This is a genomic window from Cupriavidus ulmosensis (assembly GCF_977008105.1).
In genome coordinates this window covers 1,285,898-1,746,007 of record NZ_CDRMWP010000001.1, presented here as the reverse complement: position 1 = coordinate 1,746,007, position 460,110 = coordinate 1,285,898, and the positions used below count along the sequence as shown (strand labels likewise).

391 protein-coding genes, 3 tRNA genes, 4 pseudogenes and 1 riboswitch (2 of these 399 only partly in view) are annotated in these 460,110 nt (G+C 69.8%); of the genes and pseudogenes, 177 read left to right on the top strand and 221 right to left on the bottom strand.

Annotated elements, in window-relative coordinates; translation table 11 throughout:
- A protein-coding gene (locus tag ACWTPI_RS07890) for an MgtC/SapB family protein (RefSeq protein ID WP_454731366.1) crosses the window boundary here: on the bottom strand, nt 1–884 show its 5' portion. 385 nt of this gene lie to the left of the window's left edge; the window shows 884 of its 1,269 coding nt (coding positions 1–884); the start codon lies at nt 882–884; its stop codon lies beyond the left edge, outside the window.
- Nucleotides 885–1,282: 398 nt separating this feature from the next.
- Between ACWTPI_RS07890 and ACWTPI_RS07885 the strand changes: the two genes are divergently transcribed.
- The 3 genes from ACWTPI_RS07885 to ACWTPI_RS07875 are packed head-to-tail and all read left to right on the top strand — an operon-like array spanning nt 1,283 to nt 4,309.
- Nucleotides 1,283–1,789, top strand: coding sequence for a phasin family protein (locus tag ACWTPI_RS07885; RefSeq protein ID WP_454731365.1), 507 nt, complete (start codon nt 1,283–1,285; stop codon nt 1,787–1,789).
- A complete protein-coding gene (gene phbB, locus ACWTPI_RS07880) occupies nt 1,779–2,525 on the top strand; it encodes an acetoacetyl-CoA reductase (protein WP_059413154.1) in 747 nt (248 codons plus the stop codon). The genes ACWTPI_RS07885 and phbB overlap by 11 nt, the downstream gene beginning before the upstream one ends.
- A complete protein-coding gene (locus ACWTPI_RS07875) occupies nt 2,522–4,309 on the top strand; it encodes a PHA/PHB synthase family protein (RefSeq protein WP_059413155.1) in 1,788 nt (595 codons plus the stop codon). The genes phbB and ACWTPI_RS07875 overlap by 4 nt, the downstream gene beginning before the upstream one ends.
- 123 nt (nt 4,310–4,432) lie before the next feature.
- On the opposite strand, the gene ACWTPI_RS07870 is transcribed toward ACWTPI_RS07875, so the two are convergent.
- From ACWTPI_RS07870 to ACWTPI_RS07855, 4 genes are all read right to left on the bottom strand, one after another.
- Nucleotides 4,433–5,791 carry an MBL fold metallo-hydrolase RNA specificity domain-containing protein gene (locus ACWTPI_RS07870; RefSeq protein WP_059413156.1) on the bottom strand — a complete coding sequence of 453 codons (1,359 nt, stop codon included), beginning with the start codon at nt 5,789–5,791 and terminating at the stop codon, nt 4,433–4,435.
- A gap of 118 nt (nt 5,792–5,909) precedes the next feature.
- Nucleotides 5,910–6,335 (bottom strand): Hsp20/alpha crystallin family protein, encoded by a 426-nt coding sequence (locus ACWTPI_RS07865; protein ID WP_454731364.1) that lies wholly within the window; start codon nt 6,333–6,335, stop codon nt 5,910–5,912.
- A 123-nt stretch (nt 6,336–6,458) separates the two neighbouring features.
- On the bottom strand, nt 6,459–7,103 hold the full coding sequence (locus ACWTPI_RS07860) for a response regulator (RefSeq protein ID WP_454731363.1): 645 nt from the start codon (nt 7,101–7,103) through the stop codon (nt 6,459–6,461).
- Nucleotides 7,100–8,263 carry a PAS domain-containing sensor histidine kinase gene (locus ACWTPI_RS07855; RefSeq protein ID WP_059413159.1) on the bottom strand — a complete coding sequence of 388 codons (1,164 nt, stop codon included), beginning with the start codon at nt 8,261–8,263 and terminating at the stop codon, nt 7,100–7,102. The genes ACWTPI_RS07860 and ACWTPI_RS07855 overlap by 4 nt, the downstream gene beginning before the upstream one ends.
- A 226-nt stretch (nt 8,264–8,489) precedes the next feature.
- Here ACWTPI_RS07855 and ACWTPI_RS07850 point away from each other — a divergent pair, with 226 nt between their 5' ends.
- From ACWTPI_RS07850 to ACWTPI_RS07840, 3 genes are all read left to right on the top strand, one after another.
- Nucleotides 8,490–8,927, top strand: coding sequence for a response regulator (locus tag ACWTPI_RS07850; protein WP_454731362.1), 438 nt, complete (start codon nt 8,490–8,492; stop codon nt 8,925–8,927).
- A gap of 82 nt (nt 8,928–9,009) precedes the next feature.
- Nucleotides 9,010–9,822, top strand: coding sequence for a fumarate/nitrate reduction transcriptional regulator Fnr (gene fnr / locus ACWTPI_RS07845; protein ID WP_231586548.1), 813 nt, complete (start codon nt 9,010–9,012; stop codon nt 9,820–9,822).
- A gap of 121 nt (nt 9,823–9,943) precedes the next feature.
- Complete coding sequence (locus tag ACWTPI_RS07840; RefSeq protein WP_454731361.1) at nt 9,944–11,458, top strand: bifunctional aminoglycoside phosphotransferase/ATP-binding protein; 1,515 nt, start codon at nt 9,944–9,946, stop codon at nt 11,456–11,458.
- 101 nt (nt 11,459–11,559) lie between these two features.
- Here the strand turns inward: ACWTPI_RS07840 and ACWTPI_RS07835 are convergent, their stop codons facing one another.
- Both ACWTPI_RS07835 and ACWTPI_RS07830 read right to left on the bottom strand, forming a co-directional pair.
- Nucleotides 11,560–12,105 carry a flavodoxin family protein gene (locus ACWTPI_RS07835; protein ID WP_082079663.1) on the bottom strand — a complete coding sequence of 182 codons (546 nt, stop codon included), beginning with the start codon at nt 12,103–12,105 and terminating at the stop codon, nt 11,560–11,562.
- 52 nt (nt 12,106–12,157) lie between these two features.
- Complete coding sequence (locus ACWTPI_RS07830; protein ID WP_059413162.1) at nt 12,158–12,616, bottom strand: universal stress protein; 459 nt, start codon at nt 12,614–12,616, stop codon at nt 12,158–12,160.
- A gap of 276 nt (nt 12,617–12,892) precedes the next feature.
- Between ACWTPI_RS07830 and ACWTPI_RS07825 the strand changes: the two genes are divergently transcribed.
- From ACWTPI_RS07825 to ACWTPI_RS07810, 4 genes are all read left to right on the top strand, one after another.
- Entirely contained in the window at nt 12,893–13,909 is a 1,017-nt protein-coding gene (locus tag ACWTPI_RS07825) for a zinc-dependent alcohol dehydrogenase family protein (RefSeq protein WP_082079664.1), read from the top strand.
- A 129-nt stretch (nt 13,910–14,038) separates the two neighbouring features.
- Nucleotides 14,039–14,494 (top strand): universal stress protein, encoded by a 456-nt coding sequence (locus tag ACWTPI_RS07820; protein WP_454731360.1) that lies wholly within the window; start codon nt 14,039–14,041, stop codon nt 14,492–14,494.
- Nucleotides 14,491–16,140, top strand: a complete 1,650-nt coding sequence (locus ACWTPI_RS07815; protein WP_454731359.1) for a L,D-transpeptidase family protein — start codon at nt 14,491–14,493, stop codon at nt 16,138–16,140. Before ACWTPI_RS07820 ends, ACWTPI_RS07815 begins: the two co-directional genes overlap by 4 nt.
- Nucleotides 16,141–16,159: 19 nt before the next feature.
- Nucleotides 16,160–16,735: a YcbK family protein gene (locus ACWTPI_RS07810; RefSeq protein ID WP_231586549.1), complete on the top strand. Its 576-nt coding sequence runs from the start codon at nt 16,160–16,162 to the stop codon at nt 16,733–16,735.
- Nucleotides 16,736–16,780: 45 nt separating this feature from the next.
- Here the strand turns inward: ACWTPI_RS07810 and ACWTPI_RS07805 are convergent, their stop codons facing one another.
- Entirely contained in the window at nt 16,781–17,806 is a 1,026-nt protein-coding gene (locus tag ACWTPI_RS07805; RefSeq protein ID WP_454731358.1) for a helix-turn-helix domain-containing protein, read from the bottom strand.
- A 236-nt stretch (nt 17,807–18,042) separates the two neighbouring features.
- On the opposite strand from ACWTPI_RS07805, the gene ACWTPI_RS07800 reads away from it, so the two are divergent.
- A complete protein-coding gene (locus tag ACWTPI_RS07800) occupies nt 18,043–19,167 on the top strand; it encodes an NAD(P)-dependent alcohol dehydrogenase (RefSeq protein ID WP_454731357.1) in 1,125 nt (374 codons plus the stop codon).
- 37 nt (nt 19,168–19,204) lie between these two features.
- A complete protein-coding gene (locus tag ACWTPI_RS07795; RefSeq protein ID WP_454731356.1) occupies nt 19,205–20,698 on the top strand; it encodes an aldehyde dehydrogenase family protein in 1,494 nt (497 codons plus the stop codon).
- A gap of 95 nt (nt 20,699–20,793) precedes the next feature.
- Here the strand turns inward: ACWTPI_RS07795 and ACWTPI_RS07790 are convergent, their stop codons facing one another.
- From ACWTPI_RS07790 to ACWTPI_RS07740, 11 genes are all read right to left on the bottom strand, one after another.
- Nucleotides 20,794–21,378 (bottom strand): ProQ/FinO family protein, encoded by a 585-nt coding sequence (locus ACWTPI_RS07790; RefSeq protein WP_454731355.1) that lies wholly within the window; start codon nt 21,376–21,378, stop codon nt 20,794–20,796.
- A gap of 500 nt (nt 21,379–21,878) precedes the next feature.
- Nucleotides 21,879–23,510, bottom strand: coding sequence for a chaperonin GroEL (gene groL, locus ACWTPI_RS07785; protein WP_454731354.1), 1,632 nt, complete (start codon nt 23,508–23,510; stop codon nt 21,879–21,881).
- A 53-nt stretch (nt 23,511–23,563) separates the two neighbouring features.
- On the bottom strand, nt 23,564–23,854 hold the full coding sequence (groES, locus tag ACWTPI_RS07780; protein ID WP_059413169.1) for a co-chaperone GroES: 291 nt from the start codon (nt 23,852–23,854) through the stop codon (nt 23,564–23,566).
- 220 nt (nt 23,855–24,074) lie between these two features.
- Nucleotides 24,075–25,040 (bottom strand): ABC transporter ATP-binding protein, encoded by a 966-nt coding sequence (locus ACWTPI_RS07775; protein WP_454731353.1) that lies wholly within the window; start codon nt 25,038–25,040, stop codon nt 24,075–24,077.
- Entirely contained in the window at nt 25,037–26,128 is a 1,092-nt protein-coding gene (locus ACWTPI_RS07770; RefSeq protein WP_454731352.1) for an ABC transporter ATP-binding protein, read from the bottom strand. Before ACWTPI_RS07770 ends, ACWTPI_RS07775 begins: the two co-directional genes overlap by 4 nt.
- On the bottom strand, nt 26,125–27,060 hold the full coding sequence (locus ACWTPI_RS07765; RefSeq protein WP_454731351.1) for an ABC transporter permease: 936 nt from the start codon (nt 27,058–27,060) through the stop codon (nt 26,125–26,127). Before ACWTPI_RS07765 ends, ACWTPI_RS07770 begins: the two co-directional genes overlap by 4 nt.
- The gene (locus tag ACWTPI_RS07760; RefSeq protein WP_454731350.1) at nt 27,053–27,970 is read right to left on the bottom strand and encodes an ABC transporter permease; all 918 of its coding nucleotides are present in this window, start codon (nt 27,968–27,970) and stop codon (nt 27,053–27,055) included. The genes ACWTPI_RS07765 and ACWTPI_RS07760 overlap by 8 nt, the downstream gene beginning before the upstream one ends.
- Nucleotides 27,971–27,983: 13 nt before the next feature.
- Nucleotides 27,984–29,546, bottom strand: a complete 1,563-nt coding sequence (locus ACWTPI_RS07755) for an ABC transporter substrate-binding protein (protein ID WP_454731349.1) — start codon at nt 29,544–29,546, stop codon at nt 27,984–27,986.
- Nucleotides 29,547–29,554: 8 nt separating this feature from the next.
- The gene (locus ACWTPI_RS07750; protein ID WP_454731348.1) at nt 29,555–31,093 is read right to left on the bottom strand and encodes an ABC transporter substrate-binding protein; all 1,539 of its coding nucleotides are present in this window, start codon (nt 31,091–31,093) and stop codon (nt 29,555–29,557) included.
- Between the two features lie 35 nt (nt 31,094–31,128).
- Nucleotides 31,129–32,664, bottom strand: coding sequence for an FAD-dependent oxidoreductase (locus tag ACWTPI_RS07745; protein ID WP_454731347.1), 1,536 nt, complete (start codon nt 32,662–32,664; stop codon nt 31,129–31,131).
- Nucleotides 32,661–33,896, bottom strand: a complete 1,236-nt coding sequence (locus ACWTPI_RS07740) for an acyl-CoA dehydrogenase family protein (RefSeq protein ID WP_454731346.1) — start codon at nt 33,894–33,896, stop codon at nt 32,661–32,663. Before ACWTPI_RS07740 ends, ACWTPI_RS07745 begins: the two co-directional genes overlap by 4 nt.
- A gap of 406 nt (nt 33,897–34,302) precedes the next feature.
- On the opposite strand from ACWTPI_RS07740, the gene ACWTPI_RS07735 reads away from it, so the two are divergent.
- From ACWTPI_RS07735 to fumC, 4 genes are all read left to right on the top strand, one after another.
- Nucleotides 34,303–35,733, top strand: coding sequence for an LLM class flavin-dependent oxidoreductase (locus ACWTPI_RS07735; RefSeq protein WP_454731345.1), 1,431 nt, complete (start codon nt 34,303–34,305; stop codon nt 35,731–35,733).
- Complete coding sequence (locus ACWTPI_RS07730; protein WP_454731344.1) at nt 35,730–37,154, top strand: LLM class flavin-dependent oxidoreductase; 1,425 nt, start codon at nt 35,730–35,732, stop codon at nt 37,152–37,154. Before ACWTPI_RS07735 ends, ACWTPI_RS07730 begins: the two co-directional genes overlap by 4 nt.
- A 64-nt stretch (nt 37,155–37,218) precedes the next feature.
- Nucleotides 37,219–38,484: an acyl-CoA dehydrogenase family protein gene (locus ACWTPI_RS07725; protein WP_454731343.1), complete on the top strand. Its 1,266-nt coding sequence runs from the start codon at nt 37,219–37,221 to the stop codon at nt 38,482–38,484.
- A gap of 342 nt (nt 38,485–38,826) precedes the next feature.
- Nucleotides 38,827–40,227, top strand: a complete 1,401-nt coding sequence (fumC, locus tag ACWTPI_RS07720; RefSeq protein WP_454731342.1) for a class II fumarate hydratase — start codon at nt 38,827–38,829, stop codon at nt 40,225–40,227.
- Between the two features lie 51 nt (nt 40,228–40,278).
- Here fumC and ACWTPI_RS07715 read toward each other — a convergent pair whose 3' ends face one another.
- Both ACWTPI_RS07715 and ACWTPI_RS07710 read right to left on the bottom strand, forming a co-directional pair.
- Complete coding sequence (locus tag ACWTPI_RS07715) at nt 40,279–40,761, bottom strand: MarR family winged helix-turn-helix transcriptional regulator (RefSeq protein ID WP_059413179.1); 483 nt, start codon at nt 40,759–40,761, stop codon at nt 40,279–40,281.
- Nucleotides 40,762–40,790: 29 nt separating this feature from the next.
- Nucleotides 40,791–42,224 (bottom strand): MFS transporter, encoded by a 1,434-nt coding sequence (locus tag ACWTPI_RS07710; protein ID WP_454731341.1) that lies wholly within the window; start codon nt 42,222–42,224, stop codon nt 40,791–40,793.
- A gap of 223 nt (nt 42,225–42,447) precedes the next feature.
- Here ACWTPI_RS07710 and ACWTPI_RS07705 point away from each other — a divergent pair, with 223 nt between their 5' ends.
- The 5 genes from ACWTPI_RS07705 to ACWTPI_RS07685 are packed head-to-tail and all read left to right on the top strand — an operon-like array spanning nt 42,448 to nt 46,841.
- Complete coding sequence (locus ACWTPI_RS07705) at nt 42,448–43,284, top strand: sulfurtransferase (protein ID WP_454731340.1); 837 nt, start codon at nt 42,448–42,450, stop codon at nt 43,282–43,284.
- A gap of 50 nt (nt 43,285–43,334) precedes the next feature.
- Complete coding sequence (locus tag ACWTPI_RS07700) at nt 43,335–44,249, top strand: TauD/TfdA dioxygenase family protein (RefSeq protein ID WP_454731339.1); 915 nt, start codon at nt 43,335–43,337, stop codon at nt 44,247–44,249.
- Nucleotides 44,250–44,299: 50 nt separating this feature from the next.
- A complete protein-coding gene (locus tag ACWTPI_RS07695) occupies nt 44,300–45,256 on the top strand; it encodes an ABC transporter substrate-binding protein (protein ID WP_454731338.1) in 957 nt (318 codons plus the stop codon).
- Entirely contained in the window at nt 45,256–46,092 is an 837-nt protein-coding gene (locus ACWTPI_RS07690; RefSeq protein ID WP_059413184.1) for an ABC transporter permease, read from the top strand. The genes ACWTPI_RS07695 and ACWTPI_RS07690 overlap by 1 nt, the downstream gene beginning before the upstream one ends.
- Nucleotides 46,089–46,841, top strand: coding sequence for an ABC transporter ATP-binding protein (locus ACWTPI_RS07685; RefSeq protein WP_454731337.1), 753 nt, complete (start codon nt 46,089–46,091; stop codon nt 46,839–46,841). Before ACWTPI_RS07690 ends, ACWTPI_RS07685 begins: the two co-directional genes overlap by 4 nt.
- 64 nt (nt 46,842–46,905) lie before the next feature.
- On the opposite strand, the gene ACWTPI_RS07680 is transcribed toward ACWTPI_RS07685, so the two are convergent.
- Nucleotides 46,906–47,283, bottom strand: a complete 378-nt coding sequence (locus tag ACWTPI_RS07680; protein WP_059413186.1) for a TraR/DksA family transcriptional regulator — start codon at nt 47,281–47,283, stop codon at nt 46,906–46,908.
- Nucleotides 47,284–47,489: 206 nt separating this feature from the next.
- Between ACWTPI_RS07680 and ftsH the strand changes: the two genes are divergently transcribed.
- On the top strand, nt 47,490–49,421 hold the full coding sequence (gene ftsH / locus ACWTPI_RS07675) for an ATP-dependent zinc metalloprotease FtsH (protein WP_454731336.1): 1,932 nt from the start codon (nt 47,490–47,492) through the stop codon (nt 49,419–49,421).
- A gap of 83 nt (nt 49,422–49,504) precedes the next feature.
- Here ftsH and ACWTPI_RS07670 read toward each other — a convergent pair whose 3' ends face one another.
- The 4 genes and pseudogenes from ACWTPI_RS07670 to ACWTPI_RS07655 form a co-directional block, all read right to left on the bottom strand.
- Complete coding sequence (locus ACWTPI_RS07670) at nt 49,505–49,744, bottom strand: hypothetical protein (RefSeq protein WP_156173899.1); 240 nt, start codon at nt 49,742–49,744, stop codon at nt 49,505–49,507.
- 61 nt (nt 49,745–49,805) lie between these two features.
- Entirely contained in the window at nt 49,806–52,163 is a 2,358-nt protein-coding gene (locus tag ACWTPI_RS07665) for an exo-beta-N-acetylmuramidase NamZ domain-containing protein (protein ID WP_454731335.1), read from the bottom strand.
- A gap of 71 nt (nt 52,164–52,234) precedes the next feature.
- Nucleotides 52,235–53,509: pseudogene (locus tag ACWTPI_RS07660) on the bottom strand (putative glycoside hydrolase); the annotation flags it as partial.
- Complete coding sequence (locus ACWTPI_RS07655) at nt 53,506–54,405, bottom strand: polysaccharide deacetylase family protein (RefSeq protein ID WP_454731334.1); 900 nt, start codon at nt 54,403–54,405, stop codon at nt 53,506–53,508. The pseudogene ACWTPI_RS07660 and the gene ACWTPI_RS07655, both read right to left, overlap by 4 nt.
- A gap of 269 nt (nt 54,406–54,674) precedes the next feature.
- Here ACWTPI_RS07655 and ACWTPI_RS07650 point away from each other — a divergent pair, with 269 nt between their 5' ends.
- Together ACWTPI_RS07650 and ACWTPI_RS07645 are read left to right on the top strand one after the other, a co-directional pair.
- Complete coding sequence (locus tag ACWTPI_RS07650) at nt 54,675–55,190, top strand: hypothetical protein (RefSeq protein ID WP_059413190.1); 516 nt, start codon at nt 54,675–54,677, stop codon at nt 55,188–55,190.
- 159 nt (nt 55,191–55,349) lie between these two features.
- Nucleotides 55,350–55,805, top strand: a complete 456-nt coding sequence (locus ACWTPI_RS07645; protein WP_059413191.1) for a universal stress protein — start codon at nt 55,350–55,352, stop codon at nt 55,803–55,805.
- A 34-nt stretch (nt 55,806–55,839) separates the two neighbouring features.
- Here ACWTPI_RS07645 and ACWTPI_RS07640 read toward each other — a convergent pair whose 3' ends face one another.
- Nucleotides 55,840–56,010: a hypothetical protein gene (locus ACWTPI_RS07640; protein ID WP_454731333.1), complete on the bottom strand. Its 171-nt coding sequence runs from the start codon at nt 56,008–56,010 to the stop codon at nt 55,840–55,842.
- A 285-nt stretch (nt 56,011–56,295) separates the two neighbouring features.
- Between ACWTPI_RS07640 and ACWTPI_RS07635 the strand changes: the two genes are divergently transcribed.
- The 6 genes from ACWTPI_RS07635 (at nt 56,296) to ACWTPI_RS07610 (ending at nt 61,863) form a co-directional block, all read left to right on the top strand.
- The gene (locus ACWTPI_RS07635) at nt 56,296–56,775 is read left to right on the top strand and encodes a VOC family protein (RefSeq protein WP_454731332.1); all 480 of its coding nucleotides are present in this window, start codon (nt 56,296–56,298) and stop codon (nt 56,773–56,775) included.
- Nucleotides 56,772–57,992, top strand: a complete 1,221-nt coding sequence (locus ACWTPI_RS07630; RefSeq protein WP_454731331.1) for an FAD binding domain-containing protein — start codon at nt 56,772–56,774, stop codon at nt 57,990–57,992. The genes ACWTPI_RS07635 and ACWTPI_RS07630 overlap by 4 nt, the downstream gene beginning before the upstream one ends.
- 36 nt (nt 57,993–58,028) lie before the next feature.
- Nucleotides 58,029–58,388, top strand: a complete 360-nt coding sequence (locus ACWTPI_RS07625; RefSeq protein WP_454731330.1) for a DUF485 domain-containing protein — start codon at nt 58,029–58,031, stop codon at nt 58,386–58,388.
- Between the two features lie 5 nt (nt 58,389–58,393).
- The gene (actP, locus tag ACWTPI_RS07620; RefSeq protein ID WP_370552849.1) at nt 58,394–60,022 is read left to right on the top strand and encodes a cation/acetate symporter ActP; all 1,629 of its coding nucleotides are present in this window, start codon (nt 58,394–58,396) and stop codon (nt 60,020–60,022) included.
- A 133-nt stretch (nt 60,023–60,155) separates the two neighbouring features.
- On the top strand, nt 60,156–60,824 hold the full coding sequence (locus tag ACWTPI_RS07615; protein ID WP_082079671.1) for a TetR/AcrR family transcriptional regulator: 669 nt from the start codon (nt 60,156–60,158) through the stop codon (nt 60,822–60,824).
- A 385-nt stretch (nt 60,825–61,209) separates the two neighbouring features.
- Nucleotides 61,210–61,863, top strand: coding sequence for a hypothetical protein (locus ACWTPI_RS07610; RefSeq protein ID WP_454731329.1), 654 nt, complete (start codon nt 61,210–61,212; stop codon nt 61,861–61,863).
- Nucleotides 61,864–61,869: 6 nt separating this feature from the next.
- On the opposite strand, the gene ACWTPI_RS07605 is transcribed toward ACWTPI_RS07610, so the two are convergent.
- From ACWTPI_RS07605 to ACWTPI_RS07570, 8 genes are all read right to left on the bottom strand, one after another.
- Complete coding sequence (locus tag ACWTPI_RS07605; RefSeq protein ID WP_454731328.1) at nt 61,870–62,313, bottom strand: YbjN domain-containing protein; 444 nt, start codon at nt 62,311–62,313, stop codon at nt 61,870–61,872.
- A gap of 13 nt (nt 62,314–62,326) precedes the next feature.
- On the bottom strand, nt 62,327–63,076 hold the full coding sequence (locus ACWTPI_RS07600; protein ID WP_454731327.1) for a hypothetical protein: 750 nt from the start codon (nt 63,074–63,076) through the stop codon (nt 62,327–62,329).
- 8 nt (nt 63,077–63,084) lie between these two features.
- The gene (locus ACWTPI_RS07595; RefSeq protein ID WP_454731326.1) at nt 63,085–64,878 is read right to left on the bottom strand and encodes a putative porin; all 1,794 of its coding nucleotides are present in this window, start codon (nt 64,876–64,878) and stop codon (nt 63,085–63,087) included.
- A gap of 52 nt (nt 64,879–64,930) precedes the next feature.
- Nucleotides 64,931–65,626 carry a TonB family protein gene (locus ACWTPI_RS07590; RefSeq protein WP_454731325.1) on the bottom strand — a complete coding sequence of 232 codons (696 nt, stop codon included), beginning with the start codon at nt 65,624–65,626 and terminating at the stop codon, nt 64,931–64,933.
- Between the two features lie 8 nt (nt 65,627–65,634).
- A complete protein-coding gene (locus tag ACWTPI_RS07585) occupies nt 65,635–66,042 on the bottom strand; it encodes an ExbD/TolR family protein (RefSeq protein ID WP_059413201.1) in 408 nt (135 codons plus the stop codon).
- Between the two features lie 12 nt (nt 66,043–66,054).
- Nucleotides 66,055–67,968, bottom strand: a complete 1,914-nt coding sequence (locus ACWTPI_RS07580; protein WP_059413202.1) for a DUF2341 domain-containing protein — start codon at nt 67,966–67,968, stop codon at nt 66,055–66,057.
- 32 nt (nt 67,969–68,000) lie between these two features.
- Nucleotides 68,001–69,656, bottom strand: a complete 1,656-nt coding sequence (locus tag ACWTPI_RS07575; protein ID WP_454731324.1) for a ShlB/FhaC/HecB family hemolysin secretion/activation protein — start codon at nt 69,654–69,656, stop codon at nt 68,001–68,003.
- 88 nt (nt 69,657–69,744) lie between these two features.
- On the bottom strand, nt 69,745–70,656 hold the full coding sequence (locus tag ACWTPI_RS07570; RefSeq protein ID WP_059413204.1) for a peptidylprolyl isomerase: 912 nt from the start codon (nt 70,654–70,656) through the stop codon (nt 69,745–69,747).
- Nucleotides 70,657–70,758: 102 nt separating this feature from the next.
- Here ACWTPI_RS07570 and ACWTPI_RS07565 point away from each other — a divergent pair, with 102 nt between their 5' ends.
- The 5 genes from ACWTPI_RS07565 to gspF all read left to right on the top strand — a co-directional run bounded on the left by ACWTPI_RS07565 (nt 70,759) and on the right by gspF (nt 77,178).
- On the top strand, nt 70,759–71,151 hold the full coding sequence (locus ACWTPI_RS07565; RefSeq protein ID WP_454731323.1) for a hypothetical protein: 393 nt from the start codon (nt 70,759–70,761) through the stop codon (nt 71,149–71,151).
- Between the two features lie 454 nt (nt 71,152–71,605).
- Nucleotides 71,606–71,839 carry a type II toxin-antitoxin system prevent-host-death family antitoxin gene (locus ACWTPI_RS07560; protein ID WP_059413206.1) on the top strand — a complete coding sequence of 78 codons (234 nt, stop codon included), beginning with the start codon at nt 71,606–71,608 and terminating at the stop codon, nt 71,837–71,839.
- 281 nt (nt 71,840–72,120) lie between these two features.
- On the top strand, nt 72,121–74,484 hold the full coding sequence (gene gspD, locus ACWTPI_RS07555; RefSeq protein ID WP_454731322.1) for a type II secretion system secretin GspD: 2,364 nt from the start codon (nt 72,121–72,123) through the stop codon (nt 74,482–74,484).
- Nucleotides 74,481–75,953, top strand: a complete 1,473-nt coding sequence (gene gspE, locus ACWTPI_RS07550) for a type II secretion system ATPase GspE (RefSeq protein ID WP_059413208.1) — start codon at nt 74,481–74,483, stop codon at nt 75,951–75,953. Before gspD ends, gspE begins: the two co-directional genes overlap by 4 nt.
- A gap of 13 nt (nt 75,954–75,966) precedes the next feature.
- Complete coding sequence (gspF, locus tag ACWTPI_RS07545) at nt 75,967–77,178, top strand: type II secretion system inner membrane protein GspF (protein WP_454731321.1); 1,212 nt, start codon at nt 75,967–75,969, stop codon at nt 77,176–77,178.
- A gap of 50 nt (nt 77,179–77,228) precedes the next feature.
- Here gspF and ACWTPI_RS07540 read toward each other — a convergent pair whose 3' ends face one another.
- The gene (locus ACWTPI_RS07540; RefSeq protein WP_454731320.1) at nt 77,229–77,771 is read right to left on the bottom strand and encodes a hypothetical protein; all 543 of its coding nucleotides are present in this window, start codon (nt 77,769–77,771) and stop codon (nt 77,229–77,231) included.
- 164 nt (nt 77,772–77,935) lie between these two features.
- Between ACWTPI_RS07540 and gspG the strand changes: the two genes are divergently transcribed.
- From gspG to gspM, 6 genes are all read left to right on the top strand, one after another.
- Nucleotides 77,936–78,379 (top strand): type II secretion system major pseudopilin GspG, encoded by a 444-nt coding sequence (gene gspG / locus ACWTPI_RS07535; protein WP_059413211.1) that lies wholly within the window; start codon nt 77,936–77,938, stop codon nt 78,377–78,379.
- Complete coding sequence (locus tag ACWTPI_RS07530; RefSeq protein ID WP_082079672.1) at nt 78,351–78,851, top strand: GspH/FimT family pseudopilin; 501 nt, start codon at nt 78,351–78,353, stop codon at nt 78,849–78,851. Before gspG ends, ACWTPI_RS07530 begins: the two co-directional genes overlap by 29 nt.
- Nucleotides 78,838–79,257: a type II secretion system minor pseudopilin GspI gene (gene gspI, locus ACWTPI_RS07525; protein WP_454731319.1), complete on the top strand. Its 420-nt coding sequence runs from the start codon at nt 78,838–78,840 to the stop codon at nt 79,255–79,257. The genes ACWTPI_RS07530 and gspI overlap by 14 nt, the downstream gene beginning before the upstream one ends.
- Nucleotides 79,254–79,913, top strand: a complete 660-nt coding sequence (locus tag ACWTPI_RS07520; RefSeq protein WP_454731318.1) for a PulJ/GspJ family protein — start codon at nt 79,254–79,256, stop codon at nt 79,911–79,913. The genes gspI and ACWTPI_RS07520 overlap by 4 nt, the downstream gene beginning before the upstream one ends.
- A gap of 137 nt (nt 79,914–80,050) precedes the next feature.
- Nucleotides 80,051–81,214 carry a type II secretion system protein GspL gene (gspL, locus tag ACWTPI_RS07515; RefSeq protein WP_454731317.1) on the top strand — a complete coding sequence of 388 codons (1,164 nt, stop codon included), beginning with the start codon at nt 80,051–80,053 and terminating at the stop codon, nt 81,212–81,214.
- The gene (gspM, locus tag ACWTPI_RS07510; protein ID WP_454731316.1) at nt 81,211–81,786 is read left to right on the top strand and encodes a type II secretion system protein GspM; all 576 of its coding nucleotides are present in this window, start codon (nt 81,211–81,213) and stop codon (nt 81,784–81,786) included. Before gspL ends, gspM begins: the two co-directional genes overlap by 4 nt.
- Before the next feature lie 55 nt (nt 81,787–81,841).
- On the opposite strand, the gene ACWTPI_RS07505 is transcribed toward gspM, so the two are convergent.
- From ACWTPI_RS07505 to ACWTPI_RS07495, 3 genes are read right to left on the bottom strand one after another with little or no spacing between them, the layout of a single operon-like run.
- A complete protein-coding gene (locus ACWTPI_RS07505; RefSeq protein WP_454731315.1) occupies nt 81,842–82,267 on the bottom strand; it encodes a lytic transglycosylase domain-containing protein in 426 nt (141 codons plus the stop codon).
- A 26-nt stretch (nt 82,268–82,293) separates the two neighbouring features.
- Complete coding sequence (gene gspK, locus ACWTPI_RS07500; RefSeq protein ID WP_197090396.1) at nt 82,294–83,292, bottom strand: type II secretion system minor pseudopilin GspK; 999 nt, start codon at nt 83,290–83,292, stop codon at nt 82,294–82,296.
- Entirely contained in the window at nt 83,259–83,996 is a 738-nt protein-coding gene (locus tag ACWTPI_RS07495) for a hypothetical protein (protein ID WP_454731314.1), read from the bottom strand. Before ACWTPI_RS07495 ends, gspK begins: the two co-directional genes overlap by 34 nt.
- A gap of 541 nt (nt 83,997–84,537) precedes the next feature.
- Here ACWTPI_RS07495 and ACWTPI_RS07490 point away from each other — a divergent pair.
- Nucleotides 84,538–85,719, top strand: coding sequence for a substrate-binding domain-containing protein (locus ACWTPI_RS07490; protein ID WP_059413220.1), 1,182 nt, complete (start codon nt 84,538–84,540; stop codon nt 85,717–85,719).
- Nucleotides 85,720–85,978: 259 nt separating this feature from the next.
- Here the strand turns inward: ACWTPI_RS07490 and ACWTPI_RS07485 are convergent, their stop codons facing one another.
- Nucleotides 85,979–87,433, bottom strand: a complete 1,455-nt coding sequence (locus ACWTPI_RS07485; RefSeq protein WP_454731313.1) for a Hint domain-containing protein — start codon at nt 87,431–87,433, stop codon at nt 85,979–85,981.
- Between the two features lie 53 nt (nt 87,434–87,486).
- Nucleotides 87,487–99,588, bottom strand: coding sequence for a filamentous haemagglutinin family protein (locus ACWTPI_RS07480; protein ID WP_454731312.1), 12,102 nt, complete (start codon nt 99,586–99,588; stop codon nt 87,487–87,489).
- Nucleotides 99,589–99,960: 372 nt separating this feature from the next.
- On the opposite strand from ACWTPI_RS07480, the gene ACWTPI_RS07475 reads away from it, so the two are divergent.
- The 11 genes from ACWTPI_RS07475 (at nt 99,961) to ACWTPI_RS07425 (ending at nt 115,090) form a co-directional block, all read left to right on the top strand.
- Entirely contained in the window at nt 99,961–101,943 is a 1,983-nt protein-coding gene (locus ACWTPI_RS07475; protein ID WP_454731311.1) for a capsular polysaccharide export protein, LipB/KpsS family, read from the top strand.
- Complete coding sequence (locus ACWTPI_RS07470; protein ID WP_454731310.1) at nt 101,940–103,253, top strand: capsule biosynthesis protein; 1,314 nt, start codon at nt 101,940–101,942, stop codon at nt 103,251–103,253. Before ACWTPI_RS07475 ends, ACWTPI_RS07470 begins: the two co-directional genes overlap by 4 nt.
- Nucleotides 103,250–104,482: a glycosyltransferase family 4 protein gene (locus ACWTPI_RS07465; RefSeq protein ID WP_454731309.1), complete on the top strand. Its 1,233-nt coding sequence runs from the start codon at nt 103,250–103,252 to the stop codon at nt 104,480–104,482. The genes ACWTPI_RS07470 and ACWTPI_RS07465 overlap by 4 nt, the downstream gene beginning before the upstream one ends.
- A complete protein-coding gene (locus ACWTPI_RS07460; RefSeq protein WP_059413225.1) occupies nt 104,472–105,257 on the top strand; it encodes an ABC transporter permease in 786 nt (261 codons plus the stop codon). Before ACWTPI_RS07465 ends, ACWTPI_RS07460 begins: the two co-directional genes overlap by 11 nt.
- A gap of 46 nt (nt 105,258–105,303) precedes the next feature.
- Entirely contained in the window at nt 105,304–106,503 is a 1,200-nt protein-coding gene (locus ACWTPI_RS07455; RefSeq protein ID WP_454731308.1) for a hypothetical protein, read from the top strand.
- Nucleotides 106,504–106,516: 13 nt separating this feature from the next.
- Nucleotides 106,517–109,105, top strand: coding sequence for a glycosyltransferase (locus ACWTPI_RS07450; protein ID WP_454731307.1), 2,589 nt, complete (start codon nt 106,517–106,519; stop codon nt 109,103–109,105).
- Nucleotides 109,106–109,117: 12 nt separating this feature from the next.
- Nucleotides 109,118–110,713: a mannose-1-phosphate guanylyltransferase/mannose-6-phosphate isomerase gene (locus tag ACWTPI_RS07445; protein ID WP_454731306.1), complete on the top strand. Its 1,596-nt coding sequence runs from the start codon at nt 109,118–109,120 to the stop codon at nt 110,711–110,713.
- Nucleotides 110,714–110,908: 195 nt separating this feature from the next.
- A complete protein-coding gene (locus tag ACWTPI_RS07440; RefSeq protein WP_454731305.1) occupies nt 110,909–111,604 on the top strand; it encodes a hypothetical protein in 696 nt (231 codons plus the stop codon).
- A gap of 56 nt (nt 111,605–111,660) precedes the next feature.
- The gene (locus ACWTPI_RS07435) at nt 111,661–113,550 is read left to right on the top strand and encodes a hypothetical protein (RefSeq protein ID WP_454731304.1); all 1,890 of its coding nucleotides are present in this window, start codon (nt 111,661–111,663) and stop codon (nt 113,548–113,550) included.
- A 100-nt stretch (nt 113,551–113,650) separates the two neighbouring features.
- A complete protein-coding gene (locus ACWTPI_RS07430) occupies nt 113,651–114,358 on the top strand; it encodes a hypothetical protein (RefSeq protein ID WP_454731303.1) in 708 nt (235 codons plus the stop codon).
- A gap of 12 nt (nt 114,359–114,370) precedes the next feature.
- On the top strand, nt 114,371–115,090 hold the full coding sequence (locus tag ACWTPI_RS07425; RefSeq protein WP_454731302.1) for a methyltransferase domain-containing protein: 720 nt from the start codon (nt 114,371–114,373) through the stop codon (nt 115,088–115,090).
- Nucleotides 115,091–115,120: 30 nt separating this feature from the next.
- Here ACWTPI_RS07425 and ACWTPI_RS07420 read toward each other — a convergent pair whose 3' ends face one another.
- The 3 genes from ACWTPI_RS07420 to ACWTPI_RS07410 are packed head-to-tail and all read right to left on the bottom strand — an operon-like array spanning nt 115,121 to nt 118,951.
- Nucleotides 115,121–116,305 carry a polysaccharide biosynthesis/export family protein gene (locus tag ACWTPI_RS07420; protein ID WP_454731301.1) on the bottom strand — a complete coding sequence of 395 codons (1,185 nt, stop codon included), beginning with the start codon at nt 116,303–116,305 and terminating at the stop codon, nt 115,121–115,123.
- A complete protein-coding gene (locus tag ACWTPI_RS07415) occupies nt 116,302–117,699 on the bottom strand; it encodes a glycosyltransferase family 4 protein (protein ID WP_454731300.1) in 1,398 nt (465 codons plus the stop codon). Before ACWTPI_RS07415 ends, ACWTPI_RS07420 begins: the two co-directional genes overlap by 4 nt.
- 37 nt (nt 117,700–117,736) lie before the next feature.
- Nucleotides 117,737–118,951: a glycosyltransferase family 4 protein gene (locus ACWTPI_RS07410; RefSeq protein WP_059413233.1), complete on the bottom strand. Its 1,215-nt coding sequence runs from the start codon at nt 118,949–118,951 to the stop codon at nt 117,737–117,739.
- Nucleotides 118,952–119,052: 101 nt separating this feature from the next.
- On the opposite strand from ACWTPI_RS07410, the gene ACWTPI_RS07405 reads away from it, so the two are divergent.
- Nucleotides 119,053–119,784: an ABC transporter ATP-binding protein gene (locus ACWTPI_RS07405; RefSeq protein WP_454731299.1), complete on the top strand. Its 732-nt coding sequence runs from the start codon at nt 119,053–119,055 to the stop codon at nt 119,782–119,784.
- A 259-nt stretch (nt 119,785–120,043) separates the two neighbouring features.
- On the opposite strand, the gene ACWTPI_RS07400 is transcribed toward ACWTPI_RS07405, so the two are convergent.
- The 4 genes from ACWTPI_RS07400 to ACWTPI_RS07385 all read right to left on the bottom strand — a co-directional run bounded on the left by ACWTPI_RS07400 (nt 120,044) and on the right by ACWTPI_RS07385 (nt 125,377).
- On the bottom strand, nt 120,044–121,567 hold the full coding sequence (locus ACWTPI_RS07400) for an amidase (RefSeq protein WP_454731298.1): 1,524 nt from the start codon (nt 121,565–121,567) through the stop codon (nt 120,044–120,046).
- Between the two features lie 73 nt (nt 121,568–121,640).
- Nucleotides 121,641–122,795, bottom strand: a complete 1,155-nt coding sequence (locus tag ACWTPI_RS07395; RefSeq protein WP_454731297.1) for a DSD1 family PLP-dependent enzyme — start codon at nt 122,793–122,795, stop codon at nt 121,641–121,643.
- A 112-nt stretch (nt 122,796–122,907) separates the two neighbouring features.
- The gene (locus ACWTPI_RS07390; RefSeq protein ID WP_082079677.1) at nt 122,908–123,894 is read right to left on the bottom strand and encodes a Bug family tripartite tricarboxylate transporter substrate binding protein; all 987 of its coding nucleotides are present in this window, start codon (nt 123,892–123,894) and stop codon (nt 122,908–122,910) included.
- 118 nt (nt 123,895–124,012) lie between these two features.
- Complete coding sequence (locus ACWTPI_RS07385; RefSeq protein WP_454731296.1) at nt 124,013–125,377, bottom strand: D-serine ammonia-lyase; 1,365 nt, start codon at nt 125,375–125,377, stop codon at nt 124,013–124,015.
- 178 nt (nt 125,378–125,555) lie between these two features.
- Here ACWTPI_RS07385 and ACWTPI_RS07380 point away from each other — a divergent pair, with 178 nt between their 5' ends.
- From ACWTPI_RS07380 to ACWTPI_RS07340, 9 genes are all read left to right on the top strand, one after another.
- Nucleotides 125,556–126,524: a LysR family transcriptional regulator gene (locus tag ACWTPI_RS07380; RefSeq protein WP_454731295.1), complete on the top strand. Its 969-nt coding sequence runs from the start codon at nt 125,556–125,558 to the stop codon at nt 126,522–126,524.
- 271 nt (nt 126,525–126,795) lie between these two features.
- Entirely contained in the window at nt 126,796–127,971 is a 1,176-nt protein-coding gene (locus tag ACWTPI_RS07375; protein WP_082079678.1) for a branched-chain amino acid ABC transporter substrate-binding protein, read from the top strand.
- Between the two features lie 132 nt (nt 127,972–128,103).
- Nucleotides 128,104–129,033, top strand: coding sequence for a branched-chain amino acid ABC transporter permease (locus tag ACWTPI_RS07370; protein WP_059413238.1), 930 nt, complete (start codon nt 128,104–128,106; stop codon nt 129,031–129,033).
- 22 nt (nt 129,034–129,055) lie between these two features.
- The gene (locus tag ACWTPI_RS07365) at nt 129,056–130,222 is read left to right on the top strand and encodes a branched-chain amino acid ABC transporter permease (RefSeq protein ID WP_059413239.1); all 1,167 of its coding nucleotides are present in this window, start codon (nt 129,056–129,058) and stop codon (nt 130,220–130,222) included.
- Nucleotides 130,219–131,016 carry an ABC transporter ATP-binding protein gene (locus ACWTPI_RS07360; RefSeq protein ID WP_059413240.1) on the top strand — a complete coding sequence of 266 codons (798 nt, stop codon included), beginning with the start codon at nt 130,219–130,221 and terminating at the stop codon, nt 131,014–131,016. The genes ACWTPI_RS07365 and ACWTPI_RS07360 overlap by 4 nt, the downstream gene beginning before the upstream one ends.
- Nucleotides 131,013–131,720, top strand: coding sequence for an ABC transporter ATP-binding protein (locus ACWTPI_RS07355; RefSeq protein WP_059413241.1), 708 nt, complete (start codon nt 131,013–131,015; stop codon nt 131,718–131,720). Before ACWTPI_RS07360 ends, ACWTPI_RS07355 begins: the two co-directional genes overlap by 4 nt.
- Nucleotides 131,721–131,762: 42 nt before the next feature.
- Nucleotides 131,763–133,052 carry an amidase gene (locus ACWTPI_RS07350; RefSeq protein WP_454731294.1) on the top strand — a complete coding sequence of 430 codons (1,290 nt, stop codon included), beginning with the start codon at nt 131,763–131,765 and terminating at the stop codon, nt 133,050–133,052.
- Between the two features lie 40 nt (nt 133,053–133,092).
- Nucleotides 133,093–134,382 (top strand): M20 family metallo-hydrolase, encoded by a 1,290-nt coding sequence (locus ACWTPI_RS07345; protein ID WP_454731293.1) that lies wholly within the window; start codon nt 133,093–133,095, stop codon nt 134,380–134,382.
- A gap of 205 nt (nt 134,383–134,587) precedes the next feature.
- Nucleotides 134,588–135,160 carry a helix-turn-helix domain-containing protein gene (locus ACWTPI_RS07340; RefSeq protein WP_454732456.1) on the top strand — a complete coding sequence of 191 codons (573 nt, stop codon included), beginning with the start codon at nt 134,588–134,590 and terminating at the stop codon, nt 135,158–135,160.
- Nucleotides 135,161–135,170: 10 nt separating this feature from the next.
- On the opposite strand, the gene ACWTPI_RS07335 is transcribed toward ACWTPI_RS07340, so the two are convergent.
- From ACWTPI_RS07335 to ACWTPI_RS07265, 15 genes are all read right to left on the bottom strand, one after another.
- Nucleotides 135,171–136,145 carry a cytochrome-c peroxidase gene (locus tag ACWTPI_RS07335; protein ID WP_197090406.1) on the bottom strand — a complete coding sequence of 325 codons (975 nt, stop codon included), beginning with the start codon at nt 136,143–136,145 and terminating at the stop codon, nt 135,171–135,173.
- Nucleotides 136,146–136,471: 326 nt separating this feature from the next.
- A complete protein-coding gene (locus tag ACWTPI_RS07330) occupies nt 136,472–138,238 on the bottom strand; it encodes a GGDEF domain-containing protein (protein WP_059413246.1) in 1,767 nt (588 codons plus the stop codon).
- A 283-nt stretch (nt 138,239–138,521) separates the two neighbouring features.
- Nucleotides 138,522–139,211 carry a DUF3299 domain-containing protein gene (locus ACWTPI_RS07325; protein WP_454731292.1) on the bottom strand — a complete coding sequence of 230 codons (690 nt, stop codon included), beginning with the start codon at nt 139,209–139,211 and terminating at the stop codon, nt 138,522–138,524.
- A gap of 35 nt (nt 139,212–139,246) precedes the next feature.
- Nucleotides 139,247–139,804: a DUF3299 domain-containing protein gene (locus ACWTPI_RS07320; protein ID WP_454731291.1), complete on the bottom strand. Its 558-nt coding sequence runs from the start codon at nt 139,802–139,804 to the stop codon at nt 139,247–139,249.
- Between the two features lie 10 nt (nt 139,805–139,814).
- A complete protein-coding gene (locus ACWTPI_RS07315; protein ID WP_454731290.1) occupies nt 139,815–141,083 on the bottom strand; it encodes an ABC transporter permease in 1,269 nt (422 codons plus the stop codon).
- The gene (locus ACWTPI_RS07310) at nt 141,083–141,787 is read right to left on the bottom strand and encodes an ATP-binding cassette domain-containing protein (protein ID WP_454731289.1); all 705 of its coding nucleotides are present in this window, start codon (nt 141,785–141,787) and stop codon (nt 141,083–141,085) included. The genes ACWTPI_RS07315 and ACWTPI_RS07310 overlap by 1 nt, the downstream gene beginning before the upstream one ends.
- 19 nt (nt 141,788–141,806) lie before the next feature.
- A complete protein-coding gene (locus ACWTPI_RS07305; RefSeq protein ID WP_454731288.1) occupies nt 141,807–142,325 on the bottom strand; it encodes a DUF2796 domain-containing protein in 519 nt (172 codons plus the stop codon).
- 510 nt (nt 142,326–142,835) lie between these two features.
- The gene (locus ACWTPI_RS07300; RefSeq protein ID WP_454731287.1) at nt 142,836–143,816 is read right to left on the bottom strand and encodes a PDR/VanB family oxidoreductase; all 981 of its coding nucleotides are present in this window, start codon (nt 143,814–143,816) and stop codon (nt 142,836–142,838) included.
- Nucleotides 143,800–144,846: a Rieske 2Fe-2S domain-containing protein gene (locus ACWTPI_RS07295; RefSeq protein ID WP_454731286.1), complete on the bottom strand. Its 1,047-nt coding sequence runs from the start codon at nt 144,844–144,846 to the stop codon at nt 143,800–143,802. Before ACWTPI_RS07295 ends, ACWTPI_RS07300 begins: the two co-directional genes overlap by 17 nt.
- Nucleotides 144,847–144,951: 105 nt before the next feature.
- Nucleotides 144,952–145,686: a GntR family transcriptional regulator gene (locus ACWTPI_RS07290; protein WP_063923053.1), complete on the bottom strand. Its 735-nt coding sequence runs from the start codon at nt 145,684–145,686 to the stop codon at nt 144,952–144,954.
- Between the two features lie 222 nt (nt 145,687–145,908).
- Nucleotides 145,909–147,024, bottom strand: coding sequence for a fimbrial protein (locus tag ACWTPI_RS07285; protein ID WP_454731285.1), 1,116 nt, complete (start codon nt 147,022–147,024; stop codon nt 145,909–145,911).
- A complete protein-coding gene (locus ACWTPI_RS07280; protein WP_454731284.1) occupies nt 147,021–149,651 on the bottom strand; it encodes a fimbria/pilus outer membrane usher protein in 2,631 nt (876 codons plus the stop codon). Before ACWTPI_RS07280 ends, ACWTPI_RS07285 begins: the two co-directional genes overlap by 4 nt.
- A 53-nt stretch (nt 149,652–149,704) precedes the next feature.
- Entirely contained in the window at nt 149,705–150,463 is a 759-nt protein-coding gene (locus ACWTPI_RS07275; protein ID WP_454731283.1) for a fimbrial biogenesis chaperone, read from the bottom strand.
- A gap of 78 nt (nt 150,464–150,541) precedes the next feature.
- A complete protein-coding gene (locus tag ACWTPI_RS07270; protein ID WP_454731282.1) occupies nt 150,542–151,087 on the bottom strand; it encodes a fimbrial protein in 546 nt (181 codons plus the stop codon).
- 623 nt (nt 151,088–151,710) lie between these two features.
- Entirely contained in the window at nt 151,711–152,550 is an 840-nt protein-coding gene (locus tag ACWTPI_RS07265) for an AraC family transcriptional regulator (RefSeq protein ID WP_454731281.1), read from the bottom strand.
- Between the two features lie 57 nt (nt 152,551–152,607).
- Here ACWTPI_RS07265 and ACWTPI_RS07260 point away from each other — a divergent pair, with 57 nt between their 5' ends.
- From ACWTPI_RS07260 to ACWTPI_RS07250, 3 genes are all read left to right on the top strand, one after another.
- Entirely contained in the window at nt 152,608–153,249 is a 642-nt protein-coding gene (locus ACWTPI_RS07260; RefSeq protein WP_454731280.1) for a LysE family translocator, read from the top strand.
- 424 nt (nt 153,250–153,673) lie between these two features.
- Entirely contained in the window at nt 153,674–153,967 is a 294-nt protein-coding gene (locus tag ACWTPI_RS07255) for a hypothetical protein (RefSeq protein WP_454731279.1), read from the top strand.
- A 48-nt stretch (nt 153,968–154,015) separates the two neighbouring features.
- Nucleotides 154,016–154,255, top strand: coding sequence for a helix-hairpin-helix domain-containing protein (locus tag ACWTPI_RS07250; RefSeq protein WP_454731278.1), 240 nt, complete (start codon nt 154,016–154,018; stop codon nt 154,253–154,255).
- A gap of 72 nt (nt 154,256–154,327) precedes the next feature.
- Here the strand turns inward: ACWTPI_RS07250 and ACWTPI_RS07245 are convergent, their stop codons facing one another.
- From ACWTPI_RS07245 to ACWTPI_RS07235, 3 genes and pseudogenes are all read right to left on the bottom strand, one after another.
- Complete coding sequence (locus tag ACWTPI_RS07245) at nt 154,328–155,110, bottom strand: RES family NAD+ phosphorylase (RefSeq protein WP_454731277.1); 783 nt, start codon at nt 155,108–155,110, stop codon at nt 154,328–154,330.
- On the bottom strand, nt 155,103–155,783 hold the full coding sequence (locus ACWTPI_RS07240; protein ID WP_454731276.1) for a hypothetical protein: 681 nt from the start codon (nt 155,781–155,783) through the stop codon (nt 155,103–155,105). The genes ACWTPI_RS07245 and ACWTPI_RS07240 overlap by 8 nt, the downstream gene beginning before the upstream one ends.
- Before the next feature lie 184 nt (nt 155,784–155,967).
- A pseudogene (locus tag ACWTPI_RS07235) lies at nt 155,968–156,887 on the bottom strand (Rieske 2Fe-2S domain-containing protein); the annotation flags it as partial.
- Between the two features lie 50 nt (nt 156,888–156,937).
- On the opposite strand from ACWTPI_RS07235, the gene ACWTPI_RS07230 reads away from it, so the two are divergent.
- Entirely contained in the window at nt 156,938–157,174 is a 237-nt protein-coding gene (locus ACWTPI_RS07230; protein WP_454731275.1) for a hypothetical protein, read from the top strand.
- Nucleotides 157,175–157,365: 191 nt separating this feature from the next.
- On the opposite strand, the gene ACWTPI_RS07225 is transcribed toward ACWTPI_RS07230, so the two are convergent.
- The 8 genes from ACWTPI_RS07225 to ACWTPI_RS07190 are packed head-to-tail and all read right to left on the bottom strand — an operon-like array spanning nt 157,366 to nt 165,759.
- Nucleotides 157,366–158,481, bottom strand: coding sequence for an acyl-CoA dehydrogenase family protein (locus ACWTPI_RS07225; protein WP_454731274.1), 1,116 nt, complete (start codon nt 158,479–158,481; stop codon nt 157,366–157,368).
- An 11-nt stretch (nt 158,482–158,492) separates the two neighbouring features.
- Nucleotides 158,493–159,674, bottom strand: coding sequence for an acyl-CoA dehydrogenase family protein (locus tag ACWTPI_RS07220; RefSeq protein ID WP_454731273.1), 1,182 nt, complete (start codon nt 159,672–159,674; stop codon nt 158,493–158,495).
- 29 nt (nt 159,675–159,703) lie between these two features.
- The gene (locus ACWTPI_RS07215; RefSeq protein ID WP_454731272.1) at nt 159,704–160,441 is read right to left on the bottom strand and encodes an enoyl-CoA hydratase/isomerase family protein; all 738 of its coding nucleotides are present in this window, start codon (nt 160,439–160,441) and stop codon (nt 159,704–159,706) included.
- 6 nt (nt 160,442–160,447) lie between these two features.
- Nucleotides 160,448–161,188, bottom strand: coding sequence for an enoyl-CoA hydratase/isomerase family protein (locus tag ACWTPI_RS07210; protein ID WP_454731271.1), 741 nt, complete (start codon nt 161,186–161,188; stop codon nt 160,448–160,450).
- Nucleotides 161,185–162,453: a CaiB/BaiF CoA transferase family protein gene (locus ACWTPI_RS07205; protein ID WP_454731270.1), complete on the bottom strand. Its 1,269-nt coding sequence runs from the start codon at nt 162,451–162,453 to the stop codon at nt 161,185–161,187. Before ACWTPI_RS07205 ends, ACWTPI_RS07210 begins: the two co-directional genes overlap by 4 nt.
- 13 nt (nt 162,454–162,466) lie before the next feature.
- Complete coding sequence (locus ACWTPI_RS07200) at nt 162,467–163,882, bottom strand: aldehyde dehydrogenase family protein (RefSeq protein WP_454731269.1); 1,416 nt, start codon at nt 163,880–163,882, stop codon at nt 162,467–162,469.
- Nucleotides 163,882–164,751, bottom strand: a complete 870-nt coding sequence (locus tag ACWTPI_RS07195) for a VOC family protein (RefSeq protein ID WP_454731268.1) — start codon at nt 164,749–164,751, stop codon at nt 163,882–163,884. Before ACWTPI_RS07195 ends, ACWTPI_RS07200 begins: the two co-directional genes overlap by 1 nt.
- 24 nt (nt 164,752–164,775) lie before the next feature.
- Nucleotides 164,776–165,759 (bottom strand): Bug family tripartite tricarboxylate transporter substrate binding protein, encoded by a 984-nt coding sequence (locus ACWTPI_RS07190; RefSeq protein ID WP_454731267.1) that lies wholly within the window; start codon nt 165,757–165,759, stop codon nt 164,776–164,778.
- A gap of 95 nt (nt 165,760–165,854) precedes the next feature.
- Between ACWTPI_RS07190 and ACWTPI_RS07185 the strand changes: the two genes are divergently transcribed.
- Nucleotides 165,855–166,502 carry an IclR family transcriptional regulator gene (locus ACWTPI_RS07185; protein ID WP_454731266.1) on the top strand — a complete coding sequence of 216 codons (648 nt, stop codon included), beginning with the start codon at nt 165,855–165,857 and terminating at the stop codon, nt 166,500–166,502.
- A 171-nt stretch (nt 166,503–166,673) separates the two neighbouring features.
- Here the strand turns inward: ACWTPI_RS07185 and ACWTPI_RS07180 are convergent, their stop codons facing one another.
- Nucleotides 166,674–166,913, bottom strand: a complete 240-nt coding sequence (locus ACWTPI_RS07180; RefSeq protein WP_454731265.1) for a hypothetical protein — start codon at nt 166,911–166,913, stop codon at nt 166,674–166,676.
- Between the two features lie 86 nt (nt 166,914–166,999).
- Here ACWTPI_RS07180 and dmpG point away from each other — a divergent pair.
- From dmpG to ACWTPI_RS07125, 11 genes and pseudogenes are all read left to right on the top strand, one after another.
- Nucleotides 167,000–167,633 (top strand): annotated as a pseudogene (gene dmpG / locus ACWTPI_RS07175) (4-hydroxy-2-oxovalerate aldolase); the annotation flags it as partial.
- 835 nt (nt 167,634–168,468) lie between these two features.
- The gene (locus ACWTPI_RS07170; protein WP_454731264.1) at nt 168,469–170,169 is read left to right on the top strand and encodes a ShlB/FhaC/HecB family hemolysin secretion/activation protein; all 1,701 of its coding nucleotides are present in this window, start codon (nt 168,469–168,471) and stop codon (nt 170,167–170,169) included.
- A 29-nt stretch (nt 170,170–170,198) separates the two neighbouring features.
- Nucleotides 170,199–176,699, top strand: a complete 6,501-nt coding sequence (locus tag ACWTPI_RS07165; RefSeq protein WP_454731263.1) for an MBG domain-containing protein — start codon at nt 170,199–170,201, stop codon at nt 176,697–176,699.
- Nucleotides 176,700–176,741: 42 nt separating this feature from the next.
- Nucleotides 176,742–185,909: a GLUG motif-containing protein gene (locus ACWTPI_RS07160; protein WP_454731262.1), complete on the top strand. Its 9,168-nt coding sequence runs from the start codon at nt 176,742–176,744 to the stop codon at nt 185,907–185,909.
- Nucleotides 185,910–186,133: 224 nt separating this feature from the next.
- The gene (locus ACWTPI_RS07155; RefSeq protein WP_454731261.1) at nt 186,134–186,787 is read left to right on the top strand and encodes a response regulator; all 654 of its coding nucleotides are present in this window, start codon (nt 186,134–186,136) and stop codon (nt 186,785–186,787) included.
- Nucleotides 186,784–188,637: a sensor histidine kinase gene (locus ACWTPI_RS07150; RefSeq protein WP_454731260.1), complete on the top strand. Its 1,854-nt coding sequence runs from the start codon at nt 186,784–186,786 to the stop codon at nt 188,635–188,637. The genes ACWTPI_RS07155 and ACWTPI_RS07150 overlap by 4 nt, the downstream gene beginning before the upstream one ends.
- Before the next feature lie 263 nt (nt 188,638–188,900).
- Complete coding sequence (locus ACWTPI_RS07145) at nt 188,901–189,326, top strand: SRPBCC family protein (RefSeq protein WP_454731259.1); 426 nt, start codon at nt 188,901–188,903, stop codon at nt 189,324–189,326.
- A 530-nt stretch (nt 189,327–189,856) separates the two neighbouring features.
- The gene (locus tag ACWTPI_RS07140; protein WP_454731258.1) at nt 189,857–190,843 is read left to right on the top strand and encodes an HlyD family secretion protein; all 987 of its coding nucleotides are present in this window, start codon (nt 189,857–189,859) and stop codon (nt 190,841–190,843) included.
- 4 nt (nt 190,844–190,847) lie between these two features.
- Nucleotides 190,848–193,640: a ribosome-associated ATPase/putative transporter RbbA gene (gene rbbA, locus ACWTPI_RS07135; RefSeq protein ID WP_454731257.1), complete on the top strand. Its 2,793-nt coding sequence runs from the start codon at nt 190,848–190,850 to the stop codon at nt 193,638–193,640.
- 15 nt (nt 193,641–193,655) lie between these two features.
- Nucleotides 193,656–194,783, top strand: coding sequence for an ABC transporter permease (locus tag ACWTPI_RS07130; RefSeq protein WP_059412921.1), 1,128 nt, complete (start codon nt 193,656–193,658; stop codon nt 194,781–194,783).
- Between the two features lie 63 nt (nt 194,784–194,846).
- Entirely contained in the window at nt 194,847–196,304 is a 1,458-nt protein-coding gene (locus ACWTPI_RS07125; protein ID WP_454731256.1) for a TolC family protein, read from the top strand.
- Nucleotides 196,305–196,573: 269 nt separating this feature from the next.
- Here ACWTPI_RS07125 and ACWTPI_RS07120 read toward each other — a convergent pair.
- The 6 genes from ACWTPI_RS07120 to cysS all read right to left on the bottom strand — a co-directional run bounded on the left by ACWTPI_RS07120 (nt 196,574) and on the right by cysS (nt 202,973).
- A tRNA-Ser gene (locus ACWTPI_RS07120) sits at nt 196,574–196,667 on the bottom strand.
- A gap of 153 nt (nt 196,668–196,820) precedes the next feature.
- On the bottom strand, nt 196,821–198,071 hold the full coding sequence (locus ACWTPI_RS07115) for an aspartate kinase (RefSeq protein WP_029044270.1): 1,251 nt from the start codon (nt 198,069–198,071) through the stop codon (nt 196,821–196,823).
- Nucleotides 198,072–198,246: 175 nt separating this feature from the next.
- Nucleotides 198,247–199,695 carry a tRNA lysidine(34) synthetase TilS gene (gene tilS / locus ACWTPI_RS07110; RefSeq protein ID WP_454731255.1) on the bottom strand — a complete coding sequence of 483 codons (1,449 nt, stop codon included), beginning with the start codon at nt 199,693–199,695 and terminating at the stop codon, nt 198,247–198,249.
- Nucleotides 199,661–200,632: an acetyl-CoA carboxylase carboxyltransferase subunit alpha gene (locus ACWTPI_RS07105; RefSeq protein WP_020206155.1), complete on the bottom strand. Its 972-nt coding sequence runs from the start codon at nt 200,630–200,632 to the stop codon at nt 199,661–199,663. Before ACWTPI_RS07105 ends, tilS begins: the two co-directional genes overlap by 35 nt.
- Nucleotides 200,633–200,748: 116 nt before the next feature.
- Complete coding sequence (locus ACWTPI_RS07100) at nt 200,749–201,588, bottom strand: DNA-3-methyladenine glycosylase family protein (RefSeq protein ID WP_454731254.1); 840 nt, start codon at nt 201,586–201,588, stop codon at nt 200,749–200,751.
- Nucleotides 201,585–202,973 (bottom strand): cysteine--tRNA ligase, encoded by a 1,389-nt coding sequence (gene cysS, locus ACWTPI_RS07095; protein ID WP_020206157.1) that lies wholly within the window; start codon nt 202,971–202,973, stop codon nt 201,585–201,587. Before cysS ends, ACWTPI_RS07100 begins: the two co-directional genes overlap by 4 nt.
- 361 nt (nt 202,974–203,334) lie before the next feature.
- On the opposite strand from cysS, the gene ACWTPI_RS07090 reads away from it, so the two are divergent.
- The 4 genes from ACWTPI_RS07090 (at nt 203,335) to ACWTPI_RS07075 (ending at nt 206,196) form a co-directional block, all read left to right on the top strand.
- Nucleotides 203,335–204,072, top strand: a complete 738-nt coding sequence (locus ACWTPI_RS07090; protein WP_454731253.1) for a tetratricopeptide repeat protein — start codon at nt 203,335–203,337, stop codon at nt 204,070–204,072.
- A 90-nt stretch (nt 204,073–204,162) separates the two neighbouring features.
- On the top strand, nt 204,163–204,747 hold the full coding sequence (locus ACWTPI_RS07085) for a peptidylprolyl isomerase (protein ID WP_020207076.1): 585 nt from the start codon (nt 204,163–204,165) through the stop codon (nt 204,745–204,747).
- A 72-nt stretch (nt 204,748–204,819) separates the two neighbouring features.
- A complete protein-coding gene (locus tag ACWTPI_RS07080) occupies nt 204,820–205,320 on the top strand; it encodes a peptidylprolyl isomerase (protein WP_020207077.1) in 501 nt (166 codons plus the stop codon).
- An 84-nt stretch (nt 205,321–205,404) separates the two neighbouring features.
- Nucleotides 205,405–206,196 (top strand): UDP-2,3-diacylglucosamine diphosphatase, encoded by a 792-nt coding sequence (locus tag ACWTPI_RS07075; RefSeq protein ID WP_059412928.1) that lies wholly within the window; start codon nt 205,405–205,407, stop codon nt 206,194–206,196.
- A 34-nt stretch (nt 206,197–206,230) separates the two neighbouring features.
- Here the strand turns inward: ACWTPI_RS07075 and cysE are convergent, their stop codons facing one another.
- Nucleotides 206,231–206,974 (bottom strand): serine O-acetyltransferase, encoded by a 744-nt coding sequence (gene cysE / locus ACWTPI_RS07070; RefSeq protein WP_020207079.1) that lies wholly within the window; start codon nt 206,972–206,974, stop codon nt 206,231–206,233.
- A 341-nt stretch (nt 206,975–207,315) separates the two neighbouring features.
- Nucleotides 207,316–208,233, bottom strand: coding sequence for an RNA methyltransferase (locus ACWTPI_RS07065; RefSeq protein ID WP_231586533.1), 918 nt, complete (start codon nt 208,231–208,233; stop codon nt 207,316–207,318).
- Nucleotides 208,234–208,399: 166 nt separating this feature from the next.
- Between ACWTPI_RS07065 and ACWTPI_RS07060 the strand changes: the two genes are divergently transcribed.
- The 5 genes from ACWTPI_RS07060 (at nt 208,400) to ACWTPI_RS07040 (ending at nt 214,156) form a co-directional block, all read left to right on the top strand.
- A complete protein-coding gene (locus ACWTPI_RS07060) occupies nt 208,400–209,215 on the top strand; it encodes an inositol monophosphatase family protein (protein WP_020207011.1) in 816 nt (271 codons plus the stop codon).
- A gap of 223 nt (nt 209,216–209,438) precedes the next feature.
- The gene (locus ACWTPI_RS07055) at nt 209,439–209,654 is read left to right on the top strand and encodes a YdcH family protein (RefSeq protein WP_020207012.1); all 216 of its coding nucleotides are present in this window, start codon (nt 209,439–209,441) and stop codon (nt 209,652–209,654) included.
- A 41-nt stretch (nt 209,655–209,695) separates the two neighbouring features.
- Nucleotides 209,696–210,130, top strand: a complete 435-nt coding sequence (locus tag ACWTPI_RS07050; protein WP_020207013.1) for a universal stress protein — start codon at nt 209,696–209,698, stop codon at nt 210,128–210,130.
- 283 nt (nt 210,131–210,413) lie between these two features.
- Nucleotides 210,414–213,107 (top strand): DNA mismatch repair protein MutS, encoded by a 2,694-nt coding sequence (mutS, locus tag ACWTPI_RS07045; RefSeq protein ID WP_454731252.1) that lies wholly within the window; start codon nt 210,414–210,416, stop codon nt 213,105–213,107.
- The gene (locus ACWTPI_RS07040) at nt 213,104–214,156 is read left to right on the top strand and encodes a hypothetical protein (RefSeq protein ID WP_454731251.1); all 1,053 of its coding nucleotides are present in this window, start codon (nt 213,104–213,106) and stop codon (nt 214,154–214,156) included. Before mutS ends, ACWTPI_RS07040 begins: the two co-directional genes overlap by 4 nt.
- Nucleotides 214,157–214,271: 115 nt before the next feature.
- Here the strand turns inward: ACWTPI_RS07040 and ACWTPI_RS07035 are convergent, their stop codons facing one another.
- Nucleotides 214,272–214,802: an FKBP-type peptidyl-prolyl cis-trans isomerase gene (locus ACWTPI_RS07035; protein ID WP_059412930.1), complete on the bottom strand. Its 531-nt coding sequence runs from the start codon at nt 214,800–214,802 to the stop codon at nt 214,272–214,274.
- An 11-nt stretch (nt 214,803–214,813) separates the two neighbouring features.
- Between ACWTPI_RS07035 and ACWTPI_RS07030 the strand changes: the two genes are divergently transcribed.
- Both ACWTPI_RS07030 and ACWTPI_RS07025 read left to right on the top strand, forming a co-directional pair.
- Entirely contained in the window at nt 214,814–216,022 is a 1,209-nt protein-coding gene (locus ACWTPI_RS07030; protein WP_196812842.1) for a cupin domain-containing protein, read from the top strand.
- Between the two features lie 199 nt (nt 216,023–216,221).
- On the top strand, nt 216,222–216,452 hold the full coding sequence (locus ACWTPI_RS07025; protein ID WP_081651328.1) for a hypothetical protein: 231 nt from the start codon (nt 216,222–216,224) through the stop codon (nt 216,450–216,452).
- Between the two features lie 112 nt (nt 216,453–216,564).
- On the opposite strand, the gene ACWTPI_RS07020 is transcribed toward ACWTPI_RS07025, so the two are convergent.
- The 8 genes from ACWTPI_RS07020 to ACWTPI_RS06985 all read right to left on the bottom strand — a co-directional run bounded on the left by ACWTPI_RS07020 (nt 216,565) and on the right by ACWTPI_RS06985 (nt 223,982).
- The gene (locus ACWTPI_RS07020; protein ID WP_020201477.1) at nt 216,565–217,353 is read right to left on the bottom strand and encodes an MBL fold metallo-hydrolase; all 789 of its coding nucleotides are present in this window, start codon (nt 217,351–217,353) and stop codon (nt 216,565–216,567) included.
- Between the two features lie 79 nt (nt 217,354–217,432).
- On the bottom strand, nt 217,433–218,650 hold the full coding sequence (gene bamC, locus ACWTPI_RS07015) for an outer membrane protein assembly factor BamC (RefSeq protein ID WP_029043279.1): 1,218 nt from the start codon (nt 218,648–218,650) through the stop codon (nt 217,433–217,435).
- Nucleotides 218,651–218,698: 48 nt separating this feature from the next.
- Complete coding sequence (gene dapA / locus ACWTPI_RS07010) at nt 218,699–219,583, bottom strand: 4-hydroxy-tetrahydrodipicolinate synthase (RefSeq protein WP_020201475.1); 885 nt, start codon at nt 219,581–219,583, stop codon at nt 218,699–218,701.
- A 150-nt stretch (nt 219,584–219,733) separates the two neighbouring features.
- A complete protein-coding gene (locus ACWTPI_RS07005) occupies nt 219,734–220,351 on the bottom strand; it encodes a class I SAM-dependent methyltransferase (RefSeq protein ID WP_454731250.1) in 618 nt (205 codons plus the stop codon).
- Nucleotides 220,348–221,550, bottom strand: coding sequence for a tryptophan--tRNA ligase (locus ACWTPI_RS07000; RefSeq protein WP_020201473.1), 1,203 nt, complete (start codon nt 221,548–221,550; stop codon nt 220,348–220,350). The genes ACWTPI_RS07005 and ACWTPI_RS07000 overlap by 4 nt, the downstream gene beginning before the upstream one ends.
- 88 nt (nt 221,551–221,638) lie before the next feature.
- Nucleotides 221,639–222,304, bottom strand: coding sequence for a site-2 protease family protein (locus ACWTPI_RS06995; protein ID WP_020201472.1), 666 nt, complete (start codon nt 222,302–222,304; stop codon nt 221,639–221,641).
- Between the two features lie 67 nt (nt 222,305–222,371).
- Nucleotides 222,372–222,995 (bottom strand): L-threonylcarbamoyladenylate synthase, encoded by a 624-nt coding sequence (locus ACWTPI_RS06990; protein WP_020201471.1) that lies wholly within the window; start codon nt 222,993–222,995, stop codon nt 222,372–222,374.
- A gap of 141 nt (nt 222,996–223,136) precedes the next feature.
- Nucleotides 223,137–223,982: a 3',5'-nucleoside bisphosphate phosphatase gene (locus ACWTPI_RS06985; protein ID WP_020201470.1), complete on the bottom strand. Its 846-nt coding sequence runs from the start codon at nt 223,980–223,982 to the stop codon at nt 223,137–223,139.
- 220 nt (nt 223,983–224,202) lie between these two features.
- On the opposite strand from ACWTPI_RS06985, the gene ACWTPI_RS06980 reads away from it, so the two are divergent.
- Nucleotides 224,203–225,327, top strand: a complete 1,125-nt coding sequence (locus tag ACWTPI_RS06980) for an NAD(P)/FAD-dependent oxidoreductase (RefSeq protein WP_454731249.1) — start codon at nt 224,203–224,205, stop codon at nt 225,325–225,327.
- Nucleotides 225,328–225,345: 18 nt separating this feature from the next.
- Here ACWTPI_RS06980 and ACWTPI_RS06975 read toward each other — a convergent pair whose 3' ends face one another.
- Nucleotides 225,346–226,239 carry an alpha/beta fold hydrolase gene (locus ACWTPI_RS06975; protein ID WP_029043277.1) on the bottom strand — a complete coding sequence of 298 codons (894 nt, stop codon included), beginning with the start codon at nt 226,237–226,239 and terminating at the stop codon, nt 225,346–225,348.
- A gap of 162 nt (nt 226,240–226,401) precedes the next feature.
- Here ACWTPI_RS06975 and ACWTPI_RS06970 point away from each other — a divergent pair, with 162 nt between their 5' ends.
- Both ACWTPI_RS06970 and ACWTPI_RS06965 read left to right on the top strand, forming a co-directional pair.
- The gene (locus ACWTPI_RS06970) at nt 226,402–228,135 is read left to right on the top strand and encodes an acyl-CoA synthetase (RefSeq protein WP_454731248.1); all 1,734 of its coding nucleotides are present in this window, start codon (nt 226,402–226,404) and stop codon (nt 228,133–228,135) included.
- A 580-nt stretch (nt 228,136–228,715) separates the two neighbouring features.
- Nucleotides 228,716–229,078, top strand: coding sequence for a hypothetical protein (locus ACWTPI_RS06965; protein WP_020201466.1), 363 nt, complete (start codon nt 228,716–228,718; stop codon nt 229,076–229,078).
- Between the two features lie 7 nt (nt 229,079–229,085).
- Here ACWTPI_RS06965 and ACWTPI_RS06960 read toward each other — a convergent pair whose 3' ends face one another.
- Nucleotides 229,086–229,991: a ferritin-like domain-containing protein gene (locus tag ACWTPI_RS06960; RefSeq protein WP_029043276.1), complete on the bottom strand. Its 906-nt coding sequence runs from the start codon at nt 229,989–229,991 to the stop codon at nt 229,086–229,088.
- 152 nt (nt 229,992–230,143) lie between these two features.
- Between ACWTPI_RS06960 and ACWTPI_RS06955 the strand changes: the two genes are divergently transcribed.
- From ACWTPI_RS06955 to ACWTPI_RS06945, 3 genes are all read left to right on the top strand, one after another.
- Nucleotides 230,144–230,668 carry a gamma carbonic anhydrase family protein gene (locus ACWTPI_RS06955; protein WP_017230018.1) on the top strand — a complete coding sequence of 175 codons (525 nt, stop codon included), beginning with the start codon at nt 230,144–230,146 and terminating at the stop codon, nt 230,666–230,668.
- A 61-nt stretch (nt 230,669–230,729) separates the two neighbouring features.
- Nucleotides 230,730–231,758 (top strand): Hsp33 family molecular chaperone HslO, encoded by a 1,029-nt coding sequence (gene hslO, locus ACWTPI_RS06950; RefSeq protein WP_020201463.1) that lies wholly within the window; start codon nt 230,730–230,732, stop codon nt 231,756–231,758.
- Nucleotides 231,759–231,847: 89 nt separating this feature from the next.
- Nucleotides 231,848–232,297, top strand: a complete 450-nt coding sequence (locus ACWTPI_RS06945) for a hypothetical protein (protein WP_454731247.1) — start codon at nt 231,848–231,850, stop codon at nt 232,295–232,297.
- A gap of 201 nt (nt 232,298–232,498) precedes the next feature.
- Here the strand turns inward: ACWTPI_RS06945 and ftsB are convergent, their stop codons facing one another.
- The 11 genes from ftsB to edd form a co-directional block, all read right to left on the bottom strand.
- Nucleotides 232,499–232,837 carry a cell division protein FtsB gene (gene ftsB, locus ACWTPI_RS06940; RefSeq protein WP_020201461.1) on the bottom strand — a complete coding sequence of 113 codons (339 nt, stop codon included), beginning with the start codon at nt 232,835–232,837 and terminating at the stop codon, nt 232,499–232,501.
- Nucleotides 232,838–232,923: 86 nt separating this feature from the next.
- Complete coding sequence (gene eno, locus ACWTPI_RS06935; RefSeq protein WP_020201460.1) at nt 232,924–234,213, bottom strand: phosphopyruvate hydratase; 1,290 nt, start codon at nt 234,211–234,213, stop codon at nt 232,924–232,926.
- A gap of 70 nt (nt 234,214–234,283) precedes the next feature.
- A complete protein-coding gene (locus ACWTPI_RS06930) occupies nt 234,284–234,574 on the bottom strand; it encodes a DUF1330 domain-containing protein (protein WP_020201459.1) in 291 nt (96 codons plus the stop codon).
- 100 nt (nt 234,575–234,674) lie between these two features.
- Nucleotides 234,675–235,544 (bottom strand): 3-deoxy-8-phosphooctulonate synthase, encoded by an 870-nt coding sequence (kdsA, locus tag ACWTPI_RS06925; RefSeq protein WP_020201458.1) that lies wholly within the window; start codon nt 235,542–235,544, stop codon nt 234,675–234,677.
- 35 nt (nt 235,545–235,579) lie between these two features.
- On the bottom strand, nt 235,580–237,232 hold the full coding sequence (locus ACWTPI_RS06920) for a CTP synthase (protein WP_020201457.1): 1,653 nt from the start codon (nt 237,230–237,232) through the stop codon (nt 235,580–235,582).
- A gap of 183 nt (nt 237,233–237,415) precedes the next feature.
- Nucleotides 237,416–238,237, bottom strand: coding sequence for a peptidase (locus ACWTPI_RS06915; protein WP_196812841.1), 822 nt, complete (start codon nt 238,235–238,237; stop codon nt 237,416–237,418).
- Nucleotides 238,238–238,393: 156 nt separating this feature from the next.
- On the bottom strand, nt 238,394–239,218 hold the full coding sequence (locus ACWTPI_RS06910; RefSeq protein ID WP_020201455.1) for a transglutaminase family protein: 825 nt from the start codon (nt 239,216–239,218) through the stop codon (nt 238,394–238,396).
- Nucleotides 239,219–239,251: 33 nt separating this feature from the next.
- Nucleotides 239,252–240,205: an alpha-E domain-containing protein gene (locus tag ACWTPI_RS06905; RefSeq protein WP_020423689.1), complete on the bottom strand. Its 954-nt coding sequence runs from the start codon at nt 240,203–240,205 to the stop codon at nt 239,252–239,254.
- A 96-nt stretch (nt 240,206–240,301) separates the two neighbouring features.
- Nucleotides 240,302–241,774: a circularly permuted type 2 ATP-grasp protein gene (locus tag ACWTPI_RS06900; protein ID WP_020201453.1), complete on the bottom strand. Its 1,473-nt coding sequence runs from the start codon at nt 241,772–241,774 to the stop codon at nt 240,302–240,304.
- Nucleotides 241,775–242,051: 277 nt separating this feature from the next.
- On the bottom strand, nt 242,052–242,552 hold the full coding sequence (locus tag ACWTPI_RS06895) for a gluconokinase (protein ID WP_020201452.1): 501 nt from the start codon (nt 242,550–242,552) through the stop codon (nt 242,052–242,054).
- Nucleotides 242,553–242,746: 194 nt separating this feature from the next.
- A complete protein-coding gene (gene edd, locus ACWTPI_RS06890; RefSeq protein WP_454731246.1) occupies nt 242,747–244,633 on the bottom strand; it encodes a phosphogluconate dehydratase in 1,887 nt (628 codons plus the stop codon).
- 294 nt (nt 244,634–244,927) lie between these two features.
- Here edd and ACWTPI_RS06885 point away from each other — a divergent pair, with 294 nt between their 5' ends.
- Nucleotides 244,928–245,929 carry a MurR/RpiR family transcriptional regulator gene (locus ACWTPI_RS06885; RefSeq protein WP_231586534.1) on the top strand — a complete coding sequence of 334 codons (1,002 nt, stop codon included), beginning with the start codon at nt 244,928–244,930 and terminating at the stop codon, nt 245,927–245,929.
- A gap of 22 nt (nt 245,930–245,951) precedes the next feature.
- Here the strand turns inward: ACWTPI_RS06885 and ACWTPI_RS06880 are convergent.
- The 4 genes and pseudogenes from ACWTPI_RS06880 to ACWTPI_RS06865 form a co-directional block, all read right to left on the bottom strand.
- Nucleotides 245,952–248,372 (bottom strand): annotated as a pseudogene (locus ACWTPI_RS06880) (DNA internalization-related competence protein ComEC/Rec2); the annotation flags it as partial.
- A 62-nt stretch (nt 248,373–248,434) separates the two neighbouring features.
- A complete protein-coding gene (locus ACWTPI_RS06875) occupies nt 248,435–249,343 on the bottom strand; it encodes a TatD family hydrolase (RefSeq protein ID WP_454731245.1) in 909 nt (302 codons plus the stop codon).
- A gap of 22 nt (nt 249,344–249,365) precedes the next feature.
- Nucleotides 249,366–250,112, bottom strand: coding sequence for a lipoprotein-releasing ABC transporter ATP-binding protein LolD (gene lolD / locus ACWTPI_RS06870; protein ID WP_059412942.1), 747 nt, complete (start codon nt 250,110–250,112; stop codon nt 249,366–249,368).
- Complete coding sequence (locus ACWTPI_RS06865; protein WP_020201446.1) at nt 250,105–251,355, bottom strand: lipoprotein-releasing ABC transporter permease subunit; 1,251 nt, start codon at nt 251,353–251,355, stop codon at nt 250,105–250,107. Before ACWTPI_RS06865 ends, lolD begins: the two co-directional genes overlap by 8 nt.
- Before the next feature lie 128 nt (nt 251,356–251,483).
- On the opposite strand from ACWTPI_RS06865, the gene ACWTPI_RS06860 reads away from it, so the two are divergent.
- The gene (locus tag ACWTPI_RS06860; protein WP_059412943.1) at nt 251,484–252,623 is read left to right on the top strand and encodes a hypothetical protein; all 1,140 of its coding nucleotides are present in this window, start codon (nt 251,484–251,486) and stop codon (nt 252,621–252,623) included.
- A gap of 80 nt (nt 252,624–252,703) precedes the next feature.
- A complete protein-coding gene (recJ, locus tag ACWTPI_RS06855; protein WP_020201444.1) occupies nt 252,704–254,401 on the top strand; it encodes a single-stranded-DNA-specific exonuclease RecJ in 1,698 nt (565 codons plus the stop codon).
- A 34-nt stretch (nt 254,402–254,435) separates the two neighbouring features.
- On the opposite strand, the gene ACWTPI_RS06850 is transcribed toward recJ, so the two are convergent.
- The gene (locus ACWTPI_RS06850; protein ID WP_454731244.1) at nt 254,436–255,179 is read right to left on the bottom strand and encodes a peptidoglycan DD-metalloendopeptidase family protein; all 744 of its coding nucleotides are present in this window, start codon (nt 255,177–255,179) and stop codon (nt 254,436–254,438) included.
- Between the two features lie 287 nt (nt 255,180–255,466).
- Here ACWTPI_RS06850 and prfB point away from each other — a divergent pair.
- From prfB to ACWTPI_RS06830, 4 genes are all read left to right on the top strand, one after another.
- Nucleotides 255,467–256,571, top strand: a protein-coding gene (prfB, locus tag ACWTPI_RS06845) for a peptide chain release factor 2 (protein WP_155887964.1) whose coding sequence is annotated in 2 segments (ribosomal slippage) — nt 255,467–255,547 and nt 255,549–256,571 — 1,104 coding nt in all. Because the reading frame shifts where the segments join, the coding sequence is not laid out codon by codon here.
- A 60-nt stretch (nt 256,572–256,631) separates the two neighbouring features.
- Complete coding sequence (locus ACWTPI_RS06840) at nt 256,632–257,402, top strand: SDR family oxidoreductase (protein WP_020201440.1); 771 nt, start codon at nt 256,632–256,634, stop codon at nt 257,400–257,402.
- Nucleotides 257,403–257,458: 56 nt separating this feature from the next.
- On the top strand, nt 257,459–258,997 hold the full coding sequence (lysS, locus tag ACWTPI_RS06835) for a lysine--tRNA ligase (RefSeq protein ID WP_454731243.1): 1,539 nt from the start codon (nt 257,459–257,461) through the stop codon (nt 258,995–258,997).
- A 324-nt stretch (nt 258,998–259,321) separates the two neighbouring features.
- Nucleotides 259,322–260,038, top strand: a complete 717-nt coding sequence (locus ACWTPI_RS06830; RefSeq protein ID WP_454731242.1) for a glycine zipper 2TM domain-containing protein — start codon at nt 259,322–259,324, stop codon at nt 260,036–260,038.
- A 275-nt stretch (nt 260,039–260,313) separates the two neighbouring features.
- Here the strand turns inward: ACWTPI_RS06830 and iscX are convergent, their stop codons facing one another.
- From iscX to ACWTPI_RS06780, 10 genes are all read right to left on the bottom strand, one after another.
- The gene (iscX, locus tag ACWTPI_RS06825; protein ID WP_020201437.1) at nt 260,314–260,508 is read right to left on the bottom strand and encodes a Fe-S cluster assembly protein IscX; all 195 of its coding nucleotides are present in this window, start codon (nt 260,506–260,508) and stop codon (nt 260,314–260,316) included.
- Nucleotides 260,509–260,562: 54 nt separating this feature from the next.
- The gene (gene fdx, locus ACWTPI_RS06820) at nt 260,563–260,901 is read right to left on the bottom strand and encodes an ISC system 2Fe-2S type ferredoxin (RefSeq protein WP_020201436.1); all 339 of its coding nucleotides are present in this window, start codon (nt 260,899–260,901) and stop codon (nt 260,563–260,565) included.
- Between the two features lie 38 nt (nt 260,902–260,939).
- Nucleotides 260,940–262,805, bottom strand: a complete 1,866-nt coding sequence (gene hscA, locus ACWTPI_RS06815) for a Fe-S protein assembly chaperone HscA (protein WP_020201435.1) — start codon at nt 262,803–262,805, stop codon at nt 260,940–260,942.
- Nucleotides 262,806–262,914: 109 nt separating this feature from the next.
- Complete coding sequence (gene hscB / locus ACWTPI_RS06810) at nt 262,915–263,433, bottom strand: Fe-S protein assembly co-chaperone HscB (RefSeq protein WP_059412947.1); 519 nt, start codon at nt 263,431–263,433, stop codon at nt 262,915–262,917.
- Between the two features lie 358 nt (nt 263,434–263,791).
- On the bottom strand, nt 263,792–264,112 hold the full coding sequence (gene iscA, locus ACWTPI_RS06805) for an iron-sulfur cluster assembly protein IscA (protein WP_020201433.1): 321 nt from the start codon (nt 264,110–264,112) through the stop codon (nt 263,792–263,794).
- A 25-nt stretch (nt 264,113–264,137) separates the two neighbouring features.
- Nucleotides 264,138–264,542, bottom strand: coding sequence for a Fe-S cluster assembly scaffold IscU (gene iscU, locus ACWTPI_RS06800; RefSeq protein ID WP_020201432.1), 405 nt, complete (start codon nt 264,540–264,542; stop codon nt 264,138–264,140).
- 49 nt (nt 264,543–264,591) lie between these two features.
- Nucleotides 264,592–265,815, bottom strand: coding sequence for an IscS subfamily cysteine desulfurase (locus ACWTPI_RS06795; RefSeq protein ID WP_269432163.1), 1,224 nt, complete (start codon nt 265,813–265,815; stop codon nt 264,592–264,594).
- A 58-nt stretch (nt 265,816–265,873) separates the two neighbouring features.
- Nucleotides 265,874–266,425, bottom strand: coding sequence for a Fe-S cluster assembly transcriptional regulator IscR (gene iscR, locus ACWTPI_RS06790; RefSeq protein ID WP_029043269.1), 552 nt, complete (start codon nt 266,423–266,425; stop codon nt 265,874–265,876).
- A 90-nt stretch (nt 266,426–266,515) separates the two neighbouring features.
- Complete coding sequence (locus ACWTPI_RS06785) at nt 266,516–268,612, bottom strand: site-specific recombinase (RefSeq protein ID WP_454731241.1); 2,097 nt, start codon at nt 268,610–268,612, stop codon at nt 266,516–266,518.
- 79 nt (nt 268,613–268,691) lie between these two features.
- On the bottom strand, nt 268,692–269,189 hold the full coding sequence (locus tag ACWTPI_RS06780; protein WP_231401558.1) for a low molecular weight protein-tyrosine-phosphatase: 498 nt from the start codon (nt 269,187–269,189) through the stop codon (nt 268,692–268,694).
- A gap of 259 nt (nt 269,190–269,448) precedes the next feature.
- On the opposite strand from ACWTPI_RS06780, the gene ACWTPI_RS06775 reads away from it, so the two are divergent.
- Nucleotides 269,449–269,826, top strand: a complete 378-nt coding sequence (locus ACWTPI_RS06775; RefSeq protein WP_454731240.1) for a hypothetical protein — start codon at nt 269,449–269,451, stop codon at nt 269,824–269,826.
- A 31-nt stretch (nt 269,827–269,857) separates the two neighbouring features.
- On the opposite strand, the gene ACWTPI_RS06770 is transcribed toward ACWTPI_RS06775, so the two are convergent.
- Together ACWTPI_RS06770 and uvrB are read right to left on the bottom strand one after the other, a co-directional pair.
- Nucleotides 269,858–270,157 carry a putative quinol monooxygenase gene (locus ACWTPI_RS06770; protein WP_454732455.1) on the bottom strand — a complete coding sequence of 100 codons (300 nt, stop codon included), beginning with the start codon at nt 270,155–270,157 and terminating at the stop codon, nt 269,858–269,860.
- Between the two features lie 64 nt (nt 270,158–270,221).
- The gene (gene uvrB, locus ACWTPI_RS06765) at nt 270,222–272,321 is read right to left on the bottom strand and encodes an excinuclease ABC subunit UvrB (RefSeq protein WP_454731239.1); all 2,100 of its coding nucleotides are present in this window, start codon (nt 272,319–272,321) and stop codon (nt 270,222–270,224) included.
- Nucleotides 272,322–272,489: 168 nt separating this feature from the next.
- Between uvrB and ACWTPI_RS06760 the strand changes: the two genes are divergently transcribed.
- Entirely contained in the window at nt 272,490–273,686 is a 1,197-nt protein-coding gene (locus ACWTPI_RS06760; RefSeq protein ID WP_454731238.1) for an amino acid aminotransferase, read from the top strand.
- 298 nt (nt 273,687–273,984) lie between these two features.
- Nucleotides 273,985–275,226, top strand: coding sequence for a polyhydroxyalkanoate depolymerase (locus ACWTPI_RS06755; RefSeq protein WP_020201423.1), 1,242 nt, complete (start codon nt 273,985–273,987; stop codon nt 275,224–275,226).
- Nucleotides 275,227–275,325: 99 nt separating this feature from the next.
- Here ACWTPI_RS06755 and ACWTPI_RS06750 read toward each other — a convergent pair whose 3' ends face one another.
- Nucleotides 275,326–275,961, bottom strand: a complete 636-nt coding sequence (locus tag ACWTPI_RS06750) for a TetR/AcrR family transcriptional regulator (protein ID WP_020201422.1) — start codon at nt 275,959–275,961, stop codon at nt 275,326–275,328.
- 204 nt (nt 275,962–276,165) lie between these two features.
- Between ACWTPI_RS06750 and rsxB the strand changes: the two genes are divergently transcribed.
- The gene (gene rsxB, locus ACWTPI_RS06745; protein ID WP_454731237.1) at nt 276,166–276,981 is read left to right on the top strand and encodes an electron transport complex subunit RsxB; all 816 of its coding nucleotides are present in this window, start codon (nt 276,166–276,168) and stop codon (nt 276,979–276,981) included.
- Nucleotides 276,978–277,622 carry an endonuclease III gene (gene nth, locus ACWTPI_RS06740; protein WP_020201420.1) on the top strand — a complete coding sequence of 215 codons (645 nt, stop codon included), beginning with the start codon at nt 276,978–276,980 and terminating at the stop codon, nt 277,620–277,622. Before rsxB ends, nth begins: the two co-directional genes overlap by 4 nt.
- Before the next feature lie 91 nt (nt 277,623–277,713).
- Here nth and ACWTPI_RS06735 read toward each other — a convergent pair whose 3' ends face one another.
- Entirely contained in the window at nt 277,714–278,301 is a 588-nt protein-coding gene (locus ACWTPI_RS06735) for a malonic semialdehyde reductase (RefSeq protein ID WP_020201419.1), read from the bottom strand.
- A gap of 247 nt (nt 278,302–278,548) precedes the next feature.
- Here ACWTPI_RS06735 and ACWTPI_RS06730 point away from each other — a divergent pair, with 247 nt between their 5' ends.
- Together ACWTPI_RS06730 and ACWTPI_RS06725 are read left to right on the top strand one after the other, a co-directional pair.
- Nucleotides 278,549–278,980 (top strand): DUF1841 family protein, encoded by a 432-nt coding sequence (locus ACWTPI_RS06730; protein WP_020201418.1) that lies wholly within the window; start codon nt 278,549–278,551, stop codon nt 278,978–278,980.
- Between the two features lie 181 nt (nt 278,981–279,161).
- A complete protein-coding gene (locus tag ACWTPI_RS06725) occupies nt 279,162–280,502 on the top strand; it encodes a phospholipase A (RefSeq protein ID WP_454731236.1) in 1,341 nt (446 codons plus the stop codon).
- 12 nt (nt 280,503–280,514) lie between these two features.
- Here the strand turns inward: ACWTPI_RS06725 and ACWTPI_RS06720 are convergent, their stop codons facing one another.
- Nucleotides 280,515–280,940, bottom strand: coding sequence for a thioredoxin family protein (locus ACWTPI_RS06720; protein WP_020201416.1), 426 nt, complete (start codon nt 280,938–280,940; stop codon nt 280,515–280,517).
- A gap of 95 nt (nt 280,941–281,035) precedes the next feature.
- A complete protein-coding gene (grpE, locus tag ACWTPI_RS06715; protein WP_020201415.1) occupies nt 281,036–281,593 on the bottom strand; it encodes a nucleotide exchange factor GrpE in 558 nt (185 codons plus the stop codon).
- Between the two features lie 273 nt (nt 281,594–281,866).
- Here grpE and ACWTPI_RS06710 point away from each other — a divergent pair, with 273 nt between their 5' ends.
- A complete protein-coding gene (locus ACWTPI_RS06710; RefSeq protein ID WP_020201414.1) occupies nt 281,867–282,022 on the top strand; it encodes a hypothetical protein in 156 nt (51 codons plus the stop codon).
- A gap of 41 nt (nt 282,023–282,063) precedes the next feature.
- On the opposite strand, the gene ACWTPI_RS06705 is transcribed toward ACWTPI_RS06710, so the two are convergent.
- The 3 genes from ACWTPI_RS06705 to hrcA all read right to left on the bottom strand — a co-directional run bounded on the left by ACWTPI_RS06705 (nt 282,064) and on the right by hrcA (nt 284,754).
- Nucleotides 282,064–282,459 (bottom strand): RNA-binding S4 domain-containing protein, encoded by a 396-nt coding sequence (locus tag ACWTPI_RS06705; RefSeq protein WP_020201413.1) that lies wholly within the window; start codon nt 282,457–282,459, stop codon nt 282,064–282,066.
- A gap of 29 nt (nt 282,460–282,488) precedes the next feature.
- Nucleotides 282,489–283,604, bottom strand: coding sequence for a ferrochelatase (hemH, locus tag ACWTPI_RS06700; protein ID WP_020201412.1), 1,116 nt, complete (start codon nt 283,602–283,604; stop codon nt 282,489–282,491).
- Nucleotides 283,605–283,716: 112 nt separating this feature from the next.
- Nucleotides 283,717–284,754, bottom strand: a complete 1,038-nt coding sequence (hrcA, locus tag ACWTPI_RS06695; protein ID WP_020201411.1) for a heat-inducible transcriptional repressor HrcA — start codon at nt 284,752–284,754, stop codon at nt 283,717–283,719.
- Between the two features lie 104 nt (nt 284,755–284,858).
- Between hrcA and ACWTPI_RS06690 the strand changes: the two genes are divergently transcribed.
- The 4 genes from ACWTPI_RS06690 to ACWTPI_RS06675 all read left to right on the top strand — a co-directional run bounded on the left by ACWTPI_RS06690 (nt 284,859) and on the right by ACWTPI_RS06675 (nt 289,923).
- A complete protein-coding gene (locus ACWTPI_RS06690) occupies nt 284,859–285,776 on the top strand; it encodes an NAD kinase (RefSeq protein WP_020201410.1) in 918 nt (305 codons plus the stop codon).
- Nucleotides 285,777–285,832: 56 nt separating this feature from the next.
- The gene (recN, locus tag ACWTPI_RS06685) at nt 285,833–287,557 is read left to right on the top strand and encodes a DNA repair protein RecN (protein ID WP_454731235.1); all 1,725 of its coding nucleotides are present in this window, start codon (nt 285,833–285,835) and stop codon (nt 287,555–287,557) included.
- Between the two features lie 43 nt (nt 287,558–287,600).
- Complete coding sequence (locus ACWTPI_RS06680) at nt 287,601–288,041, top strand: hypothetical protein (RefSeq protein ID WP_020201408.1); 441 nt, start codon at nt 287,601–287,603, stop codon at nt 288,039–288,041.
- A 172-nt stretch (nt 288,042–288,213) separates the two neighbouring features.
- Entirely contained in the window at nt 288,214–289,923 is a 1,710-nt protein-coding gene (locus ACWTPI_RS06675; protein ID WP_454731234.1) for a S8 family peptidase, read from the top strand.
- Nucleotides 289,924–289,980: 57 nt separating this feature from the next.
- Here the strand turns inward: ACWTPI_RS06675 and rrtA are convergent, their stop codons facing one another.
- Together rrtA and glnE are read right to left on the bottom strand one after the other, a co-directional pair.
- Entirely contained in the window at nt 289,981–290,616 is a 636-nt protein-coding gene (gene rrtA / locus ACWTPI_RS06670) for a rhombosortase (protein ID WP_454731233.1), read from the bottom strand.
- Entirely contained in the window at nt 290,613–293,453 is a 2,841-nt protein-coding gene (glnE, locus tag ACWTPI_RS06665) for a bifunctional [glutamate--ammonia ligase]-adenylyl-L-tyrosine phosphorylase/[glutamate--ammonia-ligase] adenylyltransferase (protein ID WP_454732454.1), read from the bottom strand. The genes rrtA and glnE overlap by 4 nt, the downstream gene beginning before the upstream one ends.
- A gap of 241 nt (nt 293,454–293,694) precedes the next feature.
- On the opposite strand from glnE, the gene ACWTPI_RS06660 reads away from it, so the two are divergent.
- The 5 genes from ACWTPI_RS06660 to ACWTPI_RS06640 all read left to right on the top strand — a co-directional run bounded on the left by ACWTPI_RS06660 (nt 293,695) and on the right by ACWTPI_RS06640 (nt 303,700).
- On the top strand, nt 293,695–298,188 hold the full coding sequence (locus ACWTPI_RS06660) for a YhdP family protein (protein WP_454731232.1): 4,494 nt from the start codon (nt 293,695–293,697) through the stop codon (nt 298,186–298,188).
- 52 nt (nt 298,189–298,240) lie between these two features.
- Entirely contained in the window at nt 298,241–299,074 is an 834-nt protein-coding gene (locus tag ACWTPI_RS06655) for a carbon-nitrogen hydrolase family protein (protein ID WP_059412960.1), read from the top strand.
- Between the two features lie 99 nt (nt 299,075–299,173).
- Nucleotides 299,174–300,634: a metalloprotease TldD gene (gene tldD / locus ACWTPI_RS06650; protein WP_454731231.1), complete on the top strand. Its 1,461-nt coding sequence runs from the start codon at nt 299,174–299,176 to the stop codon at nt 300,632–300,634.
- A gap of 377 nt (nt 300,635–301,011) precedes the next feature.
- Complete coding sequence (gene aroG, locus ACWTPI_RS06645; RefSeq protein ID WP_020201401.1) at nt 301,012–302,091, top strand: 3-deoxy-7-phosphoheptulonate synthase AroG; 1,080 nt, start codon at nt 301,012–301,014, stop codon at nt 302,089–302,091.
- A gap of 256 nt (nt 302,092–302,347) precedes the next feature.
- The gene (locus ACWTPI_RS06640) at nt 302,348–303,700 is read left to right on the top strand and encodes a Fic family protein (RefSeq protein WP_454731230.1); all 1,353 of its coding nucleotides are present in this window, start codon (nt 302,348–302,350) and stop codon (nt 303,698–303,700) included.
- A 114-nt stretch (nt 303,701–303,814) separates the two neighbouring features.
- Here the strand turns inward: ACWTPI_RS06640 and ACWTPI_RS06635 are convergent, their stop codons facing one another.
- A complete protein-coding gene (locus ACWTPI_RS06635; protein WP_059412962.1) occupies nt 303,815–304,213 on the bottom strand; it encodes a c-type cytochrome in 399 nt (132 codons plus the stop codon).
- Between the two features lie 11 nt (nt 304,214–304,224).
- Nucleotides 304,225–304,572, bottom strand: a complete 348-nt coding sequence (locus ACWTPI_RS06630) for a c-type cytochrome (protein WP_029043267.1) — start codon at nt 304,570–304,572, stop codon at nt 304,225–304,227.
- Nucleotides 304,573–305,002: 430 nt separating this feature from the next.
- On the opposite strand from ACWTPI_RS06630, the gene ACWTPI_RS06625 reads away from it, so the two are divergent.
- Genes ACWTPI_RS06625 through ACWTPI_RS06615 form a run of 3 tightly spaced genes read left to right on the top strand, consistent with a single transcriptional unit; the run spans nt 305,003 to nt 307,693 of the window.
- Nucleotides 305,003–305,881: an AAA family ATPase gene (locus ACWTPI_RS06625; RefSeq protein WP_020201397.1), complete on the top strand. Its 879-nt coding sequence runs from the start codon at nt 305,003–305,005 to the stop codon at nt 305,879–305,881.
- A 13-nt stretch (nt 305,882–305,894) separates the two neighbouring features.
- Nucleotides 305,895–306,488, top strand: coding sequence for a GNAT family N-acetyltransferase (locus ACWTPI_RS06620; RefSeq protein ID WP_020201396.1), 594 nt, complete (start codon nt 305,895–305,897; stop codon nt 306,486–306,488).
- Between the two features lie 29 nt (nt 306,489–306,517).
- Nucleotides 306,518–307,693: a vWA domain-containing protein gene (locus tag ACWTPI_RS06615; RefSeq protein ID WP_020201395.1), complete on the top strand. Its 1,176-nt coding sequence runs from the start codon at nt 306,518–306,520 to the stop codon at nt 307,691–307,693.
- A gap of 19 nt (nt 307,694–307,712) precedes the next feature.
- Here the strand turns inward: ACWTPI_RS06615 and gcvA are convergent, their stop codons facing one another.
- Nucleotides 307,713–308,615: a transcriptional regulator GcvA gene (gene gcvA, locus ACWTPI_RS06610; RefSeq protein ID WP_029043266.1), complete on the bottom strand. Its 903-nt coding sequence runs from the start codon at nt 308,613–308,615 to the stop codon at nt 307,713–307,715.
- 255 nt (nt 308,616–308,870) lie between these two features.
- On the opposite strand from gcvA, the gene ACWTPI_RS06605 reads away from it, so the two are divergent.
- From ACWTPI_RS06605 to ACWTPI_RS06595, 3 genes are all read left to right on the top strand, one after another.
- Nucleotides 308,871–309,857, top strand: coding sequence for a tripartite tricarboxylate transporter substrate binding protein BugE (locus ACWTPI_RS06605; protein WP_454731229.1), 987 nt, complete (start codon nt 308,871–308,873; stop codon nt 309,855–309,857).
- A gap of 12 nt (nt 309,858–309,869) precedes the next feature.
- The gene (locus tag ACWTPI_RS06600; RefSeq protein WP_020201392.1) at nt 309,870–310,751 is read left to right on the top strand and encodes an N-formylglutamate amidohydrolase; all 882 of its coding nucleotides are present in this window, start codon (nt 309,870–309,872) and stop codon (nt 310,749–310,751) included.
- A 202-nt stretch (nt 310,752–310,953) separates the two neighbouring features.
- Nucleotides 310,954–311,757, top strand: a complete 804-nt coding sequence (locus ACWTPI_RS06595; protein ID WP_454731228.1) for a BspC domain-containing protein — start codon at nt 310,954–310,956, stop codon at nt 311,755–311,757.
- 304 nt (nt 311,758–312,061) lie between these two features.
- Here the strand turns inward: ACWTPI_RS06595 and ACWTPI_RS06590 are convergent, their stop codons facing one another.
- Both ACWTPI_RS06590 and yaaA read right to left on the bottom strand, forming a co-directional pair.
- Nucleotides 312,062–313,204, bottom strand: coding sequence for a M14 family metallopeptidase (locus ACWTPI_RS06590; RefSeq protein ID WP_059412966.1), 1,143 nt, complete (start codon nt 313,202–313,204; stop codon nt 312,062–312,064).
- 101 nt (nt 313,205–313,305) lie between these two features.
- Entirely contained in the window at nt 313,306–314,091 is a 786-nt protein-coding gene (gene yaaA, locus ACWTPI_RS06585) for a peroxide stress protein YaaA (RefSeq protein ID WP_454731227.1), read from the bottom strand.
- 39 nt (nt 314,092–314,130) lie between these two features.
- Here yaaA and ACWTPI_RS06580 point away from each other — a divergent pair, with 39 nt between their 5' ends.
- Together ACWTPI_RS06580 and ACWTPI_RS06575 are read left to right on the top strand one after the other, a co-directional pair.
- Nucleotides 314,131–314,643, top strand: coding sequence for a putative toxin-antitoxin system toxin component, PIN family (locus tag ACWTPI_RS06580; protein ID WP_020201388.1), 513 nt, complete (start codon nt 314,131–314,133; stop codon nt 314,641–314,643).
- Between the two features lie 72 nt (nt 314,644–314,715).
- Nucleotides 314,716–315,906: a pyridoxal phosphate-dependent aminotransferase gene (locus tag ACWTPI_RS06575; RefSeq protein ID WP_059412968.1), complete on the top strand. Its 1,191-nt coding sequence runs from the start codon at nt 314,716–314,718 to the stop codon at nt 315,904–315,906.
- Between the two features lie 60 nt (nt 315,907–315,966).
- On the opposite strand, the gene ACWTPI_RS06570 is transcribed toward ACWTPI_RS06575, so the two are convergent.
- Nucleotides 315,967–316,608: a glutathione S-transferase gene (locus ACWTPI_RS06570; protein WP_020201385.1), complete on the bottom strand. Its 642-nt coding sequence runs from the start codon at nt 316,606–316,608 to the stop codon at nt 315,967–315,969.
- A 229-nt stretch (nt 316,609–316,837) separates the two neighbouring features.
- On the opposite strand from ACWTPI_RS06570, the gene ACWTPI_RS06565 reads away from it, so the two are divergent.
- The 4 genes from ACWTPI_RS06565 (at nt 316,838) to ACWTPI_RS06550 (ending at nt 321,677) form a co-directional block, all read left to right on the top strand.
- Complete coding sequence (locus ACWTPI_RS06565) at nt 316,838–318,361, top strand: 3-hydroxyacyl-CoA dehydrogenase (protein WP_059412970.1); 1,524 nt, start codon at nt 316,838–316,840, stop codon at nt 318,359–318,361.
- Nucleotides 318,362–318,461: 100 nt separating this feature from the next.
- Nucleotides 318,462–319,241, top strand: a complete 780-nt coding sequence (locus tag ACWTPI_RS06560) for an oxepin-CoA hydrolase, alternative type (protein WP_454731226.1) — start codon at nt 318,462–318,464, stop codon at nt 319,239–319,241.
- A gap of 87 nt (nt 319,242–319,328) precedes the next feature.
- Nucleotides 319,329–320,405, top strand: coding sequence for a phosphotransferase (locus tag ACWTPI_RS06555; RefSeq protein WP_454731225.1), 1,077 nt, complete (start codon nt 319,329–319,331; stop codon nt 320,403–320,405).
- Between the two features lie 264 nt (nt 320,406–320,669).
- Nucleotides 320,670–321,677, top strand: coding sequence for a Bug family tripartite tricarboxylate transporter substrate binding protein (locus tag ACWTPI_RS06550; RefSeq protein WP_020201381.1), 1,008 nt, complete (start codon nt 320,670–320,672; stop codon nt 321,675–321,677).
- A gap of 30 nt (nt 321,678–321,707) precedes the next feature.
- On the opposite strand, the gene ACWTPI_RS06545 is transcribed toward ACWTPI_RS06550, so the two are convergent.
- Nucleotides 321,708–322,487, bottom strand: coding sequence for an SDR family oxidoreductase (locus ACWTPI_RS06545; protein ID WP_454731224.1), 780 nt, complete (start codon nt 322,485–322,487; stop codon nt 321,708–321,710).
- Nucleotides 322,487–322,813, bottom strand: coding sequence for a nuclear transport factor 2 family protein (locus ACWTPI_RS06540; RefSeq protein ID WP_059412974.1), 327 nt, complete (start codon nt 322,811–322,813; stop codon nt 322,487–322,489). The genes ACWTPI_RS06545 and ACWTPI_RS06540 overlap by 1 nt, the downstream gene beginning before the upstream one ends.
- 102 nt (nt 322,814–322,915) lie before the next feature.
- On the opposite strand from ACWTPI_RS06540, the gene ACWTPI_RS06535 reads away from it, so the two are divergent.
- Nucleotides 322,916–323,266, top strand: a complete 351-nt coding sequence (locus ACWTPI_RS06535; RefSeq protein ID WP_020201378.1) for a winged helix-turn-helix transcriptional regulator — start codon at nt 322,916–322,918, stop codon at nt 323,264–323,266.
- Nucleotides 323,267–323,429: 163 nt separating this feature from the next.
- Here ACWTPI_RS06535 and ACWTPI_RS06530 read toward each other — a convergent pair whose 3' ends face one another.
- A complete protein-coding gene (locus tag ACWTPI_RS06530) occupies nt 323,430–325,313 on the bottom strand; it encodes a gamma-glutamyltransferase family protein (RefSeq protein WP_454731223.1) in 1,884 nt (627 codons plus the stop codon).
- A gap of 238 nt (nt 325,314–325,551) precedes the next feature.
- Between ACWTPI_RS06530 and ACWTPI_RS06525 the strand changes: the two genes are divergently transcribed.
- The 3 genes from ACWTPI_RS06525 to ACWTPI_RS06515 all read left to right on the top strand — a co-directional run bounded on the left by ACWTPI_RS06525 (nt 325,552) and on the right by ACWTPI_RS06515 (nt 329,523).
- On the top strand, nt 325,552–327,309 hold the full coding sequence (locus ACWTPI_RS06525) for a vWA domain-containing protein (protein ID WP_454731222.1): 1,758 nt from the start codon (nt 325,552–325,554) through the stop codon (nt 327,307–327,309).
- A 64-nt stretch (nt 327,310–327,373) separates the two neighbouring features.
- Nucleotides 327,374–328,015, top strand: a complete 642-nt coding sequence (locus ACWTPI_RS06520) for an RNA polymerase sigma factor (protein WP_155887960.1) — start codon at nt 327,374–327,376, stop codon at nt 328,013–328,015.
- Entirely contained in the window at nt 328,012–329,523 is a 1,512-nt protein-coding gene (locus tag ACWTPI_RS06515) for a hypothetical protein (protein ID WP_454731221.1), read from the top strand. The genes ACWTPI_RS06520 and ACWTPI_RS06515 overlap by 4 nt, the downstream gene beginning before the upstream one ends.
- 57 nt (nt 329,524–329,580) lie before the next feature.
- On the opposite strand, the gene ACWTPI_RS06510 is transcribed toward ACWTPI_RS06515, so the two are convergent.
- Nucleotides 329,581–330,513 (bottom strand): LysR family transcriptional regulator, encoded by a 933-nt coding sequence (locus ACWTPI_RS06510; RefSeq protein WP_020203670.1) that lies wholly within the window; start codon nt 330,511–330,513, stop codon nt 329,581–329,583.
- Between the two features lie 166 nt (nt 330,514–330,679).
- On the opposite strand from ACWTPI_RS06510, the gene ACWTPI_RS06505 reads away from it, so the two are divergent.
- Nucleotides 330,680–331,942: an acyl-CoA dehydrogenase family protein gene (locus ACWTPI_RS06505; RefSeq protein WP_020203669.1), complete on the top strand. Its 1,263-nt coding sequence runs from the start codon at nt 330,680–330,682 to the stop codon at nt 331,940–331,942.
- 191 nt (nt 331,943–332,133) lie between these two features.
- Nucleotides 332,134–332,826, top strand: coding sequence for a glutathione binding-like protein (locus ACWTPI_RS06500; protein WP_020203668.1), 693 nt, complete (start codon nt 332,134–332,136; stop codon nt 332,824–332,826).
- A 31-nt stretch (nt 332,827–332,857) separates the two neighbouring features.
- Here the strand turns inward: ACWTPI_RS06500 and ACWTPI_RS06495 are convergent, their stop codons facing one another.
- A complete protein-coding gene (locus ACWTPI_RS06495; protein ID WP_020203667.1) occupies nt 332,858–333,673 on the bottom strand; it encodes a hypothetical protein in 816 nt (271 codons plus the stop codon).
- Nucleotides 333,674–334,092: 419 nt separating this feature from the next.
- On the opposite strand from ACWTPI_RS06495, the gene ACWTPI_RS06490 reads away from it, so the two are divergent.
- Nucleotides 334,093–334,479, top strand: a complete 387-nt coding sequence (locus tag ACWTPI_RS06490) for a helix-turn-helix domain-containing protein (protein WP_020203666.1) — start codon at nt 334,093–334,095, stop codon at nt 334,477–334,479.
- Nucleotides 334,480–334,522: 43 nt separating this feature from the next.
- On the opposite strand, the gene ACWTPI_RS06485 is transcribed toward ACWTPI_RS06490, so the two are convergent.
- The 49 genes from ACWTPI_RS06485 to ACWTPI_RS06245 form a co-directional block, all read right to left on the bottom strand.
- A complete protein-coding gene (locus ACWTPI_RS06485) occupies nt 334,523–335,521 on the bottom strand; it encodes a threonine/serine dehydratase (protein WP_454731220.1) in 999 nt (332 codons plus the stop codon).
- 310 nt (nt 335,522–335,831) lie between these two features.
- Nucleotides 335,832–336,461, bottom strand: coding sequence for an urease accessory protein UreG (gene ureG / locus ACWTPI_RS06480; RefSeq protein WP_020203664.1), 630 nt, complete (start codon nt 336,459–336,461; stop codon nt 335,832–335,834).
- Nucleotides 336,462–336,495: 34 nt separating this feature from the next.
- The gene (locus ACWTPI_RS06475; RefSeq protein ID WP_454731219.1) at nt 336,496–337,188 is read right to left on the bottom strand and encodes an urease accessory protein UreF; all 693 of its coding nucleotides are present in this window, start codon (nt 337,186–337,188) and stop codon (nt 336,496–336,498) included.
- A gap of 37 nt (nt 337,189–337,225) precedes the next feature.
- A complete protein-coding gene (gene ureE / locus ACWTPI_RS06470; RefSeq protein WP_454731218.1) occupies nt 337,226–337,849 on the bottom strand; it encodes an urease accessory protein UreE in 624 nt (207 codons plus the stop codon).
- A 20-nt stretch (nt 337,850–337,869) separates the two neighbouring features.
- On the bottom strand, nt 337,870–339,588 hold the full coding sequence (ureC, locus tag ACWTPI_RS06465) for an urease subunit alpha (RefSeq protein WP_020203660.1): 1,719 nt from the start codon (nt 339,586–339,588) through the stop codon (nt 337,870–337,872).
- On the bottom strand, nt 339,588–339,893 hold the full coding sequence (locus tag ACWTPI_RS06460; RefSeq protein ID WP_020203659.1) for an urease subunit beta: 306 nt from the start codon (nt 339,891–339,893) through the stop codon (nt 339,588–339,590). The genes ureC and ACWTPI_RS06460 overlap by 1 nt, the downstream gene beginning before the upstream one ends.
- Nucleotides 339,894–339,957: 64 nt before the next feature.
- Nucleotides 339,958–340,569 carry a HupE/UreJ family protein gene (locus ACWTPI_RS06455; RefSeq protein WP_059412982.1) on the bottom strand — a complete coding sequence of 204 codons (612 nt, stop codon included), beginning with the start codon at nt 340,567–340,569 and terminating at the stop codon, nt 339,958–339,960.
- 60 nt (nt 340,570–340,629) lie between these two features.
- Nucleotides 340,630–340,932, bottom strand: coding sequence for an urease subunit gamma (locus ACWTPI_RS06450; RefSeq protein WP_020203657.1), 303 nt, complete (start codon nt 340,930–340,932; stop codon nt 340,630–340,632).
- Nucleotides 340,933–340,984: 52 nt separating this feature from the next.
- A complete protein-coding gene (locus tag ACWTPI_RS06445; RefSeq protein WP_454731217.1) occupies nt 340,985–341,860 on the bottom strand; it encodes an urease accessory protein UreD in 876 nt (291 codons plus the stop codon).
- Between the two features lie 117 nt (nt 341,861–341,977).
- A complete protein-coding gene (gene urtE, locus ACWTPI_RS06440) occupies nt 341,978–342,670 on the bottom strand; it encodes an urea ABC transporter ATP-binding subunit UrtE (protein WP_059412984.1) in 693 nt (230 codons plus the stop codon).
- 2 nt (nt 342,671–342,672) lie between these two features.
- Complete coding sequence (gene urtD, locus ACWTPI_RS06435) at nt 342,673–343,521, bottom strand: urea ABC transporter ATP-binding protein UrtD (RefSeq protein WP_059412985.1); 849 nt, start codon at nt 343,519–343,521, stop codon at nt 342,673–342,675.
- Nucleotides 343,518–344,765, bottom strand: coding sequence for an urea ABC transporter permease subunit UrtC (gene urtC / locus ACWTPI_RS06430; RefSeq protein ID WP_454732453.1), 1,248 nt, complete (start codon nt 344,763–344,765; stop codon nt 343,518–343,520). Before urtC ends, urtD begins: the two co-directional genes overlap by 4 nt.
- A complete protein-coding gene (gene urtB / locus ACWTPI_RS06425; RefSeq protein ID WP_052165896.1) occupies nt 344,765–346,399 on the bottom strand; it encodes an urea ABC transporter permease subunit UrtB in 1,635 nt (544 codons plus the stop codon). The genes urtC and urtB overlap by 1 nt, the downstream gene beginning before the upstream one ends.
- A gap of 269 nt (nt 346,400–346,668) precedes the next feature.
- Complete coding sequence (gene urtA / locus ACWTPI_RS06420; RefSeq protein WP_029043746.1) at nt 346,669–347,934, bottom strand: urea ABC transporter substrate-binding protein; 1,266 nt, start codon at nt 347,932–347,934, stop codon at nt 346,669–346,671.
- Nucleotides 347,935–348,406: 472 nt separating this feature from the next.
- Entirely contained in the window at nt 348,407–348,886 is a 480-nt protein-coding gene (locus ACWTPI_RS06415; protein WP_020203650.1) for a MaoC family dehydratase, read from the bottom strand.
- A gap of 109 nt (nt 348,887–348,995) precedes the next feature.
- Nucleotides 348,996–349,445 carry a MaoC family dehydratase gene (locus ACWTPI_RS06410; protein ID WP_020203649.1) on the bottom strand — a complete coding sequence of 150 codons (450 nt, stop codon included), beginning with the start codon at nt 349,443–349,445 and terminating at the stop codon, nt 348,996–348,998.
- 106 nt (nt 349,446–349,551) lie between these two features.
- On the bottom strand, nt 349,552–350,670 hold the full coding sequence (locus tag ACWTPI_RS06405) for an acyl-CoA dehydrogenase family protein (RefSeq protein ID WP_454731216.1): 1,119 nt from the start codon (nt 350,668–350,670) through the stop codon (nt 349,552–349,554).
- Between the two features lie 13 nt (nt 350,671–350,683).
- Nucleotides 350,684–351,886 (bottom strand): acyl-CoA dehydrogenase family protein, encoded by a 1,203-nt coding sequence (locus ACWTPI_RS06400; protein WP_454731215.1) that lies wholly within the window; start codon nt 351,884–351,886, stop codon nt 350,684–350,686.
- A 93-nt stretch (nt 351,887–351,979) separates the two neighbouring features.
- A complete protein-coding gene (locus tag ACWTPI_RS06395; RefSeq protein ID WP_020203646.1) occupies nt 351,980–352,435 on the bottom strand; it encodes a DUF1178 family protein in 456 nt (151 codons plus the stop codon).
- Nucleotides 352,436–352,649: 214 nt separating this feature from the next.
- On the bottom strand, nt 352,650–353,279 hold the full coding sequence (locus tag ACWTPI_RS06390; protein ID WP_454732452.1) for an NUDIX domain-containing protein: 630 nt from the start codon (nt 353,277–353,279) through the stop codon (nt 352,650–352,652).
- A gap of 63 nt (nt 353,280–353,342) precedes the next feature.
- Nucleotides 353,343–353,651: a DUF2818 family protein gene (locus ACWTPI_RS06385; RefSeq protein ID WP_020203644.1), complete on the bottom strand. Its 309-nt coding sequence runs from the start codon at nt 353,649–353,651 to the stop codon at nt 353,343–353,345.
- Between the two features lie 19 nt (nt 353,652–353,670).
- Entirely contained in the window at nt 353,671–355,146 is a 1,476-nt protein-coding gene (gene nuoN, locus ACWTPI_RS06380; RefSeq protein WP_029043745.1) for an NADH-quinone oxidoreductase subunit NuoN, read from the bottom strand.
- A gap of 18 nt (nt 355,147–355,164) precedes the next feature.
- Nucleotides 355,165–356,631, bottom strand: a complete 1,467-nt coding sequence (locus tag ACWTPI_RS06375) for an NADH-quinone oxidoreductase subunit M (RefSeq protein WP_029043744.1) — start codon at nt 356,629–356,631, stop codon at nt 355,165–355,167.
- A gap of 13 nt (nt 356,632–356,644) precedes the next feature.
- Nucleotides 356,645–358,759: an NADH-quinone oxidoreductase subunit L gene (nuoL, locus tag ACWTPI_RS06370; RefSeq protein WP_020203641.1), complete on the bottom strand. Its 2,115-nt coding sequence runs from the start codon at nt 358,757–358,759 to the stop codon at nt 356,645–356,647.
- 59 nt (nt 358,760–358,818) lie between these two features.
- On the bottom strand, nt 358,819–359,124 hold the full coding sequence (gene nuoK / locus ACWTPI_RS06365; protein ID WP_006156828.1) for an NADH-quinone oxidoreductase subunit NuoK: 306 nt from the start codon (nt 359,122–359,124) through the stop codon (nt 358,819–358,821).
- 16 nt (nt 359,125–359,140) lie between these two features.
- Nucleotides 359,141–359,776, bottom strand: coding sequence for an NADH-quinone oxidoreductase subunit J (locus ACWTPI_RS06360; protein WP_059412988.1), 636 nt, complete (start codon nt 359,774–359,776; stop codon nt 359,141–359,143).
- A gap of 166 nt (nt 359,777–359,942) precedes the next feature.
- Nucleotides 359,943–360,434 carry an NADH-quinone oxidoreductase subunit NuoI gene (gene nuoI, locus ACWTPI_RS06355; RefSeq protein WP_020203638.1) on the bottom strand — a complete coding sequence of 164 codons (492 nt, stop codon included), beginning with the start codon at nt 360,432–360,434 and terminating at the stop codon, nt 359,943–359,945.
- Between the two features lie 65 nt (nt 360,435–360,499).
- Entirely contained in the window at nt 360,500–361,564 is a 1,065-nt protein-coding gene (gene nuoH, locus ACWTPI_RS06350; protein ID WP_020203637.1) for an NADH-quinone oxidoreductase subunit NuoH, read from the bottom strand.
- A gap of 18 nt (nt 361,565–361,582) precedes the next feature.
- On the bottom strand, nt 361,583–363,958 hold the full coding sequence (gene nuoG, locus ACWTPI_RS06345; RefSeq protein ID WP_454731214.1) for an NADH-quinone oxidoreductase subunit NuoG: 2,376 nt from the start codon (nt 363,956–363,958) through the stop codon (nt 361,583–361,585).
- A 12-nt stretch (nt 363,959–363,970) separates the two neighbouring features.
- Nucleotides 363,971–365,266 (bottom strand): NADH-quinone oxidoreductase subunit NuoF, encoded by a 1,296-nt coding sequence (nuoF, locus tag ACWTPI_RS06340; RefSeq protein WP_020203635.1) that lies wholly within the window; start codon nt 365,264–365,266, stop codon nt 363,971–363,973.
- Nucleotide 365,267: 1 nt separating this feature from the next.
- A complete protein-coding gene (gene nuoE / locus ACWTPI_RS06335; protein WP_454731213.1) occupies nt 365,268–365,768 on the bottom strand; it encodes an NADH-quinone oxidoreductase subunit NuoE in 501 nt (166 codons plus the stop codon).
- A 203-nt stretch (nt 365,769–365,971) separates the two neighbouring features.
- On the bottom strand, nt 365,972–367,225 hold the full coding sequence (locus tag ACWTPI_RS06330; protein ID WP_020203633.1) for an NADH-quinone oxidoreductase subunit D: 1,254 nt from the start codon (nt 367,223–367,225) through the stop codon (nt 365,972–365,974).
- Between the two features lie 8 nt (nt 367,226–367,233).
- Nucleotides 367,234–367,833 (bottom strand): NADH-quinone oxidoreductase subunit C, encoded by a 600-nt coding sequence (locus ACWTPI_RS06325; protein WP_020203632.1) that lies wholly within the window; start codon nt 367,831–367,833, stop codon nt 367,234–367,236.
- Between the two features lies 1 nt (nt 367,834).
- A complete protein-coding gene (locus ACWTPI_RS06320) occupies nt 367,835–368,317 on the bottom strand; it encodes a NuoB/complex I 20 kDa subunit family protein (RefSeq protein ID WP_020203631.1) in 483 nt (160 codons plus the stop codon).
- A gap of 6 nt (nt 368,318–368,323) precedes the next feature.
- Nucleotides 368,324–368,683: an NADH-quinone oxidoreductase subunit A gene (locus ACWTPI_RS06315; RefSeq protein WP_020203630.1), complete on the bottom strand. Its 360-nt coding sequence runs from the start codon at nt 368,681–368,683 to the stop codon at nt 368,324–368,326.
- 165 nt (nt 368,684–368,848) lie between these two features.
- Nucleotides 368,849–368,933, bottom strand: a tRNA-Leu gene (locus ACWTPI_RS06310).
- 203 nt (nt 368,934–369,136) lie between these two features.
- Nucleotides 369,137–369,505, bottom strand: coding sequence for a preprotein translocase subunit SecG (secG, locus tag ACWTPI_RS06305; RefSeq protein WP_029043743.1), 369 nt, complete (start codon nt 369,503–369,505; stop codon nt 369,137–369,139).
- 46 nt (nt 369,506–369,551) lie between these two features.
- Nucleotides 369,552–370,289, bottom strand: a complete 738-nt coding sequence (tpiA, locus tag ACWTPI_RS06300; RefSeq protein WP_454731212.1) for a triose-phosphate isomerase — start codon at nt 370,287–370,289, stop codon at nt 369,552–369,554.
- A 111-nt stretch (nt 370,290–370,400) separates the two neighbouring features.
- Entirely contained in the window at nt 370,401–371,405 is a 1,005-nt protein-coding gene (locus ACWTPI_RS06295) for an NAD(P)H-quinone oxidoreductase (RefSeq protein ID WP_020203627.1), read from the bottom strand.
- Nucleotides 371,406–371,589: 184 nt separating this feature from the next.
- Nucleotides 371,590–373,752 (bottom strand): polyribonucleotide nucleotidyltransferase, encoded by a 2,163-nt coding sequence (gene pnp, locus ACWTPI_RS06290; protein WP_020203626.1) that lies wholly within the window; start codon nt 373,750–373,752, stop codon nt 371,590–371,592.
- 435 nt (nt 373,753–374,187) lie between these two features.
- Complete coding sequence (rpsO, locus tag ACWTPI_RS06285) at nt 374,188–374,460, bottom strand: 30S ribosomal protein S15 (RefSeq protein WP_020203625.1); 273 nt, start codon at nt 374,458–374,460, stop codon at nt 374,188–374,190.
- Nucleotides 374,461–374,677: 217 nt separating this feature from the next.
- Nucleotides 374,678–375,925 (bottom strand): branched-chain amino acid ABC transporter substrate-binding protein, encoded by a 1,248-nt coding sequence (locus tag ACWTPI_RS06280; RefSeq protein WP_020203624.1) that lies wholly within the window; start codon nt 375,923–375,925, stop codon nt 374,678–374,680.
- A gap of 338 nt (nt 375,926–376,263) precedes the next feature.
- Nucleotides 376,264–377,802: a 2-isopropylmalate synthase gene (locus tag ACWTPI_RS06275; protein WP_020203623.1), complete on the bottom strand. Its 1,539-nt coding sequence runs from the start codon at nt 377,800–377,802 to the stop codon at nt 376,264–376,266.
- A gap of 360 nt (nt 377,803–378,162) precedes the next feature.
- Nucleotides 378,163–378,657, bottom strand: a complete 495-nt coding sequence (gene lysM, locus ACWTPI_RS06270) for a peptidoglycan-binding protein LysM (protein ID WP_020203622.1) — start codon at nt 378,655–378,657, stop codon at nt 378,163–378,165.
- Nucleotides 378,658–378,813: 156 nt separating this feature from the next.
- Nucleotides 378,814–379,710, bottom strand: coding sequence for a CDP-diacylglycerol--serine O-phosphatidyltransferase (pssA, locus tag ACWTPI_RS06265; RefSeq protein WP_020203621.1), 897 nt, complete (start codon nt 379,708–379,710; stop codon nt 378,814–378,816).
- Between the two features lie 30 nt (nt 379,711–379,740).
- Nucleotides 379,741–380,385: a phosphatidylserine decarboxylase gene (locus tag ACWTPI_RS06260; protein ID WP_020203620.1), complete on the bottom strand. Its 645-nt coding sequence runs from the start codon at nt 380,383–380,385 to the stop codon at nt 379,741–379,743.
- Between the two features lie 154 nt (nt 380,386–380,539).
- Nucleotides 380,540–381,556: a ketol-acid reductoisomerase gene (gene ilvC, locus ACWTPI_RS06255; RefSeq protein ID WP_454731211.1), complete on the bottom strand. Its 1,017-nt coding sequence runs from the start codon at nt 381,554–381,556 to the stop codon at nt 380,540–380,542.
- 90 nt (nt 381,557–381,646) lie between these two features.
- Entirely contained in the window at nt 381,647–382,138 is a 492-nt protein-coding gene (gene ilvN / locus ACWTPI_RS06250) for an acetolactate synthase small subunit (protein WP_020203618.1), read from the bottom strand.
- Nucleotides 382,138–383,901 carry an acetolactate synthase 3 catalytic subunit gene (locus ACWTPI_RS06245; protein WP_029043741.1) on the bottom strand — a complete coding sequence of 588 codons (1,764 nt, stop codon included), beginning with the start codon at nt 383,899–383,901 and terminating at the stop codon, nt 382,138–382,140. The genes ilvN and ACWTPI_RS06245 overlap by 1 nt, the downstream gene beginning before the upstream one ends.
- 390 nt (nt 383,902–384,291) lie before the next feature.
- On the opposite strand from ACWTPI_RS06245, the gene ACWTPI_RS06240 reads away from it, so the two are divergent.
- From ACWTPI_RS06240 to ACWTPI_RS06195, 10 genes are all read left to right on the top strand, one after another.
- On the top strand, nt 384,292–384,858 hold the full coding sequence (locus ACWTPI_RS06240; RefSeq protein WP_020203616.1) for an RNA polymerase sigma factor: 567 nt from the start codon (nt 384,292–384,294) through the stop codon (nt 384,856–384,858).
- Nucleotides 384,855–385,292 (top strand): DUF3619 family protein, encoded by a 438-nt coding sequence (locus tag ACWTPI_RS06235; RefSeq protein WP_020203615.1) that lies wholly within the window; start codon nt 384,855–384,857, stop codon nt 385,290–385,292. Before ACWTPI_RS06240 ends, ACWTPI_RS06235 begins: the two co-directional genes overlap by 4 nt.
- A gap of 2 nt (nt 385,293–385,294) precedes the next feature.
- Nucleotides 385,295–386,086, top strand: coding sequence for a DUF3106 domain-containing protein (locus ACWTPI_RS06230; RefSeq protein ID WP_454731210.1), 792 nt, complete (start codon nt 385,295–385,297; stop codon nt 386,084–386,086).
- Nucleotides 386,087–386,313: 227 nt separating this feature from the next.
- The gene (locus ACWTPI_RS06225; protein WP_454732451.1) at nt 386,314–386,865 is read left to right on the top strand and encodes an RDD family protein; all 552 of its coding nucleotides are present in this window, start codon (nt 386,314–386,316) and stop codon (nt 386,863–386,865) included.
- Nucleotides 386,862–387,839 carry an esterase/lipase family protein gene (locus tag ACWTPI_RS06220; RefSeq protein ID WP_059412994.1) on the top strand — a complete coding sequence of 326 codons (978 nt, stop codon included), beginning with the start codon at nt 386,862–386,864 and terminating at the stop codon, nt 387,837–387,839. Before ACWTPI_RS06225 ends, ACWTPI_RS06220 begins: the two co-directional genes overlap by 4 nt.
- 131 nt (nt 387,840–387,970) lie before the next feature.
- A complete protein-coding gene (locus tag ACWTPI_RS06215) occupies nt 387,971–388,996 on the top strand; it encodes a UDP-2,3-diacylglucosamine diphosphatase (RefSeq protein WP_059412995.1) in 1,026 nt (341 codons plus the stop codon).
- A 91-nt stretch (nt 388,997–389,087) separates the two neighbouring features.
- On the top strand, nt 389,088–390,230 hold the full coding sequence (locus ACWTPI_RS06210) for a glycosyltransferase family 4 protein (RefSeq protein ID WP_020203032.1): 1,143 nt from the start codon (nt 389,088–389,090) through the stop codon (nt 390,228–390,230).
- Nucleotides 390,133–390,630, top strand: a complete 498-nt coding sequence (locus ACWTPI_RS06205) for a diacylglycerol kinase (protein WP_020203031.1) — start codon at nt 390,133–390,135, stop codon at nt 390,628–390,630. Before ACWTPI_RS06210 ends, ACWTPI_RS06205 begins: the two co-directional genes overlap by 98 nt.
- Before the next feature lie 181 nt (nt 390,631–390,811).
- Nucleotides 390,812–391,519: a TetR/AcrR family transcriptional regulator gene (locus tag ACWTPI_RS06200; RefSeq protein ID WP_020203030.1), complete on the top strand. Its 708-nt coding sequence runs from the start codon at nt 390,812–390,814 to the stop codon at nt 391,517–391,519.
- A complete protein-coding gene (locus ACWTPI_RS06195; RefSeq protein WP_020203029.1) occupies nt 391,516–392,100 on the top strand; it encodes an LOG family protein in 585 nt (194 codons plus the stop codon). The genes ACWTPI_RS06200 and ACWTPI_RS06195 overlap by 4 nt, the downstream gene beginning before the upstream one ends.
- Before the next feature lie 39 nt (nt 392,101–392,139).
- On the opposite strand, the gene ACWTPI_RS06190 is transcribed toward ACWTPI_RS06195, so the two are convergent.
- The 4 genes from ACWTPI_RS06190 to ACWTPI_RS06175 all read right to left on the bottom strand — a co-directional run bounded on the left by ACWTPI_RS06190 (nt 392,140) and on the right by ACWTPI_RS06175 (nt 397,131).
- The gene (locus ACWTPI_RS06190; protein WP_454731209.1) at nt 392,140–392,574 is read right to left on the bottom strand and encodes a group II truncated hemoglobin; all 435 of its coding nucleotides are present in this window, start codon (nt 392,572–392,574) and stop codon (nt 392,140–392,142) included.
- A gap of 62 nt (nt 392,575–392,636) precedes the next feature.
- Nucleotides 392,637–395,273, bottom strand: coding sequence for an ABC transporter permease (locus ACWTPI_RS06185; protein ID WP_454731208.1), 2,637 nt, complete (start codon nt 395,271–395,273; stop codon nt 392,637–392,639).
- 95 nt (nt 395,274–395,368) lie between these two features.
- The gene (locus ACWTPI_RS06180; protein WP_059412998.1) at nt 395,369–395,983 is read right to left on the bottom strand and encodes a DUF4126 domain-containing protein; all 615 of its coding nucleotides are present in this window, start codon (nt 395,981–395,983) and stop codon (nt 395,369–395,371) included.
- Between the two features lie 191 nt (nt 395,984–396,174).
- Nucleotides 396,175–397,131: a LysR substrate-binding domain-containing protein gene (locus ACWTPI_RS06175; RefSeq protein ID WP_020203024.1), complete on the bottom strand. Its 957-nt coding sequence runs from the start codon at nt 397,129–397,131 to the stop codon at nt 396,175–396,177.
- A gap of 206 nt (nt 397,132–397,337) precedes the next feature.
- Between ACWTPI_RS06175 and xdhA the strand changes: the two genes are divergently transcribed.
- The 8 genes from xdhA (at nt 397,338) to ACWTPI_RS06135 (ending at nt 407,818) form a co-directional block, all read left to right on the top strand.
- Entirely contained in the window at nt 397,338–398,849 is a 1,512-nt protein-coding gene (gene xdhA / locus ACWTPI_RS06170) for a xanthine dehydrogenase small subunit (protein WP_454731207.1), read from the top strand.
- A gap of 16 nt (nt 398,850–398,865) precedes the next feature.
- A complete protein-coding gene (gene xdhB / locus ACWTPI_RS06165; protein WP_454731206.1) occupies nt 398,866–401,232 on the top strand; it encodes a xanthine dehydrogenase molybdopterin binding subunit in 2,367 nt (788 codons plus the stop codon).
- 11 nt (nt 401,233–401,243) lie between these two features.
- Nucleotides 401,244–402,296 (top strand): xanthine dehydrogenase accessory protein XdhC, encoded by a 1,053-nt coding sequence (xdhC, locus tag ACWTPI_RS06160; protein WP_454731205.1) that lies wholly within the window; start codon nt 401,244–401,246, stop codon nt 402,294–402,296.
- Nucleotides 402,293–403,357, top strand: a complete 1,065-nt coding sequence (locus tag ACWTPI_RS06155) for an adenosine deaminase (protein ID WP_454731204.1) — start codon at nt 402,293–402,295, stop codon at nt 403,355–403,357. Before xdhC ends, ACWTPI_RS06155 begins: the two co-directional genes overlap by 4 nt.
- Before the next feature lie 73 nt (nt 403,358–403,430).
- Nucleotides 403,431–404,762 carry a guanine deaminase gene (guaD, locus tag ACWTPI_RS06150; protein WP_059413002.1) on the top strand — a complete coding sequence of 444 codons (1,332 nt, stop codon included), beginning with the start codon at nt 403,431–403,433 and terminating at the stop codon, nt 404,760–404,762.
- A 208-nt stretch (nt 404,763–404,970) separates the two neighbouring features.
- Nucleotides 404,971–406,071, top strand: a complete 1,101-nt coding sequence (locus ACWTPI_RS06145) for a fatty acid desaturase (RefSeq protein ID WP_020203018.1) — start codon at nt 404,971–404,973, stop codon at nt 406,069–406,071.
- Between the two features lie 81 nt (nt 406,072–406,152).
- On the top strand, nt 406,153–406,911 hold the full coding sequence (locus ACWTPI_RS06140; RefSeq protein ID WP_454731203.1) for an SAM-dependent methyltransferase: 759 nt from the start codon (nt 406,153–406,155) through the stop codon (nt 406,909–406,911).
- Between the two features lie 86 nt (nt 406,912–406,997).
- Nucleotides 406,998–407,156: riboswitch (yybP-ykoY riboswitch) on the top strand.
- A gap of 86 nt (nt 407,157–407,242) precedes the next feature.
- Nucleotides 407,243–407,818, top strand: a complete 576-nt coding sequence (locus tag ACWTPI_RS06135; protein ID WP_029043615.1) for a TMEM165/GDT1 family protein — start codon at nt 407,243–407,245, stop codon at nt 407,816–407,818.
- A 19-nt stretch (nt 407,819–407,837) separates the two neighbouring features.
- Here ACWTPI_RS06135 and ACWTPI_RS06130 read toward each other — a convergent pair whose 3' ends face one another.
- The 3 genes from ACWTPI_RS06130 to uraH all read right to left on the bottom strand — a co-directional run bounded on the left by ACWTPI_RS06130 (nt 407,838) and on the right by uraH (nt 410,501).
- Entirely contained in the window at nt 407,838–408,638 is an 801-nt protein-coding gene (locus tag ACWTPI_RS06130; protein WP_454731202.1) for an NADPH-dependent F420 reductase, read from the bottom strand.
- Nucleotides 408,639–408,911: 273 nt separating this feature from the next.
- Nucleotides 408,912–410,117 (bottom strand): urate hydroxylase PuuD, encoded by a 1,206-nt coding sequence (locus tag ACWTPI_RS06125; protein WP_020203014.1) that lies wholly within the window; start codon nt 410,115–410,117, stop codon nt 408,912–408,914.
- 30 nt (nt 410,118–410,147) lie between these two features.
- A complete protein-coding gene (uraH, locus tag ACWTPI_RS06120; RefSeq protein ID WP_454731201.1) occupies nt 410,148–410,501 on the bottom strand; it encodes a hydroxyisourate hydrolase in 354 nt (117 codons plus the stop codon).
- Between the two features lie 323 nt (nt 410,502–410,824).
- Here uraH and ACWTPI_RS06115 point away from each other — a divergent pair, with 323 nt between their 5' ends.
- From ACWTPI_RS06115 to ACWTPI_RS06095, 5 genes are all read left to right on the top strand, one after another.
- A complete protein-coding gene (locus ACWTPI_RS06115; RefSeq protein WP_059413006.1) occupies nt 410,825–411,565 on the top strand; it encodes a GntR family transcriptional regulator in 741 nt (246 codons plus the stop codon).
- A gap of 146 nt (nt 411,566–411,711) precedes the next feature.
- Complete coding sequence (locus ACWTPI_RS06110) at nt 411,712–413,118, top strand: nucleobase:cation symporter-2 family protein (protein WP_454731200.1); 1,407 nt, start codon at nt 411,712–411,714, stop codon at nt 413,116–413,118.
- Between the two features lie 64 nt (nt 413,119–413,182).
- The gene (gene puuE, locus ACWTPI_RS06105) at nt 413,183–414,142 is read left to right on the top strand and encodes an allantoinase PuuE (protein ID WP_454731199.1); all 960 of its coding nucleotides are present in this window, start codon (nt 413,183–413,185) and stop codon (nt 414,140–414,142) included.
- Nucleotides 414,139–414,657, top strand: a complete 519-nt coding sequence (uraD, locus tag ACWTPI_RS06100; protein ID WP_020203009.1) for a 2-oxo-4-hydroxy-4-carboxy-5-ureidoimidazoline decarboxylase — start codon at nt 414,139–414,141, stop codon at nt 414,655–414,657. Before puuE ends, uraD begins: the two co-directional genes overlap by 4 nt.
- A 207-nt stretch (nt 414,658–414,864) precedes the next feature.
- Nucleotides 414,865–415,950: a porin gene (locus ACWTPI_RS06095; RefSeq protein ID WP_059413009.1), complete on the top strand. Its 1,086-nt coding sequence runs from the start codon at nt 414,865–414,867 to the stop codon at nt 415,948–415,950.
- A 144-nt stretch (nt 415,951–416,094) separates the two neighbouring features.
- Here ACWTPI_RS06095 and ACWTPI_RS06090 read toward each other — a convergent pair whose 3' ends face one another.
- On the bottom strand, nt 416,095–418,272 hold the full coding sequence (locus tag ACWTPI_RS06090; protein WP_454731198.1) for a TonB-dependent receptor: 2,178 nt from the start codon (nt 418,270–418,272) through the stop codon (nt 416,095–416,097).
- 520 nt (nt 418,273–418,792) lie between these two features.
- Here ACWTPI_RS06090 and ACWTPI_RS06085 point away from each other — a divergent pair.
- Complete coding sequence (locus ACWTPI_RS06085; RefSeq protein WP_029043610.1) at nt 418,793–419,038, top strand: hypothetical protein; 246 nt, start codon at nt 418,793–418,795, stop codon at nt 419,036–419,038.
- A gap of 155 nt (nt 419,039–419,193) precedes the next feature.
- On the opposite strand, the gene ACWTPI_RS06080 is transcribed toward ACWTPI_RS06085, so the two are convergent.
- Both ACWTPI_RS06080 and ACWTPI_RS06075 read right to left on the bottom strand, forming a co-directional pair.
- Nucleotides 419,194–421,515 carry an NADP-dependent malic enzyme gene (locus tag ACWTPI_RS06080; RefSeq protein WP_029043609.1) on the bottom strand — a complete coding sequence of 774 codons (2,322 nt, stop codon included), beginning with the start codon at nt 421,513–421,515 and terminating at the stop codon, nt 419,194–419,196.
- A 205-nt stretch (nt 421,516–421,720) separates the two neighbouring features.
- Nucleotides 421,721–422,338 (bottom strand): DUF4136 domain-containing protein, encoded by a 618-nt coding sequence (locus ACWTPI_RS06075; protein ID WP_454732450.1) that lies wholly within the window; start codon nt 422,336–422,338, stop codon nt 421,721–421,723.
- 254 nt (nt 422,339–422,592) lie between these two features.
- On the opposite strand from ACWTPI_RS06075, the gene pepN reads away from it, so the two are divergent.
- The 3 genes from pepN (at nt 422,593) to ACWTPI_RS06060 (ending at nt 426,694) form a co-directional block, all read left to right on the top strand.
- Nucleotides 422,593–425,292 carry an aminopeptidase N gene (pepN, locus tag ACWTPI_RS06070; protein WP_454731197.1) on the top strand — a complete coding sequence of 900 codons (2,700 nt, stop codon included), beginning with the start codon at nt 422,593–422,595 and terminating at the stop codon, nt 425,290–425,292.
- 135 nt (nt 425,293–425,427) lie between these two features.
- Entirely contained in the window at nt 425,428–426,444 is a 1,017-nt protein-coding gene (locus ACWTPI_RS06065; RefSeq protein ID WP_020203002.1) for a class 1 fructose-bisphosphatase, read from the top strand.
- Between the two features lie 174 nt (nt 426,445–426,618).
- A tRNA-Thr gene (locus ACWTPI_RS06060) sits at nt 426,619–426,694 on the top strand.
- Nucleotides 426,695–426,826: 132 nt separating this feature from the next.
- On the opposite strand, the gene ACWTPI_RS06055 is transcribed toward ACWTPI_RS06060, so the two are convergent.
- The 10 genes from ACWTPI_RS06055 to ACWTPI_RS06010 form a co-directional block, all read right to left on the bottom strand.
- Complete coding sequence (locus tag ACWTPI_RS06055; protein WP_020203001.1) at nt 426,827–427,804, bottom strand: FecR family protein; 978 nt, start codon at nt 427,802–427,804, stop codon at nt 426,827–426,829.
- Nucleotides 427,805–427,849: 45 nt separating this feature from the next.
- Nucleotides 427,850–428,353 carry an RNA polymerase sigma factor gene (locus ACWTPI_RS06050; RefSeq protein WP_020203000.1) on the bottom strand — a complete coding sequence of 168 codons (504 nt, stop codon included), beginning with the start codon at nt 428,351–428,353 and terminating at the stop codon, nt 427,850–427,852.
- Between the two features lie 787 nt (nt 428,354–429,140).
- Entirely contained in the window at nt 429,141–430,511 is a 1,371-nt protein-coding gene (pmbA, locus tag ACWTPI_RS06045) for a metalloprotease PmbA (RefSeq protein ID WP_029043608.1), read from the bottom strand.
- Nucleotides 430,512–430,532: 21 nt separating this feature from the next.
- The gene (gene tldD / locus ACWTPI_RS06040) at nt 430,533–431,999 is read right to left on the bottom strand and encodes a metalloprotease TldD (RefSeq protein WP_059413016.1); all 1,467 of its coding nucleotides are present in this window, start codon (nt 431,997–431,999) and stop codon (nt 430,533–430,535) included.
- A gap of 101 nt (nt 432,000–432,100) precedes the next feature.
- On the bottom strand, nt 432,101–433,393 hold the full coding sequence (locus ACWTPI_RS06035; protein ID WP_454731196.1) for a thioredoxin family protein: 1,293 nt from the start codon (nt 433,391–433,393) through the stop codon (nt 432,101–432,103).
- 64 nt (nt 433,394–433,457) lie between these two features.
- Complete coding sequence (locus ACWTPI_RS06030; protein WP_454731195.1) at nt 433,458–435,260, bottom strand: ABC transporter ATP-binding protein/permease; 1,803 nt, start codon at nt 435,258–435,260, stop codon at nt 433,458–433,460.
- Between the two features lie 19 nt (nt 435,261–435,279).
- On the bottom strand, nt 435,280–435,687 hold the full coding sequence (locus ACWTPI_RS06025; protein WP_020202995.1) for an ExbD/TolR family protein: 408 nt from the start codon (nt 435,685–435,687) through the stop codon (nt 435,280–435,282).
- Nucleotide 435,688: 1 nt separating this feature from the next.
- Entirely contained in the window at nt 435,689–436,417 is a 729-nt protein-coding gene (locus ACWTPI_RS06020) for a MotA/TolQ/ExbB proton channel family protein (RefSeq protein ID WP_020202994.1), read from the bottom strand.
- A 29-nt stretch (nt 436,418–436,446) separates the two neighbouring features.
- Nucleotides 436,447–437,214, bottom strand: coding sequence for an energy transducer TonB (locus ACWTPI_RS06015; protein WP_059413019.1), 768 nt, complete (start codon nt 437,212–437,214; stop codon nt 436,447–436,449).
- An 8-nt stretch (nt 437,215–437,222) separates the two neighbouring features.
- The gene (locus tag ACWTPI_RS06010) at nt 437,223–439,715 is read right to left on the bottom strand and encodes a TonB-dependent siderophore receptor (protein ID WP_454740807.1); all 2,493 of its coding nucleotides are present in this window, start codon (nt 439,713–439,715) and stop codon (nt 437,223–437,225) included.
- A 152-nt stretch (nt 439,716–439,867) separates the two neighbouring features.
- On the opposite strand from ACWTPI_RS06010, the gene ACWTPI_RS06005 reads away from it, so the two are divergent.
- From ACWTPI_RS06005 to ACWTPI_RS05995, 3 genes are all read left to right on the top strand, one after another.
- The gene (locus ACWTPI_RS06005; protein WP_020202991.1) at nt 439,868–440,242 is read left to right on the top strand and encodes a hypothetical protein; all 375 of its coding nucleotides are present in this window, start codon (nt 439,868–439,870) and stop codon (nt 440,240–440,242) included.
- A 600-nt stretch (nt 440,243–440,842) separates the two neighbouring features.
- Nucleotides 440,843–441,316, top strand: coding sequence for a hypothetical protein (locus tag ACWTPI_RS06000; RefSeq protein WP_454731193.1), 474 nt, complete (start codon nt 440,843–440,845; stop codon nt 441,314–441,316).
- Nucleotides 441,317–441,677: 361 nt separating this feature from the next.
- Nucleotides 441,678–442,589 (top strand): transcriptional regulator, encoded by a 912-nt coding sequence (locus ACWTPI_RS05995; protein ID WP_454731192.1) that lies wholly within the window; start codon nt 441,678–441,680, stop codon nt 442,587–442,589.
- Between the two features lie 265 nt (nt 442,590–442,854).
- Here the strand turns inward: ACWTPI_RS05995 and ACWTPI_RS05990 are convergent, their stop codons facing one another.
- Nucleotides 442,855–443,352: a response regulator gene (locus ACWTPI_RS05990; protein WP_020423776.1), complete on the bottom strand. Its 498-nt coding sequence runs from the start codon at nt 443,350–443,352 to the stop codon at nt 442,855–442,857.
- Nucleotides 443,353–443,730: 378 nt separating this feature from the next.
- On the bottom strand, nt 443,731–445,374 hold the full coding sequence (locus tag ACWTPI_RS05985) for a DUF342 domain-containing protein (protein ID WP_454731191.1): 1,644 nt from the start codon (nt 445,372–445,374) through the stop codon (nt 443,731–443,733).
- A 389-nt stretch (nt 445,375–445,763) separates the two neighbouring features.
- Between ACWTPI_RS05985 and ACWTPI_RS05980 the strand changes: the two genes are divergently transcribed.
- Complete coding sequence (locus ACWTPI_RS05980; RefSeq protein WP_454731190.1) at nt 445,764–446,708, top strand: bestrophin family protein; 945 nt, start codon at nt 445,764–445,766, stop codon at nt 446,706–446,708.
- 110 nt (nt 446,709–446,818) lie between these two features.
- A complete protein-coding gene (locus ACWTPI_RS05975; protein ID WP_454731189.1) occupies nt 446,819–447,718 on the top strand; it encodes a class I SAM-dependent methyltransferase in 900 nt (299 codons plus the stop codon).
- A gap of 23 nt (nt 447,719–447,741) precedes the next feature.
- Here the strand turns inward: ACWTPI_RS05975 and ACWTPI_RS05970 are convergent, their stop codons facing one another.
- Together ACWTPI_RS05970 and ACWTPI_RS05965 are read right to left on the bottom strand one after the other, a co-directional pair.
- Entirely contained in the window at nt 447,742–448,296 is a 555-nt protein-coding gene (locus ACWTPI_RS05970) for a DUF1415 domain-containing protein (RefSeq protein ID WP_454731188.1), read from the bottom strand.
- Between the two features lie 56 nt (nt 448,297–448,352).
- Entirely contained in the window at nt 448,353–448,751 is a 399-nt protein-coding gene (locus tag ACWTPI_RS05965; RefSeq protein ID WP_454731187.1) for a hypothetical protein, read from the bottom strand.
- A 122-nt stretch (nt 448,752–448,873) separates the two neighbouring features.
- Between ACWTPI_RS05965 and ACWTPI_RS05960 the strand changes: the two genes are divergently transcribed.
- Nucleotides 448,874–450,157: a TIGR03862 family flavoprotein gene (locus ACWTPI_RS05960; RefSeq protein WP_454731186.1), complete on the top strand. Its 1,284-nt coding sequence runs from the start codon at nt 448,874–448,876 to the stop codon at nt 450,155–450,157.
- Between the two features lie 15 nt (nt 450,158–450,172).
- On the opposite strand, the gene ACWTPI_RS05955 is transcribed toward ACWTPI_RS05960, so the two are convergent.
- Entirely contained in the window at nt 450,173–451,789 is a 1,617-nt protein-coding gene (locus tag ACWTPI_RS05955) for an NAD(P)/FAD-dependent oxidoreductase (protein WP_454731185.1), read from the bottom strand.
- A 210-nt stretch (nt 451,790–451,999) separates the two neighbouring features.
- Between ACWTPI_RS05955 and ACWTPI_RS05950 the strand changes: the two genes are divergently transcribed.
- Entirely contained in the window at nt 452,000–452,305 is a 306-nt protein-coding gene (locus tag ACWTPI_RS05950) for a single-stranded DNA-binding protein (RefSeq protein ID WP_020202980.1), read from the top strand.
- Nucleotides 452,306–452,324: 19 nt separating this feature from the next.
- Here ACWTPI_RS05950 and ACWTPI_RS05945 read toward each other — a convergent pair whose 3' ends face one another.
- Together ACWTPI_RS05945 and ACWTPI_RS05940 are read right to left on the bottom strand one after the other, a co-directional pair.
- A complete protein-coding gene (locus ACWTPI_RS05945; RefSeq protein ID WP_454731184.1) occupies nt 452,325–453,299 on the bottom strand; it encodes a threo-3-hydroxy-L-aspartate ammonia-lyase in 975 nt (324 codons plus the stop codon).
- Nucleotides 453,296–453,703 carry a hypothetical protein gene (locus ACWTPI_RS05940; RefSeq protein WP_454731183.1) on the bottom strand — a complete coding sequence of 136 codons (408 nt, stop codon included), beginning with the start codon at nt 453,701–453,703 and terminating at the stop codon, nt 453,296–453,298. The genes ACWTPI_RS05945 and ACWTPI_RS05940 overlap by 4 nt, the downstream gene beginning before the upstream one ends.
- A gap of 174 nt (nt 453,704–453,877) precedes the next feature.
- On the opposite strand from ACWTPI_RS05940, the gene ACWTPI_RS05935 reads away from it, so the two are divergent.
- The 3 genes from ACWTPI_RS05935 (at nt 453,878) to ACWTPI_RS05925 (ending at nt 457,600) form a co-directional block, all read left to right on the top strand.
- Nucleotides 453,878–455,365, top strand: a complete 1,488-nt coding sequence (locus ACWTPI_RS05935) for an aminotransferase-like domain-containing protein (RefSeq protein WP_454731182.1) — start codon at nt 453,878–453,880, stop codon at nt 455,363–455,365.
- Between the two features lie 395 nt (nt 455,366–455,760).
- On the top strand, nt 455,761–455,943 hold the full coding sequence (locus ACWTPI_RS05930) for a hypothetical protein (protein WP_020205039.1): 183 nt from the start codon (nt 455,761–455,763) through the stop codon (nt 455,941–455,943).
- An 82-nt stretch (nt 455,944–456,025) separates the two neighbouring features.
- Nucleotides 456,026–457,600, top strand: coding sequence for a GGDEF domain-containing protein (locus ACWTPI_RS05925; protein ID WP_082079650.1), 1,575 nt, complete (start codon nt 456,026–456,028; stop codon nt 457,598–457,600).
- 91 nt (nt 457,601–457,691) lie between these two features.
- Here the strand turns inward: ACWTPI_RS05925 and lpxO are convergent, their stop codons facing one another.
- A complete protein-coding gene (lpxO, locus tag ACWTPI_RS05920) occupies nt 457,692–458,594 on the bottom strand; it encodes a lipid A hydroxylase LpxO (protein ID WP_020205037.1) in 903 nt (300 codons plus the stop codon).
- Nucleotides 458,595–458,774: 180 nt separating this feature from the next.
- Nucleotides 458,775–459,086 carry a hypothetical protein gene (locus ACWTPI_RS05915; RefSeq protein ID WP_454731181.1) on the bottom strand — a complete coding sequence of 104 codons (312 nt, stop codon included), beginning with the start codon at nt 459,084–459,086 and terminating at the stop codon, nt 458,775–458,777.
- A gap of 266 nt (nt 459,087–459,352) precedes the next feature.
- Here ACWTPI_RS05915 and ACWTPI_RS05910 point away from each other — a divergent pair, with 266 nt between their 5' ends.
- Nucleotides 459,353–459,652, top strand: a complete 300-nt coding sequence (locus tag ACWTPI_RS05910; RefSeq protein WP_029044031.1) for a hypothetical protein — start codon at nt 459,353–459,355, stop codon at nt 459,650–459,652.
- Between the two features lie 228 nt (nt 459,653–459,880).
- Here ACWTPI_RS05910 and ACWTPI_RS05905 read toward each other — a convergent pair whose 3' ends face one another.
- A protein-coding gene (locus tag ACWTPI_RS05905) for a Fe2+-dependent dioxygenase (protein WP_454731180.1) crosses the window boundary here: on the bottom strand, nt 459,881–460,110 show its final stretch. The gene runs 454 nt beyond the window's last position; only the last 230 of its 684 coding nucleotides appear in the window; its start codon lies beyond the right edge, outside the window; its stop codon occupies nt 459,881–459,883.

The window sequence follows — 460,110 nt, the reverse complement described above, 5'->3', positions numbered from 1 at the left end:
GCGTCGTCGCGCCCGGTCTTCCGGCGCACCGCCCGCCATAGCCAGAAGCCGGCGCAGGCCGCCATCACGGCGAGCCCGGCCGCCAGCGGCAGCGCCAGCATCCGCAGGGCGGCCGCGCTGGTGGCGGCCAGCAGAAGCAGCATCTGCACGAAGGTGGCGACGCTGGACAGCAGGGCCGCCGCCACGGCCGCATCGCGCACGCCGGGCGTGCCCGGGGCCTTGCGCACCAGCGCGGCCATCGAGGCCACCGTCGCCACGCTCGAGACGAAGCCGCCGAACAGGCCGGTCAGCGGCAGCCCCGCCTTCTCCCCGAACACGCGCGTGGCGATGTGCCCGGCCGCGCCCATCATCATGACCAGCACCGCCACCAGCCAGAGCGTGCGCGGGTTCCAGGCGTCGAGCGGCCCCATGTAGCGGTCCGGCAGCAGCGGCCAGATCACCAGCGCGGCCACCGCCAGCGTCAGCGCGTCGTTGACCTCCTGGCGCGTGAGCGCGCTGCGCACCAGCCGGTGCAGGGTGGCCTTGCCGTGCAGCAGGCTCACCAGCACCGCGGCGAGGCCGGCGGCCAGGCCGGGATGCGTGATGGCGAGCGCACCGAGCAGCACCGTGCACAGCATCGCGAACTCGGTGGTCAGGCCCGGGTCTGCCGCCGCGGTGTGCCGGTAGCCCACCGCGGCGAGGCCGGCCGCGCCGAGCAGCACCGCCGGCAGCAGCCCGGCCTGCGGCAGGAAGGCGCCCAGCGCGCCGCACAGGCTGGCGATGGCGAAGGTGCGCAGGCCGGCGGCGGCCTCGGCGCCGTCCGCCGCCTGGCTGCGCTCGCGCTCGAGCCCGAAACCCAGCCCGATGCCGAGCGCAACGCAAAAAGAGACGACGGTCTGGTTCATGCCGGGTTCCTCTGGCCGGGGGCGGGCGCAATGCCAGCGCGATTGTGGAAGATTGCGCAATGGCAGTCAGTGTGGGCCGTGCGCGCACATTTTGCCTGATGCACCTCAACCTATGTGGCCGCCGCGGGGTGCCGCCGGGCGCCGCCGGGCGCCGCTTCGGCGCGCGCCCGCGCCGAAGCTTGATGCGTGTCAACCAGCGCGCTCGGCGCTCTCCTAGAATCAACTGACGGGCCAGCGCCCGCCCGGCATCAATGGCGGGCGTTGCGCCCGCCGCTTCCGACGGAGACAAGCCCCGGACACCTCGCCGCGCTCCACCACGGCCCGTCCGGTCCCTGCCCCCGCTTCCCGCCAGGCATTGCCGCGGCCCCCGCGGCGCGCGCAAACCAAGGAGATTCATCATGGCAGAACCGACCAGCATCCCGACCGACCTCCTGACCTTCCCCTGCGAAACGGGCCTGCGGACGCTGACGCTGCTGCAGGAAAGCCGCGCACGCCTGCTCGAGGCCCAGCTCGAGGCGGTGCGCAAGGACATCAAGACTTCGCGGGAAATCGGCGAGCAGCTCGTCCACGCGGGCGACTTCGGCGCGCTGGCCGCGCTGCCGGCCGCCCTGTTCCGCAGCCAGGCCGAGCACTACGCCACGCTGATGCAGGCATGGATGCGGCTCGCCATCCACGACCAGAACGCCGTGCTCGAGCAGCTGCGGGAAACCGGCGAGTCCTGGCAGCGCTGCCAGACCTCGCTGTGGCAGCACGCCGCCAACCCCGCCGCGCTGGCCGCGCCGGTGAAGGACCTGTTCGAGAAACTGAGCCAGCCCACCTCGTGGATGCCGACCGCCACGGAACCGGCCGCCACCACTGCCGCCACGGCCGGCGGCAAGTCGAGGAGCGTCGTTCATGCCGGCTAACCGCACCGCGCTCGTCACCGGCGGCATGGGCGGCCTTGGCGAAGCGATCGCGATCCGCCTGCACGACGCCGGCCACCGGGTCGCCGTCACCCACTCCCTGGGCAACGACCACGTGCAGGCCTGGCTCGGGCACCAGCGCGAGGCCGGGCGCGAGTTCAGCGCGTTCGCCGTCGACGTGGCCGATTTCGACGCCTGCCAGCGCTGCGCCGCCGAAGTGCTGGCGCAGCTCGGCCAGGTCGACATCCTGATCAACAACGCCGGCATCACGCGCGACATGACCTTCCGGCGCATGGGCAAGGCCGACTGGGACGCCGTGCTCAGGACCGACCTCGACTCGATCTTCAACATGACCAAGCCGCTGTGCGAAGGCATGGTCGGCCGGGGCTGGGGGCGCATCGTCAACATCGCCTCGGTCAACGGCTCCAAGGGCGCCTTCGGCCAGACCAACTACGCGACCGCCAAGGCCGGCATCCACGGCTTCAGCAAGTCGCTGGCGCTGGAGCTGGCCACCAAGGGCGTCACCGTCAACACGGTCTCGCCCGGCTACCTGGCCACGCACATGGTCACCGACATTCCCGCCGACATCCTCCAGACCCGCATCCTGCCGCAGATCCCGCTGGGCCGGCTGGGCCGGCCCGACGAAGTGGGCGCGCTGATCGCGTTCCTGTGCTCGGACGATGCGGCCTTCATCACCGGCGCCAACATCGCCATCAACGGTGGGCAGCACATGCAATGAACGCACCGACCACAAACAAAGAACTCGCGGCCGCCGAGGCCGGATGCGGCTGCGAGCCGGTCCCGGCCGGCCCGCACGAACTGCTCGACGAACAGGTCCGCTCCATGCTGGCCGGGGCCACGCAAGGCCTGTCGCTGGCCTCGTTCTGGCTGGCCGGCATGGACTGGGCCCTGCACACGGCGACCTCGCCCGGCAAGGTCAGCGCCGCGGTGGGCCAGTGGCTGGCCGGCGCCGTCGCCGCCGGCGGCTGCGTGCTGCCCGGCACCGAACCGGCGCCGCCGGCGACGCCTGACCAGCGCTTCGCCGACCCGGCCTGGTCGCAATGGCCCTACCGCTTCTGGCGCGATGCCTTCTGCAACAACGAGGCGCTGTGGGAGTCGCTGACGCACGGCCAGAGCGGCGTGTCGCACCACCATGAGCGGCTGGTGTCGTTCTGCGCCCGGCAGGTGCTCGACACCTGCTCGCCCGGCAACGCCTGGTGGCTCAACCCGGTGGTGCTGCAGGCCACCGCCGCCAGCGCCGGCGGCAATTTCGCCAACGGCGCGCGCAACTGGCTCGAAGACCTGCAGGACGTGGTGGCCGATCTCACCCACGAGCCCGCGCTGCGCCGCCCGCCCGCCTTCAAGGTGGGCGAGGACGTGGCCATCACGCCGGGCAAGGTGGTGTTCCGCAATGCGCTGATCGAGCTGATCCAGTACGCGCCGGCCGGCGACGAGGTATGGCGCGAGCCGGTGCTGATCGTGCCGTCGTGGATCATGAAGTACTACATCCTGGACCTGCAGCCGCACGACTCGATGGTGCGCTACCTGGTCGAGCAGGGCCACACGGTCTTCATGATCTCGTGGAAGAACCCGGGCGCCGAGGCGCGCGACACCAGCCTCGACGACTACCTGCGGCTGGGCATACAGGCCGCCCTGCGCGTGGTGCAGGAACGCTGCCCCGATACCCACGTCCACGCCGCCGGCTATTGCCTGGGCGGCACGCTGCTGTCGATCTGCGCCGCGGCGCTCAGCCGCGACAACGACGGCGATGGCGATGGCGACGGCACGCCGCTGCAGAGCCTGACCCTGTTCGCCAGCGAGACCGACTTCACCGAGCCGGGCGAGCTCGGCCTGTTCATCGACAGCAGCGCGCTGGCGACGCTCGACGCCACCATGCGCCGGCAAGGCTACCTCGACGGTCCGCAGATGGCCGCCGCGTTCCAGATGCTGCAGTCGCGCGACCTGATCTGGTCGCGCATGATGAGCGAGTACCTGCTCGGCAAGCGGCTGCGCCCGAACGACCTGGTGTCGTGGAACCGCGACCTCACGCGCCTGCCCTACCGCATGCATTCGGAATGCCTGCACAAGCTGTTCCTCACCAACGACCTGGCCGAGGGCCGCTACTGCGTGGACGGCCGCCCGGTGGCGCTGGCCGACCTGGGCATGCCGATCTTCGCGGTGGGCACCGAGCACGACCACGTCTCGCCGTGGCGCTCGGTCTACAAGCTGCACCTGCTGACGTCGACCACGCTGACCTTCCTGCTGACCTCGGGCGGGCACAACGCCGGCATCGTGTCCGAGCCGGGCCATCCGCGCCGGCGCTTCCGCGTGTCCACGCGCGACGCGCTGGCGCCCTACGCCAGCCCCGAGCATTTCCTCGCCAACGCCACCCACCACGACGGCTCGTGGTGGCCGTGCTGGCAGGCGTGGCTGGCGTCGCACTCCACCGGCCGCGTGGCGGCGCGCGACCCCGCGCCCGGCGCGCTCGCCGATGCGCCGGGCAGCTACGTGCTGGAGGACTAGCGGCAGACTGGAAGGCTGGAGACCGGAACGCCGCGCGGCGCCGGCCCGGGCAATGCCCGGCCGGCGCCGCGCGGCGTTTTGCGTTCAGTCCGGCGAGAAAAGCGAGCAGGTCAATTGAGCAGGTCAGTCCAGCGCATACGACCGCAGGTATTCCGGCATCGACACCGGCCACTGCAGCTCGCGCTCGATGCGCTGGCGCAGCGCGTCGCTGGCCGCCGGCTCGCCATGCACCACGAAGGTCTGCCGCGGCGCCTGGCCGAAGCCGCCCAGCCACGTCATCAGCTCGTTGGCGTCCGCGTGCGCGGACAGGGTCTCGATCTGCGCGACCGCGGCCCGCACCGGCACCGGCTTGCCGTGGATGCGCAGCTCGCGCGCGCCCGCGGCCAGCGCCGCGCCGCGCGTGCCGGCGGCCTGGAAGCCCGACAGCAGGATGGTGTTGCGCGCGTCCTGGCCGTAGGTCTGCAGGTGATGCACGACGCGCCCGCCGGTGGCCATGCCGCTGCCGGCGAGGATGATCTTGGGCGCGCGGTCGCGCTGGAGCCACGCCGACTGCTGCACGCTCTGCACCAGGATGGCCATGTTGCAGGCCGCGGTGCAGTCGGCGCGCTCGATGCGCAGCTCGTCCGGGTGCAGCGCGAACACCTCGGTGGCGTCGATGGCCATCGGGCTGTCGAGGTAGACCGGCACCGCCGGGATGCGGTTCTGCTGGCGCAGGCGGTACAGGCAGTACAGCAGCGCCTGGCTGCGCCCCACCGCGAAGGCCGGGATCACCACGCTGCCGCCTCGGCCGATGGTGCGGCTGACGACTTCGCCGAGCGTGTCGAGCGGGTCTTCGTCCGGGTGGACGCGGTTGCCGTAGGTGGACTCCACCAGCAGGTAGTCCGCCGCGCGCACGGCTTCCGGCGCGCGCATGACGATGTCCTGCTGCCGCCCCAGGTCGCCCGAGAACACGATGCGCCGCCCGCCCGCATGCAGCGTCACGATGGCCGAGCCGATGATATGCCCGGCGCGGTGGAACTCCGCCTCCACGCCGGGCGCCACCGCCACGCGCGTGTCGTAGTGGGACGGCTCCAGCCGCCGCAGCGCGCGCACGGCGTCGGCGCCGTCGTAGAGCGGCAGCGCCGGGTGGTGGCGCGAGAAGCCCTCGCGGTTGGCGAAGCGCGCGTCCTCCTCGGCCAGGTGGGCGGAATCGGGCAGCAGGATGTTGCAGAGCTGGGCGGTGCCCATCGTGCAGAAGACCCGCCCGCGGAAACCGTTGCGCACCAGCAGCGGCAGGTAGCCGCTGTGGTCGATGTGCGCGTGCGTCAGCACCACCGCGTCGAGCCGGGCGGGGTCGACCGGCAGCGGCTCCCAGTTGCGCAGGCGCAGTGCCTTGTAGCCCTGGAACAGCCCGCAGTCCACCATCACGCGGCTGTGGCCGGTATCCAGCACATACCTGGAGCCCGTCACCGTGTCGGTGGCGCCGAGAAATTGCAATTGCATCGCTGCGTTCCGCCTGTGGGGGTATATATGGTGTGGGCGCATCGCCGCGGCCGGCGATGCGCGCCAGGCCGGTCCGGCGGCGGCACAGCTGCGGGCCGCGCCGGTTGCCGGCGGACCGTCAGCGAATCGTCACGCGCTGCTGCGGCGACGCTTCTTTCTTGGGCAGCACCACGCGCAGCACGCCATCCTCGTAGCTGGCGTCGACCTTGCTTTCGTCGATGGTGCTGTCGAGCGTGAACGCACGCTGCATCGCGCCGCTGTAGCGCTCGCGGCGGATCACGCGCTCGCCGTCCTTCTGCTCGGACGAGCGCTCGACCTTGGCCGAGATCATCACCGTGCCGCGGTCGACCGACACGTCGATGTCTTCCTTCTTCGCGCCGGGAATCTCGGCCACGAGGTTGTAGGCCTTGTCGGACTCCGTCACGTCGACCTTGAACGCGAAGCCGCCGGCTTCGGGGCCGCTGCGGAACGCCCGCAGCATGCCCTGGAACAAGTCGCCGACCGGTTCGATCGACAGCGGGTCGTAGATCCTGAGATTGCTCATCGCTTGCCTCCATGAGGTGAACGGCCCGGGCCGGGCCTGCGTTTCATGGTGGCACAGGGGGGCAAAACGGCCTTGTTCCAGATCAAGGCCGGCGCCACGCCGCGGCGGCGCGGACGCGGCGCCTCAGAGCTCGCCTTCGCCGAACAGCCGGTGGCGGATCGCATAGCGCACCAGCGCGGCCTCGCTGGGCAGCTGCATCTTCTCCATCAGCCGCATCTTGTAGGTGCTCACGGTCTTGGCGCTGACGCACAGGCCGGCGGCGATCTCGGTGAGCGGCTCGCCGAGCACGAGCCGCCGGTAGACCTCCATCTCGCGGTCCGACAGGCGCAGGTGCGGCTCGTCGCGGTGCTCGTCCTGCAGGCTGTTGGCGAGCTTCTCCGCCATCGCCGGGCTCACGTAGGTGCCGCCGCCGGCCACCTTGCCGATGGCGCTGACCAGCTCGGTCGCCGCGCTCTCCTTGGTCAGGTAGCCGGCCGCGCCGGCGCGGAACGCGCGCACCACGTACTGCTCCTCGGCGTGCATGGTCAGCACCAGGATGCGCAGCGCCGGCTGCTCGGCGCGCAACTGCTTGATCAGCTCCAGGCCGCTGCGCCCGGGCATGGACAGGTCCAGCAGGATCACGCGCGGCTGGCACTCGCGCGCCATCTGCAGCACCTGGGTGCCGTCGACCGCCTCGCCCACCACTTCGAAGCCGCCCGACCTGCCGAGGATGTGGCGCAGGCCATCCCGCACCACGGCGTGGTCGTCGGCGATCATCACGGAAATCATGACAGGGCCTCCGGGCTGGTCTTGTCGGCGTCCGCTTCGGCGCCGGGCAGCGGGAAGCAGACCGTCAGGCAGAACCCGGCGCCGTCGGCCTGCGTGGTCGAGACCGTGCCGGCCAGCAGGCGCGCGCGCTCGCGGATGCCGACCAGCCCCAGCGAGATGCGCCGGCCGCGCGCCGGCCGGCCGGCGCCGGCCGCGCTGCCGCGGCCGTTGTCGCGCACCGTCAGCTCGTAATGCGCCGGGTGGCGCACCAGCCCGATGTCCACCCGGCTGGCCTCGGCGTGCTGGACCACGTTGCTGAGCGCCTCCTGCACGATGCGGAACACCGCCGTGGCGGCGCGCTCGCCCACGTCCTCCTCCTCGGCCGCGTGCACCGCCACGGCGATGCCGTAGCGCGCGGAGAACTCCTTGGCCAGCCATTCGATGGCCGGCATCAGGCCGAGCTCGTCGAGCAGCGCCGGGCGCAGGTCGGCGGCGATGCGCCGCACCGAGGCCACGGTCTCGTCGATCACCAGGTTCATGGCCGCGGCCTGGTCCAGCAGGCCCTGCGCGGCGCCGGCCTCGCGCAGGTCCCCGGCCAGGATCGCCAGGTCCATCTTGAGCGCGCTCAGGCGCTGGCCGAGGTCGTCGTGCAGCTCGCGCGCGATGCGGCGGCGCTCCTCCTCGCGCGAGGCCTGGACCCGGTCGGAAAGCTGCTGGAGCTCCTCGCGCGACTGGCGCATGGCGGCTTCGGCCCGCACGCGCTCGGTGGTGTCGCGCAGGATCACGGTAAACAGCTTGCCGTGGCCGTCCTGGGTCTGCGAGATCGACGCCTCGATCGGGAATTCGGTGCCGTCCCGGCGCAGCGCGTGCAGCACGCGCTGCAGGCCCATCTGCCGCTCGCTCACGCCGGTCACGCCGAAGCGGCGCACATGTGCTCCATGCGCCTCACGGAAGCGGGCCGGGATGAAGTCCCCGAGCGGCCTGCCGAGCGCCTGCGCCGCGGTGTAGCCGAACAGCCGCTCGGCCATCGGGTTGAACAGCACCACCTGCTGCGCCTCGTCCACCGTGATGATGGCCTCCATCGAGGAGCGGATGATGCCGGCGAGACGGGCCTCGCTGGCCTGGGTGCGCGCCAGGTCCTGCGCGCCGGGTTGCGGTAGGTCGGTTGGTTCGGGAGCCATATCGGTAGCCGTCTTTGGGGCGAAGCGTGCTCCGCCGGCAGGTCGGCCGGCGGAGACGAAAGGTAGCCGATCTGCATGATACGCATTCGTGGCCCGCGGCGGGCACCCTTCTCGCGTTTGCCGGCCGTCTTTGTCAGGAAAACCTGACACGGACCTTCCTTTCCCGGACGCCATCTTCAGCCGTCGCTGCTTTCGGCCGGCCCTGCCGGCGACGATACTGCAACCCATGAATTCGTTGCCCTGCACCCAACCGCTGACCGTCCTCGTGCTCGAGCATGCGCCCATGATCAGCGCGCGCCTGACGCGGATGCTGCGCGCGATGAAGGAAGTGGAGCTGGTGGCCTCGTCGCGGGAGCCGCGCGCGGCCATGCTGGCGGCCCTGATCCTGCTGCCCGACGTGGTGATCCTGGCGCTGCCGCTGCGCCGCGAAGCCGGCATGCGCGCGCTGCAGGACCTGGCGCGCATGCGCCGGTCGGCCACCATCATCGTCCTGAGCAACTGTTCGATCCAGCCGATGCGCGATGCCTACCTGCAGGCCGGCGCGTCGTATTTCTTCGACAAGACGATGGAACTGGATGCGCTGCGCGGCGCGCTGCTGCAGCTCGCCGCCAGGAAGACCGCCGCGCAGCAGGCAGCGCCGCAAATTGACGTATCGACGCATTGACGTACCGACGGCAGCACCGGGAAACAGCGCAGTTGAATCGCGGCACGCCAGCCGGCATGCCGAAGGGATGAACGAGGCCACCATGTCACACCACCTGCAACAGGAAGCACCGCCGGCAGCCAGCGCTGCCATCCACGCCCCCCAGGTCCTGCGACTGCTGCGGCAGGAACCGCAGGCGCCGGCGGCGCCGGCCCCGTGCGCGGGCGCCAGCCACAAGGCAAGCTGCTCCAACTGCGCGATGCGCACCATCTGCCTGGGCAGCAAGCTGAACGACGCCGAGCGCATGCGGCTCGACACCGTGATCCACAACTGGCGCATGGTCAGGCGCGGCGAGGCCCTCTACCGCGCCGGCGATGCCTTCCAGAGCATCTACGCGCTGCGCTCGGGTTCGTTCAAGACCGTGGTGGCCCACGCCAACGGCTGCGAGCAGGTCAGCGGCTTTTTCCTCACCGGCGAGACGCTCGGGCTGGACGGCATCTGCACCGAGCAGCACGCCTGCGACGCCATCGCGCTCGAGGACAGCGCGGTCTGCGTGATCCCGTTCCACCTGCTCGAAGCGCTGTGCCGCGAAATGCGCTCGCTCCAGCAGCAGGTGCACCGCATGCTGAGCAGCGAGATCGTGCGCGAATCCGGCGTCATGCTGCTGCTGGCCAGCCTGTGCGCCGAGCAGCGCGTGGCGGCGTTCCTGCTCAATATCTCGGCGCGCCAGAAGGCGCGCGGCTACTCGCCGCGCGAACTCGCGCTGCGCATGACCCGCGAGGAAATCGGCAGCTACCTCGGCATGAAGCTGGAAACCGTCAGCCGGACCCTGTCGCGCTTCCAGCGCGACGGCCTGATCAGCGTGCACGGCAAGCGCATCAGCCTGCTGGACCTCGACGCGCTGGACCGCATCTAGCATCCCGCCCGGCGGCGGCCCCGCCCCCCTCTTGACCCCCGTCAAGCCGGCGCCCGGCCACCCGCCTAGCATGGAGACTCGGCCCGCCGGCACCGGCGGGCGCCACCCGGGAGAGCCGAGCATGGAATCCGAGGGACTCGCGCGGGCGCTGATGCGGCCCGCGGCCTACCCCCACCCCGTGGACAAGGTCACGCTGATCGAAACCCACATCTCGCAAGTCTTCCTGGCCGGTGCCTTCGCCTACAAGGTGCGCAAGCCGGTATGCCTGGACTTCGTCGATTTCCGCAGCCTGGCGGCGCGCCGCGCCGATTGCGAAACCGAGCTGCGGCTCAACCGGCGGCTGGCCGCGCCGCTGTACCTCGGCGTCGTGCCGATCGCCGCCGGCCCCGGGCCGCGCGAGGTCACGGTCGGCGGCGACGGCCCGGCGCTGGAATACGCGGTCAAGATGCGCCGCTTCCGCCAGCGCGACCTGCTGGCCACGATGGCCGAGGCCGACCAGCTGAGCGGCCCGCAGGTCGAGACGCTGGGCCGCCAGCTCTCCGCCTTCCACCGCGCCGCCCCGGCGGCGGCCCCCGGCGGCGGCCACGGCACCCCGGCGCAGATCGGCGCGGTGATGGAACAGGCGCTGGCCGGGCTGGCCGCGCTCGCGCCGGAAGACGCCATGACGGCGCGGGTGGCGGCGCTGCTGCGCGAGCGGGCGGCGGCGCTGCGGGCCGCCTTCGGCAAGCGGCTGGCCAGCGGCCACGTCAGGGAATGCCACGGCGACCTGCATCTGGGCAACGTCGCGCTGATCGACGAGGTGCCGACGCCGTTCGACTGCCTGGAATTCGACGCCGGGCTGCGCTGGATCGACACCGCCAGCGACATCGCCTTCCTGTTCATGGACCTGCAGCACCACGGCCGGCAGGACCTGGCCTACCGGCTGCTCAACACCTACCTGGAATGCAGCGGCGACTACGCCGCGCTGGCCGTGCTGCCGTTCTACACCGCCATGCGCGCCGTGGTGCGCGCGCGCGTGCTGCTCGAGCGCGCGCGGCAGCGCGGCGCGGCCGGCGCCATCAGCGCCGAGGAGACCGCCAGGACGCGGCTGCTGTGCAAGGACCTGCTGGGGCTGGCCGCCTCCACGCTGACGCGCCGCCCGGGCGCCATCACCATCATGCACGGGCTGTCCGGCAGCGGCAAAAGCACGGTCTCCCGGCGCCTGGCGCTGGCCGGGGCGATGGTGCGGGTGCGCTCCGACGCCGAGCGCAAGCGCGCCGCGCGCCGCGCCGGCGCGCCCGGCGGCGAGCTTTACGCGCCCGGGCGCACCGCGCGCGTCTACCGGCGCATGCTGGCGATCTGCCGCCTGGGCAGCGGCGCCGGCTTTCCCATGATCGCCGACGCGACCTTCCTCGCGCGCGGCCAGCGGCAGCAGTTCGCCGCGCTGGCGGCGCGGCGCGGCGTGCCCTTCTCCATCGTCGACTGCGATGCCGACGTGGCCGTCCTGCGCGAGCGCATCGCGGCGCGGACGCGGCAGGGCGGCGATCCGTCCGACGCCACGCTGCAGGTGCTGGAAGGACAGCGGCGCACGCAGGAGCCGCTCGGCAGCGACGAATGGCGCCACGTGGTGCGGATCGGCGCCGGGACGCTGGCCTGACACGCCGGCGGCACGCCGATACCTCCAGATCCAGAGATGGATGGAAATTGAAGGGTGGAAATTGAACCAGGCCCGCCGCGCGCGGGCCTGGCTGCGCTGGCTCAGGCTTCCTTGGGCGAGATCCACGCGGGGCGCTGCGCGCCGCCGCCCTGCCTGCCCGCGGCCTCGACCTGGTCGGCGAAGGTGCGCAGGGGCTGCTGCACCGTGCCGCTGACCACGTCGCTCTGGCGCAGCGCCAGCACCGGCGACGGCGGCGTCCTGCCCAGGCGGGCGATCTCCTCCGCGGCGTTGAACGCGCCCTGCCGCGACATCACGCAGATCACCGAGGTATCGCAGCCCAGCGGCGCCCGCTCGCGCAGGAAGCTGCGCATCGGCGCGGCCAGCTTGCCGATCCAGACCGGCGCGACGATCACCAGCCGCCGGCAGTCGGCCGGCGCCGGCCCGCCGTAGCGATAGGCCACGCGGCGCAGCAGCAGGTTGTCGATCACGCAGCGCAGGTCGCCCGCCAGCCCGGCGCGGGTGGCCACGTCGCTGACTTCCGCGAGCGGCCAGCCGGTCAGCGCCGCCAGGTCTTCGGCGACCTGGCGCGCGGTGCCGGTGCGCGAGTAATAGACGATCTGGATGCCTTGCTCGTTGTCGTTCATCATGTCTCCCCGGCCATCTTGGCGTGGTTGGCTGCGTGGTTGGCTTCGTGGTTGCCTATTGCGCCGGCTTCGGCGCGTGCACCAGCAGCACCGGCAGGTGGCTCTGCCGCACCAGGCCCTCGGCCACGCTGCCCATCAGCAGCCGCTTGACGCCGCGGCGGCCGTGCGTGCCCACCACCAGCAGCTCGGCGCCGGCCTGCTCCGCCGCCTGCTCGATCGCGCTGGAGACGTCGCCGATCGCGAGCGGCTCGTCGATCATGATGGTCGAGCACTTGACCTTTGCCGCCGCGGCGAGGGCCTTGGCCTCGTCGAGCAGTTGCTGCCCGCCCTCGACCAGGCTGGAGCGCAGGTCCGTCAGGTCGACATAACCGACCTCGTAGCGCAGGTAGCTGTTGTCGATCACATGCACCACCACCAGTTCGGCGCCGGTCGCGCCGGCCACGCGCAGCGCCTCGTCCAGCGCCTGCATGGAGGATTCGCTGCCGTCCACGGCAACCAGGATCTTGCTGTACATCGTCTTCTCTCCCGCCGCGGTCGCTCCGCGGTCATCAAAGGGGGGAACATGGCCACCCCTGCGGCAGCCCTGGTCCCGATGGTTCCAGTTTGTCCGCGCCGGCGCCGGCCATGTTGATGTGGATCATGCATTTCGCAGCTTTGCCGGCGCGCTCCGGGGGCTGCCCCGCCACCATGCGCCACCACGCGCCACCTTGATGCGGCGCAAGCGGCCGCGCGCGGCGTGGCCTAGCATGGAAACAGGATAATCCGGCCGGCGGCCGGCAAGGAGGCGGAGATGCAGCAGTGGATGCGAGCGATGGTGTTCGACGGCGGCGGCCCGGTCCTGCGCGCGGCGCGCGTGCCGGTGCCGGTGCCCGGGCCGGGCGAAGTGCGGATCGCCGTGACCGCCTGCGGCGTCTGCCGCACCGACCTGCACATCCTCGACGGCGAGCTGGCGCAGCCCAAGCCCGCGCTGATTCCGGGCCACGAGATCGTCGGCCGGGTCGAGTCCTGCGGCGCGGGCGTCACCGGCTTCGCCGCGGGCGACCGCGTGGGCGTGCCCTGGCTGGGCCGGACCTGCGGGCACTGCCCGTTCTGCGCGGCGCACCGCGAGAACCTGTGCGACGCGCCGCAGTTCACCGGCTACACGCGCGACGGCGGCTACGCCGAGTACGTGGTGGCCGACAGCCGCTATTGCTTCCGCATCCCGGACCGCTACGACGACGAGCACGCCGCGCCGCTGCTGTGCGCGGGCCTGATCGGCTACCGCACGCTGCGCATGGCCGGCGCGGCCCGGCGCATCGGCATCTACGGCTTCGGCGCGGCAGCCCACCTGGTGACGCAGATCGCGGTGGCGCAGCAGCGCGAGATCTACGCCTTCACGCGCCCCGGCGACGACGCCGCCAGCCGGCTCGCGCGCGCCACCGGCGCCTGCTGGACCGGCCCCAGCGACCAGCCGCCGCCGCGCCTGCTCGACGCCGCGCTGATCTTCGCGCCGGTCGGCGCGCTGGTGCCGCTGGCGCTGCAGGCGGTCGACAAGGGCGGCACGGTGGTCTGCGGCGGCATCCACATGAGCGACATCCCGGCCTTCGCGTACCGGCTGCTGTGGGAGGAACGGTCCCTGGTCTCGGTGGCCAACCTCACGCGCGAGGACGGCGAGGCCCTGATGCGGATCGCGCAGGACACGCCGCTGCGCACTACCATCAAGGTCTATGCGCTGGAGCAGGCCAACGCCGCGCTGGCCGACCTGCGCGCGGGCACCCTCAGCGGCGCCGCGGTGCTGCGCATCGGCGCGGACGCGGCGGGCGCTTGATGTGCGTCAACACCCGGACGGCGCCGGCCCTTATTCTCCAGGCAACGGCGCCCCCCGCGGGGAGGCTGCCCTTGTCACACGGCGAATACTGACGAACACAGCGGCTGCTCAGCCAGGAGAAACATCATCATGTACGACAAGATCTTGCTCGCGGTGGACGGCAGCCGCTCCTCGGACCTGGCGGTGAGCCAGGCCATCCTCTTCGCCAAGGCGACCGGCGGCGAAATCAAGGCGCTGTTCGTGGCCGACGACGCCGACGTGTTCTACTTCGCCGGCACCACCTACCCGTCCTGGCTGATGGACAGCATCCGCACGATGGGCGAGGAAACGCTGGCCGCGGCCGCCCGGCGCATGACGGAAGCCGGCGTGTGCCACGCCACCAAGCTGATCGAGAACCCGGTCTCGCCCGGCCTGATCGCCGAGACCATCGTCGGCGAGGCCAATAGCTGGGGCGCCGACCTGATCGTGATGGGCACGCACGGCCGCCGCGGCGTCAAGCGCATGGTCATGGGCAGCGTGGCCGAAGGCGTGGTGCGCGAAAGCAGCAAGCCCGTGCTGCTGATCCGCAGCGAAATCAAGGAATGAGGGCAGCGCACCGCACTGCCCCGCCACGCGGCCACGCCGGCGCCGCCGCGATCCTGAAGGCGCCGCTGGTCGCTGCCCTGCTGGCCGCCGCGCTGGCGGCCTGGCATGCCGGCGCGCTGGCCGCCGAGGCCGGGCTGTGGTTCGCCCAGGGCCGCCCCGTGGCCGAGGCGCAGCAGGCCGTCGACAGCCTTGCCGATGCCGCCGCCGACGGGCTCGAGCCGGACGACTACGGCGCCGCCGCGCTGCGCCGCGCCCTCGCGCAGGCGCAGGACGGGCCGCCGCTGGCGCCGGACGCCGCGGCCGGCCTCGACCGGGCGCTGACGGCGGCGATGGAGCGCTACCTGGCCGACCTGCACGGCGGCCGCATCGACCCGCGCCAGATCCACGAGAATTTCTCCGGCGCGGCCGACGCCCGCTTCGACGCCGCCGCCTACCTGCGCGCCGCCGTCGCCGCGCACCGCCTGCCCGAGGCGGTGCGGCAGGCGGCGCCCTCGTTCCCGCTCTACGGCGCCCTGCGCGACGCGCTGGCCCGCTACCGCGCGCTGGCCGCCAGCCCCGCCTGGCAGGCGCCGCTGCCGCCGCTGCCGGCGCGCAAGCTGGCGCCGGGCGCGCCCTACGCCGGCGCGCCGGCGCTGGCGCAGCGCCTGGCCGCGCTGGGCGACCTGCCCGCCGGCCAGCCCGCGGGCGCGGCGCCGCCCGCGCGCTACGAAGGCGCGCTGGTGGACGGCGTCAAGGCCTTCCAGGCGCGCCACGGACTGGACCCGGACGGCGTGATCGGCGCGGGGACGTTCGCGCAGATGAACACGCCGCCGGCCGGCCGCGTGCGCCAGATCGAGCTCACGCTGGAGCGCCTGCGCTGGACGCCGCTGCTGGACGGCCCGCGCATGATCGTGGTCAACGTGCCGGAGTTCGTGCTGCGCGCCTACGAAGTGGAGGACGGCGGCGTGCGGGTCAGGGCCGAGATGAAGGTCATCGTCGGCAAGGCGCTCGACACGCGCACGCCGCTGTTCAAGGAGGACATGCGCTTCATCGAGTTCAGCCCCTACTGGAACATCCCGCCGTCCATCGCGCGCGCGGAAACCCTGCCCCGGCTGCGCCGCGACCCCGCCTATTTCACGCGGCAGGGGCTGGAGTTCGTCGGCGGCGACGGCAAGGTCTCGGCGGTGCTGTCGGCGGCGAACCTCGACGCCGTGCAGCGCGGGCAGATGCGCATACGGCAGCGCCCCGGGCCGCTCAACGCGCTCGGCGACATCAAGTTCATCTTCCCCAACAACGACAACATCTACCTGCACCACACGCCGGCGCCGCAACTGTTCACGCGCGACCGCCGCGACTTCAGCCACGGCTGCATCCGCGTGGAAGACCCGGTGGCGCTGGCCGGCTTCGTCCTGCGCGACATGCCCGGCTGGAACGAGGCGCGCATCCGCCAGGCGATGGACAAGGGCCAGTCGAGCACGCTGCGGCTGCAGGAACCGCTGCCCGTGGTGCTCGCCTACGGCACCGCCATCGTCAAGGCCGACGGGCGTGTATATTTCTTCAACGACATCTACGGGCTCGACGGCCTGCTGGACCGGGCCCTGCGGCAACATTCGGCCAGCCGGCGCGCGGGCAGCGCTGCCGGCGCGCCCGCCCAGGCCGCGCCCTGACGCCAGGAGGAAACACCCGATGCCCAAGCCGATGCCCAAGCCCTTCCCCCGCCGCGCCTTCCTGTCGCGCTCGGCGCAACTGGCGCTGGCCGGCGCCGCGCTGCCGCTGGCGGCCCGCCCCGCCTTCGCCTCGCTGGCGGCCTTGCCTGACGCGCGCAGCCTGTCGTTCGACCACACCCACACCGGCGAGCGCATCGCGCTGGTGTTCGCCGTGGGCGACCAGTTCGTGCCCGAGTCGCTGGCCGCGCTCAACCACTTCCTGCGCGACCACTACAGCGGACAGGCCGGCGTCATCGACCCGCAGCTGTTCACGCTGCTCTACCGCCTGCGCCGCACGCTCGACAGCGACAGCCCGTTCCAGGTGATCTCCGGCTACCGCAGCCCGGCCACCAACGCGCGGCTGCGCAAGACGCGCGGCGGCGGCGTGGCCAGCCACAGCCTGCACATGGACGGCAAGGCCATCGACATCCGCCTGGCCGGCGTGCCGCTGGCCGACCTGCGCGACGCGGCGCTGTCCCTGCGCGGCGGCGGCGTGGGCTTCTATCCGCACGAGCAGTTCGTGCATGCCGACACCGGGCGCGTGCGCGACTGGTAGCGGCCCGAAGGATAGGCATTCCGGGCGGGATAACGGCGGGCGGCCTCAGCCGCGCCGCCGCAGCGTCTCGGACGGCTTCTCGCCGAACGCCTTGCGGTAGTCCACGGCGAACTGCCCCAGGTGCGCAAAGCCCCAGCGCAGCGCGGCCCCGGTCACGGTCTCGCCGCCATCCGCGTCGAGCAGGGCGCGCCTGACGCGCTGCAATCGCACCGCCTTCAGGAACTGCATCACGCCGATGCCGCGCCAGTCATGGAAGACCCGCTGCAAGGTGCGCACGCTGCACTGCGCCGCGCCGGCCACCGCCAGCAAGGTCAGCGGCTGGTCCGCGTGCGCCTCGATGAACGCGACCGCGCGGCGCAGGCAGGCCGGGCTGACGCCGCCCGCGGGCGATGCTTCCGTGCCGCGCAGCGCGTCCTGCTCGAACAGCAGGTCCAGGATCAGCAGCTCCTCCGCCCGCGGCAGCAGCATGGCCCGCAGCAGCGGCGGCGCGTCCGGGTGCAGCGCCTGCTTGAGCCCCTGCAGCAGCGCCAGCCAGCGCGCCACCTGCGCGCGCCGCACCAGCGCCTGCGGGCGCAGGGCGAACCGCGCGCCGCCGCGGCCGGACAGCGCCCGGCCGACCGCGGCCACGCGCCCGATGTCGATGCGCGCGACCAGCTGCACGTTGTCCGCGCTGTACCGGTAGCGCGAAGCGACCCCGGGCGGCACCACCACCACGCCCGCCGCGCCACTGTGGCGAAACCCGCCGGCCTCGATGTCCGCGTGCCCCGCGACGGTGGCCAGGACCAGCGCGAAATCGGGGAACACCTCCGGCTCGATCGCGATCTCCCTGCCATAGGCAAAGCGCGACAGCCCGACCTGCGCGCCCGGCAGGTTGTGCATGCTGGCGGGATGCCGGCTGGCGCCGCCGGCGCGGTAGTGGTACGGGCAGTAGACCCGCCCGATCTCGTCGCGCGCCAGGCCGAGATCGCCGGACTCGAACAGCCTGGCCGACTCGGGCATCTCGGCGGCATGCCAGTCCGGCGCGGAGGCCGCCGCGTCGAAGGCGGTGCCGGGTACGGTAGCGGGTTCCATCCGATGTCTTCTTCCTCGATCGCGCGCCATGCCCGCGGGATAACCCTCAGGCAAGGGTGCCGCGCCACAGTAACGGCGCTGCGCCGATAGCCGTGGCGCCGGATCGATAGCGCCGCGGCCCGCCCCGCGCCGATGATCTGCCCACGCGGTGCGCCGCGGCCGCGCCGGCCAGCCAGCCCAGGGCCGGAGCCGGGGCCAATGGCCGCAGTATCGCACCGCCGCCACCAGGAGACATCATGAGCACCCCCGCTTTCTACGAAGCCACCGCCGCCGTCACCCGCGCCCGAGGCGCCCCCTTCGTGCTGGAACCGGTCCGCCTGCGCGCGCCGCGCGGCAACGAAGTGCTGGTGCGCATCGTCGCCACCGGCATGTGCCACACCGACATGATCGTGCGCGACCAGTTCTACCCGGTGCCGCTGCCGGCCGTGCTCGGCCACGAAGGCGCGGGCGTGGTCGCCGCCGTGGGGCCGCAGGTCGAGCGCCTCGCCATCGGCGACCACGTGGTGCTGACCTATGGCGCCTGCGGGCATTGCCCGTCCTGCGGCGGCGGCCACGCGGCCTATTGCGATGCGTTCTACGCGCGCAACTTCGGCGGCGCCGGCCCGCACGGCGACTGCGCCATCGAAGACGCGCACGGCCAGCCCGTCCACGACCACTTCTTCTCCCAGTCGTCGTTCGCCACCTACGCCCTGAGCCGCGAAGGCAGCGCCATCAAGGTGCCGCGGGAAGCGCCGCTGGAACTGCTGGGGCCGCTCGGCTGCGGCATCCAGACCGGCGCCGGCGCCGTCATCAACGCGCTCGCGGTGCGCCCCGGCAGCAGCTTCGCCGCGCTCGGCGCCGGCGCGGTCGGGCTCTCGGCCGTGCTGGCGGCGCGCGCCGCGGGCGCCGCCACCATCGTCGCCGTCGACGTGGTGCCCGCCCGGCTGGCGCTGGCCCGCGCGCTGGGCGCCACCCACACCGTCGACAGCCGCGCGGGCGACCTCGCCGAAGCCGTGCGGCAAGCCACCGGCGGCGGCGCCGACTACGCGCTGGAATCCACCGGCCGCCCGGAAGTGCTGCGCCAGGGCGTGGCCGCGCTGGGCCGCCTCGGCACGCTCGGCGTGGTGGGCGCCTCGCCGCTGGGCACCGCGGCGGACTTCGACGTCAACGACCTGCTGATCGCCGGCAAGCGCATCCAGGGCATCTGCGAAGGCGACAGCGTGCCGCAGCGGTTCATTCCCGACCTCGTGAAGCTCTACCTGCAGGGCCGCTTCCCGTTCGACAAGCTGGTGAAGTTCTACCCGTTCGAGCAGATCAACCAGGCCGCCGCGGACAGCGAGAAGGGCCTGACGCTGAAGCCGGTCCTGCGCATCGGCCGCTGACCCCTCCCGTCCCGACCGGACTCAGACCGAGATCAGATTGCACTCCGACACCATGAACACCTATCACGCCCACATCGGCGGCCGCCCGTTCGCGGCCGAGGCCGGCGCCATCACGGCCACCTTCGCCGCCACCAATGCCGCCACCGGCGCGCACCTGGCCGACATCGCGCGCTGCGGCGCCACCGAGATCGACGCCGCCGTCGCGGCCGCGCGCCACGCGCTGCCGGCCTGGAAGGCCACCACCTACGAAACGCGCTCGGCGCTGCTCAACCGCCTGGCCGACGCGCTCGAGGCGCAGGCACCGCGCCTGGCGCGCATCGACGCGCAGGACATCGGCCGCCGCCTCGCCGAGACGCTGATCGACTACCAGATCGCCGTGGCCCAGTACCGCTATTTCGCCGGCGCCATCCTCACCCACGAAGGCCACGGCCGGCCGATCCCCGACGGCTACCTGATCGCCAAGCGCGAGCCCATCGGCGTGGTCGGCCAGATCATTCCGTGGAACGTGCCCGCCATCATGGTGGCGCTCAAGGTGGCGCCGGCGCTCGCCGCCGGCAACACCATCGTGCTCAAGCCGGACGAGAACGCCTCGCTCTCCACGCTGGAATTCGCCGCGATCGCCGCGCGCATCTTCCCGCCCGGCGTGGTCAACGTGGTTCCCGGCTTCGGCGAGGAAGCCGGCGCCGCGCTGACGCGCCACCCCGGCGTCGCCAAGCTGGCCTTCACCGGCAGCGCCGAGGTCGGGCGCGTCATCGGCCATGCCGGCGCGGAGCGGCTGGTGCCGGTCTCGCTGGAACTCGGCGGCAAGAGCCCGAACATCGTGTTCCCCGACATCGAGGACATCGGCGCGGTGGTCGACAACGCGCTGTTCGCCGCCATGTACTGCAACGGGCAGTCCTGCCTGGCCGGCACGCGGCTGTTCGTTCACGACGACATCTACCAACCCTTCACCGAAGCGCTGGCCGGCGCGGCCGCGCGCATCCGGGTCGGCGACCCGCTGGCGGCGGACACGCGGCTAAGCTGCCTGGTCTCGGAACGGCAGGGAGCGCGGGTGCTGGACTACATCGGCCTGGGCAAGGCCGAAGGCGCGCGGCTGCTGGCCGGCGGCGAACGCGTGCGGGTGCCCGGGTGCGAGGCCGGCTGCTTCGTCCGGCCGACCATATTCGAGGCGCGCAACGACATGCGCATCGCCCAGGAAGAGATTTTCGGGCCGGTCCTCAGCGTGATCCGCTGGCGCGACCACGACGCGATGCTGCGCGAAGCCAACGACGTGCGCTACGGACTGGCTGCCGGCATCTACACCGCCGGCCTCGAGAACGCCATGCGCACCGCCGACGCGCTCGAAGCCGGCTCGGTGTGGATCAACCACTATTTCAACCTCAACAGCGGCTCGCCCTTCGGCGGCGTGAAGGAAAGCGGGATCGGCCGCGAGCATTGCCGCGAGACGCTGAACCTGTACTCGCACGTCAAGTCGATCACCGTGCAGAACAGGGTGTCGGCGCCGCAGTTCGTGCCGCCGGGGCAGGTGTGAGTCAGGCGCGATGCGTCAGGCGGGAGCCGCGCATGGACCGCGCATGAACAGCGCGGGCCCGCAAAGGCCCGCGCGGCTGCACGCCCGCGCCGCGCTCAGGCGCCGTCGGCGGGCGGCGGCGTCTCCGCCGCCGCGTTGTCGTTCTGCGCGGGCGCCGGCGCGACCGCGGCGGCGGCGACTTCCTTGCCGCCATCCTTGCCGCTGTCCTTGCCACCGCCCTTGCGGCCGCCGCGCCCGGGCGCGCGCCGCGCCCCCTGGCGCCGCGCCCGCGCGGCCTGGTCCGCGCTCACGCTGCCGACCGGGTTGCCCTGCAGGTCGACACGCGCCGCGCCCTCCACCAGGCACGCCCAGTAGCGGCTGCCCTGGCACCACGCGGCAATCGCCTGCTGCAACTGCTCGCGGGTCAGGCCCAGCGTGTCGAGCTGCAACGCGGCATCGTCGAGAATGCCCTGCTTGAGCGGCAGCTTGGGCGCGGGATTCTTGGGAAACGCCCGCGGGAAGTGCCTTTGCAGGCGCCAGATCGATTCGACCACCGGGTCGACCGGCTCCTTCTTCTCCGGCCGCCGGGGCAAGGCCTTCCGCTTGTCCGCCTTGTCCGCCCTGGCCTCTTTGCCCTGCCGGGCCTCTTTAGCCTGCGCCGCCAGTTGCTGCTTCAACGCGGCAAGTTGTTCAAAACCCATAGTGCATCCGCTTCAAGAAAGTTATTCGTGCCGGGTGGCAACCATCCCGCCAGCCATCTCCCCGGCGCTGGCCCGGAAGATGGCGGAAAGACCCGCCATCCAGGCCATCGGGGCCGGACCGGGGCAGCGGCAACCCCACAGTCTAGCAATCCTGGCGGCTGCCGGCTTGAATCATGTTGCTTCGGGGATGGGTGAAGGGTAGTCGGGCGGCGCGGAACATGCCAATTGCCGATGCCCTCCGGCGCCGGTTCGGGCCGGCATTTGCGCGAGAATTCGAGCGAAGGAGAAGGTTTGCTCCCCTCTCCCGCACCGTGTGAGAGGGGCCGGGGGAAAGGGCCAGCGCCCGCGCGCGGCACAGGCGGCCACCGTCGCTTCGTGGCGGCGCCGCCCCTCTCCCCCTGCCCCGCTCCCGCACGCGGGAGCGAGGCGACAACACACATCAGGCTGATTTCCGCCGGCAGGCCACGTCGCCCGCCACGGCCATCAACCGGCCGTCAGGCTCAGAAATCCAGCCCGCCCGGCGCGCCGCCCGGCAGCGCGGGGGCGGCGTCGGCCTTGGGCAGTTCGATCACCGCCGCGTCCGTGGTCAGGATCAGGCCGGCCACCGAGGCGGCGTTCTGCAGCGCGGTGCGCGTGACCTTGGTCGGATCGACCACGCCGCCTTCCACGAGGTCGCCGTATTCGCCGGTGGCCGCGTTGTAGCCGAAGTTGCCCGAGCCCTCCTCCACGCGCGCCACGATCACGCTGGCTTCCTCGCCGGCGTTGGTGACGATCTGGCGCAGCGGCTCTTCCAGCGCGCGCAGCACGATCTTGATGCCGGCCTGCTGGTCCGGGTTGGCGCCGGTCACGCCCTTGACGGCCTGGCGCGCGCGGATCAGCGCCACGCCGCCGCCGGCCACGATGCCTTCTTCCACCGCGGCGCGGGTGGCGTGCAGCGCGTCTTCGACGCGGGCCTTCTTTTCCTTGACCTCGACCTCGGTGGCGCCGCCGACCTTGAGCACGGCCACGCCGCCGGCCAGCTTGGCCACGCGCTCCTGCAGCTTCTCGCGGTCGTAGTCGGAGGTGGCTTCGTCGATCTGGGTGCGGATGCGCTTGACGCGCGCCTGGATCTGCGCGGCGTCGCCGGCGCCGTCGATGATGGTGGTGTTTTCCTTGCCGATCTCCACGCGCGCGGCCTGGCCCAGTTCTTCCAGCGTGGCCTTCTCCAGCGACAGGCCGACTTCCTCTGCCACCACCTGGCCGCGGGTGAGGATGGCGATGTCCTCCAGCAGCGCCTTGCGGCGGTCGCCGAAGCCCGGCGCCTTGACGGCGGCGGCCTTCAGGATGCCGCGGATGTTGTTGACCACCAGCGTGGCCAGCGCCTCGCCGTCGACGTCCTCGGCGATGATCAGCAGCGGGCGGCCAGCCTTGGCCACCTGCTCCAGCACCGGCAGCAGGTCGCGGATGCTGGAGATCTTCTTGTCCACCAGCAGCAGGAACGGCTGCTCCAGCACCACCACCTGCTTGTCGGGGTTGTTGATGAAGTACGGCGACAGGTAGCCGCGGTCGAACTGCATGCCTTCCACCACTTCGAGCTCGTCGCCGAGCGACTTGCCGTCTTCCACGGTAATCACGCCTTCCTTGCCGACGCGGTCGATGGCCTCGGCGATGCGCTCGCCGATGGCGCTCTCGCCGTTGGCCGAGATGGTGCCCACCTGCGCGATCTCGCGGCTGGTGGTGGTCGGCTTGCTGATGCGGCGCAGCTCCTCGATGGCCACCGCCACCGCCTTGTCGATGCCGCGCTTCAGGTCCTGCGGGTTCAGGCCCGCCGCCACGTACTTGACGCCCTCGCGCACGATGGCCTGGGCCAGCACGGTGGCGGTGGTGGTGCCGTCGCCGGCGTTGTCGCTGGTGCGCGAGGCCACTTCCTTGACCAGTTGCGCGCCGACGTTCTGCAGCTTGTCCTGCAGCTCGATCTCCTTGGCCACGGACACGCCGTCCTTGGTCACGGTGGGGCTGCCGAAGCTGCGCTCCAGCACCACGTTGCGGCCCTTGGGGCCGAGCGTGACCTTGACCGCGTTGGCGAGGATGTTGACGCCTTCCACCACCTTCGCGCGCGCCACGTCGCTGAACACTACGTCTTTCGCTGCCATTGCTGTTGTTCCTGTGTCGTTGTCTGTTGGTCGGGTTACGGTGCGGCGGCGCGTCAGCGCTCGACCACGGCGACGATGTCTTCCTCGCGCAGCACCAGCAGTTCCTCGCCGTCCACCTTGACGCCCTGCCCGGCGTACTTGCCGAACAGCACGCGGTCGCCCACGCGCAGGTCGGGCGCGATGCGCTCGCCGGCTTCGTTGCGGCGGCCCGGGCCGACCGCGATCACTTCGCCCTGGTCGGGCTTCTCGGCGGCGCTGTCGGGAATCACGATGCCGGACGCGGTGCGGGTTTCGTTGTCGGACCGCTTGACGAGAACGCGGTCATGCAGGGGACGAAGGCTCATGCTGGCTCCTGGATGGGAAAGGGATTCGGGCCGGGGCGGCGCTGCGCCGTCGATGCGATTCAGCGCGTTTCAGCGCGCGTCGGCACGGTCGATCAGCACTCGGCACCGGCGAGTGCCAAGTATAGAAACGCGCCCCCGCGCCCTCCAACTGCTTGTTTCGCATTTCCTTATCAGGGGCGCCAAGGAGGCGCCAAGGGAGCGCAAGGAAGCGCGCCCGCGCTCAGAGATCGAAATGGCAGGCCACGCGGTGCGCGGCGCCGGCCGGCCGCAGCGCCGGCTGCTGCTCGCGGCAGCGCGGCGCGGCATGCGGGCAGCGCGCCTGGAAACGGCAGCCTTGCGGCAGCGCGATCGGCGACGGGATTTCCGCCACCGCGCCGCTCTGTGCGCCACTTTCCACGCGGCTTTCGCTGGACGCCATCAGCGCCCGCGTATAGGGATGCCGGGGACGGCGGATGATGTCGTCGCGGCTGCCCAGCTCCACGAACTCGCCCAGGTACAGCACGCCGATCCGGCTGCTCATGTAGGCCACCACGGCGAGGTCGTGCGAGATCAGCACATAGGTCAGCCCCTGCTGTTGCTGGATGTCCTTGAGCAGGTTGAGGATCTGCGCCTGGATGGAGACGTCGAGCGCCGACACCGGCTCGTCCAGCACCAGCGCGCGCGGCGCCAGGCCCAGCGCCCGCGCGATCGCCACGCGCTGGCGCTGGCCGCCGCTGAGCTCGTTGGGAAAGCGCTGCGCCAGCGTCGGCGCCAGGCCGACGGACTGCAGCAGCGCGGCCACGCGCGCGGCCAGCGCCGACCCCTTCGCCAGGCCGTGGATGCGCATGGGCTCGGACACGATGTCGCCGATCCGCATCAGCGGGTTGAGCGATGCATAGGGGTCCTGCAGCACCGGCTGCACCAGCCGGTGGAAGGCCTTGCGCTCGCGCGCCGTGCGCGTGGACAGCGGCTTGCCGTCCACGTGCAGCCGGCCGCCGCTGGGCGGCTCGGCCGCCAGCAGCAGGCGCGCCAGCGTGCTCTTGCCCGAGCCGGACTCGCCCACCAGCCCGAAGGTGCTGCCGGCGGCCACCTCGAAATCGACGCCGGCCACGGCATGCAGGGTCTTGCCCTTGCCGAACAGGCCCTTGCGTACCTGGTACTGCTTGCGCAGGTCTTCCGCGCGGATGAATGCGGTGGCTGCGCTCATGCGACCTTCTGCCTGGCTGGAGGAACGGAAACGGGCTGCACCACGCCATCGGCGCCCGCGCGGGCGGCCTCCACGCGCTGCGCGGTGTGCCAGCAGGCCACGCGGCGCCGGCCGCCGCCGTCGCCACCGTCATCATCGTCGCCACCCCACTCGAACCAGTTCGGGTAGGCGGCGTGGCAGCGCGCCGCGGCCTCGGGGCAGCGCGCCGCGAAGCGGCAGCCGGGGGCCCAGTCGCGCGGCAGCGGCGGCGTGCCCGGGATGGTCCGCAGCGGCGCGTCGCAGTCGGACAGCGACGGGATCGCGCGCAGCAGGCCTTCGGTGTACGGATGCACGGGATGCGCGAACACCTCGGCGATGGGACCCTGCTCGACGATGCGGCCCGCGTACATGATGGCCACGTCGTCGCAGAACTGCGCGGCCAGCTGCAGGTCGTGCGTGATGAACACGATGGTCATGTCGCGCGTGGCCTGCAGTTCCTTGAGCAGGCCCAGGATCTGCATCTGCACGGTCACGTCGAGCGCCGTGGTGGGCTCGTCGCAGATCAGCAGGTCCGGCGAGCAGGCGATGTTGATGGCGATGGACACGCGCTGGCGCATGCCGCCGCTGAACTGGAACGGGTAGCTGTCGAGCCGCTCGGCGGCGGCGGGAATCCGCACCGCCTCCAGCGCCTGGATGCTCAGGCGGCGCAGCTCGCGGCGGTCGGTGACGCCGTGGTGCCAGCGGAACACCTCGCCGACCTGCTCGCCGATGGTCAGCAGCGGGTTGAGCGAGGTCATGGCATCCTGCAGCACCATGCCCATCTGCCGGCCGCGCACCTTGCGCAATTCGCGCGCGGGCAGGCGCAGCAGGTCGCGGCCCTTGAACAGCACCTCGCCGCCGACCACCTTGCCGTTGGCCGGCAGCAGGCCGAGCATGGAGGCGCAGGTCATGCTCTTGCCCGAGCCGGACTCGCCCACCAGCGCCAGCACCCTGCCCTTGCGCACCGCCAGGCTGACCTGGTCGACCGCGGTGATGGTGCCGTTGCGGGTAATCAGTTGCGTGGCCAGGCCACGCGCTTCGAGCAGGATGTCCATGCGTTCCCCGTTCACCAGGTCTGCGGAATGACGGGGTTGAGCTTGCCGCGCAGCGCATCCCCCAGCAGATTGACGGCCAGCACGGTGACGATCAGCACCGCGCCCGGCATCACGCAGACCCACCACGCGGTGCTCAGCTGGCCGCGGCCTTCGGCGATCATCGAGCCCCACGAGGCCGCGGGCGGCTGCACGCCCAGCCCCAGGAAGCTCATGGTAGCCTCGAGAATGATCACGCTGCCGATGTCCAGCGTGGCCAGCACCACGAAGATGCCGGCGATGCCGGGCACGATGTGCCGCAGCATCACCCACGCCGGGCCGGCGCCGGCCAGCCGCGCCAGCAGCACGTACTCGCGCGACTTCAGCGACAGCACCTCGCCGCGCGTGATGCGGGCGAAGCGCGCCCAGTTGGCCAGCGTCAGCACCACCACCAGGTTGCTCATGTTGACGCCGATCACGCCGGCCAGCACCAGCGCCAGGATCACCGCCGGGAACGCCAGCTGCATGTCGGTCAGACGCATGATGAAGGCATCGGCCACGCCGCCCAGGTAGCCGGCGACCACGCCGAGCAGCGTGCCGAGCACGCCCGCCAGCGTGACCACGATCAGCGCGATCGCCAGCGACACGCGCGCACCGTGGATCACGCGCGAGAGGATGTCGCGGCCGAGCTGGTCGGTGCCCATCCAGTGCGCCAGCGATGGCGGCTGGAAGGTGTCGGCAAGCGCGATGGCCACCGGGTCGAACGGCGACAGCCACTCGGCCAGCACGGCGCAGGCGCACACCGCCAGCACCACGGCGAGCGCGGCCCAGCGCTGCGCGCGCGCCAGCCGCCGGCGGGAGCGCGCCTGCGCGGCGGCGGGCAGCGCGGGCTCGGCCGGTATTTCGCGGACGGTTTTTCCGGCGGTCTGGCCAATGACAGGCCGCATGGCGGCGCGGACGGTATCAGGCATAGCGGATGCGGGGATCGATCACGGCGTAGAGCAGGTCCACCGCGAGGTTGACCGCGGCGAACACCAGCGCGGCCACCGTCACGGCGGCCTGCACGACCGTGTAGTCGAGATTGTTGATGGAATCGAGCAGCAGCTGCCCCACGCCGGGCCAGGCGAACACCACCTCCACGGAGACGGCGCCGCCGAGCAGCACGCCGAACTGCAGCGAGACGAAGGTGATCACCGGCAGGATGGCGTTGCGCAGCGCGTGGCGCAGCACGATCACGTGCTCGGGCACGCCCTTGATGCGGGCGAACTTCACGTACTCCGAATGCAGCACCGTGGTCATGCTCGACAGCGTCAGCCGCGCCACGCCGGCCGCCGCGTACCAGCCCAGCGCCAGCATCGGCAGGACCAGGTGCGAGACGGTGCCGTAGCCGCCGGTCGGGAACCAGCCGAACTGCAGCGAGAACACCTTGACGAACACCAGGCTGAAGAAGAACGGCGGCGCCGCCTGCCCGAGCACGGTGAAGATGCGCGCGCACTGGTCCGCCACGCCGTCCGGCCACAGCGCCGACGCCACCCCCAGCGGCAGGCCGATCAGCACCGCCACGGCCAGCGCCGCCACCGCCAGCAGCAGCGTGGGCAGCAGCGCCTGCGCCACCACGCCCAGCGCCGGGCGCGAGAAGCGGTACGAGGTACCGAAATCGCCGTGCGCCAGGTCCGCCACGAAGCTGGCGAACTGCACCGGCAGCGGGCGGTCCAGCCCCATCTGCTCGCGCAGCACCTGGCGGTCGGCCTCGGTGGCTTCCGGCGGCAGCATCAGGTGGGTCGGGTCGCCGATGGCGCGCACCACCGTGAAGATCACGGCGATGACCAGGAAGACCGTCAGCGCTGACTGGCCGATGCGCCTGAGAAGGTAGTTCAGCATCGCAACTCCCGGCCTATTTCCAGGCCACCTCGCGGAAGTTCAGGCTCCAGCCCGCGACCTGCGGCTTCCAGCCGAGCTGCGGGTCCTGCACGTAGAGCACCTTGGGCTCGGCCAGCAGCACGGCCTGCCCGTCGTCGCGCGCGATCTGCAGCACCTGCCGGAAGATCGCGTCGCGCCGGGCGCGCTCGGACTCGCCGTCCACCTGCGCCACCAGCTTCTCCACTTCCGGGTTGGTGTAGTCCGACCACGTGCCGTCCTTGATGGCGGCGCCGCCGATCACGTGGATCGGGTCGTAGATGGCGTTGCCGAAGCCCATCACCACCAGCGGCCCGCTCTGGTGCGTGTTGTTGAGCCGGTTGTAGGCGATCGAGTCGATCACCTTGATCTGCGTGCGCACGCCGACCTGGCCCCAATAGGCGGCCAGCGTCTCGCAGATCGCGCGCGGCTGGTTGCTCGGGCAGGTCAGGCTGGTGTCGAAGCCCTTGGCGTAGCCGGCCTGCGCCAGCAGCTGGCGGGCGCGGGCGGCGTCGAACTCGAACGGCTTGAGCGCCGGGTTGCTGCCATACGGGTAGCTCGACGGAATCAGCGCGTTGAGCTCGGCCGCCTGCCCGCGCAGCACGCTGGCGATCAGGGCCTTCTTGTCGACGGCGTAGTTCAGCGCCAGCCGCACCTCGCGCTTCGACAGCGGCGAGGCCGGGTCGCTGGCGTAGATGCGGATGTGCAGCGGGCTGCCGCCGTCCACCACCTCGGCCGCCAGGCCCTTGTTGGCCGCGAGGCGCTCCAGGTCGGTGGGCGCGACCTCGGTGGCCAGGTCGATCTCGCCGGCCAGCAGCGCGCTGGCGCGGCTGCTGGGCTCGGAGATGACCTTGTAGACCAGCCGCGCCACGCCGGGCTTCTTGCCCCAGAAGCCGTCGAAGCGCTCGAACACCAACTCGCGCCCGACCTGGTTCTGCACGATCTTCCACGGCCCGGTGCCCACCGGCGCCTGGCCGAAGGCCTCGGCGTTCGGCAGGCCCTGCACGTACTTGCGCGGCACCACGTAGAGATAGCCGGCCAGCTTGTTGAGGAAGGCGCCATCCTTTTTCTTGAGCCGGAACACCACGGTGTGCGCGTCCTTGACCGTGGTGGATTCCACCACCGGCGCGAAGAACGGCCGGCGCGTGCTCTTGCTCTCGGGCTGCAGCACGCGGTCCATCGAGAACTTCACGTCGTCGGCGGTAAACGCGTCGCCGTTGTGGAACTTCACGCCGGTGCGCAGGCGGAAGGTCCACACCAGGCCGTCGGCGCTGATCTCGTAGCCGGTGGCCAGGCGCGGCTCCAGGTTGCCCTGGCGGTCGAAGCCGTACAGCGAATCGAAGGCGTTCCACGCGTACTTGGCCGACTCGATGCTGGGCGGGATCAGCGGGTCGAGGTTGGCCGGCAGCGCCGTGATGGCCACCACCACGGTCTGCCGGTCGACGGCGGGCTTGCCGTTGATGGCCGATGCGGGCGTGGCGAAGCCCCACGCCAGCGCGGCGGCCACGCTGGCGGCCAGGGCCGCCTTGCGGCGGCGGATGTTGCGAGTGTCTTGGGTCATGGCGGATTTCATTTCCACGTCACCTGCCGGAAGTTGAAGCTCCAGCCGGCGACCTGCGGCGACCACTGCAAGGCAGAGTCGGCCACGTAGTTGAGTTGCGGCTCGGCGATCAGCACGGCCTGGCCGTCGTCGCGCGCGAGCTTGAGCAGGCGGTTGAAGATCTCGGTGCGGCGCGCCGGATCGTTGACGCCCTCCACCTCGTCGACCAGCGCCTGCACGGCCGGGTTGTCGTAGTCGGCCCAGGTGCCGTCCCTCGCGATCGAGCCGCCCACCACGTGGATGGGGTCGTAGATGGCATTGCCGAAGTGCGACAGGAACAGCGGGCCGCTCTGGTGCGTGTTGTTGAGGCGGTTGGACGCGGTGGACTCGATCAGCCGGATCTGCGCCTTCACGCCGACCTGCGCCCAGTAGGCGGCGATGGCCTCGCAGAAGGCCCGCTCGAAGGTCGGCGTGGTGCACATCAGGCTGGTGGAAAAGCCCTGCGGATAACCCGCCTCGGCCAGCAACCTGCGCGCCAGCGCCGGGTCGTAGGCGAACGGCTTGAGGCCCTTGTTGGGATCGGTCGGGTAGCTGTCCGGGATGTGCGAGCGCAGCGGCGCGGCGCGCCCGCGGAACACGTTCTTGATCAGCGCGTCCTTGTCGATGGCGTAGTTCAGCGCCAGCCGCACCTGCGGCTTGGACAGCGGCGTCTTCGGATCGTTGGCGTACACGCGCACGAACACCGGGCTGCCGCCCGGCACGGACAGGCTGCGCAGGCCCGGGTTGGCCTGCAGGCGCTCCACCTCGGTCGGCGCGATGTCGGTGGCGAGGTCGATCTCGCCGGCCAGCAGCGCGTTGACGCGGCTGCTGGCCTCGGGCACGAAGCGGTAGACGATGCGGCTGACCTTGGGTGCCTCGCCCCAGAACTGCGCGAAGCGCTGCAGCTCCAGCGACTGGCCGATCTGGTACGACACCACGCGGTACGGGCCGGTGCCGACCGGCTGCCGCGCGAACGCCTCGGGCGAGCCCAGGCCGCGCGTGTAGGCCTCGGGCACCACGTACAGGTAGCCGGCCACCTTGTTGAGGAAGGCGCCGTCCTTCCGGCGCAGGCGGATCACCACGGTGCCGTCGTCGGGCGCCTGCACGCTCTCCACCGCGTTGACGAAGAACGGCCGGCGCGTGCTCTTGGTGGCCGGGTCGAGGATGCGCTCCAGCGAATACTTCACGTCGCGCGCGCTCAGGCTGTCGCCGTTGTGGAACCTGACGCCCTTGCGGATGGTGAAGGTAAACACCAGTCCGTCCTCGCTGATCTTGTACGCGGTGGCCAGGCGCGGCTCCAGGTTGCCCTTGACGTCGAAGCCGTAGGGCGTGTCGAACACGTTCCAGGCGTACTTGGCCGAGTCCACGCTGGGCGCGACCTGCGGGTCCAGGTTGCCGGGGCCGGAGGCGAGCGCCACCACCAGCGTCTGCCTGTCGACGGCGGGCTTGCCGCCCACCGCGTGGGCCGGGCCGGCCGACAGCATCAGGCAGGCGGCGGCCGCGCCGGTCATTCGCAAAACAGCCTTCATGAAACAGGTCCCTCTCTCTGGGTTGGATGATGGATTCACGCCGCTGCGCGCCGCGCGCCGCGCGACACCGCGTGCCGCGCGGCGGCGCGGCCGCCGACGAGACATTCGGCAAGATTGCCGCCGGCCATGTAGAGATGGCCGAAGGCGCTGCCCAGCTCGCCGGCCGCGTACAGGCCCTCGATGGCGCGGCCGCGCACGTCCAGCACGCGCTGGCAGGCGTCGTGCACGGGGCCGCCCTGGGTGTTGATCACCAGCGGCCACACCGGCGCCGCGTAGAACGGCGCGCGCGCCAGCGCCCGCATGGTGGCCGGCGGGCGGCCGAACGCCGCGTCGTGGCCGTCCGCGCAGGCCGCGTTCCACGCCTGCACGGTGTCCGCCAGCGCCGGCGCGGGCACGCCGGTCAGCGCCGCGAGCGCGGCCAGCGAGCCGGCCTCGCGGAAGATGCCCAGCGCCAGCTCGCGGCGGTTGTCCGCGCTCCATGCGAACGACTGCTGCGCGTCATGCGCGACGAAGCGGCCGAGCGGATACATGCCGAAGCCGTCCGCGTCGAGCACCATCCACGCCGGCAGGCGCGTGTTGCCGCCGTGGTTGCCGTCGAGATGGGAGAAATGGCGCACCCCGGTGTCGCCGGGATAGGGCTCGTATTCGTTGGCGAAGCGCCGGCCGCGCTGGTCCACCAGGATCCACGGCATCACCGGCAGGTGCGCGGTCGGCAGGCCCGGCGTCCACATTGGGAAGTTCTTGACGTAGAGTCCGTAGGGAAACCCGGGGTCGGGGTGGCGAAAGCCATACGGGCCGTGGAAATGCCACATGTGCCAGAGGTCCGCGCCCAGCTCCTGCGCCATGCGGATGCCGTCGCCGGTATTGCCGAGGAAGCTGCCGTTGAGCACCGTGGCCGGCTCCAGCCAGTCGCTCTGCATGCGCGCGTTGGCCTCGAAGCCGCCGCAGGCCAGGATCACGCCCTGGCGCGCCTGCACCGGCAGGCTGCCGTGCGCGTCCTCCAGCTCCGCGCCGCATACCGCGCCGGCGGCGTCGCGCACGAGCCGCGCCACGCGCGTGGCGGTCAGCACCGACACCGGGCGGCGCTCCACGTGCGCCTGCAGCAGCCCGAAGAAGCGCGCCCCGGCGGGCGAGACCTCGCGCACGCGCGGCGGCACCGGATGGCGGAACGCCAGCCCGGCGGGCAGCGCCTGCACCTCGGCGTAGCCGAGCGCCTCGAAGCCCTCGAACGGATAGTTGCCGGGCGCCGGGCGCACCACCAGCTCGGCGCCGATGTCGCGGGCCAGCGCCGCCAGCCACGCGGGAAAGTCGCGCATGCCGTCGGCCAGCACGCGCAGCACGTCGTCGGGCGTGCGCCCGCCGCAGGTGCGGCGCAGGTAGGCCAGCGCCGCGTCCGCGTCGAAGGCCATGCGCGCGCCGCCCGCCGACACCACCGACAGGCCGCCCGGCGACGGCATCTTCTCCACCAGCAGCACCGCCGCGCCGGCATCCGCGGCCTCGATGGCCGCCGCCGCGCCGGCCGCGCCATAACCGACCACCAGCACGTCGCACGCCAGGCCGCGCGTGCTCATCGCTGGCGCGTGGAGTCGAACGCCTGGCCCAGCGCGGCGGCGCCGATGGTCTGGTGCGTGCGGTCGTGGCCCACATGCAGGATGTGGGTCTTGAGGTCGCGGATCAGCCGGCCCAGCGGATGGTCGTCGAACAGCGCGGTGGAGCCGGTCAGGCGCCCCAGCGTGTCGGCCGCCAGCACGGCGGCCTGCGCGCAGGTCGACTTGGCCGCCATCGAGAGCAGCTCGGCCTGCGGCACGTCCGGCTGCCGCCACGCGGCGATGGCATGGTCCAGCGCCGCGGCGGCGGCCTGCAGCGCCGCCGTCACCTCGCCCACGTGGGCCTGCACGAACGGATCGGCCACGCGCTCCGGGAACTGCCGCAGCCACGCCAGCGACCAGTGCAGGATGCCTTCGCCCATGCCCAGGTAATTGGCGGTGAAGCCGAGGTGGAAGCGGCCCTGCCAGCGCCCGCGCAGGTACTCGCCGGGCTGGCCCAGCACGTGGCTGGCCGGCACCTCGACCTGATCGAGCCGGATCTGCGGGCTGGCCGCCACGCGCATGCCGCTGGGCGCGTACCAGTTGTCGTCCTGCGCGACGCCGGGCATGCCGGGCTCGACGATCACCATCTGGTGGTTGGCCGCCATGCCCTCGACGCCGTCGAGCGAGGTGAAGACGATGCCGTAGCCGCGCGCCACGCCGTTGGTGGCGTACTGCTTGCGGCCATGCACGCGCAGCCCGCCCGCGTGCGGCGTGGCGGTGGTCTGGAAGCGCGCGGCGCCGGGCGCCAGGCCCGGCTCGCTGCCGATGAACGAGAACAGCGACAGCCCGTGCCGCAGCGGCGCGAGAAAGCGCGCGTGCTGCTCGGGCGTGCCGGCCTCGAGCACGGTCCACACCGCATGGTTGTGCACCTGCAGGCAATGCGCGGTGCCGGGCGACACGCGCGCCACCGTGCGGATCGCCTGCAGGTAGGTGGCGGCCTCGCCGGTGCCCAGGCGGCTGTCGGCGCCGCCGAGCGACTCGGGCAGGGTCAGGCGCAGCCAGCCGCCGTCATGCAGCTCGCGCAGGTTTTCCAGCGGCAGCGCGGCGGCTTCGTGCAGCGCGCGTTCGCGCGGCGCGAAGCGCGTCTGCGCCAGCTGCCGCAGCGCCGCCAGGTCCGGCTGCCGCGCATCGGCGACAGCAGCGGCGGCGACGGGCGCGGGCACATCGGGCAGGCCGGCGGCGCGGGCGGGATCGGTTTCCAGAACGGCGGACATGGAGGGCGTCTTCTTCGATGCGGTTGCCGGGCGACAGGCTTGGCGCCCCGGGCAGGCTGGCAGGCCGCCGCCGCCGCGCCGCCGCTGCCGCGGACGGCGGCGCAACGGACCAAACGAGCGAAGCGGGGGGCGCGCCGCTGGCCTGTGTGCGGCCATGCGGCTCAGTCATGGACAGGTATTGTGCGAATTCCCGCCACGCGCGACAAAGACCGATTTCTCATATGCATGGAAATGCGCGCGGATAACCAAATGCGGAAATCGCGCTTCGGCCACGACCGCGGATTGATTAACCTGTCGGCTCCCGGCGCGCGCTGCCGTGGCCATCTCCGCGGCGGACGGCGTCGCCGCGTCCGTCCATGCCGCCCGCCGCGGCGGCCCTTCCATGCCTCGCCCATCCCGTTGCGCCATGAGCAAAGAAATCCGACTCAACGCCTTCGCGCTGGCCGCGCCGTCCCACCTGTCGATGGGCTTGTGGCGGCATCCGCGCGACCGCTCGCTGGAGTACAACACGCTGTCCTACTGGACCGACCTGGCCCGCATCGCCGAGGACGGCAAGTTCGACGCGGTGTTCCTCGCCGACGGCATCAGCCTGTACGACGTGTACAAGGGCAGCGCGGACACCGCCATCCGCCGCGCGGTGCAGTTCCCGCGCCTCGACCCGATCCTGCTGGTCTCGGCGATGGCGCACGTCACCACGCACCTGGGCTTCGGCATCACCAGCAGCGTCAGCTACGAGCCGCCCTACCTGTTCGCGCGCCGCATGAGCACGCTGGACCATGTCACCGGCGGCCGCGTGGGCTGGAACATCGTCACCAGCTTCGGCGACAGCGGCACCAGGGCCCTCAACGGGCAGGCCGCGCGCGCCCACGACGACCGCTACGACGTGGCCGACGAATACATGTCGCTGGTCTACCAGTACTGGGAAGGCAGCTGGGAGGACGGCGCGGTGCTGCGCGACCGCGAGCAGGGCATCTTCGCCGACCCGGCGCGCATCCACCAGGTGCGGCACGAGGGCGAGTTCTTCCGCAGCGAGGGCATCCACATCTGCGAGCCCTCGCCGCAGCGCACGCCGCTGCTGTTCCAGGCCGGCACCTCCACGCGCGGCAAGGCCTTCGCGGCCGCGCACGCCGAATGCGTGTTCATCAGCGCGCCCAGCAAGAAGGTGGTCAAGGACGCGGTGGACGACCTGCGCCGGCGCGCCGTGCAGGCCGGGCGCCACGCCAGCGACATCAAGGTGTTCCTGTCGCTGACCGCCATCCCCGCGGCCACCGACGAGCTGGCCCGCGCCAGATACCAGGACTACCTGCAATACGCCTGCCCCGAGGGCGCGGCGGCGCTGTTCTCGCGCTGGGCCGGCATCGACCTGTCGCGCTACGGCCTGGACGACCCCATCGAGTACATCGACTCCAACCACATGCAGTCGGTGGTGAACAACTACACGCGCGCCGACCCGGAGCGCGTCTGGACCTTCCGCGAGATCCTCGCGCGCGTGGCCATCGGCGGCGGCAGCGCGAGCCTGCTGGTGGGCGCGCCCGCCACCATCGCCGACCGCATGCAGGAGTGGGTCGACGACACCGGCGTGGACGGCTTCAACCTCGGCTACGCCGTCGCCCACGAAAGCTTCCGCGACTTCGTCGACCTGGTGGTGCCCGAGCTGCAGCGCCGCGGCGTCTACAAGCGCGACTACGCCCCCGGCACGCTGCGCGAGAAGCTCTACGGCCAGGGCCAGGCGCGCCTGCCCGACAGCCACCCGGCCAGCCGCCACCGCCACGGCGCGGCCGCCTCTCCAACCACCGCCGGCGCCGCCGCGCCCGCACCGCACGTCACCGCACCGTGAGCAAAGAAATCCGCATCAACGCCTTCGTCACCTTCGCCCCGAGCCACCTGTCGCCGGGCCTGTGGAAGCATCCGCACGACCAGTCGCTGCAATACCACACCCTCGCCTACTGGACCGAGCTGGCCCGCATCGCCGAGCGCGGCCTCTACGACGCGCTGTTCTGGGCCGACGGCATCAGCACCTACAACGTCTACGGCGGCTCCCACGATCCCGCCATCCGCGGCGCGCTGCAGTTCCCGCGCCTCGATCCGCTGCTGCTGGTGTCGGCGCTGGCGCAAGTCACCACGCACCTGGGCTTCGCCGTCACCAGCAGCACCACCTACGAGCCGCCGTACCAGTTCGCGCGGCGCATGTCCACGCTGGACCACCTGACCAACGGCCGCGTGGGCTGGAACATCGTCACCAGCTTCGGCAGCACCGGCACCCGCGCCGTGGGCCTGGGCGACGCGCGCGCGCACGACGAGCGCTACGACGTGGCCGACGAATACATGGCCCTGCTGTACAAGCTCTGGGAAGGCAGCTGGGAAGACGGCGCCGCGGTGCGCGACCGCGAGCGGCAGGTCTTCGCCGATCCGGCCCGGGTGCACGAGATCCGCCACGACGGCCGGTATTTCCACATCGAGGGCGTGCACTACAGCGAGCCCTCGCCGCAGCGCACGCCGCTGCTCTACCAGGCCGGCACCTCGGGCCGCGGCAAGGACTTCGCCGCCGCGCACGCCGAGTGCGTGTTCATCAGCGCGCCGTCGCGCAAGGTGATCCGCGACACCGTGCAGGACACGCGCCGCCGCGTGGCCGAACAGGGCCGCGACCCGGCCTCGGTGCTGTTCTTCATGCTGCTCACGGTCATCGTCGGGCGCACCGAGGAAGAAGCGCGCGCCAAGCTGGCCGACATCGAGCAGCACGTCAGCCTCGAAGGCGCGCTCGCGCTGTTCTCGCGCTGGACCGGCATCGACCTGGCCGGGCGCGACATCGACGCGCCATTTACCTACGAGAAGAGCGAAGGCATGCAGTCCACCGTCGAGGGCTTCACCATCGCCGACCCCGACCGCGTCTGGACCATCGGCGAGCTCGCGCGCCACAACGCCATCGGCGGCAAGGGGCCGGTGCTGGTGGGCTCGCCCGCGCAGGTGGCCGACGCGATGCAGACCTGGATGGAAGACACCGGCGTGGACGGCTTCAACCTCAGCTACACCATCATGCCCGACTCGCACCGCGACTTCGTCGACCTCGTGGTGCCCGAGCTGCAGCGCCGCGGCGTCTACAAGACCGCCTACCAGCCCGGCACCCTGCGCGAGAAGCTCTACGGCCCGGGCCACGCCCGGCTGGGCAGCGATCATGCCGCCGCGCGCTACCGCGTGCCGGAGGCCGGCACCGCTGCCGTCACCACGGCCAGCACAACCGCCAGCACCGCCGCCGCCTGACGCACCGATTCCGCCTCGCGCAAGGCCGCCGCGCGCCGGGCACCACACCTCACGTATCTCCGCCATGACCCATACCGACTTCCCGTCCGCGCCCGCCGCCGGCGCCCTGCCTTCCGCCACCGCCGCCCATCCCGCCCCGCCGGGCCAGGCCCTGCCGCCGGCCGGCGACGTGGCCACGCTGTTGCGGCGCGCCCAGGCGCTGCTGCCCGAGATCGGCCGCGAAGCGGCGCGGCGCGAGCAGCAGCGCGAGCTGCCCTATGCGCTGGCCCGCCGCATCGCCGACGCGGGCCTGCTGACCTTCCGCATTCCCAAGGCCTACGGCGGCCCCGGCGGCAGCATGCGCGACACCATCCGCTTCCTGATCGACCTCGCCGCCGTCGACTCCAACATCACCCAGGCCCTGCGCCCCAACTTCGGCCTGATCGAGGCGCTGCTGGCCGGGCAGGACAACGAGGCCGAGCGGCAACTGTGGTTCGGCCGGCTGCTGGCCGGCCAGATCGTCGGCAACGGCGGCGTGGAGCGCGGCGGCAAGCACGGCGAGATCCGCGCCACCATCGTGCGCCGCGACGGCCACTACGTGGTCAACGGCACCAAGTTCTACAGCACCGGCGCGCTCTACGCCGACTGGGTCAGCTCCATCGCCCTGAACGAGGACGGCAAGGAAACCCACTTCGTGGTGCCGCGCGGGCGCGCCGGCATGGAGCTGGTGGACGACTTCGACGCCATCGGCCAGCGCCTCACCGCCAGCGGCACCACCCGCTTCACCGACCTGCGCGTCGAGCCGGAGGAGCTGCGCACCAGCTACTTCCCGCGCGACCGCCGCAACCCCGTGACGCCGCTGTTCCAGCTGTTCCTGGCCGCCGCCGAGGCCGGCATCGCCCGCAACGCGCTCAACGACGCGGTCTGGTTCGCCCGCAACAAGGCGCGCCCGATCAAGCACAGCTCGGCCGAGCGCTCGGTGGACGACCCCTACATCCAGGAGACCATCGGCCAGATCGCGGCGCTGGCCTTCGCCGCCGAGGCCGCCACCCTGCGCGCCGCCGACGCCATCGACGCGGCCTGGGCCGACCGGCTCGGCGACGCCGCGCTGACCGAGGCCTCCATCGCCGTGGCGCAGGCGCAGTACTTCGCCGTCGACGCCGCGCTCAAGAGCGGGGAACTCGCCTTCGACGCGGGCGGCGCGTCGTCCTGCGACCGCCAGTACAACCTCGACCGGCACTGGCGCAACGCCCGCACCGTGGCCAACCACAACCCGCGCCAGTGGAAGGCGGCGGCGGTGGGCGCGTGGCTGCTCAAGGACCAGCCGCCGCCGACCACCGGCCTGTTCTGATCCGGTGCGCCGAAGCGCCGGCGGCGCCGCGGGCAAGCCGTCCGCAAGCCACTCCGGCGCCGGAGTGCGGCGCCGGGGCACCCTGCCCGCGCCGCCGGCCCGCCGCGGGCGGACGGCCGCGGCGGCGCATCGTCCATCCGCCGGCCCCGCTCCCGCCGGAGTGGCCCCCGCGCCGCAGGCATTCCTCCCGGCCTGCCCCCCGCTTACCCCTTTCGCCGGTCAGGCTACGCGTGCCGCCGGCGGCAACCTGCGCTATTGTTCCGGGCAGCGCAGACCGCGAGACGAAATCCCTCGTCCAGAACATGGGGCGCGCTGGATTAACCTTTTTGGGGAGCAACTCAGATGTCCGAATTCCGTTCCGAAACCGACTCGATGGGCGCCATCGACGTCCCCGCAGACCGGTACTGGGGCGCGCAGACGCAGCGTTCCATCATCAATTTCCCGATCGGGGTGAGTCGGTTCCGCTGGCAACGGCCGGTCATCCGCGCGCTGGGCATCCTCAAGCGGGCCGCGGCCGAGGCCAATGCCGAACTGGGCGAGCTGCCCAAGGACCTCGCCGTGCTGATCGTGCAGGCCGCCGACGAGGTCATCGCCGGCAAGCTGGACAGCCATTTCCCGCTGGTGGTGTTCCAGACCGGCTCCGGCACGCAGTCCAACATGAACGCCAACGAGGTGATCTCGAACCGCGCCATCGAGATCGCCGGCGGCGAGATCGGCAGCAAGAAGCCGGTGCACGCCAACGACCACGTCAACCGCGGCCAGAGCTCCAACGACACCTTCCCCACCGCCATGCACATCGCCGTGGTGGAACAGATCTACACCAAGCTGCTGCCGGCCGTGGAAGCCCTGCGCGACACGCTTGCGGCCAAGGCCACGGCCTACAAGGACATCGTCAAGACCGGCCGCACCCACCTCCAGGACGCCACCCCGATCACGCTCGGCCAGGAGATCAGCGCCTGGGTCGCGCAGATCGACTTCGGCCTGAACGCGGTCAAGGCCGCGCTGCCGGGCCTGCTGGAACTGGCCATCGGCGGCACCGCCGTGGGCACCGGGCTGAACGCGCACCCGCGCTTCGGCGCGCGCGCGGCGGCCTACATCGCCACGCTGACCGGCCATCCGTTCGTCGACGCGCCCAACAAGTTCTTCGCGCTGTCCGCGCACGACGCGCTGGTGCAGGCCTCGGCCGCGCTGCGCACGCTCTCCGGCGGGCTGATGAAGATGGCCAACGACGTGCGCTGGCTGGCCTCGGGCCCGCGCTGCGGCATCGGCGAGCTCAACATCCCCGAGAACGAGCCGGGCTCGTCGATCATGCCGGGCAAGGTCAACCCGACCCAGTGCGAAGCCATGACGATGGTGTGCGCGCAGGTGTTCGGCAACGACGCCACGGTCGCCTTCGCCGGCAGCCAGGGCAACTTCCAGCTCAACGTGTACAAGCCGGTGATGGTGCACAACGTGCTGGAGAGCATCGAGCTGATCGCCGACGCCAGCGTGGCCTTCAACGACCACTGCGCGGTCGGCATCGAGCCGAACCTGCCGAAGATCGCCGAGAACCTCGACAAGAACCTGATGCTGGTGACGGCGCTGAACCGCCATATCGGCTACGACAAGGCCGCGGCCATCGCCAAGAAGGCGCACAAGGAAGGGCTCACGCTCAAGGCCGCGGCGCTGGCGCTGGGCTACCTGAGCGAGGAAGACTACGCGCGCTGGATCGTGCCGATCGAGATGACGCATCCGAGCGCCTGACACGCCTGCCGCCACGCCTGGCCGGTCCAGCGCATCGGGCCGGCCGCGCCGCTAGGCGCCGGCCGGCGCGAACGGCGTGCGCGCGCGCGGCTCCAGCGACGTCACCACGCGCTGCAGCAGCGCGATGAACTGGCGCCGCTCGGCCGCGTCGAACGGCGCCATCAGCGCATCGTAGGCGGCGTCGGCCATTTCCATCGAGCGCGACAGCGCCTTGCGGCCCTTGGCCGAGAGCGCGAGCTGGCGCTGGCGGCGGTCGTCGGCCGAGGTCTCGCGCGTGACCCAGCCGCGCTCCTCCAGGCTCTGCGCCACCTGCGAGACACTGACCTTGTTCACGCCGAGCGCGCGCGCCACGTCGTTCTGGCTGGCGCGCTCGATGTTGTGGAGCGCGATCAGCACGGCGTATTGCGACGGTGTCAGCTCCAGCGCGGCGAAGCTGTCCTCGAAGATGGCGACGGAGATCTGGTGCGCGCGCCGCAGCAGGAAGCCGGGACGGGAATAGAGTTGGGACAGGCGCTCGACCTCGGTGGTGGACATAGGGATGCGAAAGTGGGTGGAATGGGGTGTCACGCGGCCTGGTGGCCGCTGAGCTCCTCGCCGGCGCGCCGGGGCAGCGCCCGGTAGCGCGGCAGCGCGGCGCAGGCGAACAGCGCCACCACCACGAACGCGAGCGAAAAGTCGGCGCCGGCGGGCTCGGCGCGGCCGCCGAGCCGGGCCGACCACTGCACGGCCAGCGCCGACAGCGAAATACCCAGCATGATAGCGAGTTGCCAGCCCATCGTGTTCAGCGTGGTCGCCGCGGCCACCTTCGCCGGCGGCAGGTCGGCATAGGCGAGCGCGGTCAGCGCGTTGAACTGCACGGCGCGGAAGAAGCCCGCCAGCGACACCACCGCGCCGATTCCCAGCAGGTTCCAGCGCGGCAGCGCGAACAGCGCGCAGGCCGCCAGCGCGAGCGCGCACATCAGCCCGTTCCACAGCAGCACGCGGCGAAAGCCCCAGCGCCGCAGCATGGCCGTGGTGCGGGTCTTGGTGAAGAACGCGACCACGCCGCTGGCCAGCAGCACCACCCCGCTGTGCAGCGCGCTGAAGCCGAGCCCGATCTGCAGCATCAGCGGCAGCAGGAACGGCAGCGCGCCATACCCCACGCGCACCAGCGCGCCGGCCCAGAAGCCGGTCGAGAAGGTGCCGACCGAAAGCAGGCGGAAGTCCAGCATGGGCCGCGCCAGCCGGCGGAACTGGCGCGCGTGCAGCCAGGCCAGCAGCGCCAGCAGCGCCGCCAGCGCGGCCAGCAGCGGCGCGTCGAACGCATGGCGCGCGCGCTCCAGCATGACCACCACGAGCGTCAGCACGGCGGCGGCCAGCAGCCATTCGCGCGGGTGGAACACGGCGTCGGTGCGCTCGCGCAGTTGCGGCATCGCGCGCCGCGAGGCCAGCAGGCCCAGCAGCCCGACCGGCACGTTGATCAGGAACACCCAGTGCCACGACAGCCATGCGCACAACAGGCCGCCGAGCGGCGGCCCCAGCATCGGGCCGAGCATGGCCGGCGTGATCATCCACGCCAGTGCCTCCACCAGTTGCGCCTTGCCGACCAGGTGCACGATGGCGGTGCGCCCGACCGGCACCATCATCGCCGCGGCGCTGCCCTGCAGCGCGCGCGCCAGCGTCAGCGCCGGCAGGCTCGGCGCCAGCGCGCACGCGGCCGAGCTGGCCACGAACAGCGCCACGGCGGCCTGGAACACGGTGCGCGTGCCGTGGCGCGCGGCCAGCAGCCCGCTGAGCGGGATGAAGATCAGCGAGCACAGCAGGTAGACCGTCATGGTCAGGTTGAGGCTGAGCGGATCGACGCCGAACGCGCGCGCGATGTCGGGAATCGCCGGGCTGACGATGGTGGCGTCGAGCTGCTCCATGAAGAAGGCCATGCCGACCAGGATGGACAGCGGGCGGAAGTCGGCCTGCGCGGCTTTGGCGGCTGTGGCGGTCGAAGCGTGCTGGGATGGCATGAGCGGGGAAACGGAAACCGGGGAGGAAAAGGCAACGGGCCGGACCAGGCCGGACCCCGATTCTCGGCGCTGCGCGGGCGCAATGGAAATGCGATTAGTAAATATGCTAACTATTAATCGGTCGTTGGTTGGCCGGCGCGCTGCCTATACGATGCGATCCATTCCTTGCAGCCGGCGCGCTCGCGCGCCGGCCCATCACCACAGAAGACACGGAGCGACACCGATGGCGGTATTCGAACTCGTCAGCGCCGACTGGCTGGCACAACACGCAGGCGCCGCGGGCGTGGCCGTCATCGACAGCCGCCCGCAGGCCGACTACTGGGAAGGGCACATCCCGCACGCGCGCCATCTCGATGCCGCGCTGCTGTCGCTGCCGCGCACCGACGCGCCCGCGCTGGCGCGCTTCCACACGCTGCTGGGCTGGACGCTGTCCGCGCTGGGCATCGCGGCGGACACGCACGTGGTGGTGGCCGGCGCGCAGAACGAGGTCAATGCCGCGCGCGTGGCCTGGGCGCTGGCCTATGCCGGCGTGGCGCGCATCGCGCTGCTCGACGGCGGGCTGAAGGCGTGGGGCGGCGCGCTCGACCGTGCCGCGCCGGCGGTGCGGGCCACGCGCTTCGTGCCGCAGCCGCGGGCCGCCTATCTCGCCACCGCCGAGGAAGTGCTGGCGGCCACGCAAGGCGGCGCGCGCGTGATCGACGCGCGCGAGCACGACGAATACGCGGGCCTGCGCAGCAACGCCCGCCGCAACGGCCGCGTGGCGGGCGCGCGCTTCTGGGACACGCGCCAGGAACTCGGCGCCGACGGCCGCTTCGCGCCGCGCGCGCAGCTTGCCGCGGCGCTGGCGCAGGTCGCCGCGCCCGGCGAGCGCGCCATCGTCTACTGCGGCGGCGGCGGGCGCGCCGCGCGCGCCTTCGTGGCACTGCAGCTTGCCGGCCACGCGGACGCGGCGGTCTATCCGGCCTCCTGGAACGAGTGGGGCAACCTCGACCAGTACCCGGTCGACGCAAGCGCCATCGCCATCCCCATCCCCGCCGCCGCCACCGCGCCCGCGGCCTGAACCGGCACGCGGCCCGCCCTCCTCTCTCGCGCAACCTTTCCGATCACATCATGAACGGCATCTTCGTCGACGACGAAAAACTGGACCGGATCCAGTCCAGGGTCCTGGACATGCGCCGCTACCACGGCGCGCCCGCCACCTTCGAGGGCGTCACGCTGACGCCCTATTCCGCCACCGTGGGCGCGCGCGTCACCGGCCTGCGCATCGGCCCGCATGCCGAGCCCGGCGCGGCGCTGCGCCGCTTCCTCTACGACGGCATCCTGCGCCACGGCTTCCTGAGCTTCGCGCCGGGCACGGTGGCGCTGGAGGACTTCGAGCAACTGGTCGCGCTGTTCGGCACGCCGAAGCTGATGAACACGCCGTACACGCCGGAGACCGGCAAGGACGGCCAGCTCAACGCGATCGACTCGTCGATCAAGAAGACCCGCATGAACTACATCTGGCACATGGACCAGGTGTTCCAGCCGAAGCCGCCGCCCTTCACCGCGCTGTTCGCGCAGGCCGCGCCGCAGGTCGGCGGCGACACGCTGTTCGCCAACGCGACCGCCGCCTACGACCTGCTCGACCCGCTGTTCGCCGCCTACCTGGAGACGCTGAGCGCGGTGCATGACGTGGAGGCCCAGGGTTTCCTCACGCTGGCCTACCACGACCTCGCGCAGCGCGCGGCGCAGCGCGAGAAGCATCCGCCCATCGAGGTGCCGCTGGTGCGCACGCACCCGGAGACCGGCCGCAAGCAGATCTTCGCCAACGAGCTCTATACGCAGCGCATCCTCGGCGTCACGCGCCGCACCAGCCAGGCGCTGCTCGACGTGCTGTTCGACGCGCTGGGCGCGCCCGAGGTGCAGACGCGCCACCGCTGGGAAGACGGCACGGCGCTGATCTGGGACAACCGCACCGTGCAGCACCGCGGCGTGGCGGACTTCGGCCAGGGCCGGCGCGTGCTGCACCGCGCGCTGGTGGTGTGAGCGCGCTTGCGCCGCGCCAGCCTCACGCGCCTTTGACCAACAGGACATCCATGCAACGCAGGCAATTCCTCCTTACCCTCGGCGCCGGCCTGGCGCCGCTCGCGGCCTTCGCGCAGGCGTCCGGCGTGCGCATCACGCTGCCTTCGCCAGGCAGCGCGGGCTCGGTGTGGCGCCCGCTGATCGACCGCTACAAGCTCAACACGGACCCGGCCCTCAAGCTCGACTGGGTCACGGCCGATCCCGGCAAGATGCAGGTGCAGCTCAGCGCCGGCTCGCTCGACGTGGGCGTGTTCGGCGCGGTCGGGCTGGCCACGCTGGCCAACCGCGGCAGCGACATCGTGCTGTTCGGCCCCGCGCTGAACAACCACGGCCGCTGGCTGGTGCGCGGCGACAGCGGCCTGCGCGCGCCGAAGGACCTGGTGGGCAAGCGCATCGCCACCACCGCCGAGACCAGCGAGACCTACCAGCAGGCACGCATCGCCGCCTCGCTGATCGGCATCGACCTCAAGAAGGACGTCAAGGTCATCCACGGTTCCCCGACCGCCAACCTCGCGCTGTTCGAGCGCGGCGACGTCGACGCGATCATCACGCTGGAGCCGACCGCGACGCGGCTGGTGGCGCGCGGCGCGCGCGAGATCGCGCGCGTGGCCGACATCTGGAAGCAGGCCACCGGCCAGCAGGAAGACCCGATCCTGGTCGGACTGGCCGCGAGCCGGAGCTGGTACGAGAGCAACACCGCCACCGCGGCCAAGCTCGGCGCGCTGTTCCAGCGCGTGAGCGGCTCGTTGCGGCAGAACCCGGCGCAGCTGCGCGAGATCGCGCCCGAGATCGGCTTCAAGGCCGACGAGGCGCGCGCCATCGAGCTGCTGCCGTCGCGGCTGGCGCCCGCCTACGCGACCCGGTGGGACGCCAGCGTGTTCGCCACCATCGACAAGCAGATCGAGGTGGCGGTCAAGCTCGGCGTGCTCGACCGCGCCCCGGCGCGCAAGATCTACGTGCAGGCCTGATGAATACCGATCACATCATTCTCGAGCGCCCCGCCGCGCCGCCCGGCCGGCGCGGCGCGCTGGCGCTGCGCCTGCGCGCGGCGGCCGCGCGCTTCGGCCCGCAGGCGCTGTTCTTCGTGCTGCTGGCGGCCGGCTGGGAAGGCATGGCGCGCGTGTTGCACTCGCCGCTGGTGCCGGGCACCGCGGCCATCGCGCGCGAGCTGGTGGCGATCAGCGTGAGCGGCTTCGCCTTCAGCGAGATCGGCGTGACCTTCCTGCGCATGTCGCTGGGCTTCCTGCTGGCGCTGGTGTTCGCGCTGCCGATCGGCATCGCGTCGGCGGTGTCGCGCTTCGCCGAGCGCTTCTTCGAGCCCGGCATCATCCTCGGCCTGACCGTGCCCGGCCTGGTGTGGGCGCTGCTGTGCGTGATCTGGTTCGGCGTCTCGCTGACCTCGCCGGTGGTGGCGGTGGCGCTGGGCGTGCTGCCCTCGCTGGTGATCTCGGTGCAGCAGGGCGTGCGCTCGCTCGACCACGAGATCGTGGAGATGGTCCGCGTGTTCCGCCTGCCGGGCGCCACGGTATTGCGCAAGGTGTGGCTGCCGCTGCTGTACAGCTTCATCGTGTCGGGCTGCCGCGTGGGCTTCTCGATCGCGTGGAAGGTCATCGTGCTGGTCGAGATCTTCGGCATGTCCAACGGCGTGGGCTACCAGCTCAACGCGCAGTTCAGCACGCAGAACGTCGAGGGCGTGATCGCCTGGACCATCGCCTTCTGGGCGGCGATGATCGTGGTCGAGCACGGCGTGTTCCGCACGCTCGAGGCGCATGCGAACCGCTGGAAGCGGGGCGGCGCATCATGAGCAGCGACATCCGCATCGAAGGCGTGGCCAAGCGCTTCGCGCCGCGCGGCACCGACGCCGCGCGCACCATCCTCAGCCAGGTGGACCTGACCGTGCGCGCCGGCGAGCTGGTGGCGCTGGTGGGGCCGTCGGGCTGCGGCAAGTCGACGCTGCTGAACCTGATCGCGGGCCTCGACCGGCCCAGCCAGGGCCGCGTGGCCTTCGACCGCAGCCAGGACGCGATCAGCCTGAGCGTGGTGTTCCAGCAGCCGCGGCTGCTGGACTGGCTCAGCGTCGAGGAGAACATCGGCATCGTGTTCGAGGGACGCGCCGTCGATGCCGCCGAGCGGCCGCGCGTGGTGCGCGAACTGCTGCGCAAGGTCGAGCTCTCCGAGCACGGGCGGGCCTACCCGCAATTCCTCTCGGGCGGGCAGAAGCAGCGCGTGTCCATCGCCCGGGCGTTTGCCGTGCAGCCGGACGTGCTGCTGCTCGACGAGCCGTTCAGCGCGCTGGACGAGCTGACCGCGCGCCGGCTGCGCAGCCTGCTGCAATCATTGTGGCTGGACGAAAGCCGGCCGCGCCCCACCGGCGTGCTGGTCACGCACAACATGCTCGAAGCGGCCTTCCTCGCCGACCGCATCGCCGTGATGGGCGGCAGCCCGGCCGGCGTGCAGCAGGTGATCGAGGTGGACGTGCCGCGCCCGCGCCATCCCGACGACCCGGCGCTGTTCGAGGTCCACCGCAAAGTGATGGAAGCGCTCCAGAGCTGAAGCGCGCCGCGCGGACGACGAAACGGGGCCGGGCCTGGACGAACGGCCCGGGCGGCCCCGCCGATCAGGCGCCGCCGGCCGAACGCGCCTGCTCGTGCCCGCGCTGGCACGGCATGCAGCGCTTGGCGGTCGGGTAGGCCTGCAGGCGCTCGTACGGGATGGGCGCCCCGCACTCCACGCACACGCCATAGGTATGCCCGGCCAGCCGGACGCGCGCGGCGGCGATGTCGGCCAGCTCCACGCGGTGGCGCGCCACCATCGCCTGGTCCGCGTCGTCTTCCTCGGCGATGTCGGACGCATCGCCCGGCTCGGGCCGCGTGGCGACGACGCGGGCGGCCTGCGCCGCCTCGATCTGCCCGCGCAGTTGTTTTTCCCGGCCATCCAGCACCAGGGCCAGGCCGTTGCGTTGCTCGTCGGTCAGTGCAGTCAGTGCCGCCATCATGGGTCTCCGCTCGCGCCGATGCGCGTTCACTCCATTCTGCAACGTCGTCCGCCATCGGATTTGCGCTGCATCAAGCGCCGTGGCAGCACGTGGCCAATACTGCGGTTAGCGTCATCCACGGCGCCCGCCCGGCGGCGACGCCGCGTGCCGGGCGCGTCTCCGGGCACCCGCACGGGCACGGACCGGACTCATCTGGCAAGGACAGCATGGAACAACGGCACCGACAATTCTCCCTGGTCTACCTGCTGGCGGCCCTGCTGCTGATGGCGGCCATGCAGACCCTGCTGCGCACCGGCGCCGAGCAAGGCCTGGCGTACAGCGACTTCAAGGTCCTGCTCAAGGCCGGCAAGCTGCACGACCTGGTGGTCGGCGAGCGGGAAATCCGCGGCACGGTGGACACCCGCGACCTCGGCACCATCCTGGCCGGCCCGCAGGCCGACGCGCTGCGCGGCGCGGGCGGCGGCGAGCGCCGCTTCACCACGGTCCGGGTCGGCGACCCGGCGCTGACGCAGGACCTGGAGGCGGCGAAGATCCGCTTCGTCGGCGACGTCGACAGCCAGTGGCTCGGCACCCTGCTCTCCTGGGTGCTGCCCGCGCTGATCTTCGTCGCCATCTGGGGCTATTTCCTGCGGCGCATGGGCTCCGCCACCGGCGGCCTGCTGGAGATCGGCAAGAGCCGGGCGCGCATCTACATGCAGACCGACACCGGGGTCACGTTCGCGGACGTGGCCGGCATCGACGAGGCCAAGGCCGAGCTGATGGAGATCGTGGAATACCTGAAGGCGCCGGAGCGCTTTCGCCGGCTCGGCGGCAAGCTGCCCAAGGGCGTGCTGCTGCTGGGCGCGCCGGGCACCGGCAAGACGCTGCTGGCGCGGGCCGTGGCGGGCGAGGCGGGCGTGCCGTTCTTCAGCATCAGCGGCGCCAGCTTCGTCGAGATGTTCGTCGGCGTGGGCGCGGCCCGCGTGCGCGACCTGTTCACGCAGGCCGAGGCCAAGGCGCCCTGCATCATCTTCATCGACGAGCTCGACGCGCTCGGCAAGGCGCGCGGCTTCGGCATGGCCGGCGGCAACGACGAGCGCGAGCAGACCCTGAACCAGCTGCTGGTGCAGATGGACGGCTTCGACACCAACAAGGGCGTCATCATCATGGCCGCCACCAACCGCCCGGAGATCCTCGACCCGGCCCTGCTGCGCGCCGGCCGCTTCGACCGGCACGTGCCGCTGGACCGGCCCGACCTGCGCGGGCGCGAGCAGATACTGCAGGTGCACGTGCGCGGCGTGCGGCTCGCGCCCGGCACGCAGATCGCGCAGATCGCCGCGCGCACGCCGGGCTTCGCCGGCGCCGACCTCGCCAACCTGGTCAACGAGGCGGCCCTGCTGGCCGCGCGCCGCGGCAAGGACGCGGTCGACATGGCCGATTTCGACGATGCGCTGGAGCGGATCGTGGGCGGCCTGGAGAAAAAGAACCGCGTGATGAATCCGCTCGAGAAGCGCATCATCGCCTACCACGAGGCCGGGCACGCGCTGGTCGCCGAGAACCGCCCGTATGCCGACAAGGTGTCGCGGATCTCGATCATTCCGCGCGGGATCGCGGCGCTGGGCTATACCCGGCAGACGCCGTCCGAGGACCGCTACGTGCTGCGCAAGAGCGAGCTGCTCGACCGCCTGGACGTGCTGCTGGGCGGGCGCCTCGCCGAGGAACTGGTGTTCGGCGATGCCTCCACCGGCGCCCAGGACGACCTGCAGCGCGCGACCGACATGGCGCGCCAGATGGTCACGCGCTACGGCATGGGCGAGAAGCTCGGCTTTGCCACCTACGAGCGCCTGGCCAGCCCGCTCGAGCCCGATCCCGCGGCGGCGCCGCGCGAGCCGCGCGACTACAGCGAGCGCACCGCCGAGGCGATCGACGACGAGGTGCGGCACCTGCTGGCCGACGCCGGCGAGCGCGTGCGGCAGACCTTGCAGACCCGGCGCGCCGAACTGGCGGCGCTGGCGGACCTGCTGCTGGCCACCGAGGTGGTCGACCGCGCGGCCCTCGACGCCTTGCTGCATGCGCCGCCGGCGCAGACGCCAACGACGCCGCAGACACTGCAGACGCCGCCGGCCGCGCAGCCCGGCGCGGTCGCGCACGCTTCCTGACGCCTGACGCCTGACACCCGGCGCCGCCGGCCCTCCGGCCGGGAAGCGCGGGCCTGCCGATTGCCAATTGCCGATCGCCGGTTCTAGGCCGCGTCCACCCGCCGGCAGACCGCCGGCCGCCCGTCTCCGGCGACGCGAAGATCGCCCCCCGCCCCGGCGCCGGCCGGCATCACCGCCGCCGCGCCGGCCTTGGGCCGCGGCGGGCGCCACCAGTCCGGCCCCGACGCGCATCCCGCGCAAAGCAGCGCGGCCAGTCCCGCGGCGCCGCACCAGGCGCGCGCGCGGGCGCCGCCGCCAATCCGGACCGCCGTTTTCGTCGTCATTCGCTGTTCCTCCGTCGATGCCCGTGCGGGCGTTGCCATCGCGGCCGGCACGCCGGCCGCGTCAGTACATCAGGAAGCGCGCGCGCTGCGCGGCGAAGCCGGCGCCCTGCGCCGACACCGCCCGCTCGACCTCGGCCAGCGGCGCATGCGCGTCGATCAGGCGCCAGGCCTCGGCCGAGCCCAGCGACGCGCGGATCGCGGGCAGGTCGAACTGCTTTGCGTGGAGCGCGTGCAGCGCGATCGCCAGCGCCAGCCCGAGCCGGCCCGGCGGCCTCGGCGCCGCGCCGGGCAGGATCGACACGCCCTGGCACAGGCGGCCGCGATAGCGGCCTTCGGTCGGCACGAAGCTGGTGGCCTCGAAGCGCGCGCCGGCATCCAGCGCGTTCAGGTAGGCGGCCAGTTCCCGCGCGGCGATCCACGGCGCGCCCACCAGCGCGAACGGCGTCGGCGTGCCGCGCCCCACGCTGACGTTCGCGCCCTCGATCAGGCCGACGTCGGCATACAGGTCCAGTTGCGCCGCGTCGCGCAGGTTCGGCGAGAGCGGCACCCAGCCCAGGCCGGTGTCGGCGAAGCGCATGCCGCGCGTGTAGCCCTGCATGGCGACGACGCGCAGGTCGGCGCCGATGCCCAGCTCGCCGTTGAACATCCGGGCCAGTTCGCCCACGGTCATGCCGTGCAGCAGCGGCAGCGGGAAGTAGCCGGTAAACGACGCCTGACCGGGGTCCTGCGGCGGGCCGCCAAAGCGGTCGGCGCCGAGCGGATTGGGCCGGTCCAGCACGAAGGCCGGCACACCGCGCGCGGCGGCGGCCTCCAGCATGTAGCCGAGCGTGGTGATGTAGGTGAAGAAGCGCACGCCGGCGTCCTGCACGTCGAATACCAGCGCGTCCACGCCCGCCAGCGTCGCCGGCGCGAAGCGCCGGTGCGCGCCGTACAGGCTGTGGACCGGCACGCCGGTGCCCGCGTCGACCGCATCGCCGAGCGGCGCGTCGACATCGCTGCCCAGGCCGTGCTCGGGCGCGAACAGCGCCGCCAGCGCGACGCCGGGCGCGCGCGCCAGCACGTCCGCGGTGCGCGCACCGCTGCCGTCGAAGCCGCTGCGGTTGGTGACAAGCCCCACGCGCAGGCCCGCCAGCGGCGCGAACGCCTGCGCCTCCAGCACGTCGATGCCGCTGCGCACCGGCCCCGCGGCCGGCGGCAGGCGCATGCTCCACGCCAGCGCCGCGGCGGTGCCCGGCACGGCGGCGCCGATCGCCTGCGCGGCCAGCGGCGGCGTCTCGCTGGCCAGCAGCGCCAGCACCTGCTGCCGCAGCGGCGCGGCGTTGCCCTGGTCGCCGGGATGCAGGCGGCTGCTCAGGATCACCGCGAAACGCCCGCTCACCATGTCGATCCACACGCCGGTGCCGGTGTAGCCGGTCTGCTCCAGCATCCCCAGCGGCGGCAGGCGGTCGCGGCTGGCCGCGAGCGGCGCGGCCAGCGCCCAGCCCAGGCCGCGCCACGCGCCGGCGGCCAGCGGCGTGGCCGGCGCCGCCAGCAGCGCGACGCTCTCGGGCCGCAGCACGCGGGTGCCGCCGGCCTGCCCGCCGTTGAGGATCATCTGCGCGAACCGCGCCAGGTCCGCCGCGGTGGAAAACAGGCCGGCATTGCCGGCCACGCCGCCCAGGCGCGCCGCGGTGGGGTCATGGACAAGGCCGCGCAGCATCCGGCCGCCGCGCGGCGCCGTCGGCGCGGTCCGCGCCACCATCTGCGGGCCGGGCAGGAAACCCGTGTCGCGCATGCCCAGGGGCGCGAAGACGTGGTCGCGGCACCATGCGTCCAGCGGCTGCCCGGCCACGCGCCGGACCAGTTCGCCGAGCACGACGAAATTGACGTCGCTGTAGATGACGCGCTCGCCGGGCGGCGCCACCGGCGCCAGGTTCATCGCCTCGCGCACGGCGTCGCCGTCGCCCGCGCGCCGGCGCGGCGGCAACCCGGCGGGCAGGCCCGAGGTATGCGCGAGCAGTTCGCGCACGGTGATGGATGCCTTGCCGGCGGCGCCGAACGCCGGCAGGTAGCGGACCACCGGCGCGTCCAGCGAGACCGCGCCGCGCTCGCTCAGCTGCAGCACGGCGGTGGTGGTGGCGATCACCTTGGTGACGGAGGCGAGGTCGAACACGGTATCGGCGCTCATCGCCTCGCTCGCCGGCAGGACCGCGCGCCGGCCGGCGGCAAGCTGGTAGCGGATGTGCCCGGCGTCGCCGGCCAGCACGACCGCGCCGGGAATGTTGCCGGCGCCGATCTGGCCCTCGACGATGGCGCGCAGCTGTTCGCGCGCGGCGGCCGTCGCCGGCTCCGTGGCCGGTGCCGCGGTCTGCCCCCGCGCCAGCGCGCAGGCGAGCAGCAGCACGGCGGACAGCGCGCGGCGCGCGGCGCGATGGTTCATCTGGCCGGGGGCGCTGCCTGCGCCGGTTGCGCTCGCTGCGCCGGTTGCGCTGGCAGCCCCGCTTGCGGCAACTGCGGCAACTGCGCCGGATCGTAGCGGTTGCGCGGATTCCACAGCATCCACCCGTCGGTCTGCTCGGCGTCCGCGGCCTGCGTCTGCGCGCGGATCTCGTCGGCGTCGAACTCGCGGTGGTCGAAGGCGTAGTCGCGGAAGGCCTGCAGCCACGGGCGGAAGCGCACGCCCGGCAGGCCGGTGCGCTTCCTGGCCTCGGCCAGCGAGCGCGCCACGATTTCGCCGGCGTGCTCCACCGGCCGGGTGCAGCCCGGCAGGCCCCAGGTGAAGCCCGAGGGATAGAGCATGGGCGAGATATAGTCCAGCGCCGCGCCGAGCGATTCGAGCTGCTGGCCGATCGCCGTGTCGTCGAGGTTCCAGCACACGTAGCCGAAGATGTCCGCCGCGATGTACACGTTGTAGCGGGCCAGCCGCGCGCGCGCCGCGCGCAGGAAGCCGGTGATGGCGGCCACCCGGTTGTCCTGCGTGTTGGGCCGCGAAAAACGCAGCCCGCCGGCATCCGGGAAACGCAGGTAGTCGAACTGGATCTCGTCGAAGCCCATGCGCGCCGCCTCCTCCGCCAGGTCGAGGTTGTGCTGCCAGGCTTCGGTCTCGAAGGGATCGATCCAGCGCAGGTCCTCGCGGTCGCGCCACACCGCGCCCTGGCCGTCGCGCACGGTCCAGTCCGGGTGCGCGGCGGCCAGCGGCTCGTCCTTGAAGACCACGATGCGCGCGATCAGGTACAGCCCGCGCGCATGCAGCCCGGCCAGCAAGGCCGGGAAGTCCCGCACCAGCGGCGCCGGCGCCTTGACCTGCGCGCTGGCGCCGATGGCGTCGCGCGCCGCGCTCCGGTAAGGCGTCATGCCGCGGTCGCCCTTGACGTCGATCACCAGCGCGTTGATGGCGCTGGCCTGCGGCAGCGCCACGGCGGCGTCGCGCAATGCCGCGCTGCCGATGCCGAACACCGAGAGGTAGACCGCGCGGGGCCGCACCGGCGTCAGCGCCAGCCGCACCGGCGCGCCGCCGGTGGCCGTGGCGAGCGCGCGGCCATAACCGGGAGCCCTGGCGCCGATGCCGATGCCCGCGCCCGGCGGCGGCGCGGCCAGCGCGAAGCCGCCGTCCGCGCCGGTCTGGGCGGACGCGGCGGCATCGTCCATCACCACCACCGTGGCCCCGGCCAGGGGCGCGCCGGTGTGCGCATCGACGACGGTGCCGGTGACGGTGTCCGCCGCCGCGCCATGCCACGCGGCCAGCGCCAGCGCGAAGCCACACAGGCGGCGCGCGAGGGCGCTCATTGCGCGGCTCCGGCCCGCGGCCGGGATGCGTGCGGCGGGGATGTCTGCGACCGGGACACGGCGGGCGAGGCCGGCGCGGTTGCCTGCGCCAGCATCCGCGCCAGGCAGCCGTCGCCGCAGGCGTCGGTCATCAGGAAGCGCGGCAGCGCCAGCCGCGGCGACGCCAGCGTGACCGCGCTGCCTTGCAGCGAGAAGGCCGCCTCCACGCCCTCGCTGGCGGCGATCGCCATCAGTTCCTCGTCATGGATGCCGAACGGCCACGCCAGCCACCGCACCGGGCCGCCCAGTTCCTGCTCCAGCCGCTCGCGCGCGCGGCGCAGCTGCATGTGCGCGAACGCGCGGAACGCCTCAGGCGCGAGGCGCCTGCGTTCCGTGTTGAAGTTCGGGTGCCAGTAGCTGTGCGACTGCACCGCGAACAGGCCGGTCTCCTTGAGCGCGCGCAACTGATCCCAGGTCAGCGCATAGGCGGCATTCGAAATCGCCGAGGGATAGATGAACAGCGTGACCGGGACATGCTCGCGCCGCGCGATCGGCAGCATCACGTCGAACACCGAGCGATGGCCGTCGTCCGCCGTGATCGCCACGGCCCGCTCCGGCAGCGTATCCGGCCCGCCCTGCTGCCACCGCACCACGTCGGCCAGCGGCACGACGTGGTAGCCGTGCGCGGCAAGCATGCGCAGGTGCGCCTCGAACGTGGCCGTGCGCACCGTCATGCTGTCCGCGGCCACCGGGCCGAAGCGGTGATAGACCAGCACGGGAACCCGGCGTTGCGCGCCAGGCGCCTGCGCGCCGGCCGACAGCGCGGCGAGCGCCAGCGCGGCGAGCGCCAGCGCCGGCAGCAGCACGGCCCGGCACAGAAGACGGCACCACCCGCCCTGCTGCTGCTTCCGATGCATCGCATTCTCCGTGTGATTCCCGCGCCCTCTCCCGGGCCGCTCCGGCTGGCGGCATGGCGGCGCGCGCATATCCATTCTGGATGCCGCGGCCCGGCGGGACATGACGCACGTCAAGCCCGGGCCTCTGACGGCGCATGTCCGCGCATTGCCGCGGCGGCTGACCGGGATCAATGCCGAAGCGCCGGCATTGCCTACGATGCAGGGACGGATCGCCGGCGGCGCCGGCGCGTTGGCGGCGCCCGCGCCTCATGGACACCAGGAGCCCGACCATGCCATGTCACCGCCCTTTTCCCGCGCCGTGGAAGCACGCGCTTGCCGCCCTGCTGGTCTGCCTGCACGCCGCGGCCGCGCCGGCGGCGACCGCGCCGCCGGCCACGCCGCTGGGCCCGAACCCGCCGCGGGTGGAGCAGCGCGACGGCATCGCCTACCTGTCCGGCGGGATCGGCGCGGACGAAGCCGCGCGGATGCGCTCGATGCGCGCCGCGTTCAACGTCCAGATGCAGTTCGCCGACGCCCGCACCGGCGAATGGCTGTCCGACGTGGCGGTGGCGCTCGCCGACGCGCGGGGCAAGCCGGTGTTCTCGCTGGTCACGTCCGGGCCGTTTCTCTACGTGAAGCTGCCGCCCGGCAGCTACCGCGCGCGCATCACTTACCAGGGCGTCTCGCAGACCCGGAAGTTCACCGCCGGCCGCAAGCCGGCGGCGCTGGACTTCCGCATCGCGGTCAACGACGCGGAGCGCTCCTGGCTCTACTGCGGCGGCGGCTGCAAGCCGGCCGGGCGATAGGCGGACCAGGAGCGGGCCAGGAGCGGACGATGAGCACGCGGAAGCACCGGCGCCAACGCTTGATATGCGTCAAGCACCCGCCGCCGCCGTCACCTATGCTGCAAGAAGGACGCGCGCCCTCGCCGGGCGCGCCATGACAACGTTGAAAGGAGACCCGCCATGTACCAGAAAATCCTGCTTGCCGTGGATGGCAGCCATTCTTCCGACCTCGCCATCAGCCAGGCGATCATCATCGCCAAGGCGACCGGCAGCGAGGTGGAGGCGCTGTTCGTGGCGGACGACAGCGACGCCTTCTTCCCGGTCGGCGCCTACGACCCCAACAAGCTGGTGGAAAGCATCCTCACCCTGGGCCGCGAAGCGCTGGCCACGGCCGCCAGGCGGCTCGCGGAAGCCGGCATCCGCCACACCACCCAGCTGATCGAGAAACCCGTCTCTCCCGGGCAGATCTCCAGCACCATCGTGGCCGAAGCGGACCGCCAGAACGCGGACCTGATCGTGCTCGGCACGCATGGCCGGCGCGGCCTGCGGCGCCTGGTGATGGGCAGCGTGTCGGAAGGCGTGCTGCAGAAGAGCCACAAGCCGGTCCTGCTGGTGCGCAGCGAGACCGAGCGCTGACCGCGCGCGAGCGCGCGCGCCGCGCTCGGAACGCTCAGAACTTGTGCCGGATGCCGACGCCGGCCGTCATGCCGCTGCCCTGGTTGCTGAGCTTGTCGTACAGCGCGTTGGCGTGGAGATCCGTGCGCCTGGACATCGCGTACAGGTAGCCGATGCCCGCGTCGCGGCGGCGCACGTCGGGCTGGGCGTCGGCGCGGCTACCCACGCCCGCCCCTTCCGCGCCGGACCCCGGTTGCGCTGCCCGGACCGGGGCGGAAGGCGGCCTGCCGAGCGCGCCGCCTGAAACCGACGACCCGACGATCCGTCTTGCCCCCTCGCGCGCCGGCCGCCGGCGCCGCATCCCTTCCAGAATCCAGAATCCAGAAAGCGGAACACGGCGCGCCCGCGCGTCAGGGTAAATCCCACCCCCTGCTCTCTTGGTCCGGCCCGGCATCCTCCTTATAATTTATCAACCGATCACTGATCGTACGATAACTTGAAAGGAGCAGCGATGGCGCTGAGCAAGCTCGCACATTTTTCCATCCGCACGACCGACCTGGAGCGGTCGTGCGCGTTCTACGAACGTGTTCTCGGGTTTCGGCGCGGGTATCGCCCGCCGTTCGCGTTTCCCGGCGCGTGGCTCTACATGGGCGGCGACGAGGGTAGCTACGGCACCGTGCACATCATCGGCATCGACCCCGACGATCCGGCCGGCCTGACCGCCTATCTTGGCGACAAGCCGGTGTCCGAGCCCGGCACCGGCACGCTCGACCACATTGCCTTCCTGGCCACCGGCGTCGCGCAGATGTGGCAGACGCTGCGCGCGGAAGGCATCGCGTGGCGCGACCGCACGGTGCCGAGCCTCGGCCTGCACCAGGTCTTCATCGAGGATCCCTCGGGCGTGACGATCGAACTCAACTACCCGGCCGGGGAAGTGGCGGGCCTGGACCTGCCCGCAGAGGCGCAGGCACGGACTGGAGCACTGGCATGAATCCCGCGCAGCACACGCAACCCAGGGCGATCGTCGTCGGCGGCTCGCTCGGCGGACTGTTCGCCGCCAATCTGCTTGCGCGCAACGGCTGGGACGTCGAGGTCTTCGAGCGCACGCCGGAGGCATTGACCGGCCGCGGCGCGGGCATCGTCACGCATCCGGAGTTGTTCGAGGCGCTGGCGGCGGCCGGCGTGGCGGTCGACGACGGCATCGGCGTGCGCGTCGATACCCGCGTCACGCTCGCGCGCGACGGCACCACGGTGTCCGCGCGCGAGCTGCCGCAGACGCTGACGGCCTGGGGCAAGATGTACGACGTGCTGGGCCGCGCGTTCCCCGGCGTCTACCGCACCGGCGCCGCCGTGAGCGCGGTCGAGTCGCATGCGGACCACGCCACGGTCACGCTGCAGGACGGATCGACGCACCGCGCCGACCTCGTCATCGCCGCCGACGGTTTCCGCTCGGGCCTGCGCGAGCAGTTGCTGCCTTCGGCGCGGCTCGAGTACGCGGGTTATATCGCCTGGCGCGGCCTGGTCGACGAGGCCCGGCTGTCGCCGGCCACGCACGCGGCCATCTTCGGCAAGTTCGCCTTCTGCCTGCCGCCCCGCGAGCAGATCCTCGGCTATCCGGTCGCCGGCGACGGCAACAGCATCGCGCCGGGCCAGCGCCGCTACAACTTCGTCTGGTATCGCGCCACGCCCGACGACGCGCTGGCCGACCTGCTGACCGACGCCAGCGGCAAGTGCTGGCGCGCCGGCATCCCGCCGGGCCTGATCCGCGCCGACGTGCTCGCCGACATGGAGAGCGCCGCCGCCACGCTGCTGGCGCCGCAGTTCGCCGAGGTGGTGGCGCGCACCGCCCAGCCGCTGTTCCAGCCGATCTACGACCTGACCGTGCCGCGCATGGCCTTCGGCCGCATCGCGCTGCTCGGCGACGCCGCGTTCGTGGCGCGCCCGCATTGCGGCATGGGCGTCACCAAGGCGGCGGGCGACGCGGTGGCGCTGGCCCGCGCGCTGGCGGCGCACCGGTCCGTCGAGGCGGCGCTGCGGGCGTACAGCGCCGAGCGCGTCCAGGTCGGGCAGGCGGTCGTCGAGCACGCGCGCCATCTCGGCGCCTACATGCAGGCGCAGCTCAGGAGCGAGCAGGACCGCGCGATGGCGGAGCGCTACCGCACGCCCGAGGCGGTGATGCGGGAGACCGCCGTGTCGCGGCAATTCTGAACCATCACGGACAACATCCATTCGGAGACAACAACCATGCCCCAAGCCGCCCCCTATCCGGCGCATCTCGATCTCGCCGGGACCGATGCCCCGGTCATACCGCACGCCATGCTGGGCCAGCCGGCCTTCGAGCGCCTGCAGCGCGCGCGCCGGCGCTTCTCGTGGACGCTGACCGCGGCCATGCTGCTGGTCTATTTCGGCTTCATCCTCACGCTGGCGTTCCGCCCCGACCTGCTGGCCCGGCAACTGGTGGCGGGCCAGCCGATGAGCGTCGGCATCCCGGTCGGCTTCGGCATGTTCGCGTTCACGTTCGCGCTCGTGGCCATCTACGTGCATCGCACCAACACCGTCTACGACGGCATGATTGCGGACATCCGCAAGGGAGCGCAGCCATGAACCGCATGCTGACCGCACTCACCGCGCTCACCGCGGCCGGCCCCGCCCTGGCGGCGACGTCGCCGGTGGGCCAGGGCATGAGCATGATCGCCATCGCGATGTTCGTGGCGTTCGTCGCCGCCACGCTCGCCGTCACGCGCTGGGCCGCCAGGCGCAACCACAGCGTGGCCGACCACTACGCCGCCGGCGGCAGGATCACCGCCATGCAGAACGGCTGGGCGATCGCCGGCGACTACATGTCCGCCGCCTCGCTGCTGGGCATTTCCGCGCTGGTCTTCACCAGCGGCTACGATGGCCTGATCTATTCGATCGGGTTCCTGGCAAGCTGGCCGATCATCCTGTTCCTGATCGCCGAGCCGCTGCGCAACCTGGGGCGCTACACGCTCGCCGACGTGCTCTCCTATCGCCTCCGGCAGCGCCCGATCCGGGCGTTCTCGGCCTCGAGCTCGATGGTGATCGTGCTGCTGTACCTGGTGTCGCAGATGGTGGGCGCCGGCAAGCTGGTGGAGCTGCTGTTCGGCTTCGACTACACCTCGGCGGTGGTGCTGGTCGGCGTGCTGATGGTGGTGTACGTGTTCTTCGGCGGCATGCTGGCCACCACGTGGATCCAGATCATCAAGGCGGCGATGCTGCTGGCCGGCTGCGCGTTCATGGCGTTCATGGTCATGAGCCGCTTCGGCTTCAGCCTGAACAGCCTGTTCGAGCACGCCATCGCGGCGCACGGCAGGCACGACGCCATCATGCGTCCCGGCGGCCTGGTCTCGGACCCGGTGTCGGCGGTCTCGCTCGGGCTGGCGCTGATCTTCGGCACGGCCGGCCTGCCGCACATCCTGATGCGCTTCTTCACGGTCGGCAACGTCAAGGCCGCGCGCAAGAGCGTGCTCTACGCCACCGGCATCGTCGGCACCGGCTACGCGCTGATCATCGTGATCGGCTTCGGCACCATCGCGCTGGTGGCCCGCGAGCCGCTGTACCACGACGGCGCCGGCGCCGTGATCGGCGGGGTCAACATGGTGGCGGTGCACCTGGCGCATGCGGTGGGTGGCAACGTGTTCCTGGGCTTCATCTGCGCGGTGGCGTTCTCGACCATCCTCGCCGTGGTGGCCGGGCTGACGCTGGCGGGCTCCTCCGCGATCTCGCACGACCTCTACGCCACGGTGCTGCGCCAGGGCAAGGCGACCGACCGGGAAGAGATGCGCGTGTCGCGCGTCACCACGCTGGTGCTGGGCGTGCTGTCGATCCTGCTCGCCATCCTGTTCGAGAAGCAGACCATCGCCTTCATCGTCAGCCTGACGTTCTCGATCGCCGCCAGCTCCAACTTCCCGGTGCTGCTGCTCTCGGTCTACTGGCGCGGCCTGACCACGCGCGGCGCCGTGGCCGGCGGCACGCTCGGGCTCGTCACCGCGGTCGTCCTCACGATCCTGAGCCCGACGGTGTGGGTGCAGGTGCTGGGGCATGCCGCGGCCATCTATCCGTACGAGTATCCGGCGCTGTTCTCGATGCTGGTGGCGTTCGCCGGCATCTATGCGTTCTCGGTGACGGACCGCTCCGCGCGCGGCGCCTGGGAGCGCGATGCCTACCAGAACCAGCGCGTGGACTGCGAACTCGGCATCGCCGGCAAACCCGGCGCCTGACCCGGGCGGCATGGCGCAAGGCGGGGGACAAGGCGGGGGACAGACAGGCGAACACGCTCCCCGCCTTTTCGTTTATCGGGCGATTGGTAGAATCCGGGCATCATCCGCATGCCGGAAGCCGAGAGAGACAGTCATGGAGCCACCCGCCACCCCCACTCCGGACGAGACCGCCAGCAAGGGCACGCGGCGGTTGCTGCCCGAGGAACGGGAACAGCAGATCGTCGAGAAGGCCATCGAGCACTTCACGCGCAACGGCTTCGGCGGCAGCACGCGCGAGCTGGCCCGCCAGATCGGCGTCACCCAGCCGCTGCTCTATCGCTATTTCGAGAGCAAGGAGGCGCTCATCGACCGGGTCTACCACGAGGTGTTCCAGTGGCGCCCCGACTGGGACCGCCAGATCGCCGACCGCGCGAAGCCGCTGGCCGAGCGGCTCCAGGCGTTCTACCTCGACTATGCCTCGGTGATTCTGCGCGAGGAATGGATCCGCCTGTTCATCTTCGCCGGCCTGACCCACGAGGGCATCAACAACAAATACCTCAGCAAGCTGCGCAGCAAGGTGTTCCTGCCCGTGCTGGCCGAGGTCCGGGAAGCCTTCGGCATCGCCGCCCCGCGCAACGCGGCGGAAACCGAGGCCGAGATCGAGATGATCTGGAGCCTGCATGCGGCCATCTTCTATATCGGCGTGCGCAAGTGGGTCTACGGCCTGAAGGTGCCGGCCAACGTGGACGCGGTCATCCGCCAGCAGGTCGACATGTTCCTGCACGGCGCGCCGGCGGCGATCCGGGCGCTGCGGGCGGGCTGACCCGCGAGCCGGGCGTCCGCGCCGGCCGCCCTTTCATCACCTCGCGCAAGTCCCGAACCCGCGGGCACGGCCTGCCCGGCGTTTCCACGCGCCTGCCGGCTTCGCTCCGCGCGGCCACCAGGCCGGCGCCCTTCCCCGCGCCGCCGCGCCGCACGGCACTGTCATGCGCACCGTCATGGCGCACCGCCGGCAAGCCGCGCGCGTTCCCGCCAGCCATGAGGTTGTAAATTAGTCACATACGCAAATCCGCTTCACGCCCTGTCAACCACGTGCTGTATCAAACGTGAACTACCTGTAGGCCGAGCGCGATTATTTCGCTTATTTCAGGTATAAATAACGTTTAATTCTGGCAATATTGGCGCGCCAGACGGTTATGGAAATCAATATGGAACAGGTCGTGCACGCGGTCATGCCGGAAGTCTTCAGGGGAACAAGCAACAGGATGCGGCATGCGGTGGCGGTGTTGCGCGGCACGTCCCACGTGGGCATCGTCGCGTTCGGGGAGCGGGCCGGGCAGCCCAGCGCGTTCGTCTACCTGGACCACGCCGGCGGCGCCACCGAGTACGTGCCATTCGATGGCGTGACGCGGCCCGTGGAGATCTCGGTGGCATGCCTGTCCCCGGGCGACCTGCGACTGCGCATCAGCCGGGATGGCGCGGACGACGAATTGTTCGTGCTCAGCTCGGTCGACACGCCGGACCTCCCGCGCGAGACGCCGGCGGGCCAGTACGCGGGCCGCGTCGAGGCCTGCCAGGAGGCGGGGCCGCTGAAGGTGTCGATCACCGCCGGCGAGATGCCTGGCGCCGGCTGGCAGCTCTCGGCCCGGGTGCCCGGCAACTGCTCGGTGCAGGCCAGCGTCGATCCGTGCGACGCGCCCGGATGCCATGCCGTCGCGGTGCGGGTCGCCGGCCCGCGCGGCTGCTCGCTCAACGGGCGGACGCTGAACGGCGAGCTCGCGATGGTCGGCGGGCAGGTGCTGCTGACCGTGCGCAACGACACCGGCGGCCTGCTGTACATGGGAGCGCGCACTCCGGCCTGACGGCGCTCAGGACACGCCCGCGGGGTCGGCCTGCGCCGCCGTGTTGCGCAGGTGGATGAGGAATTCGCCGGTCATCATCACCCACAGCCGCAGCATGGCCTCGAGATGGGCCTGGGTCACGCCGCCGACCAGCACCACATCCATCTCGAGCACGATCAGCTCGCCGTGCGTGGCCAGCCGCGCGAAGCGCTTGCCGCGCTGCCAGCCGTCCAGCAGCGCGCGCGGCACCTCGCCGCCGCTGACGCGCAGCGCGCAGCTCAGCGTGAAATCGACGTGGCCGCCGGTCTCCGCGGCATTGCCCCACAGCACCTGGAAGCCCACGCCCTGGCTGGCGCTGTGCAACTGGGTCTTGCCATCGCGCTCGGTCGTGGTCACGGCGCAGCCGGCCGCGCGGATGGCGGCGGCCAGTTCGTCCGCGTCGACGGCGGACAGTATCCTGATATCGTTCATGACGTGTCCCGGATCAGTGGGCGGCGCCGGCAGCGACTGGCGCGGATGGCGCGGACGGCGCGGCGGGTGATGCAGCGGATGGCGCGGCGGATGGCACAGGCAGCGCCGCCACGCCGCGCGGATCGAACTTGTTCTCGTACAGCGCATCGCCGTAGACCTGGGCCTGCGTCTCCAGCTTCACGCGCGCGCCCGCCGCGAAGGGATGGCGAAAGGCGACCGCGTCGGCCACGTCGAAATGCTCGTAGGCATCGAGGATTTCCTTGCCGATGGATTGCAGCCGCGCGTTCATCGCGCCGCAGCGCTCCAGTTGCGCGTCGCGTTCGCGCTGCGCGTCGAGCGCGCGGCCGCGCTCCTGCGTCATCGCCGCAAGCTGCTGCTGCAGCCCGCGCGCCGTCCGCTGCTGCTCGTCGCGCGCGGCATCGGCCTGGCGCGTCCGCTCGGCGGCGCTCTCCTCCACCTGGCGCTGCCTCGCCGCCAGCCCCTGCGCCCGGCCGCGGCTGGCTTCCAGCTCGGCCCGCGCTTCGGCCAGTTCCCTGGCCGCCGCCGCCTTGCCTTCCTCGGCCGCGCGCAGCGTCGCCTGCAGCGTGGCGCGCTCCGCCTGCATCTGCTGGTTCTGCGCGTTGAGCGCGCGCAGCTGCGTGCGCAGGCGGTCTTCCAGCGTGCCCTGCGGCTGCGCCTGGGCGCCGGCCGGCGCGGGCACGGCAAGCAGCCATGCCGCGACGGCCACGCCCAGCGCCCCGTTCCTCATCCGTGATTGCAGCATGGTCTACCTCAGAACTTGGCGTTCAGTTCGAGCATCAGCACGTTGATGGACAACGGGTCGCCATAGACCTCGCGCCCGCTCAGCCAGCGCGCCTGCAGCCAGGCGTTCTTATCGATGCCGTAGGCCGCCCCCAGGAAATAGCCGCGCGCGTTGGTGCCGCCCAGGCGGAAATCCGGGTCGGTGTAGCCGTCCGGCACCGCATCGGGCTCCAGGTACTTGTAGCCCATCATGAAATTCCACTGCCCGCGCGCCGACACCGCCTGGTTGCCGAAGATGGCCCGCACCAGGTAGCCGTTCGGGCCGCTGCGCCACTTGTCCTTGTACTCGCTCAGCGGCGTCGATCCGTCCACGCCTTCGTAGTGGTTGGCCGGGTAGGAGCGCGGGTCGGAGAACGGGCGGTCCTTGTTGTACGCCAGGTTGCGCACGTAGCTGGCCTGGAAGCTGAACGGCAGCCCGCCGAACACATGCGTGTCCCACTGCCCCGTTATGTTGAGCGGGCGGAAGTTCTGGGTCAGCCCGAAGAACTGCGGGTTCGAGGTGTCGTTCACGTCCACCGGCACGTTGTTGCGCAGCCCGAACAGCGTGTTGCCCTTCTGCATGAACGCCGGGCGCGAATTGTCGGTGTCGCAGGAAGGCGAGGACGTCAGGCACGGCTGCGAGAACTGGCCGCGCATGTCGGTGAAGTGGTAATACGCCACCGCGCCCTTGAAGCGGTCCCCGCCGGCCAGCTTCCATTCCGCGCCGGCCTGCAGCGCGAACAGCCACTGGTTGCGGCTGTCCGACTTTTCCTGCGCGTTCGAGGGGAAATTGTCGTCGCTGTAGTTGACCGGGAACGCGCCGCCGGTCACGAACGCCGTGACGCCGCGCGTGCCGACGGACTTGCGCCAGGCGCCGGCAATCCCGTCGAAGTTCAGGTCGTTGGAGAACACCAGGTCGTTGTTGTCCAGGCCATAGAACGGGTTGCCGAAGCGGCCGGCGGTGACGTGGAACGCATCGGTGAAACGGTAGTCCAGATAACCCTGGTCCAGCCAGATGCTCTTCTTGGCAAAACCGCCGCCGAGCGTCTGCGTGGTCGACACCGGCCCGTTGCTGCTGCCGGTGCCGATGCGGATGCCCGCGGTCAGGTCGTCGGAGACCGCGGCGGTGACGCCCAGCCGCGCGCGCAGGCGCAGCAGGTCGGTGCGGTTCTTGTCGGTGTTGAGCAGCGGCGGCAGCGAGTTGGCCGAGGGGCCGAAGTCGACCGGGCCGTTGGCGTTGACGGCCGCGTAGTCGACGGTCGGCGCATTGCCGCCGCCGTACAGGTTGGCCTGGTAGCGCACGCGCACGTCGCCGGACAGGGTGATGCGCGAGACCCAGTCGGGGAACGTGTTGGGCGTGGCCCAGTGTTCCTCCTTCGCCTGCGCGATGACCTCTTCCTTGACCTCGTCGCGGATCTGCTGGCGCACGCGCGGCGAGACATAGGGCACGCGCACGTCGCCCGGCTGCGCGCCGCCGGCCGCGGCGGCCACGGTCGCGGCCCCCGCTCCCGCCGCCACGCCCGCCGCCGCACCTGCGGCCCCCGGCCCGGCCGCGGCCGGCGGCTGCGCCGCCGCGCGGGCCTGCGCCAGCAGCGTTTCGCCTTCCTCCCGGGTCAGCGTCCCGCGCATGACCAGGATGCGGATCAGGTTCTGCGTGACGTCCGCCGATGCCGGGGGCACGGTGCCCTGCGCATGGCCCTGCTGGCAGCACGCCGCAAGCGTCAGGGCGGCGGCCAGCGGCCGCAGCACCGGATGGCGAAGGCGCGATGCCTTGCACTGATTCATTGCTCTCTCCTCAAAGATCTCTCTCATGTCCGGCCCGGGTCCCGGCGGCGCGTCACGGGCGCCGCGCCTGCATCACCACGCGGGCCGGGAAGCTCAGGCCCGCCGGCGGCCGCTCGTCCACGCGGCCCAGCGCGCGCAGCGCCGCCAGCAGCGCTTCGTCGGTGGCCGCACTGCCCGTCGAGCGCACCAGCTCCACGCGCGTGATGCGCCCGTTCTCGTCCATCCACATGTTCACCATCACCTGCGGAAACGCGAGCCGCGCGGTGGCCGGGTTCTGCTGCACGGCGCGCTGCAGCGCGTAGGCCAGGTACTGGCCATACGTCGCGTTGCCCGCGCGGCCGGCGCCGCCGCTGCCCATGCCGTCGCCGCTGCCGACCTGGATGCCGCCCGCGCCGGCCTGCGCGTCGGCGTTCATGGTCACGCTCTGCGCCGCGTCGTTGGCCGGCCTGGGCGCTTCCGCGGGCCTGGGTGCCGGCTCCATCGGCTTGGGATCCGGCGTGCGGATGCGTTCTTGCTTGACCGGCTCCGGCGGCTTCTGCTCGGGCGGGGGCGGAGGCGGCGGGGGCGGCAGCGAGACCATCGGCGGCAGCCGCGGCGCCTCCTTTCTCGCGGACGCGGTATCGCCCGCCCATTTCCAGAGCGCCCAGCCGGCCAGCGCAAGCGCCAGCGCTGCCACGGCGCCGGCCAGCGGCCCGCGCCAGCGCCGCCGTGGCGCGGCCTCGCGATCGTCGTACGGCTGCTGTTCCATGACGCGGCCTAGTTGGCTGGCTTGCCTGTCACCAGGCCCACCTGCTGCAGCTCCAGCCGCCGCAGCAGGTCCAGGACCTCGATGACCTTGCGGTACTGCACCGCGGCGTCACCCTTGACGATGACCGGGAAGTCCGGCGTCTGGGCGCGCTGCGCGCGCAGCCGGTCCTCCAGCTCCGCCAGCGTGACCGGAAACGCGTCCAGGTAGACCTGGCCCGAGTCGGTCACGGTGATGGCCTTGATCTTCTGTTCGGACAGGCTGGCGGAGGCGCTCGCCTTGGGCAGGTCCACCTTGATGCCCTGCACCGCGGCCGTGGTCATCAGGATGAAGATGATCAGCAGCACGAACGCCAGGTCCAGCAGCGGCGTGATGTTGATGTCGTCGTAGGGCTTGTCGTCGTCGTGCGTGGCGGCCATGATGGATTCCCCTCAGAGCGCGCCGGCACCGGGGCCGCGCTCGCCGGCGCGGGCGGACGGGGCCATGCCCACGCCGCCCGCCCCCGCCTGCCGGGCCGGCACCAGGCCCGCTTCCGCGAAGCGGCGCATCAGCTCGCCCACGAGGCGGTCCATGTGGCCGCCGGCCTCGGCCTGCGCCACCTCGCTCTCGCTGCCCGCATGGAGCTCGGCCAGGCGCGTGACGAATTCGTCCACGAACACGTCCATGTCCGCGCTCACGTTCTTGTTGCGCGTGAGCAGGTAGTTGTACGAGAACAGCGCCGGAATGGCGACGAACAGGCCCACCACGGTAGCCACCAGCGCGGCCGCGATGCCGGGCGCGATGGCGTTGATGTTGACCTCGCCCGCCAGCGCCACCGCCGCGAACACCAGGATGATGCCGACCACCGTGCCTAGCAGGCCCAGGTACGGCCCGCCCGAGATCGAGATGGTCAGCAGCACCAGGCCGCGGTTCAGGCGCTGGTTCTCGCGCACGCGCGTGGCGTCCATCGACGCGCGGATGGCCTCGATGGTCTCGGCGGCCACGGCCTTGTTGCCGTCCTGCTCGCGCCGGCTGCGCAGCTCGCCCACGGCCACCTGGTACAGCCGGTACAGCGTGGAATCGGCCAGCCGCCGGGACAGGCCCGGATTGGCCGGCACCGATTCCGCCAGCGCCTCGAGCCGGTGGCCGACCTTGCGGAACTGCGCCATGAATTCGTCATTGGCGCGCGACACGCGGCTCACGTAGGTGGCCTTGACGTAGGTGACCCACCACGACAGCACGGCCATGACGGCCAGCAGCCCGATCACGACCCACGCGTCCACCGGCACGTTGGTCAGGATGAAGCCGATCTCGCCGAAGCCGCTGCCGGCCTGCTTTTCGTCGGGGCCGTAGGCGAGCAGCTTCGAGTCGCTGCCCTGCATCGCGGCCTCCGCGGCCAGCAGCGCGGCGGGCCGCGCCACGCGCGAGATGCGCACCTCGTCGAGCTGGCCCGCGAAGCCCGGCAACTCGCCCGCGGGGTCGGCGCCGATCATGGCCGCGCCGGCAAACGCCGGCAGCGCGGCAGCCACCTTCGCCACCTCGCGGCCGTTGACCAGCAGCGCGACCTGCCCGCCGCCCGCGGTCATCGCCACGTGGGTCCACTGCTGCGCGCCCAGCGGCTCGCTGGCCGCGGCCTGCTGCTGGCCCACGCGCACATAGGGCACGCCGTTGGCCAGGCCCACCAGCAGCGCGTTGCCGGCCTCGCGGCGCGCGTACAGCACGCCGTTCGCGGCGGCGTCCGCGCGCACCCACGCGCCAAACGTCATGGCGCCGCCGGCGGCCACGCGCAGCGAATCGCTGGCGGGCAGGGCGATGCCCGCCTTGCCGTCCAGCTTCGCCGCCTGGCCGATCAGGCCCTCGCCCACCGGCACGCCGGCCTGCGCGTTGTTGTGGTACGCCGTGGCGTCGGCCGGCGCCGTGCCCGCCGCGCCGTCGAAGTGATAGACCGCCGTGTAGTCGGCGTCGAACGGCGACGCGCCGCCGGCCTGCGGGGCCTTGGCGTTGCCGTAGTACATCCAGATATCCTGGCGCGCGCCGCCGGGCACCGCCGGCATGTCCACCCAGACCAGCCCCATGCCCAGCAGGGAATCGAACTGCTCGACCTGGTGCGCGAGCGGGGTCTTGTCGTCGGCCGCGACGAAGCGCAGGTCGCCGCCCTTGTCCTGCACGGCGTCGAACTGGAAGTTGCCCGCGTGCAGGCGCACCAGCACCGGCATGCGTCCGAGCGGCTCCGCGATGTTGGCGCCCTTGGGCGTGGTATCGACCGAGACCGGCTTGCGGAAGGACCAGTCCTGTTGCCACCAGGCTTGTGCCACCTGCGGCAGACAGGCACCGAGCATGGCGAGGGATAGCAGCAATTTACGCATAACAGTGCTCCGTTGGGTGCGCGCCGGCCCCATCAAAAAGTAGTGCGAAGGTTGAAGTTGACGGTCGGGGAACCCGCCTCGGTACGCTGCGCGTCGCGCAACGGCCAGCCCACGTCGAGCTTGCCGGTGACGTTCCGGAAGAGCCGGATGCTGGAGCCGAAGCCCACGCCGAGCAGCGTGTAGCTGCGGCGCTGCTCCGGCAGCGGGTCGCGCAGCTTCAGCGTGGCGGCGTCGAAGAAGCCGTAGACGCGCCATTCGTCGACACCGGGCCACAGCCAGTCCGCGTACGACGGCGAGCGCACCTCCAGCGAGGCGAGCAGGCCATCGTCCGCGGTGGCCTCCGCCGAGTAATAGCCGCGCACGCTGGTCGCGCCGCCGGCGGCGAACTGCTCGCCGGAGACCAGCGCGCCGGATGCCACCTGGAAGGCGCCGCGCGCATAGAGCTCCACGCCGCCCTTGAGCGTCTGCGTGTGCGTGCCGTCGCCCTTGAGGTAGATGAAGTCCGGCGAGGCGCGGTAGCGCTTGGCGCCGTACTCGGCCCACCCGCTGCCCACGCCGAAGCCGTTGAAACCGCCTGTCAGCGCAAGCGCGGCCGAGCTCTGCGAGCGCTCGCCGAAGCGGTACGCATTGAACGACAGCGTCAGCGGCAGGTAGCGCAGCGGCACGTTGGACGCGGCCCCGCCCAGCGACACCGCCTCGTCCATGTCCTTGAAGTCGATGCCGAGCCCGAGCGAGCCGGACCAGTCGCCCGCGGGCGGCAGCGCGTAGTTGCCCTGGATGCCGAACACCTTGCCCTTGCCCAGCACGCTGGTGCCGCCCGTGGTGGCCACGTTGCTGTCCGAGACATAGCCGGTGGCCTGCACGCTGTACGGCGTGCCCGCGAACGGCGCGAGATAGCTGAACGACCACACGCGCGCCTCGTTCAGGTCCTGCGGCGCGCCGAAGAACGTCACCGATGCCTGGTGCCCCATCTGCCAGAGGTTGTCATGGCCGATGGTGGCCGAGGCGCGCAGCGCGTGTGTGTCGACGCTGTGGTCGTTGTTGAGCATCACGCTGCCGCTGAGCGGCCGGTGGTCCTCCACCTTCAGCTCCACGTCCACGGTCTGCGGCAGCGAGCCCGGGCGCACCATCGGCACGACCTGGCGGTTGGGCGAGGCGTTGAGCGCGGTCAGCTCTTTCTGCGCGGCATTGAAGTCGGGCACCTTGCCCTCGGCCAGCGACGGCACCGCGTCGCGCACCGCGGCCGGGGAATAGTGCTCGGCGCCGACCACGCGCAGGCGTCCCACGCGCGTCTCGCCGACCTGCAGCAGCACCACGCCGCCGGCCACGCGCTGCTCGGGCAGTTCCACCACCACGGACTGGTAGCCGCGCTTCTGGTAGCGCAATTCCAGCGCGGCGCGCGCGCCTTCGACATCGTCGGCGGTGCGCGACGGCCCCAGGAACGGCGCCACCGCGTCCTCGATGTCGCCCTCGTCGAGCATGGTGTTGCCGCGCACCACGTATTCGTTGACGTCGAACCGGCGCGGCTCGCTCGCGGCCGGTTGTGCGCCCGGCTGCGCGGCCGGTTGTGCGGCCGGCTCCGCCGCGGCCGCGGCCTGCGCGGCCGCCGCGGCGAGCGCCAGCAGCACCGCCCCCGCCCTGCGTCGGCGCGCGCGGGCCCCGATCCCGTGTGTCCGGGATGTCTTCATACCCCTACCCTTTTTTGTTGTCCGGCAACGCCGGCAGGCTGGCGGCTGGCCGCCCTGGCATGGCCGGCCCCGCCGGCCCGTCCCGCGTTCAGCGCACCGCCGAGATGACGCTGTCCAGCGCGGACTGGTCCACGCTGGCGGCCGACGCCGCGGTCTGCTGCTTGAGGTAGGCCTGCGCGGCGTCGCTCTGGTATTGCTGGCGCAGCTTCGCGCGCAGCGGCTCCCTGACTTCGTCGAGCGGGCGCAGTCCGGCCTCGCGCACCGCGATCAGCTTCAGCACGTGCAGGCCGGTGGGCGAACGCACCGGCTCGGACACCGCGCCCGGCTTCAGCGCCACCACCGCGGCGCGGATCTCGGGCAGCATCTCCGTCTCCGGCAGCCAGCCGGTATCGCCGCCGTTCGCGGCCGAGCGCGGCTCCTGCGAGCGCGCCCTGGCCAGCGCCGCGAAATCGGCGCCGGCGCCGCGCGCCTGGCGCGCGATGCTCTCGGCTTCCTTGCGCGCGTTGGCGCGCGCCGCCTCGTCGCCCTCGGCCGCCACGTAGATCTGCGCCACGTGGTACAGCTTCGGCGCGGTGAAGGCGGCGGGACTGGCGTCGTACGCCGCCTTGATCTCGGTGTCCGACGGATACCCCTGCGGCGGCTGCGTCACCGATTCCAGATAGCTGCGCACAATGACCGACTGCTCCGCGTCGAGCACCATCGCGGCGACTTCCGGGCGCCTGGCCCAGCCCTTGGATTCGGCTTCGGCCAGCACGCTCTTCTGCGCCAGGCGGCTCTGCACCAGCCGCTCCAGCGTCGGCTTGTCCGCCGCGAGCCGGGCGCGCGACGGCGCGTCCAGCGCGCGCAGGAACGTCTCCAGCTCCGCCTGCGTGACACTGGCCTTGCCGCTCTGCGCGACGATCTTGTCGGCGGCCACGACGGTGCCGGGTGCCACGGCAAGTACCGAGAACAGCGCCGCGCCGGCAATGGCACGGGGAACAACGAAGATCAGCTTGCGCATCACGGTGGACCTCCTGTAGCGTTTCTCTCAACGACGGTCCACGGCGGCCGGCGGGTGCCGATACTCAGGCAATCCAGCCAGGAAATTTCTGGGAGCGCAGCGTTGAAACGACTTCATGCATTTGCGATTGCGGCGATTCTTACGGCGCACGGTGACGTGGTTGTTGCGGAATCTGGGCAGATTTCCGGCGCGCCGCGGCCGGCGGAAGACACCGTGCCATGCGTCAGCGTCGAGGTGAACGGCCAGCGCGCGCCCGCGCTGGCATGCCTGAACGACAGGCTCGAGCAGGCGGCAAGAGGCGGCGCCAGGGGCGGCGGCAAGCCGGCCGCGGGCGCACTGAGCGAACAGCTCGCGGGCCTGCCATCGAACCAGGCAGGCATGTTCAATTACTCGGCCACCGCCAACCGGATGGGCAATACCTTTGGCTCATCGGTCAATGCGCAGCGTCCGCCGCAACGGCCCGTCTACCTGCCCGCGCTCGGGCGCCATCCCTGACGCTGCCGCTGGCGTTGCCCGTCACGCTGCCCGTCACGCTGCCCATCGCGCGACGCATGGCGCTACCCCCCTCCCATTGGGGGGAGACGCGCGGCCACGCCACGTGGCGACAACGCGCGCGCGCATTGGGAACGATATATGGCACCGTCTAAGAAGAATGTGTAACGATTCCGACATAGGGCTCGCATAGCATGATCCGTGATCTGTGCAATGCAGCAGCAATGCGCCGCCTCGATTCGCCGGGAGCCACTGGCAACGCATTATCGCTGTGCTTGCCGGGGGTCTTTCCCGCGAGTCGGCGCAAGCCCATATCCTCAGGCGCGAACACGTGAATCGGCAATGAGACGGGGCAATTCAGCATATCGCCGGTCATCGCCTTCCGTTTTCCGGACTCCATTCACCGCTGCCGCTACAAGCGGCCGCGGTTTCGTCTTGATAAAAATAGGGAAAAAGCATGACGGAAAATCAGTGGGTCATTAATGTCACCAAATTCAGCGCCAATCCATCGCGGGCCCTGCAGGCCGCGCAAGAGCAGCCGGTGCTGGTGGTCAAGCACCAGCGCCCGCATGCCTACCTGGTGTCCGCCTCGTGGTGGCGGGAAGTCATGACCCTGCTCGCGGAAAACCGCGCCCACGAAGCGGAGCGGCCCGCGCCATCGCCGTGCGGCAACGAGAACGGCAACGCCTGATGCCGTAGCGCGCGGCCCGCTTCCCGGCGCCGCCGCGCGGGAAAAGATTTCCACATCGCGCTCTCGCTTCAAACGCCGCGGCGGGCGGCGGCACGCGCGTCGTGATGACTTCATGACAGAACCTTCCCCGACGCCGCCACGGTTGTGCCGCAATGCGCCGATACCTTAGGCGATGCACCGCGCCCCGGGGTATCCGCAAGCAGTTTCGTGCGGTCCCCGGGGCGCCCGATTCACGCCGGCCGGGCGCATAGCAGGCGCGTTACGGCAATCCGCTACCGACCATGCCGCTCGCCCGCATCCCCTCGCGCCACGTGTTGCCGCTCGCCACCGCGCTGCTGTTGAGCGCCGCCATGCCCGCGGCGCAGGCCGCCGCCCGCCAGGTCACGCTGGACTTCGACAACGCGGATATCTCGCAGGTGGTGCAGGCCATCGCCGGCGCGGACGGCAAGACCGTGTTCGTCGATCCGCGCGTCAAGGGCACCGTCAGCCTGTCCTCGGACCAGCCGCTCGGCACCGCGGACGCCATGCGCATGCTGCAGTCGGCATTGCGGCTGCAGGGCTACGCGATGGTGGCGGACGGCAGGACCGTCAAGGTCCTGCCGGAAGCGGACGCGAAGCTGCAGGGCATGCCCATTGTCACCGGCGCCGGTGGCGGCGACGCGGAGGCGAGCGGCGGCCAGGTCATCACGCGCGTGTTCCGCCTGTCCCGCGAATCGGCCACCAGCCTCGTGCCCGTGCTGCGGCCGCTGATCTCCGCCAACAACACCATCAACGCCTACGCCAACAACAACACCATCGTCGTGACCGACTACGCCGACAACGTCAGGCGCATCGGCGGCATCATCGCGGCGGTGGACCGCGGCACGCCCGGCGGCGAGGTGGAGGTGGTGGCGCTGGAAAACGCCGTGGCCAGCGACGTGGCCGTGCTGCTGCAGCGCATGCTCGACGGCGGCAGCGGCGGCAGCGGCGGTGGCGGCGGTGGCAGCGCCGGGTCGGCAAGCAACTCGGGCGGCTCCGGCGGCGAAGGCGGCGCGCCACGCATCGCCGTGGTGGCGGAGCCGCGCAGCAACACGCTGCTGATCCGCGCGCCCAGCCCCGAGCGCATGCGGCAGGCGAAGGCGCTCGTGGAACGGCTGGACCGCCGCTCCACGCGGCCCGGCAACATGTACATGGTGCCGCTGAAGAACGCCAGCGCGGTCACGCTGGCGCAGACGCTGCGCGCGCTGGTGGCGGCGGACGCCACGCTCTCCATGCAGTCGTCCGGGGCCGGCGGCGGCCAGGGCGCGGCCGCGCCCGCCACGGCCCTGCAGGCGTCGTATCCGTCGATGCCGCCCCTGCCCTCCGGCACGAGCAGCTCGTCGTCCGGCCTGGGCTCGTCGGGAGGCCTCGGCACATCGGGCACATCGGGCGGATCGGGCAGCGCCAGCGGGCTCGGCAGCGGCAGCTTCAACAGCGGCGGCAGCGCCAGCCAGTCCACCACGGGCGGCACCATCCAGGCCGACCCGGCCACCAACTCGCTGCTGATCACCGCGTCCGAGCCGGTGTACCGCAACCTGCGCGCGCTGATCGACGAGCTCGACACCCGCCGCGCGCAGGTCTACGTGGAATCGATGATCGTGGAGATCACCTCCGACAACGCCGCCGAGCTGGGCATCCAGTGGCAGGCGCAGAACGGCCGCGCGTTCGGCGGCACGAACTTCGGCAGCGGCGGCCAGAACATCGTCAACGTGGGCGCCGACACGGCCGCGGGCGGCGGCATCCTGGCCGGCCTGGCGTCGAGCCTGCCGGGCGCGGGCGGCCTCAACATCGGCGTGCTCAGCAGCAAGCTGGGCCTGAACGTGCTGCTGCGCGCGCTCTCGAAGCAGAGCGGCGTCAATATCCTGTCCACGCCCAACCTGATGGTGATGGACAACGAGGAGGCCCACATCATCGTCGGCCAGAACCTGCCCTTCGTCACCGGGTCCTACGCCCAGACCGGCTCGTCCGCCTCCGTCACGCCGTTCCAGACCATCGAGCGGCAGGACGTGGGCCTGACGCTGCGCGTGCGCCCGCAGATCACCGACGGCGACAGCGTCAGGATGCAGATCTACCAGGAGACCTCGGACGTGATCGATCCGGGCGGCGTCAACGGCCCCACCACCAACAAGCGCGCGCTGGAAACCGCGGTGATGGTCGATGCCGGGGACGTCATCGTGCTCGGCGGCCTGATGCAGGACAGCTACAACGAAGGCGTGCAGAAGGTGCCCGGGCTGGGCGACATCCCGCTGATCGGCGGCCTGTTCCGCTACGAGAACAAGCAGCGCAGGAAGACCAACCTGATGGTGTTCCTGCGGCCCGTGATCATGCGCTCGCCGCAAGCCGCGCGCGACGTGGTGATGACCCGCTACGACTACATGCGCGGCGAAGGCGCGCGCGCGCCCACCGACAACTGGTTCGTGCGCGACGACGACACGCCGCGGCTGCCGCAGGCCGACGGCATGCCGCCGACCTCGCCGCTGGAGCTCGGCAACAGGCGCACGCCGGTGCCCGCGCGGCCGCAGGCCACCGATTCGTCGCTGATGCTGCCGCCGCCGCGCGAGCATGAGGCACCGGCCGCGCCATCCCCAGCCGCGCCGGATGCCGCGCGCCCCGGAGACAACGGATGAACGCCACCGCCGTCGAGCCCGACCTCACCCCGCCCACCCTGCCCGCCGGCGTGTCGGCGCGCCTGGTGCCCTATGGCTGGGCGCGCGCCGCGCGGCTGCTGCTGATCGCGCGCGCGGAAGGCCCGCCGACCGCGTGGGTGTGCGAGGAAACGCCGCCCGAGGCGATCGCCGAGGCGGCCCGCACCTTCGGCGTCGAAGACTGGGTCACGGTCGCGGCCGAGCACCTGCGCCAGGCGCTGTCCCAGGCGTATGCCGGCAACGAAGGCTCCGCCGCGCAGGTGGTCGGCGAGGTCGAGGGCGAAGTGGATCTGTCGCGCCTGATGCAGGAACTGCCCGCCGTGGAAGACCTGCTGGAGGCGGAGGACGACGCGCCGGTGATCCGCATGATCAACGCGCTGCTGACCCAGGCCGCGCGCGAAGGCGCGTCGGACATCCATATCGAGGCCTTCGAGCAAAGCTCCGTCGTGCGGCTGCGCGTGGACGGCGCCATGCGCGATATCGTCAAGCCCAAGAAGGCGCTGCACGGCGCGCTGATCTCGCGCATCAAGATCATGGCGCAGCTGGACATCGCCGAAAAACGCCTGCCGCAGGATGGCCGCATCACGCTGCGCGTGGCGGGCCGCCCGGTGGACGTGCGGGTCTCCACGCTGCCCACCACGCACGGCGAGCGTGCCGTGCTGCGCCTGCTGGACAAGGAAGCGGGGCGGCTCGACCTGGCGCGCCTGGGCATGGGCGCCGCCACGCTGCAGCGCTTCGACCGCCTGATCGGCCAGCCGCACGGCATCGTGCTGGTGACGGGCCCGACCGGCTCCGGCAAGACCACCACGCTCTACGCCGCGCTGTCGCGGCTGGACGCCGGCACCACCAACATCATGACGGTGGAAGACCCGGTCGAATACGACCTCGACGGCATTGGCCAGACCCAGGTCGGCGAGCGCATCGGCATGACCTTCGGCAAGGCCCTGCGCGCGATCCTGCGCCAGGACCCGGACGTCATCATGATCGGCGAGATCCGCGACCTGGAGACCGCGCAGATCGCGGTGCAGGCGTCGCTGACCGGCCACCTGGTGCTGGCCACGCTGCACACCAACGACGCGGCGTCCGCGGTCACGCGGCTGACGGACATGGGCGTGGAGCCCTACCTGCTGTCGTCGTCATTGCTGGGCGTGCTGGCGCAGCGTCTGGTGCGGCGGCTGTGCCCGGCGTGCCGGCGGCTGGAAGACGGACGCTGGCGGCCGGTGGGCTGCGACCGCTGCGGCCCCACCGGCTTCCAGGGGCGCTCGGGCGTCTACGAATTGCTGGTGGTGGACGACGCGGTGCGCCGCCAGGTTCACCAGCAGGCCGCGGACGCCGACATCCGCGCCGCGGCCGTGGCCGGCGGCATGCTGACCATGCGCGAGGACGGCCAGCGCTGGATCGACGCCGGCGACACCACGCTCGAGGAAGTGCTGCGCGTGACCAAGGACTGACAAGGAGGGCGCCATGCCCGCTTTTCGTTACGAAGCCGTGGACTTTGGCGGCAAGCTCCATCGCGGCGTGCTGGAGGCCGAGGGATCCAAGGCCGCGCGCGGCCAGCTGCGCACGCGCGGCCTGACGCCGCTGAAAGTGCTGCCGGTGACGGCCGCGGCCAACGGGGGCGGCGTCACGCTGTTCGGCGGCAGGCTGGGCGCGCAGGAACAGGCCCTGTTCACGCGCCAGCTGTCCAGCCTGCTGAGCGCCGGCCTGCCGCTGAACGAAGCGCTGTCCGCGCTCGCGGACCAGGCCGAGCGCGCCTACGTGCGCCACCTGGTCAGCGCCATCCGCGCCGACGTGGTGTCCGGCCAGTCGCTCTCCGGCGCGCTCTCGCAGCATCCGCGCGATTTCCCCGACATCTACCGCGCGCTGGTGTCCGCCGGCGAGCACAGCGGCAAGCTGCACCTGGTGCTGACGCGGCTGGCGGACTACGTCGAGAGCCGCAACGCGCTCACGCAGAAGATCAAGCTGGCATTCACCTACCCCGCCGTCGTCACCGTGGTGGCCTTCGGCATCGTGGTGTTCCTGCTGACCTACGTGGTGCCGCAGGTGGTGGGCGTGTTCACCACCACCAAACAGAAGCTGCCGATGATCACCGAGGTCATGCTCGCGTGCAGCAACTTCGCGCGCGCGTGGGGATGGCTGGCCGCCATCGGCCTGGTGCTGCTGGGCTGGCTGATACGGCGCATCCTGGCGCAGCCCGGTCCGCGCCATCACTGGCACAGCTGGCTGCTGACCGCGCCGCTGCTGGGCAAGCTGGTCAGCGGCTACAACACCGCGCGCTTCGCCAGCACGCTGGCCATCCTGACCAGCGCCGGGGTGCCCATCCTGCGCGCGCTGCAGGCCGCCGGCGAGACGCTCAACAACGTCGCGCTGCGCGCCACCGTGGAAGACGCCATTTCGCGCGTGCGCGAGGGCACGTCGCTGGCGCGCTCGCTGGCCTCGGCCAACCAGTTCCCGCCGGTGCTGATCCATTTGATCCGCTCGGGCGAGGCCACCGGCAACCTGCCCGAGATGCTCGAGCGCGCGGCGCAGGGAGAGGCCAGCCAGCTGGAACGCCGGACCATGTTCATCACCGGCCTGCTGGAACCGGCGCTGATCCTGGGCATGGGGCTGATGGTGCTGATGATCGTGCTGGCGGTGCTGATGCCGATCCTGGAGATCAACCAGATGGTGCGGTAGCTGCCGCTGGCGACGCGGCGGGACACGGCCCTGCACGCGCCGCCGGCAGGTCATCGGCCGGCGCGGGGGATGTTGCTCACCAATGCCGGGCCGGGCGGGACGTCGCCGCTCGTCGCCGCCGCCAGCACCGGCAGCACGCGCCGCGGCGCCATCGCCACCTCCTGCGCGACACCGCCCCGCTTCAGCACCACCGAGCGCGCGCGCACCTCGGACAGCACCAGCCCGGGCGCCGCTTCCCGGCCCGCGTGCACGAGCCGTGGCGCGGCGCCGGCGATGGAGAGCACCGCCGCCCCGTCGTCCCGCCCGAGCGGCCGGATCACGCCACCGACCGTCACCTTCAGCCCCTGCGCCTGCGCCGGTCCGGCGCCGAACAGCTCGCCGCCCGCGCCGGCGCGCGCCGGGGCCGCGGCGACCTTTTCCGCCCCCGGCGTCATCTCCGGCGTCGCAGCGATCTGCAGTCCCCAATAGACCACGACCGCCACACAAGCCACGCCGCCGGCCACCGTGGCCGCGGGCACGGCCAGTTCCCCCGGCGAACGCCGGCACCACTCGCCGCATCGCGCCAACCTCTGCAACGTCAGCAGCCTCGTCATCGCAACGGCCCTCCTGGCATGAACTTTCGGTGTCGGAAACCGCGCAGAAAGTGTCACCACTTTGCCCCTCGCGCTGGCCAGAATCATTTGGCCCGCCCTGGTAGCGCGACCCCGGCGACTGTGTTGTACCGCGCGATCATGACAACCCTCTTGCGGAACCTGCGATGACCCCGACACGACACCGACGCAAACGGCCGGCCAGCGGCTTCACCCTGATCGAGATCATGGTGGTCATCGTGATCCTCGGGGTGCTGGCCGCGCTGGTGGTGCCCAAGATCATGAGCCGCCCCGACGAGGCCCGCATCGTGGCCGCGCGCCAGGACATCGCCTCGATCATGCAGGCGCTCAAGCTCTACCGCCTGGACAACAGCCGCTATCCGTCGACCGACCAGGGGCTCGTCGCGCTGGTGTCCAGGCCGACCACCGAGCCGGTGCCCAACAACTGGAAAGGCGGCGGCTACCTGGAAAAACTCCCCAAGGATCCCTGGGGCCACCCGTACCAGTACCTGAACCCGGGCGTGCACGGCGAGATCGACATCTTCAGCCTGGGCGTGGACGGGCAGGCCGGCGGGAGCGGCAATGATGCCGACATCGGTTCCTGGGAATAGCGGCCCGCGCGCCGCGGCCGGCGCCGGCTTCACGCTGCTGGAGATGCTGGTGGTCATCGTGATCATCGGCATCGTCAGCGGCCTGGTCGCGGTCAACGCCCAGCCCAGCCCGCGCCAGTTGCTGGCGCAGCAGGCGCAGCGGCTGGTGTGGCTGCTGCAGGGCGCGCACGACGAGGCCCGGCTGCGCGGCGAGCTGATTGCGTGGGAGGCCACGCCGCAGGCGTTCCGCTTCGTGATCCGCGAGGGCGGCCGCTGGCTGCCGCTGCGCGACGACGTGCTGCGCCCGGGCAACTGGGGCGGCCCGCTGGCCGCGCTGAGCGTGGCGCAGCCGGACCAGCCCGCGCAGGCCGGCAATGCGCGCGTGCTGTTCGGGCGCGAGGCGGTGGAGCCCACGCTGGAAATCGTGCTGCAGCGAGACGGCGCCGCCGTGCGCATCGTCACGCTGGCACCCGGCCGCTATGTCGTGCAATAGCGCCACGCGCCGCCGCGCGGCCGGCTTCACGCACGACCGCAAGCACGGCCGCAAGCACGGCTTCACCATGATCGAGGTGCTGGTGGCGCTGGTCATCGTGGCCGTCGCGCTGGGCGCCTGCCTGCGCGCGGCCGGCATGATGGCCGACAGCAGCGACAGCCTGCGCGCGCGCACGGTGGCCGGCTGGAGCGCCGCCAACCGGCTGGCCGAGCTGCGGCTGGCCGGGCGCTGGCCCGAGCCCGGCACGCGCCGCTTTGGCTGTGACCAGGGACCGGTGGCGCTGCTGTGCGAGGAAGTGGTGTCGCAGACCGGCGACGCGCGCCTGCGGCTGGTCACGGTATCGGTCTATCGCCCCACGGACCCCGGCGCGCGCCTGGCGCAACTGGCGCAGGTGATGGCGCAATGACCCGCGCGCAGCGCCGCCGCGGCGGCTTCACGCTGATCGAGATGGTGATCGCCATCGCGCTGCTGGCCATCGTCGCGCTGATGTCGTGGCGGTCCCTGACCGGCATCATCCGCGGCCAGCAGGGCGTCATCGAGACCATGACGGACCTGCGCGAGGTGGACCGGATGTTCGACCAGATGTCGATCGACCTGGCCGACGCGGTGCCCGACAACGACCTTGGCGACGGCGCCATCGCGTTCGATGGCAGCCGGCTGCGCATCGTGCGCACCGTGCTGGCGCCGGGCCAGCCGACGCGCTGGCAGGTGGTGCGCTATCGCAGCGCCGACGGCGTGCTGTGGCGCGAGCTGTCGGCCCCCCTGGCCACGCGCGCGGCCGCGCTGGCGGCGCAGACCGCCCCGCCGGCGCAGCGCCAGGCATTGATCGGGCGCGCCGGCGCGATCCGGCTGCGCGGCTGGCTCAACGCCACCGGAGCGGGCACCATGCCCGGCGGCACCGCGGAAGGCTGGGCCCAGACCGATGGCGGCCGAAAACCGCCGCCGCTGCCGCCCGGCACGCCCCCGCCGCTGCCGCAGCACGCGGTCGGCGGCATCGAGGTCGTCGTCCTGGCCGGCTCGCCGCCTTCCGCCTACCGGCGCGTGCTGACCAGCGGCCCGTAGCACGCGGCGACTGCGCGGCGACTGCGCGGCGATCGCGCCCCACCTCCAGCAACGCACTCTTGCACTCTTGCCCACTTGCTCCCATGCCCACGCCAGAACTCTTTGCCAGCTGTTTCGTCCGCCTGCCGGCGCGTCCCGTGCGGCTGCCCAGGGACCGCTGGGACGCCGCGCTGCTCCAGGCATTGCCGTTTGCGCTGACCGACGGCGAGGGCGGCATCCTGCGCAGCGGCCATGCCGATGCCGGCGCGCTGCCGGCCGCGCGCGACACGGTGCTGATCGTGGATGCCCGCGACGTGCTGCTGCTGCGCGTGCCACTGCCGGCCGTCAACGGCGCGCGCCTGCGCGAGGCGCTGCCGGGCCTGCTGGAAGAGCGCCTGCTGGGGGACCCCGAACACAGCCATATCGCCGTGCTGGCCCGCCACGACGGCGGCGACGCCACGCTCGCCGCCGTGGACCGCGAATGGCTGCGCTTCGTGCTCGACGCCTTCGGCCGCCGGCGCGCGCGGCTGCTGCCCGCGGCACTGTGCGTGCCCCTGACCAAGGACCGCGCGACCGTGGTGGTGGACGTCCTGTCCGACGGCGCGGACGCCGGCTGCTGGCGCCTGACCGTGCGCACCTCGGTCGACGTGGGCTATGGCATCGCCATCAACGCCGCGCTGGCACCGGGCTGGCTCGCCACGCGCCTGCCCGTGGCCGCCTGCTACGCGGACGACGCCGCGCGGCCGCTGCTGGGCGACGCCGCGGCGCCGGCGGGCTGGCCACTGTGGATCCGCGGCGCCCGCGCGCTTGGCGGCATGGACCTGTGTCAATTCGAACTGGCGCACGCGCGCCGCCGCGCCGCCCGCCAGGACGGCGCGGCGCGCTGGCGCTGGCCCGCCCTGCTCGGCGTCGCCGCGGCGCTGCTCGGCATGGCCGGCATCAACGCGCAATGGTGGTGGCTGGCACGCCAGCAGGCCGAGGTGCGGGCCGGCTCGGAAGCCCTGGTGCGCCGGCACTTTCCGCGCGTCGGCCCGATCGTCGATGCGCCGGTGCAGATGCGCCAGCAACTGGACGCGCTGGCGCGCGCCAAGGGGCAGCCGGCCACCGGAGACATCGCCGACCTGTCCGAGCGCCTGGCCCAGGCGCTCGGGCCCGTGGCGCCGGATGCGCTGACCGAGCTCTCTTACCGCGACCAGACGCTGCGCGCCCGCCTGGCGGATTCGGCCAAAGTGGACGCCGACGCCTTTCGCCAGCGGCTGGAGGCCGCCGGCCTCTCCGCGCGGATCGAGGATGGCCGGTGGCTGATCAGGATCCGCTCATGAACGCGCCGCTCGACGAAGCCTTGCTGGTGCCCGCGGCACCAGCCGCCGCGCCGCGCCGCAGATGGCCGCTGCCACCCGCCGTCACGCGCGGCCTGCATGCCTGGCGGGCCATGCCGCCGCGCGACCGCCGCGCGGTGAGCGCCTGCGTCGCGGCGATTGCCGTCGTCGGCGGCTGGCTGGTTGGCTGGGAACCCGCCGCCGGCGCGATACCGCGCCTGCAACGCGAAATTCCGCGCGACCGCGCGCAGTGGCTGCAATTGCAGTCGCTGGCGAAACAGGCGCAGACACTGCGGGCGCTGCCCGACATCCCCCGGCGCACCGGCGCCGCGCTGCGCGACGAAGTGGCCAGGTCTCTGGACGCGGCCGGCATCACCGGCACGGTGGTCGAAGCCACGGACAACGGCGTGCGCGTGCGGATCGACAAGGTGTCGTTCTACACGTGGATGCAGTGGCTGGCCGGCGCGCGGCAGGCGTTCGGGCTGGGCGTGCTGGACATGGAGGCGAAGAAGGCCGAGGGCGGCGAGCGCGGCACGGTGACGGTCGGCGCGGCGCTGGGGTTGCCGGTGCCGTAGCGCCAGCGTCGAGGCGGGAGCCCGATCGCCGGGACGGCGACGACGTCCCGGCGCATCAGTCCGTGCCGCCGCGGGGCCGTTGCCAGTCGCGCAGGATTGCCGCGATGTCCTTCGCATAGCGGTCCCGCAGCACGGGTGTCTCCGAGTGATACGCGCCGACCGCTTCCCAGGTATTGCCGTACTTGTTCATCTTGCGCCGAAGATGCCAGGCGCCGACGTAGACGCTGACGCAGCCCGACTGCAGCGCCTTGCCGTCGACGCCATAGCGCTTCAGCTCCGCCAGGTGAATCGAGTTGATCTGCATGAGGCCCATGTCGACCGTGCGATTGTCGTTCCGGTGCAGCGCATCGACCCGGAAGCGCGACTCCTGCCACGCGATGGCGCGCAGGATCATCGGATGCACGGCGTGGTAGCGGCCGGCATCGTCGAAACAGTCGGCATGCGCCTGCGCGGCGACCGCCACTGCGGCGAGCCCGGCCATCACGCGCCGCCTCTCCCGCCTGCGTGTCATGGCAGGTCCTCCGGGTCCTGCTCCCGCACCCAGACCACGCGCGTGCGCAGGCTTGCGCCGATGCCCTCGCGGTAGATCAGCGCGCTGGTCCGGCGCAGCGAACGGCCACCGCGCACCTCACCGTGCACGATGAAGTACCGGCTGCGCGCATCGATCATCAGTCCCTGCGGCTCCGGGGCCGCCGGGGCCAGTGCCTTGAGCCGCAGGGACAGGTCCCCGAGGTCCCGCCAGTACGCCCGGTCGCGGTCGGCGATCATGGTCCTGGCCTGCGACACGGTAACGCCCGGAATGAATGCCGCCAGGACCTCGGGCCCCACTGTGTTCATGTTGACCGTGGTCGGCATCGGCAGCACCACCACGAATGGCGCCAGTTTTTCCACCGCTTCGCGCGTATAGCCGGGAACGGCCAGCAGGTCGAGCACGCGCGTGAGCGGCAGCGGGCCGTTCGGCCGCAAGCTGCGCAGGACATAGGCGGCGGTAGGCGCCGCCAGCGCGCTGTCCAGCGACAGCGTGGACAACAACCTTCTGTAGGCGGACACGCCGACATCGCTGACACCGGGCGGCTGGGTACGGTCGCCAGTGCTGACGAGGGTCATCAGGTTCAGGCGCGCCTGCGCATCTTCGATGGCGCCGCCGAGCGTCACCACATCGCCGCCCTGCGCGAATGTCGCGCCAGACGCCGCGTCCGCACCGATCCAGGCCGACAGCGGCGCCAGCTGGCGCGGCTGCGCCCAGGGCTGGCGCAGATGATCGATCGACGACCGCGCGCCGTTGTCCTGGAGCATGACGACGGCCCACGCGGTGATCACCCCCTGCAGGGATTCACCCTGCGCGCGCAGGCGCCGTGACTCCACCGCGCGCGTGGACGCCTGCTGCTGGACGAACATCGTCGTCACCAGCGTCACGCACAGCGCCACCACCAACAGCGCCGTCACCACGGCCGCGCCCCGCTGCCGGCGCCTCATGATCGCTGCACCGGCAGCCACGCCCAGCACGCCTGCACCTCGGCCGCGTCCACCCGGGGCGGCGGGCCGGACAGGAACGCCGCGTCCAGCTTCACCTCGTCCAGGTGATACAGGTGCTGCTGCTGCGGTGCGCGCGCGTCGCGCGGCCGCACGTAGTGCGCCTTGTAGAGGCGCGGCGCCGGGTCGCGCGCCGCGTGCAGGTCCGCGACGCCGCGCACCGGCGCATCGAACCAGAAGCGGATCCAGCTCCCGCCGCTGCGATATCCGCGCTCCCCCGGCAGGAAGCCGGCCAGCGCCAGCTGGATATACGGCACCAGGGCCGGGTTCAGGCCGGCATAGCCCCACAGGCCGCGCCGCGCCGCGAGCTCCGCCAGGCCCAGGAAGCGGCCTATGGTCATCGACGGCACCAGCTCTGGCCGGCGCATCAAGGTCAGGTGCCATTGCCAGCGGGCCAGGTAGGCGTCGCGCTGCGCGAGCGCCAGGCGGACATCCGTCATTTCGCCCATGACAAGCTCCTCGGGCAGGTCCCCGTGGCGCATCAACGGACAGCGCGCGCGGGCGCGCGAGCCGTGGCTGAAGCGAGGCCGTATCTGCGTGCTGCGCGCGCCGATCAGCAACAACGCGCGATGGCACAACGGACAGCGCGGTGGCGGCGCGCCGCCGTGCAACGCCGCCGCGCCAAACTCGGCCAGGTAAGCCTGGACCGTGATCAGACGAGCGTCGACCGGATGCAATGCAAGTCTCATGGCGTGGACAGGTTGAATGTTGAATGCCCACAGCCGCTCCCCAACAAGCCTTTCTCTGCGTCGACGCTCCGCGCGGATGCCCGCGATGGGTGAACCACACGGCGTGAACTTTCGCGCCATCACCCGCGTCTATGTCGTCGATCGTTGCGTTCGCGACAAATTGCTCGCGACGTCCCTCAAGTTACAAAGCGGCATTTGCACGGCAGTGACCAAATCTGCGAATATCGTGCAATCAGACAGACCCGGCTTGGTCATATCGCGCGACGCTTCTCGCGCTGCAAGCCACCCCGCGGTCTTCCTCTCTGCCACATGCTCAACGCCGCGTCTTGCCGCGGCACGTCATAACAAAAGAGCATGAGCCAGATTCGCCATCTCTTCACGATTCCATCCGCTCGTTTTCACGCGCCCCGCCAAGAATCCTTTCTGCGGGCAACGACAGCACACACGCTTTCCACACGGTGCCCGCAGGAAGTGAAGTCATGCATCAAACCACATCAATGCTTTCCACCCAATCAACGGGAGTTGCACTGTGAAACTGAAGCACGCACTGATCCAGGCGGCCTGCGCGGCCGTCGCCTTCTCGGCCACCGCGGCCATGGCCCAGAACGTCGTTGGCGGCGGCGCCTCGCTGCCCGAGTTCCTGTACAAGGCCGAAATCACCGCCTTCGCACCGAACTACGCCCCCTATGCCTCCACGGGCAGCGGCGCCGGCAAGACGGCCCTGCTCACCAACGCCCCCGCCGCCTTCAACGCGGTGACCGGCCGCACCGACACCGTGGTGCACTACGCCGGCAGCGACTCGATCCTGTCGCCGTCGGAAATCTCGACGTACAACGCCAACCGTGCCGCCACGGAAGGCGCCGCGATCCAGATGCCGTCGGTCGCCACTGCCGTCGGTATCGCGTTCAAGGCCGCCCCGGCGAACATCACGCTGACCACCGACCAGCTCTGCGGCGTGTTCTCGGGCAAGATCACCGACTGGAGCGCCATCTCCGGCATCTCGGGCCCGATCCGCGTGGTCTATCGCAGCGACAGCAGCGGCACGACGGAAATCTTCACCCGTCACCTGAGCGCGGTCTGCTCGGTCGCCAGCGGCAACTCGAACGTGAACTTCACCACCACGACCACGTTCGCCAACAACTTCCCGAGCGGCGTGCCGTCGAACTTCGTGGGCGCGGCACTGAGCGCCGGCGTTCGCGACAGCATCGACGTGGGCAATTCCATCGGCTACCTGAGCCCGGACTACATCAACACGACCCTGGCTCCCGCTTCGACGGCAGCCACCAAGAGCCTGAAGGCCGCGTTCCTGCGCAACAAGAACATCACGACCGGGACGGCCACCTTCCAGCCGACCGCGGCCGCGACGACTACCGCGCTTGCCAACCTCACCATCAGCGGCACGCTGTCCGACCAGAACAGCTGGGCGCCGCTGGCGGCTGACCCGGCTGCCGGCTATCCCATCTCCGGCTTCACGTATCTCGACCATGTCCAGTGCTACAGCAACGCCACCGTCAAGACCGACGTGCTGGCATTCCTGAACAAGCACTACGACTACGCGGATACCGCTCAAGTGAACCGCATCCAGGGTAATGGCTTTGCCCTGCTGCCGAGCGCGATCGTCACGAAGATCAAGGACGAATTCCTGACCGGCACGGCAAACAACCTGAACATCGGCAACGCCGTCGCCTGCAGCGGCAAGGCCGGCCGTTAATTCGACGGCAAGGCGGTAGCGGCCAGGGAGGGCAACCATCCTGGCCGGCGGGAAGGCCCACTTTGCGTGGGCCTTCTTTTTTCCCCGGCCGGTCCGCTGGAGATCGGCGCTTTTGCGCGGGGCCATATGCACGGGGAGAGCGGCTGCGCCCCTGGCAAGACGGCGCTCGCGGCCGACTCGCCCGAAAGAACCGGGGGCCCCGCACGGGGCCCCCGGTCTTGCAGCATCGAATCAGACGCCGATACTCCGGCGGCCAGTTTCAGGCGGCCAGTTCCATCGGCAGCGCCGGCGCCTGCCACGACACCATCTGCATCACCGTGGTTACCTCCACCATCACCGGCGCGGCGCCGGTCTCGATGCGCAGCATTGCCTGCCCGTCGGTCCAGCGCCACGGCGTCGCACCCTGCGTCTCCAGCGGATGGAAACCAGCCGCCAGCGCATCGCCGTCGAGCGCGAGCGGCTGGCCGTCCACCCGGATGTCGCTGACACAGACGCCCAGCAGCCGGCCGTCCTGCTGGTCCGCGTACAGGTGCGCCAGCACGCCGCTACGCGAGACCAGGCCGATCTCGGCCGCGCCGGCCGGCACCATGAACCAGCGGCGCTGGCCTTGCGCGTGCACCGCGTCGATACGCTTGCCGTTCACGACCAGGTGCGCGTCCGCGTCTTCCACGCGCCGATACCCGAGCGCCAGCGCGCGGTCGAGCAGTTGCTGACGAACCTCCAGCAACTGCGGGCCCGCCATCACGCACGGCGCGCAGGCGTTTTCCCAGCTCTGCGGGTCCAGGCGGCCATGCAGCGCCACATGCTCGCCGGCATTGGAAAAACCCTGGCGATTGCCATCGTCCAGATAGCTCTCGCACGGCAGCCCCTCGGCCAGCAGCACGTCATGGCTGTCGAGTTCGATGTGGAAGTACTGCACCGCGATCACCGGTTCCTGCACGATCGTCGCGCCGTTGAGCAGGCAGCCAGCGGGAATCAGCACGCCGGCGACAAAGACCGCATGCCCGGGGGAAACCAGCAGGTCGCGCAGCGGCAGCCCGCGGCCGAACGCATCCGCCCGGATGCGAACGGGCATGACTTCCCACGGGCGGGGATGGCTCGCGCCATGCACGCGGCTATGGCCGATCCAGCGAACGGCGCGCTGCGCGCCGGACGCCGTGACGACGAGATCGCCTTCGCGCAGGGCTTCCACGGCGACGTAGCCCGAAGACGTGGCGATCCTGGTGCCGGCGGCAAAACAGGGCGCCTGCGGGAAGGTCGGTGCCGCCGCGTTGTCTAGCAGCGGGTTGTTGAGCTGTATGCCGTCGTCGGTGGCCCCAGTGGCATCGCGATAGTTGGCGTACATGTCCTCCTTCGTGATCACGAGGTAGTCGCCCCAGGGGTCTTTCAGCACGATCGTGTCGCTATTGGTTCCCACCACGGTCCAGGGCGTCGCGGCGTCCGGCTCCAGTGTCCAGTTGGTGGTGGGGCGAGGCTCGCCCAGGTAATAGTTGCTGCCGACCCCGACGGTATAGGTACCGTTGCCGTTGTCCGTCACGAACAACTGGAACGGCTCGCTGTCTGCCCGCGCGGAGGGAATCAGCGACTGATAGCCGCTGTAGTCGCCGGGAAGCGACACCGTGCCATCCCCGTTATCGGTCACCGACCCGAAAACCCAGCCAACATTGCCGGCCCCCAGGGCGATACCGTTGTAATCATTCAGATCAATAGCCACCACCTACTCCTCGATTGGGTATGTAAGACAGGGAGCGCCCTGCCAGCGAACCATTACTGCCCGGCGTCGCCAAAGCCGAGTACCTGCACCGATACCACCGACGGCATGCGGTCCCGGGCGTTGGTCGCCTGCTGGCGCGCCAGGTCCTCCGCCGCCTGGGTGACCGCGCTGGCCGCGGCGCTGGCCGAGGTCAACGCCCCCACATTGACGCTTGCCAGCGCGGGCAGCCCGGTCGCCTTGCCCTGTACCTGGACATTGGCGGCGTTGACCACCTGCAGCGCGGCAAGGTTGACGTTGCCGGAAACGCGAATGCCCGCCTCGCCCGCGTCGATGGTCCCGAGCGGCGCGATCAGGTCGATGTCGCCGGGCGGAATCTCCGGAATCGGGTTGAGCGTTGCAATGCCCGCGCCGGTGCTGGGTACGGTGGGGGAAAGCGTGACATTGCCCACGTCGTCATAGAGCCGGCGCGGCGGCGAGAACAGCACGGTGGTCTTGGCGCCGCGGCCCGCGTTGATATCGCCGGTGGCCGACCACGCGGTGATGCCGCCGCCAAACGTGGTGAAGATCCGCGACAGCCCCAGCAGGATGCTGTCACGCGCGTACATGTTGATGTCGCCCGAGCCCTGCGTGAGCAGCCCCGACGACGGCGGCGGCACCTTCCCTTCCACGCCGATCAGCGTGCGCCCGCCCGGCGTCAGCGTCTCGATGCTGCCGCCGAAATCCGTCCTGATGCCGGATGGCCCGAACAGCGTGATGTCGCCGCCGTAGGCAATGGCGTTGTCCTGCGCGTCGTGGTCCGGAAACAGCGTGGCGATGGCCGCGCGTCCGCGCGCATAGCTTCCGGCGCGACGGCTGCCGGGGTCGTTGAACTCCCGCCCGCTCGTGCGCAGTTCCGCAAAATAGACCTCGCGCGCGAAGATGCCCTGCTCGGCGGCGCTGAGCGCCAGGAACGCCGCCAGCGCATCGGCCGGCCCGCCGGCATAACCGTAGCGCGCGGCAAGCCATGCGGCCAGCTCGTTCTCATAGGTCCTGGCGACCTTCCCCGCGTTGGCCGCGTCGTCAAGGCCCGCCGCGGGATTGGCGGCGTTGCCCGCCGAGAAATAGCGCCTGGCGAACGCGGCGTAATCCGGACCGCTGGCGCCGACGCCGGCCAGGGCCACGATCGATGCGCCGCCGGACCGATTACCCGGGTCCACATTGACAATGGCGCCCAGGCTCTCCAGCGATCCCTTGTCACCCTGGTAAAGATTGCGTCCGGCGCTGACCTCGAGCAGGCCCGGGCCCGCCACATCGAAGCTGGACTGCAGGATGTCCCGGCCGGCGGCGACCACGGAGATGTCGCGCGGGTCGTTGTGGACGAAGAGGTTGCCGCTGGACTGCCCCTGGGCGCCGCCTCGCGCCGATGCCGTGGCGACACCCGGTGCCGTACCCGCGCCGACGATGTCCCGCCCGGCCTGGATCCACACGGGACGGGAGCCGACATACCATGTCTGGCCCCTCAACGCGGGGGGCGCGGTCACTGCGTTGAAGTTCAGGATTTCTCCGGTGCGCAGTCCGACAATGTCGCCCTCCACGGCATAGAAGCGCGCGGGCGGCGTGGGGCCGTCGAACAAGCCGCCGGCCGCGGTATCCGCCTGATAGGTAAAGAGCCAGTTGCGTCGCTCCCCCCCTTGGGTCGCGCCGCCTTCGCCCGTGACATTGCTCAGCGATGTGTCGCCGGCCGCGGCCTCGTAGGCGGGATGGCGCGGCGTTGGCAGCGCGGCGGGATCCGCGCCGGAGATGTCGACGGGATAGCCCTGGCCGCGGATGCTGTCGGCGGCCAGGAACTCGAGCTTGCCCAGCGGCGATGGCGCCAGCACCAGGGACCTGCTGGCGGTGCCGCCGCCGCCGTAGAAGATGCTGCCGCTTGCCGCCGTGACGGAGAGACCCGGCGGATAGACATAGCTGCCGTCGGTCGACAGGCTGTTTGTCAACAGGCCGGTAGCAGGATGGCTGCTCTGCTGCGACGGCGTCACGTTGCCGCCACTGGAGAACAGCGCGATCGCGCTGCGGTCCGTCCACAACGTGAACCAGCTATACGCGTTGCCGGCATAGTCCAGGCCCTGGTAGCGGAACGGCATGGGGCTTGCCAGGTAGGAGCGCCCCGGATCCGCCGCCGCGTCGAGCACGAGGTCCCCGCGCGTCGACAGGCTTACGCCGCCATCGCCGGGCGCGACCAGCAGGCCACCCCCGATCTGCGGCCTGCGCAGGCTGTTGTCGGCGGCACCTTGCCAGCGCGGGTCATTCGGGTCGGCCGGCTGGCTCAGCGAGGGCGCGCCCGCGAGGTAGCCGATGGCGCCCGCGGTCAACGCCGTGTCGCCGCGCAGGTTGACCAGGGATCCGAACATGTCCGGCGTGGAGGCTCCCGGACTGAGGACACCCGCGGGATTGAACGCGCCGCCCACGCGGATGTCGAGATTGCCGCCGCCGGTCTGCGCGATGGTGCCGTCGGACGATACCCGCCCGCTGCCGCCGATCGCGATGTTCAGCCCGCTGCTGCGCGGCAGCGCGCTGTTGCCGCGGTCCGAGATCACGCCCGCGTTGCCGCCCACGTCCACGGCAACATTGCCGCCCCCGAGCGCGCCGATGCCGGTGAAGCCGATGACCTGTGCGCTCGCGCCCGCCAGCACATCGCGGTAGGGCACCGCGTAGGTGCCGAAGTTGATCCACCACGCGGCCGGCTGGCCAATGCCGTCGCCGCCCTGGCGCCACAGCCAGTTGCCGATCAGGTTGCTGCCCGCCAGGCCCGCCAGCGGACTGGCGGGCGACTGGCTGCCAAAGATGTCGCCGCTGAGGTTTCCCTGCGCGGCGATGACCACGTCTCCGCCCCGTTCCGGATACCACGCCTGGTAGTTGCCGTTCCCTGTCAACGCCTCGTAGGCCGCGCCGGCACCGCTGCCCAGCACCATGCCGCTGCCGTCGTTGATGCCACGCCGCAGGTTGTACGGGTCGGCGCCATTCGGGCCGATGCCCGCGGCCTGCGTGCCGGCCGTATAGATGCCGAATGGCGTGGCCTGCGAGAAGTCCCCACCCGCGAGCATGTCCAGATCGCCGGTGCCAGTCCGGATCACGCTGAAAACAGGTTGCCTGGTCGCGGCCTTGACCAGCGTGAAATGCGGGTCCGACAGGCGGATATCGCCGGCGCCGCCAAGCACGCCGGCGGCCTGCAGCGTGCGGGTATCGGCCGACTGCGTGTCGGCGCCGCCCGCCAGCCGCATGGACCACGAGTCCGAGCCGGCCGCCAGCATGGGCGCAATGGCCCAGAGACTACCCTGCCTGCCGCCGGCAACGGGGCGCAGGTCGATGCCGGCTACCGTGCCGGTGCCCGCGGCGTCGGCAAACTGCAGATTGACGCCGGGCGGCAAGCGGGTGCCCGAGGGCACCCGCACATTGGCGGCCAGCGTTGCCACGCCCGAGAAGATCGACAGGGACACGCCAGCCGGTACCGTGAATGCCGCCACCTGGAGCGTCACCGGCACGATGGAGCCGGCGTCGAATTGCGCATTGCGCGGAATGCTGGCGGCTTGCGTCAGGACCGTGCCCGCCGGATACAGGACGTTGCCCGTGGCGTCGCGCACGGCGGCGCGCAGCACCGTGCCGGCCGGCAGCGTGGCGGCGGCGTTCAACGTGATCCGCGTGGGGATCGTGACATTGGCCTTCAGCGACGTGGCCCGGACCGAAATCGGAAAGTCCAGCGCGGACGCGATGCCGCTGAAGGACGTCGCGGTACCCGTGGCCCCGCCCTTGAGCGTGATGGCGACGGGCAACACCAGTTCCCCGCGCATGGGATCGATGCCCGAGGCCAGTTTCCAGTTGGCGTCGTCCGGCGTGGCCGGCGGCGGCGCAAAGCCGTCCGAGATGCTGCCGAAGATGTCGAGGTCGCCGCCGGCGCGGATGACCAGCGCGCCGGGCTCACCGCTGCCGCGCACCGCCGTGGCATTGGGTCCGTAGCGATAGCCGGACAGGTCGATGTCTCCCTGCACGGTCAGGTTGCCGTTGGCCGTGCTGCTGACGATCTCCACGCCCGGCCGCAGGTGATAGGCATCGCCGTAGGCGCGCAGGCCCGCCAGCCTGCCCTGCAGGCTGGCATTGCCCGCCGCGCCCTGCATGAAGGCCTGGCTGTCCTGGTTCAGCGTGTCGAGCCAGGCCTGGGTAATGATCTGGTTGGTCCTGCCGTCCAGGGTCGGCTCGGGATCCGCCGGCGCGTTGTCGTAACGCCAGAAGCCCTGCACCGCGATGCTGGCGGCACCGTCGATCCGGACGGGACCCGAGACGTCGACGCGGACGTCGTTGGCCGTGGCCGAGCCGGCTCGGCCCGCGTCGAGGACCAGCCGCCCGCGCGCCACCGCGTCGGCGGAACGCATGTCGACGGCGGCCCCCGGCGCCAGCGTCAGCATGCCATTGGCGGCTGACAGCTCCACCGTGGCCCGGTTGGCCGCGTCGATCGGCTGGCCGTAGCTGTCCACCGCCAGCCGCGTGCTGTGCGCGTCCAGCAGCGCCGCGCCGGCGAGTGTCAGGTTGTCGCGCGCGGCCAGGCGAATGCTGCCCGGCGCCAGCCCGCTGGCGTCCACCTTGCCGGTCACGGTGAGGCTGCCGCCGTCCACCGAGATCGTCACCGCGTGCGCGCGTACCTCGTCGCCCACCACCATGTCGCCCTGCTTGAGCACGAAACTGCGCGACCCGACCACGCCGCCCTCATTGAGCCGCTGGTTGAGCCCTGTGAAGTCATCCAGCACCCGCGCGCGGATGTCGATGCCGCCGGCCTGCGCCGGATCATCCGCGCCGCCGCCGTCGATGCGGCCCGCCAGGGCCACGCGCCCGCCGGCATCGCCGGTGGCGGTGGCCTGGACGGTGCCGCCGGCCGCGTGCGGCGCCGAGACGTCGATGCGCGAGCCGGCCGCCTGCGTGATATTGCCCGTGGTGCTTTCCAGCACGACATCGCCGCCGGGGGTGCTGCGCGTCTGTTCGAAGAACGCCTTGCCGCGACCGGCCAGGTCGAGTTGGGCCGCATCCGTGAGCGTGATGTCGCGCTGCGCATTGACCACCAGCCTGCCGCTGGGCAGCGCGACGCGCGTGGCCAGCACCACACTGTCGCCCTTGAGGTCGATCTCCGCGCCCAGCGCGCCGCTGCCCTCCGCTGGCGCCGCCTGCCCGGGCAATGGCGCGGCAACTATCGCGCCGCCCGCGACGAACTTCGCCACGGAACCGGCCCCGCCAGTCAGCAGCGGCGTATTGAGGTTCAGGTCGCCGCCGCCGTACGTGTAGCCCTGACCGGCGACGTAGGCGCCCTGGGACTGGTAAGCGGACAGCGTGCCGTGATAATTGCCCGCGATACTGCCCGCCGCGGTCAGGTTGACCGTGGAGAACCCCAGCGCAAGCCGATCCAGCACCAGGCGCGTATCGGGCGCGGCGTTGCTGGCATAGCCGAGAACGATGTCGTCCGCGACGAGGCTCAGCGTGCCACGGCCGGTTCCCGCCCCGCCCGGCAGGACCACGCCCGGCAAGGCACTCGATGCTTGCGAGCTGATGGTGTAGGCCACGCCGTCGCTAAGTCCGGTCCATACCAGCCGGCCAGCCGTCAACGTGGCTTTGTCATCGGCGCCGCCAAGCCCGTAGATCGCGGGCGTGCTGAGCACCAGTTCCCGCAGGCGGGACTTGCCCGTGGCCGGGTCCAGCGTGCTGAGGTCGACCGTGCCGAAGAAGTTGATGGAATCGCTGGCGCCGAGACGCAAGGACTCGAGAGCCGGCACGCCGGGCTCGTCGTTGCCTGTCAGCAGCCGGTTCATCAGCGCCTGGTCGAACTGCAGGCCGTCCGGCAATACGCGGTCGCGCGCCGCGGCGGCCAGCGCCGCGCCGCCGCCGATATTGATGCTCGATACCGCCAGGCTCAGTTCGCGCGCGCCGAAGCGCATGCCATCGTCCATCGTCAGGGCACCGGCGCCCTTGAGCGCGAGCACCAGCGAGCCTTCCGTGTAGAGCCGCGCGTCGCCAAGGTGGATGCCGCCGTTCGTCAGGCTGCCGCTGTTCGGCACGGTGACATCCAGCCAGTTGTTGGACACCGCCAGCAGGCTCATGCCCTGCGAACCGCCGTAGTTGCCGAGGCTGTAGAGGTAGCCGTCCGCCGAGCGATACGGTGTGGCGCTGCCTTGCCCGACGGTATCCAGGCGCGAGCCCGATTCCAGCGTGATGCCGCCTGGCCCGGCGGCAAGGAATACTTCCGGCGCCTGCAGCACCGCCCCGCCGCGGAGCACCGCGGCCGAGGTGTTCGAATTGATGACGAAGAGCCCGCCGGCCTGGCGCACCATGGTGCCGCCGATGGACAGCCGCGGCGCGTCCAGCGCGTTCAGGTCGCCGTCGCGGAACGACGCGTACCCGGCCGACGGTGCGGCGCCCGCGGCCAGAATCTCGATCGGGATGCCCGTCTGCGTGGCCCCATCGATCGACACGCTGCCAGGATTGCCGCCCTCGGCCGCGCCAAATCGCGCGTTGCCGGCGAATCCGAACGCCAGGCCCGCGCCGTCCGGCCTGGACAGCCGCAGGGTCAGCGTCTTGCCGTCCTCGGGCAACGGCGGGGCCGGGTTGCCGAACGTCGCGGCATTCTGGCGTGCGAAGTCGGCGTAGCTGGTCTCGCCATATTGCGCGTAGCGGCGCACGACGTCGCCCGACGTCAGGATTGCGCGAGTCGCCTGCGCATCGCGCGCGCCGGTGTTGGCCACGCCCTGCGCCGCGGCCACGGCGAAGGAGCCGTTCTTCATCGCCACCACGCCCTGCTGCCGCAGGTCTGCCATGCCGCCCAGCTCGACCCGGAACGCACCCGGCATCAGCGCATAACGGGCCGGCATCAGCGTGTAGGTGCCGGCGGGCAGCCCTGGAACGCCCGCGGGAATGGTGATCTGGCGGCCCATGCCGGGCGCCGTGCCGGCGCCCGCGTCCACCGGCGCGTAGGCCGGCTGGATGCCAGGCACGATTGCATAGACCGCGTTGCCGGCACTGCTGAACGTATTGGCCGGGCTGGCGTTGGCCAGCGCCGTCTGCAGGACGTCGACCGAACCGCCCCGGCCGCTGACGAATGCCGCGCCCAGCAGTTCGCCGCCACCGGACAGGTCCAGCGTGGCGCCGGCCTGCACGGCGCTGTGGCGGCCGTTGACGGTCACGCCGCTGGCGGCCAGGCGCTGCGCGAGGCCATTGGCGTCGGTCCCGGATACGTCAACGCCGTTGTAGCCGTAGGTGATGCCGTCCGCCGTGCCGCCGAACGGCACGCTCAGCCCGTCCGCGCTGACCGACGTCAGGCTGCCCGGCAGGAACGCCACGGTATCCGTGACGAAGGAAGTCGGCGTGGTCGGCGCATCGTCGCCCACGCCGATCGACAGCTTGCCCAGCGGCGCGCGCAGCACGGCGCCTTGCTCGATCTCGGGCGCGGCGATGGACAGACTGCCAAACACCGATTTCGGCTGCCCCGGCATGTCGGCCGTGGTACGGTGCAGCGCGATGCGCTCGCTGGCGAACAGCGATGCCACGGCCAGCGTGACCGGGTAGATCTGGGCTGCGCCCAGGGTCAGTTCACGGTGGCCGCGCAGCGCGCCCTGCAGGCGGATGTCGCCGCGGCTCTCCAGGTCGGCGGTGCCAAAACCCGCGTGGGCAACGGTGTGCGTGCCGCCGCCGTTGAAGTCGATGATGCCCGCGGCGCCGGTGAGGTCGAGCGTGCCGACATCGATCAGGTCCGCCTCGATGCGCAGGCCGGCGTCGCTGGCCTGCGGCGGCTGGACCGCGGTCTGGGGCCGCACGACAGGATAGGTCTGGAACGCGCTGGTGACAGTGGCGAGGGGCGCCGCGCCGAGCGACACGTACGGCGCGGCAAGGCGGACGTGGCTGGACGGCACGCCGTCACCGCCCCCGGCCAGATTGGCCGCGTCAAGCCAGCCCGCATTGATGCGCAGGCTTTGCCCTGTGGACAGGTCCACGTCCCCACGGAACCCGACCGCACCGACAGACACCAGCGACAGGTCGTCAAACCCGCCGGCCCGGATACGGTCCACACTGACCGCACCCGTCCCGAACGTGTAAGGGACGATGTCCAGGTCATGCTGGCTGACCCAGAGTTCGCGCGGGATGCGGATGGCATCGGGCACAGTGAACGGCCTGCCGGCCTGCGGATAGAGCGGCGCCTGCAGCTCCAGCGCCAGCAGGCCGCCACGCGCGCCGGGACCGCCGCCCGCCGCGCGCATCTCGCCTTCCAGCGTGAAACCGCTGTACGAGCGCACCGCGATGGAGCCGCCGGCGCTGGCCGCGTCATAGGTGGCACGGAACAGCGGGTCGAGCGGGCTGACCGCCGCGCCGGTCGACAGCGCCGCCGAGGCACCCGACACATCCAGCACTGCGCCGGGACGGACGATGACAAACGCGTCGGTGGAAATCGGTGAGTGCGTATCGTCGGACGTGGTCCCTCCCTCGCTGCCCAGCACGATGCTGCCGCCATCGGGCACGACCCCATAGGCGCGGCCGTACTGGTCCAGCGCAGTCACCGCGCGCGCCGCGGCGTCCAGCCGCGCGTTGCCGCCGATCAGCACGGCCAGGTCGCCCGGCGTGGCATCCGCCTTGCCCCCGCCTGGCGCGCGCGAATTGACGACGATGATCCTGCCGCCCGGCGCGGTCAGCGTGCCGTCCACCACCACCTGTTCTTTGCCATCCACCCGGATCGTCTGGCCCGGGTCGACCGTGATCGAACTGCCGCTCCCGACAGTCACGTTGCCGCCGCCGAGATACGCGCCGTTGCTGTCGTAGATCGCGGCGGAGCGCAGCGTCAGGCTGGCGCCCTCGCGTTGGCCCAGCACGGCCGTGACGGGGTTTTCCTGGTAGAGCGGCGGCAGCCAGGCCGGCATGGCGACAGCCGGGTCGGTGCCGGTAGGCACGTAGCGAGCATTGCCGTCCAACCGATAAACCACCGGCACCACGTCGATATGCGTGCCGTCGGCTACGGTCATCGAGCGCAAGCCGTTGATGTCGTAGTTCGAGAAGCCGCTCGCGAACAGCGATTCCGGCAGCACCAGTTCGCCCGCGCCGGCCTGCCCGCCACCGATGCGCACCGTGCCGGCGGAGATGGACAGCGTGCCGCCCTGTCCGGCCCCATAGGCACGCACCTCGCCATAGAGACGCAACGTGGCGGCGGGATCGGCCACCATGCCCGGCGCGTTGGCGCCGGGGCCGTTGGCGGTCAGCGAAATCGCGCCGCCACGGCCACCGCGCAGCGAGCGGTCGGTCAACACGGCGCCGCCCGACGAGGCGTCGATGCGCGAACCCGCGGCGATCGTCACGTCATGCGTGGACTCGATGTCCACCGAGCCGCCGTCGACATAGGCCAGCGCCCCCGCTTCGCTGCCGTCCAGGAGGGCATTGACCCATTTGCCGCGCACATCGAACACGGCGCCCGCGCCGATGTCGATGCGGGCCTTGCCGTCGATGCCCAGCACGGTATCGTTGAAGGTGCCGCTGGCGGCGATCGTGTTGCCAAGGCGGATGCCTCCGGCGCGTGCCGTGAGGTTCGCGTTGACAGTGATATCGGGCGCCACGAAGCGCAGATGGCCGCCATCGGCCAGCGTCAGGGCGCCGTCGACCAGGATCGACGAACCGGAATACACCTCGATGCCGCCGAACCCGAAGCCCGAGAACTTCGCGGCGTCGAACCACGCGGTGCCCGCGCGCGCGTCCGGCAGCGCGCCGTCGGCCATCATGCCGCCGGTCACGGACGGCTGGCCGTTGCCGAAGCGCACGTCCACCTGCGGCTGCGTCGGCAGCGCGGCATCGTTCTGGTAGTGGCCGAAGGCGAACTGCGCGGCGCGCGCCACGGTGTTCTGCGTGGCCTTGTAGCCATCCGTGGCCGCGGGGTCGCGCTGCCGCCCCTGGCGCTCGCCCTGCAGCACGCCGGCGTTGACGTCGCCTTCCAGGATCGCGGTGGGCGCGTCCACGATCAGCGCGCCGCCGTCGCGGCCGGTCACGAAACCCTTCTGCCAGCGGTAGACCGGCGCCAGCGCGACGTTGTAGAAGCGGTCGGTCACGCCCCAGCGCGCGTAGTCGTTCTCGTAGCCGTTGTACACGCCGTCGTACAGCTGGTCCCCCGGCGCATTGCCGGCGGTGTAGAGCAGCCCGTCGCTGCCGCGCAGCCAGCTCGTGCGCACAAAGCCGTCGGCGGTCACGATCGAGCCGCCGGCCAGGTTGATGCTCGATCCCTTCTGCGTGACCACCTCCTTGCCGGCCAGCCGCACCGAGCCGCCCACGGCGGCCCATTCGCCGATGGTGTGTCCCGTGGTGCCCAGGTAGCCGGAGACTTCCAGCAGGCCGCCGGGCGTGTAGTAGCGGTCCGTGGCGTAGCCGCCGGTGCCGGCCGGCATCAGCACCAGGTCGCGCACGTCCACCCAGACGTCGTTGCTGTTGAGGCTGCCGCGGTCGCGGCTGCCCGGCGCGTCGCGCTGCTCGTTGCCCTGCACGCTGATCTTGAGGCTGTTGCTCTCCATCGCCACCTTGACCGCGGGCGCGCCCGCGGCGTCAAGGCGCGCGCCGTCCGCGACGAACGCGCGGCCCGCGGCGCTGACCGCGATCTGGCCGCCGGTGGCCAGCGTCAGCGACTGGTTCTCGAAGTTGACGGTGCCGCCGCTGGTGATCTCCACGCGCGACTGGTCGCGGCGGTCCGGCAGGCGGGACAGGTTGTCGAACGCGGCGGGAATGGCGTTGGCGTCCGCGCGCGCCTTGTCCTGGTCCGCGGAATCCTTCAGCAGCGCGTCGCGCTGGCTGTCCAGCGCGGTCTCGGTGCTGTCCTCGATCAGCACCGAGGTCACGCTGCCGGCCGCCAGCGTGACCTTGCCGTCCGCGTCGGTTGCCGAGTTCAGCAGGTGGATGGTGCCGCGCTGGCTGACGGACGTGGTGGCCAGCGCCACGCCCTCCTGGCGCACGTCGTGGCCGGCCAGCGTGATGTCGCCGCGCCCGGCCGTGATCACGCCGCTGTTGGAGACCAGCCCGGCGGCGCTGGCCGCCGCGCGCTGCACCGCGACCTCGTTGCCGCGCGTGGTGGAGACCTGGTTGCCGTCCGAGCTGTAGCCGGGCCGCAGGATGAAGCTGTCGCCGGCGGCCAGTTCCGCCTGGCCGCGCGGCGTGTTGATCGTGCCGCCGTTCCTCACCTCGCTGCCCAGCAGCAGCGCGTAGCCGCCGCCTTCGGTCACGGACTGCGGCGCGCGCGTGTTGATGATGGCGCCGCCCTCCACGATCAGCTTGCCGCCGGCATCCGTGAAGCTGGGCGTGAAGCCGCCGGCGCCGGCCGCGGCGCTGTAGATGCCGTTGTCGCGGAACTGCGCATCGCTCATCCGCGCCGCCGCCGCCACCAGATTGCCGGTGTCGACCTGGCTCGAGCCCGAGAACAGGACGCCGTTGCGGTTGAGCACCATGATCGTGCCCGCGCCGCTCATCCGGCCCAGGATCTGGCTCGGGCGCGAGGACGGATCGTTGACGCGGTTGAGCACGGCCCAGGTGCTTTGCTGATCGAACTGCAGCGACGTGTTGCGGCCGATGTTGAAGGTTTCCCAGTTCAGGATGGCGCGGTCCGCGGTCTGGCGGATGCCGACCAGGATCCGCCCGGTGGCGGGGTCGATGGCCTGCGTGGGCTTGTCCGCGCCGCTCCAGCCGGCCGTGGCGGGATTGGTGTCGACGCTCAGGCCGCCGGTGCCGAGGCCGTCCGGCACGCCGCCGCTGGCGAGCAGCGCGGCCTCGCGCGCCTTGCGCTGGGCTTCCATTGCCGCCGCGGCGGCCTGGGCCGCCTGGCCCAGGTTGGCGATGGACAGGCGGGTCTGCTCATTGATCTGCTGCACCTGCTGCGCGGTCAGCGTGGCGCCGTAGGGCGTCATCGCGCCGATGCGCGCGGCGTTGGCCGTCGCCTGCTTGCCGGCCTGCTGCGCGATCCAGGCGGCGTTGGTCGCCGGCCCCGCCGCGCTCGCGGCGGCGGACCATGCGGCCAGCGCCACGGCCACCGCGCTGGCAAGCGGATGCGGCGCCAGCTTCCGCGTTGCCGCGCGCATGCGAAACCGGACCGGCGGGTTGGCCTTGGGCAGCGCGCCCGGGTGCACCTGATTCATGCTGGATCCTGTCGGCACATCACCAGTGCCGTTGCAATGGGTCATGGGAGCGCCCGTGGCCGCGCATCGGATGCGCAACGTGTTCCGGATGACGCGTGCCCTGAAGTCGCAGCAGATTGCAGACCAGCGGTGACGCGTTCGTGACCGGAACTGCGCAGATTTCCGCAAACCGTTGCCTGGCGCGGCACGGCGGGCAACGCCCGGGTCCGCGCGGCGGCGCCGGGCGGACCCGGGCCGCGACCGGATCTACGCAGATTTCGCCATATCCGAGACGCGAAGCGTGCCTAGCATCCGTCTTCGCCCGATCGATGACGTGCCGCGGCATCGCGTCGCCGGCACCGCATCGAGAACAACCACGCCCTGTGCCCAACCATGTCACCACGCCCATCGCCCGCGCAGGACACGCCTCCCCCGACCGCCGCCGCGCCGTCCGTGGCCGCGCCGGATGCCGGCGCCGCGCCCGACGCCGCGCCGCCGCGGCGCGGCCTGCGGCGCGTGCCCGGCGTGCTGGAGGCGCCGGACTTCGAATGGAAGGGGCCGCCGCTCAGCGAGACCTGGCTGAGCCGGCCGGGCGAGCCCGCCAGCGGCTGGATCGACCGCGCGCTCGACGCCATGCCCGCACTGTCGGACGCCGACGCGCGCACCGACCCGCGCGCCGGGCCGCATGCGCGCGCGCATGCGCTGGGCGAGGCCGTCGTGGCCGCGCGCATCGGCGGCGCGTTCTGGGGCAGCGACCCGGCGCTGGCGCTGGACGCGCTGGGCAGCCGCCCGTTCGCGCTGCTGCGCCCCCGCAACGCGCGGCAGGCCGGGCAGATGCTGGCGCTGGCGCGCGCGTGGCGACTGGCGCCGTGCATGGTCATGCCGGGCACTGCCCACTGGAAGACCACGCTGCGCGGCGTCGTGGAGTCCAGCGAGGGCCTGCTGTTCCACGATCCCGTCGACCCGTGGCCGCTGCTCGACCGCTGCCAGCGCGTGGCGGTGGATGGCAACGACACCGTCGGTTTCCTGGCGCTGCTGCGCGGCACGCCCGTCACGTGCGTGGCCGACGGCTACCTGTCGGGGCGCGGGCTCACGCACGACGTGGGCACCGTGGACGCCGACGCGAGCATCAAGCCCGCGCGCACGCTGGCCCAGCTGGCCGATGCCGTGCTGCTGCAGGGCGCCCGCTACGTCGACCCGTTCTCGGGCCAGGCCGCCGCATGCGAGGCCGTGGTGGAACTGCTGGTGTTCTGGCGCGAGCTCTGCCACCAGAACCGCGACGTGGCCTGCTGCACCGGCATGGCGTTGTGGAAGCGCAGGGACATCGCGCGCTTCTTCCACAGCGGCGCGCGGCAGGTCCCTTTCTTCGCCGGCGCGCGCCGGCCCGTGGCCTACGCCGCGTCCCGCGGCGGCGCGGTGGCCGTGTGGGCATCGCGCGAGACCGACGAGCTGGCCGGTTATGCCAACACCGCCGGCGTGCCGCTGTACCGCGTGGAGGACGGTTTCATCCGCTCGCGCGGGCTTGGCAGCGATCTCTATCCGCCGATGTCCATCGTGGTGGACCGGCGCGGCATCTACTACGATCCGGCCAGCGGCAGCGACCTGGAGACCCTGCTGGCGAACACCGTGTTCCCGGACGCGCTCCTGCGCCGCGCGCGCAACCTGCGGGCGATGCTGGTCACGCACGGCATCACCAAGTACGGCAGCGATGCCGGCCCCGCCATTGCGCCGCTGCCGGCGGGGCGCCGCTGCGTGCTGGTGCCGGGCCAGGTCACGGACGACGCTTCGCTGCGGCTCGGCGGCGCCGGCATCGACAGCAACCTGGAGCTGCTGCGGCGCGCGCGCGCCGCGGAGCCGGACGCCTACATCGTCTTCAAGCCGCACCCCGATGTGGAAGCCGGGCACCGCCCCGGCGCGCTGGCCGACGACCTGATCCTGCGCCATGCCGACGCCATCGTGCGCGGCACGCCGCTGCCGCCCCTGCTGGACGCGGTGGACGCCGTGCACACGCTGACCTCGCTGGCCGGGTTCGAAGCGCTGCTGCGCGGGCGCGAGGTGGTGGTGCATGGCCAGCCGTTCTACGCGGGCTGGGGACTGACGCGGGATCTCGCGCCGATGGCCTGGCGCCGCCGGCAGCTCGCGCTCGACGAACTGGTGGCGGGCGTGCTGCTGCTGTATCCGCGCTACCTCGATCCGCAGACCGGCCTGCCCTGCCCGCCCGAAGTGCTGGTGCGGCGCTTCACGCAGCGCCTGCGCGGGTCCGCGTCGCCGCTGACGCGCGTGCGCCGCCTGCAGGGCCAGTTCATGTGGGCATGGCACGCGCTGCGCGCCTGGCTCGGCCGCGGCCACGCGTGGTCGCGCGGCGCCCGGCCATGAGGCGCGGCACCGGCATGGCCGGCCCCGGCCCGTGCGCGCGGCGCGCCTTCCTGTTCCTGCAAGGGCCGCCGGGGCTGTTCTTCAGCCGCCTGGGCGCGGCCCTGCGCGATGCCGGCCACGCGGTGCACCGCGTCAACTTCCACGGCGGCGACGTCATGGACTGGCGCGCCGGCGGCGCGCTGGCGTTCCGCGGGCGCCCGGGACGCTGGCCCGCGTGGCTGGAGACGCGCCTGCTCGCGCTGGGCATCACCGACCTCGTGGTGTTCGGCGACTGCAGGCCAAGGCACCTGGCAGCCGCCGGCGTGGCGCGGCGCCACGGGATCCGGCTGCATGTGTTCGAGGAAGGCTACCTGCGGCCGGACTGGGTCACGCTCGAGCGCGACGGCGTCAACGGCCACTCCACGCTGCCGCGCGCGCCGCAGTGGTACCGCGAGCAGGCCGCGGCCCTGCCCGACCCGGCCCCGCACCGCGCCACGCCGGGCCGCTTCGGCGAGCGCGCCCGCGCGGCGGTGCGCTACTACCTGGCCGGCAGCCTCTCATGGCCGCTGTTTCCGCACTATTGCACGCACCGGCGCTGGCATCCCGCGCGCGAAAGCGCGGGATGGATGATGCGCCTGCTGCGCCGGCGGGCCGCCGCGCGCGCCACGGCCGCCGCGGTGCGGCGGCTGGCGGCGCGCCCGTACTTCCTGTTTCCGCTGCAGCTGGATTCCGATTTCCAGCTGCGCGTGCATTCGCGCTTCGGCGGCCTCGGCCGCGCGCTGCTGCACGTGCTCGGTAGCTTCGCCGCGCACGCGCCGCCCGACTGCCTGCTGGCCCTCAAGGCGCATCCGCTCGACAACGGGCTGACCGACTGGCGGCGCATCGCGCTGCGCGCGGCGACGCGCCTGGCCGTGGCGGACCGCATCGTGTGGATCGACGGCGGCGACATCGCGGCGCTGTCGCGCGGCGCGCGCGGCATGGTCACGGTCAACAGCACGAGCGGCACGCTGGCGCTGGCGGCCGGCGTGCCCGTGCTGACGCTGGGCACCGCGGTCTACGACCTGCCGGGCCTGACCGACCAGCAGGGCCTGGCCGGCTTCTGGCGCGCGCCCCGCGCGCCAGAAGCCACGCTGTTCGATGCCTTCCGGCGCGTGCTGGCCGACCGCTGCCTGCTGCACGGCGGCTTCCACGACGCGGCGGGCATCGACCTGCTGGTGCCGCAGGCCTGCCGGCGGCTGCTCCAGGACGAAGCGCCGGAGCGCGCCGCCGCGCCAGCCGCAACGCCGGCCGCAACGCCGGCCGCCGCGCCGCCGGTCATGGTGAGCCCATGAGCCCGCGCCTGCTGCTCGACATCACGCGGCTGATGCGCCGCAGCGGCCATGCCACGCCCACCGGCATCGACCGCGTGGAGATGGCCTACGCCCATTACCTCGCCCGCCATGCGGGCGAGCGGCTGACCTACACCGCGCTGCATCCGGGCGGCTGGCACGTGCGCCTGCCGCGCGCGGCGGCCGAATCGTTCCTGCGGGAGACCGCGCTGCAGTGGCGGGGCGAGCCCGCGCACGCGCTGCGCGCCGCCGGCCGGCTGTGGCTGCGCTTGTGCCTGTCGGCGCCGCGCCGCGCGATGGCGGCGGACCCCGCCGCCTACCTGCTGCTGTCCCACACCAACCTGGAGCGGCCCGCCGCGGTGGCGCGCGCGCTGGCCAACGAACACGCGCGGCTGGTCTGCCTGGTGCACGACCTGATTCCGCTCACCCACCCGGAATTCGCACGCGCGGGCACCAGCCTGGCGCACCGGCAGCGGCTGCAGACGGTGGAGGCGCTGGCCGATCTCGTCGTCACCAACTCCGGCGCCACGCTGCGGTCGCTGATCGCGCTGCTGGGTCCGGGCCAGCGTCCCGCGCACATGCTGGCGGTGCCGCTGGGCGTGTCCCTGCCCGCGGCCTGCAGCGACGCGCGCGCGGCGCGCCCGCCCTACTTCGTCATGCTGGGCACCATCGAGCCGCGCAAGAACCACGTGCTGCTGCTGCAGGTCTGGCAGCGCATGCTGTCGATGGCCGGCGCCACGCCCACGCCGCAACTGGTCATCGTCGGCCGCAACGGCTGGGAGAACACGCACGTGATGACCATCCTGGAGCGCGCGCCGGGCCTGAACAGCGTGGTGTCGCTGGCAAGCGGCCGCTCCGACCGCGAGGTCGCCGCGCTGCTGCGCGGCGCGCGCGCGCTGCTGATGCCGTCGTTCGCCGAGGGCTTCGGCCTGCCCGTCGCCGAGGCGCTGGCGCTGGGCGTGCCCGTGATCGCAAGCGACCTGCCCGCGCTGCGCGAGACCGGCGGCGGCACGCCCGACTACCTCGACCCGATGGACGGACCCGCCTGGCTGCGGGCGATACGCGACTACACCCAGCCCGACTCGCCGCGCCGCGCCGCGCAGCTGGGCCGGCTGGCCGCCTGGACCGCGCCGACATGGGACGCCCATTGCGGCGGCGTGCTGGACGCCATCGACACGCTGCTCCAGGGCGGCGCGCCGCGGGCCGCGCAGGAGCCTCACCTTGCAGCCTGAATCCACTTTCCGGCGCGGCCTGCGCGCGCAGCTCCGCGTCATCGGCGCGCTGATCCTGCGCGAACTCCATACCCGCTACGGCCGGGAGAACATCGGCTACCTGTGGCTGATCGGGGAGCCGATGCTGCTGGCGGGCTCGGTCGCGCTGATCCACCTCGGCGACACCCACCATCGCGGCGCCATCCTGCCGATTCCGTTCACGCTCGGCGGCTACTGCGTGTTCATCATCTTCCGCTCGATCATCACGCGCGCGGAAGGCGCGCTCCACGCCAACCAGCCGCTGCTGTACCACCGCATGGTGACGATCTTCGACATGCTGGCCGCGCGCGCGCTGCTCGAAGGCGCGTCCAGCACGGTGGCGCTGGCGCTGCTGCTGGCCGGCGCCTGCGCGCTCGGCGTGGGCGACCCGCCGGCGCGGCCGCTGCTGCTGCTGGCGGCGCTGGCGCTGATGATGTGGTTCTCGTTCGGCCTGTCGATGCTGGTCTGCGCCGTCACCTATACCAGCAAGATGGCCAACCGCCTGATCCACCCGATCGTCTACCTGGCCATGCCGATGTCCGGCGCGTTCTTCCTGCTGCGGTGGATCCCCGAGCCCTACCGCGGCTGGCTGTCTTGGGTGCCGCTCACGCAGATCTTCGAACTGCTGCGCGTGGGGCAATTCGAGAACTTCGAGAGCCCTTACGTCGATGGCCCCTACCTCGTGGCCTGGTGCCTCGCGCTGACGCTTGCCGGCCTGGCAAGCCTGCGCCTGGTGCGCCGCCATATCCACCTGTGAACGCCCTCATCGTCCCCAACCCCTTCCACGCCGGAGCCCTCCGCCCATGACCACCGAAGTCACCGTCCCGGCGCACGACCTGCCCGAACCCGCGGCCACGCGCGCGCCGCGCGCCGTACCGGCAAGGCCGGGCCTGGCCGGCCGCCTGCGCGCGTGGTGGCGGGCGCGGTGGCCGTTCCTCGCCACCGTGGTGCTGCCCACGCTGCTGGTCGCGGTCTATTTCTTCGGCGTGGCCGCCGACCAGTATGAGTCCGAGGCGCGCTTCGTGGTGCGCTCCACGCAGACGCAGTTCAGCAACGGCGGCAACGGCCTCGGCCAGATGCTGGGGCTGGCCGGCGTGCTCAACGACTCCCAGGCGCAGTCGCTGAGCGTGGGCGACTACCTGGGCTCCCACGACGCCGTGCGCGCGCTGCACGGCAAGCTGGACCTCGTGGCGCTGTTCCGCCGGCCCGAGGCCGACCTGCTCTCCCGCCTCTGGTGGCGGGACCCGAGCGCCGAGACGCTGCTGCGTTTCTACCGGCGCCAGGTCACCATCGCATTCAGCCAGGACACCGGCATCACCACGCTGCGCGTGCACGCCTTCCGGCCCGGCGACGCGCGCGCGCTGGCGCAGTGGCTGCTGACGCTGGGCGAGGCGCGCGTCAACGCCTTCAACCAGCGCGCGGTGGACGACAGCGTGCGCGTGGCGGCCGGAGAGCTGGCCGAAGCCGAGGCGCAGGTCATCGACGCCCAGCGGGCGCTGACCGCGTTCCGCGTCGACCACCGCGACCTGGACCCCGAGAAGACCGGCACCGGGCAACAGACACTGGTGGCGCAGCTCGAGCAGTCGCTGGCGCAGGCCCGCGCGCAGCTGGGCGCGATGGAGGCGCAGGTGGATCGCGACAGCCCGCAGGTGGTGGCCATGCGCGACCGGCTGGCGGGACTGGAGGCGCAGCTGGGCGCGCAGACCTCACGCCTGGTCGACGGCCGCGGCACCGCGCCGAAGATGGCCGACTACCAGCGACTGATGATGAAGCAGGATTTTGCCGCGAAGCGTTACGCGGCGGTGGCGACCGCGCTGGAAACCGCCCGCGAGAACGCGCTCAAGCAACAACTGTACGTGGTGCACGTGGTGGAGCCGAACCTGCCCGTGCGCGCCCTTTATCCGCGCAGCGCGCTGATCGTCACGAGCGTCTTCTTCTGCCTGCTGGTGTCCTACGGCATCGGCTGGCTGATCGTGGCGGGCGTGCGCGAACACGCGGCATGACCTGGAGACCGGAGTGAACCTGTTCAGACGACTATTGCCCGGCATTGGCGCCGGCCACGATGCCGATGCGGTGCGCGCCAGCGTGGCGGCCGGCGACCAGGCGCGCGACGCGCGCGACTGGCCCGCCGCGGCCAGCCACTATCGCCGCGCGCTGGACGCGCGCGACACCCTGCCCGCCATCTGGGTCCAGTACGGCCACGCGCTCAAGGAAGGCGGCGACGTGGCGGCGGCGCGCGACGCCTACCGCCGCGCCGCGGCGCTGAAGCCGGACGTGGCGGACACCCACCTGCAGATGGGGCACGCGGCCAAGCTCGCCGGCGACCTGGACGCGGCGGCGGCCAGCTACGTGCAGGCGCTGGTGCTGCAGCCCGACTACGACGACGCGCTGCGCGAGCTGCAGGCGCTCGGCTCCCGGGGCGTGCGCATCGACGCCAGCCCGTTGCGCGATGTGTGGACCGCCGCGCCCGCCGACAGCGCGGCGCCGATGGCGCAAGCAGCGGCCGCGCCCGATGCCGCGGACCTGCTGGCGCAGACGCGCTCCACCCTGGCGGGCCTGCTGGAGCAGGCCCGCGCGCTGGACGCCGCGGCGGCGCCGGACGACATCGCGGCCCGCCACGCGCGCGAGCAGCTGGCCAGCGCCGTGGAGATACTGCGCAAGCTCGACGCGCGCGACCTGGCGCCGGCCAGCGCGCGCGACGGCACGAAGCCGGAAACCGCCGCCACCGCCGCCGCGGAGATCATCTTCGACGCCACCGACCTGATTCACCATTTCCGCGGCTCGCGCCTGCCCACCGGCATCCAGCGCGTGCAGCTGGAAATGATCTCCGCGTTCCGGCCCGCCGGCGGCGCGCCGCCGCGCGTGTGCTATCTCGGCGAGCGCGGCTGGCTGGAAGCGCCGGGGCCGCTGTTCGCGCGGCTGTGCCAGATGTGCACGGGCCAGCCGCAGGCCACGCCCGCGGCGTGGCAGCAGGCGGTCGCGCAACTGGACCTGCTGATGCTGGGCGGCCCGGCGATGGCGTTTCCGCGCGGCGCGTGGCTGGTCAGCCTGGGCACGTCCTGGTTCCCCGACTACCTGCTGCACGTGCGCCTGGCCCAGCGCGAATCCGGCGTGCGCTACGTGCCGTTCGTGCATGACCTGATTCCCGTGGTGATGCCCGAGCATTGCGTGGACGACCTGGTCGACCGCTTCGTGGCGTGGCTGCTCGGCGCGTTCGCCCACGCGGACCGCTTCCTCGTGAACTCGGAATGCACGCGCCGCGACCTGGTGGCCGCGGCGGCGCGGCTGGGCCACCACCTTCCCCATACCCACGTCGAGGTCGTCACGCTCGACGCGGACATCCGCAAGCCCGCGCCGGCCCCGCGCGGCACGGCCAACGCCGGCATGCAGGGCTGGGACGCGAGCCGCCAGCCATTCGTGCTGATGCTGTCCACGGTGGAGCCGCGCAAGAACCACCTCGCGGCGTTCCGCGCGTGGCGCGCCCTGATCGAGCACCACGGCGCGCGGCGCGTGCCGCAGCTGCTCTGCGTCGGCGGCAAGGGCTGGAAGAACGAGGCCGTGTTCGCCGCGCTGGAGAGCGATCCGGTCCTGGCCGGGCGCGTGACCATGCTGTCCGGCCTGACCGACGCGCAGCTGGCGCTGCTGTTCGAGCGCTGCCTGTTCACGCTCTACCCGAGCCTGTACGAAGGCTGGGGCCTGCCGGTCACGGAATCGCTGTGCTACGGCAAGGTGCCGCTGGTCTCCGACGTGTCCGCGCTGCCGGAGGCGGGCGGATCGTTCGCCCACTACTTCGATCCGGCCTCCCCCGTGGCGCTGCTGCAATCGATCGAGCGCCTGACCTTCGACAACGCCTACCGGCAATCGCGCGAGGCCGCCATCCGCGCCGGCTTCCGCCCGCGCACGTGGGCCCAGCTTGGCGCGCAGATGGCCCGCGCGGTCAGCGCCTGGGAGGCCCAGCAGCAGCCCGGCGAGCGGACGGAAGGCGCGCCCCGGCTGGCGCCGGGCCGCTACTATCCGATCGCCACGCAGCGCACGCCGGCACTGCGGCGCGGCATGATCGCCGGCGAAAGCCTGCGCGCGGGCGACGGCTGGCACAGTCCGGAAGACTGGGGCTGCTGGAGCAAGCCCGGCGAAAGCCGGCTGGCATGGCTGGCCGGCGACGATATGCGCGGCGAGCGCATACGGGTCTACCTGGGCCTGCGCGGCATGCCCGGCCTTGGCGCGCGATACCGGCTGGAAAACGGCGAGGGACTCTGCGCGGAAGGCGAACTGAAACCCGGAGAAACGCGCTGGATTGCCACCGACGCGCGCATGCCGGCCAGCGCCGGCCAGCCGCTCGAACTGATCCTGCACAGCAGCCGGATGGAGTCCCTGGCCGACGCCACCGACGGCGCGGACCGGCGCGTGATCGGCCCGGCGGTGCTGGGGCTCTACCTGTGCGCCGCCGGCGACATGGCGGCGAGGCTGCGGCTGGTGGAGGCGGTGGCGCTGGGCAGCCTGGACACGCTGACCGACGCGCTAACCGACGCGCTGACCATATCGGCGGACACGGACGGTCTGGCGCTGGCGGCGCACGAGACCGCGCAGTTGCTGGCCGACCTCTGACGCGCAACCATCATGACCATCACGGAATCCCCGGCGCGGCCGCATCCGCTCCCGACGCCCGCGCCGACGCCACCCGCGGGCGACGCCCCGGCTTTCGCCACGATTGCCTCGCCGGGCCCCGGCCGGGCATCGCCCGCCGCGCCGACGCTGATCCAGCCGGTCATCCTGGCCGGCGGCAGCGGCACCCGCCTGTGGCCGATGTCGCGCGAGCAGATGCCCAAGCCGCTGATCGCCGGGCTGCTCGACGCCTCGACATTGCTGTGCGCCACGGCGGCCCGGCTGGCCGGCATCGAGCACCACGCGCCGGCGCTGGCCACCGCGCCCGAGGTGATCGTGGTCTGCGGCGAACTCCATCGGTTCGCCACCGAGCAGCAGCTGCGCGCGCAGGGCCACGCGCCGCGCCTGCTGCTGGAGCCGGCCGGCCGCAACACCGCGCCGGCGCTGACCGTGGCCGCGCTCGACATCGTCGCGGACCACCCCGGCGCGGTCATGGTGGCGATGCCGGCCGACCACGCCATCGACGACATCGCCGCGTTCCGCGCGGCCGTCGCGCACGCGGCGCTCCACGCGCGCGACGGCGCCATCGCCATGCTGGGCGTGGCCCCCACCGCGCCGGAGGCCGGCTACGGCTATATCCGCCTGGGCGCGCCGCTCGACGCGCCCGGCGCGCGCCGGCTCGACCGCTTCGTGGAAAAGCCGCCGGCGCGCGACGCCGAAGCCTACGTGGCATCGGGCGACTACTGGTGGAACAGCGGCATCTTCGTGGTCCGCGCCGATACCTGGCTGGACCTCGTCGCCGCGCTGCAGCCCGGCATGCTGGCCGCCTGCCGGCGCGCGCACGCGGGCGCGCTGGCGCTGGGCGGCAATGCGCTGCTGCTGGACGCGCACGCGTTCGCCGCAAGCCCCGCGGACTCCATCGACTACGCGATCATGGAGCGCGTGGCCGGGCAGGCCGCGCTGGCGCCCGGCGTGGTGGTGCCGCTCGATGCCGGCTGGGGCGACCTGGGCGCGTGGGACGCGATCTGGCAACGGCTGCCGCGCGACGGCAACGACAACGCCGCGCGCGGCCCGGTGGTGCTCGAAGGCGCCAGCTCCACCTTTGCCCACGCCGGCAGCCGGCTGGTGGTCTGCGTCGGCACGCGCAATATCGCGGTGGTGGAGACGCCGGACGCGGTGCTGGTGGCGGACATGGCGCGCGTGCAGGACGTCAAGGCCGCGGTCGAGCGCATCCGCGCCGAGCACCGCAGCGAGGCCCGCCTGCACCGGCGCGTGGAACGGCCCTGGGGCCGCTTCGAATCGATCGACCAGGGCGAACGCTTCCAGGTCAAGCGGCTGGTGGTCGAGCCCGGCGCGCGGCTGTCGCTGCAGATGCATCACCACCGCGCCGAACACTGGATCGTCGTGCGCGGCACCGCGCGCGTCACCCGCGGAACCGAGTCGTTCCTGATCAGCGAGAACCAGTCCACGTACATCCCGCTGGGCGTGACCCACCGGCTCGAGAACCCCGGCAAGACCCCGCTGGAGATCATCGAGGTCCAGTCCGGAAGCTATCTGAGCGAGGACGATATCGTGCGGTTCGACGATGCCTATGGCCGCGGCGGCGCCTGACCAGCACATGACCGGCGCATAGCCCGCGCATGATCAGCACATGGCCGGATCTGCGCAGAATCTGTCGCCGGCCGGTCATGCCCGAGCCGTACTGTCTGTCGCGCGGGGTGTGGCATCGCACGCACACCCCGCGCAACGTCCGCCGTATCCCAAGCGATTTCCATGACCATTCACGCTTCTCTCACCGCGCCAGGCTTGTCGAGAACCGCCCATGCCGGCGGCCCGGACGAGATCATCCTGATGCAGACCTCGGACGCATCGAGCCGATACTTCGACATGATGATGCTGACGGGCCAGACCGCGCGCGGCTATTGCGACCGGCACCAGCTGCGCTACCAGGGCTTCATCGGCCTGAAGCGCGGCAACCGCCCGTGGCACGCCACCTACAACCGCATCGACCTGCTGTGCGAGCTGATCGACCGGGGCTTTGGCGGCTGGGTGCTCTATATCGACGCCGACGCATGGGTGGTCGACCTGGACTTCGACCTGCGCGGCTGGCTGCGCGACAAGCAGCGCTACGCCATGATCGCGGCGCCGGCGGCGCATACCAGCGACTACTTCTGGAACGTGAACATCGGCGTCATGCTGTTCAATCTGGGCCACCCCTTCACGCGCCGGCTGGTACGGGAGTGGGAGGCCTTTCTTTCGCGCTACAGCCTGGAGCGCGACGCGATCGACTGGAACGGCCAGGTTCCCGACGACCAGGGCATGTTCCACCAGTTGCTGGACAAGCACGAAGACGCGAAGTCCCTGGTCCTGCACGCCGACAAGAGCCTGCTCAACTCGCCCTGGGCCAGCTTCGTGCGCCAGGCCATCCGCGCCGAGAACGCCGATATCGACGAGCGCCTTGCACATATTGCTGCCCAAGTTGAGAACGTGCTCAAGAGCTAGGTTCTTCCCTTCCTACTTTCACAGACTGAGTCTGATCACTCATCTCTCACTTCGCCATGACCCTATCGATAGGTACATTCTCCAATTTCTCGAATATCGAGGTTCCGCAAACCGAAGATTTCGTCTGTACCGACGGTTATCGGTATCCCGGAGACGGCGGCCATGCCTTCTATGCAGTAACGTCGGTCGCGGACCCCTCGGGCTGGAGAGCGCGTTCAGCCGACGGCAGATGGTGGCAGATCGTCGTGGATGGCCCCGTGACGCCCGAGCAGTTCGGATGCGTCGGCGACGGCGTTGCCGATGATGCGCTCGCGGCCAACGAGATGAACAACTATTTGAACAGCATTGGCGGAGGTATCGTACTTGCATACCGCCGTTACCGTATTGCCAGCACAAACCTAGTCCTGTATGACAACGTCGGGTGGCAAGGTCTGTTCAGCAAGGGAAGTGGGCTCCGATATTTTGTCACACAGCCCAACAAACGCGGCAACTACTACAACGAACCATCCACGATAGTATTGAATCCGGCATTCACCATCCAGCTTTGGCAAAACACCAGCTTTTCTGGAATGGTGGTCATGCGGGAAGGAATGAGCGTTCCGACATCCATCAGGGCATTCATTAATGCAGTACGAAATTTTTCGGGAACTGCCATCACCGTCGGCAATAATTACCCGAATCTTGGCGTCAATGCATCGATTGCTGACTGCTTCGTAATCGGCTTTCATCAATTATTGCAGAGTGGCGTAAATAACGCCGTTCGCATCATCAACGTAATAGGGGATTGCATCAATGGAATCTGGGTAGACGGCACCGCCGATCTATTCACCATCAACGAATGCAAACTCGAGCCCTTTATATTGTCCTATCTTGAAGATACGACAGGCCAGTACAGCATTACCGATATAACAGAAAGTCCAACAGGTGGAATTCGCATAACCACGGGCACTACAACCCAGATCGTGACAGGAGACCTCGTACACGTTGGCCAGGTCGAAATTGCACCCAGTCAATCCAGAAAGGCGGCGTCTGGTCGTTACATCGCAACAGTCATCGATGGCAACACAATTGATCTCCAGGGCAGCACATTCGACACACCGTACGGCGGGGGTGGGAATCTGTACCTAGCTGAAGCCGCGATCCGGCAAGGAATTGCCTACAGAGTGGAAGGACAACAGGCCGACGGCGTTCAAATCAGCAACTGCTTCGCCTATGGCTTTGATACAACGCTTCGACTGGGCAATGGGTCCAATGCCACTCATGTCACCGGGATTTTCTCGGATGCCAATCTGAACCTGGAAGAGCAAAGCACCATCGACCTGGATATTACCGGGACAGCGAACTACTCCAGCATCATCGGCGGAATGACATCTTCGCATGGAATACAAATTAGATGCGATACGCCAGACACCAATTTCCACACGATTGCATTCCTACCCTTGCAGACGGTTTCCGCGGCTCCGGCGAGCATAGTGCATCTAGCCGGATCGCTTAATATCGTAGGCTGCGCCATCGATGGCAATGTCCTGTTGGGCGACAATATTCAGGCGATAAAATTCACGAATTGCGACAACTTCGGAATAAAATTCTCAGGAAACCCAATTGCACTGGAAAAAATCAGTCTTATCGCAAACCGAAATCGCCTCGAAACAGGAGGGTTGTCGCTTTACAATGGCATGAGCATCGGCTTGGGAACACTAGACCAAAACGGGCTTCCACGCAACGACATCACCATTGACAATGAGAAGATTTCCGTCAGACGCCCACTAGATATATATAGCGTCACTGTCGCTGATGCACTAAGCATGGCCGGCACCATCAGCGCAAATTGCATTATCGGACTTGTCGATGGCGACAACGGAGAATTTTGTCTTGGCGTTATGGCATCGAATAACCTATATCGCATCCCTTTGGGCTCTCCAATATCAGCGGACACCAAAAAATAAGGTGAAATCCTAACCAGGATATGCGTACGCATCCACTCGCGACCGGAATCGCTGGAATATCAGCACCTCACTTGCACGAAAAATGTCAGATCTGACCTCCTTGTCCATCGCTAACCAACGCTCCTCGCTGACCGACCTAGCCAACGGCTTCCATTCGGACAAGGGCACGATCCATCCGGAGCCCCATTCGTACACGCTGGTCTACGACATGCTGCTGCAGCCGCGCCGCGCGGCGGTGCGCGACATGCTGGAGATCGGCCTGTGCGCGGGAGGGCCCGAAGTGGGCAACGACGCCGGCCGGCAGCCGCCCGACGCGCCCTCGGTGCGCATGTGGCTGCAGTATTTCCCGCACGCGATGGTCCAGGGTTTCGACATCTCGGACTTCTCGTTCTTCCAGCATCCGCGCTTCCGCTTCACGCGCGGGGACGCCGGCCGCGCCGCCGACCTGCAGGCCGCCGTGGCCGGCACCGACGGCTACGACCTGATCATCGACGACGGCTCGCACGCATCGTTCCACCAGCAACTGGCGTTCCTGCACCTGTTTCCGCATCTCCGGCCCGGCGGGCTCTACATCATCGAGGACCTGCACTGGCAGTCGCCCTACTACGAGGGGCAGTTGCCGCCCACGATGCGCACCGCCGAGCTGATCGAACACTGGTTCCGCACGGGCAGGTTCCCGCGGCTCGCCGCGGCGGAACTGCAGGGCATGGAGGCGCTGGCCGCCGGCATCGACTTTGCCTTCACGCTGAACCAGCCGTTCGTGCAGGCCAGCCCGCCGAAGCTGGCCGTCATCCAGAAGCGCTGGTAGGCGGAGCGCATCATGGGCATCGACGTCTACGTTCTCGACTTCCTCCTGCGCACGCGCCGCAGCCCCCTCGGCCAGACGCTGTGGCTCGGCCGGCAGGGCTTTCACATCGGCCACGACCAGGCGCCGGCGGCGCAGCGCGTGCTGGCGCAGCACGCGCCCGGCACGCCGCTGGCCGCCATTGCCGGCACCACCGGCTACGCGGAGTCGCTGTTCGCGTGGCTCGGCGCCAGCGCGGTGACGGCGATGGACCATTCGGCCTACGAGGGGGCCGCGCTGCTGCACGACCTCAACCAGCCGGTGCCCGCGTACCTGCATGGCCGCTTCGACTGCATCTTTGACGGCGGCACGATCGAGCATGTCTTCAACGTGCCGGCGGCGCTGGCGAACGTGCACGCCATGCTGCGCCCGGGCGGCCTGTTCCTGTCGGTAAACGCCGCCAACAACCAGCTGGGGCATGGCTTCTACCAGTTCAGCCCGGAGCTGATGTGGCGCGTCTTCTCGCGCGAGGCCGGCTACGAGGTCGAGGCGATGTACCTGATGGACCTGGCGGGCCTGCCGACGCCCCGCGTGCTGACCGACCCCGAGGTGCTGGGCCGCCGGGACGAGATCGGCCCGACCGCGGGCCCCACCTACCTGATGGTGGCCGCGCGCAAGACCGCGAACGCGGCGCTGGCGGCGGTCCAGCAGAGCGACTACGCGCGCACGTGGCTGGCCGCCGGCGCCAGCGGCTGACGACCGCTCGCGCCAGCCCCGGCGCCGCCCCTACCGCAGGAACTGGTGCCCCGTATACACCGGCGAGAACAGCAGGTTGAGGATCGAGACGAACTTGGTGATGCTGTTGGATTCCGCATTGGCGATGAAGACCACGTCCTTGTCGCGCATGGCAAAGCGCTGCGCCAGGAAGTAGCTGGCCGGCTTCATCAGGTCGAGCCGGTAGATCACCGGGCGGGCGGCGTCGGCCGACGGCGCCGCCTGCGCTTCCTGTGCTTCCTGCTGGTAGCGGAAGATGAAGACCGCGCTCGGGTCGGCCTGCAGGTCGCCGGGGCCGCCGACCTTGGCCACCGCCTCGGCCAGGTTCAGCTCGGCGGTATCGAACGGCACCTGCGAGACCTTGCCGGCCGCGCCGAACACCGAATACGTGCGCGGCCGATGCTCGAGCAGCAGGCGGTCCTGCGGCTGCAGCAGCAGGTTGGCGTCGCTGTCGGGCGCGATGTCGCCCAGCGGCAGCACCAGCGTCCTGCGCCCGCGCGTCAGCCGCGCCAGCACGTCCGGCAGCGGATAGGCGGCGCCGCCGGCCAGCGCCACCATGTCCAGCACGCGCTCGCCGGTGGTGCTTAGCGGCAGCCGCCCCGGCTTCCTGACCTCGCCCATCACCAGCACGCTGTTGGCCAGGTTCTCGCGCACGCTGACGATCACCTGCGGGTCCTGCGACTTGCCGCGCAGGCCCGCGCGGATCACCTCCTCGAGCTCGCGCGGCGTGCGGCCGGCGGCGCGCACGCGCCCCACGTAGGGCACCGGGATCGTGCCGTCGGAGGCCACCGTGACGGTGGGCATCGCCTGGCTCGCCGCAGTGGGCAGCGGCCCCGTGCCGAGGCTGCCGGCGGACAGCGTGCCCAGGCTCGACGACGGGCCGAACAGCGTGGTGCCGACCTCGAAGACCGAGACATTGAGCGTGTCGCCGGCGCCGATGCGCTCGACGGAGGTATCCGCGCCGGGCTCCGGCAAGGCGACCGCGGCGCTCGTGCCGGCGGCGGCGCCCAGCTGCGTCACCAGCGGCGCGTCGAGATCGACGATGCGGAAACCCAGCGTGTTGGCGGCGCTGTCCTGCGCCTCCATGACCTCGCGCGCGGTCGGTCCGCTGCTGGGCAGGTTGCCGCAGGCGGCGAGGAGCGCCGCGCACGCCAGGGCGAGCGCGCGCGGAAGAAAGGGATGGATCGGCGTTGTCATGGTTCTTGTGGGATCGGGTCCGGCCGGCGGCCGGCGTCGGCCGGCAGCAGGCAGCCGGGAGAATGCGGGGAGCGCGGCACGCGCGCGTACATGTCGCGCAGGCGCCGCTGGTAGAGCTCGGGAGCAAAATGCCGCGCCTGGCGCAGGCCGGCGGCGGCCAGCGCCGCGCGCAGCGCGTCGTCGCTGTCCAGCCGCCGGATTCCCTGCGCGATCTCGTCCACGCGGTACGGGTCCACCAGCAGCGCGGCATCGCCGGCCACCTCCGGCAGCGAGGCCGCGCGCGAGGTCAGCACCGGCGTGCCGACCGACATGGCCTCCAGCACCGGCAGGCCGAAGCCTTCGTACAGCGAGGGAAACGCCACGGCGCGCGCGCCGCGCACCAGCGTCATCAGCCAGTCGCGCGGCAGGTAGTCGTAGCGGCGGATGCGCTCGCCCACCGAGCGCAGCTGGCGACCGGCGTCGCCCTGCAGCAGGCGGACCTCCGCCTCGCTCTTCCACGCGCGCGCCCCCACGATGACCAGCGGCGTGCGCACCTGCGCCGCCAGGTATGCCTCCACCAGGCGGCCGACGTTCTTCTTGGGTTCGATCGCGCCGAAGTAGAGGAAATAGCCCTGCGGCGCGAGTTCGAACATCGAAGCCAGCCGGGCCGACAGGCGCGATGCACGGTCCTCGCTATCGGCATCGGCATCGGCATCGTCGCCGGCCGGCATCACCGCCTGCCATGTGTTGGTCACGCATGCCGGATCCAGGCGCGGGAACATGGCCAGCAGGTCGGCCCGGCTGGCGTCCGACACCGTGCAGACATGATCGCCGTCGCGCAGGCAGGCCTTGAGCAGGCGGTAGTGATAGCGCTTGTTTTCGAGCGATGTGTAGGGCAGCCGCAGCGGCACCAGGTCGTGGATCGTGTAGATGTTGCGCGCGCCTTCCAGGTGGAGCGGCAGCGGGTAGGTCCAGTGCATGATGTCCGGCGGGTCCGGCAGGCGGATGCGCAGGAAGCGGCCGTGGCGCCGGAAATGCCGCGCGGCGGCCTCGAACACGTCGGCGCTGGTGAACAGCCGCGCGCATGGCGGCACGCGGTGCCGCAGGCCCGCGGACAGCACGCGGCCGTCCAGCGGAATCTCCACCGCGCGCCGCCCGAACAGGTCGCCGATGCCGCCGCCCAGCGCCGCCAGCCGCCGCGCCGCGCCGCGCCGCGATGGCGGCTTGCGGTCGAGGCCGTCGAAAAACAGCACGTCGCGCAGCTCGGCCGGCACGCGGTGGCCGACCGGCACGCCATAGAGCAGGTCCACGTCGTGCCCCATGACGCCCAGCGACCACGCGAGCGTGCGCGCGTAGGTGGCCACGCCCGAGCCGTTTGGCATGGCGAGATTGAAGCCATCGATACCGATGCGCATGGTCGTTGCGGCTTTCCGCCAGGAGCGTGGAATGGGTTCAGTGGGGCAGCGCGGGGGCCAGTCCGGCAAGCCGGGCATACAGCCCGACCATGCGGTCCGCGTAGTCGCGCGGCGCGAACGCCGCGACCTGCTCGAAGCCCGCCGCGCGCAAGCGTCGGCAGAGCGCGTCGTCGCTGTCCAGCGCGCGAATGGCCCGGGCCATCGCGGGCGTGTCGTGCGGATCGACGAACAGCGCGCCGCCGCCGCCCACCTCGCGCAGCGCGCCGATGGTGCTGGCCATCACCGGCGTGCCCAAGGCCATCGCCTCCGCCACCGGCAGGCCAAACCCCTCCGCGAGCGACGGGAACAACATGGCGCGCGCCTGCCGGATCAGCGCCACCAGATCCGCGTGCGGCAGCAGCGGCAGCCGGATGACGCCGGGCGAACGCGCCAGCATCGACTCCATTTCCGGCACGCCATGCGCGAGCGGCCCCGCCACCACCAGCGCGCGCTGGCTCATCGCGGTGCGATGCGCCGCCACCAGCGCCGGCAGGTTCTTGCGCGTCTCGGGCATGCCGCAGCAGATGAAGTAGCCGCCGGGGCGCAGCCCCGCGGGCAGCCGCGGATCGCGCTGCAGCGGCGCGTGCACGGCCTGCGAGGTGTTGGTGACGAAGCCCGGCGGGCAGCCGAGCATGTCGATGATATGTGTGCGCGAATGGTCGGATACCGTGACCAGGTGATCGGCGCGCGACAGGATCGCGTCGAGCAGGCGCTGGTGGCGGTCGGCGCGGATGCCGGTCAGGCGCGGATGCGTGAGCGGAATCAGATCGTGCACCGTGTAGACGTTGCGCGCGCCTTCCAGGTACAGCGGCAGCGGATAGGTCCAGTGCATGACCGTGGGCGGCGCCGCGCTGGTCACGCGCAGCAGGCGCCGGTGAAGATTGAAATAAGTCTGCGCCTCGCGGAACAGGCGGCCGCCGTCATGGACGGGATGGCTGCCGTGCGGCGCGAGGCTGGCCTTGCGCGGCCCGCGCCGCAGCGCGCCGCACCAGCGCGCTATCGCCGCTTCGCGCGGCCACGCTGCCGCCGCGTGGCGCGTGCCGCCGGTCAGCCATTCGACCGGCACGCCGGCGCGCGCCAGGCTGTCGCCGAGCATGCGCGCGTAGGTGTCCACGCCCGTTCCCGCGCCGAGGCTCCAGGTGCGCGCGTCGATCGCCACGCGCAGGCCGGCCGGCGGCAGCGCGCGCATCGCCGCCTTCCACGGCAGCGCCATCGGCACCGGCGCGGGCCGATGACGCGATTGATCGGGACACGCTCTCGTGTTCATAATGCGCCAGCACGCAACGACACGACTCGGACTACCGGACGAATCCAATGATCTCTTTCCAGAACGTCAGCAAAAGCTATCTCGTGGGGCATGTTCCGACCTCCGTCCTCAACAACGTTTCCTTCGACATCGACCGCGGGACGGCGCTCGGCATCTGCGGCGCCAACGGCGCCGGCAAGTCCACGCTGATGCGGCTTGCCGCCGGCGTGGAGATGCCCACGTCGGGCCGCGTGCAGCGCACGTTTTCCGTTTCGTGGCCGCTTGGCTACAGCAGCGCGTTCCAGAGCAGCCTCACCGGCGCCGACAACACCCGTTTCATCGCGCGCGTCTATGGCAAGCCGATCGACGACACCCTCGCATTCGTCAACGACTTCGCCGAACTCGGCCGCTATTTCCGCATGCCGGTGAAGTCGTACTCGGCCGGCATGTCGGCCAGGCTCGCGTTCGCCATCTCATTGGCGGTGGACTTCGACTGTTACCTGATCGACGAAGTCACCGCCGCCGGCGACGCGCGCTTTCGCCAGCGCTGCCATGATGCGCTGCGCGAGCGGCTGGCGCACAGCGCGCTGATCATGGTCTCGCACGACCCCGCCACCCTCATCGATTTCTGCAACAGCGGCGCCGTTCTCCACGGCGCGCGGCTGCATCGATGCGAATCGGTGGAGGCCGCGCTGGCGATGCATCATGCGCTCCAGCAAGGGGCGCACGCGCCCTGCCCGCCTGAGACGGATGCAAGCATGCCGCTGGTTGATGACATGCCAGCGTCGTCAAATGGTTAGATTCGGTCACGGGAATTTCATGCGCCGGCGCGGCTTGCGGGAATGCGCGAAGCCGTTCCGGCGCCGGCGCGGCGGCGGCTGCACGGCCGCCGCAAAACGGATGCGGGATGCGGGATGGGGGATGCGGCGCGTCAGCGCCGGGAGGCGGTACAGGACGGCGCGCGGGTGCAGTGCCGGTCGGGCCTGCGCAATTGCGCGGCGGCGATGTCGTCGGGCGTCATCACGGACACGGAACGGATGACGCCCCCGCCGCGCGAGGCTAGACCGCCGACACCCCGCTCGCGGCGCCCGCGCCGTCGAGGACCGGCGGCGCGGTGACGATCGAGCGCAGCGGCGGGTCGGCCGGCCGCAGCTTGGACAGGTCCGGCAGCGGCCGGCGCAGCGCGTCGGAGGCGGCGAACGCCTGTTCCATCGCGTGCGCCGCGCCCAGCGTCTGGTGGTCGGCGCGGAAGCGGCCCACCACCTGCAGGCCGAACGGCAGGCCGGCGTGGTCCAGCCCGCACGGCAGGCTGATGGCCGGATGCGTGGTCAGCGTGACCACGTAGGTGGGCGCCAGCCAGCGGTAGTAGTTCTCCTGCTTTTCGCCGTTGATGGTCTCGGCGTACAGCTCGGTCCACGGGAACGGCGACACCGGCGTGGTCGGCGACAGGATCACGTCGTAGTCTTCGAACGCCGCCTGGAAGCGGCCCAGGATGCGGGTCTGCTCGGCCTGCGCCCAGGCCGAATCGACCAGCGACATCTTCGCGCCCATCTCGTAGTTGGCGCGCGTGTTCGGGCCCAGGCTGGCGGGGTCGCGCTGGTAGGCCTCGTGCATGCCGGCGACGAAGCTCTCGGCGCGCAGCACGTCGAAGCAGCGGTGCGCCTCGCCCAGCTCGAACTTCACTTCGTCGCAACTGCGGAACAGGTGCCGCATCGCGGCGATCTTGGCGCGGAACACCTTGCGGATGCCGTCGTCGACGGCGCACACGCCGAAGTCCTCGGTCCAGCCCACGCGCAGCGAGCCCAGGTCGACGTGGCGCGGCAGCAGGAACGAGAGCGGGTCGAGCGCATAGGTGAGCGGGTCGCCGGCCGACAGGCCGGCCGAGGCGGCCAGCTGCAGGCAGGCGTCGGCCACCGTGCGGCCCATCGGCCCGACCACCGAGATCGGCGTCCAGCCCAGCAGCTTGCGCGAGCTGGGCACCACGCCCGGCGACGGCCGGAAACCCACCACGCCGCATTTGGCGGCCGGAATGCGCAGCGAGCCGCCGGTGTCCGACCCCGTGCACACGGGCAGCATGTCGGTGGCCAGCGCCGCGGCCGAGCCGCCCGACGAGCCGCCCGCGTTCAGGTTGGGGTTGAACGGGTTGCCGGTGGCGCCCCACACCACGTTGCGCGAATTGGCGCCGGCGCCCATCTCGGGCACGTTGGTCTTGCCGGTGACGATGGCGCCGGCCGCGCGCAGGCGCGCCACCAGCACGTTGTCCTGCGCGGGCACGTTGCCGCGGTAGAGCGGCGAGCCGTAGGTGGTGAGCAGGCCGGCGGTGGCCTCGAGGTCCTTCACGCCCAGCGGCAGGCCGTGCAGCAGGCCGAGCGCGTCGCCGCGCATGACCGCCTGCTCGGCGGCGCGGGCTTCGCCGCGCGCGCGCTCGTAGCAGGTGGCCGTGACCGCGTTGATGAGCGGGTTGACCGCTTCGATGCGGTCGATGCAGGCGTCCAGCAGTTCGACGGGCGAGAGTTCCTTGCTGCCGATCAGGCGGCGCAGGGCAACGGCGGACTGGGACAGCAGGGCGTTGTGCTGGTTCATGGCGGAGTTCCGGGTGCTGTGAATCGGGTGATCGGATGGCGTGGGCGGATGCGTTGAAATGGAACGGGCGGACTCAGCGGCTGAGCCCGCGCGCGGCCACCGGCCACAGGCTGGCGACGGCCTGCCCGCGGATGCCGACGATCTCATCGTACAGGTTGAGCGTGGGATCGCAATGCCCCGGCACCAGCAGCATCTGGCTGCCGAGCGCCGGCAGCGCGGCGGCGGTGGCGCCGGCGCGCGGCTCGACGATGCCGTGCTCGTCGTTGGCGGCCACGTAGTCGAGCGTGGCCGAGCGCCCTTGCGCGCCCCAGGCCAGCGGCAGGCCGGAGTCCACCGCCAGCGACTTCAGGCCGGCATCCACCACCACGCGCGGCGCGGCGCCGTGCGCGGCGGCCACGCTCATGACCGTGCTGGCGACGAACAGGCTGTGCTCGAAGCGCAGCGCGCCGCCGTATTCGTTGCTGCCATAGTCGCCGTCCATGAAGACGTAGGAGCCGGGCTGGAGCTCGGTGTAGACGCCGCCGGCAAGGTCGAACTCCGCGCTGCCGCTGCCGCCGCCCGTCACCGTCTCGCAGGCCACGCCGGCCTCGGCCAGCGCGGCCACCACGGCCGCGGTGCGCGCGCCGGCCGCCGCCACCGCGCGCGCGCGCTCGGCGGCGCCGCGCACGTGCTGGAGCCCGCCGTGATAGGCCTGCAGCCCGCGGAACGCGAGTTGCCCGTGCGCGCGGATGGCCTGCACCAGATGCAGCGCGGCGGGCGCGTCGGCCACGCCGCAGCGCCCCTGCCCGATGTCGATCTCGACCAACACGCCGATGGTGCTGCCGGCCCGCGCGGCCGCGGCGGCCAGCTCCGCCACCTGGCGCGCGTCGTCCACGCACACGCTCATGCGCGCGCGCAGGGCGAGCTGCGCCAGCAGCGCGGCCTTGGCCGGCCCGGCGATCTCGTTGCTGATGTGGATGTCGGTCACGCCGGCCTGCACGAACGGCACCGCCTCGCTGACCTTCTGGCAGCAGATGCCGACCGCGCCGCGCGCGATCTGCGCCAGCGCGATGGCCGGCGTCTTGTGGGCCTTGGCGTGCGGGCGCAGCTTCACGCCGGCCCGGTCGGCCGCCTGCTGCATGCGCGCGAGGTTGCGCTCGAACACGTCGAGGTCGAGCACCAGCGCGGGCGTGTCGATGGCGCCGGCGGGCTGGCCGACGCTTGCCGCGGGCGGAATGAGGATGGTCATGGCGTGCCTGTCTCGTGGGCGCTTGTCGTCGCGCCTGTCGTTGAAATGGTCGGGATGGTCGGAATGGCCGCGGGCCGCCGGCGGCATCGCGCGCCGCCGCGCCGGCCCGGCCTCAGTCTGCCCGGATGTTGGCGCGCTGGGCAATGGCGCGCATGGTCGGCAGTTCGCGCGTGATCAGCGCGGTCACGGCGGCGCCGTTGGCGTAGGCCGGCTCGAAGCCGTTGTCCAGCAGCTTCTTCTTGGTCTCGGGGTCGGCCATCGTCGCGGCCAGCGCCTTTTCCAGCTTCGCCTTCACGTCGGCCGGCAGGCCGCGCGGCGCCACCACGGCGATCCACGTGTCCATGTCGATGCCGGGATAACCGGCTTCGGCGGCGGTCGGCACCTCGGGCAGCAGCGTCGAGCGCCGGGCGGTGGTCACGGCGATGGCCTTGACCTTGCCCGACTTCACCTGCGGGATGGCGGCGGAGACCGTGTCCATCGAGAACGGGATCTGGCCGCCGATCAGGTCGGTCATGGCCGGCGAGCTGCCCTTGTAGGGCACGTGCAGCATCTTCACGCCCATGCCGTTGAGCAGCATCTCGCCGGCGAACTGGGCCGTGGAGCCGGTGCCGAACGAGCCATACGAATACTTGTCCGGCGCGGCCTTCAGCGCGGCGGCGAGCTGCTTGAGGTTGCTGATGGGCTGGTCGCGGTTGGCCAGCAGGATCAGGCCGGTGCGCCCGGTCAGGCCGATCGGCTCGAAGCTCTTGAGCGGGTCGTACGGCAGCCGCGCGTTGATGGCCGGGTTCACCGTGAACGTGGTGCCCGAGCTGACCAGCAGCGTGTAGCCGTCGGGCGCGGCCTTGGCCACGTAGCCCGCGCCGACGATGGTGCCAGCGCCCGGACGGTTGTCGATCACCACCGACTGGCCCAGCTGGTCGCCCATCTTCTTCGCCAGCAGGCGGCCGACGATGTCGGTGGCGCCGCCCGGCGGGAACGGCACCACCATCTGCAGCGGATGCGACGGGAACGTGTCGGCCAGGGCATTGCCGGCGGGGGCAGCCAGGCAGGCGGCGGCCAGGATCGCGAGCTTGAAGGATCGGGTGAGCATGATGGTCATTCTCCTGCTGGGCAGAGGCCGCCGGCAATGTGGCCGGCATGCGTGCCAGGGTTGATCGGTGGATTGCGTGCGTGCTGCTTGTCTCGTGTGTTTTCGGAGGTGCTGCGTGCCGGCCCGCTCAGCGCGCGAGCGCAGCCGCCCTGGCCAGGAAGCCGTCGTATTCCGCCGGCGGCACGAACAGCCCGCCGGTGGTCCAGACCAGGTGCGTGGCCTGCGGTATCTGCCCGGCCAGGCCGTGCCGCGCCAGGTAGTCGCGCCCGGCATCGCTCTCGCACAGCATGCGCGGGCCGCTGAAGCCCGCCGCGGCCGACGGCTCGATGCGCAGGCCCTCGGCCTGCAGCAGCAGCGCCAGATGCGCGAACAGCGTTTCGTCGGCAACCGTGAACACGCCCGACAGCAGCGGCGCCATCACCGCCGCGGCGAGTTCGGAGGCGCGCGGCACCGCCAGGCCGTCGGCCTCGGTGCGGTTGGTCAGGCCGAAGTCGTAGACCGACGGATTGCCCTTGCCGGCCATCATCTGCACCAGGAAGCACGGCGACTGCACCGGCTCGGCGAAGAAGCAATGCACGTGCGGGCCGAACAGCTGACGCAGGCCAAAGGTGATGCCGGCCGGCGCGCCGCCCACGCCGCACGGCAGGTAGACGAACAGCGGATGCGCGGCGTCCACCTGGATGGCCGCGGCGGACAGCTGGTCGCGCAGGTGCAGCGCGGCCGCGCTGTAGCCCAGCAGCAGCGACAGCGAGCGCTCGTCGTCGACGAAGTACGCGAACGCATCCTGCTGCGCCTGGCGGCGGCCGGCGGCCACCGCTTCCTCGTAGTCGCCGGCATGCTCCACCACCTCGACGCCGCGATCGCGCAGCCGCGCCTTCTTCCATTCCTTGGCGTCCGCCGACATGTGCACCGCCGCGCGGAAGCCCAGCGCCGAGGCCATCACGCCGATGCTCAGCCCGAGGTTGCCGGTGGAACCCACGGCCACCCGGTAGCGCCCGAACAGCGCGCGCGCCGCGGGTTCGCCGAGCGCCAGGTAATCCTCGGGCCGGTCCCTGCCGGGGCCGATCAGGCCGTGGCGCAGCGCCAGCCCCTCGGCGAACTCCAGCACCTCGTGGATGCCGCCGCGCGCCTTGATCGAGCCGGCCACCGGCAGGCCGTGGTCGCCCTTGACGAACAGGCGGCCCAGCGCCGGATCCAGCCCCAGGCTGCGCTGCATGGCCGGCGCGGCGACGAGTTCCGATTCGATCACGCCCTGCGTTCCGGCCAGTTCCGGGAACAGCCGCGCCAGCAGCGACGCGAAGCGGCGAAAGCGCGCCTGGGCCGACATGACGTCAGCCAGACTAATACTCCGCGCCCCGGCGGCCTGTTCCCCGGGCGGGGTCTCGACGCGGCCCGGGTTGCACCACAACAGGGGCGTGGCCGCGCCCAGGGCGGCCTGCAAGGCGGCGGACGGGCTGGCGGCGGGCGGTTGGCTGGGAATCGGCTGGCTCATTGTCTCGGGGTCGTTGTACGCGGTTTGCGGCGGAAGCCGTGGTGGCTTCCCGGATGACTCCATTGTTGGTTTCCCCCGCCCCGGCCGCAAACGGTTTATATTAGCCAGTGCATTAGTCTTGCTAATGCCTGATGCACCACGATCATGCATGCCCGCCATGCCGCCCCGCAGACCCCCAATGAGCACCCTGCTTTCCTCCTCCGTCCTTAGCTGGCTGCGCTGCTTCGAAGCGTCGGCGCGCCACTGCAACTTCACGCGCGCGGCGGCCGAGCTGTGCATCACGCAAGGCGCGGTCAGCCAGCAGGTCAAGCAGCTCGAGCAATGGCTGGCGCGGCCGCTGTTCATCCGGGCCCCGCGCGCGCTGGTGCTCACGCCCGAGGGCGAGCGGCTGCGCTTCGTGCTGCGCGAGTCGTTCCAGGCCATCGAGAGCACCCTGACCCAGCTGCGCAAGCCGCGCGAAGGCGGGCCGATCGCGCTGAGCTGCGCGCCCTCGTTCGCGATGCGCTGGCTCACCCCGCGGCTGGGCGATTTCTTCCGCGACCATCCCGAGGTCGGCCTGCGGGTGTATGGCGAGTTCCACACGCTCGACAGCACCCGCATGGCGCGCGACGGCATCGACGCGGCGGTGCGCTTCGACCTCGGCGTCTATGAAGACCTCAAGGCCGGGCGGTTCCTCGACGAATGGCTGCTGCCGGTGGCCAGCCCCGCCTTCGTCGCCGCGCACCCCGAGCTGCGCGCGCCGCGGGACCTGAAAGGCGCGTGGCTGCTGCACGACGTCAGCCCGTGGGAAGGCGCGGATGCCTTCGCCGAATGGGACCACTGGCTCCGGCATGCCGGCGCCGCCGTGGACAACCTCGGCGCGGGGCAATGCTTCAACCTCTCGCAACTGGCGGTCGGCGCGGCGCTGGCGGGACAGGGCGTGGCGCTGGGCCGCTCGGCCCTGGTGCTGGAAGACATCGCCGCCGGGCGGCTGGTCGAGCTGTTCGGCATCCGCGTGCGCTCGCAGGCTTCGTACTACTTCGTCTCGGCGCACGGGCAGACGCCGCAGATCGCCACCGTGGAGCACTGGCTGGCCGCCGAGGCCATGCGCTTCGATGCGCAGCGCGCCAAGGTGCTGGGCAAGGGCGAGGTGCGCGGCGGCGCCTGAGATCCTCCCCGCGCGCCCGGCGCCGGCCCGCTTTTCGTTTGCGCATCGCACCACAACCGTGCCGCCGTCCCCAATATCGCTTCGGCCACCGGGCCGAACGGCCCGTTCCGGCACCAACATCGGCCACCCGGCACGCCCTGGCGCTGGCACGCATGTTGCGTCACGGCATTCAAGTAACTTGAATTTTGCGGATCATGGGAATACTTTCGTTCAAGTCACTTGAAGACCAATCCAGCCGGCCGCTGCCGGCTATCTGCCTGAGGGGATGAGGATGCGTAGGAAGAACACCGTAGTGGCCGCCGCCATGCTGGCGGCTTCGGCAGGACTGGCGCTGGCGTCGGTGCCGGCGGCCGCCAAGGACGTGGTCAAGATCGCCTTCGTGGGGCCGCTCACCGGCGGGGTCTCGGCCATCGGCCTGGGCGGGCGCAATTCCGCCGACCTGGCGGTGCGCCTGCGCAATGCGGATCCCAAGTCCAAGTACACCTACGAGCTGGTCACGCAGGACGACGAGTGCCGCCCCAACGTGGGCGTGCAGGTCGCCACCAAGATCGCCGCGGACCGCAGCATCGTGGCCGGCGTCACGCATTTCTGCTCGGCCGTGGCGATGGGCACGGTGGGCGTGTACAACCGCTTCCAGCTGCCGGTGGTGGTGTGGGGCGCGGTGCTGCCCGACGTGACCTACGGCAACGACTTCAAGGAGATCCATCGCGTCAACGGCACGATGATCAACCAGAGCGACGTGGCGGCCAAGTTCATGACCGGGCTGGGCTACAAGAAGTGGGCGATCATCCACGACACCACCGACTACGGCAAGGGCCACAACAAGTACTTCAGCGAGTTCCTCAAGAAGGACGGCGGCACCGTGGTGGGCACCTTCGGCGTGACCGCCGACCAGCAGGACTTCACCACCGAGCTGACCAAGATCCGCGAGCTCAAGCCCGACGTGGTGTATTTCGGCGGCCTCACGCCGCTGGGCGTGCGCATCCGCACGCAGATGGAAAAGCTCGGCATCAAGGCGCAGTTCGAGGGCACCTCGGGCATCAAGGCCGACGCCTACATCCAGGGCACGGGCAAGGACCTGGCCGAGGGCTCGCTGGCCTTCATCGAAGGCGCGCCGTGGGAGAAGCTGCCCGGCGGCCTGTTCTTCCAGGGCAAGTACTCGCAGCAGAAGTACAGCGATCCGCCCGAAGCCTACGGCCCGTTCGCGTTCGCCGCGGCCAACCTCATCATGGACGCCGTGGAGAAGGTCGGCCCGGACCGCAAGAAGGTGCGCGACACGCTCAACGCCACCAAGGACGTCGACACCATCGTCGGCAAGGTGACGTTCGACGACCATCGCCAGAACATCGTGCCGCTGGTGACCAAGTACGTGGTCGAGGACGGCAAGTGGGTGATCTGGGAAGACAGCGCCTACGGCAAGGGCAAGAAGAAGCTGGCCGGCCTGTAGGCGGCGTAGCGGCGCCCCCGCCCCGCTACGCCGCTGCCCTGCCGCGCTGCCGCCGCAGCGCGGCAGCGCCTCGCCATTCCTGTCGCGGCCGCCAGGGCCGCAAGACGCGCCATGCACTGACGCGGAGAATCCATGAGTGTGATTGCCCAATATGTGTTCAACGGCCTGATGCTCGGCATGATCTATGCCATGGTCGCCGTTGGATTCACGCTGTTCTTCGGCGTGCTCGATGTCATCAAGTTCTCCCACGGCGACACGCTGATGGTGGGCGCCTTCGCCGGCCTGGCGGCGTCCACCGGCGTGCTGATGCTCGGCATCGACACGCCGTGGATCCAGCTCCTCGCCGTGGTGGCCTGCGCGGTCAGCGTGACCGGCCTGCTGGGCGCCGGCATCGCCAAGTTCCTGATCCTGCCGCTGCGCAAGGCGCCGCCGCTGAACACGCTGCTGGCCACGCTGATGCTGGGCACGGTGATGCGCGAATGCGTGCGCCTGTTCTATCCCGACGGCTCCAACCCGAAGCCGTTCCCGCGGCTGCTGCCCTCGGCCTCGATCGAGCTGGGCAGCCTGTCGCTGCGGGCCGACAACCTGATCCTGCTGGCCACCGGCATCGCCATCATCGTGGGCGTGCACCTGCTGATCACGCGCACCCGCTTCGGCATGGCGATCCGCGCGGTGGCGCAGGACGGCGAGACCGCGCGGCTGATGGGCATCGACTTCGAGGCCGTGGTGCTGTTCACCTTCGCGCTCGGCTCGGCGATGGCGGCGCTGGCCGGCGTCATGAACGGCCTGTACTACAACGAGATCAATTTCAACGTGGGCCTGCTGCTGGGCGTGATCGGCTTCGCCGCGGCCATCCTGGGCGGGCTGGGCAACATCTACGGGGCGATCCTGGGCGGCTTCCTGTTCGCCGCGCTGCAGGTGATCGGCAGCGCCACGCTGCCGGCGCTGATCCCGGACATTCCGAGCGCGTACAAGGACGTGTTCGCCTTCGCCGTGGTGATCGTGCTGATGGCGTTCAAGCCGACCGGGCTGATCGCCGAGAAATCCAGTGAACGGGTCTGAGGCCACAGGGGAAACCAACACCATGAACCAACCATCCATCCCGATGCGCGCCCCCGCCGCGGTGCTGGCCGCGGCCGGCATCGCCATCACGCTCTACCTGTGGCTGTTCCTGCATGCGGAGTCGCAGCTGAGCGTGGCCATCCTGCTGGCGGTGGCGCTGGCCGCGGTGGTGGCCGGGCGCCGGCTCGGCGCCACGCGCCGCCTCGAGGCCGCCGGCATGAGCCGGCCCGGCCTGGCGCGCCTGTGGGCGGCGGCCGGCACGCTGGCGCTGATCGCGGCGTTCTACGACACGCACTTCGCGCTGCTGATGATCTGCACCGTGCTGCTGTACACCACCGCATGCCTGGGGCTGACGCTGCAGTTCGGCTTCTCGGGCGTGGCCAATTTCGCCGGCGCGGCGTTCTTCGGCATAGGCAGCTACGCCACCGCGGTGCTGGCCGCGCACAGCGGCCTGCCGCACCTGCTGATCATCGTCATCGCCGGCGTGATCTCGGCGCTGGTGGGCTCGCTGCTGATCGCGCCGGTGCTGCGCACGCGCGGGCACTACGCGGCGCTGGTCACGATCGCCTTCGGCATCCTGTTCAAGACCTTCATCGAGGTCAACGACGTGCTGGGCGGCCCGCAGGGCCTGCAGGTGCCGGGCATGCGCCTGTTCGGCTACGCCCTCAACGACGGCTTCACCGTGTTCGGCGCCGACGTGTCGTTCTACGTCAGCTACGCCCTGCTGAGCCTGGGCATCTGCGGCGGCGTGTTCGCCGTGGTCAAGGCGCTGGAGCGCTCGTGGGTGGGCCTGGCGATGGACGTGGTGCGCACCGACGAAACCGCCGCGGCCACGTTCGGCCTGCATATCGCGCGCTGGAAGGTGGTGGCCTTCATGCTCGGCAACTTCTTCGCCGGCATCGCCGGCAGCGTGTACGGCATGGTCACGGGCTTCGTGGCGCCCAACAACTTCACGTTCTCGGATTCGCTGCTGATGCTGTCCATCGTGATCCTGGGCGGGCTGGGCAACGCGGTCGGCCTGGTGCCGGCCGCGATCATCGTGCTGGTGCTGCCGGAAAAGCTGCAGTTCATCCAGGAATACCGCTTCCTGTTCTACGCGGCGCTGGTGATCGCCATCCTGCTGTTCCGCCCCGCCGGGCTGATGCCGCGCAAGACGCGCCTGTTCTTTGCCGGGGAGGCTTCGCGATGAGCAGCGTGAACGATACCGGCGTCATGGTGGAAGTGCGCGGCCTGACCATGCGCTTCGGCGGCCTGACCGCGCTCGACAGCCTCGACATGCGCATCCGCGAGGGCGAGATCCTCGGGCTGCTGGGCCCCAACGGCTCGGGCAAGACCACCTTCTTCAACGTGCTGACCGGGCTCTACAAGGCCAGCGGCGGCTCGATCCGCTACCGCGGCGAGGAAGTCATCGGCAAGTCGCCGCAGGAGATCTACCGCGGCGGCGTGGCGCGCACGTTCCAGCGCTCGCGCCTGTCGCTGCCGCTGACGGTGTTCGACAACATCGTGATCGGCGACTACCAGCACATGCGCCACGGGCTGGGCTTCAACCTGTTCCGCCGCAAGGCCTTCCGCGCGGAATACGATGCCTACGTGGACAAGGTCAAGGGCCTGCTGGAGATCTTCAGCCCGCCGCTGGTGGCGCGCCTGTTCGAGCCGGTGGAGACCTTCACCATGATCGACCGGCGCCGCATCGAGGTGTGCCGCGCGCTGATGAGCCAGCCGCGCCTGCTGCTGCTCGACGAGCCCTCCGCCGGCATGACGCACGACGAGACCCACGAACTGATGAACGACATCCTGGATGTGCGCGGCAAGCTCAAGAGCCTCTCGGTGGTGCTGATCGAGCACGAGATGAACGTGATCGAGCGCATCACGGACCGCTGCGTGGTGCTGAACTACGGTAAGAAGATCGCCGAAGGCACCTACGCGCAGATCACCGCGGACCCGGATGTGCAGACCGCCTATCTTGGGGAGGAAGCGGCATGAGCACGCTGAGCGTGAAGGGCCTGAGCACGGGCTACGACAAGGTCAACGTGCTGCACGACGTGTCGATCGAGGTGGCGCCGGGCAAGATCACCTGCATCCTGGGCGCCAACGGCGCCGGCAAGAGCACGCTGATCCGCGCCATCCTGGGCCTGACGCCGCCGCGCCAGGGGCAGATCCTGTGGGACGGCCGGGACCTCGCCGGCGAGAAGACGCACAAGATCATCGCCAGGGGCATCTCGTGCATTCCCGAGGGCCGCAAGGTGTTCCCGCGCATGACGGTGGCGGAGAACCTGGCGCTGGGCGCGTTCCTGGAGAGCAACGCGCCGCTGGTGCGCGAGCGGCTCGGCAAGGTCTACGATATCTTCCCGCGCCTGAAGGAGCGCGCCGCGCAGCTGGCCGGCACCATGTCCGGCGGCGAGCAGGCGATGGTGTCGATCGGGCGCGGGCTGATGGCCGAGCCCAGGCTGCTGGTGATCGACGAGCCTTCGCTGGGGCTGTCGCCGCTGTACGTGAAGGAGAACTTCAAGGTCATCAAGCAGATCAACGCGCTCGGCATCACCGTGCTGCTGGTGGAGCAGAACGCGCGCCAGACGCTGGCGATCTCGCACTACGGCTACGTGCTGTCGCAAGGCCGCGTGGTGGCGCAAGGCACGGCCGAGGCGCTGTCCGCCAACGATGAAGTGCGCTCGGCCTATTTTGGCTAGACTCGCGGCCGGACGCGCCGGAACCACAGGAGAAAACCTGCCATGAACGATTTCCTGACTCTTCCCGTGCGCGAGCTGGCGGCGCGCATCGCGCGGCGCGAGCTGAGCGCGCAAGCGGTGGCGCGCGCCTGCATCGAGCGCATCGAGGCGGCCGAGGCCGGCGTCCTGGCGTGGCAGCATTTCGATGCCGCCCAGGCGCTGGCGCAGGCCCGCGCGCTCGACGCCGCGCCCGCGGCCGGCGCGCTGCAGGGCGTGCCGCTCGGCGTCAAGGACCTGATGGACACCGCCGACATGCCCACCACCTACGGCTCGCCCATCTACGCCGGGCACCGCCCGGCGATGGACGCGGCCTGCGTGGCCGCCGCGCGCGCGGCCGGCGCGCTGGTGATGGGCAAGACCGTCACCACCGAGTTCGCCACCTTCCAGCCCGGCGCCACGCGCAACCCGCGCGCGCCGGCCGACGCGCCGCGCACCCCGGGCGGCTCGTCCAGCGGCTCGGCCGCGGCGGTGGCCGCGGGCATGGTGCCGCTGGCGTTCGGCACGCAGACCGCCGGCTCGATCGTCCGCCCGGCCGCGTACTGCGGCGTGGTCGGCTACAAACCCACCTACGGCACGCTGCCGGGCGCCGGCATCAAGCCGCTGGCGCCGAGCCTGGACACCGTGGGCGTGCTGGCGCGCACGGTCGACGACGCGGCCTTCTTCATCGGCACGCTGGCGCGCCTGCCGCTCGCGCCGGCGGATACCGCCGCGCCGGCCCGGCTGCGCGTGGGCATCTGCCGCACGCCGCACTGGGAGCGCGCCGGCGAGGACAGCCGCCGCGCGCTGGCCGATGCCGCGCGCGTGCTGCAGGCGCAGGGCGCCACCGTGGGCGAGCTGGCCATGCCGGAAGCCTTCGCGCGCCTGACCCAGGCACAGATCGACATCATGGCCTACGAGGCCGCCGCCGCCTTCGTGCCCGAGCTGCGCGCGCGCCCGGAAGGCTTCAGCGCCGCCTTCGCCGCGCTGCTGGCCACCGGCCAGCGCATCGGCGGCACGCATTATTTCGCCGCGCAGGCGCTGGCCGCCGAGGCGCGCCGCGCGTTCGAGGCGGCCTTCGGCCAGTTCGACGTCGTGCTCGCGCCCAGCGCCGAGGGCGAGGCGCCGGCCGGCCTGGGCGCCACCGGCGACCCGATCTTCAACCGCATGTGGTCGCTGCTCGGCAACCCCTGCGTGCACGTGCCGACCGGCACCGGCGCGCACGGCATGCCGGTCGGCGTGACGCTGGTCGGCCCGTGCCGCGGCGACGCGCAGGCGCTGGCCGCCGCGCACGCGCTCGAGCGCGGCGTGGCGTGAGCCGCGGCGCGGACCGGAACAACATCCCAGGAGCACCGTTTTGACCTTTCAGGAACAACAAGCCGCCGAGCGCGCCCAGGACCATGTCGACGGCACGCGGCTGCAGGCCGCCATCGCCGAGCTCGCCGCGTTCGGCGGACGCGACGACGGCGGCGTCTCGCGCGAGGCGCTCACCGACGTCGACCTGGCCGCGCGCCGCCACCTGATCGCGCGCGCCCGCGCGCTCGGCTGCGAGGTGAGCACCGACGACTGCGCCAACCTGTTCTTCCGCCGCGCCGGCACCGCCGACCTGCCGCCGGTGCTGACCGGCAGCCATGCCGACACCCAGCCGGTGGGCGGCAAGCTCGACGGCGCCTATGGCGTGCTGGCCGGCCTGGAAGTGATCGCCGCGCTCAACGACGCCGGCACCCGCACCCCGCGCCCGATCGAGGTGGTGGCGTGGACCAACGAGGAAGGCAGCCGCTTCGGCCCCGGCGCGATGGGTTCGAGCGCGTTCGTCGACCCTGCCTGCCTGCCGGCCTACCGCGACGCGGTCGACGGCGCCGGCGTGCGCTTCGGCGACGCGCTGGACGCGGCGCTGGCGGCCTCGCCCGACGTGCCGCGCCGCCCCATGCGGCAGCCGATGTCGGCGTGCGTGGAGCTGCATATCGAGCAAGGCCCGGTGCTGGAGCGCGCCGCGGTGCCGCTGGGCGTGGTCGGCGGCATCCAGAGCGTGCGCTGGTATCGCGTGACGTGCGCCGGCACGATGGGCCACGCCGGCACCACGCCGATGCGCGAGCGCAGCGACGCGATGGCCACCGCCGTGGACATCGCGCAGCAGCTGTACGCGTTCGCCGCGACGGCATCGGGCGCCGCCGCCGGCACCGAGCTGCGCCTCACGCTGGGCCGCTGGCAGGTGTCGCCGAACTCCGTGAACACGATTCCGGGCAAGGTAGAATTCACGGTCGATGCGCGCTGCGTGGACGAGGCGGTGCTGGAGCGCTTCGAGGCCAGGCTCGGCGAGATCGCCGCGCGGCAGCACCGCGGCAGCGTCGGCTTCGCGTGCTTTTTCCGCCGGCCGCCGACGCTGTTCCCGCCCGCGATGCTGTCGCTGGTGGGCCGGGCCTGCGAGCGCGCCAGCGCGCGCGCGGGGCTGGCCGCGCCGCTGCAGCTGACCTCGGGCGCGTTCCACGATGCCATGTACCTGGCCGGGCACTGCCCGACCGCCATGATCTTCGTGCCCAGCAAGGGCGGCATCAGCCACAACGCGGCCGAGGACACCGCGCCGCACGACCTGTTCCTCGGCGCGCAGGCGCTGGCCTACACCGTGGCCGCGCTCGCGCACCAGTGACCAACGCAGCGGGCGGCCCGCAAGCCGCCGGCTTGCCCTCATTCCTGGACGGATCGAATTGAAAGCGAAGAACGCACAGCCCGCCAAGACGGCCGCCGCGGCGCCGGCCGCCAGGGCCAAGCCGGCAGCCGGGGCGGCCCCCGCGGCCAAGGCCGCGCCGCGGGCAACGCGCCGGGACGCGCCCGGGAAGGCCGCCGGCGCGGGGTTGCCGCCCGCGCCACCCGCCGCGCCCTCGCCCGCCGCCACGCTCGGCCTGCAACTGCGCCACGCCCGCCTGGTGGCCGGCTACACGCTGCTGCAGCTGTCGCACAAGGCCGGCTGCTCCGAAAGCCTGATCTCCAAGCTCGAGCGCGGCCACGCCACACCGTCGTTCGCCATGCTGCACCGGCTGGCGGTGGCGCTCGACACCAACATCGCGGCGCTCACCAGCGACGAGGCGCCCGGCGAAAACCCGATCCTGCGGCGCGGCGAGCGCTCGGTCATCAAGGCCGGCGGGATCGCGCTCGAGCGGCTGGTGCTGCCCAAGCGCGGCGGGCTGCTGCAGGCGAACATCCATATCGTGTCGCCGGGCGAATCCAGCGACGGGCAGATCGAGCACGTGGGCGAGGAAGTTGGCTACGTGCTCGAAGGCGTGCTGGAGCTGATGCTCGGCGACGTCACCTACACCATCGCCGCCGGCGACGCCTTCACCTTTCCGAGCAGCGTGCCGCACGGGTACCGCAACATCGGCACCGACGTGGCCAAGGTGCTGTGGGTGAATTCGCCGGCGACGTTCTGACTCTCGCGCCTTACTCGAACGGCTGCGGCCGCTTGGTGGCGTCGCTCGACGGCGGCAGGATCGGCAATGTGAGGCGCGGCTGGTCGCCGGTCAGCGTCTTGAGGAAGGCCACGATGTCGGCGTTCTCCTGGGCCGTGAATTTCCGCCCGAGCTGCAGGCGCCCCATCGTGTCGACCGCCTCGCCCAGCGTGTCGGCGGCGCCGTCGTGGAAGTACGGATAGGTCAGCGCGACGTTGCGCAGCGTGGGCACCTTGAAGTTGAAGCGGTCGGCATCGCGCCCGGTGACGGCGTAGCGGCCTTCGGCCGGGTTCGAGGTCTTGTACGGCTCCACCAGCCCCATCTTCTGGAACGAGTTGCCGCCGAGATTGGGGCCGTTGTGGCAGGCGATGCAGCCCGCGCTCTTGAACAGCTGGTAGCCGCGCAGCTCCTGCGCGTCGATGGCGGTCTTGTTCCCCTTGAGCCACTTGTCGAAGCGCGCGTTGGGCGTGACCAGCGTGCCCTCGAATGCCGCGATCGCCGCCGTCACCTCTTCGATGGTGAGCTTGTCGTTGCCGAAGACCTGGCGGAATTCCGTCACGTATTGCGGGATGGAATTGAGCATGTCCACGGCCAGCTCGTGCGAGAACGCCATCTCGCCGGGATTGGCGATCGGGCCGCCGGCCTGGGCCTGCAGGTCCTTGGCGCGGCCGTCCCAGAACTGGGCGAGGTTCAGGCTCGAATTGAGCACCGTGGGCGAATTGATCGGGCCCTTCTGCCACTTGTCGCCGATCGAGGTCTTGAGGTTGTCCGAGCCGCCCATGCTCAGGTTGTGGCACGAGTTGCAGGAGATGAAGCCCGAGCGCGACAGCCGCGGATCGAACCAGAGCTTCTCGCCGAGCCGGACCTTGGCCGGCTCCGTGACCTTGGCGGCGGAAATGGGCTGCACGGGCTCCTGCGCCGCCGAGTGCGCGGCGCCAGACAGCAGCACGAAAGCCAGACCTGACATACCCCGGACGAACGAATTCTGGAAAAGCCGTTTCATGGAGGACTCCGTTTCTTGTTTTTGAACAGGAGGCACCATCGGGATGAAACGAAGCGGTCGCGTCGCCGGGACCCGCCCGATGGCGCCTCTTATCGACATGCGCCAGAAAAGCGTATCGATTAGGCGCCGGCGGCCATCGGCGGGCCTTGATGCCAGTCAAGAAAGCCTACGGGTTAGCCGCGACTGTCTCCATGCGGGCACGGACTGCCCGCCCCGAGCGGCAATGTCGCTAATGTCTTGGCCGCAACGCCGCGTGGATGGCCTCGTCGCGCATCCGGCGACGCGGCCCGTCAGCCGACGGCCGGCTCCTGCGACGCGGTTTCGGCGACGATCCGGTCGCGCCCGCCCTGCTTGGCCTGATACAGCAGCAGGTCGGCGCGCCGCATCAGCCCGTCCGCGTCGCGGGTCTTGCCGGGCACGGCGAAGGCCGTGCCGAAGCTGGCCCGCAGGCTGAACCGCTCGCCGCTGTCGGCCACGAGCATCGTGGCCGACAGGCGCTCGCGCAGGCGCTGCGCCATGTCCACGGCATCGCTGCCCGCCGGCACGCAGGCCAGCACCGCGAACTCCTCGCCGCCGATGCGCGCCACGATGTCCTCCTCGCGCCAGACCTCCCGGCTCAGCGTGGCGACGCGGCGCAGCGCGCGGTCGCCGGAGGCGTGGCCGTAGCGGTCGTTGATGCGCTTGAAGTGGTCGATGTCGAATATGGTCAGCGACAGCAGCCGCCCGTCGGCGCGCCGCCCCGCCCCCGAGCAGGCATCCTTCAGCCTGCGGTCGAAGGCGCCGCGGTTGAGCAGGCCGGTGAGCGCGTCGGTCTCCGCCATCTTCGAGAGCTTGGCGATCAGGTGGCGGCGCTCGTTCTCCAGCCGGGCCCGCTCGATGCTGTTGCCCTGCAGGACCTGCACGGCATCGAACAGCTCGCCGATCTCCCCGCGGTATGGCCTGGGCGACAGCGGCGCGGCGAGGTCGCCGGCCGCGATGGCGCGGATGGCGCTGGCGGCTTCGGCGAAAGGCTGGACCACCTGCCGGCGAAACAGCCAGACGCCGAGGAACAGGCAGGCGACCACCACCGAGAGAATGGCGACGATGCCGCCCAGCCACGCCAGTCGGACGTCGCGCCGCGCGCCCACCTGCTGCTGGACCAGTTCGAGGACCTCGTCCCGGAAATTGGTGATGGAGCCCATCAGGGGCACGTAATGCCGGGCGAACTCGGCGGTCGAGACGCCCGCGTCGCCGGGCAGGCTCGCCAGCGCGCGCACGCGGGAGAAATAATCCAGGCCCACGCGGAAATACTGCATCTCCACCAGCTGAAACGCGCCGCGCGGCAGCGCCTGATCGTTCAGCACGCGCGGCTGGAGCAGCGCCCGCAGTTGCGCGATGGTGCCCAGCGTGCGCTCGATGGCGAACTGCTCGGCGTCGGTCAGCGGCCGGCCGGTGCCCAGCGCCGGCGTGAGCTGCGAGCCGAGCAGGCCGGCCTGTTCCCGCAGCAAGGCCGCCAGCCGGGCCGCCAGCAGGCGGCTGAGCGCGCCGGGCGCGCCCCGGTCGACCTTGGCGGCGCTGACGTCGGCGATGGCCGTGAAGTGCGGAACCACCTGGATCATGCCGGCCACCGCGCGATGCAGCGCTTCGCCCGTGCGGGCGCCGCGCGGCTGGTCCAGCAGGCCGTCGATGAAGGCCCGCGCCCGAACCAGATCCGCGCGTGCCCGCAGCACCGCGTCGCGTTCGTCGAGGCAATCGCGGCACGCCGGCGCCTCGAGCTGGCTCAGCAGGTCGGCGATGCGCCGGTCGCTTTCCGCGCGCGCCTCCCGCAGCGCGCGCTCGCGCGCCGGTGGCGGCGGCGACGCATCGCCCAAGGCGGCGTTGCTGGGGCCGCGCTCCACCGAGACCTTCTCCATCGCGAGCAGGATCGAGTGGAAGACGCGCAGGTCGGCGAGCGCGCGATCGGCATTCGCGTAGGCGGCCCACTGGTACGAGAACAGCCAGGCCGACAGTGCCAGCAGGACCACGGCCAGGGTTGCGGCGATCAGGGCAAAGCGGCGTTCCAGCGGCGAGGTTGGCAAGGGAATCTTTAGCATCGTGAGCGGGCACTACCGGGGCCGGGGCCGATGCGTGTCGCCGCATCCGGCCCGGGCTTCAGGGTGTGTCGAGGCCGCGCGAAGGACTCCAGGCGGGACCTTGCCGCCTGAGCGGCCGCAAGGTCGAAAATCCTCGGAACAAGGAGCGTATTTTAGCGGCGGCGGATTCGGCGGTGTTGCAGGGTCGACTTGACCCATGCCGGCAGGGCATGGTATGGCGGCGGCCTGCCCGGACCCCGCCGGCACCGGCGGCGGCGACGGATTCGCCCTATTTCCCCGCCGGCTGCCCGGGGGACGCCACGGGGGGCGCGAGATAGGGCTCGACGCGCGCGGCCTGCATGGCGTAGCCGGCATATCCCATCATGGTTTCCGCGCGCTCCACGCGCATGACGCCGCTGATCCAGACCGTGTCCATCGTGCGCAGCCCCGGCAGCGGCTGGTCGGTACGCACGTGGATGACCTGGTTGGCGGGCGGCGGCGGCACGTGGATGCAGGCGCCGAAATACGGCACCAGCAGGAATTCGCGCATGGCCTCGCCTTCCGCGTCGAGCGAGACCACGAACCCGGGCAGCCGCACCGGCGCGCCGTCCAGGCCGCGCTCGACCGGCGCGTTCTTCCAGTATTGCCGCGCCTTGTACAGCGCGACCTGCGCGCGCGGATCGCCGTCCTCCATCTGGTCGAGCTTGAGTCCCTTGAACGGCGCCATCGGGTCCCAGCCCCTGGGCAGCAGGGCCTGCCAGTCGATCTCCCGGAAGGCGGGGTCCGGCGGCCGGGCGGCGGCGGGCGCGTGCGGCAGCGGCTGCCCCACCGCGTACTCCGCGCGGGCGGCGGATGCGGGATTGCCGGCCGGCTCGCCTTGCGCCAGCGGGCGGAACGCGCGCACCCCCACGATGGTGAGCGCGGTGAGCGCCACGAGCACGACCGTGGCCGCGACGGCGGCGCGTGTTCGTCCTGACATGGGTGCGGGCTGTGCCGTTCTTCGCATCTGCGCGCCTACCTGCCGCCCGGCCTCTCCACGTAGGGCTCGACGAGGCTGCCGCGCATCGCGTAGCCGGCGTCGCCCATCACCGAGGAAAAGCGTTCGATCCGGAGGGTGCCGCTGACCCAGACCGAGCTCATCGTCCTCAGCCGGTTCCTTAGCGGCTTTTCCATCAGCACGTGGACGACCTGGTTGGCCGGCGGCGGCGGCACATGGATGCAGGCGCCAAAATACGGCACCAGCAGGAATTCGCGCACGATGCCGGCGTCGCCCGACATCGGCACGACGTAGCCGCGCAGGCGCGCGCGGGCGCCCTGGAGGGACGGCTCGACCGGCGCGCTTTTCCAGTAGTCGCGCGCCTTGAACAGCGCCTCCTGCGCGCGCGGGTCGCCGTCCTCCAGCTCATCGAGCTTGAGGCCCTTGAAGGGCGCCTTCGGGTCCCAGCCCCGGGGCAGCAGCGCCGACCACGGCAGGGTCGGAAACTCGTCGCCGCCCTCGGCGCGCGCCTGCGGCAACAGCGCCGCGCCGGCGCCGGCCACCGCGGCGCGCAACATCGTTCGTCTGGTCGGCATGGGATGCACCTCAGGTATTGGGCGTCAGGCCGTCGGCCAGGCTCAGCCGGTAGGCGCGCCACCCCGGCAGCAGCGACGCGGCGGCCCCGGTGGCGACGATCGCGGCCAGCAGCGGCAGTTCGCTCGCCTGCGGCCAGGCGACGGGCAAGGCCAGGCCGAGGCTCGCCTCCAGCCACGGCGCGACCGCCACCGACAGCACGGTCAGCAGCAGGTAGCCCGCCAGCGTGCCGGCCAGCATCAGCACCAGCCCCTCGGCCGCCAGCAGCATCATCAGGTCCAGCGGGCGCGCGCCCACCGCGCGCAGGATGGCCAGTTCCCGCCGCCGCTCGCCCAGCGCGGCGAGGATCGAGGAGACCAGCCCGGCCAGGCCGACCGCGACCACCAGAGCGGACATCAGCAGCAGGCCCTTCTCGCCGATGCTGACGATGTCCCACAGGTCGTCGAGCGCCACGCCCGGCAGCACGGCCATCAGCGGCTCATGCGGGTCGTCGGCGATCTCGCGCTGCAATGCGAACACGCGCGAGCGCAGCTTCAGGCCGACCAGCACGCCGGTGATGCTCTTGGGCGTGAGGTCGAACTTGCGCACCAGCCCGGGCGGGATCGACAGGCCGGGGATCGGGGTGCCCGCCTGCCAGTCGAGGTGTATCGCTTCCATCGCCTCCAGGCCGATGTGCACGGTCCGGTCCACCGGCGTTCCGGTGGGCGCCAGAATCCCGGTGACGACGAACGGCTTGTCCGCGTGCTGGAGCTGCCCCGCCATCGGCCCGGTGGCGTCGCCGTGGCTCAGGACGATGCGGTCGCCGAGCCGGTAATTGAGCCGGCGCGCCACCTCCGCGCCCAGCACGGCGTCGAACAGGCCCTGGAACGGCTGCCCCTGCGCGAGCACCAGCGGGCGCCGGTCGCCGTAGCGGAAATGGCGGAAGTAGTCCTGCGAAGTCGCCAGCACCGGAAAGCCGCGATGGGAATCGCCCAGCGAGATCGGGATGGTCCAGGCCACCAGCGGATGCCGCGCGATGCGCAGGGCGCTGTCCCAGCCCATGTTGTTGGTCGCGCCGCCGAGGCGGAACACGGTGTAGAGGATCAACTGCGTCGGGCTCGAGCGCGCGCCGACCACGAGGTCCGTTCCCGAGACCGACTGCGAGAATCCGGCCCGGACCTGATGGCGGATGCGCTCGACGCCGAGCAGCAGCGCGGTCGACAAGGCAATCGCCAGCACCATCAGCAGCAGGTTGTAGCGGCGGTTCCAGGCGCTGCGCGCGGCCAGCCCGAGCAGCGGCATCAGGCGGCCTCCGCGGCGCCGGCCGCCGGCATGGCGAAGCGGCTGCCGAAGCGCGCCGCCAGCCGTTCGTCATGGCTGACGAAGACCAGGCTGGCGCCGACCGCGCGGCACTCGCGCTGCAGCAGGTCCATGAACGCGGCCTGGCGGCCCGCGTCCAGCGCCGAGGTCGGCTCGTCGGCCAGCACCAGCTCCGGGCGCCCCAGCAGCGCCCGGGCCGCCGCGACGCGCTGCTGCTGCCCGACCGAGAGCCGCGCCGCCGGCCGCCGCCACAGCGGCTCCGGCAGGTCCAGCCGCGCCAGCAGCATGCCCGCCGCCGCCGCCGGGCTCGCGCCCTGCTGCGCCGAGCGCCGCCGGCGCAGCGCGGAGAACTTGCAGGCCAGCAGCACGTTGTCCAGCACGGACAGATAAGGCAGCAGGTTCAGTTGCTGGAAGATGATGCCGATGTGGTCGGCGCGGAAGCGGTCGCGCTGCGCGCCGCTCAGGTCCCGCAATGCCGTGCCTTTGAGCAGGAGCTGGCCCTGCCCCGGCACCAGGACCCCGGCCAGCAGGCCCAGCAGCGTGCTCTTGCCGCTGCCGCTGGCCCCCGAGACGAAGACATGCTCGCCGGCCGCCACGCGGAAACGGTCCAGGGTCAGGCACGCCGCCTGCTGGCCCGGCCAGGCGAAGACCACATCCGTCAGGTCGACGACCGGTTCGCTCACCATGCGGTGCTCACCACGGTGCTCACCATGCCAGCCGGTAGCCGGCGCGCGTCAGCGTGGCCCCGGCCTGCTTCGCCGGCGTGACCAGTTGCACCGCGGCGCGCTGCAGCGCCGGAAACGCGTCGAACAGTTTCACGTCGATCTGGCGCAGCGCGGACGCCGCCTTGCAGCGAAACGTATAGTCGGCATCGAGGTCGGCATGCGCGTCCCGGGCCGCCGCCTGCGGAGCAACCGCAGCCACTGCGGCGCCGTCGCCGGCGGGCATGAAGGCGCGGTTCAGCGGGCCGAAGTCGAACCGCACCGATTCCAGCCGGCAGCCCGCGGCGGGCGAGGCGACGAACAATTTCTCGCCATCGCGCAGCCGCGCCATGCCTTGCTGCGCGGCAGCCTGCTCGGCCGCGCCATGCGGAGCGTGCTCGAAGCCGAACAGGTTCATCAAGGGCGACGCCAGATGCACCGTGAGCACGGCCCCGTCCTGCACCACGTCCAGCTTCGCCGCGCCGTGCACATGCGCCTCGTGCGCGCCCGCGCCGGCCATCATCAGCAAAGCGGCGAGCGCCGCGCCTGTCCGTCCCAGATTCATTGCGTCCACCAAGAAGAGAAAGCCGAGAGCGCCAGGGCAGCCGCTTTCACCCCGCAATCGCGGTACCCAGATGCGTTTCCGCGGCCCGTGGGATCCGATGCCCAGGCGATGCCCCGGAAGGCGCCGGCGCTCTCGCGCGAGCGGGCTCGGCAGAACCGTCGCTTGCGCGAAAGCGCGGCCGCCTCGCGGTGGCCGCCGGCGTGCAGTCACGATTGGTACTCACGACTGGCACTCACAATCCGCGGCCATGATTTGCAACCGAGTTGCACGGCAATCATAAATGCAACAAAGTTGCATGGCAAGGGTGGGAGTGAAGAAAGCGTGTGGTTCCGGCGAGGCCATGCCGATCGCGAAGCGGCAGCCGCGCGCGACAATGCGGGGCAGGATGCGCCTGCCGACATAGGCGCGCCCTGCCCCGCATGACGTGGCCGGCGCGGCCGGCCGGACCGGAGAAGCCGGACTGGAAGGCTAGAGGTCCAGCTCCAGGCGCGGCGACCGGCTGCCCGAGCAGCAGATCATCATGGTGCCGCGGCGCTCGTGTTCCGCCGCCGCGCGCACCGCGTCCCGATGCAGCGGCTGGCCGCCTAGCACGCGCGTTTCGCACGCGCCGCAGACGCCCTCCTCGCACGAATAGGACACGTCGATGCGCTCGCGCATCAGCGCCCCGAGGATCGATTCGCCCTCGCGCACCTGCACGTCGACGCCCGAGCGCCGCAGCGTGACGACGAAGGTGCCGGCGCCGGCCGTCGCGCCGGCTTCCGCGGAGGAAGATGCGACGGCAGCGCCAAAGCGCTCCACGTGGTTGCGCTCCGGCGGCCGCTGCGCGGTGAGGCGCGCGAAGTCGTCCAGCATGCGCGCCGGCCCGCAGCAATAGACCTCGGTGTCGTCGGACACACCGTCCAGGACCACCGCGAGCGAACCGCCGGCGCGATCCGGCGCGCCGGAATAATGCAGCGTCACGCCGGGCCGCCCCTCCAGTTCCGCGCGGAACAGCACGTGCCCGGCCGAGCGGCACCAGTAGTGCAGTTCGACCGCGCGGCCGAGCGCCCGCAGGCGCGCGAACATCGAATAGACCGGCGTGATGCCGATGCCGCCCGCGATCAGCAGCGTGCGGCCCGCGTGCTCGTCCAGCGCGAAATGGTTGCGCGGCCCGCCGATCGTGAAGGTCGCGCCCACCCGGCATTCGTCGTGCAGGCGCCGCGAGCCGCCGCGTCCGTCCGCCTCGCGGCGAACCGCCACGACGTAGGACGAGCGCGTCGACAGCGGCGTGACCAGCGAGTACTGCCGCACCAGGCCGGGGCCGATGCGCACGTCGATATGCGCGCCCGGCTCCGGCTCGGGCAGCGGCGCCGCATCGAGCGCCGCGAACTCGAACAGCGAGACGTCCGGCCCGGCGTAGCGGATGCTGGCCAGGCGAGTGGCGTAGCCCACTTCAGCAGAAGGTGCCATAGGTGACGCCCATGTTGCGCAGCCAGCTGCGGTACTTCTGCCCAAGCAGGTCGCTGCGATGATGCAGTTCGTAGCGCAGGTCCACCGGAATGCGTTCCGGGCGCTGTGTATCGACGATCTCGCTGTCCTGCGCGTAGACCAGGTCCTGCCGCTTGCGCACTTCCTCCGGGGTCGGCGCCGGCGAGAAATTCATCGCGCAGCAGATGCGCACGATGCTGTGGGTCTCGTCGATCTGCTGCGCGGTCAGGAACGTGCAGAAGCGGTCGTTCGGGTTGCCCTCCGCCACGCGCGCCGGATCGGAAATCTCCACGCGCTTGCGGAAATAGGCCACGAGCGGGCGCAGGCAGCGGTAGGCGTAGTAGGCGATCACCGGCACGTTGCGCGGATCGCCATACGGCTGCGTCACGCGGACTTCGTTGGTCGACAGGCCGTCCTCGGTTTCGTCGACCTCATAGGGCGCGATCACGTCGGGGTTGTCGATGAGGCCGTTCACGCCCGCGTGCACGAACGGGAAATGCGTGGTGTCGATGAAGTTCTCGATCGCCCGGTATCCCGAGCGGAAATGGTACGGCCCGCACAGCACCTTGGTGTACGACGGATCGTCCCATTCGGGGAACGCCGGGATGTCGTTCGACGGCGTGCCGAGGCACACCCAGATGAAGCCGTAGCGCTCCACGACCTGGTGCGCGATGGCGCGCGCCTTCTTCATCGGGGTCTCGGTGGGCGCCGCCGGCATCAGCACGCATTGCGAGGTGCCGTCGTAGTTCCAGCCGTGGTACGGGCACACGACGCGGTCCTCGCAGATGAAGCCCTTGGACAGCCGCGCGCCGCGATGCACGCAAAGGTCCTCCCAGACATGCAGGCTGCCGTCCGCCTGCCGCCACATCACCAGGTCGCGCTCGAGCAGCGTCACCGGCACCAGCTTGCCCGGCACGACGTCCTCCGACACGCCCGTCACATGCCAGTCGTTCAGCAGGACGGTGTCCTGGCATCCTTGCAGTTCCTTCGCCAATACGCTCACTCTGTTCACTTGCATTCTCCTGTCTACGTGGGGGTGGTTTGATGTGCCTGCCCGGGGCCATTGCGGCGCGACACCGCGTTGCGGCGCGCAGTCGCGCGCCGGCGCGCCGGCCGCTCAGCGCGCGTCCGGCTGCACCGCGGCAAGCGCGAGCCGATGCAGCGTGATGTGGCGGATCGCGATGCGCGACGCGCCGATGTGGGCCTTGACCAGCATCTCCGCGCGATCGGCCTTCCTGGTCATCAGGCAGCGCAATATCGCCCTGTGCTCGTCGAACGCCGCCGAGATCCGCGCCGCGTCGGTGAAGTCGAGGCGCCGGATGATGCGGATGCGCTCGGTCAGCCGCGCGGACGTGCGCGCCATCTCCCGGTTGCCGGCCAGCTCGACCAGCGCCTGGTGGAATCGCTCGTCCTCCTGCGCGACCCGCTTGCCGTCGAGGTTCCTTTCCGCCTCCGGCACCATCCAGAACCTGCACAACGCCGACAGGTCGGGCGGCGAGTCCATCGCGCACAGGCGGCGCACGGCAATCACCTCGATGCTGGTGCGAAAGTCATAGAGATCGTCGTAGTGCGCCAGGTCGAACGGCTTGACCTGCCAGCTCGAATGGCCGTCGAGGCGCTGCAGATACCCTTCGTGCGCGAGCAGATGGAGAGCAAGACGCAGCGGCGTGCGCGAGATGCCCAGCGCATTGGCGAACTCCTGCTCCGAATAGCGTTGCCCCGGCGGCATGCGGAGTTCGAAGATGTCCTCCTTGATCCGTTCGTAGGCATCGTTGACCATCGAGTTCTTGCCTCGGGTCGCCGACGCCTGGTCCTGCACGATTTCCAGCCTCTGCGCACCATCCCGGTTCATCGTCATCTCGCTCACGCACATGTTTTGGACATCAATTCGGATTTCAATTTGGATCCAAATAGAAATCCACTTATGGATTCGGAATTACGCGGGAGTTATGCAAGATGCTTGCCAGCGCGGGCGGCGCCGGCCCGTGGGGAGCCGCGCGGACAACCGGCGCAGACAACCGGGACGCTAGATACGGGGCTGGTGGACTGGCGGCGCGCCGTCTGCGCCCCACCCTCACTGATAGCTCAGCGTGAACGCGGCAATGCCAACGACGTCGCCCGCCTGCACGGCGCCGGTGGCGACGTAGCGCACGGTCAGCGGAATGCTGGCCAGGCCGGCCGACGATCCCACCAGCCACTGACCGGGATTGCCGGGCGCGATCGACGGCGCGCCGTAGTTGACCGGCACATTGCCCGCGCGCAGGATGCGCAGCCGCACGCCGCGGGCCGCGGACGCGGTGGTCAGGTTCAGCAGGTCGCTCCGGTTGGCCGGATCGGTGAGGTCGGTCAGGGTCACGTAGACCCTGGCGCCGGCGGCACAGGTCAGGCCGATGCTGAACGGGGTGTCGCCGGTGCCGCTGGTGCCGGCCGCGCTCAGGACGCCGGCATTGACCGGCGGCATGGGGACGTTGACCGGAGTCGCATTCACCGTGCAGGTCCGGGCCATCAGCCTGCCCTGTGAGGTGCCCGACCATCTGCTGACCCAGGCGAGCGGGCTTGGCCCGGCGAAGTCGCCAAGCGGGTTTGCGCTGTCGTTGAAGCGGAACTGGTCGAAGTTGCTGAAGTTGAAGCTGCAGACACTCGACGCGGGGCCGCAATAGATCACGTTGCCCCCGGGCTGCGGGTTGTCATAGAGGACGTCGCTGACCTTCACCAGTTCATAGGTGATTGCCACCGACCCCGAGCAAGGCGGGACGCAGGGTGCCGTCCATGACCTGTCGTACCATGTCTTGGTGTTGTTAAAGGGGATGTTGGAAATCAGCTGGCCGTTGACGTATATACGCACGCCAAGCGTGGCGGCCTGGTTGCGGACCCTGACGCCAGGCACGGCCGTGCTGTTCACCCAGACCGGCGCATATTGCGGGGTGTAGGTGCGGGGCGTGGATGCCTTCGGGCAGTTGTACTGGTAATGGACAGTCTTCGAGGCGAGAACCGTGCCGTTGGGTGCCTGCGCCTTGGGCGGCAGCAGGAACAGCGGCCAGATGGCGATGTCCTGGCAGCCTGGCGAGCAACTCGTGTTCAGCGGCGGCGTCATCGAGCACAAGACAAGCTCGGCGTGGGCCGCGGCGTGCAGGCCGAACCAGAGAACCAGGACGGCCAGGCAACGGCGGCAGTATTGCATCGGGTTCATGGGAAATTCGCTCCTGCCGGCGCGCCGGATTCGTCGGGGATGGGGAACAGGGTTCGGGAATCGCTGGCCGGCGCCAGCGCGAGCGGCACATCGCCGCTGTCGCACACCGCCGCGAGGCTCGCATGGGCATTCCCGCCCGCGGCGGGCAGGCGGTACGCGAACGTGCAGCGCTCGCCCGGGCGCGCGCCCCAGGTGGCGCTCAGCCGGCCGGCCTCCGGCAGGCCGCGCGCGAACAGGCGGCCGCCGTGGCCGGCGATGCCGACCCTGTTGCCCTGCTCGTCGAGCACGTCGGCGCCGAACGGCAGCGCGGTGCCGTCGGCCAGGCGCGCGCGGATGAGCACGGCGCGACCGCTGACGGTGGCGAAGCGCACCTTCACCACCGCGTTGGCGCGCGGCGCCACCTGTTCGCTGGTGGTCCGTAGTTCGATGTCCAGCGGCGTGCCCTTGGGGTCGATGCTGACGGTGTTCACAGCATAGGGCGTCAGATAGGGCACCACCGCGTAGCCGCGCGCGTCGATGCGCAGCCCCGAGATGCCGTTGACGCGCGCGCCTTCGGCGCCCCTGGCCTCGACCACCGCCACGGTCTCGCCCAGCGCGTTGCTCAGGGTCACGCCGCCGGCGTGGGCCACCACGGCACCCGAGATGCCCAGCGACTGCTGGGTGTAGCCGCGGCCGCCGGCGACGCCGGCCGAGAGCGTGGCGACGGCGCCGCGGTACTGCATGCTGGCGCCGCCGTTGCCGTTGCCGGCGGCGCGCCCCGCGCCGACGCTGTAGTTCAGTGCGCTGTCTTCGCCGAGGCCGCCGCCCAGGCTGACCTGCTGCGAGCCGCCGCCGTTGTTGCTGTGCCCGTAGCTGCCCGTCAGCAGCGACGCCGGCCGGCCGCGTCCGAGCGGCAGCGAGACGCTGGCGAACACCTGGTTTTCCAGCCTGCCGGAGAAACCATCACGCTGGCGCGACAGCGAGAGATTGATGCTCAGATCCAGCCCGCCCACGCGAAAATGGCCGTTGTAGCCGATCTGGAACTGGGTCATGGTCCCGCGCTGGCGCCAGTAGTCGGTGGTGGAACCCACCGCGTAGAGGTTGCCCCAGCGCACGCCCAGGTTCTGATTGAGGGTCAGCTGCAGCTGGTTGCGCTGGCGGTAGGCGAGCACCGGGTCCTGGCCGCCGTCGCGCCCGCCGCGGCCTTCGCGCGCGCCCAGGGCATCGCGCACGCTCCGGTAGCCGCTCGAGGAGTAGCGGTAGGCGGCCACGGTGATGCCGGTGCCGGTCTGCTCCAGAAGCTGGCTGTAGCTCAGGCGCACGCTTTGCCCGCTGGCCCGGCCGGCGCGGGCGATGCTGGCGCGGGCCTGGGTGACGTCCAGCGCCACCGCTCCGGCCAGCGTGTTGAAGGCCGCGCCCAGCAACCCCGCCATATAGCCGTTGGCAGCCAGGACGCCGGCGTAGCCGGTGAACAGGTTGGTGAAGCCATGCTGCGCCGTGGCCTGGACGATGGTGGCGCGGCGGCCGACCAGCCGCTCGCGCAGCCTGCCCGCGCTGACGTTGAAGCGGCTCGTGCCCGGGCGCAGCGATTGCGCCACCGCGGCATAAGGCACGCCGAAGCTGCGCTGGCTGCCGTCCGCCTCGGTGATCGTCACCAGCAGGTCGCCGCCGTAGCCGGTGGGGTTGAGGTCGTCGATGCGGAACTCGCCCGGCGCCACGTTGATTTCATAGAGGGTATTGCCGTTCTGCGTGACCTTGACGTGCGCGTTGCTGTTGGCCACGCCGCGGATCAGCGGCGCGTAGCCGCGCACGGACTCGGGCAGCATGCGCTCGTCGCTGGCCAGCGTGGCGCCGCGGATGCCGAGGCTGTCGAACATCGCGCCGTCGGTGAAGACGTCGCCCAGGGTCAGCTGGCTGCGCAGCGCGGGCAGGTCGCGCTGCAGGTAGGTGGCGACGCTCTGGTAGGTGCCGCGCCCGCGCGATTGCAGGCTCGCGCTGCCGTGGTGGCGCAGGTGCCAGCCGCCGGCGTTGAGGCCGCCGTTGAGCCCCAGGTACGACGAGGTGGAGGCGCCGCCGCTGCCGGACATCCGGAAGGCGCTGAAGTTGTACCCCAGCGTGGCCGAGGGGATGCCCGCATCCCAGAACTCGGGACTCACGTAGCCGCGCGGATTGCGCAGCAGCGCGGCCTGCGGCAGGCTCAGGTCCAGGCGCAGCTTGCCCAGGTCGAAGGCATAGGAAGCGGCCGCGGCGATGCGCGCGAAATTGCCGCACTCGCCGCCGCGCATGCGTGCCAGTTCGTCGCGTCCGGCCGCGTCGAGAGCCGCGGCGTCCAGGCCCAGGCGCTCGATCAGCGACGGCGCGAAACACGGCGCCGCGCTGTGGTCGGCCGGCGCGGTGGCGAAGCGCACGCTGGTGTTGCCCAGCCAGTTGCCGTTGAGGTACAGGTCGAGCCGGTAGTCGCCGGGCGGCACCGGGCTGCCGCGCGCGAAGCGCGAAACGTCGATGCGCTCGCCCTTGCGGTTCATCAGGAAATCGTTGTCGAAGTGCACGGCGGCGAGCGCGGGCGCGTCCGGGGCGTCGGCCTCGGCCAGCGCGGCCGCCTTCCAGCCGCCGAGCATCGCCAGGGCGAGCGCATGGCGCCCGCGCATCGTTGCGGCACCGCGTGGCGAACGTCTGCGGCGGGCGCGGGGCATGCCGGCGCTCAGCGCGGCGGCGCCTGGTAGGCGCCGTCCTGGCTGCCGCCGAAATCGTCGAGATAGCGGTACTCCACCGAAAACGGCCCGGCTGGCGGCGCCGCCAGCTGGCCCAGCGGAAAATCGGCGCTGGCGCCCGGATCGACCATGCCGCCCTCGTCGTTGCTCCAGGTCTCGCCGCCGGCCCTGGCCACGATCCGGCTGAAGGTCACGTGGTAGGCGCTCGGGTTGCTGGCCCGCAGGACGTAACCGGTGCCGCCGCGCGCAAACCGCCAGGTCACGCTGCCCGGCGCATCGCGCGCCGCGCCGGCGAGCGCGGCCGGACGGAAGAACAGCTTGATGCGCGTGCGGAACGCCAGGCGCAGGGCATTGCGGCGGTCGTTGCCGGCGGCCTTGGGCGGCACTTCCAGTACGTTGAGCCAGAACAGCGACTCCCTGTCCTGCGGCTGCGCCTCGCGGGTATGGAACAGGCGCAGGCTCTGCCCCTTGCCGGGGTCCAGGCGAAACAGGGGCGGCGTCAGCGTGAACGGCGCGGTGGATTCGTCCGGCGTGGCGGTCAGGTCGCCGCCGTCGATCCAGGCCTGCACCAGGGCCGGGGAGCGGCCGTTGTTGTCGAGCTTGACCGTGACTTCGCTCTCGCGCTCCGGATACACCACGCGCGTGGCGTTGATGACGATGGAGGCCGCGGCGCTGCCCGGGCCGAGCGCGGCGCAGGCCATCAGCGCGGCCAGCGCCGCGCCCGGCCGGGCTCTGTGCTTGACTGGCATATGCGTTTCCATCCCGGCGCCGCCCGCGCGCCCTTCGGCCAGGGCGGCGGCCGTTGCCGCGTTATGCAAGTGTGCGGGTTACGGGTAGACGATCATGTACGGCACCGAGGTTTCCACCGTGCCGTTGGTGACCGGGAAGGACGCCGCGTAATAGCGCGCCTTGTAGGTGAGGTCCGCCGCGCCGCCGGTCAGCGCGACCGGCTTCGAGTTCTGCGCGCCGTCCGGCTTGCCGACGAGGACCGCGGTGTCGTCGCCGTTGACGATCTGGATGTCGGCGTTGCTGCCGCCGGTGGCGGCATTGTTCAGGCGATTGGTCACGACGTTGGTGTTGGCGCCCGGCATGAAGCGCGTGTGCACGTTGCCGGTGCTCGGCGAGCAGCCGGTCAGCCTGATGGTGAACGGCTTGGCGCCGGCGAAGGTATTGATGCCGGAGAACGCGGATGCCGGCACATTGTCCAGGTAGACGTAGACATCCTCGTTGTTGGTGCCGGTGATGGTGCAGGTGGATGCCGTTACCTGGCCGGTGATGTAGATGGTGCCGTCATTGGTCTGGGCCCGGGCGGAAGACGCGGCCGCCGCCGCGCCCGCCAGCACGAAAAAAAACGAGAGAAGTTTCTTGGACATGGCAGTGCTCGCTGTATCGATTGGCCGTTCGCCTCGAACGGTGAGGAAACCCGCCACCGCACCGGCCATTCGGCCGCAGGACGGATTTCGAGGGCGAGTGTCGATCAGAAAATGCGCGCAGATTTGCGGACATGTCTGCAACTTCACAGAGAAAAATCGGATTAATTCGAGAGAATTTTCTGATGACTCATTGGGCGCATTTGTGACGCGGGTGGTGGTGTCTTTGTGTTTGCGGCGACGATCGATCGCCAGCGGAGCCAGGCAGGCTTCTTGCGGCAGGCAAGTCCTGGACAGCGTGTTGATGCAACCGCTGTCGCCCGTGCAGACGCCGTAGCGGACGAACCAAGAGTCCTCGGCGCCCCCCTCCGTCGTTTTTTCGGACACCCGCGCCTGCCAATCCGATGAACACTTCTGGCGCGGTATCGTATTGTCGTTCCCTCAGCGAAGTACCCGCCAGTGTTGCGGGTGTACGGGACACGACCCTGCTAGCGCGATGTCCTGGAGTCTGCCCGTCACGCCATCCCAAAGTGGAATCCGTGGTGCCACTGCGTGCGTAATCCGTGGAAAGCGCAGGGACTTGGCATTCGAGGAAGTCCTTTGCCCCCTTTATCGAGCAGCCTGTTTCAGTGGATAGCGGCGCGACGGACGGCCGAAATCCAGGCCCCCGGGGTCATACCGAAGGTGCTCTTGAAATGTCGGGACATATGACTTTGGTCCGAAAAACCGCCGTCAACGGACGCGGTCGACAATGATTCGCCTTCAATCAGCAGATGCTGCACATGTTTGAGTTGAAGTTTGGTGCGAAAGCGGCTCAGACTCGTACCGAACAACAAGCGAAACTGTCGGGCGATCGTCCATCGGTCGAGCCCTGAAACCTGTTCGAGTACGTCCATCGATGTCTTCTCCCAAGGGGCGGACGCAATGAAATCATGTACACGTGCCAGTTCAGTCACGGCGAGCGCGCCGACTGTCGGCTTCCGGTCGGTCGTGGCAGCAGACATCAATAGGCTGGCGACCGCCACTGCGATGTCGATTCGGGAAAGCTTGTCGATCTCTTCGTTCAGGTTCCAGATGCCAGCCGCCAGGGCATCATTGATCGCCGGAGTCTGAACAATCGGGGTGCGAACGAACGGCAACATGCCACCGCCAAGCGCCTCCTGAACGAGTTCGGGCTCCACATAGGCGATGCGGTAAGCGTAGCCTTCATCCGTCCCTGCCCGCCCGTCGTGCATTTCATCCGGATGAAGGATGTGACATTGACCCGGCAAGCAGAAGCGCGTTTCGCCGAGATACCGAAAAGTCTGCACGCCGGCAAGCGTGATACCGATGGCATAAGTGCTGTGACGATGTGGAGTAAAGGCGTGATCGACGAAACACGCCTCCACGCGCTCAATGCCGGCAGTGCCAGAACCTACCCGGATGTGATTTTGGCTTGACACGTAATTGTGTGCACAATCGTTCAAGACAACCTCTGTTACGTTCTTTTATCGTCACGGCTCAAATGGTACATCGGAGACGCCATGCTGAGCCACGTTGCCCCTGCTTCTGGCGGGTTGCCGCCAATTCTATCTCTGCTTCTCGCGTCAATCGTTGTCATGGGAAGCCCCGGACCATCGACTGTCAGCGCGACGGCAATGGGCGCATCGTATGGCATGCGGCACGCACTCAGATATGTCCTGGGGCTCATCCTCGGTACGATCGGAGTCTTGTTGTTGATAGCGACTGGCATCACTGCATTCGTGATGTCGGCGCCGAAAGGCGCCCGAGTCCTGAACGCCATCTCCGCAATCTATATTCTTTACTTGGCATATAAAATCGCGATTGCGCCGCCACTTGGCGAGCGGGATGGCGACGTTTCCTCTCCCTCGTTCAAGGGCGGGGTCCTGCTTGCAATTGCGAATCCGAAAGCTTATGTCGCGATCGGCGCAGTTTTTTCAGGAACAACACTTTTTGCGGGCCACTATGGTCTTGATGCTGCGGCGAAGATTGTCTTGCTGAGCATCATGGTTGCCGTCATCCATTTTGTTTGGCTGTTAGCCGGCGTCTCGTTGGCCCGATTCCTGTGCGACCCGGTTGCTTCACGCATCATCAATCTTACGTTAGCGGCAATACTGGTAGCAGTATCGCTAGTTTCATTGCTCGAATTTGCCGTCTCGATCTAGAAAGCCCTTGCTCCATTGGGCGACAAGATCACGGTCCGCCGCAGTTGCATTCGCCGCGATGGCCTTGTATGCGTCGCAGAGCTGGGCTTGGGGAAGCACCGGAGCAAGCAGGTCCATTGATCCTCGCCGCAGAGTAAGCTTCATGCAAGCCGCCAAGGTACATTTGGACCGCGTAGACCAGGAGAGGCCCTACGACATCCCCCTTCGTCCCCCCGACCGGCGAGCGACAGGAAATGGCGAACTCAATCGGCGGGCCGCTCCCTGGACGATACCGTCATCCAATTGCCCGGCCGCTGCATCCCCCGCCCCGAAATTCGGCGAAGAACCTCTTGCTCCCTCGCTTGGCCAGCGCTGTTATCTGCCTTAGCTGGCCTCTCACCGACGGGATGCGTGGGCGCGAAGCCGCAAAGAAAAGGAGAACACCGTGGCGTTTCTTCGCAGCATTTTCTACACCCTCCTGCTGATAGGTGTGCTAGGTTATTTCGCTCGTCGCATCTACTTGAACATCACTGAGCCCAGCCGGGTAGCCAAGTCCACGTTGACGCTGGGGCAATATCTGAGCCAATACCCGCACTGCGGGACTTCCCGAGGCATCCAATGTGCCCACTGCCATTCCATGAGCATCAAGAACTGGGGCTTTACAGGCGCAGAAGATCCACGCCGCCTGTTTATCTGCAATCAATGCAACACCAGGCTCTATCGCACCGAGAATTGGTGAGCGTCCAAGAGTGCGACCAATGAACATGCCAAGGAGTCGAAACCCAACATGTCGTTCTCAGAGAAGGACCGTGCGGCACTGCTAGCCGTAAAAGGCGTGGGCCCCACAGTCGTGGCGCGACTGGAACAGATGGGCTTCCGCTCGCTGGCGCAGCTTGCCGTGGCTAGCGTCACCGACATCGTCACTACCGCCGCCAGCCTGACTGGCTCGACGTGCTGGAAAAACAGCCCGCAGGCGCGCGCGGCCATACAGCGCGCAATCGAACGGGCGCAGTCCGAACTGCCGTAGCACCAACGGGAATGCCAGGCGACCGCCGATATCCTCTCGGTGTCCCCGCCGACCTGCTCCCCACCCTGCGAACTACGTCTTCTTGGGCTTCTTCCTCGGTTTCGCCCTGGGCGGCCGGCGTGCCGCGGGCATCGGCGGCGCGGCGGCAGGATCGGCGATGCCGGGGTTTACATCCACGCCGAGGCGCTCGGCCAAGTCCAGCACAGCATCGTAGGTCGCTTCGTGGGCAACAAGACTCAGCGAGTCGCCCGCCTGTTCAAGGGTGCCCGGCTTGACCCGGTCACCGAACAGCATCAGCGCCTGGGCGCTGTCATCCTGGCGCGAGGTCCACAGCAACCCCTGCGCCTCGGGACATTGGGCGTGGCATGCCACGGCCCACGCTCGCGTAGCCGGATACTGGTCTTTCTCCGTATCGATCAGTTGCTTGCGCGTGACGCCAAGCTTGCGCAACGCAACGCTGCGCAGATCGATCAGATTCAAAGGCTGGCGAGTCACCAGTTGAGAATGCAACTGGTCCATCAGTTTGCCCTTGTCGTAGATCTTGGTGCCGGTGGCATGAGGCACGTCGTGGAACACCGTCTCCATCGCAGCGCAATCGAAACTGGAACCGCCATACAGAGTCGGGATCGCCGTATCGGCGGCGCTCTGGATCGGACTGAAGCGTGCATTGCCCTTGGGGCCGGGGTTGAACTGGTCGCCGTCGTACAGGTCCTGGTGAATCCGATGGATCGGCTTGTCCACCGGCCAGGAAACCAGCGAGACCGCCAGCTTCGCCGGTGGCAGTGGCGTGCCCGACGGTGGCGTATCGGCCTTGCCGGCGGCATCGTCCGAAAGCGGGCTCTTCCGCCTAGCCATGGGCGACGCCCTCCTTTTCGTCCCTGGCGGCAGCGACCACCCGTTCGGGCTCGGTCGCCAACAGATCCTGCGGGCGCTTGCCGCCCAGGAAGCTATTGACGCTCAGGAACCAGCCCGCCAGAGCCCAACCATCCTTGCTTGCGCCGAACACCCGGAGAACCTCGGCCATCACCTTGTGCGGACGATAGCCCGCGGCCGGATCCAGGCCGTAGCCGGGGAAATAGTCCACGCCATGGTGGCGCAGGGCGAAAATCGCCCCGTCGCGCTTCCACTTGTTGGGCTGGGCGCTCGGATTGGTGGTACTGAACCCGGCCAGTTCGGCGATTTGCGGCGCGGTCAGCCAGTCGGCGCCTTGCAGGATAGCCGTGCGCGCGCGTCCCATCATGGCCGCCTCCCGCAGCATGGCCGGCCGCGGCGGTTCAACTGGCACCAGCGCGTCAATGATGGTTTCCAGGGTCCGCCGTTCCCGCAGGATGATGGCCGCATCCACCAGGGTGGCGATGTTGGACAAGGTACTTTCCAGCGCCCGGATGGCCCGTTCGCTGCTATGCGCGACCATCACGGCCACCACCCGCCCTTCGTCCGTATCGGCAAGCTGCTGACGGACCTCTTTCGGGCTACCTGCCAAGGTCGCCACCCCGGCCAATTCGGAATGCAGATGTTCAGTGATCATGACGCCACCAGATTAGATTGGTTATTACGAAATCATCATAACCCATATAACCATGGATAGCCATATTGGCACGCCACGGACGAGTATCCTGGCGTACCCGTCGCGCGGCCCGGTTCAAATGCCGGGCCACTACCGTACCGAGGCCCAACTGCCGGGAGCGCGCCATGGGCAATCCCGGCGCAGCCTAGCCCTCGAATACGCGATGCAGCGCCGGCGGCTCGATCCCGGCGATGTTCAGCGCGATCTCGCGCCGCGCCACGCTGCCGGGCTTCACGGCCTCGCGATCCACGTAAAACTGCCCGTACCAGTCGCGCATCTGGTGGATGGGCTCGCCCTCGCACAGCAGCGGGTTGTCGATGCGGATCTTGCTGTCCCAGATCGCCACGTCTTCGTAGAACGCCGCGCGCGCCTGTTCCACATAGGTCAGCGCCAATGCCGTGTTCTGCTCATCGGACAGCCCCGCACACGCTTGACCAGCACGCCGTAGCGCAGATCGAAGCTGTGCGCGTTCACCGGCACGTGGCAGTTCAGCAGGACCGAGTGGATCGGCTGGTCGCCCATGCGCCCGCTCATCTCGGTGATGTGATAGGCCGGGCCGAAGTACGTGGACAGCGCGGCCAGGCGATCCTCGCCGGACAGCCTGGCGCTGCGGCCGATCATCAGTTGCGTGGCCTTGTGGCCCTCGAACAGATTGGCGAAATAGTCCACCGGCGCGCCGTGCACGGTGCCGAAATGCGCCATGTCGGAGATATTGTCGACCAGTTCGCGGCAGTTGGTCTGGATCAGCATCGTGTCTATCGCCCACTCCGACCATTCGCCGTCGAAGCACGCCTCGATGCGCGGAATGGCCACTTCGGACGGCGGCGGCAGGCCTTCGGGGTCGTGCCAGATGAACAGCAGGTGGTTCTGCTCGCAGGTGGTCCAGCTACCCACGCGGGCCTTGGGCGGCACGCGCTTGCAGTACGGGATCGACTTGCACGCGCCGTCGCCGCCCCATTGCCAGCCGTGGAACGGGCAGACGATCCGGTCGCCCTGCACCGTGCCCGTGCTCAGGTCGGCGCCCATGTGCGGGCGGTGGCCGTCGATGACGCGGATGGCACCCGTAGGCCTCAGCATCCATCCAGGCGCGCGCGACCGCGTCGCGCAGCGCCGGCATGCTGACCTGGTTCACGCGGCACTACCTGCCCGATCCGCGCCAGGCGGCCGACGTGCGCGCCAGCCCGCTGCGCCAGCGGGCGCTGGCGGACGTGGCGACGGCCGTGCATCGCTGGCCAGGGCAGATCCACGGTTTCATGAGCATGCTGGGCGTGCTCGACGCCGCAGACTCTGCGCTCGACCTGGCCGCCGCCGCATTGCGCGCAGCCTTCGCCGGCAAGCAAACAGTGGCATGAGGAAACGAGGCCCGGGATCCGGCATGTACGACACGGCATGTGCGGCAACGCGCCAGCGCCGCGGTACGCACCGCGGATGTGCTTTCTGGGGGATGTGGAAGAAGGAACGCCGAGAGCAGCAGACACGGATGGCGGTCATGACGAAGAGGTATCCGAGCGAAATTCGTCGAATACTGACTCGTCGCAGCGACTTACGCGGCCTTTTCAAGCTCGCAAGGCATGGAGTCCGACATCTGCGCCAGATGATGCAGCGTATCTCCAAACACCGACTCCATTTGGGTAAGTCGCCTGAAATAGTGGCTGACGATATACTCATCCGTCATTCCAATGCCTCCGTGCAGTTGCACGGCTTGCTGACCGACGAAGCGCATCGATCCGCCCAACTGGTATTTCGCTTGCGCCATGGCGCGACGCCTCTCGTTCGCCGGCGCGTTGACATTGAGCGATGCGTAGTAGCTCATGGACCTCGCAAGCTCCAGGCTCATCTTCATATCCGCAACGCGGTGACGTAGGGCTTGGAAGCTCGCGATGGCGACGCCGAACTGCTTGCGCGTCTTCATGTACTCGACCAGAATCTCCAGCGTTACGTCCATCACGCCCACGGCCTCTGCACACGTCATTGCAATGCCAAGATCCACTGCATATGAGAGGCAAGCCTGGCCCTCTCGCGTGATCAGGGTGCCTGGCGCCTTCGACAACGTCAGTTCAGCCGCGCGCGAGCCGTCGAGAGTTTGATAGGGCTGTGCCAACACCCCTGGGGCGGAGCGCTCCACAAGGAACGCTCCGAGAGTGTCCCCAATCATGGCCGGTACAATGTATGCGTCAGCATGATCGCCAACCGGCACGAGGCTCTTGCTCCCGGCAAGCTCCCAACTGCCCGCTGTCTCGATTGCTCGCGTCCCGCACGTATCGATGCGATAGCGATTCGCGCGCTCTTGTTGAGCCAGTACGACCACGCTTTCTCCGGAGGCGATCGCGGGCAGCCGCGCCGCGCGTACGCTTGCCTCGGCGTAGTTCGACAGAACCGCACCCGCAATCAAAACTTGAGCCAGCGGTTCGAGTACGATACCCCGCCCCAGTTCCTCCATAACCACCATGACGTCAACCGGGCCCATACCGACGCCGCCATACTCTTCCGGGACGTAAAGTCCGGTCAGCCCAAGCTCCGCAAGCTGTGCATACGAGTCCGACGAAAATCCGCCGCTGCTCTCGGAACGCCGGCGGTGCTCGAACGTATAGCTCCGCTTTACCCATTTTCTTACTGCGTCTCGCAGTTGGTCCTGGTCGTCAGTGAAATCGAAATCCATGTTCTACTCCTTTATCCAAGGACCACTTGTGAAACAATGTTGCGCTGCACTTCATTGGACCCACCGTAGATGGTGGTTTTCCGCAGGTTAAAATATGTCGCCGCAAGCGGAGCGTTCCGCCGCTCTCCACCGGGGAACTCGCCATCCCACTCCGCCAACATGGCGTCTTGAATAAATGGGAGGCCATAGGGACCGGCGGCCAGCATCATCAATTCACTGTAGCGCTGTTGAATCTCGCTTCCTCGAATTTTCAGCAGCCCCGCAATATCCAATGGATTCTTGCCGGATTTTTCTGCCGAAATCACGCGAAGAACCAGCATCTCGAGCGCGATGATATCCACCTCGAGCTTCGAAATTTCGTCTTTGAAACGAGGCTCATCCAGCATGCCCTCCGCCGCCGCGATTCGCTTCAGGCGTCGAAGCTCACGCTTGGCGCGCCCAACTTCTGCGATGTTCGAGCGTTCGTGGCTAAGAAGATGTTTGGCATAGGCCCAGCCCTTATTCTCTTCGCCAACCAGGTTCTCGACGGGAACCTCAACATTATCGAACCAGACCTCATTGACCTCGCACTCGCCGTCCAGCAACTTGATCGGCCGCACAGTCACACCAGGCGAACGCATGTCAATGAGCAGGAAGCTGATCCCAGCCTGCGGCTTCCCTTCCGTATTCGTCCGGACAAGACAGAAAATCCATTCGCCGTACTGAGCCAACGTGGTCCAGATCTTTTGACCATTGACGATGTACTTGTCTCCCTTTCGCTCCGCTCGTGTCTTGAGCGAAGCCAGGTCGGAACCCGATCCCGGCTCGCTGTAACCTTGACTCCACCAAACATCTCCCGTCGCAATGCCGGGCAGGAAGCGCGCCTGTTGCTCGGCGTTGCCAAACGCCATGATGACTGGGGCAACCATGACAGGGCCATAGGGCACGAGTCGCGGCGCTCCTGCCAAAGCGCACTCTTCCTCGAAAATATGCCGCTGAACTGGCGTCCAGCCCGTGCCACCGAATTCGACTGGCCACCTGTACGTGAGCCAACCCTTTTTCCCTAGAATTTGGTGCCAACGCTGCATATCGGTCCGGGATAGCTGCAGCCCGTTGTGAACCTTGTGCGAGATCTCCTTTGGCAAGCTGGCGTCGATCCACGCATGTACCTCTTCTCTAAATTCCTGTTCTTCTTCCGTGAAGTTCAGATCCATTTCTTAGTCCCCCGCTGTATTAGTTAGTCCTAGCGGCCTACGAAAACGGGAGTGCGACGTTCCTTCGCAGCCAATTCCCCTTCTCGGGCATCATCACTCTTAGCCAGCATTTGCGCTTGATATTGAGTGCGATAGCCTGCCTCGACCAGCCCCACTGGAATCGAATGTCTCGCAGACTGCTTCAGGAAGCGCAGTACCATCGGCGCAGCGCTCGCAATCTGACGAGCTGTTACGAGCGCTGCATCCGTTTCGTTTCCTGGCTCACAGAGCTCGTTTACGAAGCCGACTTCATACGCCCGCTGGGCGGAAACCGGGCGCCCCGTCAATATGAGCTCCATCGCGATCTTGTGAGGAATCCGACCGACCAGCGAGCTAATCAAGCCCGCCGCCATGCCTAGCCGACCTTCGGGATAGACGAAACTCGCTGCCGATGTCGCGACACAAAGATCACAGAATGCAAGCATGGATACGCCGGCCGCTATCACTGGGCCATTGACTGCCGCAATAACCGGCTTTCCAATGTCAAAGGCGACATTTGGAATGGCACGCCAAAAGCAATCGGGTGGATCGTTTGTGTCAAGGCCTGCCGTGAAAACCGGCCCCTCTGCACGCAGCAGCGCAACGCGATCATCGGAGCTCTCGAAGTCTCGCCATGCGTCGTGCAACGTTTCGCACATCTCGGAATTCAGCGCATTTCGCTTATCCGGCCGATTCATGGTAATGACCCGGACGAAATTATCTGACGCAATCCTGATCAGTTCGGTCATGACTTCTCAACGCTTCTTATTCAGGAAGGATTTGAAGATTTCCTGAGTCGCCTCTGTATTCAGAAGTTCGGCGAACATCTTCACTTCCAGGTCGAGTGCGGAACCCACGGCGGCGCGATTTGCGTGGTTCAACATTCGCTTTGCCGCCCGCACCGAAGCCTTGGGGAGTTTCGCCAGTTCGGCGGCCGTTTTACGCGCCTGTGCAAGGGCCTCTCCCTCCTGCGTCAGCGACGTCAGAAGCCCGGCATCGAAAGCTTCTTCTGCGTCGAAGAACTTGCCAAGCATCAACCACTCACGTGCCTTCCTGACACCTACCAGCGATTCGAGCAGATAGCTGGATGCACCCTCGGGACACAGACCCAGAGAAACGAACGGCATGCGGAAGCGTGCATCTTGGGATGCGTAGGCAAAATCGACGTGCTGCAGCATCGTGGCACCGATTCCAATCGCCAGCCCCTCGACGGCTGCGATGAGCGGTACATCGATCGCCGCCATCTTCCGGAGGAACGTAACGGCAGGGGAATCTTCGTTGCCGCGCCGGGTCTGGAAATCATTGATATCAGCGCCGACGGTGAAGTTTCCACCCGCGCCATGCACGATGACTGCGGCACATTCCTTGTCCGCGTTGGACTCATCCAGAAGACGGGTCAATTCTTGGTACATCGCCGTGCTGACCGCATTGCGCTTTTCGGGACGCGCAATGCAAATCTCCAGGACGTCTCCGACGTTGTTGGCTTGGATGCTCATGATTGCTCCTGAAGTGTCTTTTTCGACATGCGGCAACTAATCACCCCACCTTCTTCGAGACGGGCGATGTGGTCTGCGGAAAGTTCTAGTAAGTCGGAAAGAACATCTTCTGTGTGCTGCCCAAGTTTCGCCGGCGCGCGAACGTAATGCACCGGCGTTTTACTGAATTTGATGGGATTGGCAATGCCTCTTACTGAGCCGGCACCTTTGTCAAACGGCACGTCGACGGCCATCTGACGATGGATGACTTGTGGGTGAGCAAAGGCTTCCTTGTAGGTATTGATACGGCCGTGCGGGATATCCGCTGCCGAGAACGCGGCAAGCCAATGTTCGGTTTGGCGCGTAGCAAGAATCGACGATACTTGCGAAATTAACGCCGCTCGATTCCGAATGCGTCCGGATGCCGAATGGAACGTCGAATCCCGGGCCAGCTCTTTGGCGTCGAGCGCTTGGCAAAGGCGCAGCCACTGGGAATCGTTCCCCACAGCAACGACCACCTTACCGTCTGCGGTGTCAAAGACTTGATACGGTACGAGCGACGGATGTGCGTTCCCCCATCGGTGCGGTTCCGTGCCATTGATCAGGCACGACAATCCCTGATTCGACGACAAGCCAACCAGGCAATCGAGCAATGCCAAATCGATGTGCTGGCCTTCCCCCGTGGCATTCCTGTGGTTCAACGCGGCGAGTATCGCGACCGCGGCATACAGTCCCGTTGTGAGATCGGCAATGGCGATCCCAACCTTCTGCGGCCCACCTCCGGGCTTGTCATCACGCTCGCCCGTAATGCTCATGAGCCCGCTCTCCCCCTGGAAAACGAAATCGTAGCCGGGGCGATCGGCGTACGGCCCGGATTGACCGTACCCGGTGATCGAGCAATAGATCAGGCGCGGATTGATCTTCTGGAGAGTGTCGTAGTCAAGCCCTCGGCGAGCAAGATCGCCAACCTTGAAGTTCTCGACAAAGATATCGCACTCAAGAACCAGCTTACGGATCAGATCCGCGCCGACCGGGTTGGCGATGTCTACGCCAACAGATCTCTTGTTCCGATTGGCGGAAGCGAAGTAGGTAGAATCTTCAAGCACTTCGGCTTCACTCGTCATCGCATACGGAGGGCCCCACTGCCGCGTATCATCCCCTCGCGATGGATGCTCAATCTTGATGACGTCGGCACCCATGTCTCCCAGAATCTGGGTGCACCAAGGCCCGGCGAGGACTCGCGTCATATCCAGTACGCGAATGCTTCCTAAAGCTTGTTTCTGCATAAGAGACATCCCGTCATCCCTCGTTCATTTGGATTGACTTGTACTCCAGGAACTCATCCAAACCGACATGACCCGCCTCCCGGCCAACGCCGCTTTGCTTGAAACCGCCGAAGGGCGCTACGGGGTTGAATCTCGCGCCGTTGATATCGACCTGTCCGGAGCGAATCTTTCCAGCGGCGTCGAATGCAAGGTCAGGCTCGCCCCAAACGGCCGCGGCGAGGCCATACACCGTTGCGTTGGCGATGCGGATGCCATCTTCGATGTCGTCGTAGCGAATCACACAGAGCACGGGGCCAAACACCTCTTCGTTGGCCAGGTGGTTATCTTGATTTGTGAGAAACACCTTCGGACTAACGAAAAATCCTGCAGGCGGAACATCCTGGCCGGACGCGATGAGCCTTGCGCCCTCTGCCACACCTTTTTCCGTTAGTTCCTGCACGCGATCACGCTGCTTGCCAGAAATGAGTGGACCGATCCGATGGCCTTCGACCAGGCTGGAGCCGACGGAGAGCTTGGCGAGTTCTTGCTTCACCAAGGCTTCTACGGTCTCCAAATCACGCGAATGCACAATCAACCTGGTAAGCGCGCTGCAAGTCTGACCGTTGTTGAGGAAGCAGGAAGCGAGCGTTCCCTTTACGGCCACAGTAAGATCCGCACCCGGCAACACCAAGGAAGGCGACTTGCCGCCCAGCTCCAGCGTCACCTTCTTGATGGTCGATGCGGCCAAGCAAGACACTGCGCGACCGGCGTCCGTGGAGCCTGTGAAGCTGACCATGTCCACGCCATCCGCTCGGGCCAACGCTGCGCCCACTACCGCGCCCAGGCCGTTCACAACGTTCACCACGCCAGGAGGAAAGTCTGCGTCATCGATTGCATCGCAAATTAGGCGCGTTGTTCGGGGCGTCAATTCGCCTGGCTTGAGCACGACTGTGTTCCCGGCCAGAAGCGCGGGCACCACCTTCAGGATGATCTGATGAAGCGGGAAATTCCATGGCGTAATGCATGCCACGACTCCGAAAGGCTCGCGAACGATGACAGAGTGGCCCATTCGCGATTGCCATGGAAACCCTTCTGCGAGCTTCACGAAGTTCCCAATGTTTCGAATGGGCGAGTCGACTTGAACGATGCGCGAGATCTTTAGGGGCGTGCCCACTTCAGCTGCGATAGCATCAGCCAAAGATTCCTGTCGATTTGCGAGTTGGTCCTTTAGACGATTCAGGATTGTGCATCTTGCCGACACGGATGTTGCGGACCAATTGGCCAATGCGTTCTGCGCGGCGCTCAAGGCGAGATCGACGTCCTCCTCGGTACCCGGAAGGATTTGGGCCGAGACCAGTCCAGTATTCGGGTCCTGCACGTCAATGAGCTGTGTGCCAGAAGCACGACGCCACGATCCCCCGATGTATTGCTGATCGAAGATTTCCGGCATCACGACTGCTCCCCCGAAATCTCTTGGACCTTCTCGGGGCTACCTGACCATCCCCACGCCAACGATGTACGGGATACACCAAGTAGGACGCCGTTCAGCGCGCTCGGATGGATCCAGAGACCATCCTGCTCGGGCTTGCCCGTATCAGTCCTTCGGGTCCACTTTGCGTTGCGCGAGTCGAGCCGCCTGATTACGCCCGGCAAATCATCCGTTTCGATATAGCACATGTAAAGTGCGTCGCCTCGCTTGCCCGAGAACCTGCCCATGGCAAATGCGGGATCATGCGCTTCAGCCAATTCGATGCGATCAAGACGATCCGGCGCGAACATCAGTAGCGTGCCTTCATAGCCAAATCGAGCGAACGTGATGTCTACTGCCTTGTCGCGCTGCAGGCCCAGTTTGCGCGCATAGCAATCCGCGACCGCTCGCCAGTCGGTGCGGAGAACCATTGTGAGTTCGTACAAAAATGACACAGGACCATTGGCTCGAACCCGTGGTGCCGCTTCGCTGACAACGAGCGGTATGCCATAGAGGCCCTCTACGCTCAAATAGAGGCGGCCATCGGCCTCGGCAAAGCGGATGCCTTGCTCGGCGAGGAGCCTCTGATATTCAGAAAGGCTGGCCGTCGAAACGCCACCGAAGAACAGACCTTCTCCGAAGCCGTCAAGATGATCGCTCACGGCACCCGCTCCCCGCGGGGTCCACAGTTCGACCGTGCTTTCGCCGATCGCCAGCCTGCGGCCGCGGGCGTTCAGGTGGTCGCTTACGAGCTCATCAAGGTACTGCGCTCCAAGCACTTCTCTGTAGTTCTGCTCTGCTTGATCGAGGTCGCGCACCGCGACGAGAATTCTGTCAACCGAATTCAACATGACTTCTTCCTTGACGTAACTTACCTACTGCGCGGTGATGTGCGCGGTACGAATGAGCTTTTGCCATTTCGCCGACTCCTGCTGGATGAATCGGCCGAACTCATCTTGGCTGGCGCCAGAAATGATTGCCCCGAGGTCGCCGATCTTGGCGCGGACCTCAGGCATCTTGAGTACCGCTTGAATTTCGGCATCCAGTCGCGTGACGATCGGCTTTGGCGTCGCGATCGGGACCAAAACGCCGAACCAGCCAGTGATCTGATAATTGCTCAGACCCGCTTCGGTCATAGTTGGGACGTCCGGCAGCAAGGGGGAACGGACCGGACTCGTGATCGCGAGTGCGCGAAGCTTGCCGCTCTTTACGAGATTCAAAGCTGACGGCATGTTGTCGAACATGATCGGCACATGGCCTGCCATCGTGTCATTCAGGCCGGGACCGCTACCTCGGTATGGCACATGGACCATGCGCAGGCCCGCGGTCGACGCAAACAGTTCCCCCGCCAAGTGCAGGGATGTTCCGTTGCCGGGAGTCGCGTACGACAGGGGATTCGGCTGTTGCTTCGCGTACTGAATGAGATCCTTCACCGATTTGACCGGTAACTGCGGGTTGACCACCAGCAGATTGGGAACCTCCGCCAACAGCGTTACCGGCGCGAGATCTCGCGTGGGAGAGAAGTTGGCGTCTGGAGTGAGCGTTGGATTGACTGCAATAGGACCGATATTGCCCATGACGATGGTGTATCCATCGGCGGCCTGCTTTGCCGCATAGGCAGTGCCCACATCTCCCCCGGCTCCTGGCTTGTTCTCGATCACCACAGGCTGCCCGAGCCGCTCCGAGAGCTTCGTCCCAACGATACGGGCCAGCATGTCAGTGGTGCCGCCCGGCGGATACGGCACGACCCACTTGATCGGGCGACTCGGCCAAGACTCGCTGGCGTTCGCAACAGATTGACCGGGCGCTGCCCAGCAAGCCACCATCGCGGCGCTCAGGCTCAATATCCATCGTTTCATTTGTTTGTCTCCTGAATTCAAGAAGCAGGTTGCATCTCAGGCACTCTTGATTTATGATGTTCACTAGATGAACTACAAGTACACAGAGTGTACGAATGAAGAATAATAGATCGATCCAACGATGTCTAGCGGTGCTGCGCGCTTTTCGGCAAAACGGGCGACCGACTTTGGCGGAGCTGTCTCGCGCCGTAGACCTGCCCCACCCGACCGTTCTGCGCTTTCTGCTGACATTGGAGGAGGAGGGATATGTCGCGCGCGAGGGCAACCAGTGGCGCTTGACTACCCGAGTCTTCGAGATCGGCTTTGCCGCTCTGGAAAGTCTGGGGGTGTCAGACTCGGTTCAGCAGATGCTCCAGCAGTTGGCTGACACGTACGCAGGAACGTCCAACTTGGGCGAAGCGAACCCTGACGGGGTGATCATTATTGGAAGGGCGATGGCACTCGCCGAACGCCGTCGCCTCGTGGTGATGAATCTCCGAGTCGGAAGCACCCTGCCTCCAGGCAGCGCGCTCACACAGGCGCTCACCCTCGGAATCGGCGAATGGGCGATGGTCGAATATCCTGAGAGCAATCAGGTCTCGGTTGCAGTCCCGCTTGCGCGGGTTGGCAACCGCCAGTTGTCTATCGGGATTTCCACGTCGCCAGCGGAGGCGACCCCTGAGAGGATCGAGAATGAAATTGTTCCGACACTTCAGAACGCCGCAGCTATGGTCTCGAGGCTTATTGGCATGGGGCCCGCGTAAGAAGTTGCTTCAAAATGAAGCGAGGCGGTCCTGACTAGGGCGAAGCAGGGGATTCGGATCACGCGGTGATCCGCCTGCGCAGCGTGCGCGCCCGCAAGGGCGCGGCCGCAGACAGTACAGCTGGCACTTGCCGTGCCGCGCAACGACGCCTGGATCTTCTTGAAACGACTTCTATGGCGGCGGCCGGTGGCCCAGAGCCGTCACCGCGGCAATGCCCCGGCTCTGCCGGCAGGCATCGTCGCAATGGCGCAGCGCGGCGTCCACCGCCGCACGCATGTCCGCGGCGGCCACACCGGCCCCGGCGGATTCCTCCGCCGGGGCCAGCACCGCCGTCATCACGCCGGCGACCATGCCAAGCGCCACCACAGCGCCGGCGCCCAGCAGGCAGGCGATTCGATATCGCGTTCTCATGACGATCTCCTTCGCCCCCACATCCCTGTTGCCTCGTTCCGCATCGGCCGAATGCCACCATGCTCTCGCCGCGCAGCGGCGGGCGCTGCGCGGTCGGGTTCCTGATGATGGCGCACATGGCGCCGGTGGACGTGCTGGTCGCGCAGGCGCTGCTGATGGAGTCCTATGGCGCCAACTGCCTCTACCTCACCGATTCGGCCGGCCACATGCTGCCGCACGACGTCACCGCCAAGCTTGGCGCGGTGCGCCAGGCGCTCGCTCCCGAGACCGAACTCGGCTTCCACGGCCACCACAACCTCGCCATGGGCATCGCCAACTCGCTGGCGGCCCGTGGCCTGCGGCGCCACCCGGATCGACGCCGCCGCAGCTGGGCTCGGCGCCGGGGCGGGCAACACGCCGATGGAGGTCTTCGTGGCGGTATGCGAGCGCATGGGCATCGACACCGGCGTCGACGTCTTCCGCATCGCCGACGTGGCCGAGGACCTTGTCGTGCCGATCATGGACCAGCCGATCCGCATCGATCGCGACGCGCTCACGCTGGGCTACGCCGGCGTGTATTCCTCGTTCCTGCTGTTCGCCAAGCGCGCCCAGGCCAAGTACGGCATTCCCGCGCGCGAGATCCTGGTCGAGCTGGGCCGCCAGCGCCTGGTCGGCGGCCAGGAAGACATGATCGAGGACACCGCCATGACGCTGACGCGGGCGCGCGGCCTGCTCGCCTGACGCCGCCATGGGTTTCCGGCCGGGCCGATGGCGCGGCATCGGCCCGGGTCCGCCTTTCCTGCGCATGGACTGCCGCCTGCAGCCGGCGGACAAGACCGCGCCCCGCGCCACGCCGCCATGCGGGCGCGCTCAGTCCGCGCGCCAGCACGGCAGCCACCCCTGCCGCTGCCACTGCTTCGTCAGCCGCCTGGGCAACAGCATCCGCGCGCCACAGCTCTCGCATTGGTACAAACGGCGCCAGACAAAGGCGCGCGACCACCAGGGCCGGCGTGCCCGGCTGTAGAGCGGCGCGGTGCAACAACAGCGGCGAAACATCAGCACGATTCGGACTTCCTGTCGGTTTCTCGACACGGCGACACGATGGCTATCGCCGCGCAGGGCACGCATGACGCTCCGTTCCCTTGACCCGCCAGCCGGCCGGTGTTGAACGTGTGCCCCTGAGAAAACATTAGACAGGCCGGACGCCATCGGGACATCCCCAAAACCGGGTATTTGCGGCCCGGCATCGCGGCGCGCACCCTGAGCTTCCCCCGTCCGTTCATGCCCGCCGAGCGAAAACGAGACAAAACAAACGTCGGCAAGCAAACGCAATTCGCATGGCAAATGCGCCGATCGTGACGGTGCGCAAACGCCAACCTCGCCGCGACAAATACCCGAAACAGGGTATGCGCCATTCGGCAACGCTTCTTAGAGTGCGGGCTTGAGCCCCAGTTTGAAACGCAACCCTGCCGGCGGGACTGCCCAGCCGGCGCATGCGTTCCCGCACCCGCAGGAAGCCACCGTGAATCGACGCCCATATTTCTCTTCCCCCCTTTGCCGGGCTGGCTGTTCCCTGATGGCCGCCCCCCTCGCCCTCCTTACCCTCGCCGGCCTGGCGCACGCCCAGGTGCCGACCGACGCCGGCCATCTCCAGCGCCAGCTGGAACAGACCCTGACCCCGCCCGCCGCCACCGCGCCGACGCCCGCCGCGCCCGCTGCCCCGGAAGACCGCAGCGGGCCCAGCGTGGTCATCCGGCACGTCGTCATCGAGGGCGCCACGCTGATTCCGGCCGAGGAACTGGCCCGCCAGCTCGACGCCAGCCTCGGCCGGCCGCAGACCCTCGGCGAACTGCACGCCGCCGCCCAGGCCCTGGTCGGCTACTACCGCACGCGCGGCTGGTTCGTGCGGGTGCTGCTGCCGCAGCAGGACGTGACCGGCGGCACCCTGCGCATCCAGGTCGTCGAAGGCCGCTTCGGCAGCCTGCTCATGGCGCCGGGCCAGACCCGCGCCCGCCAGGACTTCGTGGCGCGCATCGTCGGCCGCCGCCTGGACGCGGGGCAGCCCTATTCGCAGGCCGATCTCGAACGTGGCCTGCTGCTCGCCAACGACCTGCCCGGCATCGCCGCCGACGGCGTGCTGCAGGCCGGCGCCGCGCCGGGCAGCACCGACCTGGCGCTGAGCGTGCGCGACGGCCCGTGGGTCTCCGGACAACTCGGCCTGGGCAACCTCGGCAGCCGCACCACCGGCGCCTTGCAGGGCTACGGCATGGTCGCGCTGAACAACCCGAGCGGCTATGGCGACCAGCTCAGCCTGAGCGCCGCCGCCGCCGGCCACCTCGACTACCAGACCCTGGGCTACGGCGTGCCGCTGGGCCATGACGGCCTGCGCCTGTCGCTCGGCTACAGCCAGCTGCATTACCGCCTGGGCAAGGAATTCGAAGCCCTCGATGCCAGTGGCCAGGCCCGCACCGCCACCGCCGGGCTGGCCTACCCGTTGCTGCGCGGCGCCGAGCGCAACCTGTGGCTCGCGCTGAATCTCGGCCAGCGCCGCAACCGCGACGACAGCCTGGGCTTCACCCTGCGCGAACGGCGCCTCAACACCCTGGGCCTGTCCCTGTACGGCGACAGCCGCGACGCCTTCGGCCGCGGCGGCCAGACCGCCTGGCGCGCCGAACTGACCCAGGGCAACGCCGCCCTGCGCCTGGCCGACGACCGCCGGCAGGATGCCGCCGGCCCGCGCGTCGCCGGCGGCTTCACCCGCCTCAACGCCGATCTGCGCCGCGACCAGGTGCTGGGCGCCGCCAGCTACCTGCGCGTGCGCGCCGCCGGGCAATGGTCGGCCGACAACCTCGATTCCTCGCAGCAGTTCGGCCTCGGCGGCCCCTACGGGGTACGCGGCTATCCAGCCAGCGAAGGCTACGGCGACAGCGGCGCGCTGGCGCAGGTGGAACTGCATGCCTTGCTGGCCCCGGCGCTTTTCGGCCTGAATGCCGGCCTGAATGCCGGCCTGGACGCCTACCTGTTCGCCGACGCCGGCGTGGTGCGCCAGCACCGCGCGCGCTGGCCGGGCTGGGACATGCAAGGCACGAACCGCAACACCTACGCCCTGTATGCCACCGGCCTCGGCCTGCGCTGGAGCCTCCCGCGCGGCTTCGCGCTGGATGCGGTGTTCGCCGTGCCGCTGGGCCACAACCCGGCCAGCGCCAACCCCGGCCGCAACCAGGACGGCAGCCGGCGCGGCGCGCGCCTGTGGATCAGCGCCAGCCTGGCGTTCTGAACTGACCTACCGAGAAAAGGAATCCGACCATGTGGAAGCACGCCAGCATCAACCGCGCCTATCGGCTGGTTTGGAATTGCGTCCAGCAGGCTTTCGTGCCGGCGCCGGAAACGGCCCGCGGCCACAGCGCGGGCGGGGCGACCCGCGCCCGGACTCGCCGCGGCGGCGGCATCGTCCCGAGTGACAGGCTGCCACTTTGGCGGGTCTTGAACGTGGCGCTGGCGCTGGCTGGCCTGCTCGTCAGCCCGCTGGCACTCGCGCTTGACGCGGGCGCGCTGCCCCAAGGTGGCAGCGTCGTTGCGGGCGCGGCAAACATTGCCGGCTCGGGCAACGCACTGACCGTCACCCAGAGCAGCGACCGGGCCATCGTCAACTGGCAGTCGTTCGACGTCGGCAAAAACGCCGGCGTCCGTTTCGTCCAGCCCTCCACCACAGCGGCCACCCTGAACCGTGTCACCGGTGGCCCGGCCAGCCAGATCCTCGGCACCCTGAGCGCCAACGGTCAGGTCTACCTGGTCAACCCGGCCGGCGTGCTGTTTGGTGCTACCGCGCAAGTCAACGTGGGCAGCCTGGTAGCGTCCACCCTGCGCATCGCCGATAACGACTTCCTCGCCGGCCGCGACCGCTTCACCCTCGACGGCGCCACCGGCGAGGTCAGCAACCAGGGCCGCATCACGGCGGCCCAAGGCGGCCGCGTGGCCCTGCTCGGGGCGCGCGTCACCAACACCGGCACCCTTCATGCCCCGCTGGGCAACGTGGCTCTGGCTGCCGGCCGGCAGATCACCCTGTCGGCCGGCGCCAACGGCCACCTCCAGATCGCAGTGGATCCCGCCGATCTCGCCACCCAGGTCCATAACGGTGGCCTGATCCAGGCCGAGGGCGGCCAGGTGATCCTCACCGCCCAGGGCGCCGACGCGCTGGCCTCGTCGGTGGTCAGTCACACCGGCACCGTGCAAGCGCAGACCGTGGCGACGCGCGAAGGGCGCATCCTGCTGCTGGCCGACCCGGACCGCGGCACCACCAAGGTGGCCGGCACGCTGGACGCCAGCGCGCCGCACGGCGGCAACGGCGGCTTTATCGAAACCAGCGCCGCGCGCGTGAAAGTCGCCGACAGCGCCACGGTGACCACCCGCGCTGGCAACGGCACGACCGGCACCTGGCTGATCGATCCCAACGACTTCACCATCGCCGCGGCCGGCGGCGACATGACAGGCGCGGCGGTCAGCACGGCGCTGCAGAACACCGACTTCCAGATTCAGAGCGTCAGGGGGAGCACGTCCGGCAAGGGCGACATCTTCGTCAACGACACGGTGAGCTGGAGTGCCAACACGCTCACCCTCACCGCCGAGCGCGATATCCAGATCAACGCCGCCCTGAACGGCTCGAACACGGCAGGGCTGGCGTTGAAGTATGGCCAAGGCGCGCTAGCCGCAAACAATACCGCCACCTACCAGGTCCGTGCGCCGGTCAACCTGGCCTCGACCGGCCGCTTCAGCACCACGCTGGGCAGCGATGGCGCCACGCTCAACTACACCATCCTCACCCGCCTGGGGGAGCAAGGCAGCACTTCGCGTAACGACCTGCAGGGCATCAACGGCAATATGAGCGGTCGTTACGTGCTGGGCAGCGATATCGATGCCAGTGCCACCCGGGAGTGGTACGGCGGTGCAGGATTTTCTCCGATCGGCTATGCCGAGAACACCCCGTTCAGGGGGACCTTTGACGGCCTTGGCCATGCTATCGCCGGACTGACCATTAACCGGCCCGGCCAGAACCATGTGGGGCTGTTTGGTTTCGCGACAAATGCCACGATTCGCCACGTCGGGCTGGATAGGGGCAGCGTCTCAGGAAACGCATACGTCGGTGGGCTGGTCGGATACAACCTTGCCCGCGACGGCACGGCCTCTCTCGACCATGTTTGGTCGAGCGCAAACGTGACGGGCCAGGGCAACTACGTCGGCGGCCTGGTCGGAAGGAACTACGGTTTCACTGGCGGCACGGCCCGCATTAGCAACGCCTATGCCACAGGCGCCGTAGAGGGTGGTGACAGCCTTGTCGGCGGCCTGGTTGGAGAAAACTCTGTCGGTCGCGGCACGGCCAGCATCAACAACGTTTACGCCACAGGCGCCGTGAAGGGTAAGTACAACGTCGGCGGCCTGGTCGGACACAATGCTAGTAGCGCGGCCAGCATCAGCAAGGCCTATGCCACAGGCGCGGTGACGGCTAATGGCAACGCCGGCGGCCTGGTTGGACAAAGCTCCGGCTCCATCACCAACAGCTACTGGGACCGCTTTTCCACCAAGCAAAATGATGGCGTCGGGGCCGGCGGGAGCTGGAACCTCCATTGGGTCACCAGTGACCCCGCCCAGTCCGGCGCCGCCAACTACGCCTTCAAGGTCAGCGCCTACACCAACAACCTGGGCGAGGACGCCGTTGCCACAAGCAAGAACGCCGGAGCCAGCTGGTACATGATCAACGGCCAGACCCGGCCCTTCTTGGCCTCGGAATACAGCACCACCGTCACCAATGCCCATCAGTTGCAGTTGATGGCCATGGACCTTGGGGCCAACTACACCCTGGCGCGCAACATCGACGCCGGTGCAACCGGCCTCAACGATGGCACGGCGGAGGTCTCGGGTGGCATGTGGACTATGGCTGGATTCTCGCCCATCGGCGGCGGCGCGGCCGCCCCCTTCAAGGGCACCTTCGATGGCCAGGGCCACGTGATCAGCGGGCTGACCGTCAACCGGCCCAGCCAGGACTATGTGGGGCTATTTGGCCGGGCACAGAATGCCACGATCCGTAACGTCGGGCTGGACCGCGTCAGCGTCTCAGGAGGCTCACAGGTCGGCGGACTGGTTGGACACAACTATGCCAACAGCGGCGCAGTCTATCTCGACAACGTCTGGATGACCGGAAAGGTGGCGGGCCGGGGTAACGAGGTAGGAGGATTGGTCGGAACGAACGAAGCCAGCTTCGGCGCGATCAACATCAGCAACGCCTATGCCACGGGCACCGTAAAGGGCAACGACAAGGTCGGCGGCCTGGTCGGATGGAGCCTTGGCAACGGCGGCCACACGGCCCGCATCAGCGACGCCTATGCCACAGGCGCTGTAACGAGTAGTGGCGTTTTTGCCGGCGGCTTGGTCGGACTGAACGACACCAACTCCATCATCAACAACAGCTACTGGGATATCGGCACCACCGGACGAACCGCTGGCGTAGGCGGCGGGAACAGCGCAGGCGTGATCGGCAAGACCAGCGAGCAACTGAAGGACCTGGGCACCTATGCCGACTGGAGCATCGACAGCCAGGGTGGCACCGACCGCGTCTGGCGCATCTACGACGGCGACACCATGCCGCTGCTGCGCAGCTTCCTCAAGCCCGTCACCGTCACCGCGAACAACGCCGACAAGACGTACGACGGTCTCGCCTGGTCGGGCGACAACGGCGTCACGCAAAGCGACCCGAACGCCTCGCTGGCCGGTACGCTGCGCTACACCGGCAACGCCCAAGGCGCGATCAATGCCAATGCTGATAACGCCAGCTACGCCATCACACCGGGGGGCCAGTATTCGTCGCAGCAGGGCTACGACATCACCTTCGTCGACGGTCACCTGACGATCGGCAAGGCACCGCTCACCATCACCGCCCTCGACAAGGGCAAGACCTACGATGGGTTGACCTACACCGGCAGCTACGGCGTCACGTACGACGGCTTCGTCAACAACGAGACATCGACCGATCTCACCGGCACGCTGACCTACGGCGGCAGCGCCCAGGATGCGGTCAACGCCGGCAGGTACACGATCACTGCTAGCGGCCACGGTGCCACCAACTACGACATCGCCTACGTCAACGGCACGCTGACGGTCGACAAGGCACCGATCACCGTCACCGCCACCAGCGGGCGCTCCACCTACGGCGACGCCCCGAGCAATCCCGGCTTCACCGCCACCGGCCTGGTCAATGGGCAAGACGTCAGCGTGCTGAGTGGCCTCGCCAACAGCTTCGGCATCGACCGCACCACCGACGCCGACAAATACACGCTCACCGTCACCGGCGACCTGGCCAAGGGCAACTACCGCGTCATCGAGCGCCACGACGGCAGCTGGGTCGTCGATGCCAAGGACATCACCGTCACCGCCACCAGCGGCCGCTCCACCTACGGCGACGCCCCGAGCAATCCGGGATTCACCGCCACCGGCCTGGTCAATGGGCAAGACGTCAGCGTGCTGAGTGGCCTCGCCAACAGCTTCGGCATCGACCGCACCACCGACGCCGACAAATACACGCTCACCGTCACCGGCGACCTGGCCGAGGGCAACTACCGCGTCATCGAGCGCAACGTGGGCAGTTGGGTCGTCGATGCCAAGGACATCACCGTCACCGCCACCAGCGGCCGCTCCACCTACGGCGACACCCCGAGCAATCCGGGCTTCACCGCCGACGGTCTCGTCAACGGCCAGGACGTGAGTGTGCTGACCGGCCTCGCCAACAGCTTCGGCATCGACCGCACCACCGACGCCGACAAATACACGCTCACCGTCACCGGCGACCTGGCCAAGGGCAACTACCGCGTCATCGAGCGCAACGTGGGCAGTTGGGTCGTCGATGCCAAGGACATCACCGTCACCGCCACCAGCGGCCGCTCCACCTACGGCGACGCCCCGAGCAATCCGGGCTTCACTGCCGACGGTCTCGTCAACGGCCAGGACGTGAGTGTGCTGACCGGCCTCGCCAACAGCTTCGGCATCGACCGCACCACCGACGCCGACAAATACACGCTCACCGTCACCGGCGACCTGGCCAAGGGCAACTACCGCGTCATCGAGCGCCACGACGGCAGCTGGGTCGTCGATGCCAAGGACATCACCGTCACCGCCACCAGCGGCCGCTCCACCTACGGCGACACCCCGAGCAATCCGGGCTTCACCGCCGAGGGCCTGGTCAACGGCCAGGACGTGAGTGTGCTGACCGGCCTCGCCAACAGCTTCGGCATCGACCGCACCACCGACGCCGACAAATACACGCTCACCGTCACCGGCGACCTGGCCAAGGGCAACTACCGCGTCATCGAGCGTAACGATGGCACCTGGGTCGTTGATCCCAAGGACATCACCGTCACCGCCACCAGCGGGCGCTCGACTTACGGCGACACACCGAGCAATCCCGGCTTCACCGCCACCGGCCTGGTCAATGGGCAAGACGTCAGCGTGCTGAGCGGCCTCACCAACAGTTTCAGCATCGATCGCACCACCAACGCCGACGACTACGTGCTCACCGTCACCGGCGACTTGGCCAAGGGCAACTACCGTGTCGTCGAGCGTAACGATGGCACCTGGATCGTCGATGCGAAGGACATCACGGTCACCGCCACCAGCGGGCGCTCCACCTACGGCGACAGCCCTACCAATCCGGGCTTCACTGCTGTGGGCCTGGTCAACGATCAGGACGCCAGCGTGCTGGCCGGCCTCACCAATAACTTCGGCATCGACAGCCACACCAACGCTGACGACTACGTGCTCACCGTCACCGGTGCGCTGACCAACGGCAACTACCGCGTCACGAAGCGCAACGTTGGCGCCTGGGTCGTCCATCCCAAGGACATCACCGTTACCGCCAACAGCGGGCGCTCGACTTACGGCGACACTCCGACCAATCCCGGCTTCACTGCCGTGGGTCTGGTCAACGATCAGGACGTCAGCGTGCTGAGCGGCCTCACCAACAGTTTCGGCATCGATCACGACACCGACGCCGGCCGTCACACGCTACGCGTCGATGGCGTGCTCACCAACGGTAACTACACCATCACCGAACGCCGCGACGGGACCTGGGTCGTCGATCCCAAGAACATCACCGTCACCGCCAACGGCGGGCGCTCTACCTATGGCGATACCAAGCAGGCCAACCCCGGCCTCACCGCCAACGGCCTGGTCAATGGGCAAGACGTCAGCGTGCTAACGGGACTGACCAACGGCTTCGGTATCGACCACGACACCAACGCCGGCAGCCACACGCTGCGCGTCGATGGCGTGCTCACCAACGGTAACTACACCGTCACCGAATCCCGTGACGGCACCTGGATCGTGGATCCGGCGCGTCTGTTCATCACCGCCAACAACGCTACCCGGATCGCCAACGGCATCCCCTACCGCGGCGGCAACGGCGTGGGCTATGCCGGCTTCGTCAATGGCGAGGATGCCTCGGTGCTGGAGGGCGCCCTGGCCTATGGCGGCAGCGCGCAGGGTGCTACGCAGCCGGGCGTCTATGACCTGACCGCGGAAGGCCTGCGCTCCGGCAACTACCGCATCGAATACCGCGACGGCTCCTTGACGATCGGCGCGGCACAGGGGCTGCTTACTGCGGGACAACTGGAAAACGGCGCCATCGACGAACGCTACGCCGATCGCCACGACACTCCGTTCGGCCCCCGTCCCTCGCGGCTGGCAAGCCTGTCGCAGCCCGACCAGGGGCCGTCCCGGCTGCCGCTGAGCTTCGCCGAGAACTTTATCCGCGTGGGGCCCTGACGTCCGCCGGAACCGCAAATCACTTACAGAAGAGGTCCATCCATGTGGAAGCACGCCAGCATCAACCGCACCTATCGGCTGGTTTGGAGCCGCGTCCAGCAGGCCTTCGTGCCGGCGCCGGAAACGGCGCGCGGCCACAGCGCGGGCGGGACAACCCGCGCCCGGACTCGCCACGGCGACGCCATTGTCCCGAGTGACAGGCGGCCACTTTGGCAGGCCTTCAACGTGGCGCTGGCCGGCATGCTCGTCGCACCGCTGGCTCTCGCGCTTGACACGGGCGCCCTGCCTCAAGGCGGCAGCGTCGCCGCGGGCACGGCCAGCATCGCCACCCAAGGCAACGCGCTGACCCTCACCCAGGACAGCAACCGCGCTATCGTCAACTGGCAGTCGTTCGATGTTGGCACGAACGCCAGCGTGCGTTTCGTGCAGCCCTCCACCACGGCGGCTACCTTGAACCGTGTCACCGGTGGCCCGGCCAGCCAGATCCTCGGCACCATGACCGCCAACGGCCAGGTCTACCTGGTCAACCCGGCCGGCGTGCTGTTCGGCGCCAGCGCCCAGGTCAACGTGGGCAGCCTGGTGGCCTCGACCCTGCGCATCGCCGACGCCGACTTCCTCGCCAGCCGCGACCGCTTCACCCTCGACGGCGCCACCGGCGAGGTCAGCAACCAGGGCCGCATCACGGCGGCCGACGGCGGCCGCGTGGCGCTGCTGGGCGCGCGCGTGTCCAACACTGGCACCATCCTCGCCCCGCTGGGTGACGTGGCCCTGGCTGCCGGCCGGCAGATCACCTTGTCGGCCGGCGCCAACGGCCACCTCCAGATCGCCGTCGATCCGGCGGATGTGGCTACGCTGGCCAGCAACGGCGGCCTGATCCAGGCCGATGGCGGCCAGGTGATCCTCACCGCCCAGGGCGCCGACGCGCTGGCCTCGGCCGTGGTCAGTCACACCGGCACCATCCAGGCGCGCACCGTGGCGACGCGCGAGGGTCGTATCCTGCTGCTGGCCAACCTGGACCGCGGCGGCACCACCGAGGTGGCCGGTACGCTGGATGCCAGCGCGCCGCAAGGTGGCAACGGCGGCTTTATCGAGACCAGCGCCGCGCGCGTGAAGGTGGCCGCCGGTACGACGGTGACGACCCGCGCCCGCAACGGCAAGACCGGCACCTGGCTGATCGATCCCAACGACTTCACCATCGCCGCTGCCGGCGGCGACATGACCGGCGCGGATGTCAGCGCGGCGCTGCAGAATACCGACTTCGAGATCCAGAGCGTCAGGGGGAGCAAGTCCGGCAAGGGCGATATCTTCGTCAACGACACCGTGAATTGGCGCGCCAATACGCTCACCCTCACCGCCGAGCGCGATATCCAGATCAACGCCGCCATGAACGGCTCGGAAGCGGCAGGGCTGGCGTTAAGGTACGGCCAGGGCGCACCGGCCGCGGACAATACCGCCACCTACCAGGTGCGCGCGCCGGTCAACCTGGCCTCGACCGGCCGCTTCAGCACCACGCTGGGCAGTGATGGCACCACGATCAACTACACCATCATCACCGGCCTGGGGGAGCAAGGCAGCATCACGGGTAAAGACCTGCAGGGCATTAACGGCAAGCTGGGCGGTCGTTACGTGCTGGGCAACGATATCGATGCCCGTGCCACCCGTGAGTGGGACGGCGGTGCGGGATTTGACCCGCTGGGTGAGGCCAGGAATTACTTCACCGGCACGTTCGATGGGCTGGGCCACGTCATCAGCCAACTGACCGTCAACCGGCCCGACCAAGACTACGCGGGACTGTTCGGTGCTGCGCAGAACGCGGTGATCCGAAACGTCGGGCTGGACGGGGTCAGCGTCTCAGGAAAGTCACAGGTCGCCGGACTGGTCGGACAAGTCTCCGTCGGCGAGGGTGCAAAGGCCTCTCTCGACAACGCTTGGGTGAGCGGAAGCGTGTCCGGTATCGACTACGTCGGTGGCTTGGTCGGCGATATCCGTGTGAACGGCGGCACGATCAACCTCAACAACGCCTATGCCACCAGCGCCGTCAAGGGTGGGGGCAACTACATCGGTGGCCTCGTCGGATATAGCACTGTCGTTGGCTCCACCACCGTCGGTGGCACGGCCAGCATCAGCAACGTCTATGCCACGGGCGCGGTAGAAGGCGGTAACTACATCGGTGGCCTCGTCGGCTTCACTCTTGCCGACATGTACAGCACGGCCAGCATCAGCAACGCCTACGCCACGGGCGCCGTGACAGGTCCCCCTCGCGGGTTCGTCGGTGGTTTCGTCGGATACAACGCCGACGGCTCCATCAGCAACAGCTATTGGGACAGCTATTCCACCAAGCAAAGCCGTGGCGTAGGTACCGGTGGCAGCGGAAGCCTAAGTTCCGTCACCAGCGCCAACAATCAGTTCAACGCCCCCAACTATGCCTTCAAGGCCAGCGCCTACGCCAACCTGGGCACGGTCGCCACCAGCAAGAACGCCAGCGCCGGCTGGTACATGATCGAGGGCCAGACCCGGCCCTTCCTGGCCTCGGAATACAGCACCACCGTCACCAACGCCCATCAACTGCAATTGATGGCCATGGACCTCGGGGCCAACTACACCCTGGCGCGCGACATCGATGCCGGTGCAACCGGCATGAACAGCTGGGGTGGCATGTGGAATATGGCGGGATTTTCACCCATCGGCCGCAGCGACAACGCCCCCTTCAAGGGCACCTTCGATGGCCAGGGTCACGTCGTCAGCAAGCTGACCATCAAACGGTCCAGCGAGAATCTTGTGGGGCTGTTCGGTGTCGCGAAAAACGCTGCGATCCGCAACGTCGGGCTGGAAAACGTCAGCATCTCAGGAGACACATTGGTCGGTGGACTGGTCGGCAATCTCTTGGCCAATGATGGCAAGGCCTCGCTCGACAATGTCTGGTCGCGGGGAGTCGTATCAGGAAAGAGCTACGTCGGTGGGCTGGTCGGACAGAGCGCCGCCGTCGGTAGGGACAGCACGGCAAACATCAACAACGCCTCTGCCGCCGGCGAGGTAACGGGTCAGGGAGAGGGTCAGGGCTCCTACGTCGGCGGCCTGGTCGGATATCACCATGCCAACGCCAACGGTACAGTCAGCATCAGCAACGCCCACGCCACGGTTGCGGTTAAGGGTAACGACAAGGTCGGTGGCCTGGTCGGAAGAAACTCTGCCAGCGGCGCCACAGCCAACATCCGTGACGCCTTTGCCACAGGCAACGTATCGGGGACTGGTGGCTCCGTCGGCGGCCTGGCCGGCGAAAACTACGCCGGCAGCAGTAGCTCGGTCGGCATTAGCAACGCTTATGCCACAGGCAACGTATCGGGAACGGATAGGTCCTCCGTCGGCGGCCTGGTCGGACTAAACTTTGCCGGCACCAACAGTACGGCCAGCCTCAGCAACACGTATGCCACAGGCAACGTATCGGGGGCTAAGAACTCCTCCGTCGGCGGCCTAGTCGGACACAACCAGGCCGGCAACACCAACAGCACGGCCAGCATCAGCCAAGCCTATGCCACGGGCGCCGCAACCGGTGGGGCCTATAGCCATGTCGGCGGCTTAGTCGGAGACAACTTTGTCAGCAGCGGCACAGCCAGCATCAGCAAGGCCCATGCCACCGGAGCCGTCACGGGCCACACCCGCGTCGGTGGCCTGGTCGGCAACAATAGCGGCACCATCGAAGATGCGTGGGCCTCCGGCGATGTCAGCGGCGCGACGAATGTCGGCTCGCTGGTGGGCGACCAGTGGGGAACGATCCGCAATGGCAGCTACCGCCTGACCGGAGATCGCACCCTCCGTGCCTCCGAAGGCGACATCAACCTGCTGGGTGGCGTGGTGCAAGGCGACGGTGTGGTCGGCCGGACGCTCAACGTGACCGCCAGCAAGAACGCCAACCTGGGCGACATCCAACTGCCCGACAACCACCTGAACCTGGCCATTGCCGGCAACATCACGGCCGCTGATGCCGTGAGCGTCGACCGCTACACCCTCAACGCGGGCCACTGGCGCCAAATCGGCACCCTGCCCGCGTTCTCAGCCCGCGACTTCCGCCTGGCCGGCGGCACCTTCGTGCGTGCCACCGGCGGCGACGGCAGCGCCGCCACCACCCCCTACCTGCTGACCGACGTCTATGGACTGCAAGGCATGGGCACGCTGCTGTCCGGGCACTTCGCGTTGGCTGGCAATATCGACGCCAGCCACACGTCCGGATGGAACGAGGGCGCGGGATTTTCACCCATCGGCCGGGATGAGAGCGCCCCATTCACGGGCACCCTCGATGGCCAGAGCCACGTGATCAGCGGGCTGACCATCTATCGGCCCAATCAGGATTTGGTGGGGCTGTTCAGTGCTGCGGAGAATGCGTCGATTCGCAACGTCGGACTGGATAACGCCAACGTCACCGGAAGTGGGGACGTCGGTGCGCTGGTGGGACAACTCCGCGCCACCAACAACGGCACCGCTAGCATCGACAACGCCTGGGCGAGCGGGACGGCGAATGGCGTCGCTAATGTCGGTGGCCTGGTGGGATCCAACCAAGCTGACGAAGGCAGCACGGCCACCATCAGCAACGCCCATGCCACAGGCACCGTGACGGGCAAGCAACACGTCGGCGGCCTGGTCGGAGTCAACGTTGCCATCGGCGGCACGTCCCGCATTCGCAACGCCCAAGCCACAGGCGCCGTCACAGGTCTGAGTGAGGATCAGGGTGAGTATCAGGGCGACTATGTCGGCGGCTTGGTCGGCATCAACGTTGCCGTCGGCGGTACCGCCAGCATTAGCAACGCCTATGCCACAGGCGCCGTGACAGGCAACGGCAAAGTCGGCGGCCTGGTCGGAGCTAATGATGCCCTTATCGGCACCGCCAGCATCAGCAACGCCTATGCCACAGGCGCCGTCGAGGGTAACGACCGCATCGGCGGCCTCGTGGGGAGCAATGGCGGCACCATCGAAGACACCTGGGCCTCTGGCGATGTCAGCGGCGCGACGAATGTCGGCTCGCTCGTGGGCCAGGGGGAAAACGCGAGCCTCATCCGCAGCAGCTACGTGCTGACCGATGATCGCAGCATCAGCGCCTCCGAGGGCGACATCAACCTGCTGGGCGGCGTCACGCAGGACGCCGGTACCAGCGGCCGGACGCTGACCGTAAAGGCCGGCGGGAACGCGAATCTGGGTGCCATCCAATTACCCGACAACCACCTGAACCTGGACATCGCCGGCAACATCACGGCCGCTGATGCGGTGACCGTCGACCGCTACACCCTCAACGCGGGCCACTGGCGCCAAATCGGCACCCTGCCCGCGTTGTCGGCCCGCGACTTCCGCCTGGCCGGCGGCACCTTCGTGCGCGCCACCGGCGGCGACGGCAGCGCCGCCACCACCCCCTACCTGCTGACCGACGTCTATGGACTGCAAGGCATGGGCACGCTGCTGTCCGGGCATTTCGCGCTGGCTGGCGATATCGACGCCAGCGGCACGGCCAAGTGGAACGACCGCGCCGGGTTCTCGCCCATCGGGCGCGACGGCATCACCCCGTTCAAGGGCACCTTCGATGGCCGACACCACGTCATCAGCGGGTTGACTATCAACCGGCACGGCCAGGAATTCGTGGGCCTGTTCGGTGCCGCGCAGAACGCCACGATTCGCAACGTCGGACTGGATGACGCCAACATCACCGGAAATTCGAACGTCGGCGCACTGGTTGGACAACTCAAAGCCACCAACAGCGACACCGCCAGCATCGATAACGCCTGGGCGAGCGGAACGGTGAATGGCTCCGCTAGCGTCGGCGGCCTGGTTGGCGTCAACATTGCCAACGGCGGCACGGCCAGCATCAACAACGCCCATGCCACGGGCAACGTAACGGGTACCGGCACCTACAACTTCGGTGGCCTGGTTGGATACAACTATGCTGACGCTGGCGGCACGGCCAACATCAGCAGCGCCTATGCCACGGGCGCGGTAACGGGCAAGAACTTCGTCGGTGGCCTGGCCGGACAAAACGTTGCCGACAGCGGCACGGCCAGCATCAGCAACGCCTACGCCACAGGCACGGTAACTAGCAACGACGCCGTAACGGGTGCGAGTAGCGCCATCGGTGGTCTGGTCGGCATCAACCATGCCAACAATGGCGGCACGGTCAGCATCAGCGACGCCTATGCCACGGGCACCGTAGAGGGCGATAGCAATGTCGGTGGCCTGGTCGGGCGCAATGACGGCACCATCAAGGACGCATGGGCCTCCGGCGATGTCAGCGGCGTGACGAATGTCGGCTCGCTGGTGGGCACCCAGGGGGGAAGTATCCGCAACAGCGGCTACCGGCTGACCGGAGATCGCACCATCAGCGCCGCCCGTGGCGACGTCAACCTGCTGGGCGGCGTCACCCAGGGCACCGGCACCAGCGGCCAGACGCTGACCGTGACGGCCACGCGCGGGAATGCATCACTGGGCACCATCGAGCTATCCGGCAACCACCTGAGCCTGAACGTCGCCGGCAACATCACGGCCCCTGACAAGGTGGAGGTCAGCCGCTACACCCTCAACGCGGGCCACTGGCGCCAGATCGGCACCCTGCCCGCGTTGCCCACGTTCTCGGCCAGCGACTTCCGCCTGGCCGGCGGCACCTTCGTGCGCGCCACCGGGGGCGACGGCAGCGCCACCACCCCCTACCTGCTGACCGACGTCTATGGCCTGCAGGGCATGGGCAGCCTGCTGGGGGGCCATTTCGTGCTGGGCGGCAATATCGATGCCGGTGCCTCGGCGGCGTGGAACGACGGCACGGGCTTCGCGCCCATAGGCTCCTCCGCGCCCTTCACCGGCAGCCTGGATGGCCAGGGCCACATCATCAGCAACCTGACTATCAACACCCCCAGTCGCTCGACGGTGGGCCTGTTTTCCAAACTGCAGGGCGCACGGATCAGCAATCTCGGCCTGGTGAACGCCACCGTGACCGCCAATACCAGCGCTGGGGCCCTGGCCGGTACCAGCAGGGTCGACAGCGTCATCACGGGAGTCTATTCCCGCAACGGGACTATCCAGGGAAAGGGTGGCCTTGGCGGATTGGTCGGAAACAACCTCGGCACTATCTCCAATTCTTATGCGGACGGTGTCGTCACCGGCAGCCTCTTCACTTTCGGCACGGGCGGCCTGGTCGGCCAGAATGCCGGATCGGTGGAGAACAGCTATGCCACCGGCACAGTCACCGCCAACAGCTTCGTGGGCGGACTGGTGGGCACTCACAGCGGCGGCATCATCTCCAATTCCTATGCCACGGCCACGGTCAACGGCGATGGTGACTATGCCCGCGGCCTCGTCGGTAGCTACGTCGGGGGCGCCATCCAGGACAGCTTCTGGAATATGGATCTGGCCGCCATCGGCGTAGGTGCCGCCCCCGCCCCAGGCGCGAGCGGCAAGACCGGCGCGCAGTTGATGAACCTGGGCACCTACGCCGGCTGGGACATCGACAACCAGGGCGGCACCGGCAGCGTCTGGCGCATCTACGACGGCGACACCATGCCGCTGCTGCGCAGCTTCCTCAAGCCCGTCACGGTCACGGCCAGCGGCATGGACGGCAAGACCTACGACGGCACCGCCGCGAGCGGCACATTCACCTACACCACCGGCATCGCCGACGCCCTGCTGGACGGCGCGGCTACCTACGGCACCCGTTCGGCCAACGCCGGCCGCTACGCGGCGGGCCTGGGCCTGGATACGGGCCTCTATTCCGGACAATCCGGCTACGACATCATCTATGCCGACAACACGGTCACCATAGACAAGACACCGCTCACCATCACCGCCCTCGACAAGGGCAAGGTCTACGATGGGTTGATCTACACGGGCGGCTACGACGTCAGGTACGACGGCTTCGTCCACGGCGAGACCAAGGCGGCACTCGATGGCACCCTCGCCTTCGGCGGCAACGCCCAGGAGGCGTTCAACGCCGGCGACTACACCATCACCGCCAAGGACCTGAGCGCCCGCAATTACGACGTTCGCTACGTCAACGGCACGCTGACCATCGACAAAGCGCCGCTCACCATCACCGCCAACAGCGGGCGCTCCACCTACGGCGACACCCCGAGCAACCCGGGCTTCACCGCCGTGGGCCTGGTCAACGCCCAGGACGTCGGCGTGCTGGGCGACCTCGCCAACAGCTTCGGCATCGACCCCACCACCAACGCTGGCAGTCACACGCTCACCGTCACCGGCGACCTGGCCGAGGGCAACTACCGCGTCGTCGAGCGCCGCAACGGCACCTGGACCGTCGATGCCAAGGACATCACCGTCACCGCCACCGGCGGACGCTCCACCTACGGCGATACCCCGAGCAACCCGGGCTTCACCGCCGAGGGCCTGGTCAACGGCCAGAACATCGGCGTGCTGGCCGGCCTCACCAACAGCTTCGGCATCGACCCCACCACCAATGCCGACGAGTACGTGCTCACCGTCTCGGGCACGCTGACCAACGGCAACTACCGCGTCGCGCTTCGCGACGGCCGCTGGATCGTCGATCCCAAGGCCATCACCGTCACCGCCAACAGCGGCCGCTCCATCTACGGCGACGCCCCGACCAATCCGGGCCTCACCGCCGAGGGCCTGGTCAACGGCCAGAACATCGGCGTGCTGGCCGGCCTCACCAACAGCTTCGGCATCAACCACGGCACCAACGCCGGCAGCCACACGCTGCGCGTCAACGGCACACTGACCAACGGCAACTACCTCGTCACCGAAGCCCGCGACGGCACCTGGATCGTCGACCCGGCACACCTGCTCATCACCGCCAACAACGCCACCCGGATCGCCAACGGCATCCCCTACCATGGCGGCAACGGCGTCGGCTATACCGGCTTCGTCAACGGCGAGGACGCCTCGGTGCTGGAGGGCGCCCTGGCCTATGGCGGCAGCGCGCAGGGTGCTACGCAGCCGGGCATCTATGGCCTGACCGCGGCAGGCCTGCGCTCCGGCAACTACCGCATCGATTACCGCGACGGCTCCCTGACGATCGGCGTGGCACAGGGGATGATTACCGCCGGACAACTGGAAAACAGCGCCATCGATGCGCGCTACGCCGCCCGCCACGACACTCCGTTCGGCCCCCGTCCGTCGCGGCTGGCGAGCCTCTCGCAACCCGACCAGGGGCCGTCCCGGCTGCCGCTGAGCTTCGCCGAGAATTTCATCCGCGTGGAACCATGAAACCTTCCGCTTATCGCTGTCCACCGGATCACGCCGTCGCCACAGGCCACCGACGCGGTTCGGGAACGCGCGCGCCTGGGCGCCATCGTCGCGCTTGTCGCAACGCTTGTCGTTTGCGCGCGAACATCCGACTGCGGAATAAGACAATTCCCAAACAGACTCAGCACTTGCACGGCTTGTCAATTTTGCCCGGCTGCGATATTGCTCGAAGCATGCTTGCTGCCTTGTCCACCTCATCCATCTCCATCCTCATCGTCGAAGACGATGCGCCGCTGCGCGAGGAGTTCGAGCGCATGGTTCAGGCTCACGATGGGCTGCACCTGCTGGGCGCCGCCGGCACGCTGGCGCAGGCGCGTGCATTGCTGCAAAGCTGCCGCCCCGATGTGATGATCGTCGACCTGGGTCTGCCCGACGGCGACGGCGTCGAACTGATCGCGGCCGTGGCGCGCGAACGGCCCGAGACCGCGTCGCTGGTGGCGACGGTGTTCGGCGACGAGGCCCATGTCATTCGCGCCATCGAGGCCGGCGCGCGCGGCTACCTGCTCAAGGACACCTCGCTGGAAGAGTTCGCCCATGCGCTGCGCGTGGTGCACGACGGCGGCTCGCCGCTGTCGCCACGGATCGCGTGCCATCTGCTCAAGCGCCTGGCGCCGGCGGCGCAGCCGGCATGGCAGGCTGGCCCCAACGCGCTGACCGGCCGCGAGATCGACATCCTGACCCGCATCTCGCAAGGCTACACGGTGGCCGAGGCCGCCAGTCTCATGCATATCTCGGCGCATACGGCCTCCACGCACGTCAAGAATATCTACAGCAAGCTGGCGGTGCGCAACCGGGTCGAAGCGGTCAACCTGGCGCGCCGCCAGGGCCTGATACGATGAAGCACCCGTGGATGCGGCTGCCGGCCTGCATGGTAGCGCTGCTGGCCTGCCTGCTAGTGCTGCCCGATAGCGTCCAGGCCATCAACCCGGTCACGCCCACGGCGCAGGCCGCGCCCGCCGCCACGATGCCCGGGACGCTCACCCCGGCGCTGCCCGCCACCGACGACGGCGTGCTGTGGCTGGAGCACGGCGAATTCGTCGCCAGCGACGCGCCGCTGCCGCCCGCCGCCGGCTGGACGCCTGTCGCGCTGCCCGACAACTGGCGCCTGAGCCGGCCGCAATACAGCGGCTACGGCTGGTACCGCCTGCGCTTCACCCTGCCCGCGGTGCCGCGCCAGCCCCAGGCCCTCTACCTGCCGCGGCTGGCGCTGATCGGCGAGCTATGGCTCAACGGCTCGCTGCTGAGTCCCGACGTGCGCTTCGACGAAGCGGGCCGCAAGGGCGACAGCATGGCCGATGCGCCCCTCTACCTCGTGCTGCCTTCCGCCCTGTTCCATCCCGGCGAAAACGTGCTGGACGTGCGCCTGCAAGGCGATCGCGGCCTGCGCAGCGGCCTGTCGGCCATCCGGCTCGGGCCCACCCATGTCCTGCATCCGGTCTGGCTGCTGCGCTACCTGCCGCAGGTCGTGGCGCCCTACATCCTGCTGGTGCTGGTCGCCGGCGCGTTGTGCTTTCTCTCCGCCTACGCCCGGCGCCAGCGGCGCTTCGGGGCCACGCCGCAGGCCTTTCTGGCCGGTCTGGTGACGCTGTTGCTGTACCTGACGCAGGCACTGCCGGTGTCGCGCGACAGCCTGGAAGGACTGCGCGCCCTGGCCAGCCTGCCCATGTACTGGCTGCTGTGCGTGGAAGGCTATCGCCTGAGCGGCTTCGCCTTACGCGGCATGCATGCCGTCATCCACGGCCTGTCGGCGCTGACCGTGGCGGCCATCGTGGCGGCGCTGGCCCTGGGCAATGCCGGCGACGACATATGGATGCTGACCTGGCCGCACCTCGCCCTGCGGGTGCTGCTGTGCGGCCTGCTGCTGGTGGCCGGCTGGCGCCGGCGTTCGCCCAAGCTCGCACTGCTGGCGTTGAGCGCGGCGTTGTGGTGCGCAACGGTGGCGCAGTCCTACCTGATCCTGATGGAGTGGCTGCCCTGGGACGCATTCCGCTGGAGCGTCGCCGGCGCGCTGCCTTTCTGCGTCGTGCTGATCTTCGTTTTCGCCGAGCGCTTCATCCTCGACCGCGAGGAAAGCGCGCGCGAACGGCAGGCGGCCATCGCCACCGAGCGCGGCCGCATCCTGCAGGACATGCACGACGGCATGGGCGCCCAGCTCATCACCGCGCGCCGCCTGGCCCAGCGGCCCGACGTCGACCGCCGGGACCTGGAGCGCGCCATCGAGGAGTCGCTGCAGGACCTGCGCCTGATCATCGACTCGCTGGACCTGACCGACAGCGACCTGCTGCCGCTGCTGGGCAACCTGCGGTTCCGCCTGGCGCCGCGCCTGGCCACGCTGGGCATACACCTGGCGTGGGACGTGCTGCCGCCGCCCGAGCTGGACGCGCTGACGCCGACGTCGGCGCTGGCCATCCTGCGCATCGTGCAGGAGGCCATCAACAACGCGCTGCGCCACGCCGCGCCCGCTCACATCCGCGTATCGGTGCGGCCCGAGGGCGAGCACATCGTCATCCGGGTCGCGGACGACGGACAGGGCTTCGATCAGCCGGCTGCCGGCCCGGGCTCGCGCGGGCTGGCCGGCATGCGCCTGCGCGCCGAGCGCATCGGCGCCCGGCTGGACGTGCGCAGCGCGCCCGGCCGCGGCACCGAGGTCAGCCTGACGATCCCGACGGCCACGCCGCCGACACCGTAGGGCACCCGATTGAAGAGGGGCGCGGCGTTGCGCAGGCGGGCATCCCTGGCAGCCGCCCGCGTCACGCGCGGTATCGAGAGCGCGACGGAAAAGCATCTGTCATTGCCAGGCCAAACGACCCGACACCGCGATGACACGCATCAACGAAGCTTTCGGCAAATGACGCCATACTTGACCGTGATTGGCCAAGACCGTCGGCGACGGTCTCCGGGCGATGCAGGCCGTGACGTATATATGCGCTTGCCATGTTGAAAGGAGTTGATATGTGGACAGTCGAGGTCACAGGTGAATGCGCCGCGACACCGGCCCAGGTCTTCGGCATCCTGGCGAAGCCGGAGAAGTGGTCGGAGTGGAACAAGGGCGTCCTCAGAATCGAGATGCATGGACCGTTCCGGGCCGGCACGACGGCGGTGATGGTCCTGCCGGATTCGACGGCGCTGCCGTTCCGCTTCGCGTGGGTCGAGGCCGACAAAGGCTTCGAGGATGTGACCGAGGTCCCCGACGCCGGTGTGGTCGTCCGTGTTCGCCACGAACTATCGGCGACCGGGCACGGCACCCGGATCACCTATCGCTGCGAAGTCGACGGACCGGAGCCGGCAGCCAGCGAGGTGGGGGCTGCGGTTACTTCCGACTTCGCCGATGTCATCGCTGCCCTCGGTTCTCGGGCGGAGCGAGAAATCTCGCGTTGAAACGGGCGACAAGACCCGTTTTTCATGGTGCAACCGTCCGGCTCCGCCAACCATCTCGCATGAGTTTCGCCCCGACCCAGGGGCGCCTGCGATCCCGCGTGCAAATGCTCGACACACGGCCCAGCGCTGGCCGTCTGCCATCGCCAGTCCCGCATGGCGCCCTGCCGGCCCCGGTGTTTCTCGTCGGCACGGCGGCGAGAGACCACCCGACAGCCATGCGCAACGCTGCGCCCGAATGCAGGCCAGCCCGCCCGGCACACCGGCGCGGGAAAATCCACGCCGCACATCGGCACGCGCGGGTCGGCGATCACGGAACGAGAGCCCGTCATCGCGGAAAAGGCGGCACCGCCGCCGGCTTGCGCTAGATCAAGCCATCGTACAATCACCGGGATAACATTTCGACACCCGCACCCGTCGCCCCACGGATCAAGGCTTCTCCGATGTCCCTTCCCTCTCGCCTGCTCCTCGCGCTGATAGCCCGGTTCCCGGAGCCATCCAACAACGCCTGCCCATTCGGGGCACGATAGTCGATGAAAAAGAAGCCTGGCTGGGGTATCGCAGTACTGTTGTCGGTCATGGTCGTCGCGGGCACCTTGTGGTGGCTTGGCACGCATCGCGATCCCTGGCCCGCGTATGTCGTCCACAGCAACGGGCGCATGGAGATCGGCCGGCTCGACGTGGCCGTGAAGTACGGCGGCCGCGTGATCGACCTGCCCGTGCGCGAGGGCGATGCCGTGGCTGCCGGCGCCGTGGTCGCGCGCCAGGATGACGCCGAACTGCAGGCCCAGCTGAGCCTGGCCAACGCCGCGCGGGAGCGCGCCATGCAGGCGGCATCGCGGGCGCAGGCGGAAATCGATGCGCGCGCGAGCCGGCAGCGGCTGGCGCGGCTGGAGCTGACCGAGGCGGTCAAGCTCTATCAGGACCAACAGATTTCCTCGGTGGAGCGGGATCGCCGGCAGTTTGGCCTGGATGGCGAGAATGCGGGCGCGGCGGGCGCGCGGGCGGCGCTCGGCGAGGCCCGGGCCGCGATCGTGGAGGCCGATGCCCAGATCGCCCGCCTGAAGGTGCTGCTCGACGAGAGCGTGATCCATGCGCCCGTGGCCGGCCGCGTGGAATACCGCGTGATCGAGGTCGGCGCGGTGCTGCCGGCGGGCGGGCGCGTGGTGTCGCTGCTGAATCTGGCCGACATGTACTTCACCGTGTTCCTGCCGGCCGGCGCCGCCGGCAAGCTGGCCATCGGCGACGAGGCCCGCATCGTGCTGGATGCGATGCCGGACGAGCCGATCCCGGCGCGAGTCGGTTTCGTCGCCAGCGAGGCGCAGTTCACGCCCAAGTACGTGGAGACGGATGCCGAGCGGGCCAAGCTCATGTACCGCGTCAAGCTGCAGTTGACGCCGGAGATGGCGCAGCACTACGCGGCCAGGCTGAAGGCCGGCATGACGGGCGACGGCTTCGTGCGCCTGAATGCCTCCCAGCCCTGGCCCGCCGCGCTGGCGCCGCGCAAGCGGCCGGACTGACACCGTGGCCAGCCAGCACGCCGGCGAGGCCGCGTCCATCCGCGTCGAGGGCGTCTCGCACCGCTATGGCGCGAGCGTGGCGCTGGACAACGTGTCGCTCACGCTGCCGGGCAACGCCACCATCGGCCTGATCGGCCCCGATGGCGTCGGCAAGTCGACCCTGCTGGGCCTGATCGCCGGGGTCAAGCGCATCCAGCAGGGCAGCGTTTCGGTGCTGGGCGCGGATCTGCGCGACCGGCGCGCGCGCGAGGCGCTGTCGCCGCGCGTGGCCTTCATGCCGCAGGGGCTGGGGCGCAATCTCTACCCGACGCTGTCCGTGGTCGAGAACATCGATTTCTTCGCCCGGCTGTTCGGCCTGGATGCGGCCGAGCGGCGCCGGCGCATCGCGCGCCTGCTCGCGGCCACCGGCCTCGCCCCGTTCCCGGACCGGCCGGCGGGCAAGCTCTCGGGCGGCATGAAACAGAAGCTGGGACTGTGCTGCGCGCTGGTGCACGATCCCGACCTGCTGATCCTCGACGAGCCCACCACGGGCGTGGACCCGCTGTCGCGGCGCCAGTTCTGGACGCTGGTGGAGGACCTGCGGGCGGAGCAGCGGAACATGACGGTGATCGTCGCCACCGCGTACATCGAGGAAGCGCAGCGCTTCGAGCATCTGGTGGCAATGGACATGGGCAAGGTGCTGGTGTGCGATCGCACCGCCGACGTGCTCGCGCGCGCCGGCACCAGCGATCTCGAACAGGCTTACGTCTCGCTGCTGCCGGCCTCGCGGCGCGGCAGCGCCGCGGGCCTGGTGATGCCGCCGCGCCCGCCCGACGACCGCGGGCCCGCCATCGAGGCCGAAGGCCTGACGCGGCGCTTCGGCGACTTCGTCGCCGTGGACAACGTGAGCTTTCGCATCGGGCGCAGCGAGATCTTCGGCTTTCTCGGCTCCAATGGCTGCGGCAAGACCACCACCATGAAGATGCTGACCGGGCTGCTCGACGCCACCAGCGGCAGCGCGCGCCTGCTCGGCCAGACCATCGACGCCCGCGACATGCGCACGCGCATGCGGGTGGGCTACATGTCGCAGGCATTCTCGCTCTACGAGGAGCTCACGGTGCGGCAGAACCTCGACCTGCACGCCAAGCTCTACCGCATGGAGAACGCCGCGGCGCGGCAGGCCGTGGGAGAGGCCCTGCACGATTTCGAGCTGGAGCCATACGCCGATGCGCAGCCCGCCGCGTTGTCGCTGGGCATCCGCCAGCGCCTGCAACTGGCCGCGGCCTGCCTGCACCACCCGGAAGTGCTGATCCTCGACGAGCCGACTTCCGGCGTGGACCCGGCCGCCCGGGACATGTTCTGGCGCCACCTGGCGCAGCTTTCGCGCCAGCAGCAGGTCACCATCTTCGTCTCCACCCACTTCATGAACGAGGCCGCGCGCTGCGACCGCATCTCGTTCATGCATCGCGGCCGGGTGCTGGCGGTGGGCACGCCGGCGGAGCTGCAGGAAAGCCGCCACGCCCACACGCTGGAAGATGCCTTCGTCAGCTACCTGGAAGAGGCCGAGAGCCCGGCTCATGACGCGGCGGCGGCTACCGCGGCTGTTGCGGCTGCTGCGGCTTCCGCGCCGGCATCGCCCGCGCAACCGGCGCCGGCCCCGCCGCCGGACGGCCGCCGCGCGGCCAGGTCCGGCGGCTCGGCGCTGGCGCGCACGTGGGCGTTCGGCCGGCGCGAGGCCATGGAGCTGGCGCGCGACAAGCTCCGGCTGGCGTTTGCCATCCTCGGCCCCATCGTGCTGCTCTGCGCCGCGGCGTGGAGCGTGTCGTTCGACGTGGAGAACGTGCGCTTCGCCGTGCTGGACCGCGACCAGAGCCGCGCTAGCCGCGAACTGGTGGAGCAGTTCTCCGGCTCGCGCTACTTCGTGCAGACGGACGCCACGCGAGACGACGCGGATGCCGACCGGCGCCTGCGCGCGGCCGCCGCCACGATGGTGATCGAGATCCCGCCCGGCTTCGCGCGCGACCTGCTGGCCGGCCGGCAGCCGCAGGTCGCGTTCCGCATCGACGGCTCCAGCCCTTTCCCCGGCGCGACCACGCGCGCCTACGTCACCGGCGTGCTGCTGGCGTATGCCGAGGCGCAGATGCGCGCGCAGCCGGCCCGGGCGCCGGCGCTGCCGATTGCCATCGAATCCCGCTTCGTCTACAACCAGGAATTCCGCAGCATCTACGCCATCACGCCGGGCATCGTCATGCTGGCGCTGATCCTGATCCCCACCATGCTGACCGCGCTCGGCGTGGTGCGTGAAAAGGAGATGGGATCCATCACCAACCTGTATGCCTCGCCGGCGAGCGTGGGCGAATACCTGATCGGCAAGCAGATGCCCTATGTGGCGCTGGCGATGGTCAGCTACCTGACCCTGGTGGCGCTGGCGATCGTGCTGCTCCAGGTGCCGCTCAAGGGCTCCTTCTTCGCCCTGTCGCTGGGCGCGGCGCTGTTCGTGCTGGCCGCGACCGCCCTCGGCCTGCTGGTGTCCACCTTCGTGCGCTCGCAGGTGGCGGCCATCTTCGGCACCGCCATCCTGTGCCTGATCCCGTCCGTCAACTTCTCCGGCCTGCTCTATCCGGTGTCCACGCTGACCGGCAGCAGCTACTGGATCGGGCTGGGATTTCCGTCGTCGTGGTTCCAGCTGGTCAGCCTGGGCAGCTTCACCAAGGGCCTGGGCGCGGGCAGCTTCGGCACCATGTACCTGGCCTTGCTGGGTTTTGCGCTGTCATACCTCGCTGCCGCGCGCCTGCTGTTGCGCAAGCAGGAAACCTAGCCCGGAGCCGCCGAGATGAACCAGTGGTGCAAGAACGTGGCGCGGCTGTGCGGCAAGGAATTGCGCAGCCTGTCGAGCGACATCACGCTGATGGTGCTGATCGCGTTCGCCTTCACGCTGGCCGTGCAGTCAGTGGCCAAGGGCATCAAGGCGGAAGTATCGAACGCATCGGTGGCCATCGTCGACGCCGACCATTCCGAACTCTCGCGCCGCCTGCGCAACGCGATCCGCCCGCCGTATTTCAAGACGCCCGTCGACGTGGACCGGCATGCCGTGGACGAGGAGATGGACCGCGGACGCTATATCTTCGCCATCGAGATCCCGCCGCGCCTCGAGGCCGACGTGCTCGCCGGCAGGACACCGACCGTGCAGGTGCTCGTCGATGCCACGGCGATGACGCAGGCCGGGCTCGGCTCGGCCTACCTGCAGCAGATCTTCACGCGCGAGGTGCTCGAATTCCTGCACGCCGCCGACATCGAGGCGCAGCTTCCGGTGCGCGTGGAAAGCACGGTGATGTTCAATCCCAATACGGAATCGCACTGGTTTACGTCCACCATGCAGATCGTGGTCAACATCACCGTGCTGGCCATCATCCTGGTCGGCGCCGCGGTCATCCGCGAACGCGAGCACGGCACCATCGAACACCTGCTGGTGATGCCGGTGCGCGCCAGCGAGATCGCGGTGGCCAAGATCCTCGCCAACGGCGCGGTGATCTTCGTGGCCTCCCTGCTGTCGCTGTGGCTGGTGGTCCATCTGTGGCTGAAGGTGCCGCTCTCGGGCTCGCCGGCGCTGTTCGCGCTGAGCACGGCGCTGTACCTGTTTTCCGTCACGGCGCTGGGCATGTGGCTGGCCACGGTGGCGCCGTCGATGCCGCAGTTCGGCCTGCTGGCGGTGCCGACCTACGCCGTGGCCTACCTGCTGTCCGGCGCCGCCACGCCGGTGCAAAGCATGCCGGCCGCCATGCAGCGCGCCGTGCAATTCCTGCCGACCACCCAGTTCGTCAACCTCACCCAGGCCATCCTGTTCCGCAGCGCGGGCCTGGAGGTCGTGTGGCCGCAGTTGCTGGGCGTCACGGCCGCGGGCGGGATCTTCCTCGCGCTGGCGCTCGCGCGCTTTCGCTCCATGCTAGCGCAGCAGGGCTAGGCCGCCATGCCGGAACGCCACGCACATTCCCCCGCAACCACGCCACCCAAGCGGATTTCTGCCTTGAGCCATAGTCCAGGAGCCACCCTCGCCACCCTTGTCACCGTTGCCGGCCTTGTCGCGTGCGTCGCGCTCGGCCTGCCCGGCTGCACCACGGTGAGCGTCGCCGTGCCGGGCAGCGTCGCGCTGCCCGCCGCGTTCACGGAAGCCCCCGACCCGGCCGCGCCGGGCGCCGGGCAGGACCTGTCGCAATGGTGGCAGAACTGGGAAGACCCCGAACTGACGCAGCGGATCACCCGCACCCTGCAGGCCAATCCCGATCTGCGCCTGGCGCAGGCCCGCGTGGCGGAGGCGCACGCCACCGGCCGGATCGCCGATTCGGCGCTCTACCCGACGCTCTCGGCGCAGGCGCGCGCCGCGCGCGGCGTGACCGACCTGCGCAGCCCGGCCGGCCTGCCCGACATGTCGCCGGGCGTGGACGGCTACCTTGCCGGGGCCACCGTGGCATGGGAGATCGATGTCTTCGGCGGCCGGCGCAGCGACGCGCAGGCCGCCGCGGCCGTCGCGCTCGGCGCCGAAGAGCAGATGCGCGGCACGCGCCTGATGATCGCCGCCGACGTGGCCGAGAACTACTTCGCGGCGCGCGGCCTGCAGCGCCGCCTGCAGGTGCTGGAGCGCAGCGTCGACACCGTGGCGCAGTTGCTGCGCTACACCCGCGCGCGCCGTGCCGCCGGGCAGGCGCTGCCGTTCGACGTGGATCGCGTGAGCGAACAGCTCGACGCGCTGCGCGCGCAGCGGCCCGTGCTGCTAAGCCAGATCTCGGTCCGCGAGCGCCGCCTGGCCGTGCTCGCCGGCGACGCGCCCCAGGGCACCGCCGCGCTGCCCGCGCCGGCGGCGTTCTTCGTGCCGGCGCCTCCCGCCGGACAGTTGCCGTCCGAGGTCATCCAGCGGCGGCCCGACGTGCGCGCCAACGCCGCGCTCGTGCAGGCGCAGGCCGCCAGGCTCGGCAGCGCCAAGGCGGAGCTGTTCCCGCGCTTCTACCTGACCTTCCTCGGCCAGGACGGGCGCCTGCATCTGGAGGGACTGCCGGCGCTGAGCGGCTCCGGCGGCTTGCTGGGCGTCGGCGTGCAACTGCCGATCTTCACGGCCGGGCGCATCCAGGCCAATATCGACGCCGCGGATGCCCGCCTGCAAGCGGCGCAGGCGAACTACGACATGGTCGTGCTGCGCGCGCTCGAGGAAGTGGACAACGCCTACGGCGTTCGCCGTGGCCTGGACCAGCGCAACGCCACGCTGGATACGGTGGTGGCCACCGCGCGGCGCAACAGCGAAAGCGCCGTGCGCCTCTATGAAGGCGGCCTGCGCACGCTGCAGGACGTGCTGGATGCGCGCGTCGACGCGTTGCGGCGCGAAGACGAGCAGATCCAGACGCAGACGGGCCAGGCCATTGCCTCCGTGCAACTGTACCGGGTGCTGGGCGGAGGATGGCCCGCCGGCCGGGCGACGAACGCCGGCGAATGAGTGGTGGCGCGAGTGAGCGGCATCGGGCGTTCCGCCCAGACCGGCAGAACGGGATCGGCTTTTCTGGAGTGACGGGCTGGCAGTGCCGGATCGGTGTCGACCGTGCACCGTGCCGACGTGACCGTGAAAACGTGCCGGGACGCGCGGCGCGTGACAGCGCGGAAGTGGGCAACCGACAGACAGATTTCGCCCGGTAATAGGTCCGCTGACGGCCCACAAAAAACAAAACCCCGGAAGACCGCGATCTTCCGGGGTTCTGCCGCCATTGCTGGCGGAGACGGAGGGATTCGAACCCTCGATCCAGGTTTTGGCCCGGATGCTCCCTTAGCAGGGGAGTGCCTTCGACCTCTCGGCCACGTCTCCCAAACCTGCCGTTGTGTGAGGGAGGCCACACAACGAAGCGCGTATTCTATCGGGGTGTTTTCGATTGGTCAACGAAGTTTCGATGACCGGCCGCAAAAATTTGTGCACCCCGGCAAAACGTGCGGCGGGCCGGATGCGGCCTGCCGCGCCGGATCACGCCTGATCCAGCTCGAACACCTTGTGCAGTGCGCGCACCGCGAGTTCCATGTACTTCTCGTCGATCAGCACCGAGATCTTGATTTCCGAGGTGGAGATCATCTGGATGTTGATGCCTTCCTCGGACAGCGTGCGGAACATCTTGCTGGCGATGCCGACGTGCGAGCGCATGCCCACGCCGACCACCGAGACCTTCGACACCTTGGGGTCGCCCGACACGCTGGCGGCGCCGATGTGGCCCTTCACGCCGTCGTTCAGGATGGACAGCGCGCGCTGGTATTCGCCGCGCGGCACGGTGAAGGTGAAGTCGGTCTTGCCGTCGACGGACTGGTTCTGGATGATCATGTCGACGTCGATATTGGCGTCGGCGATCGGGCCCAGGATCTGGTAGGCGATGCCGGGCTTGTCGGGCACGCCCAGGACGGTGATCTTGGCCTCGTCACGGGCAAAGGCGATGCCGGAGATGACGGCTGCTTCCATGTCAGACTCTTCCTCAAAAGTGATCAGCGTGCCCGAGTGCATTTCTTTCTCGAGCGGCATCAGGGGGTCGGTCAGCGACGACAGTACGCGGGTCTTCACGCGGTACTTGCCGGCGAACTCCACCGAGCGGATCTGCAGCACCTTGGAGCCGAGGCTGGCCATTTCCAGCATTTCCTCGAAGGTGATCTTGTCCAGGCGGCGGGCGTCCTCGACCACGCGCGGATCGGTCGTGTAGACGCCGTCCACGTCGGTGTAGATCAGGCATTCGTCGGCTTCGATGGCCGCGGCGATGGCCACGGCCGAGGTATCCGAGCCGCCGCGGCCGAGCGTGGTGATGTTGCCTTCGTCGTCGATGCCCTGGAAGCCGGTGATGACGACCACGCGCCCGGCATCGACGTCGGCGAGGATGCGCTCGTCGTCGATCGATTCGATGCGGGCCTTGGTGAAGGCCGAATCGGTTTTCACGGGCACTTGCCAGCCGGTGTAGCTGATGGCGTCGATGCCCTCGCCTTGCAGCGCGATGGCCAGCAGCGCCACGCTGGCCTGTTCGCCGGTGGAGGCCAGCATATCCAGTTCGCGCGGGTTCGGCTGGGCCGAGATTTCCCTGGCGAGGCCGAGCAGGCGATTGGTCTCGCCCGACATGGCCGAAGGCACCACGACTACGCGGTGGCCGGCGCGGTGCCATTTGGCAACGCGCTTGGCGACATTCTTGATGCGTTCCGGAGAACCCATCGAAGTGCCGCCGTATTTGTGAACGATGAGAGCCATCTTCTTGTCGACGCCAGCGATTGTGCAAAACCTCTGAAAATACACGAAGAGGCGTGCCGAGGCAAGGCGCGGGCGGCCCGAGGAGGCGCCGGCCGATGTGGAGGGCGGTGCGCACCCGCGCCGCGGAGGCCGCCGCGCGCGGCGTTTTTCGCGGCCGCACGGCGCCGGATGCGGCCTATTCGGCGGCCGGCGCCCCGCCCTGCCACGCCGACCATTCGATGCGCCAGCGCGGCGCGGCCGGCGCCTGCGGCCACCGGCGGTGCATGCCGAGGCCGGCCGCGAACACCAGCTGGCCGCCGGCCCACAGCAGCGGCAGGCGCGCGCGCCGCGCCGCCGGCACGCCGGCTTCCTGGTAGGCCTGCTTGAGCGCGCGCGCGGGGCCGCCGGGGCGCAGCACGATGCGTTCCCCGCCCTGCCGCGCGGCCAGTCGCAGCGGCTCGCGCAGCACGGCCTCGGGCACGCCGAAGGTGTCGTCGCGCGTGAAGCGCAGTTCGCCGCGCCACGATGGCGCGGGCAGGCTCGCCTCGCCGTTCCAGCGCAGGGCCAGTTCCGGCGGGGACACATCCGGCTCGGCGCGGCAGGCCAGCACGCGGCCCTGGAAACGCCGCAGCACCAGCGCTTCGTGACGGATGGCGGGCTCGCCGCCGTCGTGCCGGATCAACTGCGCGCGCATGGCGGACAGCCGCGCGGTGGACGGCGCCTGCGTGCCGAGCTCGCGCAGCCACAGGCGCAGCACGGCGTCGGCCTGGGCCGCGGACAACGTGCGCAGCCCGGCGAGGTCGAGCTCGGCCACGGTGGCGGCGTCGCGCGGCGGGCGCACCAGCGGCGCCATCCATTCCGTGGCGAGCGCGTCGAGCAGTTCGCCGGCCTGCGCGAGGTGCGCGGCGGCCTGCGCCACGTTGGCGCGCAGCGCCGGGAATGCGGCGGCCAGCGCCGGCATGTGCTGGCGCAGCGCGTTGCGGGCGAAACGCGGGTCGTGGTTGGAGGGGTCGTCGATCCACGGCAGCGCGTGGACCGCGCAGTAGGCGTCGATCTGGTCGCGGCCCGCGTCGAGCCAGGGACGCAGCAGCACGATCTGCCGGTCCGCACCCATGCGCCGCAGGCGCGGCATGCCGCCCAGCCCGGCCAGGCCGCTGCCGCGGAACAGGCGCAGCAGCACGGTCTCGGCCTGGTCGTCCTGGTGATGGGCGAACAGCAGCAGGTGCGCGCCGGCCTCGCCGCACATGGCTTCGAGCGCGGCGTAGCGCGCGCGCCGCGCGGCGGCTTCGAGGCCTTCGCCGTGCTGCTGGCCGACGGTGACGCGGCGGCTCAGGAACGGCACCTGCCAGTCGCGGCACAGCGATGCGCAGAACGCATCCCACTCGTCGGCGCGGGCCTGCAGGCCGTGGTGCACGTGCAGCGCCACCACGCGCAGCGGCAGCGCGGCGGCGCACACCGCCGCGCGCAGCGCGTGCAGCAGCGCGACCGAGTCGCGCCCGCCCGACAGCGCCACCGCCACCGTGCCGCTCCGCTCGCCGGGACCAGAAACGACAAAGGCCGCACCGGCCTGGAGGGCCTGTGCGACCTTGTCGGTCAAGCCGGCGGACGGATCAGCCCGCCGTGCCGGATTCCTTGAACTTGCCATAGGCCAGCAAGCGCGCGTGGCGGCGCGCCTGCAGCTCCTTCACGTCCATGCCCTGGAACTGGCGCAGCGAATCGGCCAGCGAGCGCTTGAGCATGGCGGCCATGCCCTTGGCGTCGCGGTGCGCGCCGCCGAGCGGCTCGCTGACGATCTTGTCGATCAGGCCGAGCGCCTTGAGGCGGTGCGCGGTCAGGCCCAGCGCCTCGGCGGCTTCGGGCGCCTTCTCGGCGGTCTTCCACAGGATCGAGGCGCAGCCTTCCGGCGAGATCACGGCGTAGGTGGCGAACTGCAGCATCTGCACCACGTCGCCCACGGCGATCGCCAGCGCGCCGCCGGAGCCGCCTTCGCCGATGATGGTGGCGATCAGGGGCACCTTGAGGCCGGCCATCACGTAGAGGTTGTGGCCGATGGCCTCGGACTGGCCGCGCTCTTCGGCGTCGATGCCGGGGAATGCGCCCGGGGTGTCGACGAAGGTGAAGATCGGCAGGCCGAACTTGTCCGCCAGCTCCATCAGGCGCTTGGCCTTGCGGTAGCCTTCGGGCTTGGACATGCCGAAGTTGCGCAGCGCGCGCTCCTTGGTGTCGCGGCCCTTCTGGTGGCCGATCACCATGCAGGCCTGGCCGTTGAAGCGGGCCAGCCCGCCCACGATGGAGAGATCGTCGGCAAACGCGCGGTCGCCGTGCAGCTCGTGGAAATCGGTGAAGATTTCGCGCACGTAGTCCAGCGTGTAGGGACGCTGCGGATGCCGGGCGATCTGCGCCACCTGCCACGGGGTCAGGTTGGCGTAGATGTCCTTGGTAAGCTGCTGGCTCTTGCCGGCCAGCCGCGAGATTTCTTCGGAGATGTCGACAGCCGAATCGTCCTGCACGAAACGCAGTTCTTCGATCTTTGCCTCGAGTTCGGCAATGGGCTGCTCAAAATCCAGGAAGGTGGTTTTCATGAGAATCACACGTACCTGTCTGTGAAGGGGCGCATTCTACCGGAATTCGCCCGCTGAACCGCAAGTCTGCGGATGCAGTCTCGCGCACTTCCTTGCAAATTCTGCGCCCCGTCAGGCTAATAGGTCACTGGCAGCGGGTCAAGGCTGCGCCACATGTACCAGGTGGCCACGGTGCGCCAGGGCTCCCAGTTGGCGGCAACCTCGCGCGCCTCACTGCGCGTGACGGGCTCGCCGCTGAAATAATTAGCCGAAATGGCGTTGATCAGGCCGACGTCGTCGAGCGGCAGCACGTTGGGCCGCATCAGGTTGAACATCAGGAACATCTCGGCGGTCCAGCGGCCGATGCCGCGGATCTGCGTGAGCTCGGCGATGACCGCTTCGTCGTCCATCTCCGCCCAGCTTCCCACGTGCACGCGCCCGGCCTTGAAATGCTCGGCGAGGTCGACGATGTACTCGGCCTTGCGGCGCGACAGGCCGCACCCGGCCAGGCTCTCGTACCCGGCCTTGAGCATCTGCGCCGGCGTCAGCCGGGGACAGAGCGCCGCCAGCCGTTCCCACACGGTCTGCGCGGCCTTGACCGAGATCTGCTGGCCGACCACCGAGCGGGCCAGCGTGATGAAGGGGTCGCCGCGCGAGATCAGGTGCGCGGGGCCGTAGGTGGGGATCATCTTGCGCAGGATGCGGTCGCGCTTCATCAGGTCGGCGCAGGCCTCGTCCCAGTAAGCGGGACGCACCGCGTCGACCACGGCCTCGACCGGCAGCGGCACCGCCTGCGCCTCGGGCAGCGCGGGCGCCTTGGCGGCGCGCGCGCCGGCCTTGGGTGCCGGCTTCACCGGCTTGGCGGCGGCCTTGGCCACGCCTGCGGCCTTGGCCGGCCGGGGCGCGGCGGCCTTGCCGGCCGCGGCGGTCTTGGCCGGCGCCGCGGGCGGCACCGTCTTGCGCGCGGCAGCGTTCAAGCGCGCCTCCACTCGGTGACACCGCCCGGCTTGTCTTCGAGGATCACGCCGCCGGCCAGCAGCTCGGCGCGGATGCGGTCGGCCTCGGCGAAATTGCGCCCGGCCTTGGCTTCCTTGCGCGCGGCGATCAGCGCCTCGATCTGCCCGGGCTGCAGGCCGTCGGCGCTCTTGCCGCCTTGCAGGAAGGCGTGCGCGTCGCGCCCGAGCAGGCCCAGCGTGGCGCCCAGGCCCTTGAGCTGGCGTGCCATCGCCGGCGCGCCGGTGCGGTTGACCTCGCTGGCGAGGTCGAACAGCACGGCCATCGCGATCGGCGTGTTGAAGTCGTCGCCCATCGCGTCGACGAAGCGCTTCGCGTGCGCTTCCTCCCAGTCGAGCGGCTCGCCGTCGGGCTGCACGTCCTTGAGCGCGGTGTACAGGCGCGTGAGCGAATGGCGGGCGTCGTCGAGATGCGCGTCGCTGTAGTTCAGCGGGCTGCGGTAGTGCGCGCGCAGGATGAAGAAGCGCACCACTTCCGCGTCGTAGGCGGCCAGCACCTCGCGGATGGTGAAGAAGTTGCCGAGCGACTTCGACATCTTCTCGTCGTTGATGCGCACGAAGCCGTTGTGCATCCACAGGTTGACGAAGGTCTGGCCGCTCGCCCCCTCGGACTGCGCGATCTCGTTCTCGTGGTGCGGGAACTGCAGGTCGGCGCCGCCGCCGTGGATGTCGAAATGCTCGCCCAGCAGCGCGCAGCTCATGGCCGAGCATTCGATGTGCCAGCCCGGGCGGCCCACGCCCCACTTCGACTGCCACTTGCTTTCGGCCGGCTCGCTTTCCTTGGCCGACTTCCACAGCACGAAGTCGAGCGGGTCGTGCTTGGCCTCGTTGGCGGCCACGCGCTCGCCGGCGCGCAGGTCCTCGAGCGACTTGCCCGACAGGCGGCCGTAGTTCGGGAACTTGCGCACCGCATAGTTCACGTCGCCGTCGCTGGCCTGGTAGGCCAGGCCGCGCGCCTCGAGCTTGCCGATGATGTCGAGCATCTGCGGCACGTACTCGGTGGCGCGCGGCTCGTGGTCCGGGCGCTGGATGCCGAGCGCGTCGGCATCTTCGTGCATGTAGCGGATGAAGCGGTCGGTCAGCGCGCCGATGGTCTCGCCGTTCTCGGCCGCGCGGCGGATGATCTTGTCGTCGATGTCGGTGATGTTCTGCACATACGTCACCTCGTAGCCGGCAGTGCGCAGCCAGCGCTGCACCATGTCGAACACCACCATCACGCGCGCGTGGCCGACGTGGCAATAGTCGTACACCGTCATGCCGCAGACGTACATGCGCACGCGGCCGGGTTCGATTGGCACGAAGAGCTGCTTTTCACGCGCGAGCGTGTTGTAGATATTCAGTGGATACATGAAACGAGGTGAATGGAAGAGAAATCCTGCCGGCAGCATGACAGGTTGCGACAGCGACGGCACAACAGGGCACAGCGACACGGCCAGGCGACAAGGCGACAAGGCGACAATCGCGCCAGATCGTCATGCCATTGTCGCGCCATTCGCGAGTCCGGCGATTTGCGCCCGGGCAAATTCCGGCGCGCCCCATATCTTACCGGAAGCGCCCGCCCGCCGTGACGCGCCCCGCGCCTCGCGGCGCACCACGGCGGCACCCGGAGGCGGCCCGCCGCGCGCCGCGGCGCGCCCGCACAAGCGGCAAAGCGCGGCCCGCGGGCCGCGCTTTGCTAGAATGCCGCGGAGTATAACGGACCGCCCTTACATGAGCCTGTTCCTGCCCACCCTGAAAACCGCTTCACCCAAGCCCGCGCGCCGACGCACCGCGGCCGCGTCGATCGGCCTGGCGGCAATGCTGGCGGGCCTGCTGGCGGCGGCACCCGCCGGCGCGCAGAACGGGCCGCTCTCGCTGGCGGCGCCGGCCACGCCACCGGGCGGCGTGCGCTCGGCGGACCCGGGCATGGCCGCGGCGCAGAAGGCCGCGGCGCAGCAACACTACGACGAGGCCATCAGCGGCTTCGACCGCGTGCTGGCCACCAACCCGCGCAATGCGCAGGCGCGTTTCGAGCGCGCCTGGGCGCTGGCCCAGGCCGGGCGCGAGGACGAGGCGATTGCCGCGCTGTCGTCGATGGCCCAGGACTTCCCCGAGCTGCCCGAGCCGCACAACAACCTGGCGCTGCTGTATGCCAGGCGCGGCGACCTCAAGCGCGCCGAGGCGGAATTGCTGCTCGCGGTCGAGGTCAGGCCAGGCTTCTCGGTCGGCTACGCCAATCTCGGCGACGTCTACCGCCGCCTGGCCGAGACTGCCTACCGCGACGCGCTGCGCCGCAACCCGGCGGACGCCGTGGCGCAGGCCGGCCTCCGGCAGCTGACGGCCACCCCGGCGCCGGCAGCGCCGGCCGCCGGCGCGCGGCGCAAGCCGGCCGCCAGCGCCGCCGCGGCCGCCACCGAGACCCGCGCGAGCGGCGCCGCCAGCGATGCCGCCGCCGAACCCGCGCGGTAACGTCACAGACGCCATAGCCGCCGCATCCTCCCTATCCGGCAGGCGGGCCGCGGCCCGTCCCCAATGTTTCCCCGACCCACGGAGTCAAGCATGATTTTTTCGCGTCGCCTCGTCCTTGCCGGCCTGTTCGCCGGTGCCCTGGCGCTGTCGCCGCTGGCCTCGCAGGCACAGCAGACCAGGACCGAACGGGTGCAGTTCGTCACCAGCGCGGGCAAATTCACGATCGAGGTCTACCCCGATGCCGCGCCCAAGACCGTGGCGAACTTCCTCGAGTACGTCAAGAGCGGCTTCTACAGCGGCACCATCTTCCACCGCGTCATCAACGGCTTCATGGTGCAGGGCGGCGGCTTCGACCGCGACATGAAGCAGAAGGCCACGCGCGCGCCGATCCCGCTGGAAGCGCAGAACGGGCTGAAGAACAAGGCCGGCACGGTGGCGATGGCGCGCACCAGCGATCCCAACTCGGCCACCGCACAGTTCTTCGTCAATGTGGTGGATAATTCCAACCTCGACTATCCGCAGCCGGACGGCAACGGCTATGCCGTGTTCGGCAAGGTGGTGGAAGGCATGGATACCGTCGACAAGATCAAGAGCGCGCCTACCACGTCATATGGCCCGATGCACAACGTGCCGGCCGCGCCGATCGTCATCGAGTCGGCCACGGTCGTCAAGTAAGGCTGCACGGCCGCCCCGCCCCGTCGTCACGCCGGGCAACAGCCAGGCAATCACCGAACAGAGGAAAGCAACATGTCCAAGGTAGAACTCCACACCAACCAGGGTGTCATCACCATCGAGCTCGACGCCGAGAAGGCGCCGAAGTCGGTCGAGAATTTCCTGTCCTACGTGCGCAAGGGCCACTACGACAACACGATTTTCCACCGCGTCATCAAGAACTTCATGATCCAGGGCGGCGGCTTCGAGCCCGGCATGAAGCAAAAGGGCACCGACGCCCCGATCGAGAACGAGGCCGGCAACGGCCTCAAGAACGACCGCTACACGGTGGCGATGGCGCGCACCAACGCGCCCCACTCGGCCACCGCGCAGTTCTTCATCAACACGGTCGACAACGACTTCCTCAACTTCACCTCGCCGACCCCGCAGGGCTTCGGCTACGCCGTGTTCGGCAAGGTGAGCGAAGGCGCCGACGTGGTCGAGAAGATCAAGGGCGTGCGCACCGGCAGCGCCGGCTTCCACCAGGACGTGCCGCTCGAGGACGTGGTCATCGAAAAGGCCGTGGTGGTCGAGTAAATCCGCGGCGCAGCCCGGCGGTCCGTGCCGCCGGGTGGCGCCGGGTCGCGGCATGATGTCGGGCCAGAACTTCTTTCCCTCCCCATGACCATGCCCCCCTCCACGCCGGCTGCCGGCGCCCTCGCGGTGCCGGAGCCGGCGTGGTTCATTTCCGACCTGCACCTCACGCCCGCGATGCCGCGCACGCTGGCGTCGTTCGAGCGCGTGCTCGAGCGCGCCGCCGTGCAGGCGCGCGCGCTGTTCATCCTCGGCGACTTCTTCGAGTTCTGGGTGGGCGACGAGGAGACCGACAGCCCGTTCGCGGCGCAGATCGCGGCCCGGCTGCGCGAGCTGGCCCGCTACGGCGTGCAGGTGTACCTGATGCACGGCAACCGCGATTTCCTGCTGGGCGAGCGCTTCGCGCGCGCCGCCGGGGCCACGCTGCTGCCCGACCCGACCGTGATCGACTGCGCCGGGCAGCGCGTGGCGCTGAGCCACGGCGACATGCTGTGCACCGGCGACGCGCGCTATATGCGCTTTCGCCGCTGGACCCGCAAGGGCTGGGTGCAGCGCGCGTTCCTGGCGCTGCCGCTGGCGCTGCGCCTGCGCGTGGCGCGCCGGCTGCGCGCCGACAGCGAAGCCGGCCGCGCCCGCCAGGCGCGCCGCGACGCGCCGCCCGACTACGGCGACACCGCGCCGCAGGCGGTGGCCGCGCTGCTGCGCGCCAGCCGCGCGCCGGTGCTGGTGCACGGCCACACCCACCGCCCCGCGCGCCACGAAAGCGCCGAAGGCGTGCGCTGGGTGCTGACCGACTGGGACCTCGACGGCCGGCGCCCGCGCGCGGCGGTGCTGCAGCTCGACGCCAGCGGCTTCAGCGTGCTGCCGCAGGCGGACTGAGCGTGCCCGGCGCGGCCCCGCGCCGCCATCATCGTCACTTCATCAGCTTGCGCAGCTCGCTGGCGTCGAACCGGTCGTTCGGCGTGTTCTCGAGATGCTCGCCGAGCCGGTCCAGCGCGGCCATCACGATCTCCAGCCGCTCGTGCTGCTGCGCGGCGTTGTCGATCAGGCTCTTGAGCGCCAGCGAGACCGGGTCGTCCGCGTTGGGCGTGATGCCGTAGGCCGAGAATTCCTGCTTGGCGCCCTGCTGCGCGCCGGGCGCGTCGGGCAGGATGATGCGCGCCGGCACGCCCACCGCGGTGGCGCCCGGCGGCACCGGCTTGAGCACCACGGCGTTGGAGCCGATGCGCGCGCCGTCGCCGATGGTGTAGCCGCCCAGCACCTTGGCGCCGGCGCTGACCACCACGCCCGCGCCCAGCGTGGGATGCCGCTTCTGCCCCTTGTAGAGCGAGGTGCCGCCCAGCGTCACGCCCTGGTAGATGGTACAGTCGTCGCCGATCTCGGCGGTCTCGCCCACCACCACGCCCATGCCGTGGTCGATGAACACGCGCCGCCCGACCTTGGCGCCCGGGTGGATCTCGATGCCGGTGAGAAAGCGCGACCAGTGCGAGATCCAGCGCCCCAGCCAGTGAAAGCCCGCGTTCCAGCAGGCGTGCGCGAACCGGTGGAACACCACGGCATGCAGGCCGGGATAGCAGGTCAGCACCTCGAGACGGCTGCGCGCGGCGGGATCGCGCCGCATGATGGCGTCGATATCTTCCTTCAGACGAGAGAACATCGTGGTCGTGTCGTGTTGCCCTGCCGTGCGCCGCGGGCCCCGGCCCGGTCAGGTGCGCCGGGGTGGAAACGCGATCGCCGGCATGGTCGTTGGCCGGTGGGAACGGAGCAGGGAGTGTAAGAGATTTGGTGCCCTGCTGCCGTCATGGACATTGACTGCGCGTGCGCCGCCCCGTCCGCGCTGGCGGACGCCGGCGGCGCCGGCCGTCAACATCGCGCGGGCGCGCGGAACGGCCCGGTCGTCGTGCCGGCTACCGGGCCGGTTGTCGGGCCAACTGCCGGGCCGGTCGTCGTCAGGCCGATCGCGTGGATCGCGCCGAAGGCAGGAATCTGCACCACCGCTTACGTCTCCTGTTTGCCCGGCGCGCGCGCGGCGCCGGGGACCTCGCCGCGCGCGGCCAGCAGCATGTGCTTGGCGATGCCGCGCAGGATGTTCACTTCTTCGCGCTCCAGCCCGCTGCGCGCCAGCAGCCGGCGCAGGCGCGGCATCAGCTTCTTGGGCGCGGCCGGGTCGAGAAAGCCGATCGCCTCGAGCCCCGTCTGCAGGTGGCCGAACATGGCCTCGACCTGCTCGGCGGTGGCCGGCTCGCCAGCATAGCCGATCTCGGCCAGCGGCGTGGCGCGCGGCGCCAGCAGGGCCAGCCGCATCTCGTAGGCGATCAGCTGCACGGCCTGCGCCAGGTTGAGCGAAGTGTAGGCCGGGTTGGCCGGAATGTGCGTGACCGCCGCGCAGCGCGCCACGGCCTCGTTGGGCAGGCCGAAGCGCTCGTTGCCGAACACGAAGGCCACATGCGCGCCGGCCGGCGGCTCGCCGGGCGTGGCGGCCAGACGCGCGGCGATGCGGCCGGCGGCCTGCGCGGCGGCGTCGCGCGGCAGCAGGCGCGGCGGGCCGAACTCGCGCTGGCGCGCGGTCAGCGCCACCGCGTAGGCGGTGCCGGCCAGCGCGTGCTCGATGCCGTCCACGATCACCGCGCCGGCCAGCACGTCGTCGGCGCCGCTGGCCATCGCCACCGCGTCCGGGTGCGCGCGCACTTCCGGCTCGCGCGGCGCGACCAGCACCAGGCTGCCCGGCACGGCGCCGAAGCCCATCGTCTTGATGGCCCGCGCGACCGCGCCGACGTTGCCGGGATGGCTGGTCTCCACCAGCACGAAGCGCACGGCGGCGAAGGCCGCGGGTGCGCCCTGCGTCATATCCATTGGCTGGCGCGGCGTGGCGGCGGCGTCGCCGGCGGCGGCACTCGTCTGGTTCGGCGGGTTCATATACAATCCAGGCTTCATCTTCGGTGCGCCGCCCGTTCCGCCGGTTTCCGGCCAAGGCGACGCGCCCGTTCTTCTACAATTCGTTGTGTTGTCAGCCGCCCCCGGAGGGCAGCGCGCCCGGCCTTTCGCGCCGGGGGGCGCACTCCTGGCCGGCCTGGAGAGATTCATGCATCCGATGCTCAATATCGCCGTCAAGGCGGCCCGCAAGGCAGGTTCCGTTATCAACCGCGCGTCGATGGACGTCGACCGGGTCCATGTCTCCCGCAAGCAGCACAACGATTTCGTCACCGAAGTCGACCGCGCCGCAGAGGCCGCGATCATCGAGATCATCCACACGGCCTACCCGGAACACGCCATTCTAGCGGAAGAGTCCGGCCAGTCCTGGGCCGAGGGCGAGGAAGCCGGCGAATACACGTGGGTGATCGACCCGCTCGACGGCACCACCAACTTCATCCACGGCTTTCCCCAGTATTGCGTCTCCATCGCCCAGCTGCACAAGGGCGTGCCGGTGCAGGCCGTGGTCTACGACCCCACGCGCGACGAGCTCTTCACCGCCAGCAAGGGCGCCGGCGCGTTCCTGAACAACCGCCGCATCCGCGTCTCGCGCCGCGACAAGCTGGCCGACTGCCTGGTCGGCACCGGCTTCCCGTACCGCGACCTGGCCGGCCTGGACCAGTACATGGAGCTGTTCGCGCTGATGACGCAGAACTGCGCCGGCCTGCGCCGCCCGGGCGCCGCCGCACTGGATCTGGCCTACGTGGCCTGCGGCCGCACCGACGGCTTCTTCGAGCAGGGCCTCAAGCCCTGGGACATGGCCGCCGGCATGCTGCTGGTGACCGAGGCCGGCGGCCTGACCGGCAACTACGCCGGCGAGGCGCGCCAGCTCGAGCAGGGCGAGATCCTGGCCGGCAACCCCAAGGCGTTCGCGCAGATGGTGCGCCTGCTGTCGCCGTTCTCGGCCGACCACGCCAAGGCGGCCTGAGCCTCCCCCGCCGCCCGCTCGCAACGCCCGCCCCTCATGGAGCGGGCGTTTTCGTTTGCGCGCAGGCGGCGCATACGCCGTGTGAGCCTGATCCATATCAAGGCCCGCGGTGCCGCGCCGGCACACAATGAAGGCATGCGCTGCCGGCACCCTCGCCCTGGCGCGGGCCCCCGCCCGCTGCAGGCCGCCGCGCAGCCCGGACCGCCACTTCAAGGAGCCTCGCATGTTTCCCGAATTCCGCGAACTGATCTCTGTGCTCAAGGCACAGGACACGCACTTCGCCAAGCTGTTCCATCGCCACAACGAGATGGACCAGGAAATCAAGAACATGGAAGCCGGGCTGGTGCCGGCCGACAGCACCGCCATCGAGTCCCTCAAGAAGGAAAAGCTCAAGCTCAAGGACGAGCTTTACGTCATCCTGCGCAAGGCTTCGGCCTGAAGCACCGCCCCCTCCCCAACGCCCCAACCCAGGTACCACCCATGTTCAAGCACATCCTCCTCCCCATCGACGGTTCCGAGCTTTCCCAGAAGGCCGTCGGCGCCGCCATCGAGTTCGCCCGCGCCACCGGCGCCAAGCTGACCGCCTACATGAGCCTGGAGGAATATCCGTTCCTGCCGACCAGCGACGCCACCCACGAGAAGCGCTCGGTGTTCGAGCAGCGCGTCGAGGCCGCCGCGCGCGCCGAGCTGTCGCGCATCGAAGCGTCCGCGGCGCTGGCCGGCGTGCCGTGCAACGCCGTCACCTCGGTTTCGGCCGCGCCGTACCGCGGCATCATCGCCACCGCCGCCGAGCAGGGCTGCGACGTGATCTTCATGGCATCGCACGGCCGCAGCGGCATCAGCGGCCTGCTGCTCGGCAGCGAAACGCAGAAGGTGCTCACGCACAGCACCATCCCGGTGCTGGTGTTCCGCTGAGCGCACGCGCGCCAGCCCTCCCTCCGCGCCCCGCTCACCGGGGCGCGTTGCCGTGCCCGGCGCCCTCGCCGGGCGCCGCCAGCCCCAAGCCGCGCGGCCGGTGCTGTACCATATCGCCCATCTTCCGAAATACCCCCTTGCGTCCCGAGGCAGGCCCCTCGCGCGGCCGGATTGTTTCCGCCGCGCCCGCGCCGCGCGCCGTGCGCGCCGATCGGGCCGGCAAGGCGGTGGCAAGCACGGGGGCGCCGGCAGCGGCCCTCCGTGCCAAACAGGTTTAATGGCAATGGGATTGCAGAAAAAGACGGACCCGGACCAGACGGCGGCGGAGGCTTCCGGCGCCAAGCACACGCCGATGATGCAGCAGTATCTGCGCCTCAAGGCCGACCATCCGGACACCTTGCTGTTCTACCGGATGGGCGACTTCTACGAGCTCTTCCATGACGACGCGGAGAAAGCCTCGCGGCTGCTGGACATCACGCTGACCGCGCGCGGCGCCTCCAACGGCGTGCCGATCCGCATGGCCGGCATTCCGTTCCACTCGGTGGACCAGTACCTCGCGCGCCTGGTCAAGCTGGGCGAGTCGGTGGCGATCTGCGAGCAGATCGGCGACCCCGCCACCAGCAAGGGGCCGGTGGAGCGCAAGGTGGTGCGCATCGTCACCCCCGGCACGCTGACCGACGCGGCGCTGCTGCCGGACAAGGCCGACACCTTCCTGATGGCGGTGCACCAGCACACCACGCGCCGCGGCGTGAGCAAGATGGGGCTGGCCTGGCTCAACCTCGCCAGCGGCGAGCTGCGCCTGATGGAGTGCGAAGTGGCGCAGCTGGGCCGCGAACTGGAGCGCATCCGCCCGGCCGAGCTGCTGTTCGCCGACGGCATCGAGCTGCCGGCGCTGGCCTGCGCGCGCACGCGCCTGCCGGAATGGCATTTCGACCAGGAGGCCGGCACGCGCCGCCTGCGCGAGCAGCTCGGCGTGGCCAGCCTGGACCCGTTCGGCTGCGCCGGGCTGGGCGCGGCGCTGGGCGCGGTGGGCGCGCTGCTGAACTACGCGGCCTCCACCCAGGGCCAGTCGCTGCGCCACGTGCAGGGCGTGACGGTCGAGCGCGAATCGGAATTCGTCGGCCTGGACACCGCCACGCGCCGCAACCTGGAGCTGACCGAGACCCTGCGCGGCGGCGAATCGCCCACGCTGTTCTCGCTGCTCGACACCTGCGCCACCACGATGGGCAGCCGCCTGCTGCGCCACTGGCTGCACCACCCGCTGCGCGACCGCGCGCTGCCGCAGGCGCGCCAGCAGGCCATCGGCGCGCTGCTGGAGCAGGGCATCGAGCCGCTGCGCGCGGCGCTGCGCCGGCTGTCCGACGTGGAGCGCATCACCGCGCGCCTGGCGCTGCTCAACGCGCGCCCGCGCGACCTGTCCTCGCTGCGCGACACGCTGGCCGCGCTGCCCGAGGTGCAGGCCCGCGTGCGGCCCGACGAGGCCGCGCCGCTGCTGAGCCAGACCGTGGCCGAGCTGGCCGTGCCGCAGGACTGCCAGGCGCTGCTGGTGGCCGCGGTGGCGCCCGAGCCGGCCAGCGTGGTGCGCGACGGCGGCGTGATCGCGCGCGGCTTCGACGCCGAGCTCGACGAGCTGCGCGACATCTCCGAGAACTGCGGCCAGTTCCTGGTCGACCTGGAGACGCGCGAGCGCACCCGCACCGGCATCGCCAACCTGCGCGTGGAATACAACCGCGTGCACGGCTTCTACATCGAAGTGACCAACGGCCAGGCCGACAAGGTCCCCGACGACTACCGCCGCCGCCAGACGCTGAAGAACGCCGAGCGCTACATCACGCCCGAGCTCAAGGCCTTCGAGGACAAGGCGCTGTCGGCGCAGGACCGCGCGCTGGCGCGCGAGAAGCAGCTCTACGACGCGCTGCTGCAGCAGTTGCTGCCGCATATCGGCGAGCTGCGCCGCGTGGCCGGCGCGCTGGCCCGACTGGACGTGCTGGCGGCGCTGGCCGAGCGCGCGCAGACGCTGGACTGGACCCGGCCCGAGCGCGTCGACGAGAACGCCATCGACATCGCGCAGGGCCGCCATCCGGTGGTGGAAGGCCAGCTCGCGTCGGAGTCGGTGCCGTTCATCGCCAACGACTGCCAACTGACCGAGGCACGCAAGCTGCTGCTGATCACCGGCCCGAACATGGGCGGCAAGTCGACCTTCATGCGCCAGACCGCGCTGATCGTGCTGCTGGCCTGCGTGGGCGCCTACGTACCCGCGCGGCGCGCGGTGATCGGCCCGATCGACCGCATCTTCACCCGCATCGGCGCGGCCGACGACCTCGCCGGCGGGCGCTCCACCTTCATGGTGGAGATGACCGAGGCGGCCGGCATCCTGCACAACGCCACCCCGGCCAGCCTGGTGCTGATGGACGAGATCGGCCGCGGCACCTCGACCTTCGACGGCCTCGCGCTGGCGTGGGCGATCGCGCGCCACCTGCTGGCGCACAACCGCAGCCACACGCTGTTCGCCACGCACTACTTCGAGCTCACGCAACTGCCGCAGGAGTTCACGCAGGCGGCCAACGTGCATCTCTCGGCGGTGGAGCACGGCGACGGCATCGTGTTCCTGCACGCCGTGCAGGACGGCCCGGCCAGCCAGAGCTACGGCCTGCAGGTGGCGCAGCTGGCGGGCGTGCCGCAGCCGGTGATCCGCGCCGCGCGCAAGCACCTGGCGTGGCTGGAGCAGCAGTCGGCCGACGCCACGCCCACGCCGCAGCTCGACCTGTTCGCCGCGCCGCCGGCGCCGGACGAGGAGGCATACGAGGACGACTACGCGCAGCCCGCCGCGGCGCAGGGCGGCGCGATGTCGCCGGAGCAGTCCGCGCTGCTCGACGCCATCGGCGGGCTCGACCCCGACAGCCTGACCCCGCGCGAGGCACTCGACGCGCTCTACCGGCTGCGGGCGCTGGCCAGGGATGCGGTAGCCACCGCATGACGCCGACCGGGCCGCGCCGCCGCCACGCGCCGGCGCGCGCGCTGGCCCGCGCCGTGCTGCTGGGCGCGGCGCTGGCCCTGCCCGCGCTGCACGCGGCGGCGGCGCCCCGGCGCGCCGCCGCGCCGGCCGCCGCGACCGTGCGCCTGGCGCTGATCGCCGACCAGCCGCAGTGGCCCGCGGCCGAGGCGCGCACCGCGCACCTGCTCGACTACGCCGCCGAGCGCCGGCTCGATTTCGTGGTGCACCTGGGCGGCATCAAGGGCGACACCGAATCGTGCGGCGACGCCCTGCTCGCGGCGCGCCAGCGCCTGCTCGACCAGTCGCCGCTGCCGCTGGTCTACCTGCCCGGCGAAACCGACTGGGCGGAATGCCAGCGCGACGTGAACGGCCATTTCGACGCGGTGGAGCGCCTCAACCGGCTGCGCGAGCTGTTCTTTCCCGACGACGCCACACTGGGCCAGCGCACCGCCGCGCTGATGCGGCAGTCCGACCAGGCCACCTTCCGCAGCTACCGCGAGAACGTGCGCTGGAGCGCCGGCGGCGCGCTGCTGGTGACGCTGAACCTGCCCGGCGACAACAACCACTATCGCTCCGAGGGCGGCCGCAACGGCGAGTTCGAGGACCGCCGCGAGGCCAACCGCCAGTGGCTCGCGCGCGCGTTCTCGCTGGCGCAGCAGCAGAACCTGCCCGGCATCGTGGTGCTGGTCCACGCCGATCCGCAGTTCGGCAACGGCTGGGAGCAGCGCGGCAACCCGTCGCTGTTCGACGGCTTCCTGCGCCGCCGCGCGCGCGACGGTTTCCTGGAATTCAAGCGCCAGTTGCGCGAACTGGCCGCGCGCTATCGCGGCCAGGTACTGCTGGTGCATACCAGCCTGGGCGGCTTCGGCATCGACACGCCGCTGCGCGATGCCGGCGGCAAGACGCTGCGCAACGTGACCCGCGTGGCGCTGCCGGCCGGCGCGCCCGGGCAGTACGCCGAACTGGCGATCACGCCGGGCTCGCCCAGGCCGTTCGAGGTGACGCTCAGGGACGGCCCGGGGCCGGACTGAGCGGCGCGGGGGACGATGCGGCGGCCAGGATGGCAGCCAATGCGGTGGCCCATGAAAGCGAAAAGCCGGCAAAGCCGGCTTTTCGGGAGCGAACGTGCTGCGCGGCGGTGCGCACTCAGTGCAGCGTGCGCTTGCTGTCATCCTCGTCTTCGTCCTCGTCCACCACCTCGACGCCCGAGGCGCCGTGGGCGTGGCCATGCTGGACTTCGTCGTCGGTGGCTTCGCGCACTTCCGACACCTGCAGCCAGAAGCGCAGCGCCATGCCGGCCAGCGGATGGTTGCCGTCGAGCACGACCTTGTCTTCGGCCACGTCGGTCACGGTATAGATGATCGAATCGTCTTCGTCGCCGTCCTCGGGCACGCCCTCGAACTGCATGCCGATCTCGAGCGGCTCGGGGAAGCGGTCGCGCGGCTCCACCTTGACCATCTCGGCGTCGTAATCGCCGAACGCTTCGTCGGGCTCGAGCTGGAGCTGGGTCTCGAAGCCGGCTTCGTGGCCTTCCAGCGCTTCCTCGATCTTGGGGAACGTGCCATCATAGCCGCCGTGCAAATAGACCATCGGCTCATCCGATTCCTCGATCAGATTGCCCTGCGCATCCGACAGCTTGTACACCACGGATACCACCGTGTTCTTAGCGATTTTCAATTCTTGACTCCATGAACGATTCCGCATTATACGCGCAGGCCTTGCCCCCCGGCCCCGTCGATCCAGACGTGCCGCTCCCCCTGCTGGGAGGCATGACGCCGGCCGCTTTCATGCGCGATATCTGGCACCGCAAGCCCCTGCTGATCCGACAGGCCATACCGGGAATCGTGCCGCCGGTATCGCGCGAGTCCCTTTTCGAACTGGCCGACCGGGACGACGTCGAGTCCCGCCTGGTGTCGCACTTCCGCAACCGCTGGAAGCTCGAGCAGGGCCCCTTCGCCGCCGACAACCTGCCCTCGCTCAAGACGCGCCAATGGACCCTGCTGGTGCAGGGCGTCAACCTCCACGATAGTGCAGCCGCGGCATTGCTGGGGCAATTCCGTTTCGCCCCCGATGCGCGCCTTGACGACCTGATGGTCAGCTACGCCACCGACGGCGGCGGCGTGGGTCCGCATTTCGACTCCTACGACGTGTTCCTGCTGCAAGTATCGGGCCGGCGGCGCTGGCGCATCTCGTCCCAGCCCCGGCTCGACCTGGTGCCGGACCTGCCGCTCAAGATCCTGGCCGACTTCACGCCCGAGCAGGAATGGGTGCTGGAGCCCGGCGACATGCTCTACCTGCCGCCGCAATACGCGCACGACGGCGTGGCCGAGGGCGAGTGCATGACCTACTCCGTCGGCTTCCGCGCGCCGGCCTACCGCGAGCTGGCCGGGCATTTCCTGGCCTGGCTGTCGGAGACGGTCGAGGACAACGAGGAACTCGAGGGCCGCTACGCGGACCCGGGCGAGGCCGCCACCGCGCGGCCGGCGCAATTGCCGGCCGGCATGGTGCGCGCGGTCGGCGAGCGCCTCGGTGCCCTTCGTTGGTCGGGTAGCATGATTTCCGAGTTTCTGGGCACCCACCTTTCCGAGCCGAAGCCGAGCGTGGAATTCCCGGAGATACCGGAAATCACGCTGAAGAAATACACCAAGCTGGCACTATCTCACGGCATCGTGCTGGCGCCGGGATCGATCGCGCTGTACGACCGCACCCATTTCTTTATCAACGGCGAAGCCTACGAACCGCCCGCGGAACTGGCGCGCTGGCTGCGCCAACTGGCCGACCGGCGCCATCTGAGTGCCGCCGAAGTGGCCGCCAGCGCCGCTCTGCCCGACCTGATGGAGACCTTTCATCACTGGGCGCTGGAGGGTTGGCTGCAATTTGCGCCATCTCCGCTGTAATAATCCGTAACAAGCAAAAACAGGAAAAGACAGCGCTACACAAGCCGGGAAAACGCGGATATAATCGTCGGCTGGCTAGTACTGTGTACCACTGCATTTGTCGGCACCCGGGAGAGCCTCTATTTTGCAGTTCAAGAGCGATAATTACCGGTAATTATTCATCGCCTGTTTTTCTGTTATTAAAGTTAAAGGACGAACAATGAAGAAGTCTCTCCTGATCGCATCGCTGCTCGCCGCCGTTGCTCTCGCCGCTTGCGGCAAGAAAGAAGAAGCCGCCGCTCCCGCACCGGAAGCTTCGGCTCCCGCCGCTGCTGCTCCGGCACCGGAAGCTTCGGCTCCCGCTGCTGCCCCGGCTGCTGACGCTTCGGCTCCGGCCGCTGACGCTTCGGCTCCCGCTGCCGACGCTTCGGCTCCTGCTGCAAAGCAGTAATCGGTCTCGACCGATAAGAAAGCCGACCTTCGGGTCGGCTTTTTTTCGTCCATGCGGTTCGTTTCCGCACCGGCTGTCGCATGGCAGCCACACGCGCGGCGGCGCCCCGGATTCAGGCCCTGACCGGCTGCCAGCCCAGCCCTTCGTGCTGGTCCGCCACCAGGATCTCGCTGGCCGCCGCGGAAAGTGCTCCCGCCAGCGCCTGCGTCGCCAGTTCCCGCGTATTGTTCTGCTGGCTCAGGTGCGCCGCCACCACGCGCTGGAGTCCCGGGTGCGCCACGCGCGCCAGGATCCCGGCCGCGACCTCGTTGGCGAGGTGGCCGAAATCGCCGCCGATGCGCCGCTTCAGCGAGGCCGGATAGGCGGAGTTGCGCAGCATCTCGCGGTCATGGTTGCACTCGAGCACCAGCGCGTGCACGCCCGACAGGCGCGCGGTGATGTACGGCGTTTCCATGCCGGCGTCGGTCAGCACGCCGAGCTTCGCGTCGCCGTCGCCAAGCACGAACTGCAGCGGCTCGCGCGCGTCGTGCGGCACCGTGTACGGCAGGATCTGGAGCGCGCCGATGGCCAGCGGATGGTCGGCGCAGCAAACCCGCACGTCGGCCGTCTCGGCCCCGCGCAGGTGCGAGGTGGCCAGCCAGGTGCCGTGGCTGGTGTAGACCGCCAGGTCGTGGCGCGAGGCGAACGCATAGGCCGAGCCGACGTGGTCGCCATGCTCGTGCGTGACCAGCACCGCGTCGAGCTGGTCCGGCGTGACGCCGAGCCGCTCGAGCCGGCGCGCGGTCTCGCGGATGCCGAAACCGCAGTCGAGCAGCACCCGTGTGGTGGCGCTGCCCTCGCGCGCTTCGATCAACAGGGAATTGCCCTCGCTGCCGCTGCCGAGAAAGGCGAAGCGCATCATGCGCCGGCCTCGCGCGGCAGCTTGCGGGAGCCTCCCGCGGCAGGACGCCGCGGGTGTGCTGGCACGACCTGCACCGCGCTCAGCGCAGTTGCTCGTCGAGCAGCGAGAGGATGCGTTTGCCGACCTCGGTGCTTTCCGGCTGGCCGGCGTCGTTCTGCACCGTCACCGTGGTGCCGGTGCCGTCGCCCTTGAGCGCCACGCGGTACTTCTTGGCGCGCTTGCTGTCCTCGGAGCCGGTCCTGACGAACAGCTTGGAGAAGAAGCCGCGGTTGTCCACGGTGTCGCGCGGATCGACGTAGCGCACGTAGTACAGGCCCTGCGCGCGGTCGCGGTCTTCCACCGTGAAGTTGACGCGGTCCAGCGCCAGCCCGACCGAACGCCAGGCGCGGTCGAACGGCTCGGCCAGCTGCAGCGCCTGGCTGCCGTTGACCTGGGTCAGGTTGCTGCCGGCCGCGGGCGCCTTGGCCGCCACCACGGGCGCGGCGGCCGCGCCGGACGCCGCTGCCGCCGGCGCGCCGCCGTTCTTGGCCATGCGGTCGGCCTGCTCCTTCTGCACGCCGAGGCGCTGCGCGAAGCGCGAGAGGAATTCCGCTTCCAGCTCGGGATCGGACGGGCGCGGGGTCCACACCGTCTGCGACTTGTCGATGCCGGTCAGCTGCTCCTGCGCGCCGCGGTGGCTGATGTAGACCTCCAGGTTGCCGTTCTGCGTGCGCTCCAGGCGCGTGCGGAACTTGTCGCGCTCGGAGGTCGAGTACAGGCCGTCGAAGACCTTGCCGATGGTGTTGCGGATGAAGTCCTGCGGAATCTTGGCGCGGTTCTCGGCCCAGTCCGTTTCCATGATGCCGGTCTCGGGCGAGTCCTGCACCAGCAGGAAACCGCTCTCCTGCCAGAACTCGCGCAGCGACTGCCACAACTGGTCCGGACGCATGCCGTTGCTGATCACCAGCCAGCGCTGGTTGCCGTCGCGCTCCATGCGCACGCCCTGCGTGGACGGCAGCACGTTCTCGGTGCCGACCTGCTGCTGCGCCACCTTGGTCGACTGGTTGTAGGTCGACAGCGTGGAGGTGCCGTTCTGGTCGGGCACGGAGTAGCGGCGGTCGCCTTCGATCTTGGTCAGGTCGGGCGGCACGTCGAGCGTGGAGGTGCGCTTGGCGTTGGCCTTGTAGTCGATCTTGTCCGGTGCCATCGCATCGTTGATGCTGCTGCACGCGGACATCGCGCTGGCCACCAGCACGGGCAAGACCAGGGCGGCACGGCGAACTTGCGTTGCGCCGCGGCGGTTAAGCTTGAGTTTCATTGACACGCAATCCTAGTTGATGGGACAACGGCAGGGTACCGCGGGATCTCAGCCGAGCAGGCCGGCATCCGACAGCGCCTTGCGCACCACGTCGTGGTATTCCGGTGACAGCGGGGTGAGCGGGAGGCGGATACCGCCCTGCATCTTGCCCATTTGCTGGAGTGCCCACTTGACGGGAATCGGGTTGGCCTCGACGAACATCGCCTTGTTCAGCGCAACCAGTTCCATGTGGATGCGACGCGCGGCGATGGCGTCGCCCTTCAGGGCAGCCACGCACAACTCGTGCATCTTGCGCGGCGCCACGTTGGCCGTGACCGAGATATTGCCGTGGCCGCCGAGCAGCATCAGCGCGATCGCGGTGGGGTCGTCGCCGCTGTAGATGGCGAAGCCCTGCGGCGCGTCCTTGATCAGTTGCGCGGCGCGGTCGATGTTGCCGGTGGCTTCCTTCACGCCGATGATGCCCGGCACCTGCGCCAGGCGCAGGACGGTCTCGGGCTGCATGTCGGCCACGGTGCGGCCCGGCACGTTGTACAGCACCACCGGCAGGTCCACGCTTTCCGCGATGGTGCGGAAATGGCGGTACATGCCTTCCTGGGTCGGCTTGTTGTAGTACGGCACGACCTGCAGCGAGGCATCGGCGCCGACCTTCCTGGCGAAGGCGGTCAGTTCGATCGCCTCGCTGGTGGAGTTGCCGCCGGTGCCCGCGATGATCGGGATGCGCTTGTCGGCCTGCTCCACGGCCACGCGGATCAGCTCGCAGTGCTCGTCCACCGTCACGGTGGGCGACTCGCCGGTGGTGCCGACGATCACGATGCCGTCGGTGCCCTCGGCCACGTGCCAGTCGATCAGGGCGCGCAGCGCGGGGAAATCCAGGCTGCCATCTTCCTGCATCGGCGTCACGATCGCGACGATGCTGCCGTTAATCTGTGTCATAACGTTTGAGAATTCGGGAAACGAATACCGCGATTGTACCGGATCGCCCGGGCCTTCCGACCGCTGCTTCGACCCGGGAAAACCCAAGCCGGTTCAGCGCGTGAAGTCCGGGTCTCGCCGGGCGTGCGGGCGCATAGCCCTGGCCGCACTTCAGCCGGGCAGAAGATAGCGTGGCGGCGCGCCGGCGCCTGCCTGGCCACCCTCGCCTCCGCCCTTGCCCTCACCCTCCCTCGCCGCCTCGCGCACCGCGCACAGGCGCTGCACAAAGGCAGTTCTAGGCACTTCCAGCACGCCATCCTCATAGGCGACCACACGCAGCCCGCCGCGCACCGCGTCCAGCAGTTCGCCCGGCCGCAGCAGGAAATCCGGGTTGGAGGGCTTGCCCACGGTCTCGTTGCCGGCGGCGAAGGTCTCGTAGATCAGCACGCCGCCCGGCGCCAGCGCGGCGATCAGGTGCGGCCACAGCGGCCGGTGCAGGTAGTTCGTCACCACGATGGCGTCGAACGGCGCGCGTCCGGCCAGCGGCCACGCGCCCTGCTCCAGGTCGGCCTGCAGCGTCTCGATGCCGGCGGGCAGCGCGGCCAGCGCCGCGCCGTCGCGGTCGACGCCCAGCACGGCATGCCCGCGCGCGGCGAACCACGCCGCATGGCGGCCACTACCGCAGGCGAGGTCGAGCACGCGGCCGCCCGCGCGCGCCAGGTGCGCCCAGCGCAGCACCCACGGCGAGGGCGGCGCGGCGGTGGCGGCGTGGTTCATCGCGCTGTTCATTGATATCCCAGCCCCATCGCCGCGCGCACGTCGCGCATGGTCTCGCGCGCCACCTGGCTGGCCCGGTCGCAGCCGTGCGCGACGATGTCGCGCAGCAGCGCGGGATCGTCCATGTACTTCTGCGCGCGCTCCAGCATCGGCTGCTGCTCGCGCAGGATGCCGTCGATCACGGGCTGCTTGCATTCGATGCAGCCGATGGCGGCGCTGCGGCAGCCCGGCTCCACCCACTCGCGCGTGGGCGCGTCCGAGTAGACCTGGTGCAGCTGCCACACCGGGCAGCGCGCCGGATCGCCGGCGTCGGTGCGGCGCACGCGCGCCGGATCGGTCGGCATGGTGCGCACCTTTTTCTCCACCGAGGCCTTGTCCTCGCGCATGCGGATGGTGTTGCCGTAGGACTTGGACATCTTCTGCCCGTCCAGCCCCGGCATGCGCGAGGCCGCGGTCAGCAGCGCCTGCGGCTCGACCAGGATGGTCTTGCGCGAGCCGCCCAGGTAGCCCAGCAGCAGTTCGCGGTCTTCCGCGGCCAGGCTCTGCGACTGCGCCACCAGCGCCGCGCCCTCGTCCAGCGCCTCGGCCTTGCCCTGCTCCTGGTAGGCGCGGCGCAGCTCGAGATAGGCCCTGGTGCGCTTGCCGCCCAGCTTCCTGGCGGCTTCCTGCGCGCGTTCCTCGAAGCCGGGCTGGCGGCCGTACAGGTAGTTGAAGCGGCGCGCGATCTCGCGCGTGATCTCCACGTGCGGCACCTGGTCCTCGCCCACCGGCACGCGGCCGGCGCGGTAGATCAGGATGTCGGCCGCCTGCAGCAGCGGATAGCCGAGGAAGCCGTAGGTGGACAGGTCCTTGTCCTTGAGCTTCTCGATCTGGTCCTTGTAGGTCGGCACCCGTTCCAGCCAGCCCAGCGGCGTGCCCATCGCCAGCAGCAGGAACAGCTCGGCGTGCTCGGGCACGCGGCTCTGGATGAACAGCGTGGCGCGCTCGGGATCGACGCCGGCCGCGAGCCAGTCGATCAGCATCTCCCACACCGACTCGCCGATCACCTCGGGCGATTCATAGTGGGTGGTCAGCGCGTGCCAGTCCGCCACGAAGAAGAAGCACGGGTATTCGGCCTGCAACTGGACCCAGTTTTTCAGGACGCCGTGGTAGTGGCCCAGGTGCAGCGCACCGGTAGGCCGCATGCCGGAGAGAACGCGGTCGGGAAACATGTCTGTCTGTGCTTTTGATGGGGATTCGGTACTCGGTACTCGGTATGGCAGGTCGGATGCGGCGCGCCGGGCGCGGCCCGGCGGCGTGCTATTGCACCAGCGCCAGCACGGGTTGCAGCATCAGCTGCACCAGCCCGCTGAGCACGCCCATCACCGGCTGCATCCAGACCTTGGTGATCACGCCGGCGGCCACCAGCGCCAGCACCACGAAGATGCCGTAGGGCTCGATGCGCGAGATGGCATGCGCGAGCCGCTGCGGCAGCAGCGCGGTGAGCACCCGGCCGCCGTCCAGCGGCGGCACCGGGAACAGGTTGAAGGCGGCCATCACCAGGTTGACCAGCACGCCGGCGCGCGCCATCTGGCTGAAGAACGGCTCCTGCACCTGCGCCAGCACCAGCCCCACCGCCATCAGCGCCCACAGGAAGGCCTGCAGCACGTTGCTGCCCGGCCCGGCCAGCGCCACCCACATGCCGTGCCAGCGCGGGTTGCGCAGGCGGTCGAAGGCGACCGGCACCGGCTTGGCGTAGCCGAACACGAACTGGCCGCTGGTCATGAAATAGAGCAGCAGCGGCACCGCGATGGTGCCGATGGGATCGATGTGCCGCGCCGGGTTGATGCTGACGCGGCCCATCACATAGGCGGTGTTGTCGCCGAACAGCTTGGCCACGTAGCCGTGGGCGGCTTCGTGCAGCGTGATGGCGAACAGGACCGGCAGGGCGTAGACCGCAAGGGTCTGAATCAGGGAAGAATCCATGGGGCGCTATTGTACCGGGCCGCCGCGCGCCTGAGGCGGCCGCCCGCGTGGAGCGCGCCGGCGGCGCTCAGAGGCCGAAGCGCCCGATGTCGCCGCGGCCCTGCCGGATCAGCTCGGGCTCGCCGCTGGTCAGGTCGATCACGGTGGTCGGCTGCGCCGGCGCGGCGCCGCCGCAGATCACCAGGTCGAGCAGCTTCTCGAGGCGCGCGCGGATCACCTCGGGCTCGTTGAGCGGGGCTTCGTCGCCGGGCAGCTGCAGGGTGGCCGAGATCAGCGGCTCGCCCACCTCGGCCAGCAGCGCGAGCGGGATCGGGTGGTCGGGCACGCGCACGCCGATGGTCTTGCGCGCCGGGTGCGACAGCCGCCGCGGCACTTCCTTGGTGGCCTCGAGGATGAACACGTAGGGCCCGGGCGTGGCGCCCTTGAGCCAGCGGTACTGGCGGTTGTCGACGCGCGCGAAGTTGCCCAGCTCGGACAGGTCGCTGCACATCAGCGTCAGGTGGTGCTTGTCGTCGATGCCGCGCAGGCGGCGCAGGCGCTCCACCGCGGCCTTGTCGTCGAGCCGGCAGGCCAGCGCGTAGCTGGAGTCCGTCGGCAGGGCGATCAGGCCGCCCTGGCCGATGATCTGCGCGGCCTGCTTGATCAGCCGCGGCTGCGGATTGAGCGGGTGGATGTCGAAATATTGGGACATGGGCGGTCGGAGGGCGAAAGGCCGCCGGCCCGGCGCGAAGGCGACATGCGCGACGGGCAGGTCTTGCGGGGAAAAAGATCGGACGGTGCGCATGACGGGGGCGGGCCATCGGAGCGCCGGGCGGCCGCGGGCCGGGCCGGCTTACCAGTCATGCCAGACCGGCGTGACCGACGACGGCAGCGGCGGCAGCGCGCCCAGCTCGGTGCGGCCTTCGCCGGGACCGTGGAAATCCGAGCCGCGCGAGGCCAGCAGGCCGTAGCGGCGCGCGACGTCGGCATACTTGCGGTACTGGTCGGGCGTATGGCTGCCCGTCACCACCTCGACCGCGGCGCCGCCGAGCTGCACGAACTCGTCGAACAGCGCGTCGTGCTGGAGCTGGGTGTAGTCGTAGCGGCCCGGATGCGCCATCACGGGAATGCCGCCGGCGGCCTGGATCCAGCCCACCGCGTCGGCCAGCCGGGCCCAGCGGTGCCCGACATAACCGGGGCGGCCTTCGCCGAGGTATTCGCTGAACACGTCGCTGATGGTCTTGCAGCGCCCCTGGTCCACCAGCCAGCGCGCGAAATGCGTGCGGGAGATCAGGTCCGGGTTGCCGACGTAGCGCAGCGCGCCTTCGTAGGCGCCCTCGATGCCGATGGCCGCGAGCGCGTCGCCGATGTCCTGCGCGCGCGCCGCGCGGCCCGAGCGCGTGGCGGCCAGCCCTTCGACCAGCGCCGGGCAGGCCGGGTTGATCTGCAGCCCGACGATGTGCACGGTCTGGCCGGCCCACGTCACCGAGATCTCCACGCCCGGCACGAAGCGCATGCCGAGCGCCTCGGCGGCGGCGCGCGCCTCGCTCTGCCCGCCGACCTCGTCATGGTCGGTCAGCGCCCAGAAAGCCACGCCGCCCGCATGGGCGCGCGCGGCCACGTCGCGCGGCGACAGCATGCCGTCGGACACGGTGGAATGGCAATGGAGATCGGCGTTGATGGCGTGAGGGTTCTGCATGCCGCCATTCTACTCCCGCGCGCGAGGCCGCACACGCGGCGCCGGCCGCCGCCGCGCGCCGGTCGGCCGGTCCGGCGGGGCGGCCCGAGGTGCGGCCGAGGTACGGCCCGATAGCCCTGCCGCCAACGCTGGCGTCGGCCGGCGGCGCCCCGCCGCGCGGTATAGTTGGGGCCTCTCGATCCTCCCGCCCGGCGGCGCCAAGCGCGCCGCCCGCCATGCCATGCCGACCGACGCTTCCGCCATTCCAGCCGACTCCGCCCACGCCGACGGCGTGACCCGCACCGACGTGCTGATCGTCGGCGCCGGCCCGGTCGGCCTGTTCGCGGCCTTCCAGGCGGGCGTGCTGGGCCTGCGCTGCGAGCTGGTCGACGTGCTGGACCGCGCCGGCGGCCAGTGCGCCGAGCTCTATCCCGAGAAGCCGATCTACGACATCCCCGCGGTGCCCGGCTGCCTGGCGCAGGACCTGGTGGACCGCCTGCTCGAGCAGTGCGCGCCGTTCGCGTTCCCGATGCACTTCAACGAGCGCGCCAACGGCCTGGAGGAGATCGCCCGCGCCGGCGAGGCCGCGCCGGCCGCGCCGGCCGCGCCCGACGCCGGCCACGCGCATCCGCCGCGCCTGCTGGTCACCACCGACGGCGGCAGGCGCTTCGACGTGGCCGCCGTGCTGATCTGCGCCGGCGCCGGCGCCTTCGCCCCGCAGCGCGTGGCGCTGCCCGAGGCCGCCGCGCTGGAAGACCGCCACCTGCACTACGCGGTGCGCGACGTGGCGCGCTTCGCCGGCAGGCGCGTGGTGGTGGCCGGCGGCGGCGACTCCGCACTGGACTGGGCGCTGGCGCTGCGCAAGGTGGCCGCGCGCGTCACCCTGCTGCACCGGCGCGAGGGCTTCCGCGCCGCCGACGGCACGGTGGCGGAAATGCGCGCGGCCGTGGCGGCCGGCGAGATGGATTTCGTGGTAGGCATGCTGGGCGCGCTCAAGACCGAGGGCGACACGCTGACCGGCGTGGACATCCGCACGCGCGACGACACCGTGAGCCTGCCCGCGGACGAACTGGTGGCGCTGTACGGGCTGGTGTCGGAGCCGGGCCCGATCGCGCACTGGGATCTCGACATGCGCGCCGGGCGCATCGTGGTGGACACCACCACCTACGAAAGCTCGCGCCGCGGCATCTTCGCCGCCGGCGACATCGCCTTCTACCCGAACAAGCAGAAGCTGATCCTGTCCGGCTTCCACGAGGCCGCGCTGGCGCTGCGCAAGGCCTATCACTACGCCTTCCCGGAAAAGGCGCTGGTGCACGTGCACACCAGCAACAACGCCGCGCTCAAGGACAAGCTCACGCACGCCTGAACCCGGCGCGGGCGCGCCTCACGCGCAGAAGTCGTCGACCAGCGCCGCCACCGCGCGCGGCTGGTCGTGGTGCAGCATGTGGCCCGCGTCGTCGATGACCGCCTCGCGGAAATCGCGGAACGCCTTGAAGCGCTGCCGGAATTCGTCGAGCGGCTGCCCGCGCGCGATGTGGCTCAGCGTCTGCGAGTCGCGCGCCTCCACGTGCAGCACCGGCGCGGTGGCCTGCGCCCAGATCGCCATCACCTCGTCGAGCCGGTAAAGCACCGGATTGACCATCTTGTGCGCCGGATCGCCCAGGATCTCCCAGCGGCCCCCGGCATTGCGCGCCGACCAGTGCGCGGCCAGGAAGGCGGCGCGGTCGTCGGGCAGGCGCGGGTTGGTCTTCTGCAGCCGCGCGGCCACCGCGGCCACGCTGTCGTAGGTCTTGAGCGCGGGGCGCGCGCGCAGCTCGTCGAGCCAGAGCGCGTAGCGCCCCGGCGCCTGCTCCGCGCGCGTGGCGGTCATGCCGAAGCCTTCCAGGTCCACCACGCGGCGCACCCGCGCGGGACGGATGCCGGCGTAGAAGCAGGCCACGTTGGCGCCCATGCTGTGGCCCACGAGGTTGACCGGCTCGCCGGGCTGGAAGTGGTCGAGCACCGCCTCGAGGTCGGCGATGTAGTCGGGGAACCAGTACGACTCGGTGCCCGGATGGCGGGTCGGCCAGGCGGTCTGGCCGAAGCCGCGCCAGTCCGGCGCGATCACGTGCCAGTCGCCCGCCAGCGCGTCCACCATGAACTGGAACGAGGCCGCCACGTCCATCCAGCCGTGCAGCGCGAACAGCTTCGGCGCGCCCGCCCGGCCCCAGTGGCGCACGTGCATGGCGAGCCCGCGCAACGTGATAAATTCCGAGCGCGAGGTTTCTCTGATTGTCATGGTGGTCTCCCCCGGTCCCTTTCCGGCCGGCGCCTTCACCCGCGACAACGGGGAGGCGCGATAAAAATAGAACGATCGTTCGCTCAGGCGATTATAGCGGCACCCGCTGCCTCGATGCCGCCGCCACGCCGCCGCGCGAACGCCAGAAAACAGGAGACCTGCATGACCGCATCCGCCCTGCCCGCCAGCCGGCGCGACGACTACCGCGCGCTGTACGACAGCTTCCGCTGGCACGTGCCGGAGCACTTCAACCTCGCCGAAGCCTGCTGCGGCCGCTGGGCGCGCGACCCCGCCAGCGCCAGCCGCATCGCGGTCTACACCGAGCACGAGGACGGCCGCCGCGCCAGCTACAGCTACGCCCACATCCAGGCCGAGGCGAACCGCCTGTCGCGCGCGCTGCGCGCGCTCGGCGTGGCGCGCGGCGACCGCGTCGGCATCGTCATGCCGCAGCGCATCGAGACGGTCATCGCGCATATGGCGATCTACCAGCTCGGCGCCATCGCCATGCCGCTGTCGATGCTGTTCGGGCCGGAAGCGCTGGCCTTCCGCTTCCGGCACAGCGAGGCGCGCGTGGCGATCGCCGACGAGAGCGCCATCGACAACGTGCTGGCCGCGCGCCCCGAATGCCCGGCGCTTGCCGCGGTGATCGGCGTGGGCGCGGCCGCGGCCCGCGCCGGGCACGGCTGGGACGCGCTGCTGGCGGCGCAGTTGCCGGACTTCACCGCCGAGCTGACCAAGGCCGACGAAGCGGCCGTGCTGATCTACACCAGCGGCACCACCGGGCCGCCCAAGGGCGCGGTGATCCCGCACCGCGCGCTGATCGGCAACCTGACCGGCTTCGTCTGCTCGCAGAACTGGTATCCGCGCGAGGGCGACGTGTTCTGGAGCCCGGCCGACTGGGCCTGGACCGGCGGCCTGTGGGACGCGCTGATGCCGGCGCTGTACTTCGGCCAGTCCATCGTGGGCTACCAGGGCCGCTTCTCGGCGCAGGTGGCGTTCGCGCTGCTGGAGCGCTACCGCGTCACCAACACCTTCCTGTTCCCGACCGCGCTCAAGCAGATGATGAAGACCTGCCCGGCGCCGCGCGGCCAGTACCGCCTGCACCTGCGCGCGCTGATGAGCGCCGGCGAGGCGGTCGGCGAGACCGTGTTCGCGTGGTGCCGCGACGCGCTCGGCGTGGTGGTCAACGAGATGTTCGGCCAGACCGAGATCAACTACATCGTGGGCAACTGCACCGCGCAGAACGACGACGGCGAGCTCGGCTGGCCGGCGCGCGCCGGCTCGATGGGCCGCCCGTATCCGGGCCACCGGCTGGCCGTGGTCGACGAGGACGGCCGGCCGTGCGCGCCCGGCGAAACCGGCGAGATCGCCGTGTGCGACACCGACCGGCACGGCCACCCCGACCCGGTGTTCTTCCTCGGCTACTGGCGCAACGAGGCCGCCACGCGGGACCGGTTCGTCGAGCACGGCGGCCTGCGCTGGTGCCGCACCGGCGACCTCGCCCGCGCCGACGCCGACGGCTACCTGTGGTACCAGGGCCGCGCCGACGACGTCTTCAAGTCGTCGGGCTACCGCATCGGCCCGAGCGAGATCGAGAACTGCCTGCTCAAGCATCCGGCCGTGTCGAACTGCGCCGTGGTGCCGTCGCCGGACCCGGAGCGCGGCGCCGTGGTGAAGGCGTTCGTCGTGCTGCAGCCGTCGGTGGCCCGCTCCGCGCAGGCCGACGCCGACCTGACCGCGGCGCTGCAGCAGCACGTGCGCGGCCTGCTCGCGCCCTACGAGTACCCCAAGACCATCGAGTTCATCGCGCAGTTGCCGATGACCACCACCGGCAAGATCCAGCGCCGCGTGCTGCGCGAGATGGAAGCGCAGCGCGGCACGACGCCGGCGCACTAGCCCCCGGCAGGCCATGCGCGCGCCGGCCCGCCGGCGCCTGCGTGGCCGGTCTGCGCCACCTCCCCGCACTTCCCCTCCCCCCGCATCTTTTCCCCTCTTTTCCCCACTCTGCCCGGCAGGCATCCGCACTGGTGGATTCCCGTGTCAAGTATTCGCCAAAGTTGACGTTAGCGAAGACAGGTGGCCACGTTGCCGATCGCACAGTCAAAGCGCAGGTCATGTCGGCGAAATACCGTTCATGGCAGGCCAGTCGCATCGGATGGCATGGAATTTATCTTATTTATAAGACAACTCTTAAAGAAAAATCATCGAAAAACTATCCAATGATTATTCTTAATCCGCATCATTAAAATTAGGATAAATCCCATCTAGATGTTGTTTATTCCAATATCAAGATGCTGAAAACCCGCATAAAAGGCCGATTGACTTAACACAACAACGAACGAATAGACGTAGGAAAATTCATCTTTTCTAAGTTGAATTTCCTACAAACAGAAAATAAACTTCCTATCAAACAAGAAGAAATTTCCGACAAGGCTTTACGAATTTTCCTGGGCTCAATGACCAAAAGGGGATCACCATGAGCACGCATGCACGCACCGGCAACGCCTCCATCCGCAACCTCAAGCACCGCCTGACGCTGGCGCTGGCGTGCGCGCTGCTCTCGGTCCCGGCGTGGGGCGCCGGCGGCGTGATCTTCTTCCGCGGCGCCATCGTCGCGCCGTCGTGCATGACGCAGATGAGCGCCGGCTCCGGCAGCGCCTCGGTAAGCTGCCCGCAGAACGGCGCCCAGGCCGCCGAGTTCGCCGCCGTGCCGCTGATGCCCGGCAAGTCCGTGCAGTTGAAGTCGGCGCGCGCCTCGGTCGAGACGGCGCGCTTCGTGAGGAAGAGCGATCCGGACGGTGGCCAGCAGGGCCTGGTCGTGATGGCCGAGTATTACTGAGCGGGCATTACCGAGCGGCCTGCGCCTCGAGCCACGCGAGCTCGGCGTCGTCGAAGCCGGCCGCGCGGCGCGCCTCGAGGTTGAAGGGCGGGCGCAGGCGCGGCGCCTGGTAGCGCGCCGCCAGCTCGCCATAGGCGGCGACCGGATCCAGCCCGCGCCCGGCGCACAGCCAGCGGTACCAGCGGTTGCCGATGGCCACGTGGCCGACTTCGTCGCGCAGGATGATGTCGATGATGGCGGCGGCCTCATGGTCGCCAGCGGCGGCCAGCTTCGCCCGCACCGGCGGCGAGGCATCCAGCCCGCGCGCCTCGAGCGTGCGCGGCACCAGCGCCATGCGCGCCAGCACGTCGCCGGCGGTCTTGTCGGCCATCTCCCACAGGCTGTTGTGCGCCGGGAAATCGCCATAGCTGGCGCCCAGCGTGGCGAGGTGGTCGGCCAGCAGCGTGAAGTGCAGCGCCTCCTCGTCGGCCACGCGCAGCCAGTCGAGGTAGAACCCGGCCGGCATGCCGCCGAAGCGCCAGAGGGCGTCGAGCGCGAGGTTGATGGCGTTGAACTCGATGTGCGCCAGCGCGTGGATCATGGCGGCCCGCCCGGCCGGCGTATGGATCGAGCGGCGCCGCTCCACGCGCTGCGGCGCCACCAGTTCCGGCCGCTCGGGGCGGCCCGGCAGCGGCAGCGTGGCCGTGAGGGTTTCGCCGGCGCCGAGTGCTTCCGGCGCCATGCCCGCGGCGGCCTGGCGCATGCGGCGCGTGGCCGCCGCCTTCTGCCGGGCGTCGCGCAGGCACAGGATGGCCAGCGCCTGCCGGCGCAGCGACAGGCCGGTGAAATCCGGCAGGCCGGGGGTGGCCGCGGCGGCGGCGTCCGGGAAAGCGGGCTCGGCCGCGCGGGGGGTGTCGTTCAGGTTGGCTGCCATCAGCGTAAAATCCGGGTTGCCGCCATTGTAGGGCCGGCGCTCGGCGCGGCCGGCATCCGCCACATCGCGCGTCCCCGCCGCCGCCCTCCCGCGAACCTTTAAAGCCCGGCGGCAAACCCCATATACCCATACGCACTTGTGCAGGAGACTTCATGGCGCTTTACCAGCTCGGCGACATCGCCCCGACCATCGATCCGGACGCCTACGTCGCGCCGGAGGCCACCATCATCGGCAACGTGACGCTCAAGGCGCGCGCGAGCGCGTGGCCGGGCGTGGTGATCCGCGGCGACAACGAGCCGATCGTGGTGGGCGAGTCCAGCAACGTGCAGGAAGGCACCGTGCTCCATACCGACCCGGGCTGCCCGCTGACCATCGGCGACAAGGTGTCGATCGGCCACCAGGCCATGCTGCACGGCTGCACCGTGGGCGAAGGCTCGCTGATCGGCATCCAGGCGGTGATCCTGAACCGCGCGGTGATCGGCAAGGAATGCCTGGTCGGCGCCGGCGCGGTGGTCACGGAGGGCAAGGTGTTCCCGGACCGCTCGCTGATCCTGGGCGCGCCGGCCAAGGTGGTGCGCGAGCTCACCGAGCAGGACGTGGCCAACCTGTACCGCAACGCCGAGACTTACGCCACGCGCCAGGCCATGTACAAGACGCAGCTGAAACGCATCGACTAACACGCATCGACCAGGGCGCCGGCCAGGAACCGCGCCCGCGCCGATCTACCGACGGACCATCGTGACTGACTCCACCTCCCCCGACATCCTGCAGAAATTCCTGTTCGACGCGGCCCCCGTGCGCGGCGAACTGGTGCGCATGCGCGCCACCTGGCAGGATGTGCTGCGCCGCAATCAATATCCCGCGCCGGTCCGCCGGCTGCTGGGCGAGATGATGTCCGCGGCCGCCCTGCTCACCGCCAACCTGAAGTTCAACGGCGCGCTGGTGATGCAGGTGCACGGCGACGGCCCGGTGCGCATGCTGGTGGTGGAATGCCTGTCCGATCTGTCGATGCGCGCCACCGCCAAGCTGGCCGAGGGCGCGCAGGTGGCCGACGACGCCACGCTGGCCGACCTGGTCAACGTGCGCGGCGGCGGCCGCTTCGCCATCACGCTGGACCCGCAGGACAAGCTGCCGGGCCAGCAGGCCTACCAGAGCATCGTGCCGCTGGCCGACGCGCATGGCGCGTTCGACTCGATGGCCGCGGTGCTCGAGCACTACATGCGCTCGTCCGAGCAGCTCGACACGCGCCTGTGGCTGGCCGCCGACGACCAGGTCGCCGCCGGCATGCTGCTGCAGAAGCTGCCGAGCTACGGCGGCACCCTGGAAGGCCACGCCGGCCGCGCCCCGGCGCAGGTCGGCGAGACCGGCGCGCCGCTGGCCGAGAGCGCCCGCGCGCAGGACCTCGACACCTGGGACCGCGCCTGCCAGCTCGGCGCCACGCTCAAGGCCGGCGAACTGCTGGCCGAGACCCCCGACACGCTGCTGCGCCGCCTGTTCTGGGAAGACCTGCAGGCCGCCGGCGTGCGCGTGTTCGAGCCGCTTGGCCCGCATTTCCACTGCTCGTGCTCGCGCCCCAAGGTGGCCGGCATGCTGCAGAACCTGGGCCGCGCCGAGATCGAGAGCATCCTGGAGGAGCGCGGCAACGTGGAGATCCACTGCGATTTCTGCGGCCAGCAATATCATTTCGACCCGGTCGACTGCGCCCAGCTGTTCACGCCGGTGCCGGTGGCCACCGGCGCCGGCGACGGCGCCAGCCAGCAGCACTGAGCGGCGGGCGGCGGCCGGACCCGGCGGAACCTTTGCCCGGTGCGCCGGGGTCCAAGCGTCAGTGACCCACCAGAGCCAGGGGAAATATCATGTCCGCTTTGCCTCCGAACCCGTCTCCGAACCCGTCTCCAAACGCGCCTGCCGCCGCGGCGCGGCGCCTGCCGGGCGCGCTCGGCGCGCTGCTGCTCGGCGCCGCGCTGCTGGGCGGCTGCGCCGGGCTGCCGCGCGACATCAACGGCTCGCCGCCGACCGCGCGGCTGGTGCCCAACAGCATCCCGCCCGCGCCGATCACCCCCGAGGAAAGCCAGAAGCTGGGCACGCTGAACCGCGACATCCTGCGCGAGCAGGACGCCGCCATCGCGCGCCAGCAGCAGGCCGAAGCCTACGCGCGCGCGTATTCCTATTACGCCTACCCGTCGCCAAGCTGGAACCTGTATTACGGCGGCTGGGGCGGGCGCCACTGGGGCGGCGGCGTCGGCTTCAGCAGCGGATATGGTTATCCGGGCTGGGGCTGGGGCGGTTATCCGTACTGGTGGTAATGGGGCGGCAGCAATGAGGCGGCAAGACGCTGGCGCGCGTGGACGAGACGCCGCCCGCCACGGCAGTGCGAGCCGCGACAGGTAGCTGCAATTCGGGGAAAACGGGAGGGAAAACGAGGGAAAAACGGGGAATCGCCGGACCGGCGAATCCCGCCGGCGGCATGACAGCACCCGCGGCGGGCGCCATGCGCGGCGCCGGCGCTAGTGGCTGCCGCCGGCCGGCGAATTCGGCGGCGGGGGCAGCGGCGGCGTGGCGCTGACCTTGGGCGCGGGCGCCACGAACTGCACGAACACCTCGCCGTCCCTGACCATGCCCAGCTCGTAGCGGGCACGCTCCTCGATGGCGCCGGTGCCGTCCTGCAGGTCCTTCACTTCCCCTTCCAGCTTGGCGTTGCGCAGCTTGAGCGCCTGGTTGCGCGCGCTCTGCTCCTGCACCTGCTTGTCCATGTCCCACACGCGCAGCCAGCCGCCCTTGCCCAGCCACAGCGGGTACTGAATGGCGAGCAACAGCACGAACAGCAGCAGCGAGATCAGGCGCATAGGGATTCCGGCGCTTTGCAGAAGAGGTCGGGGCCGTCGGCGCCGGCCGCGATGAGGGTTATCCGCGGCCGGCGCATGACGCGGGCTTAGCGCAGATTATAGAAGGCGCTCTTGCCCGGGTAGCTGGCGATGTCGCCGAGGTCTTCCTCGATGCGCAGCAGCTGGTTGTACTTCGAGATGCGGTCCGAGCGCGACAGCGAGCCGGTCTTGATCTGGCCGGCGTTGGTGCCCACCGCGATGTCGGCGATGGTGTTGTCCTCGGTCTCGCCCGAGCGGTGCGAGATCACGGCGGTGTAGCCGGCGCGCTTGGCCATCTCGATGGCGGCGAAGGTCTCGGTCAGCGTGCCGATCTGGTTGATCTTGATCAGGATCGAGTTGCCGATGCCCTTCTCGATGCCTTCCTTGAGGATCTTGGTGTTGGTGACGAACAGGTCGTCGCCCACCAGCTGCACGCGCTTGCCGAGCTTGTCGGTCAGCGTCTTCCAGCCTTCCCAGTCGCCTTCGGCCATGCCGTCCTCGATCGACACGATCGGGAACTTGTCGCACAGGTTGGCCAGGTAGTCGGCGAACTGGGTCGAGGTCAGCTTGAGGCCTTCGCCGTCCAGGTGGTACAGGTCCTCGCCTTCGCGGAAGAACTCGCTGGCGGCGCAGTCCAGCGCCAGCAGCACGTCTTCGCCGACGCGGTAGCCGGCCTTCTCGACGGCCTGCACGATGGCGTTCAGGCATTCCTCGTTGGAAGCGAAGTTCGGCGCGAAGCCGCCTTCGTCGCCGACCGCGGTGGACATGCCCTTGTCGGCCAGGATCTTCTTGAGCGCGTGGAACACCTCGGCGCCGCAGCGCAGGGCTTCGCGGAAGCTGGTCTGCGACACCGGCATGATCATGAATTCCTGGATGTCCAGGCTGTTGTTGGCGTGCGCGCCGCCGTTGACGATGTTCATCATCGGCACCGGCATCTGCATCGCGCCCGAGCCGCCGAAGTAGCGGTACAGCGGCAGGCCGGCTTCCTCGGCGGCGGCGCGCGCCACCGCCATCGACACGGCCAGCGTGGCGTTGGCGCCCAGGCGGCTCTTGTTGTCGGTGCCGTCGAGGTCGATCAGGGTGCGGTCCAGGAAGGCCTGCTCGGAAGCGTCCAGGCCCATGATGGCTTCGGAGATCTCGGTGTTGATGTGCTCGACCGCCTTCAGCACGCCCTTGCCCAGGTAGCGCGACTTGTCGCCGTCGCGCAGCTCGATGGCTTCGCGCGAGCCGGTGGACGCGCCCGACGGCACCGCCGCGCGGCCCATCACGCCGGATTCCAGCAGGACGTCGCACTCGACCGTCGGGTTGCCGCGCGAGTCGAGAACTTCGCGACCGATGATATCTACGATTGCACTCATGAATTCCTCTCTGACTGTTTTGAATCTTGCTGCTGACCGGGATCAGCGCGGATGATGCCCGACCAATATGTCAGGCGCCTTCCACCACGATCATGTTCATCTTCGCGGCATGCTCGCGCGCGGCGCGCGCGGCACCGTATTCCTCGGAGGCATAGAACACCTTCGCGGCCTCGTAATCGGGGAATTTCAGCACCACGACGCGGCTCGGCGCCAATTCGCCCTCGAGCTGCTCGGTCTTGCCGCCGCGCACCAGGATCTCAGCGCCGTGCGCCGCGATGGCCTTGCTCGACAGCACCTTGTACTGCTCGTACTGCTGGGGATCGGTCACATCGACGTAGGCGATGATATAGCCGGCGGGCATGCGTGTCTCCGAAGTTTTTGTATTGTCTTTCGATACGATCCGTCACCGGCCGGCGGCTTCCGTCAGCGGACGCCACCGGCGGCGCGACAGGCCGGCGGGCTCAGGCGCAGGCCGGCCAGCCGAAGTTGTCTTCCAGGAAACCGGCGCGCTTGGTCAGCGCGTCGAGGTCCCGGAGCACCGACAGCAGTTCCTTCATGCGCGACAGCGGCACCGCGTTGGGGCCGTCGGACATGGCCTTGCTCGGGTCCGGGTGCGTTTCCATGAACAGGCCGGCGATGCCGACCGCCACCGCGGCGCGCGCCAGCACCGGCACGAACTCGCGCTGGCCGCCCGAGCTGGTGCCCTGCCCGCCCGGCAGCTGCACCGAGTGGGTGGCGTCGAACACCACCGGGGCGCCGGTCTCGCGCATGATCGCCAGCGAGCGCATGTCCGAGACCAGGTTGTTGTAGCCGAACGAGACGCCGCGCTCGCAGGCCATGAAGCTGTCCTCGGGCAGGCCCGCCTCGCGCGCGGCGTCGCGGGCCTTGTCGATGACGTTCTTCATGTCGTGCGGCGCCAGGAACTGCCCCTTCTTGATGTTGACGGGGCGGCCGCTCTGCGCGCAGGCGCGGATGAAATCGGTCTGCCGGCACAGGAAGGCCGGCGTCTGCAGCACGTCGACCACGGCCGAGACCGGCTTGATCTCGTCGATCTCGTGGATGTCGGTGAGCACCGGCACGCCGATCTCGCGCTTGACCGTGGCCAGGATCTCCAGGCCCTTTTCCATGCCCAGCCCGCGGAAGCTCTTGCCCGACGAGCGGTTGGCCTTGTCGAACGAGGACTTGTAGATGAACGGGATGCCGAGCGCGCCGGTGATCGCCTTGAGCTCGCCGGCGGTATCCAGCGCCATCTGCTCGGACTCGATCACGCACGGGCCGGCGATCAGGAAGAAGGGCTGGTCCAGGCCAGCCTCGAAGCCGCAGAGTTTCATCGCTACTAGTCTCCTGCTTGCGCGGTGCCGGGCCCTCAGGCCGCCTTGCTCTTCTGGCTGGCCAGCGCCGCTTCTACATAGGCCTTGAACAGCGGATGGCCGTCACGCGGGGTGGAGGTGAATTCCGGGTGGAACTGCACGCCGACGAACCACGGATGCAGGCTGTCGGGCAGCTCCATCATCTCGGGCAGGTCCTCGGTCGGGGTGCGCGCCGAGATCACCATGCCCGCCTTTTCCAGCGTGGGCACGTAGTGGTTGTTGACCTCGTAGCGGTGGCGATGGCGCTCGTTGACCTCGGCGCCGTAGATCTGGCCGGCCTTGGTGTCGGCCCTGACCGGCACGCGCTGCGCGCCCAGGCGCATGGTGCCGCCCAGGTCGGAGTCGGCCGAGCGCTGCTCGACCTTGCCTTCGCGATCCACCCACTCGGTGATGAGCGCCACCACCGGGTGCTCGGTCTCGAGGTTGAATTCGGTCGAGTTGGCGTCGGTCATGCCGGCCACGTGGCGGGCGAACTCGATCACGGCCAGCTGCATGCCCAGGCAGATGCCGAGGTACGGCACCTTGTTCTCGCGGGCGTACTGGATCGCGCGGATCTTGCCTTCCGTGCCGCGCTTGCCGAAGCCGCCCGGCACCAGGATGGCGTCCAGCGGCGCGAGCACTTCCAGGTGGCCCGACTCGAGCTCCTCGGAATCGATGTACTCGATGTTCACGCGGGTGGCGGTGTGCATGCCGGCGTGGCGCAGCGCCTCGATCAGCGACTTGTAGGACTCGGTCAGGTCGACGTACTTGCCGACCATGCCGATGGTGATCTCGTGCTGCGGGTTTTCCTGGGCATTGACCAGGCGCTGCCACATGGAGAGATCGGCCGGCTTCGGGTCGAGGCGCAGTTCCTCGCAGATCAGGCGGTCGAGGCCCTGCTCGTTGAGCATCTGCGGGATCTTGTAGATGCTGTCCACGTCCCACACCGAGATCACGGCTTCCTGCGGGATGTTGGCGAACAGCGAGATCTTGGCGCGCTCGTCGTCGGGGATCGGGCGGTCGGCGCGGCACAGCAGCGCGGTCGGCGAGATGCCGATCTCGCGCAGCTTCTGCACCGAGTGCTGGGTCGGCTTGGTCTTCAGCTCGCCGGCGCTGGCGATGAACGGCACCAGCGTCAGGTGCACGAAGGCGGCGTGGTTGCGGCCCATGCGCAGGCTCATCTGGCGCGCCGCTTCCAGGAACGGCAGCGATTCGATGTCGCCCACGGTGCCGCCGATCTCCACCAGCGCCACGTCGGCCTTGCCGCCGTGCGAGGCGGCCGCGCCGCGCTCGATGAAGGCCTGGATCTCGTTGGTGATGTGCGGGATCACCTGCACGGTCTTGCCGAGGTATTCGCCGCGGCGCTCCTTGCGGATCACCGACTCGTAGATCTGGCCCGTGGTGAAGTTGTTCGACTTGCGCATCTTGGCCGAGACGAAACGCTCGTAGTGGCCGAGATCGAGGTCGGTTTCCGCGCCGTCTTCCGTGACGAACACCTCGCCATGCTGGAAGGGGCTCATCGTGCCGGGGTCGACGTTGATGTAGGGATCTAGCTTGAGGAGGGTGACTTTGAGGCCGCGCGACTCGAGAATGGCCGCGAGCGAAGCAGCAGCGATGCCCTTGCCGAGAGAAGAGACGACGCCACCGGTGACGAAGACGAATTTGGTCATAAACCGAGCTTGCCGGGGAAATCGGGATTATACATGAGCGGCTGCCTGCTGCACCGCCGCATTTGTGACAAGCGGACCTTCACCTGCCCCCCTCCGCGCGCCCGCCCTTCATGCCCGCGGCGCGCTGCGGCGCATGCGCCGCTTGCCCCTCATCTCACCCTGGCCGCGCCCTGGCCGGCGCCTTCAGCCGCGCCCGCCGCTGCGCTCGCGCTTGGCGCGCACCGGCTGGCCCCAGCGGTCGGCCTCGCCCTGGCGCGCCAGCGGGAATTCGGCCGGCGCCGCGGCATCCCATTCCGGGTCGTGGATCTCGCCGAAGACCTGGCGCAGGCGCTGGCCCCAGGTGTCGCGGATCATGCGGAAATAGGCGTTCTTCTCGTCGATGTTGACGAAGCGGCTCACGCGCAGCGAGTCGGCCTCGTAGACCAGCAGGTCCAGCGGCAGCCCCACCGAGATGTTCGACTTGAGCGTGGAGTCCATCGAGATCAGCGCGCACTTGGCGGCCTCGCCCAGCGGCAGCGACGGCTCCACCACGCGGTCGATGATCGGCTTGCCGTACTTGGCCTCGCCGATCTGGAAGTAGCAGTTCTCGGGCGTGGCCTCGACGAAGTTGCCGGCCGCGTACACATTGAACAGGCGCACCCGCTCGCCGCGGATCTGCCCGCCGAAGATCAGGCTCACGTTGAACTCGATGCCGGCCTCGCGCAGCGCGTGGGCATCGTGCTTGTGCACCTGGCGCACCGCGTCGCCGACGATGGTGGCGGCCTCGAACATGTCGCGCGCGGTCCACAGCGAGCGCTTCTCGTCGCGCCCTTCGGCCAGCACCTGCCGCACCGACTGGCTGATGGCCAGGTTGCCGGCGGTGAGCAGCACCATGACGCGGTCGCCGGGTTCCTCGAACACGGTCATCTTGCGCGCGCTGGAGATCGCGTCGACGCCGGCGTTGGTGCGGGAGTCGGAGAGGAACACCAGGCCGGCGTCGAGCCGCATGGCAACACAATACGTCATGATCTTGTCTTGTTATGGTGCATGTCCGGCGCCGGCGCGCCGCCGGCATCAGGGGCGCACCGAGGCCACATCAACGAATGCAGCATTCTAGCGCCGCGGCCCCGCGCGCGGAACCGGCGCGCGCGCCCACCGGTGGTGCGCCACGCACCACCGCATTCACCGCTGCGGTGCAATGGCGATCTCCACCGCCATCTGCTCGCCGCTGCCGCCGTGGCGCACGCCGCGCACCGGCGCGGCCATGCGGTAGTCGCGCCCCACCGCCAGGCGCACGTGGCGCGCGTCGCTCAGGCAGCGGTGCGTCACGTCGACGCTGCACCACAGTTCCTTGTCCGCATCCACGCAGATGTCGGCCCAGGCATGGCCGGCCAGCGCCGCCGCGGCCGGGTCGTAGAAATAGCCGCTGACGTAGCGCGCCGGCACGCCCAGCGCGCGGCAGCACGCCACCATCACCTGGGCCTGGTCCTGGCACACGCCGCTGCCGAGCGCGAACGCCTCGCCGGCCGAGGTGCCCACGTCGGTGCTGTCCGGCGCGTAGCGCACGCGCCGCGCGATGCCGTCGGCCAGCGCCAGCAGCGCGGGCACCTCATGCCCGGCCGCGAGGTAAGGCGCGGCAAAGCGGACCATCTCCGGCGGCGCCGCGGTCAGCGGCGTGCCGCCCAGGTAGTACAGCGGCGACACGCGCGCCTCGCCGGCCGGCGGCGCATCGCAGAACAGCGGCGCGCCGCCGGCCGCGGGCGGCGTCACTTCCACCACGCCGCTGGCCTCGATCACCAGCGTATGCGCCGGGCCGGCCACGGTAAAGCTGTGCACGATGTTGCCGAAGCCGTCGCGCGCCTCCGACAGGCTGCCCGGCGCCGACACCTGCCACTGCCGCACGGTCTGCAGCGGGCCCGAGCGCGGCGCCAGGCGCAGCTCGTGCACGCTGCGGCGCGGCGGCTCGGCGTAGCGGTAGACGGTCTTGTGGCGGATCTTGTATTTCACGATGTGGCGAGGCCGGCGCGACCACCACGGAGTTCAGGCAGCCAGCAGCGGCACGAGGAAATCCCGGCTGATGCCATTGCCGAGGTCGCCGATGCGCTCCAGGAAACTGGTCAGGTAGGCGTGCAGGCCGACGGCGAAGATGTCGTCGATGCGCGCGTATTTCAGGTCGGCGTGGAGTTTACCAGCCTGCCGCTCGGTCTCCGACGAATGCTGGTTGCCCACCAGCGCCAGGATCGACACCACCTCGTCCATGCTCGACACCAGCGAGCGCGGCATGTCCGGGCGCAGCACCAGCAGCTCGGCCACGCGCTCGGGCGTGATCACCGTGCGGTAGATCTTGCGGTAGACCTCGAAGCCCGACACCGAGCGCAGCACCGCCGCCCAGTGATAGAAGTCGTTGGCGTCGCGGTTGGGGTCGCTGTCGTCCACGGTGCTGGCCTGGAACTTCACGTCGAGAATGCGCGCGGTGTTGTCGGCGCGCTCGAGGAAGGTGCCCAGCCGCATGAAGTGGAAGGCGTCGTCCTTGAGCATGGTGCCGAACTGCACGCCGCGCGCCAGGTGCGAGCGGAACTTGACCCACTCGAAGAACTGCGCCGGGTCCTCGCGCAGCACGCCGTCGGCGATCATGCGCTGCACTTCCAGCCAGGTGGTGTTGATGGTCTCCCACACCTCGGTGGTGAGCGAGCCGCGCACCGCGCGCGCGTTCTCGCGCGCCGCGCGCAGGCAACTCATGATCGACGACGCGTTGGTCATGTCGCGCACCATGAAGTCGATCACGTCGTCGCGCGTGAGCAGGCCGTACTTGTGGTCGAACACGGTGGTCAGCTCGGAAATGTCGAGCATCGCCCACCAGCCCTGCTCCGCCACCTCCGCCGATTGCGGCAGCAGCGAAGTCTGGTAATTCACGTCGAGCATGCGCGCGGTGTTCTCCGCGCGTTCGGTATAGCGCGCCATCCAGAACAGATGGTCGGCGGTGCGGCTTAGCATGGTCGGTCCCCTCGTACTGCGCGGTTCGTCCGCGCCGGCCGCGCTGGCAGCGGCGGCGGCGCGGGTCATCTCAAGCATTCGTTGCGCGCGCGGCGCTCAGCGCTCCAGCACCCAGGTGTCCTTGGTGCCGCCGCCCTGCGACGAATTGACCACCAGCGAGCCCTCGCGCAGCGCCACGCGCGTGAGCCCGCCGGGCACCATGCGCACGTCCTTGCCAGACAGCACGAACGGCCGCAGGTCGATGTGACGCGGCGCGATGCCGGACTCCACGTAGGTCGGGCAGGTCGACAGCGCCAGCGTGGGCTGGGCGATGTACTGCTCGGGGCGCGAGCGCACCACCTCGCGGAAGGTGTCGATCTCCGCGCGCGTGGCGGCCGGGCCCACCAGCATGCCGTAGCCGCCGGCGCCGTGGGTTTCCTTGACCACCAGCTGGTCCATGTGGTCGAGCACGTATTGCAGGTCGTCGGGGCGCCGGCACATGTAGGTCGGCACGTTGTTGAGGATGGCTTCCTCGCCCAGGTAGAAGCGGATCATGTCCGGCACGTAGGGGTAGATCGACTTGTCGTCGGCCACGCCGGTGCCGATGGCGTTGCAGATGGTCACGTTGCCGGCGCGGTAGACCGACAGCAGCCCGGCCGCGCCGAGCGTGGAGTCGGGGCGGAACACCAGCGGGTCGAGGAAGTCGTCGTCGACGCGGCGGTAAATCACGTCGATGCGCTGCGGCCCCTGCGTGGTGCGCATGTAGAGGTGCTCGTCCTGCACGAACAGGTCGCTGCCCTCGACCAGCTCCACGCCCATCTGCTGGGCCAGGAACGCATGCTCGAAATAGGCGGAGTTGTACATGCCGGGCGTGAGCACCACCACGGTCGGATCGGCGATGCTCTGCGGCGACACGCTGCGCAGCATGTCGAGCAGCAGGTCGGGATAGTGGGCCACCGGCGCCACGCGGTTGCGCGCGAACAGGTCCGGGAACAGCCGCATCATCATCTTGCGGTTTTCCAGCATGTAGGACACGCCGGAGGGCACGCGCAGGTTGTCTTCCAGCACGTAGAACTCGCCCTCGCCCGCGCGCACCACGTCGATGCCGGCCACGTGGGCATAGATGTCGCGCGGCACGTCGATGCCGAGCATCTCGGGCCGGTACTGGGCGTTGTTGTAGATCTGGTCGGGCGGGATCACGCCCGCGCGGATGATGTCCTGGCCGTGGTAGATGTCGTGGATGAAGCGGTTCAGCGCCGACACGCGCTGGCGCAGGCCGCGCTCCAGCGTGGCCCATTCGCTGGCCGGGAAGATCCGCGGAATCACGTCGAACGGGATGGTCCGCTCGGTGCCGCTGTTGGACTCGTCCTTGTCGCCGTAGACGGCGAAGGTGATGCCCACGCGCCGGAAGATCAGGTCCGCTTCCGCGCGCTTGTTGCCCATCGTCCCTTCGGACTGCCGCGCCAGCCACTCCGCAAACTGCTTGTAGTGCGCGCGCACCGCGCCTGCCGGCAGGGCCTGCCCCGCGTGGATTGCTGCCGCCACGCCATCTTGCCAATCGAGCATCTCGTCGAAAAACCGCGCCGCCATGATGGCCGTTCCCCCATGATTTGGGCGCCGCTCAGCCTGCCGGCGATCCCGTTTTGATTGGCTTGTTCTTCCCGGCACAGCATTTCGAGGCCACCACCCGGGGCCCGGCGGTCAAGGCCGCGGGCCATGCGTCGAAGTGCTGTCCTAACTGGGATGATACCCATGACCGCGAAAGCCGCAAGCAGCAGGCGTTCGCGCCATCGCAAGGGAATGTAGCAAGATGTCTGCCAGCCCGCGCGTGCGCGGCGCAAAAGCGCCCGCGGAGGCCGGCGAGGGCTCAGCGTGCCGCGGCGGTGGCGGGGACTTCGGCCAGGATGCGCTGCACCAGCGCCTCGGGCGGCTGCCGGATGTCGAGCACCAGCGCGTCGCGCGGCTCCTCCAGCGTGTCGAACTGGCTCTGCAGCAGGGCCGGGTTGAAGAAATGGTCGCTGCGCCCGGACAGGCGCCCGCCGATCACGGCGGCGTCGCCCTTCATGTAGACGAAGGTCACGCCGCCGTCGGGCGGGGTCAGGCGGTCGCGGTAGGCCTGGCGCAGCGCGGAGCAGGTAAACACATGGGTGCGGCCCTCGGCGCGGGCCGTGTCGATGGCCGCGCGCAGCGCGCCCAGCCAGGGCCAGCGGTCTTCGTCGGTCAGCGGGATGCCGTTGTGCATCTTCTCCTTGTTGGCCGCGCTGTGGAATTCATCGGCATCATGGAAGCCGCAATGCAGGGTCTTGGCCAGCAACTGGCCGACCGTGGTCTTGCCGCTGCCGGAAACGCCCATCAGGATGTAGATCATGTCTGCTCCAGCGATCGTGTTCGGATGGTTGTCCCATCCTTGTCGGTAGTCCCCGCGCCGCGCCGGGCGGTTTCTGGCGAACCGCACGGCCATGCAGCCATGCCAGGACCTGGCATGCACCGGCTCGGGGCTGCCTTGCCCGCCAGGCGGCGGGCAAGGCCACAAAAAAGAGGAAAGCGGCCTGGGGGCGCGGACTATTGTGCGACGGCCGCGGCGGTTTGGACAGCGCCGGGCGCGTCGGCCTCGGACAGGTCGAGCGCGCTGCCGCCCTCCTCCGCGGTGCGCGCGTGGCGGCGGAACAGGCCGAACAGGCCGCGGCCGACGCTGAAGCGGGCGAAGTCGTCATCGGGCGACGGCGCCAGCGCGCGCGCCGCGAGGCCGGACGCGCCATCCGCGCCGCCGAGCCATTCCAGCGTGCCGGCCACGGCGTCCACGCGGATGCGGTCGCCGTCGCGCACGCGCGCCAGCGGGCCGCCCGCAAGTGCTTCCGGGCCCACATGAATCACGGCCGGCACCTTGCCGGACGCGCCCGACATGCGGCCGTCCGTCACCAGCGCCACCTTGTGGCCGGCGTCCTGCAGCGAGCCGAGCACCGGCGTGAGGCGGTGCAGCTCCGGCATGCCGTTGGCGTTGGGGCCCTGGAAGCGCACCACCGCGACCACGTCGCCGGTCAGCTCGCCCGCCTCGAAGGCGGCCTGCAGCCCTTCCTGCGAATCGAACACGCGCGCCGGCGCCTCCACCACGCGGTGCTCCGGCGCCACCGCCGAGACCTTGATCATGCCGCGCCCGAGATTGCCGCGCAGCAGGCGCAGCCCGCCCTCGGGCGAGAACGGCGCGGCCGCGCTGGCCAGCACCGCGGCGTCGCCGCTGGCGGCGGGGCCGTCGCGCCAGCGCAGCGCGCCGCCGGTCATGACCGGCTCCTGCGTGTAGCGCGCCAGCCCGCGCCCGGCCACGGTCTGCACGTCTTCGTGCAGCAGCCCGGCTTCGAGCAGCTGACCGATCACGTAGGCCACGCCGCCGGCGGCGTGGAAATGGTTGACGTCGGCCGAGCCGTTCGGATAGACCCGCGCCAGCAGCGGCGTGATGCGCGACAGGCGGTCGAAATCGTCCCAGTCGATCACGATCCCGGCCGCGCGCGCCATCGCCACCAGGTGGATGGTGTGGTTGGTCGAGCCGCCGGTGGCCAGCAGGCCGACGATGGCGTTGACCACGGCGCGCTCGTCGACGATGCGCGCCAGCGGCAGGTAGTCCGGGCCGCGCGCGGAGAGCGCCAGCGCGCGCTGCGCGGCGGCCGCGGTGAGCGCGTCGCGCAGGCCGCTGTCGGGATGGACGAAGGCCGCGCCCGGCATGTGCAGGCCCATGATCTCCATCAGGAACTGGTTGCTGTTGGCGGTGCCGTAGAAGGTGCAGGTGCCGGCGCCGTGATAGGCCTCGCATTCCGCTTCCAGCAGCGCCTCGCGGCCGACCTGCCCGGTCGCGTAGAGCTGGCGCACGCGCGCCTTTTCCTTGTTCGACAGGCCCGTGGCCATCGGCCCGGCCGGCACGAACACCACCGGCAGGTGGCCGAACTGGAGCGCGCCCATCAGCAGGCCCGGCACGATCTTGTCGCACACGCCGAGCATCACCGCGGCGTCGAAAGTGTTGTGCGACAGCGATACGGCCGTGGCCATCGCGATCGCGTCGCGCGAGAACAGCGACAGCTCCATGCCCGGGTTGCCCTGCGTGATGCCGTCGCACATCGCCGGCACGCCGCCCGCCACCTGCGCCACCGCGCCCACCGCGCGCGCGGCCTCGCGGATCACGCCGGGATAGCGCTCGTAGGGCTGGTGGGCCGACAGCATGTCGTTGTAGGCCGTGACGATGCCCAGGTTGGCGGCATGCTCGACGCGCAGCTTGAGCTTGTCATGCGCGGGCAGCGCCGCGAGGCCGTGCGCCAGGTTGGCGCAGGACAGCCCGCGCAGCGGCCCCAGCTCCCGCTGGGCGCGCTCGCAGCGCGCCAGGTAGGCGGCGCGGCTGCGCTGGCTGCGCGCGGCCACGCGCGCGGTGACGGCCTGCACTTCGGAATGGAGGGCTTGCGACATTCGTGGGAGTTCCTGATGGTGTGTCCGGTGGTTCCGTGAACGTTTTTTTGTGTAGATTTTCTACATTATATCGAAAGACTTTCGCCGCGCACCCCGTCAGCACATCACAAAGCGGCGAAAGCACGGCATATTCCGGCTCCATAGGTGAAATCCCTAGCCATCCCCGAGCGCGGCGCCGGGCGAATCGCAGCGCGAATTCTGTAGAATATCTACATTCCCAATCGAACCCCAAGCCCGCGCGATCCCGGCAGCCATGTCCGGCGCGCGCGGGCACGAGAGATCCCGCCTGCCGACATGCGCGAACGAATCCTTGCCGTCTACGACACGCTCCGCCCCTCCGAACGCCGCCTGGCCGACTACGTGGCGCGCCACGGCGCCAGCGTGATCCGCCTGTCCATGCCCGAGCTGGCCGAGCGCGCCGGCGTGTCGCAGCCGACCATCGCGCGCTTCTGCGCCGCGCTCGGCTACGACGGCTTCCGCGAGTTCAAGCTGCAGTTCGCGCAGAACGTGGGCGGCGGCACGCCCTTCGTGCACCAGGACGTCAAGGCCGAGGACCGCCCCGCCGACATCGCCGGCAAGGTGTTCGACCGCACCATCGCCACGCTGATGACGGTGCGCAACGCGCTCTCGGCGGACCAGATCGAGCACGGCATCAAGCTGCTCGCCGCCGCGCACCGCATCGAGTTCTACGGCTGCGGCAACTCGGGCATCGTCGCGCTGGACATCCAGCACAAGTTCTTCCGCCTCGGCATTCCCACCACCGCGTATTCGGACTCGCACGTGTTCAGCATGTCGGCCGCGCTGCTGGGCCCCGGCGACGTGGCGGTGCTGGTGTCCAACAGCGGCCGCACCTGGGACATGCTGGCCGCCGCCACGCTGGCGCGCGCCAGCGGCGCCAGCGTGCTGGCGCTGACGCACAGCGGCTCGCCGCTGGCCAAGCTGGCCGACGTCTGCGTGTTCTCCGACGTGGAGGAAGACAGCGAGGTCTACACGCCGATGACCTCGCGCATCTGCCACCTGGTGCTGGGCGACGTGCTCGCCGCCGGCGTGGCGCTCGAGCGCGCCGACATCGTCTCCGCCGGCCTGCAGCGCGCCAAGGCGCACCTGCGCGAGCGCCGCATCGCGCAGGCCGAGCCGGCCCGGGTCAAGGGGGTCCAGGCCGGGGTTCAGGCCGGCCCCCAGGCGGGGGCTCGGGCGCAGGATCGCCAGGATCGGGCGCAACCGGCGCCGCGCGCCAGTAGCGCCGCTCGTGCTGCCGGTAAGCCCGCAGCACGTAGGCCGCGCCGCGCGTCGTGAGCTGGACCGCGCCGGTTTCGTCGCTGCGGTAGCGCGCGATCCCGCGCGAGGCATAGCGCGCCCACACGTCGGCGCGCGGATGCCGGTAGCGGTTGCGGTAGCCAAGCTGGAACAGCGCCAGCTCCGGCGACATCACCGCCAGGAACGACGCGCCCGACGAGGTGCCGCTGCCGTGGTGCGGCGCCTGCAGGAAGTCCGCGCGCAGGTCCTGCGCCGGCAGGCGCGCCAGCAAGGCAGCCTCGTCGCGCCGGCCGATGTCGCCGGTCAGCAGCAGGCTGCGCGCGCTGCCCGCCACCTTGAGCACGCACGAGCGCGCATTGCTGTCGAGCGCGGTATTGCCCGCCGCCGCCGGCAGCGGATGCAGCATCGAGAATGCCACGCCGTCCCATTGCCACCGCTGCCCCGCCGCGCATGGCCGCGCTGGCGGCGGCGCCACGCCGTCGGGCGGCGCCAGCAGCGGATGCCCGGCCGGCGCGGCGGTCAGCAGGTCGCGCACCGGCAGCGCCGCCATCACGTCGCGCGCGCCGCCGGCATGGTCGGCGTCTTCATGGCTGATGACCAGGCGGTCGAGCGCGCGCACGCCGGCGCCGCGCAGATACGGCGCGATCACGCGCGCGCCGGCGCTGTTGCCGGGCTGCGCCGCGCCGGCGCCCCAGCCGTAGGCCGGCCCGGCGTCGTACAGCAGCACGCGCGAGCGCGTCTCCACCAGCACCGCCGTGCCCTGCCCGATGTCGAGCGCCGTGGCGCGGAACTCGCCATGCGCGACCGGCTGCCGCCCCGCCACCACCATCGGCAGCAGCAGCGCCACGCCATGCAGGCGCGCGCGCAGCCCGCAGCGCAGCGGGGCCAGCAACAGCAGCGCGCCGAGCGTGGCCAGCGCGCCGGCCAGCGGCCCCGCGCGCGCCGCCTGCCAGACCGCCCACGGCGGTGCCGCCAGCGCCTCCAGCGCGGCCGCCAGCCACGCCAGCAGCAGATGGGCCGGCGCCAGCAGCCAGCCCGCCAGCGGCGCGGGCATGGCCGCGGCCAGCAGCGCCAGCGGCGTGACCACCAGGCTGACCAGCGGGATCGCCACCGCGTTGGCCAGCGGCGAGATCACCGAGACCTGCCCGAACAGCAGCAGCGTCAGCGGCACCAGCCCGATCGTCACCACCCACTGCGTGCGCGCGGCCTGCGCCAGCGCGTGGCGCAGCCGCGGCCAGCGCGCGGCGCCCGGCCCGCGCGCCGGCCGGGCGGCAGCCAGGAAAATCACGCCCACCGCGCCGAACGACAGCCAGAAGCCGGGCGCCAGCACCGCCCACGGATCGAGCGCGACCGCCGCGAACGCGGCCCACGCCAGCACCAGCGAGGCCGGCGGCGCGCGCCCGCTCCACAGCGCCAGCGCCGCCACCGCCAGCATCGACACGGTACGCTGCGCCGGCACCTGCATGCCCGCCAGCAGGCCGTAGGCGAAAGCCGCCAGCACCGCCGCCACCAGCGCCGCGCGCCGCGCCGGCCACCACAGCGGCAGGGGCCGGCGCAGCCAATGCCCCAGGCCTAGCGAATGCCGCCACAGCCAGTGGACCAGCGCGCCGCACAGGCCCGAGATCATGGTGATGTGCAGGCCCGAGATGCTGATCAGGTGGCCGATGCCGGTGCGCGTGAACAAGGTCCAGTCGCGCGGCTGGATGCCGCGCTGGTCGCCCACCACCAGCGCCGCCAGCACCGGGCCGAAGCGCGCGCCGGCGGGCAGGCTGGCGAGCACGTGGTCGCGCACGCGCGCGCGCCAGCGCGCGATGCGCCATTCCAGCCGCTCGCCCACGGCCTCGCGCGGCGGAGCGCGCTCGGCGCGCACGTAGCCGGTGGCGCCGAGCCCGGCCGCCAGCAGCCAGAATTCGTAGTCGAAGCCGTGCGGGTTGGCCAGCCCGTGCGGCCGCGTCAGGCGCAGCGCGAAGACGCGCCGCTGGCCCGGCAGCAGGCCGTCCGGCGCGTCCTCCCAGCCGAGCACGACGCGCGGCGGCAGGCGCGGCGCGGGGCGCCCACCGCCGGCCGGCGCATCGGGTGCGGCGTCGGGTGCGGTATCGGAGGCGAGATAGGACACGGTATCGCGTGAAATCCCGGGCACGGCATCGGGCGCAAATTCGAAGCGCTGCCCGCGCGCGGCCGGCGCGGGCAGCCCCGCGACCACGCCGCTCACGACGAGGTCGATGCCTTCGAGCGCCGGCGCCAGCCGCTCGCCGAGCCGCGCGTCCGCGCGCCACGCCGACCAGCCGAAGCCGGCCAGCACGGAAAACGCGCACAGGGCCGCGCGCGCCCGGGCCGGATGCCGGGCGCGCAGCAGGACCGCGAGCAGCGCCGCCAGCAGGCCCGCCGCCGCCAGCGCCCAGCCGGCCCCGCGGCCCGGCAGCGCGCCTTGCTGCTGCAGCCACCAGCTTCCCGCCACGAAGGCGATCAGGACCAGACGCATGCGGATTCCCGGACGAATTCACCAGGGTCCGTTTATACGGCCGGCGCGCGGCGGAAAACTTGTCAGGAAGAAACGGAAAGGTTGCCGTTTGTGTCGGCGGGCTTGTCGGTGGGCTGGTCGGCGAACGAGTCGGCGGACAAAGCGCCGGCCGGGAACATGGTGGCCTCGAATGCCGCCAGGCGCGGCAGCGCGGCCACCGAGTTGCGCCACATCGCCTGCGCCAGCGCGGGCGCGCCGATGCCGCGCAGCTCGCCCAGCGCCCGCGCCACGCCGGCCGTTTCGGCGGGCGTGTTGCGCGCCTTGTGCTGCTCGCCGAACTGGTCGTCGGACAGCCAGGCGGGCGCGATGTCGGGCGCGTCGGTCTCCAGCACGATGGCCTCGAGCGGCAGTTCCTGCGCCAAACGCCGGATCTGCTTCGCGCGGCTGAAGGTCATGTTGCCGCCGAAGCCCAGCTTCAGGCCCTGGTCGACGAAGCCCCGCGCCTGCTGCGGGCTGCCGTTGAACGCATGGGCGATACCCTGGCGCACGCCCGCGCGGCGCAGCTGCGCCGCCACCTGGTCCTGCGACTTGCGCACGTGCAGCAGCACCGGCAGGTCGAACTCGCGCGCGAGCTTGAGCTGCTCGCCGTAGATCCAGGCCTGGTGCTGCGCGTCGAGCCCGGGCACGAAGAAATCGAGGCCGATCTCGCCGATGCCGACGAAGCGCGGATCGTCCAGCGAGGCCGCCACCTCGCGCCGCAGCGCATCGAGATCGGCCTGCCCGGCGCCGGGCGTGTAGAGCGGATGGATGCCGAGCGCGTAGACGCAGCCCGCGTGGCGCCGCGCCAGCGCGCGCACCGCGGCGAAGTTCGACACCGCCACCGCCGGCAGCACGATGCCGCTCACGCCGGCCGCGGCCGCGGCCGCCGCGACGGCGTCGCGGTCGGCGTCGAACTCGGCGGCGTCGAGATGGCAGTGGGTGTCGATCCACATGGGCGGCGGCGTCCTGCGCGCTTCAGCGCTCGCGGTGCAGGTGCCCGTCGCGCAGGCGCAGCACGCGGTCGCAGCGGCTGGCGAGGTCGAGGTCGTGGGTCACGATCACGAAGCTGGTGCCGAGCGTGCGCGACAGTTCCAGCATCAGGTCGTAGACGCCGCCCGCGGTGTGGTCGTCGAGGTTGCCGGTGGGCTCGTCGGCCAGCACGCAGGCCGGGCTGCCCACCAGCGCGCGCGCGATCGCCACGCGCTGGCGCTCGCCGCCGGACAGCTCGCCGGGGCGATGCTGGGCGCGTTCGCCCAGGCCCACGCGCTCGAGCACGGCCTGTGCCGCGGCGCGCGCCTCGCCCTGCTTCAGGCCGCGGATGCGCATCGGCATGGCCACGTTGTCGAGCGCGGTGAACTCGGGCAGCAGGTGGTGGAACTGGTAGATGAAGCCCAGGTCGCGGTTGCGCGCGATATTGCGCTCGCTCTCGCGCAGCGCGGTGAACGGCTTGCCCTTGAGCGCGACGCGGCCGCTGTCCGGGTTGTCCAGCCCGCCCAGCACATGGAGCAGCGTGCTCTTGCCCGAGCCCGACGCGCCGACGATGGCCACCTTCTCGCCGGCGTCGACGCGCACGTCCACGCCCTTGAGCACGGTCACGTCGAGGCCGCCCTGGCGGAAGCGCTTGGTCAGGCCCTCGGCCATCAGCACCGGGGTGCCGGCGGGCGCGGCCGGCACGGACGCGGCGGCGCCTTCGGGGGCGCTGCGCAGCATGGCTTCACTCATAGCGCAGCGCCTCCGCCGGGTTGACGCGGGCGGCGCGCCAGCTTGGGTAGAGCGTGGCCAGCGTGGCCAGCACGAAGGAGAGGATGCCGATGGTGGCGATGTCGTTCACGCGGGGGTCCGAAGGCAGTTCGCTGATGAAATAGATGTCGCGCGGCAGGAACTGCACGTGCAGCAGCCGCTCGATGAAGGGCACGATCACGTCGATGTTGCAGGCGATCAGCGCGCCGCCGGCCACCCCGGCCAGCGTGCCGATGAAACCGATCGCCACGCCCTGCACGATGAAGATCTTGGTGATGGAGCTCGGCTGCGCGCCCATCGTGCGCAGGATGGCGATGTCGGCCTGCTTGTCGGTCACGGTCATGACCAGCGTGGACACCAGGTTGAAGGCCGCCACCGCGATGATCAGCGTGAGGATGATGAACATCATGCGCTTCTCGGTCTGCACCGCGGCGAACCAGTTGCGGTTCTGCTTGGACCAGTCGCGCAGGTAGAGCTCGCCCGAGAGCGTGCCGGCCAGTTCGTCGGCCACCTGCGGCGCGCGCTGCATGTCGCTCAGCTTGAGGCGCACGCCGGTCGGGCCGGCCAGCCGGAACAGGGTCTCGGCGTCCTGCAGGTTGATCAGCGCCAGCGCGTTGTCGAACTCGAAATGGCCGGACGAGAAGATGCCCGTCACGGTGAACTGCTTGAGCCGCGGCAGCACGCCGGCCGGCGTGATGGTGCCCTGCGGCACCACCAGCGTGACCTTGTCGCCGACCTGCACGCCGATCGCGTTGGCCAGCTCGTTGCCGAGCGCGATGTCGAAGCTGCCGGGCGCCAGGCTGTCCATGCTGCCGGCGCGGAACTGCTTGCCGATGTCGGAGACCTTGGGCTCCTGGCCGGGCTCGACGCCGCGCAGCAGCACGCCGCGCACGGCTTCCTCGCGGGTCAGCATGGCCTGGGCCGCCACATAGGGCGCCGCGCCGATCACTTCCTTGTTGCGCTCGGCCTCGGCGGCGGTCTTCTGCCAGTCGGGCAGCGCGCCCGGGCCGACCACCTCGATGTGCGAGAGCACCGACAGCATGCGGTCGCGCACCTCTTTCTGGAAGCCGTTCATGACCGACAGCACCACGATCAGCGCCGCCACGCCCAGCGCGATGCCGAGCATGGAGATCATCGAGATGAAGGAAATGAAGGTGTTGCGGCTGGCGCGCTTGCTGGCGCGGGTGTAGCGCCAGCCGATCTGCCATTCGTACGGAAAGTTCAAGAGGATCCCTGTCGTTGAGGAGAAACGCCGGCGCCACGTCGCCGGCACCGCCGGCGGTGCTGCCGCCGACGCCTGTCCGGGCGATATTTCCGCCGCCCGCCAGCCGGAAGTTTACAATCTCGGCCATCATGATGACGCACCTGACCCTGATTGTGCCCTTTTCCGTGCCGCCGGGCGCCGCGACCGACGCGGACGGCGGCGGCAACGACGCCATGCTGGAGGCGCTGCTGCGCCAGTTGGAGTTGCCGGCGCTCGGAAAGTTGCTGACCCGCGCCAGCCCCGGCCCGCGCGAGCGGCACGACGATCCCTTCCTGCGCTCGCTGCCGCACGAGCGCTGGCTGGCCGGGCGCGCCGGGCTGGACACCACCCGCGTGCCCAGCGCCCCCTTCATGCGGCTGGCCGACCGCGCCGCCGCGGGCCTGCCGGACGACGGCGGCGACGGTAACGGCGGCGGCCAGGCCTGGGCCTGCCTGCAGCCGGTGCACATCCACGCCGCGCGCGACCACCTGGTGCTGATGAACCCGGCCCACCTGGGCCTGCGCGCCGACGAGGCGGCGGCCCTGCACGCGGCGGTGGCCGGCCTGCTGGAGGAATCGGGCATCGTGCTGGAAACGCCGCAGCCGGCGCGCTGGTATCTGCCCGAGGCCGCGTTCGGCCCGCTGGTCGCCACCAGCCCGCTGCGCGCCAGCGGGCGCAATATCGACATGTGGATGCAGGCCGGCGAGCGCGCGCGCGACTGGCGCCGCGTCCAGAACGAGATCCAGATGACCTGGCACGACCACCGCGTCAACCAGGCCCGCGAGGCCGCCGGCAAGCCGGCCGTCAATTCGGTCTGGCTGCACGGCGGCGGCACGCTGCAGGCGGTGCCGCGCCTGGCCGGCGCCGTGCTCGGCGACGACGCCTTCCTGCGCGGGCTGGCGCTGGCGGGCGGCGCGGCCTGCCAGCCGCTGCCGCCGCGCTTCGACGCCGCGGCAGCCGGGACCGCCGACAGCGCGCTGGCGCTGCTGGACGACGCCACCGAAGCCCACATCGGCGAGGACTGGGGCCTGTGGATCGAGCGCATGCACGCGCTCGAGGCCAACTGGTTCGCCCCGGCGCTGGCCGCGCTGGAGAGCGGCGCGCTGCCGGCCCTGACGCTGGTGCTGGCCGGCGACAACCACTATGCCGAGTTCACCGTGCGCCGCGCCGACCTGCGCAAGTTCTGGCGCGGCCTGGGCGCGCGCGGCGACTGGCGCGCGCTGCTGTCCGACCTGGCCTATGCCGCCTGAACGGCCGGATGACCTAACGCCCAGCCACCCGGCCGACTGACCGCCCGAACGCCTCACCCCGTTTTCCTGCCTGCCTCCACATGACCCGAATCGCCGTCCGCTCCTTTTCCGCCGAACACGCCGGCACGCTGGCAGGCGCCGGCCTGCACCCCACGCTGGCCCGCATCCTGTCGGCGCGCGGCGTGCGCGCGCCGGCCGAGCTCGCCACCGAGCTGCCGGGGCTGATGCCGCCGGACACGATGAAAGGCATCGGCCACGCCGCCACCTACCTGGCCGACGCCATCGCCGCCGGCCGCCGGCTGCTGATCGTGGCCGACTACGACTGCGACGGCGCCACCGCCTGCGCGGTGGGCGTGCGCGGCCTGCGCATGCTGGGCGCGCGCGTCGACTACATCGTGCCGAACCGCTTCGAGTACGGCTACGGCCTGACGCCGGAGATCGTGGCGCTGGCCGCGCGGCAGCAGCCCGACGTGATCGTCACGGTGGACAACGGCATCGCCAGCGTGGACGGCGTGGCGGCGGCCAACGCGCTCGGCATCGACGTGGTGGTGACCGACCATCACCTGCCCGGCGAGCAGCTGCCGGACGCGGCGGTGATCGTCAACCCCAACCAGCCCGGCTGCGCCTTCCCGAGCAAGAACCTGGCCGGCGTGGGCGTGATGTTCTACGTGCTGCTGGCACTGCGCGCCGAGCTGCGCCGCCGCGGCGCGTTCGACGCGCAGACCCAGCCGCGCCTGGACGCCCTGCTCGACCTGGTGGCGCTGGGCACGGTGGCCGACGTGGTCAAGCTCGACAGCAACAACCGCATCCTGGTGGCGCAGGGCCTCAAGCGCATGCGCGCCGGGCGCATGCACGCGGGCGTGGCCGCGCTGTTCCGCGCCGCCGGGCGCGAAGCCGCGCGCGCCAACACCTTCGACCTCGGCTTCGGCGTGGGCCCGCGCCTGAACGCGGCCGGGCGGCTGGCCGACATGTCGCTCGGCATCGAATGCCTGCTCACCGACGACGCCAGCCGCGCGTGGGAAATCGCCCAGGAACTCGACGGCATGAACCGCGAGCGCCGCGACATCGAGGCCGGCATGCAGCAGGAAGCGCTGCGCATCCTGGAAGGCCCGCTGGGCGCGCTGGACCCGGCCGCGCGCTTCACCGTGAGCGTGTTCAACGATACCTGGCACCAGGGCGTGATCGGCATCGTGGCGTCGCGGCTCAAGGAGAAATACCACCGGCCGACCATCACCTTCGCGCCCGGCGACGACGGCACCATCAAGGGCTCGGGCCGCTCGATCCCCGGCTTCCACCTGCGCGACGCGCTGGACCTGGTGTCCAAGCGCCATCCCGGCCTGCTGGTCAAGTTCGGCGGCCATGCGATGGCGGCCGGCCTGACGCTGCGCGCGGACACCTTCGGCGAGTTCACGGAAGCGTTCGAGGCGGTGGGACGCGAATGGCTGGACGACGAGCAGCTCGCGCGCGTGATCGAGACCGACGGCGACATCGAGGACGGCTGCTTCAGCCCGGAATTCGTCGCGCTGCTAGAGCAGCAGGTGTGGGGCCAGGGCTTTCCCGCGCCGACCTTCTGCGGCGAGTTCGACGTGCTGCGCCAGAGCGTGCTCAAGGGCAAGCACCTCAAGCTGCAGCTCGGGCGCGGCAGCCAGCGCTTCGACGCGATCTGGTTCAACCACGCCGATTCGCTCGGCGCCAGCGCGCTGGTGGCCTACCGGCTGGACAACAACACCTTCAACGGCGTCACGCGCGTGCAGATGGTGATCGAGCACGCGCAGTAGCGGCGGCGCCCGCCGCTACTCAGGCCCGCCCGCCTCAGCCGCGCGCGGGCAGCAGCCCGGCCGGGTCGACCGGCTTGCCGTTGTTGCGCACCTCGAAGTGCAGCTCGCTGTCGGACCTGCCCATGCGCCCGACCTCCTGGCCGCCGGACACCTGCGCGCCTTCGCTGACCGAGGGCTTGTCGAGGTTGCCGTAGACCGTCAGCCAGTTGTCGTCGTGCTTGATGATGACCAGCATGCCGTAGCCGCGCAGGTTGCCCACGTGGATGGCCTTGCCCGCGGCGGCGGCGCGCACCGCGCTGCCGGGCGGCGTGTCGATGCTCAGGCCCTTGCTGGCGGGCGGCCCGTAGCCCGCCGTGACGCGGCCCTCGGCCGGCCATTGCAGGCGGATGCTGGTGGCCGGCGCGCGCGCCGGCGGGCTGCTGTCCACGCGCGGGGTGTCGCGCACGGCCACCGGGCCGCTGCCGCTGCCCGCGCTGCCGCCGGCGCTGGCGGTGCCGCTGCCGGGCGGGCGGATGCGCAGCAACTGGCCGACCTCGATGCGGTCGGCGCTGGGCAGCTGGTTCCAGCGCGTCAGGTCGCGCACCGAGCGCTTGTGGCGCTGGGCCACGCTGTACAGGGTGTCGCCGCTCTGCACCCGGTAGTAGCCGTCCGGCGCCGGCTCGCTGGCCAGGGTGCCGCAGCCCGCCGCGAGGCACGCCGCGGCCGCGGCGGCCAGCAGGCCGAGCGCGCGGCGGCGGCGGCCATTGGTCGTGTCGGTCGTGTCGGTCGTCCCGGTCATCCTTGCCCTCTCGCTTCTGGTCGTCTCGGTCGTCTCGTGATTGCTTGGCTTCATGCGTGCTTATCGTCCATCCTTGTCCATGTCTGAACGGCTATTTCGAAGGCGGCCGGCGGGGTGCCCGGCGGACCCCCGCCGGCGCGGGCCTGCCGCAAGTCTGCCATGCCGCACCCGCAACTGTAGACCGTTCGGCAAGCGAACCGTTCGAAATTGTCCGCCGCGCGCCGCCCGGTGCGGGGGAACAGCCCCCGATCCGCTATAATTCAAGGTTTTGAAAAGCGCAGAACATCATGGAAGCAGAACGCCTCAACGCCATTTCCGGTGCCATCTCCGATCTCCGTTCCCGGACGGAAGATCTACGGGGGTATCTTTGACTACGATGTCAAGGTAGGACGGCTCGACGAAGTCAACGGCGAACTCGAGGATCCCGAGGTCTGGAACAACCCCAAGAAGGCCCAGGACCTCGGCAAGGAAAAGAAGATGCTGGAGGGCGTGGTCGGCGTCCTCGGCAAGCTCACGGATGACCTTTCGGGCGCCGAGGAGCTGTTCGAGCTCGCGCGCGAGGAAGGCGACGACGACACGATGGAAGCCATCGAGGCCGACGTCAAGGGCTTCGAGGCCGTCGTCGCGGACATGGAATTCCGCCGCATGTTCTCGGGCGAGATGGACCAGGCCAACGCGTTCATCGACATCCAGGCCGGCGCCGGCGGCACCGAGGCCTGCGACTGGGCCTCGATGCTGCTGCGCCAGTACCTGAAGTACTGCGAGCGCAAGGGCTTCAAGGCCGAGGTGCTGGAAGAGTCCGAGGGCGACGTGGCCGGCATCAAGAGCGCCACCATCAAGATCGAGGGCGAATACGCGTTCGGCTACCTGCGCACCGAGACCGGCGTGCACCGCCTGGTGCGCAAGTCGCCGTTCGACTCGTCGGGCGGCCGGCACACCTCGTTCTCGTCGGTGTTCGTCTACCCCGAGGTGGACGATTCGTTCGAGGTCGAGGTCAATCCGGCGGACCTGCGCGTGGACACCTACCGCGCCTCGGGCGCGGGCGGCCAGCACATCAACAAGACCGATTCGGCCGTGCGGATCACGCACATCCCGACCGGCATCGTGGTGCAGTGCCAGAACGACCGCTCGCAGCACCGCAACCGCGCCGAGGCCATGTCGATGCTGAAGTCGCGCCTGTACGAGCACGAGATGCGCAAGCGCCAGGCCGAGGCCGACAAGCTCGAGGCCGGCAAGACCGACGTGGGCTGGGGCCACCAGATCCGCTCCTACGTGCTGGACCAGAGCCGCATCAAGGACCTGCGCACCAACGTGGAAATGTCCAACACGCAGAAGGTGCTGGACGGCGACCTGGACCCGTTCATCGAGGCCAGCCTCAAGCAAGGCCTGTAACACGACCCCGCGCCGCCGCCCGGCGGCGCGGCGCGACTCACCTGCCGGACCCATCCGACCATGACCGCAGCATCGACCGCAGCAACGCACCTGTTCATCATCACCGGCACCTCGCGCGGGCTCGGTGCCGCGCTGGCGCAGGCCCTGCTCAAGCCGGGCCACCGCCTGATCTGCGTGGCGCGCAACCGCAATCCCGAACTGGAACAGGCCGCCGCCGCCAGCGGCGTCAAGGTGGCCTGGCACCTGCAGGACCTGTCGCAGGCCGGGCCTGCCGCGGCGTGGCTGGGCAGCGTGCTCGACGCGGTCGACGAGGCGCCCGCCAGCGCCACGCTGATCCTCAACGCGGGCATGATCGAGCCGATCGGCCCGGTGGCCGCGCTGCAGGAAGCCACGCTGGTGCCGCACCTGCTCACCAACCTGGCCACGCCGATGACCATGACCGCGGCCTTCCTGGCGCGCACCGAGCGCTTCGGCTGCCCGCGCAAGGTGCTGGCGATCTCGTCCGGCGCGGCGCGCCGCCCGGTCGAGGGCTGGGCCGCCTACTGCGCCGGCAAGGCCGGGCTCGACATGTTCGTGCGCTCGGTCAACGCCGAGTACGCGCAGGCGCCGGCCGAACGCGGCGTGCGCGCGGTGGCGCTGGCCCCGGGCGTGGTCGACACCAGCATGCAGGCCACCATCCGCGGCGCCGACTTCGCGCAGGTGCAGCGCTTCCGCGACCTCAAGGACAACGACCAGCTCGCCTCGGCCGAGGACACCGCGCGCCGCATCGCGGCCTACCTCGACCGCCCGGACTTCGGCAGCACCGAGCTCGACGACATCCGCAATACCTGAATCGCCCTGAACCGCCTGACACGCGCGCGGCCCGCCGCGCGCCTCACCAAAACACCATGACCGACTCCAACCGCGCTCCCGCCGAGGCCAACGCCCCCGCCGCAGCCGACGAAAACAAGATCATCGCGGAACGGCGCGAGAAGCTGCAGGCCCTGCGCCAGCAAGGCGTGGCCTTCCCCAACGACTTCCGCCCGACCCACCAGTCCGCCGCGCTGCACGCGCAGTACGGCGAAACCGACCAGGCCGCGCTCGAAGCGGCGCCGGTCGAGGTCGCCATCGCCGGGCGCATGATGCTCAAGCGCGTGATGGGCAAGGCCAGCTTCGCCACCGTGCAGGACGGCGCCGGCCGCATCCAGTTCTACATCAGCCGCGACGCGATCGGCGAAGAGGTCTACGCCGCCTTCAAGAAGTGGGACCTCGGCGACATCATCGCCGCGCGCGGCACGCTGATGAAGACCAGGACCGGCGAGCTGTCGGTGGCGGTCAGCGAGCTGCGCCTGCTGTCCAAGAGCCTGCGCCCGCTGCCCGGCGATTTCTACGGCCTGTCGGACCAGGAGCTGAAATACCGCCAGCGCTACGTCGACCTGATCGTGTCGCCGGAGACGCGCGCCACCTTCCGCGCGCGCACCCAGGCCATCAGCTCGCTGCGCCGCCACATGGCCGACGCGGACTTCATGGAAGTGGAAACGCCGATGCTGCACCCGATCCCGGGCGGCGCCGCGGCCAAGCCCTTCATCACGCACCACAACGCGCTGGACATGCAGATGTTCCTGCGCATCGCGCCCGAGCTGTACCTCAAGCGCCTGGTGGTGGGCGGCTTCGAGCGCGTGTTCGAGATCAACCGCAATTTCCGCAACGAGGGGGTGAGCCCGCGCCACAACCCCGAGTTCACCATGATGGAGTTCTACGCCGCGTACACCGACTACCGCTGGCTGATGGACTTCACCGAGAACCTGATCCGCCAGGCCGCCATCGACGCGCGCGGCAGCGCCGTGCTGACCTACCAGGGCCGCGAGCTGGACCTGTCCAAGCCGTTCCACCGCCTCACCATCTGCCAGGCGATCCAGAAATACGCGCCGCAGTACACCGACGCGCAACTGGCCGACGTGGACTTCCTGCGCGCCGAGCTGAAGAAGTTCGGCGTCAACACCGGCGCGCCGCAGTTCCTCAACGCGGGTCTGGGCACGCTGCAGCTGGTGCTGTTCGAGGAAACCGCCGAAAGCCAGCTGTGGGAGCCGACCTACATCGTCGACTACCCGGTGGAAGTCTCGCCGCTGGCGCGCGCCTCGGACACGCTGCCCGGCATCACCGAGCGCTTCGAGCTGTTCATCACCGGCCGCGAGATCGCCAACGGCTTCTCCGAGCTGAACGACGCCGAGGACCAGGCCGAGCGCTTCCGCAAGCAGGTCGACCAGAAGGACGCCGGCGACGAGGAAGCCATGTACTTCGACGCCGACTACATCCGCGCGCTGGAATACGGCATGCCCCCGACGGGCGGCTGCGGCATCGGCATCGACCGCCTGGTGATGCTGCTGACCGACAGCCCCAACATCCGCGACGTCATCCTGTTCCCGCACCTGCGCCGCGAGGACTGAACGCTGCTGAATGGCTGGCGCTCATCTCCTGCTGGCAGGAGAGGGGCGAACCCAAGCGGCCGGCTGAACGTGCCGGCGACCCAGAGCCCCATCGCGTCGATGGGGCTTTTTGCTTTCCGCGGCTGGCGTTGTTACAAACGGCCCGGCGCGGCGCCCGGCTCACCTCGGCCAAGCCATTGATTCCACGGGCAAATCCACCCTACACAAACTTACAAAATCAAACGGAAAACGGCGGCGGATTCGGCCAGACTCAAGACCGGGAAACATCGAAGCCGCGTGTGCTCAACTCAACGTGTGCTTTCGGTACCGCACAAGGAAAACGACATGCCGAATCCGACCCTGAACCCGTCCAGCGAATCCACCGCGCCGGCGCTGCCCGCGCAACGCCGCCTGCATCCGCTCGTGGGCGCCGCGGCCGTGGCCATCGTGATCGCCAGCCTGACGGCGGTGGCCGCCATGACCGGCGTGCTGCCGCTCGGCAAGGCCGCGCCCGGTGCGCCGCAGTCGCTGACCGCGCAGATCGCCGCGGAAAATGCCGCAGTCAGCCAGCAGCCGCAGCAGCCCGTGCCGGGCAGCACCACGCGGCCGCCCGAGGCCATGAATCCGGCGCCGGCGCAAGCTGTCGCCCCCGCTGCGCCGGCCGCGCAGGCCCAGCCGCCCCGGCGCGCCGACAACGGCGCGTATGCGCAGCGCCAGTCCGCGCCACCCAGCGCCAGCCTCGGCCGCGTAGTGGCCATCACGCCGGTCGAGACCGCCAAGCCGGCCACGGGCCTCGGCGCGGTGGGCGGCGCCGTGGTCGGCGGCCTGCTGGGCAACCAGATCGGCCGCGGCAACGGCCGCATCCTCGGCACCGTGGCCGGCGCCGTGGGTGGCGGCTTCGCCGGCAACCAGATCGAAAAGAGCGTGCGCAAGGACACCAGCTACCAGGTCCGCGTGCAGATGGACAACGGCACGCACCGCACCTTCACCTATCATGCCGATCCCGGCGTGCAGGTCGGCGAGCGGGTCCGGCTGCAGGACGGCGGGCTGGCCCCCGCCTGAGACGGACACAGTGCCGGCGGCCAAAGAAAAACGGGCGCGCGCGCCCGTTTTTCCTTGGCCCTTTACCTGCTGCCAGCCTGCCTGCCTCGCGGCCTGGAAGTCGTTTCAAGATGAAGCAAAGCGGTTCTGGCCAGGGCGAAGCAGGGAACTCGGATCACGCAGCGCGGTGCGCGCCTGCCAGCGCGCATGCGCCCTGCAAGGGCGCGGCCGCAGACAGTACAACCAGTAACTTGCCGCGCAGCGCAGCGACGCCAGGGTCTTTTTGAAACGACTTCCTACGCCGCTTCCTCGATCCACGCGGCCTGGATCGCTTCCAGGATCTTCTCGCCCGAGCGGTCGGGCAGGTCGGCGAAGCCATCGAGCTCCATGACCCAGCGGTGCAGGTCGGTGAAACGGATCGCGGCGGGATCGACGTCGGGGTACTTGTCGTACAGCGCGGCGGCAATGTCGTAGGTGTCGGTCCACTTCATGGGCTCTCTCTCTCCGGTCGGGTCGTGAAGGCGGCAGGGGCGCGCGGCGGGCGCTCAGTGCTCTTCCTTGGCATGGTTGATCGTGTACTTCGGGATCTGCACGGTAAGGTCGCCGTCGGCGACCAGCGCCTGGCACGAGAGCCGCGAATTGGGCTCGAGGCCCCAGGCCTTGTCGAGCAGGTCCTCTTCCTTTTCCTCCGCGTCCTCGAGCGAGTCGAAGCCCTCGCGCACGATCACGTGGCAGGTGGTGCAGGCGCACGACTTTTCGCAGGCGTGCTCGATCTCGATGCCGTTGTTGAGCAAGGCATCGCAGATGCTGGTGCCCGCCTCGGCTTCGAACACGGCGCCCTCCGGGCAGAGTTCGACGTGGGGCAATACGATGATCTGTGGCATGGGTTGTCCTGGATATGGATACGGCGCGGCCTCGGGGATCAGCCCAGGTCCTGCACCTTGCGGCCCGCCAGCGCGCTCTTGATCGAGCGGTCCATGCGGCGTGCGGCGAATTCGTCGGTGCCGCGGGAAAGCGCCTCCACGGCGGCCTTGATGGCGTGGTGGTCCTGGCCCGCGGCCACGTCGCCGACCGCCTGGATCAGCCGCTCCACGGCGGCGCGCTCGTCGGCCGAGAGCAGTTCGCCGTCGGTCTCGAGCGCGCGGCTGGTGGCCTCGACCAGGCGCGCGGCTTCCACGCGCTCCTCGGCCAGGGCGCGGCTCTTCATGTCGTGCTCGGCTTCGCGGAAGCTGTCCTGCAGCATGCGGGCGATCTCGTCGTCGGCCAGCCCGTAGGACGGCTTGACGGTGATGGTGGCCTCCACGCCCGACTGCGTCTCGCGCGCGAAGACCGACAGCAGGCCGTCGGCGTCGACCTGGTAGGTCACGCGGATGCGCGCCGCGCCCGCCACCATCGGCGGGATGCCGCGCAGCTCGAAGCGCGCCAGCGAGCGGCAGTCCGCCGCCAGCTCGCGCTCGCCCTGCAGCACGTGGATGGCCATCGCGGTCTGGCCGTCCTTGAAGGTGGTGAATTCCTGCGCGCGCGCCACCGGGATGGTGCTGTTGCGCGGGATGATCTTCTCGACCAGGCCGCCCATCGTCTCCACGCCCAGCGAGAGCGGGATCACGTCCAGCAGCAGCCAGTCCTCGCCGGGCGCGCCGTTGCCGGCCAGCAGGTTGGCCTGCATGGCGGCGCCGAGCGCCACCACCTTGTCCGGGTCGAGGTTGGTCAGCGGCGGCTGGCCGAAGAACTCGCCCACCGCCTTGCGGATCGAAGGCGTGCGCGTGGCGCCGCCGACCAGCACCACGCCCTTGACCTCATCGGCGGCCACGCCGGCGTCGCGCAGCGCCTTGCGCACCGGCGCCAGGGTCTTCTGCACCAGCGGCGCGGTCATCTCGACGAAGGCCGCCGCGGTGAGCGTCAGGTGCACGATCTCGCCGCTGTTGAGCACGGCGTCGATCACGGTGGCGTCGGCCGCCGACAGCGCTTCCTTGGCGGCGCGGGCGCGTACCTGCAGCAGGCGCATGTCTTCGGCCGAAAGCGGCTGCAGGCCGGCCTGCTCGACGATCCAGCACATCACGCGCTGGTCGAAGTCGTCGCCGCCGAGCGCGGAATCGCCGCCGGTGGCCATGACTTCGAACACGCCCTTGGTGAGCTTGAGGATGGAGATGTCGAAGGTGCCGCCGCCGAGGTCATAGACCGCGTAGATGCCTTCGGAGGCGTTGTCCAGGCCGTAGGCGATGGCCGCCGCGGTCGGCTCGTTGAGCAGGCGCAGCACTTCCAGGCCGGCCAGTTGCGCCGCGTCCTTGGTGGCCTGGCGCTGGGCGTCGTCGAAGTACGCGGGCACCGTGATGACGGCGCCGACCAGCTCGTCGCCGAGCGAGTCCTCGGCGCGCTGGCGCAGCGTGGCGAGGATTTCCGCCGAGATCTCCACGGGGCTCTTCACGCCGGCTGCGGTCTTGATCTGCACCATGCCGGGCGCGTCGACGAAATCGTAGGGGCTGTGCTCGATGTGCGTCACGTCGCGCAGGCCGCGGCCCATGAAGCGCTTGACCGAGACGATGGTGTTCTTGGGGTCGTGCACCGCTTCGTCCTGCGCGCGGTAGCCGATCTGCGTGCCCTTGCCGGGCAGGTAGCGCACCACGGACGGCAGCAGCGCGCGGCCGCTTTCGTCGGTCAGGACTTCGGGAATGCTGTTGCGAACCGCCGCCACCAGCGAGTTGGTCGTGCCGAGGTCGATGCCGACCGCGAGCCGCTTCTGGTGGGGAGCCGGCGACATGCCGGGTTCGGATATCTGGAGCAGTGCCATGATGAATCGTCTTTATTCGTGCGGTGGCGGGCATCACCGCTTGCAGCGATGCGGCCCGCGCCGGGGCGCCATTGTGGCATGGCCGGGGCGAACCTGCCCGGCGGCCGGGCTAGTCTTCCAGGCGGTCGATCGCTTCGCTGGTATCGTGTTCGATCTTCTCGATAAACATCAATTGCCTGGCCGCGCCGCCGGCGGCGGCATCGTCGCCGGCATCGAGCAGCGCGCCGAGCGCCGCGTGGCGCTCGCGCTTCTCGCCGCGCAGTTCGCGCAGCAGCGCGTCGAGGCGCGCCACGTCCCGCCCGGCCACCGCTTCCTGCAGCGCCTCGCGCCATTCCATCTGCTGCATCAGGAACGCGGGCGCCATCGCGGTGTTGCTCTCGGCCTGGATGTCCACGCCGCGCAGCGACAGCAGGTAGATCGCGCGCTTGAGCGGCTGGCGCAGCGTGCGGTAGGCCTCGTTGGCGTGCGCGGCCCACTGCATGGCGACGCGGCGCTCGGCGTCGCCGGCGTTGGCGAAGCGGTCCGGGTGCGCCTGCGACTGCACGGTGCGGTAGGCGGTGTCCAGCGCGGCTTCATCCACCGTGTAGGTGGCTGGCAGGCCGAACAGCGCGAAATAGTCGTCTTTCAACACCTTTCCCCAAACAAAAAAGAGCGGCCGCGCCGCCCCAGGCTGCTGACGAGGTCAGCTTGCCGTTCGTGGTCTTCCCGGCCCTGTCCCGCGTCGCGGAAAACGGCGGCAAAGGCAGACGCGGGCAAGCCCCTCGGCGGGACTGCCCGCCTGGCCGGCGGCTCGCCGTGGTCGCGCGTCAGGCAATCCGGCGGGACGCCGATCCGTAGCGCGCGTTCGGGCGCGGTCCGCGGCCGCATCGCCAGGGCGGGTCATGGCGCATGCGCCATGACCGCAATCGAGCCCGGCCACCCGCGGTGCTCGCCGTCCCGATGGAAACCGGCGCCGCCGCGCGCCACGCCTGCCGCCCGGCGGGCGCTCAGACGCGGAACGACTCTCCGCAGCCGCACTCGTCCTTGACGTTGGGGTTGTTGAAGCGGAACCCCTCGTTCAGGCCTTCGCGCGCGAAGTCGAGCTCGGTGCCATCGATGTACGGCAGGCTCTTGGGATCGACGATCACCTTGATGCCGTGCGACTCGAACACGCTGTCCTCCGGCTGCAGGTCGTCGACATATTCCAGCTTGTAGGCCAGGCCCGAGCAGCCGGTGGTCTTGACCCCCAGGCGCAGGCCAACGCCCTTGCCGCGGCGGTCCAGGTAGCGCGCCACGTGCTTGGCGGCCTTCTCGGTAAGCGTGATCATCGCTGCTTCATCCCTTGCGTTGAACTCAGGCGGCCTTCTGCTCGGCTGCGCCCACGTGCTTCTTCTTGTAGTCCTCGACCGCGGCCTTGATGGCGTCCTCGGCCAGGATCGAGCAGTGGATCTTCACCGGCGGCAGCGCCAGTTCCTCGGCGATGTGCGTGTTCTTGATCTCCAGCGCCTGGTCCACGGTCTTGCCCTTGACCCATTCGGTCACCAGCGACGACGAGGCGATGGCCGAGCCGCAGCCGTAGGTCTTGAACTTGGCGTCTTCGATCACGCCGGCCTCGTTGACCTTGATCTGCAGCTTCATCACGTCGCCGCAAGCCGGCGCGCCGACCATGCCGGTGCCCACAGCGTCGTCGTTCTTGTCGAACGAACCCACGTTGCGGGGGTTTTCATAGTGGTCGAGAACCTTGTTGCTGTATGACATTTTGGCTACCTCTTGCGTATTTATGGGGTCTTGCTGGGGGCCTCGGCGCTCAGTGCGCGGCCCACTGGATGGAATTCAGGTCCACGCCGTCCTTGAACATCTCCCACAGCGGCGACAGGTCGCGCAGCTTGGCGATCTTGCTCTTGAGCAGCTCGACGGTGTAGTCGACTTCTGCCTCGGTGGTGAAGCGGCCCACCGTGAAGCGGATCGAGCTGTGCGCCAGCTCGTCGTTGCGGCCCAGCGCGCGCAGCACGTAGGACGGCTCCAGCGAAGCCGAGGTGCAGGCCGAGCCCGACGACACGGCCACGTCCTTGATGGCCATGATCAGCGACTCGCCTTCGACGAAGTTGAAGCTGACGTTCAGGTTGTGGGGCACGCGGCGCTCCATGTCGCCGTTCAGGTAGACCTCTTCCATGCCCGACAGGCCGCGCCACAGGCGGTCGCGCAGCATGCGGATGCGCTCGTTCTCGGTGGCCATTTCCTCGCGGGCGATGCGGAAGGCCTCACCCATGCCGACGATCTGGTGCGTGGCCAGCGTGCCCGAGCGCATGCCGCGCTCGTGGCCGCCGCCGTGCATCTGCGCCTCGATGCGCACGCGCGGCTTGCGGCGCACGTACAGCGCGCCGATGCCCTTGGGGCCGTAGGTCTTGTGGGCCGAGAACGACATCAGGTCGCACTTGAGCGTGTTCAGGTCGATGGCGACCTTGCCGGTGGCCTGGGCCGCGTCGCAATGGAAGATGATGCCCTTGGCGCGGCAGATCTCGCCGATCTGCTCGACGTCCTGGATCACGCCGATCTCGTTGTTGACCAGCATCACCGAGACCAGGATGGTGTCCGGACGGAGCGCCGCCTTGAACACGTCGATATCGACCAGGCCGTTGTCCTGCACGTCGAGGTAGGTCACCTCGAAGCCCTGGCGTTCCAGCTCGCGGGTGGTGTCGAGCACGGCCTTGTGCTCGGTCTTGACCGTGATGATGTGCTTGCCCTTGCCCGAGTAGAAATGCGCCGCGCCCTTGATGGCGAGGTTGTTCGACTCGGTCGCGCCCGAGGTCCAGACGATCTCGCGCGGATCGGCGCCCACCAGCGCGGCCACCTGCTCGCGCGCCTCTTCCACCGCGCGCTCGGCGTCCCAGCCGTAGGCGTGGCTGCGCGACGCCGGATTGCCGAACTGCTCGCGCAGGTACGGGATCATCTTGTCGGCAACGCGCGGGTCCACCGGGGTGGTGGCCGAGTAATCCATGTAGATGGGGAAATGTGGGGTGCTCATCGTTATGACTGCCTTTGTTTGGGACCGCAATGCTTGAAGTTGATCTGTCCGGCCGGGTGCTCGCTTATGACTGGGCCAGGCTGAAGACCGAATTCACCACCCGCGGGCGCGCGGGCTTTTCCTTTTCGGGGACCGCGCGCGGCGTGGCCACGGCGTGCGCGGCGGCATCCTCGCGCATGTCGTGCAGCACCGTCGGGCACTTGGCGCGCTGCTGGTCGACCAGGTTCTTCAGGGAAACGGAGTCGAGGTACTCGACCATCTTCTGGTTCAGCGTGGCCCACAGCTCGTGGGTCATGCAGCGCCCGTTTCCTTCATCTCCGTTACAATTGCCCTTGCCGCCGCATTGCGTGGCGTCCAGCGGCTCGTCGACGGCGATGATGATGTCGGCAACCGTGACGTCCTCGGCCTTGCGCGCGAGGCTGTAGCCGCCGCCCGGGCCGCGCACGCTCTCCACGATCTCGTGGCGGCGCAGCTTGCCGAACAGCTGTTCCAGGTAGGACAGGGAGATTTTCTGGCGCTGGCTGATACCGGCCAGCGTAACGGGACCCTGATCCTGGCGCATGGCCAGGTCGATCATGGCGGTTACCGCGAAGCGGCCTTTGGTAGTCAGTCTCATGATGCCGGGGAATACTTGATCATTTTGGTCGAGTATAAAGATCCCGACTAATTCAGTCAAGTACCCCTACTGCATTGCATCAACGCCGCCTCAGGCGCGCTCCTCGCCGGCCGGCACGGCCTGCCCGGCCGTGCGCGGCGGGACGATCAGCGACCACGGGTGCTTCAGGATGCGCCGCCGCACGGCCGACACCACCGCGCGCCGGTCGACGCGCCGCAGGCTGCGTGACCGCAACGCCATGTTGAACGCCAGCGCGAAGCTCACCGCCACGTTCAGCAGCCCCATCAGCGCGATCCCCGCCACCGCCAGCCACAGCGCCGGCATGCGCAGCGCGTCGAAGCCCAGCACGCCGATCGCCGCGCCCACCGCGCCGGTCGACAGCGTGACGTGGCGCACCTCCATGTGCGGCCCGAAGAAGCTCAGAATCTCCGGCCCCAGCCCGAGCAGCAGCCCCAGCGACACGTTGGCCGCGATGCCGGACATGTTGCGCTTGCAGAAATCCGCCAGGCGCATGGCGCCGGCCGCGCCCAGCACGTAGCGCAGGCGGCGGTTGTAGGCCATCACGTCGTGCACCTTGTGCAGCGCGAACCAGTTGTCGGCCCAGCCCGCCACCAGGCTCGACAGCCACAGCAGCACGCCGGTGAAGATCGCGTACAGCGGCGTGGGGCCGAGGATGGAGAACGATTCGATGGTGTCGATCGCCTTGGCCGGCGTGATCAGGTTGGCGCCGAGGACGCGGTTGGCCAGCCACTGGATGCCGAGCGCCACCGGGAACACCAGGGCCAGGTTGCCGAAGATGGCGGCGGCGTTGGAGCGGATCATGGCGATGGTGTCGTCGACGAACGCCTCGCGCCCTTCCGGCTTGCCCGCCGCGTCGAGCCGGTGCGCCAGCGCCGGGCCGGTCATGGCGGGCTGCTTGGTGGCCAGCGTGAAATGCGCGAAGTGGATCACCAGGAAGCTGCCGGCATAGTTGAACGAGGCCAGCAGGCCCTCGGCGAACTTGTCCAGGTGCAGCCCGTAGATCAGGAACTTGAGATAGACCGTGGCCGCCGTGATCAGGCCGCCGCCGGCCGCCGCGCGCATCAGCTCGCGGTATTCGCGGCGGTCGCGCGTGATGTAGTGCTCGCCGCTCTCGGCCGAGCGCTCGACCACCTTGCGCGCGAGCTGCGAGAACGACGAGCCGGCCAGGTGGGCGATGCTGCGGCGCGCCTGCGTGGAGCGGATCAGCGCGGCGATCAGGTGCGCGTGGCGGCCCGGACGCTGCGGCTCGACCCAGGTCGCCAGCAGCAGCTCGATGCGCGCCAGCCGCACCTTCATGCGCTCGATCTGGAACACCACCTCCACCGAGACGCCGTTCTCCTCCAGGTCGTCGTAGACGCGCTGCGCCGCCTGGTGGCAGCCGTCGAGCAGCGCGCGGAAATAGTTCAGGCGGTGCGCGAAGGCCTCGCCGCCGGCCGCGTCGTCCTCGCACAAGGCCTCGATGGCGCTGTCGAGGCGGAAGAACGGCGTGTCCTGCACGCGCCCCTTGAGGCGCGAGCGGATCGACTGGCTCAGGCCGGTGGCGCGCACCTGGCTGACCAGCACCTGGATGCTGGTGGCGAGCGTGCGGTCGAAGCGGTCCCATTCGGGCGGCGCGGCGCCGGCGGCCTCGCCCGCCGGCTCCTCGCCCGCGCGCAGCATGGCCGCCAGCCGCTCGAGCAGGTCAGCGTCGAGCGACTCGACCCAGTCGGCATCGTTGTCGTCGATGAACAGCAGCGCGAACAGGCCGGCGAGGTCGCCGCGGTTGGGCGGCGGCGGCAGGACACGCGCCTGCAGGCGGTCCAGCATCTCGCCCCAGAAGCCCGGATGGGAGGCCACGCCGGTGTCGCACAGCAAGGCGGTCGGGTCGTTGTCGCGCACCAGCGAGCGCACCGTGCGCGCCACGCGCGCGGCCATCTCCGGATTGCGCCCCAGCACCTGCAGCAGGTAGCGCAGCCGCACGTGCTCGCGCCGGCTCTTGCGGCTGTTGTCGGCCACCACGCCCTCGGCGCCGGGCAGGCCGTCGCGCCGGATCCAGTAGCCCAGCTCGATCAGCCAGCCGTTGCGGTCCGCCAGCGGCGCCTCCGGATCCGCGGCGGCCAGGATCGCGTCGAGTTGCAGGCTGGCATTGCGCGACTCGCGCCATTTGCGGAACAGGGAACGGAACATGGCACCTCGTGAAAATGGGAAAAACGGCCGGCGCACTTGCCGGGCAATTCGTGCATGCCACGCAAGCCGCGCACGCGCCTCAGCCCGCCGCGTCCAGGCCCCTGGCGCGCAGCATGGCGACCACGCCGTCGCAGGCGTCCTCCACGTAGTCGAGCACGCGCTCGAAGCCGTCGCCCTCGCCATAGTACGGGTCCGGCACCTCGTCGGCGTCGTGCCGGGTGGCGAAGCTCATCAGCAGGCGCAGCCGGTCGCGGCTGCCCGGCGGGCACAGCGCGCCGAGCGCCTGCAGGTTGTCGCGGTCCATCGCCAGCACGAGGTCGAAGCGCGCGAAATCGGCCGACGTGGCCAGGCGCGCGCGCTGCGCGGAGAGATCGTAGCCGCGCGCCAGCGCATGGCGCTGCGCGCGCGTGTCCGGCGCGCGGCCGACGTGGTAGCCGTGCGTGCCGGCGGAATCGAGCTCGACCGCGCCGTCCATGCCGGCCGCGCGCAGCTTGGCGCGCAGCACGCCCTCGGCGGTCGGCGAACGGCAGATATTGCCCATGCAGCACATGAGAATCGAGAATGTCTTTGTCGGCATGCTGAATCCAGCCTCCTGATCGGTCGGCGCCCGGCGCGCGGAGAGCGGATTTTACCCGCCCGCGGCGACAGGCCCGCGTGGCGCGCCGGATCGGGCCGGGCGGCCCGCGGCGCGCGGCCCGGCGCCGGCCAGGCTGCGCGGCGGCGGCGGAAAAGCAGCGAAGAAGCGGCAAAAAAACGGCGGCGGCAGCGAACCGGCGGCGGCGCAAGAAAAGCAAAAAAGGTGACGCAACGGTTCCTCCACCCGCATAATGCCTGCGGTGAACCATCGCTTCAGCCCCCTCCCCGCCTCCGGCGCCTTGCTGTGCGGCGCGCTCCTGTGCGGCGCTCTCTTCTGCGCGGGTCCCGCGCGCGCCGAGCCTTCCGCCGAAGCCGCCACGGCGGCCGGCAACGCGGCCGCCGTGGCCGGCTGCGCCAACATGCTGGCCGTCATCGAGCGCAGCCTGGAAGAAGAACTCGGCAAGGCCTGCGCGGCGCCCGCCTCGATCCCGGCCGCCGCCACCGCCTGCGCGGCGCAGCAGGAACCGCTGCGCGCCATCGCGGACTACATCGGCAAGCGCCGCGCGGCCGACGCCGATGCGTGCGAGACGCTGCTGGAAGTCAACAAGCGCCTGCGCACGCTGCCGCCCAAGAGCTAGCCCGCCACGGCGCGGCCCTGGAGCCGCGCGCTCAGGGCAGCTTGGCCGCCAGCACGTCCAGCTTGTTGATCGACGGCGGATCGGCGAACAGGTCCGGCGCTTTCGCCATGAGGGCCTCGGCCACCTTGCCGGAGAGATGGGCGTCGCGCCCGGCCTCGTCCGCAAAGGCATCGAAGATGCCGTACGTGGACGGCCCGAGCTTGAGCGCGAACCAGGCCGTGGTGCCGGTTTCGGCCTGCACCAGCGGCAGCCCGCCGAGCAGGAACGCCTCGACTTCCTTTTCCTTGCCGGGCTTCGCATGCAGCGGAACCCACAGCGCGAACTTGACCATGACGCACCTCTTCATCACCGTCCGGGATTCCAACTATAGACGGTGAGCGAGGCGGCGAGACGCCTCAGGAAGCCGCCGCGGCGGGCGGCAGGTGCTCGCCGTCGCCGCTGGCGCCGAACACCTGGCGCTTGAGCTTGGCGAGCTGGTCGCGCACCTGGCCGGCCTGCTCGAACTCGAGGTTCTTGGCGTGCTCGAACATCTGCTTCTCGAGCCGCTTGATCTCCCTGGCGACCTGCTTCTCGCTCATGTCCTCGTAGCGCGCGCGCTCCTCGGCGGCCAGCAGCTCAGCCTTGACCTCGCCCGGGTCGTAGACGCCGTCGATGATGTCCTTGATGCGCTTGACCACGCCGCGCGGCACGATGCCGTTGGCCGCGTTGAAGGCGATCTGCCGGGCGCGGCGGCGCTCGGTCTCGCCGATGGCGCGCTTCATCGAATCGGTCATGCGGTCGGCGTACAGGATCGCCGTGCCGTTGACGTTGCGCGCGGCGCGGCCGATGGTCTGGATCAGCGAGCGCTCGGCGCGCAGGAAGCCTTCCTTGTCGGCGTCGAGGATCGCCACCAGCGACACCTCGGGAATGTCCAGCCCCTCGCGCAGCAGATTGATGCCGACCAGCACGTCGAAGGTGCCCAGGCGCAGGTCGCGGATGATCTCCACGCGCTCGACGGTGTCGATGTCCGAATGCAGGTAGCGCACCTTGACGCCGTTCTCGGTCAGGAACTCGGTGAGCTGCTCGGCCATGCGCTTGGTCAGCGTGGTCACCAGCACGCGCTCGCCGATCTCGACCTTGGCGTGGATCTCGGACAGCAGGTCGTCCACCTGCGTGGTGGCCGGGCGCACGTGGATGATCGGGTCGACCAGCCCGGTCGGCCGCACCACCTGTTCCACCACCTGGCCCGCATGCTCGTTCTCATAGTTGGACGGCGTGGCCGAGACGAACATCACCTGGCGCATCTTGCGCTCGAATTCCTCGAACTTGAGCGGGCGGTTGTCGAGCGCCGACGGCAGGCGGAAGCCGTATTCCACCAGCGTGGTCTTGCGCGCCTTGTCGCCGTTGTACATGCCGTTGAACTGACCGATCAGCACGTGCGACTCGTCGAGGAACATCAGCGCGTCGGGCGGCAGGTAATCGACCAGCGTGGGCGGCGGCTCGCCGGGCCGGGCGCCGGACAGATGCCGCGAGTAGTTCTCGATGCCCTTGCAGAAACCGAGCTCGGACAGCATTTCGAGATCGAAGCGCGAGCGCTGCTCGAGCCGCTGCGCCTCCACCAGCCGGTTCTCCTTGTAGAAGAAATCGAGCCGCTCGCGCAGCTCGACCTTGATGTCCTCGATCGCGCGCAGCACGGTCTCGCGCGGGGTCACGTAGTGGCTCGACGGATAGACCGTGAAGCGCGGGATCTTCTGGCGCACGCGCCCGGTGAGCGGGTCGAAGAACTGGAGCGAGTCGATCTCGTCGTCGAACATGTCGACGCGCACCGCCAGCTCGGCGTGCTCGGCCGGGAAGATGTCGAGCGTGTCGCCGCGCACGCGAAAGGTGCCGCGCTGGAAGTCGGTCTCGTTGCGCGTGTACTGCATGGCGATCAGGCGCGCGATCACGTCGCGCTGGCTGATCTTGTCGCCCGCGCGCAGCGTCAGGATCATCTTGTGGTACTCGGACGGGTTGCCGATGCCGTAGATGGCCGAGACCGTGGCCACGATGATGGTGTCGCGCCGCTCCAGCAGGCTCTTGGTGGCCGACAGCCGCATCTGCTCGATGTGCTCGTTGATCGAGGAATCCTTCTCGATGAACAGGTCGCGCTGCGGCACGTAGGCTTCGGGCTGGTAGTAGTCGTAGTAGCTGACGAAATACTCGACCGCGTTGCGCGGGAAGAACTCGCGGAATTCCGAGTACAGCTGCGCCGCCAGCGTCTTGTTGGGGGCGAACACGATGGCCGGGCGGCCCAGGCGGGCGATCACGTTGGCCATCGTGAAGGTCTTGCCCGAGCCGGTCACGCCCAGCAGGGTCTGGAACGAGAGGCCGTCCTCCACGCCCTCCACCAGCTGGCGGATCGCCTCGGGCTGGTCGCCGGCGGCCGGATAGGGCTGGTAGAGCTGGAACGGGGAGCCGGGAAAGGTCGCGAACTTCTCTTCGTCCAGCGCGGGCGCGACTTCAACAAGATTCGACATAGGGCTGGCAGCGGAAAAGTAAGGGAAAACCTCAGGAAAACGGATGGATACGCTAGAATCTTGGGGTTGGCGGCCAGGTATCAAGATGGGGGCCGCCGCACTCTCCAGCGCAGTCCGGAGCATTCTACGCCCTCCCGTTTTGTTACATAGCTGACCACGAGATCCCAAATGAGTTTGTTTTCTGCCGTCGAGATGGCCCCGCGCGACCCGATCCTGGGCCTGAATGAAGCCTTCAATGCCGATACCCGTGCCACCAAGGTCAATTTGGGTGTCGGCGTGTACTTCACCGACGAAGGGAAAATCCCCCTGCTGCGCGCCGTGCAGGAAGCCGAGAAAGCCCGCCTGGCCACCGCGACGCCGCGCGGCTACCTGCCCATCGAAGGCATCGCCGCCTACGACCAGGCCGTGCAGACGCTGCTGTTCGGCAAGGAATCGCCGCTCATCACCGAAGGCCGCGTGGTGACGGCGCAGGCACTGGGCGGCACCGGCGCGCTGAAGATCGGCGCCGACTTCCTCAAGCGCCTGTACCCGGACGCCAAGGTCGCCATCAGCGACCCGAGCTGGGAAAACCACCGCGCCCTGTTCGAGGCGGCCGGCTTCCCCGTGGTCAACTATGCCTACTACGACGCGCCCAGCCACGGCCTGAACTTCGCCGGCATGGTCGAGTCGCTCAAGTCCTACCCGGCCAACACCATCGTAGTGCTGCACGCGTGCTGCCACAACCCGACCGGCGTGGACCTGTCGCCCGAGCAGTGGAAGCAGGTGGTGGAGCTGGTCAAGGAACACAACCTGATCCCGTTCCTCGACATGGCCTACCAGGGCTTCGCCGAGGGCATCGAGCCGGACGGCGCCGCGGTGCGCCTGTTCGCCGAGTCGGGCCTGCCGTTCTTCGTCTCGAGCTCGTTCTCGAAGAGCTTCTCGCTGTACGGCGAGCGCGTCGGCGCGCTGTCCATCGTGACCACCGGCAAGGAAGAAGCGCAGCGCGTGCTGTCGCAGGTCAAGCGCGTGATCCGCACCAACTACTCCAACCCGCCCACGCACGGCGGCACCGTGGTGGCGACCGTGCTGAACAGCCCGGAACTGCGCGCCATGTGGGAGCAGGAACTGGGCGAGATGCGCGACCGCATCAAGCTGATGCGCCACGCGCTGGTGGACAAGCTGGCCGCCAAGGGCGTGCCGGGCGACTTCTCCTTCGTCAAGGCCCAGCGCGGCATGTTCTCGTACTCGGGCCTGACCTCGGCCCAGGTCGACCGCCTGCGCACCGAGCACGGCATCTACGCGGTCGGCACCGGCCGCATCTGCGTGGCCGCGCTGAACAGCCGCAACATCGACGCGGTGGTCGACGCGATCGCGGCCGTGCTGTAATTCGCGGCAAAAAGCGATGAAAAGGCGACTTCGGTCGCCTTTTTCGCGCCCGGACTCAATTTTTTACGATCTTTTCCGATCTGTAATGGAGCGGTACCGGCTTTGTCCTATTGTCTTTTTCCGGTGCGGGCGTACCTTAGGGTATATGCTGCATCGCACGATCGTTCGCAAACGCGCATAATCCACCGCAGTCGGTAACACGTTGGCAACGTGAGCAGCATGAATCGTGGTTTCATCACATTTATAACGTCAAGGCGTTGAATTCCCGCTTCGCCCCCCAGCCTGATAGGTATCCGTCATGCTTTACCAGCTGCATGAGTTCCAGCGCTCGATGCTGCACCCGCTGACCGCGTGGGCGCAGGCCACGGCCAAGACCTTCACCAATCCCCTCAGCCCGCTCTCCCTGGTCCCCGGCGCCACCCGCCTGGCCGCCGGCTACGAGCTGCTGTACCGGCTCGGCAAGGAATACGAGAAGCCGTCGTTCGACATCAAGTCGGTCCGCTCCAACGGCCGCGAGATCCCGATCGTCGAGCAGACCATCGTCGAAAAGCCGTTCTGCAGGCTGGTGCGCTTCAAGCGCTATGCCGACGACCCCGAAACCATCAAGCTGCTCAAGGACGAGCCGGTGGTACTGGTGTGCGCGCCGCTCTCGGGCCACCACGCCACGCTGCTGCGCGACACCGTGCGCACGCTGCTGCAGGACCACAAGGTCTACGTGACCGACTGGCTCGACGCGCGCATGGTGCCGGTCGAGCACGGCCCGTTCCACCTGGCCGACTACATCCACTACATCCAGGACTTCATCCGCCATATCGGCGCGGACAACCTGCACGTGATCTCGGTCTGCCAGCCGACCGTGCCGGTGCTCGCGGCGATCTCGCTGCTGGCCTCGGCCGGCGAGAAGACGCCCAGAACCATGACCATGATGGGCGGCCCGATCGACGCGCGCCGCAGCCCCACCGCGGTCAATTCGCTGGCGACCAACAAGTCGTACGAGTGGTTCGAGAACAACGTGATCTACACCGTGCCGGCGAACTACCCGGGCCACGGCCGCAAGGTCTATCCCGGCTTCCTGCAGCACGCCGGCTTCGTGGCGATGAACCCGGACCGCCACCTGTCCTCGCACTACGACTACTACCTGAGCCTGGTCGAGGGCGACTCCGACGACGCCGAAGCCCACGTGCGCTTCTACGACGAATACAACGCCGTGCTCGACATGGCGGCCGAGTACTATCTGGACACCATCCGCGAGGTCTTCCAGGAATTCCGCCTGGCCAACGGCACCTGGGAAATCGACGGCGAGGCGGTGCGCCCGCAGGACATCAAGGGCACCGCGCTGCTGACCATCGAGGGCGAGCTGGACGACATCTCGGGCGCCGGCCAGACCGCCGCCGCGCACGAGTTGTGCGCCGGCATCGCCAAGACGCGCAAGCAGCATATCGTGGCGCCCAAGTGCGGCCACTACGGGATCTTCTCCGGCCGCCGCTGGCGCCAGGACATCTACCCCGAGCTGCGCGACTTCATCCTGAAGTACCGCTGATCCCGCTGAACCGCCGCCGACGCGCCGGCGGCAAGAAGGCAAAACGCCCGCATCGGATGCGGGCGTTTTTTCATGCGGTGACGCGCGCGGCGGCGGGCCTCAGCGCTTTTCCAGGTAGGACAGCAGCATGTCGGTGTGCAGCTCGGCAAAGCGCGCGTGCTCGTCCTGCGAGGCCACGTCGCGGCCGATCACCGCGCTGATGGTGTAGCGGTTGGACAGCAGGTAGTAGCCCAGCGCCGAGATCGTCAGGTAGAGCTGCGGCACGTCCACGTCGTCGCGGAACACGCCCTGGCGCTGGCCGCGCTTGACGATGTCGGCCAGCACGTTGACGATCGGGTTGACCAGCTGGTGCAGCTGCGTGGACTTCTTCAGGTGGCGCGCCTCGTGCAGGTTCTCGCTGTTGACCAGGCGGATGAACTCCGGGTTGCGGTAATACCAGTCCCAGACGAAGCGGGCCAGCGTGCGCACCGCGGCCACCGGGTCTTCGTCGACGATGTGCAGTTGCTCCTCGGCGGCGCGGAATTCCGCGTACTGGCGCTCCAGCACGGCGAGGAACAAGCCCTCCTTGCTGCCATAGTAGTAATACAGCATGCGCTCGTTGGTCTCGGCGCGCCGCGCGATCTGGTCGACTCGCGCGCCGGCCAGGCCGCCCTTGGCGAATTCCTCGGTCGCCGCGTCGAGAATACGGCGGCGCGTACCCTCTGGGTCCCGCTTCGTTCTGGTTTCGTTTTGCATGCGACGGCTGAAGAATCGTTGCGCGGGATTATGGCATAGGGCGGCAGGCGCCCGGCCCCGCGAAGCTGCGCCGCATCATCGCGCGTTTCTGCGCCGCAACGAAATCGGGGATAATCCCTGCCGCGCAGCCGTTCCGGCGGGCCGAGCCACCGGCCGGACAAGAGAACGGCACCCCGCCGTCCCCGCAAACCCGCAAATGCCGCTGTGACTGCCATTCCGCAAACCCTCGCCGACCGGCTCGAAGCCCTGCTGCCGCAGACCCAGTGCACCAAGTGCGGCTTCGACGGCTGCCGCCCCTACGCCGAAGCCCTGGCCGCCGGCGAGGCCGACTGCAACCGCTGCCCGCCCGGCGGCGCCGAAGGCATCGGCCGCCTGGCCGCGCTGCTCGGCGCGCCGGCGCCGGCGCTGGACCCGGCATGTGGCACCGAGCAGGCGCGCGCGGTGGCCCGCATCGACGAAAGCCTGTGCATCGGCTGCACGCTGTGCATCCAGGCCTGCCCGGTCGACGCCATCGTGGGCGCGCCCAAGCAGATGCACACCGTGCTGGCCGACTGGTGCACCGGCTGCGACCTGTGCGTGGCGCCCTGCCCGGTCGACTGCATCGCCATGATCCCGGTCACGCCCGGGCGCACCGGCTGGGCCGCGTGGTCGCAGGCGCAGGCCGACGAGGCCCGCGCGCGCTACGTGGCGCGCCGCGCCCGGCTGGTGCGCGAGCGGGAAGAAAACGACGCCCGCCTGGCCGCCAAGGCCGCCGCCAAGCTCGAGGCGCTGCAGGCCGAGACCGCGCAGAGCGAGGAAGAACGCCAGGCCCAGGCGCGCAAGCAGGCCATCATCCAGGCCGCCATCGAGCGCGCGCGCCTGAAGCAGCAGGCCGTCAAGCCGCGCAACACGGAAAACGTCGCGCCCGCCGTGCAGGCCCAGATCGACGCCGCCGAGGCGCGCCGCGCCAGGGCCGGCCTCGCCGCGCCGGACCCGGCCGGACCCGCACCCGACACCAACCCAGCCCACAAGGACGAATGAACGCCGCCAAGTGCCGCGCCCTGTTCGAAACACTGCGCGAAGTCAATCCGGCCCCGGCCACCGAACTGGAATACAGCTCGCCGTTCGAGCTGCTGATCGCCGTGCTGCTGTCGGCGCAGGCCACCGACGTGGGCGTGAACAAGGCTACCCGCAAGCTCTACCCGGTCGCGCACACGCCCCAGCAGATCCTCGACCTCGGCGAGGAAGGGCTGATCGGGTACATCAAAACCATCGGCCTCTACAAGACCAAGGCCAGGCACGTCATGGCGACCTGCCGCATCCTGGCCGAGCAGTATGGCGGCGAGGTGCCGCGCGACCGCGCGGCGCTGGAAGCGCTGCCGGGCGTGGGCCGCAAGACCGCCAACGTGGTGCTCAACACCGCCTTCGGCGAGGCCACCATCGCCGTCGACACGCACATCTTCCGCGTGGCCAACCGCACCGGGCTGGCGCCGGGCAAGAACGTGCAGGTGGTGGAGCACAAGCTGCTCAAGGTGGTGCCGCAGGAATTCCTGCACGACGCGCACCACTGGCTGATCCTGCACGGGCGCTACGTCTGCAAGGCGCGCAAGCCCGAGTGCTGGCACTGCGCGATCGAGCCGCTGTGCGAGTTCCGCGAGAAGACCGAGGCGCCCAGCATCTGAACGGCGCCCAAGCGGCATCCGAGCGGCGCCCGCAATGCAGAAAGGCCCCCGCGGGGGCCTTTGCTTCTTGCCGCGGACCGGAACGCCGGTCTCAGACGATGCGGCAGGCCTCGTCGAACGACAGGCGCGGGCCGCGCGGGAACAGCTTGTCCGCCTCGCCGTAGCCCAGGTTGCACAGGAAGTTGACCGACCACTTGCCGTCGGGGAAGAAGGCGGCGTTCACCTTGGCGGCGTCGAAGCCGGCCATCGGGCCGCAGTCGAGGCCGAGCGCGCGCGCGGCCAGGATGAAATAGCCGCCCTGCAGCGAACCGTTCATGAGCGCGTCACGCGCGATCTTTTCCGGCTGGCCGGCGTACCACGCGCGCGCGTCGGCATGCGGGAACAGCTTGGGCAGCTGGTCGTGGAAGGCGTTGTCGAACGCGATGATGGCCGTCACTGGCGCCGAGCGGGTCTTCTCCGTGTTGCCGGCCGAGACGCATTCGACCAGGCGGGCCTTTTCCGCGGCGCTCCTGACGAAGACGATGCGGGCCGGCGAGCCGTTGGCGGCGGTCGGGCCGAACTTCATCGCCTCGTAGATCTGGTGGAGCACGGCATCGTCCACCTGGCGGTCCTGCCAGACGTTGTGGGTGCGGGCATCGGTGAACAGTTGGGCGATGGCGGCCTGGTCGATCGGTTTCATGCGTCGGTTCCTGAGCGGGAGGAGGAGAAGGAGGAGGTAAGAGCCGGATTGTAGCGAAGACCGCGCTTTCCCTCTGCAAGCGATTTGAGCGGACGATTCAATTCTGTTGCATCTTTTGCCGCACCTTCTGTTGCGCCCGCGCGGAGGCGGCGGCGCGGGCGCGGCAAGCGGACATGGCGACACCTGGGCGGAAACGCCCGGCAGGCGCCCTGCGGCGCCATCCGCGCTCGTTTACAATGGCGCCACCATGTTCAATCCCTCCCGCGAAGAAGTCCGCCGTTTTTTCTGCGAAGCCTGGCAGAAGCAGCGCGCCGGCAGCGTCCTCACCCCGCTCGAAGCCATTGCCGTCGACTGGATCGGCGAGCATCCCGAATACCAGGACCTGCTCGCCGACACCGAGGGCGCGCTGGGCCAGGACTACACGCCCGAAGGCGGCCAGACCAACCCCTTCCTGCACCTGGCCATGCACCTGTCGATCGCCGAGCAGGTCTCGATCGACCAGCCGCCCGGCATCCGCGGCGCCTACGAGGCGCTGGCGCGGCGTCTGGACTCGCCGCACGAGGCCCATCACCAGGTCATGGAATGCCTGGGCGAAATGCTGTGGCAGGCACAGCGCAGCGGCCTGCCGCCCGACGGCGAGCAATACATCGCCGCCGTCCAGCGCCGCGCCACGCGCTAGGCCGGCGCCGCCCGCCGTCGCGACGGATAACGGCGGCGGCGAATGGTGGCAGACAACGGCGGCGCACAAATCATCACAAATTGCGCGTGCCGGGCATGATAGGCTCTACCGCGTCGCAATCACCCGCCGCGCCTGCGTCACCCGCCCCCCGGAGTCCGGGAACGCAGGCCGCCTTCATCCCATGCCGCCTTTCTCGCGCAAAGCCCGGGCCGCCGGCTCCGGCGCGCACCGGCGCCGGCCCGCACCGGCCGCGCCCGCCCTTCTGTTCTCGCTGATGCTGGCGGCGGCCTGGCCGCTCCAGGGCCGCGCCGCCATCGCGCTGCTGCAGCCACCCAAGGTGGTCGACGGCACCCGGCCGCTGACCCTCACGCTGCTGGTCAGCGCCGACAAGGCCAACCGCGCGTTCCTGGTGCCGCAGACCATCGAGGTGGTGGCTTCGGCCGACCTGCAGGCGCCGGTGCGCCTGCACATGGAGCGCGCCACGCCCGGCCCCGCCACGGTCCGGCTGCGCCAGGGCGAGCACCGCATCATCGAATACAGCGCGACCGTGCCGCCCACGCTGCGCGGCCTGGTGCGGCTCGACGCGGTCGACATCGACGCCGCGCCGGTGCTGGTCACGCTGAACCGCGCGCCCGGCCCGGCGGACACGCCGGCAGCAGCGGCCACGGCGGCCCCGGCACCCGCGGCCGCCGTGGCCACCTCGCTGGCACCGGCCGGCGACGGCCGCGCCCCGGCGCCGGCGCCCGTGGTACCGGTCGTGCCGGTAGCCGCGGCGGCCGAGCCCGCGCCGGTGCAGGCCGACCTGCGCGACCAGGGCCGCCTGACCTTCCACGAACCGATGTATTTCATGGCCGGCGGGCACGGCGGCGCCAATGCCAAGTTCCAGCTCAGCTTCAAGTTCCGCGTGTTCCAGGGCGAGAACCCGAACTCGCGCAGCCTGCTCGACAACCTGTATTTCGGCTATACGCAGTTCTCGCTGTGGGACCTGGCCTCGGACTCGCACCCGTTCCGCGACACCAACTACCGGCCGAGCCTGTTCTATTACCTGTCGGATACCGGCGTGCACAACCGCGCCATCAGCCGGCTGTCGGTGGCGGCGGGCCTGGAGCATGAATCGAACGGCCTCGACGGCGACCGCTCGCGCAGCATCAATACCGTGTTCGTCAGGCCGACCCTCTACCTGGGCGACCTGACCGACTGGCACTGGAGCGCGTCGCCCAAGCTGTACTACTACGTGGAGAAGAGCGACAACACCAACATCGCCAGCTACCGGGGCTACATGGATCTCAAGCTGGCCTACGGCAAGGCGGATTCGTGGGAGTTCGCCGCCACCCTGCGCAAGGGCACGCAGAAGTACTACGGCAGCGTGGACGCGGCCGTGACCTACCCGCTCGCGCGGCTGGTTCCGGGCACGGCGGGCTACCTGATGGCCGGTTATTTCATCGGCTACGGCGAGAGCCTGCTGGACTACAACCGCAAACTGCCGTGGCAGTTCCGCCTCGGCTACGCGCTGTCGCGCTAACGCCGCCGGCGCTCAGCCGGCCAGCGGCTTGCCGCCGGCCTTGAGGCGGGCGTTGCCCACCGCCGCGGCGAACTGGCCGTGGCCGTGCCAGCCGGTGGCGCGGCCCAGCTTCTTGCCCTTGTGGAAGAACATGAAGACCGGGATGCCGTGCAGGCCGAAGCGCCGGCCCAGCTCCGGGTGTGCGTAGACGTTGGCGTGCAGCCAGTGCAGGTCGAGCGCGCGCACCGGCTCGGGATTGGCCAGCATGGCCTTCTTCGCCATCTCGCAGTTGAAGCAGTCCACGCCCCAGAAGAACACGCAGACCAGCTTGTCGCCGGCCGCGGCGATGGCGGCGTCGATGTCGTCGCCATTGACTTCGCGCATGCCGAACGCCTCGAAGGCGCGGTGATCCTGGTGCGGGGCCTCGGCGCCGGCGGCCTGGTCGGGGGATGTGGACATCGGTCTCTCCATCAATGGAAAACGCCCGGGCCAGAGCGGCACCGGGCGTTGCTCGTGCCAGCCGGACGGGCGGACAGCGAAAGGGACTGCGGCGGTTACTTGGGCGCGGACACCGTCACCAGCGCCGGGCGCAGCACGCGGTCGGCGATCATGTAGCCGCGCTGCAGCACCGACACCACGGTATTGGGCTCCTGCGGCGCCGGCACCATCGAGATGGCCTGGTGGCGATGCGGGTCGAACTTCTCGCCGACCGGGTTCAGCTCGACGAGCTTGCCCTTCTCGAAGGCGCTGGTGAGCTGGCGCGCGGTCAGCTCGACGCCTTCGCGCAGCTTGGCGATGTCGCCCGAGCCGTCGGCCAGCGCGGCCTGCAGGCTGTCCATCACCGGCAGCAGGTAGTCGGCGAAGCTTTCGATGGCGAACTTGTGCGCCTTGGCGACGTCTTCCTGGGCGCGGCGGCGGATGTTCTCGCCTTCGGCGGTCGCGCGCAGGAACAGGTCATAGTTTTCCTTGGCCTTGGCTTCGAGCGCGGCCAACTGGGCGGCCACGCCGTCCGCGGCGGCGTTCTCGGCCTGCGCGGCCGGCGCGTTGTTCAGCTCCTCGCCGGCGGCCGCGGGCGGCGTCGTGTTGGATGGCGTCTGCTTCTGTTCTTCCATGTCGATCCGTTCTGATACAAGGACGCGGCCGGCCTGCGCCGGCCACGGGTGGTAAATCGGCAAATGTAGCCTGCAATTGGTGACAGGCTTCCGGTTTTTCAAGAGCGCACCGTGTCGGTGCGGTGAAACACATGGTTACAAAGAGGCGGGCACCGAAATAGGGGCCATATTGCTTTGCTGCAACGCACCCTCTAAGATGAAAGTGTACAAAAATGACAAAAATAACGGGGTCGAAGATGCATCACAAGTCGGGCCACTCTCGAAAGGTTAGCCATGCATAAGCTGCCTGTTCTGACGGTCTTCCTTCTCGCCGCATTATCGGTGATGACAGTCTTCATCTGCCTCTCCGGCGCCTTCACGCCGCGGGATACCGAATACGGCAGTGGCAAGGCGGTTTTCAAGCATTACATTGTTCCCTTCGTTCGCTGACCAGCCAGTGAGCCGCGGCGCCGCATGCGCCGGCGCGCGCCTCACTGCCCGATGCCGTCGAGCAGGCGCCGGTCGCGCTTGGTCGGCCGGCCCTGCAGCCGCGACGCCGGCTCCGTGTTGACCCGCCGGTTTTCCGCCTCCTCCCGCCGCCGCGCCTGGCTTGCCTCGGTTTCCGCGTAGAGCGTCTGCGCCACCGGCGCCGCGCCGCGCGCGCCCGCGATCCCCTTGACCACCAGTTCCCAGCGCTGCTGGTGCGCTTCGAGCACGACCGTGTCGCCGGGCCTGACCTCGCGCGAGTTCTTGCACGGCTGGCCGTTGACCCGCACCTTGCCGCGCTCCACAGCCTCGGCCGCCAGCGAGCGGGTCTTGAAGAAACGCGCGCACCACAGCCATTTGTCGATGCGCAGGCGGGCATCCGCCTCGAAAGATACGTTCATGCTGTCATCTCCTTGCCACGAAGCGCGCCTCAGGCCGCCGCGCCGCGCATCTGCGCCTGGCTGCGGCGCGCCTCCAGCTCGTGCGGGTGCGGCAGCCGCAGCGGCCAGCCCTGCAGGTGCTGCAGGGCGATCTCCGCCAGCCCGGCGATCCAGGACTCGGCGTCGTTGAGGCAGGGAATGTAGTGGAAAACCTTGCCGCCGGCCACCTGGAATTCGGAACGCCCTTCCATGCCGATCTCCTCGAGCGTCTCCAGGCAGTCGGCCGGGAAGCCCGGGCAGAACACGTCGACGCGGCCCGTGCCGACCTTGCCCAGCTCCCGCAGCGTCGGCGCCGTGTACGGCTGCAGCCATTCCGCGCGTCCGAAGCGCGACTGGAACGTGACCTGGTACTGGCCCGGCTGCAGGCCCAGCGCCTCGCCCAGCAGGCGGCCGGTCTTGAGGCATTCGCAATGGTAGGGATCGCCCAGTTCCAGCGTGCGCCGCGGCACCCCGTGGAACGACAGGATCAGCCGGTCGCCGCGCGCGAAATCGGGCGTGCCGTGCTGCGCCCAGTATGCGCCCACCTGCTGGTGCAGGGCAGCGATATAGGACGGATGGTCGTGAAAATGCTTGACCAGCCGCAGCTCGGGCTGGTTGCGCCACTGCGCCAGCACGCGGAACGCCTCGTCGAACGCCGTGGCCGTGGTGCTGCCCGAATACTGCGGGTACAGCGGCAGCAGCAGGACGCGCTCGGTGCCCTGGCGCCGCAGCGCCTCGAGCACCGAGCCGATCGACGGATTGCCGTAGCGCATCGCGCACGCCACCGTCACTTCGTGGCCGTGCTGGTTGAGCAGCAGTTGCAGCGCGTGGGCCTGGCGCTCGGTGTGGACCAGCAGCGGCGAGCCGGTCATGTGCGCCTCGCGCAGCCATACCGACTCATATTTCATGGCCGAGGCGCGCGAGCGCAGCGGCAGGATGAAGCCGTACAGGATCGGCAGCCAGGCCGCGCGCGGGATCTCCACCACGCGCGGATCGGACAGGAACTGCCGGAGATAGCTGCCGACGGCCTTCGGGGTCGGCGCGTCCGGGGTGCCGAGATTGATCAGCAGGACCGCCGTGCGCGGCGCCTGGCCGTGCTGATAGGCCGGTTCGGGAGTAGTCGTCATGGTGTTTCCGGTGTGGCGGGGCGGGCCGCGGCGAACGCGCGCGGCCGCCGGGTCGCGCCGGGCCGGCGGGCGCAACGGCACTGGCAGCCGGTGAGACCCGCCGGACCCCGCACTAGTTCTGGCTCAGCGCGCTGGACAGCAGCCGCGCCGTGATGTCGACGATCGGGATCACCCGTTCGTAAGCCATGCGGGTCGGCCCGATCACCCCCAGCGTGCCGACGATCTGGCCGTCGACCTCGTAGGGCGCGGTGATGACCGCCATGTCCTCGAGCGGCACCAGCTTGCTCTCGCCGCCGATGAAGATCTGCACGCCCTGCGCATGGCTGGAGACGTCGAGCAGCTTGAGCAGGCCGGTCTTGTGCTCGAACACGTCGAACAGGCGGCGCAGCTTTTCCATGCTGGAGGACAGGTCCTCCACCTCGAGCAGCTTGCGCTCGCCGGAGATGAAGACGTGGTTGTCCTCTTCCTCGGCCATCGCGCTGCTGCCGGCCTCCACCGCCGCCTGCATCAGCTGCGACATGTCCATGCGCAGCGCCCGCAGTTCGCCGCGCAGGTGGTCGCGCACGTTGTCGAAGCTCATACCGGCATAGTGCGAGTTGATGAAGTTGGCGGCCTCGACCAGCTGCGACGGCGTGTACGGCAGCTCGGTCTGGATGATGCGGTTCTGCACGTCGCCTTCGGGCGTGACGATGATCAGCAGGATGCGCTTGTCCGACAGCCGCATGAATTCGACCTGGCGGAACGCCTGCGCGCGCCGCGGCGTCATCACCACGCCGGCGAAATGCGACAGGTTGGACAAGGTGTGCGCCGCCGAGGTGATCATGCGCTGCGGCCCGAGCTGCTGGCCGTGCAGCTGCCCCTGGATCTTGCCGGCCAGCTCGGCCAGGTTGAGCGCGCTGTCGAGCGGCTGGGCGGTCAGCATGGTGTCGACGAACAGCCGGTAGCCGCGCGGCGTCGGGATGCGCCCGGCCGAGGTGTGCGGGCTGGTGATGAAGCCCATCTCCTCCAGGTCCGACATCACATTGCGGATGGTGGCCGGCGACAGGTCGAGCCCCGAGTATTTCGACAGGGTGCGCGAGCCGACGGGCTGCCCCTCGGCGATATAGCGCTCGATCAGCGTTTTGAGAAGCGTTTTGGCACGTTCATCCATGATGCACCCGATTTTACGCAAGTTTTCCCGGTTCGGGCGGCTGGCGCGCACCGGCGCGCGCCGGCGTGCTGACAATGGTCACGGCGGTATGGTCTAATCCGGGCATGTCATCGCTCCCCAAGCCCGCCGCCGCGCGCGCCCCCTTCCGCACCGTCGCCCTGATCGGCAGGTACGCCACCGCCGGCATCGAAGGCCCGCTGGAAGAACTGGCCGCCTGCATCCTGAAGAACGGCCAGGACGTCGTGTTCGAACGCGAGACCGCGCTGGCCACCGGGCTGACCGACTACCCTTCCCTGCCGCCCGGCGAGATCGGCAAGCATGCCGACGTCGCCGTGGTGCTGGGCGGCGACGGCACCCTGCTAGGGCTGGCGCGCCAGCTCGCCGGCTTCCCGGTGCCGCTGATCGGCGTCAACCACGGGCGGCTCGGCTTCATGACCGACATCCCGCTCGAGAACGTGCAGTCGGTGCTGCCCGACATGCTGGCCGGGCGCTACGAATCCGAGACCCGCATGCTGCTGGAGTCGCAGGTGGTGCGCGACGACGGCGTGATCTTCTCCGCGCTGGCCTTCAACGACGTGGTGGTCAACCGCTCCGGCATCTCCGGCATGGTCGAGCTGGCGGTCTCGGTGGACGGCTACTTCATGTACAACCAGCGCTCGGACGGCCTGATCGTGTCCACGCCGACCGGCTCCACGGCCTACGCGCTGTCGGCCGGCGGCCCGATCCTGCATCCCACGCTGTCCGGCCTGGTGCTGGTGCCGATCGCCCCGCACGCGCTGTCGAACCGCCCGATCGTGCTGCCGCACGACGCCGAGGTGTCGATCGAGGTGGCCACCGCGCGCGACGCCAGCGTCAACTTCGACATGCAGTCGCTGACCTCGCTGCTGCCCGGCGACCGCATCGTGGTGCGGCGCTCGGCCAAGACCGTCCACCTGCTGCACCCGCTCGGCTACAACTATTACGCCACGCTGCGCAAGAAGCTGCACTGGCACGAGTACCCGAGCGAAGACAACCGGCTCTGACGCGGCCCCGAACGACCCGGAACGATCCAACCCAGACCCTGACCCCGTCGCCCACGATGCTGCGCAGCCTGTCCATCCGCGATTTCGTCATCGTCGATAGCCTCGACCTCGACTTCTCCCCGGGCTTCACCGTCTTCACCGGCGAGACCGGCGCCGGCAAGTCGATCCTGATCGACGCGCTGGCCCTGGTGCTGGGCGAGCGCGCCGACGCCGGCGTGGTGCGCGAAGGCGCCGCCCGCGCCGGTATCAGCGCCACCTTCGCCACGCCGCCCGGGCTCGACGCCTGGCTGGCCGAGCACGATCTCACCGGCGACGAAGGCACGGTGCTGCTGCGCCGCACGGTCGACGCCGGCGGGCGCAGCAAGGCCTTCATCAACGGCGCCGCCGCCACGCTCGGCCAGTTGCGCGAGATCGGCGACCGCCTGGTCGACATCCACGGCCAGCACGCCCACCAGCTGCTGCTGCGCCCCGACGCCCAGCGCCTGCTGCTCGACGCCCACGCCGGCCTCACCGCGCAGGCCGGCGCCGTGGCCGAAGCCTGGCGCTCGTGGCGCGCCTGCGTGCGCCAGCGCGAGACCGTGGAGCACCGCTCGCGCGAGATGGCGCTCGAGCGCGAGCGCCTCGAATGGCAGGTCGGCGAGCTGGAAAAGCTCGCGCCGCAGCCCGGCGAATGGGAAGACATCCAGGCCGAATACAACCGCCTGTCGCACGCCGCCGGCCTGATCGAAGGCAGCCGCGCCGCGCTCGAGGCGCTCTCCGAGGCCGACGGCTCGGTGCTGTCCACGCTCAACGGCGTGGTGCAGCGCCTGCGCCAGCTCGCCGACGTCGACCCGGCCCTGGGCGACGTGCTGGCCGCGCTCGACCCGGCCCAGGTGCAGGTCGAGGAAGCCGCGCACTCGCTCAACCGCTACGTCGACCGGCTCGACCTCGACCCCGAGCGGCTGCAGGTGGTGGAGGCGCGCATGCAGGCGCTGCACACCACCGCGCGCAAGTACCGGCTGCCGCCCGAGCAACTGCCCGACGAGCTGCTGGCACGGCGCCAGCAGCTCGACGACCTGCAGTCGGCCCAGGACCTGAACAAGGCGATGGCGCGCGAGGCCGCCGCGCGCGCCGCCTACCTGACCATCGCCCAGCACCTCGGCGCGGCGCGCAAGGTGGCCGCCGAGAAGCTCTCGGCCGGCGTGACCGAGGCCATGCAGGGCCTGTCGATGGCCGGCGGCAGCTTCGCCGTGGCGCTGCACCCGCTCGAGGAAGGCCAGAGCCACGGCCTCGAGCAAGTCGAATTCCTGGTCGCCGGGCATGCCGGCGTGAGCGCCCGCCCGCTGGCCAAGGTGGCCTCCGGCGGCGAGCTCGCCCGCATCAGCCTGGCGATCTCGGTCATCACCAGCGAGGCCGCGCCCACGCCGACCCTGATCTTCGACGAAGTCGATACCGGCATCGGCGGCGCGGTGGCCGAAGTCGTTGGCCGCCGCCTGCAGGAGCTGGGCCGCGCGCGCCAGGTGCTGTGCGTGACCCACCTGCCGCAGGTGGCCGCGCAGGCCGGCACGCACCTGCTGGTCAGCAAGGAAACCAGCGAGGGCGGCCCGGCCGGCTCCGTCACCCGCTCGCGCATCCGCGCGCTCGATGCCGCCGGCCGCGTGGTCGAGACCGCGCGCATGCTCGGCGGCACCACGGTGACGGCCACCACCATGCAGCACGCCGAGGAAATGCTCGCGCAAGGCGCGCGCGGCGGCGCCGGCGCGGCCCGCGAGCCGCGCCGCACGCGCCGCGCCGCCAGTTGACCGCGCCCCGTCCTCCGGCCCCGTAACCATTCAGGAGTCTCCCATGTCCATCGGCACGCAGCCGCTCTCCCGCAAGCCGGCCCGCCCGCTGCGCCTGACCATCCTGTGCGGCGCGCTGGCCCTGCTGGCGCTGGCCACGCTGAGCGCCTGCCAGGCCCAGCGCCCGTCCGCGCCGGCCAGCAGCCTCAACGCCGACCGCGCCGTCGGCGACATCATGGTGCGCTTCACCGCGCCGCCCGTGACCGCCTCGGAAGACGCCGGGCGCCTGGTGGAATCCATCGCCGGGCCGATCCGCTTCGTGGTCAAGCGGCCCATGTCGGGCGGCGTCTGGCTCGTCACCGCGATCTCCGCCTCGGCCGACGCCACGCTCGACCAGGCCGTGGCCACGCTGCGCGCGGCGCCGCGCATCGAGACCGCCGAGCCCGACCGCGTGCTCAAGCCCAACCGCACCCAGCCGGCCAGCCGCGACATGCGGCCCGACTGAAAAGGACGGTTTGCTGTAGTCGAATGCCCGCGCTCGGGCGTTGAAGTACCTTGAAAAAGCTTGGTCGCAGTAACCGAGGTTTCCGGCGCATCCGCGCACAGGCAATTCCGGAGCGTCCCAGGGGTGCTCCACCGCGGTCGGTCCGACGCGGACCAAACGGCAGGAGGCAGACATGCGGCAACCGTTTCAGGATCGAAATAGCGGGCTAGCGCAACGGGCGCGGCGCGGCGCAGCGCGATCGGCGCTCTCGGCGCTGCTGGCGCCGCTGGTGCTGGGCGCCGGCCTCTGGCTGGGCCTGCCGGCCGCCGCCGGCGCGGCGCCCGACCCGGCCGCGCGCCCGGCGCCCCGCTACAGCGGCAACTTCATCGTGCGCTGGCGCGACGGCGCCACCACCAAGGACGGCGCCGCCGGCAGCGCCGGCGCGGACCCGCAATCCGAGCGCATGCTGAGCGTGAGCCAGGACACCGGCGTGGCGCTCTCGGTCAAGCGCCAGATGGGCGGCAACCTGCAACTGCTGAGCGCCGGCGATGCCGCCGACCCCGAGGCCACCGCAGCGCGCCTGCGCAAGGATCCGCGCATTGCCGAGGTGGTGCCGGACCGCTGGCTGCGGCTCCACGACACCAGCCCCAACGATCCCGAATTCGCGCTCAACCAGGCCTATCTCAACACGCCCGCCGTGGTGCGCGGCGGCGTCAACCTGCCGCCCGCCTGGGACCGCAGCCGCGGCAACGGCAGCCTGGTGATCGCGGTGGTCGACACCGGCTACCTGCCCCATCCCGACCTGGCCGCACGCATCGTGCCGGGCTATGACTTCATCACCGACCCCGGCACCGCCAACGACGGCGGCGGCCGCGACGCCGACGCCACCGATGCCGGCGACGGCGTGCCGGTCGGCTACACCTGCTCCGGCTCGGCGCCGGCCACCACCGCCACCAACAACAGCTGGCACGGCACGCGCGTGGCGGGCACGCTGGGCGCGATCACCGACAACGGGCAGAGCATCGCCGGGGTGGACTGGAACGCGCGCATCCAGCCGGTGCGCGTCTCGGGCCGCTGCGGCGCGCTGCTGTCCGACACCGTCGACGGCATGCGCTGGGCCGGCGGCCTGCCGGTGCCGAACATCCCGAACAACCCCACCCCGGCGCGCGTCATCAACGTGAGCCTGGGCGGCGGCACCTGCTCCACCGTCGAGCAGCAGGCCGTCAACGACCTCGCCGCCGCCGGCGCGGTGGTGGTCGCCGCCACCGGCAACAGCGCCGGCGCGGTCGAGGCGCCGGCGGACTGCGCCGGCGTGGTGGCCGTCACCGCGCACGTCAACGACGGCGAGAACGCCAGCTACGCCAACGTCGGCCCGCAGGTCTCGCTGAGCGCGCCGGGCGGCGGCTGCGGCAACTCCAAGGTCGTCACCGACCCCGGCACCGGCCAGATCTCGTGCTCGGCGTCGCAATCGTTCATCCGCACGCTGTCCAACGACGGCACCACCACGCTCGGCAACTACAACGTGACCAACTCGCAGGGCACCAGCTTCGCCGCGCCGCTGGTGTCGGGCGTGGCCGCGCTGATGCTGGCGGCCAACCCGGCGCTGACGCCGGCCCAGGTGCTGGCCGCGCTGAAAAGCTCGGCGCGCCCGCATCCGGCCAACACCTATTGCACGCTGGCGGCCAACACCGGCAACTGCGGCGCGGGCCTGCTCGACGCCAATGCCGCGCTGATCGCCGCCACGCAGGCGCCGGCGACCACGCCGACCGCGCCTTCGAGTGGCGATAGCGGCGGCGGTGGTGGCGGCGGCGCGCTGGCATGGCCGCTCTCGATCGCGCTGTGCGGTCTCGGCCTGCTGCTGGGCCTGGGTGCGCGCCGCGGCAGGAAGGCCGCGCCGCGCTGACGGCACGGCGGAGGCGGCCGCGCGGACCGCGGCGGCCGCGCCACTCCCCCCGCGCGCTCACGCGCCGTGCCGGCGCTCCCACCACTCCTGCAGCAGCCACAGCGCCAGGCCGGCCACCGCGCCGGCCGCGTGGGAGATGCGCACCACGCCGAAGCCCCAGTGCGCGTCGAACACCACCGGCGCCAGCCACGACTGCTCCAGCCAGGTCTTCACCAGCACGCCCAGGCACAGCAGCACGCCGGTCGCGCGCGACCAGCCGTCGCCGCGCAGCAGGCGCAAGCCGCCCCACAGCGCCAGCCCGTGCAGCGCGCCGGACAGCCCGCCGTACCAGCCCACCGACGGCACCCGGCACAACGCCAGTTGTACCGCCACGCCACAGGCCAGCAGCACCGCGAACATGACGCCGCCGCGCGCCTCGCGCCCGACCAGCAGCAGCAGGCCCGCGGCGGCCAGCAGGTCGGCCAGCCAGTGGCGCCAGCCCAGGTGCACCCACATCGCGGTCAGCAGGCGCCACCACTGGCCGGCCGCGCCATGCCCGAGCACCGCGTCGCGCAGGTAGAGCCCGTGCGCGTGCAGCCACGGAATGAAGGTGAAGGCCGCGCCGAGCGCGGCCGTGGCGGCCAGCGCGGCCAGCACGCCGGGCAAGGTGGATGGGCCGGCGGCGGCCGGCGGCGGCGCGGGCGGCTGCGTCAATTGCCGCCGGCGCCCGCCGGCTCGCCGAACACCGCCTGCCACAGCGCGCGCACCTGCGCCACCGCCGCGGCCACCGCATCGGCGGGCACGCGCGCCTGGTCGTGGCCGTCGAGCCGCAGCTGGTGCTGGCGCGCGCGGAACGCGCGGTAGGCGTCGCCCACCTCGCGCGCCAGCGCGGCGTCGATCAGGCCCAGCTCGCCGGCGGTGCGCAGCAGCGCGATATTGCCGGCGTTGCGGGTCAGCTCGGGATGGTCGTGGCTGTGCAGCAGCACCAGGTACTGCACGGTGAATTCGATGTCGACCATGCCGCCGCGGTCGTGCTTGAGGTCGAACAGCTCGCCGGGATTCGGGTGGCCGTCGGCCACCTTGCGCCGCATCGCGGCGATCTCGCCGCGCAGCGTGGCGGCGTCGCGCGGCTGGCGCAGGACCTCGTCGCGCAGGCGCTCGAAGTGCGCGCCGATCTCCGCGTCGCCGGCGCAGAAGCGCGCGCGCGTGAGCGCCTGGTGCTCCCACACCCAGGCCGTGTTGTCGCCCTCGCGCTGCTGGTAGCGGCGAAAGCCCTCGAAGCTGGTCACCAGCAGGCCCGCCTCGCCGTTCGGGCGCAGCCGCGTGTCCACGTCGAACAGCGTGCCGGCCGCGGTGTGGCTGGTCAGCCAGGTGATCAGCCGGCGCGCGTAGGCCGCGTAGATGTCGGGCGCGCGCTCGTGCTCGTCCTCGTACAGGAAGATGATGTCGAGATCGGAGGCGTAGCCGAGCTCCTTGCCGCCCAGCTTGCCGTAGGCGATCACCGCGAAGCGCGGATCCTCGCGGTGGCGCGTGGCCAGCTGGCGCCACACCGCGTGCAGCGTGACGGCCAGCATGGCGTCGGCGAGGTCGGACAGGCGGTCGGCCACCTGCTCCACGGTCAGCATGCCCTGCAGGTCCTGCAGCAGGATGCGGAAGGTCTCGGCATGGTGCTCGCGGCGCAGGATGTCCATCTGCGCCTCGACCTGGCCGTGGGCGGCGTCGAGCCGCGCGGCCAGGCGCGCGCGGAAATCGTGCCAGTCCGGCGCGCCGGCCAGCGCGTCGCTGTCGAGCAGTTCGTCGAGCAGTTGCGGGTGGCGCGTCAGGTAGGCGGCAGCCCAGCTCGATGCGTGCAGCGTGTCGGCCACGCGCGCCATCGCCTGCGGGTATTCGGACAGCAGCGACAGATAGGACGCGCGCCGGCTGATGGCCTCGAGGAAATCGACGAAGCGCGCGATGGTGCGGTCGGCGTCGTGCTGGCGCGCGGCCAGGTCCAGCGCGCGGTTGACCAGCAGGTCGAAGCGCGCCCGGCTCTGCTCGGACAGCGCGCGGTAGCGCAGCGACGAGCCGGTCGCGCGCAGGCGGTCCAGCAGCCCGGTGCAGTCGGTGAAGCCGGCCTTGGCCAGGCGCTCGCACGGCGGCTCGTCCTCCTCGTCGCGGATCAGCGCGGGCCACAGCGCCTCGCACGGCTCGTTGACCTGGTCGGGGTCGGAGAAGGTCGCCTCGAACTGCTGCGCCACCGGCTCCTGCAGCGAGGACAGCCGCGCCATCAGCGCCGGCCAGCCGTCAAAGCCCATCATGGCGGCCACCGCCTGCTGTTCTTCCTCGGTGGTCGGCAGGTGATGGGTCTGGGCGTCGTCGCGGTATTGCAGGCGGTGCTCGAGCTGGCGCAGGAAGCGGTAGGCGTCGGCCAGCTGCTCGGCCTGGCCGGCCGGCAGCAGGCCATGCTCGACCGCCACCGCCAGCACTTCCAGCGTGGGCCGCACGCGCAGCGCGGTGTCCTGCCCGCCGCGGATGAGCTGGAACACCTGGGCCATGAACTCGATCTCGCGGATGCCGCCGCGGCCCAGCTTGATGTCGAACGCGCGCTGATTGACGCGCTGCCCGCCGCCGGCCGCCACCAGCCCGCCGCTGCGCTTGGCCGCCTCGGCGCGGATCTGCGCGTGCAGCGAGCGGATCGCGGCGATCACGCCGTAGTCCAGGTAGCGGCGGAACACGAACGGGCCGGTCAGGCTGGCAAGCTGCGCCGCGGTGCGGCGCGCGTGCGGCGTGTCCTGCGCCGACACCACCCGGCCCTTGATCCACGCATAGCGCTCCCACTCGCGCCCCTGCACCACCAGGTACTGCTCCAGCATGCCGAAGCTGCACGCCAGCGGGCCGGCGTCGCCGTTCGGGCGCAGGCGCATGTCGACGCGGAACACGTAGCCGTCGGCGGTGACTTCGGCCAGCAGGTTGATCAGGCGGCGGCCCAGGCGGATGAAATATTCGTGGTTCGACAGGCTGCGCTGGCCGCCGCGCGTGTCGCCGTCCTCGTCGTAGAGGAAGATCAGGTCGATGTCGGACGACACGTTGAGCTCGCGCCCGCCCAGCTTGCCCATGCCGACCACCACCAGCTCCTGCACCTCGCCGCTCGATTCGCCGACCGGGCGGCCGTAGGCCGGGGCCATGTCCTCCTCCAGCACCGCCATGCCGTACTGGATGCCGAGCTCGGCCAGGTCGGTCATGGCGCCGGTGACTTCGCCCAGTGTCGACAGGCCGCGCAGGTCGCGCTCGATCACCACGCACATCACCTCGGCGCGCAGCCGGCGCAGCGCGCGCTTGACGGCATCCTCGACGTCGGCCGACGGCTCGCGCAGCGCCTGCAGCCGCGCCGCCATCCACGCGCGCGTGAGCGGCTGCGCGCTGGCGGCGGCGACGATTTCGGCCAGCCCGGGGCGGGCCTGCACCATGCGGCGGGTATAACGCGAATAGGCGGGCGAGTACAATGCCGTGCCGGCGCAGTCGACCGGCACGAGTCCGGCGGCGGCCACGACGGCGTGAGGCCCGCTGGCCATGTCGGCCACGGCTTGCCTGGCGGCGCCGGAAGTGTTGCCGGGCGCATGTCCGGCGGCGGCACCGCCCGCGGCGGCGCTGGCGGCGGTCGCGGGCGCGGCCGTGGAACTCGTCGGATCAGTGGAAGTCATTCCTGTTGTTGTTTGGAAGCGCGTGAGCCGGCCCCGGGGCCGGCGCGCGCATCGTGCATGGCCGGTCAGGCACCGAATTGGAGAGCGCCTAGTATTGTCGGATAATCAGCGCATGTCCAGCCGCGCCACCCCACCCGCAGAACCCGCCGCCACGGCCGCTGCCACGGCCGCTGCCGCCGCCAGCGCCGCGCCGGGACGGGATGCCGCCGCCGGCCCCTCCCTCCTGCGGCAGGCGCCGCGCCGCGCGCTGGCGCTGGCGCGCGCGTTCGGCCGCGCCGCGCTGACCGTCGTGCGCCATCCCGCCTGGCGCGGGCTCGGCCGCGTGCTGGTGCGCCTGGCGCTGGCGCTGCTGGTGATGGCGCTGCTGGCCGGGCTGCTGATCCGCTTCGTGCTGTGGCCGCAGGCCTCGGCCGCGCGCACCTGGCTGGAGCAGCGCGGCTCGATCGCGCTCGCCGCCAAGTTCAGCATCGGCCAGCTCGACACCTACTGGGACGGCTGGCACCCCGCCTTCCACGCCCGCGACGTCGCCGCGGTCGACAGCGAGCAGCACGTGCTGATGGCCGCCGGCACGCTCGACGGCAAGCTCTCGTGGCGCTCGCTGTTCAGCATGGACCTGCTGTTCCAGCAGGTCTCCGCCAGCCACACCGACCTGCTGGTGCGGCGCACTCCGGAGGGCCGGCTCGAGGTGGCCGGCCTGACCGTCGACACCGCCAGCGCGAAGCCGCAGGACAACCGCCTGTTCGACTGGCTGCTGGCGCAGGGCAAGGTCGACCTCAGCGACGGCAAGCTGCGCTGGCTCGACGACAAGAACAAGCTGCCGCAGCTCGACGTGGGCAACATCCAGTTCAGCGCGCGGCGGTTCGGCTCGCGCCACGTCGTCAGGCTGGAGGCGCAGTCCCCCACGCTGGCGCCGCGCCCGCTGGTGATCGCGGCCGACTTCCGCCACGACTACCTGCGCCGCGCCGGCGACTGGCACAACTGGCACGGCCAGGCCAGCTGGGACCTGGGCCGGCTGGAACTGCCGGTGCTGCAGCGCTACACCGCCATCTTCGACCGCGTGGCGCGCGGCACCTTCAACACCGACGGCACCATCGAATTCCGCGGCGGCGAGATCAGCCGCAGCCAGGCCCGGCTGCGCGCCAGCGGCGTGGACCTGCAACTGGCCGGCGCGCCCGAGCCGCTCAAGCTGGCCAGCGCGCAGGCCTTCGTCATGCACCGCATCGGGCGCGACCACGACCACCTGCTGACCATCGACACCCTGCTGTGGCAGCCCGAGCCGGCCGAGGGCCCGGCCGTGCCGCCGGGGCGCGCCGACGTGGCCGCCTCCGCGCCCGCCGCGATGCCCTCGTCGACGTCCTCTTTGGCGTCCTCCTCGGCTCCCTCCTCCGCATCCGCCGCCATGCCGGCCGCCGCGGCCCCCGCCGGCGCGGCCTCCGACGCGCCCGCCGAGAACGCCTGGCGCGAAGGCATGCGCAAGGTGGTGGTGGGCTGGGCCACCGACAACAAGGGCCAGTTGCGCAAGTTCTCGCTCAAGGCGCCCACGTTCGACCTCAACACGGTACGCTCGCTGGCCACCTCGCTGCCGCTCGACACCGCCCTGTCGCGCCAGCTGCGCGCGCTGCAGCCGTCCGGCCATCTCGACAACCTGGACGTGAACTGGAACCGCGACCGGCCGAACCTGCTGACGCGCCGCGCCGGCGCGGCGCATTTCAACGTGCAGGGCACGCTGCGCAACGTCTCGGTGCGCGAGCAGCCGGCCAGCCCCGCGCTCGGCGCGAACGGCAAGCCCAACCTGGGCGTGCCCGGCTTCTCGCGGCTGTCCGGCAGCTTCAACTTCGACGAGCGCCGCGGCAGCGCCCGCCTGGAGGGCAGCAACGCCGCGCTGGTGCTGCCCGGCATGTTCGAGGAGCCGCGCGTGGTGTTCGACCAGATCGCCGGCGAAGTGCACTGGACCCGCGACAACAACAAGCTGGCGGTGCGCACCGACGGCGTGCGCTTCGCCAACCCGGACACCGCGGGTACCGTGCGCGGCACCTGGCAGACCGGCGGCGACGGGCATGGCGGCATCGCCGACCTGACCGGCGAGCTGGACCGCGCCCAGGTCGGCCGCATCCCGCGCTACCTGCCGCTGGGCCTGCCCGCGGCCACGCGCCAGTACCTGGCCGGCGCGCTGGTGGCCGGCGAGGCCAGCGACGTGAAGTTCCTGGTCAAGGGCGACCTCGAATACTTCCCCTTCCACAGCCCGCACGAGGGCGCCGGCGATTTCCGCGTCGAGGTGCCGATCCAGCGCGTCAGCTACCAGATCGCGCCCCACGTCGGCGCGGCGCCCGGCAGCGCCGCGGCCGCCGCCAACGGCGGCAAGGCGTGGCCGAACTTCACCGACATCGGCGGCCGCGTGCTGTTCGAGCGCGGCGGCCTGTCCTTCGTGGCCCAGCATGCGGGCGTGCAGGGCGTGCCCGGCGTCGCGCTGCAGGATGTCAACGGCCACATCGCCGACCTCAGCGACCACGGCCACCTGCTGCTCGACGGCGGCGCCAGCGGCACCATGTCGGGCTTCCTGCGCTTCATCGCCGCCAGCCCGGTGCGCGACTGGACCGGCCAGGTGACCAGCGAGATGCGCGCCCAGGGCAACGGCGAGCTGCGCCTCAAGCTCGACCTGCCGCTCACCGAGTCCCACGCGGCCAAGGTGGACGGCCAGTTCCGCCTGCCCGGCAACGAGGTCGTGCTGAACCCGCAATGGCCGCCGCTGGGCGGCACCACCGGCGTGATCGCCTTCAACGAGCACGGCTTCCAGCTCAACGACCTGCGCGCGCGCCTGCTCGGCGGCGAGATCCGCGCCGGCGGCGGCAGCCAGCCCGACGGCACGGTGCGCGTGACGGCCAGCGGCAATCTCGGCGCGCCCGGCATCCGCGAGCTGCTGGCCGGCTCGGCGCTCGCCGCGCTGGCGCAGAAGACCGAAGGCAGCGCCGCCTACAGCGCCGTGATCGGCGTGCGCGAGCACCAGCCGCAGATCACCGTCACCTCCGATCTGGCCGGGCTGGCGCTCGGCCTGCCCGCGCCGCTGGGCAAGAGCGCGGCCCAGGCCGTGCCGCTGCGCATGGAACTGCGCCCGGCCGCCGCGCGCGCCGGCCACGAGGAACTGCTGGTGCAATACGGCAATGCGCTCAACGCGCGCTACCTGCTGCGGCGCGGCGCCGAAAGCACGGAGGTGGTGTCCGGCGGCATCGGCATCGAGCAGCCCGCGCCGCAGCCGGCCAGCGGCGTCACCGCCGCGCTGACCAGCGGCCGCTTCGATCTCGACCCGTGGCGCGCGCTGCTGGCGGGCGACGACGGCGCCGCCAGGGCGAACAGCGGCGCAAATAATGGCGCGAACAGCGGCGCAAGCAGCGGCGGCCGGGGCAATGCGCCGGCCACGCCACCCGCGCCGCCCTCGCCTTTCCTCCCCGAGCGCATCACCGCGCACGCGCGCACGCTGGTGGCATTCGGCCGCGAGCTGGACGAGGCGGCGGTGGAAGCCAGCCGCGCGCCCGGCGGCTGGGACGTGCGCGTGGACGCGCGCCAGGTCGCCGGCACGCTGCGCTGGCGCGACGACGCCACCACCGGGCCGGCCGGCGCGCTGACGGTGCGCCTGTCGCGCCTGAACATCCCCGACAACAGCGACGCCGGCAACATGGCGGACACGCTCGCCGGCAATACCGACGAGCTGCCCGCGCTGGACCTGGTGGCCGACCGCTTCGAGCTGCACGGGCGCGACTTCGGCAAGCTCGAGGTCAAGGCGCACGCCAGCGAAAGCGGCGGCGACCCGGTGTGGACGCTGGAGCGCCTGGTGCTCGAGCAGCCCGGCGCCACCTTCACCGGCAGCGGCAGCTGGCGCATGCCGCGCCGGCTGCGCGAAGGCGCCAGCGCCGAGCGCCGCACCCTGCTCGACTTCAAGCTCGACGTGCGCAACGGCGGCCAGGTGCTCGAGCGCATGGGCCTGCCGCACATCCTGGCCGACGGCCGCGGCACGCTGGAGGGGCGCGTGGGCTGGCGCGGATCGCCGCTGGCGATCGACTACCCCACCCTATCGGGCCGCGTGACGCTCAAGCTCGACAACGGCCAGATCCTCGCCGTGGAGCCGGGTGCGGCCAAACTGCTGGGCGTGCTCAGCCTGCAGGGGCTGATGCGGCTGGCCACCTTCGACTTCCGCGGCGTGGCCGGCCAGGGCATGGTGTTCGACGAGATCACCGGCATCGGCACGCTCGAGAACGGCGTGGCCAGCACCAAGGACTTCGAGCTCCGGGGCGGCCAGCTGCGCGCCTCGATGACGGGCAGCGCCAACCTGCCGCGCGAGACCCAGGACCTGGAGGTCACGGTGGTGCCGCGCATCAACGCCACCTCGGCCTCGGTGGCGGCGGCCTTCATCAATCCGGCGCTGGGCATCGGCACGCTGGCCGCGCAGCTCATCTTCGCCGACGAGTTCTCCAAGGCCTTCAGCCGCCGCTACCACATCAGCGGCAGCTGGGCGAACCCGCAGATCAACAAAGTGGGGGAGAATAAGGCCGATGCCCAGCCCGGCCTGCCCGGCGTGCAGGGCACCTCGAACCGGGTCTACCCGCTGCCGTAGGCCCCGCCGGCCGCACCGGCGCCGCCGGCTCTCCATACCAAGGAAAACGCACATGACCGCAACCGCCCCCGGCGCCACGCCGTTCCGCGTGGCCGCGATCCAGACCGTCAGCGGCATCTCGCGCGAGGCCAACCTGGCCCGCGCCGGCGCGCTGATCGCCCAGGCGGCCCACGGCGGCGCGGAGCTGGTGCTGCTGCCCGAGTATTTCTGCATGATGGGCCAGCGCGAGGGCGACAAGGTCGCCATCCGCGAGCGCGACGGCGACGGCCCGATCCAGTCGTTCCTGGCCGACGCTGCGCGCCGCCACCGCATCTGGCTGGTCGGCGGCACCCTGCCGCTGTGGTGCGAGGACGAGGCGCGCGTCTACAACACCTCGCTGGCCTACGATCCGCGCGGCGAGCGCGTGGCGCGCTACGACAAGATCCACCTGTTCGGCTTCACGCGCGGCACCGAGAGCTACGACGAATCGCGCACCATCCTGGCCGGCGACACGCCGGTGAGCTTCGAGGCGCCGTGCGGCCGCGTCGCCATGTCGGTCTGCTACGACCTGCGCTTCCCCGAGCTGTACCGCCAGCTGGCGGCCGGCGGCAAGACCAGCTTGATTCTGATGCCGGCCGCCTTCACCTACACCACGGGACAGGCGCACTGGGAGATCCTGCTGCGCGCGCGCGCCATCGAGAACCAGTGCTACGTGCTGGCCGCGGCGCAGGGCGGCAAGCACGAGAACGGCCGCCGCACCTGGGGCCATTCGATGCTGGTCGATCCCTGGGGCGAGGTCATGGCGGTGCTGCCCGAAGGCGAAGGCGTGGTGAGCGGCGTGATCGACCCCGCGCGCCTGGACGAAGTGCGGCAGAACCTGCCGGCGCTGCGCCACCGGGTGCTGTAGCATGTACGGCCGCGCCGCCACGCGCCCCACGGGCGGCGCACAGATCATTCACGCGGCGGCGCCAGCGCGCCGCCGCGGCACGACGACAAAAGGAAAACCATGAACGCCGGCGACCTCGGAATCCGCAACCTCGCCACCGCCCAGCAACTGCTGCTGGCGCCCTATGGCCTCGACGAGGCCAAGCTCCAGCGCGTGCTGGCGGACATCTTCACGCACAAGGTCGACTACGCCGACCTCTACTTCCAGTACACCCGCAACGAGGCGTGGAGCCTGGAAGAGGGCATCGTCAAGTCGGGCAGCTTCAGCATCGACCAGGGCGTGGGCGTGCGCGCCGTGTCCGGCGACAAGACCGCCTTCGCCTACTCGGACGACATCAGCCTGGACGCGCTGCTCAAGGCCGGCGCCGCCACCCGCACCATCGGCCGCGCCGGCAGCGGCCGCGTCAAGGTGGCCGGCAAGCTGGCCTCGCAGGGCGGGCGCAGCCTGTACACGCCCAACGACCCGCTCGACTCGATGGCCGCCGCCGACAAGGTGGCGCTGCTCGAGCGCGTGGAGCGCATGGCGCGCGCCAAGGACCCGCGCGTGGTGCAGGTCATGGCGGGCCTGGCCGGCGAGTACGACGTGGTGCTGGTGGCGCGCAGCGACGGCGTCGTCGCCGCCGACGTGCGCCCGCTGGTGCGCGTCTCGGTCACGGTGATCGCCGAGCAGAACGGCCGCCGCGAGATCGGCTCCTCGGGCGGCGGCGGGCGCTATGCCTACGGCTATTTCACCGACGAGCTGCTGCGCAAGTACGTCGACGAGGCGGTCGCCTCGGCGCTGGTCAACCTCGAGGCGCGCCCGGCCCCGGCCGGCGCCATGACCGTGGTGCTGGGCCCGGGCTGGCCCGGCGTGCTGCTGCACGAGGCGATCGGCCACGGCCTGGAAGGCGACTTCAACCGCAAGGGCTCGTCCGCGTTCGCCGGCCGCATGGGCGAGCGCGTGGCGGCCAAGGGCGTGACCGTGGTCGACGACGGCACGCTGGCCAACCGCCGCGGCTCGCTCAACCTCGACGACGAGGGCAACCCGACCCAGTGCACCACGCTGATCGAGGACGGCATCCTCAAGGGCTACATGCAGGACACCCTCAACGCGCGCCTGATGAAGATGCCCGTGACCGGCAACGCGCGCCGCGAAAGCTACGCCGCGCTGCCCATGCCGCGCATGACCAACACCTACATGCTCAACGGCAACCGCGACCCGCAGGAGATCATCGCCAGCGTCAAGCGCGGCCTCTACGCGGTGAACTTCGGCGGCGGCCAGGTCGACATCACCAACGGCAAGTTCGTGTTCTCGGCCAGCGAGGCCTACCTGATCGAGGACGGCAGGATCACCGCCCCGGTCAAGGGCGCCACGCTGGTCGGCAACGGCCCGGAATCGCTCAAGGACGTGACCATGATCGGCAACGACATGCGCCTGGACTCGGGCGTGGGCGTGTGCGGCAAGGAAGGCCAGAGCGTGCCGGTGGGCGTCGGCCAGCCGACCCTGCGCATCGAGAACATGACCGTGGGCGGCACCGCCTGAACCCGGCGCGGCGCCGCGCGTATCGCGCGCGGCGCTTGCCAAGCCCCGCAAAAAGCGCTATAAAGATGCTTCGTTGCGCGATGGTCAACTGCCGCGGCCCGCTGATTTACCGGACGCCGCGCAATTTCCTGCCATCCCTTGACGCATTGCCGCAAAGAACATACGACACCCGAGCCTGATCCGATCCATGTCCGCCAAGTTTTACTTTTACTTTTATAGCGATCTCACACCGCTGGCGGATGGAGAGGGACGATCGTAAGCGCCCCGAGGATACACAAAAAGCCGCCAGCAACCCTGGCGGCTTTTTTTATCCCGGCCCGCTCCCAGGCCCTAGCCCACACACCCAAACCCACGACCCACGAAATCCCGGAGCCATCATGCTGAAGAACACCGACGACCTGCGTATTCGCGAACTCAAGGAACTGTTGCCGCCGGCGCACCTGATCCGCGAATTCGCCTGCTCCGAACAGGCCTCGGACGTGATCTACGGCGCGCGCCAGGCCATGCACCGCATCCTGCACGGCATGGACGACCGCCTGATCGTCATCATCGGGCCCTGCTCGATCCACGACACCCGCGCCGCGCTCGAATACGCCAAGCTGCTCAAGGTGCAGCGCGATCGCTTCGCCGGCGAGCTGGAAGTGGTGATGCGGGTGTATTTCGAGAAGCCGCGCACCACGGTGGGCTGGAAGGGGCTGATCAACGACCCGCACATGGACGGCAGCTTCAAGATCAACGACGGCCTGCGCATCGCGCGCGAGCTGCTGCTGAACATCAGCGAGATCGGCGTGCCGACCGGCACCGAGTACCTCGACATGATCAGCCCGCAATACCTCGCCGACCTGGTGAGCTGGGGCGCCATCGGCGCGCGCACCACCGAAAGCCAGGTGCACCGCGAGCTGGCCTCCGGACTGTCGTGCCCGGTGGGCTTCAAGAACGGCACCGACGGCAACGTCAAGATCGCCGTGGACGCCATCAAGGCCGCCTCGCAGCCGCACCATTTCCTGTCGGTCACCAAGGGCGGCCACTCGGCCATCGTGTCGACCTCGGGCAACGAGGACTGCCACATCATCCTGCGCGGCGGCAAGACGCCCAACTACGACGCCGCCAGCGTGCAGGAAGCCTGCGAAGCGATCTCCAAGTCCGGCCTGGCCGCGCGCCTGATGATCGACGCCTCGCACGCCAACAGCAGCAAGAAGCACGAGAACCAGATCCCGGTGTGCGAGGACATCGGCCGCCAGGTGGCGGGCGGCGACGAGCGCATCGTCGGCGTGATGGTGGAGTCGCACCTGGTGGCGGGCCGCCAGGACCACGTACAGGGCACGCCGGTGGACACCCTGACCTACGGCCAGTCGGTCACCGACGCGTGCATCGGCTGGGACGACTCGGTCAAGGTGCTGGAGACGCTGGCCAACGCCGTCAAGGCGCGCCGGCTGGTCAAGGGCACCGGCAACTGAGCGCCGGTTGCGCGCAACGAAAAAGCCGCTGGTGTCAGCGGCTTTTTTCTGACTTCGACATGACGCCCGCGCCGGAACCCGGCTGGCTCGCGCGCACGACCGATCCGACAGGGTGCGGATGTGCCCGTGAAACCCGGCCCGACGGAAACAAATCAGCCCGCCATCAGCTCATGCGAGCTCCCGGATGAGCCGATTCGAGCTGTATTGAGCTAATATGAGCTGATTCAACCCGTCGAGCCGGTTCGAGGAGTGTGCCGTGGTCGTGCAAGACGAGATCCTTCTAGCGCTGCAGGCGCAGGCGCAAACAGCGTCTCCCTGGCTGAGTTCGCGCGACCTTGCCAACCGGGTTCATGCCAGTTGGTCCACGGTGAAACGCCAGCTCGACACGTTGGTGCGCGCCGGCGGCGTGATTCGGGAAGGCCGCGCGCGCGCCACGCGATACCGGTTGGCGCCGAGCTTGCCCGCGGCGTCGCAGCCGGCGGCGCCGCGAGCGTTATCGCCTGTGCCAGGCTTCTCGTTGTCCGCGCGAGGCCAAGCGCTGCTGGCCGAGCTGAAGCGGCCGCTGGCCGCGCGCGAGGCCGTCGGCTACCAGCGCGCCTTCGTGGACGGTTATGTGCCGAACCAGAGTTCCCTCCTGCCCGAAGCCATCGCGCACGCGCTGGCCGAAGAGGGACGCCTGCGCGGACAACAGCCCGCCGGAACCTATGCGCGCAACGTGCTGGGGCCCCTGCTCATCGATCTGTCCTGGTCCTCGTCGCGCCTGGAGGGCAATCGCTATTCCCTGCTGGCCACGGAAGAACTGTTCAAGAACGGCATGGCCGGCAGCGATCTGGACGCGGTCATGTTGCTCAACCACAAGGCCGCCATCGAATTCCTGGTCGATGCGGTGCCCGAGTACGGCCTGACGCCGGCCCTGATCAGAAACCTGCATGCCATCCTGATGCAAGACCTGCTGGCGGACGCCCATGGCCTGGGCAGCATTCGCCAAAAGGTGGTCAATATCAGCGACACCACTTACGTCCCGGCACAAGCTCCCGCGCTGCTGGAGGAGATGTTCGGGCACATCGTGGAGAAGGCGCGGCAGATCAAGAACCCGGTGGAGTCGGCCTTCTTCCTCTGGGTGAATCTGGCCTATCTGCAGCCCTTCGAGGACGGCAACAAGCGTACCAGCCGCCTGTCGGCCAATATTCCCCTGATGCTGTACAACTGCGCGCCCTTGTCGTTCCTGGATGTGGAAGCGCAGGACTATGCCTGCGCCATGATGGGCGTGTACGAGCATCGCGACGTGGCGCTGGCTGCGGACCTGTTCGAATGGGCCTATCGGCGCTCGATCAGGAAATACGCTGTCCAGATCGAGGCGATGGGTGTTCCCGACCCGATGCGACTGCGCTTCCGGGAAGCCTTGAACGAGACGATCGGCCATATTGTCCGCGATGGACAGACGGTCGCCGAAGCCGTGGCCTTGCTGGGGTTGTCCGAACAGGATGCGCAGGTTTTCCAGCCGATGCTCGCGCAGGAACTGCGAACGCTGGACCTGCACAACTGCGCCCGCTACCGGCTCACGCCGGGACAGACCAGGCAGTGGATCGCCGCGGGGCGGCCGCAGTAGCGGCATATCGTCGTCGCCGGGACGGCGCCTTCGCGAAACAGGAAGCCATTCCCGAACGGCAGGGTGTGCCGGGGCGCCGCCCCGCCTGTCGGCGGCACGGCATGCGTGCCGTCCCTACTTCTTCAACACCAGCCCGCCCGGCAGCGATTCGATGTACGCGGCAATGTCGCGCAGTTCCTGGCGCGTGAACGGGCGCGGCTTGCCGTCCTTGCCGGTCACGGCGGGATTGGCGTTGACCTGCCCGGCCATGATGGCGTTCGAGCGGCCCACCTGCGGGTTGGTGGTGATCTGGTAGGCGGCCAGCGCGTGGTACAGGTAGTCGGCGTGCTGGCCGGCCAGCTTCGGGTAGTCCGGGCTGATCGGCGCATTCATGCCGGCGCCGTGGCAGGCCACGCAGTTGCCCTTTTCCACCAGCGCCTTGCCGGCGGCGATGTCGGCCGCCGCGGCGGAGAAAGCCGCGCCACCCAGCACGAGCGCGCCGGCCGCGAGCGAAAGCGTCTTGAGCGTATTCATGGAGGGTCCCCTCACTTCTGGTTGTTGTTCTGGGTGCCGGAGGTCTGCTGCGCGTAGTAGGCGGCCACGTCGGCGATGTCCTGGTCGCTCAGCGTGGCGGCGATGCCGCGCATGGTCGGGTGCTTGCGGTCGCCCTTCTGGTATTCCTTGAGCGCGTTCTCGATGTACTTGGCGTTCTGGCCTCCCAGCAGCGGCACCTGATACACCTCGGGAAACGAGGCACGGTATCCGGGAATACCATGACATCCGATACACATTGCGACCTTGTTTCTGGCTGCATCCACATTGCCTTTGACTTCCTGGGCGTGCACAGCCATTGCGGCTGCGCCCAGCACCACCATCGTGAGGAGCTTTTTCATTGTCGTAGCTGATTGGAAGTGTAAAACCCTGGGAGACCTGCCCGACCGGTCGGAAATGGCTTCGGAATGGGTCCGGCGGGGAAGCCGCATCTGCCTGCGGCTCGATGTGGCGCTGCCAGCGGGGTCGGGCACAGCGGGCGTCCTTCGTCGGGACGTCCACGCCTGGAAGTGGCCAGGCGAAGCGGGCACGGACCTGCCTCATTCTGCAACCATCTCTTCGCACGCCGCCTCCCGGCAGGGGCCGCGCGCATGACTGGGCGGACGAACCGGACGGTGGAGATATAGGACTTTGGGGGGCGCGTCAAACCGGCGCATTGTACAGCAGGCTGCACGCGAGCGTCCAGCATGGTGCACGCCGCCATACACGAACGGAAAAGCTCTTTTATACTGGCCCATTCCGACACGCACGAACCCCTCATCAGGTTGCCTCATGTCCAACACCACCAACGCCAGCCCCAACCAGCAGACCCGCTTCGAAGGCAGCCAGCAGTACGTTGCCACCGATGACCTCAAGCTGGCCGTCAACGCCGCCCGCGCGCTGCAGCGCCCGCTCCTGATCAAGGGCGAGCCCGGCACCGGCAAGACCATGCTGGCAGAGGAAGTGGCCGCGGCGCTGGGCATGCCGCTGCTGCAATGGCACATCAAGTCGACCACCAAGGCGCAGCAGGGCCTGTACGAGTACGACGCGGTCTCGCGCCTGCGCGACTCGCAGCTCGGCGACGACCGCGTGCACGACATCCGCAACTACATCGTCAAGGGCGTACTGTGGCAGGCGTTCGAGGCCGACCAGCAGGTGGTGCTGCTGATCGACGAGATCGACAAGGCCGACATCGAATTCCCCAACGACCTGCTGCGCGAGATCGACCGCATGGAGTTCTACGTGTACGAGACGCGCGAGCTGGTCAAGGCCAGGCACCGCCCGCTCGTCATCATCACCTCCAACAACGAGAAGGAGCTGCCGGACGCCTTCCTGCGCCGCTGCTTCTTCCACTACATCAAGTTCCCCGACGCCGAGACCATGCAGCGCATCGTCGACGTGCACTATCCCGGCATCAAGCGCGAACTGGTGGCCGCCGCGCTCGAGTCGTTCTACGAGATGCGCAACCTGCCGGGCCTGAAGAAGAAGCCCTCCACCTCGGAGCTGATCGACTGGCTCAAGCTGCTGATGGCCGAGGACATCCCGCCCGAGGCGCTCAAGAGCCCGGACAAGAAGGCCGCGATCCCGCCGCTGCACGGCGCGCTGCTGAAGAACGAGCAGGACGTGCACCTGTTCGAGCGGCTGGTGTTCATGAACCGCGCCAACCGCTGAACCCGGACCCGCCATGACTGCCTTTGCCAAACCCGTGACGCTGGTGGGCCGTCACGCCACGCTGGAGCCGCTGCGCCCCGAGCATGCCGACGGCCTGCGCGCCGCCGTGGCCGACGGCGAGCTGTGGAAGCTCTGGTACACCAGCGTGCCCGAGCCCGATCGCATGGAAGCCGAGATCGCGCGGCGCCTGGGCCTGCTGGAACAGGGCTCGATGCTGCCGTTCGCGGTGCGCGACGCCGCCGGCGAGCTGGCCGGCATGACCACCTTCATGAACATCGACGCGGCCAACCGGCGCGTCGAGATCGGCTCGACCTGGTATGCGCGGCGCGTGCAGCGCTCGCCGCTGAACACCGAATGCAAGCTGATGCTGCTGGGCCATGCGTTCGACCATCTCGGCTGCATCGCGGTGGAATTCCGCACGCACTGGATGAACCAGCAGAGCCGCGCCGCCATCGCGCGGCTCGGCGCCAAGCAGGACGGCGTGCTGCGCAACCACCAGCGCATGCCGGACGGCTCGCTGCGCGACACCGTGGTGTTCTCCATCATCGCCAGCGAATGGCCGACCGTGCGCCAACACCTGCAGTTCCAGCTCGAGCGCCCGCGCTGACAGCGCGCGCCGACTGAAAGCGAGGCATCATGCTGATCGACTTCTTCTTCTCACTGCGCCACGCCAAGCTGCCGGTCTCGGTCAAGGAATACCTGACCATGCTCGAGGCGCTCAAGGCCGGCGTCATCTCGCCGTCGATCGACGAGTTCTACTACCTGTCGCGCATGGCGCTGGTCAAGGACGAGAAGCACTTCGACAAGTTCGACCAGACCTTCGCAGCCTATTTCAAGGGCGTCGAGAACCTGGTCGACTGGAAGTCCGACATCCCGCTGGACTGGCTGCAGAAGACGCTCGAGCGCGAGCTGTCGGCCGAGGAAAAGGCCAAGATCGAAGCGATGGGCGGGCTCGACAAGCTCATGGAGCGCCTCAAGCAGCTGCTCGAGGAGCAGAAGGAAAAGCACGAGGGCGGCAACAAGTGGATCGGCACCGGCGGCACCTCGCCGTTCGGCCACGGCGGCTACAACCCCGAGGGCATCCGCATCGGCGGCCCGTCCAAGGGCAACCGCACCGCCATCAAGGTGTGGGAGGCGCGCGCCTACAAGGACTACGACGACCAGGTCGAGCTCGGCACGCGCAACATCAAAGTGGCGCTGCGCCGCCTGCGCCGTTTCGCGCGCGAAGGCGCGGAGACCGAGCTCGACCTCGACGACACCATCCACGCGACCGCGGCCAATGCCGGCCTGCTCGACATCAAGCTGCGCCCGGAGCGCCACAACAAGGTCAAGGTGCTGATGCTGCTCGACGTGGGCGGCTCGATGGACGACCACATCAAGCGCGTGGAGGAACTGTTCTCGGCCACCAAGACCGAGTTCAAGCACCTCGAGTACTACTACTTCCACAACTGCGTGTACGACTACGTGTGGAAGAACAACCGGCGCCGCCACGCCGAGAAGATCGCCACCTGGGACCTGATCCACAAGTACAGCTCGGACTACAAGGTGATCTTCGTCGGCGACGCCACCATGAGCCCGTACGAAATCCTGCAGCCGGGCGGCTCGGTGGAATACAACAACCCGGAAGCGGGCGCGGTCTGGCTCAACCGCCTGATCGAGCAGTTCCCGCGCTTCGTCTGGCTCAACCCCGAGCCCGAGGGCCTGTGGCAGTACCGCCAGTCGGTGACGGTGATCAGCCAGATCATGAAGTCGCGCATGTACCCGGTCACGCTCAACGGCCTCGAGCAGGCCATGCGGGTGCTGTCGAAGTAGCGGCCCGCCCGGCCCCGCCTCAGGCCACCACGTCCACGCCCTCCATCACCCACTGGCGGAACGTCTGCAGCGCCGGCAGGTGCTGTTTCTGCTCGGGATAGCACAGGTAGTAGCCCTTCTTGCTCAGCACGCGGGCCGGGTGCGCCACCACCAGCGCGCCGCTGGCCAGCTCCTGCTCGATCAGGCAGCGCGGGATCAGCGCGATGCCCAGGCCCGACATGGCCGCCTGCGTGAGCAGCGAGAACTGGTCGAAGCGCGCGCCGCTCCAGGCCTTGCGCGTGGCCACGCCAAGCTCGGCGAACCAGTCGGCCCACGCCTCGGGCACCGTGGTGTGGTGCAGCAGCGGATAGCGCAGCAGCGCTGCCGGCAGGCGCGCCATGCCGTCGGGCTCGCCGGCGAGCAGGCCGGGCCGGCATACCGGCAGCACCTCGCGGCCGGTCATGTAGTCGGCCAGGCTGCCCGGCCACACGCCGTCGCCGAAGCGGATGGCGGCGTCGAGGTCGGGCTGCGAGAAATCGTAGCCCTGCGCATGCGGCACGAACTCCAGGCTCACGTCGGGATGCTTCTCGAAGAACTGCGGCAGGCGCGGGATCAGCCACTTGGCGCCGAGCGTGGGCATGCTGGCGATATGGAGGGTGCCGCCGCGCCCCTGGCGGGCGATCAGCTCCACCGTGGCGGCCTCGATCTCGGTCAGGCTGGGGCGGATACGGTCGAGGTAGCGCTGGCCGGCGTCGGTCAGCATCAGGCGCTGGCGCACGCGCTCGAACAGCTCCACGCCGAGGAAGGCTTCCAGGCTGCGCACCTGCTTGCTGACGGCCCCCTGCGTCACGTGGAGCTCGCGGGCGGCCACGGTGAAGCTGTTGTAGCGCGCGGCGGCCTCGAAAGCCTGCAATTCGGTCAGCGACGGACACAAGCGTCGCATAGATTACCCCTTACTTCACTACCAAATGGAATGATCCCGCGATTTTATTTCGTTTGCGGTCCGCGTGCACGAACGCGCAGAATCAGGGAAAGCCGCTTTGACTTATTTTCAAGACGTTTCGGCCCTGCCGGCGATCCGTCACCTTCTTCGTCGCTGCTCTGTCGCTGCTTCGTCACCTCTTCGCCGCTTCCTAGCCACTTCCTAGCCGCTTCTTGGCTTTCCGTCTCCCCATACTCCCCACCAGGAACCGAACTCATGCAACGCCGTAACATGCTCCGCCTTCTTGCCGCCGCCACCGGCGCCGTCGCCGCCGGCCTGTCGCTGTCGGCCGCGGCCCAGGGCACCTACCCGACCAAGCCCATCACGCTGGTCGTGCCGTTCCCGGCCGGCGGCACCACCGACATCGTGGCGCGCCTCGTGGCCGACAAGCTCGGCCAGCAACTGGGCCAGGCCGTGGTGGTGGACAACCGCGGCGGCGCCGGCGGCAGCATCGGCACCGCGTTCCTGGCCAAGGCCGCGCCGGACGGCTACACGCTGGGCATCGCCACCGCATCCACGCACGGCATCAACCCGGCCGTGTACCCGCGCCTGGCCTACGACGCCACCAAGGACTTCACCACCATCACCAACCTGGCCTCGGTGCCCAACGTGATGAGCATCAACCCGGCGGTCAAGGCCATCGACATGAAGTCCTTCATCGCGCTGGCCAAGACCGAGCCCAACAAGCTGGCCTACGGCTCGGCCGGCAACGGCAGCGTCTCGCACATGATGGGCGAGCTGTTCAAGATGAGCAGCAAGACCGAGCTGCTGCACGTGCCGTACAAGGGCGTGGGCCCGGCGCTGAACGACGCGCTGGCCAACCAGGTGCAGGTGCTGTTCGACAACCTGCCGTCCTCGCTGCCCTTCATCGAAGGCGGCAAGCTGCGCGCGCTGGCGGTGGCCGCGCCCAAGCGCGTGCCGGCCCTGCCCAACGTGCCGACCTTCGCCGAGCTCGGCCTGCCCGAAGTCAACGACGCCTCGTGGTTCGGCCTGATCGCGCCGGCCAACCTGCCCGCCGACCTGCAGAACAAGCTGCACGACGCCACCGTCAAGGTGCTTGCGCAGCCCGAAGTCAAGGCTAAGCTGGAAAAGCTGGGCGCGGTGCCGGTCGGCAACACCCCGGCGCAGTTCGCCGCCCAGATCAAGAGCGAAGTGGCGAAGAACAAGCGCATCGCCGGCGCCGCCAAGATCTCCCTGGATTAACCGACGCACATCATGACGGAAACAGACCGAAAGACCGGGCTCACTCCCTACCTGCTGCAACTGCCGCAAGGCGAGAGCGGCCCGCTCTTTCTCGATTCGCCGCACAGCGCCACCACCTACCCGGACGACTTCCGGCCCGCCGCCGGGCTGCCGCTGCCGCTGCTGCGCCAGGCCGAGGACACCTTCGTCGACGAGCTGTACGCCGACGCCCCCGCACGCGGCATCGCGCTGCTGTGCGCGGGCTTCCCGCGCAGCTACCTCGATGCCAACCGCGGCATCGAGGAAATCGACGAGGCGCTGCTCGACGCGCCGTGGCCCGGCCCGCGCCAGGAAACCTCCAAGACCCGGCTCGGCAAGGGCCTGGTATGGCGCGTGCTGGATACCGGCGAAGCCATCTACGACCGCAAGCTGAGCGTGGCCGAGGTGCAGGCGCGCATCGCGCGGTATTACCTGCCCTACTACGCGCAGCTGCAGAAACTGTCGGACCAGGCCATCGCCCGGCACGGCAGCGCGTGGCACGTCAACTGCCACTCGATGCCGAGCGAGGCGGCGCAGTACGCCACCGAGCATCCGGGCCTGCAGCATCCCGACTTCGTGGTCGGCGACCGCGACGGCACCACCTGCGACAAGCGCTTCACCGACCGCGTGGAAGCCGTGCTCAAGGACCTGGGCTACGACGTCTGGCGCAACCACCCGTACAAGGGCGTGGAGATCGTGCGCGTGGTGGGCCAGCCGGCCCAGCGCCGCCACAGCCTGCAGCTGGAGGTCAACCGCAAGCTGTACATGGATGAGGCGGGCCTCGTGCACAACGCCGGCTTCGGCAAGCTCAAGGCCGACCTCAACCATCTGCTCGACGAGCTCAAGGTCTTCGTCAAGGCCGCCTCGGCAAGCTGAAGCGCCACGGCCAAGGCCTGCCGCGCGGCTGTGCAACGCAGCCGCGCCGGCACGCCCGGAAAGCGGCATGCCGGGCGCATCGTGGCGGCAACCGCACCTAGGGTAGAACCTAGGGTCAAGAGATTTCGGAACTTTGCAGCATGGGTTTCCTCTATCATGGCAGACCTTTGCCAACCCCTTTGCCTCAAAGCAAGACGATCCCGTGATCCGACGAATCTCTGACCTGATCGGCAGCCGCCTGTGCGCGCTGGCTGCCGCAGTGGCAGGTGCGATCGCCCTGGTGGGCTGCGCCGATACACCGCTCAACGACCGCGATGCCGTGGCAACCAGCCCCGCCACCGCCACGCCCGCCACCGCAGCCGCGACCGCCGCTGCCAGGCCCGCCACTCCCGCGCCGGCCGCCACCCGCCCGTCACCCGCTCCCGCCGCCACGCCGCCGACCAAGACCGTGACCCTGCCCGCGCAGGGCCGCGTGAGCCTGGCCGAGTACCGCGCGCAGATGCGCCAGCAACTGATGCAGACCGAAAACGCCAGCGCCGACGTGGCCGACTGCGCCGCGCACGCGAGCTGGGTGGTGCCGCGCTCGGTGACGTTCGACGCGCTGAAGATCCCGACCGGCGCGCTCGGCGCCGGGCAGGCCACGGTGGAACCGTGGGACGGACGCTTCTCGCAAGGCAAGCAGGCCGTGCCGGTCAGCTCCGTAGTGACCTTCGCCGCCACCGCGCACAAGCGCAACGGCGAGGCCCAGTGGGAAGCGGTCAAGGTGCGCTGCGGCTACGCCGACGGCATGATGCTGGCCTACGAACTGCTCGATGGCAGCGGCACCGTCATCAGCGAACCGGCCGCCGCGCCCGCGGTGCGCAGCAACACCCGCCAGGCCGGCAGGCACAAGGGCGGCAAGGCGGCCAAGTCCTCGGGCAAGGCCGGCAAGTCCAGCGCCAGCGGCAAGTCCACCGCCAAGAGCGGCAGCAAGAGCACCGCGAAGTCGGGCAAGAAGGCGCGCTGAGCGACAGCGGAGCTACCGCCTGTTTGCTCCCCTCTCCCGCTCGCGGGAGAAGGGTTGGGGGAGAGGGCCGGCGCTGGCGAATGCTGGCGTGCTGGAAAAAAACCGGCAGCTTCGTTGCTGGCCTCTATGCTGGAAAAAACCGCTGGCCCCGCTTGCTGTGGCTCCTAGCCAAACCGCCCCTCTCCCCGGCCCTCTCCCCGTGAGGGGAGAGGGAGGACACCTTGCTTGGGCTAGCTCTCGCGGCTTGGGCCCGTTCTGGCGGCTTCGTCAGTCGCCCCGGGCTTTTTCCCTTGCCCGCGCCCCCTCAATCCAACTGCGCCAGAACCGCCTGCAGCATCGCCGCGCCCAGCAGCGCGCTGCGCGCGCCGTTCCAGCCGACCACCGGATCGGGCTGGTCGGCGTTGTCCTTGAACGGCATCTCCAGCGTCAGCGACAGGCAGCCGAAGGCATGGCCGATGTACTTCGAGGCCAGCTTGAGCGCGTCCGCGTTGTACTTGCCGGCGGCGTAGCCGTACACGTCCTGGAAATCGGGCGTGGCGCGCTTGAACGCTTCGATGAAGCGCAGCTGCTCGGCGCGCTGGGCCTCGGTGAAGCCGGGCAGCATCTCGCTGCCGGCGACGAAGTTGTAGGGCAGGCCTTCGTCGCCGTGGATGTCGAAGAACATGTCGCAGCCGGTCGCCTCGATGGCACGGCGCACGTGGTACACCTCGGGGCTGGCCTGCAGGCTCGGCGCCATCCACTCGCGGTTCAGGTTGGCGCCGGCGGCGTTGGTGCGCAGGTTGCCGCGCGCCGCGCCGTCGGGGTTCATGTTCGGCACGATGTGGAACACGGCGCGCTCGAGCAGGCGGCGCGCGACCGGGTCGCCGGCCCACATGCCGGTGCCGGTCAGGCGCTGCAGCACGCCTTCGCAGAACCACTCGGCCATCGTCTCGCCGGGATGCTGGCGCGCGATCATCCAGATGGTCTTCTTGCCGTCGCCGGGCTTGCCCACCGTGACCGCGGTCATGTCGCGGCCGTCCACGGTGCTGCCCAGGTGCGACAGGCGCGCCAGCGGCGAGCGCTGCGAGGTGGCCAGCAGCGACAGGTGGCGCTCCTCGGGATACGGCTCGAAGTAGGCCAGCCACACGCTGTCGTGCTCGGGCGTGAACGACACCGTCATGGTGCTGCCGTCGAAGGCGGTCGGCACGCGGAACCAGTACGCGCGGTCGTACGAGGCCACCGCGTGGTAGCCGCGCCAGCCGTCCGGATAGGTGCAGTCGCCCGCGTTGAGGAACCGCAGGCTGCAGGGCTGGCCGGCCGCGCCCTGCAGGCGGAAATGGAACCACTGGCGGAACTCCGCGTGCGAGTCGGCGCGGATGCGCAGGCGGATGTCGCCGGCCTGCGCCAGCGATTCGACTTCGATGGCGCCCGAGTCGAAGCTGGCGGAGATGTGCAGGGCTTGGGTCATGGTGTGCGGGTTCTGTGGTGCGGGTTCTGTGGTGCGTGCGCGCCGGCGCCGCGCGGCAACGGCAAGAAACGGGGCCGGCGATGGCCGGGCGGCGCGGCCGCTCAGTCTTCCAGGCGCCGGCGGAAGACCCAGCGCGCGTCGTCCGATGCGTCCTGGTCGAAGGCATAGCCGTCCTCGGCGAAACGCTTGAGGCTGGCCGGGTCGGTGATGCGATGCGTCACCGCGTAGCGCGTCATGGTGCCGCGCGCGCGCTTGGCGTGGAACGAGATGATCTTGTAGCGGCCGCCCTTCCAGTCCTCGAACACCGGCGTGACGATGCGCGCGCCGAGCACCTTGGGGCGCACCACCTTGAAGTATTCCTCGGAGGCGAGGTTCACCAGCACCGGCGCGCCCTCGGCCTTGAGCGCCTTGAAGTCATCCTGCAGCAGCCGCGTGACGTCGTCGCCCCAGAACGTGTAGAGGTCCTTGCCCGCGGCGGTGTCCAGGCGCGTGCCCATCTCCAGGCGGTAGGGCTGCATCCAGTCGAGCGGGCGCAGCACGCCGTACAGGCCCGAGAGAATGCGCACGTGCTTCTGCGCGAAGGCGAGGTCGTCGTCCGACAGCGACGGCGCGTTCAGCCCCTCGTACACGTCGCCGTTGAAGGCCAGCACGGCCTGCTTGCTGTTGGCCGCGGTGAACTCGGGCGACCAGTCGCCGTAGCGCGTGGCGTTGAGCACGGCGAGCTTGTCGGAGATGTCCATCAGCGCGCCGATGTCCTGCGGGGCGAGCTTGCGCAGGCGCGCGATCAGCGTCGCCGAGCGCTCGATGAAACGCGGCAGCGTATGGGTCTTCAGGCGTGCCGGCGTCTCGTAGTCGAGCGACTTGGCGGGGGACAGGACGATGAGCATGGCAAAATCGCGGCAAACACAAAGACCCGATTGTAACGAATGCCATCTCACTCCACCGAAGCCCCCGCCGGCGCCGCGCCGCGCGTGGTGCTCGACTCCAATATCTGGGTCGACCTGCTGGTCTTCGCCGACCCCCACGTCGAGCCCATCCGCGCCGCGCTGCACGGCGGCGCCATCGCCGCGGTGATCCGCCCCGACTGCCGCGAAGAGCTGCGCCGGGTGCTGGCCTATCCGCAATTCGCCCGCTTCGAAGTGGACATCCCGGCCGCGCTGGCCACCGTGGACCGCCTCACCACGGCCCTGGAGATCCCGGCCGAGGCCGACACGCTGGCCGCGCGCCTGCCGCGCTGCCGCGACACCGACGATCAGAAATTCATCGAGCTGGCCCACTTCGCCCAGGCCGCCTGCCTGGTGTCCAAGGACAAGGCCGTGCTCAAGCTCAAGGGCCGCCTGCGCCGCCAGAGCGGCGTGGACATCCTGCTGCCGCAGGCCTTCCCGGCCTGGCTGGCGGCGCGCGCCGGCGCCGCGCAGGCAACGGCCGATCCCCGCTAGAATGCGGCATTGCCTCTTGCCTTGTTCGCTTCTCCGATCCCCGACCGCCGCTCCTGCCCGACGCCGCCGCCCATGTCCAGCCAGCCTTCCGTCCAGCCCGCCTCGTCTTCCCTGCCGATCACGCCGCCGCCGTCGCGCCTGCCCAAGGTCGGCACCACCATCTTCACCGTGATGTCGGCGCTGGCCGCCGAGCGCAACGCCGTCAACCTCGGCCAGGGCTTCCCGGACTTCGACTGCGACCCGAAGATCGTCGACGCCGTGACCCATGCCATGCGCGCCGGCCTCAACCAGTACCCGCCGATGGCGGGCGTGCCCGCGCTGCGCCAGGCCATCGCCGACAAGGTCGGCAAGCTGTACGGCCATGCCTATGACTGGAACAGCGAGATCACCGTCACCGCCGGCGCCACCCAGGGCATCCTCACCAGCATCCTGTGCGCGGTCCACCCGGGCGACGAGGTGATCGTGCTGGAGCCGTGCTACGACAGCTACATCCCCGCCATCGAGCTGGCCGGCGGCAAGGTGGTGTCGGTGGCGCTCGACGCGCCGCATTTCCGCGTGCCGTTCGACCGCATCGCCGCGGCCATCACGCCGCGCACGCGCATGCTGATGGTCAACACGCCGCACAACCCCACCGGCACCATCTGGCGCGCCGGCGACATGGAGCGCCTGGCCGGGCTGCTGGCCGGCACCGACATCCTGCTGCTGTCCGACGAGGTCTACGAGCACATGGTGTTCGACGGCCAGCGCCACGAATCCGTGTCGCGCCACCCCGAGCTGGCGCGCCGCAGTTTCGTGGTGTCGAGCTTCGGCAAGACCTACCACGTGACCGGCTGGAAGGTCGGCTACGTCGCCGCGCCGGCGGCGCTCTCGGCCGAATTCCGCAAGGTGCACCAGTTCAACGTGTTCACGGTGAACACGCCGGTGCAGCACGGGCTGGCCAGCTACATGGCCGACCCCGCGCCCTACCTCGGCCTGTCCGACTTCTACCAGGCCAAGCGCGACTACTTCCGCGCCGGGCTGGCCGGCACGCGCTTCAAGCTGCTGCCGTCCGACGGCACCTACTTCCAGTGCGTGGATTATTCGGCCATCTCGGACATGAGCGAGGCCGATTTCTCGATGTGGCTCACCAAGGAGATCGGCGTGGCGGCGATCCCGGTGTCGGCGTTCTACTCGCAGCCGCGCGAATCCGGCGTGGTGCGCTTCTGCTTCGCCAAGAAAGAGGAAACGCTGGCGCTGGCGCTGGAGCGGCTGAAGACGCTGTAGGCACGGTAGGCGCGGTCGGCGCGCCTACAGTCCCCGGCAACGGCGCGCCCGCCGGCCGCGCTACTTCCGGCGGCTGAGCATCAGCTCCGTATTCGCCTTGCGGTCCGCGTTGACCCGCTGCACCGAGGGCCGCTCCGACATGCGCCGGAGATAGTCCTTGACCGGCAGCCCGGCCAGCATGTCCTCGCCGTAGACGATCTTCGTGCAGGCGGAAACCAGCGGCAGGTGCACCACGGCCGCGCAGTCGGCCAGCGTGAAGGTGTCGCCGGCGAGATAGGGCGAGAACTTCGCCAGCTTGCCGAACGCCGGGATATAGCGCTCGAGCAGCCTGCGCTGGCGCTCCTTGGTGCCGTCGCTCACCTTGCCGCCGAAGAAGGCCGCCGGATACAGCTCGCGCGCGGTGAGCTCGAGGTACAGCTCCAGGAACGTCACCAGTTCGCGCACCTTGCCGGCCTGGAACGGGTCCGCCGGCAGCAGCGGCGCCTGCGGGTAGGTGGACTCGATGTAGGCGTCCAGCACTTCGGACTCGCACAGCGGGCCGCGATCGGTGATCATGTAGGGCACCTTGCCCAGCGGCGAGGCTTCGGGATCGGTCTCGCCGAGCCAGGCCAGCTCTTCCTCGAACGGCAGGTTCTTTTCCAGCAGGGCCAGCTTGACCTTGTTGTAGTAGTTGCTGGCGGAAAATCCGCAGAGCTTCAGCATGTCGTCTCTCTCCTTGTTGTGCGGGTCGCGCGGGGGACGCGGCGCGGGGCCGCGAAAAAATTGCCCGGCGAATTGCCCAACGCAAGGGCCGGGCCGCATTGTGTGGCATGGCAGACTCTGGCGGCTGCCTGTGGCCGATCAGCGCACGCCGCTTGCACCGCGCCACTGTCGCGGATGATGCAAAAAACGTACGCTCGTGCTAATTTAACCACAACTTTCTGGACGCACTATGAGCACTTTCACCATCGACACCCTCGGCATCGTGGGCACCGGCGCCATGGGCCGGGGCATCGCGCAGATCGCCGCGCAGGCCGGCCTCGCCGTCAGCCTGTACGACACCAATCCGCAAGCCGTGGCGGCCGCCCGGCAATACCTGCAGGACATGCTGGCCAAGCTGGCCGACAAGGGCAAGATCAGCGCGGCCGACGCCGACGCCGCCCTCGCCCGCGTCAAGCCCTGCAGCGCGCTGGAAGACCTGGCCGGCTGCGACATGGTGCTCGAGGCCATCGTCGAGAAGCTCGAGGTCAAGCGCGACCTGATCGCGAAGCTCGAAGCCATCCTGCGTCCGGAGGCGGTGATCGCCTCCAACACCTCGTCGCTGTCGATCACCGCGATCGCCGTGGGCGCGAAGCACCCGGGCCGCGTCGCCGGCTACCACTTCTTCAACCCGGTGCCGCTGATGAAGGTGGTCGAGGTGATCGACGGCCTGTCCGGCGACCCGGCCGTGGGCGACGCCCTGATGGCGCTGTCGCGCCGCATGGGCCATACCCCGGTGCGCTGCAAGGACATGCCCGGCTTCATCGTCAACCATGCCGGGCGCGGCATGAACATCGAAGGCCTCAAGGTGGCCCAGGAAGGCGTGGCCGAATTCGCCGACATCGACGCCATCATGCGCGAGCAGGCCGGCTTCCGCATGGGCCCGTTCGAGCTGATGGACCTGACCGGGCTGGACGTGTCGCACCCGGTGATGGAGTCGATCTACAACCAGTTCTACCAGGAACCGCGCTACCGCCCTTCGCCGATCACCGCGATCCGCGCGGTGGGCGGCCTGATCGGCCGCAAGGCCGGCGCCGGCTTCTACCGCTACGTGGACGGCCAGAAGCAGGTGCCCGCCGCCGTGCCGGCGCCGTCCGCGCGCCCGGCCAGCGTCTGGGTCAGCCACGCCGACGAGCGCGGCCACGCGATGGTGGTCAAGCTGATCGGCGCGCTGGGCATGACCGCCGAAGCCGGCAACCAGCCGTCGGCCGACGCGCTGATCGTGGTCACGCCGCTGGGCCTGGACGCCACCGCCTGCGCGCTACACGAAGGCCTGGACCCGAGCCGCGTGGTCGCCATCGACACGCTGATGCCGTTCGAGGCCACCAAGCGCCGCACGCTGATGACCACGCCGGCCACCACCGCCGCCGCGCGCGAGGCCGCGCACGGCCTGTTCGGCGCCGACGGCGTGCCGGTCACGGTGATCCGCGACTCGGCCGGCTTCGTGGCCCAGCGCATCGTCTGCTCCATCGTCAACATCGCCAGCGACATCGCGCAGCAGCGCATCGCCACGCCGGTCGACATCGACCTCGCCGTCAACCTGGGCCTCGGTTATCCCAAGGGCCCGCTGGCGCTGGGCGACGCGATCGGCCCCGACCTGGTACTGACCGTACTGCGCAACCTGGAGCGCCTGACCGGCGACATGCGCTACCGCCCCAGCCCGTGGCTGTGGCGCCGCGCCGGCCTCGGCCTGTCGCTGCTGGCCGAAGAGCAGTAATCCGCGCGACCGCAAGCCCCCCGGCCTGCGGTCGTTTCGCATCCGCCCCCGGCCGGCGCGGACTCCGCCTCCGCGCCGCCTCGTTTCCCGCCCCGCCGCCATGACCGCTCAGCTGCTTTCCGAACGCGTCGACACCACGCTGGTGCTGACCATCTCGAACCCCGAGGCGCGCAACGCGCTGCACCCGGACATCTACGCGGCGTCGCAGGAAGCGCTGGAACAGGCCGCGCGCGACGACGAAGTGCGCGCGGTGGTCATCACCGGCGCCGACGGCACGTTCTGCGCCGGCGGCAACCTCAACCGCCTGCTCGCCAACCGCGCCAGGCCGCAGTCGGTGCAGGCCGAGAGCATCGAGGTCCTCAACCACTGGATCGAAACGCTGCACGCGTTTCCCAAGCCCATCATCGCCGCGGTGGAAGGCCCGGCCGCGGGCGCCGGCTTCTCGCTGGTGCTGGCCTGCGATTTCGTGGTGGCCGCCAGCGACGCCAAGTTCGTCATGGCCTACGTCAAGGTCGGCCTGACCCCGGACGGCGGCGGCTCCTACGAGCTGGCGCGCGCGCTGCCGCGCCAGCTTGCCTCCGAGCTGATGATGGAAGGCAAGCCCGCCGACGCCGCGCGCCTGGCCCACTTCGGCCTGGTCAACCGCGTGGTGCCGCACGGGCAGGCGCTCACCGAGGCGCTGCGGCTGGCCGAAGCGCTGGCCGAGCAGTCGCCCCACGCGGCGGGCCGCATCAAGGCGCTGATCAACCACGCCGGCACCGCCAGCCTCACCCAGCACCTGGCCGAGGAGCGCGACAACTTCGTGGCCGCGCTGCACCACAAGGACGGCGGCGAAGGCATCGGCGCCTTCCTGGAAAAACGCAAGCCGCGCTACCGCTAGGCGCGCGGCCGGCCCGACATGCCCGCGCAGACGGGCGGGCCACGCCAGCACACGGAACACCCGGAACAGACCAAGAACGGAGACAGCATGAGCGAAAACGTTTCGAACTTCGAAGGCACGCGGCCGGTGGCCGAGCAGCAGCGCTTCGACCTCGCCGCCCTGGAAGCCTGGATGGGCCAGCACGTGGCCGGCTTCGCCGGCCCGCTGGCCATCGAGCAGTTCAAGGGCGGCCAGTCCAACCCCACTTTCAAGCTGGTCACGCCGGGCCGGACCTACGTGATGCGCGCCAAGCCCGGCCCGAAATCGAAGCTGCTGCCCTCGGCGCACGCCATCGAGCGCGAATACCGCGTGATGGCGGCGCTGGCCGGCACCGACGTGCCGGTGGCGAAGATGTACGCCATGTGCGAGGACGAGGCGGTGATCGGGCGCGCCTTCTACATCATGGAATTCGTCGCCGGCCGCGTGCTGTGGGACCAGTCGCTGCCCGGCATGAGCACGGCCGAGCGCGCCGCCATCTACGACGAGATGAACCGCGTCATCTCCGCGCTGCACACGGTCGACTACCAGGCCATCGGGCTGGGCGACTACGGCAAGCCGGGCAACTACTTCTCGCGCCAGATCGAGCGCTGGACCAAGCAGTACAAGCTGTCCGAGACCGAGAGCATTCCCGCGATGGATTCACTGATGGCCTGGCTGCCCGGGCACATCCCGCACGAGGACGCCGACCTGACCTCGATCGTGCACGGCGACTACCGCCTCGACAACCTCATGTTCCACCCCACCGAGCCGCGCGTGCTGGCGGTGCTGGACTGGGAGCTGTCCACGCTGGGCCACCCGATGGCCGACTTCGGCTACCACTGCATGAGCTGGCACATCGCGCCCGGCCAGTTCCGCGGCATCGCCGGGCTGGACTACCAGAGCCTGGGCATCCCCGACGAAGCCGCCTACCGCAGCACCTACGAGCAGCGCACCGGCCGCCCCATCACCGGCGACTGGAACTTCTACCTCGCCTTCAGCATGTTCCGCATCGCCGGCATCCTGCAGGGCATCATGAAGCGCGTGGTGGACGGCACCGCCTCGTCAGCGCAGGCCCTGGACGCCGGCAAGCGCGCGCGGCCGATGGCGGAAATGGGCTGGGAATACGCCAGGAAGGCCAGGCAATAAGTCCACGCCCGGCCACGCCGGCCCGCGGCGCGGGCCACGGCGCGGCAAGCCCCGCTTCCCTGCCGGGAACGGGGCTTTTTTTTCGGGCCATGTTGTCGTATCACACGATGTGTATTTGATGACACTGCCCGATCGCGGAATGCGCAGAACAAGCCACAGTCGCGGCATGTCGGCGAAAACCCGCCCCTAGACCAGCCGGAAACTTCAAGCTATCATCCAACACATACGACAACATACAACGAAGCCATACCGGAGACAGCAGCAATGCCGACCACCCGCCGCACCTTCCTCAGCCAGCTCTCCGCCCTGGGCGCCACCGCCGCCGCGGGCGGCCTGGGCACCGCAGGCACCCTTCTGTCGTCCGCCGCGCAGGCCGCCGACTGGCCCACCCGCCCCATCCGCCTGGTCGTGCCCTACCCGGCCGGCGGCTCGTCCGACATCATCGCGCGCCTGATCAGCAAGCAGCTCGGCGAGGCGCTCGGCCAGCCCATCGTGGTGGACAACCGCCCCGGCGCCAACGGCAACATCGGCGCCGCGATGGTGGCGCAGGCCGGCACCGACAACCATACGCTGCTGCTGTGCGACGTCGGCGCGCTGGCGATCAGCCCGTCGGTCTACACCAAGCTCACCTTCGATCCGGGCAAGGACCTCAAGGGCGTGTCGATGCTGGCCTACTCGCCGCACCTGCTGGTGGTGCATCCGTCGGTGCAGGCCAATAACCTCAAGGAACTGGTGGAGCTGTCCAAGCGCACCCAGCTCAATTTCGCCGTCACCGCCATCGGCAGCGCGCCGCACCTGGCCGGCGTGGCGGTGGCGCAGGCCACCGGCGCCAAGTGGCAGTACGTGCCCTACAAGGGCGGCTCGCAGGCCGTGGCCGACACCGTGGGCGGCGTGGCGCAGGTGCTGATGAACGGCATGCTGGCGACGCTGCCGCAGGTGCAGGCCGGCAAGCTCAAGGTGCTGGCGGTGTCCAAGAAGACCCGCATGCCGCTGGTGGGCCAGGTGCCGACCATCGCCGAACAGGGCGTACCCGGCTTCGAGTCCGGCACGTGGCAGGGCGTGATGGCCCCGGCCGCCATGCCCGACGCGCTGGTGGCGCGCATCAGCGCCGAGCTGATCCGCATCATCCGCACGCCGGAAGTGCGCGCGCAGCTGGCCGGCCAGGGCGCCGAGGTCGTGACCATGACGCCGCCCGAGACCAACAAGTTCTTCGTCGCCGAGCGCGCGCGCTGGGCCGCGGTGGTCAAGCAGGCCGACGTGCGGCTCGACTGAAGCCGCGCCCCGGCGCGGGGCCCGGCCACGCTACGCCGTGGGGATGGTCCCGCCGTCGATCACGTATTCCGTGCCGCTGATCGCCGCCGCGCGCGGCGAAGCCAGGAAGGCGATCAGGTCCGCCACCTCGGCCGGCTTGCACGGACGCCCGAGCGGAATGCCGCCGAGCGCATCCATGATGATCCGTTTGCCGCCCTCGTAGTCGGTGCCCGCCTGCCGCGCGAGCCGCTCGGCCAGCGCCACGGCGGCCTCGGTCGCGACCCAGCCGGGCGCGACGCGCACCACGCGCACGCCCTTCGGCGTCACCTCCTTCGACAGGCTTTTGCTGTAGGTCGACAGCGCGGCCTTCGCCGCGGCGTAGGCCGTGGTGGATGCCGGCAGCGGCAGCCGGTCCTGGATCGAGGTGACGTGGATGATGACGCCCGCGCCCTGCGCCAGCATGCCGGGCAACAAGGCCCGGTCCAGCCGCACCGCCGGAAACAGGTTCAGATGCAGCTCGCGGTGCCACGCGGCGTCGTCGAGCGCGGCGAAACCACCCGCCGGCGCCGACGAGCCGCCCAGCACGTGGACGACGATGTCCACGCCGCCCAGGCGCTCGCCGACCGCCGCCACGACCGCGGCGCAACCATCCTCCGTGGTCAGGTCGGCGCCGACGAACAGCGCCTGCGGCAAGGCATCGGGGCGCGTGCGCGCCGTCGTCACGACGCGCGCGCCCGACTCGCGAAAGCGCGCCACCACGGCCGCGCCGACGCCCCTGGTGCCGGCGGTCACGAGGACGCGCCGCCCCTTCAGCTCGAGGTCCATGCCCATCAGCCGATCTCCAGCGATGCGATGCGGCCGCCGCGCAGCCCGAACACGTGCGCGAGCCGGACCGGGCTGCCGGGAAAATCGCCGGCAACCTCGGCCATCACGCTCACGCCGTCCCCCTGCCGCGATGCTTCCAGCGGCTCGACGCGGTACGCATACCTGCGCCGCGCGTCGCGCAGCCAGGCCCGGATGGCCTCTGGTCCCTCGTGGGTGCGGCCTTCGTCGCGCACGGCGGCATCGTGCGCCAGGCAATGCGCCAGCAGCGCGTCGTCGGCGCCGTTGCTGACCGCGAAAAAGGTGGCGATGGCGTCAGGCAGTGGCAAGCTCATGGTTTTCGGTGCCCGGGATTGCGGCAGGAATTTGCGATACCGGGATTCTCGGCATAAGCTGCCCGCCCATCAAGAACGCACGAAAAAGTAAGCTACCCACCCATGAGAAAGGTCTATACGCCCGCGACGGCCGCCATCGGCGTGGAAGAGATGCTGCGGCTGATCGACGGGCGCTGGAAGCTGGTCATCCTGTTCCACCTGTTCGACGGCAAGGTGCGGCGCTTCTCGGACCTGGAGCGGCTGATCCCCGCCGTCTCGCAGAAGATGCTGGCCCAGCAACTGCGCCAGCTCGAAGCCGACGGCATCGTGGCGCGGCAGGTCTATGCGCAGGTCCCGCCCAAGGTGGAGTACCGCCTGACCGCGTGGGGACAAGCGCTGTGCCCGGCGCTCGATGCGCTGCTGCTGTGGTCGGAGCAGAGAGCGCTGCCCGCGGGGAAGGAACGCGGGGACTGACCGGCGCGCCCGGCTGCGCGGCGGCTGGCGATGGCGTGAAACGAAAAAGGCCGGCTCGCGCGAGCCGGCCTCGAATTGCTGACAGACCTCCGATCACCGACGGTTGGCTCCCCTCTCCCATGAAATGGGAGAGGGGAGAAAACAAACGGCAGGCCGGCCTCGCTCAATCCCCCAGCGCCACCCCTTCGCGCCGCGGATCGGCGCCGCCCGCCCACGCCCACTTGCCGTCCGGACGCTGGCGCCGCACGATGGCCTGCGTGCCGCTGGTCATCTCGATCTGCGCCACCTGGTGCCCGCGCGCGGCCAGGCCCTGCGCCAGCGCCGGACTGACGAGTCCCGCTTCCAGCTCGGTCGGGCCGTTGCGGCTGCCGAAGTTGGGCAGGTTGATGGCCGCCTGCACGTCCATGTTCCAGTCCAGCAGGCCCACCAGCGTCTTGGACACGTACTCGATGATCTGCGAGCCGCCGGGCGAGCCCACCGTGGCGGCCAGCTTGCCGGTCTCGCGGTCGAACACCAGCGTCGGCGCCATCGACGAGCGCGGGCGCTTGCCGGCCTGCACACGGTTGGCGACCGGCTTGCCGTTCTCGCTCGGCACGAACGAGAAATCGGTGAGCTGGTTGTTCAGCACGAAGCCGCGCACCATCAGGTGCGAGCCGAAATAGCTCTCCACCGTGGTGGTCATCGAGATCGCGCCGCCGGCGTTGTCCACCGCCACGATCTGCGAGGTCGACACGCGCGGCGGCGAGCGGTCCGGCGCGAACGCGACCCGCGTGCCGGGCGGCACGCCGGGCTCGGCCTTGCCCGTGCTCCGGTCGCCGATCAGCGCGGCGCGCTGGGCCAGGTAGTCGCGGTCGATCAGCCCGGCCACGTTGACCGGCACGAAGTCCGAGTCCGCCACGTAGAGCCCGCGGTCGGCGTAGGCCTGGCGTCCCACTTCCGACACCGCGTGCACGGCGTCCACGGTAGGCTCGAAGCCGGCCGGCGAAGCCACCTGCCGCGGCGTCATCGCCGCCAGCGCGTATTTCGGGTCGCGCGCCTCCAGCGCCTGCAGCGTGCCGAGCATCTGCGCGATGGCGATGCCGCCCGACGACGGCGGCGGCATGCCGCAGATCTTCCAGCGCTTGTAGTCGCTGCACACCGGCACGCGCTCCTTGGCGCGGTAGTCGCGCAGGTCCGCCAGCGAGAGCGAGCCCGGGTTGGCGCTGCCGTTGACCTGCCTGACGATGTCGGTGGCGACCTGGCCGGCGTACAGCGCATTGGGCCCGCGCCGCGCGATCTCGCGCAGGGTGCGCGCCAGCGCCGGGTTCTTCAGCATGGTGCCGGCCGGCTTGGCCTTGCCGTCGGGCCCGAGGAAATAGGCGGCCAGCTCGGGCGAATCCGGCAGGAACTTGTCGGCGGCGATCTGCGTGTAGAGGCGCGGCGAGATCGGGAAACCCTTCTCGGCCAGCTCGATGGCGGGCTGGAACAGCTTCGCCCAGGCCAGCCTGCCGTGCTGGCGGTGCGCCAGCTCGAGCGCGCGCAGCACCCCGGGCGTGCCCACCGAGCGGCCGCCGATCTGGCCTTCGCTGAAGCTCATGGGCTTGCCGTCGGGGCGCAGGAACAGGTTTTCGCCGGCGCCAGCGGGCGCGGTCTCGCGGCCGTCGTAGGCCTGCACGCGCTTGCCGTCCCAGTACATGATGAAGGCGCCGCCGCCGATGCCGGTGGCCTGCGGCTCGACCAGCGTCAGCACGGCCTGCATGGCGATCGCCGCGTCGATGGCGGAGCCGCCGTCGCGCAGGATCTTGCGGCCCGCCTCGGTGGCCAGCGGGTTGGCCGCCGCCGCCATGTGCCGGTCCGCGAACGTGGTGGTCATGCCCTGCCGGTAGCCCGATGCCACTTCCGGCGCGGGCGGCAGCGCGGCAACCGCGGACGCGGCCGATGCGGCGGGAGCGGCGCCGGCGGCCGGCGGCGCGCCGGTCTGGGTCGAGCAGGCGCCTAGCAGCGCGAGCGCCGCGGCGGCCGCGAGCGGGCCACGCCAGAGCGCCGGGGAATATGCCTGGATTGCCATGCCGAACTCCTCCTGGGGGGAAACCTGCATTGTAGGGCGCCCGCCCGCGCGCGGCACCCGCCGCCGGCTGCGGGACAGACCGGATGGACCGCGCGCGCCGATCGTGGTCCGGCCCGCGGCGCGGCAGGCTGCCCGCTTTTTTTTGCGCCGCCTTAACCCCGCCCGCCGGGCTGCTTCGTTTCACCCGCAGTGCCCCGGCGCCGGCACCGCCGGCGCGGCCCTTTCCGGAGAAATCGACATGCACAAGCGCCCGGCAGTCCTGGCCGTTGCCCTCGCAATGGCCGCATGCGGCGGACCGTCCCCGAACCAGCAGGCGAACCCCGCCGCCGACAGCGGCACGGCCCACCCGCTGCCTGCTCCGGTGATCCTGCCCAGCGAGCCCTTCGCCACCGCGCCGGCAATGGCGTTTCCGGCGCCGGCCGCCCCCGCCGCGAAAGCCGGCCGGGCCGACGCGCAGGCCGACGCACGCGCGCCGCTCCACCTCGGCCCGCGCGGGACGCACGCCGCGATCGCCGCGCGCCAGCCGCAGCCCAACTGGCGCGCCGGGCCCGCGCGCGAGCGCTACGGCGCCATCGAGGAAAACGGCGTGCAGCAGGTCGCGCAGGCGCCGGTCTCCACCTTCGGCATCGACGTCGACACCGGCAGCTACAGCAATGTGCGCCGCCTGCTCAACGCGGGCCGCCTGCCGCCGGCCGACGCGGTGCGCGTGGAAGAAATGGTCAACTACTTCCCCTACGACTACGCGCCGCCGCGCGACGGCCGGCCCTTCGCCGTGCACGCCGAAGCCGCGCCCGCGCCGTGGCAGGCCGGCAATGTGCTGCTGCGCATCGGCATCAAGGCCGCCGACGCGGCGCGCGCGAGCCTGCCGCCGGCCAACCTGGTGTTCCTGGTCGACGTGTCCGGCTCGATGTACTCGGCCGACAAGCTGCCGCTGCTCAAGTCCTCGCTCAAGCTGCTGACCGGCGCGCTGCGCCCGCAGGACCGCATCACGCTGGTCACTTACGCCAGCGGCACGCGCGTGGCGCTGCCGCCCACGCCGGGCAGCGACAAGACGGCCATCGCCGCCGCCATCGACGCGCTGGTGGCGGGCGGCGCCACCGCCGGCGCGAGCGGCATCGCGCTGGCCTACCAGGCCGCGCAGCAGAGCTTCATCGCCGGCGGCATCAACCGCGTGCTGCTGGCCACCGACGGCGACTTCAACGTGGGCGTCACCGACTTCCGCGAGCTCAAGGCGATGGTCGCGGAAAAGCGCAAGTCGGGCGTGTCGCTGTCCACGCTGGGCTTCGGCACCGGCAACTACAACGACCAGTTGATGGAGCAACTGGCCGACGCCGGCGACGGCGCGTACTCGTACATCGACAACCTGATGGAAGGCCGCAAGGTGCTGGTGGAGGAAATGAGCTCCACGCTCGCCACGGTGGCGCGCGACGTCAAGATCCAGGTCGAGTTCAACCCGGCCACGGTCAGCGAGTACCGCCTGATCGGCTACGAGAACCGCGCCCTGAAACGCGAGGACTTCAACAACGACCAGGTGGATGCCGGCGACATCGGCGCGGGGCACACCGTGACCGCGCTCTACGAGCTGACGCTGGCCGGCGGGCCCGGCCTGATCGATCCGCTGCGCTACCAGCGCGCGCCGGCCGCAAGCGGCAACGCCGGCGAACTGGCCCACGTCAAGCTGCGCTACAAGCGCCCGCAGGCGCAGGCCAGCGAACTGCTGGAACTGGCGGTGCCGGCCGGCGCGGTGCGGCCGCTGGCGCAGGCCGGCGATGCCTTCCGCTTCGCCGCCGCGGTGGCCGGCTTCGGCCAGTTGCTGCGCGGCGGCAGCCATACCGGCACCTGGCGCTATGCCGATGCGCGCGCGCTCGCGCTCGGCGCGCGCGGCGACGACCGCTTCGGCTACCGCGGCGAGTTCCTCCAGCTCGTGGACCTGGCGCAGGCCCTGTCGACGCATGCACCGCTGGCGCAGGGCGACGGCCCCGCGCCGCGGCCCTGAAGCACGCGCGGTGGCGCCGCGCGCGGCCCGCGACGATGCGCGGCGCTGTCATATACTGCCGCGCATGAATGCCTCCGCGCCCGACCGCATGCCCGCCAGCGCGCATGCCCCGCCAGCCCAGCCCGCCGCCGGCCTGTCCGCGCTGGCCGACACCGACCTCATGCTGCTGGTCGCCAACGGCCTGATCGAGCAGCCGGTGGCCGAGCTGTTCCGCCGCCACAACGCGGCGCTGTACAACTACGTGGCGTGGCTGTGCCAGGGCAACACGGGCGAGGCCGAGGACGTGACCCAGAAGACCTGGGTCAAGCTGATGACCCGCTGCGGCGACTACCAGCCCAGCGCGGCGCTGCGCACCTTCCTGTTCCAGATCGCGCGCAACACCTGGCTCGACACGCTGCGCGGCGCCTACGAGCGCCAGCGCGACACGCTCGGCGAAGACCACCTCGCGCTGCCCGCCGGCGACCTCAGCCCCGAGGCCGAGGCTGCGCTGCGGCAGAACCTGCAGGGCGTGCGGCAGGCGCTGATGGCGCTGCCGGCGGCGCAGCGCGAAGTGATCGTGCTGCGCTTCTTCAGCGAGATGAGCGTGGAGGAAATCGCGCAGACGCTGGGCGAAAAGTTCGAGACCGTCAGGAGCCGGCTGCGCTACGCCTTCGCGCGGCTGCGCGAGAGCCTGGCGGCGGTGGCGCCGCAGGAGCGCCAGCCATGAGCGCGGACGAACGCTTCATCGCCGGCGAGGACCGGCTCGCGGCGCTGCTGCGCGCGCTGCCGCCGTTCGCGCCGCCGCCCTCGCTGGAAACCGCGGTCATGGCCGCGGCGCGCGCCGCGCAGGCCGCGCGGCAGGCGCGCGCAGCCACGAACGCGAACACGAACGCAGCCGATGGCGCAGCCAGCGCCGATGCCGATGCCGGCGCCACGTTCACCCCGTCCGCCGGCCTGCAGGCCGCCGTGATGGCGGAAGCCGCGCGCCTGCAAGCCGCGCAGGCCGGCCGCCGCGCGGCCGTGCTGGAACAAGTGCGGCGCGGCGACAGCCCGCAGCGCGTGCTGGGCGCACCGGTCGGCGCGGCGGCGCAGGCGTGGCTGCGCGAACAGGCCGAGGCGCAGCAGCAGGCGGCGCAGCGGGACACCGCGCCCGCCGCCGGCCAGCCCGCCGCGCCGCGCCGCGCGCGCCGCTGGTGGCCCGCGCTGGGCGTGCTGGCGGGCACGCTCGGCGTGGCCGCGCTGTCGCTGCAGATCGTGCTCCGGCAGATGGACGTGCGCGACGGCGCGCTGCTGCTGCCGGACACGCCCCACGCCACGCGCCAGGCAAGCGAGCCGCAGGCCACGCCCGCCAGCCCGGCCGCGCCAGCGCCAGCACAAACGCAGGCACAGACGCCGGAGCCCGCGCCGGCGACGAACGTCGCGGCCCCGCCGCCCGCCACCGCGCCGGCCGCGCCGCCCCATCCGGCGCCCGCGCAAGAGCCTGCCGCGGCGGCCAGGACCCGCCCCGCGCAGGAAGCGCCAGCCGCGCCGGCGCCGGATGGCGACGCGCGCAAGTCCGCATCACCCGCCACATCGCCTGCCACATCACCCGCCGCAGCCGCCGCGCCGGCCGCCCCGGAAACGCGCGCGGATCGCGCCGGGCCCGCCGCCGGCCCGGCCGCGGCGGATGCCGCTTCGCCAACCGCGCCGCCGGCACCAGCCGCGGTTGCGCCGGCTGCGCCAATCGCGCCAGTCGCTCCGGCCACGGCGCCGCTGCCGGTGCCGCCCGCTCCGCCGGCCCTGGCGCCGCGCATTGCCGCGCCCGCGCCGGCGGCGATCGCCCCGGTGCCGCAGCCCGCCGCCATCGCCCCGATGCCGCCGGCCGCGTCCCCCGCGCCAGCGCCGGCCTTGCAGGGACATCGCTGGACGCTGCGCGCGGCACCGTCGGACCAGGCCGTGCACTCGCTCGCGCAGCCCGCGCAAGCGGTGACGATGGGCCTGCGGCTGGAGCCGCAACTGGCGCTGGAGCGCCTGATCCCGGATGCGCCGGGCGCGGAGCAGGCCAGCGCCGCGCCGCTGGCCCTGCGCATCACGGCGGCGGCGCCGGACAGCCCAGCGGTCCGCGCCTGGGCCGCGCGCTTATGGCAGGCGGTGCCGGCGGCGCGCCGCCCGCCGCTGCCCTACGCGGTGCAGGCCGACAGCACGCTGCCGCCGGATACCGTGCGCGTCGAGCGCATCGACGACGGCGCGCGCTGAACGGCGCGCCGGGAAACAGGCAGGCGGAGAAACAGGCAAGTGGAAAAAACGCGCGCCTCAGCCCGGCGCCGCCTCGCCCTGCCCGCCCAGCGCGGCGATCACCGCCAGCAACTGCTCGCGCAACCAGCGGTTGGCGCCGTCGTTCTCGCCGCCGGCGTGCCAGTACAGGTGCAGTTCCAGCGACGGCACCTTGAACGGCAGCGACAGCAGCCGGTTAGCGTAGGGCTCGTTGGCGATGCGCGCGTAGCGCAGCGGCAGCGTGGCCAGCAGGTCGGTGCAGCTCACCACGCGGCAGGCCGCCGCGTAGTGCTGGCAGCGCAGGCGCACGCGGCGCGTCAGGCCCATGCGGTGCAGCGCCTGGTCTTCCAGCCCGGCGCCGCGCCGGCGCGACGACACATGCACGTGCTCGGCCGCCAGGTAGCGCTCCAGCGTCAGTTCCTTCTTGACCAGCGGATGGTCGCGGCGCGCCAGCACCACCATCGGGTCGGCCATGAACGGCGCGTGGTGGATCGCGGGCGAGACCGGCAGCAGGATGTCGATGGCGGCATCGAGCGTGCCGGCCAGCAGCTCGGACTCCATCTCGCGCCTATCGAAGCGGATCGCCGCGATCTCCACCTGCGGCGCCATCGCGGTCACGCGCGCCATCAGCGGCGGCAGCAGCGTGGATTCGAGCGCGTCGCGCATGCCGATGGTGAAGCGGCGCACGGTGGCGGCCGGGTCGAAGTGCGGCGTGTCCTGCAAGGTGCGCGCGAACGACTGCAGCGCGGCGCGCACCTCGGCGGCCAGCGAGCGCGCCAGCGGCGTGGGCGCCATGCCCTGCCCGCGCCGCTCGAACAGCGGGTCGTCGAACAGGGTGCGCAGGCGCCCCAGCGCGTGGCTCACCGCGGGCTGCGTCAGGTTGAGCTGGCGCGCGGCCGCGGTGATGCTGCCTTCGCTGTAGATGGCGTCGAAGACGACGAAGAGATTGAGGTCGATGCGGGAGAGCTGCATGGCGTCGATTCTGGCACGGAATGCACCCTATTGATACTGGCAAATCCAGAAAATTCATTTTTCTAATTATCTGGATTGCGGTAGAGTCCTCCCCAGTCGACGCAGACCGCGTCCGCCGGGGCCGGCAGCGGCTCCCGGGCTCTCATGCAGAGGTGGAGGAGACAACATGGAATTCGAGTACACCCCCAAGGTCAAGGAAATGCAGGCGCGCCTGCTGGCCTTCTTCGACAAGCACATCTATCCGAACGAGAAGCGCTTCTACGCGGAAATCCAGGCCAACCGCCAGGCCGGCAACGCCTGGGTCCCGACCAAGGTGATCGAGGAGCTCAAGCCGCTGGCGCGCGAAGCGGGCCTGTGGAACCTGTTCCTGCCGCATTCCAAGCGCGCGCCGGAAGGCCTGTCGAACCTCGAATACGCGCCGCTGTGCGAGATCATGGGCCGGGTGCCCTGGTCGGCCGAGGTGTTCAACTGCGCCGCGCCGGACACCGGCAACATGGAAACGCTGGAGCGCTACGCCTCCGAGTCGCTCAAGGACCGCTGGCTGGAGCCGCTGCTGCGCGGCGAGATCCGCTCGGCCTTCCTGATGACCGAGCCGGCCGTGGCCTCGTCGGACGCCACCAACATCAGTTGCAGCATCGAGCGCAACGGCGACGAATACGTGATCAACGGCACCAAGTGGTGGTCGTCGGGCGCGGGCGACCCGCGCTGCCAAGTCTACATCGTGATGGGCAAGACCAACCCGGACGCCGGGCGCCATGAGCAGCAGTCGATGATCGTGGTGCCGGCCGACACCCCGGGCATCACCATCAAGCGCTTCCTGCCGGTGTTCGGCTACGACGACGCGCCGCACGGCCACATGGAGATCGAGCTGAAGAACGTGCGCGTGCCGGCGGCCAACATCCTGCTCGGCGAAGGGCGCGGCTTCGAGATCGCCCAGGGCCGCCTCGGCCCGGGCCGCATCCACCACTGCATGCGCAGCATCGGCGTGGCCGAGCGCGCGCTCGAGCTGCTGTGCCAGCGCGCGCTCAAGCGCGTGGCCTTCGGCAAGCCGGTGGCGGCGCAGGGCGTGACGCGCGAGCGCATCGCCGAGGCCCGCTGCGACATCGAGATGGCGCGCCTGCTCACGCTCAAGGCCGCCTACATGATGGACACCGTGGGCAACAAGGTGGCCAAGGCCGAGATCGCCATGATCAAGGTGGTGGCGCCGAACATGGCCCTGAAGGTGATCGACTGGGCCATCCAGGTGCACGGCGCGGCCGGCGTCTCTGACGACTTCCCGCTGGCCTCGTGGTGGGCGCACCAGCGCACGCTGCGCCTGGCCGACGGCCCGGACGAGGTGCACCGCAATGCCATCGCCAAGCTGGAGCTGGCCAAGCACATGAACATCAACCCGGACGACATCTCCATGCCGGTCACGCGCGGCTTCTGAGCCCGCCGCCGCCGCGGCGGGGATGCATCCCCTGCCGCCGGAATGGAAACGCGCAGCCTCGTCTGCGCGTTTTTTTCTTCTGTGCTTAAATCGCGCGGTTCGCCACCTCGGCGTTGAGGTGGCGGCCCAACCTCCACGCGGTCGCAGCAGGCACGGCGATCGCAGCGATCCTTCCCAGGAGCCCCTCCCCGATGATCGACGCCTATTCCTGGCCCACGCCCAACGGCCACAAGATCCACATCATGCTCGAGGAGTGCGGCCTCGAGTACAAGGTCCATGCCGTCAACATCGGCGCCGGCGACCAGTTCGAACCCGATTTCCTCAAGATCAGCCCGAACAACAAGATCCCCGCCATCGTCGACAGCGACGGCCCGGACGGCCAGCCCATCTCGCTGTTCGAGTCCGGCGCGATCCTGCTCTACCTCGCCGGCAAGACCGGCAAGTTCCTGCCCGAGGACGTGCGCGGCAAGTACGAGGCGCTGCAATGGCTGATGTTCCAGATGGGCGGCGTGGGCCCGATGCTGGGCCAGGCCCATCACTTCCGCATGTACGCGCCGGAAAAGATCGAGTACGCCATCAACCGCTACACCAACGAGGCGCGCCGCCTGTACGGCGTGATCGACAAGCGCCTGTCGGCGCATCCGTGGCTGGCCGGCGACATGTACACGGTGGCGGACATCGCCACCTTCCCGTGGCTGCGCAGCTGGCAGAACCAGGGCGTGGAGCTGGACGACTACCCGCACCTGAAGCGCTGGTTCAACGAGATCGCCGAGCGCCCCGCGGTCAAGCGCGGCGTGGAGGTGCTGGCCGGCGCGCGCAAGCCCATCCGCGACGACAAGGAACGGGAAGTCCTGTTCGGCGCCACGCAGTACCAGCGCCGCTGAAGCCCGCGGCGTCATTGCGCGCGCCGGCGGCTCAGTGCAGCGAGACCGCCTGCGCCGCGCCGCCCCCTGCGCCCTCCACGCCCGCCACGCCCGCGCAGGCCGGCTCGCGCCGCGGCGCCTGCAGGCAGCACAGCAGGCTGGCCACGGGATCGAGGGCGTCGATGCGGTAGCCCTCCTCCGGGTCCGGCGCGAACACCATGCCGGGCTGCAGGTACGCCACCTGGCGCTCCACATGCGGCCACGGCGAATGCCATTGCAGGCGCAGCGTGCCTTCGTGGCACGCGGCCCAGTTCAGGCCACCGGCGCGCAGCCGCTCGGCCCAGGCCGGCTCGCCCTCGGCGATCGTCACGAAGGCCGCATTCAGGCGCGGCGGCGCATGCCCGCCGGCCGGCCCCGCCTGCGCATCGCCAGCCCCGCCCTGCATGCGCCAGCGCTCCGCCTGGCCCGCCGCGAACGCATCGAAGCTGCTGGTCAGCCCGGCGCCCACCAGCCCCACCGCCTGCGGGTCCAGCACCGCGCGCACCAGCACGCTGTCCTGCAGCGCCGCCAGCCGCAGGCGCTCGCCCTGGCGGATCGCATAGACGCTGCCGGCCGACAGCAGCACCGGCGCGCAGCCGGCCGGCGTCACCTTGACCGCGCCGCACAGGCAGGCCCACCACTCCGCCCGCGCGGCGGCGATGCCGGGCTGCATCGCGCCCTGCCGCAGGAAGACGTAGTCGCCGCTGCTGCCCAGGCCCGCGGCTTCCGGCACCACCCTGACCTGCAGGCCGACGCGCAGCGCCGAAGCCGCCGCGCCGGCCACGATTTCGCCGCGCACCTGCGCGTCGAACAAGGAAAACACACGCATGTCACCTCCTTTCCGCTGGATGGATGCCAGATGGACAAATGCCGCGCCTGCCCGGGGATCGGGACCGCGTGGCCGCGCCCGGCCCTGCCGGCGTTCCCCGCGGGCCGTGCCGCCTCCGTATCAATCGGACAAGTTCCGGCGCGCCGGCCGCGGGCATCATGGCGATGCCGGACCGGGCACGCACCGCCGGCACTCCTGCCCGGGCGCGCCCCGCCGGAGAGCCGGCACGCGGCGGAACGCCGCGCTCCGGCCTATTACATTCCTTTAACAATTAGCCGCACTTGACGGAATTTTCCTAGCAGATTGCGGTATCTTTCCTGCCGTTCGCATCTGACACTCATAGTGAGACCTACTATAAGGCGTCGATACAAAGAGGTCAAACCCTTAACCTCGCTTCGTCCTTCTCCACGAATCGAGCCATGATCGGTGATCCTCTCAAGCTCTTCGGGCTGCACCTGGCGGAACTTCGCCGGCAGCGCGGCTGGTCGCAGGAAAAACTCGCGCTGGAAAGCGGCATGGCGCGTTCCTACCTCAGCGGCATCGAGCGCGGCGTGCGCAATGTCTCCCTCATCAACATCTGCGCGCTGTCCGGCACGCTCGGCGTCAACCCGGCCGAGATGCTGAACTTCGGCAGCGGCAAGGGCGACGGCGGCGCGCTGGTGCTCGAGCAGCGCTGCGCGGAGTTCAACATCACGCCGGCCCAGCGCGTGACCGTGCGCCACATGGCGCTGATGAACGACACCGAGCAGGATGCCATCGCCTCGGTGGCGCGCGTGATCGCGGCGCGGGCGCAGCAGCAGATGTGATGCGGCGGCGCGCCGGCCCAGCCGGCGCCCGCCCTGATGCCCGTCAGGCCGCCAGCAGCTCGGCGAAGCGCGCCGCGTCGAGGTTGGCCCCGCACAGCACCAGCGCCACCTTGCGGCCTTCGAGCCGCTCGCGCAGCGGCCCCAGCAGGGCCGCGGTGGAAACCGCGGTGGCCGGCTCGGTCGCCAGCTTCATGTCGCGGTAGAGCATGCGCATGGCCTCGCGGATGGCCTCGTCCGAGACCCGCACCATGTCGTCGACGAAACGGCTGCACACGCCGAAGCTGTAGTCCATCGCATAAGGCGCGCCGAGGCTGTCGGCGATGGTGTCCACGCGCTCCAGCACCTGCGGGCGCCCCGCCTCGAAGCTGCGCGTCATGGCGTCGGCGCCGGCCGGCTCCGCGCCATAGACCTTGCAGGCCGGGTTGATCTGCTTGACCGCCGCGGCGATGCCCGCGCACAGGCCGCCGCCGCCCACCGGCACCACCACCGCCTCCAGCCCCGCCACCTGGCGCATCAGCTCCAGCCCCACCGTGCCCGTGCCCTGCGCGATCAGCGGGCCGTCGAACGGATGGACCACCGTGCGGCCTTCCTGCGCCGCCAGTTGCTGCGCGTGCGCGAAGGCGGCATGCACGTCGGGCAGCAGCAGCACCTGCGCGCCCCACTCGCGGCACGCCGCCACGCGCGCCGGGCTGGCGCCGGCCGGCATCACCAGCTTGGCGTCCACGCCCGCCACCCGGGCGGCATAGGCCACCGCCATCGCGTGGTTGCCGGCGCTCGCCGCCACCACGCCGCGCCGGCGCGCGTCAGCGTCGAGCCGCGCCATGCTGTTGAGCGCGCCGCGCAGCTTGAAGGTGCCGGTGATCTGGAACAGCTCCATCTTGAGCCACACTTCGGTGGCCGGGTCGAGCTGCCGCACGGCGCCGGTCTGCCAGCGCCACACGGGGGTTTCCAGCACGTTGCCGCGCAGGCGCTGCGCCGCGTCCTGGATCTCGGCCAGGACGGGATAGCTGGCGTGCGCGCGCAGCTCGGGAAGGTCGGACATCGGGATTCTCCATCGGATCGGAAGTCGCGCGCAGGCCGGGCGGCGTGCGCGGTCAAACGGACCACGGGCCACCGAGCACCAGCCAAAGCCGCAGCTCAGCGACCCCGGATAATTCGAATGATGGAGAAAGCGGAAGAGGAGAAGACGGCGGCAGGCACCGGGCATGCCCGCGCTGCGCCCATGCGTGCGGCGGCGTCACCGGAATCGGTGGCGTGGCACGGCAAGGAAGGGGCGAAGACGGCAGCGGGCATAGGCTGCAAAGTATGCCACAAGCGGCCGGCGGCGCAAATGCCGCCGGCGCGCGGCAAGCCTACACCGCCAGCAGGCCCTGGCGCTCGATGAACGCGATCACCTGCTCCAGCCCCTGCCCCGACTTCACGCTGCCCATCACGAACGGGCGCGCGCCGCGCATCTTGCGCGCGTCGCTCTCCATCACGTCGAGGTTGGCCCCGACGTAGGGCGCGAGGTCGGTCTTGTTGATCACCAGCAGGTCTGACTTGGTGATGCCGGGCCCGCCCTTGCGCGGGATCTTCTCGCCGCCGGCCACGTCGATCACGTAGATGGTCAGGTCCGACAATTCCGGGCTGAAGGTGGCCGCGAGATTGTCGCCGCCCGATTCGATGAAGACGATGTCGGCGTCGGGAAACTTCGCCAGCATGCGGTCGACCGCCTCGAGGTTGATCGAGGCGTCCTCGCGGATCGCGGTGTGCGGGCAGCCGCCGGTCTCCACGCCCATGATGCGCTCGGCCGGCAGCGCGCCCGAGATGGTCAGCAGGCGCTGGTCTTCCTTGGTGTAGATGTCGTTGGTGATGGCCACCAGGTCATAGCGCTCGCGCATGGCCTTGCACAGCATCTCCAGCAAGGTGGTCTTGCCGGAACCGACGGGGCCGCCCACGCCGACGCGCAGCGGGGGATTCTTCTTGGTACGGGCCTGGGTCATGATCGGGAATCGTATCTCGGTGAAGATGGGCCGCTCAGGAACGGAACAGCCGGGAATACTGGGTTTCGTGGCGGGCCGACAGCAGGCCCAGCATCGGCGAGAAGGTCGACAGCTCGGGCGGCCCGGCATCGGCGCGGCGCGCCGCCTCGCCGACCGTCTCCGCCACCGCCGCGTGCAGCCGCCGCAGGATGTGCTGGCCGGCCACCTGCCCGAGCGGCACCGCCTTGAGCGCCGCGGCCACCTGGTTCTCGGCCCAGCTGAAGCAATAGGCCGCCAGCCCGTCGCGCTCGTCCACGCCGAGCGCCGCGCACGCCGCGGCGAAGGCCGTGGGCAGGCACACCGGCGACAGTGCCGCGAGCTGCGCGCGCAGCGCATTGTCGCCCCACTCCATCTGCGCGACCAGCCGCGCCAGCGACCAGCCCATCTGCCCGGTCTCCAGCCGCAGCTCCGCGCTCTCGCGCGTGGCGAGGAACCAGTCGTTCCACTGCGCCACGCCGCCGGCATCGCCCGCGCGCCAGGCGCGGAACAGCAGCAGCCACACCGGCGCCTCGCACTGCGCCTGCACGTCGAGCAGGTTGCTGCGCACCCACTGCTCGGCGCTGTCGGCGTCGCGCACCAGGCCGCAGTCGATGGCCGCCTCCAGGCCCTGCGAATAGCTGAAACCGCCGATCGGCAGCGCGGGCGAGGCCAAGTGCAGGAGGGAGAGCAGTTGGGAGAGCTGGGTCATGGGTGAATCGCCGGCGCGCTACATGCCGGGCGACCGCTCAATGCTTGTGCCCGCAATGCTCGTCATGCACGTGATGATCATGATCGTGCGAGTGGCCATGCGAATGACCATGATCGTGATCGTGATCGTGATCGTGATCGTGCCCATGATGCTCATGGAACACCGCCTGCGCCGCCGCGTAGTCCTCGGCGAAGGTGGCGTCGTGGCCGTGCTTGTGGCCGCCGCCGTAGGCGCCCGCTTCCGGCTCGAACGGCAGTTCGGCGCGCTCGGCGCGCACGCCCAGGCGCGCGAGCATGTCGGCCAGCACGGGGTCGTATTCGAGGCGCAGGTAGTCGCGCCCGACTTCCACCGGCGTGTGGCGGTTGCCGAGGTGGTAGGCGGCGCGCATCAGTGCCTGCGGGTCGGCCGCGCCGACCTGCAGCACCGACTCCGCCGCGGCCTGCACCTCGACGAACACGCCGCCTTCCGTGACCAGCAGGTCGCCGCCGCGCAGCACGGTGCCGCGCGGCAGGAACAGGGCGACTTCCTCGCCGTTGTCGAGCGTGGCGCGCAGGCGGCTCTTGCTGCGTTCGGCGAAGGGCAGCACCAGCTTGGGCGCGCGGCGCACCAGCACGGCGGCGATGCCGTGCGGGGCGCTCAGGTGTTTGTCGATCTTCTGCAAGGCGGGCTCGAAACGGAAATTCAGAACAGGAAATAGCGCTGCGCCATCGGCAGCACGGTGGCCGGCTCGCACATCAGCAACTGGCCGTCGGCGACAACCTGGTAGGTCTCGGGATCGACCGTGACGTGCGGCTGCCAGTCATTGTGCACCATGTCGCGCTTGCCCACAGTGCGCGTGCCGCGCACGGCCGAGAGCGTTTTCTCCAGCCCGTAGCGCGCGCCCACGCCGGCGGCCAGCGCGGCCTGCGAGACGAAGGTCAGCGACGACTTGTGCAGCGCGCGCCCGGCCGCGGCGAACATCGGGCGGTAGTGCACCGGCTGCGGCGTGGGGATCGACGCGTTGGGGTCGCCCATCGCCGCCGCGGCGATCATGCCGCCCTTGAGGATCAGGCTCGGCTTGACGCCGAAGAAGGCCGGCTTCCACAGCACCAGGTCGGCCCACTTGCCGACCTCTACCGAGCCCACTTCGTGGGCGATGCCGTGCGTGAGCGCGGGGTTGATGGTGTACTTGGCGATGTAGCGCTTGACGCGGAAGTTGTCGTGCCCGCCGCGCGCGTCGTTGGGGTCGCCGGGCAGCTTGCCGCGCTGCGCGGCCATCTTGTGCGCGGTCTGCCAGGTGCGGATGATGACCTCGCCCACGCGCCCCATCGCCTGTGAGTCGCTGGAGATCATCGAGAACGCGCCCAGGTCGTGCAGGATGTCCTCGGCGGCGATGGTCTCGCGGCGGATGCGGCTCTCGGCGAACGCGATGTCCTCGGCGATGGACGGGTCGAGGTGGTGGCACACCATCAGCATGTCGAGGTGCTCGTCGAGCGTGTTGACCGTGTAGGGCCGCGTCGGGTTGGTCGACGACGGCAGCACGTTGGCCTCGCCGCACACCTTGATGATGTCGGGCGCGTGGCCGCCGCCGGCGCCTTCGGTGTGGTACGTATGGATGGTGCGGCCCTTGAACGCCGCCACCGTGGCCTCGACGAAGCCGGCCTCGTTGAGCGTGTCGGTGTGGATCGCGACCTGGGTGTCGGTGGCATCGGCCACGCCCAGGCAGGTGTCGATGGCCGCCGGCGTGGTGCCCCAGTCCTCGTGCAGCTTGAGGCCGATGGCGCCGGCCTCGACCTGCTCGGTGAGCGGCCCCGGCTGGCTGGCGTTGCCCTTGCCGAGCAGGCCGATGTTCATCGGGTACGCCTCCACCGCCTGCAGCATGCGCTCCATGAACCACGGCCCCGGCGTCACCGTGGTGGCGAAGGTGCCGGTGGCCGGCCCGGTGCCGCCGCCGATCATGGTGGTGACGCCGCTCATCAGCGCCTCTTCGATCTGCTGCGGGCAGATGAAGTGGATGTGGCTGTCGATGCCGCCGGCGGTGACGATCATGCCCTCGCCCGCGATCACCTCGGTGCCGGGCCCGACCACGATGGTCACGCCGGGCTGGATGTCCGGGTTGCCGGCCTTGCCGATGGATGCGATGCGCCCGTCCTTGAGGCCGATGTCGGCCTTGACGATGCCCCAGTGGTCGACGATCAGCGCGTTGGTGATGACGGTGTCGACGCAATCCTTCGCCATGCGCTGGCTCTGGCCCATGCCGTCGCGGATCACCTTGCCGCCGCCGAACTTCACTTCCTCGCCGTAGATGGTGAAGTCCTTCTCGACTTCGATCACCAGCCCGGTGTCGGCCAGCCGCAGGCGGTCGCCGGTGGTGGGGCCGAACATCTCGGCATAGGCCTGCCTGGAGATTTTCACGCTCATCACAGCGCTCCCATGATCTTGGCGTTGAAGCCGTAGACGATGCGCGCACCGGCCAGCGCCACCAGCTCGACCGTGCGGCTCTGGCCCGGCTCGAAGCGCACCGCGGTGCCGGCGGCGATGTTCAGGCGGAAGCCGCGCGCGGCCTCGCGGTCGAAGTCGAGCGCGGCATTGGTCTCGTAGAAATGGAAGTGCGAGCCAACCTGCACCGGCCGGTCGCCGGTGTTGGCCACCGTCACGCTGACCGTCTGGCGGCCCGCGTTGAGTTCGATCTCGCCCTCGGCGGGCATCAGTTCACCGGGAATCATGTCGGGTTCCTTGTCGACGTTTCCAACGCGATGCGAAAGCGGCGCCGGGCCGCATCGAGCCACATCAGGCCACCATCAGGCCGACGCCGTACAGCGCCACGCCCGCGCCGGCCACGCGCGCCAGCCAGCCGGCGTGGCGGCGCAGCGCCTGGCCCAGGCCGATGCCGCTCAGGTGCAGCATCATGGTCGCCACGGTGAAGCCGCCCACGTAGGCGGCCGCGGCCGGCAGCGCGCCCGCCGCGGTGGGCAGCTCGGCGCCATGCGCGTAGCCGTGGAACACGGCGAAGCCGCCGACGATGGCCATGCCGGCCCACGCCGGCAGCCTGGCGCGCAGCGCCACCAGCAGGCCGATCACCAGCAGCGAGGCGGCGATCATCGGCTCCACCAGCGGCAGCCCCGCCCCCGCCAGCCCGAGCGCGGCGCCGGCCAGCATCAGCGCGACGAACACGAACGGCATGCGCAGCGCCTCGCGCGGCGAGCGCGCGCCCAGCGCGCTCCACACGCCCACGCCGGTCATCGCCAGCAGGTGGTCCATGCCGGTGAACGGATGCAGCAGGCCGGCCCACAGGCTGGCGCCGACGGTGGCGGCATCGTGGCCGGGATGGGCGATGGCGGCGGCGCTGGCCAGCGCCAGGGAGGCGCCGACGATGGCGCGCGCGCGGGTGGAACGGTTCATGTCTTGATGCCTCGTGTTTTCTTGTTGGACAGGATGCGACAGGATGCGGCGTGGCTCGCCTTAGACGATCGGGTGATGCACCGTGACCAGCTTGGTGCCGTCCGGGAAGGTGGCTTCGACCTGGATCTCGGGGATCAGCTCGGCCACGCCGTCCATCACGTCCTCGCGCGTCAGCACGGTGGTGCCTTCGTGCATCAGCTCGGCCACGGTGCGGCCGTCGCGCGCGCCTTCCATGATGGCGGCGGTGATGAGCGCCACCGCTTCCGGGTAGTTGAGCTTGAGCCCGCGCGCGCGGCGGCGCTCGGCCAGCAGCGCGGCGGTGAAGATCAGCAGCTTGTCTTTCTCTCGCGGAGTCAGTTCCATCTCGGCATTCCCGTTGTTTCGTTGTTGTCCGTGCCGGCGCCGCGCCGGGCCCTCATGTCGCCCACAGGCGCAGCGGCCGCGCCGGCACGCCGTGGATGGGCTCGCGCAGCGCGCTCCACGCCCGCACCATCAGCGCGCGCACGTCTTCCATGCGCGCGCCCAGCACGCGCAGCAGCAGCATGGCGTGGCCGTCCTGCTCGAGGCGCGTCACGCCGGCGCGCAGGTCGGCGCGGTACGGCAGCGTTTCCGCCAGCGCCTCGGCCAGCGCCGGCGTGGCGCCCTCGCCCACCGCCCACAGCGTGGCCATGACGTTGAGCCCGTCCAGCCCGGCCGGCGCGCGGCGCAGCGCCGAGCCGGCGTCGAGCCGCGCGCTTTCGAGCCACAGCGCGCGCCGGCTGCCCGCCAGCGCGATGCGCGTGTCCATGTGCAGCGTGCCGCGCGCCCAGGTCTCGCCGCTGGCCTGGCGCCCCAGCACCACGGCATCCCAGCCAATCGCGCTGGCGCCGGGCGCCAGCGTCAGCGTGGTGGACAGGCACGCATGCGCGTCGTCGAACACGATGTTCTCCTGCGGCAGCCAGTCCAGCCGCGCGCCCGCATCCAGTTCTAGCGTGACGCGCTGCGCCGCCGCGCGGCCGAGCGACTTGTACCATTTGGTCGCGCCCGGCGTGGCGATCACGGCATGCGCGCCGGCACCCGCCGCCAGCGCGATCTCCAGGCTGTCGCCGCCGGCGATGCCGGCGGGCGGATGCAGGATCACCGCGTGGCAGATGCCGCCTTCGGGATAGAGCGGCTTCTGCACCAGCAGCGGGCCGCGGTGGCGCCGCTCGACCAGCGCGGTGCGTTCGCCGCGCGCGGCGAACGCCAGGCGCAGGCTGGCCTCCCATGCGGGCGGCACGGCAACGGTCGAAGGAAAATCCGGATGACGCATGGGAACCTGGAAAGCGGGCGCCGGCGGCGCGGCGCGCGTGATGCGGGCATCATAGCGCGCGGCCCGGCCGGCTGGAAGTGGTATCGCGGCGGCGCAGCGCGCAGCTTGCCATCCGCCTCACACCGCGATCAGCTCCCGCACCCCGTCCTCTTCCATGCGCGCGCCCTCGCCCTTCGCCACCACCTCGCCGCGGCTCATCACCACGTAGTGGTCGGCCAGGTGGCGCGCGAATTCGTAGTACTGCTCCACCAGCAGCACGGTCATGCCGAACTCGTCCACCAGCAGCCGCAGCGCGCGGCCGATGTCCTGGATGATGGACGGCTGGATGCCTTCGGTGGGCTCGTCCAGGATCAGCAGTTCCGGCTCGCTCATCAGCGCGCGGCCGATCGCCAGTTGCTGCTGCTGCCCGCCGGAAAGGTCGCCGCCGCGGCGCGCGCGCATGCTGCGCAGCACCGGGAACAGCTGGTAGATGCGGTCGGGCACGCCGCTCGGGCGCTTGAGGCTGGCCGCGCCGATCAGCAGGTTCTCTTCCACGGTCAGGCGCGGGAAGATCTCGCGGCCCTGCGGCACGTAGGCCAGCCCGGCGGCCACGCGCTCGTAGGGCGGCTTCTTCTCCAGCGCGTGCCCGGCCCAGCTGATGCTGCCGCTCTTGGTCGGCACCACGCCCATCAGGCATTTGAGCAGCGTGCTCTTGCCCACGCCGTTGCGGCCCAGCAGCGTGGTCAGCTTGCCCTGCGGCACCTCGAAGCTGACGTTGCGCAGGATGTGGCTGCCGCCGTAGAACTGGTTCAGTGCGTTGACCTGCAGCATGGTTATCTTCCCAGGTAGGATTCGATCACGCGCTCGTCGCGCTTGACCGCGTCGAGCGTGCCTTCGGCCAGCAGGCTGCCCTCGGCCAGCACGGTCACGGTGCCGGCGTCCCCCGCCAGCGCGGCGACGAACTCCATGTCGTGCTCCACCACCATCATCGAGCAGGTGCCGCGCAGGCTGTTGAGCAGCGCGGCGAGCTGCATGGTTTCCTCGTCGGTCATGCCGGCCACCGGCTCGTCGAGCAGCAGCAGCTGCGGCTGCTGCATCAGCAGCATGCCGATCTCCAGGCGCTGCTTCTGCCCGTGCGAGAGCAGCCCCGCGGGGCGGTAGGCCTCGTCCTCGAGCCCGGTCAGCGCCAGCGTTTCCTCGATGCGGCGATGGCCTTCGGCGCCCAGCCGCGCGCGCAGCGACGACCACCAGCGCTTGTCGGCCTTCATGGCCAGCTCCAGGTTCTCCCACACCTCGTGCTGCTCGAACACGGTCGGCTTCTGGAACTTGCGGCCGATGCCGGTCTGCGCGATCTTCGGCTCGGTCATGCGCATCAGGTCGATGCTCTGGCCGAGGAACACGCGCCCGCTCACGTTGGCGTTGCGCGGCCCGGTCTTGCCGGTGATCACGTCCATCATGGTGGTCTTGCCGGCGCCGTTGGGGCCGATCACGCAGCGCAGCTCGCCGTGGTCGATCGACAGCGACAGGTTGTTGAGCGCGCGGAAGCCGTCGAACTGCACGGTGACGTCTTCCAGGTAGAGGATGGGCCCGTGCGAGACGTCGATGACGCCCGGCTCCAGCACGCGGCCGAGGCCGGTGGCGTCGCCGCTTTCCGCCTGTTGGTTTCCGAGTGCCGCGTTCATGCGTCGCCTCCGCTGCGGGTGGCGCCGGCCGGCGCCGCCTCGCTTGCATTCGATGGGGTGACGACGGGCGAGGCGCCCGCCGGGGCCGCGCCCTGCGCGGGCTGGCGCCGCGCCGGCTCGCCGCGCAGCCGCTTGAGCAGGCCGATCACGCCGTCCGGCAGGTACAGCGTGACCAGCACGAACATGGCGCCGAGCAGGAACAGCCAGTATTCGGCGAAGTACGCCGTGAACATGGTCTTGGCGCCGTTGACGAGGAAGGCGCCGATGACCGGGCCGATCAGCGTGCCGCGCCCGCCCACGGCCACCCACACCGCCATCTCGATGGAGTTGGCCGGCGACATCTCGCCCGGGTTGATGATGCCCACCTGCGGCACGTAGAGCGCGCCGGCGATGCCGCACAGCACCGCCGAGAAGGTCCACACGAACAGCTTGTAGCCGAGCGGGTTGTAGCCCGAGAACATCACGCGCATCTCGGCGTCGCGCACCGCCGTGACCACGCGGCCGAGCTTGGAGGTAACGATGTAGCGGCAGGCGATGAAGCCGGCCAGCAGCGCGGCGAAGGTCAGCACGAACAGCGCGGTGCGCGTGTGCGGCGCGGCCACCGCGAAGCCGGCGATGCGCTTGAAGTCGGTAAAGCCGTTGTTGCCGCCGAAGCCGGTCTCGTTGCGGAAGAACAGCAGCATGGCGGCGTAGGTCATGGCCTGCGTAATGATCGACAGGTACACGCCCTTGATGCGCGAGCGGAACGCGAAGAAGCCGAACAGCCACGCCAGCACGCCCGGCACCAGCACCACCAGCAGCAGCGAGTAGCCGAGGTGCCCGGTGCCGTGCCAGAACCACGGCAGCTCCTTCCAGTCGAGGAACACCATGAAGTCGGGCAGGTCGCTCTTGTACACGCCCTCGCGCCCGATCGAGCGCATCAGGTACATGCCCATCGCGTAGCCGCCGAGCGCGAAGAACAGGCCGTGGCCGAGGCTGAGGATGCCGCAGTAGCCCCACACCAGGTCCAGCGCGATGGCGGCCAGCGCGAAGCACATGATCTTGCCGACCAGCGTGAGCACGTAGGCCGACACGTGCAGCGGATGGCCTTCGGGCAGCAGCAGCGCGCACACCGGCACGCCCACCGCGGCGATCAGCGCCAGCACCACCAGCGCCGACCAGCCGCGCCGCGTGAACAGCGGCTGGCGCGCCGGCACGGCCAGCCGGAAACCCGTTGCGGATGGATTGCTTGTCGATGTCTGCATCATGCCTCCGCGCTGCGCCCCTTGAGCGCGAACAGTCCCTGCGGGCGCTTCTGGATGAAGAGCACGATCAGCACCAGGACGAAGATCTTGGCCAGCACCGCGCCGTAGAACGGCTCGATGAACTTGTTGACGAGGCCCAGGCCGAAGGCGCCGATGATGGTGCCGGCGAGCTGGCCCACGCCGCCCAGCACCACCACCATGAAGGAGTCGATGATGTAGGCTTGGCCGAGGTCGGGCCCGACATTGCCGATCTGCGACAGCGCGCAGCCGCCCAGCCCGGCGATGCCCGCGCCGAACGCGAACGCGTAGCTGTCCACCTTCCACGTGCGCACGCCCACGCAGGCCGCCATGGTGCGGTTCTGCGTGGTGGCGCGCACGAACAGGCCGAGCCGCGTGCGGTTGAGCACGCCCCACGCCACCGCCACCACGGCCAGCGCGAACACGATGATGACCATGCGGTTGTAGGGCAGCACCAGCCCCGGCAGCCATTCGATGCCGCCGCTCATCCACGACGGGTTGGCCACTTCCACGTTCTGCGCGCCGAACAGCGTGCGCACCGCCTGCATCAGCAGCAGGCTCACGCCGAAGGTGGCCAGCAGGGTTTCCAGCGGGCGCCCGTACAGATGGCGCAGCACCAGCCGCTCGAGCACGAAGCCGACGATGGCCGAGGCCAGGAACGAGGCCGGCAGCGCCGCCAGCAGATACCAGTCGAAGGCGCCGGCGAAGTGCGCGCGGAACACGCCCTGCACCATGTAGGTGGCGTAGGCGCCGATCATGAGGAATTCGCCGTGCGCCATGTTGATGACGCCGATCAGGCCGTAGGTGATGGCCAGCCCGAGTGCCGCCAGCAGCAGCACGCTGCCCAGGCTCAGCCCGGCGAACAGGTTGCCGATCAGCTCGGCGCGGCGCTGGTCGCCGCGCAGCGCGTCGAGCGCCTGCTGGGCGGCGCCGCGCAGCTCGGCGTCGGGCTCGCGGTAGTTGCCGGCGGCGTCCTTCTCCACCAGCGGCTGGAGCTTCTGCCGGCTTTGCGGGTTGCTGTCGCGCCCGAGGATGCGGACCGCCTCGAGGCGGTCGTCGCGGCTGCCTTCGGCCAGCACGATGTTGGCCCAGATCACGTCGAGCTTGGCGCGCAGGCCGGCGTCGGCCTCGGCCTTGCGCGCGGCTTCCACGGTCTCGCGCGAGGCGCTGCCGGGCTGGTCCAGCAGCGTGTCGACGGCCTGCGCGCGCACCGTGGCGTCGGGCGACTGCAGCAGCATGCTGCTGGCGGCGCTGTCCACCAGCGCGCGCAGGCTGTTGTTGAGCGTGAGCGATTCGAGCTCGTCGGCCTTCACGGCCACGGGCTTGCCGGTGATCGCGTCGAGGGTCTTGTCGCCGTCCTGGCGCACCATGCCGACCGACGGCGCGTATTGCAGCGCGTCGTCCTGCAGCGCCTTGAGGATGGGGCCGGCCTGTTCCGGCGGCGCCTTGGCCAGCGCGGTCAGCGCGGCGGTCTTGGCGTCGAAGTCGTCCTCGGCCAGCGGCTTGAGGTCGGCCTGCGTGAGCGGCGCGGCCCACAGCGGCGCCGCGGCCAGCAGCAGCGCGGCCAGCATGGCGCGCAGCCAGGGCAAGGCGGAAAGGGAAAAGGATCGGTGCATAGGGCTGGCGGAGTCCTGGTTGCGCGCTTCGGGTCGCGTCTCTTGTACTTGGGGGCGCAGCGATGCGGGCGGCTTCCGCCCGGCGGACAGGGCGGAAGAAAGGGCCGGCCTTCAGGCCGGCTGGCCTTCGGGCCTTCTGACGATGCCGCGCGCGGCGGCGGGGAGGCCGGCGTGGCGCGTTGCCGGCCCGCCCCCCGCCCCGCGCCGCGGCCCGGCGGGAGAGGCAGCGCGCCTCGCGCCGGCATCGCGCGGCGGCTTGCGCCGCCGGCTTACATCACCTTGTCCGGCTTGCCTTCGTTGCCGGAGATGAACGGGCTCCACGGCTGCGCGCGGATCGGCTTCGGCGTCTTCCACACCACCGTGAACTGGCCGTCGCCCTTGACTTCGCCGATCATCACCGGCTTGTACAGGTGGTGGTTGTCGCCCATCGTCAGCGTGAAGCCGTCCGGGGCCTTGAAGGTCTGGCCGTACATGGCCGCGCGCACCTTGTCCGGATCGGTGCTGCCGGCCTTCTTCACGGCCTGCGCCCACATGTGGATGCCGACGTAGGTGGCTTCCATCGGGTCGTTGGTCACGCGCTTGTCGCCGCCCGGCAGGTTGTTGGCCTTGACCCACGCCGCCCATTCCTTCTTGAAGGCGTCGTTGGTCGGGTTCTTGACCGACATGAAGTAGTTCCACGCGGCCAGGTGGCCGACCAGCGGCTTGGTGTCGATGCCGCGCAGTTCTTCCTCGCCCACGGAGAAGGCCACCACCGGCACGTCCTTGGCCTTCAGGCCGGCGTTGCCGAGCTCCTTGTAGAACGGCACGTTGGAGTCGCCGTTGATGGTGGAGATCACCGCGGTCTTGCCGCCCTGCGAGAACTTCTTGATGTTGGCGACGATGGTCTGGTAGTCGCTGTGGCCGAACGGCGTGTAGACCTCTTCGATGTCCTTGTCCGCCACGCCCTTGCTCTTGAGGAAGGCGCGCAGGATCTTGTTGGTGGTGCGCGGGTAGACGTAGTCGGTGCCCAGCAGGAAGAAGCGCTTGGCGCCGCCGCCTTCCTTGCTCATCAGGTACTCGACCGCGGGGATGGCCTGCTGGTTGGGCGCCGCGCCGGTGTAGAAGACGTTCTTGGACATCTCCTCGCCTTCATACTGCACCGGGTAGAACAGCAGCGCGTTGAGTTCCTCGTAGACCGGCAGCACCGACTTGCGCGACACCGAGGTCCAGCAGCCGAAGGTCACGGCGACCTTGTCGTTGGTGACGAGCTGGCGCGCCTTCTCGGCGAACAGCGGCCAGTTGGAGGCCGGATCGACCACCACCGGCTCGAGCTTGCGGCCGAGCACGCCGCCGCTCTTGTTGATCTCGTCGATGGTCATCAGCGCCACGTCCTTGAGCGACGTTTCGGAAATGGCCATGGTGCCGGACAACGAATGCAGGACACCGACCTTGATCGGATCCTTGGACTGCGCCATCGCCAGCGGGCTGACCCCGGCCGTTGCGAAAAGCGCCGCGGCGGCTACCGCCGACAGCTTCAGCATGTCACGTCGTTTCATTGCAGCTCCCAGATTGTCTCGTGTTTGATAAGGAACAACGCACCCCAAGTAACGTATCTGCAACTAGCGTGCCATGAGCGCCGGGCGCCGCGGGGCGAGCCGTGGCGTGCTTCCGGTGGCGGGGGAAAGCCCTGCGCACCACGACTGTGCGCGATGTATGCGCACCAACTCCGTGCACGGCGGCGGCCAGACTCAGATTGGGGCATGCGCGGCCGCGCGCGCCGGCCGGACTGCCGCGCCGTGGTGCGCGGCGGCCTTCCGCGGATGCGAATGGCGGTGGGGAACCAGGGGGGATGAACGGCGCAACCGGCGACGGAACTGGCGCGGCGGCTTCGTGGTGCGGGGAAGGGTCGATGCGAACCGCCGCGGCGTGGGCGGCGGCGCGCATCGGCGAGAAATACGCGCCGGGCGCGGCAGGCGCGCCCGGCCATGCGGTGCTGTGGGTGCTATGCGTCGGTGCCGCGAGCCGGTGCTACGAGTAGCGGCGCGTGATCGACTCCGCCACGCACACGGGCCGCTCGCTGCCTTCGCGCTCCACCGTGACTTCCCAGATCGACTGGGCGCCGACCAGCGCGGGCGCGTTGGGCAGCGGCTCGAGGCGCTCCACCGAGAGCAGCTTCACGCGCGCGCGCAGGCGGCTGCCGACCGGCACCGGCGCGGTGAAGCGCACGCGGTTCAGGCCGTAGTTCACGCCCATCTTCACGCCGGGCATGTCGAGCGCGTTGTGCAGGAACGCGGGCAGCAGCGACAGCGTGAGGAAGCCGTGCGCCACCGGGCCGCCGAACGGCGACTCGCGGCGCGCGCGCTCCACGTCGACGTGGATCCATTGATGATCGCCGGTGGCTTCGGCGAACTGGTTGACCTGGTGCTGGGTGACTTCGATCCAGTCGCTGACGGCCACTTCCTGGCCTTGCAGGCTTTCCAGTTCTTCGAGCGAAGCGATGGTACGCATGGTGTCTCCTTGTTGTTGTCGCGGGGGTGGCGGGGTGGCGAAGATGGCGAAAGCGGCGCGAACCGGCGCCGCCAGATGATGCCTTGATGCAGGCGGGCTGGCAACGGCCTCAGGCCGGGCGGCGGCCGTACATGCCCATGCCCTTGACCGTGCAGACCAGCTCGCCGCGCTGGTTGGTGGCTTCCCACTGGGTGTGGATCACGCCGCGGTCCGGCTTGGAGGTGGACGCGCGCGCGTCGAGCACCACCAGCGACACGCTCAGCGTGTCGCCGGCGTAGACCGGCTTGAGCCAGCGGATCTCGTCCACGCCGGGCGAGCCCATGCTGGCCGACTTGGAAGTCATGTTGTCCACCAGCAGCCGCATCATGATCGAGCAGGTCATCCAGCCGCTCGAGATCAGGCCCTTGTAGATGCTGTTCTGCGCCGCGTCCTTGTCGACGTGGAAGGGCTGCGGATCGTACTGGCGCGCGAAGGCGAGGATCTCTTCCTCGGTCACGAGGTGCGAGCCGAGGTCGCGCTTGCTGCCGACGGTGAAGTCTTCGAAATACAGGGAAGGCATGGATGCTCCTTTTCCTTCTGTGGCGTGTGGCGTGTGGCGCGGCGGTGGCCGCGGCATGAAAAAAACCGCGCCCGGACTGCGGCGCGGTTTCTGTCATGTTCCCGGATCAGGCGGTTTCCAGGAACCCGGGCTGCGCCGCGAAGCGGCCCAGGTGATGGTCGACGTCGCCGAAGGTGGTGTTGATCAGCGTCAGCCGCTTGAACATGTGCGCGGCCGGCAGTTCGTCGGTCACGCCCATGCCGCCGTGGATCTGCACCGCCTCCTGGCCGACCGAACGGGCCGCCTGGCCGACGCGCGCCTTGGCGGCCGAGGCCAGGCGCCGGCGCTCGGCCGGGCTGGCCTCGTCGAACCTGGCCGCGGCCAGCAGCGTGATCGAGCGCGACTGCTCGGCGTGGATGAACATCTCCACCATGCGGTGCTGCAGCGCCTGGAAACGCGCGATGGGCTGGCCGAACTGCTGGCGCGTCTTGGCGTATTCCAGCGTGGCGGCGTTGAGCGCGTCGATCACGCCGACCGCTTCCGCGCACAGCAGCACGGCGGCGTAGTCGGCGACCTGCTCGATCACGTCCCACGCGGCGCCGGCGGTGCCCAGCAGTTCGCCCGGCGCATCCGTGAAGGTGATGTCGGCGGCGCGCAGGTTGTCGATGGTGCGGTAGTCGGTGACGCTGACGCCGGCGGCCCGCGGGTCGACCAGGAACAGCGAGATGCCGCCGGTGTCAGCATCGGCGCCGGCGGTGCGCGCCGAGACGATGAGCTTGCCGGCCTGCGCGCCGTGGAGGACCACGGACTTGCGGCCGTTGAGCTTGCCGTCCTTGGCGGTGACGCGCACGTCGTTGAGCGCGTAGCGCGCGTGCGGCTCGTTGAAGGCCACCGCCAGCTTGAGCGCGCCGCCAGCGACCTGCTCCAGCAGCGCGTCCTGGCCGCCGGCCAGCCTGAGCGCGCAGGCGCCGACCACGGTGGCGAGGTACGGCTCCACCACCAGGCCGCGGCCCAGTTCCTGCTGCACCACCATCATGTCGACGGCGGTGCCCGAGAAGCCGCCCTGCGCCTCCGACACCGGCAGCGCAGTCAGGCCAAGCTCGACCAGCGCGCCCCAGGCCGCGTCGCCGTGGCCGCTGGCGGACTTGATGTTCTTCCTGCGGGTCTCGAAGTCGTAGCTCTTGTCGATGAAGCGGTGGATGGCATCGGCCAGCTGCTTCTGTTCGTCGCTGAGATTGAAGTTCATGTCGCGTGTCTCCTCACAGTCCCAGGATCATCTGGCTGATGATGTTCTTCTGAATTTCGTTGGACCCGCCGTAGATGGAGGTCTTGCGATAGTTGAAGTAGTAGGCGGCCAGCGGCGCGGCATCGTCGTAGCCGGTGACGGCGTGGTCGTGCTCGCATTCCAGGTAGGCGGTGTCGAACGGCTGCGCGTAGGGGCCGACGGCCTCCACCATCAGCTCGGTCAGCATCTGCTGGATCTCGGTGCCCTTGATCTTGAGCATCGAGGCCTCGGGGCCGGGGCCCTTGCCGGCGCTCTCGCTCGACACCACGCGCAGCACGGTCAGCTCCAGCGCCATCAGCTCGATCTCCAGCGCGGCGACCTTGGCGCCGAACAGCGGGTCTTCGAGCAGCGGGCGGCCGTTCTTCTGCTGCTGCTTCGCCACGCGCTTGAGGAAGCCCAGTTCACGCTTGGAGTTGCCCACGCGGGCGATGCCGGTGCGCTCGTGGCCGAGCAGGTACTTGGCGTAGGTCCAGCCGCGGTTCTCCTCGCCGACGCGGTTTTCCACCGGCACCTGCACGTTGTCGAAGAACACCTCATTCACTTCGTGCTCTTCGTCGAGCATGATGATCGGGCGCACGGTGATGCCCGGCGTCTTCATGTCGATCAGCAGGAACGAGATGCCCTCCTGCTTCTTGGCTTCGGGATCGGTGCGCACCAGGCAGAAGATCATGTCGGCGTGCTGGCCGAGCGTGGTCCAGGTCTTCTGGCCGTTGACGATGTAGTGCTTGCCGTCGGCGGTCAGCTCGGCGCGGGTCTTGAGCGAGGCCAAGTCGGAGCCCGAGCCCGGCTCGGAGTAGCCCTGGCACCACCAGTCGGTGCAGTCCAGGATGCGCGGCAGGTAGTACTGCTTCTGCGCTTCGCTGCCGTACTTCATGATCACGGGCGCGACCATCGCCACGCCGAAGGGCAGCACGCCGGGCGCGCCGACGCGGGCATTTTCCTCGTCCCAGATATGGCGCTGGGTGGCATTCCAGCCGGTGCCGCCATATTCCACGGGCCAGTGCGGCGCGGACCAGCCGCGGCCGGCCAGCAGCTTGTGCCAGCGCACCAGGTCGTCGCGGCTGGGGCGGCGATGGTTGAGAATCTTGCTGCTGATGTCGGCCGGCAGATTGGCCTCCAGCCAGGCGCGCACTTCCGCGCGGAAGGCATCGTCGGCCGCCGAGTAGTTGAGATCCATGCCCGTCTCCAGTGATGCCGGTTTGGGACCGGCAATTGTTCTTGCTAGCGCGTCATGCGCCGGCAAGACACTGCCGCGGGCACAGGACGCTGTTCAGTGAGCCGTCTGCTTGAGCGCAGCCGGCACCACGAGCTGGAAGGTATCGATGCCCTCTTCGGCAAGCGCCTGCACTTCGTCGGGGGACGCCGTGCCGCGGATGCCGCGTTCCGGCGCCTCGTCGTAATGCATGCGCCTCGCCTCCTCGGCAAAGCGCTCGCCCACGTCCTCCGTCTGCGCCAGCACCTGCTTCACCGCCTTCATGTAGAGCGATTGCAGCGTCACCGGAGCCGCGCCCGGGGCTTGCGCCCCGGCGGCCGCCCTGCCCGCCGGCGCGGCGGCCGCGCCGGACAGGTTCAGGCGCGGCGCGCTGGGCAGCCGGGTGATGGCATGGTCGGCGCAGATCGGGCATTGGACGAGTTTCTGCGAAATCTGCGCCTGCGCATCGTCCTCCGAAGCAAACCAGCCCTCGAAACGATGGTCTTGCGCGCAGCGCAGGTCGAGCACCTTCATGATGTTTCCAGCCCGTCGAAAGCTATAGTATCCGCGAAACGGAATTTTGTGAACGGTCGTGCTAATTTTTTTGCGGCCTTGCCCGGCCGGCCTCCCGCGCGTGTTCCGCACGGTGGAAAAGGTGGAAAAGCCGGGGCATGGCCGCGCACGCACGGCTAAGGAATGGGATTCTACGCGCATGCCCGGATGCGGCCAGGGAAAGCGCCGGCGCGCCTCAGCGCGGGCCGGGCAGCGCCTGTTCGCCGGGCTGCCAGGCTCCGGAGATCACTTTCTCGAGCCAGAACGCGCCGATGATGGTCTTGACGTCGGTGATGCGGCCGGTGCGCACCCAGTCCAGCACCTGCCCCGCGGGCACGATGAAGGTTTCCAGGAATTCGCCGTCGTCGAGCTCGGCCTCGCCCGCGGCCAGGTCGCGCGCGAGGAAGATGTCGATGAACTCGGTGGAGTAGGAAATGACCGGGTGGATGCGCGTGAGGTAGTCCCAGCGCCGCGCGCTGTAGCCGGTTTCCTCGCGCAGCTCGCGCTCGCCGCAGCGCAGCGCGCCTTCCTCGGGGTCGAGCTTGCCGGCCGGGAATTCGAGCATCACCTCGCCGACCGGATAGCGGAACTGCCGCTCCATCAGCACGGTGCCGTCGTCGAACAGCGGGATCATCATCACCGCGCCGGGATGCAGCACGTACTCGCGCCCGGCATGCTTGCCGTCGGGCAGCCTGACGATGTCCTGCCTGAGCGTGAGGAATTTGCCCTGGTGCAGCGTGGCGGAGGCCACGCAGGTTTCCCTGAGGGCGAGATCGTCGCCGGCGGCGGGATCGCCGTGGCCGGCATCGGCCGCGGCCGTGTCCATCGTGTCGCTCATGAAAGCTCCGGGTCCGGGCACGGCCGGCCGGGCGCCTTCACTGCCCGGGCCTCAGGCCGCGCGATGTTTGACGAGGTATTGCCAGGTGAAGCCGGGGAAGGCGAACACCAGCATCATGCAGGCGGTGATGGCGTAGAACTGCCAACCCTGCGGGAAGGCGTTGCCGAGGCCCGCCTCCACCGCGAAGCCGGCCAGGCCGGCGCACACGTACCAGGTGATCAACTCGGCCAGCCGGACCCACAGCGGCTTCCTGGCGAAGCGCAGCGGGATCACGGCGAACAGCCGCTGGTTGACGAACGGCAGGTTGGCACACACAAGTGCCAGCAAGATGACAAACCAGCCTGCCGCGGACGAGCTCATCTGCCTGCGCCGCCTTGCGTCACGACGCCAGCGTGGCGCGGATGGCCTGGTAGCACAGGTTCATCAGCGCCGACGGGAACAGGCCCAGGCCGATGATGAGCGCGCCGTTCAGGCTCAGCATCGAGCGCAGGCCGAACGACGATTCCAGCTTGTGCTCGTCGGCCGGTGCGTCGAAGTACATCAGCTTGACCACGCGCAGGTAGTAGAACGCGCCGATCAGCGAGAACAGCACCGCCACCACGGCCAGCCAGGTCATGCCGCTCTTGACCACCGCCTCGAGCACGGCCAGCTTGGCGTAGAAGCCCACGGTCGGCGGGATGCCTGCCAGCGAGAACATCATCACCAGCATCAGCAGCGCGAACCACGGGTTCTTGCGCGACAGGCCCTTGAGGTCGTCCAGGGTCTCAGCCTCGAAGTCCTTGCCGGCGCGCAGCAGCACGATGCCGAAGGTGCCCAGCGTGGTCAGCACGTAGGTCGCGGCGTAGAACATCGACGCGCCGTAGGCGCCGGCGGCGCCCTCGGCGCTGCCGCCGGCCACGCCGGACAGCATGCCCAGCAGCAGGAAGCCCATGTGCGAGATGGTGGAGTACGCCAGCATCCGCTTGAGGTTGGTCTGCACGATGGCGGTCAGGTTGCCGATCGCCAGCGAGGCCACGGCCAGCACGACCAGCATCAGCTGCCAGTCCACCGCCAGCGGCAGCAGGCCTTCGACCAGCAGGCGCAGCGCCATCGCGAACGCGGCCAGCTTCGGCGCGCCGGCGATCAGCAGCGTCACCGCGGTCGGCGAGCCCTGGTAGATGTCCGGGATCCACATGTGGAACGGCGCCGCGCCCATCTTGAAGGCGATGCCGGACACGATGAAGACCACGCCGAAGGCCAGCATGGTGGTGTTGACGCGGCCCGACTCGACCACGCGGAACACTTCGCCGAGGTTCAGCGAGCCGGTGGCGCCGTACAGCATCGACATGCCGTACAGCAGGAAGCCCGAGGCCAGCGCGCCGAGCACGAAGTACTTGATGGCCGATTCGGAGGTCACGCGGTTGTCGCGGCGCAGGGCCACCAGCGCGTAGGACGCCAGCGACAGCAGTTCCAGGCCCAGGTACAGGGTCAGGAAGTTGTTGCCGGTGATCATGACGATCTGGCCGCCGAGCGTGAACAGCGCGAGCATGTAGAACTCGCCGTTGTACATGTCGCGCTGGGCCAGGTAGCCGCGCGTGTAGACCAGCGTGATGAACAGCGCGGCCGAGCAGAACGCCGACAGCACGTTGGCCATCGGGTCCACCACCACCAGGTTGGAGAACGCGTAGTGGGTGTCGCCGGCGGCGGCGTTGAGGCCGAACCAGAAGGTCAGCACCAGCGTGATCAGCAGCGACAGCGGATAGGCCAGGCTGGTGCGCTTGCGCCCGCGCGCCAGGTCGATCCAGTTGACCGCGGCAATCGAGATCGCCAGGAAGATGATTGGCGCCACAGGTGCCAGTGTCGAGGACGGTTGCATGTTTGTTTCTCTTCCCGATTACAGCTTCGACTGCGCCACGTGCGACAGCAGGTTCACCACGGAAGCGTGCATGACGTCGGTGAAGGGTTTCGGATACAGGCCCATGTACAGGGTCATGATCGCCAGCAGGCCGAGCATGAAGAACTCGCGCTTGTTCAGGTCGATCAGCTCGGCCACGTGCTTGTTCACCACGTCGCCGAAGATCACGCGCTTGACCATCCACAGCGAATAGGCGGCGCCCAGGATCAGCGCGGTGGCCGCCAGCAGGCCGATCCAGAAATTGAACTTGACCGCGCCCAGGATGACCATGAACTCGCCGACGAAACCCGAGGTGGCCGGCAGGCCGCAGTTGGCCATCGCGAAGAACACCGACAGCGCGGCGAACTTCGGCATGGTGTTCACCACGCCGCCGTAGTCGGCGATCTGGCGCGAGTGCATGCGGTCATACAGCACGCCGATGCACAGGAACATGGCGCCCGAGACGAAGCCGTGCGAGATCATCTGCACGATGCCGCCTTCCAGGCCGATCTCGTTGAAGATGAAGAAGCCGAGCGTGACGAAACCCATGTGGGCGATCGACGAATACGCCACCAGCTTCTTCATGTCGGCCTGTACCAGCGCCACCAGGCCGATGTAGATCACCGCGATCAGCGAGATGGCGATGATGAACCCCGCCAGGCTGTGGCTCGCGTCGGGCGCGATCGGCAGCGAGAACCGCAGGAAGCCGTAGGCGCCCAGCTTCAGCATGATGGCGGCCAGCACCACCGAGCCGCCGGTCGGCGCCTCCACGTGGGCGTCGGGCAGCCAGGTGTGCACCGGCCACATCGGCACCTTGACCGCGAAGGCCAGGAAGAAGGCAATGAACAGGCCGATCTGCTCGTTCATCGACAGCCTGGCCTGGTGCCATTCGAGGATGTCGAAGGTGCCGGTCTTGCTGTACAGGTACAGCAGCGCGACCAGCGTCAGCAGCGAGCCGAGCAGCGTGTAGAGGAAGAACTTGAAGGCCGCGTACACGCGGTTCGGACCGCCCCACACGCCGATGATGATGTACATCGGGATCAGGGTGGCTTCGAAGAACACGTAGAACAGCATGCCGTTGAGCGCGCTGAACACGCCGACCATCAGGCCGGACAGGATCAGGAACGCGGCCATGTACTCGGCCACGCGCTCGGTGATCACTTCCCAGGCCGAGATCACCACGATCACCGTGATGAAGGCCGTCAGCACCACGAACCACATCGAGATGCCGTCGACGCCGAGGTGGTAGTTGATGCTGAAGCGCTCGATCCAGGCCGACTTCTCGACGAACTGCATGGCAGCCGTGGAGCGGTCGAAGTGGAAGACCAGGGGCAGCGTGGCGACGAAGCTGACGACCGAGCCGAACAGCGCCATCCAGCGCACGTAGCAGCGACTGCGGTCAGACCCGGAGGCAAGAACTAGCAAGCCAAAGAAGATAGGCAGCCAGATAGCGAAAGACAGAACCATTTTCTTGTTTTCCTTACTTGGCGCCCACCGTGGCGAACGAGGTGCCGAACACCGTCAGCGACAGCAGCACCAGCATGCCCAGGATCATGGCGAATGCGTAGTGGTAGATGTAGCCGGACTGCAGGTAGCGGCTGACCGATGCGAACCATCCCACCACGCGGGCCGCGCCGTTGACCACCAGGCCGTCGATCAGGCCCTGATCGCCGCCCTTCCACAGGCCGGTGCCCAGCAGGCGCGCGCCGCGCGCGAACACGGCCTCGTTGATGGCGTCCATGTAGTACTTGTTGTCGAGCAGCGTGTACAGGCCCGAGCAGCGTTGCTTGATCGCGGCGGGGATGTCCGGGCGCTTCATGTAGAAGAACCACGACAGCACCACGCCCGCGATGGCCAGCCACAGCACCGGCGTGGTCAGCGAGTGCAGGCCCATCGCCACCCAGCCGTGGAAGGCTTCGGCCAGCTCTTCCATCGCATGATGGTTCTCGCCGACGTAGATCACGTTCTTGAAGGCCACGCCGTTCTTGAAGAAGTCGCCGAACAGCATCGGGCCGATGGCGAACGCGCCGACCACCACCGAGGGGATGGCCAGCATGACCAGCGGCAGCGTCACCACCCACGGCGACTCGTGCGGCTTCTGGCCCGGGGCCAGGCCGTGATGGTGCTCGTCGTGGCCGGCTTCCTCTTCCTCGTGGTCATCGTGGCCGTGCGCGTGGGCGTGGTGCGCGTCGTGCGCCTTGCCGAAGCGCTCTTCGCCGTGGAACACCAGGAAGTACATGCGGAACGAGTAGAACGCCGTGACGAACACGCCGGCCAGCACCGCGAAGTAGGCGAAGCCCGAACCGGCGATGTGCGATTCCGCCACCGCCTCGATGATCGAGTCCTTGGAGTAGAAGCCCGCGAAGAACGGCGTGCCGATCAGCGCCAGCGAACCGACCAGCGAGGTGATCCAGGTGATCGGCATGTACTTGCGCAGGCCGCCCATGTTGCGGATGTCCTGGTCATGGTGCATGCCGATGATGACCGAGCCGGCCGCGAGGAACAGCAGCGCCTTGAAGAAGGCGTGGGTCATCAGGTGGAACACCGCCACCGAGTAGGCCGAAGCGCCCAGCGCCACGGTCATGTAGCCGAGCTGCGACAGCGTGGAGTACGCCACCACGCGCTTGATGTCGTTCTGGATGATGCCCAGGAAGCCCATGAACAGCGCGGTGATCGCGCCGATCACCAGCACGAAGGACAGCGCGGTGTCGGACAGCTCGAACAGCGGCGACATGCGCGCGACCATGAAGATGCCGGCCGTCACCATCGTGGCGGCGTGGATCAGCGCGGAGATCGGGGTCGGGCCTTCCATCGAGTCCGGCAGCCACACGTGCAGCGGGAACTGGGCCGACTTGCCCATCGCGCCGATGAACAGGCAGATGCAGGCCACCGTGATCATCATCCAGTCGGTGCCCGGGAACAGGATCGTGGCGAGCTGGTCGCGCGCGGCGAACACGTCGGTGTAGTTCATGCTGCCGCTGTAGGCCAGCAGCAGGCCGATGCCGAGGATGAAGCCGAAGTCGCCGACGCGGTTGACCAGGAAAGCCTTCAGGTTGGCGAAGATCGCCGTCGGCCGGGTGTACCAGAAGCCGATCAGCAGGTACGACACCAGGCCCACCGCTTCCCAGCCGAAGAACAGCTGCAGGAAGTTGTTGCTCATGACCAGCATGAGCATCGAGAAGGTGAACAGCGAGATGTAGGCGAAGAAGCGGTTGTAGCCGGGGTCTTCCGCCATGTAGCCGACGGTGTAGATGTGCACCATCAGCGAGACGAAGGTCACCACCACCATCATCATCGCGGTGAGCGAGTCGACCAGGAAGCCGACTTCCATCTTGAGGCTGCCGATCGTCATCCACTCGTACACCGTGGCGTTGAAGCTCGCGCCGTTCAGCACATCCAGCAGCACGATGATCGACAGCAGGCAGGAGATCGCCACGCCGAGGATGGTCACGGTGTGGGCCAGCGTGCGGCCGGCGCGCGTCTCCGAGGAGAACGTGCTGAAGAACTTGGTGCCGAACAGGCCGGCGATGGCTGCACCGGCTAGCGGTGCGAGCGGGATCGCCAGTAGCAGGTTGGGGTCGAGCGTGGTTGCCATAGGACGCTTAGTGGTGTGCGGTCGGATTACAGTCTTGATTCATGGCGTGGCGATGCGGATCAGCCCTTGAGGGTGTCCATGTCGTCCACGTTGATCGTGTCCAGGTTGCGGAACAGCACGACCAGGATTGCCAGACCGATTGCCGACTCGGCCGCGGCCACCGTGAGGATGAAGAAAACGAAAACCTGACCGGCCAGGTCGCCGAGGTAATGCGAGAAGGCGACGAAGTTCATGTTGACCGCGAGCAGCATCAACTCGATCGCCATCAGCAGCACGATCACGTTCTTGCGGTTCAGGAAGATACCAACGATGCTGATGGCGAAGAGGATCGCACCGAGCACGAGGAAATGGGCGAGAGATAGCACAGCGTGTCTCCGGGCTTCAGTTCTTGTTGGCGGCAGCGGCGGCGTCCTGCGCCTTGGCTTCCGCGGGCATCGAGACCAGGCGCACGCGATCCTCGCGGCGGGTGCGCAGCTGCTCGCCCACGTCCTGCGCCTTGTTGTCCTTGCGGCGGCGCAGCGTCAGCGCGACGGCGGCGATGATCGCCACCAGCAGGATGATGCCGGCCACTTCGAAGGCGTAGATGTAATCGGTGTAGATCAGCTTGCCGAGCGCGCCGGTGTTCGAGTAGTCCGGGCCCTGCGCCACGTTGTTCAGCGGCGTGGTGGTGCCGATGAAGTTGCGCACCAGCACGGTGGCCATCTCGGCGATGATCAGCGCGCCGACCACCGAGGCCAGCGGCACGTAGGTCCAGAAGTCCCGTCGCAGGTGCTCGATGTCGATGTCGATCATCATCACCACGAACAGGAACAGCACCATCACGGCGCCCACGTACACCAGCACCAGCAGGATGGCGAGGAATTCGGCCTTCAGCAGCATCCAGATCGCGGCGGCCGTGAAGAACGACAGCACGAGGAACAGTGCGGAGTGCACGGGGTTCTTCGCGGTGATGACTTTCAGTGCGGAGAGCACCAGCACCAGCGCAAAGACGTAGAAGATGGTGGTCGTCAGTTCCATGGTTCCTGTCGGATCCTCTTTGAGCCTTCCGGCACAAGCCGCCTCCGGCGGCCTGCCCTTGCGGCATCCTTTTCGTCGGCCCCAGCGGGGCCGGATTCACTTGTTCGTTGGCGGCGCCGGCCAGATTCGGCCGGCACGCCCTGTAATGCTCCGCCTTGGGCGATGCTCAGCGGTACTTGGCGTCCGCGGCCTTGGCCGCGGCGATCTGCGGTTCGTAGCGGTCGCCCACGGCCAGCAGCAGATCCTTGGTGAAATACAGGTCGCCGCGCTTCTCGCCGTGATACTCGAGGATGTGCGTCTCGACGATGGCGTCGACCGGGCAGGCCTCTTCGCAGAAGCCGCAGAAGATGCACTTGGTCAGGTCGATGTCGTAGCGCGTGGTGCGGCGGGTGCCGTCGGCGCGCGCGTCGGACTCGATGGTGATGGCCATCGCCGGGCAGACCGCCTCGCACAGCTTGCAGGCGATGCACCGCTCTTCGCCGTTGGGGTAGCGGCGCAGCGCGTGCAGGCCGCGGAAACGCGGCGAGATCGGCGTCTTCTCTTCGGGAAACTGGACCGTGACCTTGCGGGCGAAGAGATAGCGCCCGGTCAGAGCCATGCCCTTGAAGAGTTCCTTCAGGAGCAGGCTGTTGAAGAAGTCCTTGATGGCGAGCAGCATGACGATTGCTTCCTAATGATTCCGCAGGGCGCCGCCGGGGGCGGCGGCGCACCTGCCCTGGCCGTTCAATGCCAGATATTCCAAGGCGACCGGATCCAGATCGCGACGATGATCAGCCAGCCCACCGTAAGCGGGATGAAGACCTTCCAGCCCAGGCGCATGATCTGGTCGTAGCGGTAGCGCGGGAACGACGCGCGCAGCCAGATGAAGACCGACAGCAGCAGGAAGACCTTGAACAGCAGCCAGAAGAAGCCCGGGATCGCATTGGTGATGAAGCTCGAGAACGGCGGCGCCCAGCCTCCCAGGAACATCAGCGCGGTCATCGTCGAGATGATGATCATGTTGATGTACTCGGCCAGGAAGAACAGCGCGAAGGCCATGCCCGAATATTCGATCATGTGGCCGGCCACGATTTCCGATTCGCCTTCCACCACGTCGAACGGGTGGCGGTTGGTCTCGGCCACGCCGGAGATGAAGTAGACGCCGAACATCGGCAGCAGCGGCAGCCAGTTCCAGGACAGGATGTTGATGCCCAGGCCGGCGAAGTAGCCGGTGTTCTGCGTGTTGACGATGGCCGACAGGTTCAGGCTGCCCGACACCATCAGCACCGTCACCAGGGCGAAGCCCATCGCGATTTCGTACGACACCATCTGCGCCGCGGCGCGCATGGCGCCGATGAAGGCGTACTTGGAGTTCGAGGCCCAGCCGGCCAGGATCACGCCGTACACGCCGACCGAGCTGATCGCCATCACGTACAGCAGGCCGGCGTTGACGTTGGCCATCACCGCCTCGGCCTGGAACGGGATCACCGCCCAGACCGCCACGGCGGGCATCAGCACCATCAGCGGGGCAACCAGGTACATGCCCCGGCTGACCTGCGTCGGCATCATGACTTCCTTGAGCAGCAGCTTGAGCACGTCGGCGATCGGCTGCAGCAGGCCGAGCGGGCCGACCCGGTTCGGGCCGATACGCACGTGCATCCAGCCGATCAGCTTGCGCTCCCACAGGATCAGGTAGGCCACGCACAGCAGCAGCGGCACCACGATGAGCACGGCGCGAATCAGGATCCACAGCGGCGTCCAGGCGCCGCCGAAGAGATTCTGCCCTTGCGAGGTAATCCAGTCGATCATGTTTCTTTCTCGCTCTTCTTATGCCGTGGCCGCCGGCTCGGCCGCGCCCTTCGCGGCGCTGGCCAGGTCGATGGCTTTCTCAACGGTGACGGTGCCCGACGTGGCGTCCAGGCTGGCCGCGGCGACGGTGCCCGCGGATACGCGCACGGTGCCGGCGGGCAGCGCCGCTTCCAGCGCCGCCGGCAGCACCACGCTGCCCTGCCCCTGCGTCACGCGCACCGGGTCGCCGGCCTGCACGCCGAGCGCGGCGAACAGGTCGGCCGACAGGCCGGCCTGCATGGCGCGGCGCGCGGCGGCGGTCAGTTGCAGCGAGTCGGCGCGGCGCACGATCGGGTCGGCGTGGTAGATCGGCACGTCGGCGACGCGCTCGATGCCGCCGGCGGCCGCGCTCACGCGGATGGCGGCGTCGGTGGCGTTGCTCAGCTGCGCCGCGACCGGCCTGGCCAGCACGTCGTCGCGCACGTTCTCGGCGGTCTCGTAGTCGAAGCCCGGCACGTCGAGCAGGTTGCCCAGCACGCGCAGGACCTTCCAGGCCGGGCGCGCGTCGCCGAGCGCGCGCACCACGCCGTTGAAGCTCTGCGGCAGGCCTTCGCAGTTGACGAAGGTGCCGGCGGTCTCGGTGTACGGCGTCACCGGCAGGATCACGTCGGCGTATTGCAGCGCGGCTTCCGAGCGGAACGGCGACAGCACCACCACGGTGCCGGCCTGGCCCAGCGCGGCCAGGGCCTGGCGCGGGTTGGCGGCGTCGAACTCGGGTTCGGCGTTGAGCAGCACGTAGGCGCGGCGCGGGGTGGCGAACATGGCCTGCGCGTTGGCGCCGCCGTTCTGCGGCAGCGCGCCGGCGATGTGGCCGCCCACGGTGTTGGCGGCTTCGGTCAGGAAGCCCAGCGTGGCGCCGGTCTCGGTGGCGATCCACTGCGCCAGCGCGTGCAGCGTGGCGAACTGCGGATGGCGCACGGCCTCGTTGCCGAGGAACACGGCGCGGCGCTCGCCCGACAGCAGCGCGTCGGCGATCAGCCTGGCCTTGTCGTCGCCGTCGAAGCCGTCAGTGCCGGCCGGTGCGGCCACGCCCTTGGCGGCGGCCACCACGCGGGCCACGCCGGCCAGGGCCGCGGCCCAGGCGGACGGCGCCGCGTCGATGCGGGCGGCCAGCGGCATCAGCAGGTCGTCGGCGTTGGCGCCGAGCACGGCCACGCGGGCGCCCTTCTTGCCGGCCTGGCGCAGACGCGCGGCCAGCAGCGGGTGGTCCTTGCGCAGGGCCGAGCCGATCACCAGCACGCGCTGCAGCGCGGAGACTTCGGCGATCGGCAGGCCCAGCCACGGCGCGCCCTTCACGGCGGCCGAGAAATCGGTCTGGCGCTGGCGGAAGTCGATGTTGTCGCTGCCCAGGCCGCGCACCAGCTTGCCCAGCAGGTGGAGTTCCTCCAGCGTGCTGTGCGGGCTGGCCAGCGCGGCGATCTGGTCGGCGCCGTGCTCGCGCTTGATGCCGGCCAGGCCGTTGGCCACGTATTCCAGCGCGGTCTGCCAGTCGGTTTCCATCCACTCGCCGCCCTGCTTGAGCAGCGGCTTGGTGAGACGGTCGGCGCTGTTCAGGCCTTCGTACGAGAAGCGGTCCTTGTCGGACAGCCAGCACTCGTTGACGTCTTCGTTTTCCAGCGGCAGCACGCGCATCACGCGCTGGTTCTTGGTCTGCACCACGAGGTTGGCGCCGAGGCCGTCATGCGGCGACACCGACTTGCGGCGCGCCAGTTCCCAGGTGCGGGCCGAGTAGCGGAACGGCTTGCTGGTCAGCGCGCCGACCGGGCACAGGTCGATCATGTTGCCCGACAGTTCGGAGTCGACCGTCTGGCCCACGAACGTGGTGATTTCCGAGTGCTCGCCGCGGTTGAGCATGCCCAGCTCCATCACGCCGGCCACTTCCTGGCCGAAGCGCACGCAGCGGGTGCAGTGGATGCAGCGCGTCATCTCTTCCATCGAGATCAGCGGGCCCACGCTCTTGTGGAACACCACGCGCTTCTCTTCCTTGTAGCGCGATTCCGAGCCGCCGTAGCCGACCGCCAGATCCTGCAACTGGCACTCGCCGCCCTGATCGCAGATCGGGCAGTCCAGCGGGTGGTTGATCAGCAGGAATTCCATCACCGACTTCTGGGCCTTGACCGCCTTCTCCGAATTGGTGAAGACCTTCATGCCCGGGGTGACGGGAGTGGCGCAGGCCGGCAGCGCCTTGGGCGCCTTTTCGACCTCGACCAGGCACATGCGGCAGTTGGCCGCGATGGACAATTTGCGGTGGTAGCAGAAGTGCGGGATGTAGGTGCCCAGCTTGCGGGCCGCTTCCATCACCAGGCTGCCTTCAGCAACCTCAACCTTCTTGCCGTCGATCTCGAGTTCAACCATGTTCTGCCACGCTTAGATGTAGGCCGGAACCATGCACTGCTTGTGTTCGACGTGATACTCGAACTCTTTCCAGTAGTGCTTGAGCATGCCGCGGACCGGCATCGCTGCCGCATCACCGAGCGCGCAGATGGTGCGGCCCATGATGTTTTCAGCGACGTTATTGAGCAGGTCCAGGTCTTCCTGGCGCCCTTCCCCGTGTTCGATGCGATTCACCATGCGGTAGAGCCAGCCCGTGCCTTCGCGGCACGGCGTGCACTGGCCGCACGATTCTTCGAAGTAAAAGTACGACAGGCGCAGCAGCGAGCGGACCATGCAGCGCGTCTCGTCCATCACGATCACCGCGCCCGAGCCCAGCATCGAGCCGGCCTTGGAGATCGAGTCGTAGTCCATGTCGGACGCCATCATCAGATCGCCCGGCACCACCGGCGCGGACGAGCCGCCCGGGATCACCGCCTTGATGCGCTTGCCGCCGCGCATGCCGCCGGCGAGCTCCAGCAGCGCCGAGAACGGCGTGCCCAGCGGGATCTCGTAGTTGCCGGGGCGCTCGACGTCGCCGGACACCGAGAAGATCTTGGTGCCGCCGTTGTTCGGCTTGCCCATCTTCAGGTAGTTGTCCGGGCCGACGCCCAGCAGGAACGGCACCGCGGCGAAGGTCTCGGTGTTGTTGATGGTGGTCGGCTTGCCGTACAGGCCGAAACTGGCCGGGAACGGCGGCTTGAAGCGCGGCTGGCCTTTCTTGCCTTCCAGCGATTCGAGCAGCGCGGTTTCCTCGCCGCAGATGTAGGCGCCGTAGCCGTGGTGGGCATGCAGCTGGAAGTTGAAGCCCGAGCCCAGGATGTCGTCGCCCAGGAAGCCCGCCGCGCGCGCTTCCTCGAGCGCCTGCTCGAAGATCCGGTATTCGTTCCAGATCTCGCCGTGGATGTAGTTGTAGCCCACGGTGATGCCCATCGCGTACGCGCCGATGGCCATGCCTTCGATCAGCGCGTGCGGGTTGTAGCGGATGATGTCGCGGTCCTTGAAGGTGCCGGGCTCGCCCTCGTCGGTATTGCAGACCAGGTACTTCTGGCCCGGGAACTGGCGCGGCATGAAGCTCCACTTCAGGCCGGTGGGGAAGCCCGCGCCGCCGCGCCCGCGCAGGCCCGAGGCCTTGACGTCCGCGATCACCTGCTCGGGCGTGACCTTCTCGGTCAGGATGCGCCGCAGCTGCTGGTAGCCGCCGCGCTTGACGTAGTCTTCGAGGTGCCAGTTGCTGCCGTCGAGGCCGGCCAGGATCAGCGGCTTGATGTGGCGGTCGTGCAGAGAGGTCATGTTACTTGTCCCCCTTGGCGGCTTCGGTGGCCTTGATCTCGTCGACCAGCGCATCGAGCTTGGCGTCGCTCATGAAGCTGCACATGCGGGTGTTGTTGACGATCATCACCGGCGCGTCGCCGCAGGCGCCCATGCATTCGCCTTCCTTGAGCGTGAAGGTGCCGCACGGAGTGGTTTCGTTGTAGTCGATGCCGAGCTTGCGCTTGAGATACTCGCCGGCCCGCTCGCCGCCCGACAGGGCGCAGGGCAGGTTGGTGCAGACCGTCAGCTTGTACTTGCCGACCGGCTTGGTGTCGTACATGTTGTAGAAGGTCGCGACTTCCTCGACCCACACCGGGGGCATGTCGAGGTAGCTGGCGACGAACTGCATGACTTCCGGAGAGACCCAGCCCACTTCGCCCTGTGCCACGGCCAGCGCCGCCATCACGGCCGACTGCTTCTGGTCAGCCGGATACTTGGCGATCGCGCGATCGATTTCCTTGAGAGCTTCTGCTGATAGCATGGTCGTTGCTGTAATACGCCGAGTCATTTGCGTTCATGCCCGCCACGTGGCGCGCATTGCGCAGGTTTGCAGCCGTCGCTGCCGTTGCGGCCCGCATGTCGGAGCATGCCTGGCCCACCGCAGGTTTCCCGTGGCCGGACGCGGGCCTTGCCCGGATTCCGGCCAGGGGCGCCCGGATCGTCGTCCGGGGCCGGCGGCTCCTGTTAGCGGTCGATCTCGCCGAAGACGATGTCCTGCGTGCCGATGATCGTTACCGCGTCTGCAATCATGTGGCCCTTGGCCATTTCGTCGAGGGCCGCCAGATGGGCAAAGCCCGGCGCCCGGATCTTCAGGCGGTACGGCTTGTTCGCACCGTCGGAGATCGCGTAGATGCCGAACTCGCCCTTCGGGTGCTCCACCGCCGCGTAGGCTTCGCCTTCGGGCACGTGGATACCTTCGGTGAAGAGCTTGAAATGGTGGATCAGCTCTTCCATGTTCGACTTCATGTCCACGCGCGCCGGCGGCGTCACCTTGTGGTTGTCGCTCATCACCGGGCCCGGGTTGCGGCGCAGCCAGTCGATGCACTGCCTGATGATGTGGTTGGACTGGCGCATCTCTTCCACGCGCACCAGGTAGCGCGCGTAGCAGTCGCCGCCCACGCCCACCGGCACCTGGAAGTCCATGCGGTCGTACACCTCGTAGGGCTGCTTCTTGCGCAGGTCCCACTCGATGCCGGAGCCGCGCAGCATCGGGCCGGTGAAGCCCATCTGCAGCGCGCGCTCGGGGCTCACCACGCCGATGCCGACCAGGCGCTGCTTCCAGATCCGGTTGTCCGTCAGCAGCGTCTCGTATTCGTCGACGTACTTCGGGAAGCGGTTGGTGAAGTCCTCGATGAAGTCCAGCAGCGAGCCCGAACGCGCTTCGTTCATGGCCTTGATGGCGCGCTCGTTGTGGATCTTCGACGCCTTGTATTGCGGCATCGTGTCGGGCAGGTCGCGGTACACGCCGCCCGGACGGTAGTAGGCCGCGTGCATGCGCGCGCCCGACACCGCCTCGTACATGTCGAACATGTCTTCGCGTTCGCGGAAGGCGTACAGGAAGACGGCCATCGCGCCCACGTCGAGCGCATGCGCGCCGATCCACATCAGGTGGTTCAGCAGGCGCGTGATCTCGTCGAACATCACGCGGATGTACTGCGCGCGGATGGGCACGTCGACGTCGAGCAGCTTCTCGATCGCCATCACGTAGGCATGCTCGTTGACCATCATCGACACGTAGTCGAGGCGGTCCATGTACGGCACGCTCTGGATCCAGGTCTTCTGCTCCGCCAGCTTCTCGGTGGCACGGTGCAGCAGGCCGATGTGCGGGTCGGCGCGCTGGATCACTTCGCCGTCGAGCTCGAGCACGAGGCGCAGCACGCCGTGTGCCGCCGGGTGCTGCGGGCCGAAGTTCAGGGTGTAGTTCTTGATGTCTGCCATTGCGCTTCTCAGTGCTGCAAGCCGCCGTAGTTCTCTTCCCGGATCACGCGCGGCGTGATTTCACGCGGCTCGATGGTCACGGGTTGATAGATCACCCGCTTCTGCTCGGGGTCGTAGCGCATTTCGACGAAGCCCGACACCGGGAAGTCCTTGCGGAACGGGTGGCCGACGAAACCGTAGTCGGTCAGCAGGCGGCGCAGGTCGTTATGGCCTTCGAATACGATGCCGAAGAAGTCGAACGCTTCGCGCTCGAACCAGTTGGCCGAGTTCCAGACGTCGTTCAGCGACGGCACCACGGGCACGTCGTCGTCGGGCGCGAACACGCGCACGCGCAGGCGCCAGTTATGGGTGATCGACAGCAGGTGCGTCACCGCGGCGAAACGGGGGCCGTCCCAGGCACCGTCGCCGTACGCGGAGTAATCGACGCCGGCCACGTCGAGCAACTGCTCGAAGCGCAGCGAGGGATCGTCGCGCAGCATCAGCGCGGTTTCCAGGTAGTCGTCGGCCTTGACGATCAGGGTTAGCTCCCCTACCGCCTCGACGAGTTTCTGGATACGCTTGCCCAATGTCTTTTCGAGCGCGGCCTTCAGGGTATCGAGGTTCGCCATGTCAGCCCTTGCGCGCGATGGTGTTGGTGCGACGGATCTTGTTCTGCAGCTGGATGACGCCGTAGATCAGCGCTTCGGCCGTCGGCGGGCAACCCGGCACGTAGATATCCACCGGCACGATGCGATCGCAGCCGCGCACCACGGAATACGAGTAGTGATAGTAGCCGCCGCCATTCGCGCACGACCCCATCGAGATCACCCAGCGCGGCTCCGCCATCTGGTCGTAGACCTTGCGCAGCGCGGGGGCCATCTTGTTGCACAGCGTGCCGGCCACGATCATCACGTCGGACTGGCGCGGCGACGGGCGGAACACCACGCCGAAGCGGTCCAGGTCGTAGCGTGCCGCGCCAGCATGCATCATTTCCACGGCACAGCAGGCCAGGCCGAAGGTCATCGGCCAGAGCGACCCGGTGCGGGTCCAGTTGATCAGCTTGTCAGCGGTAGTCGTGACGAAGCCTTCATTGAGAACGCCTTCGATTGCCATTTCACATCACTCCCAATCGAGCGCGCCTTTTTTCCAGATGTAGACGAAGCCCACGATGAATTCCAGCAGAAACACGCCCATGGAGAAGAATCCCGGCCAGCCGATCTCGCGCAGGGCTACACCCCACGGGAAAAGGAAGGCAGTTTCGAGATCGAACAGGATGAACAGGATAGCGATGAGGTAGTAGCGCACGTCGAACTTCATGCGCGCGTCCTCGAACGCTTCGAAGCCGCACTCGTAGGGAGAGAGCTTCGCGGGGTCGGGTTTGTTGGGGCCGAGGATCCGGCCGATCGACATCAATGCCACGCCGAGCACGACACCGAAGATGATGAAGATGAGGACGGGGAAGTAGGCTTCGAGATTCAAGGTACGGCCAGCCTTATCTGGAATGTTGTCAACAGCACCAGCAGCTAGCGGCGACCTGTTGCCCACCCCAAGCGCCATTCCGTAGAAATTACGACGCCGCCTTGCGGACTGGCCGGGGCACGAAGCCGGGATGCTCTCCGGACTCCACGCCCCGATCAAGTTGTTTGGTGCCGACGGCGAGACTCGAACTCGCACAGCTTTCGCCACTACCCCCTCAAGATAGCGTGTCTACCAATTTCACCACGTCGGCTGGGGGAGAAACAATATTGCCTGGCGCTGGCCTTGGGGCCCAGGGTTTTTACACCCTTCGGAACTCTGGCTGGGATACCTTGATCCTGGCTGGAGCCCCGTCGCTGGGGGATCGTTTCAAGCCTTGCATTCTAACCCAAAATTCTTGTTTTGTTCAACGCACAACTACAAAAATCTTCAAGAATCCGTCGCAAGGCCGCTTGATTATTTCGGTACTGCGGGCGCGGCTGCGCCGGAGGCTGCCACGGTCGGCGCAGCGGGGGCCGAAGCCGCCGCGGCAGGTGCCGGCGCCGACTGCGGAGCGGCGCCCATCACGCCCAGCGAGGCAGTGGGACGGTAGTTGCCCATCAGCGTCAGGCTCAGCGTGCAGATGAAGAACAGCGACGCCAGCACGGCCGTGGTGCGCGACAGGAAGTTGGCCGAGCCGGTGGCGCCGAACAGGCTGCCCGAGGCGCCCGAGCCGAACGCCGCGCCGACGTCCGCGCCCTTGCCATGCTGCAGCAGCACCAGGCCGATCACGCCAAGCGCGGACAGTACCTGCGCCACTACCAACAAAGTTTTGAAAATTGCCATTTGGTTCGATTCGCTTGCCTGATCAGACCATGTGAGCGGCCGGCATTCAGGCGTTGCCGATCGCGAGGAAATCGTCCGACTTCAGCGCGGCGCCTCCGATGAGGCCCCCGTCGATGTCGGGCATGGAAAACAGTTCTGCCGCGTTGTCCGGCTTGACGCTGCCGCCGTACAACATGGCCATGCCGGCCGCCACGCCGGCGTCGCGCGCCGCCACGCGGCCGCGCAGGAATGCGTGCACGGCCTGGGCCTGCGCGCTGCTGGCGGTCTTGCCGGTGCCGATCGCCCAGACCGGCTCGTAGGCCAGCACGACGCGCGCGAGCTGCTCGGCCGACAGCGCCGCCAGCACGGCGTCGAGCTGGCGACCGACCACCGCCTCGGTCTCGCCCGCCTCGCGCTGCGCCAGGGTCTCGCCCACGCACACCACCGGCACGATGCCGGACTCGAGCGCGCGCACCGCCTTGGCGGCCACCACGGCATCGGTCTCGCCATGATAGCCGCGGCGCTCCGAATGCCCGACCAGGACGTAGGAAACGCCGAATTCGGCCAGCATCGAAGCCGCCACCTCGCCGGTGAACGCGCCGCGCGCCTCGGCCGAGACGTCCTGCGCGCCCCACGCCACGGCCGTGCCGGCCAGCAGCGACTGGCACTGCGCCAGGTACGGGAACGGCGCGCACACCGCCAGGCGAGCGCTGGCCGGTGCGGCCTTGATACCTGCCAGCAGGGCCGCGTTGGCGGCCAGGCTGCCGTGCATCTTCCAGTTGCCGATGACGAGCTTTTGTCTCACGGAGCGCCTCTCTCGATAAAACCCGCTATTGTAGCGCGGGCGCGGGCCCTACGCCACCAGAGCGGCCCTGGACCGGCCCTGGGAAGCGCCCGCGCCCTGCCCCGCCGCCCCTTACCAGGTCAGCACGATCTTGCCGATGTGCTCGCTGGACTCCATCAGGCGGTGCGCGTCGGCGGCCTGCGCCGCCGGGAAGGTCTGGTGGATCACCGGCTTGATCTTGCCGGCGGCCAGCAGCGGCCACACGTGCCGGTGCAGCGCCTGCGCGATCTCGCCCTTGAACGCCACCGGGCGCGGGCGCAGCGTCGAGCCGGTCACGGTGATGCGCCGGCGCAGGATGTCGGCCAGCGGGATCTCGGCCTTGGCGCCGCCCAGCAGCGCGATGATGACGATGCGGCCGTCGTCGGCCACGCAGGCCAGCTCGCGCGCGAGGTAGGGGCCGGCCACCATGTCGAGGATGACGTCGGCGCCGCGCCCGCCGGTCAGCGCCTTGACCTCGGCGACGAAGTCCTCGGTCTTGTAGTTGATGGCGCGGTCGGCGCCGAGCGCCTCGCAGGCGCGGCATTTCTCGATGCTGCCGGCGGTCACGAAGACCTTGTGGCCGAGCGCCTTGGCGATCTGGATGGCGGTGGTGCCGATGCCGCTCGAGCCGCCCTGGATCAGCAGGGTCTCGTCCTTGCCGAGCGGGCCGCGCCCGAGGTAGCCGCGGTCGAACACGTTGCTCCACACCGTGAAGAAGGTCTCGGGCAGGGCCGCCGCCTCGACGTCCGACAAGCCCGCCGGCACTGGCAGGCACTGCGCCGCGGGCGCCGCGCACAGCTCGGCGTAGCCGCCGCCCTGCACCAGCGCGCACACGCGGTCGCCGAGCTTGAGGCCGAAGCGGTTGTCGGCATGCGCGAGGTCGCCGCCGGCCACCACGCCCGCCACTTCCAGGCCGGGCAGATCGGACGCGCCCGGCGGCACCGGGTAGTTGCCGGTGCGCTGGAACACGTCGGGGCGGTTGACGCCGGCGGCGCTCACGCGGATCAGGATCTCGCCCGCGCGGACCTCGGGATCGGGGCGCTGCGTCAGCTGCAGGACCTCGGGGGCGCCGTATTCGCGGATTTCGATGGCTTGCATGTCTTCTCCTTGCATTGCGCATGCGGCGGCGTGCGCGCATGGCTGGGGTCGGTATCGGGGGGCCCGGCGGCGGCGCGGCCCCTGGAGGCGCGCCGCGGCGCCGGGCTGGGACTCGCGCAGTGTAAACAAAAAAACGGCTGGACATCGCCAGCCGTTTTTCCTGCTACGGGTACCGCGGGGCAGCTTACTGCTGCTGTTCCGCCGACGGGTTCGCCGGCGCGTCGCTGTTGACGATCGGGCTGATGCTGCCGCCCTCTTCGGCCAGCGCGGCCTTCAGGGACAGGCGCAGGCGGCCCTTCTCGTCGGCCTGGATCAGCTTGACGCGAACCTGCTGGCCTTCCTTGAGCCAGTCCTTGATGTCCTTGACGCGCTCGTTGACGATCTCGGAGATATGCAGCAGGCCATCCTTGCCCGGCAGGATGTTGACGATCGCGCCGAAGTCCAGCAGCTTGAGCACGGTGCCGGCGTAGATCTTGCCCACTTCGGCTTCCGCGGTGATGCCTTCGATGCGGCGCTTGGCTTCGGCCATGCCTTCGGTCGAGGTCGAGGCGATGGTGATGGTGCCGTCTTCCTGGATGTCGATGGTGGTGCCGGTTTCCTTGGTCAGCGCCTGGATGGTCGAGCCGCCCTTGCCGATCACTTCGCGGATCTTGTCCGGATGGATCTTCATGGTGATCATGCGCGGCGCGTGCTCCGACAGCTCGGTGCGCGCGTGGCCCATCGCGTCCTGCATCTTGCCCAGGATGTGCAGGCGGCCTTCCTTGGCCTGCGCCAGCGCGACCTGCATGATTTCCTTGGTGATGCCCTGGACCTTGATGTCCATCTGCAGCGCGGTGATGCCGGCGTCGGTGCCCGCCACCTTGAAGTCCATGTCGCCGAGGTGGTCCTCGTCGCCGAGGATGTCGGTCAGCACGGCGAACTTGTTGCCTTCCAGGATCAGGCCCATCGCCACGCCGGCGACGTGCGCCTTGACCGGAACGCCGGCGTCCATCAGCGCCAGGCAGCCGCCGCACACCGAGGCCATCGACGACGAGCCGTTCGATTCGGTGATCTCGGAGACCAGGCGGATGGTGTAGGCGAACTCGTCGTCCTTCGGCAGCACCGGGATCAGCGCGCGCTTGGCCAGGCGGCCGTGGCCGATTTCACGGCGCTTCGGGCTGCCCACGCGGCCGGTCTCGCCGGTGGCGAACGGAGGCATGTTGTAGTGGAGCATGAAGCGGTCGCGGTATTCGCCGGCCAGCGCGTCGATGATCTGCTCGTCGCCCTTGGTGCCCAGCGTGGCCACCACCAGCGCCTGCGTCTCGCCGCGGGTGAAGATGGCCGAGCCGTGCGCGCGCGGCAGCACCGACGAGCGGATCTCGATCGGGCGCACCGTGCGGGTGTCGCGGCCGTCGATGCGCGGCTCGCCCGACAGCACCTGGCTGCGCACGATCTTCGCTTCGATGTCGAACAGCACGTTGCCCACTTCGACCTTGTCGGCTTCCACGCCGGCTTCGGCCAGTTGGGCCGTCACGGCGGCGTAGACTTCCTTGAGCTTCTGGCTGCGCGCGGACTTCTGGCGCAGCTGGTAGGCGTCCTGCAGCAGCGGCAGCGCGATCTCGCCGATCCTGGCGATCAGCGCTTCGTTCTTCGGCGCCGGCGCCCAGTCCCACTCGGGCTTGCCGCCGTCGCGCACCAGGTCATGGATGGCGTTGATGGCGGTCTGCATCTGCTCGTGGCCATAGACCACGGCGCCCAGCATCACGTCTTCCGACAACTGGTTGGCTTCCGACTCCACCATCAGCACGGCGCGCTCGGTGCCGGCCACGACCAGGTCGAGCTCCGACGCGGCGATCTGCGCGCGGGTCGGGTTGAGCAGGTACTGGCCGTCCTTGTAGCCGACGCGGGCCGCGCCCACGGGGCCGCTGAACGGGATGCCCGACACCGCCAGCGCGGCCGAGGCGCCGATCAGCGCGGGGATGTCGGCCGGCACTTCCGGGTTCAGCGACAGCACGTGGATCACCACCTGCACGTCGTTGTAGAAGCCTTCCGGGAACAGCGGGCGCAGCGGACGGTCGATCAGGCGCGAGGTCAGCGTCTCGTTTTCCGACGGACGGCCTTCACGCTTGAAGAAACCGCCGGGGATCTTGCCGGCGGCGTAGGTCTTCTCGATGTAGTCGACGGTCAGCGGGAAGAAGTCCTGGCCGGCCTTGGGCGACTTGGCGGCCACCACGGTGGCCAGCACCACGGTGTCTTCCACGTCGACGATCACGGCGCCGCCAGCCTGGCGGGCGATTTCGCCGGTTTCCAGGCGCACCGTGTGCTGGCCCCACTGGAATTCCTTGACGACTTTATTGAACATGGTCATGAGCGTTCCTTTGTTCGTGCTTGCACGCTTGTGCAATGCCCGCGTTAGCAGCCGCGGGCGAACCGCCGGATGCGCGTCGGTCGCGGTCACAGGGAAGTGCTATGCCATTCCAGCGGGATACCCGCGACCGCGGATACCACGCTGGAATGACACAAAGCCCCGCTTCCTTGCCCGACTCCGGTGTGAAAAAAAGCTAAAGAACGGACTAACTTACTCCGTTGCACGTCTTGGCGCAACGGGCGCCAGGCGGTGGCGCCTGGCGCTGCCGGGTGGAACCGAAGTCACAACGGACATCGCGCCACCCGGCAGCGTCGCGGGCCTCGGCCCGCAAAAACAAAATGCCTGCATCAGCAGCGCTGACGCAGGCATTCATGGCTTCACGCGAAGGCGTGCAGTGCATCCATTCGCGCTGCCATCCGGACGATCCTGGGGTGCTTACTTGCGCAGGCCCAGCTTCTCGATCAGCGAACGATAGCGGTCGGCATCGTTGGCCTTGAGGTAGTCCAGCAGGCGGCGACGACGGCTCACCATGCGCAGCAGGCCGCGGCGGCTGTGGTGATCCTTCATGTTGGCCTTGAAGTGGGGGGTCAGTTCGTTGATGCGGTTGGTCAGCAGGGCGACCTGGACTTCGGGGCTGCCGGTGTCGTTGGTTGCGCGTGCGAACTGCTTGATGATGTCGGTCTTGCTGCTGGTTTCGGCTGCTGCCATGATGATTTCCTTTTCACTTGCGAACGCTACAGCGCGGAATGCGCCGCCTGCGTCGTGCCTTTTGCATTGCCCTTTTGCATTGCTTGTGCTGCTGGTTTGCGATGCTTGCGTTGCTTTTCAGGCATATTTGCCGCCGCCCGCCCCGTGGATGACCCCGGTTTGGCCGTGACAGCCGGCGATTATAGCGGAAATCCGGCCGCGCTTGCCAGCAAATCCCTCAGAACCGTTCCATCTGGCACGTCGTCGGCAATGTGGTCTGCGCTGCCTTCAGTTTCCTGACCGTGCGGAAGCCGTAGCCCGAGCCCTCGTTGTCGAAGCGCACCTCCCCGCCCTGCTTCTCCATCACCGACACGTAGAGCGGCTGCAGCACCTGGTGGTCGCTGGCGCGGATGGTGGCCTCGTGGAAGTCGTTGACGTAGCGCATGTCCTCCAGCGCGTGCGCCACCTTGACGGCGTCGGTCGAGCCGGCCCGCTCGATCGCGCGCGCCAGCATCTCGACCATCATCTGCATGCGCAGGTGGACGTAGTCGTCGCGCGGCTCGGGGTAGCGCGCGCGGAAGGCCCGGTAGAACGCATCCGAGGCGGCGCCGCCCACGTTCGGGTGCCATTCGGCCACCGCCAGCACCCGCCCCACCCCGGCGTCGCCCATCGCCGCGGGCGCGCCCAGGCCGTTGCCGTAGAAGGTGTAAAACCTGGCGTTCAGGCCGCCTTCGCGCGCGGCCTTGACCATCAGCGTCAGGTCGTTGCCCCAGTTGCCGGTGATGACGGCGTCCGCGCCGCTGGCCTTGATCTTGGCGATGTACGGCGCGAAATCCTTGATCTTGCCGATCGGGTGGAATTCGTCGCCGACGATGCGCAGGTCGGGGCGCTTGGCGGCCAGCATCTCGCGCGCCGAGCGCGCCACCTGGTGGCCGAAGCTGTAGTCCTGGTCGATCAGATAGACGCGGCGCACGCCCGCGTCGGCGCGGATGACCTCGGTCAGCGCCTGCATGCGCATGTCGGCGCTGGCGTCGAAGCGGAAGTGCCAGAAGCTGCAGTTCTCGTTGGTCAGCGCCGGGTCGACCGCCGAGTAGTTGAGGAACAGCACGCGCGCGTCGGGCTGGCGCTGGTTGTGGCGGTTGACCGCGCCGACCAGCGCGGCGGCCACCGCCGAGCTGTTGCCCTGCAGGACGAACGGCATGTGGCGGTCGGTCAGCGCGCGGAACTGCATCAGGCTCTCGTCGACGTTGCCCTTGCTGTCGAGCGTGACCAGCTCGAACGGGCGCGCGCCCTGCGCGGTCTTCACGCCGCCGCGCGCATTGACGCGCTCCACGGCGATGCGCAGGTTGCGCACCACCGCGTCGCCGGCGTTGGCGAACGGACCGGACAACCCTTCGATCATGCCCAGCCGGATCGGCTCCTGCGCGCCCGCGCCCGCGGCGGCCAGCGCCAGCAGGCAGCCGGCCAGCCATCGTCTACTCCACATCGAGAGCCCTCCCGTCGAAAGCGATGCATGGTAAGCCACGGACGCGGGCCGAGGCAAACCGCGGCGGCCCTCGCCCGACAGAAAGCGCGGCGCCGCGAAGGCGGCACCATGACGCCCGTTGCCACGGGATGCGCGCCGGATGCCGGCGCCGCTGAAGCCCGCGCATTGCGCGCGGGGAGCGCGAGAAGCCGCAAAGACGGCGCGAAGGAAGCGCAAAGACAGCGCAAAAGAAAGCCCAAACGAAACGCAAAACGCCCGCCAGCGTCCTCGTGGGAAACGGGCGGGCCGGTTCAAGCCGCGTGGCCGGATAGGCCGCGGGCTTGCCGCGGGGATCCGGGTCAGATCTGCGGGTTGATCTTCTGCACGGCCTTGTCGTGCAGCTTGTTCAGCGCGGCCAGGTAGGCCTTGGCCGAAGCCGCCACGATGTCCGGGTCCGTGCCGACGCCGTTGACGATGCGCCCGGCCTTGGACAGGCGCACCGTCACTTCGCCCTGGGCCTGGGTGCCCGTGGTGATGGCGTTGACCGAATACAGCACCTGCTCGGCGCCGCTGTTGACCTTGCTTTCGATCGCATGCAGGGTGGCGTCGACCGGGCCGTTGCCCTCGGCTTCGCCGATCAGTTCCTGGCCGTCCATGTTGAAGACCACGCGCGCGTGCGGACGCTCGCCGGTTTCCGAGCGCTGCGACAGCGAGATGAAGCGGAAGTGGTCGTTGACGTCGTGGGCCTCGTCGGAAACGATGGCCATGATGTCTTCGTCGAAGATCTCGGCCTTCTGGTCGGCCAGTTCCTTGAAGCGCGCGAAGGCGGCGTTGATCTCGCTTTCGCTGTCGAGCGTGATGCCGAGCTCCTGCAGGCGCTGCTTGAACGCGTTGCGGCCCGAGAGCTTGCCCAGCACGATCTTGTTGGCGCTCCAGCCCACGTCCTCGGCGCGCATGATCTCGTAGGTGTCGCGCGCCTTGAGCACGCCGTCCTGGTGGATGCCCGAGGCGTGCGCGAACGCGTTGGCGCCGACCACGGCCTTGTTGGGCTGCACCACGAAGCCGGTGATCTGCGAGACCAGCTTGGAGGCCGGCACGATCTGCGTGGTGTCCACGCCGACGTCCATGTCGAAGTAGTCGCGGCGCGTCTTGACCGCCATCACCACCTCTTCGAGACTGGTGTTGCCGGCACGCTCGCCGAGGCCGTTGATGGTGCACTCGACCTGGCGCGCGCCGCCGAGCTTGACCGCCGCCAGCGAATTGGCCACCGCCATGCCGAGGTCGTTGTGGCAGTGCACGGACCAGATCGCCTTGTCGGAATTGGGGATGCGCTCGCGCACCGAGCGGATCAGCGCGGCGTAGCCTTCCGGCACCGCGTAGCCGACCGTGTCGGGCAGGTTGATGGTGGTGGCGCCCTCGGCGATCACGCCTTCGAGCACGCGGCACAGGAAGTCCATGTCCGAACGGCTGCCGTCCTCGGGCGAGAACTCGATGTCGTCGGTGAACTGGCGCGCGAAGCGCACGGCCAGGCGGGCCTGCTCATAGACCTGGTCCGGCGTCATGCGCAGCTTCTTCTCCATGTGCAGCGCCGAGGTGGCGATGAAGGTATGGATGCGGAACGAGTTGGCCGGCTTGAGCGCCTCGGCGGCGCGGGCGATGTCCTTGTCGTTGGCGCGGGCCAGCGAGCAGATGGTGGAGTCCTTGACCACCTGGGCGATCGCGCGGATGGCCTCGAAATCGCCGTTGGAGCTGGCCGCGAAGCCGGCTTCGATCACGTCCACCCTCAGGCGCTCCAGCTGGCGCGCGATGCGGATCTTTTCCTCGCGGGTCATGGAGGCGCCGGGCGACTGCTCGCCGTCGCGCAAGGTGGTGTCGAAAATGATGAGTTTGTCGGACATGGATGGGGCTCCTGGGCTTTATCTGTTGTGCTTGGCGTCTGGCGGGCCTGGCCTGTTCTCGCTGCGCCGGCGCTGAATGCAGAACGCCCCGGCGTGCAGTGAAGCAGGCCGGGGCGTTTGTGAATCCTGTGTGACTTTGCGCGAGGGTGTTGGCTTCCCTCAGCGCGAACGCATCCCGACCTGATGGCCTAGTAGGCCACCTAGCGTGGTGCGGGCGAGTAGGGCTTGGCGCGAAATCATGTCAGCGACTATAGCCGAGAAGCCGGGCGCGCGCAACATGGACGCATCAATCGTGCCGATAGTCGATGCCCGATGGCCGCAGGCGGTGTCTGCGCCGCCCCGGCCATCGGTGCCCCGCCGTCAGGCCTTCGGCGGGATGCGCAGCTTCTGCCCCGGATAGATCTTGTCCGGGTTCGACAGCATCGGGCGGTTGGCCTCGAAGATGGCGGTGTACAGCGCGCCGTTGCCGTAGGCGGTCTGGGAGATCGCCCACAGCGTGTCGCCCTTGACCACGGTGTGCCATTGCGACTCGGCCGTCTCCACGTTGACCGACATCTTGTCGTCGACCTTGTCCACGCCCTGCACGTTGCCGCAGCACAGGATGATCTTCTCGCGCGTGGCCTGGTCGGGCGCCACGCCGAACACCGTCACCAGCCCCTGCGAGCCGTCCACCTGCACCGTCAGCCCGGTGGCGTCCAGGCCCATCTGCCTGATGTAGCCCTCGATGGCGTCGCCAGCGGCGCGGTTGGCCGCGTCGGCATCGGCCGCGGGCGCGGCAGCTGGCGTGGCCGCCTTGGCCTCGCCGCCGCCGAACAGTTTCTCTCCTGCTTCCTTGATGAAGTCGAGCATGCCCATGAGAACCTCCTGTGATCGTGAAAAGGAACAACAACGCAACAGCGGCGCAACAGCAGCCGGGATCAGAGAGCCAAGATAAGAGAGCGGCGGTAAAAGAGCGAGCACTGAAGAGTAAAAAAAAGAAAAGGCGCCGCAGCGCCTTTTCACCGGAACGGCTCAGGAACGTTCGTTCCCGCCGTCGCGCGCCTTGCGCACGCCGGCCGGCTGCCCGTGCAGCGCGCGCCAGCCCCACAGCAGGTAGCCGGAGATCGCGTAGGCCACGAACAGCCCGAACAGCGCCACCGGCGGGTCGGTCGACACCACCACGAACAGCACCAGCACCAGCACCATCATGCCGAACGGCACGCGGTAGCGCACGTCGAGCGCCTTGCCGCTGTAGAACGGCGCGTTCGACACCATCGACAGCCCGGCGTACAGCGTGATGCCGAACGCCACCCACGGCATCCACAAATCCTTGACCGGCAGCTTGTTGTCGATCACCAGCCACACGAAGCCGGCCACCAGCGCCGCCGCCGCCGGGCTGGGCAGCCCCTGGAAGAAGCGCTTGTCGACCACGCCGATGTTGGCGTTGAAGCGCGCCAGGCGCAGCGCGGCGCAGGTGCAGTAGACGAAGGCGGCGATCCAGCCCCATTTGCCGAGGTCGTGCAGGATCCACTCGTACATCACCAGCGCCGGCGCCACGCCGAACGAGGTCATGTCGGACAGCGAGTCGTACTGCTCGCCGAACGCGCTCTGGGTATTGGTGATGCGCGCCACGCGGCCGTCCATGCCGTCCAGCACCATCGCCGCGAAGATGGCGATGGCCGCCGTGTCGAAGCGCATGTTCATGGCCTGCACGATGGCGAAGAAGCCGGCGAACAGCGCCGCGGTGGTGAAGGCGTTGGGCAGCAGGTAGATGCCGCGCCGGCGCGGCCGCACGTATTCGATGTCGGGGTCGGCGGCATCGTCGTAGCCGTCCGGCTCGCCGCCGCGCAACTGGTTGTGGCGGAACGGACGCAGATGCGTCACGTTGCCGTTGCTGGCGCGCTTGTTGCGCCGGTTGAATGCACCCATGCCTGTTTTCTCCAGTGGCCGCGGGCCGGATCAGTCCAGCTCGGCCAGGACCGTCGACGACGCCGACACTTTCTCGCCGATGGTCACGCGCGGGCGCGCGTCCACGGGCAGGTACACGTCCACGCGCGAGCCGAAGCGGATGAAGCCGTAGCGCTGGCCGCGCGACAGGGTCTCCCCCACCCGGGTATAGCAGAGGATGCGGCGCGCCACCAGCCCGGCGACCTGCACCAGCGTCACCACCTTGCCGTCGCCGGCGCGGCGGATCACCACGGCGTTGCGCTCGTTCTCGAGCGAGGCCTTGTCGAGGTCGGCGTTGACGAACTTGCCGGGGAAGTATTCGACCTTCTCCACCTGGCCGTCCACCGACACGCGGTTCGAGTGCACGTTGAACACGTTCATGAACACGCTGATCTTCAGCGCCTCGCGCCCGGCATAGGGGTCCTGGGTTTTCTCGACCACCACGATGCGGCCGTCGGCCGGGGCCAGCACGGCGTTCGGCTGGGCCGGGATCGGCCGCGGCGGGTCGCGGAAGAACTGCAGCACGAACAGCGTGACGATCCACAGCGGCAGGGCCCACCAGAAGCCGGCGCTGACCTGCACCAGCAGCGAGATGACAAAGGCAATGCCCAGGAACGGCCAGCCTTCACGGGCGATCAGCGGATGAGGATAGTTCATGCAATGCTTGGTAGAAGGTAAAGTCTGACAAGGATAACAAAAAGCCGTCCAGCCCCCGCGCGAAAGCGCCCCCGGAAGCGGGGACCGAACGCGCGGAAGGCCGGACGGCCGCGGCCCGCCGCGCGAAACGGCGGGCCCAGGACTGCATTCCGACTTAGTTCTTCGACTGGTCGACCAGCTTGTTCTTGGCGATCCAGGGCATCATGGCGCGCAGCTTGGCGCCCACTTCCTCGATCTGGTGCTCGGCCGTCAGGCGGCGGCGCGAGATCAGGGTCGGCGCGCCGGCCTTGTTCTCGAGCAGGAAGCTCTTGGCGTACTCGCCGGTCTGGATGTCGGTCAGGCACTGCTTCATGGCCTTCTTGGTCTCCGCGGTCACGACGCGCGGGCCGGTGACGTACTCGCCGTATTCGGCGTTGTTGGAGATCGAGTAGTTCATGTTGGCGATGCCGCCTTCATAGATCAGGTCGACGATCAGCTTCAGTTCGTGCAGGCACTCGAAGTAGGCCATTTCCGGCGCGTAGCCGGCTTCCACCAGCGTCTCGAAGCCGGCCTTGATCAGCTCGACGGTGCCGCCGCACAGCACGGCCTGCTCGCCGAACAGGTCGGTTTCGGTTTCTTCGCGGAAGTTGGTCTCGATGATGCCGGCGCGGCCGCCGCCGTTGGCGGTGGCGTACGACAGGGCGATGTCACGGGCGGCGCCGGACTTGTTCTGGTGCACGGCGATCAGGTGGGGCACGCCGCCGCCTTGCGCGTAGGTCGAGCGCACGGTGTGGCCCGGGGCCTTCGGCGCGATCATGATCACGTCGAGGTCGGCGCGCGGGATCACGGCGCCGTAGTGCACGTTGAAGCCGTGGGCGAAGGCCAGCGCGGCGCCTTCCTTGATGTTGTCGTGCACTTCGTTCTTGTACACCTCGGCGATCTGCTCGTCCGGCAGCAGGATCATGACCACGTCGGCGGACTTGACCGCCTCGGCCACTTCCTTGACCTGCAGGCCGGCGTTGACGGCCTTGTTCCACGATGCGCCGCTCTTGCGCAGGCCGACCGTGACCTTGACGCCCGAGTCGTTCAGGTTCTGCGCGTGGGCGTGGCCTTGCGAGCCGTAGCCGATGATGGTGACGTTCTTGCCCTTGATCAGGGAGAGGTCGGCGTCCTTGTCGTAAAACACTTTCATGATGGTTCCTTCAAGCTTTCGTTTTCGTGTGTCGGGGTAGCGGCTGCCACGCGGCGCGCGGCGATGCCGCCCGGGGATACTGCAATCGGGTCAGACCTTCAGGATCCGTTCGCCGCGGCCGATGCCCGAGCCGCCGGTACGGACGGTCTCGAGGATGGCGGCGCGGTCGATGGCGTCGAGGAAGGCGTCGAGCTTGACGCCGTTGCCGGTCAGCTCGATGGTGTAGGTCTTCTCGGTGACGTCGATGATGCGGCCGCGGAAGATGTCGGCGGTGCGCTTCATTTCCTCGCGCTCCTTGCCGACCGCGCGCACCTTGACGAGCATCAGCTCACGCTCGATGTGCGCGCCTTCGGTCAGGTCCACCACCTTGACCACCTCCACCAGGCGGTTCAGGTGCTTGGTGATCTGCTCGATCACGTCGTCGGAGCCGCTCGTGACGATGGTCATGCGCGACAGCGAGGCGTCCTCGGTGGGTGCCACCGTCAGCGTCTCGATGTTGTAGCCGCGCGCCGAGAACAGGCCGACCACGCGCGACAGCGCGCCCGGTTCGTTTTCCAGCAGGACCGAAATGATATGTCGCATCACAGGTCCTCCGCGCCGAGCAGCATCTCGGAGATGCCCTTGCCGGCCTGCACCATCGGCCACACGTTTTCGGTGGGGTCGGTCTGGAAGTCGAGGAACACGGTACGGTCTTTCAGGCGGAACGCTTCGCGCAGCGCGGGCTCGACGTCCGAGGTCTTCTCGATGCGCATGCCGACGTGGCCATAGGCCTCGGCCAGCTTGACGAAGTCGGGCAGCGCGTCCATGTAGGAGTGCGAGTAGCGGTTGTCGTACTCGATCTCCTGCCACTGGCGCACCATACCGAGATAGCGGTTGTTGAGCGCGCAGATCTTGACCGGGGTGTCGTACTGCAGGCAGGTCGACAGTTCCTGGATGCACATCTGGATCGAGCCTTCGCCGGTGATGGTCACCACTTCCTTCTCGGGGAAGGCTTTCTTGATGCCCATCGCATACGGCAGGCCCACGCCCATCGTGCCCAGGCCGCCGGAATTGATCCAGCGGCGCGGCTGGTCGAACTTGTAGAACTGCGCGGCCCACATCTGGTGCTGGCCGACGTCCGAGCAGATGTACGCATCGCCCTTGGTCAGTTCCCAGATCTTCTCGACCACGTACTGCGGCTTGATGATCTCGGAATTGCGGTCGTACTTGAGGCAGTCCACCGAGCGCCACTGCTCGATCTGCTCCCACCAGCGGGCCAGGGCCTCGCGCCGGGGCTTGACGTCGCTGGCCTGCAGCTGCGAGATCAGCTCCTGCAGCACGTCCTTGACGTTGCCCACGATGGGGATGTCCACCTTGACGCGCTTCGAGATCGAAGACGGGTCGATGTCGATGTGGATGATCTTGCGCGGCTGCGAGGTGAAGTGCCCCGGGTTGCCGATCACGCGGTCGTCGAAGCGCGCGCCGATGGCGATCAGCACGTCGCAGTTCTGCATGGCCATGTTGGCTTCATACGTGCCGTGCATGCCGAGCATGCCGACGAACTGCTTGCTGGTGCCGGGGAACGAGCCCAGGCCCATCAGCGTGTTGGTGACCGGATGGCCGGTCAGCGCGGCCAGCTGGCGCAGCTCCTCGCTGGCGTTGGCCAGCACCACCCCGCCGCCGGCGTAGATGAACGGCCGCTCGGCGCCCTGCAACAGCGCGAGCGCCTTGCGGATCTGGCCCGAATGGCCCTTGTTCACCGGGTTGTACGAGCGCATGTCGATCGACTTGGGATACTCGTACTTGCAGGCGTTGCGCGAGACGTCCTTGGGGATGTCCACCACCACCGGGCCGGGACGGCCGGTCGCGGCGATGTAGAACGCCTTCTTGATGGTCGAAGCGAGATCGCGGACGTCCTTGACCAGGAAGTTGTGCTTGACGATCGGGCGGGTGATGCCGACCGTGTCGCACTCCTGGAATGCGTCCTGGCCGATGGCGTGGGTCGGCACGTTGCCGGTGATCACCACCATCGGGATCGAATCCAGGTAGGCCGTGGCGATGCCCGTCACCGCGTTGGTGACGCCGGGACCCGAAGTCACCAGGGCGCAGCCCACCTTGCCGGTCGCGCGCGCATAGCCGTCCGCGGCATGGACCGCAGCCTGCTCGTGGCGCACCAGGATGTGCTCGATCTTCTTCTGCTTGTAGAACTCGTCGTAGATATACAGCACTGCGCCGCCGGGGTAGCCCCAGACGTACTCGACGCCTTCTTCGGCAAGTGCGTGAACGAGGATTTCCGCACCGATCATTTCGGGTGCGGCAGATGAATTGCTGTCTGCGTGGGAGAATTCCGCGCTGGGCATGTTCATTTCAGTCCTTTGCAATTTTCGGCAAAAAATTGTTCGGATGCTCTCTGCCGGGCTTGTGGCGCGGGTTCAAGCGGTGCGCGTCTGCATGGTAGACCGCCTCATAAGCGGCCTGATGAGACAACCACTGATGTCGTGAACCAACGATGATACCGCAATGCATCAGGCTGGTCTACGGCTTTCTGCCTGCCCGGGCGCGCCCGGCGCGGTGCGGTTTTCCGCGCGCGCCGCGGCCATTGCAGCCCGTGCCGGCGGGCCCGTGAATGACCGCAACAAAGAACAAAGATGGTCACCCACAGGGTTATTTGCTAGCATTCCCCCCATTTTGGACGTGCGGGCAGCCGTAACCCGCACATCCACCGGCCGCGGCCTCACCGTCTGTACCCCGCCTGCATGGCAACCGATCAGGAACTATCCGACTTTCTCGCCAGCGTCGAGCGGCGCGCCTTCAAACAGGCCGTGTTTGCGGTGCGCGACGACGAGGCCGCCCTGGACATCGTCCAGGACGCCATGATCAAGCTCGCCGAGAAATACGGCGACAAGAGCGCCGGCGAACTGCCGCCGCTGTTCCAGCGCATACTGCAGAACACCATCCACGACTGGTTCCGCCGTCAGAAGGTGCGAAACACCTGGGTCACGCTGTTTTCCAACCTGCGCGACGACCGGGAAGGCGAAGATAATGACCTGCTCGACACTTTCGAGGCCGAAATCGGCTCCGAATCCGCCGAAAGCAGCGCCGACAAAGTGGAACGCGCCCAGACCATGCACATCATCGAACAGGAGATCCAGCGCCTGCCGACACGTCAACGCGAAGCTTTCCTGATGCGTTACTGGGAGGATATGGACGTCGCGGAAACGGCTGCTGTCATGGGATGCTCGGAAGGCAGCGTCAAGACTCACTGTTCCCGCGCCACGCACACACTGGCGCAGGCATTGCGAGCGCGGGGGGTCCGACTATGAGTAACAGAAACGAAAAAGAAATCAATGAACGCCGCCTGGCACACGAGATTCGCACGGCACTGGATGCCTCGGCGAACGCGTTGCCGGCCAATGTGACCGAACGGCTCGCCGCCGCGCGGCGCATGGCGCTGTCGCGCCGCAAGGCGCATGCCGCGGTGGCCGCGCCGCAGCTGGCCACGGCCGGCGCGGCCACGGTCTCGTTCGACGAAGACGATTCGCCGCTGCACCGCGCGGGCGCCTGGCTGCGCCGCCTCGGGCTGGTGTGGACGCTGGTGGCGCTGGGCGCCGGCCTGATCGGCATCTACCACTGGCAGCAGCAGAAGCGCGTGGACGAGCTCGCCGACGTGGATGCCGCCATGCTGCTCGACGACCTGCCGCCGGCGGCCTACGCCGACCAGGGCTTCCACGTGTTCCTGAAACGCGGTCAGCAATAGCGATGGCCAGCACCCCTTCGCGCCGCGCCGCGCCACGCCGGCGGCTGGCAGGCTTGCTGCTGGCCGGCGCCGCCGCGGCCGCCGCCTGGCTGTCCGCGCCGCTGGCGTGCCAGGCCCAGGGCGGCCGCGCCACCGGCGCTTCTGCCGCCACCAGCCCCGTCAACGCGCATCCGACCTGGGCCGAGCTCTCCGTCGTGCAGCAACGCGTGCTCGCCCCGCTGCAAGGCGAGTGGAACAACTTCCCCGAACTGAATCGCCGCAAATGGGTGCAGATCGCGGAGCGCTACCCGAAATTCTCGCCGGCCGAGCAGGCGCGCCTGCAGACGCGCATGACCGAATGGGTCAAGATGACGCCGCAGCAGCGCCGGCTGGCGCGCGAGAACTACCAGATCACGCGCTCGCTGCCGCCGCAGAAGAAGGCCGAAGCCTGGGACAAGTACCAGCAACTGCCTGAAGAACAGAAGAAGAACCTGGCCGCCGCCGAGAAGGTGCCGCGCCGCCCGGGCGCGGTCAGCGCCCTGCCCTCGGGCAAGCGGCTGCCCGCCGAGACCACGCGCCAGCTGCACCTCGAGAAGAAGGTGCCGGCCGCCGCGCACATGGCCGCCCACCACCCCGCCTCCGACGCCGGCGCGCATGTGCCCGACCTGCCGGCCGCCGCGCCGGCAGCCGGCACAGTGGCGCCCGCCGCGATCCTCGCCGCGCCCGATGCGCCGCACGACGCCGGCGCCGGCGCCGAGCCCGCGGCCAGCAACGCCGGCGGACCGGCCAGCCCCGACGAGCCGGTCCGCCGATAAGCGCGGCTGCCCGGCCAACTGCCGCCGGCCGGGCTTTGGCATAATGCGCGTTGCGCCCGGGCGCGCCGCCGTCGCCGCATCTGTCGCCGCGTCCGTCCTTTGTGCCTGACTTCGTGACCGGCTTCGTGACCGGCTTGGTGACCGTCCTCGCGCCGGTCTCCCTGACCGTCGCGACGCCCTTCCTCCCGGCCGGCACCTGGCCGGCACCGCCCTTGCCCAATTCCGCCATGCCCGCCGCCGCCACCTCCCGTACCAGCACCAAGCCAGCCGCCCCGGCCGGCGCCCCTCGCCCGGCGCCCTCGCTGCGCCGCCGCGTCGCCTGCATGCTCTACGAGGGCGTGCTGCTGTTCGGCGTGCTGAGCGCCTCCACCGCGCTCTACCTGCTGGCGCGGCCGGTGCTGCGGCGCCTCGGCGTGGACGGCGAGCTCGCCATGCAGGCATGGAGCTTTCTGGTGCTGGGCTGCTACTTCGTCTGGTTCTGGCAGCGCAACGGCCAGACCCTCGCCATGCAGACCTGGCGCATGCGCGTGGAAACCGCCGCCGGCGTGCCGCCGCGCTGGCCGCGCGCCGCCGCGCGCTACCTGCTGGCGTGGCTGTGGCTGCCGCCGTCGGCGGCCGTCGGGCACGCGCTCGGCCTGATCAAGGGGCCCTTCGTCGGCGTGCTCGCCGGCGGCCTGCTGATCTGGATCCTGCTGGCGTGGCTGGACCCGCGGCGCCAGTTCCTGCACGACCGCATGGCCGGCACCCGCCTGGCCGACCTGCGCCCGCCCCGGCCATGACGCTCTCGGCCGCCGCCTTGCGCCGCATCGCGGTGGCATTGCAGGCTGCCGCGGTGGCGGGCTGCGCGGTGGCGCTGCGCGAGCGCGCCGGCTGGACGCTCGGCGCCGGCCTGCTGGCCGGCCTGCTGCTGGTGCTGGGCCTGCTGGGGCTGTCGCTGGCCGGCGCCTTCGTGCTCTCGCTGGCCGGCTTCGGCGTGCCCGCCGGCCAGCGCCCGCCGCGGCCGCCGGCCCTGCTGGCGACCCGGCCCGCGCCGCTGGCGCCGGTGCCGGCGCTGGCCTGCTACCTGCACGAATACGCCGCCGTGCTGCGCATGTTCGACTGGCTCCAGCCGTTCTGCTCGCGGCGCCGCTTCACGCCGGCCCGCGCGCCCGGCTCGCGCCCGCCGCTGCTGCTGGTGCACGGCTACGGCTGCAACCACGCAGTCTGGCTGGACATGCAGCCGGCGCTGGCCGCGGCCGGCTACCACTGCGAGGCGATCGACCTCGAACCCGTGTTCGGCGACCTCGACCACTACGCGCTGCAGGTGCGCGCCGCCATCGCGCGCATCGCCGCCACCACCGGCCAGGCGCCGCTGCTGCTGTGCCACAGCATGGGCGGGCTGGCCGCGCGCGCGGCCGTGGCGGGACGCGGCAAGCCGCCGCCGTGCCGCGGCATCGTCACGCTCGGCTCGCCCCACCACGGCTGCGCGCTGGCGCGCTACGGCAGCGGCTTCAACGCGCGCCAGATGCGCTGCGGCAGCGCCTGGCTGCGCGCGCTGGCGGCGCGCGAGACCCCGCGCCAGCGCGCCGCGCTAGTGTCGGTGTTCAGCTGGCACGACTCCATCGCCGGCCCGGCCGGCTCGTCGTGGCTGGAAGGCGCCCACCACGTCGCGCTGTCCGGCGTCGGCCACGTCGGCCTGCTGCGCCACCCGCGCGCCACGCAGGCGGCGCTGGGCGCGCTGGCGCGACTGTGCGCGGTGGCGCCGGCCGCCTGACTCCGGGCCCGCGCGCGGCGCGCGGCGGCGGTGTTTGCCGGCGCGCCACAGTCATGTGACATTCATGTTTCCGTCACGGCTTCGTCATCGCCGGCTGGCCCAATGCAGCCATCGTCGATACCGAGGCCGCCATGGTTCAAGCCCTTCGTTCTGCCCGCGGACAACTGGCAAAGGCCGCGCAACTGCTGCGCGGCCGCACGGCGGAGTCCCCGCCGCGGCCCGGCTCCTCGTCCCTGCCCGCCGCGCTGGCCGCCTTCATGCCACCGGCCAGCACCCTGCAGCAACGCCCGCCCGCGCGCGGGGCTTCCACCCCCGCCTCCGCCAGCCTGCCGCCCCCCGCCACTACGCCCTCCGCCCCGCATCCCGCCCACCCGATCCGCCACTACCGCGCCATCTGGCTGTCCGACATCCATCTCGGCACCGCCGGCTGCCAGGCCGACTACCTGCTCGACTTCCTCAAGCACAACGAATCGGAACAGCTCTACCTGGTCGGCGACATCATCGACGGCTGGCAGCTGCGGCGCGGCTGGTACTGGCCGCAAAGCCACAACGACGTGGTGCAGAAGCTGCTGCGCAAGGCGCGCAAGGGCACCGAGGTGATCTACGTGCCCGGCAACCACGACGAAGTGGCGCGCCAGTTCGACGGCCTGGCCTTCGGCGACATCGCCGTGCGCGAGGACGCCATCCACGTCACCGCCACCGGGCGCCGCCTGTGGGTGGTGCACGGCGACCTGTTCGACGGCGTGGTGCAGCACGCGCGCTGGCTGGCCTACCTGGGCGACTCGCTCTACACGCTGATCCTGGCGCTGAACCGCCACTTCAACCGCGTCCGCGCACGCCTGGGCTTCCCGTACTGGTCGCTGTCGCAATACCTCAAGCACCAGGTCAAGAACGCGGTCAACTACATCAACTCGTTCGAGCAGGCGATGGTGGAGGAAGCGCGCCGCCGCGGCTGCGACGGCGTGATCTGCGGCCACATCCACAAGGCCGAGATCCGCGAGGTGGACGGCCAGCTCTACTGCAACGACGGCGACTGGGTGGAAAGCCTGTCGGCGCTGGTCGAGACGCAGGAAGGCGAACTGCAGATCGTCTACTGGACCAAGCTGCTCGACGCGCCCGCCACGAGCGGCCGCCGCGCCGCCGTCACGGCCGCCTGAGCCCGCGCCGGCCACCAACGCAGTCCCCCGGCCCCGGCCCCACCCCGCCGGGGCCGGGACTCACCCACGCGGCCCGCCGCAAGGAGCAGACATGAAGATCCTGATCGTCACCGATGCCTGGGAGCCGCAGGTCAACGGCGTGGTGCGCACCCTCAAGTCCACCCGCCGCGAACTGAGCGCGCTGGGGCATACGGTCGAACTGATCACGCCGCAGGAATTCCGCACCATTCCCTGCCCCACCTATCCCGAGATCTCGCTGTCCCTGTTCGCCGGCGCCAAGGTGCGCGAGCGCATCCGCGCGTTCGCGCCCGACGCGCTGCACATCGCCACCGAAGGCCCGCTCGGCCTGGCCGCGCGCCGCTACGCGCTGCGCGAGCAGCTGCCGTTCACCACCGCGTACCACACCCGCTTTCCCGAATACGTGCAGGCGCGCTTCGGCATCCCGCTGGCCTGGACCTACGCCTTCCTGCGCTGGTTCCACGGCTCGGCGCGCGCGGTGATGGCGCCCACGCCGGTGGTGCTGCAGGACCTGCGCCGCTACGGCATCGCGCACGGCGTGCTGTGGACGCGCGGCGTGGACCTGGACGTGTTCACCACGCAGCAGGCCAACGTGCTCAACACGGCCCATCCGATCTTCCTCTACGTGGGCCGCGTGGCGGTGGAAAAGAACGTCGAGGCCTTCCTCGCGCTCGACCTGCCCGGCTCCAAGTGGGTGGTCGGCGACGGCCCGGCGCTGGCCTCGCTGCGGGCGCGCTATCCGGGCGTGAACTACCTCGGCGTGCTGAGCCAGCCCGAGCTGGCCAAGGTGTATGCTTCAGCCGACGTCTTCGTGTTTCCGAGCCGCACCGACACCTTCGGCCTGGTACTGCTCGAGGCACTCGCCAGCGGCCTGCCCGTGGCGGCCTACCCCGTCACCGGCCCGATCGATGTGCTCGGCGAGAGCAGCGCCGGCGTGATGCATGAAGACCTGCGCGAAGCGTGCCTGGAGGCACTGCGCATCGACCGCGCCACCGCCCGCGCGCATGCCGAGCGGTTCTCGTGGCGCGCGGCCTCCGAGCAGTTCCTGACACACCTGCAGCCGCTGCCGGCCGCGCGCGACAACGCGCCCGGCGGCGCTGCCCGTCCCTCATCCGAACATGCCGACTCCGCATCGACCGCCCGTATCCAGCCGCCCGCCGGCGGCCCAGACCTCGGCGCCGGCCAAGGCTTCGCCGAACAGCGACTACACGATTGAGCAGAACCCGCACAAAGGCAACCGCGGGCTGGCGCGGGCCTGGCATGCGGGCATCAATTCCCTGTCCGGGCTGCGCTACGCGGTGCTGGAAGAAAGCGCCTTCCGCCAGGAACTGACGCTGGTGGCGATCCTCACGCCATGCGCGCTGTTCCTGCCGGTGGACGTCGTCGAGCGCATCCTGCTGCTGGGCACGCTGCTGCTGGTGCTGATCGTGGAGCTGCTCAACTCCAGCGTGGAAGCCGCGGTGGACCGCATCTCGCTGGAGCGCCACGGCCTGTCCAAGCGCGCCAAGGACTTCGGCAGCGCCGCCGTGATGCTGGCGCTGGTGCTGTGCGGCGGCACCTGGCTGGCGATCGCCGGGCCGATCGTGGTCGGCTGGCTGCGGCAACTGGCCGGATGAGGAGCGCGCGGCGGGAATGGGCGGCGGGATGAGTGGCGGGACGGATGCTGGAATGGGCGGCGAAATTGGCGGCAGGATAGGCGGCAGGATGGAGGCCATGCTTGCCGCATGCGGCAGTGCGGCAAGCGCGATTGCTTATAATCGCCTTCAACCCACCGAATTGCCGCTCGCCCGGCCGCCCATGGAATCCAAACCGCAACCCGGCCCGCGCCGCACCCGCGACCGCATCCTCGACGTCTCGCTGCGCCTGTTCAACGAGCTCGGCGAGCCCAACGTGACGACCACCACGATCGCGGAGGCGATGGAGATCAGCCCCGGCAATCTCTACTACCACTTCCGCAACAAGGACGACATCATCAACTCCATCTTCATGCTGTTCGAGCAGGAGATGGAGCGCCGCCTCAAGTTGCCGGAAGACCACAAGGCCACGCTGGACGAAAGCTGGGGCTACCTCCAGTACATGTCCGAGTTCCTGTGGAACTACCGCTTCCTGTACCGCGACATCAACGACCTGCTGGCGCGCAACCGCATGCTTGAAACCAACTTCAAGCGCATCGTCGAGCAGAAGAAGCGCCTGGCGATGGAGATCTGCCGCCAGTTCCAGGAAGACGGCGAGATGGAAGCCACGCCCGAGCAGGTCGACGCGATCTGCACCAACATGGTCGTGGTGTCCACCTACTGGCTGTCCTTCCAGTTCGTGCAGCACCCGCGCCAGTACAACGACCCGGACCAGATCCGCGGCTACCTGCACGGCGCCAGCTACCACATCTTCTCGATCCTCGCGCCCTACCTGCGCGGCAGGGCGCGCGAGGCGTTCGAGCAGCAGGCGCGCGAATACGCCGCCGCGCGCGCGGCCCAGACTCCCAACCAGAAGGAAGACAACAAGTGAAGTCCGTTTGCATCTACTGCGGCTCCAGCCCCGGCAACCGTCCCGAATACGCCGAAGCGGCGCGCGCGATGGGCAGGCTCCTGGCCGAGCGCGGCCTGGCGCTGGTCTACGGCGGCGGCAAGGTCGGGCTGATGGGCACCGTGGCCGATGCCGTGCTGGCGCACGGCGGCACCGCCATCGGCATCATCCCCGAGGCGCTGATGCAGAAGGAGGTGGGCCACCGCGGCCTGAGCGAGCTGCACGTGGTGCGCAACATGCACGAGCGCAAGCAGATGATGGCCGACCGCGCCGACGCCTTCGTCGCCATGCCCGGCGGCGTGGGCACCTTCGAGGAACTGTTCGAGACCTTCACCTGGCTGCAGCTCGGCTACCACGCCAAGCCGGTCGGCCTGCTCAACGCGGCCGGCTTCTACGACGGCATGCGCGGCTTCCTGCAGCACGCCGTCGACGAAGGCTTCCTCAAGCAGGTCCACAACGACCTGCTGCACGTCGACACCACGCCCGAAGGCATCCTCGACAAGCTCGCCCGCGCGCCGCGCGTGACCGTCGACAAGTGGCAGGAAAAGCGCGAGCAGACCTGAGTCCCGCGCGCCGGGTCCGCGGCCGCCTCGCGGCGGCCTTCAGCGCGGCACGTTGCGCATCCAGTCGGCGGTATCGAAGAACGCCTTCATCAGGCGCAGTTGCAGGTCGTCGGGCAGGCCCACGTCCTGCATCGCCAGCGCCATGCAGCGCAGCCACTGGTCGCGCTCGCTGGTGCCGATCTGGAACGGCAGGTGGCGCGCGCGCAGGCGCGGGTGGCCGAAGCGCTCGATGAAATGGTTGGGCCCGCCCAGCCAGCCGCACAGGAACCAGAACAGCTTGTCGCGCGAGCCGTCGAGCGAGGCGGGATGGAGCGAGCGCAGCCCCTTGAACTGCTCTTCCAGGTCCATCAGGTCGTAGAAGCGGTCCACCAGTTCGCGCACGCGCGCCTCGCCGCCGATCAGTTCGTAGGCGGTGGTCTCGGTGGCAGCAGCATCGGTGGTTTCAGTGGCTGCGGGGTTCGGATCGGTACTCATGAATGCTCGTCAGGTCGTCGGGCGCGGGGCGGCCATGCCGCCGGAAGGCATGCGAAGGCCGCTCAGGCGTCGCGCAGCGTGGCCAGCGCGGGCTGCCGCAGCACCTCGCGCAAACCCAGCCAGCCCCCCGCAAAAGCGCACAGCATGCCAGAAAGCACGCCGGCCGGCACGATCCAGCCGTTGAAGCGGTACGGGAAATCGAACACGAACTGCGACAGGCCCCAGCCCACCGCGATCGCGCCCAGGCTGGCCAGCAGCCCCGCCAGGCCGCCCACCACCAGGAACTCGGTGTACTGCGTCTGCCGCACCACCGCGGCCGAGGCGCCCAGCGCCTTGAGCAGGCCGGCGTCGCGCTTGCGCTCGTCGCGTGAACCGGAAAGCGCCGCGTAAAGCACCGTCACGCCGGCCGCCAGCGTGAACACGAACAGGAATTCCACCGCGGCGATGACCTGGTCGAGCACTTCCTGGATCTGGCGCAGGATCAGGTCGGTGTTGACCACCGTGATGTTGGGGAAGGCCGCCACCAGCCGGTTGCCCAGCGCCGCCTGCGGCGCGGGCAGGTGGAACGCGGTGATGTAGGTCTCGGGCATGCCCTTCATGGCCGCCGGCGGCAGGATGACGAAGAAGTTCACCCGCATCGAGCCCCAGTCCAGCTTGCGCAGCGACGTCACCGGCGCCTCCACCGGCTGCCCCGCCACGTCGAAGCGCAGCGTGTCGCCCAGGTGGATGCCGAGCGTCTTCGCGATGCCCTCCTCCACCGACGCGCCGGCCTCGCCGCCGCCGGCGGCCAGCCAGCGGCCGGCGACCACGCGGTTGCCCTCGGGCAGCCGGTCGGTGTACGACAGGTTGAACTCGCGCTCGACCAGGTTACGCGCGCGCCCGTCCGGGTACTGCCCGGCCTGCACCGGCTGGCCGCCGATGTGCGTCAGGCGCCCGCGCACCATCGGGTACAGCAGGTCGGCGATGCCGGCGTGCGCGAGCATGCCGGCCAGCGGCGCGCGCTGGTCGGGCTGGATGTTGATGATGAAGCGGTTGGGCGCGTCCGCCGGCGTGGCGTTGCGCCACGAGGCGATCAGGTCGTTGCGGGTCATGCCCAGCAGCAGCAGCGCCATCAGGCCCACCGCCAGCGCCACGGTCTGCAGCACCGTCACCGCGCGGCGCCGCTCCAGCACCGCCAGCGCGAAGCGCCAGCCCACGCTGCCGCGCCCCGGCTTGCGCCCGCGCATCAGGCGCGCCAGCAGGCTCAGCAGGCCCAGCGCCAGCAGCGCGAAGGCCACGCCGGCGCCGAGAAAGCCGCCCGCGGTGGTCAGGCCCAGCTTGAGGTCGCGCGCGGCCACCAGCAGCAGCGCCACGAAGGCGCCCAGGCCGAGCCCGTAGGCCACCCACGTGGACACCGGCGGCGCGCCCAGGTCGCGCCGCAGCACGCGCAGCGGCGGCACGCGCGTGAGCGCCAGCAGCGGCGGCAGCGCGAAGCCCGCCAGCAGCACCATGCCGGCCAGCAGGCCCACCAGCGCCGGCACCAGCGACGGCTGCGGCAGCGTCACGGTCAGCAGGTTGCCCAGCGACAGCAGCAGGCCGTAGTGCGCCAGGTAGCCCAGCACCACGCCGGCCACCGCGCCGCCGATGCCCAGCAGCAGGAATTCCAGCGTGAAGGCCAGCAGGATCTCGCGGCGCGACAGGCCCATGCACTTGTACACCGCGCAGGCGTCGGTATGGCGCTGCATGTAGCGGCGCGCGGACATGGCGATGGCCACCGCCGCGATCATCGCCGACAGCACCGCCACCAGCGACAGGAAACGCTCGGCGCGGTCCAGCGTGGCGCGCATCTGCGGCTGGCCGGACTCGAGCGACTCCACGCGCGTGTTGCGCAGCCCGCGCCGGCCGATCTCGGCCTCGGCCCAGCGCTGGTAGGCCTGGCCGGCCGCGTCGGGGCCCGCCACCAGCAGGCGGTAGGTCACGCGGCTGCCCCAGCCCACCAGCCCGGTGGCATCCAGGTCCGACAGCGGCAGCATCACGCGCGGCGCGAAGTTCATGAAGCCGGCGCCGCGGTCGAGCTCCTGCGTGACGATGCGCTCGATGCGAAAGCCGCGGCTGCCGAGCTGGATGGTGTCGCCCAGCGACAAGCCGAGCGAATCGAGCAGCGCCTCGTCGACCCACACCGTGCCGGGCGCCGGGATGCCCGCGGCGGCCACTTCCGGGCCGCCGCGCGCGCCGGCCACCTTGACCTGCCCGCGCAGCGGGTAGCCCTGGCCGACCGCCTTGAGCGCGGCCAGCTGCGAAGGCGGCTCCGCCGCCGCGGCCGAAGCGCCGGCGGCCGTGGTCTGCTGCCCGGCCCGGTGCGCGGTGGCCATGCTGGGAAAGGTGACGGTCTGCGCGGTGGCCAGCCCGGCCTGCGCGGCGCGGGCGGCGAAGGCCGCGTCGAACGGCTGGTCGCTCACGATCAGCACGTCGGCGGCGATCATCTGGCGCGCGTCGCGCTCCAGCCCCAGCCGCATGCGGTCGGCCAGGAAACCCACGCTGCTCAGCGCCGCCACCGCCAGCACCAGCGCGAACAGCAGCAGGTACAGCTCGCCGGCGCGCCAGTCGCGCCGCGCCATGCGCAGGGCCTGGCGCCACGGGGAGAAGCGGGCCGTGGGCGCCGCCGCGGCGGCAGGGAAAGCGCCGGCGATCCCGGCGGCCGAATCCAGTTCGGAAGGCATCAGTCAGTTATCCGTGCACATGCGTTGAAGCGGCCCGCCAGGCAGGCCGCCGGTTGTCCGGTGAAGATGTGAAGGCAATGAATCCGGCTTGGGCGCTAGCGCCGCGGCAGCCGGCGCGCCGCGACGGCGGGCTCGCCCCGCCCCAGCGCCTGGCGCAGCCGGCGCAGGCCGCGCCACAGCCTGGGCAGCAGCCAGATCGCCACCACCAGCAGCAGCGCCAGCACCACCAGGAACGCCACCGGCAGGAAGAAGGCCAGCAGCAGGCCGCCGCTGGCGGCGACGTCCTCGCTCAGTGAGGCAGCCCAGTTCGAAAACGGTTCCGGCGAGACGTTGATCAGCGCGCGCGTGCCGGCCTTGGCCGCGTGCGCGGTGCCCGCCAGCGTGCCGCCGGCCAGCCCCGCGGCCATCACCCATTGCGGATCGAGCTGGCCGAAGGCGGCGGCGGCCAGGATCGCGCCGGCGGGAATGCGGATGAAGGTCTGGATGCCGTCCCAGAACGAATCGAAGCCGGGCACCTTGTCGGCCACGAACTCGGCCAGCGCCAGCAGCGCGGCCAGGGCGATCATCCACCATGACTCCAGCACCTGCAGCCCCGGCGGCAGGTGCAGCAGCCCCAGGCGCCCGAGCGCGCCGGCCGTGAACACGGCCAGATAGAGGCGGAATCCGCTGGTCCAGGACAAGCCCGCGGCCAACGCGGCCGTTTCTAGCATGAGGCTCCTTGCGTGTCTGTGGCGGAAGGCGCGCAGCCGGCCGCTGCAAGCAGTGTAATACGGCGCCGCCGGAATGGCCGATGAATGGCCGCCCGGCCGCCCGGATGTCGCGCAACCGCCGCCATCGCGGCCAGGGCCGTGGCCAGCGCCGGAAGCGCCATGCCAGTCACATGCGGCCGTCCGCCGGCGGATCAGGCCGGCACTTCCCCGAGCCTGGGCAACTGCGGCAGTTGCGGCAGCTCGGCCGCCACCTCCGCGATCATGCGCCGCAGCCACATCACGTCCGGCGCCGCGTGGCAGCGCTCGTGCCAGAGCTGGTAGAAGCGCATGCGCGGGAACGGCACCGGCGACGGCACCATGCGCAGCGGCAGGTACTGCGAATAGTGCGCGGCGAACTGGCGGCCGGTGGTGAAGACCATGTCGGTCTTCATCAGCACGTAGGGCACCAGGCCGAAATACGGCAGCGTGACCTGGATATTGCGCTTGTAGCCCTGCTCGGCCAGCGCCTGGTCGATCATGCTGCGCTGCATGGACGCATACGGCGCCGGCGCCAGGTGCGGCATCTCCAGGTAGTGCTTGAGCGTCAGGCCCTTGCGCGCGAGCGGGTGCTGGGCGCCGAGCATGCACACCACCTCGTCGTCGAACAGCGGCGAGATGTGCAGGTGCTCGGGCGGCGACAGCCAGTTGCCGACCACGATGTCGAGCTGGCCCTGCTCCAGGCTTTCGAGGAAGTCGCTGGAGGAGGTCATCGGGTGCACGAACAGCCGGGCGCCCGGCGCCAGCCGGCGCACGCGCTCGACGATGTTGGGCAGGAAAAAGGCGTCGAGGTAGTCGGGCGCGCCCAGGTGGAACGTGCGCGTGGTGGTGGCCGCATCGAAATGCTGCGGCGGGCGGGCGATGCGGTCCATCGCCGCCAGGCTCTGCTCGGCCAGCGCCAGCAGCTCGCGCCCGCGCTCGGTCGGCACCATGCCGCTCTTGCCGCGCACCAGGATGGCGTCTCCGGTGATCTCGCGCAGGCGCTTGAGCGTGTTGCTGATGGCCGGCTGCGACTGGCCCAGCTTGACCGCCGTGCGGGTCACGCTCTGCTCGGTCAGCAGGGTGTGCAGCACACGCAGCAAATAGGTGTCGAGATGGTCGCGTCCGTGCATGGCGAGGGGGCGCCGGGGCGCGCCGCGGCGGCCGGTGGCGTGGGGGATGGGAACGGCGCATAGTGTATGTCAGGCACCCCGCCAGCGGTCAATCCGGGCGGCGGCGCAACGCGCTCCCGCCCTTGATGGGGCATATCACCTGGGCCGAATATTGCATCATCGGCCTGAGTGCTATGTTTTGCCCCATTGCAAAGAGAGACGACATCATGGAGACGCAAACCATCCGCTTCTACCACCGCGGCCAGGTCAGGGAGGTCGGCGGCGCGCCCGTGACCCGCACCGTGCTGCAGTACCTGCGCGAGGACGTGCGCTGCACCGGCACCAAGGAAGGCTGCGCCGAGGGCGACTGCGGCGCCTGCACCGTGGTGCTGGGCGAGCTGCGCGAGGATGGCGAGGTCGAGTTCAAGGCGGTCAACGCCTGCATCCAGTTCCTGCCCACGCTGGACGGCCGCGCGCTCATCACCGTGGAAGACCTGCGCCAGGCCGACGGCGCGCTGCACCCGGTGCAGCAGGCGCTGGTGGAATGCCACGGCTCCCAGTGCGGCTTCTGCACGCCCGGCTTCGTGATGTCGCTGTGGGCGCTCTACCAGCAGCACGCCGGCGACGCCGGCAGCGGCCGCGCGCCGGCGCGCGACGCCATCTGCGACGCCCTTACCGGCAACCTGTGCCGCTGCACCGGCTACCGCCCCATCGTCGAGGCCGGCCAGCGCATGATGGCGCTGCCGGCGCCGCGCGCCGGCAAGCTCGATGCGCGGCACATCGCCGAAACCCTGCGCGCGCTGCGCCGCGACGACACCTTCCACTACAGCGCCGACGGCCAGCATTTCTACGCGCCGCGCACGGCGTCGGCGTTCGCCGCGCTCAAGGCCGCCGAGCCCGGCGCGCGCATCCTGGCCGGCAGCACCGACGTGGGGCTGTGGGTCACCAAGCAGTTCCGCGAGCTGGGCAACCTGCTGTACGTGGGCCAGGTGGCCGACCTGCAATACATCCGGGAAAGCGAGGGCATGATCGAGATCGGCGCAGCGGTGTCGCTGGAGCGCGCCTACGCCGCGCTGGAAGCGGCCCACCCCGGCCTGCGCGAGCTGTGGAAGCGCTTCGCCTCGCTGCCGATCCGCAACGCCGGCACGCTGGGCGGCAATATCGCCAACGGCTCGCCGATCGGCGACTCCATGCCCGCGCTGATCGCGCTCGGCACCGAAGTGGTGCTGCAGCGTGGCGACGCGCGCCGCGCGCTGCCGCTCGAAGACCTCTACCTGGCCTACCAGAAGACCGCGATGGCCGAGGGCGAGTTCGTCGCGGGCCTGCGCGTGCCGCTGGCCGGCCCGCGGCATTTCCGCACCTACAAGCTGTCCAAGCGCTTCGACGAGGATATTTCCGCGGTGTGCGCCGCCTTCGCCATCACGCTCGGCGACGACGGCGTCATCGCCCACGCGCGCGTGGCCTTCGGCGGCATGGCCGCCACGCCCAGGCGCGGCGCGCATGCCGAGGCCGCCCTGCTCGGCCAGCCCTGGACCGAAGCCACCGCGCGCGCCGCGATGGCCGCGCTGGCGCGGGACTACGCCCCGCTCACCGACATGCGCGCCACCGCCGCCTACCGCAACCGCGGCGCCGCCAACCTGCTCTACCGCTTCTGGCTGGAAACGCGCGCCGACGCGCTGCCGGCGGCGGCCGTCAACGTCCGCGCGCCGGGCGCCGGCCAGGCCCTGGCCACCGCCTGAGGGGAGGACCGGCACCATGAACAAGCAAACCGAACCCTTCCTGCTCGACGCCGGGAACGAACGCGACGACGACGACCGCGCCATCGCCACGCCGCAGGTCGGCATCTCGCGCCCGCACGAATCGGCGCACCTGCACGTGGCCGGCACCGCCACCTACACCGACGACATCCCCGAGCTGGCCGGCACGCTGCACGCCGCGCTCGGCATGAGCACGCGCGCGCATGCTCGCATCAGGTCGGTCTCGCTCGACAAGGTGCGCGCCGCGCCCGGCGTGGTGGCGGTGCTGACCGCCGACGACATCCCCGCCACCAACGACTGCGGCCCGATCCTCCACGACGACCCGATCCTGGCCACCGGCGTGGTGCAGTTCATCGGCCAGCCGCTGTTCGTGGTGGTCGCCACCTCGCACGACGCCGCGCGCCGCGCCGCGCGCCTGGGCGCGATCGAATACGAGGACCTGCCCCCGGTGCTGTCGCCCGAGGCCGCGCACCAGGCCGGCAGCTACGTGCTGCCGCCGATGCACCTCGCGCGCGGCGAGCCGGCCGGCCGCATCGCCGCGGCCGCGCACCGCGAGCGCGGCCATATCCGCCTGGGCGGCCAGGAGCAGTTCTACCTGGAAGGCCAGATCGCCTACGCCGCGCCTAAGGAAAACGACGGCATGCACGTATGGTGCTCCACCCAGCATCCGACCGAGATGCAGCACGCGGTGGCGCACATGCTGGGCTGGCACGCGCACCAGGTGCTGGTGGAATGCCGGCGCATGGGCGGCGGCTTCGGCGGCAAGGAATCGCAGTCGGCGATCTTCGCGTGCTGCGCGGCGCTGGCGGCGTGGAAGCTGCTGTGCCCGGTCAAGCTGCGCCCGGACCGCGACGACGACATGATGATCACCGGCAAGCGCCACGACTTCGTGTTCGACTACGAGGTCGGCCACGACGCCGACGGCCGCCTCGACGGCGTGGCCGTGGAGATGGTCTCGCGCGCCGGCTTCTCGGCCGACCTGTCCGGCCCGGTGATGACGCGCGCGATCTGCCACTTCGACAACGCCTACTGGCTGCCCGACGTGCGCATCGACGGCTACTGCGGCAAGACCAACACGCAGAGCAACACCGCGTTCCGCGGCTTCGGCGGCCCGCAGGGCGCGTTCGCCATCGAGTACATCCTCGACAACGTGGCGCGCACCGTCGGCCGCGACGCGCTCGACGTGCGCCGCGCCAACCTGTACGGCAAGACCGAGCGCAACGTCACGCCCTACGGCCAGACCGTGGAGGACAACGTCATCCACGAACTGCTCGACGAGCTGGAAGCCAGCAGCGCCTACCGCGCGCGCCGCGCCGCCACGCGCGCGTTCAACGCCGCCAGCCCGGTGCTCAAGAAGGGCATCGCCATCACGCCGGTGAAGTTCGGCATCTCGTTCAACGTGGCCCACTTCAACCAGGCCGGCGCGCTGGTGCACGTGTACAACGACGGCTCGGTGCTGGTGAACCACGGCGGCACCGAGATGGGCCAGGGCCTCAACACCAAGGTGGCGATGGTGGTGGCGCACGAGCTCGGCATCCGCCTGGAGCGCGTGCGCGTGACCGCCACCGACACCAGCAAGGTGGCCAACACCTCGGCCACCGCTGCCTCCACCGGCTCGGACCTGAACGGCAAGGCCGCGCAGGACGCCGCGCGCCAGATCCGCGAGCGGCTGGCCGCGTTCGCCGCGCGCCAGGCCGGCGTGGAACCCGGCGAGGTCAGCTTCGGCGACGACCTGGTGGTGGCCGGCGAGCTGCGCCTGGACTTCAGCGAGCTGGCCCGCCAGGCCTACATGGCGCGCGTGCAGTTGTGGTCGGACGGCTTCTACACCACGCCCAAGCTGTACTGGGACCAGTCGAAGCTGCAAGGCCGGCCGTTCTATTACTTCGCCTACGGCGCGGCCTGCTCCGAGGTGCTGGTGGACATGCTGACCGGCGAATGGAAGCTGCTGCAGGCCGACGTGCTGCACGACGCGGGCCGCTCGCTCAACCCGGCCATCGACATCGGCCAGGTCGAGGGCGCCTTCATCCAGGGCATGGGCTGGCTCACCACCGAGGAACTGTGGTGGAACCAGGACGGCAAGCTGATGACGCACGCGCCGTCCACCTACAAGATCCCGACCGTCAACGACTGCCCCGAGAACTTCACCGTGCGGCTGTTCGACAACCGCAACGTGGAGGACAGCATCCACCGCTCCAAGGCGGTCGGCGAGCCGCCGCTGCTGCTGCCGTTCTCGGTGTTCTTCGCCATCCGCGACGCGGTGGCCAGCGTGGGCGGCTACCGCGTCAACCCGCCGCTGTCGGCGCCGGCCACCGGCGAGGCCATCCTCGACGCGGTGGACGCGGTGCGCGCCGCGGCATCCCGGTAGGAAGGCACATCATGCAGGACGCCCCCCTCAAGCCCTTCCGCTTCGCCGACGCCATCCGCTGCGTGCGCGCCGGCGTGCCGGCGGCGCTGGTCACGATCGCCGAGGTCAAGGGCTCGGCCCCGCGCGAGGCCGGCATCCGCATGCTGGTGACGGCCGGCGACCTCGTCGGCACCATCGGCGGCGGCCATCTCGAATGGCGCGGCATGGAGATCGCGCGCGGCATGCTGGCGGCCCGGGCCGCGCCGGACACGGGCGGCCCGGCGCGCCAGGTGGTGCGCATCCCGCTCGGCCCGGCGCTGGGACAGTGCTGCGGCGGCGTGGTGCGGCTCGCCTTCGAGGTGCTCGGCGAGGCCGACCTGCCGTGGCTGGAAGCCGTGCAGGAAGCCTTCGCCGCCGGCCGCTCGCTGGCGCGCACGGTGCCCGCGCATGGCCCGGTGCGGCATGCGCCGGCGCCGGCGCTGCTGCCCTCGGTGACGCTGGACCGGCACGGCGGCTGGACCGACGTGATGGTGCCCGATGAGATGCAGGTGGTGCTGTTCGGCGCCGGCCACGTCGGCCATGCGCTGGTCACGCTGCTGGCCAGCCTGCCGTGCCGCGTGCACTGGGTGGACGAGCGCGACACCCTGTTCCCGGCCGGGCTGCCGGCCAACGTCGGCGCCGAAGCCACCGACACCCCGGAGGCGGTGATCGACGCCGCGCCGGCGGGCAGCTATTTCCTCGTGATGACGCACAGCCACGCGCTGGACCAGACGCTGTGCGAGCGCATCCTGCGCCGCGACGACTTCGCCTATTTCGGCCTGATCGGCTCCAAAACCAAGCGCGCGCGCTTCGAGCACCGCATGGCCGAGCACGGCATCGACCCGGCGCGCTTCGCCGAAATGACGTGCCCGATGGGCATCGCCGGCATCACCGACAAGGCTCCGGCTATGATTGCGGTTGCCATCGTCGCCCAGTTGCTGCAGGTCCGCGACCAGCGCGCCGCCCACCTGGGCGCGCTGAGCGCGGCACGCGGCGGCGAAGCGGCGGGAACGACGCAAACTAGAACCGCAAAAGGAACCCCATGACGCTCGATGCCGCGCTCGCCGACCGTATCCGCCTGACCCCCAAGGCGGAGCTGCACGTCCATATCGAAGGCACGCTCGAGCCCGAGCTGATCTTCCGGCTGGCCCAGCACAACCACGTGAAGCTGCCCTATCCCAGCGTGGAAGCGCTGCGCGACGCCTACGCCTTCACCGACCTGCAGTCCTTCCTCGACATCTACTACGCCGGCGCCAGCGTGCTGCTGACCGAGGACGACTTCTTCGACATGACGATGGCCTACGTGCAGCGCGCGGTGGCCGACAACGTGCGCCACGCCGAGATCTTCTTCGACCCGCAGACCCACACCGCGCGCGGCGTGCCGATCGGCGTGGTGATCGACGGCATCTCCGACGCGCTGGCCCAGGCGCGCACGCAGTTCGACTTCTCCAGCAGCCTGATCCTCTGCTTCCTGCGCCACCTGTCCGAGGAAGACGCCTTCGCCACGCTGGAAGCCGCGCTGCCCTACCGCGACCGCTTCATCGGCGTGGGGCTCGACTCCTCCGAAAAAGGCCACCCGCCGGCGAAGTTCGCGCGCGTGTTCGCGCGCGCCCGCGAGCTCGACCTGCGGCTGGTCGCGCATGCCGGCGAGGAAGGCCCGGCGCAGAACGTCACCGACTCGCTCGACATCCTCAAGGTCGAGCGCATCGACCACGGCGTGCGCGCCATCGACGATGCCGCGCTGGTCGAGCGCCTGGCGCGCGAGCGCGTGGCGCTGACCGTGTGCCCGCTGTCGAACCAGAAGCTCAAGGTCTACCCGGACCTGCGCGACCACTCGCTCAAGCGCCTGCTCGACGCCGGCGTGCTGGTCACGCTGCACTCGGACGACCCCGCCTATTTCGGCGGCTACATGAACGCCAACTGGGAAGCCACCTTCGCCGCCCTGCCGCTGACCGCGGCCGACGGCCATGCGCTGGCGCGCAACAGTTTCGAGGCGGCCTTCCTGCCCGCCACGCAGAAGGCCGCCTTCCTCGCCGAAGTCGACCACTTCTGGCAAGCGCCGCTGCCCGCGGCCGAACCCGCCGCCGCGCCGGCCGCCCCGGCCTGAGCGCGGCGCATGCCGAGATGCCGGCGCGCGGCCCCGAGCGGGCGGCGCGCCGGCGCACCACGAGACACCAACCATGACGACCAGCCCCCCGACTTCCGCCACCACCCGCGCCATCCGCGGCCGCGTGCTGCATTTCCTGCGCGACCCCCAGTTCCATGAAGACGCGCACCAGTACTGGGAAGACGGCGTGCTGATCGTCACCGCCGGGCACATCGCCGCGGCGGGCGCCTACGCCGAGCTGGCCGCGCGGATCCCGCCCGGCGCCGAGATCGTCGACCGCCGCGGCAAGCTGATCGTGCCGGGCTTCATCGACACCCACGTGCACTACCCGCAGACCGACATCATCGCCTCGCCCTCGCCGGGCCTGCTGCACTGGCTCGACACCTACACCTTCCCCGAGGAGCGCCGCTTCGCCGAGCCGGAATACGCCGCCGCGGTGGCCGGCTTCTTCGCCGACGAACTGCTGCGCAACGGCACCACCAGCGCGGTGGCCTGGAGCACCGTGCACAAGGCCTCGGCCGAGGCGCTGTTCGCCGAGGCCGAGCGCCGCAACCTGCGCCTGGTCACCGGCAAGGTCATGATGGACCGCAACTGCCCCGAGTTCCTGCGCGACACCGCCGAGTCCGGCGCGCGCGACTCGGCCGACCTGCTGTCCCGCTGGCACGGCAGGAAGCGCCTGTCCTACGCCATCACGCCGCGCTTCGCGCCGACCTCCACCGAAGCGCAGCTGGCTGCCTGCGGCGAACTCGCCAAGGCTTACCCGGACGCCTTCATCCAGACCCACGTGGCGGAAAACCGCGACGAGGTGAAATGGGTGGCCGAGCTGTTCCCGCAGGCGCGCAGCTACCTCGACGTCTACGACCAGTACGGCCTGCTGCGCCCCGGCGCGCTCTACGGCCACGCCATCTACCTGGACCAGGACGACCGCCGCCGCCTGGCCGACAGCGGCGCCGCGGTGGCGCACTGCCCCACCTCCAACCTGTTCCTCGGCAGCGGCTTCTACGACTTCCACCAGTCCGACGCCAACCGCCTCAACGTCACGCTGGCCACCGACGTGGGCGGCGGCACCTCGTTCTCGATGCTGCGCACCATGAACGCCGCGCACAAGGTCGCGCGCATGGGCGGCTACCACCTGAGCGCGCTGCGCATGTTCTACCTCGCCACCCGCGCCGCCGCCGACGCGCTCGGCTGGAGCGCGCGCGTGGGCAGCTTCCTGCCCGGCTGCGAGGCCGACTTCATCGTGCTCGATCCGCAGGCCACGCCGCTGATCGCGCGCCGCAGCGAGCGCTCGCAGACGCTGGAAGAGCAGTTGTTCGCCTTCGCCATGCTCGGCGACGACCGCGCCGTGAGCGAGGTCTACGTGATGGGCGAGGAAGCCGGCGCCACGGCGCGCGCGGCGCACTGAAGCGGCAAACCCCGGGGGAACAGAGCGGGGTGGCGACCCCAAACGGCACGGAAAAGTGCCGCCTGAAACTCTTTTAGAGTGCCGCCATGCTCTTTTTGACGCCAGTCAACACCCCCGTCATACATCCCTTCTAAGCTGTCGCAATCTCGGGCCCGTGCGGCCACTAATCGCCCAATTCCATTCCAGGCGTTCGACAACTGAAGGTGCCATGACCGTCTCGCAGCAAATTCCCTTTCCCGAACCGGTTTCCCCCGACGCTCCGCTGCCCCCGCGCAAGGTCATCCGCAGCTGGATGCTCCCGATCACGGCGCGCAGCACGCCGCGCGCGCTGGTGCTGTTCGCGCTCGACACCGCGCTGTTCGCCGCGGCGCTGGCCGCCGTGGTGCTGCTCTCCCACTGGCTGGCCAAGACGGCCGCCGGCGTGGTGACGGGCCTCATCATCGCCCGCCTGTTCATCATCGGGCACGACGCCTGCCACCAGAGCCTGACGCCGCGCCGCGGCCTCAACAAGTGGCTCGGGCGCCTGACCTTCCTGCCGTCGCTGACGCCCTACAGCCTGTGGGAAGTGGGCCACAACGTGGTCCACCACGGCTACTCCAACCTCAAGGGCTTCGACTTCGTGTGGGCGCCGTACTCGCTCGAGGAATTCCAGGCGCTGCCGCGCTGGCGCCGCGCGATGGAGCGCATCTACCGCACCGGCTTCGGCGCGGGCCTGTACTACCTGGTGGAAATCTGGTGGTGCAAGATGTTCTTCCCGAACCGCCGCCAGATGCCCACGCGCCGCGCCATCTTCATGTGGGACTGCGTGCTGGTGGCCGCGTTCGGCGCCGCCTGGATCGGCGCGCTGGTGTGGCTGGCGCTGGCGACCGGCCAGTCGGCCGTGCAACTGGTCGGCCTGGGTTTCGTGCTGCCGTTCCTGGTGTGGAACCTGACCGTGGGCTTCGTGCTCTACGTGCACCACACCCACACCAGCGTGGCGTGGTACGACACCAAGGCGATGTGGGCGCGCGCCCAGCCGTTCGTCTCCACCACCGTGCACCTGCGCTTTCGCTACGGCATCGGCGCGGCGCTGCACCACATCATGGAGCACACCGCCCACCACGTCGACATGAGCGTGCCGCTGTACCGCCTCAAGCGCGCCCAGGCGCTGCTGGAGCAGGCCCTGCCGGGCCGCATCATCATCCAGAACTTCAGCTGGCGCTGGTATTTCGGCACCGCGCGCCGCTGCAAGCTGTATGACTTCAAGGCGCTGTGCTGGACCGACTTCCGCGGCCGCCAGACCAGCGACAACGCGCCGGTGCCGCTGTAAGCGGGGCAGCCGCGCCACAAGGTGATGCACAGATCCGGATCCGGATTCGGATCCCATTCGCACCCGTAAGGAGCCGCCACGGTGGACATTCCACGGATCTTCAGCATCACCGAAAGCGCTCACCGCATCCATAACCCGTTCTCGCCCGAAAAGCTCGCCACGCTCGGCGCGGCGCTGCGCATGGCGCCAGGAACCCGTGTGCTCGACCTTGGCAGCGGCTCGGGCGAGATGCTGTGCACCTGGGCCCGCGACCACGGAGTCACCGGCACCGGCATCGACATGAGCCGGTTGTTCACCGGGCAGGCGAAACTCCGCGCCGAAGAACTCGGCGTCGCCGATCGGGTCCGGTTCATCCACGGCGACGCTGCCGGCTACGTCGCCGACGACAAGGCCGACGAGAAGGCCAACGTGGCGGCCTGCCTCGGCGCCACCTGGATCGGCGGGGGCGTGGCGGGCACCATCGGGCTTCTGGCGAAGAGCCTGCGCGCCGGGGGGATCATCCTCGTCGGCGAACCGTACTGGCTGCGGTTGCCGCCGACGGAAGACGTCGCCAGGGGCTGCCTCGCCGGCTCGGTTTCCGACTTTCTCCTGCTTCCCGGACTTCTCGCGTCTTTCGGCGACCTCGGCTACGACGTCGTGGAAATGGTGCTGGCAAGCCAGGACGACTGGGACCGGTACGAGGCGGCCAAATGGCTCACCATGCGCCGATGGCTCGAGGCGAATCCCCACCACGACTTCGCGAAGGATGTTCGCGCCGGGCTGGCCTCGGAACCCGGGCGCTACGCCACGTACACGCGTGAATACCTGGGCTGGGGCGCGTTCGCGCTGATGGCGCGGTGACGCGAGGCGGCGATCGGCAACGGATTTTCTCCGGCGCGCGGCGCGACCGGAGGGACTGGACGAGAACAGCCCGCCTTGGCATAATGCGGGCTTCCATTGGGGAGTAGCCGCCCCGTTTTCACCACCCGCGCAACGCGGGATGCGAAAAAACGGGGGCACACGTCAACAGACTTGACCGCTTGCGGTTATGGCGTGCGCAGCTTCCGGGGCGGGCCTGCGGCCTGCTTCCAGGGCCTGGCGAGACCGATGACATCACCTTTCTGGCCGGGCCGGGAAAGGTGCGTGTCATTGGCATCTCGCGATGCATCGGCCCGGACACACCCACAAAAGAATGGAAGCCTTCCTCGTCTCCACAGGCATCGTCGCCCTTGCTGAAATGGGCGACAAGACCCAGTTGCTGTCGCTCGTGCTCGCAGCCCGCTACCGCAAGCCGCTGCCCATCATCCTCGGCATCTTCATCGCCACCATCGTCAACCACGGTTTTGCCGGCGCGCTCGGCGGCTGGATCACGCACGTGCTCGGCGCCGACGTGCTGCGCTGGATCCTCGGCGCGGGCTTCATCGCGATGGCCGGCTGGATGCTGATCCCCGACAAGCTCGACGACGCCGAGCAGGGCAAGCCGGCCAAGGGCGCGCTCGGCATCCTCGGCACCACCATCGTGGCCTTCTTCTTCGCGGAGATGGGCGACAAGACGCAGATCGCCACCGTGGCGCTGGCGGCGCGCTTCAGCGGCGAGGTGATCGGCGTGGTGGCCGGCACCACCTTCGGCATGATGCTGGCCAACGCGCCCGCCGTGCTGCTCGGCGACCGCTTCGCCAACAAGATGCCGATCGCGCTGGTGCACAAGATCGCCGCGGCGATCTTCCTGGTGCTGGGCGTGCTTGCGCTGCTGGGCGTGGGCGCCTGAGCGCGCCGCGCCGCCGGCGCTATTGCGGCGCCGGCCTGCCGAGCACCTGCGCGATGCGCGCGCGCAGCTCGTCGGCCGAGCCCATCTGGCGGAACAGCGGGCCGCCCGGCGCAAAGCTGTTCGCGGTGGCCAGCGGGCCCACCACCACCGGCTCGAAGCCGGCGTCGCGCACGAGCTGCGCGCCGACGCGCAGGGCCTGCGCGTCATCCGCGGCGATCGGCACCGCCAGCAGCCCGCCCGCGCGGTGACTCTCCCGCGCGAACTCGGCCGCGCCCGTGAAGTTGAACGCGCGCACCACGCGCGCGCCGCGCAGGTACTTCGCCGTGGTGATGCCGATGCCGTTGCCGGCCGCCTCGTCGGCGATGGCGCCGTCGCGCGCGCGCACCGCGTTGGTCGCGTCCACCACCACCTTGCCGCCGAAGGCGTTGCCGTTCTGCTCGGCCAGCTCGGGCAGCGCCTTGTAAGGCACGGCCAGGAAGATCACGTCGGCGAACGCCAGCGCGTCGGCCACGGTGCCGGCGCGCGCGAGCGGGCCGAGCTTGTCCACCAGCGGCTTGAGCGCGTCCGGGTGGCGCGAGGAAAACAGCACCGGGTGGCCGGCCCGCACCCACAGTCCGCCGATGGTGCCGCCGATGTTGCCGGAACCGATCACGCCGATGCGCGCCGGGCCGGCATTGCCCTGCGCCCGCGCGCGCGCGGGACGCAGGCCCAGCGCCAGCGCCGCCAGGGCGGCACCCGAGCCGCCCAGCAGCAAACGGCGGCGCCGGTCGGCCACGGCATGCGCCACGGTGGTGGTGGCCTGACTATCGGGACGAGACATATCTGACTCCTGAGTTCGAGAACCACAGGGGGCGACTCATGGCAGGCACCGCGCCGCCAGTGCCCGGCAAGCGCGTGGCACGGGCGGCACGGCTGGCCCGCCTTCGCACTCTAGACCAAAAATGGTGCGTGCGTGGCGGCGCGGCGCGCATCGTGGCGTAGTGGCGGTGAAATGAAAACGGGGCTTGCGCCCCGTTGGATTGCCGGCAACCTTCGGCAAGCCGGCGATGCCGGCAAACCCGGCCAGGCGTGCATCACGCCGGCCAGCCCCCCATCAATTCGCCGTCTTCGCCCCCGCCTCGAACCACTGCCCCAGCAGCGCGCGCTCGTCGTCGGTGATCTGCGTGACGTTGCCCAGCGGCATGGCCTTCTGCTGCACGGCCTGCTGGTAGATCAGCTGCGCGTGCGCCTTGATCTCGTCGGCGGTATCGAGCTTGATGCCCTTGGCGGCGCTGGGCATCAGCTTGGGCGACGCGGCGTGGCACTGGATGCAGCGCGAGTTGATGACCTCCTGCACCTGGGCGAAGCTCACCGGCGCGGCGGCCGCGCCGTCCTTGCCGGCCACGGTCTCGCGCGGCACCGGCGCGATCATGACCGCGACCACGCCGAGCACGGCCACGCCGGCGGCGGGCCACGCCACGTTGATCCTGCCCTTGTGCTTGAGGATGAAGAACTGGCGGATCAGCACGCCGGCCAGCATGATCAGCACCAGCACGGCCCAGTTGTACTTGTAGCTGTAGGTCATGCTGTAGTGGTTCGACAGCATGGCGAACAGCACCGGCAGCGTGAAGTAGGTGTTGTGCACGCTGCGCTGCTTGGCGTGCTTGCCGTGCACCGGGTCGACCGGATCGCCCTTGCGCAGCGCCGCCACCACCTTGCGCTGGCCGGGGATGATCCACACCAGCACGTTGGCGCTCATGATGGTGGCGATCATCGCGCCGGTCAGCAGGAACGCCGCGCGGCCCGAGAACACGTGGCACGCCACGTAGGCGGCCACCGCCACGTAGACCGCCACCAGCACGCCGACGGTGCGGTCGCTCTTGCCGAACAGGCGGCAGATGCAGTCGTACACCACCCAGCCCGCGGCGAGGTAGGACAGCGCCAGCCCGACCGCCGCGCCGGGCGACATGTCGTAGACGTTGCGGTCGATCAGGAACGTGCTGGCGTTGAACAGGTACAGCACCACCAGCAGGCCGAAGCCGGTCATCCAGGTGGAATAGGACTCCCAGTAGAACCAGTGCAGGTTCTCCGGCAGCGTCCTGGGCGCGGTGAGGTATTTCTGCGGGTTGTAGAAGCCGCCGCCGTGCACGGCCCACAGCTCGCCGCCCACGCCCTTCTCCTGCAGCTCGGGGTCCTGCGGGCGCGTCAGGCTGTTGTCGAGCCAGACGAAATAGAACGAGGAACCGATCCACGCGATGGCGGTGATGACGTGCACCCAGCGCAGCAGCAGATTGGCCCAGTCGAGGATATAGCCTTCCATGTCTTGTCTCCTGTATTGCCTGGCCCGCGCTCAGCTGCCGCGGTAGGTCGAATACGACCAGGGGGAGACCAGCAGCGGCACGTGGTAGTGCGCGGCCGTGTCGGCGATGCCGAAGCGCAGCGTCACCACGTCGAGGAAGGCCGGCTCGGGCAGCGCCGCGCCCTGCGCGCGGAAGTAGTCGCCGGCGCCGAACTCGAGCTCGTAGACGCCGGCGGCGAAGCTGTCGCCCTCCAGCAGGGGCTGGTCGCAGCGGCCGTCGTGATTGGTGACGACGGTCTTCAGCGCCTCCCTGTGATTGTCGACAATTTTATGCAGGGTGATCGACATGCCGGCGCCGGGTTTGCCGGTTGCGGTGTCGAGTACATGCGTGGTCAAGCGTCCCATCCTGTTCTTCCTTAGGGCTTTGGGTTGTGAGAGGCGCCGCTGCCTTCACTAGCACCATTTGTGGGAATGGTGCCCGCTCGGTACGTATTTATAACGCATCCCGGCGCTGGACTGGTGCAGGGCGAAGATGCTTCGCACCACTCCGGATGGCAACTCAGGAATTACCCTGAGTTGTCGAAAACCTAGCTCGGTTTTGTTGACAATATTGAATGCATAACCAAATAATTGTCAACAATTTTTGGGGCGCGCCACCGGTTCCCTCGGCTTCCCTCCGGGCCACCGCAGCGCGCCGCTTTCCTCCTCACCGATATGCTGGTGCCAAGATGTCCAAGAGTCTCAAGCTGATTGGCGGCGCCGACGCCGCCGCCCCGGCCGAAATCAAGCCCGCGCGCAAGGGCTCCGTCGAGGAGCGCATGTATCACGAGATCTATGACGCGATCATGGAACACCGGCTGCCGCCGCGCACCAAGCTAACCGAGCACTCGCTTTGCGAAATCTATGCCACCGCGCGCCACACCGTGCGCAAGGTGCTCGCGCGGCTGGCCGCCGACGGCATGGTCGACCTCGAGCCCAACCGCGGCGCGTTCATCGCCAGCCCGTCCACCGACGAGGCGCACGACATGTTCGAGCTGCGCCAGATGCTCGAGCGCGCGGTGCTGGAAAAGCTCGCCGCGCTGCGCGACGTCAAGCGCGTGATCGCGCCGCTGCGCAAGATGGTGGAGGCCGAGCGCCAGGCCTTCCTCGGCCACGAGCGGCCCAAGTGGATCCGCCTGTCGGCCGAGTTCCACACCGCGCTGGCGGAGCTCTCGGGCAACGCGCTGCTGGTCACGATGATGCGCCGGCTGGTGTCGCGCACCACGCTGATGATCGCCAGCGTGGAGGCGCCGGGCAACAACGCCTGCTCGTTCGACGAGCACGAGGAGATCCTCGATGCCCTGGAACAGGGCGACGCGGCGCTGGCCCAGCGCCGCATGGCGCACCATCTCGGCGCCTGCGCCGACCGCGTGCAGCCCGACGAGCCCGGCAACTTCGATCTTCGCAGCGTGCTGGGCCACTCCACCTAGCGCGATGTTCCCGCCGCCACCCGCGGCCAAGGCCCGATTCCTGCTCAAGAGAACGCGTCCCCGACGATGCGCGCGGGCCGGAACCACGAACAGGGCCAGCCACCGGCGGCGTTCCCATCAAAATCCAAAGGAGAGGAGAGACACCCATGACTAGCGCCAGCACCACGGTCCCCGCGGACCTCACCAACGAGCGGCTGCCCTCGGGCCGGCTGCTCGCGCTCGGCCTGCAGCACGTACTGGTGATGTATGCCGGCACGGTTGCGGTGCCGCTGATCATCGGCGGCGCGCTGAAGCTCCCCAAGGACCAGCTTGCCTTCCTCATCAACGCCGACCTGTTCGCCGCCGGCCTGGCCACGCTGATCCAGGCGGTCGGCATCTGGAAGTTCGGCATCCGCATGCCGGTGATGATGGGCGTGACGTTCGCCTCGGTGGCGCCGATGATCGCGATCGGCTCGGACCCCAACGTGGGGCTGCTCGGCATCTACGGCGCGGTGATCGCCGCGGGGGTGTTCGGCATCCTGGTGGCGCCGCTGATGGGGCGCATGCTGGGCCTGTTCCCACCCGTGGTGACGGGCACGGTGATCACGCTGATCGGCGTGTCGCTGATGCGCGTGGGCATCAACTGGGCCGGCGGCGGCCAGCCCACCACGCGCGCGGTGATCGACGGCGTGGTCAAGGAAGTGCCCAACCTCGCCTACGGCGACCTCGGCGCGCTCGGCATCGCCGGGCTGGTGCTGGCGGTGATCCTGCTGCTGAGCAAATACGGCCGCGGCCTGGTGTCGAACTGCGCGGTGCTGCTGGGCATCGTGGCCGGCACGCTGGTGGCGATGGCGCTGGGCAAGGTGTCGTTCGACGGCGTGCGCGAGGCCAGCATGGTCGCCTTCATCACGCCGCTGCATTTCGGCATGCCCAGCTTCGACCTCGCGGCCACGCTGTCGATGTGCGTGGTGATGCTGATCACGCTGGTGGAGTCCACCGGCATGTTCCTCGCGCTGGCGGACATCACCGGCAAGCGCCTGTCCAACGACGACCTCACGCGCGGCCTGCGCGCCGACGGCCTGGGCACCGTGATCGGCGGCGTGTTCAACACCTTCCCGTACACCTCGTTCTCGCAGAACGTGGGCCTGGTCACGGTGACGGGCGTGCGCTCGCGCTACGTGGCCGCGGCCGGCGGCGTCATCCTGATCGCGCTGGGGCTGTTCCCCAAGATGGCCCACATCGTGGCCTCGGTGCCGCAGTTCGTGCTGGGCGGCGCGGGCATCGTGATGTTCGGCATGGTGGCGGCCACCGGCATCCGCATCCTCGGCTCGTGCGACTTCAACCGCAACCGCCACAACCTGTTCATCGTCGCCATCTCGATCGGCTTCGGCATGATCCCCACGCTGTCGCCGACGCTGTTCCAGTACCTGCCCAAATGGACCGACCCGTTCACGCACAGCGGCATCGTGCTGGGCACCATCGTGGCGGTGCTGCTCAACCTCTTCTTCAACGGCATGCAGTCGCGCGAAGACGCGATGCGCCACGCTGCGGCGAATTCGCACGGCACCGAATGAGCGCTGTGCAACAAGCGCGCGGCACTACGAGCCGGCGGCGTCCGGCACCGTTTCCTGAGACACCATGACCCTGACGACAAGCAACAACTATCCACGCGACCTGGTCGGATACGGCGGCCAGCCACCGCATGCCCGCTGGCCGGGCGGCGCGCGCATCGCGCTGCAGTTCGTCCTCAACTACGAGGAAGGCGGCGAGAACAACGTGCTGCACGGCGACGCCGGCTCCGAGCAGTTCCTCTCGGAGATCATCGGCGCGGCGGCCTACCCGGACCGCCACATGAGCATGGAAGGCGTGTACGAGTACGGCTCGCGCGCGGGCGTGTGGCGCATCCTGCGCGAGTTCGAGCGGCGCGGCCTGCCGCTCACGATCTTCGGCGTGTCGATGGCGCTGCAGCGCCATCCCGAGCTGACCCGCGCGTTCGTCGCGCTCGGCCACGAGATCGCCTGCCACGGCTGGCGCTGGATCCACTACCAGGGCATCGACGAGGCCACCGAGCGCGAGCACATGCGCATCGGCATGCAGATCATCAAGGAGCTGACCGGCACGCTGCCGCTGGGCTGGTACACCGGCCGCGACAGCCCCAACACGCGCCGCCTGGTGGTGGAGCACGGCGGCCTGCTCTACGACTCGGACTACTACGGCGACGACCTGCCGTTCTGGACCGAGGTCGAGGCCGGCGGCGGCGAGAAGAAACCCCACCTGGTGGTGCCCTACACGCTGGACTCCAACGACATGCGCTTCGCCACGCCGCAGGGCTTCAACACCGGCGAGCAGTTCTTCCAGTACCTCAAGGACGCCTTCGACGTGCTCTACGCCGAGGGCGACCCGCAGGGCCTGGACCAGCCCAAGATGCTGTCGGTCGGCATGCACTGCCGCCTGCTGGGCCGCCCGGGCCGCATGCGCGGGCTGCAGCGTTTCCTCGACTACGTGCAGGGCCACGACAAGGTGTGGATCTGCCGGCGCGTGGACATCGCGCGCCACTGGATCGAGACCCATCCCTATCGCGCGAAGGCACAAGCATGAGCCAGACCTACACCCTCGGACAACTCAACGCGCTGCCCGCCGCCGGCTTCGTGCAGGTGCTCGGCGGCATCTACGAACACTCGCCGTGGGTGGCCGAGGCGGCCGCCGCCAAACGCCCGTTCGCCGACATCGCCACGCTGGCCGACACCATGCGCGCCATCGTCGACGGCGCCGGCGGCGAAGCCCAGGTCAGGCTGGTGCGCGCCCACCCGGAGCTGGCCGGCAAGGCCGCGGTGCGCGGCGAGCTGACCGCCGAGTCGACGCGCGAGCAGAGCGGCGCGGGCCTCGACCAGTGCTCGGCCGAGGAGTTCGAACGGCTGCAGGATCTCAACCGCCGCTACAACGCGAGGTTCGGCTTCCCGTTCATCCTCGCGGTGCGCGGCTACGACCGCGCCGGCATCATCGGCGAATTCGCCCGGCGCGTCGGCAACGAGCCCGCCGCGGAGTTGCAAACATGCATCAATCAGATCCATCGCATTGCGCAGTTCCGGCTGGACGACTTAGTATCCCGCTGAGTTGAAATGGGCAGCCTGCTTATCGATTGCAGGACACGGTTGCAAGACGCGATTGCAGGACATCGGTCACAGGCGCCCGGGCAGCATCCGGCGGGGTTCCGCGAGCCAGCGGAAGCCACCGCCGGAGCATGCCCCAAGAACGAATAGAACCCGTCAGGGACCCAGTACACAAAAGCACGCAACGGATCAACCACGGAGAAATCACCAATGCAAAAGCAATTCAAGCCGGCACTCAAGCTGGCGGCGGTGGCTGCCGCCCTCGTCAGCGGCGCCGCCGCCGCGCAGTCCAGCGTCACGCTGTACGGCCAGGCCGACATGTTCGTCGGCGGCACCAAGGGCGTGGGCTCGGCCGGGCGCGCCTGGGTCGCGGACTCGGGTGGCATGCAGACCTCGTACTGGGGCATCAAGGGCACCGAGGACCTCGGCGGCGGCACCAAGGCCGTGTTCGACCTGAACGGCTTCTTCCGCACCGACGGCGGCCGCTCGGGCCGCTTCGACGGCGACTCGATGTTCAGCCGCAACGCCTTCGTCGGCCTGCAGAGCGACAAGCTGGGTTCGGTCAAGCTGGGCCGCAACACCACGCCGTACTTCGTGTCGACCATCCTGTTCAACCCGCTGATCGACTCCTACGTGTTCTCGCCGATGGTGTTCCACACCTACTTCGGCGCGTCCAACGCGCGCGTGAACGACCCTGGCATCATCGGCGACTCGGGCTGGAACAACTCGGTGCTGTACTCCACCCCGACCATCGGCGGCCTGACCGCCAACGTGATCTACTCGTTCGGCGAGAAGGTCGGCTCGATCGGCCAGAACAAGTGGGGCGGCAACCTGACCTACTTCAACGGCCCGCTCGCCGCCACGCTGGCCTTCCAGCAGGTGAAGTTCGACAGCACGCCGGGCGACGTCACCGCGTCGTCCAGCCCGCTGCTGGTCGGCTTCAGCAAGCAGAACGCCGTGCAGGCCGGCCTGAGCTACGACTTCCAGGTGGTGAAGGTGTTCGCGCAGGGGCAGTACATCAAGTCCGACATCAACAACAACCCCAACGGCGACATCAAGCACTACAACGGCCAGGTCGGCGTGTCGGTGCCGATCGGCGCGGGCAGCGTGCTGGCGTCCTACGCCTACGATAAGACCAAGAACTCGGTCGCGGACTTCAAGCGCAACACGGTGGCGCTCGCCTACGACTACAACCTGTCCAAGCGCACCGACGTCTACGCGGCGTACTTCTACGACAAGATCACCGACCTGTCGCACGGCGACACGTTCGGCGTGGGCGTGCGGCACAAGTTCTGAAGGCAAGAAAAAACCCGCCTTGGCGGCGGGCCGGATTGCCGGAAGTTCGCGCCCCTCTCCCATGCAATGGGAGAGGGGCGGCCACCAGCAGCAGGCTGACTCCGTCAGCAAGCCGACCCGCCCTCGTGGCGGGTTTTTCTCGCCTCAGAAATCCACCGTCATCGCCACCTTGAACGTGCGCGGCGCGCCCTGCAGCAGGTAGCCGCCGTAGGTCGAAGCCCAGTACGCCTTGTTGGCCACGTTCTCGACCAGCGCGCGCACCGTGTAGCGCTGCTGCGCGGCCTTGAAGGTATAGCGCGCGCCGAGGTCGAAGCGGTTCCAGGACGGAATGCTCACGGCGTTGGCGGCATCGAGGTACTGGCGCCCGGTGTACAGGTAGCGGCCCGTCACGGTGGCGCCGGCCAGCCACGGCAGGTCCCATTCCGCGCCGAGGTTCAGCGTGTAGTTCGGCACGCCGATGGCCTTGTTGCCGTTGTTGGCGCCGTTCTCGGTGTTGGTCAGCTTGGCGTCGATGTAGGCCATGCCGGCCAGCACGCGCACGCCGGGCAGCGGCTCGCCGAAGCCGCTCAGCTCGACGCCGCGGTTGCGCTGCTCGCCGGCCATGCCGAAGGTGTTGCTGGCCGCGTCGGTCACGCCGACCGGCTGCTTGATCTGGTACACCGCCAGCGTGGCGCCGAACTTGCCGCTGTCCCACTTGACGCCGGCCTCGTCCTGCTTGGACTTGATCGGCGCGAACACGTCGTTGCGGTTGATCACCGTGGTCGGCGGCGTGGGCCCCTGCGCCAGGCCTTCGATGTGGTTGGCGTACAGCGAGATGTTGCGCCACGGCTTGACCACCAGGCCGAACGCGGGCGAGGTCGCCGAACGGTTGTAGTCGCTGGTCTGCGGGCCGTCGTAGCTGTAGCCGCGCACGCTGAGGTTCTGCTGGCGCACGCCGAGCGTGAGCAGCACGCGGTCCTGCAGGAACGACAGCGTGTCCGACACCGCCACGCTGCTCAGGTTGGTGCGGCCGGTGGTGCCGGGATCGGTCATGTTGCCGCCGACCAGGATGGTGCCGGGGCGCGGTGCCGAGACGAAGTCGTACAGGTTGGCCGGCACCGACGAGCCGAAGTCGTAGGCGGTGTTCTTCTTGGTCTGCATGCCCGACCACGCCAGGTTGACCTGGTGCTTGACCGGGCCGGTCTCGAAGCGGCCGCGCACGCCGACCTCTTCCGAGGTGGTGTCGGCCTTGTACGGCACGGTCAGGCGCCCGGCGGTGCCGATGCCGTTGCCGTCCACGGTGGGCGTGGAGTAGTTGCCGAACTCGTTGGTGTGGTGTGCGCCCAGGCCCGCGTAGACGGTCCAGGCCGGCGCGATGTCGACCTCGCCGCGCAGCGTGCCGTAGGTATCCTCCAGCATGGAGTTGGCCCACGGCTGGGTGTAGTTGGCGCTGGCCGACGGCACCGTGGGCAAGGTGGTGCCGTTGAGCTGGACGATCGAGCGGCCGCCGTAGATGCTCTGCTTCTGGTAGCCAACGTCGGCCGACAGGCGCACCTTGTCGCCCTGGTAGTCGAGCCCGGCGGTAAACAGGCGCTGCTGCCGGTTCTCGCGGTCGACCGGCGTGTCGCCGCCGCGCGCCAGCGCATTGATGCGCACGCCGAACTGCTTCTGCTCGCCGAAGCGGCGGCCGATGTCGATGTGGCCGCCGACCTGCGCGTCGCTGCCGTAGTCGAGCGTGGCCTGGGTGATGGGCGCGTCGGTGGCGAACTTGGGCACCAGGTTGATGCCGCCGCCGATGCCCGAGCCGCCCGGCGTCACGCCGTTGAGGAACGCGCTCGCGCCGCGGAACACCTCGACCCGCTCCAGCCCCTCCACCGCCACCAGCTGGCGCGGCGCGATGCCGTACAGGCCGTTGTACGAGATGTCGTCGCCGGTGAGCTGGAAGCCGCGCACCACGAACGACTCGGAGTAGTTGCCGAAGCCGTAGCTGCTGCGCACGCCCGGATCGTTGGCCAGCACGTCGGCGATGCTGCGCGCCTGCTGGTTCTGCATCAGCTCGGCGGTGTAGGAGGTCACGCTGAACGGCACGTCCATGATGTCCTGGTTGCCCAGGATGCCGAGCCGGCCGCCGCGCGCCACCTGGCCGCCGGCGTAGGCCGGCGGCGTCTGGTCGGCGGCGGCGGCGGGCGCGCGCACGGTCACTTCCGGCAGGCTCTCGGCGGGCGCCGGGGCCGCCTGCTGCGCCAGCGCGAAGGAAGGCAGGGCGCCGGCCACGGCCAGCGCCGTCACCAGCGGGCGCAGCCGGGCGGCGGCGAGGAAACGGCCGGAATGCGCAAGCCGCATGGCGGCGCGAGCGCGCAGTGCCGCGCAAGGCACATGCGAACCACGTGAAGCTGAAGACAAGGTAAAACTCCCGATGTTCTGTGCGTGCCCGCGAGGGGCACGTTGCTGACCCAAGACAACCTGTGCGTCCATCGCGCGGCAACGACGCGGCGTGGGCGTTCTGGACGGTGTGGGCGGATTATTTCAGAACAACGGGTCAAATGTAAATGATATTGATTTGTATTATCGCTTCATTTCCACACCAATGAGCGCAAGAATTGACCTGCGCGGGCCTGGACGGCGGCTCGGGAAGTGGCTTCGGGGGGAGGCATCGCTGCGGAGCGCTCCGGCGGGAGGCTGGCGTCGGGCCTGCGGCAGAACGCCGCGGCAACGACGGGATTGTTGCAATGCGATAGAGACAGTCTACCGTGTCATCGGGATCGAAAGCCGTTGTTTAATAGACCGATTCAATTGGCGAGCACGCCGATGCCTGCCTAGATTTATGTTCCAGGCAACAAAACGGCAACGGACGAGGTGACTCATGCGGCGTGATGCAAAGACCCGGTCGGAGTTGATGGCCATCCTGAACCAGTTCCTCAACAACAATCCCGAGTGCGGCGAATGCGAACTGCACGCCATGCGCGTGCACCAGCCCGACCACACCGGCTGTAACTGGAGCGCGGAAGTCGACTTCCCGCGCGAATGCGATGACCACCTGCCGACCAAGCTGGCAGCCGCCAAATCGATCATCGTGGTGATGCGCGAGCAGTACAACCTGCTGCAATAGGCCGCGACGGCAGGCTGCGGCGCCTGTGGCAGGCGCAGGAACATCGAGGGTTTTGCCGGACCGGCGGGACTGCTTCACAAGCCGGCCCAAAAAAACGGGGCTCCAATGAGGAGCCCCGTTTTTCATGGCGCGGCCCGCAGCCGCGCGGCGCCGCGTCAGCGCGCCGAGTTGGCCTCGGCCACGGCCACGGCCGTCATGTTGACGATGCGGCGCGCGGTGGCGTGCGGGTTGAGGATGTGCACCGGCTTGGCCGCGCCCAGCAGGACCGGGCCGACCGTGACGCCCTGCCCGCCCGTGATCTTGAGCAGGTTGAAGGCGATGTTGGCCGCGTCCAGCGTCGGCATGACCAGCAGGTTGGCGCTGCCGGCCAGTTGGGTGCCCGGCAGGAAGTGGCGGCGCACGTCCTCGACCAGGGCCGCGTCGCCCTGCATCTCGCCTTCGACCTCCAGGTGCGGCGCGACCTGCGCCAGGATCTCGTGGGCCGCGCGCATCTTGCGCGCCGACGGGCGGTTCGACGAACCGAACATCGAGTGCGACATCAGCGCCACCTTCGGCTGGATGCCGAAGCGCTTGATTTCCTCGGCGGCCAGCTGGGTGATGGCGGCCAGTTCCTCGGCGGTAGGGTCGTCGTTGACGAAGGTGTCGGTGATGAACAGCGTGTACTTTTCCAGCATCAGCGCGTTCATCGCCGCGAACACCTTGGCGCCCGGCGCCAGGCCGATCACGTCGCGCACGTGCTCCAGGTGCGCCTCGAAGCGGCCCACGGTGCCGCACAGCATCGCGTCGGCGTCGCCCATGTGCATCAGCATGGTGCCGATCAGCGTGTTGGAGCGGCGCAGCGCCACCTTGGCCATGTCGGGCGTGACGCCGTCGCGGCCGCGCAGCGCGTGGTAGGCCTCGTGATAGGCGCGGTAGCGCGGATCGTCTTCCGGGTTGACCAGCTCGAAGTCCACGCCCGGCTTCAGGCGCAGGCCGGCCTTCTCGATGCGCATCTGGATCACGTGCGGGCGGCCGATCAGGATCGGGCGCGCCAGGCCTTCGTCGACCACGCCCTGCACCGCGCGCAGCACGCGCTCTTCCTCGCCCTCGGCGTAGACCACGCGCTTGGGCGCGGCCTTGGCGGCGGAGAACACCGGCTTCATGATGAGGCCGGTGTGGTAGACGTACTGCGACAGTTGCTGGCGGTAGGCTTCCAGGTCCTTGATCGGGCGCGTGGCCACGCCGGATTCCTCGGCCGCCTTGGCCACCGCCGGCGCGATCTTCTCGATCAGGCGCTGGTCGAACGGCGTCGGGATGATGTAGTCGGGGCCGAACTTCAGTTCCTGGCCGCCGTAGGCCGCCGCCACCGCGTCGTTGAGCTCGGCCTCGGCCAGCTCGGCGATGGCCTTGACGCAGGCCAGCTTCATCGCTTCCGTGATCTTGGTGGCGCCGCAATCGAGCGCGCCGCGGAAGATGTACGGGAAGCACAGCACGTTGTTGACCTGATTCGGGTAGTCCGAACGGCCGGTGGCGATGATGCAGTCCGGGCGCGCGGCCTTGGCGATCTCCGGGCGGATTTCCGGCTCGGGATTGGCCAGCGCCAGGATGATGGGCTTGTCGGCCATCGTCTTGACCATCTCGGCGGTCAGCACGCCGGCGGTCGAGCAGCCCAGGAACACGTCGGCGCCGTTGACGATGTCGGCCAGCGTGCGGTCGGCGGTTTCCTGCGCGTAGCGCGCCTTGTTGGGCTCCATGCTGGCGTCGCGGCCGACGTAGATCACGCCCTTCGAGTCCACCACCGTGATGTTGGTGCGGGTCACGCCCAGGCTCACCATCGTGTCCAGGCAGGCGATGGCCGCCGCGCCGGCGCCCGAGACCGCCACCTTGACCTTGGCGATGTCCTTGCCCACCACCTTGAGGCCGTTGAGCAGCGCCGCGGTCGAGATGATGGCGGTGCCGTGCTGGTCGTCGTGGAAGACCGGGATGTTCATGCGCTCGCGCAGCTTCTGCTCGATGTAGAAGCACTCGGGCGCCTTGATGTCCTCGAGGTTCACGCCGCCGAGCGTGGGCTCCAGCGCGGCCACGATCTCCACGATCTTGTCCGGGTCGCGCGCGTCGAGCTCGATGTCGAACACGTCGATGCCGGCGAACTTCTTGAACAGGCAGCCCTTGCCTTCCATCACCGGCTTGCCGGCCAGCGGGCCGATGTCGCCCATGCCCAGCACCGCGGTGCCGTTGGTGATCACCGCCACCAGGTTGCCGCGCGAGGTGTATTCGGCGGCCATCGCCGGGTCCTTGGCGATTTCCTCGCAGGCGTAGGCCACGCCCGGCGAGTACGCCAGCGACAGGTCGCGCTGGTTCGACAGCGCCTTGGTCGCCGTTACCTGGATCTTGCCCCTGGTCGGGCTGCGGTGATATTCCAGGGCCGCCAGGCGCAACTGCGCTTCGGGGCTGTTGGGGACATGTTGCGGTGCATCACCGCCGGTCTTGCTGCTCATTGTGCTCGTCCGGGTAGTGGCCCGGCCGGAGTCCGCCGCTCCCGCGCTGCTCTCGGCGTGCTCCGGCCTTTCGGGCCGAAAAATCGAGCCGTCATTCTAGCTCAGGCAGGCGCGGCGCGAAGCCCCCGCCACCGGCGCGGGCAGGGCTTGCGGGCCCCGCGCCGGGCAATTCAGTTTTTACCGCGGCGGGGGCAATGCCCTCGCCTCACTTGTCGCCCGGCTCCAGCGGCAGGGTCACGCGATGGGGCCGGCCGCTCTCGGCCGGGAACTGCGTGAAGGCGCTGCGGATCAGGTAGGGCATGGCCGCCTGCAGCGACGAGCCCTCGCCGCGGTGATACGCGCTGACCTGGTAGACCTTCTTGCCGCTGGCCGCCTCCTTGAAGACCACGCGCAGCATGGACAGCGTCACCGGCACGTCGCGCACGGTCGTGACCGGCGGCCAGTAGCCCGGGCCGCCCCAGCCCCACGGGCGGTAGTACGGTCCCCAGTAGGGGCCCCAGTACGGGCCGCCGTACCACGGGTCGGAATAGGTGGTCTCCTGCACGCGCATCAGGCGCTGGTTGCTGTCGTACTCCATGCTGACCAGGTAGCGCGCCTGCGGCCGCGCCACCTGCTCGAAGCCGACGCCGGACAGCGTCTGCGCCAGCCACTGCTCGTAGGTCTGCTCCTCGAGCTGGGCGTCCTGGCCCGGCGCGCGGTCGAAGGCGTAGGTGCGCGGCGGGTCGTTCTGCCAGTTGCCCTGGCGGAAGGCGGTCACTTCCGTGGTGACGGTGCTGGCGCAGCCGGACAGCAGCGCCGCGCCCAGCAGCGCCGCGCCGGCCATCGCCCTGGCGCGCCGCGCGCCCCCACCCGCCAGCCGCGCCCATGCGCCGGCCACTCCTTGTCTTGTCATGATGCCCCTCGCAAGATTGTTCTTCCGTACTTGGCATGTCCGGCCGGGGCGCGCTTGGCTACAATGGGTTCTTCAGCGCCATGCCGGCGCGGCCGCCGGGCCTTTCGCCCGCCGCGCCGGTTTCCCCGCATGGCGCCCATGCCGCCCATGCCGCTCATGTGGCCTTCAGAGGACAGGATTCTTTCATGCTGCGCACCGACACGCCCGTTACCGTCCACCGCAAAGACTATACTCCGCCGGCCTTCGCTTTTGAGCACGTCGACCTCGTGCTCGAACTCGACCCGGCGCGCACGGTGGTGACCAACACGCTCCGCTTCCGGCGCCAGGCGCCCGGCCCGCTGGTGCTGGCCGGCGAAGAACTCGAGCTGGTCAGCGTCAGCCTCGACGGCCGCCCGCTCGGCGATGCCCGCCAGGAGGCCGGCACCCTCACCTTGCCCGAGCTGCCGGCGCACGGCACGCTGGAGATCGTCACCGCCTGCCAGCCGGCCGCCAACACCTCGCTGTCCGGCCTCTACGTCTCCAACGGCAATTTCTTCACCCAGTGCGAGGCCGAGGGCTTTCGCAAGATCACCTACTACCTCGACCGCCCGGACGTGATGTCCGTCTTCCGCGTGACGCTGCGCGCCGAGCGCGCGGCCTACCCGGTGCTGCTGTCCAACGGCAACCTGGTCGGCGAGCGCGAGCTGCCCGGCGGGCGGCACGAAGCGGTGTGGGAAGACCCGTTCAAGAAGCCGTCCTACCTGTTCGCGCTGGTGGCCGGCAAGCTCGAGCGCATCGAGGAACGCATCACCGCGGCCTCCGGCAAGGAAAAGCTGCTGCAGGTCTGGGTGGAGCCGCAGGACCTGCCCAAGACGCGCCACGCGATGGACTCGCTGATCCATTCGATCCGCTGGGACGAGCGGCGCTTCGGCCTGGAGCTCGACCTCGACCGCTTCATGATCGTCGCCGTGGGCGACTTCAACATGGGCGCGATGGAGAACAAGGGCCTCAACATCTTCAACACCAAGTACGTGCTGGCCAACGCGCAGACCGCCACCGACGCCGACTTCGGCAACATCGAGTCGGTGGTCGGCCACGAGTACTTCCACAACTGGACCGGCAACCGCGTGACCTGCCGCGACTGGTTCCAGCTCTCGCTCAAGGAAGGCCTGACCGTGTTCCGCGACCAGGAATTCTCGGCCGACATGATGGGCTCCGAGTCGGGCCGCGCGGTCAAGCGCATCGAGGACGTGCGCGTGCTGCGCCAGGTGCAGTTCCCCGAGGACGCCGGCCCGATGGCGCACCCGGTGCGCCCGGACAGCTACGAGGAGATCAACAACTTCTACACCGTCACGGTCTACGAGAAAGGCGCCGAGGTGGTGCGCATGTACCAGACCCTGCTGGGCCGCGCGGGCTTCCGCAAGGGCATGGACCTGTACTTCCAGCGCCACGACGGCCAGGCCGTGACCTGCGACGACTTCCGCGCCGCGATGGCCGACGCCAACGGGCGCGACCTGAGCCAGTTCGGCCGCTGGTACAGCCAGGCCGGCACGCCGGTGGTGAGCGTGCGCACCGCCTGGAACGGCGATGAAGGCAGCCTCACGCTCACGCTCGCGCAGCACTGCCCCAAGGTCGGCATCGAGACGCGCCCCGGCACGCCGGACAAGCTGCCGTTCCACATCCCGTTCGCGCTGGGCCTCATCGACGCCGGCGGCCGCGACCTGCCGCTGCAGCTCGAAGGCGAGAGCCGGCCCGGCGCCACCACGCGCGTGCTCGACTTCACCGAGGCCGAGCAAAGCTTCCGCTTCGTCAACCTGCCGCGCGGCGAGGCGCCGCCGCTGCCGTCGCTGCTGCGCGATTTCTCCGCGCCGGTGATCGTCGACGCCGACTACAGCGAAGCCCAGCTCACCTTCCTGCTGGCCCACGACAGCGACCCGTTCAACCGCTGGGAAGCCGGCCAGCGCCTGGCCACGCGCGCCCTGCTGCAACTGGTGTCGGACGCGCAGGCCGCACGCGAGCTCAGGCTCGACCCGGCGCTGGTGGCGGCGCTGCGCACCGTGCTCAACGACGGGCAGCTCAGCCCCGCCTTCCGCGAGCAGGCGCTCACGCTGCCGGCCGAAGGCTACCTGGCCGAGCGCATGGGCGTGGCCGACCCGGCCGCCATCCACCGCGCGCGCCAGTTCATGCGCGAAGCGCTGGCGCGCCAGCTCCAGGCCGACTGGCTGGCCGCCTACCACGCCAACGCCACGCCCGGCGAGTACAGCCCCGACGCCGTCTCCGCCGGCAAGCGCGCGCTGCGCAACCTGGCGCTGGGCTACCTCGCCGACAGCGGCGACGCCGGCATGCAGGCGCTGGCCGAGGCGCAGTACCACGCGGCCGACAACATGACCGACCGCTTCGCCGCGCTGGCCGCGCTGGTCAACAGCTTCGCCCCGGGGCGCGAAGCCGCGCTGGCCGATTTCTACCAGCGCTTCGAGCACGACGCGCTGGTGATCGACAAATGGTTCTCGCTGCAAGGCATGCAGCGCGGCACGGTGGAGCCGCGCGACACCGGCCACGCCGGCAAGCACACCATCGACACCGTGCGCGCGCTGATGACGCACCCGGCCTTCAACCTGCGCAACCCCAACCGCGCGCGCTCGCTGATCTTCAGCTTCTGCGCCGCCAACCCGGCCCAGTTCCACGCTGCGGACGGCTCCGGCTACGCGTTCTGGGCCGAGCAGGTGCTGGCGCTCGACGCCATCAACCCGCAGGTCGCCTCGCGCCTGGCGCGCGTGATGGACCGCTGGCAGAAATACGCGCTGCCGCTGCGCGAGCGCATGCGCGCCGCGCTGGAACAGGTGGCCGCCGCCCGCGACCTGTCGCGCGACGTGCGCGAGATCGTGGGCAAGGCGCTGGCGCCGTAAATGTCGTAGGCAAGCGCCGCAAGCGCCGCCCCGGCGGGCCGTCCGCGCGCGGGCGGCCCGCGCCGATCCCCCCGCGCGGGCGGCCTGCGCGCCATGCGCCCCATGTAGAATTGCGCCCATTCAAGGAGAAATCGCATGAGTCGCATCAGCCTCACCCGCTACCTGGTCGAGGAGCAGCGCAAACACAACACGATCCAGCCCGAGCTGCGGCTGCTGATCGAGGTCGTGGCGCGCGCCTGCAAGGCCATTTCCAACTCCGTCAGCAAGGGCGCCCTGGCCGGCATCCTCGGCTCGGCCGGCACCGGCAACGTGCAGGGCGAGACCCAGCAGAAGCTGGACGTGATCGCCAACGAAGTCCTGCTCGACGCCAACGAATGGGGCGGCCACCTCGCCGCGATGGCCTCGGAGGAGATGGACAGCTTCTACGAGATCCCCAACCGCTATCCCAAGGGCGAATACCTGCTGATGTTCGACCCGCTCGACGGCTCGTCCAACATCGACGTCAACGTCTCGATCGGCACCATCTTCTCCGTGCTGCACATGCCCAAGCCGGGCCAGACCGTGACCGACGCCGACTTCCTGCAGCCCGGCACCCACCAGGTCGCCGCCGGCTACGCCGTGTACGGCCCGCAGACCACGCTGGTGCTGACCGTCGGCAACGGCGTGCACATGTTCACGCTGGACCGCGAAGCGGGCAGCTTCGTGCTCACCCAGTCGGACGTGACGATTCCCGAGGACACCAGGGAATTCGCCATCAACATGTCCAACATGCGCCACTGGGCCCCGCCCGTGCGCCGCTACATCGACGAATGCCTGGCCGGCGACGAAGGCCCGCGCGGCAAGAACTTCAACATGCGCTGGATCGCCTCGATGGTGGCCGACGTGCACCGCATCCTCACGCGCGGCGGCATCTTCATGTACCCGTGGGACAAGCGCGAGCCGGAAAAACCCGGCAAGCTGCGCCTGATGTACGAAGCCAACCCGATGGCCATGCTGGTCGAGCAGGCCGGCGGCGCCGCCACCAACGGCCAGCAGCGCATCCTGGAGATCCAGCCGGAAAAGCTGCACCAGCGCGTGTCGGTGATCCTCGGCTCGAAGAACGAGGTGGAGCGCGTCACGCGCTACCACCAGGAAGAGCAGGCCGCCGGCTGACAGTCGCGGCTGGCCACGAAAAAGGGACGTCCGCGGACGTCCCTTTTTTCCGCCGCCGGCCGTGCCGCAACGTGCTCGCGAAGGCGCGAATTTTTTGCGGCAGGGACTTCCCATCCCCAGAAAACGTTGCTATTATTGCGGGCTTCATCCAGTAGTTGTTTCACGGATGGTGAGGCCGAAGTAGCTCAGTCGGTAGAGCAGCTCATTCGTAATGAGAAGGTCGGGGGTTCGATTCCTCTCTTCGGCACCACAAGAATTCTTGCCGCCACCCCGGCGGCATGCGGAAAACCCGGACAGCCCACGGCTCTCCGGGTTTTTTGTTGCCCGCCGGAAAGACCTCCTGCGCATGGCGCCGCCTCGCCCTCCTCCCCGGCCGCGCGCGCTACCGCCGCGAAGAAATGACCACCGTGCCGTCCTGCTTGCGCGACACGGCCACCGGGGCGACCACGGGCAGCATGTCGAGCAGGTGGTCCGGGTCGGCGCTGGAGAAGCCGCCGGTGATCTGGACCTTGCCGGCGCGCGCGTCGGCCAGCACGATGGGCGCGGCGCGGTAGCGCTGGAGTTCGCTGACGACATCGGTCAGCGCGGTGCCGTTGAAGTCGAGGCGCCGGTCCTTCCAGCTCACCAGCGTATCGAACGATTTCGGGTCGAGGCTGGTGAGCACCGAGCCGTCGACCCGCACCGCCTCGCTCGGCCCCAGTTCGGCCGGCGCGGCGGCGCCGGCCGCGCTGACCTCGACGCGCCCTTCCAGCACCGCCACGCTGACGCCGCCGGCCAGCCTGCGCACGCTGAAGCGCGTGCCGATGTCGCGGATGTCGATCGCGTCCGCGAACACGTGGAACGGGCGCCACTGGCTGTGCCTGACCGAGAACAGCGCCTCGCCGCGCTCCAGCGTCCATTCGCGCGAGCGCAGGCGGTTGACGAAGCGGCCGGCGGTGTTGGTGTTCAGCAGCACCGCGCTGCCGTCGTCGAGGTCGATGGTGCGCTGCTGCCCGATCGCGGACGAGGCTTCCTGCCGGGACAGCACGGGGTTGACCGTCCACAGCACCGAGGCCGCGAGGCCGGCGGCCAGCAGGTACGTGGCGGGCGAGCGGTGCCAGCGCAGCGCGCGCGCCGGCGCGAGCCGCGGCGCGGGGGTGGGCTCGACGTGCCGGGCATAGCGGACCTTGAGGTCGGACAGGTTCCGGTCCAGCGAGCGGTCGGCCGCTTCGAGCTGGCGCACGTAGGCCTGGCGCTCGCCGCTCTGGCGGGTCCAGTCATCCAGAGCGGCCCTGGCCGATGCGCTCTGCGCCGTGTCGCCGAACTGGGCGGACACGAGGAGGCTTTCGGCATAGTCCTGCTCGGACGGAGTTAACGGCATGTCGGCATGTCTGGACGACTGGCGTGAAGGAAACGAAGCCGCTCGTTATGATTGCGTCGCGCCACGGCAGGCCCGCATCGCCTGGATCAGGTACTTGTGCACGACGGCGGCACTGATGCCCATTTCGGCGGCGGCTTCGTCATAGGATAGGCCATGAAGTTTACACAGGACGAACGCTTCGCGGCAACGGGGCGGCAGTCCGTCCAGCACTTCGCACAGTTTCCGCAGTGTCTGCTGACTCACGGCTTCCTGCTCCGGGCCTACTTCGACGTGGCCATACCGGTCGAAGTCGTCGTCGCCCTCCTCGCTGGATGCATGAAACGATTCCCACAGTACACGTGAACGCCGCCGCACATGATCGATCCGCAACCCCTGCGCGATGCGGAACAGCAGGCCGCGCGGAGACGCCACCTGATGCGTCTGCCCGTAGACCAGCGCGCGCTCGAACGAGGATTGCGCCACGTCGCGGGCATCGTCCACGTTGAGCTCGCGCGACAGGATGCGCACCAGTTCCTGATAGCCGTTCACCAGTTCATCGACGAAATTCATGGTCACGCGGCTCCAGGCGCGCGCGGCGGCATTCCCGCGCGGACGATGTCGCCGGGACCGCCGCGGCAATCCATCGCGGCCGGCGCCGGGCGGCGACCGGCGCTCATCGGGACGGGGATGCAAGCGCGCCAGGCGCGAGCGCGCTGGCACCGGCTGCGGGGGCCGACTTCTTCATGGTTTTTCTCTCCCTTTTCTTCGTTCCGGTCCGGCATGCATGGCGGCACCGGGCTCCCGGTTTCTTCATTGCAACTGCCGTGCCAGCGTGCCGCCGCAGCGGCGCCGCGCGACGCGCATGCGCAATGAAATGCGCGGCGAAGCGGCCTTTCTTGCCCGCGGTTGCGCCCGGCTGCGCAGTCACGGGCACGTCAGGCCAGGTTGCCGCGCGATCGCGGTTTTCGCGGCGGTGCGCGATGCGCGAGGACGGGCTCGCGCCGGCGGCGCGCCCCGCGTTTTCGCGCGCTTCGGCTGCACCGGCATGCAGCAGCGCGCGGCCGTTCGGCGGCCATCCACACCAAGGCGGTGCAGCGCGGGAACCATCGTGAAACCGGCCCCGCTCCGGCGGCTGGCAGGCCGCGAAACTCGCCGCGATGACGTCGAAAAAAAATGCGGAGCGCGCATGCGGAACGTGGCATGACGGCGTGCCTTCGCCCGCGAAGGCGGCGGCATCGGGACAGGCCTGCGTGGGGACTCGGGACGGTTGCCGCGCGTCGGCGGCGATGTGCGGCGCCTGTGCCCGGCATCGTGCGCGCGCCGGACACAGGCATGGGAGCGGCCGGCAGGCCGCGGCTTACTTGCCGGCGATCGTCATCTGCTCGATCAGCACCGAGCCGGATTCGTTGGTCCCGCGCACGATCGCATCGGCGCCGACCGCGACGATGTTGCGGAACATGTCCTGCAGCGTGCTGGCCACCGTGATCCCCTCGACCGGATACTGGATCGCGCCGTTCTCGACCCAGAACCCGGCCGCGCCATGCGAATAGTCGCCGGTCACGTAGTTGATGCCGTTGCCCATCAGCTCCGTCAGCAGCAGGCCCGTGCCCATCGTCTTGAGCATCGCGCCGAAATCGTCGCCGCCGCGGGTGCGGGCGCTGCGCAGCGCGAGGTTGTGCGGGCCGCTGGCGTTGCCGGTGCTGCGCATGCCGAGCCGGCGCGCCGAATAGGTCGACAGGAAATAGCCCTCCACCACGCCGTCCTTCACGAGGCTGCGCGCATGCGTGCGCACGCCCTCGGCGTCGAACGGCGCGCTGCCCAGCGCGCGCGGCAGGTGCGCGTCCTCGGCGATCTGCACGTGCGGCGCGAACACCGGCTTGCCGAGGCTGTCGGCGAGAAACGACGACCTGCGGTACAGCATGCCGCCGCTGGCGGCGTGGGCGAACACGCCGAGCAGGTCCGCCGCCAGCGCGGCCTCGAACAGCACCGGCACCTTGCAGGTGTCGAGGCGGCGCGCGCCCATGCGCGCCAGCGCCCGCTGGGCGGCGCGGCGGCCGACCGACTCCGGCGACGCGAGATCGTCCGCGCTGCGCTGCACGGTGTACCAGTTGCCGCGCTGCATGTCGGCGCCGCTGCCCGCGATCGGCGCGCACGCGATGTAGTGCTGCGAATGCGGATAGCCGCCGGCGAAGCCCTGCGAGGTCGCGCGCACGAACTGCCAGTGGCGGGCCGACACGCTCGCGCCGTCCGAGTTGCGCACCTGCGCGCCGGCGGCGAACGCCGCCGCTTCCGCGCGGCGGGCGACTGCCACCGCGTCGTCGGCGGAAAGCGGCCACGGGTGGTACAGGTCGAGGTCGCGCGGCGCGGTCTCGAGCAGGTCGGGGTCGGCCAGGCTTGCCGCGTCGTCGTCGGCCGTGAAGCGCGCGATGTTGCACGCGGCCGCGACGGTATCCCTGAGCGCCGCTGGCGAGAAGTCCGAGGTGCTGGCGGCGCCGCGCCGCTTGCCGATGAAGACGGTGACGCCGGCGGTCTTGTCGCGGCTGCGCTTGACGGTCTCGACATCCCCGCGGCGCACCGACACCGACAGGCCGTCGCCTTCGGAAATCTCGGTGGCCGCGTCGGTCGCGCCGAGCGCCCTGGCGTGGCGGAGAATGTCCGCCGCCATGTCTTTCAGTTGGTCCTGCGTGTGCGCGAAATGCCGCGCCCGCGTATCGGAAGTAACAGCCATTGTCATGTATCCGTCGATGCTTCAGTTGGTTCCGCCGACCGTCATCCGGTCGATCCGCAAGGTCGGCTGGCCGAGCCCCACCGGCACGCTCTGCCCCATCTTCCCGCAGTTGCCGACGCCCGCGTCGAGCGCCATGTCGTTGCCGATCATGCTGACGTACTTGAGCGATTCCGGCCCGCTGCCGATCAGCGTGGCGCCCTTCACCGGGTGCGTGATCCTGCCGTCTTCGATCAGGTAGGCCTCGGAGGCGGAGAACACGAAATTGCCGTTCGTGATGTCGACCTCGCCGCCGCCGAACTTGCATGCGTACAGGCCATGCTTCACGGATTCGACGATCTCGCGCGGGTCCTTGTCGCCGTTGCGCATGTAGGTGTTGGTCATGCGCGGCATCGGCAGCGCCGAGTACGACTCGCGGCGCGCGTTGCCCGTCACCGGCATGCCGTTCAGGCGCGCGCTCAGGGTGTCCTGGATGTACCCCGTCAGGATGCCGTCCTCGATCAGCGTCGTGCACTGGGTCGGGTTGCCTTCGTCGTCGATGTTGAGCGAGCCGCGATGGCCCGGCAGCGTGCCGTCGTCGACCACCGTGACGCCCCGGGCCGCGACCTGCTCGCCGAGCCTGCCGGCGAACACCGACGAGCCCTTGCGGATGAAGTCGCCCTCCAGGCCGTGGCCGATCGCTTCGTGCAGCAGCACGCCGGGCAGGCCCGGCCCGAGCACCACGGTCATCACGCCCGCCGGCGCGGCGCGCGCCTCCAGGTTGACCAGCGCGGTGTCCACCGCCTCGCCGACGTAGCGCGCCAGCACCGCGTCGGTGAAGCCGCCGTAGTCCGTGCGGCCGCCACCGCCGCCCGCGCCCTCTCCGCGCCGGCCGTTCTGCTCGGCGATCACCGTGACCGAGAGCCGCACGAGCGGGCGGACGTCGGCGCCGAGCACGCCGTCGCTGCGCGCCACCAGCACCACGTCGTAGGTGCCGGTCAGGCTGGCCATCACCTGCCTGACGCGCGGGTCGCGCGCGCGGGCCATCCGCTCGACGCGCTCGAGCAGCTTCACCTTCGCGGTGGCGTCGAGCGATGCCAGCGGATCGGCGGGCCGGTACAGGTCGCGGCCCGCCGCGCGCCGGAGCGCCGGCGCCGCCGCGATCTTCCGGCTGCCGCCGCCGGCGCGGGTGATCGCCCTGGTGGTGGCGGCGGCCTCGCGAATCGCTTCCGGCGAGAGGTCGTCGGAGTAGGCGAACGCGGTGCGCTCGCCCACCACCGCGCGCACGCCGACGCCCTGGTCGATGCTGAAGCTGCCCGACTTGACGATGCCGTCCTCGAGGCTCCACGCCTCGCTGCGGGTGGACTGGAAATAGAGGTCGGCGTAATCGACCTGGTGCGTGAAAATGTCGGCGAGCGTCCCGGTGAGCAGGGTTTCGTCGTGGCCGTATGGCGCCAGCAGGATGTCCTGCGCGAGCGCGAGGTGGCGGATGCCGGGTTCGGGGATATGCATGGTGAACAGGTGGTGTTGGCTGGCATGGCGAGGCGCCGCGGCATGGCTCGCGCGGCGGTCCGTCGCCGGTCTTCGGTGCCTCGCTGGCAGCCGGTCGGTCTTCAGTCGGCGGCGGCCATCACGGGCGCCGCCGCGCACAGCGCCTTGAAGCGGGCGCCGACGAGATTGGCCAGGCGGCTGCCATTGGCCTGCTGCACCGCCTCCCATGCCTCCAGGCGCGCCTGCAGCGCCGGATGGGTCTTGCGCACGGTCGGCCGCACCTGCTCGCGCAGCGCCTGCCTGCGCGCTTCCCATCGCGCCAGCGCTTCGGCGTCGCCATCGGCGGGGCGCTCGCCGAGCGTGGACGACAGCCCCTTCCACGTTGCCTCGTAGACGGACTGCATCTGCTTCTGGTCCTCGCCGCCCCAGCAGCCGAGGCGCGCCATCTCGGCGGTCAGGGCGCGGCTGTACGACGCGAAGAACAGCGCGGAGATGTCGCACTCCGCCAGCGCCATCGTCGTGCGCTCGAAGTTGACCAGGAACCCCTGCTCGGGCGACCAGTCGGGCAGCTCGCCGCCGGCATCGGGATCGAACGGCGGCGGCGCGAGCGCGACCACGTCGCGCAGCAGCACCGACCATTCCTGCTCCGTGGCCGGCTCGCCGTCCAGTTCGCGCCGGTGGAACGCGGCCAGCCGCTCGCACAGCGCGCGCGCGGCCTCGGTCGGCGCGTTGCGCGCGCTGCCGATGCTGGGGTCGTGCAGCAGCCAGTCCGCCAGCACGAGCGAGACGCGGGCCAGGTCGATGCCGACCGGGATGCCTTCCACGAAATCGACCACCCAGTCGTGGGCCGGCGCGCCGTCTTCCGGCTCCCGGACGACCCACCACAGCCCGTTGAGCAGGCTGCCCAGCGTGTGCGGGCCGCCGGTGGTGCCGGCGAACGCGCCGGCGCGCGTCGCCGCGCTGTCGGCGGGAAGGTTGTCGGTGTCGAACACCGCCGCCCGCAGGCGCCGCAGATAGTCCGCCTTGAGCGCGGGATCGCCGCCGAAGCTCGGCACGGCCGCAGCCGCCGGCGCCGCGGCTGCGGGCACGGCCTTCGTGAGGTCGTCGAACAGCACCTTGAGGCCGGCCTGCGAATGCGCGACGTGCGGCATGCGCAGTTCGCCCTGCCCGAACAGCATCAGCCTCGGGATGCTGCGGATGCCGAACCGCCTGGCGGTTTCGGGGTTTTCGTCGATGTTCAGCTTGACGATCCGGATGCTGCCGGCGTACTGGCCGGCAAGGCGCTCCAGCATGGGGTTGAGCGCCTTGCAGGGAGCGCACCAGGGCGCCCAGAAATCGAGCAGCACGGGAGGCTCCGACTGCAGGACATCCTGCTCGAAGGTCGCGTCGGTGGTATTGAGGATCAAAGCACTCATGATCAATGGCTTCCTTTGGTTCGGAGAAACGCCGGATGGCCGCCGGACAGACGCCGGACGGACATCAGACGGACAGCATGGAAACGGCGGAACCGGTCCGCGCGGCGGGTCCCTGCGCGGACTGGCTGTCCTGCACATGCAGCACGTGCGTGTGGAACGCGCCGAGCGTCGCGTGGTGCGAAATGCTGAACAGCGCCGTGTCCGGCAAGCGCTGCACGAGCAGGTTGTAGAGATGGCGTTCGGTATCCGGGTCGAGCGCGCTGGTCGACTCGTCCATCAGCAGGTAGTCGGGCCGCTGCAGCAGCGCGCGCGCGATCGCCAGGCGCTGCTGCTCGCCCGGCGACAGCCGGTGGCCCCAGGGCGCGGATTCTTCCAGTTGGCCGCAGTACTGCCCGAGCTGGCACTCGACCAGCACCTGGCGGCACACGGCGTTGGGGAAGGCATCCTCGGCCGAGGGATAGCACAGCGCCGCCTTGAGCGTGCCGGCCGGCAGGTAGTTCTTCTGCGACAGGAACAGGATCTTCGCGCCGCCGGGCATCGTGACGGTGCCGCCGCCGTAGGGCCAGATGCCGGCCAGCGCGCGCATCAGCGTGCTCTTGCCCGCGCCGGACGGCCCGCGCACCAGCCAGCGCTCGCCGGGCGCCAGTTCGAACGAAAGATCGCGGGCGAGGATGCGCCCCCCGGGCGTGGCCAGCGTCAGGCCGGCGGCGCCCAGCCGCTGCCCGGCCGTGGCCGCGTGCGCGATGGCCGGTCGGCGCGGCGCGTCGTCCGCCGCGCCGGTGGCCCGCTCGAGTCCGTCCAGGCGCGAGACGATGACGCGGAAGTTCTGCAGGCTCTGGTAGTTCGCGATGAACCAGGAGAGCGTGATCACCAGCGTGGTGAACGCGGAGCCCATCATGCTCATGTCGCCGAGCGTGATCGCGTGCGACAGGTAGCGCGGCAGCACGATGAACGTCGGCACGAACACGGAGATGTGCAGCAGCACGACGTTGAGCGGGGTGAAGCGCACGTCGAAGCGGACGATCTGCCATGCGTTGCGCCACACGGCGTCGAAGCCGCGGCGCAGCCGCTGGCTTTCGGTCCGCGAGCCGCGATACAGCGCGATCTGCTCGGCGTGCTCCCGCACGCCCGTCATCATGAAGCGGAAATCGGCCTCGGCCCGCTCCTTGGCGAAATTGAGCCGCATCATCGGCTTGCCGACCAGGTGGACCAGGCACGAGGTGCCCAGCGCGTACAGCACCGCGGCCCAGAACAGATAGCCCGGCACCACGACCGCGTGGCCGAAGAGAACGAAGTCGATCGGTCCCGATTTCCGCCACAGGATCTCCGAGAAGCTCGCCAGGCTCACCAGCGCCGCGATGAAGCCGATGGTCAGCGTGTAGCCGAGCGAGACGAACTGGGCCACATCCTGGGTGATGCGCTGGTCGGGGTTGTCGACCAACTGGTCGCGCTCGATGCGGTAGAACGCGCCGCGCGCGAGCCACTTGTCGATCATGTGTTCGGTCATCCATCTGCGCCCGCCGATCTCCAGCGTCGAGCGCAGCAGGATGTCGAGCGAGGCGAGCACCGCGATCGCGGCCATGATGGCGGCGAGCTGGCGGGCGATGGGGCCCATGCCGGCCACGTCGTAGCGCTGCACCGCGTCCATGAACACGCCGTGCCACGCGTTGAACGCCACCATCACGTGGTTGGTGACGAGGGTCAGGCCGATCGCCAGGGCCAGCAGCGCGACGGCCTTCCACCGCAGCGGCGTGCCCAGGACCGGAGACGCCAGGCGCCAGGCAGCGCGCAGGGTACCGCCGGGCGGAACGACCGGCGCCGCCGCCGCGCGGGGCGCCGCGCCGGATTCGCGAAAAAAGGACTTCACGGATGGACTCTCGGCTGGGTTAGGACTTCGGCGTCGTCACGAAATTGATGTTCGTGAGCCCGGCGCGCTGCGCGGCCGCGAGCACGCCGGCGACCGCCTCGTAGGGTGTCGCGCGGTCGGCGTAAAGCTGGAGCGCCGGCTGCGGCTGCTGCCCGGCCGCCACCGCCAGCCTGGCGGCCAGCGCGCCTTCGTCGACCGGCCGGGCGTTCCACGCGACGGCGCCGCCCGCGTCGACCGAGACCTCGACGCGCTCGGGCTGGTTGTCGGCGGGCGTGCTGCTCGCGCGCGGCAGCTCGAGCTTGACCGCGTGCGTGATGGCCGGCAGCGTGACCATGAAGACGATCAGCAGCACCAGCATCACGTCGATCAGCGGCGTCATGTTGATCTCGGTGACGACGTCGTCGTGCTCTTCGAACGAGGGCGCCATGTCAGATCCCCTGCTGGATCATGATCGACAGCGCGGGCCGCGAGGACGGCGCGATGTTCGTCCCCTTGCTGGCCCGGCCGCGCTCGCCCCGCACGAAGAACGAATGGAGCTCGTGGCGGAAGCGGTGCAGCTTGTGCGCCACGCCGCGGTTGTTGCGCGCGATGGTGTTGTAGCCGAGCACGGCCGGGATCGCCACGAACAGGCCGAAGGCGGTCATCACCAGCGATTCGCCGACCGGACCGGCCACCTGCGACAGGCTCGACTGGCCCGCCGCGCTGATCGCCATCAGCGCGTGGTAGATGCCCCATACCGTGCCGAACAGCCCGATGAACGGCGCGGTGCTGCCGATCGAGGCCAGCACGCCCAGGCCGCTCGCCAGGCGGGCGAGATGTTCGTCGAGCGCGATGCCCAGGCAGCGGTGCAGCCATTCGTCGGGCGCCATCATCTCTTCCGAGTGCGGGCCGCGATAGGCCTCCTGCGCCGCCTCCACCAGGTCCAGGTGAGGGTTGCCCGGACCCGCGCGCCCCAGCGAGGCCTGCGCTTCGGCGAGCGACCCCGCCAGCCAGAAATCCCGCTCGGCGGCGGTGGCGCGCCGCTTGAGGCGGACGAGCTCCATGCCTTTGTAGAAGATGACGCCCCATGACAGCATCGACATGAGGATGAGCAGCAGCATGATGGCGCGCGCGACGGCGTCGCCCTGCTGCCAGACCGCGTTCAGTCCGTATTGCATAGCGAGGTTCTCCTTGGAATCCGGTGGAGTCAGTTGGTGAGGTTGAAGGCCAGCGTCTGCACCGCGCGCACGCTGGCGGGCAAGCCGTTCTCGAGGTACGGATCGCAGCGGCCGGCGCGCAGGGTCTGCACCGCGGCGGCGTCGAGCTCGGCGAAGCCGCTGCTGGTGTCGACCTCGACCTGGGCGGCCCTGCCGGTGACGTCGATCGTCACGCGCAGGATCACCGTGCCTTCGTGGCGCAGCCGCCGGGCCACCGCCGGATAGGCGGGCTGGGCGAAATGGCACACGATGCGGGCGACGTCCCTGACCGCATTGGCCCCGGGCAGGTTGAGCTCGCGGTTGAGCGCCGCGGGCGCGGTCGGCGCCGCCGCCTGCGCCGTTGGCGATGCCGTCGGCGTGACCGCTTCGGGCGGCGCGGGCGGCGTGGCCGGCGCGGTTTCCGCCGGCACGCTGCGCGCCGCCTGCGAGCGCGCCGAGGCCAGCACCGGCGCGTGCCGCGGCACGGCCTGGCGCGGCGGCGCGGGCCGGGCCGCCGGTGCCGGTTTTTCCGGCGCGGGCGCTGGTGCCGGAGCGGGCGCCGACACCAGCGTGACGCGCACCCCCGCGCCGGAGACCGGGCGGCCGGCGGCCGCGAGCGAGGCGGGCGGCGCGTATCGCGCGATGCCGAACAGCGCCAGCCCGTGCAGCAGCAGCGTGAACGCCACGCCGCCGAGCCGGCGCGCATGCGCGGATGGCCGCGGCTTTCCATCGGGCGCCGGGCGGGCCCGCCACGGCGGCGAGGGCACGAAGATCTCCATGAGGCGCCTCAGAAGTTGTGGGTCGCGGTGACGTAGACCAGGCGCCCCGGCAGGACTTCCACCAGTTGCTGGCTGGCGTAATCGCCGTACAGCGCGCGGGCGAACAGGTTCTTCACGCCGAGCGTCAGCGACCACTGCCTGTCGCGGTAATAGAGGCTCGCGTCGGTGCGGGCCTGGCCGGGAATCGAGCGGTTTTCGCCGGTGAAGGCAGTGGCCTGATAGCGGGTGCGCGCCCAGATGCCGACGCCGACGCCCCAGCCGCGCAGGGTCTCGCCCTGCAGGTCATAGGTCGTCCACAGGCTGGCGGAGCTTCGCGGCAGCTGGCTGATGTTGCCCTCGGTCGGCAACTGATTGGCGTACGTGTAGCTGGCGATGATGTTCCAGCCCGGCATCAGGCGCCCGGTCAGGTCCATTTCGAAGCCGCGGCTCACGACGCCCGGCACCAGGAAGGAAAAGCCCGGATTCGTCGGATCGCTCATCGCCACGTTGTACTTGGCGGCGCGGTACACCGCCAGCGTCCCCGTGAGGCGGTCATCGAGCAGGTTCAGCTTGACGCCGGCTTCCACCGAACGGCCGGTCTGCGGCGGCATGGGCTCGGCCCTGCCGAGGTCGCGCCTGATATTGGATTGCGGCGAAAAGCTGCGCAGCGCGTTGGCGTAGATCCCCACCACATCGGTAAGCTGGTACACGAAGCCGATGCCGGGCGACCAGGCGTCCACCGAAGGCTGCAGGCTGGACCAGGCCTGGCCGTGGTTGATGCTCGCCAGGACGGTGAGCCTGTCCCATTTCAGCTGATCCTGCAGATAAAAGACGTTCTGGTAAGTGCGTTCCGAATAGGTAAAAGACGGCTGCGGAGTAACCACCTGGCTCAGCGGCGGCAGATCGGACATCGGGAATGCCCCGAACGCCATGCCTCCGTAACCGCCGTTCACCGAAGTCCACGCAGTCGTATAGGCAAAGCCGGCCAGCATCGTATGCCGGACCGGGCCGGTGGCGAACCGGGCCTTGAGGCTGTTGTCGAGATTGAAGGAACGCACGCTGGTGCGGCTGGCAACGCCGGTGTACACCGCCAGGGGATCGGACGTGCCCATGTCGGCGGGGAAAGCCGTGTAGGCCGAGTTGATCGAGCTGTCGGCGATATAGCGCGCCTTGCTCTGCAGGGTCAGCCCGGGTGTCAGCTGTTGCTTGAGGTCGTAGTACGCCGAGGTGCTGTTGACGGACATGTGGTCGTCCGCGCGGCCCGACAGCCCGGTGAGCGGCGCCGGGCCGCTCAACAGGGGGAAGGTATAGCTGGGGGGCGGCTGCCGCCCCGTATGCTGCTCGAAACCCACCGCCAGGTCGGTGCCGCCGCTGCGCCAGCCGATCGACGGCGCCACATAGAAATCGCGCTTGCCGTCGTGGCCGATGAAATCGCGGCTGTTGCGCTCGCCCGAGACGACGAAGCGGTAGATCAGCTTCTTGTCCTCCGAGAATGCGCCGGCCAGGTCGAGCCCGCCCATCAGGTTGCCGTACGAGCCGGTCTGCAGGGTCGCTTCGCGCACGGGCTCCGCCTGCGGACGCTTGACGTTGATGTTGACGATGCCGCCGGGATCCGATGCGCCCGCCAGGATGGCGCTCGCTCCCTTCAGGACTTCGACGCTCGAGAGCGCGATCGCCGGCAGCGACAGCGCGGTATCCGCGCGCGCGAGACTTATGCCGCCATTGACGCTGACCGCCGCCGTCATGCCGCGGATGTACGGCGTGCCGCCGATGCTGTCGGCGCCCGCGTTCGAGATCGACACACCGCTGACGTTGCGCAATGCGTCGCCGACGGACTGCACCTGCTGGCTTTTCAGCACGTCCTCCGTCACGACCTGGACCGACTGCGGAATTTCCGCGATCGGCGTGTCGGTGCGCGTGGCCGTCGAGGTCGCCACCGCGACGAAACCCGAATCCGATGGCGCGCTGCTGTCGGTGACGGTGATGGTCGGCAGCACGCTGGCGCCCGCGCCGGAGGCCGGCTCCTTGCGCGCGGGCGGCAACGCGCGGATCACGTAGGTCTTCTCGTCCTGCTGCTGCGCCGTCAGCCCGCTGCCCTGCAGCAGCCGGTCGAGCGCCTGCGGCACGGTCATCACGCCGGAAACGGCCGGCGCGGCGCGGCCGGCGACCAGATTGTCGAGCGCCAGGATATTGACGCCGCGTTCCCGCGCAAGCTGCGACAACGCCGTCGACAACGGCTGGGCCTGCATGTTGATCGCCGTCTGCGCGCACAGGCTGGCGCTCGCCACGGCCAGGGCCGCGCCCAGCGCATGGCACGCCCGCGTTTTCTGATTCCATCTGAAAGGCATGAGCAGTTTTCCCTTTGTCTTCGTTTTTCCGCCATTGCGCTTCGCTGCCGGCAAGCACGCGCCCTTACCTCTAAAGCCGATCAGGCAGCCGCGGCGGTACCGTCCGAGCCCGGAAATCTTTTTGATCGGAAAACGAGAGCGATAGGCGTGACCTATGAAACGGGCAGCGCGCAAGGCGGCGGGGAAATGCGGGACAAGTGCGGGACAAGTGGCGGGACAAGTGAGGTGCGCGCTTCCCGATTCTTGGTACCATCCAGCCCCAGGGCGCGCCCGCGAGCCAGCCGGCGCCCCTTTCCATCCACGAGCAATGCCACGGAGGTCATGCTGTGAAATTCACCAAGGTGCTGGCAGCGATGGCCTGCCTGGCGGCGGCGGCCTGCACCACCACGCCCGCGCCCATGCCGGGCAATGGCCGGCAGATGTCCACCTACGACACCGACACCGAGTACACGGTGGAGTACGTCGCCGACGGCTTCACGCTGATGGTCAACCATCGCTATTCCGGCTTCACGGTGCGCACCGGCACCGCGGAGTCGGCATGCAGGGCCATGCTCGCGAGCGTGGCGAACAACCTCGCCGAGCGCCGGCAGCGCCAGATCGAGCCGATCGACGCGCAGCGCGTCAGGCTCGCCACCAGCCGCAACTGGTACGGCAGGATGGCGACATGCTCGGCCACCGCGCCGGTCGCCTGGAAGCGCTGATGCGCTGATGCGCTGACACGCTCGCCGCCGCGCCGATGCGTCCATGCGCGCCGGCGCGACGGCGGGCGCCCTTCCCGCCCCGCTTTCACCTCCTCTCCGCGTCCTTCCACGCGTCCTTTCCCGCGCCTTTCCCCGCACGCCGGTCCGCCAAAGGCATGGCGGCGCGAACCGTTGACAGTCTCCCGTCTGCCGTGCCCTTCCTTAGGCTTACGGCGTTCGATCCATTGAATCGCCGCGGCCCGCGTACCAGACTGGCATCACACGACAAGTAAAGCGACGGGCCGCGATTCCAGCCGCCCGCAGAGACACGACGAACCGGCCGGCGCACGCCCGGCACGCGTTCGCTGATTGCCACGCAACCGGGGAACAGCATGCAGACCGCCATCACATAACCGGCGCCACGCCGGTATCGCAGGATTGCCGCGCCCGCGCCTTGCGCGCGCCACGCCGGTCCCAGCCACAACAAGAACAAAGGAAGCGGCCATGGATGCTTGTCCATTCCCTGGCGCGGCGAGCTGTTGCCTTTTTCCGCGCGGTTGCCTCGCGCTGCTTGCCATATGTGCCTCACTGGCAGCAGCCCCGGCGCGCGCGGATGATGCCGTGCCTCCAGTCATCGCAGCGCCCGCGGCGGAGCTGCCCACGGCATCGCCGCCGGCCGCGCCGGTGGATTCGCCGCAAGCCTGGCCGCAGGTCTGGCTAAACCCGGGCCTGCTCTCCTACCACTTCAAGCGCGCGGCGCACTACAACGCGTACAACTGGGGGTTCGGCGCCGACGTGCGCGTCAGCGAGGACTTCACCTTGTCCGCCGGCGAGTACCGCAACAGCGTGCGCCGCCACTCGACCTACGCCACGGTGGCCTGGCAGCCGCTGCATCTGGGGCCGCTGCGGATCGGCGCCACGGCCGGCGCGATACGCGGCTATCCCGACGTCAACAACGGCGGCTGGTCGCCGATGGCGGCGCCGGTGATCGGCATCGAGTACGGCCGCGTGGGCGCGACCCTGATCTACGTGCCGACGATCAGGGGCAAGGTCGACGGCTGCATCTCCCTGCAGATCCGGATACGGGTCTGGTAGGCGCGGGCGGGGCGCCGCCCGCGATGTTCCCGCGCCGCGCCGGCGTTACGTAACGCGTAACGCCGGCGCGGCACGGCGCGCGCGCGCCCGCCGCGCCGCCGTGCCCGTCCGCGGCCTTGTCCCGTTCCCCGCAAACCCTTGCGCGGCGCGGCTTGCGGCCTGGCCGCGGGCGCGCGGCGAGGCCCGCCCGCGCGCCCGCGGACGCCGCGCCGCGCCGGTGGCACGGCGATTGCGCATGCATGACGGCAGAACGTCGTGCGCCGGCTTCCCGGCCGGCCGCCGACGGCAAAACGGGAACCCCATATGTCCAGCAGAGACACCGGGGAGCGGGAATGGCGAGCTTGCATCAATGAGACATCCAATGGCATCGATTTTCAGCAGCGAGGAGCTGGACGCATATTTCTCGTCATACGCCGGCATGGAGGGCGGGAACATCGGTGCGGCGATCTGGCTTTGCGACAAGGAGCCGCATCTGCTGGCCGCGGGCGCGGCGGTGGCGCCCGCGCATGAGCCGCCGGCATGGGACGCGGCCTTCCGCGAGCGCCATCGCCACGACATGCCGCGCTGGCAGACGCACCAGCGCCTGGCCCGCATCATGGCGGCCACGCGCGCGGCCACCTTGCGCGAGACGATACCGGCCCTGGACTGGCATGCGTATTTCGAGCGGCATCTCTACGCGCCCGGCGGCTGGGAATTCAAGCTCAACCTCTACCCGCTGCCCAAGCCGCAGCACATGGACCTCTCGCAGATCGAGACCTTCCGGCGCAATCCCTACCTGAGCCCGAACTGGCGCTACGTGGATTTCTGCCGCCAGGGCGGGCGCTTCCGCTTCATCGCCGAGCTGCGCCGCCGCATGCGGCCCAAGGTGATCCTGTGCACGGGACAGGCCGAGGAAGAGGAATTCCTGCTGGCGCTCGGCTTCCAGGGCGTGCCCTGCTCGGAGCATCGCCTGCAGCCGGCCGACCTGGTGAAGACGCTGCGCGTGTACTCGCACGAAGGCACGCGCCTGGTGATCTGCCCGAAGGTGGGCGGCCCCACCGGCATCAACTCCGACACCCTGCTCGACGCGATGGGCGCCTTCCTGTCGGTATGGCTCGACGCCGCCGACTTTGCCGATGCACGCGAGATGCGCGAGATGCGCGAAACGCAGGAAACGCACGACGTGCGCGGAATGCGCGGGATGCGCGGCGAACTGACCGAGCGCGACAGCCGCGCGTCGTGGCGCGCCGCGACGCGCGGCGCGGAGATCGCCACGGGCGCCGCGCCGGCCTGAACGTGCCCGGCGCGCGTGATGCGAGAACGCGGTGAAAAAAAACGCCGCATGCAGAAGCATGCGGCGCTACGGAAGGAGGGCCAAGGGATGGACCCTCATCGGGAATACCACCCCCGGGGAGAGAGCGGTACGAAGCTACTGTAGCCAGTAGAACGGTCCCGACCAATCAGCCGCTTCCGAACAGGTATCCAGAAATTTCCGCAAATCCGCCGCGCGGGCGGTGGCCGTGACGGCTACCGCCCGCGCCGGCGCGCCGGCGCGCGCCTCACGCCGCCAGGACCTGCGCCTCCAGCATGCTGGCGATGGCCGCTTCGAGCGTCACCAGCGCGGCCGTCTTGGGCAGGCAGCAGCAGATGCCGTAGCCCATTTCCGGCGGCGGCATGTGCAGCCACATATTGTCCGAGAGCAGCAGCACGCGCTGCGTCGGCAGCATGCTGCGCAACTGGCGCAGCATGCGCCAGCCGCTGGTCACGTCCTGCGGCATGCCGAAGACCAGCAGCTCGGCCTCGCTGATGGCGCCGGCGTGCCCCGGCAGCTCGTCCGGGTCCACGCTTTCCACGCGCGCGACGCCGGGCATGGCCTCGAGCATGCGGCTCAGGCCCAGCCGCAGCAGCGCGCATTCGTCGATCACCACCGCGCGCACGGGCGCCGCGTCGTGCGCGGCCCTCTGCGGCCGCACGCCCTGCCACTGCGGCCGGGCCGAGGCGAGCCCGCGCGGGATGATGCTGTCGACGTTGGCGCGTGCGGTGAGTGCCATATCCATGATTGCTCCTCTGCTCTGTGCTCTGTGATCCGGATGGCGCCAGCGGCGGACGCCCGATGATGCAGAGAGATCGCAAGGCACATGCCAGACGCCGGCGCCGGTTCCGCCGGCCCGGCCGGACGCGCGGCGCCGCCCGCAAACCCTTGCCTGGCAAGGATCTGCGGGAATCGGAAAATCTGGGATGACGGGATGGCGCGCATGGCGGCGCGTTCCCGCGTGTTACGCGTCACGTAACGTGTTCCGCCGCGCGTTACCGGCGCGCTACCGGCTCGCTGCCGCGGCGAAACGCCGCACCGGCACGCCCGGCCACGCCGGCAGGCGCGCGGCGCGCAAAAAAAACCGCCCGGCAACGCGGGCGGTCCCTGGCGCCGGCGCGGGTCAGACCAGCGTGACGCGGCCCTCGACCATGCGGAACTGGCCGCCCGGCTTGTCTTCCATGATCTTCAGCGACTTCTGGCCGATATGCGCGACCACCCCGCCGTGGATGCGCCGGCTCACCTCGATCACCGCGTCGGGCGCCGGGTGCAGTTGCTCGGCCAGCTTCGCCAGCCGCGCGTCCAGCCCGATGGCGTCCCGCGTCAGCTTGAACAGGGTGGCGCGCGCCTTCTCGCGCAGGTCGCCGGAAGCCTTCTCCGGATGCTTGGCGAAGAAGCTGACCAACTGCTGCACCTTGGCCTGCTCGGCGTCGATCTGGCGGCGCTGCGCCTCGACCTCGGCCTTTTCCGCCTCGGCATAGGGATTGGTGCCGACCTGCACGACGGTGGCGGTGCCGGCGGTCGCGCCGAGCGTGGCGGTGCGCACGATCGTCTTGGCGCGGATGCGCCCGCCGGTGATGTTGCCCTGCCCGCCCTTGGGGCCGGCGAACACGGCATTTCCGGCGGCCACCTCGCTCTGGCGGATGCCGCTTTCCACGGTGACGTCGGTGCCGGCCTCGACCACCGCGCTCTCGATGAAGCGCGCGTGCAGCCGGCCCTTGCAGCGCACGCTCGCCAGCGCCGCCGCGCCGTCGCCGGCCGGGTGCGGGCCTTCGGCCTTGCCGATGATGCCGCCCTTGACCACCACGTCGCCGCCCGCCTCCACGTGGGCGGCCTCGATGGTGCCGCTGACGATGACGTCGCCGGTCACGCGCACCGTCATGCCGGTCTTGATGTCGCCGTTGACGCGCAGGGTGCCGTCGAAGGTGACGTTGCCCGAATGCATGTCCACCGCTTCCACGTCCACCACCGGGCTGACCGACACGCCGTGCGGCAGCAGCGCGGGCGAGCCGGAGATGGCCGCCAGCATCACCTGCGGATCGGCGGGGTCTGGCACCACGCCGGTCAGGCCGTCGGCGTAGGGCGGGTCTTCCGCCTCGGGCGCCGGCACGACCTTGCCGAACACGTCGAGACCGTCCGTGCCCTGGCGCGCCGGGATGCGGCGCATCAGCGGCGTGCCCGGGTTGACCAGCAGCAGCGTGCCGAGATCGCGCAGGTCGATGCGACCGCTGTCGTCTTCTTCCACCAGCGGCTTGCGCGGCGCCAGCAGGCTCTCGAAGCGCGCCGGCGTGCCGGGCAGCGGCGCGCGCCCGGCGGCGATCTCGAGGCCCTCGCAGGCGCCCGCCTCGAAGGCGCCGCGCAGCGCGGCGGCGTCGACCTCGGCCACGATGCCGCGCTCGGCCAGCGCCGCGCGCACCGCGTCGCGCGTCACGTCGCGCCCGCCCTGCGCCGGCAGCAGGTTGAGCCGCACGCTCAGGCTGTCGGCGCTGACGTCGATCTCGAAATAGCCGTCCGTCACCTCGCCGATCAGCGCTTCCACCGGCGCGCCTTCGGTGGCGCGCTGGCATTGCGAGAGAAAATTGCCGACCGTGGCGGTGTCCAGCCGGGCACCGCGCCAGCCGGCCGCGGCCAGCGCTTCCTCGAGCGCGGCGCGGTCCGGCGGCATCCGGCCCGGCACCGCGGCAAAGGCGGCGTGCACATGCCGCGTGGCCTCGTCGAGGCGGATCCGCAGGCCGCTTTCCGCCGCGCCTTCCGCCGCGCCTTCCACCGCATTCTCCGCTGTGTTTTCCGCTGTGTTTTGCGTTGCGCCATCCGCGGCGCTGACTGGGTGTTCTCCCCGGCTTTCCATTCCGTCTTTCCCCCGATGGATCGTTGGCGGGCGCGCGGTCCAGACCGCCGCGCCCTGCGCAATCCCGCCCCGCCCCCGCCTCGCGGCGAGGAAGCCTCTGCTGGCCAAATTCGCCAATTTGGCCATGTTGGCCGTGCGCGGCGGGCATGCGATTGATGGCAGGCACTGCGCGCTGCTGATCTATGTTCTTTCTAGCGCGCACTACACCAACGGCTGTTTCGGGGAAAACTTGAGCCTCGCGGCCGGGCAAAAGGTAAACTCCTGCCCATTCGCGCAACGCCGCACCGCAACAAAAAGGGGAAGACCAGATGATCGTGCGAGACCGCCCATCGGGACTCAGGCTGTTCCTGGTCCTGCGAGGCTCGATCCTGTCGCGCATCTGGCGCGTGCTGCTGGTGAACCTGCTGCTCGCCGTGGCCGTCACCGTCACCCACGGCGCCTTCTTCCAGCACAAGGTCACGCTCACGGCCATCCCGTTCTCGCTGATCGGGCTGCCGCTGGCCATTTTCCTGGGCTTTCGCAATACCGCCGCCTACGACCGCTTCTGGGAAGGGCGCAAGCTGTGGGGCGAGCTGGTGGTGCGCAGCCAGGACCTCGCGCGGCAGTGCATGAGCCTGCTCGGCGACGCCGCGCCGGGCCATGCGCCGGCCGAGCCCGGCGCGGTGCGCCGGCGCATGCTGCTGCGCGCCATCGCCTTCGCCTGCGCGCTGCGCAACCGCCTGCGCGGCAACCGCGCCGATGCCGGCATCGACCGCGCGTGGCTGGCCGACGCCGAGCACGAGGCGCTCGCCGGCAGCACCAACGCCCCGGCCCTGCTGATGATGCGCATGGGCGAGGATCTGGGCCAGTGCGTGCGGCAGCGGCGCGTGGACCCGTGCCTGGCGGTGGCGATCGACGGCACGCTGTCGGCCATGACCGCCACCGCGGTGGCCTGCGACCGCATCCGCAATACGCCGATCCCGTTCTCGTACACGCTGCTGCTGCACCGCACCGCCTATCTCTACTGCTTCCTGCTGCCGTTCGGGCTGGTCGACACCACCGGCTTCCTCACGCCGATCGTGGTCGGGCTGGTGGCCTACACGTTCTTCGGCCTCGACGCGCTCGGCGACGAGCTGGAAGAGCCGTTCGGCACCTCGCCCAACGACCTGCCGCTCGACGCGATGTGCCGCGCCATCGAGATCACGATCAAGGAAGCGCTCGGCGAAACCGACCTGCCGCCGCCGCTGGCGCCGGTGGACTACTGCCTGCTGTAGGCGCGCCGCCGCCAGCGGCGCCGGCGTCACTCCGCCCGGGCGCGGGCGACTTTCGGTAAACTGCCGCTTTGGCGCCGACGGCGCCCACCCCGTTTTTCCAGGTTCCCCAGATGGCCCAGAAGTCCCCGGCGTCGAAGACGCCCGCCGCAGCGGCGGCCAGCCCGCACGAAATCCGTCCCGGCCAGTCCGTCGAGCTGCTCAAGGCGCTGCACATCCTCACGCGCGACGGCAAGATGAACCAGGACAGCCGCCGCAAGCTCAAGCAGGTCTACCACCTGTTCCAGTTCATCGAGCCGCTGCTGCAGGACCTCAAGCAGGACCATCCCGACGTGACGCTGGTGGACCACGGCGCGGGCAAGTCCTACCTGGGCTTCATCCTGTACGACCTGTTCTTCAAGGACCATCTCGACGGCTCGCGCATCTACGGCATCGAGACGCGCGAGGAACTGGTGCGCACCTCGCAGGAACTGGCCGCGCGGCTGGGCTTCGCGGGCATGTCCTTCCTCAACCTGTCGGTGGCGGACTCGATCGCCTCGCCGCAGTTGCCGGCCACCATCGACATCGTCACCGCGCTGCATGCGTGCAACACGGCCACCGACGACGCCATCCGCTTCGCGCTGGAAAAGCACGCGAAGTACATCGTGGTGGTGCCCTGCTGCCAGGCCGAGGTGGCCGGCGTGCTGCGCAGGAACAAGGCGCGCGCGCTGGCCAGCCCGCTTACCGAGATCTGGCGCCACCCGCTGCACACGCGCGAGTTCGGCAGCCAGGTCACCAACGTGCTGCGCTGCCTGCAACTGGAAGCGCACGGCTACCAGGTCAGCGTGACCGAGCTGGTGGGCTGGGAGCACTCGATGAAGAACGAGCTCATCATCGCGCAGTACAAGGACCTGCCGCGCCGCCGGCCCGCCGAGCGCCTCAACGAGGTGCTGAAAACGCTGGGGCTGGAGGAAATGTCGGGGCGCTTCTATACCGGCGAGCACGGCGAGGATGCCTGCGCGGTGGCGCAGTGACGAACTGACGCGCCGCGCCCGGCTCAGTCGCGCATCAGCGCCTGCCAGCCGGCCAGGCCGAGCCGGCGCATGGTCTGCTCGTTGCGCTCGTAGATGTCCGCCGCGTCCGGGAAGGCCGCCACCGCGCGCGCGATGCTGGCTTCGCGCAGCAGGTGCAGGATCGGATAGGGCGCGCGGTTGGTGTAGTTCTCGATGTCGTCCGGCCCGTTCCCCTCGAACTGGTAGTGCGGATGGAAGCTGGCGATCTGCAGCGTGCCGGCCAGCCGCAGGCTCTTGAGCAGGCGCTCGGCGAAATACAGCATGTCGTTGTAGTCGAGGAAGTCCGCCAGCGCGTGCGGCAGGATCAGCAGCGTGGTGTCGATCTCGGCCGGGTCGGCCTCGGCCAGCAGCTTCAGTTCGGCCTCCAGGTCCGCCATCACGCCTTCGGCGTCGGTGGCGCCGCTGACCGCGTAGCGGATCTGCCGCTTCACGTGCACGGACTTGGCGAACGGGCACAGGTTGAGGCCGATCACGGCGCGCTCCAGCCATTGCCGGGTGGCGTGCAGGACGGTTTCGGTGGACGGCGGGGCAGAAGTCATGACGATGGCTGGCGGCGCGAAACCGCCATTCTAGCGCCGGCCCCGCGCGCCGCCGCTCAGCGGCGCTGCCCCTGGATCTGCCTGGCCAGCGCGTCGGCCTGGCGCATGGCCGACTCGCGCTCGGCCGCGCTCAGCTTGCCGCAGACGTATTCGAGATTGGCGGTGTCGAGGTCGGTCACATGGCGGTCGCCGGACAGCAGGATCACCTTGCGCCACGCGCAGGCGCGCACGCGGTCTTTCTCCAGCCCGAGGCAGCCGGACTGCAGGCAATACGACAGGTTGCGCTGGGACAGGAAGTCGCCGCGCATGGCCTTGTCCTGCAGCCCCTGCGCGGTTTCCTGCGCGAACGCGGGCGGCGCGGCGCAGAGCAGGCCGAACGCGAGGCTCGCCAGCAGGCGGCGCGTGGCAAGGCGCGTGGCAAGGCGGAAGGCCGGGGCGGGCAGCGGCGTGGTCATGGCGGTGCGCGTGGATGCGCGTATCGATGAAGTCGAGGGCCGGATCTTATCAGCCGCCGGCGGAGATGGCGCCCTATATAATCCGTTCCGCCCTCCCCCGCCGCCCGTCCCCGGATTCCCACATGCCCGCACCCGCCGTCTCCCCCTCCTCCGCCAGCGTCGCCGTGATCGGCGGCGGCCCCGCGGGCCTGATGGCGGCCGAGGCGCTGGCCGCGCGCGGCTGGCGCGTGGACGTGTACGACGCCATGCCCTCGGTGGGCCGCAAGTTCCTGATGGCCGGGCGCGGCGGCATGAACCTCACGCACTCGGAAGCGGCCGAGCCGTTCCTCGCGCGCTACGGCAGCCGCGGCACGCGGATCGCGCCGCTGCTGGCCGGCTTCGATGCGCAGGCGCTGCGCGCATGGGTGCACGGCCTGGGCATCGAGACCTTCGTCGGCAGCTCGGGCCGCGTCTTCCCGACCGACATGAAGGCCGCGCCGCTGCTGCGCGCGTGGCTGCACCGCCTGCGCGAGGCCGGCGTGCGCTTCCATATGCGGCATCGCTGGCTCGGCTGGGCGGACGAGGCGACGGACAACGTGACTGACAACGCGGCGAACGAACTGCGCTTCGCCACGCCCGAGGGCGAACTGCGCGTGCACGCGGCGGCGACAGTGCTGGCGCTCGGCGGCGGCAGTTGGGCGCGGCTCGGCTCGGACGGCGCGTGGGTGCCGCTGCTGGCCGCGCGCGGCGTCGAGGTGGCGCCGCTGCGCCCCGCCAACTGCGGCTTCGACGTGGCCTGGAGCGAGCACTTCGGCACGCGCTTCGCGGGGCAGCCGGTCAAGGCCGTGGCGATCGGCCTGCGCGACCGCGACGGCCACCGGCACGATCGCCAGGGCGAGTTCGTCGTCACCGCGGGCGGCATCGAAGGCAGCCTGGTCTATGCGCTCAGCGCGCCGATGCGCGACCTGCTGGAAAGCACCGGCGAAGCCGTGATCGAGCTCGACCTCGCGCCCGGCCTGAGCGCGCAGCGCGTGGCCGAGGCGGTGCTGCGCCCGCGCGGCGCGCGCTCGCTGTCGAGCCATCTGCAGAGCCGGCTCGGCATCACCGGCGTCAAGGCCGGGCTGCTGCGCGAATGCCTGCCGAAGGAAGAGTTCGCCGATCCGGCGCGGCTGGCCGCCGCGCTCAAGGCGCTGCCGCTGCGCCTGCTGCGCGCGCGCCCGCTCGACGAGGTCATCAGCAGCGCGGGCGGCGTCACGTTCGAGGCGCTGGACGCGCAACTGATGCTGCGCGCCGTGCCGGGCGTGTTCTGCGCCGGCGAGATGCTGGACTGGGAAGCGCCCACCGGCGGCTACCTGCTGACCGCCTGCTTCGCCAGCGGGCGCGCGGCCGGGCTGGGCGCCGCCGCGTGGCTGGCGCGCGCGGCCTGAGCCGGCGCCGCGCGTTCAGGCGCCGTTGACGATGCTCAGCGCCACGGCCTCGGCCACCTCGATGCCGTCGATGGCCGCCGAGTAGATGCCGCCCGCGTAGCCGGCGCCTTCGCCGGCCGGGTACAGGCCCGCCACGTTGATGCTCTGGTAGCTGTCGTCGCGGCGGATGCGCAGCGGCGACGAAGTGCGCGTCTCCACGCCGGTCAGCACCGCGTCGTGCATGGCAAAACCGGCGATCTTCTTGTCGAGCTCGGGCAGCGCCTCGCGGATGGCCTCGGTCACGTACTCGGGCAGCGCGGTGGACAGGTCGGTCGGCGTGACGCCCGGCTTGTACGACGGCTCGACCGAGCCGAGCGCGGTCGAAGGCCGGCGCGCGATGAAGTCGCCGACCAGTTGCGCCGGCGCGTTGTAGTTGCTGCCGCCCAGCTCGAAGGCGCGCGCTTCCCAGTGGCGCTGGAACGCGATGCCCGCGAGCGGGCCGCCGGGATAGTCCTCGGGCGTGATGCCGACCACGATGCCGGCATTGGCGTTGCGCTCGGCGCGGTAATACTGGCTCATGCCGTTGGTGACCACGCGGCCCGGCTCGGACGCCGCCGCCACCACGGTGCCGCCCGGGCACATGCAGAAGCTGTAGACCGCGCGCCCGTTGCTGGCGTGGTGCACCACCTTGTAGTCGGCCGCGCCGAGCAGCTTGTTGCCGGCGAACTTGCCGAAGCGGCTGCGGTTGATCAGGCCCTGCGGGTGCTCGATGCGAAAGCCCAGCGAGAACGGCTTGGCTTCCATGAACACGCCGCGGTCGTGCAACACCTGGAACGTGTCGCGCGCGCTGTGGCCCACGGCCAGCACCACGTGGTCGGCTTCGAGGTATTCGCCGCCGTGCAGCCGGAGGCCGCGCAGCTTGCCGTTGTCGATGTCGAAATCGTCGACGCGCGTCTCGAAGCGGATCTCGCCGCCCAGCGCGAAGATCTCGGCGCGCATCTTCTCCACCATGCTGACCAGCCGGAAGGTGCCGATGTGCGGGCGCGCGAGATAAAGGATGTCTTCCGGCGCGCCGGCCTTGACGAACTCGTCCAGCACCTTGCGCCCGAGATGGCGCGGGTCCTTGATCTGGCTGTACAGCTTGCCGTCCGAGAAGGTGCCGGCGCCGCCCTCGCCGAACTGCACGTTCGACTCGGGGTTCAGCACGCTCTTGCGCCACAGGCCGAAGGTGTCCTTGGTGCGCTCGCGCACTTCCTTGCCGCGCTCCAGGATGATGGGGCGGAAACCCATCTGCGCCAGGATCAGCCCGGCCAGCAGCCCGCACGGGCCCATGCCGATCACCACCGGGCGCAGCCGGGTGCCTTGCGCCGGCGCCTGCGCCACGAAGCGGTAGGCCATGTCCGGCGTCACGCTCCAGTTGGGCTTGCCCGCCATGCGCCGGATCGCCGCGGCCTCGTCCCTGACCTCGATGTCGATGATGTAGGTGAGCTTGATGTCGGAGCGCTTGCGCGCGTCGTGCGCGCGGCGGAACACGGTGAACCCGACCAGGCCATCGGCCTTGACGCCGAGCTCGGCCAGGCGTGCGCGCACCACGGCCTCGAGATCGCTCTCGGCATGGTCGAGCGGGAGTTTGACTTCACTTAGACGTAGCATGGGAACCTGGAATTCTGCGGCCGGTGGGTCGGCCCCGCGTGGGGCGTGGACTGCACTCTGGTTGAGCGTCGGGCTGGCCGGACCGCAATTTTATAGTTTTTCGGCCCCGGCCCCGCATTCTTCGCCCCGCGGCGGCGAAATTATGAGATCTTCCGCACCCCGGCGGCGAACTCAGCGACGGCGGCCACTCCCATGACAGCAAGGAACACCATGATCGACGGACTAGTCAGCGGCCGCCTGCACGGCCACGCCAGCGAACGCAGCGGCCAGGGCGGCAGCCTGTTCGTCACCGCCCGGCTCAAGGCCACGGCCGGCGACGGCGATACCGTGATCGTCAACGTGATCGCGTTTGCCGACAAGGTGCGCGCCGCGCTGCTGGCGCTCGAGGACGGCGAATCGGTGGCGCTGTCGGGCAGCCTCACGCCCAAGGTCTGGACCGACAAGAACGGCGACACGCGCCCGGCGCTGGACATGGTCGCGCACGGCCTGCTGAGCGCCCGCGACGCGCAGCCCTGAGCGCCGCCAGGGCCGCCGCCTACGGCTGCGCCGCCTGCAGCAGGGAGGCGAAGCGCGCCAGGTCCACGTTGCCGCCCGAGACCACCACGCCGACGCGCTTGCCGCCGACGTCGATCCGCCGGGAAAACACCGCCGCCGCGCCCAGGCAGCCGGTCGGCTCGACCACCATCTTCATGCGGCCGGCGAAGAACGCCATCGCCTCGACCAGCTCGGCGTCGCTGACCGTCACCACGTCGTCCACGAGGCTGCGCAGCACCGGGAAGGTGAGGTTGCCGAGGTGCTGGGTCTGGGCGCCGTCGGCCAGCGTCTCCGGCGTGTCGATATGGACGATCTTGCCGCTGCGCAGGCTGCGCTGGCCGTCGTTGCCGGCTTCCGGCTCGACGCCGATCACCTGGCAGTCCGGGTTGAGCGCGCGCGCGGCCACGGCGCAGCCGGACAGCAGCCCGCCGCCGCCGAGCGGGGTGATCAGCACATCGAGCGGGCCGGCCTGCTCGAACAGCTCCTTGGCGGCCGTGCCCTGCCCGGCCATCACGTGCGGGTGGTCGTACGGCGGGATCAGGGTCAGGCCCTGCTCTTCCGCCAGGCGCCGGCCGATGGCTTCGCGGTCCTCGGTATAGCGGTCGTACAGCACCACTTCGCCTCCGTAGCCGCGCGTGGCGGCGATCTTGATGGCCGGGGCGTCCTGCGGCATCACGATGACCGCGCGCACGCCGAACAGCCGCGCCGACAGCGCGATGGCCTGCGCGTGGTTGCCCGAGGAAAACGCGATCACGCCCGCCTTGCGCTGCGCCGGCGTGAACTGCGCGATGGCGTTGTAGCCGCCACGGAACTTGAACGCGCCCATGCGCTGGAAGTTCTCGCACTTGAAGAACAGCTCGGCGCCGCTGTTCGCATCGGCATAGGTGGAGGTCATCACCGGCGTGCGGTGGGCCACGCCCTCCAGCCGCCGGTGGGCCGCGGCCACGTCGTCATAGGAAATTGCCAGTTCGCTCATTTGTGTTGCTCTCCGTGAAAACATTGCGATGCGCTGGCCGGCGCGGCCAGGGACAGCCAGCGCGGCCACGGCCGCGCGGCGGGCGCGTGCAGGCGCAGCGTGGCGGCGCGCGTGGCCAGCACCTCCACCCAGCCCGCGGGCAGCACCACCATGCTGCCGGCGGCGAGGCGCTGCGGCTGCCGCCACACCGTGCCGGCCAGCCAGCGCGGCGCGCCGGACACGGCAAGCTCGCCCTCCAGCACGTGCAGCGTGGTGCCGGCTTTGGCATGGAACCGTAGCACACGGCTGGTTTCGAGGTCGAGCATCTGCGCCTGCGGCGCGGCGGCCGGCGTGGCCGGCATCACCGTCATCACCGGCGCGGTCGATTTCATGAGATCGGAAGGATCGGAACGGTAGCCCGGCATGGTGCGGCTCCTGCGGTATGGACAGGGCTCCAGACTATCGGCCGGCGCCGGGACGAAACAGGCACACGCCCGCGCGGGGCGGACCATAACAGAACACATGCAGGCCATCTGTTACGATACAGAACCCCCGCATCTGTATCTGTTGCGCAGGCCGCCGCCGCGCCACCATGCCGCATGGATTCCGCCCCGCTCTACCGCCAGCTCGCGCAGCACTACCGCCATGCCATCGAGGCCGGCACGCTCAAGCCGGGCGACCGCGTGCCGTCGGTGCGCACGCTGATGGAGCTGCACGGCGTGAGCCTGTCCACCGCGTTGCAGGCCTGCCGGCAGATGGAAAGCGACGGGCTGCTCGAAGCGCGGCCGCGCTCGGGCTACTTCGTGCGGCCCCCGGCGCGCGCGCCGCACAAGCCGCTGGCGCCGATCGCCGAGCCGGCGGCCACGCTGCCGGACCCGGCGCAGTACGTCGGCATCCATGAGCGCATCTCGGCCATCACCGCGCGCGGGCGCCAGCGCCCGGTGGCGGTGAATTTCGCCGGCGCCTGCGCCGCGCCCTCGCTCTACCCGGCGCAAGCGCTGCGCGACGCGGCGGCGCGCGCGCTGCGGCGCCACCCGCAGTTGTTCGGCACGGCCGCCGATGCCGGCGGGCACCCCGCCTTCCGCGCGGTGCTGGCGCGGCACGCGCTGCTGTCGCGCATCACGGTGGCGCCCGAGGACATCCTCGTCACGCACGGCTGCACGGAGGCGCTCAACCTCGCGCTGCGCGCGGTGGCGCGCCCCGGCGACGTGATCGCGGTGGAATCGCCGACCTACTACGGCCTGCTGCAGATCCTGGAGAGCCTGGGCATGCGCGCGCTGGAGATCCCCAGCAGCCCGCAGACCGGCATCTCGCTCGAGGCGCTGGAACTGGCCGCGCAGACCTACGACAACATCCGCGCCGTGGTGGTGGTGCCCAACCTGCAGAACCCGCTCGGCTGCATCATGCCGGACGACAACAAGGCCCGGCTGGTGGCGTGGTGCGCGCAGCGGGACATCGCGCTGGTCGAGGACGACTGCTTCTCCGCGCTGGCCGACGGCGACACGCCGCCCGCGGCGCTCAAGTCATGGGACCGCGACGGCGGCGTGATCCACTGCGCCTCGCTGCACAAGACGCTCGCGCCCGGCATGCGGCTGGGCTGGATCGCGGCGGGCCGCTGGCAGGCGCGCGTGGAAATGCTCAAGTACAGCCAGTCGCGCCCCAACGAGCTGCTGGCGCAGATGGCGCTGGCGGACTACATGGGCTCGGGCGCGTTCGAGCGCCACCTGCGGCGCCTGCGCGAGCAGTTGCGCGGCCAGCGCGCGCAGGTGGCGCAGACGATCGCAGCCGATTTCCCGGCCGGCACGCGCGCCTCCGATCCGCACGGCGGCCTGCACCTGTGGGTGGAGCTGCCCGGGCCGGTATCGTCCGAGGCCGTGTTCGACGAAGCCCTGAAGGCTGGCATCCGCGTGGTGCCGGGCGTGATGTTCTCCAATTCCAACCGCTTCGACCATTTCCTGCGCCTGAACTGCGGCATGCCGTTCTCGCCCGAGATCGAGCGCGCGCTGCGCGAACTGGCCGCGGTGGCGGCGCGGCTGGCCGGCAAGCCGCCGCGCGGCGCCCGCGCCGGAGCGCGCGCGGCGGGCTGACGCCCGCGCGCGGCGTGCCGGCTCAGGCACCGCGCCGTGCTTTTCGCACCGCCGATCCGGCCGTTCATCGCAGCGCGCTGGGCACGCCGGGCGGCGCGCGGCATGCTGGCAAGGCTTGTCGAAGGCGGCAGGCCGCTCACCAGGAGAAACCGATGCAGCTCCCATTCCTCCCTCTCGCCGCGTGCAAGGACGCCGCCGCGCCGCGCCCGTGCGCCTTGCGCCGCGCCGGCCAGGCCCATCGCCAGCCGGCGCGCGCCGAGGCCGGCCACGCCCGCCCCGGCCCGGGCGCGCGGGACGAAGGAGAAGCCACGAACACGCCGCATGACGCAGCGCAAAGCGCGGCGACCCCGGGCGCCGCTACCATGCCTGCTGTTTCCGAGCCAGGCACCCGCGACATGACCGCCCTCGCCCTCCAGCCCCCGATGCGCGACAAGCTCGACGAGTTGCGCGCGCTGGCTTCCCATCTGACCGCCGGCTCGCTGCTGCAGGCCGCCACGCTGCAACTGATCGCCGAGCAGGAAAAAGCGCCGCGCCGCACCGCGCCGGCGCGCATCGCCGAACTCTCGCCGCAGGCCTGAACCTGCCCCTCCGCGGGAGGGGGTGCCGCGCGCGCGTCGGTTTTTACGCCACACATCTCCCCATTTTCCGCCGCGCTGCCCTATGCTATCGCCGTTGCGCGCATGGCGGCGCCCCGCCGGAGAGCGGGACGCCCGGGCCGGCCGGCCCGGCGCGCCAACGGGAAAGGGAGAGAACACATTGACGGCCATCACCGACGCGGCGCGCATCGACGCCGAATACCAGACTTTGTTCCAGCTCGCGCCGGTTTCGCTGTGGCTTGAAGACTTCAGCGCGGTGCGCGAGCATTTCCAGGTGCTGCGGGCGCGCGGCGTCACCGACCTGCGCAGCCACCTGCGCCGGCATCCGCAGGACGTGGCGCACTGCTCCGCGCTGATCCGCGTGCTGGACGTCAACAAGCGCACGCTGGACCTGTTCCGCGCCTCCGACCTCGCCGACCTGGTCGGCAATCTCGACACCGTGTTCCGCGACGACATGTTCGACCAGCACGTCGAGGAGCTGGGCCAACTGTGGGACGGCAGCACGCATTTCTCCAGCCAGACCGTCAACTACACGCTCGAGGGCAAGCGCCTGGACATCCGCCTCGAGGCGACCGTCATGCCGGGCCACGAGGACACCTGGGACCGCGTGCTGCTGTCGATCGAGGACATCACGGTGCGCACCGCCACCGAGCGCGAACTGCGCCGCAGCGAGCAGTACGCGCTGGGCCTGTTCGAGCATTCGCCGGTGTCGCTGTGGGTGGAGGACTTCAGCGCGGTCAAGCTGCTGCTGGACGAAGTGCGCGGCGCGGGCATCACGGATTTCCGCACCTTCCTCAACGTGCATCCGGACTTCATCTCGCGCTGCATGCAGGAAATCCGCGTGCTCGACGTCAACCAGCAGACGCTGCTGATGTTCAACGCCACCTCCAAGGCCGAGCTGCTGTCGCGCCTGGGCGACGTGTTCCGCGACAACATGCGCTTCCAGTTCGCCGAGCAGCTGGTCGACCTGTGGAACGAGAAGCTGTGGCAGCAGCGCGAGGTCGTCAACTACGCGCTCGACGGCCGGGCGGTGGACGTGTTCATGCAATGGTCGGTCTTTCCGGGCCACGAGTCGGACTGGGACCAGGTGCTGGTCTCGCTGACCGACATCACCGCGCGCAAGAAGGCCGAGGCCTACGTGGAATTCCTCGGCAAGCACGACGTGCTGACCAAGCTCTACAACCGCGCCTACTACGAGGACGAGCTCGCGCGCCTGGGCCGCAAGGGACCGTGGCCGGTCAGCGTGATCGCGGTGGACCTCAACGGCCTCAAGCAGGTCAACGACCAGCTCGGCCACGGCGACGGCGACGCGCTGCTGCGCCGCGCCGGCGAGGCGCTCAAGAAGGCCGTGGGCGACCAGATGTGCGTGGCGCGCGTGGGCGGCGACGAGTTCATGGTGCTGCTGCCGGGACGCGACGAGCGCGGCGTGGCCGCCGTGGTGGAGCAGATCCACCAGGTGGTGGAGCTGAACAACCAGTTCTATCCCGGCACCGCGCTGAGCCTGTCGATCGGCACCGCGACCTGCGGCATCGACGAGCGCCTGAGCGACACCATCAAGCTCGCCGACTCGCGCATGTACCAGGCCAAGCGCGCCCACTACGAAGAACTCGACGACGAGCGCGGGCGCCGGCGGCGCTAAGACGCCTGCCGCGCGCGTGGCGCGGCGGACGGCGCGGAAGTGAAAAGGGCCGGCTTGCGCCGGCCCTTTTCACTGGAAAAACGCGCCGCGCTCAGATGTAGATGATCAGCGCCACGCCGGCCGCGATCAGGCCGAACTTGACCACGTAGTACGCCTGGCGGTTCCAGGCCTTGAAGCGGCGGCGGTACTGCCCGCCCAGCCAGACGATGCGGAACAGCCGGTTGATCATGCCGGTCTGGTCGCTTTCCTCGTTGGGCGAGCTGGCCGCGGTCATGACCTTGCGGCCCATCCAGTGGTTGAACCCGGCGGCCCAGCGGTAGCGCATCGGACGCTCGATGTCGCAGAACAGGATCAGCCGGTTGCTGTCGCTCTTGTTCTCGGCCCAGTGCAGGTAGGTCTCGTCGAACACCACGCCCAGGCCGTCACGCCAGCTGTGGCGCTCGCCGTCGACCTCGATGAAGCAGCGGTCGTCGTTGGGCGTGGCCAGCCCGAGGTGGTAGCGCAGCGAGCCCGCGAACGGGTCGCGGTGCGGGTTGAGCTTGCCGCCGGGCGGCAGCTCGGCGAACATCGCGGCCTTCACGCTGGGCAGGCCGCGCAGCAATTCCACCGTGCGCGGGCACAGGACCTCGGCCGACGGATGGCGCGCCTCGTACCACTTGAGGTAGAAACGCTTCCAGCCGTACTTGAAGAACGAGTTGAAGCCGGCATCGTCGTTCTTCTCCGCGGCCTTGATCTTGCGCATGGCGGCCAGCGCCAGCCCTTCATCGCGGATCTGCGGCCACGCGGCGCGGATCGTCTCGAGCTCGGGGAAGCGTTCGACCGGGATGTAGGGCGTGCGCGGCACGCCCGAGAACATGTACATGAAGCAGTTGATCGGCGCCACCAGCGCCGAATGATCCAGCAACTGGCGCCAGATGCGCAGCCTTACCTTGCCGCGGAAATGCACGTACAGGATCGCTCCCAGGTACGCCGCGACGATTATCCACTTGATCACCCGAAAATCCTCCAAATCAGCAGCATCGAACACCGTTGCGCTCGCGGGCAACGGGACAGCATCGGGGGCGCGAAAACCCGTAGTGTAGCGAAACGCAGGGCGCCCTGCTAAATGAGATCGCGGGCGCACAGCGCGCCGGCGCGCGGCCGGCGGCCACCCGCGTATTGCCGGTGCTGCCGCTCAGGTGTTGCCGCGGGACTGGCGGGCGATGCGGCTGATCAGCGCGGTGGCGTCCTCGGACTGGCCTCGCAGCGCGAGCAGGCGCGCATTGAGCACCATGTTCTCGAGCACCAGCTTGGCGGTGGACGCCCACATGGTGGCCAGCAGGTCGCCGACCGGCATGCCGGCGGACTCCATCGCGTGCGAGCGCTGCGCCACCAGCCGGCAGGCCAGACTGCGCAGCGTGGCGTCGTCGAAGGGCAGGTCGGCGTAGTCGATCGGGTCTTCCTTCTCGACTTCGACCATCAGTTGCATCAGCATCTCTTCGGTCATCGGCAAGCTCCCCGGGAAAGACGGGCGTGGCCGGCCGGCGCCTCGCGCCGCGGCAGCCCTGCCAATGACGCTAATCCTCGGCCCGGGCCTTGTCAATGCGGCGGGCTGCCGACACGCGCAAAAAGGCGACGGCCGGCCGCCGCGCCGCAACATCCGCCGCGACATCCGATGACTCAGGGAAAGCGATAGCGAAGTCCCATCGTCCGGCACTGAACAAAGGGAGTAAGCTCGGGTCTCATCAGCTCACTCACCAACACTAGCGTTCAATGACCAAACGTTTGTTGTCAGCCATGCGCCAATACGCATGGTTCGGCGGTGTCAAGCACCATGTGGTCCAAGGCGTGGAAGCGCTGGCGACCTTGCTCAAATCTCCCGCAGTCGCGGCCCGCGCAGTGGCCGCCATCGTCGCGGAAACCGAACAGGGCGTGCAGGTGTGGGTGTCCTACTTCGGCAAGCCGATGGATCCGCATACCACCTATGTCTTCTGGCCGACCCGCGCGCTCAAGCCCGCGCGGCGGCGCGTCGCCGCGATACCCCTGCCGCCGCACCGGCGCGACCGCGAGTAGGCGGCCGCCGGCAGCGCCAGCCGGATGCCGTAGCGCCGCATGGCGAACGGCCGGTGCCGGGTTCGGGAAAATCCGGCATCATCCGAACCTTCCCTTCCTTCCTGTTCCCTCCCGATATTCGGTTCCCGGCATGGCCCGCCGGATATTTCGCGCCGGATATTTCGCATCCGACTGCGGCACCCTGGTCGCCTGTCCCGCCTTTCCCTTACCCCGCCATCGCGTGCCCGTTCAGGCGTCGGCCCAGCGGCGCAGCAGGTTGTGATACACGCCGGTCAGTCCGACCACGGCGGGCTCCTTGTGGCTCAGGGCTTGCGCCACGCGCTGGATCTGCGAGTCCAGCTCGAACAGCACCGAGCGCTGGCCATCGTCGCGCACCATGCTCTGGATCCAGAAGAACGACGACACGCGCGCCCCGCGCGTGACCGGGCTGACGTGGTGCAGGCTGGTCGCCGGGTACA

Coding starts and splice junctions, on each gene's coding strand:
- ACWTPI_RS07050 (WP_020207013.1), top strand. CDS start 209,696: ATGTTCAAGCACATCCTCCTCCCCATCGACGGTTCCGAGCTTTCCCAG.
- fumC (WP_454731342.1), top strand. CDS start 38,827: ATGTCCGAATTCCGTTCCGAAACCGACTCGATGGGCGCCATCGACGTC.
- ACWTPI_RS07145 (WP_454731259.1), top strand. CDS start 188,901: ATGTGGACAGTCGAGGTCACAGGTGAATGCGCCGCGACACCGGCCCAG.
- ACWTPI_RS06240 (WP_020203616.1), top strand. CDS start 384,292: ATGGCAACCGATCAGGAACTATCCGACTTTCTCGCCAGCGTCGAGCGG.
- ACWTPI_RS06220 (WP_059412994.1), top strand. CDS start 386,862: ATGACGCTCTCGGCCGCCGCCTTGCGCCGCATCGCGGTGGCATTGCAG.
- ACWTPI_RS06145 (WP_020203018.1), top strand. CDS start 404,971: ATGACCGTCTCGCAGCAAATTCCCTTTCCCGAACCGGTTTCCCCCGAC.
- ACWTPI_RS07670 (WP_156173899.1), bottom strand. CDS start 49,744: ATGACGACGAAAACGGCGGTCCGGATTGGCGGCGGCGCCCGCGCGCGC.
- eno (WP_020201460.1), bottom strand. CDS start 234,213: ATGAGTGCAATCGTAGATATCATCGGTCGCGAAGTTCTCGACTCGCGC.
- ACWTPI_RS06400 (WP_454731215.1), bottom strand. CDS start 351,886: ATGGATCTCAACTACTCGGCGGCCGACGATGCCTTCCGCGCGGAAGTG.
- ACWTPI_RS06050 (WP_020203000.1), bottom strand. CDS start 428,353: ATGAATTTCGTCGATGAACTGGTGAACGGCTATCAGGAACTGGTGCGC.
- ACWTPI_RS06690 (WP_020201410.1), top strand. CDS start 284,859: ATGTCATCGCTCCCCAAGCCCGCCGCCGCGCGCGCCCCCTTCCGCACC.
- ACWTPI_RS07840 (WP_454731361.1), top strand. CDS start 9,944: ATGGAATCCGAGGGACTCGCGCGGGCGCTGATGCGGCCCGCGGCCTAC.
- ACWTPI_RS06235 (WP_020203615.1), top strand. CDS start 384,855: ATGAGTAACAGAAACGAAAAAGAAATCAATGAACGCCGCCTGGCACAC.
- nuoH (WP_020203637.1), bottom strand. CDS start 361,564: ATGATCGACTGGATTACCTCGCAAGGGCAGAATCTCTTCGGCGGCGCC.
- pmbA (WP_029043608.1), bottom strand. CDS start 430,511: ATGGCTGTTACTTCCGATACGCGGGCGCGGCATTTCGCGCACACGCAG.
- ACWTPI_RS06580 (WP_020201388.1), top strand. CDS start 314,131: ATGCCATCTCACTCCACCGAAGCCCCCGCCGGCGCCGCGCCGCGCGTG.
- ACWTPI_RS07615 (WP_082079671.1), top strand. CDS start 60,156: ATGGAGCCACCCGCCACCCCCACTCCGGACGAGACCGCCAGCAAGGGC.
- ACWTPI_RS07410 (WP_059413233.1), bottom strand. CDS start 118,951: ATGGCGCTGCCGTGGAAGGCGGCGATGCGCGCGCTGCCGCCGGCCGGC.
- ACWTPI_RS06525 (WP_454731222.1), top strand. CDS start 325,552: ATGCACAAGCGCCCGGCAGTCCTGGCCGTTGCCCTCGCAATGGCCGCA.
- ACWTPI_RS07040 (WP_454731251.1), top strand. CDS start 213,104: ATGACGCCGACCGGGCCGCGCCGCCGCCACGCGCCGGCGCGCGCGCTG.
- ACWTPI_RS07625 (WP_454731330.1), top strand. CDS start 58,029: ATGCCCCAAGCCGCCCCCTATCCGGCGCATCTCGATCTCGCCGGGACC.
- ACWTPI_RS06660 (WP_454731232.1), top strand. CDS start 293,695: ATGTCCAGCCGCGCCACCCCACCCGCAGAACCCGCCGCCACGGCCGCT.
- rpsO (WP_020203625.1), bottom strand. CDS start 374,460: ATGGCAGCAGCCGAAACCAGCAGCAAGACCGACATCATCAAGCAGTTC.
- ACWTPI_RS05965 (WP_454731187.1), bottom strand. CDS start 448,751: ATGACCACGCCGCTGCCCGCCCCGGCCTTCCGCCTTGCCACGCGCCTT.
- ureC (WP_020203660.1), bottom strand. CDS start 339,588: ATGAGCGTGAAAATCTCCAGGCAGGCCTATGCCGAGATGTTCGGCCCC.
- ACWTPI_RS06065 (WP_020203002.1), top strand. CDS start 425,428: ATGAGTCGCATCAGCCTCACCCGCTACCTGGTCGAGGAGCAGCGCAAA.
- ACWTPI_RS07405 (WP_454731299.1), top strand. CDS start 119,053: ATGATCTCTTTCCAGAACGTCAGCAAAAGCTATCTCGTGGGGCATGTT.
- ACWTPI_RS06415 (WP_020203650.1), bottom strand. CDS start 348,886: ATGCGTACCATCGCTTCGCTCGAAGAACTGGAAAGCCTGCAAGGCCAG.
- ACWTPI_RS05995 (WP_454731192.1), top strand. CDS start 441,678: ATGGCATCGATTTTCAGCAGCGAGGAGCTGGACGCATATTTCTCGTCA.
- ACWTPI_RS06515 (WP_454731221.1), top strand. CDS start 328,012: ATGAGCGCGGACGAACGCTTCATCGCCGGCGAGGACCGGCTCGCGGCG.
- ACWTPI_RS07750 (WP_454731348.1), bottom strand. CDS start 31,093: ATGAAGGCTGTTTTGCGAATGACCGGCGCGGCCGCCGCCTGCCTGATG.
- ACWTPI_RS07025 (WP_081651328.1), top strand. CDS start 216,222: ATGAAGAAGTCTCTCCTGATCGCATCGCTGCTCGCCGCCGTTGCTCTC.
- ACWTPI_RS06780 (WP_231401558.1), bottom strand. CDS start 269,189: ATGCCGACAAAGACATTCTCGATTCTCATGTGCTGCATGGGCAATATC.
- ACWTPI_RS07325 (WP_454731292.1), bottom strand. CDS start 139,211: ATGTCAGGACGAACACGCGCCGCCGTCGCGGCCACGGTCGTGCTCGTG.
- ACWTPI_RS06545 (WP_454731224.1), bottom strand. CDS start 322,487: ATGGGCATGGACCTCGAGCTGAAGGGGCGGCGCGTCCTCGTGACCGCC.
- tldD (WP_059413016.1), bottom strand. CDS start 431,999: ATGCATATCCCCGAACCCGGCATCCGCCACCTCGCGCTCGCGCAGGAC.
- ACWTPI_RS05975 (WP_454731189.1), top strand. CDS start 446,819: ATGGCCCAGAAGTCCCCGGCGTCGAAGACGCCCGCCGCAGCGGCGGCC.
- urtE (WP_059412984.1), bottom strand. CDS start 342,670: ATGCTGCAGGTCAACGCACTGAACCAGTTCTACGGCGGCAGCCACATC.
- tldD (WP_454731231.1), top strand. CDS start 299,174: ATGAACGCCGGCGACCTCGGAATCCGCAACCTCGCCACCGCCCAGCAA.
- ACWTPI_RS07810 (WP_231586549.1), top strand. CDS start 16,160: ATGCCCAAGCCGATGCCCAAGCCCTTCCCCCGCCGCGCCTTCCTGTCG.
- ACWTPI_RS07060 (WP_020207011.1), top strand. CDS start 208,400: ATGCATCCGATGCTCAATATCGCCGTCAAGGCGGCCCGCAAGGCAGGT.
- ACWTPI_RS07830 (WP_059413162.1), bottom strand. CDS start 12,616: ATGTACAGCAAGATCCTGGTTGCCGTGGACGGCAGCGAATCCTCCATG.
- ACWTPI_RS06215 (WP_059412995.1), top strand. CDS start 387,971: ATGGTTCAAGCCCTTCGTTCTGCCCGCGGACAACTGGCAAAGGCCGCG.
- xdhB (WP_454731206.1), top strand. CDS start 398,866: ATGAACAAGCAAACCGAACCCTTCCTGCTCGACGCCGGGAACGAACGC.
- ACWTPI_RS06635 (WP_059412962.1), bottom strand. CDS start 304,213: ATGAATACGCTCAAGACGCTTTCGCTCGCGGCCGGCGCGCTCGTGCTG.
- kdsA (WP_020201458.1), bottom strand. CDS start 235,544: ATGAAACTCTGCGGCTTCGAGGCTGGCCTGGACCAGCCCTTCTTCCTG.
- ACWTPI_RS06930 (WP_020201459.1), bottom strand. CDS start 234,574: ATGCCCGCCGGCTATATCATCGCCTACGTCGATGTGACCGATCCCCAG.
- ACWTPI_RS07105 (WP_020206155.1), bottom strand. CDS start 200,632: ATGAAAACCACCTTCCTGGATTTTGAGCAGCCCATTGCCGAACTCGAG.
- ACWTPI_RS06020 (WP_020202994.1), bottom strand. CDS start 436,417: ATGCAATACGGACTGAACGCGGTCTGGCAGCAGGGCGACGCCGTCGCG.
- ACWTPI_RS06275 (WP_020203623.1), bottom strand. CDS start 377,802: ATGTCCGACAAACTCATCATTTTCGACACCACCTTGCGCGACGGCGAG.
- xdhC (WP_454731205.1), top strand. CDS start 401,244: ATGCAGGACGCCCCCCTCAAGCCCTTCCGCTTCGCCGACGCCATCCGC.
- ACWTPI_RS07170 (WP_454731264.1), top strand. CDS start 168,469: ATGGCCGCCCCCCTCGCCCTCCTTACCCTCGCCGGCCTGGCGCACGCC.
- secG (WP_029043743.1), bottom strand. CDS start 369,505: ATGGCAATTTTCAAAACTTTGTTGGTAGTGGCGCAGGTACTGTCCGCG.
- ACWTPI_RS07305 (WP_454731288.1), bottom strand. CDS start 142,325: ATGATGGCCGGCGCGGGCGCGCACGAGGCGCATGTGCACGGCGCGGCG.
- ACWTPI_RS06280 (WP_020203624.1), bottom strand. CDS start 375,925: ATGTGGAGTAGACGATGGCTGGCCGGCTGCCTGCTGGCGCTGGCCGCC.
- puuE (WP_454731199.1), top strand. CDS start 413,183: ATGACCCTGACGACAAGCAACAACTATCCACGCGACCTGGTCGGATAC.
- ACWTPI_RS07775 (WP_454731353.1), bottom strand. CDS start 25,040: ATGAGCGCAGCCACCGCATTCATCCGCGCGGAAGACCTGCGCAAGCAG.
- ACWTPI_RS06025 (WP_020202995.1), bottom strand. CDS start 435,687: ATGGCGCCCTCGTTCGAAGAGCACGACGACGTCGTCACCGAGATCAAC.
- ACWTPI_RS07250 (WP_454731278.1), top strand. CDS start 154,016: ATGTCGTTCTCAGAGAAGGACCGTGCGGCACTGCTAGCCGTAAAAGGC.
- ACWTPI_RS07650 (WP_059413190.1), top strand. CDS start 54,675: ATGCCATGTCACCGCCCTTTTCCCGCGCCGTGGAAGCACGCGCTTGCC.
- ACWTPI_RS07570 (WP_059413204.1), bottom strand. CDS start 70,656: ATGCGCAAGCTGATCTTCGTTGTTCCCCGTGCCATTGCCGGCGCGGCG.
- ACWTPI_RS06895 (WP_020201452.1), bottom strand. CDS start 242,552: ATGATCTACATCCTGATGGGCGTTTCCGGCAGCGGCAAGACCACGGTC.
- ACWTPI_RS07690 (WP_059413184.1), top strand. CDS start 45,256: ATGAATACCGATCACATCATTCTCGAGCGCCCCGCCGCGCCGCCCGGC.
- pnp (WP_020203626.1), bottom strand. CDS start 373,752: ATGACCATGTTCAATAAAGTCGTCAAGGAATTCCAGTGGGGCCAGCAC.
- ACWTPI_RS06565 (WP_059412970.1), top strand. CDS start 316,838: ATGAGCACTTTCACCATCGACACCCTCGGCATCGTGGGCACCGGCGCC.
- ACWTPI_RS07715 (WP_059413179.1), bottom strand. CDS start 40,761: ATGTCCACCACCGAGGTCGAGCGCCTGTCCCAACTCTATTCCCGTCCC.
- hrcA (WP_020201411.1), bottom strand. CDS start 284,754: ATGGATGAACGTGCCAAAACGCTTCTCAAAACGCTGATCGAGCGCTAT.
- ACWTPI_RS06875 (WP_454731245.1), bottom strand. CDS start 249,343: ATGTGGATCGACACCCACTGCCATCTCGACGCCGCCGAGTTCGACGCC.
- ACWTPI_RS06970 (WP_454731248.1), top strand. CDS start 226,402: ATGACCGCATCCGCCCTGCCCGCCAGCCGGCGCGACGACTACCGCGCG.
- ACWTPI_RS06090 (WP_454731198.1), bottom strand. CDS start 418,272: ATGCGGCTTGCGCATTCCGGCCGTTTCCTCGCCGCCGCCCGGCTGCGC.
- urtD (WP_059412985.1), bottom strand. CDS start 343,521: ATGAACGCGGCACTCGGAAACCAACAGGCGGAAAGCGGCGACGCCACC.
- ACWTPI_RS07380 (WP_454731295.1), top strand. CDS start 125,556: ATGAGCACCCTGCTTTCCTCCTCCGTCCTTAGCTGGCTGCGCTGCTTC.
- ACWTPI_RS07245 (WP_454731277.1), bottom strand. CDS start 155,110: ATGGCTAGGCGGAAGAGCCCGCTTTCGGACGATGCCGCCGGCAAGGCC.
- pepN (WP_454731197.1), top strand. CDS start 422,593: ATGCTGCGCACCGACACGCCCGTTACCGTCCACCGCAAAGACTATACT.
- grpE (WP_020201415.1), bottom strand. CDS start 281,593: ATGGAAGAACAGAAGCAGACGCCATCCAACACGACGCCGCCCGCGGCC.
- gcvA (WP_029043266.1), bottom strand. CDS start 308,615: ATGCGACGCTTGTGTCCGTCGCTGACCGAATTGCAGGCTTTCGAGGCC.
- ACWTPI_RS07860 (WP_454731363.1), bottom strand. CDS start 7,103: ATGATTTCCGTGATGATCGCCGACGACCACGCCGTGGTGCGGGATGGC.
- ACWTPI_RS07875 (WP_059413155.1), top strand. CDS start 2,522: ATGAACGCACCGACCACAAACAAAGAACTCGCGGCCGCCGAGGCCGGA.
- ACWTPI_RS06730 (WP_020201418.1), top strand. CDS start 278,549: ATGTTCAATCCCTCCCGCGAAGAAGTCCGCCGTTTTTTCTGCGAAGCC.
- gspF (WP_454731321.1), top strand. CDS start 75,967: ATGCCCGCTTTTCGTTACGAAGCCGTGGACTTTGGCGGCAAGCTCCAT.
- uraD (WP_020203009.1), top strand. CDS start 414,139: ATGAGCCAGACCTACACCCTCGGACAACTCAACGCGCTGCCCGCCGCC.
- ACWTPI_RS06560 (WP_454731226.1), top strand. CDS start 318,462: ATGACCGCTCAGCTGCTTTCCGAACGCGTCGACACCACGCTGGTGCTG.
- ilvN (WP_020203618.1), bottom strand. CDS start 382,138: ATGCGACATATCATTTCGGTCCTGCTGGAAAACGAACCGGGCGCGCTG.
- iscA (WP_020201433.1), bottom strand. CDS start 264,112: ATGATCACGCTTACCGAGAAGGCCGCCAAGCACGTGGCGCGCTACCTG.
- ACWTPI_RS06190 (WP_454731209.1), bottom strand. CDS start 392,574: ATGAGTACCGATCCGAACCCCGCAGCCACTGAAACCACCGATGCTGCT.
- lysS (WP_454731243.1), top strand. CDS start 257,459: ATGACCGACTCCAACCGCGCTCCCGCCGAGGCCAACGCCCCCGCCGCA.
- ACWTPI_RS07530 (WP_082079672.1), top strand. CDS start 78,351: ATGATGCCGACATCGGTTCCTGGGAATAGCGGCCCGCGCGCCGCGGCC.
- ACWTPI_RS07645 (WP_059413191.1), top strand. CDS start 55,350: ATGTACCAGAAAATCCTGCTTGCCGTGGATGGCAGCCATTCTTCCGAC.
- ACWTPI_RS07030 (WP_196812842.1), top strand. CDS start 214,814: ATGAACGATTCCGCATTATACGCGCAGGCCTTGCCCCCCGGCCCCGTC.
- ACWTPI_RS06485 (WP_454731220.1), bottom strand. CDS start 335,521: ATGTCCGACCTTCCCGAGCTGCGCGCGCACGCCAGCTATCCCGTCCTG.
- ACWTPI_RS07725 (WP_454731343.1), top strand. CDS start 37,219: ATGACCCATACCGACTTCCCGTCCGCGCCCGCCGCCGGCGCCCTGCCT.
- ACWTPI_RS06735 (WP_020201419.1), bottom strand. CDS start 278,301: ATGAAACCGATCGACCAGGCCGCCATCGCCCAACTGTTCACCGATGCC.
- ACWTPI_RS06205 (WP_020203031.1), top strand. CDS start 390,133: ATGCCGACTCCGCATCGACCGCCCGTATCCAGCCGCCCGCCGGCGGCC.
- ACWTPI_RS07285 (WP_454731285.1), bottom strand. CDS start 147,024: ATGAACCCGATGCAATACTGCCGCCGTTGCCTGGCCGTCCTGGTTCTC.
- ACWTPI_RS06530 (WP_454731223.1), bottom strand. CDS start 325,313: ATGGCAATCCAGGCATATTCCCCGGCGCTCTGGCGTGGCCCGCTCGCG.
- mutS (WP_454731252.1), top strand. CDS start 210,414: ATGGGATTGCAGAAAAAGACGGACCCGGACCAGACGGCGGCGGAGGCT.
- ACWTPI_RS06395 (WP_020203646.1), bottom strand. CDS start 352,435: ATGAAGGTGCTCGACCTGCGCTGCGCGCAAGACCATCGTTTCGAGGGC.
- ACWTPI_RS06770 (WP_454732455.1), bottom strand. CDS start 270,157: ATGGTCAAGTTCGCGCTGTGGGTTCCGCTGCATGCGAAGCCCGGCAAG.
- ACWTPI_RS07215 (WP_454731272.1), bottom strand. CDS start 160,441: ATGACCGAACTGATCAGGATTGCGTCAGATAATTTCGTCCGGGTCATT.
- ilvC (WP_454731211.1), bottom strand. CDS start 381,556: ATGAAAGTGTTTTACGACAAGGACGCCGACCTCTCCCTGATCAAGGGC.
- ACWTPI_RS07065 (WP_231586533.1), bottom strand. CDS start 208,233: ATGAACCCGCCGAACCAGACGAGTGCCGCCGCCGGCGACGCCGCCGCC.
- ACWTPI_RS07520 (WP_454731318.1), top strand. CDS start 79,254: ATGACCCGCGCGCAGCGCCGCCGCGGCGGCTTCACGCTGATCGAGATG.
- nuoE (WP_454731213.1), bottom strand. CDS start 365,768: ATGCTATCAGCAGAAGCTCTCAAGGAAATCGATCGCGCGATCGCCAAG.
- ACWTPI_RS07225 (WP_454731274.1), bottom strand. CDS start 158,481: ATGGATTTCGATTTCACTGACGACCAGGACCAACTGCGAGACGCAGTA.
- ACWTPI_RS06675 (WP_454731234.1), top strand. CDS start 288,214: ATGCGGCAACCGTTTCAGGATCGAAATAGCGGGCTAGCGCAACGGGCG.
- ACWTPI_RS07505 (WP_454731315.1), bottom strand. CDS start 82,267: ATGGCCGGGCTCGCCGCAGTGGCGGTCGCCGCGCAGGCGCATGCCGAC.
- ACWTPI_RS06680 (WP_020201408.1), top strand. CDS start 287,601: ATGTCCATCGGCACGCAGCCGCTCTCCCGCAAGCCGGCCCGCCCGCTG.
- ACWTPI_RS07710 (WP_454731341.1), bottom strand. CDS start 42,224: ATGCCATCCCAGCACGCTTCGACCGCCACAGCCGCCAAAGCCGCGCAG.
- ACWTPI_RS07455 (WP_454731308.1), top strand. CDS start 105,304: ATGACCACCGAAGTCACCGTCCCGGCGCACGACCTGCCCGAACCCGCG.
- ACWTPI_RS06180 (WP_059412998.1), bottom strand. CDS start 395,983: ATGCTAGAAACGGCCGCGTTGGCCGCGGGCTTGTCCTGGACCAGCGGA.
- ACWTPI_RS07000 (WP_020201473.1), bottom strand. CDS start 221,550: ATGTTTCCCGACCGCGTTCTCTCCGGCATGCGGCCTACCGGTGCGCTG.
- ACWTPI_RS07740 (WP_454731346.1), bottom strand. CDS start 33,896: ATGTCCGCCGTTCTGGAAACCGATCCCGCCCGCGCCGCCGGCCTGCCC.
- ACWTPI_RS07610 (WP_454731329.1), top strand. CDS start 61,210: ATGGAACAGGTCGTGCACGCGGTCATGCCGGAAGTCTTCAGGGGAACA.
- lolD (WP_059412942.1), bottom strand. CDS start 250,112: ATGAGTGAAGCCATGCTGCGCAGCGCCCCCGAAGGCGCCGCCGCGTCC.
- ACWTPI_RS07595 (WP_454731326.1), bottom strand. CDS start 64,878: ATGAATCAGTGCAAGGCATCGCGCCTTCGCCATCCGGTGCTGCGGCCG.
- ACWTPI_RS07855 (WP_059413159.1), bottom strand. CDS start 8,263: ATGGCTCCCGAACCAACCGACCTACCGCAACCCGGCGCGCAGGACCTG.
- ACWTPI_RS07665 (WP_454731335.1), bottom strand. CDS start 52,163: ATGAACCATCGCGCCGCGCGCCGCGCGCTGTCCGCCGTGCTGCTGCTC.
- ACWTPI_RS07390 (WP_082079677.1), bottom strand. CDS start 123,894: ATGACCATCATGCTCACCCGATCCTTCAAGCTCGCGATCCTGGCCGCC.
- ACWTPI_RS06095 (WP_059413009.1), top strand. CDS start 414,865: ATGCAAAAGCAATTCAAGCCGGCACTCAAGCTGGCGGCGGTGGCTGCC.
- iscR (WP_029043269.1), bottom strand. CDS start 266,425: ATGAGACTGACTACCAAAGGCCGCTTCGCGGTAACCGCCATGATCGAC.
- ACWTPI_RS06200 (WP_020203030.1), top strand. CDS start 390,812: ATGGAATCCAAACCGCAACCCGGCCCGCGCCGCACCCGCGACCGCATC.
- ACWTPI_RS07370 (WP_059413238.1), top strand. CDS start 128,104: ATGAGTGTGATTGCCCAATATGTGTTCAACGGCCTGATGCTCGGCATG.
- ACWTPI_RS06230 (WP_454731210.1), top strand. CDS start 385,295: ATGGCCAGCACCCCTTCGCGCCGCGCCGCGCCACGCCGGCGGCTGGCA.
- ACWTPI_RS07210 (WP_454731271.1), bottom strand. CDS start 161,188: ATGAGCATCCAAGCCAACAACGTCGGAGACGTCCTGGAGATTTGCATT.
- ACWTPI_RS06110 (WP_454731200.1), top strand. CDS start 411,712: ATGACTAGCGCCAGCACCACGGTCCCCGCGGACCTCACCAACGAGCGG.
- nuoL (WP_020203641.1), bottom strand. CDS start 358,759: ATGGCAACCACGCTCGACCCCAACCTGCTACTGGCGATCCCGCTCGCA.
- ACWTPI_RS07465 (WP_454731309.1), top strand. CDS start 103,250: ATGAGCCCGCGCCTGCTGCTCGACATCACGCGGCTGATGCGCCGCAGC.
- ACWTPI_RS06455 (WP_059412982.1), bottom strand. CDS start 340,569: ATGAACCGTTCCACCCGCGCGCGCGCCATCGTCGGCGCCTCCCTGGCG.
- ACWTPI_RS07825 (WP_082079664.1), top strand. CDS start 12,893: ATGCAGCAGTGGATGCGAGCGATGGTGTTCGACGGCGGCGGCCCGGTC.
- ACWTPI_RS06955 (WP_017230018.1), top strand. CDS start 230,144: ATGGCGCTTTACCAGCTCGGCGACATCGCCCCGACCATCGATCCGGAC.
- ACWTPI_RS06175 (WP_020203024.1), bottom strand. CDS start 397,131: ATGCACGGACGCGACCATCTCGACACCTATTTGCTGCGTGTGCTGCAC.
- gspG (WP_059413211.1), top strand. CDS start 77,936: ATGACCCCGACACGACACCGACGCAAACGGCCGGCCAGCGGCTTCACC.
- phbB (WP_059413154.1), top strand. CDS start 1,779: ATGCCGGCTAACCGCACCGCGCTCGTCACCGGCGGCATGGGCGGCCTT.
- ACWTPI_RS06620 (WP_020201396.1), top strand. CDS start 305,895: ATGACTGCCTTTGCCAAACCCGTGACGCTGGTGGGCCGTCACGCCACG.
- nuoI (WP_020203638.1), bottom strand. CDS start 360,434: ATGCTGCTCGCCATCAAGGACTTCTTCAACAGCCTGCTCCTGAAGGAA.
- dapA (WP_020201475.1), bottom strand. CDS start 219,583: ATGACACAGATTAACGGCAGCATCGTCGCGATCGTGACGCCGATGCAG.
- ftsB (WP_020201461.1), bottom strand. CDS start 232,837: ATGCGCCTGATCTCGCTGCTGCTGTTCGTGCTGTTGCTCGCCATTCAG.
- nuoG (WP_454731214.1), bottom strand. CDS start 363,958: ATGGTTGAACTCGAGATCGACGGCAAGAAGGTTGAGGTTGCTGAAGGC.
- ACWTPI_RS06920 (WP_020201457.1), bottom strand. CDS start 237,232: ATGACCAAATTCGTCTTCGTCACCGGTGGCGTCGTCTCTTCTCTCGGC.
- recJ (WP_020201444.1), top strand. CDS start 252,704: ATGACCCGAATCGCCGTCCGCTCCTTTTCCGCCGAACACGCCGGCACG.
- ACWTPI_RS07540 (WP_454731320.1), bottom strand. CDS start 77,771: ATGACGAGGCTGCTGACGTTGCAGAGGTTGGCGCGATGCGGCGAGTGG.
- ACWTPI_RS06210 (WP_020203032.1), top strand. CDS start 389,088: ATGAAGATCCTGATCGTCACCGATGCCTGGGAGCCGCAGGTCAACGGC.
- ACWTPI_RS07195 (WP_454731268.1), bottom strand. CDS start 164,751: ATGTTGAATTCGGTTGACAGAATTCTCGTCGCGGTGCGCGACCTCGAT.
- ACWTPI_RS07425 (WP_454731302.1), top strand. CDS start 114,371: ATGGGCATCGACGTCTACGTTCTCGACTTCCTCCTGCGCACGCGCCGC.
- ACWTPI_RS06705 (WP_020201413.1), bottom strand. CDS start 282,459: ATGAACGTATCTTTCGAGGCGGATGCCCGCCTGCGCATCGACAAATGG.
- ACWTPI_RS07385 (WP_454731296.1), bottom strand. CDS start 125,377: ATGAGCCAGCCGATTCCCAGCCAACCGCCCGCCGCCAGCCCGTCCGCC.
- ACWTPI_RS06535 (WP_020201378.1), top strand. CDS start 322,916: ATGAGAAAGGTCTATACGCCCGCGACGGCCGCCATCGGCGTGGAAGAG.
- ACWTPI_RS07220 (WP_454731273.1), bottom strand. CDS start 159,674: ATGGATCTGAACTTCACGGAAGAAGAACAGGAATTTAGAGAAGAGGTA.
- ACWTPI_RS06710 (WP_020201414.1), top strand. CDS start 281,867: ATGCATAAGCTGCCTGTTCTGACGGTCTTCCTTCTCGCCGCATTATCG.
- ACWTPI_RS07790 (WP_454731355.1), bottom strand. CDS start 21,378: ATGGGTTTTGAACAACTTGCCGCGTTGAAGCAGCAACTGGCGGCGCAG.
- ACWTPI_RS06590 (WP_059412966.1), bottom strand. CDS start 313,204: ATGACCCAAGCCCTGCACATCTCCGCCAGCTTCGACTCGGGCGCCATC.
- iscU (WP_020201432.1), bottom strand. CDS start 264,542: ATGTCATACAGCAACAAGGTTCTCGACCACTATGAAAACCCCCGCAAC.
- ACWTPI_RS06325 (WP_020203632.1), bottom strand. CDS start 367,833: ATGGCGAACCTCGATACCCTGAAGGCCGCGCTCGAAAAGACATTGGGC.
- ACWTPI_RS06630 (WP_029043267.1), bottom strand. CDS start 304,572: ATGAAAAAGCTCCTCACGATGGTGGTGCTGGGCGCAGCCGCAATGGCT.
- ACWTPI_RS07205 (WP_454731270.1), bottom strand. CDS start 162,453: ATGCAGAAACAAGCTTTAGGAAGCATTCGCGTACTGGATATGACGCGA.
- ACWTPI_RS07150 (WP_454731260.1), top strand. CDS start 186,784: ATGAAGCACCCGTGGATGCGGCTGCCGGCCTGCATGGTAGCGCTGCTG.
- ACWTPI_RS07300 (WP_454731287.1), bottom strand. CDS start 143,816: ATGGCACCTTCTGCTGAAGTGGGCTACGCCACTCGCCTGGCCAGCATC.
- ACWTPI_RS06885 (WP_231586534.1), top strand. CDS start 244,928: ATGCGCGAACGAATCCTTGCCGTCTACGACACGCTCCGCCCCTCCGAA.
- ACWTPI_RS07140 (WP_454731258.1), top strand. CDS start 189,857: ATGAAAAAGAAGCCTGGCTGGGGTATCGCAGTACTGTTGTCGGTCATG.
- pssA (WP_020203621.1), bottom strand. CDS start 379,710: ATGGGTGCATTCAACCGGCGCAACAAGCGCGCCAGCAACGGCAACGTG.
- ACWTPI_RS06550 (WP_020201381.1), top strand. CDS start 320,670: ATGCCGACCACCCGCCGCACCTTCCTCAGCCAGCTCTCCGCCCTGGGC.
- ACWTPI_RS06520 (WP_155887960.1), top strand. CDS start 327,374: ATGAATGCCTCCGCGCCCGACCGCATGCCCGCCAGCGCGCATGCCCCG.
- ACWTPI_RS07395 (WP_454731297.1), bottom strand. CDS start 122,795: ATGACCATCCTCATTCCGCCCGCGGCAAGCGTCGGCCAGCCCGCCGGC.
- ACWTPI_RS07680 (WP_059413186.1), bottom strand. CDS start 47,283: ATGATGGCGGCACTGACTGCACTGACCGACGAGCAACGCAACGGCCTG.
- ACWTPI_RS07260 (WP_454731280.1), top strand. CDS start 152,608: ATGCTGAGCCACGTTGCCCCTGCTTCTGGCGGGTTGCCGCCAATTCTA.
- ACWTPI_RS07600 (WP_454731327.1), bottom strand. CDS start 63,076: ATGCTGCAATCACGGATGAGGAACGGGGCGCTGGGCGTGGCCGTCGCG.
- ACWTPI_RS07310 (WP_454731289.1), bottom strand. CDS start 141,787: ATGGTGAGCGAACCGGTCGTCGACCTGACGGATGTGGTCTTCGCCTGG.
- ACWTPI_RS06840 (WP_020201440.1), top strand. CDS start 256,632: ATGACCGCAGCATCGACCGCAGCAACGCACCTGTTCATCATCACCGGC.
- ACWTPI_RS06900 (WP_020201453.1), bottom strand. CDS start 241,774: ATGGCGGCGCGGTTTTTCGACGAGATGCTCGATTGGCAAGATGGCGTG.
- ACWTPI_RS06245 (WP_029043741.1), bottom strand. CDS start 383,901: ATGAACATGCCCAGCGCGGAATTCTCCCACGCAGACAGCAATTCATCT.
- urtC (WP_454732453.1), bottom strand. CDS start 344,765: ATGCAGACATCGACAAGCAATCCATCCGCAACGGGTTTCCGGCTGGCC.
- ACWTPI_RS06755 (WP_020201423.1), top strand. CDS start 273,985: ATGCTTTACCAGCTGCATGAGTTCCAGCGCTCGATGCTGCACCCGCTG.
- uraH (WP_454731201.1), bottom strand. CDS start 410,501: ATGGGACGCTTGACCACGCATGTACTCGACACCGCAACCGGCAAACCC.
- ACWTPI_RS06125 (WP_020203014.1), bottom strand. CDS start 410,117: ATGGAAGGCTATATCCTCGACTGGGCCAATCTGCTGCTGCGCTGGGTG.
- ACWTPI_RS07005 (WP_454731250.1), bottom strand. CDS start 220,351: ATGAACAGCGCGATGAACCACGCCGCCACCGCCGCGCCGCCCTCGCCG.
- hscA (WP_020201435.1), bottom strand. CDS start 262,805: ATGGCACTGCTCCAGATATCCGAACCCGGCATGTCGCCGGCTCCCCAC.
- ACWTPI_RS06995 (WP_020201472.1), bottom strand. CDS start 222,304: ATGGATTCTTCCCTGATTCAGACCCTTGCGGTCTACGCCCTGCCGGTC.
- ACWTPI_RS06330 (WP_020203633.1), bottom strand. CDS start 367,225: ATGGCAGACATCAAGAACTACACCCTGAACTTCGGCCCGCAGCACCCG.
- ACWTPI_RS05950 (WP_020202980.1), top strand. CDS start 452,000: ATGATCGACGGACTAGTCAGCGGCCGCCTGCACGGCCACGCCAGCGAA.
- ACWTPI_RS05980 (WP_454731190.1), top strand. CDS start 445,764: ATGATCGTGCGAGACCGCCCATCGGGACTCAGGCTGTTCCTGGTCCTG.
- ACWTPI_RS05930 (WP_020205039.1), top strand. CDS start 455,761: ATGACCGCCCTCGCCCTCCAGCCCCCGATGCGCGACAAGCTCGACGAG.
- ACWTPI_RS07115 (WP_029044270.1), bottom strand. CDS start 198,071: ATGGCTCTCATCGTTCACAAATACGGCGGCACTTCGATGGGTTCTCCG.
- nuoN (WP_029043745.1), bottom strand. CDS start 355,146: ATGCAACCGTCCTCGACACTGGCACCTGTGGCGCCAATCATCTTCCTG.
- ACWTPI_RS07745 (WP_454731347.1), bottom strand. CDS start 32,664: ATGAGCACGCGCGGCCTGGCGTGCGACGTGCTGGTGGTCGGTTATGGC.
- ACWTPI_RS05960 (WP_454731186.1), top strand. CDS start 448,874: ATGCCCGCACCCGCCGTCTCCCCCTCCTCCGCCAGCGTCGCCGTGATC.
- ACWTPI_RS06785 (WP_454731241.1), bottom strand. CDS start 268,612: ATGTTCCGTTCCCTGTTCCGCAAATGGCGCGAGTCGCGCAATGCCAGC.
- ACWTPI_RS07290 (WP_063923053.1), bottom strand. CDS start 145,686: ATGAACCGGGATGGTGCGCAGAGGCTGGAAATCGTGCAGGACCAGGCG.
- ACWTPI_RS07695 (WP_454731338.1), top strand. CDS start 44,300: ATGCAACGCAGGCAATTCCTCCTTACCCTCGGCGCCGGCCTGGCGCCG.
- nuoF (WP_020203635.1), bottom strand. CDS start 365,266: ATGACCTCTCTGCACGACCGCCACATCAAGCCGCTGATCCTGGCCGGC.
- ACWTPI_RS07445 (WP_454731306.1), top strand. CDS start 109,118: ATGACCATCACGGAATCCCCGGCGCGGCCGCATCCGCTCCCGACGCCC.
- ACWTPI_RS06085 (WP_029043610.1), top strand. CDS start 418,793: ATGCGGCGTGATGCAAAGACCCGGTCGGAGTTGATGGCCATCCTGAAC.
- ACWTPI_RS06975 (WP_029043277.1), bottom strand. CDS start 226,239: ATGACAATCAGAGAAACCTCGCGCTCGGAATTTATCACGTTGCGCGGG.
- ACWTPI_RS06405 (WP_454731216.1), bottom strand. CDS start 350,670: ATGAACTTCAATCTCAGCGACGAACAGAAGCAGCTGGCCGATGCCATC.
- ACWTPI_RS07055 (WP_020207012.1), top strand. CDS start 209,439: ATGTTTCCCGAATTCCGCGAACTGATCTCTGTGCTCAAGGCACAGGAC.
- yaaA (WP_454731227.1), bottom strand. CDS start 314,091: ATGCTCATCGTCCTGTCCCCCGCCAAGTCGCTCGACTACGAGACGCCG.
- fdx (WP_020201436.1), bottom strand. CDS start 260,901: ATGCCACAGATCATCGTATTGCCCCACGTCGAACTCTGCCCGGAGGGC.
- ACWTPI_RS06980 (WP_454731249.1), top strand. CDS start 224,203: ATGCCGACCGACGCTTCCGCCATTCCAGCCGACTCCGCCCACGCCGAC.
- urtB (WP_052165896.1), bottom strand. CDS start 346,399: ATGCACCGATCCTTTTCCCTTTCCGCCTTGCCCTGGCTGCGCGCCATG.
- ACWTPI_RS07375 (WP_082079678.1), top strand. CDS start 126,796: ATGCGTAGGAAGAACACCGTAGTGGCCGCCGCCATGCTGGCGGCTTCG.
- ACWTPI_RS05925 (WP_082079650.1), top strand. CDS start 456,026: ATGCTATCGCCGTTGCGCGCATGGCGGCGCCCCGCCGGAGAGCGGGAC.
- ACWTPI_RS07605 (WP_454731328.1), bottom strand. CDS start 62,313: ATGAACGATATCAGGATACTGTCCGCCGTCGACGCGGACGAACTGGCC.
- ACWTPI_RS07130 (WP_059412921.1), top strand. CDS start 193,656: ATGAACCAGTGGTGCAAGAACGTGGCGCGGCTGTGCGGCAAGGAATTG.
- gspE (WP_059413208.1), top strand. CDS start 74,481: ATGAACGCCACCGCCGTCGAGCCCGACCTCACCCCGCCCACCCTGCCC.
- uvrB (WP_454731239.1), bottom strand. CDS start 272,321: ATGTCGAATCTTGTTGAAGTCGCGCCCGCGCTGGACGAAGAGAAGTTC.
- ACWTPI_RS07575 (WP_454731324.1), bottom strand. CDS start 69,656: ATGAAGACATCCCGGACACACGGGATCGGGGCCCGCGCGCGCCGACGC.
- ACWTPI_RS07870 (WP_059413156.1), bottom strand. CDS start 5,791: ATGCAATTGCAATTTCTCGGCGCCACCGACACGGTGACGGGCTCCAGG.
- ACWTPI_RS07800 (WP_454731357.1), top strand. CDS start 18,043: ATGAGCACCCCCGCTTTCTACGAAGCCACCGCCGCCGTCACCCGCGCC.
- ACWTPI_RS06830 (WP_454731242.1), top strand. CDS start 259,322: ATGCCGAATCCGACCCTGAACCCGTCCAGCGAATCCACCGCGCCGGCG.
- ACWTPI_RS06260 (WP_020203620.1), bottom strand. CDS start 380,385: ATGAACTATCCTCATCCGCTGATCGCCCGTGAAGGCTGGCCGTTCCTG.
- ACWTPI_RS06615 (WP_020201395.1), top strand. CDS start 306,518: ATGCTGATCGACTTCTTCTTCTCACTGCGCCACGCCAAGCTGCCGGTC.
- ACWTPI_RS06460 (WP_020203659.1), bottom strand. CDS start 339,893: ATGATTCCCGGTGAACTGATGCCCGCCGAGGGCGAGATCGAACTCAAC.
- ACWTPI_RS06490 (WP_020203666.1), top strand. CDS start 334,093: ATGATCGGTGATCCTCTCAAGCTCTTCGGGCTGCACCTGGCGGAACTT.
- ACWTPI_RS07760 (WP_454731350.1), bottom strand. CDS start 27,970: ATGCTGAACTACCTTCTCAGGCGCATCGGCCAGTCAGCGCTGACGGTC.
- ACWTPI_RS07320 (WP_454731291.1), bottom strand. CDS start 139,804: ATGCCGACCAGACGAACGATGTTGCGCGCCGCGGTGGCCGGCGCCGGC.
- nth (WP_020201420.1), top strand. CDS start 276,978: ATGAACGCCGCCAAGTGCCGCGCCCTGTTCGAAACACTGCGCGAAGTC.
- aroG (WP_020201401.1), top strand. CDS start 301,012: ATGCTGAAGAACACCGACGACCTGCGTATTCGCGAACTCAAGGAACTG.
- xdhA (WP_454731207.1), top strand. CDS start 397,338: ATGGAGACGCAAACCATCCGCTTCTACCACCGCGGCCAGGTCAGGGAG.
- ACWTPI_RS07735 (WP_454731345.1), top strand. CDS start 34,303: ATGAGCAAAGAAATCCGACTCAACGCCTTCGCGCTGGCCGCGCCGTCC.
- ACWTPI_RS06540 (WP_059412974.1), bottom strand. CDS start 322,813: ATGAGCTTGCCACTGCCTGACGCCATCGCCACCTTTTTCGCGGTCAGC.
- ACWTPI_RS05945 (WP_454731184.1), bottom strand. CDS start 453,299: ATGAGCGAACTGGCAATTTCCTATGACGACGTGGCCGCGGCCCACCGG.
- ACWTPI_RS07655 (WP_454731334.1), bottom strand. CDS start 54,405: ATGCATCGGAAGCAGCAGCAGGGCGGGTGGTGCCGTCTTCTGTGCCGG.
- ACWTPI_RS06960 (WP_029043276.1), bottom strand. CDS start 229,991: ATGGCAGCCAACCTGAACGACACCCCCCGCGCGGCCGAGCCCGCTTTC.
- ACWTPI_RS06015 (WP_059413019.1), bottom strand. CDS start 437,214: ATGGAGATCTTCGTGCCCTCGCCGCCGTGGCGGGCCCGCCCGGCGCCC.
- ACWTPI_RS06625 (WP_020201397.1), top strand. CDS start 305,003: ATGTCCAACACCACCAACGCCAGCCCCAACCAGCAGACCCGCTTCGAA.
- ACWTPI_RS07850 (WP_454731362.1), top strand. CDS start 8,490: ATGAATTCGTTGCCCTGCACCCAACCGCTGACCGTCCTCGTGCTCGAG.
- ACWTPI_RS05940 (WP_454731183.1), bottom strand. CDS start 453,703: ATGCCGGGCTACCGTTCCGATCCTTCCGATCTCATGAAATCGACCGCG.
- ACWTPI_RS07160 (WP_454731262.1), top strand. CDS start 176,742: ATGTGGAAGCACGCCAGCATCAACCGCACCTATCGGCTGGTTTGGAGC.
- ACWTPI_RS07090 (WP_454731253.1), top strand. CDS start 203,335: ATGAGCCTGTTCCTGCCCACCCTGAAAACCGCTTCACCCAAGCCCGCG.
- ACWTPI_RS06575 (WP_059412968.1), top strand. CDS start 314,716: ATGTCCAGCCAGCCTTCCGTCCAGCCCGCCTCGTCTTCCCTGCCGATC.
- ACWTPI_RS06500 (WP_020203668.1), top strand. CDS start 332,134: ATGATCGACGCCTATTCCTGGCCCACGCCCAACGGCCACAAGATCCAC.
- ACWTPI_RS07240 (WP_454731276.1), bottom strand. CDS start 155,783: ATGATCACTGAACATCTGCATTCCGAATTGGCCGGGGTGGCGACCTTG.
- ACWTPI_RS06860 (WP_059412943.1), top strand. CDS start 251,484: ATGATGACGCACCTGACCCTGATTGTGCCCTTTTCCGTGCCGCCGGGC.
- ACWTPI_RS05970 (WP_454731188.1), bottom strand. CDS start 448,296: ATGACTTCTGCCCCGCCGTCCACCGAAACCGTCCTGCACGCCACCCGG.
- bamC (WP_029043279.1), bottom strand. CDS start 218,650: ATGAAACTCAAGCTTAACCGCCGCGGCGCAACGCAAGTTCGCCGTGCC.
- ACWTPI_RS07835 (WP_082079663.1), bottom strand. CDS start 12,105: ATGATGAACGACAACGAGCAAGGCATCCAGATCGTCTATTACTCGCGC.
- ACWTPI_RS06570 (WP_020201385.1), bottom strand. CDS start 316,608: ATGCTGAAGCTCTGCGGATTTTCCGCCAGCAACTACTACAACAAGGTC.
- ureG (WP_020203664.1), bottom strand. CDS start 336,461: ATGACCCAGGCCCGTACCAAGAAGAATCCCCCGCTGCGCGTCGGCGTG.
- ACWTPI_RS07635 (WP_454731332.1), top strand. CDS start 56,296: ATGGCGCTGAGCAAGCTCGCACATTTTTCCATCCGCACGACCGACCTG.
- ACWTPI_RS06130 (WP_454731202.1), bottom strand. CDS start 408,638: ATGTCTCGTCCCGATAGTCAGGCCACCACCACCGTGGCGCATGCCGTG.
- ACWTPI_RS07705 (WP_454731340.1), top strand. CDS start 42,448: ATGGCGGTATTCGAACTCGTCAGCGCCGACTGGCTGGCACAACACGCA.
- lysM (WP_020203622.1), bottom strand. CDS start 378,657: ATGGGCATGCTCGACTTCATCAAGGAAGCAGGAGAGAAACTGTTCGGC.
- ACWTPI_RS06985 (WP_020201470.1), bottom strand. CDS start 223,982: ATGCAGAACCCTCACGCCATCAACGCCGATCTCCATTGCCATTCCACC.
- ACWTPI_RS07350 (WP_454731294.1), top strand. CDS start 131,763: ATGAACGATTTCCTGACTCTTCCCGTGCGCGAGCTGGCGGCGCGCATC.
- edd (WP_454731246.1), bottom strand. CDS start 244,633: ATGTCGCAAGCCCTCCATTCCGAAGTGCAGGCCGTCACCGCGCGCGTG.
- ACWTPI_RS06655 (WP_059412960.1), top strand. CDS start 298,241: ATGACCGCAACCGCCCCCGGCGCCACGCCGTTCCGCGTGGCCGCGATC.
- ACWTPI_RS07075 (WP_059412928.1), top strand. CDS start 205,405: ATGACCATGCCCCCCTCCACGCCGGCTGCCGGCGCCCTCGCGGTGCCG.
- ACWTPI_RS06360 (WP_059412988.1), bottom strand. CDS start 359,776: ATGGAACTGACGACCACCATCTTCTACGTCTTTGCGCTGGTGCTGGTG.
- ACWTPI_RS06850 (WP_454731244.1), bottom strand. CDS start 255,179: ATGACCGGGACGACCGACACGACCGACACGACCAATGGCCGCCGCCGC.
- ACWTPI_RS05955 (WP_454731185.1), bottom strand. CDS start 451,789: ATGCTACGTCTAAGTGAAGTCAAACTCCCGCTCGACCATGCCGAGAGC.
- ACWTPI_RS07470 (WP_454731310.1), top strand. CDS start 101,940: ATGAGGCGCGGCACCGGCATGGCCGGCCCCGGCCCGTGCGCGCGGCGC.
- gspI (WP_454731319.1), top strand. CDS start 78,838: ATGTCGTGCAATAGCGCCACGCGCCGCCGCGCGGCCGGCTTCACGCAC.
- ACWTPI_RS07585 (WP_059413201.1), bottom strand. CDS start 66,042: ATGGCCGCCACGCACGACGACGACAAGCCCTACGACGACATCAACATC.
- ACWTPI_RS07080 (WP_020207077.1), top strand. CDS start 204,820: ATGTCCAAGGTAGAACTCCACACCAACCAGGGTGTCATCACCATCGAG.
- ACWTPI_RS07335 (WP_197090406.1), bottom strand. CDS start 136,145: ATGTCAGGTCTGGCTTTCGTGCTGCTGTCTGGCGCCGCGCACTCGGCG.
- ACWTPI_RS07315 (WP_454731290.1), bottom strand. CDS start 141,083: ATGCCGCTGCTCGGGCTGGCCGCGCGCAGCGCCTGGAACCGCCGCTAC.
- ACWTPI_RS07280 (WP_454731284.1), bottom strand. CDS start 149,651: ATGCGCGGGCGCCATGCGCTCGCCCTGGCGATGCTCGGCGGCTGGAAG.
- ACWTPI_RS07165 (WP_454731263.1), top strand. CDS start 170,199: ATGTGGAAGCACGCCAGCATCAACCGCGCCTATCGGCTGGTTTGGAAT.
- tilS (WP_454731255.1), bottom strand. CDS start 199,695: ATGGCAAGTTCAAGGAATCCGGCACGGCGGGCTGATCCGTCCGCCGGC.
- ACWTPI_RS06990 (WP_020201471.1), bottom strand. CDS start 222,995: ATGTCCCAATATTTCGACATCCACCCGCTCAATCCGCAGCCGCGGCTG.
- ACWTPI_RS06965 (WP_020201466.1), top strand. CDS start 228,716: ATGAGCACGCATGCACGCACCGGCAACGCCTCCATCCGCAACCTCAAG.
- ACWTPI_RS06075 (WP_454732450.1), bottom strand. CDS start 422,338: ATGGCCGGCGCGGCGCTGCTGGGCGCGGCGCTGCTGTCCGGCTGCGCC.
- ACWTPI_RS07475 (WP_454731311.1), top strand. CDS start 99,961: ATGTCACCACGCCCATCGCCCGCGCAGGACACGCCTCCCCCGACCGCC.
- ACWTPI_RS07630 (WP_454731331.1), top strand. CDS start 56,772: ATGAATCCCGCGCAGCACACGCAACCCAGGGCGATCGTCGTCGGCGGC.
- ACWTPI_RS07270 (WP_454731282.1), bottom strand. CDS start 151,087: ATGTCCAAGAAACTTCTCTCGTTTTTTTTCGTGCTGGCGGGCGCGGCG.
- glnE (WP_454732454.1), bottom strand. CDS start 293,453: ATGGCCAGCGGGCCTCACGCCGTCGTGGCCGCCGCCGGACTCGTGCCG.
- ACWTPI_RS06600 (WP_020201392.1), top strand. CDS start 309,870: ATGACGGAAACAGACCGAAAGACCGGGCTCACTCCCTACCTGCTGCAA.
- ACWTPI_RS06915 (WP_196812841.1), bottom strand. CDS start 238,237: ATGACGTATTGTGTTGCCATGCGGCTCGACGCCGGCCTGGTGTTCCTC.
- ACWTPI_RS06295 (WP_020203627.1), bottom strand. CDS start 371,405: ATGCAAGCCATCGAAATCCGCGAATACGGCGCCCCCGAGGTCCTGCAG.
- ACWTPI_RS06155 (WP_454731204.1), top strand. CDS start 402,293: ATGACGCTCGATGCCGCGCTCGCCGACCGTATCCGCCTGACCCCCAAG.
- ACWTPI_RS07020 (WP_020201477.1), bottom strand. CDS start 217,353: ATGATGCGCTTCGCCTTTCTCGGCAGCGGCAGCGAGGGCAATTCCCTG.
- gspM (WP_454731316.1), top strand. CDS start 81,211: ATGAACGCGCCGCTCGACGAAGCCTTGCTGGTGCCCGCGGCACCAGCC.
- ACWTPI_RS06445 (WP_454731217.1), bottom strand. CDS start 341,860: ATGCGTCATCCGGATTTTCCTTCGACCGTTGCCGTGCCGCCCGCATGG.
- ACWTPI_RS07180 (WP_454731265.1), bottom strand. CDS start 166,913: ATGAGAACGCGATATCGAATCGCCTGCCTGCTGGGCGCCGGCGCTGTG.
- ACWTPI_RS06135 (WP_029043615.1), top strand. CDS start 407,243: ATGGAAGCCTTCCTCGTCTCCACAGGCATCGTCGCCCTTGCTGAAATG.
- ACWTPI_RS07085 (WP_020207076.1), top strand. CDS start 204,163: ATGATTTTTTCGCGTCGCCTCGTCCTTGCCGGCCTGTTCGCCGGTGCC.
- ACWTPI_RS07200 (WP_454731269.1), bottom strand. CDS start 163,882: ATGCCGGAAATCTTCGATCAGCAATACATCGGGGGATCGTGGCGTCGT.
- ACWTPI_RS05910 (WP_029044031.1), top strand. CDS start 459,353: ATGACCAAACGTTTGTTGTCAGCCATGCGCCAATACGCATGGTTCGGC.
- ACWTPI_RS07700 (WP_454731339.1), top strand. CDS start 43,335: ATGAACGGCATCTTCGTCGACGACGAAAAACTGGACCGGATCCAGTCC.
- ACWTPI_RS07765 (WP_454731351.1), bottom strand. CDS start 27,060: ATGCCTGATACCGTCCGCGCCGCCATGCGGCCTGTCATTGGCCAGACC.
- ACWTPI_RS06510 (WP_020203670.1), bottom strand. CDS start 330,513: ATGCAGCTCTCCCGCATCGACCTCAATCTCTTCGTCGTCTTCGACGCC.
- ACWTPI_RS07420 (WP_454731301.1), bottom strand. CDS start 116,305: ATGACAACGCCGATCCATCCCTTTCTTCCGCGCGCGCTCGCCCTGGCG.
- guaD (WP_059413002.1), top strand. CDS start 403,431: ATGACGACCAGCCCCCCGACTTCCGCCACCACCCGCGCCATCCGCGGC.
- ACWTPI_RS07580 (WP_059413202.1), bottom strand. CDS start 67,968: ATGCGTAAATTGCTGCTATCCCTCGCCATGCTCGGTGCCTGTCTGCCG.
- ACWTPI_RS06720 (WP_020201416.1), bottom strand. CDS start 280,940: ATGTCCACATCCCCCGACCAGGCCGCCGGCGCCGAGGCCCCGCACCAG.
- ACWTPI_RS05915 (WP_454731181.1), bottom strand. CDS start 459,086: ATGACCGAAGAGATGCTGATGCAACTGATGGTCGAAGTCGAGAAGGAA.
- ACWTPI_RS06115 (WP_059413006.1), top strand. CDS start 410,825: ATGTCCAAGAGTCTCAAGCTGATTGGCGGCGCCGACGCCGCCGCCCCG.
- ACWTPI_RS06390 (WP_454732452.1), bottom strand. CDS start 353,279: ATGGACACGGCCGCGGCCGATGCCGGCCACGGCGATCCCGCCGCCGGC.
- ACWTPI_RS07755 (WP_454731349.1), bottom strand. CDS start 29,546: ATGACCCAAGACACTCGCAACATCCGCCGCCGCAAGGCGGCCCTGGCC.
- ACWTPI_RS06080 (WP_029043609.1), bottom strand. CDS start 421,515: ATGAGCAGCAAGACCGGCGGTGATGCACCGCAACATGTCCCCAACAGC.
- cysE (WP_020207079.1), bottom strand. CDS start 206,974: ATGTTCTCTCGTCTGAAGGAAGATATCGACGCCATCATGCGGCGCGAT.
- urtA (WP_029043746.1), bottom strand. CDS start 347,934: ATGAAACGACGTGACATGCTGAAGCTGTCGGCGGTAGCCGCCGCGGCG.
- ACWTPI_RS06505 (WP_020203669.1), top strand. CDS start 330,680: ATGGAATTCGAGTACACCCCCAAGGTCAAGGAAATGCAGGCGCGCCTG.
- gspD (WP_454731322.1), top strand. CDS start 72,121: ATGCCGCTCGCCCGCATCCCCTCGCGCCACGTGTTGCCGCTCGCCACC.
- ACWTPI_RS06185 (WP_454731208.1), bottom strand. CDS start 395,273: ATGCCTTCCGAACTGGATTCGGCCGCCGGGATCGCCGGCGCTTTCCCT.
- groL (WP_454731354.1), bottom strand. CDS start 23,510: ATGGCAGCGAAAGACGTAGTGTTCAGCGACGTGGCGCGCGCGAAGGTG.
- ACWTPI_RS06945 (WP_454731247.1), top strand. CDS start 231,848: ATGTCCGCTTTGCCTCCGAACCCGTCTCCGAACCCGTCTCCAAACGCG.
- ACWTPI_RS07815 (WP_454731359.1), top strand. CDS start 14,491: ATGAGGGCAGCGCACCGCACTGCCCCGCCACGCGGCCACGCCGGCGCC.
- ACWTPI_RS06495 (WP_020203667.1), bottom strand. CDS start 333,673: ATGCGTGTGTTTTCCTTGTTCGACGCGCAGGTGCGCGGCGAAATCGTG.
- ACWTPI_RS07355 (WP_059413241.1), top strand. CDS start 131,013: ATGAGCACGCTGAGCGTGAAGGGCCTGAGCACGGGCTACGACAAGGTC.
- ACWTPI_RS06555 (WP_454731225.1), top strand. CDS start 319,329: ATGAGCGAAAACGTTTCGAACTTCGAAGGCACGCGGCCGGTGGCCGAG.
- groES (WP_059413169.1), bottom strand. CDS start 23,854: ATGAGCCTTCGTCCCCTGCATGACCGCGTTCTCGTCAAGCGGTCCGAC.
- ACWTPI_RS06410 (WP_020203649.1), bottom strand. CDS start 349,445: ATGCCTTCCCTGTATTTCGAAGACTTCACCGTCGGCAGCAAGCGCGAC.
- ACWTPI_RS06375 (WP_029043744.1), bottom strand. CDS start 356,631: ATGGTTCTGTCTTTCGCTATCTGGCTGCCTATCTTCTTTGGCTTGCTA.
- ACWTPI_RS07185 (WP_454731266.1), top strand. CDS start 165,855: ATGAAGAATAATAGATCGATCCAACGATGTCTAGCGGTGCTGCGCGCT.
- actP (WP_370552849.1), top strand. CDS start 58,394: ATGCTGACCGCACTCACCGCGCTCACCGCGGCCGGCCCCGCCCTGGCG.
- ACWTPI_RS05990 (WP_020423776.1), bottom strand. CDS start 443,352: ATGGATATGGCACTCACCGCACGCGCCAACGTCGACAGCATCATCCCG.
- ACWTPI_RS06035 (WP_454731196.1), bottom strand. CDS start 433,393: ATGAGTGCTTTGATCCTCAATACCACCGACGCGACCTTCGAGCAGGAT.
- hemH (WP_020201412.1), bottom strand. CDS start 283,604: ATGACGACTACTCCCGAACCGGCCTATCAGCACGGCCAGGCGCCGCGC.
- ACWTPI_RS07365 (WP_059413239.1), top strand. CDS start 129,056: ATGAACCAACCATCCATCCCGATGCGCGCCCCCGCCGCGGTGCTGGCC.
- ACWTPI_RS06750 (WP_020201422.1), bottom strand. CDS start 275,961: ATGCAAAACGAAACCAGAACGAAGCGGGACCCAGAGGGTACGCGCCGC.
- ACWTPI_RS07360 (WP_059413240.1), top strand. CDS start 130,219: ATGAGCAGCGTGAACGATACCGGCGTCATGGTGGAAGTGCGCGGCCTG.
- ACWTPI_RS07190 (WP_454731267.1), bottom strand. CDS start 165,759: ATGAAACGATGGATATTGAGCCTGAGCGCCGCGATGGTGGCTTGCTGG.
- ACWTPI_RS06055 (WP_020203001.1), bottom strand. CDS start 427,804: ATGCCGTTAACTCCGTCCGAGCAGGACTATGCCGAAAGCCTCCTCGTG.
- ACWTPI_RS06385 (WP_020203644.1), bottom strand. CDS start 353,651: ATGAGCTCGTCCGCGGCAGGCTGGTTTGTCATCTTGCTGGCACTTGTG.
- ftsH (WP_454731336.1), top strand. CDS start 47,490: ATGGAACAACGGCACCGACAATTCTCCCTGGTCTACCTGCTGGCGGCC.
- ACWTPI_RS07415 (WP_454731300.1), bottom strand. CDS start 117,699: ATGCGCATCGGTATCGATGGCTTCAATCTCGCCATGCCAAACGGCTCG.
- iscX (WP_020201437.1), bottom strand. CDS start 260,508: ATGAAGTGGACCGACACCTACGACATTGCCGCCGCGCTGTACGACAAG.
- ACWTPI_RS06475 (WP_454731219.1), bottom strand. CDS start 337,188: ATGACCCAGCTCTCCCAACTGCTCTCCCTCCTGCACTTGGCCTCGCCC.
- ACWTPI_RS07820 (WP_454731360.1), top strand. CDS start 14,039: ATGTACGACAAGATCTTGCTCGCGGTGGACGGCAGCCGCTCCTCGGAC.
- ACWTPI_RS05935 (WP_454731182.1), top strand. CDS start 453,878: ATGGATTCCGCCCCGCTCTACCGCCAGCTCGCGCAGCACTACCGCCAT.
- ACWTPI_RS06605 (WP_454731229.1), top strand. CDS start 308,871: ATGCAACGCCGTAACATGCTCCGCCTTCTTGCCGCCGCCACCGGCGCC.
- ACWTPI_RS06225 (WP_454732451.1), top strand. CDS start 386,314: ATGCCCGCCGCCGCCACCTCCCGTACCAGCACCAAGCCAGCCGCCCCG.
- ACWTPI_RS07885 (WP_454731365.1), top strand. CDS start 1,283: ATGGCAGAACCGACCAGCATCCCGACCGACCTCCTGACCTTCCCCTGC.
- fnr (WP_231586548.1), top strand. CDS start 9,010: ATGTCACACCACCTGCAACAGGAAGCACCGCCGGCAGCCAGCGCTGCC.
- ACWTPI_RS06760 (WP_454731238.1), top strand. CDS start 272,490: ATGAGTTTGTTTTCTGCCGTCGAGATGGCCCCGCGCGACCCGATCCTG.
- ACWTPI_RS07435 (WP_454731304.1), top strand. CDS start 111,661: ATGACCCTATCGATAGGTACATTCTCCAATTTCTCGAATATCGAGGTT.
- ACWTPI_RS06725 (WP_454731236.1), top strand. CDS start 279,162: ATGCCGCCTTTCTCGCGCAAAGCCCGGGCCGCCGGCTCCGGCGCGCAC.
- recN (WP_454731235.1), top strand. CDS start 285,833: ATGCTGCGCAGCCTGTCCATCCGCGATTTCGTCATCGTCGATAGCCTC.
- ACWTPI_RS06320 (WP_020203631.1), bottom strand. CDS start 368,317: ATGGCAATCGAAGGCGTTCTCAATGAAGGCTTCGTCACGACTACCGCT.
- ACWTPI_RS07480 (WP_454731312.1), bottom strand. CDS start 99,588: ATGAATCAGGTGCACCCGGGCGCGCTGCCCAAGGCCAACCCGCCGGTC.
- ACWTPI_RS07805 (WP_454731358.1), bottom strand. CDS start 17,806: ATGGAACCCGCTACCGTACCCGGCACCGCCTTCGACGCGGCGGCCTCC.
- ACWTPI_RS07400 (WP_454731298.1), bottom strand. CDS start 121,567: ATGAACCAGCACAACGCCCTGCTGTCCCAGTCCGCCGTTGCCCTGCGC.
- ACWTPI_RS07275 (WP_454731283.1), bottom strand. CDS start 150,463: ATGCCAGTCAAGCACAGAGCCCGGCCGGGCGCGGCGCTGGCCGCGCTG.
- ACWTPI_RS07865 (WP_454731364.1), bottom strand. CDS start 6,335: ATGAGCAATCTCAGGATCTACGACCCGCTGTCGATCGAACCGGTCGGC.
- ACWTPI_RS06450 (WP_020203657.1), bottom strand. CDS start 340,932: ATGGAACTGACTCCGCGAGAGAAAGACAAGCTGCTGATCTTCACCGCC.
- ACWTPI_RS07685 (WP_454731337.1), top strand. CDS start 46,089: ATGAGCAGCGACATCCGCATCGAAGGCGTGGCCAAGCGCTTCGCGCCG.
- ACWTPI_RS06905 (WP_020423689.1), bottom strand. CDS start 240,205: ATGCTAAGCCGCACCGCCGACCATCTGTTCTGGATGGCGCGCTATACC.
- ACWTPI_RS07560 (WP_059413206.1), top strand. CDS start 71,606: ATGACGGAAAATCAGTGGGTCATTAATGTCACCAAATTCAGCGCCAAT.
- ACWTPI_RS07230 (WP_454731275.1), top strand. CDS start 156,938: ATGCTGACCTGGTTCACGCGGCACTACCTGCCCGATCCGCGCCAGGCG.
- cysS (WP_020206157.1), bottom strand. CDS start 202,973: ATGTATCCACTGAATATCTACAACACGCTCGCGCGTGAAAAGCAGCTC.
- ACWTPI_RS07590 (WP_454731325.1), bottom strand. CDS start 65,626: ATGGAACAGCAGCCGTACGACGATCGCGAGGCCGCGCCACGGCGGCGC.